General features: G+C 70.9%; 368 protein-coding genes, 4 tRNA genes and 7 pseudogenes (2 of these 379 cut by a window edge). 233 read left to right on the top strand and 146 right to left on the bottom strand.

Annotation, left to right across the window (positions count from 1 at the left end):
• Positions 1–147 carry the 5' portion of an enoyl-CoA hydratase family protein gene (locus OG302_RS08555; protein ID WP_371526205.1) on the bottom strand. The gene continues 624 nt to the left of window position 1, outside the view, so the window shows 147 of its 771 coding nt (coding positions 1–147); its start codon is at positions 145–147; its stop codon lies off the left edge, out of view.
• A gap of 67 nt (positions 148–214) precedes the next feature.
• On the opposite strand from OG302_RS08555, the gene OG302_RS08550 reads away from it, so the two are divergent.
• The 4 genes from OG302_RS08550 to OG302_RS08535 all read left to right on the top strand — a co-directional run bounded on the left by OG302_RS08550 (position 215) and on the right by OG302_RS08535 (position 3432).
• Complete coding sequence (locus OG302_RS08550) at positions 215–982, top strand: SDR family oxidoreductase (protein WP_371526204.1); 768 nt, start codon at positions 215–217, stop codon at positions 980–982.
• Positions 983–1002: 20 nt separating this feature from the next.
• Positions 1003–1935, top strand: a complete 933-nt coding sequence (locus tag OG302_RS08545) for an SDR family oxidoreductase (RefSeq protein ID WP_371526203.1) — start codon at positions 1003–1005, stop codon at positions 1933–1935.
• A 188-nt stretch (positions 1936–2123) separates the two neighbouring features.
• The gene (locus OG302_RS08540; RefSeq protein ID WP_371526202.1) at positions 2124–2447 is read left to right on the top strand and encodes a hypothetical protein; all 324 of its coding nucleotides are present in this window, start codon (positions 2124–2126) and stop codon (positions 2445–2447) included.
• Positions 2401–3432, top strand: coding sequence for an alpha/beta fold hydrolase (locus OG302_RS08535; protein ID WP_371526201.1), 1032 nt, complete (start codon positions 2401–2403; stop codon positions 3430–3432). The genes OG302_RS08540 and OG302_RS08535 overlap by 47 nt, the downstream gene beginning before the upstream one ends.
• Positions 3433–3446: 14 nt before the next feature.
• Here the strand turns inward: OG302_RS08535 and OG302_RS08530 are convergent, their stop codons facing one another.
• From OG302_RS08530 to OG302_RS08500, 7 genes are all read right to left on the bottom strand, one after another.
• Entirely contained in the window at positions 3447–5204 is a 1758-nt protein-coding gene (locus OG302_RS08530; RefSeq protein ID WP_371526200.1) for a protein kinase, read from the bottom strand.
• 109 nt (positions 5205–5313) lie between these two features.
• Positions 5314–6426: a 3-oxoadipate enol-lactonase gene (gene pcaD, locus OG302_RS08525; protein WP_371526199.1), complete on the bottom strand. Its 1113-nt coding sequence runs from the start codon at positions 6424–6426 to the stop codon at positions 5314–5316.
• Entirely contained in the window at positions 6423–7856 is a 1434-nt protein-coding gene (gene pcaB, locus OG302_RS08520) for a 3-carboxy-cis,cis-muconate cycloisomerase (protein ID WP_371526198.1), read from the bottom strand. Before pcaB ends, pcaD begins: the two co-directional genes overlap by 4 nt.
• A gap of 14 nt (positions 7857–7870) precedes the next feature.
• Positions 7871–8425: a protocatechuate 3,4-dioxygenase subunit alpha gene (gene pcaG, locus OG302_RS08515; RefSeq protein WP_371526197.1), complete on the bottom strand. Its 555-nt coding sequence runs from the start codon at positions 8423–8425 to the stop codon at positions 7871–7873.
• Positions 8425–9195: a protocatechuate 3,4-dioxygenase subunit beta gene (pcaH, locus tag OG302_RS08510; RefSeq protein ID WP_371750056.1), complete on the bottom strand. Its 771-nt coding sequence runs from the start codon at positions 9193–9195 to the stop codon at positions 8425–8427. Before pcaH ends, pcaG begins: the two co-directional genes overlap by 1 nt.
• Before the next feature lie 103 nt (positions 9196–9298).
• Positions 9299–9991: a CoA transferase subunit B gene (locus OG302_RS08505; protein WP_371526196.1), complete on the bottom strand. Its 693-nt coding sequence runs from the start codon at positions 9989–9991 to the stop codon at positions 9299–9301.
• Complete coding sequence (locus OG302_RS08500; protein WP_371526195.1) at positions 9991–10773, bottom strand: CoA transferase subunit A; 783 nt, start codon at positions 10771–10773, stop codon at positions 9991–9993. Before OG302_RS08500 ends, OG302_RS08505 begins: the two co-directional genes overlap by 1 nt.
• Positions 10774–10956: 183 nt before the next feature.
• Between OG302_RS08500 and OG302_RS08495 the strand changes: the two genes are divergently transcribed.
• Complete coding sequence (locus OG302_RS08495; protein ID WP_371526194.1) at positions 10957–11424, top strand: MarR family winged helix-turn-helix transcriptional regulator; 468 nt, start codon at positions 10957–10959, stop codon at positions 11422–11424.
• 1 nt (position 11425) lies between these two features.
• On the opposite strand, the gene OG302_RS08490 is transcribed toward OG302_RS08495, so the two are convergent.
• Both OG302_RS08490 and OG302_RS08485 read right to left on the bottom strand, forming a co-directional pair.
• Positions 11426–12373, bottom strand: coding sequence for a DUF3048 domain-containing protein (locus OG302_RS08490; protein WP_371526193.1), 948 nt, complete (start codon positions 12371–12373; stop codon positions 11426–11428).
• Positions 12374–12465: 92 nt separating this feature from the next.
• On the bottom strand, positions 12466–14259 hold the full coding sequence (locus tag OG302_RS08485; RefSeq protein ID WP_371526192.1) for an FAD-dependent oxidoreductase: 1794 nt from the start codon (positions 14257–14259) through the stop codon (positions 12466–12468).
• A 458-nt stretch (positions 14260–14717) separates the two neighbouring features.
• Between OG302_RS08485 and OG302_RS08480 the strand changes: the two genes are divergently transcribed.
• The 5 genes from OG302_RS08480 to OG302_RS08460 are packed head-to-tail and all read left to right on the top strand — an operon-like array spanning position 14718 to position 20062.
• Complete coding sequence (locus tag OG302_RS08480; protein ID WP_371526191.1) at positions 14718–15803, top strand: ABC transporter substrate-binding protein; 1086 nt, start codon at positions 14718–14720, stop codon at positions 15801–15803.
• Complete coding sequence (locus OG302_RS08475) at positions 15800–16663, top strand: ABC transporter permease (protein ID WP_371526190.1); 864 nt, start codon at positions 15800–15802, stop codon at positions 16661–16663. Before OG302_RS08480 ends, OG302_RS08475 begins: the two co-directional genes overlap by 4 nt.
• Positions 16639–17466 carry an ABC transporter ATP-binding protein gene (locus OG302_RS08470; protein ID WP_371526189.1) on the top strand — a complete coding sequence of 276 codons (828 nt, stop codon included), beginning with the start codon at positions 16639–16641 and terminating at the stop codon, positions 17464–17466. Before OG302_RS08475 ends, OG302_RS08470 begins: the two co-directional genes overlap by 25 nt.
• Entirely contained in the window at positions 17463–18809 is a 1347-nt protein-coding gene (locus tag OG302_RS08465) for an LLM class flavin-dependent oxidoreductase (protein WP_371526188.1), read from the top strand. The genes OG302_RS08470 and OG302_RS08465 overlap by 4 nt, the downstream gene beginning before the upstream one ends.
• A complete protein-coding gene (locus OG302_RS08460) occupies positions 18806–20062 on the top strand; it encodes a vanadium-dependent haloperoxidase (protein WP_371526187.1) in 1257 nt (418 codons plus the stop codon). Before OG302_RS08465 ends, OG302_RS08460 begins: the two co-directional genes overlap by 4 nt.
• A 19-nt stretch (positions 20063–20081) precedes the next feature.
• Here the strand turns inward: OG302_RS08460 and OG302_RS08455 are convergent, their stop codons facing one another.
• On the bottom strand, positions 20082–21143 hold the full coding sequence (locus OG302_RS08455) for an ATP-dependent DNA ligase (protein ID WP_371526186.1): 1062 nt from the start codon (positions 21141–21143) through the stop codon (positions 20082–20084).
• Between the two features lie 73 nt (positions 21144–21216).
• Between OG302_RS08455 and ligD the strand changes: the two genes are divergently transcribed.
• Entirely contained in the window at positions 21217–22230 is a 1014-nt protein-coding gene (gene ligD, locus OG302_RS08450) for a non-homologous end-joining DNA ligase (protein ID WP_371526185.1), read from the top strand.
• A gap of 56 nt (positions 22231–22286) precedes the next feature.
• Here ligD and OG302_RS08445 read toward each other — a convergent pair whose 3' ends face one another.
• The 3 genes from OG302_RS08445 to OG302_RS08435 all read right to left on the bottom strand — a co-directional run bounded on the left by OG302_RS08445 (position 22287) and on the right by OG302_RS08435 (position 29271).
• Positions 22287–24389, bottom strand: coding sequence for a HEAT repeat domain-containing protein (locus tag OG302_RS08445; protein ID WP_371526184.1), 2103 nt, complete (start codon positions 24387–24389; stop codon positions 22287–22289).
• Between the two features lie 134 nt (positions 24390–24523).
• Positions 24524–26728 carry an OmpL47-type beta-barrel domain-containing protein gene (locus tag OG302_RS08440; RefSeq protein ID WP_371526183.1) on the bottom strand — a complete coding sequence of 735 codons (2205 nt, stop codon included), beginning with the start codon at positions 26726–26728 and terminating at the stop codon, positions 24524–24526.
• The gene (locus OG302_RS08435; protein WP_371526182.1) at positions 26725–29271 is read right to left on the bottom strand and encodes a ThuA domain-containing protein; all 2547 of its coding nucleotides are present in this window, start codon (positions 29269–29271) and stop codon (positions 26725–26727) included. Before OG302_RS08435 ends, OG302_RS08440 begins: the two co-directional genes overlap by 4 nt.
• Positions 29272–29471: 200 nt before the next feature.
• Here OG302_RS08435 and OG302_RS08430 point away from each other — a divergent pair, with 200 nt between their 5' ends.
• Positions 29472–30542, top strand: a complete 1071-nt coding sequence (locus tag OG302_RS08430) for a multicopper oxidase domain-containing protein (protein WP_371526181.1) — start codon at positions 29472–29474, stop codon at positions 30540–30542.
• A gap of 32 nt (positions 30543–30574) precedes the next feature.
• Here OG302_RS08430 and OG302_RS08425 read toward each other — a convergent pair whose 3' ends face one another.
• Positions 30575–32209, bottom strand: coding sequence for a HEAT repeat domain-containing protein (locus OG302_RS08425; RefSeq protein WP_371526180.1), 1635 nt, complete (start codon positions 32207–32209; stop codon positions 30575–30577).
• Between the two features lie 895 nt (positions 32210–33104).
• On the opposite strand from OG302_RS08425, the gene OG302_RS08420 reads away from it, so the two are divergent.
• From OG302_RS08420 to OG302_RS08410, 3 genes are all read left to right on the top strand, one after another.
• Positions 33105–34700 (top strand): GMC family oxidoreductase, encoded by a 1596-nt coding sequence (locus tag OG302_RS08420; protein ID WP_371526179.1) that lies wholly within the window; start codon positions 33105–33107, stop codon positions 34698–34700.
• An 84-nt stretch (positions 34701–34784) separates the two neighbouring features.
• A complete protein-coding gene (locus OG302_RS08415; RefSeq protein ID WP_371526178.1) occupies positions 34785–35804 on the top strand; it encodes a LacI family DNA-binding transcriptional regulator in 1020 nt (339 codons plus the stop codon).
• Positions 35805–36004: 200 nt separating this feature from the next.
• Positions 36005–36247, top strand: a complete 243-nt coding sequence (locus OG302_RS08410; RefSeq protein WP_371526177.1) for a chaplin — start codon at positions 36005–36007, stop codon at positions 36245–36247.
• A 106-nt stretch (positions 36248–36353) separates the two neighbouring features.
• Here the strand turns inward: OG302_RS08410 and OG302_RS08405 are convergent, their stop codons facing one another.
• Positions 36354–37580, bottom strand: a complete 1227-nt coding sequence (locus tag OG302_RS08405; protein ID WP_371526176.1) for a glycoside hydrolase family 64 protein — start codon at positions 37578–37580, stop codon at positions 36354–36356.
• Between the two features lie 232 nt (positions 37581–37812).
• Between OG302_RS08405 and OG302_RS08400 the strand changes: the two genes are divergently transcribed.
• Complete coding sequence (locus tag OG302_RS08400; protein WP_371526175.1) at positions 37813–38607, top strand: VOC family protein; 795 nt, start codon at positions 37813–37815, stop codon at positions 38605–38607.
• Positions 38608–38787: 180 nt separating this feature from the next.
• Positions 38788–39027 (top strand): WhiB family transcriptional regulator, encoded by a 240-nt coding sequence (locus OG302_RS08395; protein WP_160508634.1) that lies wholly within the window; start codon positions 38788–38790, stop codon positions 39025–39027.
• Between the two features lie 68 nt (positions 39028–39095).
• On the opposite strand, the gene OG302_RS08390 is transcribed toward OG302_RS08395, so the two are convergent.
• Positions 39096–41567, bottom strand: coding sequence for a hypothetical protein (locus tag OG302_RS08390; RefSeq protein WP_371526174.1), 2472 nt, complete (start codon positions 41565–41567; stop codon positions 39096–39098).
• A 129-nt stretch (positions 41568–41696) separates the two neighbouring features.
• On the opposite strand from OG302_RS08390, the gene OG302_RS08385 reads away from it, so the two are divergent.
• From OG302_RS08385 to OG302_RS08365, 5 genes are all read left to right on the top strand, one after another.
• Positions 41697–41768, top strand: a tRNA-Gly gene (locus tag OG302_RS08385).
• A 30-nt stretch (positions 41769–41798) separates the two neighbouring features.
• Positions 41799–43211, top strand: coding sequence for an SDR family NAD(P)-dependent oxidoreductase (locus tag OG302_RS08380; RefSeq protein WP_371526173.1), 1413 nt, complete (start codon positions 41799–41801; stop codon positions 43209–43211).
• Complete coding sequence (locus OG302_RS08375) at positions 43208–44398, top strand: ribonuclease inhibitor (RefSeq protein WP_371526172.1); 1191 nt, start codon at positions 43208–43210, stop codon at positions 44396–44398. The genes OG302_RS08380 and OG302_RS08375 overlap by 4 nt, the downstream gene beginning before the upstream one ends.
• 171 nt (positions 44399–44569) lie before the next feature.
• Positions 44570–44642, top strand: a tRNA-Trp gene (locus tag OG302_RS08370).
• Between the two features lie 69 nt (positions 44643–44711).
• Complete coding sequence (locus OG302_RS08365; RefSeq protein ID WP_371526171.1) at positions 44712–48074, top strand: hypothetical protein; 3363 nt, start codon at positions 44712–44714, stop codon at positions 48072–48074.
• Between the two features lie 79 nt (positions 48075–48153).
• Here the strand turns inward: OG302_RS08365 and OG302_RS08360 are convergent, their stop codons facing one another.
• The 4 genes from OG302_RS08360 to OG302_RS08345 all read right to left on the bottom strand — a co-directional run bounded on the left by OG302_RS08360 (position 48154) and on the right by OG302_RS08345 (position 54094).
• Positions 48154–49125 (bottom strand): acyl-ACP desaturase, encoded by a 972-nt coding sequence (locus tag OG302_RS08360; protein WP_371526170.1) that lies wholly within the window; start codon positions 49123–49125, stop codon positions 48154–48156.
• A gap of 182 nt (positions 49126–49307) precedes the next feature.
• Positions 49308–50084, bottom strand: a complete 777-nt coding sequence (ddaH, locus tag OG302_RS08355) for a dimethylargininase (protein WP_371526169.1) — start codon at positions 50082–50084, stop codon at positions 49308–49310.
• A 76-nt stretch (positions 50085–50160) separates the two neighbouring features.
• On the bottom strand, positions 50161–52452 hold the full coding sequence (locus OG302_RS08350; RefSeq protein ID WP_371526168.1) for an ATP-binding cassette domain-containing protein: 2292 nt from the start codon (positions 52450–52452) through the stop codon (positions 50161–50163).
• Between the two features lie 10 nt (positions 52453–52462).
• Positions 52463–54094, bottom strand: coding sequence for an ABC-F family ATP-binding cassette domain-containing protein (locus tag OG302_RS08345; RefSeq protein ID WP_371526167.1), 1632 nt, complete (start codon positions 54092–54094; stop codon positions 52463–52465).
• Positions 54095–54403: 309 nt separating this feature from the next.
• On the opposite strand from OG302_RS08345, the gene OG302_RS08340 reads away from it, so the two are divergent.
• Positions 54404–55093, top strand: coding sequence for a GPP34 family phosphoprotein (locus tag OG302_RS08340; protein WP_371526166.1), 690 nt, complete (start codon positions 54404–54406; stop codon positions 55091–55093).
• An 18-nt stretch (positions 55094–55111) separates the two neighbouring features.
• On the opposite strand, the gene OG302_RS08335 is transcribed toward OG302_RS08340, so the two are convergent.
• Positions 55112–55528: an SsgA family sporulation/cell division regulator gene (locus OG302_RS08335; RefSeq protein WP_371526165.1), complete on the bottom strand. Its 417-nt coding sequence runs from the start codon at positions 55526–55528 to the stop codon at positions 55112–55114.
• 171 nt (positions 55529–55699) lie between these two features.
• Between OG302_RS08335 and OG302_RS08330 the strand changes: the two genes are divergently transcribed.
• Positions 55700–56824: a WD40/YVTN/BNR-like repeat-containing protein gene (locus OG302_RS08330; RefSeq protein ID WP_371526164.1), complete on the top strand. Its 1125-nt coding sequence runs from the start codon at positions 55700–55702 to the stop codon at positions 56822–56824.
• Here OG302_RS08330 and OG302_RS08325 read toward each other — a convergent pair.
• Positions 56821–57117: a YciI family protein gene (locus OG302_RS08325; protein WP_160508652.1), complete on the bottom strand. Its 297-nt coding sequence runs from the start codon at positions 57115–57117 to the stop codon at positions 56821–56823. The two genes, OG302_RS08330 and OG302_RS08325, sit on opposite strands and share 4 nt — an antisense overlap.
• Before the next feature lie 227 nt (positions 57118–57344).
• Between OG302_RS08325 and OG302_RS08320 the strand changes: the two genes are divergently transcribed.
• Both OG302_RS08320 and OG302_RS08315 read left to right on the top strand, forming a co-directional pair.
• Positions 57345–57950: a hypothetical protein gene (locus OG302_RS08320; protein WP_371526163.1), complete on the top strand. Its 606-nt coding sequence runs from the start codon at positions 57345–57347 to the stop codon at positions 57948–57950.
• An 81-nt stretch (positions 57951–58031) separates the two neighbouring features.
• Positions 58032–58757 carry an endonuclease V gene (locus OG302_RS08315; RefSeq protein WP_371526162.1) on the top strand — a complete coding sequence of 242 codons (726 nt, stop codon included), beginning with the start codon at positions 58032–58034 and terminating at the stop codon, positions 58755–58757.
• On the opposite strand, the gene OG302_RS08310 is transcribed toward OG302_RS08315, so the two are convergent.
• The gene (locus OG302_RS08310; RefSeq protein WP_371526161.1) at positions 58729–59940 is read right to left on the bottom strand and encodes a trans-acting enoyl reductase family protein; all 1212 of its coding nucleotides are present in this window, start codon (positions 59938–59940) and stop codon (positions 58729–58731) included. The genes OG302_RS08315 and OG302_RS08310 overlap by 29 nt on opposite strands.
• Positions 59941–60171: 231 nt before the next feature.
• Here OG302_RS08310 and OG302_RS08305 point away from each other — a divergent pair, with 231 nt between their 5' ends.
• From OG302_RS08305 to OG302_RS08280, 6 genes are all read left to right on the top strand, one after another.
• Positions 60172–61320: a CaiB/BaiF CoA transferase family protein gene (locus OG302_RS08305; protein WP_371526160.1), complete on the top strand. Its 1149-nt coding sequence runs from the start codon at positions 60172–60174 to the stop codon at positions 61318–61320.
• A complete protein-coding gene (locus OG302_RS08300) occupies positions 61320–62345 on the top strand; it encodes an LLM class F420-dependent oxidoreductase (RefSeq protein WP_371526159.1) in 1026 nt (341 codons plus the stop codon). Before OG302_RS08305 ends, OG302_RS08300 begins: the two co-directional genes overlap by 1 nt.
• Positions 62346–62355: 10 nt before the next feature.
• A complete protein-coding gene (locus OG302_RS08295) occupies positions 62356–63498 on the top strand; it encodes an acyl-CoA dehydrogenase family protein (RefSeq protein WP_361829901.1) in 1143 nt (380 codons plus the stop codon).
• Positions 63499–63545: 47 nt separating this feature from the next.
• The gene (locus tag OG302_RS08290) at positions 63546–64766 is read left to right on the top strand and encodes an acetyl-CoA C-acetyltransferase (protein WP_371526158.1); all 1221 of its coding nucleotides are present in this window, start codon (positions 63546–63548) and stop codon (positions 64764–64766) included.
• A gap of 217 nt (positions 64767–64983) precedes the next feature.
• Positions 64984–67155: a 3-hydroxyacyl-CoA dehydrogenase NAD-binding domain-containing protein gene (locus OG302_RS08285; RefSeq protein ID WP_371526157.1), complete on the top strand. Its 2172-nt coding sequence runs from the start codon at positions 64984–64986 to the stop codon at positions 67153–67155.
• A 140-nt stretch (positions 67156–67295) separates the two neighbouring features.
• Positions 67296–67991, top strand: a complete 696-nt coding sequence (locus OG302_RS08280; RefSeq protein WP_371526155.1) for a hypothetical protein — start codon at positions 67296–67298, stop codon at positions 67989–67991.
• Positions 67992–68022: 31 nt separating this feature from the next.
• Here OG302_RS08280 and OG302_RS08275 read toward each other — a convergent pair whose 3' ends face one another.
• Entirely contained in the window at positions 68023–68757 is a 735-nt protein-coding gene (locus tag OG302_RS08275) for a MerR family transcriptional regulator (protein ID WP_371750055.1), read from the bottom strand.
• A gap of 125 nt (positions 68758–68882) precedes the next feature.
• On the opposite strand from OG302_RS08275, the gene OG302_RS08270 reads away from it, so the two are divergent.
• The 3 genes from OG302_RS08270 to OG302_RS08260 all read left to right on the top strand — a co-directional run bounded on the left by OG302_RS08270 (position 68883) and on the right by OG302_RS08260 (position 73534).
• Positions 68883–70694 (top strand): long-chain fatty acid--CoA ligase, encoded by a 1812-nt coding sequence (locus OG302_RS08270; protein WP_371526154.1) that lies wholly within the window; start codon positions 68883–68885, stop codon positions 70692–70694.
• Between the two features lie 203 nt (positions 70695–70897).
• Positions 70898–72355 (top strand): amino acid permease, encoded by a 1458-nt coding sequence (locus OG302_RS08265; protein ID WP_371526153.1) that lies wholly within the window; start codon positions 70898–70900, stop codon positions 72353–72355.
• A gap of 300 nt (positions 72356–72655) precedes the next feature.
• On the top strand, positions 72656–73534 hold the full coding sequence (locus OG302_RS08260) for an oxygenase MpaB family protein (RefSeq protein ID WP_371526152.1): 879 nt from the start codon (positions 72656–72658) through the stop codon (positions 73532–73534).
• A gap of 114 nt (positions 73535–73648) precedes the next feature.
• Here the strand turns inward: OG302_RS08260 and OG302_RS08255 are convergent, their stop codons facing one another.
• A complete protein-coding gene (locus tag OG302_RS08255; RefSeq protein WP_371526151.1) occupies positions 73649–75139 on the bottom strand; it encodes a M1 family metallopeptidase in 1491 nt (496 codons plus the stop codon).
• Positions 75140–75333: 194 nt separating this feature from the next.
• On the opposite strand from OG302_RS08255, the gene OG302_RS08250 reads away from it, so the two are divergent.
• From OG302_RS08250 to OG302_RS08230, 5 genes are all read left to right on the top strand, one after another.
• Positions 75334–77298 (top strand): Xaa-Pro dipeptidyl-peptidase, encoded by a 1965-nt coding sequence (locus OG302_RS08250; RefSeq protein ID WP_371526150.1) that lies wholly within the window; start codon positions 75334–75336, stop codon positions 77296–77298.
• Positions 77295–78593 carry a M14 family metallocarboxypeptidase gene (locus OG302_RS08245; RefSeq protein ID WP_371526149.1) on the top strand — a complete coding sequence of 433 codons (1299 nt, stop codon included), beginning with the start codon at positions 77295–77297 and terminating at the stop codon, positions 78591–78593. Before OG302_RS08250 ends, OG302_RS08245 begins: the two co-directional genes overlap by 4 nt.
• An 81-nt stretch (positions 78594–78674) precedes the next feature.
• Positions 78675–80393 carry a BCCT family transporter gene (locus OG302_RS08240; protein ID WP_371526148.1) on the top strand — a complete coding sequence of 573 codons (1719 nt, stop codon included), beginning with the start codon at positions 78675–78677 and terminating at the stop codon, positions 80391–80393.
• 262 nt (positions 80394–80655) lie between these two features.
• On the top strand, positions 80656–81690 hold the full coding sequence (locus tag OG302_RS08235) for an oxidoreductase (protein WP_371526147.1): 1035 nt from the start codon (positions 80656–80658) through the stop codon (positions 81688–81690).
• A 467-nt stretch (positions 81691–82157) separates the two neighbouring features.
• Complete coding sequence (locus OG302_RS08230) at positions 82158–83804, top strand: ABC-F family ATP-binding cassette domain-containing protein (RefSeq protein ID WP_371526146.1); 1647 nt, start codon at positions 82158–82160, stop codon at positions 83802–83804.
• A gap of 96 nt (positions 83805–83900) precedes the next feature.
• Here the strand turns inward: OG302_RS08230 and OG302_RS08225 are convergent, their stop codons facing one another.
• The 3 genes from OG302_RS08225 to OG302_RS08215 form a co-directional block, all read right to left on the bottom strand.
• Positions 83901–86285, bottom strand: coding sequence for a Tex family protein (locus OG302_RS08225; RefSeq protein ID WP_371526145.1), 2385 nt, complete (start codon positions 86283–86285; stop codon positions 83901–83903).
• Positions 86286–86348: 63 nt separating this feature from the next.
• Complete coding sequence (locus OG302_RS08220; RefSeq protein ID WP_361829873.1) at positions 86349–86516, bottom strand: LPFR motif small protein; 168 nt, start codon at positions 86514–86516, stop codon at positions 86349–86351.
• Positions 86517–86618: 102 nt separating this feature from the next.
• A complete protein-coding gene (locus tag OG302_RS08215; RefSeq protein ID WP_371526144.1) occupies positions 86619–87509 on the bottom strand; it encodes a hypothetical protein in 891 nt (296 codons plus the stop codon).
• Positions 87510–87664: 155 nt separating this feature from the next.
• On the opposite strand from OG302_RS08215, the gene OG302_RS08210 reads away from it, so the two are divergent.
• Both OG302_RS08210 and OG302_RS08205 read left to right on the top strand, forming a co-directional pair.
• Complete coding sequence (locus OG302_RS08210) at positions 87665–88669, top strand: GlxA family transcriptional regulator (RefSeq protein WP_371526143.1); 1005 nt, start codon at positions 87665–87667, stop codon at positions 88667–88669.
• 9 nt (positions 88670–88678) lie between these two features.
• Positions 88679–89311, top strand: coding sequence for a DJ-1/PfpI family protein (locus OG302_RS08205; protein WP_371526142.1), 633 nt, complete (start codon positions 88679–88681; stop codon positions 89309–89311).
• Here OG302_RS08205 and OG302_RS08200 read toward each other — a convergent pair.
• The gene (locus OG302_RS08200; protein ID WP_371526141.1) at positions 89301–90092 is read right to left on the bottom strand and encodes an enoyl-CoA hydratase/isomerase family protein; all 792 of its coding nucleotides are present in this window, start codon (positions 90090–90092) and stop codon (positions 89301–89303) included. The two genes, OG302_RS08205 and OG302_RS08200, sit on opposite strands and share 11 nt — an antisense overlap.
• 93 nt (positions 90093–90185) lie before the next feature.
• On the opposite strand from OG302_RS08200, the gene OG302_RS08195 reads away from it, so the two are divergent.
• Together OG302_RS08195 and OG302_RS08190 are read left to right on the top strand one after the other, a co-directional pair.
• A complete protein-coding gene (locus OG302_RS08195) occupies positions 90186–90848 on the top strand; it encodes an HdeD family acid-resistance protein (protein ID WP_371526140.1) in 663 nt (220 codons plus the stop codon).
• Positions 90849–91015: 167 nt separating this feature from the next.
• On the top strand, positions 91016–91495 hold the full coding sequence (locus tag OG302_RS08190; RefSeq protein ID WP_371750054.1) for an ATP-binding protein: 480 nt from the start codon (positions 91016–91018) through the stop codon (positions 91493–91495).
• A gap of 24 nt (positions 91496–91519) precedes the next feature.
• Here OG302_RS08190 and idi read toward each other — a convergent pair whose 3' ends face one another.
• The 3 genes from idi to galE form a co-directional block, all read right to left on the bottom strand.
• Positions 91520–92113, bottom strand: coding sequence for an isopentenyl-diphosphate Delta-isomerase (gene idi, locus OG302_RS08185; RefSeq protein ID WP_361829863.1), 594 nt, complete (start codon positions 92111–92113; stop codon positions 91520–91522).
• Between the two features lie 116 nt (positions 92114–92229).
• Positions 92230–93156, bottom strand: a complete 927-nt coding sequence (locus OG302_RS08180; RefSeq protein WP_371526139.1) for a cation diffusion facilitator family transporter — start codon at positions 93154–93156, stop codon at positions 92230–92232.
• Between the two features lie 165 nt (positions 93157–93321).
• A complete protein-coding gene (galE, locus tag OG302_RS08175; protein WP_371526138.1) occupies positions 93322–94305 on the bottom strand; it encodes a UDP-glucose 4-epimerase GalE in 984 nt (327 codons plus the stop codon).
• Between the two features lie 257 nt (positions 94306–94562).
• Here galE and OG302_RS08170 point away from each other — a divergent pair, with 257 nt between their 5' ends.
• The 19 genes from OG302_RS08170 to OG302_RS08080 all read left to right on the top strand — a co-directional run bounded on the left by OG302_RS08170 (position 94563) and on the right by OG302_RS08080 (position 115693).
• Positions 94563–96377 carry a DUF5941 domain-containing protein gene (locus tag OG302_RS08170; protein WP_371750053.1) on the top strand — a complete coding sequence of 605 codons (1815 nt, stop codon included), beginning with the start codon at positions 94563–94565 and terminating at the stop codon, positions 96375–96377.
• Positions 96374–97111, top strand: a complete 738-nt coding sequence (locus OG302_RS08165; protein WP_361829857.1) for a phosphocholine cytidylyltransferase family protein — start codon at positions 96374–96376, stop codon at positions 97109–97111. The genes OG302_RS08170 and OG302_RS08165 overlap by 4 nt, the downstream gene beginning before the upstream one ends.
• On the top strand, positions 97099–98163 hold the full coding sequence (locus OG302_RS08160; protein WP_361829855.1) for an iron-containing alcohol dehydrogenase family protein: 1065 nt from the start codon (positions 97099–97101) through the stop codon (positions 98161–98163). Before OG302_RS08165 ends, OG302_RS08160 begins: the two co-directional genes overlap by 13 nt.
• The gene (locus OG302_RS08155) at positions 98141–98920 is read left to right on the top strand and encodes a CDP-alcohol phosphatidyltransferase family protein (protein WP_371526137.1); all 780 of its coding nucleotides are present in this window, start codon (positions 98141–98143) and stop codon (positions 98918–98920) included. The genes OG302_RS08160 and OG302_RS08155 overlap by 23 nt, the downstream gene beginning before the upstream one ends.
• A gap of 47 nt (positions 98921–98967) precedes the next feature.
• The gene (locus OG302_RS08150; protein ID WP_361830425.1) at positions 98968–99813 is read left to right on the top strand and encodes a glycosyltransferase; all 846 of its coding nucleotides are present in this window, start codon (positions 98968–98970) and stop codon (positions 99811–99813) included.
• Positions 99814–99908: 95 nt separating this feature from the next.
• Positions 99909–100847 (top strand): ABC transporter permease, encoded by a 939-nt coding sequence (locus OG302_RS08145; protein ID WP_371526136.1) that lies wholly within the window; start codon positions 99909–99911, stop codon positions 100845–100847.
• Positions 100840–101646, top strand: a complete 807-nt coding sequence (locus OG302_RS08140; protein ID WP_371526135.1) for an ABC transporter ATP-binding protein — start codon at positions 100840–100842, stop codon at positions 101644–101646. Before OG302_RS08145 ends, OG302_RS08140 begins: the two co-directional genes overlap by 8 nt.
• A 335-nt stretch (positions 101647–101981) precedes the next feature.
• Positions 101982–102878, top strand: coding sequence for a squalene synthase HpnC (hpnC, locus tag OG302_RS08135; protein WP_371526134.1), 897 nt, complete (start codon positions 101982–101984; stop codon positions 102876–102878).
• Complete coding sequence (gene hpnD / locus OG302_RS08130) at positions 102875–103825, top strand: presqualene diphosphate synthase HpnD (RefSeq protein ID WP_371526133.1); 951 nt, start codon at positions 102875–102877, stop codon at positions 103823–103825. The genes hpnC and hpnD overlap by 4 nt, the downstream gene beginning before the upstream one ends.
• 109 nt (positions 103826–103934) lie before the next feature.
• Positions 103935–105347, top strand: coding sequence for a hydroxysqualene dehydroxylase HpnE (gene hpnE / locus OG302_RS08125; RefSeq protein ID WP_371526132.1), 1413 nt, complete (start codon positions 103935–103937; stop codon positions 105345–105347).
• On the top strand, positions 105344–106474 hold the full coding sequence (locus OG302_RS08120; protein ID WP_371526131.1) for a polyprenyl synthetase family protein: 1131 nt from the start codon (positions 105344–105346) through the stop codon (positions 106472–106474). Before hpnE ends, OG302_RS08120 begins: the two co-directional genes overlap by 4 nt.
• 131 nt (positions 106475–106605) lie before the next feature.
• On the top strand, positions 106606–108600 hold the full coding sequence (gene shc / locus OG302_RS08115; RefSeq protein WP_371526130.1) for a squalene--hopene cyclase: 1995 nt from the start codon (positions 106606–106608) through the stop codon (positions 108598–108600).
• Positions 108600–109250 (top strand): 1-hydroxy-2-methyl-2-butenyl 4-diphosphate reductase, encoded by a 651-nt coding sequence (locus OG302_RS08110; RefSeq protein WP_371526129.1) that lies wholly within the window; start codon positions 108600–108602, stop codon positions 109248–109250. Before shc ends, OG302_RS08110 begins: the two co-directional genes overlap by 1 nt.
• Positions 109251–109255: 5 nt before the next feature.
• Entirely contained in the window at positions 109256–110278 is a 1023-nt protein-coding gene (gene hpnH, locus OG302_RS08105) for an adenosyl-hopene transferase HpnH (RefSeq protein ID WP_361829837.1), read from the top strand.
• 4 nt (positions 110279–110282) lie between these two features.
• The gene (gene ispG, locus OG302_RS08100) at positions 110283–111449 is read left to right on the top strand and encodes a flavodoxin-dependent (E)-4-hydroxy-3-methylbut-2-enyl-diphosphate synthase (RefSeq protein WP_361829835.1); all 1167 of its coding nucleotides are present in this window, start codon (positions 110283–110285) and stop codon (positions 111447–111449) included.
• A 25-nt stretch (positions 111450–111474) separates the two neighbouring features.
• Positions 111475–113364 (top strand): 1-deoxy-D-xylulose-5-phosphate synthase, encoded by a 1890-nt coding sequence (gene dxs, locus OG302_RS08095; RefSeq protein WP_371526128.1) that lies wholly within the window; start codon positions 111475–111477, stop codon positions 113362–113364.
• Entirely contained in the window at positions 113361–114746 is a 1386-nt protein-coding gene (locus tag OG302_RS08090; protein ID WP_371526127.1) for an aspartate aminotransferase family protein, read from the top strand. Before dxs ends, OG302_RS08090 begins: the two co-directional genes overlap by 4 nt.
• A gap of 114 nt (positions 114747–114860) precedes the next feature.
• Positions 114861–115502, top strand: coding sequence for a helix-turn-helix domain-containing protein (locus OG302_RS08085; RefSeq protein WP_371526126.1), 642 nt, complete (start codon positions 114861–114863; stop codon positions 115500–115502).
• A gap of 74 nt (positions 115503–115576) precedes the next feature.
• Complete coding sequence (locus OG302_RS08080) at positions 115577–115693, top strand: DUF6126 family protein (RefSeq protein WP_361830421.1); 117 nt, start codon at positions 115577–115579, stop codon at positions 115691–115693.
• Positions 115694–115696: 3 nt separating this feature from the next.
• On the opposite strand, the gene OG302_RS08075 is transcribed toward OG302_RS08080, so the two are convergent.
• A complete protein-coding gene (locus OG302_RS08075; protein WP_371526125.1) occupies positions 115697–116518 on the bottom strand; it encodes a tyrosine-protein phosphatase in 822 nt (273 codons plus the stop codon).
• A 172-nt stretch (positions 116519–116690) separates the two neighbouring features.
• On the opposite strand from OG302_RS08075, the gene OG302_RS08070 reads away from it, so the two are divergent.
• On the top strand, positions 116691–118781 hold the full coding sequence (locus tag OG302_RS08070; RefSeq protein WP_371526124.1) for an alpha-galactosidase: 2091 nt from the start codon (positions 116691–116693) through the stop codon (positions 118779–118781).
• A gap of 140 nt (positions 118782–118921) precedes the next feature.
• The gene (locus OG302_RS08065; protein WP_371526123.1) at positions 118922–119740 is read left to right on the top strand and encodes an SGNH/GDSL hydrolase family protein; all 819 of its coding nucleotides are present in this window, start codon (positions 118922–118924) and stop codon (positions 119738–119740) included.
• A 298-nt stretch (positions 119741–120038) separates the two neighbouring features.
• Here the strand turns inward: OG302_RS08065 and OG302_RS08060 are convergent, their stop codons facing one another.
• Together OG302_RS08060 and OG302_RS08055 are read right to left on the bottom strand one after the other, a co-directional pair.
• Positions 120039–120653, bottom strand: coding sequence for a TetR/AcrR family transcriptional regulator (locus OG302_RS08060; RefSeq protein ID WP_371526122.1), 615 nt, complete (start codon positions 120651–120653; stop codon positions 120039–120041).
• A 25-nt stretch (positions 120654–120678) separates the two neighbouring features.
• On the bottom strand, positions 120679–121905 hold the full coding sequence (locus tag OG302_RS08055) for a Glu/Leu/Phe/Val dehydrogenase dimerization domain-containing protein (protein ID WP_371526121.1): 1227 nt from the start codon (positions 121903–121905) through the stop codon (positions 120679–120681).
• Positions 121906–122046: 141 nt separating this feature from the next.
• Between OG302_RS08055 and OG302_RS08050 the strand changes: the two genes are divergently transcribed.
• The gene (locus OG302_RS08050; RefSeq protein WP_371526120.1) at positions 122047–123303 is read left to right on the top strand and encodes an MBL fold metallo-hydrolase; all 1257 of its coding nucleotides are present in this window, start codon (positions 122047–122049) and stop codon (positions 123301–123303) included.
• Between the two features lie 91 nt (positions 123304–123394).
• Here the strand turns inward: OG302_RS08050 and OG302_RS08045 are convergent, their stop codons facing one another.
• Both OG302_RS08045 and OG302_RS08040 read right to left on the bottom strand, forming a co-directional pair.
• Positions 123395–124948, bottom strand: a complete 1554-nt coding sequence (locus OG302_RS08045; protein WP_371526119.1) for a SpoIIE family protein phosphatase — start codon at positions 124946–124948, stop codon at positions 123395–123397.
• Between the two features lie 238 nt (positions 124949–125186).
• Positions 125187–125735, bottom strand: coding sequence for a YciI family protein (locus OG302_RS08040; RefSeq protein WP_371526118.1), 549 nt, complete (start codon positions 125733–125735; stop codon positions 125187–125189).
• A gap of 344 nt (positions 125736–126079) precedes the next feature.
• On the opposite strand from OG302_RS08040, the gene OG302_RS08035 reads away from it, so the two are divergent.
• The 5 genes from OG302_RS08035 to OG302_RS08015 all read left to right on the top strand — a co-directional run bounded on the left by OG302_RS08035 (position 126080) and on the right by OG302_RS08015 (position 129889).
• Positions 126080–127870 carry an ATP-binding protein gene (locus tag OG302_RS08035; protein ID WP_371526117.1) on the top strand — a complete coding sequence of 597 codons (1791 nt, stop codon included), beginning with the start codon at positions 126080–126082 and terminating at the stop codon, positions 127868–127870.
• 67 nt (positions 127871–127937) lie between these two features.
• On the top strand, positions 127938–128372 hold the full coding sequence (locus tag OG302_RS08030; RefSeq protein WP_361829811.1) for a roadblock/LC7 domain-containing protein: 435 nt from the start codon (positions 127938–127940) through the stop codon (positions 128370–128372).
• Between the two features lie 2 nt (positions 128373–128374).
• The gene (locus OG302_RS08025) at positions 128375–128746 is read left to right on the top strand and encodes a DUF742 domain-containing protein (RefSeq protein WP_371526116.1); all 372 of its coding nucleotides are present in this window, start codon (positions 128375–128377) and stop codon (positions 128744–128746) included.
• The gene (locus OG302_RS08020; protein WP_371526115.1) at positions 128724–129320 is read left to right on the top strand and encodes an ATP/GTP-binding protein; all 597 of its coding nucleotides are present in this window, start codon (positions 128724–128726) and stop codon (positions 129318–129320) included. Before OG302_RS08025 ends, OG302_RS08020 begins: the two co-directional genes overlap by 23 nt.
• On the top strand, positions 129317–129889 hold the full coding sequence (locus OG302_RS08015) for a GAF domain-containing protein (RefSeq protein WP_371750052.1): 573 nt from the start codon (positions 129317–129319) through the stop codon (positions 129887–129889). Before OG302_RS08020 ends, OG302_RS08015 begins: the two co-directional genes overlap by 4 nt.
• Before the next feature lie 3 nt (positions 129890–129892).
• On the opposite strand, the gene OG302_RS08010 is transcribed toward OG302_RS08015, so the two are convergent.
• On the bottom strand, positions 129893–131779 hold the full coding sequence (locus OG302_RS08010; RefSeq protein WP_371526114.1) for a DUF2264 domain-containing protein: 1887 nt from the start codon (positions 131777–131779) through the stop codon (positions 129893–129895).
• 47 nt (positions 131780–131826) lie between these two features.
• Positions 131827–134286: a polysaccharide lyase 8 family protein gene (locus OG302_RS08005; RefSeq protein WP_371526113.1), complete on the bottom strand. Its 2460-nt coding sequence runs from the start codon at positions 134284–134286 to the stop codon at positions 131827–131829.
• Positions 134287–134563: 277 nt separating this feature from the next.
• On the opposite strand from OG302_RS08005, the gene OG302_RS08000 reads away from it, so the two are divergent.
• From OG302_RS08000 to OG302_RS07975, 6 genes are all read left to right on the top strand, one after another.
• Positions 134564–136039, top strand: a complete 1476-nt coding sequence (locus OG302_RS08000; protein WP_371526112.1) for a M1 family metallopeptidase — start codon at positions 134564–134566, stop codon at positions 136037–136039.
• Positions 136040–136092: 53 nt separating this feature from the next.
• Positions 136093–138312, top strand: coding sequence for a right-handed parallel beta-helix repeat-containing protein (locus OG302_RS07995; RefSeq protein WP_371526111.1), 2220 nt, complete (start codon positions 136093–136095; stop codon positions 138310–138312).
• A gap of 44 nt (positions 138313–138356) precedes the next feature.
• On the top strand, positions 138357–139544 hold the full coding sequence (locus OG302_RS07990; RefSeq protein WP_371526110.1) for a Gfo/Idh/MocA family protein: 1188 nt from the start codon (positions 138357–138359) through the stop codon (positions 139542–139544).
• Positions 139545–139653: 109 nt separating this feature from the next.
• Positions 139654–140682, top strand: coding sequence for an L-threonine 3-dehydrogenase (tdh, locus tag OG302_RS07985; RefSeq protein WP_371526109.1), 1029 nt, complete (start codon positions 139654–139656; stop codon positions 140680–140682).
• Between the two features lie 43 nt (positions 140683–140725).
• The gene (locus tag OG302_RS07980) at positions 140726–141934 is read left to right on the top strand and encodes a glycine C-acetyltransferase (protein WP_371526108.1); all 1209 of its coding nucleotides are present in this window, start codon (positions 140726–140728) and stop codon (positions 141932–141934) included.
• A 75-nt stretch (positions 141935–142009) separates the two neighbouring features.
• Entirely contained in the window at positions 142010–142909 is a 900-nt protein-coding gene (locus OG302_RS07975) for a LysR family transcriptional regulator (protein ID WP_371526107.1), read from the top strand.
• A gap of 93 nt (positions 142910–143002) precedes the next feature.
• Here OG302_RS07975 and OG302_RS07970 read toward each other — a convergent pair whose 3' ends face one another.
• The 3 genes from OG302_RS07970 to OG302_RS07960 form a co-directional block, all read right to left on the bottom strand.
• On the bottom strand, positions 143003–144271 hold the full coding sequence (locus tag OG302_RS07970) for an RICIN domain-containing protein (RefSeq protein WP_371526106.1): 1269 nt from the start codon (positions 144269–144271) through the stop codon (positions 143003–143005).
• 254 nt (positions 144272–144525) lie between these two features.
• Positions 144526–145107, bottom strand: coding sequence for a hypothetical protein (locus OG302_RS07965; protein WP_371526105.1), 582 nt, complete (start codon positions 145105–145107; stop codon positions 144526–144528).
• An 11-nt stretch (positions 145108–145118) separates the two neighbouring features.
• Entirely contained in the window at positions 145119–145880 is a 762-nt protein-coding gene (locus OG302_RS07960) for a sulfite exporter TauE/SafE family protein (protein WP_371526104.1), read from the bottom strand.
• 84 nt (positions 145881–145964) lie between these two features.
• Here OG302_RS07960 and OG302_RS07955 point away from each other — a divergent pair, with 84 nt between their 5' ends.
• From OG302_RS07955 to OG302_RS07940, 4 genes are all read left to right on the top strand, one after another.
• Positions 145965–146888 (top strand): LysR family transcriptional regulator, encoded by a 924-nt coding sequence (locus tag OG302_RS07955; RefSeq protein WP_371526103.1) that lies wholly within the window; start codon positions 145965–145967, stop codon positions 146886–146888.
• 558 nt (positions 146889–147446) lie between these two features.
• Positions 147447–148328: an ABC transporter permease gene (locus OG302_RS07950; RefSeq protein ID WP_371526102.1), complete on the top strand. Its 882-nt coding sequence runs from the start codon at positions 147447–147449 to the stop codon at positions 148326–148328.
• Between the two features lie 91 nt (positions 148329–148419).
• Positions 148420–149448 carry an ABC transporter substrate-binding protein gene (locus OG302_RS07945; protein WP_371526101.1) on the top strand — a complete coding sequence of 343 codons (1029 nt, stop codon included), beginning with the start codon at positions 148420–148422 and terminating at the stop codon, positions 149446–149448.
• A 14-nt stretch (positions 149449–149462) separates the two neighbouring features.
• Positions 149463–150344 (top strand): ABC transporter ATP-binding protein, encoded by an 882-nt coding sequence (locus OG302_RS07940; RefSeq protein ID WP_371526100.1) that lies wholly within the window; start codon positions 149463–149465, stop codon positions 150342–150344.
• A gap of 120 nt (positions 150345–150464) precedes the next feature.
• On the opposite strand, the gene OG302_RS07935 is transcribed toward OG302_RS07940, so the two are convergent.
• Positions 150465–151334: a sugar phosphate isomerase/epimerase family protein gene (locus OG302_RS07935; protein ID WP_371526099.1), complete on the bottom strand. Its 870-nt coding sequence runs from the start codon at positions 151332–151334 to the stop codon at positions 150465–150467.
• Between the two features lie 10 nt (positions 151335–151344).
• A complete protein-coding gene (locus OG302_RS07930) occupies positions 151345–154884 on the bottom strand; it encodes a ThuA domain-containing protein (protein WP_371526098.1) in 3540 nt (1179 codons plus the stop codon).
• Between the two features lie 269 nt (positions 154885–155153).
• Between OG302_RS07930 and OG302_RS07925 the strand changes: the two genes are divergently transcribed.
• The 3 genes from OG302_RS07925 to OG302_RS07915 all read left to right on the top strand — a co-directional run bounded on the left by OG302_RS07925 (position 155154) and on the right by OG302_RS07915 (position 158376).
• Complete coding sequence (locus OG302_RS07925; RefSeq protein WP_371526097.1) at positions 155154–156170, top strand: alpha/beta fold hydrolase; 1017 nt, start codon at positions 155154–155156, stop codon at positions 156168–156170.
• A gap of 142 nt (positions 156171–156312) precedes the next feature.
• Positions 156313–156693 carry an MmcQ/YjbR family DNA-binding protein gene (locus OG302_RS07920; protein WP_371526096.1) on the top strand — a complete coding sequence of 127 codons (381 nt, stop codon included), beginning with the start codon at positions 156313–156315 and terminating at the stop codon, positions 156691–156693.
• Positions 156694–157068: 375 nt separating this feature from the next.
• Positions 157069–158376 carry an MFS transporter gene (locus OG302_RS07915; protein ID WP_371526095.1) on the top strand — a complete coding sequence of 436 codons (1308 nt, stop codon included), beginning with the start codon at positions 157069–157071 and terminating at the stop codon, positions 158374–158376.
• Positions 158377–158442: 66 nt separating this feature from the next.
• On the opposite strand, the gene OG302_RS07910 is transcribed toward OG302_RS07915, so the two are convergent.
• On the bottom strand, positions 158443–159363 hold the full coding sequence (locus OG302_RS07910; RefSeq protein ID WP_371526094.1) for a transketolase family protein: 921 nt from the start codon (positions 159361–159363) through the stop codon (positions 158443–158445).
• Positions 159364–159460: 97 nt separating this feature from the next.
• Positions 159461–160168, bottom strand: a complete 708-nt coding sequence (locus tag OG302_RS07905; protein ID WP_371526093.1) for a transketolase — start codon at positions 160166–160168, stop codon at positions 159461–159463.
• A 130-nt stretch (positions 160169–160298) separates the two neighbouring features.
• Here OG302_RS07905 and OG302_RS07900 point away from each other — a divergent pair.
• A tRNA-Pro gene (locus tag OG302_RS07900) sits at positions 160299–160372 on the top strand.
• Between the two features lie 217 nt (positions 160373–160589).
• Here the strand turns inward: OG302_RS07900 and OG302_RS07895 are convergent.
• From OG302_RS07895 to OG302_RS07885, 3 genes are read right to left on the bottom strand one after another with little or no spacing between them, the layout of a single operon-like run.
• Positions 160590–161516, bottom strand: a complete 927-nt coding sequence (locus OG302_RS07895) for an MBL fold metallo-hydrolase (RefSeq protein ID WP_371526092.1) — start codon at positions 161514–161516, stop codon at positions 160590–160592.
• Between the two features lie 50 nt (positions 161517–161566).
• A complete protein-coding gene (locus tag OG302_RS07890) occupies positions 161567–162532 on the bottom strand; it encodes a D-2-hydroxyacid dehydrogenase family protein (protein ID WP_371526091.1) in 966 nt (321 codons plus the stop codon).
• On the bottom strand, positions 162525–163904 hold the full coding sequence (locus OG302_RS07885) for an MFS transporter (protein ID WP_371526090.1): 1380 nt from the start codon (positions 163902–163904) through the stop codon (positions 162525–162527). The genes OG302_RS07890 and OG302_RS07885 overlap by 8 nt, the downstream gene beginning before the upstream one ends.
• A gap of 204 nt (positions 163905–164108) precedes the next feature.
• Between OG302_RS07885 and OG302_RS07880 the strand changes: the two genes are divergently transcribed.
• Positions 164109–164723 (top strand): TetR/AcrR family transcriptional regulator, encoded by a 615-nt coding sequence (locus OG302_RS07880; RefSeq protein WP_371526089.1) that lies wholly within the window; start codon positions 164109–164111, stop codon positions 164721–164723.
• 341 nt (positions 164724–165064) lie between these two features.
• On the opposite strand, the gene OG302_RS07875 is transcribed toward OG302_RS07880, so the two are convergent.
• Both OG302_RS07875 and OG302_RS07870 read right to left on the bottom strand, forming a co-directional pair.
• Positions 165065–166069, bottom strand: a complete 1005-nt coding sequence (locus tag OG302_RS07875) for an NADP-dependent oxidoreductase (protein ID WP_371526088.1) — start codon at positions 166067–166069, stop codon at positions 165065–165067.
• Between the two features lie 72 nt (positions 166070–166141).
• On the bottom strand, positions 166142–166834 hold the full coding sequence (locus tag OG302_RS07870; protein ID WP_371526087.1) for an SDR family oxidoreductase: 693 nt from the start codon (positions 166832–166834) through the stop codon (positions 166142–166144).
• A gap of 138 nt (positions 166835–166972) precedes the next feature.
• On the opposite strand from OG302_RS07870, the gene OG302_RS07865 reads away from it, so the two are divergent.
• The gene (locus OG302_RS07865) at positions 166973–167533 is read left to right on the top strand and encodes a TetR/AcrR family transcriptional regulator (RefSeq protein ID WP_371526086.1); all 561 of its coding nucleotides are present in this window, start codon (positions 166973–166975) and stop codon (positions 167531–167533) included.
• A 109-nt stretch (positions 167534–167642) separates the two neighbouring features.
• Here the strand turns inward: OG302_RS07865 and OG302_RS07860 are convergent, their stop codons facing one another.
• Positions 167643–170546: a glycoside hydrolase family 48 protein gene (locus OG302_RS07860; protein WP_371526085.1), complete on the bottom strand. Its 2904-nt coding sequence runs from the start codon at positions 170544–170546 to the stop codon at positions 167643–167645.
• 277 nt (positions 170547–170823) lie between these two features.
• On the opposite strand from OG302_RS07860, the gene OG302_RS07855 reads away from it, so the two are divergent.
• Positions 170824–172305, top strand: a complete 1482-nt coding sequence (locus OG302_RS07855) for a cellulose binding domain-containing protein (protein WP_371526084.1) — start codon at positions 170824–170826, stop codon at positions 172303–172305.
• 88 nt (positions 172306–172393) lie between these two features.
• Positions 172394–174121, top strand: coding sequence for a glycoside hydrolase family 6 protein (locus OG302_RS07850; RefSeq protein WP_371526083.1), 1728 nt, complete (start codon positions 172394–172396; stop codon positions 174119–174121).
• Between the two features lie 96 nt (positions 174122–174217).
• Here the strand turns inward: OG302_RS07850 and OG302_RS07845 are convergent, their stop codons facing one another.
• Together OG302_RS07845 and OG302_RS07840 are read right to left on the bottom strand one after the other, a co-directional pair.
• Positions 174218–175471, bottom strand: coding sequence for an SLC13 family permease (locus OG302_RS07845; protein ID WP_371526082.1), 1254 nt, complete (start codon positions 175469–175471; stop codon positions 174218–174220).
• A 104-nt stretch (positions 175472–175575) separates the two neighbouring features.
• Positions 175576–176697, bottom strand: coding sequence for a PrpF domain-containing protein (locus OG302_RS07840; protein ID WP_371526081.1), 1122 nt, complete (start codon positions 176695–176697; stop codon positions 175576–175578).
• A gap of 171 nt (positions 176698–176868) precedes the next feature.
• Here OG302_RS07840 and OG302_RS07835 point away from each other — a divergent pair, with 171 nt between their 5' ends.
• A complete protein-coding gene (locus OG302_RS07835; protein ID WP_361829727.1) occupies positions 176869–177822 on the top strand; it encodes a LysR family transcriptional regulator in 954 nt (317 codons plus the stop codon).
• Positions 177823–177939: 117 nt separating this feature from the next.
• On the opposite strand, the pseudogene OG302_RS07830 reads toward OG302_RS07835, so the two are convergent.
• Positions 177940–179004: pseudogene (locus OG302_RS07830) on the bottom strand (polysaccharide lyase family 1 protein); the annotation flags it as partial.
• Between the two features lie 278 nt (positions 179005–179282).
• On the opposite strand from OG302_RS07830, the gene OG302_RS07825 reads away from it, so the two are divergent.
• Genes OG302_RS07825 through OG302_RS07815 form a run of 3 tightly spaced genes read left to right on the top strand, consistent with a single transcriptional unit; the run spans position 179283 to position 181803 of the window.
• Positions 179283–180086, top strand: coding sequence for an alpha/beta fold hydrolase (locus OG302_RS07825; RefSeq protein ID WP_371526080.1), 804 nt, complete (start codon positions 179283–179285; stop codon positions 180084–180086).
• The gene (locus tag OG302_RS07820) at positions 180086–181450 is read left to right on the top strand and encodes a PP2C family protein-serine/threonine phosphatase (protein ID WP_371526079.1); all 1365 of its coding nucleotides are present in this window, start codon (positions 180086–180088) and stop codon (positions 181448–181450) included. The genes OG302_RS07825 and OG302_RS07820 overlap by 1 nt, the downstream gene beginning before the upstream one ends.
• Positions 181447–181803, top strand: a complete 357-nt coding sequence (locus OG302_RS07815; RefSeq protein ID WP_371526078.1) for an STAS domain-containing protein — start codon at positions 181447–181449, stop codon at positions 181801–181803. The genes OG302_RS07820 and OG302_RS07815 overlap by 4 nt, the downstream gene beginning before the upstream one ends.
• On the opposite strand, the gene OG302_RS07810 is transcribed toward OG302_RS07815, so the two are convergent.
• Positions 181760–183823, bottom strand: a complete 2064-nt coding sequence (locus OG302_RS07810) for a glycoside hydrolase (RefSeq protein WP_371526077.1) — start codon at positions 183821–183823, stop codon at positions 181760–181762. The two genes, OG302_RS07815 and OG302_RS07810, sit on opposite strands and share 44 nt — an antisense overlap.
• 158 nt (positions 183824–183981) lie before the next feature.
• Between OG302_RS07810 and OG302_RS07805 the strand changes: the two genes are divergently transcribed.
• A complete protein-coding gene (locus OG302_RS07805; protein ID WP_371750051.1) occupies positions 183982–185151 on the top strand; it encodes an MFS transporter in 1170 nt (389 codons plus the stop codon).
• Positions 185152–185239: 88 nt separating this feature from the next.
• Here the strand turns inward: OG302_RS07805 and OG302_RS07800 are convergent, their stop codons facing one another.
• Positions 185240–186598 carry a hypothetical protein gene (locus OG302_RS07800; RefSeq protein WP_371526076.1) on the bottom strand — a complete coding sequence of 453 codons (1359 nt, stop codon included), beginning with the start codon at positions 186596–186598 and terminating at the stop codon, positions 185240–185242.
• A 113-nt stretch (positions 186599–186711) separates the two neighbouring features.
• Between OG302_RS07800 and OG302_RS07795 the strand changes: the two genes are divergently transcribed.
• Together OG302_RS07795 and OG302_RS07790 are read left to right on the top strand one after the other, a co-directional pair.
• On the top strand, positions 186712–187983 hold the full coding sequence (locus OG302_RS07795; RefSeq protein WP_371526075.1) for a molybdopterin-dependent oxidoreductase: 1272 nt from the start codon (positions 186712–186714) through the stop codon (positions 187981–187983).
• The gene (locus OG302_RS07790; protein ID WP_371526074.1) at positions 187983–188504 is read left to right on the top strand and encodes a hypothetical protein; all 522 of its coding nucleotides are present in this window, start codon (positions 187983–187985) and stop codon (positions 188502–188504) included. Before OG302_RS07795 ends, OG302_RS07790 begins: the two co-directional genes overlap by 1 nt.
• Here OG302_RS07790 and OG302_RS07785 read toward each other — a convergent pair.
• Genes OG302_RS07785 through OG302_RS07775 form a run of 3 tightly spaced genes read right to left on the bottom strand, consistent with a single transcriptional unit; the run spans position 188447 to position 190559 of the window.
• Positions 188447–189139 carry a methyltransferase domain-containing protein gene (locus OG302_RS07785; RefSeq protein ID WP_371526073.1) on the bottom strand — a complete coding sequence of 231 codons (693 nt, stop codon included), beginning with the start codon at positions 189137–189139 and terminating at the stop codon, positions 188447–188449. The genes OG302_RS07790 and OG302_RS07785 overlap by 58 nt on opposite strands.
• A complete protein-coding gene (locus OG302_RS07780; RefSeq protein ID WP_371526072.1) occupies positions 189136–189801 on the bottom strand; it encodes a DUF2064 domain-containing protein in 666 nt (221 codons plus the stop codon). The genes OG302_RS07785 and OG302_RS07780 overlap by 4 nt, the downstream gene beginning before the upstream one ends.
• A complete protein-coding gene (locus OG302_RS07775; RefSeq protein WP_371526071.1) occupies positions 189798–190559 on the bottom strand; it encodes a glycosyltransferase family 2 protein in 762 nt (253 codons plus the stop codon). Before OG302_RS07775 ends, OG302_RS07780 begins: the two co-directional genes overlap by 4 nt.
• Before the next feature lie 124 nt (positions 190560–190683).
• Between OG302_RS07775 and OG302_RS07770 the strand changes: the two genes are divergently transcribed.
• Positions 190684–191541, top strand: coding sequence for a response regulator transcription factor (locus OG302_RS07770; protein WP_371526070.1), 858 nt, complete (start codon positions 190684–190686; stop codon positions 191539–191541).
• Between the two features lie 4 nt (positions 191542–191545).
• Positions 191546–192658: a sensor histidine kinase gene (locus OG302_RS07765; protein WP_371526069.1), complete on the top strand. Its 1113-nt coding sequence runs from the start codon at positions 191546–191548 to the stop codon at positions 192656–192658.
• Between the two features lie 235 nt (positions 192659–192893).
• Here OG302_RS07765 and OG302_RS07760 read toward each other — a convergent pair whose 3' ends face one another.
• Entirely contained in the window at positions 192894–193943 is a 1050-nt protein-coding gene (locus tag OG302_RS07760) for an NAD-dependent epimerase/dehydratase family protein (RefSeq protein ID WP_371526068.1), read from the bottom strand.
• A 188-nt stretch (positions 193944–194131) separates the two neighbouring features.
• On the opposite strand from OG302_RS07760, the gene OG302_RS07755 reads away from it, so the two are divergent.
• Positions 194132–194536: an STAS domain-containing protein gene (locus OG302_RS07755; RefSeq protein WP_371526067.1), complete on the top strand. Its 405-nt coding sequence runs from the start codon at positions 194132–194134 to the stop codon at positions 194534–194536.
• Between the two features lie 27 nt (positions 194537–194563).
• A complete protein-coding gene (locus OG302_RS07750) occupies positions 194564–195025 on the top strand; it encodes a hypothetical protein (RefSeq protein ID WP_371526066.1) in 462 nt (153 codons plus the stop codon).
• 23 nt (positions 195026–195048) lie between these two features.
• On the opposite strand, the gene OG302_RS07745 is transcribed toward OG302_RS07750, so the two are convergent.
• From OG302_RS07745 to OG302_RS07735, 3 genes are all read right to left on the bottom strand, one after another.
• The gene (locus OG302_RS07745) at positions 195049–196455 is read right to left on the bottom strand and encodes a carboxyl transferase domain-containing protein (protein ID WP_371526065.1); all 1407 of its coding nucleotides are present in this window, start codon (positions 196453–196455) and stop codon (positions 195049–195051) included.
• On the bottom strand, positions 196448–197902 hold the full coding sequence (locus tag OG302_RS07740) for an acyl-CoA synthetase (protein WP_371526064.1): 1455 nt from the start codon (positions 197900–197902) through the stop codon (positions 196448–196450). Before OG302_RS07740 ends, OG302_RS07745 begins: the two co-directional genes overlap by 8 nt.
• Before the next feature lie 99 nt (positions 197903–198001).
• Positions 198002–199306 carry an SLC13 family permease gene (locus OG302_RS07735; protein ID WP_371526063.1) on the bottom strand — a complete coding sequence of 435 codons (1305 nt, stop codon included), beginning with the start codon at positions 199304–199306 and terminating at the stop codon, positions 198002–198004.
• A gap of 277 nt (positions 199307–199583) precedes the next feature.
• On the opposite strand from OG302_RS07735, the gene OG302_RS07730 reads away from it, so the two are divergent.
• The 3 genes from OG302_RS07730 to OG302_RS07720 all read left to right on the top strand — a co-directional run bounded on the left by OG302_RS07730 (position 199584) and on the right by OG302_RS07720 (position 202609).
• Positions 199584–200375 carry a FadR/GntR family transcriptional regulator gene (locus OG302_RS07730; RefSeq protein WP_371526062.1) on the top strand — a complete coding sequence of 264 codons (792 nt, stop codon included), beginning with the start codon at positions 199584–199586 and terminating at the stop codon, positions 200373–200375.
• Positions 200376–200519: 144 nt separating this feature from the next.
• Positions 200520–201206: an esterase/lipase family protein gene (locus OG302_RS07725; RefSeq protein WP_371526061.1), complete on the top strand. Its 687-nt coding sequence runs from the start codon at positions 200520–200522 to the stop codon at positions 201204–201206.
• A gap of 113 nt (positions 201207–201319) precedes the next feature.
• On the top strand, positions 201320–202609 hold the full coding sequence (locus OG302_RS07720) for a YhgE/Pip domain-containing protein (RefSeq protein WP_371526060.1): 1290 nt from the start codon (positions 201320–201322) through the stop codon (positions 202607–202609).
• 1 nt (position 202610) lies between these two features.
• On the opposite strand, the gene OG302_RS07715 is transcribed toward OG302_RS07720, so the two are convergent.
• The 4 genes from OG302_RS07715 to OG302_RS07700 all read right to left on the bottom strand — a co-directional run bounded on the left by OG302_RS07715 (position 202611) and on the right by OG302_RS07700 (position 208017).
• Complete coding sequence (locus tag OG302_RS07715) at positions 202611–203657, bottom strand: YncE family protein (protein WP_371526059.1); 1047 nt, start codon at positions 203655–203657, stop codon at positions 202611–202613.
• Between the two features lie 108 nt (positions 203658–203765).
• Positions 203766–204302, bottom strand: a complete 537-nt coding sequence (locus OG302_RS07710) for an NUDIX hydrolase family protein (protein ID WP_371526058.1) — start codon at positions 204300–204302, stop codon at positions 203766–203768.
• Positions 204303–204487: 185 nt separating this feature from the next.
• Positions 204488–206326 (bottom strand): ABC transporter ATP-binding protein, encoded by a 1839-nt coding sequence (locus tag OG302_RS07705; protein ID WP_371526057.1) that lies wholly within the window; start codon positions 206324–206326, stop codon positions 204488–204490.
• Positions 206323–208017 carry an ABC transporter ATP-binding protein gene (locus tag OG302_RS07700; protein ID WP_371526056.1) on the bottom strand — a complete coding sequence of 565 codons (1695 nt, stop codon included), beginning with the start codon at positions 208015–208017 and terminating at the stop codon, positions 206323–206325. The genes OG302_RS07705 and OG302_RS07700 overlap by 4 nt, the downstream gene beginning before the upstream one ends.
• A 146-nt stretch (positions 208018–208163) precedes the next feature.
• On the opposite strand from OG302_RS07700, the gene OG302_RS07695 reads away from it, so the two are divergent.
• From OG302_RS07695 to OG302_RS07680, 4 genes are all read left to right on the top strand, one after another.
• On the top strand, positions 208164–208706 hold the full coding sequence (locus tag OG302_RS07695; RefSeq protein ID WP_371526055.1) for an FABP family protein: 543 nt from the start codon (positions 208164–208166) through the stop codon (positions 208704–208706).
• A gap of 149 nt (positions 208707–208855) precedes the next feature.
• A complete protein-coding gene (locus tag OG302_RS07690) occupies positions 208856–209371 on the top strand; it encodes a lytic polysaccharide monooxygenase auxiliary activity family 9 protein (protein WP_371526054.1) in 516 nt (171 codons plus the stop codon).
• Positions 209372–209446: 75 nt separating this feature from the next.
• Entirely contained in the window at positions 209447–210526 is a 1080-nt protein-coding gene (locus OG302_RS07685) for a dihydrodipicolinate reductase (RefSeq protein WP_371526053.1), read from the top strand.
• A gap of 5 nt (positions 210527–210531) precedes the next feature.
• Positions 210532–211011: a carboxymuconolactone decarboxylase family protein gene (locus OG302_RS07680; RefSeq protein WP_371750050.1), complete on the top strand. Its 480-nt coding sequence runs from the start codon at positions 210532–210534 to the stop codon at positions 211009–211011.
• A gap of 13 nt (positions 211012–211024) precedes the next feature.
• Here the strand turns inward: OG302_RS07680 and OG302_RS07675 are convergent, their stop codons facing one another.
• From OG302_RS07675 to OG302_RS07665, 3 genes are all read right to left on the bottom strand, one after another.
• Positions 211025–212668: a GMC oxidoreductase gene (locus OG302_RS07675; protein ID WP_371526052.1), complete on the bottom strand. Its 1644-nt coding sequence runs from the start codon at positions 212666–212668 to the stop codon at positions 211025–211027.
• A 109-nt stretch (positions 212669–212777) separates the two neighbouring features.
• Complete coding sequence (locus OG302_RS07670; protein WP_371526051.1) at positions 212778–213728, bottom strand: polyphosphate kinase 2 family protein; 951 nt, start codon at positions 213726–213728, stop codon at positions 212778–212780.
• A 662-nt stretch (positions 213729–214390) separates the two neighbouring features.
• Positions 214391–215575 carry an FAD-dependent oxidoreductase gene (locus OG302_RS07665; protein ID WP_371526050.1) on the bottom strand — a complete coding sequence of 395 codons (1185 nt, stop codon included), beginning with the start codon at positions 215573–215575 and terminating at the stop codon, positions 214391–214393.
• 109 nt (positions 215576–215684) lie between these two features.
• Between OG302_RS07665 and OG302_RS07660 the strand changes: the two genes are divergently transcribed.
• The 3 genes from OG302_RS07660 to OG302_RS07650 all read left to right on the top strand — a co-directional run bounded on the left by OG302_RS07660 (position 215685) and on the right by OG302_RS07650 (position 217555).
• On the top strand, positions 215685–216404 hold the full coding sequence (locus tag OG302_RS07660; protein ID WP_371526049.1) for a TetR/AcrR family transcriptional regulator: 720 nt from the start codon (positions 215685–215687) through the stop codon (positions 216402–216404).
• Positions 216405–216425: 21 nt separating this feature from the next.
• Positions 216426–217016, top strand: coding sequence for a dihydrofolate reductase family protein (locus tag OG302_RS07655; protein ID WP_371526048.1), 591 nt, complete (start codon positions 216426–216428; stop codon positions 217014–217016).
• A gap of 116 nt (positions 217017–217132) precedes the next feature.
• A complete protein-coding gene (locus OG302_RS07650; RefSeq protein WP_371526047.1) occupies positions 217133–217555 on the top strand; it encodes a substrate-binding domain-containing protein in 423 nt (140 codons plus the stop codon).
• Positions 217556–217605: 50 nt separating this feature from the next.
• Here the strand turns inward: OG302_RS07650 and OG302_RS07645 are convergent, their stop codons facing one another.
• Positions 217606–218223 carry a CGNR zinc finger domain-containing protein gene (locus tag OG302_RS07645; protein WP_371526046.1) on the bottom strand — a complete coding sequence of 206 codons (618 nt, stop codon included), beginning with the start codon at positions 218221–218223 and terminating at the stop codon, positions 217606–217608.
• A 136-nt stretch (positions 218224–218359) separates the two neighbouring features.
• Entirely contained in the window at positions 218360–219484 is a 1125-nt protein-coding gene (locus OG302_RS07640) for an NADH:flavin oxidoreductase (RefSeq protein WP_371526045.1), read from the bottom strand.
• Positions 219485–219865: 381 nt separating this feature from the next.
• Here OG302_RS07640 and OG302_RS07635 point away from each other — a divergent pair, with 381 nt between their 5' ends.
• The 3 genes from OG302_RS07635 (at position 219866) to OG302_RS07625 (ending at position 224705) form a co-directional block, all read left to right on the top strand.
• Positions 219866–222469 (top strand): AAA family ATPase, encoded by a 2604-nt coding sequence (locus OG302_RS07635; protein ID WP_371526044.1) that lies wholly within the window; start codon positions 219866–219868, stop codon positions 222467–222469.
• A gap of 102 nt (positions 222470–222571) precedes the next feature.
• Positions 222572–223975 carry an FAD-binding oxidoreductase gene (locus tag OG302_RS07630; protein WP_371526043.1) on the top strand — a complete coding sequence of 468 codons (1404 nt, stop codon included), beginning with the start codon at positions 222572–222574 and terminating at the stop codon, positions 223973–223975.
• 55 nt (positions 223976–224030) lie between these two features.
• Complete coding sequence (locus OG302_RS07625) at positions 224031–224705, top strand: DUF6629 family protein (RefSeq protein WP_371526042.1); 675 nt, start codon at positions 224031–224033, stop codon at positions 224703–224705.
• Here OG302_RS07625 and OG302_RS07620 read toward each other — a convergent pair.
• From OG302_RS07620 to OG302_RS07580, 9 genes are all read right to left on the bottom strand, one after another.
• Entirely contained in the window at positions 224647–226443 is a 1797-nt protein-coding gene (locus tag OG302_RS07620; RefSeq protein ID WP_371526041.1) for an acyl-CoA dehydrogenase, read from the bottom strand. The genes OG302_RS07625 and OG302_RS07620 overlap by 59 nt on opposite strands.
• A 117-nt stretch (positions 226444–226560) precedes the next feature.
• Positions 226561–226965 (bottom strand): GntR family transcriptional regulator, encoded by a 405-nt coding sequence (locus OG302_RS07615; protein ID WP_371526040.1) that lies wholly within the window; start codon positions 226963–226965, stop codon positions 226561–226563.
• Between the two features lie 70 nt (positions 226966–227035).
• Positions 227036–228010, bottom strand: a complete 975-nt coding sequence (locus tag OG302_RS07610) for an ABC transporter permease (protein ID WP_371526039.1) — start codon at positions 228008–228010, stop codon at positions 227036–227038.
• Positions 228007–228951, bottom strand: coding sequence for an ABC transporter ATP-binding protein (locus tag OG302_RS07605; protein ID WP_371750049.1), 945 nt, complete (start codon positions 228949–228951; stop codon positions 228007–228009). The genes OG302_RS07610 and OG302_RS07605 overlap by 4 nt, the downstream gene beginning before the upstream one ends.
• A gap of 185 nt (positions 228952–229136) precedes the next feature.
• Positions 229137–230231 carry a mechanosensitive ion channel family protein gene (locus OG302_RS07600; RefSeq protein ID WP_371526038.1) on the bottom strand — a complete coding sequence of 365 codons (1095 nt, stop codon included), beginning with the start codon at positions 230229–230231 and terminating at the stop codon, positions 229137–229139.
• A gap of 115 nt (positions 230232–230346) precedes the next feature.
• A complete protein-coding gene (locus OG302_RS07595) occupies positions 230347–231246 on the bottom strand; it encodes a hypothetical protein (RefSeq protein WP_371526037.1) in 900 nt (299 codons plus the stop codon).
• Positions 231243–232253, bottom strand: a complete 1011-nt coding sequence (locus tag OG302_RS07590) for an SPFH domain-containing protein (protein WP_371526036.1) — start codon at positions 232251–232253, stop codon at positions 231243–231245. The genes OG302_RS07595 and OG302_RS07590 overlap by 4 nt, the downstream gene beginning before the upstream one ends.
• 114 nt (positions 232254–232367) lie before the next feature.
• Entirely contained in the window at positions 232368–233180 is an 813-nt protein-coding gene (locus tag OG302_RS07585) for an SAM-dependent methyltransferase (protein WP_371526035.1), read from the bottom strand.
• 85 nt (positions 233181–233265) lie between these two features.
• A complete protein-coding gene (locus OG302_RS07580; protein WP_371526034.1) occupies positions 233266–233856 on the bottom strand; it encodes an Asp/Glu racemase in 591 nt (196 codons plus the stop codon).
• A gap of 354 nt (positions 233857–234210) precedes the next feature.
• Between OG302_RS07580 and OG302_RS07575 the strand changes: the two genes are divergently transcribed.
• From OG302_RS07575 to OG302_RS07550, 6 genes are all read left to right on the top strand, one after another.
• Complete coding sequence (locus OG302_RS07575) at positions 234211–235299, top strand: ROK family protein (RefSeq protein WP_371526033.1); 1089 nt, start codon at positions 234211–234213, stop codon at positions 235297–235299.
• Between the two features lie 46 nt (positions 235300–235345).
• Positions 235346–236602, top strand: a complete 1257-nt coding sequence (locus OG302_RS07570; protein ID WP_371526032.1) for a sugar ABC transporter substrate-binding protein — start codon at positions 235346–235348, stop codon at positions 236600–236602.
• Complete coding sequence (locus OG302_RS07565; protein WP_371526031.1) at positions 236599–237564, top strand: carbohydrate ABC transporter permease; 966 nt, start codon at positions 236599–236601, stop codon at positions 237562–237564. The genes OG302_RS07570 and OG302_RS07565 overlap by 4 nt, the downstream gene beginning before the upstream one ends.
• On the top strand, positions 237557–238411 hold the full coding sequence (locus OG302_RS07560; RefSeq protein ID WP_371526030.1) for a carbohydrate ABC transporter permease: 855 nt from the start codon (positions 237557–237559) through the stop codon (positions 238409–238411). The genes OG302_RS07565 and OG302_RS07560 overlap by 8 nt, the downstream gene beginning before the upstream one ends.
• Positions 238412–238472: 61 nt before the next feature.
• On the top strand, positions 238473–239522 hold the full coding sequence (locus OG302_RS07555; protein ID WP_371526029.1) for a Gfo/Idh/MocA family protein: 1050 nt from the start codon (positions 238473–238475) through the stop codon (positions 239520–239522).
• Positions 239519–240529 (top strand): Gfo/Idh/MocA family protein, encoded by a 1011-nt coding sequence (locus OG302_RS07550; RefSeq protein ID WP_371526028.1) that lies wholly within the window; start codon positions 239519–239521, stop codon positions 240527–240529. Before OG302_RS07555 ends, OG302_RS07550 begins: the two co-directional genes overlap by 4 nt.
• Before the next feature lie 189 nt (positions 240530–240718).
• On the opposite strand, the gene OG302_RS07545 is transcribed toward OG302_RS07550, so the two are convergent.
• Positions 240719–242269, bottom strand: coding sequence for a CAP domain-containing protein (locus tag OG302_RS07545; protein ID WP_371526027.1), 1551 nt, complete (start codon positions 242267–242269; stop codon positions 240719–240721).
• Between the two features lie 193 nt (positions 242270–242462).
• On the opposite strand from OG302_RS07545, the gene OG302_RS07540 reads away from it, so the two are divergent.
• Entirely contained in the window at positions 242463–243830 is a 1368-nt protein-coding gene (locus tag OG302_RS07540) for a radical SAM protein (protein WP_371526026.1), read from the top strand.
• Here the strand turns inward: OG302_RS07540 and OG302_RS07535 are convergent.
• Positions 243827–244492 carry a TetR/AcrR family transcriptional regulator gene (locus OG302_RS07535; RefSeq protein WP_371526025.1) on the bottom strand — a complete coding sequence of 222 codons (666 nt, stop codon included), beginning with the start codon at positions 244490–244492 and terminating at the stop codon, positions 243827–243829. The two genes, OG302_RS07540 and OG302_RS07535, sit on opposite strands and share 4 nt — an antisense overlap.
• Positions 244493–244575: 83 nt before the next feature.
• Between OG302_RS07535 and OG302_RS07530 the strand changes: the two genes are divergently transcribed.
• From OG302_RS07530 to OG302_RS07515, 4 genes are all read left to right on the top strand, one after another.
• Complete coding sequence (locus OG302_RS07530) at positions 244576–245610, top strand: saccharopine dehydrogenase NADP-binding domain-containing protein (protein ID WP_371526024.1); 1035 nt, start codon at positions 244576–244578, stop codon at positions 245608–245610.
• A gap of 5 nt (positions 245611–245615) precedes the next feature.
• Complete coding sequence (locus OG302_RS07525) at positions 245616–246491, top strand: NmrA family NAD(P)-binding protein (protein WP_371526023.1); 876 nt, start codon at positions 245616–245618, stop codon at positions 246489–246491.
• Positions 246492–246579: 88 nt separating this feature from the next.
• On the top strand, positions 246580–247317 hold the full coding sequence (locus tag OG302_RS07520) for an SDR family oxidoreductase (RefSeq protein WP_371526022.1): 738 nt from the start codon (positions 246580–246582) through the stop codon (positions 247315–247317).
• Positions 247318–247360: 43 nt separating this feature from the next.
• Positions 247361–247915 (top strand): GNAT family N-acetyltransferase, encoded by a 555-nt coding sequence (locus OG302_RS07515; protein ID WP_371526021.1) that lies wholly within the window; start codon positions 247361–247363, stop codon positions 247913–247915.
• A 37-nt stretch (positions 247916–247952) separates the two neighbouring features.
• On the opposite strand, the gene OG302_RS07510 is transcribed toward OG302_RS07515, so the two are convergent.
• A complete protein-coding gene (locus OG302_RS07510) occupies positions 247953–249488 on the bottom strand; it encodes an amino acid permease (protein ID WP_371750048.1) in 1536 nt (511 codons plus the stop codon).
• Positions 249489–249568: 80 nt separating this feature from the next.
• Entirely contained in the window at positions 249569–250561 is a 993-nt protein-coding gene (locus OG302_RS07505) for a hypothetical protein (protein ID WP_371526020.1), read from the bottom strand.
• 239 nt (positions 250562–250800) lie between these two features.
• Between OG302_RS07505 and OG302_RS07500 the strand changes: the two genes are divergently transcribed.
• From OG302_RS07500 to OG302_RS07470, 7 genes are all read left to right on the top strand, one after another.
• The gene (locus tag OG302_RS07500; RefSeq protein WP_371526019.1) at positions 250801–252273 is read left to right on the top strand and encodes an FGGY family carbohydrate kinase; all 1473 of its coding nucleotides are present in this window, start codon (positions 250801–250803) and stop codon (positions 252271–252273) included.
• On the top strand, positions 252270–253712 hold the full coding sequence (locus OG302_RS07495; RefSeq protein ID WP_371526018.1) for an FAD-dependent oxidoreductase: 1443 nt from the start codon (positions 252270–252272) through the stop codon (positions 253710–253712). Before OG302_RS07500 ends, OG302_RS07495 begins: the two co-directional genes overlap by 4 nt.
• Complete coding sequence (locus OG302_RS07490; RefSeq protein WP_371526017.1) at positions 253709–254968, top strand: FAD-dependent oxidoreductase; 1260 nt, start codon at positions 253709–253711, stop codon at positions 254966–254968. The genes OG302_RS07495 and OG302_RS07490 overlap by 4 nt, the downstream gene beginning before the upstream one ends.
• A gap of 272 nt (positions 254969–255240) precedes the next feature.
• Positions 255241–256428 carry an acetyl-CoA C-acyltransferase gene (locus OG302_RS07485; RefSeq protein WP_371526016.1) on the top strand — a complete coding sequence of 396 codons (1188 nt, stop codon included), beginning with the start codon at positions 255241–255243 and terminating at the stop codon, positions 256426–256428.
• Positions 256429–256478: 50 nt separating this feature from the next.
• Entirely contained in the window at positions 256479–257996 is a 1518-nt protein-coding gene (locus tag OG302_RS07480) for a long-chain fatty acid--CoA ligase (protein WP_371526015.1), read from the top strand.
• Positions 257997–258115: 119 nt separating this feature from the next.
• Positions 258116–258859 (top strand): sulfite exporter TauE/SafE family protein, encoded by a 744-nt coding sequence (locus OG302_RS07475; protein ID WP_371526014.1) that lies wholly within the window; start codon positions 258116–258118, stop codon positions 258857–258859.
• 120 nt (positions 258860–258979) lie between these two features.
• Positions 258980–259798, top strand: a complete 819-nt coding sequence (locus OG302_RS07470) for a cobalt-precorrin-6A reductase (protein WP_371526013.1) — start codon at positions 258980–258982, stop codon at positions 259796–259798.
• On the opposite strand, the gene OG302_RS07465 is transcribed toward OG302_RS07470, so the two are convergent.
• The 3 genes from OG302_RS07465 to OG302_RS07455 all read right to left on the bottom strand — a co-directional run bounded on the left by OG302_RS07465 (position 259795) and on the right by OG302_RS07455 (position 263771).
• Complete coding sequence (locus OG302_RS07465; protein WP_371750047.1) at positions 259795–261792, bottom strand: MDR family MFS transporter; 1998 nt, start codon at positions 261790–261792, stop codon at positions 259795–259797. The genes OG302_RS07470 and OG302_RS07465 overlap by 4 nt on opposite strands.
• Before the next feature lie 254 nt (positions 261793–262046).
• On the bottom strand, positions 262047–262835 hold the full coding sequence (gene cobF, locus OG302_RS07460; RefSeq protein ID WP_371526012.1) for a precorrin-6A synthase (deacetylating): 789 nt from the start codon (positions 262833–262835) through the stop codon (positions 262047–262049).
• A 366-nt stretch (positions 262836–263201) separates the two neighbouring features.
• A complete protein-coding gene (locus tag OG302_RS07455; RefSeq protein WP_371526011.1) occupies positions 263202–263771 on the bottom strand; it encodes a DUF309 domain-containing protein in 570 nt (189 codons plus the stop codon).
• 108 nt (positions 263772–263879) lie between these two features.
• On the opposite strand from OG302_RS07455, the gene OG302_RS07450 reads away from it, so the two are divergent.
• Positions 263880–263953 (top strand) — tRNA-Pro (locus OG302_RS07450).
• Positions 263954–264377: 424 nt separating this feature from the next.
• Here the strand turns inward: OG302_RS07450 and OG302_RS07445 are convergent.
• The 3 genes and pseudogenes from OG302_RS07445 to OG302_RS07435 form a co-directional block, all read right to left on the bottom strand.
• Positions 264378–265452, bottom strand: a pseudogene (locus OG302_RS07445) (integrase core domain-containing protein).
• A gap of 153 nt (positions 265453–265605) precedes the next feature.
• The gene (locus OG302_RS07440; RefSeq protein ID WP_371750046.1) at positions 265606–265836 is read right to left on the bottom strand and encodes a ferritin-like domain-containing protein; all 231 of its coding nucleotides are present in this window, start codon (positions 265834–265836) and stop codon (positions 265606–265608) included.
• A gap of 107 nt (positions 265837–265943) precedes the next feature.
• Positions 265944–266063: pseudogene (locus OG302_RS07435) on the bottom strand (ferritin-like domain-containing protein); the annotation flags it as partial.
• Between the two features lie 359 nt (positions 266064–266422).
• Between OG302_RS07435 and OG302_RS07430 the strand changes: the two are divergent.
• Both OG302_RS07430 and OG302_RS07425 read left to right on the top strand, forming a co-directional pair.
• A complete protein-coding gene (locus tag OG302_RS07430) occupies positions 266423–267790 on the top strand; it encodes an NAD(P)/FAD-dependent oxidoreductase (protein ID WP_371526010.1) in 1368 nt (455 codons plus the stop codon).
• Positions 267791–267843: 53 nt separating this feature from the next.
• Positions 267844–268986, top strand: coding sequence for a low temperature requirement protein A (locus OG302_RS07425; RefSeq protein ID WP_371526009.1), 1143 nt, complete (start codon positions 267844–267846; stop codon positions 268984–268986).
• Between the two features lie 93 nt (positions 268987–269079).
• On the opposite strand, the gene OG302_RS07420 is transcribed toward OG302_RS07425, so the two are convergent.
• Positions 269080–269514, bottom strand: a complete 435-nt coding sequence (locus OG302_RS07420; RefSeq protein WP_371526008.1) for an alpha/beta hydrolase — start codon at positions 269512–269514, stop codon at positions 269080–269082.
• On the opposite strand from OG302_RS07420, the gene OG302_RS07415 reads away from it, so the two are divergent.
• The 24 genes from OG302_RS07415 to OG302_RS07300 all read left to right on the top strand — a co-directional run bounded on the left by OG302_RS07415 (position 269415) and on the right by OG302_RS07300 (position 294986).
• Complete coding sequence (locus OG302_RS07415) at positions 269415–269624, top strand: hypothetical protein (protein WP_371750395.1); 210 nt, start codon at positions 269415–269417, stop codon at positions 269622–269624. The two genes, OG302_RS07420 and OG302_RS07415, sit on opposite strands and share 100 nt — an antisense overlap.
• A gap of 186 nt (positions 269625–269810) precedes the next feature.
• The gene (locus OG302_RS07410) at positions 269811–270146 is read left to right on the top strand and encodes an alpha/beta hydrolase fold domain-containing protein (RefSeq protein ID WP_371750045.1); all 336 of its coding nucleotides are present in this window, start codon (positions 269811–269813) and stop codon (positions 270144–270146) included.
• A gap of 645 nt (positions 270147–270791) precedes the next feature.
• The gene (locus OG302_RS07405; RefSeq protein WP_371526007.1) at positions 270792–271454 is read left to right on the top strand and encodes a hydrolase; all 663 of its coding nucleotides are present in this window, start codon (positions 270792–270794) and stop codon (positions 271452–271454) included.
• 5 nt (positions 271455–271459) lie between these two features.
• Complete coding sequence (locus OG302_RS07400; RefSeq protein ID WP_371526006.1) at positions 271460–271966, top strand: DoxX family membrane protein; 507 nt, start codon at positions 271460–271462, stop codon at positions 271964–271966.
• Positions 271967–272052: 86 nt separating this feature from the next.
• The gene (locus OG302_RS07395) at positions 272053–272628 is read left to right on the top strand and encodes a Dps family protein (RefSeq protein WP_371526005.1); all 576 of its coding nucleotides are present in this window, start codon (positions 272053–272055) and stop codon (positions 272626–272628) included.
• A 27-nt stretch (positions 272629–272655) separates the two neighbouring features.
• On the top strand, positions 272656–273111 hold the full coding sequence (locus OG302_RS07390) for an FAD-dependent oxidoreductase (RefSeq protein WP_371526004.1): 456 nt from the start codon (positions 272656–272658) through the stop codon (positions 273109–273111).
• A gap of 272 nt (positions 273112–273383) precedes the next feature.
• Complete coding sequence (locus tag OG302_RS07385) at positions 273384–274214, top strand: alpha/beta fold hydrolase (protein ID WP_371526003.1); 831 nt, start codon at positions 273384–273386, stop codon at positions 274212–274214.
• A 52-nt stretch (positions 274215–274266) separates the two neighbouring features.
• Positions 274267–275220, top strand: a complete 954-nt coding sequence (locus tag OG302_RS07380; RefSeq protein ID WP_371526002.1) for an alpha/beta hydrolase — start codon at positions 274267–274269, stop codon at positions 275218–275220.
• Positions 275217–277133 carry an amidohydrolase gene (locus OG302_RS07375; RefSeq protein ID WP_371526001.1) on the top strand — a complete coding sequence of 639 codons (1917 nt, stop codon included), beginning with the start codon at positions 275217–275219 and terminating at the stop codon, positions 277131–277133. The genes OG302_RS07380 and OG302_RS07375 overlap by 4 nt, the downstream gene beginning before the upstream one ends.
• Before the next feature lie 16 nt (positions 277134–277149).
• A complete protein-coding gene (locus tag OG302_RS07370) occupies positions 277150–277878 on the top strand; it encodes a GPR1/FUN34/YaaH family transporter (protein WP_371526000.1) in 729 nt (242 codons plus the stop codon).
• Positions 277879–277924: 46 nt separating this feature from the next.
• Entirely contained in the window at positions 277925–278239 is a 315-nt protein-coding gene (locus OG302_RS07365; RefSeq protein WP_371525999.1) for a GNAT family N-acetyltransferase, read from the top strand.
• 64 nt (positions 278240–278303) lie between these two features.
• Entirely contained in the window at positions 278304–279029 is a 726-nt protein-coding gene (locus OG302_RS07360; RefSeq protein ID WP_371525998.1) for an alpha/beta fold hydrolase, read from the top strand.
• A gap of 103 nt (positions 279030–279132) precedes the next feature.
• Positions 279133–280464, top strand: a complete 1332-nt coding sequence (locus OG302_RS07355) for an ABC transporter substrate-binding protein (protein WP_371525997.1) — start codon at positions 279133–279135, stop codon at positions 280462–280464.
• Entirely contained in the window at positions 280464–281429 is a 966-nt protein-coding gene (locus OG302_RS07350) for a carbohydrate ABC transporter permease (protein ID WP_371525996.1), read from the top strand. The genes OG302_RS07355 and OG302_RS07350 overlap by 1 nt, the downstream gene beginning before the upstream one ends.
• On the top strand, positions 281426–282313 hold the full coding sequence (locus tag OG302_RS07345; RefSeq protein WP_371525995.1) for a carbohydrate ABC transporter permease: 888 nt from the start codon (positions 281426–281428) through the stop codon (positions 282311–282313). Before OG302_RS07350 ends, OG302_RS07345 begins: the two co-directional genes overlap by 4 nt.
• A complete protein-coding gene (locus tag OG302_RS07340) occupies positions 282310–285078 on the top strand; it encodes an AAA family ATPase (RefSeq protein WP_371525994.1) in 2769 nt (922 codons plus the stop codon). The genes OG302_RS07345 and OG302_RS07340 overlap by 4 nt, the downstream gene beginning before the upstream one ends.
• A gap of 135 nt (positions 285079–285213) precedes the next feature.
• Positions 285214–286050 (top strand): alpha/beta fold hydrolase, encoded by an 837-nt coding sequence (locus OG302_RS07335; protein ID WP_371525993.1) that lies wholly within the window; start codon positions 285214–285216, stop codon positions 286048–286050.
• Between the two features lie 103 nt (positions 286051–286153).
• The gene (locus tag OG302_RS07330; RefSeq protein WP_371525992.1) at positions 286154–287239 is read left to right on the top strand and encodes an LLM class flavin-dependent oxidoreductase; all 1086 of its coding nucleotides are present in this window, start codon (positions 286154–286156) and stop codon (positions 287237–287239) included.
• On the top strand, positions 287236–287850 hold the full coding sequence (locus tag OG302_RS07325; RefSeq protein ID WP_371525991.1) for an FMN reductase: 615 nt from the start codon (positions 287236–287238) through the stop codon (positions 287848–287850). The genes OG302_RS07330 and OG302_RS07325 overlap by 4 nt, the downstream gene beginning before the upstream one ends.
• Positions 287851–287913: 63 nt before the next feature.
• The gene (locus OG302_RS07320) at positions 287914–290757 is read left to right on the top strand and encodes an AAA family ATPase (RefSeq protein ID WP_371525990.1); all 2844 of its coding nucleotides are present in this window, start codon (positions 287914–287916) and stop codon (positions 290755–290757) included.
• A gap of 137 nt (positions 290758–290894) precedes the next feature.
• Positions 290895–292142 (top strand): PucR family transcriptional regulator, encoded by a 1248-nt coding sequence (locus OG302_RS07315; protein ID WP_371525989.1) that lies wholly within the window; start codon positions 290895–290897, stop codon positions 292140–292142.
• A 152-nt stretch (positions 292143–292294) separates the two neighbouring features.
• A complete protein-coding gene (locus tag OG302_RS07310; RefSeq protein WP_371525988.1) occupies positions 292295–293146 on the top strand; it encodes an alpha/beta fold hydrolase in 852 nt (283 codons plus the stop codon).
• A 61-nt stretch (positions 293147–293207) separates the two neighbouring features.
• Positions 293208–294101, top strand: coding sequence for a helix-turn-helix domain-containing protein (locus tag OG302_RS07305; RefSeq protein WP_371525987.1), 894 nt, complete (start codon positions 293208–293210; stop codon positions 294099–294101).
• Between the two features lie 171 nt (positions 294102–294272).
• Positions 294273–294986 carry an alpha/beta fold hydrolase gene (locus tag OG302_RS07300; protein WP_371525986.1) on the top strand — a complete coding sequence of 238 codons (714 nt, stop codon included), beginning with the start codon at positions 294273–294275 and terminating at the stop codon, positions 294984–294986.
• A gap of 52 nt (positions 294987–295038) precedes the next feature.
• On the opposite strand, the pseudogene OG302_RS07295 reads toward OG302_RS07300, so the two are convergent.
• Both OG302_RS07295 and OG302_RS07290 read right to left on the bottom strand, forming a co-directional pair.
• A pseudogene (locus OG302_RS07295) lies at positions 295039–295206 on the bottom strand (DNA-binding protein); the annotation flags it as partial.
• 178 nt (positions 295207–295384) lie between these two features.
• Positions 295385–296482: pseudogene (locus OG302_RS07290) on the bottom strand (integrase core domain-containing protein).
• Between the two features lie 544 nt (positions 296483–297026).
• Between OG302_RS07290 and OG302_RS07285 the strand changes: the two are divergent.
• From OG302_RS07285 to OG302_RS07255, 7 genes are all read left to right on the top strand, one after another.
• On the top strand, positions 297027–297674 hold the full coding sequence (locus OG302_RS07285) for a hypothetical protein (RefSeq protein WP_371525985.1): 648 nt from the start codon (positions 297027–297029) through the stop codon (positions 297672–297674).
• The gene (locus OG302_RS07280; protein ID WP_371525984.1) at positions 297665–298705 is read left to right on the top strand and encodes a hypothetical protein; all 1041 of its coding nucleotides are present in this window, start codon (positions 297665–297667) and stop codon (positions 298703–298705) included. Before OG302_RS07285 ends, OG302_RS07280 begins: the two co-directional genes overlap by 10 nt.
• 64 nt (positions 298706–298769) lie before the next feature.
• Positions 298770–299081 (top strand): hypothetical protein, encoded by a 312-nt coding sequence (locus OG302_RS07275; protein ID WP_371525983.1) that lies wholly within the window; start codon positions 298770–298772, stop codon positions 299079–299081.
• A 7-nt stretch (positions 299082–299088) separates the two neighbouring features.
• Entirely contained in the window at positions 299089–300090 is a 1002-nt protein-coding gene (locus OG302_RS07270) for a WXG100 family type VII secretion target (protein WP_371525982.1), read from the top strand.
• On the top strand, positions 300023–303520 hold the full coding sequence (locus tag OG302_RS07265) for a DUF6531 domain-containing protein (RefSeq protein ID WP_371525981.1): 3498 nt from the start codon (positions 300023–300025) through the stop codon (positions 303518–303520). Before OG302_RS07270 ends, OG302_RS07265 begins: the two co-directional genes overlap by 68 nt.
• On the top strand, positions 303517–303831 hold the full coding sequence (locus OG302_RS07260) for a hypothetical protein (protein ID WP_371525980.1): 315 nt from the start codon (positions 303517–303519) through the stop codon (positions 303829–303831). The genes OG302_RS07265 and OG302_RS07260 overlap by 4 nt, the downstream gene beginning before the upstream one ends.
• Positions 303832–304651: 820 nt before the next feature.
• Positions 304652–305419, top strand: a complete 768-nt coding sequence (locus OG302_RS07255) for a transposase (protein ID WP_371525979.1) — start codon at positions 304652–304654, stop codon at positions 305417–305419.
• Positions 305420–305568: 149 nt separating this feature from the next.
• Here OG302_RS07255 and recA read toward each other — a convergent pair whose 3' ends face one another.
• The 4 genes from recA to OG302_RS07235 form a co-directional block, all read right to left on the bottom strand.
• The gene (recA, locus tag OG302_RS07250) at positions 305569–306645 is read right to left on the bottom strand and encodes a recombinase RecA (RefSeq protein WP_371525978.1); all 1077 of its coding nucleotides are present in this window, start codon (positions 306643–306645) and stop codon (positions 305569–305571) included.
• A gap of 451 nt (positions 306646–307096) precedes the next feature.
• Positions 307097–307825 carry a helix-turn-helix domain-containing protein gene (locus OG302_RS07245; protein ID WP_371525977.1) on the bottom strand — a complete coding sequence of 243 codons (729 nt, stop codon included), beginning with the start codon at positions 307823–307825 and terminating at the stop codon, positions 307097–307099.
• Between the two features lie 93 nt (positions 307826–307918).
• Positions 307919–308785, bottom strand: coding sequence for a universal stress protein (locus tag OG302_RS07240; RefSeq protein WP_371525976.1), 867 nt, complete (start codon positions 308783–308785; stop codon positions 307919–307921).
• A 719-nt stretch (positions 308786–309504) separates the two neighbouring features.
• Complete coding sequence (locus OG302_RS07235; RefSeq protein WP_371525975.1) at positions 309505–310389, bottom strand: universal stress protein; 885 nt, start codon at positions 310387–310389, stop codon at positions 309505–309507.
• A 345-nt stretch (positions 310390–310734) separates the two neighbouring features.
• Here OG302_RS07235 and OG302_RS07230 point away from each other — a divergent pair, with 345 nt between their 5' ends.
• Together OG302_RS07230 and OG302_RS07225 are read left to right on the top strand one after the other, a co-directional pair.
• The gene (locus OG302_RS07230) at positions 310735–313119 is read left to right on the top strand and encodes a phosphoketolase (protein WP_371525974.1); all 2385 of its coding nucleotides are present in this window, start codon (positions 310735–310737) and stop codon (positions 313117–313119) included.
• A 168-nt stretch (positions 313120–313287) separates the two neighbouring features.
• Positions 313288–314157, top strand: coding sequence for a universal stress protein (locus tag OG302_RS07225; protein WP_371525973.1), 870 nt, complete (start codon positions 313288–313290; stop codon positions 314155–314157).
• Positions 314158–314343: 186 nt separating this feature from the next.
• Here the strand turns inward: OG302_RS07225 and OG302_RS07220 are convergent, their stop codons facing one another.
• A complete protein-coding gene (locus OG302_RS07220) occupies positions 314344–314829 on the bottom strand; it encodes a DUF5994 family protein (protein WP_371525972.1) in 486 nt (161 codons plus the stop codon).
• Positions 314830–315120: 291 nt separating this feature from the next.
• On the opposite strand from OG302_RS07220, the gene OG302_RS07215 reads away from it, so the two are divergent.
• The 4 genes and pseudogenes from OG302_RS07215 to OG302_RS07200 all read left to right on the top strand — a co-directional run bounded on the left by OG302_RS07215 (position 315121) and on the right by OG302_RS07200 (position 318529).
• Positions 315121–315696 (top strand): DUF5994 family protein, encoded by a 576-nt coding sequence (locus OG302_RS07215; RefSeq protein WP_371525971.1) that lies wholly within the window; start codon positions 315121–315123, stop codon positions 315694–315696.
• A gap of 5 nt (positions 315697–315701) precedes the next feature.
• A complete protein-coding gene (locus tag OG302_RS07210) occupies positions 315702–315890 on the top strand; it encodes a hypothetical protein (protein WP_371525970.1) in 189 nt (62 codons plus the stop codon).
• A gap of 311 nt (positions 315891–316201) precedes the next feature.
• Positions 316202–316589 (top strand): annotated as a pseudogene (locus OG302_RS07205) (N-acetyltransferase family protein); the annotation flags it as partial.
• Positions 316590–316783: 194 nt separating this feature from the next.
• Positions 316784–318529, top strand: a complete 1746-nt coding sequence (locus OG302_RS07200; RefSeq protein ID WP_371525969.1) for a GAF domain-containing protein — start codon at positions 316784–316786, stop codon at positions 318527–318529.
• 57 nt (positions 318530–318586) lie between these two features.
• Here OG302_RS07200 and OG302_RS07195 read toward each other — a convergent pair.
• From OG302_RS07195 to OG302_RS07180, 4 genes and pseudogenes are all read right to left on the bottom strand, one after another.
• Positions 318587–318787: pseudogene (locus OG302_RS07195) on the bottom strand (LuxR C-terminal-related transcriptional regulator); the annotation flags it as partial.
• 349 nt (positions 318788–319136) lie between these two features.
• Complete coding sequence (locus tag OG302_RS07190; RefSeq protein WP_371525968.1) at positions 319137–319475, bottom strand: thioredoxin family protein; 339 nt, start codon at positions 319473–319475, stop codon at positions 319137–319139.
• A 24-nt stretch (positions 319476–319499) separates the two neighbouring features.
• A complete protein-coding gene (locus OG302_RS07185; protein ID WP_371525967.1) occupies positions 319500–319637 on the bottom strand; it encodes a hypothetical protein in 138 nt (45 codons plus the stop codon).
• 88 nt (positions 319638–319725) lie between these two features.
• Positions 319726–320865: a PucR family transcriptional regulator gene (locus tag OG302_RS07180; RefSeq protein WP_371525966.1), complete on the bottom strand. Its 1140-nt coding sequence runs from the start codon at positions 320863–320865 to the stop codon at positions 319726–319728.
• A gap of 87 nt (positions 320866–320952) precedes the next feature.
• Here OG302_RS07180 and OG302_RS07175 point away from each other — a divergent pair, with 87 nt between their 5' ends.
• From OG302_RS07175 to OG302_RS07165, 3 genes are read left to right on the top strand one after another with little or no spacing between them, the layout of a single operon-like run.
• On the top strand, positions 320953–322008 hold the full coding sequence (locus OG302_RS07175) for a ferredoxin reductase (RefSeq protein ID WP_371525965.1): 1056 nt from the start codon (positions 320953–320955) through the stop codon (positions 322006–322008).
• A gap of 7 nt (positions 322009–322015) precedes the next feature.
• A complete protein-coding gene (locus tag OG302_RS07170; protein WP_371525964.1) occupies positions 322016–323134 on the top strand; it encodes a fatty acid desaturase in 1119 nt (372 codons plus the stop codon).
• A 59-nt stretch (positions 323135–323193) separates the two neighbouring features.
• Positions 323194–327348, top strand: coding sequence for a hypothetical protein (locus tag OG302_RS07165; RefSeq protein WP_371525963.1), 4155 nt, complete (start codon positions 323194–323196; stop codon positions 327346–327348).
• A 78-nt stretch (positions 327349–327426) separates the two neighbouring features.
• Here the strand turns inward: OG302_RS07165 and OG302_RS07160 are convergent, their stop codons facing one another.
• Positions 327427–328962 (bottom strand): APC family permease, encoded by a 1536-nt coding sequence (locus OG302_RS07160; protein WP_371750044.1) that lies wholly within the window; start codon positions 328960–328962, stop codon positions 327427–327429.
• 152 nt (positions 328963–329114) lie between these two features.
• Positions 329115–330170 (bottom strand): mannose-binding protein, encoded by a 1056-nt coding sequence (locus tag OG302_RS07155; protein WP_371750043.1) that lies wholly within the window; start codon positions 330168–330170, stop codon positions 329115–329117.
• A gap of 586 nt (positions 330171–330756) precedes the next feature.
• Here OG302_RS07155 and OG302_RS07150 point away from each other — a divergent pair.
• The 4 genes from OG302_RS07150 (at position 330757) to OG302_RS07135 (ending at position 337280) form a co-directional block, all read left to right on the top strand.
• Positions 330757–331416: a type VII secretion system-associated protein gene (locus OG302_RS07150; protein ID WP_371525962.1), complete on the top strand. Its 660-nt coding sequence runs from the start codon at positions 330757–330759 to the stop codon at positions 331414–331416.
• Positions 331413–332552 (top strand): ricin-type beta-trefoil lectin domain protein, encoded by a 1140-nt coding sequence (locus OG302_RS07145; RefSeq protein ID WP_371525961.1) that lies wholly within the window; start codon positions 331413–331415, stop codon positions 332550–332552. Before OG302_RS07150 ends, OG302_RS07145 begins: the two co-directional genes overlap by 4 nt.
• Positions 332553–332697: 145 nt before the next feature.
• A complete protein-coding gene (locus OG302_RS07140; RefSeq protein ID WP_371525960.1) occupies positions 332698–336045 on the top strand; it encodes a right-handed parallel beta-helix repeat-containing protein in 3348 nt (1115 codons plus the stop codon).
• Positions 336042–337280 carry a S8 family serine peptidase gene (locus OG302_RS07135; RefSeq protein ID WP_371525959.1) on the top strand — a complete coding sequence of 413 codons (1239 nt, stop codon included), beginning with the start codon at positions 336042–336044 and terminating at the stop codon, positions 337278–337280. The genes OG302_RS07140 and OG302_RS07135 overlap by 4 nt, the downstream gene beginning before the upstream one ends.
• An 8-nt stretch (positions 337281–337288) precedes the next feature.
• Here the strand turns inward: OG302_RS07135 and eccCa are convergent, their stop codons facing one another.
• Positions 337289–341251, bottom strand: a complete 3963-nt coding sequence (gene eccCa / locus OG302_RS07130) for a type VII secretion protein EccCa (protein ID WP_371525958.1) — start codon at positions 341249–341251, stop codon at positions 337289–337291.
• A gap of 461 nt (positions 341252–341712) precedes the next feature.
• Between eccCa and eccD the strand changes: the two genes are divergently transcribed.
• The 9 genes from eccD to OG302_RS07085 all read left to right on the top strand — a co-directional run bounded on the left by eccD (position 341713) and on the right by OG302_RS07085 (position 364916).
• A complete protein-coding gene (gene eccD, locus OG302_RS07125; RefSeq protein WP_371525957.1) occupies positions 341713–343119 on the top strand; it encodes a type VII secretion integral membrane protein EccD in 1407 nt (468 codons plus the stop codon).
• Between the two features lie 67 nt (positions 343120–343186).
• Positions 343187–344767, top strand: coding sequence for a type VII secretion protein EccB (gene eccB, locus OG302_RS07120; protein WP_371525956.1), 1581 nt, complete (start codon positions 343187–343189; stop codon positions 344765–344767).
• 487 nt (positions 344768–345254) lie between these two features.
• A complete protein-coding gene (locus OG302_RS07115; protein WP_371525955.1) occupies positions 345255–345590 on the top strand; it encodes a hypothetical protein in 336 nt (111 codons plus the stop codon).
• 85 nt (positions 345591–345675) lie between these two features.
• Positions 345676–345984 (top strand): WXG100 family type VII secretion target, encoded by a 309-nt coding sequence (locus tag OG302_RS07110; RefSeq protein ID WP_361844286.1) that lies wholly within the window; start codon positions 345676–345678, stop codon positions 345982–345984.
• A gap of 145 nt (positions 345985–346129) precedes the next feature.
• Positions 346130–346597: a type VII secretion system-associated protein gene (locus OG302_RS07105; RefSeq protein WP_361844288.1), complete on the top strand. Its 468-nt coding sequence runs from the start codon at positions 346130–346132 to the stop codon at positions 346595–346597.
• 64 nt (positions 346598–346661) lie between these two features.
• Positions 346662–350357 (top strand): AAWKG family protein, encoded by a 3696-nt coding sequence (locus OG302_RS07100; protein WP_371525954.1) that lies wholly within the window; start codon positions 346662–346664, stop codon positions 350355–350357.
• Positions 350358–350544: 187 nt separating this feature from the next.
• Positions 350545–351000, top strand: a complete 456-nt coding sequence (locus tag OG302_RS07095; RefSeq protein ID WP_371750042.1) for a YbaB/EbfC family nucleoid-associated protein — start codon at positions 350545–350547, stop codon at positions 350998–351000.
• A gap of 2 nt (positions 351001–351002) precedes the next feature.
• Positions 351003–351380, top strand: coding sequence for a hypothetical protein (locus OG302_RS07090; RefSeq protein ID WP_371525953.1), 378 nt, complete (start codon positions 351003–351005; stop codon positions 351378–351380).
• Between the two features lie 141 nt (positions 351381–351521).
• A complete protein-coding gene (locus OG302_RS07085) occupies positions 351522–364916 on the top strand; it encodes a hypothetical protein (protein WP_371525952.1) in 13395 nt (4464 codons plus the stop codon).
• A gap of 50 nt (positions 364917–364966) precedes the next feature.
• On the opposite strand, the gene OG302_RS07080 is transcribed toward OG302_RS07085, so the two are convergent.
• The 15 genes from OG302_RS07080 to OG302_RS07010 all read right to left on the bottom strand — a co-directional run bounded on the left by OG302_RS07080 (position 364967) and on the right by OG302_RS07010 (position 383274).
• Positions 364967–367669, bottom strand: a complete 2703-nt coding sequence (locus tag OG302_RS07080; protein WP_371525951.1) for a fumarate reductase/succinate dehydrogenase flavoprotein subunit — start codon at positions 367667–367669, stop codon at positions 364967–364969.
• An 11-nt stretch (positions 367670–367680) separates the two neighbouring features.
• Positions 367681–368466, bottom strand: a complete 786-nt coding sequence (locus OG302_RS07075; RefSeq protein ID WP_371750041.1) for an ABC transporter ATP-binding protein — start codon at positions 368464–368466, stop codon at positions 367681–367683.
• A gap of 21 nt (positions 368467–368487) precedes the next feature.
• Positions 368488–369351, bottom strand: coding sequence for an ABC transporter permease (locus OG302_RS07070; RefSeq protein ID WP_371525950.1), 864 nt, complete (start codon positions 369349–369351; stop codon positions 368488–368490).
• On the bottom strand, positions 369348–370697 hold the full coding sequence (locus tag OG302_RS07065; protein ID WP_371750040.1) for an ABC transporter substrate-binding protein: 1350 nt from the start codon (positions 370695–370697) through the stop codon (positions 369348–369350). The genes OG302_RS07070 and OG302_RS07065 overlap by 4 nt, the downstream gene beginning before the upstream one ends.
• Before the next feature lie 53 nt (positions 370698–370750).
• Positions 370751–370978: a ferredoxin family protein gene (locus OG302_RS07060; RefSeq protein WP_361844304.1), complete on the bottom strand. Its 228-nt coding sequence runs from the start codon at positions 370976–370978 to the stop codon at positions 370751–370753.
• A 50-nt stretch (positions 370979–371028) separates the two neighbouring features.
• Positions 371029–371808, bottom strand: a complete 780-nt coding sequence (locus OG302_RS07055; protein ID WP_371525949.1) for a GntR family transcriptional regulator — start codon at positions 371806–371808, stop codon at positions 371029–371031.
• 140 nt (positions 371809–371948) lie between these two features.
• A complete protein-coding gene (locus OG302_RS07050; RefSeq protein ID WP_371525948.1) occupies positions 371949–372698 on the bottom strand; it encodes an ANTAR domain-containing protein in 750 nt (249 codons plus the stop codon).
• Positions 372699–373051: 353 nt separating this feature from the next.
• A complete protein-coding gene (locus OG302_RS07045) occupies positions 373052–373855 on the bottom strand; it encodes a DUF1295 domain-containing protein (protein WP_371525947.1) in 804 nt (267 codons plus the stop codon).
• Positions 373852–375141, bottom strand: coding sequence for a class I SAM-dependent methyltransferase (locus OG302_RS07040; protein ID WP_371525946.1), 1290 nt, complete (start codon positions 375139–375141; stop codon positions 373852–373854). Before OG302_RS07040 ends, OG302_RS07045 begins: the two co-directional genes overlap by 4 nt.
• Positions 375138–376460: a class I SAM-dependent methyltransferase gene (locus OG302_RS07035; RefSeq protein WP_371525945.1), complete on the bottom strand. Its 1323-nt coding sequence runs from the start codon at positions 376458–376460 to the stop codon at positions 375138–375140. The genes OG302_RS07040 and OG302_RS07035 overlap by 4 nt, the downstream gene beginning before the upstream one ends.
• Entirely contained in the window at positions 376457–377200 is a 744-nt protein-coding gene (locus OG302_RS07030) for a DUF1365 domain-containing protein (protein WP_371525944.1), read from the bottom strand. The genes OG302_RS07035 and OG302_RS07030 overlap by 4 nt, the downstream gene beginning before the upstream one ends.
• Entirely contained in the window at positions 377197–378474 is a 1278-nt protein-coding gene (locus tag OG302_RS07025; protein WP_371525943.1) for an NAD(P)/FAD-dependent oxidoreductase, read from the bottom strand. The genes OG302_RS07030 and OG302_RS07025 overlap by 4 nt, the downstream gene beginning before the upstream one ends.
• A 140-nt stretch (positions 378475–378614) precedes the next feature.
• Positions 378615–379304, bottom strand: a complete 690-nt coding sequence (locus tag OG302_RS07020; protein WP_371525942.1) for an alpha/beta fold hydrolase — start codon at positions 379302–379304, stop codon at positions 378615–378617.
• A gap of 181 nt (positions 379305–379485) precedes the next feature.
• Positions 379486–381465 carry a hypothetical protein gene (locus tag OG302_RS07015; protein ID WP_371525941.1) on the bottom strand — a complete coding sequence of 660 codons (1980 nt, stop codon included), beginning with the start codon at positions 381463–381465 and terminating at the stop codon, positions 379486–379488.
• Positions 381466–381591: 126 nt separating this feature from the next.
• Positions 381592–383274, bottom strand: coding sequence for a molybdopterin-dependent oxidoreductase (locus tag OG302_RS07010; protein WP_371525940.1), 1683 nt, complete (start codon positions 383272–383274; stop codon positions 381592–381594).
• Positions 383275–383719: 445 nt separating this feature from the next.
• Here OG302_RS07010 and OG302_RS07005 point away from each other — a divergent pair, with 445 nt between their 5' ends.
• Positions 383720–384106 (top strand): hypothetical protein, encoded by a 387-nt coding sequence (locus OG302_RS07005; protein ID WP_371525939.1) that lies wholly within the window; start codon positions 383720–383722, stop codon positions 384104–384106.
• Positions 384107–384118: 12 nt separating this feature from the next.
• Here the strand turns inward: OG302_RS07005 and OG302_RS07000 are convergent, their stop codons facing one another.
• Positions 384119–384745, bottom strand: a complete 627-nt coding sequence (locus OG302_RS07000) for a TetR/AcrR family transcriptional regulator (protein ID WP_371525938.1) — start codon at positions 384743–384745, stop codon at positions 384119–384121.
• Between the two features lie 130 nt (positions 384746–384875).
• Here OG302_RS07000 and OG302_RS06995 point away from each other — a divergent pair, with 130 nt between their 5' ends.
• From OG302_RS06995 to OG302_RS06975, 5 genes are all read left to right on the top strand, one after another.
• Positions 384876–386387, top strand: coding sequence for a serine hydrolase domain-containing protein (locus OG302_RS06995; RefSeq protein ID WP_371525937.1), 1512 nt, complete (start codon positions 384876–384878; stop codon positions 386385–386387).
• Between the two features lie 181 nt (positions 386388–386568).
• Complete coding sequence (locus OG302_RS06990) at positions 386569–387912, top strand: hemolysin family protein (RefSeq protein ID WP_371750039.1); 1344 nt, start codon at positions 386569–386571, stop codon at positions 387910–387912.
• Positions 387909–388931, top strand: coding sequence for a hemolysin family protein (locus OG302_RS06985; RefSeq protein ID WP_371525936.1), 1023 nt, complete (start codon positions 387909–387911; stop codon positions 388929–388931). Before OG302_RS06990 ends, OG302_RS06985 begins: the two co-directional genes overlap by 4 nt.
• A 199-nt stretch (positions 388932–389130) precedes the next feature.
• Complete coding sequence (locus tag OG302_RS06980; protein WP_371525935.1) at positions 389131–389538, top strand: N-acetyltransferase; 408 nt, start codon at positions 389131–389133, stop codon at positions 389536–389538.
• A gap of 43 nt (positions 389539–389581) precedes the next feature.
• Positions 389582–390262 carry a hypothetical protein gene (locus OG302_RS06975; RefSeq protein WP_371525934.1) on the top strand — a complete coding sequence of 227 codons (681 nt, stop codon included), beginning with the start codon at positions 389582–389584 and terminating at the stop codon, positions 390260–390262.
• Between the two features lie 56 nt (positions 390263–390318).
• Here the strand turns inward: OG302_RS06975 and OG302_RS06970 are convergent, their stop codons facing one another.
• Positions 390319–390924, bottom strand: a complete 606-nt coding sequence (locus tag OG302_RS06970; RefSeq protein ID WP_361844336.1) for an MBL fold metallo-hydrolase — start codon at positions 390922–390924, stop codon at positions 390319–390321.
• 81 nt (positions 390925–391005) lie between these two features.
• Between OG302_RS06970 and OG302_RS06965 the strand changes: the two genes are divergently transcribed.
• The gene (locus OG302_RS06965) at positions 391006–391962 is read left to right on the top strand and encodes a GlxA family transcriptional regulator (protein ID WP_371525933.1); all 957 of its coding nucleotides are present in this window, start codon (positions 391006–391008) and stop codon (positions 391960–391962) included.
• Between the two features lie 47 nt (positions 391963–392009).
• Here OG302_RS06965 and OG302_RS06960 read toward each other — a convergent pair whose 3' ends face one another.
• From OG302_RS06960 to OG302_RS06945, 4 genes are all read right to left on the bottom strand, one after another.
• Positions 392010–392798, bottom strand: coding sequence for a VOC family protein (locus OG302_RS06960; RefSeq protein ID WP_371525932.1), 789 nt, complete (start codon positions 392796–392798; stop codon positions 392010–392012).
• Between the two features lie 81 nt (positions 392799–392879).
• Positions 392880–394514, bottom strand: coding sequence for a sigma-70 family RNA polymerase sigma factor (locus OG302_RS06955; protein ID WP_371525931.1), 1635 nt, complete (start codon positions 394512–394514; stop codon positions 392880–392882).
• 267 nt (positions 394515–394781) lie between these two features.
• Positions 394782–395930: a serine hydrolase domain-containing protein gene (locus OG302_RS06950; protein ID WP_371525930.1), complete on the bottom strand. Its 1149-nt coding sequence runs from the start codon at positions 395928–395930 to the stop codon at positions 394782–394784.
• A 122-nt stretch (positions 395931–396052) separates the two neighbouring features.
• Positions 396053–396955 (bottom strand): alpha/beta fold hydrolase, encoded by a 903-nt coding sequence (locus OG302_RS06945; protein ID WP_371525929.1) that lies wholly within the window; start codon positions 396953–396955, stop codon positions 396053–396055.
• 140 nt (positions 396956–397095) lie between these two features.
• Here OG302_RS06945 and OG302_RS06940 point away from each other — a divergent pair, with 140 nt between their 5' ends.
• Entirely contained in the window at positions 397096–399111 is a 2016-nt protein-coding gene (locus OG302_RS06940) for a BTAD domain-containing putative transcriptional regulator (RefSeq protein WP_371525928.1), read from the top strand.
• Between the two features lie 23 nt (positions 399112–399134).
• On the opposite strand, the gene OG302_RS06935 is transcribed toward OG302_RS06940, so the two are convergent.
• Together OG302_RS06935 and OG302_RS06930 are read right to left on the bottom strand one after the other, a co-directional pair.
• Positions 399135–400097, bottom strand: coding sequence for an electron transfer flavoprotein subunit alpha/FixB family protein (locus OG302_RS06935; protein WP_371525927.1), 963 nt, complete (start codon positions 400095–400097; stop codon positions 399135–399137).
• Between the two features lie 46 nt (positions 400098–400143).
• Entirely contained in the window at positions 400144–400929 is a 786-nt protein-coding gene (locus tag OG302_RS06930; protein ID WP_371525926.1) for an electron transfer flavoprotein subunit beta, read from the bottom strand.
• A gap of 108 nt (positions 400930–401037) precedes the next feature.
• Between OG302_RS06930 and OG302_RS06925 the strand changes: the two genes are divergently transcribed.
• Both OG302_RS06925 and OG302_RS06920 read left to right on the top strand, forming a co-directional pair.
• On the top strand, positions 401038–401748 hold the full coding sequence (locus OG302_RS06925) for a TetR family transcriptional regulator (protein WP_371525925.1): 711 nt from the start codon (positions 401038–401040) through the stop codon (positions 401746–401748).
• A gap of 215 nt (positions 401749–401963) precedes the next feature.
• Complete coding sequence (locus OG302_RS06920) at positions 401964–402293, top strand: zinc ribbon domain-containing protein (RefSeq protein ID WP_361831797.1); 330 nt, start codon at positions 401964–401966, stop codon at positions 402291–402293.
• Positions 402294–402302: 9 nt separating this feature from the next.
• On the opposite strand, the gene OG302_RS06915 is transcribed toward OG302_RS06920, so the two are convergent.
• From OG302_RS06915 to OG302_RS06905, 3 genes are all read right to left on the bottom strand, one after another.
• Positions 402303–403838 (bottom strand): AMP-binding protein, encoded by a 1536-nt coding sequence (locus tag OG302_RS06915; RefSeq protein WP_371525923.1) that lies wholly within the window; start codon positions 403836–403838, stop codon positions 402303–402305.
• 74 nt (positions 403839–403912) lie between these two features.
• Positions 403913–405367: a SufS family cysteine desulfurase gene (locus OG302_RS06910; protein ID WP_371525922.1), complete on the bottom strand. Its 1455-nt coding sequence runs from the start codon at positions 405365–405367 to the stop codon at positions 403913–403915.
• The gene (locus OG302_RS06905) at positions 405354–406742 is read right to left on the bottom strand and encodes a family 2B encapsulin nanocompartment shell protein (protein WP_371525921.1); all 1389 of its coding nucleotides are present in this window, start codon (positions 406740–406742) and stop codon (positions 405354–405356) included. Before OG302_RS06905 ends, OG302_RS06910 begins: the two co-directional genes overlap by 14 nt.
• 399 nt (positions 406743–407141) lie before the next feature.
• On the opposite strand from OG302_RS06905, the gene OG302_RS06900 reads away from it, so the two are divergent.
• Positions 407142–407999: a GNAT family N-acetyltransferase gene (locus OG302_RS06900; RefSeq protein ID WP_371525920.1), complete on the top strand. Its 858-nt coding sequence runs from the start codon at positions 407142–407144 to the stop codon at positions 407997–407999.
• Between the two features lie 63 nt (positions 408000–408062).
• On the opposite strand, the gene OG302_RS06895 is transcribed toward OG302_RS06900, so the two are convergent.
• Positions 408063–410192, bottom strand: a complete 2130-nt coding sequence (locus OG302_RS06895; RefSeq protein WP_371750038.1) for a glycoside hydrolase family 3 N-terminal domain-containing protein — start codon at positions 410190–410192, stop codon at positions 408063–408065.
• A 361-nt stretch (positions 410193–410553) separates the two neighbouring features.
• Here OG302_RS06895 and OG302_RS06890 point away from each other — a divergent pair, with 361 nt between their 5' ends.
• The 9 genes from OG302_RS06890 (at position 410554) to OG302_RS06850 (ending at position 417726) form a co-directional block, all read left to right on the top strand.
• Positions 410554–412428: an ABC transporter ATP-binding protein gene (locus OG302_RS06890; protein WP_371750037.1), complete on the top strand. Its 1875-nt coding sequence runs from the start codon at positions 410554–410556 to the stop codon at positions 412426–412428.
• A gap of 472 nt (positions 412429–412900) precedes the next feature.
• Complete coding sequence (locus OG302_RS06885; protein ID WP_371525919.1) at positions 412901–413686, top strand: basic amino acid ABC transporter substrate-binding protein; 786 nt, start codon at positions 412901–412903, stop codon at positions 413684–413686.
• 41 nt (positions 413687–413727) lie between these two features.
• On the top strand, positions 413728–414513 hold the full coding sequence (locus tag OG302_RS06880; RefSeq protein WP_371525918.1) for an amino acid ABC transporter permease: 786 nt from the start codon (positions 413728–413730) through the stop codon (positions 414511–414513).
• 11 nt (positions 414514–414524) lie between these two features.
• Complete coding sequence (locus OG302_RS06875) at positions 414525–415352, top strand: amino acid ABC transporter ATP-binding protein (RefSeq protein ID WP_371750036.1); 828 nt, start codon at positions 414525–414527, stop codon at positions 415350–415352.
• 104 nt (positions 415353–415456) lie between these two features.
• Positions 415457–415906, top strand: coding sequence for an aspartate 1-decarboxylase (gene panD / locus OG302_RS06870; protein WP_371525917.1), 450 nt, complete (start codon positions 415457–415459; stop codon positions 415904–415906).
• Entirely contained in the window at positions 415903–416250 is a 348-nt protein-coding gene (locus OG302_RS06865; protein WP_371525916.1) for a GNAT family N-acetyltransferase, read from the top strand. The genes panD and OG302_RS06865 overlap by 4 nt, the downstream gene beginning before the upstream one ends.
• Entirely contained in the window at positions 416244–416903 is a 660-nt protein-coding gene (locus OG302_RS06860; RefSeq protein WP_371525915.1) for an aspartate/glutamate racemase family protein, read from the top strand. Before OG302_RS06865 ends, OG302_RS06860 begins: the two co-directional genes overlap by 7 nt.
• A 65-nt stretch (positions 416904–416968) precedes the next feature.
• Entirely contained in the window at positions 416969–417415 is a 447-nt protein-coding gene (locus tag OG302_RS06855) for a nitroreductase family deazaflavin-dependent oxidoreductase (RefSeq protein ID WP_371525914.1), read from the top strand.
• A gap of 116 nt (positions 417416–417531) precedes the next feature.
• Positions 417532–417726: a hypothetical protein gene (locus tag OG302_RS06850; protein ID WP_361831681.1), complete on the top strand. Its 195-nt coding sequence runs from the start codon at positions 417532–417534 to the stop codon at positions 417724–417726.
• A gap of 64 nt (positions 417727–417790) precedes the next feature.
• Here OG302_RS06850 and gndA read toward each other — a convergent pair whose 3' ends face one another.
• Positions 417791–419233 (bottom strand): NADP-dependent phosphogluconate dehydrogenase, encoded by a 1443-nt coding sequence (gene gndA, locus OG302_RS06845; RefSeq protein WP_371525913.1) that lies wholly within the window; start codon positions 419231–419233, stop codon positions 417791–417793.
• Between the two features lie 99 nt (positions 419234–419332).
• Between gndA and OG302_RS06840 the strand changes: the two genes are divergently transcribed.
• Positions 419333–420304, top strand: coding sequence for an acetylxylan esterase (locus OG302_RS06840; RefSeq protein WP_371525912.1), 972 nt, complete (start codon positions 419333–419335; stop codon positions 420302–420304).
• A 115-nt stretch (positions 420305–420419) separates the two neighbouring features.
• Positions 420420–421625: a transglycosylase family protein gene (locus OG302_RS06835; protein ID WP_371525911.1), complete on the top strand. Its 1206-nt coding sequence runs from the start codon at positions 420420–420422 to the stop codon at positions 421623–421625.
• Between the two features lie 69 nt (positions 421626–421694).
• Here OG302_RS06835 and OG302_RS06830 read toward each other — a convergent pair whose 3' ends face one another.
• On the bottom strand, positions 421695–422723 hold the full coding sequence (locus tag OG302_RS06830; RefSeq protein WP_371525910.1) for a DMT family transporter: 1029 nt from the start codon (positions 422721–422723) through the stop codon (positions 421695–421697).
• Positions 422724–423146: 423 nt separating this feature from the next.
• Here OG302_RS06830 and OG302_RS06825 point away from each other — a divergent pair, with 423 nt between their 5' ends.
• Genes OG302_RS06825 through glgC form a run of 4 tightly spaced genes read left to right on the top strand, consistent with a single transcriptional unit; the run spans position 423147 to position 427097 of the window.
• Positions 423147–423884 carry a class I SAM-dependent methyltransferase gene (locus OG302_RS06825; protein WP_371525909.1) on the top strand — a complete coding sequence of 246 codons (738 nt, stop codon included), beginning with the start codon at positions 423147–423149 and terminating at the stop codon, positions 423882–423884.
• Between the two features lie 11 nt (positions 423885–423895).
• Positions 423896–424636, top strand: a complete 741-nt coding sequence (locus OG302_RS06820; protein WP_371525908.1) for a (2Fe-2S)-binding protein — start codon at positions 423896–423898, stop codon at positions 424634–424636.
• A 51-nt stretch (positions 424637–424687) separates the two neighbouring features.
• Entirely contained in the window at positions 424688–425854 is a 1167-nt protein-coding gene (glgA, locus tag OG302_RS06815; protein WP_371525907.1) for a glycogen synthase, read from the top strand.
• A gap of 22 nt (positions 425855–425876) precedes the next feature.
• Positions 425877–427097 (top strand): glucose-1-phosphate adenylyltransferase, encoded by a 1221-nt coding sequence (glgC, locus tag OG302_RS06810; protein ID WP_371525906.1) that lies wholly within the window; start codon positions 425877–425879, stop codon positions 427095–427097.
• Here glgC and OG302_RS06805 read toward each other — a convergent pair whose 3' ends face one another.
• The 5 genes from OG302_RS06805 to OG302_RS06785 form a co-directional block, all read right to left on the bottom strand.
• Positions 427098–428087 carry an ABC transporter permease gene (locus tag OG302_RS06805; protein ID WP_371750035.1) on the bottom strand — a complete coding sequence of 330 codons (990 nt, stop codon included), beginning with the start codon at positions 428085–428087 and terminating at the stop codon, positions 427098–427100.
• Between the two features lie 29 nt (positions 428088–428116).
• Positions 428117–429079 carry an ABC transporter permease gene (locus OG302_RS06800; RefSeq protein WP_371525905.1) on the bottom strand — a complete coding sequence of 321 codons (963 nt, stop codon included), beginning with the start codon at positions 429077–429079 and terminating at the stop codon, positions 428117–428119.
• A 69-nt stretch (positions 429080–429148) separates the two neighbouring features.
• Positions 429149–430669, bottom strand: a complete 1521-nt coding sequence (locus OG302_RS06795) for a sugar ABC transporter ATP-binding protein (RefSeq protein WP_371525904.1) — start codon at positions 430667–430669, stop codon at positions 429149–429151.
• Position 430670: 1 nt separating this feature from the next.
• Positions 430671–431765: an ABC transporter substrate-binding protein gene (locus tag OG302_RS06790; protein WP_371525903.1), complete on the bottom strand. Its 1095-nt coding sequence runs from the start codon at positions 431763–431765 to the stop codon at positions 430671–430673.
• 154 nt (positions 431766–431919) lie between these two features.
• Positions 431920–432933, bottom strand: a complete 1014-nt coding sequence (locus OG302_RS06785; protein WP_371525902.1) for a LacI family DNA-binding transcriptional regulator — start codon at positions 432931–432933, stop codon at positions 431920–431922.
• A gap of 203 nt (positions 432934–433136) precedes the next feature.
• Between OG302_RS06785 and OG302_RS06780 the strand changes: the two genes are divergently transcribed.
• The 5 genes from OG302_RS06780 to OG302_RS06760 all read left to right on the top strand — a co-directional run bounded on the left by OG302_RS06780 (position 433137) and on the right by OG302_RS06760 (position 442198).
• Positions 433137–435746: a PA14 domain-containing protein gene (locus OG302_RS06780; RefSeq protein WP_371525901.1), complete on the top strand. Its 2610-nt coding sequence runs from the start codon at positions 433137–433139 to the stop codon at positions 435744–435746.
• Positions 435747–435839: 93 nt separating this feature from the next.
• Positions 435840–436568, top strand: coding sequence for a hypothetical protein (locus tag OG302_RS06775; protein ID WP_371750034.1), 729 nt, complete (start codon positions 435840–435842; stop codon positions 436566–436568).
• Between the two features lie 141 nt (positions 436569–436709).
• Positions 436710–439061, top strand: coding sequence for a GH92 family glycosyl hydrolase (locus OG302_RS06770; RefSeq protein WP_371525900.1), 2352 nt, complete (start codon positions 436710–436712; stop codon positions 439059–439061).
• Positions 439062–439266: 205 nt separating this feature from the next.
• Positions 439267–440631 (top strand): wax ester/triacylglycerol synthase family O-acyltransferase, encoded by a 1365-nt coding sequence (locus tag OG302_RS06765; RefSeq protein ID WP_371750033.1) that lies wholly within the window; start codon positions 439267–439269, stop codon positions 440629–440631.
• A gap of 70 nt (positions 440632–440701) precedes the next feature.
• Entirely contained in the window at positions 440702–442198 is a 1497-nt protein-coding gene (locus OG302_RS06760; protein ID WP_371525899.1) for an SDR family NAD(P)-dependent oxidoreductase, read from the top strand.
• A 522-nt stretch (positions 442199–442720) separates the two neighbouring features.
• Here OG302_RS06760 and OG302_RS06755 read toward each other — a convergent pair.
• Positions 442721–443542, bottom strand: coding sequence for an SDR family oxidoreductase (locus tag OG302_RS06755; RefSeq protein ID WP_371525898.1), 822 nt, complete (start codon positions 443540–443542; stop codon positions 442721–442723).
• 306 nt (positions 443543–443848) lie between these two features.
• Here OG302_RS06755 and OG302_RS06750 point away from each other — a divergent pair, with 306 nt between their 5' ends.
• The 9 genes from OG302_RS06750 (at position 443849) to OG302_RS06710 (ending at position 450893) form a co-directional block, all read left to right on the top strand.
• Positions 443849–444022 (top strand): hypothetical protein, encoded by a 174-nt coding sequence (locus tag OG302_RS06750; protein WP_361831645.1) that lies wholly within the window; start codon positions 443849–443851, stop codon positions 444020–444022.
• Between the two features lie 119 nt (positions 444023–444141).
• A complete protein-coding gene (locus OG302_RS06745; protein ID WP_371525897.1) occupies positions 444142–444342 on the top strand; it encodes a hypothetical protein in 201 nt (66 codons plus the stop codon).
• Between the two features lie 64 nt (positions 444343–444406).
• A complete protein-coding gene (locus tag OG302_RS06740) occupies positions 444407–445390 on the top strand; it encodes a YihY/virulence factor BrkB family protein (RefSeq protein ID WP_371525896.1) in 984 nt (327 codons plus the stop codon).
• A 72-nt stretch (positions 445391–445462) separates the two neighbouring features.
• Positions 445463–445903: a phage holin family protein gene (locus tag OG302_RS06735; protein ID WP_371525895.1), complete on the top strand. Its 441-nt coding sequence runs from the start codon at positions 445463–445465 to the stop codon at positions 445901–445903.
• Positions 445900–446334: a DUF3618 domain-containing protein gene (locus OG302_RS06730; RefSeq protein ID WP_371525894.1), complete on the top strand. Its 435-nt coding sequence runs from the start codon at positions 445900–445902 to the stop codon at positions 446332–446334. Before OG302_RS06735 ends, OG302_RS06730 begins: the two co-directional genes overlap by 4 nt.
• Positions 446331–446597 (top strand): DUF4235 domain-containing protein, encoded by a 267-nt coding sequence (locus tag OG302_RS06725; RefSeq protein ID WP_371525893.1) that lies wholly within the window; start codon positions 446331–446333, stop codon positions 446595–446597. The genes OG302_RS06730 and OG302_RS06725 overlap by 4 nt, the downstream gene beginning before the upstream one ends.
• A gap of 186 nt (positions 446598–446783) precedes the next feature.
• Entirely contained in the window at positions 446784–448670 is a 1887-nt protein-coding gene (locus OG302_RS06720; RefSeq protein WP_371750032.1) for a family 20 glycosylhydrolase, read from the top strand.
• A gap of 42 nt (positions 448671–448712) precedes the next feature.
• Positions 448713–450377 carry an alpha-L-fucosidase gene (locus OG302_RS06715; RefSeq protein WP_371525892.1) on the top strand — a complete coding sequence of 555 codons (1665 nt, stop codon included), beginning with the start codon at positions 448713–448715 and terminating at the stop codon, positions 450375–450377.
• A 117-nt stretch (positions 450378–450494) separates the two neighbouring features.
• A complete protein-coding gene (locus tag OG302_RS06710; RefSeq protein ID WP_371525891.1) occupies positions 450495–450893 on the top strand; it encodes a nuclear transport factor 2 family protein in 399 nt (132 codons plus the stop codon).
• 57 nt (positions 450894–450950) lie between these two features.
• Here the strand turns inward: OG302_RS06710 and OG302_RS06705 are convergent, their stop codons facing one another.
• Positions 450951–451415: a hypothetical protein gene (locus OG302_RS06705; protein WP_371525890.1), complete on the bottom strand. Its 465-nt coding sequence runs from the start codon at positions 451413–451415 to the stop codon at positions 450951–450953.
• Between the two features lie 61 nt (positions 451416–451476).
• A complete protein-coding gene (locus OG302_RS06700) occupies positions 451477–452493 on the bottom strand; it encodes a LacI family DNA-binding transcriptional regulator (protein WP_371525889.1) in 1017 nt (338 codons plus the stop codon).
• 250 nt (positions 452494–452743) lie between these two features.
• Here OG302_RS06700 and OG302_RS06695 point away from each other — a divergent pair, with 250 nt between their 5' ends.
• The 6 genes from OG302_RS06695 (at position 452744) to OG302_RS06670 (ending at position 461052) form a co-directional block, all read left to right on the top strand.
• Positions 452744–454051 (top strand): extracellular solute-binding protein, encoded by a 1308-nt coding sequence (locus OG302_RS06695; RefSeq protein WP_371525888.1) that lies wholly within the window; start codon positions 452744–452746, stop codon positions 454049–454051.
• Between the two features lie 23 nt (positions 454052–454074).
• On the top strand, positions 454075–455010 hold the full coding sequence (locus tag OG302_RS06690) for a carbohydrate ABC transporter permease (protein WP_371525887.1): 936 nt from the start codon (positions 454075–454077) through the stop codon (positions 455008–455010).
• A 44-nt stretch (positions 455011–455054) separates the two neighbouring features.
• Positions 455055–455951 carry a carbohydrate ABC transporter permease gene (locus OG302_RS06685; protein WP_371750031.1) on the top strand — a complete coding sequence of 299 codons (897 nt, stop codon included), beginning with the start codon at positions 455055–455057 and terminating at the stop codon, positions 455949–455951.
• A gap of 68 nt (positions 455952–456019) precedes the next feature.
• A complete protein-coding gene (locus OG302_RS06680) occupies positions 456020–457306 on the top strand; it encodes a glycosyl hydrolase (RefSeq protein WP_371525886.1) in 1287 nt (428 codons plus the stop codon).
• A 206-nt stretch (positions 457307–457512) separates the two neighbouring features.
• Positions 457513–460536 (top strand): alpha-mannosidase, encoded by a 3024-nt coding sequence (locus tag OG302_RS06675; RefSeq protein WP_371750030.1) that lies wholly within the window; start codon positions 457513–457515, stop codon positions 460534–460536.
• 144 nt (positions 460537–460680) lie between these two features.
• On the top strand, positions 460681–461052 hold the full coding sequence (locus tag OG302_RS06670; protein ID WP_371525885.1) for a VOC family protein: 372 nt from the start codon (positions 460681–460683) through the stop codon (positions 461050–461052).
• 85 nt (positions 461053–461137) lie between these two features.
• Here OG302_RS06670 and OG302_RS06665 read toward each other — a convergent pair whose 3' ends face one another.
• Positions 461138–461373, bottom strand: the 3' portion of a protein-coding gene (locus OG302_RS06665) for a FadR/GntR family transcriptional regulator (RefSeq protein WP_371525884.1). The gene runs 466 nt beyond the window's last position; 236 of the gene's 702 nt are visible here — the last part of the coding sequence; the start codon falls outside the window, past its right edge; its stop codon occupies positions 461138–461140.

Genomic DNA, 461373 nt, shown 5'->3' with positions numbered 1-461373 from the left:
GACGCAGCGCGCCCCGGGGTCCCGGCCCGCCGCGCGCACCGCGGCCGCCAGGTCGAACCACCCCTGCACGGGCAGGGCGTTGACGGGCGGGAAGTCGAGGGTGACGACGGCCACGCCCTTGTCCGGGGCGGAGGTGGAGACAGACATCAGAGGATCCGCTACCTTTCAACCAGGCCCTTCAACCAAACATTTGTTAGTTGGAAAGGTAGCAGCGATGACTGACACCCGACAGGTGGTCGTCGTCACCGGCGGCACCCGAGGCGTCGGCGCCGGTATCGCCCGCAGCTTCCTCGCCGCCGGCGCGCGGGTCGTCGTCTGTGCCCGCCGACCGCCGGACCGGCCGGTTGAAGCGGCAGGCGAGGCCGCCGAGTTCCGCCCCCTCGACCTGCGCGACGCGGAGGCGGCGCACGCGTTCTTCGCCGATGTGGCCGCCGATCACGGCCGGTTGGACGCCCTGGTGAACAACGCGGGCGGCACGCCCTTCGGTCTGCTCGCCGAGTCCGCACCGGCCCGCCAGGCCAAGATCGTCGAACTGAACCTGCTGGCACCGCTGTACGCGTCCCTGGCGGCGTACGAGGTGATGCGCGGCCAGGAGGGTGCCGGGGGCAGCATCACGATGATCGGCAGCGTGAGCGGATCCCGGCCCTCACCCGGCACCGGCGCCTATGGGGCGGCCAAGGCGGGCCTGGAGAACCTCGCGCGCACGATGGCCGTGGAATGGGCCCCGCAGGTGCGCGTGAACACCGTCGTGCTCGGCCTGGCCCGCACCGAGAGCGCCCATCTGCACTACGGCGACGAGGACGGCATCGCGGCGGTCGCCCGCACCGTCCCGCTCGGCCGCCTCGCCGATCCGTCGGAGGTCGGGGACGCGTGCGTGTTCCTCGCATCCGACGGCGCGCGCTACATCAGCGGCGCCGCACTGCACCTGCACGGGGGCGGCGAACGCCCCGCGTTCCTGGACGCCGCGTCCGTCAACCACTGAACGTAACCGAGGAGTTCCGCATGACCTCAGCCAACAAGCCGGGCACGGGAATCTGCGCGGGCCGCGTCGTGATCGTCACGGGCGCGGGCCGTGGCCTCGGCCGTGCGCACGCGCGCGCGTACGCCGCCGAAGGCGCCAAGGTCGTCGTCAACGACCTCGGGGTGGGGCCCGACGGCTCCGGGGCGTCCGGCGGACCCGCGCACGACGTCGTCGAGGAGATCCGCGCGGCGGGAGGCGAGGCCGTCGCACACGGCGGCGACATCGCCACGTCCGAGGGCGCCGCATCCCTCGTGCGGGCCGCCCTCGACACGTTCGGAGCCCTCGACACCCTCGTGAACAACGCGGGCTTCCTTCGGGACCGGATGCTGGTCAACCTTGAGGAGGACGACTGGGACGCGGTGATGCGCGTCCATCTGAAGGGGCACTTCCTGCCTCTGAAGCACGCGGCCGCATACTGGCGCGGCGAGGCGAAAGCGGGGCGTGCGCGGCGCGCGTGCGTGATCAACACCAGCTCCGGAGCGGGCCTGTTGGGCAGTGTGGGGCAGGGGAACTACAGCGCCGCCAAGGCCGGGATCCTCGGGCTCACCATGGTCGCCTCCGCCGAATTCGCCTCCTACGGAGTGCGGGTCAACGCCATGGCGCCCGCCGCGCGGACGCGGATGACGGAGCAGACCTTCTCGGAGGCCATGGCCGCGCCCGAGGGCGGTGGCTTCGACGCGATGGCTCCGGAGAACGTGTCACCGGTGGTGGTGTGGCTCGGCTCCGAGGCGTCCGCCGGTGTCACGGGCCGTGTCTTCGAGGCCGAAGCGGGGCGCATCACCGTCATGGAGGGCTGGCGGCCGGGTCCGACGGCCGACAAGGGGGCCCGCTGGACCCCGGCCGAGGCGGGCGAGACGGCGCTCAAGCTCCTCGCCGACGCGCAGGTGCCGCAGCCGGTGTACGGGGCGCGGTAGCCGGAGGGAGCCGCCGGGAGCCGCCGGACGGGTTCGGCCCGAGCTCGTCCGGCGCGTGAGCGGCCGTCAGGCATCCGACGCCACCCGTACCGGTTCCGTGCCCTCCGTGCTCTGCCGCGCCACCCAGTTCTCCAGCGACGTACGGCACGCGTGGTCCGGAGAGCCACCGCCCCGCGATCGCGGGCGCGTTGCGCGAACTCGCCGGCCGGGGGCGGCTCACCGTCCCCGACATGGAGGCGGCGGTCATCCAGCTCTACTCCCTGCTGGTCTTCCCGCACCTGGGATTCGGCTCGTACGGGACCGACATCAGCGAAGACCTGACGGGCCGTCTGATCGTCGCTGGTGTCGACATGTTCCTGGGGTTCTACGCCTCCGCACAGCAACACGGCGGCGATGCGCCCGTATTGCGCCACCCGAAACCCCGCCGAAACCACCGCACCGCGCAGCCCCCCTACACTCCGGCCCATGGCGCGGATCCTGCCCTTCCAGCCCAGGCGGCTTCCCACCGGTGACGAGAGCGGGGGCGACGAGAGCGGTTGTGCCCTGCGGTTCCACACCGTGCACGGCTACCGGCGCGCGTACCGCATGGCGGGTGAGGGCCCGGCGATCCTGCTGATCCACGGCATCGGCGACTCGTCGGCGACATGGTCCCCGCTGATCCCCCGACTGGCCCGTACCCACACGGTGATCGCCCCTGACCTGCTCGGTCACGGCGCGTCCCAGAAGCCCCGGGCCGACTACTCGGTGGCCGCGTACGCCAACGGAGTCCGGGACCTGCTCGGCGTACTCGGCATCGAGCGGGTCACCCTCGTCGGGCACTCGTTCGGCGGCGGGGTCGCGATGCAGTTCGCCTACCAGTTCCCCGAGCGCGTCGACCGGCTCGTCCTGGTGAGCACGGGAGGCGTCGGCCCACAGGTCACCCCCGTGCTGCGGGGTGTCTCGCTGCCCGGCGCGGCGCTGCTGCTCTCCCTGCTCGGGCTGCCCGGCGCCGGTCTGCCGGTGCGGGCCGTCGTCGCGCTGCTGCGGCTGCTCGACACCGGCCTCGGGCAGGACGCGCCCGAACTGATGGGCCTGGTCGACGCGTTGCCGGACGTGTGGGCGCGGGCCGCGTTCATCCGCACGCTGCGGTCCGTCGTCGACTGGCGCGGCCAAGTGGTCACGATGCTGGACCGCTGCTACCTCGCCCAGGGCATGCCCACGCTCCTCGTCTGGGGCGACAGGGACGGCGTCCTTCCGGTCGACCACGCGTACACCGCGCACGAGGCGATGCCCGACAGCCGCCTCGAGATCTTCGAGGGCGCCGGGCACTTCCCCTTTCACGCCGATCCCGTGCGCTTCCTCTCGCTCGTCGAGGAGTTCATCGCGGCGACGGAACCGGCCAATTGGAGCATCGAGCATTGGTGGCGCCTGCTGCGGGCGGGGCGGCCGGGAGACGACGCGTTCGTCGACGCGATGGAGCGGCGGTACCGCGAGGCGAGCGAGCGCAGCGCCACATAGGCGCTGCGCGGGTGCTACGAGGCGTTACGGCCCGCCCGCCAGACCGTCATGTCCGCGGTCAGGAAGCTGAACCCGCCCTGCGGCAGCGCGGTCGACTTCACCTGGACCACCAGCAGGGCGATGTCCCCGGAGGGATTCTTCACGCAGATCTCGCTCCCGGCCGCCACCGCGGCCAGCGGGAGGTCGTGGCTGTCGGCGCCCTTGAGGACGCTCCGGCACGAATCGAGGGTGGCACCCGGCTTGCTGTACAGCAGCGTGATCAGGCTCTTGTCGCTCTCCAGCGAGCAGTTCTCCTCCCCGCAGACGAAACGGAGGTCGCCCTTGCGGTCCTTGCGGTCCACCGGCTCCTTGAGGCTCACGGAGTTCTTCTCGTCGAACCACTCCTGGGGGTACGCGATGGGTCGCGGCGGGGTGGACGCGTCCGAGGAGGACTTCGAGGAGGGGTTCGGCGCGTCGCCCGACCGGCCGCTCCCGTCACCGGCCGCCGAGTTCTCATCGGTCCCGGAGGCGTCACCGGCCGCCGAATCCGCCCCTCCGGACGTGGACCCCGGCGACCGTCCCGTGGCCTCCGACCCGGACTTCGAGGACGTGTCCCCGTTGCGGAGCAGGTCCGTCGCGTCCATGACCGCCCACGTCAGGCCCATCACCAGCAGCGCACTCCCCGTCACGATGCCCGTGATGAGCGCGTTGCGTCTTCGGCGTGACCGCCGCTCGTCCGGCCCCGTCGGCCGGGTCGTCGCCTGCGGCGGCGCGAACAACGACTGCGGAGGCATCGACTGAAAGGACGGTGACTGGGAGGACAGCGGGTGCGAGGGAAGCGGGTACGCGGACGGCACCGGCAGCGTGTGCACCGGGGTCGGGTGCGGCACCGGCGCCGGAACCCTGACCTCCGGTCCCATGACGTCCCGCCAGACGGCAAGGCCCGTGCCCGGGTCGGTGTCCCGCCCAAGCCGCTGGCGGCACCACTCCACGATCTCCGCAAGGGTGGCCCGCTCCGCCGGATCGGCGGCCAGGCACTTGGCGAACAGCGGCCGGAGCTGCGCGGGCAGCAGAGAGAGATCCGGCTCCGAGTGCACGATCCGGTACAGCACACCGACCGAGGGGCCGTCCCCGTACAGCGGCTCGCCCAGTGCCGCGAACGCCGCTGTCTGGCCGAGCGCGAAGACGTCGGTGGCCGCCGTGACCTCGCCCGCGGACGCCTGCTCGGGAGCCATGAACTGGGGAGTACCGGCGGCGGAGCCCGTGGCCGTGTACGCGGAAGTGGCGCTGGAGGTCAGCGAGATGCCGAAGTCGATCACTCGCGGCCCGTCGGCGGCGAGGAGCACGTTCGACGGCTTCAGGTCCCGGTGCACGATGCGGGCGCCGTGGATGGCCTGGAGCGCCTCGGCGATCCCCGCCACCAGCCACAGCACCGCCGGGACCGGCAGCGGTCCGCGCCGGGCCACGGCCTCCGTCAGCGAGGGACCCGGCACGTACAGCGTGGCCAGCCAGGGCGGCACGCCGTCCGCGTCGGCGTCGATCAGCTCGGCCGTGTAGGCGCCCCGGACCCGCTGGGCCGCCTTTATCTCCCGCCCGAACCGCCGCCGGAAGGCAGGGTCGTCGGCCAGCTCCGGCCGCACCACCTTGATCGCGACCGGCCGGCCGCCCTGCGTGTGCGACAGATAGACCCGGCCCATGCCCCCGGCGCCGATCCGGGCCGCGAGACGATAGCCGGCCACCACGGGCGGATCATCAGCCTGTAGCGGCTGGAACACCTCAGCAGCGTCGTTCATCGCCTCTTGCCCCCAGTTCCCCTGAACCCCTGAGTCCCCTGAACCCCTGAATCCCCTGATCCCCCTGATCAGCAGCAGCTTAAAGGGTCGGCCCCGGACCGCTGCCCCGCTATTCCTCGGCGAGGACCCGCTGTGCCACCGCGAATGCCGAATTGGCGGCGGGCACCCCGCAGTAGACCGCGCTCTGGAGCAGCACCGCGCCGATCTCCTCCGGAGTGAGCCCGATGCGGCGGGCCGCCCTGACGTGCATGGCCAGCTCGTCGTAGTGTCCGTGCGCGACCAGCGCGGTCATGGTGATCATGCTGCGTTCGCGGTGCGCGAGGGTGGGGTCGGTCCAGATCTCGCCCCAGGCGTAGCGGGAGATGAAGTCCTGGAAGCGGGCCGTGAAGGGCGTGGTGTTCCCCTGCGCGCGGTCCACATGAGGGTCGCCGAGTACCGCGCGGCGCACTGCCATTCCGCTCGCGGCGGCGCCCGTCAAGTGCGTGCGCAGCGCGGCGGTCACGGCATCCGGCCGTTCCGCGGGCGCCAGATGCGAGGCGCCCGCCAGCTCCGTGAGGGAGGCGCCGGGCACCGCGTCGGCGATCTCGCGTGCGTGGGCGGGCGGCGTCGCCGGGTCCTCGCGGCCCGCGACGACGAGGGTGGGGGCGGTGATCGTGGCCAGCGACTCCCTGATGTCGTACGCCGCCAGCGCGTCGCAGCAGGCCGCGTACGCGCCGGGGTCGGTGTTCCGGTGGTCGTCCACCAGGCCCGGCACGGTGAACCCGGGGGTGAACCAGCGCTCCGGCGCGCTCTCCGCGAGCGTGGCCAGGCCTTCGCGGCGCACGAGTGCCGCGCGCTCCTCCCAGCGGGCGCGGCCGCCGAAGTGCGCCGACGAGCAGATCACGGCGAGGCTCTCGACCCGCTCGGGGTGGTGCGCGGCCAGGTGCAGGCCGATCGCGCCGCCGAGGGAGACGCCCGCGTACGCGAAGCGGTCGATGCCCAGCGAATCGGCGAGCGCGAGAGCCAGGCCGGCCAGGTCGGCGACGGTCGCGCCCGGGCCGATCAGGTCGGCGGGGGACTTGCCGTGGCCGGGGAGGTCCCAGCGTACGACCCGGTGGGTGGTGGAGAGTTCGGGCGCCACGGCGTCCCACAGAGCGGTGGAGGTGCCGACGGAGGAGCCGAGGAGGAGGGGCGGCGCGGTCGGGGCGCCCTCGGTGGTGTGGTGCGGCAGCTTGACGGTCATCGTCGCTCCAGGGCTCGGTCCGTGAGGGCTCCGGCGGAGCCGGTGTAACGGGCGGGGTCGGTGAGTTCGGTGAGGTCGACGGCCGACAGCTCGGGCTCTTCGGCGAGGACCTCCAGGAGGGTCCTGCCCTGGTCGCGGGTGCGGCGGGCCGCCGAGGTGAGGAGCTCCTTCGCGCGGGCCCGTCCCAGGAGAGGCGTCAGCTCCGCGGTGAGACGTTCGGAGACGATCAACCCGTGCGTGAGGCCGAGGTGTTCGCGCATCGCCTCCGGGTGGACCTGGAGGTTCTCGGTGAGCTCCGCCGCGTGGGCGCTCGCGCCGCCGACCGTGCGGAGGAGGTCGCGCAGGGATTCCCACTCCGCGTGCCAGGCACCTGCGGGGCGTTCGTCCTCGGCGGCCATCGACGCGTGGAGCGTCGCGGCCAGGCCGGGGGCGCGGCGCGCGGCGGCCACGACAAGGGTGGAGCGCACGGGGTTCGCCTTGTGGGGCATGGCGGAGGAACCGCCGCCCGCTCCCTCGGAGAGTTCGGCGATCTCCGTACGGGCGAGGGTGAGGATGTCCACGGCCGCCTTGCCCAGGGCTCCGGCGGTGAAGGCGAGAACCGCGGCGAGGTCGGCGACCGGGGTACGGAGGGTGTGCCAGGGGAGGGCGGGCGCGGCCAGTTGGAGATGCCGGGAGTAGACCGGGACGAGGGCTTCCCCGATGCCGATGCCGGTGCCGGTGCCGGTGCCGGTGCCGGTGCCGGTGCCGACGTCCGCCGGGAGCGCCCCCGCGTCCGCGCCGTCGGCGTACGCCCCGAAAGCAGCCAACGTGCCTGCCGCGCCGCCCAGTTGGGCAGGGAGCGCGTCACGCACCGCCCGCACCCTGTCCCGCGCGTCGAGGGTCAGCGCGCGCCAGCCCGCAGCCTTGAGGCCGAAAGTCGTCGGGACCGCGTGCTGGGTCAGGGTGCGACCCGGCAGCACCGTGTCCCGGTGCTCCGCCGCGAGGCGGGCGAGCGCTGCCTCCGTGCGGGCCAGGTCCGCCAGGATCAGGTCCAGCGTGCGCCGCGCGACCAGCATCATCGCCGTGTCCAGGATGTCCTGGCTGGTCGCCCCGCGATGGACGTACGGCGCGGCCTCCGCGGGCACCGCCGCCGTCAGGTCCGCGACCAGCGGGATCACCGGATTGCCGCCGGACCGCGCGCGGAGCGCGACATCGCGTACGTCGAAACGGTCGGCGCGGGCCGCGGCGGTGACGGCCGTCGCCGCCTCCGCGGGGGCCAGGCCCGCCTCGGCCTGCGCCCGCGTCAGCGCCGCCTCCGCGTCAAGGATCGCCTGCAGGAAGGCCGTGTCGCCCGTCGCGGACTCGGCCGGTGAGCCCGCTCGCCCGGGGGCGAGAAGCCCGACGTCGACACCTTCAAGACTCACTGGGCTGACTGGACTCGCTGAACTCATGGGACTCGCCGGACTCACGGGAACTCCAGGAACACCGATTCGCCCTCACCCTGAAGGCGGATGTCGAAACGGTACGTGTGGCTGGCCTCGGGGCGGGCGATCAGCGTCGTACGCCGCGCCGGGTCGAGGGAGCCGAGGAGCGGGTCGCCGGGCTCGTCGACCAGATAGGCGCGCGTGTAGAGGTGGTGGAGCAGGCCGCGCGCGAAGACCGCGACCGCGATGTACGAGACGCCGCCCGGCGGGAGCGTACGGACCGTCCAGTGGCCGTCCGCGTCGGTCGGCACGCGGCCGAACCCGGTGAACGCGACGCCGTCACGGCCGATGACCTCGCCCGAGACCGGGTCGTGCCGCAGTGATCCCGGCGCGCCCGTGCGGGAGCCGTCGGGCGCGGGCTGCCAGGTCTCGATGAGCGCGTCGGGGACGGGATTGCCCGCGCCGTCGTACACGTACCCGTGCAGGGTGACCGTGTCCGGGTGGCCGGCCGGCGCGACCTCGCCGCCCCGCGGGAAGGGCAGCGCGTAGCCGTAGAAGGGGCCGACGGTCTGGGAAGGGGTGGGGGCGTACGGCATCAGTGGTGGTCGCCTTCCTCGAAAAGCGTCGCGGAGGGGCCGTCGAGGACGATGTCCCAGCGGTAGCCGAGTGACCACTCGGGGGCGGAGAGATCGTGCTCGTAGGCGGAGACCAGGCGCTGTCGCGCCGACTCGTCGGTGACCGAGCGCAGCACCGGGTCGTAGGGGAAGAGCGGGTCGCCCGGGAAGTACATCTGCGTCACCAGGCGCTGCGCGAACGCCGTGCCGAAGAGCGAGAAGTGGATGTGGGCGGGACGCCACGCGTTGACGTGGTTGCGCCACGGGTACGCACCCGGCTTGATCGTCGTGAAGGAGTACGCCCCCTCGTCGTCGGTCAGACAGCGGCCGAAGCCGGTGAAGTTCGGGTCGAGCGGCGCCGGGTGCTGGTCGAGCTGGTGGGCGTACCGGCCGGACGCGTTGGCCTGCCACAGCTCGACCAACTGGCCCCGAACCGGGCGCCCTTCGCGGTCGAGGACGCGGCCGGACACGGTGATCCGCTCGCCGAGCGGCTCGCCCAGGTGCTGCCGCGTCAGATCGCGGTCGAGCGCCGTGATGTCGGTGACGCCGAACGCGGGACCGCTCAGCTCCACGGCCTCCGGGTCACGCAGCGGGATCAGCGGCTGCTTGGGGTGGCGGAGATGGCTGCTGCGGTACGGGGGGTAGTCGCGCGGCGGATGGTCGGAGGGCGCCGCCGTGGCCTGCGCCTTGGCGACCTCCGTGTCTATCTCCCGCTGGCTCAGCCCGTCGGGCAGGGGTTCGGTGAGGGGCATGTCTCTCGGCTCCGTGAGTCTCCGTGAGTACGGCTGCTGGTGAGGGGCGAGGTGAGGGGCGACGGTCCCGCCGAGCCGCGCCCCGGCGTCGACGACGTGGACGTCACGCGGGCTCATGACCGGTTCCCTCGGCGAGGGCGTCCGGAGCGCCGGAGCTGACGGCTTCGGGGATGCGGACCTTGGCCGCCGTCCGGGCGGTGATCTCGCCGGGGGTGACTCCGGTCGCCAACTCCACCAGTTCCAGGCCGGTTTCGGTGATGTCCAGGACGCCGAGGTCGGTGATGATCCGGTTCACGCAGGCCCGGCCGGTCAGCGGCAGCGCGCACTCCTCCAGGATCTTGGGGGAGCCGTCCTTGGCGGTGTGTGTCATCGCCACGATCACCGTGCGCGCACCGTGCACCAGGTCCATCGCGCCGCCGATCCCCGTGATCATCTTGCCGGGGATCGCCCAGTTGGCCAGGTCCCCGCGCGCGGAGACCTGCATGGCGCCGAGCACCGCGACGTCGATGTGGCCGCCGCGGATCATCCCGAACGACAGCGCGGAGTCGAAGTAGGAGGCCCCGGGGCGGACGGTGACCGTCTCCTTGCCCGCGTTGATCAGGTCCGGGTCCACCTCGTCGTCCGTGGGGTACGGGCCGACGCCGAGGATGCCGTTCTCGGACTCCAGGACCACCTCGACGCCCTCGGGGAGGTAGTTGGGGATCAGCGTGGGCAGTCCGATGCCCAGGTTCACGTACTGCCCGTCGCGCAGCTCGCGCGCGGCGCGGGCAGCCATCTGCTCTCGGGTCCAGGGCATCAGCCGTTCACCGTCCCTCGTGCCTCGGGCGCGGAGACCGTGCGCCGTTCGATGCCCTTGTCAGCCGCCTGCTCCGGGGTCAGTTCGACGACCCGCTGGACGTAGATCCCCGGCAGATGCACCGCGTCGGGGTCGATCTCGCCCGGCTCGACCAGCTCCTCCACCTCGGCGATCGTGACCCGTCCGGCCATCGCGGCCAGCGGGTTGAAGTTGCGGGTGGACTTGTTGAACACGAGGTTCCCGTGCCGGTCGCCCTTCGCGGCCCGCACCAGCGCGTAGTCGGTGCGGATGCCGCGCTCCAGGACGTACTCCTGCCCGTCGAACTCCCGGACCTCCTTGGCGGGCGAGGCGAGCGCCACCCCGCCCGAGCCGTCGTAGCGCCACGGCAGTCCGCCGTCGGCGACCTGCGTGCCCACCCCGGCCGGCGTGTAGAACGCGGGAATCCCGCAGCCTCCCGCACGCAGTCGCTCGGCGAGCGTGCCCTGCGGGATCATCTCCACCTCCAGCTCGCCGCCCAGGTACTGGCGGGCGAACTCCTTGTTGGCGCCGATGTACGACCCGGTCACCCGGGCGATCCGGCCCGCCGAGAGCAGGACGGCAAGACCCGACTCCATCGCCCCGCAGTTGTTGGACACCACCCGCAGGCCCGACACACCGGCCTCGTACAGCGCCCCGATCAGCACGCCGGGCACACCGCTCAGCCCGAACCCGCCCACCGCGAGGGACGAGCCGTCCGCCACGTCGGCCACCGCGTCGGCGGCCGAGGCCACCACCTTGTCCATCCGTCGAGCCCCATCTCTTCCAGGCCTTCGATGCCCCGCCCATTAATCAGGGCACTGACTATTTTCATGAGGTTGCACGTACGCTGCCACTCGTTCCCTGGGCCGTCAAGGGCGAGTACTGTTCAGTGCACCTACAGAAAACGCCAGACCCAAGGCGCCGGATCCAAGGCAGTGGAGGAACTCATGGCCGCGGTGGACCTGACCACCCACCCCGGGCACCTGGCCCGGCGTCTGCAGCAGGCGCACTATCTGCTGTGGAACACGATGGTCTCCGAGGAGATCACCTCGCCGCAGTTCGCCGTCCTGAACGCGCTCGTCGCCGAGCCCGGCCTCGACCAGCGCACCGTCGGCGAGCGGGTCGGCCTCGACCGCTCCACCATCGCCGAGGTCATCAGCCGCCTCATCCGCCGCGAGCTGCTCGACAAGGTGCGCGACCCGCAGGACGGCCGCCGGTATCTACTGCACCTCACTGACGAGGGCAGGCGCACGCACCGCAAGCTGACCGTGCGGACGGCCCGGATGAACCAGGTGTTCCTCGGACCGCTCTCCGCGGACGAACAGAGCGTGTTCTTCGACCTGATCCAGCGGGTCTCGAACGCGGCGGAGGGCCTGCGCAACCCCGCCGAGCCCGTCACCGCCCACCGCGGCTGAGTCACGCCTTCGCGAACACCACCCACACCTGCCCCTTGGCGAACGGCAGTTGTTCGCCGCCGTCCGCCGTCGTGAACTCCGTGCCGTCCTGCGGGGAGGTCCGCTCCCAGCGCGCCTCGTAGGCACGGCCGTCCCGCAGGACCCGCGCCTTCCCCGAGCCGACGGTCTCGGTGAACGGCGTGTTGTTGCCCGAGCGGTCGTGGAACCGGGACTCGCGCACCTTCACGTACTGCACGACGACCGTCGACGCGGCCAGCGTCCCGCCGTCGGACGTACGGGCCCGCGCGCCGTCCATGGAAACCAGCCAGCGCTTCTGCGCGGCGGCCCAGGTGAAGGTGAACCGCGCCGCCGGGAAGCGCACGGTGCGCTCCCGTTCCGGAGTGCCGCCCTTGGGGCGCGGGCCGAAGCGGAAGCCCGTGCTCTGCAGGCCTCCGGCGCCCGGATCGGCGCCAAGGGCCTTCGGGCGTACGAAGAGGTTGTGCGGGGCCGGTTTGCCGCTGCCACGGAAGTACGCGTTACCCGGCGCCTTCCCTGGAGACAGCGGTCGCAGGGGAGCGGTCGAGATCAGCGGCAGGAGCTTGGACTGAGCCCCGGAGAACGCGAGAGCCGGGTCGTCGAACTGCCGCAGCAGCTCCAGATCCGTCTCCCGCGCGCTGCGCACCGGGCCGATGACCGGCGGCAACCGCCCCGCGTACACCGCCATCAGGCGGCTCAGGCCCGCCTCGACCTGCTCCGCGTACACGACATCGGCCGCGTCGAGCCCGGTCTGCGGACGCGCCGGACCCACGTTGTCGATCTTCACGGCGAGTACGCGTCCCCCGCTGCCCGGAGGCACGTTTCCGTCGCCTCCCTCGGTGTTGCTCAGCGTGCAGCCGGGCGCCAGGGCCAGGGCGGCGACGGCCGCCACCGCCGCCACCGTCATGCGTCGTGTCCGTGTCCGCGTTCCCATACGGACTTCTTACCCCGTACGCCCCTGCTCTCCCGGGATCTAGCGCCCCTCTCCTGCCCTCTCCCGTCCTTTCTCCTCGCCCTCTCCCGTCCTCAGCCCAGATCGAGGGCGTTGCGCAGACCGAACCGGTAGCGCGTGCGGTCGTGGCGCTTGAGGGCCTCGATGGCGGGGGCGCGGAACAAGGAGGTCACCGTGCACGGCGCCGCATCCGAGCCGGTCCTCTCCAGGAGGGCGTTCACCGCCTGGCGCGCCGACGTGTTGGCGCCCTCCATCGTCGCGAGGTCGATCGGTACGGCCACGTAGTCGCCCGCCAGGTACAGGTTGGGGATCTTCGTGGCGGCCGAGGGGCGGTTGTGGAGGGTGCCGACCGGGTGGATGAGCAGCTCGTCCTCGTTGGTCGGGTTCGGCGTCCCCAGGCCGCCGACGCCCGGGTCCAGGAACCACGAGTGCAGCTTGCCGTCGCTCAGGACCACCTTGCCGGTGTCGTTGAGCGCGGCCTTGAGCTGCGCCCACACCTCCTTGGCGACCTCGTCGCGCGTGCACTGCTTTGCGGTCTTGCCGTACAGCATCCCCGGCTTGTCCCACTCGGAGATGTCCACGGACAGGCACTCGACCGCGACGCCGTCCCCGTAGTCGGAGGGGAAGTCACGGTCCGGCCAGTGGCCCGCCTGCGCGATGCCGGTGAGCGACCAGGGCGAGTCGATGCAGTTGAAGTGGCCCTTCACCACCGGCGGACGCTCCGTCAGATAGAACTGAATGCCTGTCATCCAGTCCGTCTGCAGCTTGTCGCAACGAGCCAACTGAGGGTCAGCTGCCTTGAGTTCGGCGCTCCATGTCCTGCGCGCGTGCTCCACCGGCATGGCCTGGACGTAGTGGTCGGCGGTGACGTCACGTCGTACGCCGTCGGGGTCCTCGATGACGGCCTTCGTGATGCGCCCGCCCGCGAAGCCCAGCTGCCGCACGCTCCAGCCGATCCGGAACTCCACGCCCAGCGACTTCAGATGCGTCACCCACGGGTCGATCCATGCCTCGTTCGTCGGCGCGTCGAGCAGCCGGTCCGGCGGGCCGTCCGCGCCCTGGCCGAGCGCGTTGAAGACGAAGGCCTCGCCGAGCGTGCCGACGGTGCGGGTGCTCGCCACCTCGGCCTTGGTCGCCACGATGTTGCGGGTGACGCCGATCGCGAGGATGCGCTGGTAGTCCTTGGACATCTTCGCGGCGCGCACGAACTCCCACCAGGGCGTCGACTCCCAGGTGTCGTCGCGGCGCTCGTCGCAGCTCGTGAGAAAGACCAGGGCGCGGTTCACGAAGTACGCGACCTCGTGCACGGGCAGGTTGAAGGCGGTGTCGAGGAGCGCGGTGAGCGCCCGCGCGATGTCGTCCAGGGTGAGCTTCTCGGGCTCGCTGCCGGGCCACGGGATCGGCATCCGGATGTCCTCGCGTCCGGTGCGCGCGAAGGACATCTCGCGCGGTGCCGCGAGGTTGTCCCAGACGCCATTCGCGTTCCCGGGGAAGGGGATGCGGCGCATCGTGTCCGGGAGGTTGTGGTAGATCCCCGGGATGAAGCGGAACCCGTGCTCCCCGGGCAGCGGCCTGCGGTTGCCCTTCGCGCTGTCCGGTACGTCCATGCTGCGGGCCTTGCCGCCCAGCGCCCTGCGTTCGTAGACCGTGACGGCGAAGCCGCGCTCGGCCAGCTCATGGGCCGCGGTCAGGCCCGCGACGCCGCCGCCGAGGACGGCCACGGAGATCTTCGCCGGATCCGTCCGCGGGGCGCGGTCACCGGCCGCCGCGGGCAGCGCCCCCGCCCCCAGCGCGGCCACGCCACCCGCCGCTGCCGCCCCCGCGACAAACGTCCGTCTCGTACTGCCCGCAGCTCCCGAGTACCCCATGACCCGGCCCCCTTACCGTAAGTAACTCCCGTATCCGGCGGGCGATATTACGGTCGGCTCCCGTGACGTGGAAGCGGCGCGAGGTCGCGGGCGTGAATATTGGCGTGAATGAGATCCCGGCAGCCGCCGGCCTGGATGCCGCGAGGTACGGCCGCGTGTGACGGGGTGCCGTGACAGGGTGTCGTTGCGGGGTGTTGTGACGTACGTATGGCCGGAGTGCGAAGGCTGCGTTTCCGGAAAGCCGGGGCAGGTGAGATGGCTTGACCCTCTCTCGACGCCGTGGCTAGTTTCTACGCCATGCGAATATCCCGGCGGTTCAAGCAGCGGCGCGCTGTTGATCTGATGCGCGTCGCCACCGCTCTGTGTAGCTGACCTTCGGAACGCACGTTTCAGCGCACGTTTCAGCGCTCGTTTCAGTCTCACACTTCCGTGAAGGTCCGCACTCCGGGAAAGAAGTCATGCCCACACATAAACGGGTGGCGCTCGGCGCTGCCCTCCTCGCCCCGCTGCTCCTGGCCGGATGCGCCGACAACGGCGCGTCCACCACGACCGTCGACGCCAAGCAGGTCTCCGCCAAGATCCCGGAGAAAGTGGATCCGGGCACCACGCTCACCATCGGCGCACCGGAAACGCAAGTCGCCCTGAAACTCTCCGGGCAGCTCGACAAGCTTCCCTTCAAGGTGAAATGGGCCAACATCAGCGGCGGCCCGCAGTGCTCCGAGGCATTCCGGGCACATTCCCTCGATGTGTGCTCCGCCGCGGAAATACCGTCCATCCACGCCCATTGGACGGGACTCGACACGAAATTGGTCGCCGCCAAATTCCGCAAAGACCCGCTGAAGCACCCCACGTACGAAATCGGCATCGCGCCCGGCGCGGACATCGACACCTTGAAGGACCTGCGCGGAAAGAAGATCGCCTACAGTCCGGGCCAGGCCCAGGGCGCCCTCGTCCTGCGCATCCTCGCCAAGGCCGGGCTCACCAAGGACGACGTACAGCTCGTCGAACTGCCCAGCACCGGCGACGTCTACCCGTCCGCGCTCGGCAACGGCCAGGTCGACGCGGCCCCGATCGGCGGGGTCAACATCAAGCGTTATCCGGCGAAGTACGGCAAGGACGGCGCGAAGACGATCCGCCACGGGCTGCGGGACGACCCGGGGCATCTGTGGGTGCCGACCGAGTCGGTGGAGGACCCCAAGAAGGCCGCGGCCATCCGAGAGTTCGTGAAGGCCTGGGCGCGCGCCTCCGATTGGGCCGACAAGCACCCCGACCAGTGGATCGCCGGCTACTACGTCAAGGACCAGGGCCTGACCCGCGAGGACGGCGAGTACCTGGTCAAGGGTGTCGGCCACCCCGACATTCCGGCCGACTGGGACTCCGCCGTCGCGCGGCAGCAGAAGACCGTCGACCTGCTCGCGAAGGAGACCGGCAAGAAGAGCTTCGACGCGGAGGTCCTCTTCGACCGGCGCTACGAGTCGGTCGCCGCGGACGCCGTCAAGGCGGGCATCGGTGCCGTCAACTCCACTGCTGGGGAGGGAACATGAGCGCCGAAGCGTCCACCCTGACCAAGGCCTCCACCTCCACCGGCCGTACCCGCCCCGTGACCCCGGCGCGCCGCCGGCCGCGCCGTCGCAGGCTAGGTCCCGGCAGGCCCGTCCCGTACGGCTGGGCGATCGGCCCCCTGCTCCTGCTCGCGCTCTGGTCAGTGGGGTCCGCCGCGGGGTTCATCGACGCCCGCAACCTCTCCGCGCCCTGGACCGTGGTGAGTACCGCCGGTGATCTGATCGCCGAGGGGAGGCTCCAGTCGAACCTCGCCACCTCCGCCGAACGCGCCCTGCTCGGGCTGCTCTTCGGCACCGCGGCCGGGCTCGCCCTCGCGATCGCCGCCGGGCTCAGCAGGATCGGCGAGGGCATCATCGACGGACCCGTGCAGATCAAGCGGGCCATCCCGTCGCTCGCGCTGATCCCGCTGCTCATCCTCTGGTTTGGCATCGGCGAGTCGATGAAGGTAATCACCATCGCGCTCGGCGTGTTCGTGCCGGTCTACATCCATACCCACAACGGGCTGCGGACGATCGACGGCCGCTACGCCGAACTCGCCGAGACGGTAGGGCTCTCACGGGCCGGGTTCGTGCGGCATGTGGTCCTGCCGGGGGCGTTGCCCGGCTTCCTGCTCGGCATGCGGTTCGCGGTCACCGCGGCGTGGCTCTCGCTCGTCGTGGTCGAGCAGGTCAACGCCACCAGCGGCATCGGCTACATGATGGAGCTCGCCCGCACCTACGGACAGACCGACATCATCATCGTCGGCCTCGTCGTGTACGGCCTCCTCGGCCTCGTCTCGGACGCACTCGTACGGCTCGTGGAGAGGAAGGCGCTGTCATGGCGACGCACACTGGCGGGCTGACGGCCGAGGGGACGGCTGTCCGCATCGAAGGTCTGGTCCGCTCCTTCGCGGACCGGAAGGTCCTCGACGGGCTCGAACTGTCCATCGCCGCAGGCGAGTTCGTGGCGCTCCTCGGCCGCAGTGGCTCAGGCAAATCCACACTTCTGCGCGCCCTGGCGGGGCTCGACCACGAGGTCGCGGGCAGCGGGGAGCTTTCGGCGCCCGGCGATGTCTCGGTGGTCTTCCAGGACGCACGGCTGCTGCCCTGGAAGCGGGTCCTGGACAACGTCGTACTGGGTCTGACGGGCGCCGGAGCACGGGACCGCGGTCGCGCGGCGCTCGCCGAAGTGGGTCTCGCCGGCCGGGAGGATGCCTGGCCCGCGGACCTGTCGGGCGGCGAACAACAGCGGGTCTCGCTCGCCCGATCGCTGGTCCGTGAGCCCCAACTCCTGCTCGCGGACGAGCCGTTCGGTGCGCTGGACGCGCTCACGCGCATCCGGATGCACGCCCTGCTGCGACGCCTCTGCGAGGCGCACCGCCCCGCCGTGCTCCTGGTCACCCATGACGTCGACGAGGCGATCGCCCTGGCCGACCGGGTGGTCGTCCTGGACGCGGGGCGCATCGCGGCCGACGTACGGGTGGACCTTCCCGCGCCCCGGGGCCAGGGGAGCCCGGAGTACGCGGCGCTGCGGGGAAGGCTGCTGCGGCAGCTGGGGGTCGACCTGTCCGGCGACGATCCCGTACGAGACGACGCGTCCGGCGGCGAGCCCGTGCGCGCCGATGGCGCCGACCGTGCGGCGCAGGAGGAGGTGGCCGTCGCATGAGCCGCCGCGAGCTGCACCTCAACCTCTTCGTCTACCCGGGCGGGCATCACGAGGCCGCCTGGCGGCACCACGACTCCGACCCCGAGCGGATCCTGGACATCGACTTCTACCAGGACCTCGCACGGCGGGCGGAGGCCGCCACGTTCGACGGGATCTTCTTCGCGGACGGCCCCGCACTGGCCGACAACGTCCGCTACGCCAGCCGCTTCCGCCTGGAGCCCTTCACCTGGCTCTCGGCGATCGCCGCCGTCACGCGGCGCATCGGACTCATCGCGACCGCGTCCACCACCTACAGCGAGCCGTACAACCTGGCCCGCCTCTTCGCCTCGCTCGACCACCTCAGTCGGGGGCGTGCGGGCTGGAACATCGTCACTACCGGAGCCCCGCAGGCGGCCCTCAACTTCGGCCTCGGCGCGCATCCCGTGCACGCCGAACGGTACGACCGGGCAAGGGAGTTCCTCGACGTCGTCACCAAGCTCTGGGACAGCTGGGAGGACGACGCGCTCGTCGCCGACCAGAAGACGGGTCTCTTCGCCGACACCGACCGCATCCACGCCATCGACCACGAAGGGCCGCACCTCAAGGTGCGCGGCCCGCTCAACACCCCGCGCACACCGCAGGGCCGCCCCGTCTACGTACAGGCTGGATCGTCGGAGGACGGCCGGGCCTTCGCCGCGCGGTACGCGGAGGCCGTGTTCACCGCGCACCAGACCCTCGGCAACGGCCAGGACTTCTACGCCGACCTCAAGAAGCGGGCCGCGGGGCTCGGGCGCGACCCCGACAAGGTGCTCGTCCTGCCCGGCATCAGCCCCTTCATCGGCTCGACGGAGGCCGAGGCCCGTGCCCTGCACGACGAGTACAACGAACTCACCCAGCCCGAGTACTCGTTGCAGCTCCTGCACCGCATGCTCGGTCTGCGGCTGACCGCCGAGCAGCTGGACGGTCCCGTGCCCCGCGAGCTCATCGAGACCGGTGGAGAACGCGGCAACGGCAGCCGCTTCCAGGTGATCCTCGACATCATCGACCGCGAACAGCCCACCGTGCGCGGCCTGTTGCACCGTCTTGCCGGAGCTCGCGGTCACCGCGTCATCGCGGGCACGCCCGAGCAGGTCGCCGACCAGATCCAGGAGTGGTTCGAGCAGGGGGCCGCCGACGGATTCAACGTCATGCCGCCAGGCCTGCCCGGCGGCTTCGACGTCTTCGCCGACCAGGTCGTACCGATCCTGCGCGCCCGCGGCCTCTTCCGCACCGAGTACACGGGCACGACCCTGCGCGACCACTACGGGCTCTCCCGCCCCGACAGCCAGTACGCCGACTCCGCTCACGCCAAGGAGAGTTCGTGAACGTGCTCAGATCCCGCCCCGCTCTCACCGCACTCGGCGCCACCGCTCTCCTCGCCGCCTCCGCGGCGGCACCGTCCGACGCCGCCACACCCACGGCCGCACCGCGCACGTCCGTCGCACTCGACTGGTACGACACGACCGCGGAGACCATCACCACGGCGGGCGCCACTACGCAGGTCACCAACAACCGCACGTGGGCGATCAGTTGGCTGTCCGCCGCGCGCGCCACCGGAGCAACCCCGCGAGGCGTGGACCGTGGCGACTACCAGGACGCGGCCCTCGCCTCAGCTGTCCATGACGCACTCGTCGCCCTCGCGCCGGCCCGCACCCAGCAGCTCGACGCGGCGCTCAAGAAGAGCCTCGACGCCATCCCGGACGGCCCCGCCGAGGACAGGGGAGTGGCCGCCGGAGCCCGCCAGGCCGCCCTGACCCTGAAATCCCGCGAAGGCGACGGACTCGACCCCGCCTCGGTCAACGCGCCCTTCACCGTGCCGCCCGCCGCCCCCGGCGTCTGGCAGCCGACCCCGCCCGCCTACGCACCCGCCACCCAGTACGGCAACCGCCTCGCCAAGCCCTTCGTGCTGCGCGGCGCCGACCAGTACCGGCTGCCCGCGCCGCCCGCGCTCGACTCCCGGCGGTACAAGGCCGACCTCGCCGAGGTCCGCGCGTACGGCGTCAAGGAGGGCAGCAGCCGCACCGCGCGCCAGAACGAGACCGCCAACTTCTGGTACGGCTCCTCGCTGGCGCTCTACACCGAACCCCTGCGCGTCGCCGTGGACCGTTCCCCGCGCTCGCCCGCCGCCCGCGCCCGCCTGGTCGCGCTCTTCCACGTCGCGTCCGTCGACACCCAGATCGCCACGTCCGACAGCAAGTACGCCCACCGCCGCTGGCGCCCGGTCACCGCGATCCGCACCGGCGACATCGGCCGGGACCCGGCGTGGACGCCGCTGCACGACACACCCGCCCACCCCGACTACCCGAGTGGCCACACCACGTACTCGGGCGCGGCCGAAGGCGTCCTTGAGGCGCTCGCGGGCCCGCGCACCGCGCCGTACGACCTCACCAGCCCCACCGCGCCCGGCGTGACCCGCACCTATACCGACTGGCACCAGTTGACCGCCGAGAACGTGGAGGCCCGCATCTTCTCCGGCATCCACACCCGCTCGGCCGACGAGGCCGGGGCGGAGCTCGGCGGACGGGTCGCGGGCGAGACGCTCCGCAACGCGGACGCACTCCTGCGCCCGGCCCGCTGACCGCACGCGACGGGACCGGTTAGCGCAGCACGTCCGCCAGGTCGTACCGGACCGGCACCTCCAGTTGGGCGAACGTACAGCTGTCAGGGGTGCGGTCCGGTCGCCAGGTGCGGAACCGCGCGGTGTGCCTGAAGCGCTGCCCGTTCTCCATGTGGTCGTACGCGACCTCGCAGACCCGCTCGGGGCGCAGCGGCACCCAGGAGAGGTCCTTCTTGCCCGACCAGCGGCTCGGCGCGCCCGGCATCCGGGACGTCTCGTGCGCGGACTCGTCCGCCCACGCGGCCCAGGGGTGGCCCGCGGCCGACTTCATCAGCAGCGGCTCCAGCTCGTCGACCAGCTCCGCGCGCCGCTGCATGGAGAAGGCGGCGCAGACGCCGACGTGCTGCAGGGTGCCCTGGTCGTCGTGCAGGCCGAGGAGGAGCGAGCCGATGACGGGGCCGCTCTTGTGGAAGCGGTAGCCGGCGACCACGCAGTCCGCCGTGCGCTCGTGCTTGATCTTGAACATGAGGCGTTCGTTCTGCCGGTAGCGCAGGTCGAGCGGTTTGGCGATGACGCCGTCGAGACCCGCGCCCTCGTACTGCTCGAACCACGTGTGCGCCAGTTCTGGGTCCGTGGTCGCGGGCGCGAGGTGGACAGGGGCCGTCACGCCCTCCAGGGCCTCGGTCAGCCGGGTGCGGCGGTCGGAGAGGGGCGAGTCGACGAGGGCCTCGTCGTCCAGGGCGAGCACGTCGAAGGCCACGAAGGAGGCCGGGGTCCGCTCGGCGAGCGTGCGCACCCGGGACGCGGCGGGGTGGATGCGCTCCGTGAGCGCGTCGAAGTCGAGCCGGCCGGCCCGGGCGATCACGATCTCGCCGTCCAGGACACAGCGGGCGGGCAGGCGGTCGAGCAGGGCCGCGGCCAGTTCCGGGAAGTAGCGGGTCAGCGGCTTGCCCGTACGGCTGCCGATCTCCAGGTCGTCGCCGTCCCGGAAGATGATCGCGCGGAAGCCGTCCCACTTGGCCTCGTACTGCATGCCCTGCGGGATCCTCGCCACGGGTTTGGCGAGCATGGGCTTGACGGGGGGCATCACCGGCAGATCCATGCCTCGATTCTGTGCCCATACGTCAGTATTCGCCCGGTATGCGGCTCTCGTCCGTTGCGCCTAGCGTGGCCGCATGGGTGGTAAAGCGGTCGAGCTCGACGCGGGCGGGCGCTCTGTGCGGCTCTCCAGCCCGGACAAGGTCGTCTTCCCGGAGCGGGGCTTCACCAAGTTGGACGTGGCCCAGTACTTCCTCGCGGTCGGCGACGGGATCCTGCGCGCCCTGCGGGACCGCCCCACGACGCTCCAGCGCTTCCCGGACGGGGTCGCGGGCGAGTTCTTCTACCAGAAGCGCATCCCCAAGAACCACCCCGACTGGATCCCCACGGCCACCATCGCCTTCCCCAGCGGGCGCACGGCCGACGAGATGTGCCCCACGGAGATCGCCGCGGTCATCTGGGCCGCCCAGTTCAACACGCTGACCTTCCACCCCTGGCCGGTACGGCGCGACGACACCGACCACCCCGACGAACTCCGCATCGACCTGGACCCGCAGCCCGGCACGGACTACGCCGACGCGGTACGCGCCGCGCACGAGCTGCGCGCCGTCCTGGACGAGTACGGCCTCCAGGGCTGGCCCAAGACGTCCGGCGGACGCGGCATGCACGTCTTCGTGCCGATCGAACCGCGGTGGGACTTCACCGGCGTACGACGGGCCGCGATCGCCTGCGGTCGCGAGCTGGCGCGGCGCATGCCGGACGCGGTCACGACCGCGTGGTGGAAGGAGGAGCGGGGCGAGCGGATCTTCGTCGACTACAACCAGACCGCCCGCGACCGCACGATCGCCTCCGCCTACTCCGTACGGCCCCGGCCGCACGCCCCCGTGTCGGCGCCGTTGCGCTGGGACGAGGTCGACGACGCGGTGCCGGAGGACTTCGACATCGGCACCATGCCGGAGCGGTTCGCCCAGGTCGGCGACGTGCACGCGGACATGGAGAAGCACGCCTTCTCCCTGGACGCGCTCCTAGAACTCGCCGAGCGCGACGAACGGGACCACGGCCTCGGCAACCTGCCCTACCCGCCCGAGTACCCCAAGATGCCGGGCGAGCCGAAGCGCGTGCAGCCGAGCAGGGCGAAGCACGAGGACTAGCCCGCGCCACCCCCCGGGTGCGGAGAGGCGCGGCGAGGCGAGGAGGAGCGGCGGGGTTACGGCTCCAGCGCGGCCACCAGGCGCCGGCAGTCGCGCAGCAGGGTCTCGTCACTCGCGACGTCATAGCGCATGTTGCCCTGGGCCCCGTAGTTGTTGTGCCGCCGCGGGGACGCCAGCTCACGATGGAGCAGCGGGAGGGCGGGGGCCGCCGCCGGGCCCATCTCCAGGAGGCACGCGACCGTTTGCGGGCGGCAGTCAGGGGCCGCCGTCCACTGGTCGATGAGGACCGGCAGGACGTCCGACGCGTCCGCCCGTATGTGCCACAGGGCGATCGCCGCCTCCGACCTCAGATGCACGCTCGCCGCCATCAGCTCGCGCAGGCGCGGAACGAGCGGCACCCCCTCGGGGCCCAGCCCGCCCGCGATGCGCACCGCCCGGACCTGGGCGAACGACCTGTCCGACCGGAGGACGTCGCGCAGCACGGGCAGCACGTCCTCCGACGCGCCGGTCACCGACCACAGGGCGTCCGCGGCGTCCAGGCGGGGCAGGTCGCCCTTGGACACGTCGGACGCCACCTCCCGCAGCCGTGGCGCCGCGTCCGCCGCCGCGCTGCCGTACCGCCCGACAGCCGTGAACGCAGCCCCGCAGTGGTCGCCGTGCAGGGCGGTCGTGAGCAGGGGCAGCGACGCGGCGGGCGCGCACGCCCCCAGAGCGCTGATCAGGCGCGACCGCTCGTACCCGCGAGCGCTGTGACCCGGACCGGCGAGACGGCCGTGCAGGACCGGTGCGAGCCGGGCCCCGGCCGCCGGACCCATCGCCTCGACCCAGCGGTCCACGTACTCCGGCACGCCCCCGCCGCTCTCAAGCACCGCCGCCAGATACGGCACCGCCCGTGCGTCCCCCTGGAGGGCCAGTGCCTTCAGGGCGCGGCCGAACAGCGAATCCTCCCAGTCGGAGGGGTCCCAGTCGTCCTCCCACTCGGTGAGGCACACCTCCAGGACGTCCGCCACGACATGAGCGATCGGGTGCACACACGCCAGTTCGTTCAGCGCGGCCCGGGACAACCGCTCGTCGTGCTCGATCAGTTGCCGGGCGAGCAGGACCACCGCCAGGTCGTTCGGCGCGCGCCAGCCCGTCAGGAGAAGGCCGCTCTCCTGGACCGCGGCCATGCGCTGCCCCCAGTCCGGGGCGCGCAACTGCGCGTGGAGCAGGTCGAACCGCTCCTCCGTGCGGTCGTCCAGGGCGATGTGCAGGTCCCTGAGCAGGTCGTCGGCCAGGTCCGCGTCGATGCTCGCCCGGTGAGCGGCCTCCAGGTCGCGCAGGTAGGACACCATCGTGTCCGTACGGGGCCGCTCGGCAGGGGCCTCCTGAGCGCCGGACCCGCCCTCCTCGGCAGCGGACTCGTCCTCGTGCGCGATCCGCATCACCTCGACGGCGATGTCCACCGTCTCCTCGGGCAGCAAGTCCGGCGCGCACCGCGCGAGTTGAGTAAGCACGGTCAGCCGCAGCTCCGGATCCCCGCCGCCGAACGCGAGGACCTCAGCGAGAAGCCGCCCCGCATCGGGCCGCAGCTCCACGTGACGGACACCGAGCACACCGACCGCCCGCGCCAGGGACCGTACGGCCTCGCCGTCCCGCTCCACCGGGAAGCGCTCGCGCAGGGCGGCGAACACGCGCGCGGGGTCGGCGTGCAGGTGGGCCAGGGCGCCCGGGGCCGCCGCGCGCAACTCCGGGTCGGTGTCGCTGAGATGCTCCAGGAAGACATCGGACCGGCCCCGGATCAGCGCCGCGGCGTCCACGAAGTTCGCCACCCATGCCGCGTCCTCCTCCTCGTCCTCGAAGAGCCCGCCGATCTCCTCGGGATCGGGCACCTCCTCACCCGCGATGCTCCGCAACAGGCCGACGATCGTGCCCCGGTCCCGGACCGAGGCGTCGGAGACGAGGACGAAGAGGAAAGGGACGCAGGCGAGCGTCGAGTCGTACACATCGCCCTGGTGGTGCACCGCCCCATACATCCCGTCCAGCGCCTCGTCACGCTCGGCCGGGTCCGGAGAGGCGAGGCCGCGCAGCAGGTCCGGCACGTCCGACGCGTCGCCGTACGCGTGGTTCATCGACGCCCAGTCGATGTCCTCGATCCCGGTGAGCGTCGTTGTCGTCATGCCAGTTCCCCCGTGCCTCGATCCCGTAGATCTCATGGATCCCGTTGATCAGAAGCATGCCGCACGCCACTGACAACGGCCCCCGCGCCCCAGGTCGGGGTGCGGGGGCCGAGGCCGGTCAGGACAGCCGTCGACTACAGCTCCTTGATCCTGATGTCCCGGTACGAGATGACGTCCGTGACCCCGTGCACCTGAAGGCCCACATAACCGGACGAGTACCGCCGCCCGTCCGTGCCCGGGTCGTCGCCACGCGGCGGCGTGAACTCCTGGCCGCCCGTGTTGTCGAACTCGTTGATCAGGACACCATTGCGGTAGATCGAGTAGTGCTGGTCCACCACCTTGATCTCGTAGTCGTTCCACGTGCCCTTCGGGGTGACCCCGGCGCCGCCGAGACCCACCCGGTCGAAGCCGTAGATCGAGCCCGTCTTGTACATGTCGCCGTCAGGCTTGTCGAGCACCTGCACCTCGTGCCCGTACTTGATGGCGACCCACTCCGGACGTGACTCCTCCGGGTGGTCGTGGACCTGCGGGAAGCGGACGAAGACACCGCCGTTGGCGTTGCCGTTGCCCGGCGCGTCGTCCCGCCACTGGAGCTTCAGCGAGAAGTCGCCGTACTTGCGCTGCGGGAACCACAGCATGCCCATGCCCTCGACGGTGGTGCTGCTGGTGATCGAACCGTCGGCGTTCAGGCCGAACTTGCCGCCACCCACCTGCTCCCACTTGTTCAGGGAATCCTGGGTGCCGTCGAAGATCTTGCGGTAGCCCTCGGTCTGGCCCGGCTTGCCGATGCCGGACTGCTTGGCGGCCCTATTGATCTTGTTGTACTCGCGCTGGTCGATCTCGCCGTTCTTCAGGAACTTGTCCGTGATGCTCTTGACGTGCTTCAGGAACAGCGCCTGCGACGTCCACTCCTTCTCGTCCTCGATCAACTCGTTGATGCGGCACCGGTTGTTGGTGACGCGGTTCGGGATTCCCGTGTCGACCGTGCCGACGATGACCGTCAACCGCTCGTCGAACTCCGGGCAGTTGGGTGACGGCACCCCGCCGCCCTCCGCGACGGTGAAGGAGACGTCCTTGGCCGCCGAGGTGTTGCCCGCCTTGTCGCTCGCGCGATAGGCCACCGTGTGGCGCCCCACGCGGTCGACGACGACCGGCGCGGCGTACGCGAGGTACGGGCCGCCGTCCAGGGAGTACTCGACCTTGTCGACACCGGAGTCGGCGTCGGTCGCGGTGACCGTCACCTTCGCCCTGGCGACGTACGCGCCGTCCGAGTTCTTGTCGCCCTCGACCTTCGCGGTGGTCTCCGGCGGCGTCTTGTCCTCGACCGGCGGCGTGACCACGGTGAACTCCACGGCCTTCTCGGCCGCCTGGTTGCCTGCCTTGTCCGACGCGCGGTAGCGGATCTTGTGCGCGCCCGCCGCGTGGACCATGACCGGTGCGGTGTACGCCGTCCAGGCGCCGCCGTCACCGACCGCGTACTCGATCTTGTTGACGCCGGAGCCGGTGTCGGACGCCGTCACGGTGACGGTCGCCATTCCGAGGTACTCGCCCTTGTCGTTCTTCTCGCCGGTCACCGTGGCCGAGGTCTCCGGGGGCGTCTTGTCGTCGGTCGACGGCGGGACCACCGTGAAGTCGACGGCCTTCTCCGCCGCCACGTTGCCCGCCTTGTCGCTCGCGCGGTAGCGGATCTTGTGGGTGCCGACCTGGTCGACGACCACGGGCGCCGTGTACGGCTGCCAGGCGCCGTCCGCCCCGACCGCGAACTCGGTCTTGTCGACGCCCGAACCCGCGTCCGTCGCCGTCACCGAGACGGTGGCGGAACCGACGTACGCGCCATCGGCGTTGGTCTGCCCCTCGACCTTGGCCGCGGTCTCGGGAGCCGTGGTGTCCTCGCCGCCGCCCTCGGTCACCACGAGGATGCCCTGCATGGAGCCGTGGCCGGGGATCGTGCAGTGGTAGCGGTACCGGCCGGGCGTCAGGGTCACCTCGGCGGTGTGCTTGCCGCCCTGGTCGTCGTTCGGGTTGGCCAGGATGTTCAGCGGTACGTCGTTGTTGTACTCGGGGTCCGACACGTCGAACGTCAGCGTGTGCGGCATGCCGGTGTCGTTGCCGGTCGCCGTGCTGTTCTCGAAGACGATCGTCGTCGCGCCCGCGACCGCCGTGGCGGGCGCCGAGGCGTACTTGTCGATGCCGTTGTTCGCGGTCCAGGTCAGGGTCTGGGCGGCCGCGGCACCGGGGTTGTCGGGCTGGCTCGCGGCCGTCGACGTCAGGCCGAGCACCATCAGGAGCGACGCGAGAAGCGCCGTCCAGAGTCTTCGCTTGCGTACGACTGGCATCATCCGGCCTTCCTTGCCAGGTCCTTGGCGGCCGGTGTGGCCTCGCCGCCCGAGTAAGTGACGCGCCACAGCGCCGACTTGGAGTCCGAGGTGAAGAAGCCGCGCCCGTAGTCGAGGACGTAGAGCGAGCCGTCGGGGGCGAACTTCCAGTCCATGAGGTTCTTGATGCCGTCGTTGCCGATCGGGATGATCTTCTTCAGGGACTCGGCGTGCACGGGCAGGCCACCGCTGCCGACCGTCTTCGGGTCGGTGAGGACCGCGTGCCGGGGCTGGTCGGCGTCGTAGAAGTCACCGACGAACCACTTGCCGTCCCAGTACGAAGGCCACTTGTCCGCACTGGTGCCGGCGGCGTCGTAGCGGTACACCGGGCCGTTCATCGTGGCCTGGCCGCCGCCCTTGAGCCACGGCAGGAGGATCTTCTGCTCCGACGTCTTGTAGCTCGGGATGCCGTTCGCGTCGCGCGGGTAGTCGACGCCGCCGCCCTGCGGCGAGTACCAGATGTTGTTGGGCTCGGCCGGCGGGATGTTCACCAGGCCGTCGTTGTTGGGCGACTCGTTCTTGAGCTTCTTGCAGTCGTACCAGCCCAGCGGCTTCGTCGGGTCCGGCAGGTTGCGGTCGCGGTAGGGCTGGTTGTTGCCCATGCAGTAGGGCCAGCCGCGGTTGGACGCGTGGGTGATCGCGGCGAACGTGTCGTACTTCGCCGGGCCCCATGTCGTCGACGGTTCACCGGCGTCGGGACCGACCCAGCCCGCGTAGAGGGTGTCGGTCTTCTTGTCGACGGAGATGCGCGCCGGGTTCCTGACGCCCATCACGTAGATCTCGCCGCGCGTCTTGCCGCCGCCCTCGTCCGGCTCCTTGCCGGTGAAGAGGTTGCCCTCGGGGAGTGTGTACGTCCCGTCGGCCTCCGGGTGGATGCGCAGGATCTTGCCGTTCAGGTTGTTCGTGTTGCCCGCAGTGCGGCGCGCGTCGGCGAAGGAGACGCCCTTGAAGTTGGGCTGCGGGTTGTTGCCCGAGTAACCGCTGCTGAAGCCCGAGGAGTTGTTGTCGCCGGTCGCGATGTAGAGGTTGTTCTTGGAGTCCCAGGCCATCCCGCCGCCCGCGTGGCAGCAACTGTGGATCTGCACCGGCCACTTGAGCAGGACCTTCTCGCTCGCGAGGTCCAGCTTGTTCGTGGCCTGGTCGAGCGTGAAGCGCGAGACATAGCGCTCGGCCATGTGCGTCTCACGGTTGATCTTCGAATGGGGTGTGTAGTGCAGGTACACCCAGCCGTTCTGCTCGAACTTCGGGTCCAGCTCGATGCCGAGCAGGCCCTCCTCGACCTTGATCAGCTCGTCGCCGCCGCCCTTGTTGCCGAAGATCGTGAGCGCCCCGGCGAGGGTCGACTTCTTGGTCTTGGGGTCGTAGACGTGGATCTCGCCCTTGCCCTTGCCGATGTCGGGGTTGTTCCAGTCGGTGATGACCGGCTGCGAGGAGTCGGCGCCGCCCCGGCCGATGTAGAAGACCCGGCCGTCGGGCGCGGTGACCAGGCCGTGCGGCTCGCCGATCTGGTCGTTCTGGCCCGGCTGGTTGGGCTGGGTCAGCCGCGACGCCTTGTAGTTGGCGGTGATCGTCGACTTGCAGTCGGCGCGCGCGATGCGGCTCGTCCAGAGCAGGGCGCCGCGCAGGTGCTGGCGGAAGTCGGTCTCGTCGTACGAGGCCGCCGTACCGCCCATACCGGTGTAGAAGGAGCGTCCGCCGTCGTAGTCACGGCACCAGGAGACCGGGTGATCGGCGCCGTTCTTGCTCTCGCCCGGCGCGTACGACGACTCGCGCACGCGGGCCACGGTGTGGACCTCGCCGGTCGGGTTCTTGGTCCAGTTCAGCCACTGGTCGGGGCGCTTCCACTGAAGGGGCAGGTCCTTGGTGGCCGGATTCTCCCGGTCGCCGACCTCGACGGTGGCGCGCTGCACGTTTGTCGGGCTGGAGTCGGCCGGGCGGGCGCCGATCAGGCCGGTGAACCAGGTCGAGTACGGCTCGGCGCGGGCCGCGTCATGGATGCCGACGAAGCCGCCGCCCGCCTCCATGTAGGCCTCGAGGCCCGCCTCCTGCTCGGGGTCGAGGATGTCGCCGCCGCCGGTCAGGAAGGCGACCGCGTTGAACTTGCCGAGCTTGGCCTCGTTCGTGAAGACCGCCGGGTCGTCGGTCGCCTCGATCTTGAACCGCTGGGCTGCCGGTCCGGATTGGCCGATCTTCTCGATGGCCTCGATACCGGCGTTCACGACCGGCGACTCGTCACCGCCCGCCGCCGATCCATGGAAGACGAGGACACGCACGTTCGCCTGGCCGGGCGGCGAGGGAAGGGACATCGTTGTCAACGGTGGTTCGGGATACGGCCGCGCGGTGGCGGCCTGTGTGGAGAGCGCACCGGTGACCAGGGCCCCGGAGATCAGCGCTGCGGCCCAGGCGCGGCGTGAGCGGGCCCGGTTCCGGTCGTGGCGGTTCGGTCTGCTTCTGGCTCTGCTCAACCCTCGTACAGCCAAGGGCTCTTGATGCGGTGTGAGCCGCATGAGTACACCCACCCCTCGTCGGTCACAGCAACAGGCGCGGATGAAGCTAGACCTCTTTTTGTCACTCGCCAATAGGTAACACCGGAATTCCGCGAACTTTGTCCTGCGTGTGGATAAACGAAGATCCCCCCGATACCGTGTGGCCGTCTCGGGGGCCACCTGCGCCCCGTCAGTCTCCGTACCGCAGTGGGGAGTTCGGCATGGACCGACGCAGCTTCAACCGGCGGATGTTCGTGGGCGGGGTGGCCGCGACGGCCGGGGTGACATCGTTGTCGCTGGCCGCCGCGCCCGAGGCGAGCACGGCCGAAGGGCCGAAGACCGCCCCCGCGGGCGGCGAGGTGCGCCGCATCAAGATGTACGCCGAGAAGCTGGCGGACGGGCAGATGGGCTACGGCCTGGAGAAGGGCAAGGCGTCCATCCCCGGCCCGCTCATCGAGCTGAACGAGGGCGACACCCTGCACATCGAGTTCGAGAACACGATGGACGTCGACGCCAGCCTGCACGTCCACGGCATGGACTACGAGATATCCAGCGACGGCACCAGACACACCAAGAGCCACGTCGAGCCGGGCGGCAAGCGGACCTACACCTGGCGCACCCACGCGCCGGGCCGCCGCAAGGACGGCACCTGGCGCCCCGGGACCGCGGGCTACTGGCACTACCACGACCATGTCGTCGGCACCGACCATGGGACGGGCGGCGTGCGCAAGGGCCTCTACGGTGCGCTGATCGTGCGCCGGAAGGGCGACCTGCTGCCGGACAAGACCTTCACGGTCGTCTTCAACGACATGACGATCAACAACAAGGCGGGCCACGACGCCCCCGACTTCGAGGCCACGGTGGGCGATCGGGTCGAGTTCGTCTCGATCACGCACGGCGAGTACTACCACACGTTCCACGTCCACGGTCACCGCTGGGCGGACAACCGCACGGGCCTGCTGACCGGCCCCGACGACCCGAGCCAGATCCTCGACGACAAGATCACCGGGCCGGGGGACTCCTTCGGCTTCCAGGTCATCGCGGGGGAGGGGGTGGGGGCGGGCGCCTGGATGTACCACTGCCATGTGCAGAGCCACTCCGACATGGGGATGGCCGGGCTCTTCCTGGTGAAGAAGGCCGACGGGACGATCCCGGACTACGAGCCGCATCACGCGGCCGGGGCGATGAAGGAACCCTCCGGAGACGCGAAGAAGTCCTCGGGAGACGCGGAGAAGTCGGTGGACTCCGGGGCGTCCGGGGCGTCCGGGGCGGGCCACCACGACCACGGCTAGGGCCCGTCCAACGGATCTCCGCCAGAAGGGCCCTAGAGGTCGCGCAGGGCCTCGATGAGGCCGGAGAGCAGCTCGGCCCGGTCGGCGGCGGTCAGTACCTCCACGTTCGGGCGGGCCGAGTCGGGGCTCGGGCTCGCCGGGCCCGCGGCGCCGGGCGCGTCCCGGTCGGCCCATCCGGCCTCGCGCAGGGCTTCGAGACGTTCGATGAGCGTCTTGCGCACGGAGCGCGAGGGCAGGGCGAAACCGGAGCCCGTGGGCGCGTTCATCAGCCCGGCCAGCAACTGGCCATGGACGTCCGGCGATTCGAGCTCGGCAAGGAAGCGGTCGTACGCGTCCGGGGCGCCGCGCCGCAGGGCGTCGGCGATGCTGTGTGCGCGGATCTCCGGGTCGGCGGCGTCCGCCTGGCGCTCCAGGGCAGCGGCGCCGACGCGCGCGTGACGGTCCTCGCCGTACTCCAGCCACCGCAGAGCGGTCGCGGCGTGACGGCGGACCGAGACCTCCGGGTCGTGCTCCAGGAGGCCGACGAGGCCCTCCACCGCCCGGCCCTCCGTGGGGGAGCCCACCGCGATCGGGTCGAGGCCTTCGGCGGCGGAGGCGCGGACGCGGGGGTCGGGGTGGCGAAGACCGTCCAGGAAGAGGTCCAGGGGCGGGGCGTCCAGAGGCAGCATCGCGTGCAGGTTGCTGTAGCAGTCCAGGATCCGGCTCAGGAGGAAGGGGTCCGGGCCGGGCGATGCGGTCGGTCCGGCGTCGTCCCGGCCGGAGTTCGGTGGGGCGTCCTGTGCGGCGTTCGGCGCGGCATCCGGCGCGGCATCCGGTGAGGATCCCTGCGCGGCCTTCGGGGAAGCGAGGAGGTGGTCGAGTGTCTCAAGGACCTGGTCACGCCGGACCACCTCGCCGAAGAGCAGCTTGGCCAGGGCTTCCGCGCCGAGCGTCACCGACTCCGGCTCCCCGCTCGCGCAGAGCGCCAGTGCCTCGTCGGCGCGCAGGCCCGCACGCGCGCGGTCGGTCCACGACCCCACCTCCGGGTTCCGCGGGAACGGGCCCAGGAGTGCCGCCCGTTCGGCGCTCCCCGGAGCGTGGGGCAGCGCCTTCTCCAGGGTGGCCCGCGCCTCGCCGCGGACCCGGTCCGCCTCCTCCGCGGGCAGCGGCGTGTTCCGGCGCAGCACGAGGGACGCCAGCAGGATCGCGAGGTCGAACGCCAGCTCGCGTGCGAAGGCGTCCGGCCGGCCGAGGCCGCCGAGGCCCTCTGCCGTCCAGCCCCTGTCCCGCAGGGTGGTGAGGCGGGCCCGCATGTCGTCGCGCAGGTCGCCGGGGACCTCTCGCAGGGCAGGGGCACCGCCGAGCTCCGCCGTCAGCCCCGTCCAGGCCCGTATGAAGCCTTCGGGGTCGTCGAGATGCGCAGCGAAGATCCGTTCCGTACGTTCGCGGACCGGAGCCTCGCGGCGCAGCGCGGCGGCGAAGCCGTCCACCACCGTCTCCTGGAACTCCTCGGCCCACGGCTCGCGCTCGACCGCCTGAGCCAGCTCACGCAGGGCCCACCGCGGATCGGCGCTCACCGCCGCGGTGTCCGCCGCCTTCCGCCGGACCTCCACGTCCGGATCCCGCAGCCCGGCGGCCAGCCTCTCGTGCAGTTCCGCCTGCTTGCGCGCTTTCCGCTCCTTGAACATGCGGGACAGCCTAAGTTCTCCCCGTCACACACCGAGCGCGCTGCTCCCGAGCGCGCTGCGCTGCCGACTGCGACGTTCCCCCGCCGAGCCAGGGCCCGTCATCGGTGCAGTCACTTCGTCGAGGGTGCCCACGTCGCATTCGTCGCAGGCGGCTCCGTGGCAGGGGTTGCCTCGTCCATCTCGGCTACATCCATGTCGACGGCGCAGTCTTCCGGGATCTTCTCGCCGGAAGTCGCGCAGGCCGAGGGATCGGCATCGGAGGCGACTCTGTTCGCCTGGCGCTGACTCTTCCCCTGTTCGTCCGGGGCCGAGGTGCCCGAGGACGGGTTGCCGTCCGAGGATGACGAGCAGGCCGCCGAGCCCATCACGGTGCACAGGATCAGAACGGCCGAAGCTGCAGCTGTACGAGTACGCATGAAAGTCCCCCCAATGCGGACGCGGCGTGTCCGGCCCATCAGTCGATCAACGATGCCACCTTGAGCCGTGCGGCTGGCGTGGGAAATGTGAAGAGATCGCCTGCCCGCCTGCCCGCCTGCCCGCCTGCCCGCCTGACGCGTACGCGGCCGAATCTGGCATTCGGCACGAGATCGCGTCCCGGACCCGACGTGCCCTCATGCCTTGAAGCGGCGCTGAGGGACGACCCGTGATCGGCTTGGTGCCAACGGCGAGCTGATCTCGCTCGCGCCCTCCGCCGCCTCGTACGCCTACAGGGGCTCACCGTTGGTGTCGCCCTTTCTGGTCGTCATGTGGAGATCGTGTAGGACAGGCCGATCCTCGCGCCATCCCTTTACCCAGAGGTCCACGTTGGGTGTACTCCTTGTACGCCTCATCCATGCGCCGCACCGGTACGTCCCCGTGCGCATCCCTCCGTGAACTGCCATTCAAGGGAGCCGAGTTGAGCAAGGACAGCGTGTACGACTACGTCATCGTCGGTGCCGGTTCAGCGGGATGTGTCCTCGCCGCGCGGCTCTCCGAGGACCCCGCGGTGCGGGTGGCGCTCGTCGAGTCGGGGCCACGCGACCGGAAGCCTGAGATCCGCATCCCGGCGGCCTTCCCGAAGCTGTTCAAGACGCCCTACGACTGGGACTACTCCACCGCGAAGCAGTCCGCGCTCGACGGCCGTGAACTGTACTGGCCGCGCGGCCACACGCTGGGCGGCAGTTCCTCGATGAACGCCATGATGTGGGTGCGGGGCCACCGGGACGACTACGACGCCTGGGGCGAGGCCGCGGGACCCGAGTGGTCCTACGACGCGTTCGAACCGTACTTCCGGCGTGCGGAGCGGTGGACGGGCGAGTCCGGCAGCGGGTCCGGCGGATCGTTCGGAAGTGAAGGGCCGCTCTGGATCTCGCCTCCCCGCGCCGTCAACCCGACCACCGGCGCGTTCCTGGACGCCTGCCGCGAGGCGGGCCTGCGCGAGCTGACGGAACTGAACGGGCCCGACCACAGCGGCTTCGCGCTCACCCCGGTCAACCAGCGCCGCGGGCGCCGGTGGAGCGCGGCCGACGGCTATCTGAAACCGGCACGGCGGCGCCGCAACCTGCACGTCCTGACCGAAGCGCGCGTCCGCAGGCTGGAGTTGGACGGCACACGCGTGGCGGGGGTCATCGCCGACGGTGTCCCCGGGAAGCTGATCGCCCGCCGCGAGGTGATCCTCAGCGCGGGCACCATCGGTTCCCCGCAGCTCCTCCAGGCCTCCGGCGTCGGCGACCCGGACGACCTCGCGAAGGTGGGCATCGAACCGCGCATCGAGTCCCGGGGCGTGGGCCGCAACCTCCAGGACCACCTCGCCTACGCGATCACCATGCGCTGCCCGGAGCCCGTCACGCTGACCGGCGCGGACTCCCTCGCCAACGTCGGCCGCTTCCTGCTGCGTGGCCGCGGCCCGCTCACGTCGAACGTCGGCGAGGCCGTCGCCTTCATCAAGACGAGGCCCGAACTCCAGGCCCCCGACATCGAGTTGGTCTACGCTCCCGCCCCCTTCGTCAACCACGGCCTGACCCCGCCCGTCGAACACGGCATCACGATCGGCGTGGTGCTGCTCCAGCCGGAGAGTGAGGGCCGGATCACGGCGAGGGGCCCGGGAGTCGGCACCCCACCCTTCATCGACCCCGGCTATCTGACGGCAGAAGCCGACATCCGCACGCTCGTCGCCGGGGTGCGCCGCGCGGAGGAAATACTCGCGGGGCGCGCCCTCGCCCCGTACACGTCGGGGCCGCTCGCGCCGCATCCGGGCACGGTCGACGACGCGACCCTCGCCCGGACGATCCGGGCGGCATCCGAGACGCTGTACCACCCGGTCGGCACTTGCCGCATGGGCAGCGACGACGCCTCCGTCACGGACCCGGCGCTGCGGGTGCGGGGAGTGACGGCGCTGCGGGTCGTGGACGCCTCGGTCATGCCGCGGATCACGCGCGGTCACACACACGCCCCCACGGTGGCGCTCGCGGAGAAGGCGGCCGAGCTGATCAGGGCGGACGCGCGGAGGTGACGCGGGCAGGGGGCAGCTCACCGCCCTGACCTCCGGTCGTATCCTGACCGGCGCACCAGCCAGCCGCCCCCCGAGGAGCCCCACGTGACCGAGCCGCCGAGCGCCGCCCCGCGCCCCACACTGGAGGCCGTGGCCGCCCGAGCCGGAGTCTCCCGGGCCACGGTGTCCCGTGTCGTCAACGGCGACACGGGGGTACGCGAGGTGCTCGCCGAGAAGGTCAGGCGTGCGGTCGACGAACTCGGTTACGTGCCGAACCGCGCCGCCCGCAGTCTGGTGACCCGCCGCCACGACGCGGTCGCCGTGGTGATCGCCGAACCGGAGACACGGGTGTTCGCCGACCCGTTCTTCGCCCTGCAACTGCGCGGCATCAGCCAGGAGCTGACGTCGCGCGACGTCCAGCTCGTGCTGCTGCTCACGGAGGGGCGGGACGATCACGAGCGGGTCGGCCGCTATCTGGCGGGTGGCCATGTGGACGGCGCCCTCGTCTTCTCCCTGCACCTGGACGATCCGCTGCCCGGCATCATCCAGGGCGCGGGGGTGCCGACGGTGTTCGGCGGCCGTCCGGGGTGGCCGGACGGCACGGTGACGTCTCCGTACGTCGACTGCGACAACCGCGGTGGGGCGAGGGACGCCGTCCGCCACCTGCTCTCGCTGGGCCGCACCCGCGTCGCGCACATCACCGGCGCGCTGGACCAGACGTCGGCGGTGGACCGCCTCGACGGGTTCCGCGACGTCCTGCCGGAGGCGGGAGAGAGGTTCGTCGCGCACGGGGACTTCACCCCGGCGGGCGGCGAGCGTGCGATGCGCGAGCTCCTGGACCGCGTCCCCGACCTGGACGGGGTCTTTGCCGCCAACGACCTGACGGCGTCGGGCGCGCTCCGGGTGCTCCGGGAGCGGGGCAGGCGGGTGCCGGAGGACGTGGCGGTGGTGGGCTTCGACGACATGCTGGCGGTGGCCGAACAGGTGGACCCACCGCTGACCACGGTGCGCCAGGACATCGAGGAGATGGGCCGCCTGATGGCCCGGATGCTGCTGGCGCGGGGCGAGCTGCCGACGGAGAGCGTGGTCCTGCCGACGGAGCTGGTGCGGAGAGGGTCGGCGTAAGGGGTCGGTCGACGTAGGGGGGCGGTCGGCGTAGGTGGGCGAAGCCCTACCGCCGCCTCCGGGGCCCAGAGCCTCCCCCGTTCAGGCGCCCCGTCCCACGAACGGGTGCCCTCGTTCCCCCGCACGGTCCACCGGTGTTTTTGTCGCACCGCCGCTGGGTGAGGCTCGCTGCAGCAGTTCCCTTCAACGGAGGTAACACCATGCGCAAGCGCGCGATCCTGGCAGCAGCGGCCTTCGCCGCGGTCACCGTCATCGGCGGAGCCGGCTCCGCCGTCGCCGACCCCGACCCCGGCGCCTACGCCGAGGGCACGGCTCAGAACTCGCCGGGCGTCCTCAGCGGCAACCTCCTGCAGGTCCCCGTCGACATCCCCGTCAACGCTTGCGGCGACTCCATCAACGTCGTCGGGCTCCTCAACCCGGCCTCGAACAACAACTGCCAGTAAGTCTCCGGACGGCACGCCGCCCCGCCGCGACCAGCGCGCGACGGGGCGGCGTCCGTGGGAGGCACGGGAGGGGCAAGGCCGGAAGGGGGAGGGCCGGGCCCGGACGTCAGGAGCCGACGGACACCGTGAAGCGGCGCGGGTTCCCGTCGTGCGCCGCCCCGGACACGTCGGGTTCGCCGTCCGGCCGGACATCGTCGTACGGGAACGCGTACCCGATGGGCGAGTTCGCGTGCACCACGCGGGCCCAGTGGTTGGTCACGTCACCCTTGTAGTAGTCCCCGGCGCCGGCTCCGTTCGGCTGCTCGGGGTGCGTCAGCATGATGCTCCGGTTGAACCCCGCCGCGAGCCGCGCGAGCAGGCCCTTCTTGTCGTCCGGGTCCCCGGGATTGTTGGTGAAGGGCCCGTGGTTGCAGGTGAAGATGTCCTTCGACGTCGGCTTCGGGAAGGTGTGCCCGCCGTTGAACGTCAGCGTGTCGCCGCTCACCCGGCCCGTGAACACGCCCCGGCCGCCCTGCAGGTCGATCTTCAGGTCGGTGTTCCGGTACTTGTCCCACACCTGGTCGATGTAGCTGTTCCACACGTCGCGGAACGGCATCTCGTTGGGGCGGTCGAAGTACGGGGCCATGAGGTTCTGCGGCGAGATGACGCGGAGTACGTCCCCGCCGTCGCCGCGGATGACCAGATCGCCCCAGGGCTGCCCGTCCTTCTGGCCCTGTGCGACGAGGTCGGCGGCTATCTTGCCGACGGCGCCGTCCGGCAGCGGGGCCACGGTGTGCGTGGCGTCGCCCTCCAGGGTCAGACCGATGGGGAGGGCCGTGACGAGGTCCACGTAGCTGATGTTGGCGTACAACTGCGAGCTGTTGAAAGTGAACTCGCAGAACGACCAGGTGCGCCCGTAGTTGGCGTCCTCCTTGGTCGCGAAGGCGGGCTCGACCAGCGAAGGGCCGGGGTTCAGGAAGAAGTCCAGCTTGTCGTCCCGCACGAAGTAGACGCGCGCGCCATACATGTGAGGCAGCGTCAGGACCTTCGGCGCCGAACCCGCCGCGCCGAGCGGAATCGCGCAGTCGACGGGCAGCGGAGTCTGCGGGGCCGACGGCGAGTCTGGCCGGTAGACGCCCCCGTCGGGCTTCAGCAGGACCCAGCGATCGGTGCCCTGCTCGTGTCCGGTGACGTAGGCCCGCACCTGTCCGGGCAACGACTTGTTCTGGAGGGCGAGTTCACAGGTCGCGGGGGCTGCCTTGGCGCCGGGGCTGAGCGCGCTTCCCCAGACGGGATAGGTGAGGGCTCCGGTGGCAGCGGCGGCAGTGGACAGGAACACTCGGCGCGAAATCACGGAAGGTCTCCCGGGATGTGTGTGGGGGTGTGTGGGGGGATGTCATGCGGCCGTGGGGGGTGTTGGCCGTGCGGTGCGACCACTGTCGCGTCGGCGAATTCGACCGTCAAGAGTTGTGACTGAGAGCGCTCTCAGAATCTCGCTTCTTTCACAAGATGGCAGCGTGCGCGCACTGTCAGTGCCGGGTGGCAGACTCAGCAGGACGGAAGAGGATGCGACAAAGGAGTCGATCATGCTCAATACCCGATATGTCGCGGGTGCCCCGACGTGGGTGGACCTCGGCACTCCGGATCTGGAAGGCGCCCATGCCTTCTACCGCGCGCTCTTCGGCTGGGAGTTCCAGTCGGGCGGCGCGGAATTCGGTGGATACGGCATGTATCAGGCGGCCGGCAAGACCGTGGCGGGCGCCATGACCGTCACCGCCGACCAGGCGCCTCCGGCCTGGACGATCTACTTCAAGACGACGGACGCCGACGCGACGGCCAAGGCGGTCGAGCAGGCCGGCGGCAGCACGGTGTACGAGGCCATGGACGTCGGCGACCTCGGCCGCATGGCGGTCCTCAAGGACGCCCAGGGCGTCGGCTTCGCCGTGTGGCAGCCGGGCACGAACAAGGGCCTTGACCTGGTCGACGCCCCGAACAGTTTGTGCTGGACCGAGCTCTGCACCCCGGACATCACGGCGGCCCAGGAGTTCTATGGGTCGGTGTTCGGCTGGGGCACCACGACCCAGCCCTTCGAGGGCGGTGCGTACACGATGGTGCACCCCGCCGACGGCACCGCGAACGACATGTTCGGTGGCCTGTGGCCGCTGTCCGACGCCCCGGAGGAAGCCGAGGCCGGGCCGTACTGGACTCCGTACTTCCAGGTGACCGACATCGACGCGGTGCTCGCCAAGGCCGGGCCGGCCGGGGGCACGGTGCGGGTGCCGCGCATGGATCTCGCGGGTGTCGGCAGCTTCGCCAAGCTCGCCGATCCGTCCGGGGCGCGGTTCGCGCTGATGCAGCCGCAGGCGCCGAGCGGCGGCTGAGGACGGATCGGGGAGGCCGGGGCGGAGACGGCCCCGGCCTCCTCCGTCCAGCATCTGAACGCACCCGCGGCGTTTCGCCGCGTCCCCCGCGGGCAAGCAGAAGGTGCCCGAAACAGCGCATGTCGCGGCGTTGATCGTTCGTTGATCCCCTGTTTCGCGCGCCCTGCCAGCATCGGTGGCATGCAGATCGACATGACAGCCGAGCCGGAACTCGCCTGGCAGGAGCAGGCCCTGTGCGCCCAGACAGGATCCGAGTTCTTCTTCCCCGAACCGGGCAGCTCGGTGCGCGAGGCCAAGTACATCTGCCAGCTCTGCGAGATGCGCCCCGCGTGTCTCGAGTACGCCCTGGCCCACGACGAGCGGTTCGGCGTATGGGGCGGCCTCTCGGAGAAGGAGCGGCTCAGCCTCAGACGCACCTGAGCCCGTACGGGTACGCGACCGCGCACTTCAGGCGTGCGCGGTCGCGCCCACCTCAGGCCAGGCCCACCTCAGGCGTAGGTGACCGTGAACCTCCGCGTCCCCGCCGGGATGTGCACGTCGTCCCCCGTCACCGTCAGGTCGCGGCCGTCCGCCGTGACGGCCCGCACCGGGCCGAACCGGCACGGGTAGACGTACCGCACCCGCGCGGGCGTACGCGAGATGTCCACGGTCACCTTCCGCCCGCCCGCGTCATGGGTGAGCCGGTAGCCGAAGGGTTCGCCGAACAGGTTCGGGGCGTCGTCGACGGCCACGGTCGCCCCGTCCGGCACCCAGTGGGGGCGTATGCCCGGAGCGATGTAGAGATGCGGGTCGCGGTCCTCGTCGGCCTCGAAGAAGAGGATGTCGCGGATCAGGAGCAGATACTCGGCCGCCGCCCAGCCGTGCGGGATGTCACCCATGTACCAGTGGCGTGCGGGGACTTCACGGTAGTCGGAGGCGATGGGGAAGGCGTGCTGCTCGTTCCACGCGCCGAGCGCCACCGCCCGCTCCTCGATGTGCGGCAGTGACGCGCCCACGATCCAGCCGAGCAGCGTGTCCATCCGCGCGGCGTCGCCGGCCAGCAGGTAGGCGTGCGCCAACTGGGTGGTGAGATAGGGGCCGTAGGCGTTCCAGGCCGCCTCGTGCCGGTAGCCGCCGGTCACGAAGTGCGCGTACATCGTGTCGAGCGTCCAGCGGGCCGCCCGGTCGATGTCCTCGCCCAGTTTGCTGCCCATGTGCAGCCGCAGCGGGTGGAAGAACGCAGCCGTGCCGATCATCGTCGAGTCGAGCCGCCCGACGTCGGCGGGCCCGGTCGGGATGTACGTCTCCCAGGCGCCCAGCTTGCGCTGCTCCTCAAGGACCCAGCGCACCGAATCCGCCGTGGCCCGCTTCAAGTCGTCGAACGCACCCCAGAGTTCGGGTACGTCGGGAGTCCCGAGCCGCTCCGCGAGCCGCGCGGCTTCATAGAGTCCTGCGAGGCCCCACAGGTCGTCCCAGTAGTGAGGTTTGTTGCGTTCGCCGAGGTGCTCGGCGCTCCAGCCGCTGTGCAGCAGGCCGTTCAGGTCGCGGTTGTCCCGCAGCCACCGCGCGCCGTCGATGACGTAGGGGGTGTAGAGCTTCGCGCCGAAGCCGGTGGACCGGCCGTGGGTCCGGTCGTAGCGGCCGATCGCCCACAGCGCCTGGCCGTTGCTGTCCCACTCGCGGTCGTCCTTCTCGTGCGGCCCGCCGTAGAAGCCGTACTCGGCACACGGACCGATGCGGCCCGAACCGCGGTTGAACTTGAGGGGATAGTGCGTGCCCAACTGCCGCTCGGCCAAGGCCGCGTCGCCGACCAGTGAGCACGCCGTGGCCTCGACGGAGGAGTCACGGATCCAGAAGGAGTCGTACACCGTCGGGCCGGGATGGATCTCGCCGTGGTCGGAGAGGATCAGGAGCTGTGAGCGGCACTGACGGAACTGGTCCGCCAAGTGGGCGACGGGCTGTGGCAGTTGGGGCTGCACTCCCTGCGTGATCAGTTTGCCCGTCCAGAACACCCGGTTGGCCTCCTCCAGGTCCGCGGCAGGAGTGGCCTTGATCTCCGCCAGATCGGCCGACCCGCTGTAGAGGTCGACGGGCAGCCGTACGTCGAGCTCGAACAGCTCGTCGTCGGCGACCCGGTAGGGCCAGGCGAACGCCGCGCTGCACAGCCCCGCGATCTGGTCCTGCGCCTGCGGCGCGCCGTTCAGCTTGCCGCCCGTGACGAGGTCGTGGAACGGGTTGCGGGTCAGATAGGAGCCCGGGTCGTACGAGAAGTCCGGGTTGCCGTACACGCCGTACTGCTCGGGAGGCGTGTCGAACACCGGGCCCCAGCCGGTATTGGTCTCCACCCGCCCTTCGTCGGGCAGATGACGCAGGAATGTCAGGCGCCGGTCGGTGATCTGGCGGCCGTTGCGGTCGTGCCGCTGGAAGCCGCTCGGCCCCGCGGGCATGACGGCCGCGCACAGCCAGCCGTCGCGCGGGCGTCCGGTCGCGCTGCCCACGGTCAGCCGCGTCACGACGAGGTCGCGCTGCCGGGGGCCGATGGCCGTCCCGAAGGTCCGCTGCACGAACTCGGTGCCGTCGGCGGTGCGGAACGTCGTCAGGACCACCGGCAGATGGGGCGCCTCCATGCGCTGGCCGACCGCTCCGGCATCGGTCAGCTGCGGAAGGCGGACGGCGCCGGTCGACGGCGAGTAGAAGAAGAAGGACAGGCAGTACTTGTCGTAGACCGGCTCGATCTCGCCCGCCTGCCCGATCAGGGACTCCTGGCGGTGGTCCTTGACGCCCACCATGTGCCAGTAGCGGTACAGGGCGTTGGAGGCGAAGGCGGCCTCCTTGGATTCGTACGTTCCCGAGTCGAAGTCGTCGCTCCAGCGCCGGAAGGCGGCCTGCGCCCACCACGGCACGGGATAGGGCACCTGGGCCCGTGCCGCCCAGCCGCGCCACATGACCTCGTAGAACATCCATTCATGGGTCTGAGCCATGGGTTCCACCCCCGTGCCCACCGTTGCACCGGTCCGGACGGTCGTAAATCGGTTCGGCACGCAGGGCCTCGCGCGGTTACGATCCGGGATCACGGGCGGACCGAAGACTCCTGGTCGGCACGTGTGCGGGGTCCTGTAGAGCAGAGGCAGACTCGCCGCTATGCCATGGCGGATACGCCGGTTCGAATCCGGCCGGGACCACGAGCGGACGGTACGGGCGGGGCGGGACGGATGACTGAGAGCGGCGGGATCAGCGAGGCGGACCTCGCCGTGTTCCACGACGTGGTCGGCAGGCTCCGCGAGCTGCCGGTCGACGACCCGGTGCGGCTGCGGGCCGAGCAGGTCGCCGCGTCCTTCGCCCGGGACGGACGGCTGCGCAGGCGCAAGGCGCGCGGGGCCGAACTCTCCGCCGCCGACGCGGCGGTGATGGCCGCCACCGCCACCGGGGCGGACGACCGCCGTGAGGACACGCCGCTGGTCGCCGAGGGTGCGGGAGGGGTCTTCGAGCGGCCCCGGCCCTGCTACGTCTGCAAGGCGTCGTATCGACAGGTCGACTCCTTTTACCACCGGCTCTGTCCCGACTGTGCCGCTGACAACCGTGCCCGGCGCGCGCTCGCCACCGACCTGAGCGGGCGCCGTGCGCTGCTCACCGGGGGCCGCGTGAAGATCGGCTTCCAGCTGGCCCTGATGATGCTGCGCGACGGCGTCGAACTCCTGGTCACCAGCCGTTTCCCGCACGACACGGAGCGCCGTTTCCGGGCGGTGCCGGGCAGCGAGAAGTGGCTCGACCGGCTCACCGTGCTCGCCGTCGACCTCCGTGACCCACGCCAAGTGATCGGCCTGTGTGCGCAGTTGCGGCAGGAGGGCAAGCCGCTGGACATCTTGGTCAACAACGCGGCCCAGACGGTACGACGACCACCCGAGTCGTACGCCGCGCTCGCGGCGGGGGAGTCGCCGGAGCTGCCCGCGGGGGCGCGCGGCGCGCCCGGGTTCCGGCCGATGGGGGCGCGGAGAGGCGCCGCCGCGCGGGGCGCGCTCGCCCTGGTCCTGCCCGAATCCGACGTCCCGTGCGAGTCGGAGCTCCTGGCCGGGTCCGCGCTCCTGTCCGATTCCGGCCTCCTGCCCGTCACCGACGAGGCGGGCCTGCTGCGCGACCCCTCGCCGGAGAACTCCTGGTCCGCCCGGCTCGGCGACCTCGACCCCGCCGAGGTCCTGGAGACGCAGCTGGTCAACGCGCTGGCCCCGGCGCTGCTCTGCGACCGGCTGCTTCCGCTTCTGCTCGCCTCGCCCCACCCCCGCACCTACATCGTCAACGTCACGGCGGTCGAGGGCCGCTTCGCGGTGCGGAACAAGACCGCCGGGCATCCGCACACGAACATGGCCAAGGCCGCCCTGAACATGCTCACGCGCACGAGCGCGGCCGAACTCGCCGAGCGCGGCGTGCACATGTGCGCCGTCGACACGGGCTGGATCACCGACGAGAACCCGGCCCCGCGGAAGGACCGCATCGCCGGCACGGGCTTCCGCACACCCCTGGACGTGGTGGACGGCGCGGCCCGGATCTACGACCCGGTCGTGCGGGGCGAGGCGGGCGCGCCGGTCTCCGGGGTCTTCCTCAAGGACTACCGGGAGGCCGAGTGGTGAACACCGCTGACGACGTAAGGGAGTTCGCGGGCGTACCCAGGATCGCCCCACGCCCTGTCGGCGAACTTGCTCCCCTCCTCCACTGGTTGCGGGGCGGACGTCCGGCGGGGGAGCGTCTCGACTTCGCGGCCGGGACGGTACTGCCGGCGGGACGGCTCGACCTGTGCAAGCAGTCGCTGGGAGCGGAGGGCGCGGCGCTGGTCGCGGACGCGCTGCGGGGATCCGCCGAACAGCGTTCCGCCATACGCCACTTGCTGCTCGGCACGGACGGCCTGGGCGACGAGGGAGCGGCGCTCGCGGCGGCGGCCACGACCGGCGAGGCGGGTCCCACGGGCGTCGAGACGCTCTACCTGGGCTGCAATGGCATCACCGCCGGTGGCGCCTGCCGCATCGCGGACCAGCTGCGGGCCTCACCGCAGGTCGTGACCGGTGTCTGGCTCAAACGCAATCCGCTGGGCCCGCAGGGAGGTGCCGCAGCCTCCCAACTGATCGAATCCGTACGTACGTTGCGCACCCTCGACCTCGTCCAGACCGGACTCGACGCGGCCGGGACCGCGGTCCTCGTCGACGCGCTGCTCGTGGCGGCCGACACGGGGCGGTGCGTCGAGCGGGCCTTCCTGGGCGGCAATCCGCTCGGCCCGGACGGCGCTGCCCCGCTGGGCGAACTGATCGCCCTGGGCGGGGTACGTGAACTGTACGTATCGGCAGCGCAGTTGGGTGACGGTGGAGCGTCGCTGCTCGCGCAGGGGCTGGAGCGAGCGCCACGCGGTGCGCTGGAACGCCTCGCCGTCGCCAGCAACGGCATCGGACCACGGGCCGCCGCCCGGCTGGTCGCGGCGGCCGTGTCCGCCGGGGTGGAGCTGCTCGACCTCGGCCGGGTGCGCGCCGCGGGGACGCTCGGCGCGGCGGACAACCACGTCGACGACGCGGCGGCCACGGCCATCGCGGAGAGCCTGGCCGCCGTCGAGCACCGCCTGGCGCACCTGGTGCTCAGCCACACCGGTCTGCGCAGTCGTGAGGCCCACCGGCTGCTGGACACGGCCGCACGCGCACTCACGCCCACCCGCTTCGTCCTGGGCCAGGGCATCGCGGCGAGCATCAAGCGGCGCCTCGCGGCGTTCGCCGCGGAGATCGACGGACCGGCCGTCCCGGCGGATGTGGCGGCCGTGCGCAGCGTGCATCGCTGAGGATGCCCTGCCGGGGACACCCATAGGGGAGGGCGCATCGAAAACTGACGCAGTTGTGCCTGCTCGGAGCAATTGCCGCAGTATGCGGTGCCGTTCTGGCGGTCCTCGCCTTCCTCGCCCGCTGGAAGACTCGCTCCTGAAAACCCCAGGAGGGTACGATCCGGCCAAGGGTGGGGCGTAGCGCAGGGGCTGTCGCGCCGGTCTCCAAAACCGGAACACGCTGGTTCGATTCCAGCCGCCCCACCCCCTTTTCCGCCCTGCCCCCTCTTCAATTCGCTGTCCCCGGGCCGGTCTTGACAGGCAGAATCCGCGCATGGCCCAGCCCGAGAAGACCGCCGCCCGCTATCTGCTCGCCGACCTCGACCCCCTGCCGTACCCGCGGCGGATGCGGGAGATCGCCGAGAGCGCCCGGGACTTCGCGGGCCGTGGCGCGCTGCGGTCCGTTCTCGAGGAGCTGGAGAGCGGCGGCCCGTACGAGCGCCAGGTGGCCATCCTGCTGGCCTGTGCCGGACGTGACGCCGAGTGGACCGGGGCGCGGCTCGCCGCCCCCGACCCCTTCGTGCGGGGGCACGCGCTGCGGGCCGCGGAGAGCCATGGGGTGCCGGACACCGCCTTCGAGGCCGCGCTCGACGACGCTCCCGAGGCGGTGCGGCGCCAACTCCTTCGGGCGATCGTCGCCGGGCGCCGCACCGCGCTCGCCGATCGCCTCGTCGACCCGTTGCGGCGGCAGTGGGGTGACGCCGAGGCGGCCAGGCTGCTGGCCGGCTGCTCGGGCCCCGTGGTGGAGCGGCTGCTGCCGGAGCTCTTCCACTCCGTGCGGGGATGGCGGCCCTTGGCCGGGCGGCACGCGGGTGTCCTGCTGGATGTCGCGGCGCGCGAGCTCGAAGCGCTGCCGGAAGCGCTGCGGGACGCGTGGTGGCAGCGGTACGCGACGGGGATCGCGGCCGTCACGGAGGCGGAGCCGCTGCGGGTGCTCGACCTGCTGGACCGGTTCGCACCCAGTGCGTTCCCCGTGCGGCTCCGCCCCTGCCTGGGCGTACTGGCCGATGCGGCGCCGGGGCGCGTGCTCACGATCCTCTCCGGGGCCTGGGGGTGGCCGCTGCGCCGCAGTCGTGCGCTCACGGCGTCCGTGCTGCGCAAGCTCGCGCGCTCGGGCGCTCCCGAACTCCTCACGTACGCCCGCACCGTCGCCGAGGACCCCGACGCATCGGAAGGCCTCGCCCGGCTGATGCTCGCCCACGCGCCCGCGGACCGGGCCGCCGTCCATGCGAGGGCCGTCGAAGGGCGCGGCCCGGTATTCACCGGCGTCGACGACGTCATTCTCGGCGCACTGCCCCGCAGCGCCGTGGCCGAAGAGGCGCGGCGGATGGCCGAGCGGGCCAAGGAACAGGGCGCGGAGTGGAGTGCGGTGCTGCTCGCCGAGTCCTTCCTGCCCTGTGCCGAGGTGCGTGACCGGCTGGTGGCGGCGACCCGGCGGCCGTCCGCCGACGACCGTGCCGAGGCGTGGCCCCTGCTCGTCCGCAATGCCGCCCGGTCCGGTGAGAAGGCCCAGGTCACCGCCGTACTCAAGGAGATGACCCGGCTCGCGAACGAGCAGGACCCCGTGCGGGCCGCGGCCCTGACCGCGCTCGCCGAGACCCGGCCCGCCCTTTTCGGGGCCGACGCCGAACCGTTCCTCGACCGGATCTCCGCGGACGCCGTCGCGGCCCGCGACTCCTCCTACGCCACCCGCGGCGGGCTCAGTCGCTTGGCCGTCGCCGTGCTGCGCGAACACGCGGCCGACGGACGGCCGGAGCTGGTGAACTGGGCGCTGCGCACCCTCGTCCGGATCTCCGGCAACACCGGCGGCGCCGACCTCGGACGCCTCGACCACACCCTGCGCCGCGGCCAGGAGCACGACGTCTTCGAGGCGTTGCGGCCCTGGATCGAGGCGGGTGCGGAGAAGGCCGACCACAGCCTCACCTTCGCGCTGGCCCGCGCGGTCGGACGACGTGCCGCGGGCATGCCCGAACTCCAGGAACTCCTCTGGCAGGCCATCCGGTTCGGCAGCAACGCCACCATGTCGAGGGCGATCGGCCTGTGGCTCGAACCGGCCGAGACCCGCGACGAGCGTGTCGCGAGGGTCCTCGCGCAGGAGCCGTCGACGGGTGTGCTGGCTCCGGTCCTCGACGTCGTGTGCGGCCGCCGCACGGACCTGCTCGACCCGCTCCTGTCCGATAGGCCCCCGTACGGCAGGTTCCTGGTCAAGGGCGCGGCGTGGACCGTGCGGGCGGACGCCCGGCACATCCACCGCTGGCTCCCGCGTCAGCAGGCGGCGTACGCACGGCAGTTGGCGCGGACGGCCGGTGACGCGGGACTGCCGCAACGGGACCGGGCGGCGGCGATCGGGCGCGGCGCCCACGTCCCGGGCCCGGGGGAGGATCTCGTGCGCCGCTGGACCGAATCGCCCGACACGGTGCTCGCCGAGGCGGCTCTCGGCGCCCTCGCCCACATCTCCCGGCCCGGTGACGCGCTGCCCGAACTGCTCGCGCACGCGGGCGGCGAGCGGGCGCGGGTCGCGGTCTACGCGGCGACGCAGGCGTCACGCCATGTCGCGCCCTCCCGGCTCGCGGAGCTGCTCCGGGAGGTCCTGGGCGGGCCCGGCAAGAAGGTGACGAGCCGCAAGGAGGCGGCCCGGCTGGCCGCCGTGCGCCTTCCGGCGGCCGAGGCGGCGGCGCTGCTCGCCGACGCCTACGAGGCGCCGGACGCCCACCGCGACGTACGGGCGGCCTGTGTGGCCTTCGCGGGCGGACTGCTCGGCGAGGAACGGGTGTGGGGGCTACTGAGCGACGCCGCCGGGGGCGAGGCGGTGCTGCGGACGGCCGTGCTCCGGGTACGGCCGCTCGACCTGGCGGAGGGGCATCGGGAGCGGTACGCACGCCTCGTACGCGAGACGGTCGGCACGCAGGACGACGAGGTGGCGGCCGGCGCGCTCGACGCGCTCGCGCGATGGGCCCCGTGGTCACCGGACGCGGCTGCGGTCCTGGCGGACGCGGTCGCGGACCTCGGCCGGCGGGCCACGTGGCAGGTGGCCGCGCGGGGTCTGGTGACGGCGGCGGCGACCGCGCCCGGCGGCACCGAGGCCCTGTGCGGGGCGCTCGCGGCCCTCGCGGGCACCGATGTGCCCGAGTCGCCGGACCGGGATCTGCCCGCGCGGCGGCGGATCGAGTACGTGGCGCAGACGCTGGCGGAAGAGGTCGAGGCATACCGGGCGCCCGGTCTCGCGGCGGGCGGCCTCCTCGTCGGGTACGCGGACCACGTGCCGCAGGCCGCGGAGATCCTGGTGGCGGCGGTGGACGTGGACGGGGAGCCCGAAGAGGTGGGCGAGGCACTGCTGCGGCTGGCCCGGTTGCACGAGGGGCGGCCGGCGCTGGCGGCGCGGTCCGCGCTGGCGCTCACGGAGCGGCTCGCGGACACGGAGTACCCGGGCAGGGCGGCCGGCCTGCTGCCGGTGGCGCACCGCCTCGTGGATGGGGGCGGCCACGCGAACGGGCTCTTCGCCCTGGCGCTGACCGACGCGCTGGGAGAGCGGACGAATTGGTCCGCGCCGTGGCGTGGCCTGCTGGTGTCCTTGCGGGCCCACGCCGTGCCGGACGTCCGGGACGCGGCGCTGGCGGTGTGCACGTCGTACGAGTGACCACGGGGTGATCGGCCGGGTGGGCGGGAGACGATCCGCCGCTGACGCGACGGGCCGAGGCCCGCCCACCCTGCGGGGGCTACTTCCCCCGAGCCGCCATCCGCGCCTTGCGGGCGGCAAGCTTCTCGTCGAACTTGCTGGCCTCGCTGTCGAGCCCGTTCATGTACAGGCCGAGCTCCTCCTGCGCCTTGAGACCGTCGGGGCCGAGCCCGTCGATGTCCAGGACCTTCAGGTAGCGAAGGACGGGCTGGATCACGTCGTCGTGGTGGATGCGCATGTTGTAGATCTCGCCGATCGCCATCTGCGCGGCGGCCCGCTCGAAGCCGGGCATGCCGTGACCGGGCATCCGGAAGTCGACCACGACGTCACGCACGGACTGCATCGTCAGATCCGGGGCGAGCTCGAAGGCCGCGCCCAGGAGGTTGCGGTAGAAGACCATGTGCAGGTTCTCGTCGGTGGCGATGCGCGCCAGCATCCGGTCGCAGACCGGGTCGCCCGACTGGTGGCCGGTGTTGCGGTGCGAGACGCGGGTCGCGAGCTCCTGGAAGGCCACGTACGCGACCGAGTGCAGCATCGAGTGCCGGTTGTCGGACTCGAAGCCCTCGGCCATGTGCGCCATGCGGAACTGCTCGAGCTTGTCCGGGTCCACGGCACGCGAGGCCAAGAGGTAGTCGCGCATCACGATGCCGTGGCGGCCCTCCTCGGCGGTCCAGCGGTGCACCCAGGTGCCCCAGGCGCCGTCGCGGCCGAAGAGGGAGGCGATCTCGTGGTGGTAGCTGGGGAGGTTGTCCTCGGTCAGCAGGTTGACGACAAGGGCGATCTTGCCGATGTCGGTCACCTTGGACTGCTCGGGCTCCCAGGCCTGGCCGTCCTCGAAGTAGCCGGGGAAGTTCCGGGCGTCGGAGAACGGCACGTACTCGTGCGGCATCCAGTCCTTCGCCACCTTCAGGTGGCGGTTGAGCTCCTTCTCGACCACTTCTTCCAGGGCGAACAGCAACCGGGCATCGGTCCAGTCGTCCGTGCTGCCGAGATGAGGAGAGGTGATCGTCACGGGGGCTCCAGGGGGACGGGAGTTTTTTTGCGGATTACGTGCGTAGGGGTTACGCGGAAGCACGAGCGGGTGCTACCTACCTACGGTGTCGTAGGTTACGTTGCCGTAGGTTAAGCCCTCCGTAAAGTGGCTGAGTCGGCGGGCCCCAGAGGCCTCTCGCGTCCCACCCGCCCCAGGACTGGTCAGGCGTACAGCTCCCTGAGTCGCACTGAGAGGCATGTCACACAGCCCTCAAGCTTCTCGAACTCGCTGATATCCACCACGACCGGATCGAAACCGAGGTCCGCGAGCAGCTCGGCACTCTTCGGGGCGCTCGCCGCGAGCAGCAGTTTCGAGCCACCGAGCAGCACCACGTGGGCCCCGGACTCCTCGGGCACGGGCAGGAAGCGCGGGAAGAGCGAGGGGGAGTCCACGAGCGGCGGGTGGCCGATGACCGTGCCGTCCGGCAGCGCCGTCACCGCCGACTTCAGATGCAGCACCTTGCTGACGGGGACGGCCACGACCCGCGCCCCCAGCGGTTCGAAGACGGCCCGCAGCTGCCGGACGCCGTGGGCGTTCGTACGCCCGCCGCGGCCCACGTAGATCGTGTCGCCGACCTTGAGGATGTCTCCGCCGTCCAGCGTGCCCGGCTCCCACACCCAGTTCACGGAGGCGCCGAGCCGGGCCACGGCCTCCTCCACGGCGGCCGTCTCCGGCCGCCGCGACTCGGCGCCCGGCCGGGCGATCAGCGCGACGTTGCGGAAGACGACGACCGTGTCCTCGACGAAGACCGAGTCCGGGCAGTCGTCGGCGGGCTCCACCTCGACCGTCTCCCAGCCGTGCGCCCGCAGCGCTCCGGCGTATGCCACCCACTGATCGAAAGCGAGGGCCGTGTCGACCGGGGTCCGCTCGACGTGTGTGACCAGGCCTTCTGCGAGACGCGGTCCTGGCCGGCGGATCAGCGCTTTCGTGCTGGGCACGGGATGTTCTCCGTAGGGGTGGAACGGCGGGGGCGCTCCCCGCCCGGCGCGCGCCGGGCCGGGGTGCTGTCGCACATCATGCAGCGTGGGAGGGGTCCAGGCCCAGGTCTCGTCGCAGATGATCGGCGGTGAACGAGCCGTCCGCGTCGATCAGCTGTGCCGGCGTGCCCTCGAAGACGACCTGCCCGCCGTGCTTGCCGCCGTCGGGCCCGAGGTCGATCACCCAGTCCGCGTGCTTGACGACCTGCAGGTTGTGCTCGACGACCAGCACGGTGTTCCCGGCGTCGACGAGCCGGTCCAGGAGGCCGAGCAGCCCGTCCACGTCGGCCATGTGCAGGCCGGTCGTCGGCTCGTCCAGGACGTATGTGGTGCCGGTGCGGTGCAGCTGGGTGGCGAGCTTGATGCGCTGCCGCTCGCCACCCGAGAGGGTGCTCAGGGGCTGCCCGAGCGTCAGGTAGGTGAGCCCCACGTCGTGCAGGGCCCGCAGCCGGCGGCGCATCGCCGTGTCGTCGACCGCGGCGAAGAAGCCGAGGGCGCGCTCGGCCGTCATGTCGAGCACATCGGCGATGGAGCTGCCGCCGACGGTCAGCCGGAGCACCTCGTCCTTGAAGCGGCGCCCCTCGCACGCCTCGCAGGTGGTCGTCACCGGATCCATGAAGGCGAGGTCGCTGTAGATGATCCCGCGGCCCTGGCAGCTCTCGCACGCGCCACCGGAGTTGAAGCTGAAGAGCCCCGCCTCCCGGCCGGTCTCCCGCGCGAAGAGCTTGCGCAGCGAGTCCATGATCCCGAGGTACGTCGCCGGGGTGGAGCGGCCCGAGATGCCGATGCCCGACTGGTCCACGACCACGGCGTCCGGGTGCTCGGCGACGAACGCCCGCGACACCAGCGTGCTCTTGCCCGAGCCCGCGACGCCCGTCACCGCCGTGAGCACCCCAGTCGGCACGCGCACGCTGACGTCCTTGAGGTTGTGCAGGGCGGCGCCCTTGACCCACCGCCCGCCGATGGCCTCGCGCGGGTTCTCCTTGATGCCCGTCGAGCGCCGCAGGTGCCGGCCCGTGAGCGTGTCGGCGTGCCGCAGCTCGTCCGGCGTCCCCTCGAAGACGACCAGGCCGCCGCCCGTGCCCGCCGCCGGGCCCATGTCGACGACGTGGTCGGCGACGGCGATCACGTCCGGGTCGTGCTCGACGACCAGGACGGTGTTCCCCTTGTCGCGCAGGCGCAGCAGCAGGTCGTTGAGCCGCCCCACGTCACGCGGGTGCAGGCCGACGCTCGGCTCGTCGAAGATGTACGTCATGCCGGTCAGGCTGGAGCCGAGGTGCCGCACCGTCTTCAGGCGCTGCCCCTCGCCGCCGGACAGCGTGGACGTCTCGCGGCCCAGGCTGAGGTAGCCGAGGCCGATCGCCTCGATCCGTTCGAGCGCCGCCACGGCCGCCGCCGCGATCGGGCCCGCCACCGGGTCGTCGATCCGCTCCAGGGCGGCGATGAGGTCGGTGACCTCCATCCGCGAGGCCTCGGCGATGTTCATGCCGCCGATGCGGGTGGCGAGCGCCGCCGCGTTGAGCCGCGCCCCGTCGCAGAGGTCGCACGCGCCCTCGACGAGGAAGCGCTGCACGAGGTCGCGGGTCTTCTGGGAGAGCGACGACAGATCGCGGTTGAGGTAGAGCCGTTCGAAGCGGTCGGCGAGCCCTTCGTAGTCGATGTCCCGCGCGCCGCCGGTGTTGTCGACGCTGACCTTGCCGCCGTGCTTGCCGCCGCGCAGGAGGAACTCCCGCTCCCGCGCGTCGAATTGGCCCACCGGCTTGTGCGTGTCCAGGTCGGTGGTGTGGGTGTAGGTCTGGCCCTGCCAGGTCCCCGCGGCGAACGGCGGGAAGAGGATCGCGCCGTCCGCCAGGGACTTGGCGGGGTCCAGGATGCGGTCGTAGTCGGGCCGGACGGTCCTGCCCAGGCCGTGGCACCGGGGACACATGCCCGCCGGGTCGTTGAACGAGTACGCGGTGGCCGGGCCGGCACTCGGTGTGCCGTGCCGCGAGAACAGCACGCGCATCACCGCGTAGATGTCCGTCATCGTGCCCACCGTGGACCGGGAGTGACCGCCGACCGGCCGCTGGTCGACGACGATCGCGGGCGAGAGATCCTCGATGGTCTCCGCGTGCGGCCGCTCGTACTTCGGCAGCCGGTTGCGGACGAACCACGTGAAGGTCTCGTTCAGCTGACGCTGCGACTCGACCGCGATCGTGTCGAACACGACCGATGACTTCCCCGACCCCGATACGCCGGTGAAGACCGTGAGCCGGTCCTTCGGGATGCGCAGGCTCACCTCCTTGAGGTTGTTCTCACGGGCTCCTGTGATGGTGATGTACTGGTGCATACAGGCGAAGCTAGTCAAAATACCCGACAGCTTCTGTCGTGATTTCTTTCATTTCTCCGTCGAGAAGCAGCCAGCGCGTGATGCCGATCGACTCCAGGAACGCCACGTCGTGACTGGCCACGATCAGCGCTCCCTCGTACGACTCCAGGGCCGTGGCCAGCTGCTTCGCGCTCGCCATGTCGAGGTTGTTCGTCGGCTCGTCGAGCATCAGGAGCTGCGGCGCCGGTTCCGCGAGCAGCAGGGCGGCCAGTGCCGCCCGGAACCGCTCGCCGCCCGACAGGGTCGCCGCCCGCTGGTCGGCCCGTGCCCCCTTGAACAGGAAGCGGGCCAGGCGGGCCCGGATCCGGTTGTTGGTGGCGCCGGGGGCGTAGCGTGCCACGTTCTCGGCCACGGTGAGCTCCTCGTCGAGCACGTCGAGCCGCTGCGGCAGGAAGCGCAGCGGGACGTGCGCCAGTGCCTCTCCTTCCACGGCCGCCAGCTCTCCGGCGATGGTCCGCAGCAGCGTGGTCTTGCCCGCGCCGTTGCGGCCTACCAGCGCGACCCGCTCGGGTCCGCGCAGCTCGAACTCGCCCTGTACGCGCGCTCCGTAACGCAGGGACAGATTGCTCAGCGTGAGGACCGTGCGGCCCGGCGGGACCGCGGTGTGCGGCAGGTCGACGCGGATCTCGTCGTCGTCCCGCACCGCCTCGACGGCATCGTCCAGGCGCTCCTTGGCCTCGCTGAGTTTCTCCTCGTGCATGATGCGGTGCTTGCCCGCGGACACCTGGGCCTGGCGCTTGCGCTCGCCCATGACGACCTTCGGCTCGCGCTTGGTGTCCCACATCTTCTGGCCGTACCGCTTTCGGCGGGCCAACTTCACCTGGGCATCGGCCAGTTCACGCTTCTGCTTCTTCAGGTCGGACTCGGCGACGCGCACCATGCGCTCCGCCGCGTCCTGCTCGGCGGCGAGGGCCTCCTCGTACGCGGAGAAGTTTCCTCCGTACCACTTGAGCTCCCCGTCCCGCAGGTCGGCGATCTGGTCGACCAGATCGAGGAGTTCACGGTCGTGGCTGACCACGACCAGGACCCCGGACCATCCGTCGACGGCCGCGTACAGGCGCCGACGGGCGTACAGGTCGAGGTTGTTGGTGGGTTCGTCGAGCAGGAGCACGTCGGGCCGGCGCAGCAGCAGCGCGGCGAGGCGCAGCAGCACGGACTCGCCGCCCGACACCTCGCCGGTGGTGCGGTCCAGGCCGATGTGGCCGAGGCCGAGCTGGTCGAGGGTCGCGACGGCGCGCTCCTCCACGTCCCAGTCGTCACCGACCGCGGTGAAGTGCTCCTCGGCCACGTCACCCGCCTCAATGGCGTGCAGGGCGGCGCGAGTTGCCGCGATGCCGAGCACCTCGTCGACGCGCAGACCGGTGTCGAGGGTGATGTTCTGCGGCAGGTACCCGATCTCGCCCGCGACGCGGACGGCGCCCTCGTTCGGTGTGAGCTCACCGGCCAGAAGCTTCAACAGGGTTGATTTTCCTGACCCGTTGACACCGATGAGGCCGGTCCTGCCGGTCCCGAAGGCCGCCTGGAAACCGTCGAAGACGCCGGTCCCGTCCGGCCAGGTGAAGTCGAGCGACGTGCAGGTGATGGAAGTGGGGGAAGTAGACATGTGGTCCTCGCGGTTGCGTGAGATGAAGCGCGGTCAGGGGCAACGCGTTTCGGGACACCGCGGGGCGCGACGGCAGGACGGGAGCGACGTCGTCAGGGGGTTAGGGCAGAAAAAAGGGCCCTGCGCCGGGGGACGGCTCGAACGCCGAGGTCGCACGCTACGCACACGGCCGAGCCGTGTGACGCGGTGACACCAGACCTCAGACGAGCAACGTCCTACTCCTATCGGCGACAACAGAACCGTTCTACACCGTAGGGTGCGCCCTGACCGGTGTCAACGTTTTATCGTGACCGCGAACAAGGAGGCCCCATGCCCTACGGCTCGCTCTCCCTGCCGACCCGGATCTTCCTGCTCGCCTGGGACACCGGCAAGAACCGGATCACCGGCGCCCCCGACCTGCACTACGCGGTCCGGGCCTGCGCGCTCGCGGAGCTGGCCCAGCGCGGACTCGTCTCGGACGTGGACGGCATCGTCACTCCGGTCTTCGGGGCGCGCACCGGAGACCCGGGGCTCGACGGCGTCATCGAACTCATCGAGGAGTCGAGGCCCCGCAAGTGGCGCGGCTGGATCACCCACAAGTCCCGCCACACGATGGACGCGGTACGCGATCAGCTCGCGTCCGAGGGATATCTGCGCACGGAACGCACCCGGGTCCTGGGGATCTTCCCCTCCCGGCGCTACGAGCTGGAGCGCGCCGGATACGTCGAGGTCCTGCACGCCGAGACGCTCGCGGTCCTGCGCGGTCCGGTGCCGGTCTCCGAGGTTCCCGCGGGCGACGCCGCCCTGGTGGTGTGCGCGGCGACGGGCAAGCTGCGCGGCGTCATCTCGGGCAAGGACCGCAGGCAGTACAAGGAGCGGCTCGAAGCGCTCACCGACCGCAGCGGGGCACCGGGCCCCGAGCTCCCCGGGCTGATGCGGACGCTGCGCAAGGCGCTGGCGTCGGCGGTGTCGTCCGCGGAGGACGCCAGGTCGGGCGGCGGGGGCGGCGGGGGTGGCTGAGCCGCTCGCCGAAGCGGATCAGCAGGCGTCCCGCATCAGGTCGGCGAGGTCCTGGTCCAGGTCGAGGTGGAGATGCTCGTCGCCCGTGGGCACCAGCACCTGGGAGCGGTGCAGGAAGCGGCGCAGCTCGCCGGTGCGGATGTGCACGATCGCCGTGCCCTCGGGGGCGTGGAACTCCACGACGGTGCGCTCGAAGCCGTAGGGCCGGACGCGGACGTCGCCGTCGCCCACCGCCTGCTCCATGCCCTGGACGAGCAGCTCGCGGGCGAAGGTCCAGTAGACCTCGATGCCCTCTAGGGTCGCCGGGGCGGGGAAGCTCATCCGGACGGCGAACGGATCGCCCCGGTCGTAGTGCAGCGTCGCGGGAATGGTCGACATCCGCGGTGCGGCGGCGACGAGGCGGGCCTCTACGGCTTGCTCGATGCTGGTGGACAACGCCTGCTCCCTCACTGACAGCTGGACGACTCGGGTCGGCACTTGGATAGACGTCGGAATGACGGAATCCGTGCACGCGGACACGGAGTGACCTCGGTCACCGCATGCTCTTCACCGTCTTCACAGAAACCCCGGAAGGAATCCCGCGTTCCGGTGGTAACTTCGCCCGCCATGAAGTCCTTGGGGAAGACGAGGTGGGCGCGGTCCGTGGGACGCGCGGTGTCGGTGGGACTGTGCGGGGCGGCTCTCGCCGCGACGGCGCTGGCCGCGCCGGGGTCCGCCCGGGCGGCGTCCGGGGAGCCGCCGCCCCAGCGGGGCGGGGGCGGGGGCTGGGACCTCAAGGAGAGCGGCACCGACGCGCGCTTCCGCGGTCTCGCCGCCGTCAGCCGGAACACCGCCTGGGTGGCCGGCGCGAAAGGCACCGTGCTGCGCACGTCGGACGGCGGCGGAAACTGGCGGAACGTATCGCCGCCCGGAGCCGGGGAGCTGGAGTTCCGGGACATCGAGGCCTTCGACGGCCGCCGCGCCGTGGTCCTCGCCATCGGTGAGGGCGAGGCGTCGCGGGTCTTTCGCACGTCGGACGGCGGAGCGACCTGGACGGAGTCCTTCCGCAACACCGACCCGAAGGCCTTCTACGACTGCATGACGTTCTTCGACCGGCACCACGGCCTGGCCATGAGCGACCCGGTGGACGGCAAGTACCGCATTCTGTCCACCGCCGACGGCGGCCGCTCCTGGAAGGTCCTGCCCAGCAAGGGCATGCCCGCCGCCCAGGAGGGGGAGTCGGGCTTCGCGGCGAGCGGCCAGTGCCTGGTGAGCTCCGGTTCCCGCGACGTGTGGCTGGCCACCGGGGGAGCGGCGCGCGCGCGTGTGCTGCACTCCGCCGACCGCGGGCACACCTGGAAGGCCACGGACGCGCCGATCCCGGCGGGCGACCCGGCGCGCGGTGTCTTCGGCCTCGCCTTCCGCGACCGTACGCACGGCATCGCGGTCGGCGGCGACTACCGCGCCGGCCAGCCGTCCCCGAAGGCCGCGGCCACCACCCGCGACGGCGGCCGCAGCTGGACCACGGCCGCCGAGCCGCCGCCCGCCTACCGCTCCGGGGTGGCCTGGCTGCCCGGCAGCCGCCGCGGCGCGCTCGCGGTCGGGCCCACCGGCACGGACGTCACGTCCGACGGCGGGCGCAGCTGGCGGACGGTCGACCAGGGGTCGTACGACACCGTCGACTGCACTTGGGACCGGGCCTGCTGGGCGTCCGGCGAGAAGGGCCGGATCGCACGCTGGGAGCGGGACTAGGGAAGCTGCTGCCGGTAGGGGGCGAGTGCCGGGGCCGTCTTCGTGGCGATGAACTCGGTGATGCGGTACTCGCACACCTCCGCGAGCACGAAGGGGTCGCTCGCCGCGATCTTCTCGATCGCCGCACGGTCGTCGGCCACGGCCAGGATCACACCGCCGTCGCGCGGGTTCTTGCGCCCGGAGGCGATGAAGACGCCCTGCGCGTACAGCTGGTCGAGCCAGGCGACATGGGCCTCCAGCTCCTTGTCGACGGCGGACACGGGCGCGGTGTAGGTCAACTCGAGAACGAACATGATCGCGAGGCTACCGGGCGGGCCGCCATGTGCGGTCCCGGCCCGGGGTGTTCGCTTCGTCCCGTATCCGTAGCAAGTGTGAATACTCCTCGTGCCCACGGTGTGCTGCACGGTGTGAAACCGCTTCGCATCCTTGCGTAGTCGCCCCCTATGCTGACCGCTCAACCAGCCGCGCCACGGGGTGACTTAGTGCTGCGCGGTCGGCCCTTTTCTGCCAGGAGTTCACTTTGCTGTACAGGAAGACCGCTTTGCGCATTGCCGCGCCCGTGGCCGTGCTCGCCCTCGCGCTGACCGCCTGCGGTGGTGGCGACGACAAGAAGGACTCCGCGGACAAGCCGAAGGCCGGGGCGAACGAGCCCAAGGCCAAGCCGTCCCCCGAGTCCGGCGGCGAGCTCGGCACCGGTGAGAGCGCCACCGGCAAGGTGAAGGAGGGCAACGCCCCCGTCACCTACGAGATCACCGCGCAGAAGGTCGACCTGGGCACGGAGGCCGACACCAAGAAGATGGTGGCGGACCCCAAGGACGCCAAGGGCCTGATCCCGGCCATCGCCCACGTGAAGTACACGCACAAGTCCGGCGCGGCCCTCACGGAGACCCCCGACGCCAACGACTCCACCACGGTCTGGGCGGGCGGCCGGCGCGGAACGCTGGTCATCGGCGCCGCCGAGGACGCGCCCGGCTGTGATGACTCGTCGTCCATCGAGGGCTGGAAGCAGGGCGAGAGCCACGTCCTGTGCGAGACCTACCTGGTCCCCAAGGACGCGAAGGACCTGGAGATCCACTGGTCCGAGGAGGACGGCGAGCCGTTCATCTGGAAGTTCGCGGCCGGCTGAGGCGCCTCGACCGCCGGACAGGCTGCACATCCAGCCCGTCCGGCGGTCGAAGGGTGGGGGCCGCCTAGGCTTGCCCGCACGATGACAACGCACACGGTCACCTCCGAAACCCCCGCCGACTGGCCCACCGACGAACCGGCCGCCCGCGCGGTCCAGGACGGACTCCGCGCCCGGGTCGTGCTCGACGAGACGGGCCCCGAGCCCGGCACGGGACATGTCACGGGCGTCGACGTCGCCTACGACGACGAGCGCGACATGGTCGCCGCCGCGGTCGTCGTCCTGGACGCCGCGACGCTCGACGTCGTCGAGGAGGCCACCGCGGTGGGCCGCGTGGCCTTCCCGTACGTGCCGGGGCTGCTCGCCTTCCGCGAGATCCCGACCGTCCTCGCCGCTCTCGGGGAGCTCGACGCCGCACCGGGCCTCGTCGTCTGCGACGGCTACGGCATCGCGCACCCCCGCAGGTTCGGCCTCGCGAGCCATCTCGGCGTGCTCACAGGGCTGCCCACGATCGGGGTCGCCAAGAACCCCTTCACGTTCACGTACGACGCTCCGGACGCGCCGCGGGGCAGCGCGGCCCCGCTCCTGGACGGAGACGAGGAACTCGGCCGCGCCCTGCGCACCCGCGAGGGCGTCAAGCCGGTCTTCGTCTCCGTCGGCCATCGCATGAGCCTGGACAACGCCTGCGCCCACACGCTGCACCTGGCGCCCGACTACCGCCTCCCGGAATCGACGAGGCGGGCGGACGCCCTGTGCCGCGCGGCCCTGCGCGAGGCGACCGCTACCGCGACGCCGCCACCCGGAACCTGATCCCCGCCGCCGTCAGCCGTGCCGTCAGCGCGTCGCCCATCGCCACGGCGGTGGTCAGCTGCCCCGCCACGTCCGGCAGATCGTCGTCGACGGCCAGGCACAGCGCCGCCTCGCCCAGCATCTTCGCCGTCTCGTCGTACCCCGGATCGCCGCCCGAGACCTCCGTGAACACCCGCTTGCCGCCGCCCTCGCCGACGAACCGCACGGAGAACCAGCTGTCCGCGCGCCGCTGCTCGCTCGGCCCCTCGCCCGGCTTCAGGCGCGACGACAACCAGCGCCGCGCGGGCGGAAGTTGGGCCGCGGCCACCAGGCCGCTGACGGCCGCCGCGCCGCCCACCGCGAACGGCAGGGTCTTCACGGCCGCGTAGTGCCGGTAGCGGAAGTCGGGCCCGTAGCGCTCCAGGGCCCGCGCCGAGCGCTGCACCACCTGGGGGTCGATCGTCGGCAGGGGGAGGGCCCAGGCGCCGACCTCGCCCGCGTACCGGGGAGCGCTCGGCGGGGCGTACGCCTTGCGGCCGACCACGCGCGGCTCGTACCGGCGCCGGTCGCGCGCGGCGGCCAGCATCTGCGGACCGCGCGCGAACTGCTCCAGGGCCGAGGCGAAGGTACCCCCGGAGAACGTCGCGTTGCTGCGCACGAACCCGTCGACCCGCAGCGGCACACCCTCCGGAAGCTGGCGCACGGTGAAGTACGCGCCCAGGTCGTGCGGGACCGAGTCGAAGCCGCAGGAGTGCACGAGGCGCGCGCCGGTCTCCCGGGCGCGGGCGTCGTGCCGCACGTACATGAGGTCGACGAACTCCGGCTCACCGGTGAGGTCCACGTAGTCCGTGCCCGACTCGGCGCACGCGGCGACGAGTTCCTGGCCGTACTGGAGATAGGGCCCGACGGTCGTGGCCACCACGCGCGCGTGGCCCGCCATCTCCCGCAGGGTCGCCGGGTCCGCCACGTCCGCGCGGACGAGGGGGAGCTCCGCGCAGGCCGGGTGGGCTTCGGAGAGCTTGTCCCGCAGCCGCTCCAGCTTCCCGGTGTCACGCCCCGCGATCGCCCAGCGCAGCCCCTCGGGGGCATTCGCCGCGAGGTACTCCGCGGTGAGGACACCCACGAAACCGGTGGCCCCGAAGAGCACGATGTCGTACGTGCGGTCCGCCGCACGCTCCTTGCCGTTGCCGTGCTGACTGGTCATGGCACCTCTCTGCCGTGCGCCCCGTGCCGATGTCGGTGGCCGAGGCTAGCGTGCGGAACCGGCGGGGTTACCAGGCGGTACCCCTGGACATTCCGCCGTCGAGGGACTCGGCGCCCCGGGTTCTCTCCCCACTTTTGTCTAAGCGCTTGCTTGCTAGGGTCTTGTGCGGAGTGGAACACGTTCTTAGCATCACTGGTGTTACATCAGTTGTGTCATAGCGCTGGGGGCTCAATGGCAGTGCCGGACAAGGGCGTTCACGGACCGCTCGCGGGAGTGCGCGTGGTCGAGCTGGCGGGCATCGGCCCCGGCCCGTTCGCGGCCATGCTGCTGGCCGACATGGGCGCCGACGTCGTACGCGTCGACCGACCGGGCGGCGGCGCCCTCGCGATCAACCCCGAGTATGACGTCACCAACCGCAACAAACGCTCCGTGATCGTCGACCTCAAGGCGCCGGACGGAGCGGACCGGGTCCTCGACCTGGTCGACCGCGCCGACGTCCTCATCGAGGGCTACCGCCCCGGCGTCGCCGAGCGCCTCGGCGTCGGCCCCGACGCCTGTCACGCCCGCAACCCCAGGCTCGTCTACGGACGGATGACCGGCTGGGGCCAGGAGGGACCGCTCGCCCAGCGCGCCGGGCACGACATCGCCTACATCGCGATCACCGGCACCCTCGGCATGATCGGCAACCCCGACGAGCCGCCCACCGTCCCCGCGAACCTCGTCGGCGACTACGCGGGCGGCTCGCTCTACCTCGTCGTCGGCATCCTGGCGGCGCTGCACCGCGCGCGCGAGCACGGCACGGGCCAGGTCGTGGACGCCGCGATCGTCGACGGCACCGCCCACCTCACGTCGATGATCCACGGCATGCTCGCGGCCGGCGGCTGGCAGGACCGGCGCGGTGCCAACCTCCTGGACGGCGGCTGCCCCTTCTACGGCAACTACGAGACCGCCGACGGCGGATACATGGCGGTCGGCGCCCTTGAGCAGCAGTTCTACGACGAGTTCAGCGCGCTGCTCGGCCTGACGGACCAGGCGCCCGCGCGCAAGGACCTCGCCCGCTGGGGCGAGCTGCGCGAGGCGGTCGCCGCCCGCTTCAAGGCCCGCACGCGTGCGGAGTGGACGGCCGTCTTCGAGGGCTCCGACGCGTGCGTCGCGCCCGTCCTCTCGCTGCGCGAGGCTCCGGACCACCCCCACCTCGCCGCCCGCGGCACCTTCGTCGACCACGGCGGCATCACGCAGCCCGCACCCGCACCCCGCTTCTCCTCGACCCCGACCCACGTCCGCAGCGGCCCCGCCCAGCCGGGCGCCGACACCGAGGCCGTGGCCCGCGACTGGGACGTACCGGCCCTTACGGGCACATCCACGAAGGAAGACAGCTGATGCAACTCTCCGCACCTCTCGCCTACGCGGGCGACCCGCGCCGGGCCGCCGACGACGTCGCGGCCCTGGAGTCCTCCGGTCTGGACGCCGTCTGGGTGGCGGAGGCGTACGGCTTCGACTCGCCCACCATCATGGGCTACCTGGCCGCGCGCACGGAGCGTATGAAGATCGGCGCCGCGATCCTCAACGTCTACTCGCGCACCCCGGCCCTCATCGCCCAGACGGCGGCCGGACTCGACGCGATCTCCGGCGGCCGGGCGATCATGGGGCTCGGCGCCTCGGGGCCGCAGGTCGTCGAGGGCTGGCACGGAAAGCCCTACGACAAGCCGCTGGCCCGCACCCGCGAGACCATCGAGCTGACCCGCCGCATCCTGCGCCGCGAGGTCATCGACCACCACGGCATCACGGACATGCCGCTGCCCAAGGAAAAGGGCGGCAAGCTGGGCAAGCCGCTGAAGATCCTCACCAAGCCGGTCCGCTCCGAAGTGCCCCTCTACGTGGCGTCCCTGGGTCCGGCCAACGTGCGCATGACCGCCGAGATCGCCGACGGCTGGCTGCCCACCCTGTTCATCCCGGAGAAGGCCCACCAGGTGTGGGGCGCTCCGCTCGCCGAGGGCAAGGAGAAGCGCGATCCGGCGCTCGGCCCGTTGCAGACGGTCGCGGGCGGACTGCTCGCCATCGGTGACGACGCGGCGGCCGTACGGGATTTGGCCCGCCCCCAAATCGCCCTCTACGTAGGCGGCATGGGAGCGGTGGGGAAGAACTTCTACAACGACCTCGCGGTCGCGTACGGCTACGAGAAGGAAGCCAAGCTCATCCAGGAGCTGTATCTCTCCGGCAAGAAGAAGGAGGCCGAGGCAGCCGTCCCGGCCGAGTTCTGCGAGCTCATGTCGCTGTGCGGCCCGGAGAGCTACGTCCGCGAGCGCGTCGAGGCCTTCCGCGAGGCGGGCGTCGACATGCTCAACGTCATTCCCGTCGGCCCCGAGCCGGCCACATTGATCGAGACCGTCAAGGGCTGGCTCTAGGAGGCCGAACGTGAAGCGACAGATCTTCTCCGCCGAACACGAGGCGTTCCGCGAGACCGTCCGCACCTTCCTGGCCAAGGAGGTGCTGCCCCACTACGAGGAGTGGGAGAAGGACGGCATCGTCAGCCGTGACGCCTGGCTCGCCGCGGGCAAGCAGGGGCTGCTCGGGCTCGCCGTGCCCGAGGAGTTCGGCGGCGGGGGGAACACCGACTTCCGCTACAGCGCCGTCCTCGCCGAGGAGTTCACCCGCGCGGGCACGGCCGGGCTCGCGCTCGGCCTGCACAACGACATCATCGGCCCCTACCTCACCTCCCTGGCCACCGACGACCAGAAGCGGCGCTGGCTGCCCGGCTTCTGCTCCGGTGAGATCATCACGGCCATCGCGATGACCGAGCCCGGCGCGGGCTCCGACCTCCAGGGCATCCGCACCACCGCCACCGACCAGGGCGACCACTGGCTGCTCAACGGCTCCAAGACGTTCATCTCGAACGGCATCCTCGCCGACCTCGTGGTCGTCGTCGCCAAGACCTCCCCGGAGGGCGGCGCCAAGGGGCTGTCCCTGCTCGTCGTCGAGCGCGGCATGGACGGCTTCGAGCGGGGCCGCAACCTCGACAAGATCGGCCAGAAGTCCCAGGACACCGCCGAACTGTTCTTCAACGACGTACGCGTCCCCAAGGAGAACCTCCTCGGCGACCTCGACGGCGCCTTCATCCACCTGATGACGAACCTCGCGCAGGAGCGCATGGGCATCGCCGTCGCGGGGATCGCCGCCGCCGAGCACCTCCTGGACATCACCACGACGTACGTCAAGGAGCGCGAGGCCTTCGGGCGCCCGCTCTCCAAGCTCCAGCACATCCGCTTCGAGATCGCCGAGATGGCCACCGAGTGCGCCGTCACCCGTTCGTTCCTCGACCGCTGCATCGTCGATCACTCGAACGGGGAACTCGACGCCGTGCACGCGTCGATGGCCAAGTGGTGGGCCACCGAGCTGCAGAAACGCGTCGCCGACCGCTGTCTGCAACTGCACGGCGGGTACGGCTACATGACCGAGTACCGCGTCGCCAAGGCCTTTACCGACGGCCGCATCCAGACGATCTACGGAGGCACGACCGAGATCATGAAGGAGATCATCGGCCGCTCCCTGCTCGCCTGAGCCTTCCCCACCCTCACCTGCAAAGTTCTTTGCGAAAGGCTGCTGTCTTGACCACCGAAGCGTACGTATACGACGCGATCCGCACCCCGCGCGGACGCGGCAAGGCCAATGGCGCCCTGCACGGCACCAAGCCGATCGACCTCGTCGTCGGCCTGATCCACGAGATCCGGGCGCGGTTCCCCGACCTGGACCCGGCGGCCGTCGACGACATCGTCCTCGGCGTCGTCGGCCCCGTCGGCGACCAGGGCTCCGACATCGCGCGGATCGCGGCCATCGCCGCCGGGCTCCCCGACACCGTCGCGGGCGTCCAGGAGAACCGCTTCTGTGCCTCGGGTCTCGAAGCGGTCAACATGGCCGCGATGAAGGTGCGCTCGGGCTGGGAGGACCTCGTCCTGGCGGGCGGCGTCGAGTCGATGTCGCGCGTCCCGATGGCCTCGGACGGCGGTGCCTGGTTCGCCGACCCGATGACCAACTACGAGACGGGCTTCGTGCCGCAGGGCATCGGCGCCGACCTGATCGCCACCGTCGAGGGCTACTCGCGGCGTGACGTCGACGAGTACGCCGCCCTGTCCCAGGAGCGCGCCGCGGCGGCCTGGAAGGACAACCGCTTCGAGAAGTCCGTCGTGCCGGTGAAGGACCGCAGCGGCCTGGTCGTCCTCGACCACGACGAGTACATGCGCCCCGGCACCACCGCCGACTCGCTCGCCAAGCTGAAGCCGTCCTTCAAGGACATCGGCGACCTCGGCGGCTTCGACGCCGTGGCGCTGCAGAAGTACCACTGGGTCGAGAAGATCGACCACGTCCACCACGCGGGCAACTCCTCCGGCATCGTGGACGGCGCCGCTCTTGTCGCCATCGGCACCAAGGAGGTCGGCGAGCGCTACGGCCTCACGCCGCGCGCCCGCATCGTCTCCGCGGCCGTCTCCGGCTCCGAGCCGACCATCATGCTGACCGGCCCCGCACCGGCCGCGCGCAAGGCGCTCGCCAAGGCGGGTCTGACCATCGACGACATCGACCTCGTCGAGATCAACGAAGCGTTCGCGGCGGTCGTCCTTCGCTTCGTCAAGGACATGGGCCTGTCCCTGGACAAGGTCAACGTCAACGGCGGCGCGATTGCGTTGGGGCATCCCCTGGGCGCGACCGGGGCGATGATCCTGGGCACGCTGGTGGACGAGCTGGAGCGGCGTGACCTGCGGTACGGGCTCGCCACGTTGTGCGTCGGCGGCGGCATGGGCATCGCCACGATCGTGGAGCGGGTCTCCGGCTGAGCGCCGTAGGGGCTGTTGCCGTCGCCGACTGCGGGTGCCTCGTGGCCGGTCGCGCAGTTCCCCGCGCCCCTGAAGGCCTGCGGCTTCGCCGCTGCCTTCCCGGGGAACTGCGCGACCAGCCCCCACCGGCGTCAAGTCGGCAACGAGACAGCACCACCCTCCCCGGACCCCGCCACCGCCAAGCGCCCACCGCATGAGACTTCACGGAGACAAGACCATGACCGAAAGCACGACCATCCGCTGGGAACAGGACGACACCGGCGTCGTCACCCTCGTACTCGACGACCCCAACCAGTCCGCGAACACCATGAACCAGGCGTTTAAGGACTCCATCGCGGCGATCGCCGAACGCGCGGAGGCCGAGAAGGACTCCATCCGCGGCATCATCTACACCTCCGCCAAGAAGACCTTCTTCGCGGGCGGTGACCTGAAGGACATGATGCAGGCAGGCCCCGAGAACGCGCAGGACGCGTTCGAGGCGGGCGTCGCCATCAAGAGCTCCCTGCGCCGCATCGAGACCCTGGGCAAGCCGGTCGTCGCCGCCATCAACGGCGCGGCCCTGGGCGGCGGTTACGAGATCGCCCTGGCCAGCCACCACCGCGTCGCGCTCGACGCGCCCGGATCCAAGATCGGCCTGCCCGAGGTCACCCTCGGCCTGCTCCCGGCGGGCGGCGGCGTGACCCGCACCGTACGCCTCATGGGCATCGCGGACGCGCTGCTCAAGGTGCTGCTCCAGGGGACCCAGTACTCCCCGAAGCGCGCCCTGGAGAACGGCCTCGTCCACGAAGTGGTGGCCGACCGCGACGAGATGCTCGCCAAGGCCCGCGCCTTCATCGACGCCAACCCCGAGTCGGCGCAGCCCTGGGACAAGCCCGGCTACCGCATCCCCGGCGGCACCCCGGCCAACCCGAAGTTCGCGGCGAACCTGCCCGCGTTCCCGGCCAACCTGAAGAAGCAGATCAATGGCGCTCCCTACCCGGCCCCGCGCAACATCCTCGCGGCGGCCGTGGAGGGCTCGCAGGTCGACTTCGAGACCGCGCTGACCATCGAGGCCCGCTACTTCACCGAGCTGGTCACCGGGCAGACCGCGAAGAACATGATCCAGGCGTTCTTCTTCGACCTCCAGGCCGTCAACTCCGGCGCCAACCGCCCCAAGGGCATCGAGGCCCGCCCGGTCCGCAAGGCCGCCGTCCTGGGCGCCGGGATGATGGGCGCGGGCATCGCCTACTCGTGCGCCCGCGCGGGCATCGAGGTCGTCCTGAAGGACGTCTCCGCCGAGGCCGCCGCCAAGGGCAAGGCCTACTCCGAGAAACTGTGTGCCAAGGCGGTGCAGCGGGGGCGTACGACCCAGGAGAAGGCCGACGCGCTCCTCGCCCGCATCACGCCGACCGCCGATCCGCAGGATCTCGCGGGCTGCGACGCCGTGATCGAGGCGGTCTTCGAGGACACCTCGCTCAAGCACAAGGTGTTCCAGGAGATCCAGGACGTCATCGAGCCGGACGCGCTGCTCTGCTCCAACACCTCGACGCTGCCGATCACCCAGCTCGCCGAGGGCGTCACGCGGCCCGTCGACTTCATCGGTCTGCACTTCTTCTCGCCCGTCGACAAGATGCCGCTCGTCGAGATCATCAAGGGCGAGCGCACCGGGGACGAGGCGCTCGCCCGCGCCTTCGACCTCGTACGCCAGATCAACAAGACGCCGATCGTCGTCAACGACTCGCGCGGCTTCTTCACCTCCCGCGTCATCGGGCACTTCATCAACGAAGGCGTCGCGATGGTCGGCGAGGGCATCGAGCCCGCGTCCATCGAGCAGGCCGCGGCCCAGGCGGGCTACCCGGCGAAGGTCCTCTCCCTGATGGACGAGCTGACCCTCACCCTGCCGCGCAAGATCCGCAACGAGACCAAGCGCGCCGTCGAGGAGGCCGGCGGCACGTGGGCCGGGCACCCCTCGGACTCCGTCATCGACCGCATGGTCGACGAGTTCGAGCGCCCCGGCAGGAGCGGGGGAGCGGGCTTCTACGACTACGTGGACGGCAAGCGCGCGGGCCTGTGGCCGGGTCTGCGCGAGCACTTCACCAAGCCGGGCACGGAGATCCCGTTCAAGGACATGCAGGAGCGCATGCTCTTCTCCGAGTCGCTCGACACCGTGCGCCTGGTGGAGGAGGGCGTCCTGACGTCCGTCGCGGACGCCAACATCGGCTCCATCTTCGGCATCGGCTTCCCCGGCTGGACGGGCGGTGTGCTCCAGTACATCAACGGCTACGAAGGCGGCCTGCCCGGCTTCGTGGCCCGCGCGCGTGAGCTGGCCGACCGCTACGGGGAGCGGTTCACGCCGCCCGCGCTGCTTGTCGAAAAGGCCGACAAGGGCGAGAAGTTCAGCGACGTCTGACCCTCTTCACCTGCGGTTCCGCCTCCTCGCGGGCGGAACCGCAGGTCTTCGCCCCCGCGTCGTATCCTCCCGTAGAGCATGATCACGACAAACGGAGGATGACCGCGGTGCGGTTCACAACTGGGGGAACGACGCGAGCAGTGGGCGTCGGAGTGCTGGTCCTCTCGCTGGCCCTGACGGGCTGCGGGGGAAAGAAGAAGAACAAGAAGCACAAGTCGCGTTCGGGGTCGTCGCACAGCCGCACCATCGGCGGCACGACCGGTGGCTCCGGCGCCAAGGGCACGGGCACCGGCTCGCTCGGCGGCGCACAGGACGCCAAGGCGATCCTGCCGCCCGCCGACACGATGCCCGCCGCTCTGCGCACCGTCAGCACGGAGTTGCACAGCCGCGCCAAGGCGCCCTCCGTGTGCAAGGACCCGGGCGGCAAGTGCAAGAACGCCGTCGCCAACGGCCGGGTCGGCTACCGCAGCAACGACAAGGCGGAGGGCGCGAGTTACGACCTCGTCGTGTACCGCAACGACAGGGCCGCCCGGCGTGCCTTCGCCGCCTGGGACAGCTACGTCCGCAACAACAAGCACGAGCTGAAGGTCGTCGACGGGCCGGAACGGGGCGCCGACAGCGTCACCTTCGGGTTCACCGGCCCGGCGCGGAAGAACACCCGGGAGATCGTCATCCTCCAGGGCAAGTTCGTCGCCACGCTGGGGCTCCGGGACAACGCCGGATCCGCGGACGCCACGCAGGACCTGGGCGTTCTCGCCGAGGTCTACGCACAGCGGCTGCGACAGGCCTCGCAGGGCGAGACGCCGACCGCCACCGCGGCCAACGCCACGGTGTAGCAGACGGTGCACCAACCGGACCGGGAGTGGCTCAGGTCTCCTTGAGCCACTCTCGCAGCTCCTCCTTGAGGGAGCGCTGGAACGCGGTCACCAGGGCCTGCACCACCATCGGCTGCATGTGGGCCGACAGGGAGCGCATCGCCGCCACGTGCTCCGGGTCCGACTCCCGGTCCCGGTAGGGCCCCCACACCTCGTCGCGGAAGAGCCGGGAGAGCTCGACCGCGGCCGAGCGGGTGTGCTCCATCAGGACCGTGCGCGCCGCCAGGATGGTCTCGTGCGCGATGGGCACGTCGAGCAGTTCCACGCCCAGGCGCAGCAGCCCCGGATCGACGCGGTACGACCCTTGGTGCTCCGTCGGCGCGACGACCCCCATCGCCGAGAGCCGGTCCAGGTCCGCCTCGTTCAGCGAACGGCCCGCCCTGCGTTCCAGCTCCGCGTGGTCGGTGTCCTCGGCCGAGTCGGGGGCCCAGGAGGCCACCACCGCACGGTGGATGGCCAGATCGTGGGCGCTCAGATCCGGCGGCAGCTGTTCCAGGTACCGCTCGATCGCGGCCAGCGTCATGCCCTGGTGCTGCAGCTCCTCGATGAGCCCGAGCCGCGACAGGTGCTCCTGGCCGTAGTGACCGACCCGGCGCGGGCCGATCACGGGTGGCGGCAGAAGACCCTTGGTGCTGTAGAAGCGGATCGTGCGGACGGTGACACCCGCGCGCGCGGCCAGCTCGTCGACCGTGAGCGTCGGCTCTTCCGTGTCCGACGTCGTCGTCATCGTCATGGCAGCGCATCGCCTCCCCAGTTGTGCACCGATCCGGTGCAACAGTATTGCTGTCTCACCACTGTTGTGAAAGCGTCCCGCCCAGTCACTTGCTTCGTCGATGACGCCAGGAGGCGGTCATGACCACGATCCTGCGACTTCCCGGGGAGCCCGCCGACATCACCCTCCCCGCCCTGCTGCTCCGCAACGCCGAGGACCATGGTGACCGCCCCGCGCTCTCCTGGCGCGCCACCCCCGAGGGGGAGTGGACGACCCTGACCTGGCGCGAAGCGCGCCGCAAGGTCGCCGTCCTCGCCGCCGGGTACACGGCGCTCGGCGTACGGCGCGGCGAACACGTCCTCATGATGATGGGCAACCGCCCCGAACACTGGCTGAGCGATCTCGCCCTCGTGCATCTCGGCGCGGTCCCCGTCACCGTGTACGGCACGTCGGCCCCCGAGCAGATCGCGCACATCGCCCGGCACAGCCGGGCCCGCTTCGCGATCATCGAGGGCGCCCGCGAGCTGGAACGCTGGGAGCCGCTCCTGTCGGACCCCGACGCCCCGATCGAGCGCCTGGTGGTCGTCGAGGCGGCCGACGCGGGCCCGCACCGCACGTACGGCTCCCTGCACGCCACCGGAAGCCGGCTGTTCGACCCGGACACCTTCGAGAAGGCCTGGCGCGAGTCCCGGGCCGAGGATCCGCTGACCGTCGTCTACACCTCGGGCACCACCGGCGACCCCAAGGGCGTCCGCATCACGCACCGCAACGTCGTCCTCAACGGCGTCGCCCTGGACGCCGTCGTAGAGCTGCCCGACTTCGTGGAGCACATCAGCTATCTCCCGTTCGCACACGTCGCGGAGCGCATGCTGGGCATCTACCTGCCCGTGTTCCGCGTCTCGCACGTGTACCTGTGCGCGGATCCGGCCGCCGTCGCGGCGACCGCGCGCGAGCTGCGGCCCGCGCAGTTCTTCGGGGTCCCGCGCGTGTGGGAGAAGCTGGCCGCCTCCGTGAAGGCCGTGCTCGCCGGGCTGCCGCAGGAGCAGCGGGAGGCGATCGAGGCGGCGAACGAGACGGCACGCGCGCGTGTGGACTGCGTCGAGCGCGGCGAGGAACCGACGGCGGCGCTGGAGGCGGCGTACCGGGAGGCCAAGGAGAAGACCATCGATCCGCTGCTCTCGCTGGCCGGCTTCGACCGCCTGGTGTGGACCGCGAGCGCGGCGGCCTCGATGCCCCTGGACGTCGTGCGCTTCTGGGCGGGCTTCGACATCGTGATCATGGACGCGTGGGGACTCACGGAGACGACCGGCGTCGTCACCATCAACACCCCGGCCGCCTTCCGGCTCGGCTCGGTCGGCAAGCCCCTGGACGGCCTGGAGATCCGCACCACCGACGACGGCGAGATCCTGGTGCGCGGCGCGACGGTCTTCGACGGCTATCTGCTGCCCGACGGCGGTGTCGATTCGGCCTGCGACGCGGACGGCTGGTTCGCCACCGGAGACGTCGGGCGGATCGACGAGGACGGCTTCCTCTGGCTCACCGACCGCAAGAAGGAACTGATCGTGACGTCGACGGGCAAGAACGTCTCGCCCGCACTCGTCGAGAACACCCTCAAGGAGCACCCGCTCATAGGCCAGGCCCTCGTCCACGGCGACGGCCGTTCCTACCTGGTCGCGCTGCTCGTCCTGGACGCCGAGATGGCCCCGGTATGGGCGGCCTCCCGGGGGATCACGGGCGACCTGATGGCGAGCGAGGCCGTACAGGAAGAGGTCGCGCGCGCCGTCGAGGCGGCCAACGCGCGCCTCAACCGCACGGAGCAGATCAAGCGCTACCGGCTCCTGGGGGAGGAGTGGGGCCCCGAGACCGGGGAGCTGACGCCCTCCCTGAAGCTGCGCCGCAGGGTCATCCGGGAGAAGTACGCGGAGGCCATCAGCGCGCTGTACCCCCAGTGATTCACGAGCCCTACATCTGGTGATCATCGGGTGTACAGCCCCTGCCCACCATGTGAGAAGTTCCGCTATGTGACGTGCGCCACCGCATGTCCGGCGATCTCTGGGGGAAGGTGTCGCGTCGGTCCACGCACATCAGGGGTGTCGTGGACCGGAGCACATCCGGACACCGGAGTTTTCCGGGCACCAGAGAGTAGACCCCCCACGTGAGCAAGGAAGCCGTAGACACGGCCGCTGCGGACGCATCCCGCACAGATGCGTCCCAGGCCCCCGCGGACGCGGGCGACGCCGGTTACAGCAAGGACCTCAAGGCCCGTCACGTCAACATGATCGCGATCGGTGGCGCGATCGGAACTGGACTCTTTCTCGGTGCGGGCGGCCGCCTGCACTCCGCGGGCCCCGCGCTCGCCGTCGCGTACCTCGTGTGCGGCATCTTCGCCTTCTTCGTCGTGCGCGCCCTCGGCGAGATGGTCATCTACCGGCCGTCGTCGGGTTCGTTCGTCTCGTACGCGCGTGAGTTCCTCGGCGAGAAGGGCGCCTACGTCGCCGGCTGGATGTACTTCCTCAACTGGTCGACCACCGGCATCGCCGACATCACCGCGATCGCGCTCTACACGCACTACTGGAGCTTCTTCACCGACATCCCCCAGTGGGTGCTCGCGCTGATCGCCCTCGCCGTCGTCCTAGTGATCAACCTGATCTCGGTGAAGTACTTCGGCGAGATGGAGTTCTGGTTCGCGATCGTCAAGGTCGCGGCCCTGATCGCCTTCATGCTCATCGGCATATTCCTGCTGGTCACGCAGCACGACGTCGACGGCCAGACGCCCGGCCTGAGCGTGATCACCGACAACGGCGGCTTCCTGCCGCACGGCCTGATGCCGGTCGTGATCGTCATGCAGGGTGTCGTCTTCGCGTACGCGTCCCTCGAACTGGTCGGCGTCGCGGCGGGCGAGACCGCCGAGCCGCAGAAGGTCGTCCCGCGCGCGGTGAACTCCATCATGTGGCGCGTGGGCCTCTTCTACGTCGGCTCGGTCATCCTCCTCGCCCTGCTGCTCCCGGGGTCGGTGTACTCGGCGGACCAGAGCCCGTTCGTGACGGTCCTCTCCAAGATCGGCGTCCCCGCGGCCGGTGACGTGATGAACCTGGTCGTCCTCACGGCGGCGATGTCGTCCCTGAACTCGGGCCTGTACTCCACGGGCCGCATCCTGCGCTCGATGGCCATGGCCGGTTCGGCGCCGAAGTTCACCGCCAGGATGAACAAGAGCCAGGTCCCCTACGGCGGCATCCTGCTCACCTCCGCGGTGTGCGTGCTCGGCGTGGGCCTGAACTTCCTCATGCCGAGCCAGGCCTTCGAGATCGTCCTGAACGTGGCGTCCCTCGGCATCATCAGCACCTGGGTGATCATCATGATCTGTCACCTGGCGTTCGTACGCCGCGCCAAGGAAGGCGTGATCACCCGCCCGAGCTTCCGGCTCCCGGGCAGCCCGGTCACGGAGATCGTCACGATCGCCTTCCTGCTGGCAGTGCTCGGCCTGATGTGGAAGGACCCCGAGATCGGCCGCAAGACGCTCTACCTCATCCCGATCATCGGGGCGGCGCTGGCCGTGGGCTGGTACGCCATCCGCAAGAGGGTGGACCGCGAGGCAGCGGGCCTTACGAAGTAGCAGGTCAACCCGCCACGGTCAGTGGCAGCGCCTACGGTGGCGTCACGTCGGACATCACGCATGTCCGAGGTGGCGCCACCGCGCTGTTCGAGGGCAGCGAAGCGGCAGTCAGTGCGGCAGTCAGGGCGGCAGTCAGGGCGGAGAAGCGCCGGCCGGTGCCGTTCCCGTCTTGGTGGCCCGGGTCGGGATGGCTGTGGTGCCGCCACCCCTGCGGATCGCCGTGACCTCGGGCGTCGCATACTGGAACACACACAAACCGGGCACCGGCCGGCGGGCCCGACGACGTCTGGGAGCCGCGTGATGCCAAGCCGCCGCCGGACTCCCGAGGAGCCACCGCCCCCGCCTCCGCCCGACGGGATCCTGTGGGACATCGCGGGCGACGTCCGCGCCCTGCTCGCCCTGCCCGCGGCGCTCACGATGCAGGTCGCGCACCCCGCGGTGGGCGCCGGCGTCGACACGTACTCCGTCTTCCGCACCGACCCCTGGGGGCGCGGCGAGCGCTCGCTGCGGTCGCTGCAGACCTGGGTGTACGGGGGTGAGAGCGCGGCCGAGGAGGGGCGCAGGCTGCGCGAACTGCACAAGCACATCCGGGGCACGGACGCGCACGGCCGCGACTACCACGCGCTGACGCCCGCGTACTACGCGTGGGTGCACGCCACGGGGTTCCCCGTCTACCACCACGCCCAGAAGTACCTGGGCCGTCCCTTCACCGAGGAGCAGGAGCGGCAGCTGTACGCGGAGTGGCTCCAGGTCGGCCGGATCCTCGGTATCCATGACCGGGACATGCCGCAGACTCTCGAGGAGTTCTGGCCGTACTACGCGAAGGTCCTCGCCGACGAGTTGGAGTTGACGGAGGTGGTGCGCGACCTGGTCGCCACGGACCGCCCGGTCCCGCCCCCGGACCGCGGTCCTTACCTGCTGCGGGTGACGCTGCGCGCCCTGTGGCCGCTGCTCCTGCCGCCCCTGGCCCGCTTCCGCCGCTTCATCACGATCGGCCTGATGCCGCCGGACGCGAGGGCGGCGATCGGCCTGCCGTGGACGGAAGCCCAGGAGCGGCGCCTGTGCCGCCTCGGCCGGGTGATCGGCACGGTGACCCCCCGCCTACCGGAACGGCTCCGCTACTTGCCACTGGCGCGCAGGGCCCGGGCGCACCGCGTCCTCAAACGCCGGACGGCCTGATCTCCCCGCCCACCCGCCCTATCCAGCAGCTCGCTGCCGGGTGATCGGGTGGGTGGGCGGGAAAGCATCCGTCGCGAAGCGGCGGCTCAGTATCCGCGAAGCGGCGGTTCAGTGTCAGTGGCCGTGCACACCGTTCGTCGCAGCGATCGACTTCCACGACTTCGGCGCAGCCGGGATTCCCGCGGCACGCGCGACCCCGGCACGGGCCGCGGCCGGAGCGGACGGCTTCGACGGCTGGTACAGCCACGCATCGAACAGCGCGGCGAGCGGCTTACCGGAAACCTTCTCCGCGTACTTCACGAAGTCTCCCACCTTCGCGTTCCCGTACGCGTGCTCCTTCGGCCACCCCTTCAGAATCGCCGAGAAGGACTTCTCACCGACCTCGTTGCGCAGTGCCTGCAGGGCCAGCGCCCCGCGGTCGTACACGGCGATGTCGAACTGGTTGTCCGGCCCCGGGTCACCCGGCTTGACCTTCCAGAACGGGTCGTCGGCGGGGTGCTGCGCGTACACATAGTCCGCCAGCTCCTGCGCCGTACCCTCGCCCTCCTTCTCCGACCACAGCCACTGGCTGTACCGCGCGAAGCCCTCGTTGATCCAGATGTCCTTCCAGCCGTCGACGGACACGCTGTCGCCGTACCACTGGTGGGCCAGCTCATGGACCACGACGGACACGTTGGAGCCGTTCGCGAACTGCCTCGGGCTGTAGAACGGCCGCGTCTGCGTCTCCAGGGCGAAGCCGCTCGTCACGTTCGGGACGTACCCGCCCAGGGCGTTGAAGGGGTACTTGCCGAAGACGGTCTCCAGCCACTCCGTGACCTCGACCGACCGCTCGATGCTCGCCCGCGCGGCCCCCGCGTTGTCGCCGAGGTCCTTGCTGTAGGCGTTCAGGACGGGCAGGCCGTCCGCGGTCTTGTCCGTCGTGATGTCGAACTTGCCGACGGCGAGCGTCGTCAGATAGCTGGCCTGCGGCTTGTTCGAGCGCCAGTTGAAGCGCGTCCAGCCGAGCTTCGAACTCTGCGACTGCAGCACGCCGTTGGAGATGGCCTGCGAGCCGTCGGGCACGGAGACCGAGACGTCGTACGTCGCCTTGTCCAGCGGGTGGTCGTTGGACGGGAACCACCAGGCGGCCGAATCCGGCTCCTGCGCTGCCACGCCGCCGTCCGGCGTGCGCGCCCACGCCGTGAAGCCGTTGATCTTCACCTCGGACGGCTTGCCCGCGTAACGGACGACGACGGTGATCGGCGTTCCCTTGGGAAGTCCGGCCGCCGGAGTGATCTCCAGCTCCTGCTCGCCGGACTTCTTGAAGGTGGCCTTCTTGCCGTTGACGCGCACCTCGCTGACCTTCAGGCCGAAGTCGAGGTTGAAGCGGGAGAGGTCCTGCGTCGTGGTGGCGTTGAGGGTCGCCGTGCCTTCGAGCAGATCGGTCTTCGGCTGGTACTTCAGCCGCAGGTCGTAGTGCGAGACGTCGTAGCCGCCGTTGCCGCTGGCCGGGTAATAGGGATCGCCGATACCCGGGGCCCCGGGCGTGAAGTCGGCGGCCGATGCCGGGATCGCCAGCAGCAGAGAGGCCGCGAGCGCGCCAGGGGCGATGAGTCTGCGGTGCACAAGAGCTCCAAGTCGTAGGGGCACTTCGGTAGGTGGCTCGACCTTATTGAGCCCTCTGGCCACGCGTCATGTCCACGGTCGCTGCTGTCACACGATCGCCATTCGGCCGACATGTGCCAAATCGCCCCATGAACCTGTCGTCGTCGCGTACTGCCCTCTGTCGCGCAGGAGTTGACCCGTGTACCTTCCGCGCCATGCCGATACGTGCGCGAAGCACGCGCTTGATCTGGAGATCACTGCTGACGGCGGCCCTGGCCGCCCTGCTTGCCACGCTCGTGTCCCCGGGTGCCGCCCAAGGTGCGCCGAGCGCCCCGCGCGAGAGCAAGCCCGTCTACTCGTACGAGAGCGCGATCCGCGAATCCGTCTGGGTCGACACGAGGATCGACGGTGACGGCGACGGGAAGACCGATCGGGTCGCCGTCGACGTCGTCCGGCCCCGCGAACCCGCCCAGCAGGGGCGGAAGATACCCGTGATCATGGACGCCAGCCCGTACTACTCCTGCTGCGGACGGGGCAACGAGAGCCAGAAGAAGACCTACGACGCGGACGGCAACCCCGTCCAGTTCCCGCTCTACTACGACAACTACTTCGTGCCCCGCGGCTACGGATTCGTCGCCGTCGACCTCGCGGGGACGAACCGCTCCGACGGCTGCGTGGACGTCGGGGGCCGCTCCGACATCCAGTCCGCCAAGGCCGTCGTCGACTGGCTGAACGGCCGGGCCCGCGGCTACACCACCCGCACCGGTGGCAAGAACGCCGAGGCGTCCTGGACGAACGGCGCCACCGGCATGATCGGCAAGAGCTACGACGGGACCATCGCGCAGGGCGTGGCCGCCACCGGGGTGCGAGGTCTCAAGACCATCGTGCCGATCGGCGCGATCTCGTCCTGGTACGACTACTACTTCGCCAAGGGCGCCCCGCTCTACGACAGCGGCCCCGAGTGGCTGTCGGACTACGTGGAGAGCCCGGAGGCCAGGGCCCGCTGCGCCGCCGTACAGAAGCGACTTGTCGACGAGGCACCCCGCACCGGCGACTGGACCCGGCTGTGGAGCGAGCGCGACTACACCCCGGACGCGGACAAGGTGAGGGCCAGCGTCTTCGCCGTACACGGCATGCAGGACCTCAACGTCCGCACGAAGCACTTCGGCCAGTGGTGGGACGCCCTCGCCGACGAGGGCGTCGACCGCAAGGTGTGGCTCAGCCAGACCGGTCACGTCGACCCGTTCGACTTCCGGCGCGGTGACTGGGTGCGCACCCTGCACCGCTGGTTCGACCACGAACTCCTCGGCTACGACAACGGCATCGACCGCGAGCCGATGGCCGACATCGAGCGCGCCCCCGGGCAGTGGACCACCGACCGCGTCTGGCCGCCGCGCGGCACCGACACGGTGAAACTCCGCCCAGGCAAGGGGACCGCACCCGGCGTCGGCACCCTCACCACGCGCCCCGGCACCGGCAGCGAGACGTTCACCGACGACCCGAAGCTGAGCGAGACCGACTGGGCCGCCCAGATCGACACCTCGACCCCGTCGAAGGCCGGGTTCATCAGCAGGCCACTGGGCAGCGACCTGCGCCTGTCGGGCTCCTCCGAGGTGACGGTCACCGCGACCCCGACGACCCGCACCGCCCATCTCTCCGCGGTCCTCGTCGACCTCGGCCCCGCCACCATCCGCGACTACGCCGGCGCGGGCGAGGGCATCACCACGCTCCCCGAACGCACCTGCTGGGGCGGGAGCACCGCCGGTGACAGCTCCTGCTTCAAGGAGACGGCGCCGAAGACCGCCGACGTCGACTACACGGTGTTCAGCCGCGGCTGGGCCGACCTGGGCAACTGGGCCGACGACCACAAGGGCCGTCCCCTCACGCCGGGCAAGAAGCACACGATCACCCTCGACCTGGCCGCGAGCGACCACGTCGTACCGAAGGGCCACCGCCTCGCGCTGATCGTCGCGGGCACCGACAAGGACCTCATCGATCCTCCCCCAAGCTCTCCGACGCTCGCCATCGACCTGGCCCGTACATCGGCGAAGGTACCGCTGGTGGGCGGCGCCGACGCGTTCAGGACCTCGTCCGGATCCGTCGCCCCGCGCGAATCCCGTCTCGACGGCGTGGCCCCGCCGCGTCCGTTCCGCCCCATCCCGGGAGGCAGCACTTCATGAGACCCCGCACCGGCCTCACGCCCCGCGCCCGCACTCTGGCGCTCGCCTGCGCCGCCGCCGCGCTCGCCGCACCCCTCGTGACCGTGCCCGCGCAGGCGACGCCGACGCCGCCCCGCACCGGATTCGAGAAGACCAACGGCGCACGCTGGACCAGCCAGCCCGAGGAACAGGAACTCCTCGCCGCCGTCGACAAGGCGACCGACCGGGTCTCGGTGTCCCGCATCGGCACCACCAAGCAGGACCGGCCCGTCCAACTGGTCCGCATCGGCGAACGCCCCACGAAGAACACGGTGTTGCTGATCTGCAGCCAGCACGGCGACGAACCGTCCGGCCGCGACGCCTGCCTGTCGACCATCCGCGACCTGGCGTACGCCAAGGACAAGAAGACCCGGAAGTTCCTCTCGCGCACCACGCTCCTCGTCGTCCCCACCGCCAACCCGGACGGCCGCGCCGCCGACACCCGGGGCAACTCCGACGGCGTCGACATCAACCGCGACCACCTCTCCCTGCGGACCGCGGAGGCCCGCGCCATGGCCGCCGTCATCCGCGACCGGCAGCCCGACTCCATATACGACCTGCACGAGTACGGAGCGACCCCGAAGTACTACGACAAAGACCTGTTCGACCTGTGGCCGCGCAACCTGAACACCGACGAGGCGGTGCACAAGGAGGCGCAGACCCTCTCGCAGACCTACGTCAGGCCCGCCGCCAACAAGGCGGGCCACACGACGGGGACGTACGGGATCTGGACCGACCCCGTGACCGGCGACCCGATCAAGCAGACGGCGGGCGACGGCCAGGAGCGCATCCTGCGCAACATGTCCGGCATCAAGCACGCGGCGGGGCTGCTCATCGAGAGCCGCGTCGACCCGCTCACCGACGCCGAGAAGAAGGACGAGGCGCTGAACAACCGGCGCCGCGTGAAGTCCCAACTCTCGGCGCTCGGCGGCCTGTTCGCGTACGCGGACGAGCGGCGCGGCCAGTTGGAGGCGGCCACCGGTGCGGCCCGCCTCGAAGGCTTCCGTGACCGCGGGCCCGTCTATGTCGGCGGTGCGGACAACGACCCCGCCGAGCCGTCCGAGGTGATCCAGGACCCGCCCTGCGGCTACCGGCTCGACGCCGCACAGTACGGCGACGTCAAGGACGAACTGGCCTTGCACGGAGTCAAGGTCAGGCCAGCGGGCAGGGGTGCCTACGTCCCCCTGCGGCAGTCGGCGCGAAACCTCGTACCGTTGCTGCTCGACGAGCGTGCTCCCTATCACCTGGTGACGGGTCGGCCCGACACCGGCTGTTGAGCAGGTGAGAGGCGCGTCACATGTGGTAGGGGGTACGGAGAACATTGATCTGACGTATCCACTCTGTGAAAGGTGCCATTTGTGACGCAGGAACAGCAGAAAGCGGACAGTGGGGGAGGCCCGCCCGATTCGGGGGCGGGCCTGGCCGCCGAACGGGCCCCGCAGACCGACCGGATCGTGTTCGGTGTCACCGCCGTACTCACCCTGGCCTTCGTGGTCTGGGGCGCCGTGGCGACGGATTCGCTCGAGAAGACCTCGACGAAGATGCTCAACGGCCTGATCCACAACGGCGGCTGGGCCTTCATGCTGGCCGCGAGCGGCTTCGTAGTCTTCGCGCTCTGGCTCGCCGTCAGCCGGTACGGGAAGATCACCCTCGGCAAGGAGGGCGAGGAGCCGGAATTCCGCACCGTCTCCTGGGTCGCCATGATGTTCAGCGCCGGTATGGGCATCGGTCTGATGTTCTATGGCGTGAGCGAGCCGCTCGCCCACTTCACGACGCCCCCGCCGGGCACGGACCCGGCCGACTCCGCCGCGAAGATGGAAACGGCGATGGCCACGACCCTCTTCCACTGGACGCTCCACCCGTGGGCGATCTACGCGGTCGTGGGTCTCGCCATCGCGTACAGCACGTTCCGGCGTGAGCGCAGGCAGACCATCAGCGCCGTCTTCGAGCCGCTCATCGGCGCCAAGCACGCCCACGGCGCCTGGGGCAGGGTCATCGACATCATCGCCATCTTCGCCACGCTCTTCGGGTCGGCGGCCTCGCTGGGGCTCGGCGCGCTGCAGATCGGCAGTGGCTTCGAGGTGCTCGACTGGAGCAGCGATGTGCCCACCAGCCTGTTGGTGGCCATCATCGCCGTCCTGACCGTGGCGTTCGTGGCGTCCGCCATCTCCGGAGTGGAGAAGGGGGTGCAGTGGCTGTCGAACATCAACATGGTGCTCGCGTTCCTGCTCATCGTCTTCGTCTTCATCGTGGGTCCGACGGTCATCGTCCTCGACCTGCTGCCGACCTCGATCGGTGCCTACCTCGGGGATCTGCCCCAGCTGGTCGGGCGTACGGAGGCGTCGAGCGGCAAGGGCGTCTCGGACTGGCTCGGCAGCTGGACGGTCTTCTACTGGGCCTGGTGGATCTCGTGGACGCCCTTCGTGGGCATGTTCATCGCGAGGATCAGCCGCGGCCGTACGATCCGCCAGTTCGTGGGCGGCGTCATCCTGGTGCCCAGCACCGTCAGCCTTCTCTGGTTCGCCGTGTTCGGCGGCACCGCGATGAAGGTGAAGGAGCGCGGCGGCCTCGCCGACGAGTCCACGCCCGAGGGGCAGCTCTTCGGTCTGCTGCACGAGTACCCGATCGCCACGGTGACGAGCCTGCTCGTCATGATCCTCGTGGGCATCTTCTTCGTCTCGGGCGCCGACGCGGCGTCGATCGTCATGGGCACGCTCTCGCAGAAGGGCGCGCTCGAACCCGGCAAGTTCGTGGTCGTGTTCTGGGGTGTCGTGACCGGAGCCGTGGCGGCGATCATGCTGTTGATCGGCGACGGATCGGGCAACGCCCTCCAGGGCCTGCAGAATCTGACGATCCTGGTGGCCGCGCCGTTCACCCTGGTGATGATCGGGATGTGCGTGGCGCTCATGCGGGACCTGCGCCAGGACCCGCTGATCGTGCGCGGCGAGCACGGCACGGAAGCCGTCGAGAAGGCCGTGATCGCGGGCCACGAGCAGTACGACGGTGACTTCGAGATCCGTATCGGCCCGAGCGACAACGGGGACGACGAGGGGGCGACCAAGGCCGAGTCGGTCTGAGTCCGCACCACCCTCTTCCTTTCGCACCACTCTCAGGAGGCGGCCGCTTCGTCCGCGAAGCGCGCCGCCTCCTGTGTGCTTCCGCGTGTCCGTCCAGCCGGGCCGCGCCGTGTACGCCATCGACCATGCGTACGCCGGTCCGCGCCACGTGGACGGTCAACTCCTCGTCCACGACACGAATTTGGATCTATCGCCCCCGGTAGGCGCAGCGGAATGGGCCATGCCGTGCTCACATCACCCCCTAGATGGGGATACTCACACTATGTCTGCCGAGTACGCGACCTTCGGTCTGGCACCGGCCATGCGCGCCGGTGGGGTCCTCGCCAACGGTGACTACCAAGTCCACCGGGATTTCGTCGACTTCATCGTGAACGGGCGCCCGCTGCTGTTCCAGCTCTCCGACCTCGACGCCGTCTCCCCGCTCGCCTCCGACGTCCCACCCGCGATCTTCACCCACCACGTGCGCGGACTCCTCCTGGAGGCCGAGGCGCCCCTGCTCGACGACCGGCACGTCATCTACGGCTGCCCCGAGTGCGAGGGACTGGAGTGCGGGGCGGTCACGGCGGTCATCGAGCAGGCGCCGGACGGCACCGACACCTACGTATGGCGGGACTTCGCCTGGCAGACGGCCGAGCGGGCCGATCTGAAACTCAACGGCTACCACGGCATAGGGCCCTTCCGCTTCCGGGGCGCCGAATACCGCGAGGCGCTGCGGCAGTTGCTGGCGGACGGCGAACCCGCGGCGCGTCGCCGCAGGGTGCTCCTGATCGGCGCCCGCGTCGCTGTCCTCGCCAAGCTCGCGGCGGCTCTGCGCACGATCGGCGTCGGCGCCGAGATCGCGGCGGACGCGGCGGGCGTGCCACCGGACGAGCTGCGGACGTACGGGGCGGTGGCCTTCGGACGGTCCGTCCCGGCGGAGACGCGCGAGGGGGTGCGCGCGGCGTTCGAGGGCGCGGGGCTCCAGGTCGCGTACGTCGACGGCCTCGCCCCGATCATCCCGCTGCTGGTCGCCCAGATAGAACACGCCCTGGACCGCAGCCCGTTGGAGCTGCGCCGCCTGACGCGGCTCGCGGCGGCGGACGGCGCGGCGGGCGTCGACATCACCTCGACCTGCCGGGTCCAGCTCACCGCCTACCGCCTCGACCGACTCTCCCGCACGCAGACCCACCAGGTCTTCGACGGCGTCCTGGAGCCGGGGGAACACCGGATCACACTGGACAGGAAGGCGACAAAGGGCGAGTCGTACGTGGTGGCACGAACGACGGACAGCGTGCTTACGGCGCCGATAGTGAGGTAGCGGGGCTGGGTTTGCGGCGATCAACTGCCGCAGGGCGGCGATCAGCGGGGGCAGCTCGGGCGGCGAGCCGATGGCTGCAGGCACGGGGACGGTAGGGGCGAGGCGGCCCGGACAAGGGGTCGAGGTGGTGGAGCCGGGCTTGCGGTGAGTGGCTGCCGCAGGTGGCGATCAGCGGGGCGGCTCGGGTGGCGAGGTGGGGGGCCGGTAGTCGTCGGGCGGGCGGGAGGGGCCCGCCTTCGAGGCGGTGCAGGTGGGCTTGCCTTGAGCAGGTGCCGCAGGGCGGAGATCCGTGGATGGCAGCGGGGCGGCTCGGGTGGCGTGGCGCCCGCCGGTGGCGAGGGGCGTCAGGCACGCCTGGACGGGCGGGGCTGCTCGACGTGGGCGTTGGGCTGCCCCCCGGGCCCGGCCGGCTGCCGTCGGTGCTGCCGGGCGAGCCGGACCGGGTCTCGCCTAAACTCGACCCCCTGATGACCGCAACCCTCGTCGCCAAGAACCTCGCCGCCGGCCACGGCGACCGCTCCCTCTTCTCCGCCCTCGAACTCGTCGTCGCCCCCGGCGACGTCATCGGCCTCGTGGGCGCCAACGGAGCGGGCAAGTCCACCCTCCTGCGCCTCCTCGCGGGCCTGGACACCCCGGAGACCGGCGAACTGCGCCTCTCCCCGCCCACCGCGGCCGTGGGTCACCTCCCGCAGGAGCCCGACCGCCGCCCCGGTGAGTCCATCCGCGCCTTCCTGGCCCGCCGCACCGGCGTGGAAGAGGCCCAGCGGACCATGGACGAGGCCACCCAGGGTCTGGTCGACGGCACCCCGGGCGCGGACGACGCGTACGCGACCAGCCTGGAGCGCTGGCTCGCGCTCGGCGGCGCCGACCTGGACGAGCGTGCGGAGGAGGTCGCCGCATCGCTGGGCCTCGACGTCAGCCTCGACCAGCCCATGACCTCGCTCTCCGGCGGCCAGGCCGCCCGCGCGGGCCTCGCCTCGCTCCTCCTGTCCCGCTACGACGTGTTCCTCCTGGACGAGCCGACCAACGACCTCGACCTGGCGGGGCTCGAACGCCTGGAGAGCTTCGTGCGCGGCCTGCGCGCCGGCACGGTGGTCGTCAGCCACGACCGCGAGTTCCTCACCCGCACCGTCACCAAGGTCCTGGAGCTCGACCTCGCCCAGCAGCAGATCAACCTCTACGGCGGTGGCTACGACGCCTATCTGGAGGAGCGCGACGTCGCGCGCCGGCACGCCCGCGACGAGTTCGAGGAGTACGCCGACAAGAAGTCCGCCCTGGAGGGCCGCGCCCAGATGCAGCGGGGCTGGATGGACAAGGGCGTCAAGAACGCCCGGCGCAAGGCGGGCGACAACGACAAGATCGGCAAGAACTTCCGCAGCGATTCCAGCGAGAAGCAGGCGGCGAAGGCCCGTCAGACGCAGCGCATGATCGAGCGGCTCGACGTCGTCGAGGAGCCCCGCAAGGAGTGGGAGCTGCAGATGGAGATCGCGTCGGCGCCGCGCTCCGGCAGCGTCGTGGCGACCCTGCGCGACGCCGAGGTGCATCGCGGCGGCTTCACGCTCGGCCCTGTGTCGCTGCAGATCGACTGGGCGGACCGGGTGGCCATCACCGGCGCGAACGGCTCGGGAAAGTCGACGCTGCTCGGCACCCTGCTGGGTCGCATTCCCACGGACGCGGGCCACGCGGCCCTCGGCTCCGGGGTACTGGTCGGCGAGGTGGACCAGGCCCGCGCGCTGTTCCACGGCCCGGAGTCGCTCCTGGACGCGTTCTGCGCGGCCGTGCCCGACACCGAACCGGCCGAAGTCCGCACGCTGCTCGCCAAGTTCGGCCTGAAGGCCGCGCACGTCCTGCGCCCCGCGGCCACCCTCTCGCCTGGCGAACGCACCCGCGCGGGCCTCGCCCTGCTCCAGGGCCGGGGCGTCAACCTCCTGGTCCTCGACGAGCCGACGAACCACCTCGACCTGCCGGCGATCGAGCAACTGGAGTCCGCCCTCGACGCCTACGAGGGCACGCTGCTCCTGGTCACGCATGACCGCAGGATGCTGGACGCGGTACGGGTGACGCGGCGCCTGGAAGTGACGGACGGCAAGGTAGTGGAACTTCCCGCTCCTTGAGGCTGCCGGGCAATCGGGTGGGTGGGCGGGAAACCCCCGGCCGTTAGGCCGGGAAAACCACCCACCCACCCACCCACCCACCCACAGACAAGTGCGTCAGCGCTTCTTCGGATCCAACAACCCGGCCCGCCGCAACGCATCAGCCATGGCGTCATTGGCAGGCGGCGGCCCTTGCCGCTGCTGCCGCTGACCCTGGCCACCGCCCTGGCGCTGGGGGCGCTGGCCCCCTTGCCCCCGCTGCTGCGGCGGACGCCCGCCGCGCTTCGGGCGCTCCCCGGTGGAGTCGGCCGCGGCCTCATCGTCCAGACGCAGCGTCAGCGAGATCCGCTTGCGCGGAATGTCGACGTCCATCACCTTCACCTTGACGATGTCGCCCGGCTTCACCACGTCCCGCGGGTCCTTGACGAACGTCTTGGACATCGCCGAGACATGGACGAGCCCGTCCTGGTGGACACCGATGTCCACGAAGGCACCGAACGCCGCCACGTTCGTGACGACCCCCTCCAGGACCATGCCGGAGGCGAGGTCGGAGATCTTCTCGACGCCGTCCTTGAAGGTCGCCGTCTTGAACGCGGGACGCGGGTCGCGCCCCGGCTTCTCCAGTTCCTTGAGAATGTCGCTCACCGTGGGCAGACCGAAGGACTCGTCCACGAACTCGTCCGCCCTGAGCGAGCGCAGCGTGGCCGTGTCGCCGATGAGCGAGGCGACCTCGCCGCCCGTCTTCTTCGCCATCTTGCGCACCACGGGGTACGCCTCGGGATGCACGCTGGACGCGTCGAGCGGGTCGTCGCCGCCCCGGATGCGCAGGAAGCCCGCACACTGCTCGTACGCCTTGGGGCCGAGCCTTGCCACGTCCTTGAGGCCCTTGCGGGAGGAGAAGGGGCCGTTCGTGTCGCGGTGCGACACGATGTTCTCGGCGAGGCCCGCGCCGATGCCGGAGACCCGGGCGAGCAGCGGGGCGGATGCCGTGTTCACGTCCACGCCGACGCCGTTCACACAGTCCTCGACCACCGCGTCGAGCGAGCGGGACAGCTTCAGCTCGGAGAGGTCGTGCTGGTACTGGCCGACGCCGATGGACTTCGGGTCGATCTTCACCAGCTCGGCGAGGGGGTCCTGCAGCCGCCGGGCGATGGACACGGCGCCGCGCAGCGACACGTCCATGTCGGGCAGCTCCTGCGAGGCGAACGCCGACGCCGAGTACACCGAGGCTCCCGCCTCGGAGACCATCACCTTGGTGAGGTTCAACTCCGGGTGTTTCGCGATGAGTTCACCGGCGAGCTTGTCCGTCTCGCGGGACGCCGTGCCGTTCCCGATCGCGATCAGGTCGACCGAGTGCTCCTTGGCGAGCTTCGCGAGGGTGGCCAGGGACTGGTCCCACTTGTTCGCCGGGACGTGCGGGTTGATGACGTCGGTGGCGACGACCTTGCCGGTCGCGTCGACCACGGCGACCTTCACACCCGTACGGAAACCGGGGTCGAGGCCCAGCGTCGCGCGCGTGCCCGCCGGTGCGGCGAGCAGCAGGTCGCGCAGGTTCGACGCGAAGACCCGCACGGCCTCGTCCTCGGCGGCCGTTCGCAGCCGAAGGCGCAGGTCGATGCCCAGGTGCACCAGGATGCGGGTCCGCCAGGACCAGCGCACGGTGTCCTGCAGCCACTTGTCGGCCGGGCGTCCGCGGTCCACGACGCCGAAGCGGTGCGCGATCATCCCCTCGTACGAAGAAGGCCCCTCCGTCGCCTCCTCCGGCTCCAGGACGAGGTCGAGCACGTCCTCCTTCTCGCCGCGCAGCATCGCCAGGACGCGGTGCGAGGGGAGCTCCTTGAAGGGCTCGGAGAAGTCGAAGTAGTCGGCGAACTTGGCGCCCGCCTCCTCCTTGCCGTCCCGGACCTTCGCGGCGAGGCGCCCGCGCACCCACATGCGCTCGCGCAGCTCGCCGATCAGGTCGGCGTCCTCGGAGAACCGCTCGGCGAGGATCGAGCGCGCGCCGTCCAGGGCGGCCTGCGGATCGGCGACGCCCTTGTCGGCGTCCACGAAGGCCGATGCCGCGGCGAGCGGATCCACCGACGGGTCGCCGAGCAGGCCGTCGGCCAGCGGCTCCAGGCCTGCCTCGCGGGCGATCTGAGCCTTCGTGCGCCGCTTCGGCTTGAACGGGAGGTAGATGTCCTCCAGACGCGCCTTGGTGTCGGCGGCCCGGATCCGCGCCTCGAGATCGTCGGTGAGCTTGCCCTGCTCGCGGACCGATTCGAGGATCGCCGCGCGCCGCTCCTCGAGCTCCCGCAGATAACGCAGCCGCTCCTCGAGCGTACGCAGCTGCGCGTCGTCGAGCATCTCGGTCGCTTCCTTGCGGTAGCGAGCGATGAAGGGCACCGTCGAGCCGCTGTCGAGCAGGTCGACGGCAGCCTTCACCTGCCGCTCCCGTACGCCGAGTTCTTCGGCGATCCTGCCTTCGATCGATGCTGGAGTGGACGTCTGCAGAGGTGCCACGTTTCCCGCCTTCTCACTGGGGTTGCGGGGCAATTGTGGCAGGTGGCACCGACAGCGGGGGGATCAGACCCGGCGTGCCCGCCCCGGGCGGCCTCCCGAACGGCGCCCCGTTCGCCGAGTGGAGTCGGAGGCACCGCCGAACAGCCGGGCAACGGCGCGGAACGGCAGCGTCACCACGGTGGCGATGGCCGCGCCGATCTGACGCAGGACGTCTGCGATCGCTCGGAACACGGGATTTCCCCTTTCGTCGCCGGTCCGGCGCACGACGCGCGGGACCGGAGACGAACGGGTACCTCGCACGGCGCCGTCCATGCCCGCGCCGTGGTCGTGGGGCTACTCCTTGCCGAGCAGGTCCGCCGGGAACGCCCCCGCCTGGAGCGCCGCGCCCGCGAACACGTTGCCCAGCTCCGTCAGACGCTCGACGCCCGCCGCGCCCAGGTGCTCGTACGGTGCCCGGTCGAGGCGGTCCGTGGCCTCCTCGACGTCCTTGCGCAGCTCGACGCCCGCTTCCGTCAACTCGGCCGCACCGTCGTGCAGTCCGCGGGCGCGGAGGCGCTCCACGGCGGCGTCCCAGTCCTCCTGGTTCCAGCCGCGCGTGGTGAAGTTCCACTTGGGCCGCATGCCCTTGCCGGTCGCCGTGTGGCTCACCAGCGCTTCCAGGCCGTCGAGTTCGGCGTGCTGGAGGGCCGTGAGGTGTCCGTCGCCCCGGTGCTCGCGCAGCAGAGTCGCGGCGTGCCAGAGCGCGAGGTGCGGCTGCTCGGGGACGGGCAGGTCCGCGTGGGCGGAGTACAGGGGGCGGGCGGAGCGGGAGCAGGCCTCGGTGGCGCGCAGGGCGAGCTCGGCCGCCTCCGCCATCTCCGGGGACGTGAGGGCGTCCTCGCCGAGGAGGCGCCGCAGCGTCGTGTCGACGGCACGCAGGCGGGCGGCGAGGACGTCCTCGGGGGACGCGGTGTCCCAGATGCCGGGCACGTGCTGGGCGACGGTCTCGTGCTTGTAGTTGTAGAAGGCCGCCGTGACCACTCCGGCGCCGACCCGCCCCATCGCCGCCGTGCGCGCGGCGAAGTTGACGGCCTTGGGGTGGGTGATCCCGATCTCGCCCAGCTCGCGACCCGTGTCGGGCGAGAAATAGTGCGTCGAGTGCAGCGCATTGAGCGCGTTGTGACATCGGCGACCCGCGCGCGGGTGCAGTGCCGCGGCCTGGGCGGGGGGCTTGAGAGAAGTCATGACCGCACGCTACCGACTGGTTGGTATGAGGTGAAGCCCGGGGCGCCCGCACCGCCGGACCGGCCACGGACCGCCCCCGCGCCACCGCCGTCGACGGCAGGAAAAGTGGGTCATTCGTCATTGCGGCCATCCCGTACGAGGCCAAGAATCGGGGCATGGAGCAGCGAACTGTCCTGGTCGTCCTCTTCGACGGGGTCCAGAGCCTCGATGTCACGGGGCCGGTGGAGGTCTTCGCGGGCGCCGCCGCCTGCCGGGGCGGCGACGCTCCGGCGTACCGCATCGTCACCGCGTCCCTGGACGGCTCTCCCGTACGCACCTCAAGCGGCCTCACGCTCGTGCCGGACTGCTCCCTGGCCGATGCCCCCGTGCCGCACACCCTGCTCACCCCGGGCGGCCTCGGCACCCGCGAGGCCGACCCCCGCCTGATCGACTGGCTGCGGACGAACGCCCCGCGGGCCCGGCGCCTGGTCTCGGTCTGCACCGGCGCCATCCTGTACGCGGAGGCGGGCCTCCTGGACGGCCGCCGGGCGACCACCCACTGGGCGTACTGCTCCAAGCTCGCCCGCGACCACCCCGCCATCGAGGTGGACCCCGATCCGATCTTCGTCCGTGACGGTCACGTCGCGACGTCCGCGGGGGTGACCGCGGGGATCGACCTGGCGCTGGCCCTCGTCGAGGAGGACCTGAGCCGGGACGAGGCCCTGACGGTCGCCCGCTATCTCGTCGTCTTCCTGCGGCGGCCGGGGAACCAGGCGCAGTTCAGCGCCCAGCTCGCCGTGCAGACGGCACAGCGCGAACCCCTGCGCGAGGTCCAGCAGTGGATCACCGAGCACCCTGACGAGGACCTCTGCGTCGAGTCGCTCGCCGCCCGCGCCCGGCTCTCGCCACGGCACTTCGCCCGCGCGTTCCAGACGGAGACGGGGATGACGCCGGGCAAGTACGTCGAGCGCGTACGCGTCGAGCATGCGCGCCGCCTCCTGGAGGACACCTCCCACGGCGTCGAGGAGGTCTCGCGCGCCTGTGGCTACGGCACCCCGGAGGCGATGCGCCGGGCCTTCGTCAAGACCCTCGGCGCGGCGCCCGCCGAGTACCGGCGGCGCTTCCACGCCCCTCTCGCCCCTCCTCCCGCCGTTCAGCCGGCACCCGCCCTCAACGGATAGGCCCCCCTCATGCAGATCGCCATCGCCCTGTTCGAACGCTTCACCGCCCTGGACGCGGTCGGCCCGTACGAGACCCTCAGCCGTATGCCCGGCGCCGAGACCGTCCTCGTGGCGGAGCGCCCAGGACCGGTGCGCAACGACAACGGCTCCCTCGCGCTCGTCGCCGACCGCGCTTTCGCCGACGTGACCGAGCCCGATGTCGTGGTCGTCCCCGGCGGCCCCGGGCAGAGCGACCACATGGAGAACGCGGCGCTCCTGGGCTGGCTGCGGTCCGCCGACGCCACCAGCACCTGGACGACGTCCGTGTGCACCGGATCCCTCCTGCTCGCCGCCGCCGGACTGCTCAAGGGGCGCCGCGCCACCTCGCACTGGCTGGCACTCGCGGAGCTGGCGAGGTTCGGCGTGGAGTCGACGGACGAGCGGGTGGTGTTCGACGGCAAGTACGTCACGGCGGCCGGGGTCTCCTCCGGCATCGACATGGGGCTCGCCCTGATCGGCCGCATCGCGGGCGAGGAGCAGGCCCAGACCGTGCAGCTCCTCACCGAATACGACCCCAGGCCGCCCTACGACGCCGGATCCCCGCGGAAGGCGCCCGCGCACCTCGTCGAGAAGTTCCGCGCGGGGAGCCGCTTCAGCCAGTAGCGCTGCCCCCGGCAGCGTTGCCCCCGAGTGTGCCCTCGCCCGGAGTCCACGTGAAGCGCGGCTCGCGGCGCTCCAGGAAGGCGGCGACCCCCTCGGCGGCGTCGCCGCCCGCACGCGCCTGTTCGCCCCAGTGGGCATCCCGGTCCAGGCGGCCGTCGGCGTACTCCTTGGCCGCGGCCTGCGTCAGCTGCGAACGCGAGGCGAGGACGGCGGTGAACTCCGCGACCCGCTTGTCCAGTTCGTCCCCGGGCAGCACCTCGTCCACCAGACCGGTGCGCAGCGCACGCCCCGCGTCGATCAACTCGCCCGAGAACAAGAGGTACTTGGCGGTCGCGGGCCCCACAAGCGACACCAGGCGCCGGGTGGACGACGAAGGATAGACGATCCCCAGCTTCGCCGGAGTGATCCCGAACAGGGCGCCCTCGTCCGCGAACCGCAGATCGCAGGCCGCCGCGAGCTGGCTTCCGCCGCCCACGCAGTAGCCGCGCACCGCGGCGAGCGTCGGCTTGGGGAAGGCCGCGAGAGCCTCCTCGGCCCGCACCGCCAGATCCTGCGCCTGGCCGGGCGACTCCCGCAGCGAGGAGATGTCGGCCCCCGCGCAGAAGGTATTGCCCTCGCCGGTCAGCACGACCGTCCGCACGGCCGGATCGGCGGCGAGCCCGGCGAGCAGCGGCGGCACCTGCCGCCACATGTCCGCCGTCATGGCGTTGCGCTTCGCCGGATGGTCGATGACGACGGTGGCGACGCCGTGGGTGACGGTCTGCCTCAGCTGCGGCTCCATGCGCAGGATGCTATCCGCCCTACTCGAACGTACGATCAAGAAGGGGCTGCCCTGAGAACTCTGCGCGACGGGGGAAGCAGGACGGAGACGCTGATGGCCCGACCCAAGAGCGCCAAGACCACCAAGACCGCCCCGGCGGATGCCCAGGGCGCCAAGCAGCTCAGCCGCAGTCTCGGCTGGCTGGCCCTGCTGGGCGCGATCCTCGCGCTGGCGGGGATCGTCGGCCTCGTCTACACGGGCCTCGCCACCCTCACCTCCATGCTCCTGTTCGGCTGGCTGCTCCTGATCGGCGGCTGTGTCGGCCTGCTGCACGCGGTGCAGTCCCGCGGCACGAACTTCTTCTGGCTCGGCGTGGTCGTGGCCGCCCTGAACCTAGCCGCCGGTGTCGTGATCATCCGCAGGCCGGATGTGGCGGCGGAGGCGCTGACGATGTTCGCCGCGCTGCTCTTCCTGACCGGTGGTGTCTTCCGACTGGTCGGCAGCCTGGTGGTGCGCGGCCCGCAGTTCGGCTGGACGCTCGTGCAGGGCGCCTTCGGTCTGCTTCTCGGCATCCTGGTGCTCGCCAACTGGCCCAGCAGCAGCCAGTACGTGATCGGCTGCTTCTTCTCGCTCGCGCTGCTCTTCGACGGCCTCGGCCTGCTCGCCGCGGGCCTCGGCGGACGGCGGATCGTGAGCATGGTCGCGGAGGACCGGCAGACGGGCGGGTCGGGCGGGCCAGACGGTGCTGACAACCCGTACAACCCGAAGAACGCTTGAAAGCGAAACGGCGAGGACAGGAAGCGCCATACAACTGACGCGGTTTGGCGTCAGTGATCAAATTGCGTCGATAGTCGCTGACTTCTGGTCAGTCATACGGTCCGGACCAGGACATTCCCAACACTCGATGCGTGGTGACAATCGAGCGCAAGGGCGGCGACCCGACGATGGGCGACGACGGGAGGTGCCCCGGCCCACTCCCTCGGGAGACCGGAAAGGTGCCGTACGAAGGCGTGTGGCGGTTCACCGCCGCCGCCGTGGACGCCTCGGTGCCCCAGGCACGGCACGCCGTACGCGACCTGCTGGCCCGGCAGGGCGTGCCCGTATCGGACGACCTCGTGCAGGGCCTGCTCCTGATCGTCTCCGAACTGGTCACCAACGCGGTGCGGCACGCGGCCCTGCTCTCGCCGATGCTCGCGGTGGAGGTGGCGGTCGGCGCCGAGTGGGTGCGGGTCTCCGTGGAGGACGACCACCCCTACCGCCCGACCGCCCTGGTGGCCGACCACGGCCAGACCGGCGGCCGCGGCCTTCTCCTCGTCCGCGAGATCACGCAGGAGGCGGGCGGCGCCTGCGACGTCGAACACACCGCGAGCGGGGGCAAGGTCATCTGGGCGGCCCTGCCCCTGAAGCCCAACGGCACCGGTTAGACCGGGATCAGACAGGGAGTCGGGTCACCAGCCGGCCGACGGCCCCGTCAGCTCCCGGATCGCGGGCCGCGCCGAGTCCAGGACGGTCATGAACCACGCGGAGAACGGCCCCTCGGCGTGCCGCTCCGCCAGCTCACCGGCCGTCACGAACGCGGTCTCGCCGACCTCGGACGGGTCGGGCCGCAGCGGCGACTGGACCATCCCCACGAAGAGATGGTTGAACTCCTGCTCCACCAGGCCCGAGTCGGGGTCCGGGTGGTTGTAGCGCACGGTGCCGGCCTCCGCGAGCAGCGAGGGCGAGACGCCCAGCTCCTCGTACGTCCGGCGGGCGGCGGCCGCGAACGGCGCCTCGCCGGGGTACGGGTGGCCGCAGCAGGTGTTCGACCAGACGCCGGGGGAGTGGTACTTGCCCAGGGCGCGCTGCTGGAGCAACAGCCGCCCCTGCTCGTCGAAGAGGAAGACGGAGAACGCCCGGTGCAGCTGCCCGGGCGCCTGATGCGCGGAGAGTTTCTCCGCCGTGCCGATCGTCCTGCCGTCCTCGTCGACGAGTTCCAGCAAGATCGCTTCTCCGGTGCCGTTCGACGAGCTGTTCGCCGCGGTGGCAGGTGTGGTCGGCATACCCATCCTTCGCTTCGGTCTTCGAGCCTCAAGTCTGCCGCACGTGACCGCCCCTCCTGGCAAGGAACCACCGGAAGCCACCCTCACCGGTGTCCGTGCCGGTGTCGGCGCCGGTGTCAGTGGCAGAGCTTTGCCTCGTGCTCCGCGTGGCCCACCGGCTCCAGCTGGAACGTGCAGTGCTCCACGTCGAAGTGGTCGCCCAGGCAGCCCTGCAGCTCGTGCAGCATCTTCTCGTGGCCGATCCCGTTGAGCGTCTCGGTGCTGACGACCACGTGTGCGGAGAGGACCGGCATCCCCGAAGTGATGGTCCAGGCGTGCAGGTCGTGGACGTCCTCGACGCCCGGCAGATCCAGTATGTGCTGGCGGACCTCGGCCATGTCGACGCCCTTCGGCGCGGACTCAAGGAGCACGTTCAGGGTCTCGCGCAGGAGCTTCACCGTACGCGGGACGATCATGAGGCCGATGACCAGCGAGGCGATCGGGTCCGCCGCCTGCCAGCCGGTCGTCAGGATGAGCACCGCGGCGACGATCACGGCCAGGGAGCCCAGCGCGTCGGCCACGACCTCCAGGAAGGCGCCGCGCACGTTCAGGCTGTCCTTCTGGCCGCGCATCAGGAGCGAGAGGGAGATGATGTTCGCCACCAGGCCGACGACCCCGAAGACGATGGTCAGTCCGCCCTCGGTCTCGGCGGGCGTGATGAACCGCTGGATCGCCTCGTACAGGACGTAGCCGCCGACGCCGAGCAGCAGCAGACAGTTGGCGAGCGCGGCGAGGATCTCGGCCCGGGCGTAGCCGAAGGTGCGGTTCTCCGTCGCCGGGCGGTTGGCGAACTGGATCGCGAGCAGTGCCATGCCGAGACCCAGCGCGTCCGTCGCCATGTGCGTCGCGTCCGCGATGAGCGCGAGCGAATCCGCCATGAGGCCGCCGACGATCTCGACCACCATGACGGTGACCGTGATCGAGAGCGCGATGCGCAGCCGCCCTCGGTACGCCGCCGTCGCCGTCCCCCCGTGTGTGTGTCCGTGGTCGTGCCCAGCCCCCATGGAAGCCGCCTCCGTATGGTCGGTATCGGTCTTCTGTCCCCTGGTCGCGCGTCTGCCGCGATCACAGTGAACTACGGGGTGGGGGTATCCGGCAACACGGCACTGAACACCGTTGTCATATGCTCTGACCTGCGGAAATGACCGCAGGTCAGAGCACTGAGGTGATCAGGGGCGGTGCGCCTCGGGGTGGTGGAGGCACCAGCCGGCCCACGCGGATTCGACCATCTCGCGTACCGTGCGCCGCGCCTTCCAGCCCAGCTTCTCGGCGGCCAGACCGGCATCCGCGACGGCGCGCGGGGCGTCGCCCTCGCGGCGCGGCTCGACGATCGCCGGCCGGTGGTCACCCGAGATCTCGCCGATGAGGGTGACGAGTTCGCGTACGGAAACTCCCTCGCCGCGGCCGATGTTCACCGTCAGGTCGCCCTCGGGGTGCGCCTCGACACGGCGGGCCGCCGCGAGGTGGGCGTCGGCGAGGTCGGCCACGTGGATGTAGTCACGGACGCAGGTGCCGTCCGGCGTCGGGTGGTCGTCACCGAAGATCCGCGGTGACTCGTCGCGGGTGAGCCGGTCGAAGACCATCGGGACCACGTTGTAGACCCCGGTGTCCGCGAGCTCGGGGGCCGAGGCGCCCGCCACATTGAAGTAGCGCAAGCACACGGTCGCGATGCCGTGCGCCCGGCCCGCGGCCCGCACCAGCCACTCCCCGGCGAGCTTCGTCTCGCCGTACGGGTTGATCGGCACGCAGGGGGTGTCCTCCGCCACCAGGGCCACGTCGGGCGGGTTGCCGTACACCGCGGCCGACGAGGAGAAGACGAACCGCTTGATGCCCGCATCGGCCACCGCTTCGAGCAGCGTCACCAGGCCGCCGACGTTCTCCCGGTAGTAGCGCAGCGGCTGCTCCACGGATTCGCCGACCTGCTTGCGCGCCGCGAGGTGCACCACACCCGTCACCTCATGCTCGGCGAAGGCCCGCCGCAGCAGATCACCGTCGAGCGATGAGCCCCTGATGAGCGGAATGTCCGCGGGGAGCCGCTCCGGCACCCCGGCCGAGACGTCGTCCAGGACGACCACCCGCTCCCCGGCACCGGCCATGGCCCGCGCCACATGTGCCCCGATATAACCCGCTCCACCTGTGATCATCCATGTCATGGGCGTCGACTTTATGTCGTTTGTGCCGGTCACATGAAGCGCGGTTTGTGGGTGCCGCCCCCGATCGACCATGATGATCGAGTTGGCGGAGGGCTCTGCAGGTTCTGCTTATGGGGCCGTAAACGGGCGGTGAACGCCCGCTTCCCATCATCCGATAGCCTCTGCCGACGTGCCGCCCGGCCGCTGCCGGCCAGGGGCGCCCCTCATCACGCACGTGCCCGGCGCGAGCCGCGCCGGCAATCAAGGAGTGAGTTCGTCTGTCGACCGCCATCCTGACCGGTCAGCCGGTCCCCGGGTCGCCGCTCGAAGGCGATCTGCGGTCCCTGGGATTTGACGTACGGGTCGCCTCCGACGCGGCGGACACCGAGACGCTGCTCGCCGCCGTCCCGGCCGGACAGCGGGTCGCGGTCGTCGACGCGCGCTTCGTGGGCCACGTCCACGCCCTCCGCCTCGGCCTGACGGACCCCCGCTTCGCCGCGTCCGCCGTTCCCGGCGCCGTGACCGCGCAGCCCGAGGCCAGGGCGGACCTGACGCGTGCGCTGCGGTCCACCACGGGCTCGGGCAACGGCGGCGGCTCCGCCCTGACGGTGGAGGCGCTCGCGGACCACGTCTCCGAGACTCTGGCCGCCGAAGGCCGCGACGTCCACCGCCCCGACCTCGGCACCCTCGTCGCCACCGTGCCCAGCGATCCTCAGGCACGGAACGAGGCGCGGCAGGCCGTGGCCGCCGTGGACGACGAGGCCGTACGCCTGCGGACCGCGGTCAAGTCGCGGGACGGCTTCTTCACGACGTACTGCATCTCCCCTTACTCGCGTTACATCGCCCGCTGGTGCGCGCGCCGCGGCCTCACCCCGAACCAGGTCACGACGGCCTCGCTGCTCGTCGCCCTGATCGCGGCGGGCTGCGCGGCCACCGGCACCCGCCCCGGCTTCGTCGCGGCCGGCCTTCTGCTGCTCTTCTCCTTCGTCCTGGACTGCACGGACGGGCAGCTCGCCCGCTACTCCCTGCAGTACTCGACGCTGGGCGCCTGGCTGGACGCGACCTTCGACCGCGCCAAGGAGTACGCCTACTACGCGGGCCTCGCGCTCGGCGCGGCGAACGCCACCGGCGACGACGTATGGGCGCTCGCGCTCGGCGCGATGGTCCTGCAGACCTGCCGGCACGTCGTGGACTTCTCGTTCAATGAGGCGAATCACGACGCCACCGCCAACACCAGCCCCACCGCTGCCCTCTCCGACAAGCTCGACAGCGTCGGCTGGACGGTCTGGCTGCGCCGCATGATCGTGCTGCCGATCGGCGAGCGCTGGGCCCTGATCGCCGTGCTCACCGCGGTGACCACGCCGCGCATCACCCTGGTCGTCCTGCTCATCGGCTGTGGACTCGCCGCCTGCTACACCACGGCCGGCCGTCTCCTGCGCTCGCTGACCCGCAAGGCGACCCGCACCGACCGCGCAGCCCAGGCACTCGCGGACCTCGCCGACACCGGCCCGCTCGCGACCGCCTTCGCCGCACTCAGGCTCCGCGGCCCGGCGCTGCCCGCGCCGCTGCTCGCCTTCGCCGGCGGCGCCGTGCTGGTCTGCGTGGCGGGACTCACGTCGTACGGCAGCCCGTGGGTGATCGTCGCCGCGGTGATCTACGTCATCACTTCGGGACTCGCCGTCGCCCGCCCCCTCAAGGGCGCCCTCGACTGGCTGGTCCCGCCGTTCTTCCGCGCGGCCGAGTACGGCACGATCCTGCTGCTGGCCGCCAACGCGGACGTGAACGGCGCCCTGCCCGCGGCTTTCGGACTGGTGTCCGCCGTCGCCTACCATCACTACGACACGGTGTACCGCATCCGCGGCGACGCAGGCGCGCCGCCGCACTGGCTGGTGCGGGCGATCGGCGGGCATGAGGGCAGGACGCTCGCGGTCGCTCTCGCCGCCGCTCTGCTCACCGACACAGATTTCACCGTCGCGCTCACGGCACTCGCCGTGGCCGTGGCACTCGTGGTGCTCGTCGAGAGCATCCGCTTCTGGGTGACCGCTCACAAACGTGGAGCACCCGCCGTACACGATGAAGGAGAACCCGCATGATCGGCCTCGTGCTGGCGGCCGGCGCCGGACGGCGTCTTCGCCCCTACACCGACACGCTCCCCAAGGCCCTGGTGCCGGTCGACGGTGACACCACCATCCTCGACCTGACCCTCGGCAACTTCGCGGAGATCGGTCTCACCGAGGTAGCGATCATCGTCGGCTACCGCAAGGAAGCCGTCTACGACCGCAAGGCGGCGCTCGAGGCGAAGTACGGCCTCAAGCTCACGCTGATCGACAACGACAAGGCCGAGGAGTGGAACAACGCCTACTCCCTCTGGTGCGGCCGTGACTCGATCAAGCACACCGTGATCCTCGCCAACGGGGACACCGTGCACCCGGTCTCCGTCGAGAAGACGCTGCTCGCCGCCCGCGGTGACGGCAAGAAGATCATCCTCGCCCTCGACACGGTGAAGAACCTCGCCGACGAGGAGATGAAGGTCATCGTGGACCCCGCCAAGGGCGTCCAGAAGATCACCAAGCTGATGGACCCGGCGACGGCCACCGGTGAGTACATCGGCGTCACCCTCATCGAGGGCGAGGCGGCCGACGAGCTCGCCGACGCGCTGAAGACCACCTTCGAGCGCGACCCCGACCTCTACTACGAGGACGGCTACCAGGAGCTCGTCAACCGCGGCTTCAAGATCGACGTGGAGCCGATCGGCGACGTCAAGTGGGTCGAGATCGACAACCACGACGACCTCGCCAAGGGCCGGGAGATCGCGTGCCAGTACTGACGAGGCTCATCCCCTCGCCGGTCGTCGTGGACATCCGGCCGGGGGCGCTCAACGACCTGGCCGGTGTCCTCGCGGACCAGCGGATCTGCTCGTCAACCGGCAAGCTCGCCATCGCCATCAGCGGTGGCTCCGGCGCGGTGCTCCGCCAGCGGCTCGAACCGTCGCTGCCCAGCGCCGAGTGGTTCGAGGTCGGCGGCGGCACGCTCGATGACGCCATCAAGCTCGCCGACGCCATCAAGAAGGGCCGCTACGACGCGGTCGTGGGCCTCGGCGGCGGCAAGATCATCGACTGCGCCAAGTTCGCTGCCGCGCGCGTCGGCCTGCCGCTGGTCGCCGTCGCGACGAACCTGTCGCACGACGGTCTGTGCTCGCCGGTCGCCACGCTCGACAACGACGCGGGCCGCGGCTCGTACGGAGTCCCGAACCCCATCGCGGTCGTCATCGACCTCGACGTGATCCGCGAGGCTCCCGTACGGTTCGTGCGCTCCGGCATCGGCGACGCCCTGTCCAACATCTCCGCGATCGCGGACTGGGAGCTCGCCGCGCGTGAGCGCGGCGAGGACATCGACGGCCTCGCGGCCGCGATGGCCCGCCAGGCCGGCGAGGCCGTCCTGCGCCACCCCGGGGGCGTGGGCGACGACGCCTTCCTGCAGGTCCTCGCCGAGGGTCTGGTCCTCACCGGCATCGCGATGTCCGTGTCGGGCGACTCCCGCCCGGCGTCCGGCGCCTGCCACGAGATCAACCACGCCTTCGACCTCCTCTTCCCCAAGCGCGCTGCCAGCCACGGCGAGCAGTGCGGCCTGGGCGCGGCCTTCGCGATGTTCCTGCGCGGGGCACGCGAGGAGTCGCTGTACATGGTGGAGGTGCTGCGCAGGCACGGTCTCCCCGTGACGCCGCAGGAGATCGGCTTCACCGTGGACGAGTTCGTCCAGGTCGTGGAGTACGCCCCGCAGACGCGCCCCGGGCGCTACACGATCCTCGAGCACCTCAATCTGAATTCCGACCAGATCAAGGACGCATACGCCGACTATGCCAAGGCCATCGGTAGCTGAACTCCGCCCCGTCGTTCACCCCGCAGGGGTGAAGGATCGGCGCAGCGGTGAGCACTGGGCGGGACGCCTGTACATGCGAGAGATCTCGCTGCGCTGCGACCGCTACCTGGTGAACACCAGGATCACGCCCAACCAGCTCACGTATCTGATGACCGTGGCCGGCGCCCTCGCCGCCCCGGCGCTTCTGGTGCCGGGGATCACGGGCGCCGTACTCGGCGTGATCATGGTCCAGCTGTATCTCCTGCTGGACTGCGTCGACGGCGAGATCGCCCGCTGGCGCAAGCAGTACTCGATGGCCGGGGTCTACCTCGACCGTGTCGCCGCCTACCTGTGCGACGCCGCGGTCCTGGTCGGCTTCGGTCTGCGCGCCGCCGATCTGTGGGGCTCTGGCCGCATCGACTGGCTGTGGGCCTTCCTCGGCACGCTCGCCGCGCTCGGCGCCATCCTGATCAAGGCGGAGACCGACCTCGTCGGTGTCGCCCGTCACCAGCAGGGCCTCGCCCCGGTCAAGGAGTCGGCCTCCGAGCCGCGCTCCTCCGGCATGGCCCTGGCCCGCAGGGCCGCGGGCGCGCTGAAGTTCCACCGGCTCGTGCTCGGCATCGAGGCGTCCCTGCTCATCCTGGTCCTCGCGATCGTGGACCAGGTGCGCGGCGACCTGTTCTTCTCGCGGATCGGTGTCGCCGTCCTGGCCGGCATCGCGCTGCTCCAGACCCTGCTGCACCTCGTGTCCATCCTCGCTTCCAGCAGGCTGAAGTGAGTGCGGCGGGGAGCCGTCCCCTGAAGGTCGGCGCGGTCATCATCACCATGGGCAACCGGCCGCAGGAGCTGCGCGCCCTCCTCGACTCGGTCGCCAAGCAGGACGGCGACCCGGTCGAGGTGGTCGTCGTCGGCAACGGCGCCCCCGTGCCGGACGTCCCCGAGGGCGTACGGACCGTCGAGCTGCCCGAGAACCTCGGCATCCCCGGCGGCCGCAACGTCGGCATCGAGGCCTTCGGCCCCGGCGGCACCGACGTCGACATCCTGCTGTTCCTGGACGACGACGGACTCCTGGCCAACATGGACACGGCCCAGCTGTGCCGCGAGGCCTTCGCCGCCGACCCGAAGCTCGGCATCATCAGCTTCCGCATCGCCGACCCGGACACGGGGGAGACCCAGCGCCGCCACGTCCCGCGCCTGCGCGCGGCCGACCCGATGCGCTCATCCCGGGTGACGACCTTCCTCGGCGGCGCCAATGCCGTCCGTACGCAGGTCATGGCGGAGGTCGGCGGTCTGCCCGACGAGTTCTTCTACGCCCACGAGGAGACCGACCTCGCCTGGCGTGCCCTGAACGCGGGCTGGATGATCGACTACCGCGCCGACATGGTGCTCTTCCACCCCACCACCGCCCCCTCGCGGCACGCGGTGTACCACCGGATGGTCGCCCGCAACCGCGTCTGGCTCGCCCGCCGCAACCTGCCCGCACTCCTGGTCCCGGTCTACCTCGGCGTGTGGATGCTCCTGACCCTGGCCAGGAAGCCTTCCGGCCCCGCGCTCAAGGCCTGGTTCGGCGGCTTCAAGGAGGGCTGGACGACGCCCTGCGGACCGCGCAAACCGATGAAGTGGCGTACGGTGTGGCGCCTGACCCGACTGGGCCGACCTCCTGTCATCTGACAAGCTCGGGTCTGAGAACATCTGGGCCATACCCCGGTCCCTGGCCCATGCCTACGCCCGACCGGCTGCGCATCTGAAGACGAAAGTTTCCACTCGTGAGTGAGACAACGCATGACGGCGGAGTCGCGGTGACAGCATCCCCGTCGACTCCGTCGCCCGATGACGGGCTCTCCCGCGCCGAGCTCGCCGCCAAGTACGGTCTGACCGTCAGCGGCGCACGGCCCGGACTTTTCGAGTACGTCCACCAGCTCTGGGGACGGCGCCACTTCATCCTCGCCTTCTCGCAGGCGAAGCTGACCGCCCAGTACAGCCAGGCCAAGCTCGGCCAGCTGTGGCAGGTGGCGACGCCGCTCCTCAACGCGCTCGTCTACTTCCTGATCTTCGGCCTGATCCTGAAGGCGGACCGGGGCTTCGACCGCGAGGTCTACATTCCGTTCCTGGTCACGGGTGTCTTCGTCTTCACCTTCACGCAGTCCTCGGTGATGGCGGGCGTCCGGTCGATCTCGGGGAACCTCGGCCTGGTGCGCGCCCTACACTTCCCGAGGGCCTCGCTGCCGATCTCCTTCTCGCTCCAGCAGCTCCAGCAGCTGCTGTTCTCGATGATCGTGCTGTTCCTCATCACGATCGGCTTCGGCAGCTACCCCAAGCTGTCGTGGCTGCTGATCTTCCCGGTCCTCGCCCTGCAGTTCCTGTTCAACACGGGCCTCGCGATGATCATGGCGCGGCTCGGCAGCAAGACCCCTGACCTCGCCCAGCTGATGCCGTTCGTGATGCGTACCTGGATGTACGCGTCCGGCGTGATGTTCTCCATCCCGGTCATGCTCAAGGGCAGGCCGGAGTGGATCGCGGACATCCTGCAGTGGAACCCCGCGGCCATCTACATGGACCTGATGCGCTTCGCGCTCATCGACGGGTACGGCAACGAGTACCTCCCGAACCACGTCTGGGCGGTCGCGGCCGGCTGGGCCGTACTCGTCGCCGTCGGCGGCTTCGTGTACTTCTGGAAGGCTGAGGAGCGTTACGGCCGTGGCTGAAGAAGACAAGATCACCGACGAGATCTCCGACGTGACGAAGGGGCACGTCCCCACCGTCATCGCCGACGAGCTGCACATCGTCTACCGCGTGAACGGTGCGAAGACGGGCAAGGGCAGCGCCACCTCCGCCCTGAGCCGCATGTTCAAGCGCGGCGAGGAGCGGGGCGTGCGCAAGGTGCACGCCGTGCGCGGCGTCAGCTTCACCTCCTACCGCGGCGAGGCCATCGGCCTGATCGGCTCGAACGGCTCCGGCAAGTCGACCCTGCTGCGTGCCATCGCGGGCCTGCTCCCCGCCGAGAAGGGCAAGGTCTACACCGACGGCCAGCCCTCGCTGCTCGGCGTGAACGCGGCCCTGATGAACGACCTGACGGGCGAGCGCAACGTCATACTCGGCGGGCTCGCGATGGGCATGACACGCGAGCAGATCAAGGAGCGCTACCAGGACATCGTCGACTTCTCGGGCATCAACGAGAAGGGCGACTTCATCACCCTGCCGATGCGCACCTACTCGTCGGGCATGGCGGCCCGCCTGCGCTTCTCCATCGCTGCCGCCAAGGATCACGACGTACTGATGATCGACGAGGCGCTCGCCACGGGTGACCGGAAGTTCCAGAAGCGCTCCGAGGCCCGCATCCGCGAGCTCCGCAAGGAGGCCGGCACGGTCTTCCTGGTCAGCCACAACAACAAGTCCATCCGTGACACCTGTGACCGCGTGCTGTGGCTCGAACGCGGTGAGCTGCGCATGGACGGGCCGACCGACGAGGTCATCAAGGAGTACGAGAAGTTCACGGGCAAGTAGCTCGACCCGTACACCCGAACGAGTCAGGGCCCCGCCGGAGTCAACCCGGCGGGGCCCTGCCGCGTCCTGAATCCCGACTGCCCCGTTGGTTGCCTCAAGTCCCTCTGGCCCAGGGAAGATTGACGCCAATCGGTGTGTTGTTGTGATGCGCGGAACACCCCGACGATGCAGGCGGCGTTGTACAACGTAAGCTGTACCGGTGCTGATTCGCGGCAAGTGGGGCGATATCGCGCGGCGCCCCGGCTCATGACACGGTCCGTCTCGCGGAGGGCCGGGCGGCGTGTCCGAAATGGGATGTATTGGGTCGGCAGTGTAGAACGGGAGATGTGACGGCAATGGCTTCGGATGATCTCCAGCTGCGCGACGCATCCGCCGTCCTCGCGAAGGCCGCGGACGAGAACTTCCCCGTGGCGCCCTTCTTCCTGCCCCGCGCCTGGCGCGACGACCTCATGGCCGTGTACGGCTACGCCCGCCTGGTGGACGACATCGGTGACGGCGACCTGGCCCCAGGTGGCGCCGACGCCCGCTACCTCGGCGTGGACCCCGAGGCCGCCGACGACCGGCTCGCCCTCCTGGACGCCTTCGAGGCCGACCTGCACCGGGTCTTCGACTCCACCCCGATGCACCCCTTGATGCGCGCGCTCCAGCCCACCGTGCACCGCTGCGGCCTCACGCCCGAGCCCTTTCTCGGCCTGATCGAGGCCAACCGCCAGGATCAGCTCGTCGCACGCTATGAGACGTACGGCGACCTCCTCGCCTACTGCGAGCTGTCAGCGAACCCCGTGGGCCGGCTCGTCCTCGGCATCACCGGCACCGCGACGCCGGAGCGGATCCGCCGCTCGGACGCGGTGTGCACCGCCCTCCAGATCGTCGAGCACCTGCAGGACGTCGCCGAGGACCTGGGCCGCGACCGCATCTACCTGCCCGCCGAGGACATGAAGCGGTTCCATGTCCAGGAGCGGGATCTGGCCGCACCGACAGCAGGCGCGTCGGTGCGCGCACTGGTTGCATATGAAGCAGAACGCGCCCGCTGCCTCCTGAATGAAGGCACCCCCCTGGTGGGTAGCGTCCACGGCAGGCTGAAGGTGCTGCTTGCAGGTTTCGTGGCTGGGGGGAGGGCGGCGGTCTCCGCGATCGTCGCCGCCGGATACGACGTACTTCCTGGACCGCCCAAACCCACCAAGCCGCGCTTGCTGCGCGAGGTGGGGGCGGTTCTGCGAGGAGAGGGGTGAGCCGGACCGTGGAGTCAGGCCCGAACGTGTCCGCGCCGGTACTCGCCGCATACAGCTATTGCGAGGCCGTCACCGGGCAGCAGGCACGCAATTTCGCCTATGGCATCAGGCTGCTTCCGATGCCCAAGCGCCGCGCGATGTCGGCGCTCTACGCCCTCTCGCGGCGCGTGGACGACATCGGTGACGGCGCGCTCCCGCCGGACGTCAAGGCCGAGCGCCTCGACGACACCCGGGCCCTGCTCGCCCGGATCCGCGCGGGCAACGTGGACGAGGACGACACCGACCCCGTGGCGGTCGCGCTCGCGCACGCCGCGGACCACTTCCCCATCCCGCTCGGCGGGCTCGACGAACTCATCGACGGGGTCCTGATGGACGTCCGCGGCGAGACATACGAGATCTGGGAGGACCTCAAGGTCTACTGCCGGTGCGTGGCGGGGGCCATCGGACGGCTCTCGCTGGGCGTGTTCGGCACCGAGCGGGGGGCGCTCAATGCCGAGCGCGCGCCGGAGTATGCCGACACGCTCGGCCTAGCGCTCCAACTCACCAACATCCTCCGCGACGTTCGCGAGGACGCGGAGGACGGCCGTACGTATCTGCCCGCCGACGACCTCGCCAAGTTCGGCTGCTCGGCCGGGTTCTCGGGCTCGCAGCCGCCCGCCGGGTCCGATTTCGCCGGGCTCGTGCACTTCGAGGTGCGCAGGGCGCGGGCGCTGTTCGCCGAGGGATACCGGCTGCTGCCCATGCTGGACCGGCGCAGCGGCGCCTGCGTCGCCGCCATGGCTGGCATCTACCGGCGTCTCCTCGACCGCATCGAGCGGGAGCCGGAGGCGGTCCTGCGGGGCCGTGTCTCGCTGCCGGGCCGCGAAAAGGCGTATGTCGCCGTGCGCGGTCTCTCCGGTCTCGATGCGCGCACCATCTCCCGGCAGACCGTCAGGAGGCGTACGTGAGGGGCATCCGAGGCGAATGCGCTGAACGTAGGGCGACCTCCGGCAACCGGCGGGCAACCCTCCGCTCCGCCCCGGCGTCCCAGACTGCAACCGCCCAGGGGGAAAGTGCATGACGAACGACGACACGCGATCGGCCGCGGAGGCCGAGGACGCCGCGGGCCGCGGGGCCGCCGTGGTGGTCGGCGGCGGGCTCGCCGGCATCACCGCGGCGCTGTCCCTCGCCGACGCGGGGCTGCGCGTGACGCTGCTCGAAGGGCGACCGCGCCTCGGCGGGCTCGCCTTCTCCTTCAAACGCGGCGAGCTGACCGTCGACAACGGCCAGCACGTCTATCTGCGCTGCTGCACCGCCTACCGCTGGTTCCTCGACCGCGTCGACGGAGCGGCCCTCGCGCCCCTGCAGGAACGTCTCGACGTGCCCGTACTCGACGCCGACCGGAACCGGCTCGGACGCCTTCGCCGCACCGCGCTGCCCGTGCCGCTGCACCTGGCCGCGAGCCTCGCCACGTATCCCCATCTGTCGCTCGCGGAGCGCGCCAACGTGGGGCGTGCCGCGCTCGCCCTCAAGGGGCTCGACCCGGCAGACCCCAAGCTGGACGGCCAGGACTTCGGCAGCTGGCTGACCGCGCACGGTCAGTCGGCGCGCGCCGTCGAGGCCCTGTGGGACCTGGTCGGGGTGGCCACGCTGAACGCCGTCGCGGGGGACTCCTCGCTGGGGCTCGCCGCGATGGTCTTCAAGACCGGGCTGCTCTCGGAACCGGGCGCCGCCGACATCGGCTGGGCCCATGTGCCCCTCGGTGATCTCCATGACACGCTCGCCCGCAAGGCGCTCGACTCCGCGGGCGTGCGAACCGAACTGAGGACACGAGTCACCTCCATCTCCCGTACCGACAACGGGGGTTGGAAGGTCGAAGTTCCCGGCGAGGAGTTCGAGGCCCAGACCGTCGTGCTCGCCGTGCCGCAGCACGAGACCCACGACCTGCTCCCGGACGGCGCCCTCGACGAGCCCGACCGGCTGCTCGACATCGACACCGCGCCGATCCTCAACATCCACGTCGTCTACGACCGCAAGGTGCTCAAGCGGCCCTTCTTCGCGGCCATCGGCTCACCCGTGCAGTGGGTCTTCGACCGGACCGAGGCCTCCGGACTCACCGAGGGGCAGTACGTCGCGCTGTCCCAGTCCGCGGCCCAGGACGAGATCGACGCGCCCGTCGCCGCGCTGCGCGAGCGCTATCTGCCGGAGCTGGAGCGGCTGCTGCCCGCCGCGCACGGCGCCGGAGTACGGGACTTCTTCGTGACTCGGGAGCGCACCGCGACGTTCGCGCCGACTCCCGGTGTGGGCCGGCTGCGGCCCGGTGCTCGCACCAAGGCTCCCGGCCTGTACCTGGCCGGGGCGTGGACCGCCACCGGGTGGCCCGCGACCATGGAGAGCGCCGTCCGCAGTGGCATCAGTGCCGCCGGGGCCGCTCTCTCCGCACTCGACCGCCCACGTGATCACCTCTTCGACGTCGAGGAGGCCGCGTGAAGCCAGCCCTTCTGGGGTCAGGTCCCCAGGAAGCCAGCATTGGAACAAGAGGAGAGACTGTGCCGACTGTGCCCTCGGCCGAACCGGCTGCCGACACGGTGGACGTGACCTCACTGCTCGAGCGCGGAAGGACGCTGGCCACCCCGGTGCTGAGGTCCGCCGTGGACCGCCTCGCACCGCCCATGGACACCGTCGCCGCCTACCACTTCGGCTGGATCGACGCCGAGGGCAACCCGTCGGACGGCGACGGCGGCAAGGCCGTGCGCCCCGCCCTCGCCCTGCTCTCCGCGGAGGCCGCGGGCGCCGCTCCCGAGGTCGGCGTACCGGGAGCGGTCGCCGTGGAACTGGTGCACAACTTCTCGTTGCTGCACGACGACCTGATGGACGGCGACGAGCAGCGCCGCCACCGCGACACGGTGTGGAAGGTGCACGGCCCGGCCCAGGCCATCCTCGTCGGCGACGCCCTCTTCGCGCTCGCCAACGAGATCCTCCTGGAGATCGGCACCGTCGAGGCGGGCCGCGCCACGCGCCGCCTGACCACCGCCACCCGTGCCCTGATCGACGGCCAGGCGCAGGACATCTCCTACGAGCACCGCGAGCGGGTCACCGTCGAGGAGTGCCTGGAGATGGAGGGCAACAAGACCGGCGCCCTGCTCGCCTGCGCGGTCTCCATCGGCGCGGTCCTCGGCGGCGCCGACGACCACACCGCCGACGTCCTGGAGAAGTACGGCTACCACCTCGGCCTCGCTTTCCAGGCCGTGGACGATCTGCTCGGCATCTGGGGCGACCCGGAGGCCACCGGCAAGCAGACCTGGAGCGACCTGCGCCAGCGCAAGAAGTCACTGCCCGTCGTGGCCGCGCTCGCCGCGGGCGGGCCCGCATCCGAGCAGCTCGGCGAGCTGCTCGCGGCCGACGCCAAGAGCAATGACTTCGACAGCTTCTCCGAGGAGGAGTTCGCCGCGCGCGCCGCCCTGATCGAGCAGGCGGGCGGCCGTGAGTGGACCGCCGAGGAGGCCCGGCGCCAGCACACCATCGCGATCGAGGCGCTCGACACCATCCAGATGCCGGACCGGGTGCGGGCTCAGCTCGTCGCGCTCGCCGATTTCGTCGTCGTACGAAAGAGATGATCACTATCGAGCGCATATGCGGGCCCTCTGGGGGATAGCCCCCAGACTCCCAGGCAGTCGCCGGCCGGCGCCCAGCGCGTCGGCCGACGGCGGACCCACAGCAGAGAAGACGACTGCACGAAGGGGAAGCCATGACAGCGACGACCGACGGAAGCACCGGAGCGGTGACGCCCCGCGCAACCTCGGCCAGCCAGCCACTCGACCAGGCCGTCACGACGGCAGGGCCACGTGACGCCGCCGCGCGCGCCATACAACGCTCCACCGAATTCCTGCTCGCGCAGCAGGACGCCCAGGGCTGGTGGAAGGGCGACCTCGAGACGAACGTGACGATGGACGCCGAGGACCTGCTGCTCCGTCAGTTCCTGGGCATCCGCGACGAGAAGACCACGCGGGCCGCCGCGCTCTTCATCCGCGGCGAGCAGCGTGACGACGGCACGTGGGCCACCTTCTTCGGCGGCCCCGGCGAACTCTCCACCACCGTCGAGGCGTACGTCGCGCTGCGTCTGGCGGGCGACGCCCCCGACGCCCCGCACATGGCGAAGGCCTCCGCCTGGATCCGCGACCAGGGCGGCATCGCCGCGAGCCGCGTCTTCACCCGCATCTGGCTCGCCCTGTTCGGCTGGTGGAAATGGGACGACCTCCCCGAACTCCCGCCGGAGCTCATCTACTTCCCCAAGTGGCTGCCCCTCAACATCTACGACTTCGGGTGCTGGGCCCGGCAGACGATCGTGCCGCTCACGGTCGTCTCCGCCAAGCGTCCCGTCCGGCCCGCGCCCTTCCCCCTTGACGAGCTGCACAGCGATGCGCGCGTGCCGAACCCCGGCAAACCCCTTGCTTCCGTAGGGAGTTGGGACGGCGTCTTCCAGCGGCTCGACAAGGCGCTGCACCTCTACCGCAAGGTCGCCCCGCGCAAGGTGCGCAAGGCCGCGATGAACAGCGCCGCCCGCTGGATCATCGAACGCCAGGAGAACGACGGCTGCTGGGGCGGCATCCAGCCACCCGCCGTCTACTCCGTGATCGCGCTGCACCTGCTCGGCTACGACCTGGAGCACCCGGTCCTCAAGGCGGGCCTCGCGTCCCTCGACCGGTTCGCCGTCTGGCGCGAGGACGGTGCCCGGATGATCGAGGCGTGCCAGTCGCCGGTCTGGGACACCTGCCTGGCGACCATCGCACTCGCGGACGCGGGCGTGCCCGCGGACCATCCGCAGCTCATCAAGGCGGCGGACTGGATGCTCGCCGAAGAGATCGCACGGCCAGGCGACTGGTCCGTCCGCCGACCCCAACTCCCCCCGGGCGGCTGGGCGTTCGAGTTCCACAATGACAACTACCCCGACATCGACGACACCGCCGAGGTCATCCTCGCGCTGCGCCGGGTGGACCACCCGGACCGTGCGCGCATGGAGAACGCCATCAGCCGCGGGGTGCGCTGGACCCTGGGCATGCAGTCCAAGAACAACGCCTGGGCCGCCTTCGACGCCGACAACACCAGCCCGTTCCCCAACCGGCTGCCCTTCTGCGACTTCGGCGAGGTCATCGACCCACCGTCGGCCGACGTCACCGGGCATGTCGTCGAGATGCTCGCCGTCGAGGGCAAGGCTCACGACCCGCGCACCCGGCGCGGCATCGAGTGGCTGCTCGCCGAACAGGAGCCGGACGGTTCCTGGCTGGGCCGCTGGGGCGTCAACTACGTATACGGGACAGGGTCCGTGGTGCCCGCGCTCACCGCGGCGGGCCTGCCGGGCTCGCACCCGGCACTGCGCCGCGCCGTCGGCTGGCTGGAATCGGTGCAGAACGACGACGGAGGCTGGGGCGAGGACCTGCGCTCCTACCGCTACGAGGAATGGCGCGGCCAGGGCGTCTCCACCGCGTCGCAGACGGCCTGGGCGCTGCTCGCGCTGCTCGCCGCCGGGGAGCGGGACTCCAAGGCCGCGGAGCGGGGCGTCGCCTGGCTCGCCGAGACCCAGCGGGACGACGGCTCCTGGGACGAGCCGTACTTCACCGGCACCGGCTTCCCCTGGGACTTCTCCATCAATTACCACCTCTACCGGCAGGTGTTCCCGCTCACCGCACTCGGCCGGTACGTCAACGGGGAGCCGTTCGCGGGCCTCGCCGCCAAGGGGGGCTGATGGGCCGGACCCCGGCCGTGCCGGACCCCGCACCGCTGCTGATCGCCTGCGCGCTCGGCATCGAGCACCTCGCCCTGCGCACGGGCGACCGCGGAGGCGCACACGGGCGGGCCACCCTGCTCCGTACGGGCATGGGCCCCAAGAACGCCGAGCGGGCCGTCACCGGCGCGCTCGGCAAGGAACCGCTGCGCCACGCCGCCGTCGTGGCCACCGGCTTCTGTGCCGGGCTCGCCCCCGGCATGCACCCCGGCGACCTGATCGTCGCCGACGAGACACGCGACGCACACGGCCGCACGACCTGCGTCGGAACCGATCTGCTGGTCAAGGAGCTGATGCGGGCCGTGCCCGGCCGCACCGTGCACACCGGCCCGCTCACCGGTTCCGACCATGTCGTCCGCGGCCACGAGCGCACCGCCCTGCTCGCCACGGGCGCGATCGCGGTGGACATGGAGTCCGCCACGACGCTGCACAGCGCGCTGCGGGCGGGAGACCGGCCGGTTGCCGCCGTCCGGGTGGTCGTGGACGCCCCACAGCACGAACTCGTCCGCATCGGCACGGTGCGCGGTGGAATATCGGCTTTCCGTGTTCTTCGTGCCGTGCTTCCTGCATTTTTCGAATGGCACCGTTCTTCTTTGCTCCCTCGGAGGTGAGCCAGATGGCCATGCCGCTGCGCCAGACCGTCAAGGTCGCGACGTATCTCTTTGAACAGAAGCTGCGCAAGCGGGAGAAGTTCCCGCTGATCGTGGAGTTGGAGCCGCTCTTCGCATGCAACCTCGCGTGCGAGGGATGCGGCAAGATCCAGCACCCCGCCGGGGTGCTCAAGCAGCGCATGCCGGTGGCCCAGGCCGTGGGTGCCGTGCTCGAATCCGGTGCGCCGATGGTGTCCATCGCCGGCGGTGAGCCGCTGATGCACCCTCACATGGACGAGATCGTCCGCCAGTTGGTCGCCAAGAAGAAGTACGTCTTCCTGTGCACCAATGCGATGCTGCTGCGCAAGAAGCTGGAGAAGTTCACGCCTTCGCCGTACTTCGCGTTCGCCGTGCACATCGACGGAATGCGGGAGCGGCACGACGAATCCGTCGCGAAGGAGGGCGTGTTCGACGAGGCGGTGGCGGCCATCAAGGAGGCCAAGAAGCGCGGTTTCCGCGTCACCACCAACTCGACCTTCTTCAGCAACGACACCCCGCAGAACATCATCGAGGTCCTCAACTACCTCAATGATGAGCTGCAGGTCGACGAGATGATGCTGTCGCCCGCCTACGCCTACGAGAAGGCGCCGGACCAGGAGCACTTCCTGGGCGTCGAGCAGACCCGCGAACTCTTCAAGAAGGCCTTCGCGGGCGGCAACAGGAGGCGCTGGCGCCTGAACCACTCGCCGCTCTTCCTGGACTTCCTGGAGGGCAAGGCGGACTTCCCTTGCACCGCGTGGGCGATCCCGAACTACTCGCTCTTCGGCTGGCAGCGCCCCTGCTACCTGATGAGCGACGGGTACGTCCCCACGTACAAGGAGCTCATCGAGGAGACCGACTGGAGCAAGTACGGCCGCGGCAAGGACCCGCGGTGCGCCAACTGCATGGCGCACTGCGGCTACGAGCCGACCGCCGTCCTCGCCACCATGGGCTCCCTCAAGGAGTCCATCCGCGCCGCCCGTGAAACGGTCTCCGGAAACCGCGGGTGACGTCATGACCCCTGGAACGCCTGTGGCACTGGGCCTTCCTGAGCTGCCGGTCCGGCCGATCTCGGAGCGCCGCCTCTCGCGGCGCATCGAGGTCGGGCCGGTGGCCGTGGGGGGTGGTGCACCGGTCTCGGTGCAGTCGATGACGACGACGCGTACGTCCGACATCGGGGGGACGCTGCAGCAGATCGCCGAACTCACTGCGTCCGGCTGCCAGATCGTTCGGGTGGCGTGTCCGACGCAGGACGACGCGGACGCCCTCGCGACGATCGCGCGGAAGTCGCAGATCCCGGTGATCGCCGACATCCACTTCCAGCCGAAGTACGTGTTCGCGGCGATCGACGCCGGGTGCGCGGCCGTGCGCGTGAATCCCGGCAACATCAAGCAGTTCGACGACAAGGTGCGCGAGATCGCGCGGGCCGCGAACGACGCCGGTACGCCGATCCGCATCGGCGTGAACGCGGGTTCGTTGGACGCACGCCTTCTGAAGAAGTACGGGAAGGCCACCCCGGAGGCTCTGGTCGAGTCGGCGCTGTGGGAGGCGTCGCTCTTCGAGGAGCACGGCTTCCGGGACATCAAGATCTCGGTGAAGCACAACGACCCGGTGGTCATGGTCAACGCCTACCGCCAGCTGGCCGCGGCCTGTGACTATCCACTGCACCTCGGCGTGACGGAGGCGGGGCCCGCGTTCCAGGGCACGATCAAGTCGGCGGTGGCCTTCGGGGCGCTGCTGAGCGAGGGCATCGGCGACACCATCCGGGTCTCGCTGTCCGCGCCGCCCGCCGAGGAGGTCAAGGTCGGCATCCAGATCCTGGAGTCGCTCGGCCTGCGCGAACGCCGCCTGGAGATCGTCTCCTGCCCGTCCTGCGGGCGGGCCCAGGTGGACGTGTACAAGCTGGCCGACGAGGTGACGGCGGGTCTGGACGGCATGGAGGTGCCGCTGCGGGTCGCGGTCATGGGGTGCGTCGTGAACGGGCCGGGGGAGGCCCGTGAGGCGGATCTGGGCGTCGCGTCCGGCAACGGCAAGGGTCAGATCTTCGTGAAGGGCGAGGTCATCAAGACCGTCCCCGAGTCGAAGATCGTGGAGACCCTCATCGAAGAGGCGATGAAGATCGCCGCACAGATGCAGGACGACGGCGTCACCTCAGGGGTGCCCGACGTCACCGTGAGCTGAGTTCAACCAGAGAGGGGGCCCGAGCATGACCATTCTGGAATCCATTCGGGGACCGCGTGACCTGAAGGCGCTGACCGAGGCCGAGCTCGACGAACTGGCCGAGGAGGTCCGGGAGTTCCTGGTGCACGCGGTCGCCAGGACCGGAGGTCACCTCGGGCCCAACCTGGGGGTGGTGGAACTCTCCATCGCCCTCCACCGGGTCTTCGAGTCACCGCTCGACCGCATCGTGTGGGACACCGGCCACCAGAGCTACGTGCACAAACTCCTGACCGGCCGGCAGGACTTCTCCAAGCTGCGCGGCAAGGGCGGCCTCTCCGGCTACCCCTCGCGCGCGGAGTCCGAGCACGACATCGTCGAGAACAGCCACGCTTCGACCGCGCTCGGCTGGGCCGACGGCCTGGCCAAGGCGCGTCAGGTCCAGGGGGAGCGCGGCCATGTCGTCGCCGTCATCGGGGACGGCGCGCTCACCGGCGGCATGGCGTGGGAGGCGCTCAACAACATCGCGGCCGCGAAGGACCGGCCGCTGATCATCGTCGTCAACGACAACGAACGGTCGTACGCCCCCACCATCGGCGGCCTCGCCAACCACCTGGCCACGCTCCGCACGACCGACAGCTACGAACAGGTCCTGGCCTGGGGCAAGGACATACTCCAGCGCACACCCGTCGTCGGACACACGCTGTACGAGTCGCTGCACGGCGCCAAGAAGGGGTTCAAGGACGCCTTCGCGCCGCAGGGCATGTTCGAGGACCTGGGCCTCAAGTACGTCGGGCCGATCGACGGCCACGACACGGGGGCCGTCGAGTCGGCACTGCGACGTGCGAAACGCTTCCACGGACCCGTCATCGTCCACTGCCTCACCGAGAAGGGGCGCGGCTTCGAACCCGCGCTCGCCGACGAGGCCGACCGTTTTCATACGGTCGGCGTGATGGACCCGCTGACATGCGAGCCGCTCGCACCCTCCAACGGGCCTTCCTGGACCTCGGTGTTCGGTGACGAGATCGTGCGCGTCGGCCGGGAGCGCCCCGACGTGGTGGCGATCACGGCGGCGATGCTGCACCCGGTGGGTCTGACGAAGTTCGCGGCGGAGTTCCCCGGCCGGGTGTGGGACGTCGGCATCGCCGAGCAGCACGCCACGGTGTCGGCGGCCGGGCTCGCGACCGGCGGCCTGCACCCCGTCGTCGCCGTCTACGCCACCTTCCTCAACCGGGCCTTCGACCAGCTCCTGATGGATGTCGCGCTGCACGAGTGCGGCGTCACCTTCGTCCTGGACCGGGCCGGGGTCACGGGCGTCGACGGAGCCTCGCACAACGGCATGTGGGACATGTCGATCCTCCAGGTCGTGCCGGGCCTGCGGATCGCGGCGCCGCGCGACGCCGACCAACTCCGCGTCCAGCTGCGGGAGGCGGTCGCCGTGGACGACGCGCCGACGCTCCTGCGCTTCCCCAAGGAGTCGGTGGGACCGGCGATCCCCGCGGTGGACCGGATCGGCGGCATGGACGTGCTGAGCCAGGACGGCCAGGACGCCGACGCGGACGTCCTGTTGGTGGCGGTCGGCGTGATGGCGCCGGTCTGCCTGCAGGCGGCGGAGCTGCTGCGGGAGCGGGGCCTCAGCTGCACCGTGGTCGACCCGCGCTGGGTCAAGCCGGTCGACGCCGAGCTGCCCGCCCTCGCCGCACGGCACCGCGTGGTGGGGGTCGTCGAGGACAACAGCAGGGCGTCCGGGGTCGGCGCGGCCGTCGCCCTCGCCCTCGGTGACGCCGAAGTCGACGTCCCCATCAGGCGGTTCGGCATCCCCGAGCAGTTCCTCGCGCACGCCAAGCGGGCCGAGGTGCTCGCGGACCTCGGGCTCACCCCGGTCGAGATCGCGGGGCGGATCAGCGCCACACTGGCAGCCAAGGAGCACGGAGCATGACCAAGGAGTTCGACCTCGGCAGACTCCTCGCCGAGCGGGGCGCCGAGCGCTACGAACTGCACGCCCGGCATCTGAATCACCAGCTGCCGCGCATGCTGCACACCATCGGCTTCGACAAGGTCTACGAGCGGGCCGAGGGCGCGTACTTCTGGGACGCGGAGGGCAACGACTATCTCGACATGCTCGCGGGCTTCGGGGTGATGGGGCTGGGCCGCCACCACCCCGTCGTACGCAAGGCGCTGCACGACGTCCTGGACGCCTCGCTCGCCGATCTGACGCGCTTCGACTGCCAGCCGCTGCCCGGGCTCCTCGCCGAGAGACTGCTGACCCACAGTCCGCACCTGGACCGGGTCTTCTTCGGCAACAGCGGCACCGAGGCCGTCGAGACCGCCCTGAAGTTCGCGCGGTACGCGACGGGCAGGCCCAGGGTGCTCTACTGCGCCCACGCCTTCCACGGGCTGACCACCGGCTCCCTGTCGGTGAACGGCGAGTCCGGGTTCCGGGACGGGTTCGCGCCGCTGCTTCCCGACACCGCCGTCCCGCTCGGCGATCTGGACGCCCTGCGCAAGGAGCTGAAGAAGGGCGACGTGGCGGGGCTGATCGTCGAGCCCATCCAGGGCAAGGGCGTGCACGAGCCGCCGCCCGGCTATCTGCGCGCCGCCCAGGAGCTGCTCCACCAGCACAAGGCGCTGCTCATCGCCGACGAGGTGCAGACGGGCCTGGGCAGGACCGGCGACTTCTACGCCTACCAGCACGAGGAAGGCGTGGAGCCGGACCTGCTGTGCGTCGCGAAGGCGCTGTCCGGTGGCTATGTGCCGGTGGGCGCGACGCTCGGCAAGGACTGGATCTTCAAGAAGGTCTTCTCGTCCATGGACCGGGTACTCGTGCACTCGGCGAGCTTCGGGTCCAACGCGCAGGCCATGGCGGCCGGGCTAGCGGTGCTCTCCGTCATGGACGACGAGAAGACCGTCGAGAACGCGCGCGTCACCGGCGGACTCCTGAAGGCGCGGCTCGGCGCGCTCGTCGACCGCTACGAGCTGCTGAGCGAGGTGCGCGGCCGTGGCCTGATGATCGGCATCGAGTTCGGGCGCCCCAAGTCCCTGAAGCTGCGCAGCCGTTGGACGATGCTGCAGGCGGCGCGCAAGGGGCTCTTCGCGCAGATGGTGGTCGTGCCGCTGCTGCAGAAGCACCGCATCCTCACCCAGGTCTCCGGCGATCATCTGGAGGTCATCAAGCTGATCCCGCCGCTGACCGTCGGGGAGAAGGAGGTCGACCGGTTCGTGGAGGCCTTCACCGCGGTGATGGACGAGGCGCACAGCGGCGGCGGGCTGATGTGGGACTTCGGCAGGACGCTGGTGAAGCAGGCGGTCGCGAACCGCTGAGGCGCCATGTGGCCGGCGAGAGGTGCCATCCGGTCGGTGTGGCGCCGCGCGATCAGCTTTTGCCTCTGAGGCAAGAAAGTTGCCTCGGGGGCAAGAGCCTGGCTCAATCGAGGTATGAGCAACGCCGAGTCCGCACCGCTCGACCCGGAGGCAGCCGACGCCCTGCCTGCCGTCGCCCCGCAACTACGTGAGCTGCGCCGACGCGCCTCGCTGACCCTGGAGGCAGCGGCCCGCAACGCCGGGCTCTCGCCCGCCCATCTCTCCCGGCTCGAGACCGGGCAGCGCCAGCCGTCCCTGCCCCTGCTGCTCGCACTGGCCCGCACCTACGGTACGACCGTCTCGGAGCTGCTCGGCGAGACGCCCGCCGACCGGGACGCGATCGTCCGCGCCTCGGACATGGAACCGACCCGGGCGGGCGGCTGGACCTACTGGCCGGCGGGCGCGCAGGCCCGTGGCATGCAGGCACTGCGGGTGCACGTCCCGCAGGGGGCACAGGGTGACATCGTGCGCGTTCATCCCGGTGAGGAATGGCTGTACGTCCTCCAGGGGCACCTTCGGCTGCGGCTCGGCGACACCACGTACACGCTCGAACCGGGGGACAGCGCGCACTTCGACTCGCTCACCCCGCACCGGATCGCCGCCGCGGACCGCCTCGGCACCGACCTTCTCTTCGTCCACACCCTGCTGCAGAGTCCCGCCACCGCGCTGTGCCTCGGCGGGACCCCGCACAGCCCCACCCTGGGAGACCCGCGATGACGGAACCCGAAGCGCAGCAGCCCGAGCAGGCCGGTCAGCGGGGGCAGGCGGTGCCCGCCAAGAAGGCCATGTCCATGGAGGAGAAGTTCCCCCGCGGGCTCTGGGTCCGGCTGATCGTCTACGTCGCCGTGGGCCACCTCTTCGCGGCCTTCATCTACCTGCTGTTCACGCTGGGCGCCCAGAACCAGTAGCGGTCAGTCCAGGAGGTGCTCGCGAAGCCGCTCACGGGTCTCCGGGGCCAGCCCCAGGCCCTCGGTGAGGTAGGTCTCCGTGTCGCCCCAGATCTGCCCGATCGTCTCGAAGGCCGCGGCCAGATACTCCGCGCGGGCCTCGAAGAGCGGGCTGAGCAGCTGCATGACCTCGGGGGACATCGCGTTGGGGGAGCTGTTGCTGCGGTGCACCTTGTAGCGGCGGTGGGTGGCGTTCGACTCCAGGTAGTCCGCCTCGATGGCCTCGCGCTCGACGCCGACGGCGAGGAGCGTGACGGCTATCGAAAGGCCTGCGCGGTCCTTGCCCGCGGCGCAGTGCATCAGGGCGGGCACGCTGTCGGCGGCCATCTCGTGAAGTATCCGGCTGTGCTCGGCGGTGCGGTCCCTGATGATCTCGCGATAGGTGTTGGTCATCCGCCCCCCGGCCTGCCCCTCGGAGAGGGCCGCGCGCAGCTGGTCCAGGTCGCCGTCGCGGACCATCACCCAGAACTCGGCGCCGTGGGCCGGGTCGGTCAGCGGCAGGTTCACGTTGCGGACGCCGGGCAGCTCGACGTCCGGACCTTCGAGGCGCTGGTCGGCCGCGTTGCGGAAGTCGTAGATCGTGTGCAGACCCAGGGTGGAGAGGAACGCGGCGTCGGCCGCCGTGGCGTGCGCGAGGTGACCGCTGCGGAAGAGGCGGCCCCGCCGGACACGGCGGCCGTCCACGGTCGGAAGCCCGCCCACGTCACGGAAGTTGCGGACTCCGGACAGCTCCGGCTCCGCCGGCTCGGTCGTCGTCAGCTCTGTCGGCGGGACTTGCTGCGTCACGGGGGCTCCTCCCGTCCGGCCGCCGGCGCGACTCGCCGGTGGGGGTGCGGCTTCGACCATACGACATGGGTTCCTGAGGCAATCACTGCTGACGCATGAGCGTTGCCTCACAGGTCATCCCCCTTGATGATGTGCGTACACACGCATCCGTCTCTGCGACTGCGGGGGATCGATGATCGAGGTCGGCGAAGACGGCCGTACGTGGCTGCTCTCGGGTCCCACCAGCAGTTACGCGCTGCGGCTCACGGACGGCGACGAGCTGCTGCACCTGCACTGGGGGCCGCGCATCGCGCTCGCCGACGCCGAGGCGCTCGCGGCGGAGCCGCTGCCCGCGGAGTGGTCCTTCGAGTCGCGGCTCGACGGCCACGAGGAGTATCCCGTCGAGGGCGGCCGGCGCTTCGTGCGCCCCGCGCTGTCCGTACGGGGCGCCGGGGTGCGCGGCAGCGAGTGGCGGTTCTCGGCGGCCGAGACCGGGCCCGACGAACTGCGGCTCCAATTCCAGGACCCCGTGCACCAGTTGGGGGTCACGCTCGTCTATCGGACGCGTGGGGACGTCATCGAGCGGTTCGCCGTCCTGCGCCACGAAGGGCCGGCGGACGCACCCGAACTCGAGCTGCTCCGCGCCGACTCCGCGACCTGGACCCTGCCCTCCCGCGAGCACTGGCGGCTCTCCCAGCTGCACGGGCGCTGGGCGGCCGAGTCACGGCTCGTGCGGTCGGAGATCACGTACGGCGAGAAGGTCATCGGCAGCCGTCGAGGACACACCGGGCATCAGCACCTGCCCTGGGTCGCGCTCGACGCGGAAGGGGCGACCGAGGAGCACGGCGAGGTCTACAGCTGCGCGCTGGCCTGGTCGGGCTCCTGGCGGATCGCGGTGGGCCAACTGCCGGACGGGGCCGTGCAGATCACCGGCGGCCAAGGGCACGACGACGCCGGACAGGAACTGCTCGCACCCGGCACGCGGACGGTGACGCCGGTCTTCGCCGGGCTGTGGAGCGGCGGCGGCTTCGGCGGGGCGAGCCGGGCCTGGCACGCCTATCAGCGCGCGCACGTGATCCCGGACGCGGCCGAGCCGCGGCCCGTGCTCTACAACTCCTGGGAGGCCACCAAGTTCGACATCTCCGCGGACCAGCAGCGGGCGCTCGCCGGACGGGCCGCGGCCATGGGGGTCGAGCTGTTCGTGGTGGACGACGCGTGGTTCGGGCAGCGCGTCAGCGACCGGGCCGGGCTCGGCGACTGGACACCCAACCCGGACCGCTTCCCCGGCGGCCTCAAGCCCCTCGCCGACGACGTGCACGCGCTGGGCATGAGCTTCGGGATCTGGGTCGAACCGGAGATGGTCAACCCCGACAGCGACCTCTACCGGGCGCACCCCGACTGGGTGCAGCACCAACCCGGGCGCACCCGCACCGAGTTCCGCAACCAGCTCGTGCTCAACCTCGCCCGCGAGGACGTCCAGGAGTACCTCTGGGAGCAGCTCGACACGCTCCTCTCCAGTGCTCCGATCGACTACGTGAAGTGGGACTTCAACCGCAGTTTCACCGACGCGGGCTGGCCGGGCGAGAGCTACCCGCAGGGCATCTGGAACGCCCATGTGCACGCCCTCTACGGCCTGTTGGACCGACTGCGGGCCGCGCATCCCTCCGTCGCCTTCGAGTCCTGCTCGGGCGGCGGCGGCCGGATCGACCTCGGGATCCTCTCCCGTACCGACCAGGTGTGGACCTCCGACAACACCGACCCCCTGGACCGGCTCGCCATCCAGCACGGCTTCGGCCAGCTGCACCCGGCGCGGGTGATGGCCGCCTGGGTGACGGACAGTCCGAACAATCAGCTCAACGGCAGGGTCAGTACGCTGCGCTTCCGCTTCGTGAGCGCGATGGCGGGGGTCCTCGGCATCGGCGGCGACCTCATGGAGTGGAGTGCGGGCGAGCTGGCCGAAGCGGGCGACTGGGTGAAGCTCCACAAGGAGATCAGGCCCGCGGTGCAGCTCGGGGACCTCTACCGGCTGCGCCCGCCGTCGGAGCCGCTCAGCGCGGTGCAGTACGTCCACGGCGACGAGACCGTGGTCCTCGCCTGGCTGCGGGCGCAGTCCTACGGGGAGGAGCCGCCCAGGGTGCGGCTGCGGGGGCTCGACCCCACGGCGGCCTACGTCTGCCAGGAGACGGGCGCGATCCACCGGGGCGCGGTGCTGCTGCACCACGGGCTGCGGACGGGGCTTCGCGGGGATCTGGACGCGGCGGTGTTCCGTTTCCGTCGGGCATGAACGCCCGTCGCGTATGAGTGCCGTCGGACCCCTCAGGTATTCCTGGCTTGGACGAATCTTGACCGGTGGCTTATCTCACCCCCCGTCAACCCCTCCCTACGGTGGCGTAGGTCACTTAGCGAGGTGAAAGATATGACGATGTGAGAGCAGAGTCGACATCCTTCATCCCTGACACATTCACCTCCTACGCAGCGGTCGGCGACAGCTTCACCGAAGGCGTGGGGGACCCCGGCCCTGACGGAACGTTCGTCGGCTGGGCCGACCGCCTTGCCGTGCTGCTCGACGACCGGCAGCCGGAGCACACGTTCCGGTACGCCAACCTCGCCGTGCGCGGCAAGCTGCTCGACCAGATCGTCGCCGACCAGGTGCCCCTGGCCAAGGAGCTGGGCCCCGACTTCCTGACGTTCTGCGCGGGCGGCAACGACATCATCCGCCCCGGCACCGACCCGGACGAGGTCGCCGAGCGGTTCGAGCGAGCCGTCGCCGACCTCACCTCGTCGGTCGGCACCGTCATGGTGACCACGGGATTCGACACCCGCGGGGTGCCGGTCCTCAAGCATCTGCGCGGCAAGATCGCCACGTACAACGGCCATGTCCGAGCGATCGCCGACCGTTACGGCTGCCCGGTCCTCGACCTGTGGTCCCTCAAGACCATCCAGGACCGCCGCGCCTGGGACGGCGACCGCCTGCACCTCTCCGCCGAGGGCCACACGCGCGTGGCGCTCCGCGCGGCCCAGGTCCTGGGCCTGGAGGTCCCCGCGGACCCGGACCAGCCGTGGCCCCCGGAGCCGCCGCGCGGCACCCTTGAGGTGCGGCGGGACGACATCAACTGGGCGCGCGAGTACCTGGTGCCGTGGTTCGGGCGGCGGCTGCGGGGAGAGTCGTCGGGCGACCACGTGGCGGCCAAGGGAAGCGTGGACCCGTACACCGTCAGGATGCACATCGAGTCCGCTTCCTGAAGGCGGCGGCGCCCACGGAGAAAACCAGGTGCCTCCGTGGGAGGGGATCGCTACGGTAAGAGCGTCCAGGTGCGAAGGCGCGGGCTACTTCCACTCCTAATGGGGAGGTCGCGGGTTCGAGTCCCGTCGTCGACTTCGGGTCGGCGTAGCTCAGTCGGCAGAGCACCACGTCGCCTGCTCCGGCTTTGATCTCTGGACACCTGACGCGAGCCGTCTGCCCTCGGGGGAACCGGGCAGGCGGCTTCGTCGCGTGCGGGGCGGGTCCGTCAGCCGGTCAGCCCTTCAGTCGATCAGCCCCTCAGCCCGTCGGCGCTTCGACCGGAGCCAGGCCCAGTTCGCGGTTCAGGGCCTCGTCCACCCAGGCCAGCATGCGGGAGCGGGGCAGCGTGCCTTCGTAGGCCGTCATCTGCACCGCGAGGCCGTCCAGGAGGGCCGTGAGCCGCAGGGCCGTGGTCCCGGGGTCGGAGCAGGTGAACTCGCCCTCGGTGACGCCCTCCGCGATGACCTCCGCCAGGGCCGCCTTCCACTGCTGGTCCAGGTCGCGCGTCACCGTGCGCAGGGTGGGCTCGCGCAGTGCGGCGGACCAGCCCTCGATCCACAGGCGCCAGCCCTTGGCCTGGCCGGTGGGCGCGTACCAGCGGACGGCTGCGCGCAGCCGGCGCAGGGCGGTGGTGCGGCGGCCCAGGAGGGCGCGGAGATGGGCCAGGTCGGCCTCCGCGGCGTGTGTGAAGGCCGCTGCCACCAGCCTCTCCTTCGTGGAGAAGTGGTACAGGACCAGCGCGTTGCTCACCCCCAGCGCCGCGGCCACGTCCGCGATGCGCACGGCGGCCACACCACGCACCTCGATCTGTTCGACGGTGGCGGCCAGCAGCTCCGCCCGCCGTTCCGCCACGCTCAACCGCACTCTCGCCACGCCGGGCAGCCTATCCACCTCCCGGCTACGCGTTCGCGTACCAGCCGAATCGCTCCCCGATCACCGGCAGACGGTCCGCCACCAGCGCATGGGCGGCCGTACGCGGAGTGGTGCCGTCCGCCTCCGCGCGCCGCAGCATCACGTCGACCAGGGCCCGCATCGAGCGGCGGGTGTGCGCGAAGGCCTCGTCCGCGTCGGGCCCGATGTCGCCGAAGAGCGTCCACCACCACCAGGCGTTGGTACCGGAGTTGACGACGACATCCGGCAGCACGGTGATGCCGCGCTCGGCCAGGAGACGCTCCGCCTCGGGCAGCACGGGCATGTTGGCTGCCTCCGCTATCCAACGGGCCGTGATCCGCGCCTGGTTGGTCTGGTTGATCGTGTACGACACCGCCGCGGGGACCAGGATCTCCGCCTCCGTGGACAGCCAGGCCTCGCCCGGGAGCTCGCGGTCGCCGGGGCGCAGGACCGCGCGGTCCACCGTGCCGTGCGCGTCGCGGGCGGCGAGCAGTGCCTCCACGTCGAGCCCCGCCGGGTTGGCGATCGTGCCCTTGATGTCGGCGACGGCCACCGTCGTCAGCCCCGCCCGGGTGAGGTAGCGGGCGGTGGCGCCGCCCATGGTGCCCAGGCCCTGCACGGCCACGCGTGTGCCCGCGTGCGCGTGGCCCGCGCGGTCGAGGGCGGCGAGGACCGCTTCGGCGACCCCGTGGCCGCCGACCAGCTCGTCCAGGCCGATCCCGTCGACCTCCACAGCGAACGCGTCCGCCAGGCGTGCGCGGGCCGTCGCCTCGTCGTCCAGGAGCGGGTAGACGGCCTGGACGGTGGAGATCAGGCCTGCTTCCGCCGCCGCCTCGTCGACCAGATCCTGGGTCAGCCCCAGGTCCTCGCCCGTGGTCCACGAGCTCTCGATGTAGGGGCGCATCGCCCTCAGGTAGCGGACCAGGACGTCGTACGCCTCCGGGGCGCGCGGATCGCAGTCGATGCCGCCCTTGGCGCCGCCGAGCGGGATGTAGTGGGCGCTGGGGTCGTAGTGCAGGGCCTCCTTCATCGTCATCCCGCGGGCCAGTCCCGTGACCTCGTCGAGCGTGCAGCCTGGGCGCATCCGGAGACCGCCGCTGCAGACGCCGCGTACGAGACGGTCGATGACGAGGAAACCCCGGTGGCCGGTGATGTGGTCGGTCCAGGTGAGGGAGAGGAGGGGTGTGGGGGAGGGGGCGGCGGGCGCTGGGGGTACCGGGGGCGCTGAAGGCATGGAGCGGACTCCTGCTGAATGGGGGATCAGTAGGAGTACATCACGCGCGGACGCTCGGGTGGCCCGATGCGGGCCCCTCCGGACGACCGCTGTCGCGGGCGGTGCACATAATGGAGACCTACATCCCTTCCAGGAGGTGCTGTGTCCCGTTCGCTGAGCTCTGGGCTCCGCTCGCTCAGGACCGCCGCCTTCGGCGCGGATCCGGCCGGCGAGCGGCTCGCGAGGATCCACGGATCGCCGAACTTCGCCGACGGGTCCTTCCAGAACCCCGAGGGGGCGCGGACCCGGCCCACCGGTTCGACGCTCGAGTTCGCGAAGATCTACTTCCGCAAGGAAGAGCGGATCCGGCGCGGCCCCACGGGCACCATCCCCGTGCACGCGACGACCCTCGCCGACATCGCCGAGCCACCCGCCAGCGGATTGCGGATCACCTGGATGGGGCACTCCAGCGTGCTCGCCGAGATCGACGGGCAGCGGGTGCTCTTCGACCCGGTCTGGGGCGAGCGGTGCTCCCCCTTCTCCTGGGTCGGGCCCAAGCGGCTGCACCCCGTGCCGGTGCCGCTCGCGGCGCTCGGACCGGTGGACGTCGTGGTGATCTCGCACGATCACTACGACCACCTGGACATGCCCACCATCAAGGCCCTGGCGGGCACGGACACGGTCTTCGCGGTGCCGCTGGGCGTCGGCGCCCACCTGGAGCGCTGGGGCGTCCCCGCCGACCGGCTGCGCGAACTCGACTGGAACGAGGCCGCGAAGGTGGGGGGCCTGACCCTCACGGCGACACCCGCGCGCCACTTCTGCGGCCGTGGCGTGCGCAACCAGCAGCACACGCTCTGGGCGTCCTGGGTCGTCACGGGATCCGAGCACCGCGTCTACCACAGCGGGGACACCGGCTATTTCGCCGGCTTCCAGGAGATCGGCGCCGAGCACGGCCCGTTCGACGTCACGATGATCCAGATCGGGGCGTACAGCGAGTTCTGGCCCGACATCCACATGACGCCCGAGGAGGGGCTGCGCGCGCACCTGGACCTCCAGGGTGGGCGGCCCGAAGGCGTGATGCTGCCGATCCACTGGGGCACGTTCAACCTCGCGCCGCACCCGTGGGCCGCGCCGGGCGAGGGCACGGTCGCCGCGGCGGGCCCCGTGGGGGCGAGGATCGCGCTGCCCGTCCCGGGGCAGCCGTTCGAGCCCGCGTCGGACTCCGCTCCGGCGGAGCCGTGGTGGCGCGGCGTGGCGATCGAACCGGAGGACGGCTGGAGCCGTCCGGACGGCTCCACCGCGGGCACCGGGCCCGCCGGCTCCGGCTCTGGCTCCGTCTCCGTGGAGCGCCCGGAGGACACCGCCCGTGCCGAGCCCACGGAGGGCACCGGGGAGCCCGAGGCGGCGCGGGTCGGCTGACGGAAGCAGCAGCGGGCTGGGACGGCCGCGTACGAGGCGTCGTCCCGTGCCTGCCCTGGCCGTGCCGCAGGCATGCCGCCCTCCCAAGGCGTCAGCCGGGCGCAGGCGCCAGAGCTGCCTGTTCCGAGCCCTGCTCGACCGGAGCGACGAGCAAGGTGAACCAGACGGTCTTGCCGCTGGTGGTGGGCCGGGTGCCCCAGGCGTCGGCGAGGGCCTCGACGAGGAGCAGGCCGCGGCCGTCCTCCTCCGTGCTCTCCGCGAGCCGGGCCCGCGGCCGCGGCGTGCTGTGGTCGGTGATCTCCACGCCCAGTTCGCGGACGCTGTGCCACACCCGCAGACCGATGGGCCCCCGCGCGTGGCGGAACGCGTTGGTCAGGAGTTCGGAGGCCAGCAGGAGCGCCGTGTCGGCCTGTGCCGTGAGCCCCCATTCCCGCAGCTTGGCCCGCAGGAACCGGCGCCCCGCCGGGACCGAGACCGCCTCGTCGGCAAGACGCGTCTCCGCGGTGTCCAGGGGTGCCGTGGGGAAGCTGACGAGCAGCAGGGTCACGTCGTCAGCGTACGCGTCGGTGTCCGGCAGCAGTGCGTGCAGGACGTGGTCGGCGGCGCTCTCCAGGCCACCGGCAGTGGCGAAGACGTCCTCCAGCTTGCTGGTCACCAGCTTCAGGCGGAGGTCGATGTCGCTGCTCGCCGTCTCCACCAGACCGTCGGTGTAGAGGGCCAGGGTCGTCCCGGCCCGCAGCGGAAGACGGACCTGCTGGTGAGGCACCCCGCCCACCCCGAGGGGGATGCCGGTCGGCACCGGCAGCTCGCGGACCGTCGCGTCCGGCTCGATGAGGAGCACCGGCAGATGACCGGCCGAGCACACCGTCACCTCACCCTGGGCCGGGTCGGCCTGCAAGTAGACGCAGGTGACGAACGGTTCGGGCAGATCACGCGTGAACGCGTCCAGCGTCTGCATCAGTTCGCACGGCGGAAGCCCCGCCAGGGCCAGGGCGCGGGCCGCGGAACGCAGCTGGCCCATGACCACGGCCGCGTCCAGGCCCCGCCCCATCACGTCCCCGACGAAGACCCCGACCCGCCCGGCACCCAGGTCGATCAGGTCGAACCAGTCCCCGCCGACCCCCTGCCCCTGGGTCGACGGCAGATACCGGCTGGCCGCGAGCGCGCCGGGGATCTGCTTGGCGTTCCCCATGAGGTTGAGGGCCAGCGCGATCTGCCGCTGCTGCGCGTGCAACTCGGTGAGCTCCGCCTCGGATCTCTTGCGGGCGGTGATGTCACGCATGATCGAGCAGGCGGCCGTGATGGCTCCGTCGCGGGTGCGGATCGGCCACAGGGTCACGTCGACGTCCAGGACGCGACCGCCGCTGGCCGTCCGACGGGTCTCGTAGTGCTCGATCCGTACGCCGCGGGCGAGCTGCTCCAGCAGGCCGGTTTCCTCGTCCTTGAGGTCGGGGGGCACGAGCATGCCGACATGGCTGCCGACGGCCTCTTCGGGTGTGTATCCGTACAGTCGCTGCGCTGCCGCATTCCAGAAAGTGATCTGCCCGTCCAGGGTCTTCATGAGGATGGCGTCCTGTGAGGATTCGACCAACTCCCGGAAGAAGCCCGACTGGTTTCCGGCGTCCCGCAGCCTTTGTACTGACATCACTGATGCCTCGCTTCACCTGACGCATCCGCACCCGGACGGAGAGAGTCACTGCCCCGCCTCCGCACACGTCCACGTCGCCCATCACCACTCGTGATGACGGATATTGCAGCACGGCAGACGCGGCCCTCGGGGTTCCACCGGTATTTCACCGATTCGGATTCACAGTTGTCCTTTCCGTGCATTGTCCGGGCGGGCCGAGTGACACATTGGGACGTTCGGCCCGCAATTGCCGTCGCTACCGCCGCCCGCCGAACTCCCAGTCGTGCACCTCGATGCCGGCGTACCGCTCCGGTGTCAGGACGGCGCGTGCCGTGGCCGGGTCCGGGGCCATGACCAGTGCCGCCGTGCCCAGCCAGAGGGTGCCGTCGTCGGAGAGCAGCGGCCCGTAAGCGATCAGCCCGTCCCGGGTCGGCGGCACGTCGAGATCGGCGGCCTGTCCCGAGCCGAGGCCGATGACCAGGTACCGGTTTCCGCCCGTGGCGCCACCGGGGAAGTCCCACATGGTGCGGCCCAGTGTGTTGCGCCACCGCCGCAGCAGCACGTCCCGGTACGCACCCGCCTGGTAGTTGGGCTCGTCGAAGGCGAACGCCCGGGCGGCGGCGGGATCCGGCAGGTCCACGATGTGCACGCTGCCGGTCGGCGTCTCGCCGTCGGCGGCGAAGGTCGGACCCCGCGCTATCAACTCCTCGGCGTACTGATCCATGTAGGACCAGTGATCCTCCGTCAGCTTCTCGCGCAACGTGAGGGAGCCGGGCCGGTCGCGGTGGTAGCAGAAGAATTCCATGCCGCCGACTCTCGCCAATGGACGGCGGAGTCTCAACGGGATTAGGCAGTGAACAGCCGAAATTTCCGGAGCGGCGGCCGGGACCCCGACTTCCCCGGACGGAACAGACGTGCGAAGGCGTATTCGGACGGTCGTGCGACGTGTCATACCAGAGCGGGACGCTGGGTGCCGGACTTTGTCAACTGCCTCCCGCACATGAAGCGTTGATGACTACCGTGAGTGTCCGCCGGTCGACGCGGGGATCATGGCAGCGGTCCTGCCCGAGCCCTCCCGACCGGCACGGCGATGCCGCGAAGCCACGCGTCGCGCGCCCGTCGGAGCCCGCTCCCCTACCGAGGACGCTGATGTCTCACCTCCGTGCACCGGCCGCCCGCGCAGACCGCCGTGAGGGCGGGCGCCACGGCAGGCCCGGGAGCCGACCCGCCACGGCGCTGCCCGAGGCCCGGATACGGCCGCAGCTCCTGCGCATCGCCGTACTGCCCGTCGTCGCGGTGATGCTCTGCGCCGGTGCCGCCGTGCTGTTCATCGTCCGCTCGTCCCCCGGCCCGCTCGAACCCGCGCTGCTCCTCATCCTCATCGCCGCCGGAGCCATCGGCCTGGCCAGCATCGTGATCGCGGCCGTCGCCGCCGACCGCACCGCCACCTCCGTACGCGAACGCGTCGGCACCCTGCGCCGCACCACCGCGCGCGGCCAGGCCGAACTGCGCGAAGTCGTCGAGAAGCTGCGCCGCGGCGAAGGGCCGCCCGCTCGCAGGGCTCCCGCCCGATCCGCCCCGGACGGCGACGACTTCGGACTGCTCGCCGCCGAGCTGTCCCGGGCCCAGGACGTCGCCGTCACCTCTGTCGTGCAGGCCTCGCAGCTCTCCAGCCACGCGGGCAGCGAACAGAAGGTCGAGGTCTTCGTCAATCTGGCCCGGCGGCTGCAGTCCCTCGTGCACCGCGAGATCTCCATCCTCGACGAGCTGGAGAACGAGGTCGAGGACCCGGATCTGCTCAAGGGCCTCTTCCACGTCGACCACCTGGCCACCCGCATCCGCAGGCACGCCGAGAACCTCGCCGTCCTCGGCGGCGCCATCTCGCGCCGCCAGTGGAGCAACCCGGTCTCGATGACGGAGGTGCTCCGCTCGGCCATCGCGGAGGTCGAGCAGTACTCGCGGGTCAAGCTGGTGCCGCCGATCGCCGGCACCCTGCGCGGCCACGCCGTCGCCGACGTCATCCACCTCCTCGCCGAACTCGTCGAGAACGCCACGGTGTTCTCCGCCCCGCACACCCAGGTCCTGCTGCGCGCCAATCTGGTGACGGCCGGGCTCGCCGTCGAGGTCGAGGACCGTGGCCTCGGCATGCCGCTGACCGAGCAGAACAAGATGAACCACCTGCTCGCCGACCCGGACCAGGTCAACGTCGCGAGCCTCCTCCAGGACGGCCGGATCGGCCTTTACGTGGTCTCCGCGCTGGCCCGCAGGCACGGCATCGCGGTCCGCCTCCAGACCAACATCTACGGAGGCGTACAGGCCGTACTGATCCTTCCGCAGGGTCTGCTGGGCACCGAGCCGCAGCACGAGCCCGTCGCCGCCGACCGCCCGCAGCACGCCCCGGACGCGGCGCCGCCGGCCGCCCCCGGCGACGTACGGGAACCGGCGCACATGCCCGCCGTGGCCCCCCACCCGGAGCCCGTTGCCGTGTCGCGGCAGCCGCAGCATGACGTGCGGCCGAGCCCGCCGCCGACCGCGCCGGTCGCTCCCGTGGCGCAGGGCTCCGCGCCCGCCCCGCTGCCCGTACGGGGCAGGGAGGGCAGGCCGACACCGGCCGAGGCCGTGCCCGGGATTCGGCCCGAGGACCGGCAGGCCGCGGCCGAGAACGCAGGGGCACCGCCCACCCCGCTCAACGGCGGCGCCGTACGCGGCCGGGTGGAAAAGCCCCAACTGCCCAAGCGGCGCGCCCAGGAACACATCGCGCCCCAGCTGCGGGAGGCGCCGGCGCCACGCCCGGAGAGCGAACACCACATCGGCCACGACCCGGGTCTGATGGCCGCCTTCCAGCGCGGCATCGGACTCGCCGCCGCACAGGAGATGCGGGACCCGGCCCCCGGACCCGATCTCGGCGTCCCTCGCGACGGAGGCGACCAGGGTGGCTGAACCGCACCACCCAGCAAGCACCACGTCTGCCCCGGCAGACCCTCGTACCTCAAGGAGTCGATCCACCATGGCGAGCGATGCGCCGACCGCGCAGGTATCCGACCTCGACTGGCTGATGAGCGGACTCGTACAGCGTGTGCCGCACACCCACAGCGCGGTCCTGCTCTCCTCCGACGGACTCGTGAAGTCGGTCCATGGCCTCGACCCGGACAGCGCCGACCACATGGCGGCCCTCGCCTCCGGGCTCTACTCACTGGGGCGCAGCGCCGGCATCCGGTTCGGGGACGGCGGCGACGTGCGCCAGGTCGTCGTGGAGCTCGACTCCACCCTCCTGTTCGTCTCCACGGCGGGCTCCGGCACCTGTCTGGCGGTGCTCGCCGGGCGCGACGCGGACGCGGCGGTGCTCGGCTACGAAATGACGATGCTGGTCAAGAGCGTGCGCCCCTACCTCCTCACCGCACCCCGGCAACCCGCCGGTGAACCCGCCCCGATGAGGCATTGAGCGTGGCGGCCCCGCACGACGGGCCATGGCTCGACGAATCCGCCGGACGTCTCGTCCGGCCCTACACGGTCAGCGGCGGGCGGACCCGGCCGACCGCTCAACTGGACCTCCTGACCCAGGTGAGGGCCACCGGAGGCCCGGTGGTCGGCTACCTGGGGCCAGAACACACGGAGGCGCTCGGGCTCTGCGCGGCACCCACGTCGGTCGCGGAGATCGCGGCGCAGCTCAAACTGCCCGCGGTGGTGACCAAGGTGCTGCTCTCCGATCTCGTCGACTGCGGGGCGCTCACCCTGAGAGCCCCGGACTTCTACCACAACCCCACTGACCGGTCCCTGTTGGAGGCAGTGCTCGATGGACTACGACGACAGCTCTGACCCCTTCCCCACCGCACTGAAGATTCTGATCGCGGGAGGTTTCGGGGTCGGCAAGACGACCTTCACGGGCGCGGTGAGCGAGATCGCGCCGCTGAGCACGGAGGAGCTCCTCACCACCGTCAGCGAAGGCACCGACGATCTGTCGGGCGTCGAGAACAAGACCACGACGACCGTGGCCATGGACTTCGGCCGCATCACCCTCGACCCGGAACACGTGCTCTACCTCTTCGGAACGCCCGGCCAGGAACGCTTCTGGTTCATGTGGGACGAGCTCTCCGAAGGCGCACTCGGCGCGGTGGTCCTCGCCGACACCCGCCGCCTGGAGGACTGCTTCGCCGCGGTGGACTTCTTCGAGCAGCGCGGCATGGGATTCATCGTCGCGATCAACGAATTCGACGGCGCCCACCGCTACGAGCCCGAGGAGGTACGTTCCGCCATCGACCTGGATCCGCAGGTGCCCGTCGTGCGGTGCGACGCGAGGATCTCCAGCTCGGGCATCGCCACCCTCCTCACCCTCGTCAAGCACCTCCTCGCCCACTCCCCGGCCGCCCCGAGCTACGGAGCCCACACCTGATGTACGACTCGACCGCGCCCCTGCTGCTCACTCCCGTCGACGCGGAGGCGCCCAGCCGGGTACGGAGGCTGCGCAGGCTCGGCATAGGACTGCGTCCGGAGCTCGCCTTCGACGCCTTCGCCGACCGGCTCGCCGAGGTCACGGGCGCGCCGTACTCCATGGTCAACTTCATCGACGAGAACCGGCAGTTCTTCGCCGGTCTGCACACCCCGGACCACACGGGGGACGGCTCCGAACTGACCTCCACGGCGGCCGGTGAGTACGCGCCGTTCCGCTACATGGCGCGCGATCACGGGTACTGCCCGCATGTGATCGTGCGGCGCAAGGCCCTCGTGCTGGAGGACGTGTGCGACTATCCGCGGTTCGCGGGGAACCCGGTCGTCGACGAGATCGGCATCCGCTCCTACCTGGGCGCCCCGCTCATCGACCGCACGGGCATCGCGCTCGGCACCGTCTGCGTCGTCGACGTCGAGCCCCGGCCCTGGGGGAGGGCGGGTCTGGAGACGATCAAGGCGATGGCGGCGGAGCTGATCCAGCAGATCCACCGCCGGGAGGACGGCGGGATCTGACGCTCACACCTCCAGCAGGGTGCCGTCGGGGAAGCGGACACGGACCACGTCGTCCGCCACCGTGCACGCGATGGACTCCCTCAACGCCGCGGGCCGGACGGCATCTTGGGACAGGGCGACCAGCGTGACGTGGATGCCGGCTCCGCCCGGATGCCCCGAGAAGGTCAGGTAGGGCGTCGCCGAGTGCGGCCCGTAGGCGTTGGCGGCGACCTCACGGGCGATGCCCGCCTCCTCGTCCCAGCCGTGCAGCGCGACGACGGCACTGGTCAGCCCGGCTTCCGTACGGGTGAGGGCCCAGCCGGGCCCCTGCTCGGCGTGCGGCTGTGCCTCGTCGGCGACCGCGTATCCGCCCTCGCGGACCGTCACGCCCGCCGGGGCCTGGACGCGGTGGACGCGGATCTCCCAGGGGCCGTGCAGCGCGCTCGTCGTCTGGACCGGGAAGTCGCCCTCGAAACCCGGAAGTTGAGCGTCGTGACGGGAAGCGGCCACGCGTCCCTCGCAGCGCACCGGGTGGATCCGGCGTCGGCGGGACGCGGTGCCGTCCGGTGCGAGGAGCGCGAGGTGGTTGTCCACATTGCGCTCCCACGCGCTCGGGGCGGCCTCGGGTGCGGTCGCCGTGGAGTAGCCGAACTTGGCGTAGTGCGGGTCGTCGGCCGCCGGGCCTTCGAGCGGGTTGTGGTCGCTGCCGTGGTTGACCAGACGGACGATGCCGTCGTGGCGTGTGCCGTGCAGGAGCCAGCCGGGCTGGGGGAGGGCCGTGTACTGGTCGGACTCCTCGACGGGGAGCGGGAGTTCGCGCTCCGTCCACACCGGGTGCTCGGCGGGCAGCAGCAGGCCGAGGAAACCCTTGCTCGCCCAGTACGGGGACGCCGGACCCGAGTAGGCCTGGGTGGTCGGCAGGAACGTCCCGTACCAGCCGAGCGGCAGCAGTCCCCGCTCGTCGGGGACGCCGCGCTCCACGAAGTGCCGCGCGGTGCCGGACGCGAGGCGCCGGGTGAGGCCGGGGGCCAGGGGAGTGCAGTCCGCGAGGGCGCCCATCCATACCGGGGCGGTCGCCGCGAAGCGGTACGTCAGGGAGCGGCCCTGGTGGACGGGGGAGCCGTCGGCGCCGAAGAGGTGCGGGTAGGCGGTGAGGAACTGGGACAGGCGTTCGCGGTAGACCTTGGCGCGCCCGTCGTCGTCCGGGCCCGCCATGCGCGCCCAGAGCAGCGGGTACAGATGCATCGCCCAGCCGATGTAGTAGTCGAAGTTGCGTCCGTCGCCGTCGCTGTACCAGCCGTCGCCGCGGTACCAGTCCTCGATGCGGTCGAGCCCGCCGTCGATGTCCGCCTTGCTGTACGGGGCGCCGACGGACGCCAGGAACTGCTCGGACACCACTTGGAAGAGCCGCCAGTTGTTGTCCCACGTCCGGCCGCCGACGAACCCGGAGAACCAGTCGACGACCCGCTCCTGGACCCGGGTGTCGAGCTTGTCCCAGATCCAGGGGCGGGTCTCGTGCAGCCCGATCGCGATGGACGCCGCCTCCACCATCTGCTGCGAGCAGTCGCTGAGTTCGGGCCAGGCCTCGCCGCCCGCGGCGTCGCGGTCCGTGCCCGTTGTCAGACCCTGCGCGTAGCGTTCGACGAGGTGGGGGTCGACCTCGCCGCCCGCTCCCGCGATCCGGAAGGAGGCGAGGAGGAATGACCGTGCGTAGCCTTCGAGCCCGTCCGACACGACCCCTGACCAACTGCCGCGCCCGGGCAGCCGGTACTGCGCGAAGTTCGGCGTCGCGTAGGGGACGAGCGCGTCCAGCTGCCGGTCGGCGAGCGCCTCCCAGTGCGCGCGGGTCCAGCCCGTGAGCGGGGACAGGACCCGGTCGGTGGGCGGCAGGGCCAGGTGCGGTGCGGACATGGCGGGTCGTTGCTCCTTATGGCTGGGGGCCCGGTGGCGGGCGGCGGTCACCTCAGGTGCGCGGTGTGCGTATGGCCGCGCGAGCCCGCGACGCGGACGGTCACGACGGGGCGGCGGCCCGGGGTGACGGTGACCGTGTCATCGGCGCGGACCACCTTCCGTACGGGGGAGGGGAGTTCCAGGGTGACCGTCGTGCCGGTGCGGCCCGGGTCGGCCACGGCCAGCGTCATGCCGTCGCCGCCGCGTCGCATGATCACCGTGCAGGGGCCCGACGCCGTGATGCCTGCCGCGCTGCCGGGTCCCCAGAAGTGCACGGCGACGAGGCCGTGGCGCCGGGCCTCGACCGCCTGGGCGGTGGCGTTGTTGGCGATGACGCGGACGGGCCGGGAGTGCGCCCAGAGGGCGGTGGAGGTGGCGCTCGCGCCGGGCAGGAGGACATAGGCGTACGAGGACGTGGTGGGGGAGGTGCCGTGGTCGAGCCACAGGGTCAGATAGCGGCGGGTGACCGGGGCCGTGCTGCCTCCGGTGTCCGCGCCGGTGTTGATCTCCCGCCAGGTGCCGGACCGCTCCTCGCGCAGGGCATTGAGCCGGGTGCGGCCACGGCCGTGGGCCGGCTGCGCGGGGTCGTCGGGGAAGACATAGCCACCGGTGCCTTCCAGGTGGGCCCAGCGGGCGCCGGCCAGGGGCTCGGACCAGCCGGTGTGCGAGGGCTGCCGCCGTCCGTCGACCGTGAAGCGGGGCGCCCCGTCCTCGGACAGGTTCCGGTTCTCGACGATGGTCTCGACGGTCCTGCCGTCGCTCGCGGTGATGTCCGCGCCCAGGGCGACGACCGCGTTGTCCAGGAAGAACCATGCCTTCCTGGCCCGCAGCGTGCTGCCGTCGGCGAGGAGTTCCATCGCGGCGGCGCCGAACCTGCCGTCGAGCACCGCGCCGCCCGCGACGGTGTTCTTCGGCCGGTAGGTTCCCGTCCCGCCGCCCGTGCCGATGTCGGCCCGCTTGCGCGTGTCGACGGTGGTGCCCGGCAGGCGGTACGGATCGACCGTCGCCCAGAAGCCGTCCCCGAACTGCCCCAGGTCGTCGCCGTCGTACAGATAGGCCATGCCGTCGCCGGTGTACCAGCCGTGCAGGTTCTCGCCGTTGCCCGCCTCGTACGCGGCGATGCGCTGCGAGGAGAGCGAGAGCGTGAGCGCCCAGCCGGGGCGCCGGTGCACCACCCGGTCCATGTCCGCGAACGCGAAGTGCCCGGTGAGCCGGTCGGCGGCCGGCACGGAGTGGTCGTCGAGGACTGCCTTGGCGCGGGCCAGTGCGGGGACGCCCACCAGGCTCAGATAGGGGTGGGTCCTGTTGCGGCTCATCCACCCCTTGGCCAGCGCGCGCCAGCGGTGGGCGTACGCGGCGGGGGCGCCGTCCGCCAGTTGCAGGATGTTGGTGAGGGTGACCGCGCCGTCCTTGTGGTCGGGCGCCTTCTCGCGGGACGTCGCACGGCCGCGCACCGCGTCCATCATCAGTCCGTCGAAGACCACCGGCGAGAAGGTCCGGTCCACCGCCTCGTACAGGATGGACGTCTTCGGGTCGGTGACGGCCCACTCGGAGTCCGCGAGCAGGGCGATCAACTGGCCCGCGCTGCCGAGCAGGACACTTCCGTACGTCCCCGTGTACGCGACGGAGCCGTGCTGCACGAAGGAGCCGTCCTCGTAGAAACCGTCGCCCGAAGTGACGTACGTGAAGAGGCTGTTCTTGCCCTTGTCCCGGACGTCCGAGAGACCGTCGCGGGCCAGGGTGAGCGTGGCCGCGTCCCGCGCGAGCAGCCCGCGCAGCGCGACGATGACGGCCTTGTCGGCGCGGTTGGCGCCCGTCTCCGCCAGGGTCGGGGCGTTGGTGCGGCGGTCCGGGTCGGGGCAGAACTTCGCCACCGTGGAGACGTACGCCGTCAGGTCGGCGGCGGGGACCTTCGCCCGCAGGAGCACGCACGTGTCCATCAGGGCGCGGGGCGCGCCGATCTCCCAGAACCACCAGTTGCCGGATTCGGGGCGGGTGGTGTTGTAGCCCTCCGCGTGCAGGAAACGCAGGGCTTCGAGCAGGGTGTCCGCCGCGTCGGCGCTGTCGCTGAGAGAGGTGCCGGGAGTGGCCCAGGCCGTCGCGATCGTACGGAGACGGGTGTAGCTCTGGCCGAAGTTGCCCGGGTCCTTCGCGGGGGAGAGGTCGGCCCACAGGGCGCTGCGGCCCGCGGACCGGTCCAGGTCCCGCCACCAGCCCGAGGCCTGGGTGTCCAGGACCTTCAGGGCCGCCGCGAAGTCCGGGTCGGCGGGGTCGAAATCACCACCGGTGAGCTGCGCCGCCGCGCGGGCGAGCAGCGGGTCGTACGGGTCCGCCGCGTCCGTGTCGTCCGCGTCGGCCGCTGCCCATGCCGTGCCGCCTGCGGCCACCGGCAGGAGCGCGGAGGCGGCACCCGCGGCGAGGAGGGTGCGGCGGCGGGGGCCGGTGGGGTCGGGGAGGGGCGTGGGCATGCGGAACTCCCAGGGGGTGTCGGGGTGTCGGGGTATCGGGGGCATCGGGGTGCGGAACGCGGCGGGGCGTGGGAGGGAGGTGTGTGGGCGATTCCGCGACAGCATGTAAGCGTTTGCTATGCGGGGGCAAGAGGGCTCGGCATCTTTCTATGTTCTTTCTGTTCATTCAGTCCCGGAGCTGGTCTTCCAGCTTGTTCTCGCGCGGCGCTACCCAGGGTTAACCGGTTACCTACGGGGTGTTGACGGCGACAGTAAGCGATTACTACGTTGCGGCCCCATGGCTGAGAACAGGACACGAACCGCACGTGCCCGCAGTACTCGCACCGTCCGTGCCGCGACGGCGACCGCAGCCGCGGCCGCCACCCTCGCGCTCGCCCTCCCCGCCCACGCGGCGCCCTTCGACCCGGCCCCGGGCTCGGACGGCGTCGGCGACCCGCTCTTCCCCACGCTCGGCAACGGCGGCTACGACGTCCGCCATTACGATCTCTCCTTCGACTCCACGCCGGTGACGTACGACTTCACCGGCACCATGAGGATCAAGGCGAGGGCGACCCAGGACCTGTCGTCCTTCAACCTCGACGTCGACTCCCTCGCCATCGACGCCGTCAAGGTCAACGGCAAGAAGGCCGCGTGGGCGATCGGCCCCGGCCAGACCGGCCAGGAGCTCACCGTCACCCCGGTGGGCGGCCTGCGCGACAAGCGCGCCTTCGACGTCGAACTGACCTACCACGGCAACGGAAAGACCAAGCCGATCGGTCAGCCGGGCTGGCGTCACATGTCCGACGGCGGCTTCGCCTCCGCCGCCCAGGCCTCCCGCGCGGACACCTTCGCGCCGGTCAATGACCACCCGTCGGACAAGGCCACCTGGTCCTTCCACCTCACCGCCCCCGACGGCTGGACGCCCGCCGCCAACGGCAACCTCACCGGCACCCGAGACGGCGACGCGGGCAAGAAGACCTGGGACTTCGTCCTCAAGTCACCGATGGCGCCCGAGCTGTTGGGGATCTCCGTCAACAAGCAGACCTACCTCTACGGGCGCGGCCCGCACGGAGTGAAGCTGCGCCACCTCGTCCCCGAGGACCAGCAGGCGAAGTACAAGCCCATCGCCGAGGAGACCGGCGGGCAGCTCGCATGGCTGGAGAAGACCCTCGGCGTGCGCTACCCGTTCGACACGTACGGGGTGCAGATCGTGCGGGACGGCTACAGCGACGCCCTGGAGAACCAGACCCTCTCGCTCTTCGGTCCTTCGTGGTTCGACCGGCCCACCTACTCGACCACCATGGTCCACGAGCTCACCCACCAGTGGTTCGGCGACTCCGTCACCCCCGCGACCTGGCAGGACGCCTGGATGAACGAAGGGCCCGCCGTCTACTACGCGGCCATGTGGGCGGACCAGAAGGGCTTCCAGCCCATCGAGGAGAAGATGAAGACCGCGTACGCCGAGCTCGACGCGGTCCGCAAGACCGACGGACCGCCCGGGAAGCCCACCGGGCTCGGCGGCTTCAACATCTACGACGGCGCGGCGGTCTCCCTCTACGCCCTCAACCAGCAGATAGGGCATGCGAAGTTCGACGCCGTCATGAAGTCGTGGCTCACCGAACACCGGCACGGCAACGCCTCCACCCAGGACTTCGTCGACAACGCCGTCGAGGTCACCGGCGACGACTCGGTCGGCACCTTCCTGAACCACTGGCTGTTCGACCTCGACAACCCGCCCATGCCGGGGCACCCGGACTGGGGCGTCGCGAAGTGAGGCGCCCACGGAGCGCACGGAGCTCGCGGAGCCCGCGCCTCACCGGGATCGTCGTGGCCTTCGCCGCGGTCGGAGCCGTCATCGCCCCGCGGAGCACGGCCCAGGCAGCCCCCGCAGCCCCCGCCACCAAGGTCGTCCACGCCGCCCCGCACGGCTCGGGAAAGGCCTGCACTCCCGCCCGCCCCTGCTCCCCGCAGGCCGCGCGTGACGCCGCCCGCACCATCGGCGGACGCGACGTACGGATCGAACTCGCGGACGGCACCTACGAGATGAGCGAGCCGCTCGTACTGGGCGCGGCCGACTCCGGGCGCGACGGGCACACCGTCACCTGGAACGCCGCGCCAGGCGCCCACCCCGTCCTGTCCGGCGGCCGGGCGCTGACCGGCTGGGACAAGAGCGCCGACGGCACCTGGACGGCCGACGTCCCCGAAGGGATCACCCCGCGCCAGCTCTTCGTTGACGGCGAGCGGGCGCAGCGTGCGCGGGGCGCGGCCTGCGCAGCGAGCACCTGTGACGCGACGAAGACCGGCATGACGGGCGCCACGGCCACCGGCATCGCCAAGTGGACTCGGCCCACCGGCGCGGAGGCCGTCATCAGGGTCCGCTGGCGCGACTACCACTGCCGGATCACGGGCGTCGAAGGGGACAACCTCACCTTCGCGCAGCCTTGTTGGACCAACTCCACGAGTGGAACGGACCGCACGGGCCCCGCCTGGGACTCCACGGCCGTCGACTCGGCGCGCTACTCCGGAGTCGCCTTCTTCGAGAACGCCCGCGAACTCCTGGACCGGCCGGGCGAGTTCGTCTGGGACGCCGAGAACCGCACCGTCACCTACCTCCCGCGCAAGGGCGAGGACATGCGCCGCGCGCGCGTGCTCACCCCGGCAACCGAGCACCTCATGGTCATCGACGGCGCCCACGACCTGCGCGTGCAGGGCATCGGCTTCGCCCACGCGGCGTACGGTCAGCCCTCCACCGACGAGGGCTACGCGGGCACCCAGGCCGGACTCACCCTCACCGGAGCGACCGGCCCGGTCGATCACGCGGGACGCCACTACACCAAGCCGAGCGCGGCACTCACGGTCCGCGGCGGTCGCCATGTGACGGTCACCGGGGCCGAGTTCACGCATCTGGGCGGCGCCGGAGTCATCCTGGAGGCGGGCACCAAGGAATCGTCCGTCACCCGCTCCCGCTTCACGGACCTGTCGTCCGGCGCCGTCTACGTCGGCGACACCGAGCCGAAGCCCGACGCGGAACTGGCGGGTGAGCGGAACACCGTCGCGTACAACACGATCCGCCGCACCGGCGTGGAGTACACCGACGCGGTGGGCGTCTGGGCCGGCTACGAAGCCGGGCTGAGCATTGATCACAACACCCTCGACGACCTGCCCTACTCGGGGATCTCCGTCGGCTGGGGCTGGAACCAGCCCGAGGCCCAGAAGTCCGTCCTCCGCGACAACCGGATCACGGACAACCGCATCACGAACGTGATGCGCGTCGAGCACACCCAGCACGACGGCGGCGCGATCTACACCCAGGGCGCCCAGCCCGGCACGGTCGTCTCCGGCAACTACATCAACCGCTCCGCGTACGGGAACACCGAGCGCGACGGCAACGGCATCTACCTCGACGAGCAGTCCTCGTACATCCGCGTCGAAGGAAACGTCATCACCCGCGTCGGCTACAAGTGGGTCTCCAACTGGGCCGATTACGGCATCCAGAACCACGCCACCGGCAACTGGACCGACACCGACACGCCGGTCCTCACCGGCACCGGGTCGACGATGGAGGACAACCACACCAAGCTCGACCGGCTGCCCGCCGACGCACTCGCCGTGGCGGCCCGCGCGGGTGCGCGCCCGACGCCGGCCGAGCAGCTGCGCCCCGACCTCGCCCGCACCGGCACCGCGTCCCAGTCCTCCACCGACGGCGCGGCCCCGGCGGCGAACGCCACCGACGGGGACACCTCCACCGACACCCGCACCCTGTCCGAACCGGGCGCCTGGTGGCAGGTCGACCTGGGCGAGGCGCGGCACGTGGGACAGATCGAGGTCTGGAACAACGCCTCCATGGCCACGGCCGATTTCGACGTGCGGCTGGCGAGGACCGCGGACTTCTCCGACGCCACGACCACGACCGTGCACGTCACCGGACGGGCGCTTCGGCCCACACTCCTCGACACGGACGCGGAAGCCAGATACATAAGGATCAAGCTCACCGGCACAGGACGCGTGGCGCTCGCGCACGTGCTCGTGCATCCTGCACGTACATAGGCAACACCCGCACTCGCACAGGTATTTGTACGGAAAGGCACACCATGACCGACCTCCGTCTCGGCGTACTCGGCTACGGCCTGCGCGGTTCGCTCGCCCGCACCGCACACCGGCCCGGCGCGGGCTCCCGCGTCACCGCGCTCGCCGACCATGACGCCACCGCCCGGACGGAGGCGGCCGAGGCCTTCCCCGGCGCCCTGATATCCACCGACCACCGCAAGGTCGTCGAGGACCCGGACGTCGACGCCGTCGTGATCCTCACCCCCGACCACACCCACGCACAGCTCGCCTGCGAGGCGCTGCGCGAGAAGAAGCCCGTCTTCGTGGAGAAGCCCCTCGACATCGGCATCGAGGCCTGCGACGAGATCCTGCGGACCGCGTACGAGACGGGAACGCGCCTCTACGTAGGCCACAACATGCGCCACATGCCCGTGATCAGGCTGATGCGCGACATCATCCGGCGCGGTGAGATCGGCGAGGTCAAGACGGTCTGGGTGCGCCACTTCGTCGCCTACGGAGGCGACTGGTACTTCAAGGACTGGCACGCCGAACGGCGGAACACCACCGGTCTGCTGCTCCAGAAGGCCGCCCACGACATCGACGTCCTGCACTGGCTCGCCGACGGCTACACCCGCCAGGTGCAGGCCCTCGGCGACCTCATGGTCTACGGCGACAATCCGCACCGCCGCGAGCCGGGCGAGCCCAAGACGGACGACTGGTACACCGCTGACGGCCACTGGCCGCCGAGCGCCCAGCGCGACCTCAACCCCGTCATCGACGTGGAGGACGTCTCCCTGGTCAACATGCGCCTCGACAACGGCGTCCTCGCCTCCTACCAGCAGTGCCACTTCACTCCTGACTACTGGCGCAACTACACCGTCATCGGGGACGCGGGCCGCCTGGAGAACTTCGGCGACGGCCCCGGGGGAGTGGTGAAGGTCTGGAACGCGCGGCGCTCGGCCTACCGCGCCGACGCCGACGCCGAATACCTGGTGCCCGACGAGCAGGACGAGGGCGGGCACGGCGGCTCCGACCCGCTGCTCATCGACGAGTTCGTACGTTTCGTGCGCGAGGGCGGGCGCACCGACACGTCGCCCGTCGCGGCCCGCATGGCGGTGGCGGCGGGCGTGCGCGCCACGCAGTCGCTCCGTGACGGGGGCACGCCGCGCGAGGTTCCCGTCCTGGATCCGGAGCTGATCGCGTACTTCGAGCGGGGCCAGACCCGGGCCTGAAGGAAAGCTGCGGCGGCGCTTAAGAAATCCTCGATGGACCGGGGCGCCGCCGTAGGGAAGATTCCTGTGTCGTCGGTGGAAGAAGCGACGTACGACAGGAGCCGCTGCGTTGAAGGCGCTGGTCAAGGAGAAGGCAGAGCCGGGACTCCGGCTGATGGACGTACCGGAGCCGGTCATCGGCCACGGGGACGTCCTGATCAAGGTGCTCCGCACCGGGATCTGCGGCACCGATCTGCACATCCGGGCCTGGGACGGCTGGGCGCAGCAGGCGATCCAGGCGCCGCTGGTCGTCGGGCACGAGTTCGTCGGCGAGGTCGTGCAGACCGGGCGTGACGTCGCCGACATCAAGATCGGCGACCGGGTCAGCGGCGAGGGCCACCTGGTCTGCGGCAAGTGCCGCAACTGCCAGGCCGGCCGCCGCCACCTGTGCCGCGCCACGGTCGGCCTCGGCGTCGGCAGGGACGGGGCGTTCGCCGAATACGTCGCGCTGCCCGCGGCCAACGTGTGGGTGCACCGCGTCCCCGTGGACCTCGACGTGGCCGCGATCTTCGACCCGTTCGGCAACGCGGTGCACACCGCGCTGTCCTTCCCGCTGGTCGGCGAGGACGTCCTGATCACCGGCGCGGGACCGATCGGCCTGATGGCCGCGGCCGTGGCCCGGCACGCGGGCGCCCGCAACGTCGTCATCACGGACGTCAGCGAGGAGCGCCTGGAGCTCGCCCGCAAGGTCGGCGCGAGCCTTGCGCTGAACGTCGCCGAGACCTCGATCGCGGACGGACAGCGCGAACTCGGCCTGCGCGAGGGCTTCGACGTCGGCCTGGAGATGTCCGGCAACCCCGTCGCGATGCGCGACATGCTCGCCAACATGACCCACGGCGGCAAGATCGCCATGCTGGGTCTGCCGGCCGAGGAGTTCGCCGTCGACTGGTCCCGGATCGTCACCTCCATGATCACGATCAAGGGCATCTACGGCCGCGAGATGTTCGAGACCTGGTACTCCATGTCCGTGCTGCTCGAAGGCGGCCTCGACCTCGCCCCCGTGATCACCGGGCGCTACGGCCACCGTGACTTCGAGGCGGCCTTCGACGACGCGGCGAGCGGCCGCGGCGGCAAGGTCATCCTCGACTGGACCTCCTGAACCCCGACCGTCCCGACCGCCTCAGCTGCTGAAGGAATCAAGCATGTTCGACTCCGTACGCGACGACCTGCGCACCACCCTCGACGAGATCCGCGCCGCCGGACTGCACAAGCCCGAGCGCGTCATCGGCACCCCGCAGTCCGCCACGGTCGCCGTCACCGCGGGAGGCCGGGCCGGCGAGGTCCTGAACTTCTGCGCGAACAACTACCTCGGCCTCGCCGACCACCCCGAGGTCGTCGCCGCCGCCCACGAGGCGCTGGACCGCTGGGGCTACGGCATGGCGTCCGTGCGCTTCATCTGCGGTACGCAGGAGGTGCACAAGGAGCTTGAGGGACGACTCTCCGCGTTCCTGGGCCAGGAGGACACGATCCTCTACTCGTCCTGCTTCGACGCCAACGGCGGAGTCTTCGAGACGCTGCTCGGCGCGGAGGACGCCGTCATCTCGGACGCCCTCAACCACGCCTCGATCATCGACGGCATCCGGCTGAGCAAGGCCCGCCGCTTCCGCTACGCCAACCGCGACATGGCGGACCTGGAGCAGCAGCTGAAGGAGGCCTCCGAGGGCGGCGCCCGCCGGAAGCTGATCGTCACCGACGGCGTCTTCTCCATGGACGGCTACCTCGCCCCGCTGCGGGAGATCTGCGACCTCGCCGACCGCTACGACGCGATGGTGATGGTCGACGACTCGCACGCCGTCGGCTTCGTGGGCCCCGGCGGCCGTGGCACGCCCGAGCTGCACGGCGTCATGGACCGCGTCGACATCATCACGGGCACCCTGGGCAAGGCCCTCGGCGGCGCATCCGGCGGCTACGTCGCCGCCCGCGCGGAGATCGTCGCGCTGCTCCGCCAGCGCTCGCGCCCCTACCTCTTCTCGAACACGCTTGCCCCGGTGATCGCGGCGGCCTCGCTGAAGGTCCTCGACCTCCTGGAGTCGGCGGGCGACCTGCGCGAGCGGCTCGCCGCGAACACGGCGCTCTTCCGCTCCCGGATGACCGAGGAGGGCTTCGACATCCTGCCGGGCGACCACGCGATCGCCCCGGTGATGATCGGCGACGCCTCGATCGCGGGACGGATGGCCGAGCTGCTCCTGGAGCGCGGCGTATACGTGATCGGCTTCTCGTACCCGGTGGTGCCGCAGGGCGCGGCCCGTATCCGCGTCCAGCTGTCGGCCGCCCACTCCACGGAGGACGTGGACCGTGCGGTGGACGCGTTCGTGGCGGCACGGGCGGAGCTGGACGCCGCAGGTGCCTGAGGGCCCACCTGTGTCCGGGGGCCTTGGCCGGACCACTGGTGTCGGTGAGGCCCGCGGTTTGGGACAATCGACCCCATGATCGAAGCGCGGCGGCTGCACATCCTCCGTGCGGTGGCCGACCACCGCACGGTCACGGCCGCTGCCGCCGCGCTGTACCTCACGCCCTCCGCGGTCTCCCAGCAGCTGACCGCGCTTGAGCAGGAGACCGGCCACCGCCTGGTCGAGCGGGGTGCCCGCGGGGTCCGGCTCACCCCGGCGGGCGAGATCCTGCTCTCCCACACGAACGCGGTCCTCGCCCAGCTCGAACGGGCCGAGGCGGAGCTCGCCGCGTACAGCTCGGGCGCGGCCGGGACGGTCACGGTGGCGTCCTTCGCCACGGGGATCGCCCTGGTGGTCGGGCCCGCCCTCGCGCGGCTCTCGACCGCCGCGCCCGGCATCCGCGTACGGGTCCAGGACGCGGAGGGCGACGCGAGCCTGCCGATGGTCCTCGACCGGCAGGTGGACGTCGCCGTGGCGGTGGAGTACCGGGGAGCCCCGGGCGCCGACGACCCGCGGCTGACGCGCGTCCCGCTGTACGCGGAGCCGTTCGACGCGGTACTCCCCGAGACGCATCGCCTCGCGGACGCGGAGCGCGTACCGCTCGCGGAGCTGGCCAAGGACGCGTGGATCGGCCCCTTCGCCGGTAACCCCTGCCATGACGTGGTGATACTCGCCTGCGAGGCGGCGGGCTTCCAGCCACTGCTCGAACACTGGTCGGACGACTTCCGGGCAGTGGTCGCCCTGGCCTCGGCGGGGGCGGGCGTGGCCCTGGTGCCCCGGTCCGCGCTGCGGGGCATGGACGTCTCGGGGGTGGTGATCCGCCCGGTGGAGGGCGTCGCTCCCACCCGCCGGGTCTTCGCGGCGGTGCGGTGCGGGGCGGAGGAGCATCCGCTGATCCGCCCGGTGCTCGACGCGCTGGGGGAAGCGGCCGAATAGCGGCGAGCGTGCCGCACTTCGTGCGGCCCGGTCCCCTCGGCGGGTGGCCGACGAGCCGGGCCGGATGCGGATGCGGACGTCGCCGGGCGGTGGCTACATCCAGAGGCCGTCCAGGAACGGGTAGGCGTGGGTCAGCTCGGCCGGGCCCTGGATGAGTTTGTCCTCGGAGACGACGACGAACTCGTCGCCCTTGGTGAGGAAGTAGTGCGCCGTGGAGCCGGAGACGGCCGTGGCCGCCGCGTCAGGTCCGAACCCGAAGGCATCGGGCGCCGCCGTCAGCAGGAACTGCTGGTGGGACGCGCCACGCGCCCGGTCGGCCCTCCCGGGATCCGTGGTGAAGCTGTCCTTGCGGCCGAAGACCACGAGCCTGCCGCCCTCGGCGCCGAAGCCGGTGATGTCGCACAGCTCGCCGACCGCCTGCAGGAGATCGGGGTCCAGGATGTGCTCCGTGTCGTGGACGGGTCCGTGGCCCTTCTCGGAGAACTCGATGGCCTGGTACCCCTTGACGCCCAGGTAGGTGTGACCGCTGCGTGCGGCGGCCGGGCCGACGGCGTCGAAGCCGTCGCTGAACGGCTTGGGCAGGTGCGGGAACTGGTCGGCGATCTTCCGTGGCCCTGCCTCGATGCCTCGCCGCTTGGAGAAGCGGATGAACTCGTCCCCGCGGAAGCCCTCGAAGCGTACGTAGGGCGTGTCGCTGTCCGGGATCGCCTTGGCCGCCGCTTCGAAGATCCCGCCACCCGCGTCGAGGGCCTGCTTGGCCGCGCCGCTCAGGGAGCCGAGCACCGAGCCGAGGACGCCGCCGCTGGAGGAGACCACGGTGGCGGTCAGCGCGTCGAACGCCGTGGTCTCGCCGCGGCTCGGCACCCGCTCGAAGCGCCACTGCTGCGCGGTGCGGGCCCCCAGGTCCGGCTTGCCCGCCTGCTCCAGGGCCGCGTCCGCCTCGCTGCTGTCGCCGTGGACGGACAACAGGTGGCCGCTGTTCACGTTGACCAGCGTGTACCGGTCGTCGCCGACCGGCACCGGGCGCCACAGCTGGGACACCAGCAGATCCTGCCGGGTCTCCGCCGGGCACTGCTGCACCGGCGAACCCGCGCGGCCGCGGCCGGTCATGATGTCCATGCGCAGGGTGCTGTGCACGTTCTGCAGCGTCCAGGCACCCTCCTCGGAGGCATGGGGCCGCAGATGCCACAACTGGCTGTGCCGTGCGGTTCCTTGCGGGTTCAGCTCCTGCTGCACGACCGGGACGCTCTGTGCGGTCTTGGCGCCTTGCACTCCTGCGTACAGCCCGCTCTCCTCGTTCTTGAGCAGGTAGATCCCCTCGGACAGGGCAGACAGCGCAGACTGCGCAGACGACGCGGACATGGCCAACCTCCGTGGACGACGGACAGTGATCCCCCGCTTGTGCGCCTCACAGAGTAGGAGCTGATTCCGATTACCGATACGGGTGGATTTCGGCTGCTATTCACCCCTCAATTACCGGGACTCGGGGCGGCTGTGCGCGCAGGCGTAGGCCCAGGTGGCGCCAACTCCGTTCGTTTGCGCGCCCATTGGCCGGGCGTGATGCGGGGCGGGATGCGCCTGGGCTGCGGGGGCCGGTTCTCACCTGTGACGGAGCGTCAATTTTCGTCTGGGAAAGGTTGTTTGCCGCGTGGCGTCAGGCCACCGGAGACAGGCGCGGGCCCGAGGGCGCTGTCGCCGTCCCCGCCCCTGCCTTCGCCTCCGTCCTCGTCCTCGTGGCGGAGGACCCAGTCGTCTAGGTCGCGGGCCGCTTCCAGCGGATTTCCAGCGGTGTAGGCCCGCCACCAGCCCGAGCCATCGGGAGCGCCGGTGGCGGGGACCGCCTCGGGGGAGCGGAGTTCCTCCCGGAAACAGGCCTCGGCCGCGGCGAAGCGTGTGCGCGCCGTCCATGTATCGACACCCAGAGCATCACCGATGACCTGCCAGCCGGCGCCGCCCAGACGCTCGTACACGGCAGCGGCATCGAAGAACCGCTGCGCGGCCTTGAGCACGTGGGCGGCGTCGGCAAGCACCGATCCGGGGGAGCGTGTGGTGCCGTCGGAGCGCAGCTCGTGCTCGCCGACCGGTACGGCATCACGCGCGAGACCGGCCAGCTCGCACGCCTCGTAGGCCATCGCCAGCCGTGCCCGTGCCGCGTCCGTGTACGGGGATGCGGCGGCACCGAAGTCCTGATCGCTCATGGCGGCCGGCCTCAGCCGCGCACGAAATAGAGGACGGTCATCGTCACGGCGGTGGTCAGAATGATGCCCCGAAGCAGCCGGTCGGAGAGGCGGCGTGCGAAGTGCGTGCCGGTGAAGCCGCCGAGCAGCGCGCCGACGAGCATCGGGACCAGGACGAGCGGAGCGCTCAGCGCGTCCGACGCGACGAGGAGCAGTGCGGTCGCGCTGAGATTGATGGCCGCGATCTGGGTGACCCGCATCGGATTGCTCACCGCGGTATCGAGTCCGAGGCCGATGCCCCACAGGGCGAACATCAAGATGCCTACGGCACCGCCGAAGTATCCCCCGTACAGAGCGAGGAAGAACTGGCCGATCAGGACGGTCCGGGAGCTGATGCCGATCTCGCGGCCCAGCGCGCCGCTCACCGCACGGGAGAGGCGGCGGCCGAAGGCGAGGACGACGGTGGCGAAGGCGAGCAGCCAGGGTACGGCGGCATCGAACGACGCCGCGGGGAGCGTGAGGAGCAGGGCGGCGCCGAGTCCGCCGCCGACCACACTGATGGCCGTCAGCGCCAAGGTGGACGTCGCCCCGACCGGGGCGAGTTCGCGTCGGTAGACCCATCCGCTGGCCACGGCTCCCGGCACGAGCGCGATGGTCGACGACGCGTTCGCCGTCACGGGGGACAGGCCGACGGCGACCAGAGCGGGCAGCGCCACGAACGTGCCTCCGCCGCCGACGGAGTTCAGCGCTCCGGCGGCGGTGCCTGCCAGCAGGACGAGCAGTATCTCGGACACCCGCCGAGCATCACCCCGTGGCCGGTGGGCCCACAATGCGTTATCGGTGTACCCAGCCTAAGGCTGTGCCATAGGCTCAACAGGGTGCGCTACGACCTGGACGATCTGCGGCTCTTCCTCGGCATCGTGACGGAGGGGTCGATCACGGCAGGTGCCCGCCGGATGCATCTGAGCCTGCCGTCGGCCAGCGCCAGGGTCCGTTCCCTGGAGCAGCAGGCCGGTGTGGAACTGCTGATCCGCGGGCGCAGGGGCGTGCGGCCCACCCCGGCGGGGAGCACGCTGGCCCGGCACGCCCGCGAGGTCATCGCCCAGACCGTGCGGCTCGAAAGCGCGGTCGCCAGCTATACGAGATCCCCGACCGCGCCCCTGACCCTGCTGGGCGGCGGCTCCGCCGTGCACCGGCTGGTGCCGCAGGCCCTGGTCACGTTCCTCCGGGCGCACCCGGACATCGACGTCCGCGTCTCCGAGAACCGCACCCCGCGGATCGTGCGGATGCTGGCCGACGGCGAGGCGGACCTGGGCATCGTCCTGGACGACGAGGCCCGCGACTGCGGTCTTGCGATGGAACCCCTCGGCGACGACTCCCTGGTGGTGGTCGGCCAGGCGGGCGGAATCCTCACGGGCCGTACGTCGGTGACCTACAGCGAAGCGGCCGAACACCCCCTCGTGGGGCTCGCCCCCGACGCCTCGCTGCGCCGCTGGATCGAGAGACACGTCGGCCCCCACGCACCGGTGGTGCGCTACCGCACCACGGTCGCCAACCTCAACGTCCTGGTGGCACTGGCCGCCGCGGGAGTCGGCCTCGCGATCGTCCCGCGCCGGGTGATCGACCCCACGCGGCCTCTGGACGTGTGCGAGTTGCAGGACCCCTGGGCCCAACGCCACCACCTCCTGGCCTGGGGCGCCAAGACCGGCCCGCCTTCCCCGGCCACCGACGCCTTGGCGGATCACCTGCGCAGGGCGTCGCTCGCTGAGCCTGAGTTGCCGGGGCGGCGGGGGAGTGGGTGAGGGTGAGTCGGGGACGTGGTCGGTGGCGTGGTCGGGAGTGAGGTGAAAGCCGCCGGATGCCGGACCCTGGGGCGTAGTTGCCCGATCTCAGGCCCCTTCCCCCTATGGTCCCCTCCCTCAGGAACCCTCAGGCCGTAGGCCGACCCGTGCTGGGGGCCGCTCTTCGCGTCCGCCCCCAACCGCGGGCGGTGGTTCGCCTTCCCGCCCGGACGCTCGCCCCGGCCCGAGCCGCTCCCTGCGTTCGCCCCGAGCGTCGGGTTCCGCTCGCCGGGCGCTTCCCCCAGGTTTCTGCCTCGCGTCCGCCCCGGGCTCCGGTTTCCGCCCCGCGCCCACCCCGGCCCCCAGGCCCAGCCCCGCGCCCGTGCCCCGCACCCGGTCCCTGCTCGCGCCCAAGCGCCCGCACCGCGCCCCCCTCGTCCCGCTCCGCGAAACTTCGAGCCGACCTATTGACCCTGCGGTCAGCCAGTCATTAGCGTGACGGAAACCTTATCAGAAAGCGCTTTCTGGAAGCGGTTTCCGCACCATCGACGCTCCGCAACTGCCTCCTAAGTTCACTGAATGCCAGGGGAGTTCACCGTGAGCCAGAGCGCACTGCAGGCAACTCCCGTGAAAACGGCAGGTGTTGTCGATCGCAGCCGCCCCACCTTGCGACAACGCGCCGCCGAGGCCGCCGAGAAGAGCTGGCGTCCGCTCGTCCTGCTGCTCGTCCTCTTCGGCGCCTGGTGGCTGGTCGCCGCCACCGAGATGGTCGAGGCGTACCTCGTGCCCTCGCCCGGTGCCACCCTCGACGTCATCCTCGACAAGCCGGACTACCTCTGGCAGCACAGCTGGGTCACCACGTACGAGACCCTGCTCGGATTCGTCATCGCCGTGGGCGTCGGGATTCTCTCCGCGGTCCTCATGGTCTACTCGACCACCGTCGAGAAGACGCTCTACCCCATCCTCCTCTTCGCCCAGGTCGTTCCGAAGATCGCGATCGCCCCGCTGTTCGTCGTCTGGCTCGGCTTCGGGATGGCGCCGAAGATCCTCATCGCCGTGCTGATCGCCTTCTTCCCCGTCGTCATCTCGATGGTGACCGGGCTCAAGGCGGTCGACCCGGAGATGCTCCAGCTCTCCGCCACCATGGGCGCACGGCCCTGGCAGACCTTCCTCAAGATCCGCTTCCCGGCATCGTTGCCGCACCTCTTCTCCGGCCTGAAGGTGGCCGTCACGCTCGCCGTGACCGGCGCCGTCGTGGGCGAGTTCGTCGGCGCGAACGAAGGCCTCGGATACGTGATCCTCCAGGCCAACGGAAACCTCGACACCCCCATGCTCTTCGCGGGGCTCCTCGTCATGTCGCTGATCGGCGTCGTCCTCTTCGTGCTCGTCGAGATCGCCGAGAAGCTCCTGCTCCCGTGGCACGCGAGCCGCAGGGACGCGGCCGCCACCACGACGTACTGACCTCCACGCACACACCTGACCCCCACGCGCCCCAGCCGCACGACCCGCCCCCCCCCCAGCCATGTCAGCCGTACGCGAGAAGGGCCGTCCCATGCACGCGCGCAGACTGCTCACCGGCCTCGTCCCCCTGGCCCTCGTCGCGGTGACCGCGACAGCCTGCGGCGGCGATGACGACAGGACGAGCACCAGCGACTCCGGCAAGAAGCTCGACAAGGTGACGCTGACCCTCAACTGGTATCCGTACGGCGAACACGCGCCCTTCTACTACGGCAAGCAGCAGAAGATCTTCGAGAAGCACGGCATCGACCTCGACATCAGGGCGGGCCAGGGCTCGCAGAAGACCGTGCAGGCCACCGGCGCGGGGCAGACCGACTTCGGCTGGGCGGACACACCGGCGGTGCTCGCGGGAGTCGATCAGGGCGTGAAGGTGAAGAGCCTGGGTGTCTTCCTGCAGACGACGCCCGCCTCGGTGCAGTTCTTCGACGCCCAGGGCATCAAGTCGCCCACCGACCTCAAGGGCAAGATGATCGCGGGCACGGCCGGCGACGCACTCACCAAGACCTTCCCGATCTTCCTGGAGAAGAACGGCATGGAGCTCTCGGACGTCAAGGTCCAGAACACCGACCCGGCGGGCAAGATCGCCGCGGTGATCTCCGGCAAGACGGACGCGCTGCTCGGGTACGCGAGCGACCAGGGCCCCACCATGCAGAACAAGGCCAAGAAGGACGTCTCGTATCTGCGCTTCTCCGAGAACGGCCTCAACTTCTACTCCAACGGCCTCATCGCCGGGCCCAAGACCCTGCAGGGCAGGGGCGATCTGGCCCAGCGCATGACCGCCGCCGTGAGCGAGTCATGGGCCGCCGCCGAGAAGAGCCCGCGGCCCGCGGTCGCCTCGATGGAGGGCGCGTCCGAGCAACTGCCGCCCAAGGACGTGCTGTCCGAGCAGTTCAAGACGACGCTGACCCTGCTGCACACCGACGCGACGAAGGGGAAGGCGCCGGGAGCCAACACCGAGGCGGACTGGCAGCAGACCATCGACGTCTTCTCGAAGGCGGGCCTGGTCCAGAAGGCCAAGCCCGTCGCGGAGTACTGGGACGCGGCCAAGGGGATCAAGGGCTGAGGGGCGGCAGGGCCATGGCGAAGGACACGACTCTCAAGACCAGCGACGAGCCACGCCCACCGACGCGAGACGCGACACCAGACGCGACACGAGACGCGACGCGAGGCACGGCAGATGATGCGCGCCCGTCGGCCGTGCGTCTCGATGACGTAGCCGTCCGCTTCCGTACGAAGAAGAAGGACGTCACCGCCCTGCGGGACGTCTCGCTGAACGTCGGCGCGGGCGAGTTCGTGGCGATCGTCGGGCCCTCGGGCTGCGGCAAGTCCACCCTCCTGAAACTGGTCGCCGGGCTGCTCGCGCCCTCGTCGGGCGATGTGCTGCTCGGCGGCGAGCGGGTGCGCGGCCCGCGCCGCGACATCGGATACGTCTTCCAGCGGGCCGCGCTCCTCGACTGGCGCACGGCACGCCGCAACATCCTCCTTCAGGCTGAGATGCGAGGGATCCCCGGCGCCGAGGCACGCGCGCGTGCCGACGAGTTGATCCGCATGACGGGACTCGGGGGCTTCGAGGACGCCTATCCGCACGAGCTGTCCGGCGGCATGCAGCAGCGCGTCGCGCTCTGCCGGGCGCTGCTGCACGAGCCGCCGGTGCTGCTCATGGACGAGCCCTTCGGGGCCCTCGACGCGCTCACTCGCGAGCAGATGAACGTCGAGCTGAACCGGATCTGGCGCGAGACCGGAACGACGGTGCTCCTGGTGACCCACTCGATCCCGGAGGCCGTCTATCTGGCGGACCGCGTCGTCGTGATGAGCCCGCGCCCCGGCACGGTGGAAGAGATCATCGACGTAGGTCTCCCCGCCGAACGTTCGTACGCGACGACCTTGGCGACGGCCGAGTTCCGCGAGTCGACCGGGCGTATCCGCGAGCTTCTGGGAGCGGTGTCCGCGCACGAGTGAGACACACTCGCCGAGCCGGCTGCAACGGCTTGCCCCGCATGAACCACCCCGCATGAACTGCCCCGCATGAACCGCCCGTGCGGCTGAGCCCCCTCAGGGGCCCAGCCGCACCGGCGTCTCTCAGTACCGCAACGCGGCCAGATACGCGTAGCTGTTGCGGGCCGTGGCGAACGGGTCGGTGGGGGTGTCGTGCTCCACCAGCCACTGCTTGACGCCGCCCACGCGCGCGTGGGCGAACATCGCGGCGAAGTCCAGCGTCCCCGAGCCGACGTCGGCGAAGCCGCCGTCCGGTGCCATGTCCTTCACATGGAGCGCGGGGAACCGCCGCCGATGCCGCACGAAGTACGCCGCCGGATCCGCGCCGCCCTTCGTCGCCCAGTACACATCCAGTTCGAAGCCGACCAGATGCGGGTCGGTCTCGGTGACGAGGATGTCGTACAGGCTCGTGCCGTCCACCGCCACATGGTCCGTGCCGTGGTTGTGGAAGAGCACCGGACCGAGGCCCGCGTCGCGCGATGCCTGCCCGATACGGTTGAACTGCCGTGCCGCCTCCCGGAATCCGTCCGGCGTGTGCAGCGCGCCGGGCAGACTCGGCACCACCGGCCACTTCGCGCCGAGGGTGTGCAGATCCTCCAGGGCCTGCGGAAGACCGCTGCCCTTGAGGATGTCGTACGAGACGTGCTCGAGGACCGCCTTCAGGTCCACCGCGTCGAGCATCCGCCGGATGCCGACCGCGCTGTTCCCGTGCCGGCCGCTCACGCCCACTGTCGCGTAACCGATGTCGGCGAGCTGCTCCAGCGTGCCCGCGAAGTCCCGGGCGAGGACGTCGCGCATCGTGTAGAGGTGCATGCCGATGCCGCCGCGCGGGATGCGCCGGCACCGTGACGCGTCACCCGCGCGCGCGGGCAGCGCGGTTCCGACCGCTGCCGCCAGCCCCATCGACGTACCGAGGAAGGCGCGTCTGGTTCCGTTCGGACCGGTTCTCTTCATGGCTGTCCCCTCACTTCGCCGTGATCCGGACCGCGCCGGTCGTCGTGTCGCCCTTGTCGTCGGTGACGGTCAGATGCGCCGTGTACGTCCCCGCGCGCGCGTACGTGTGCTCGGCGCTGCCGGTCTCCGTTCCCGAAGGCTTGGTGTTGTCGCCGTAGTTCCAGTGGTAGGCGGCGGCGGTGCGGCCTTCGGGGAGCTTCACCGTGCTGGTGAGCTTGATGGCGAGGGGCGCGGTGCCGCTGCCCGGGGCCGCCTTGACCGTCACCTTCGCGCCGGCCTTCTTCTCGACTCCGGGGCCGTTGAAGTGCAGCCAGTCGACCGTCAGGAGATCTTCCTTCTCGGGCGTCCATTCGGGGTTGGTGAAGACGGCGTACAGCTTCGTCGTGCCGTCGTGGTCGGCCAGTTCGGTGGTCGGCGAGATGAAGTTGCCCCAGCCGCCGGTGTTCGGCACGGTGACCTTGCCGAGCAGCTTGCCCGTGGGAGACCCGGCGCGGAACTCGATGTCGCCGCCGAGCCCGCCCGATGCCGCGCCCACCGTCACGGAGTCGACGCCCTTGAGGTGCACCGGCTCGAAGGCAACCCAGTCGCCGTCCTCGATCTCGATGAGCCGCTTGCCGCCGGAAGCGTCCGCGCGGTCACCGATGTCCGCACCGCCATGCGCACCACCGGTGCCGGTGCGGTGCTCGGCCTCGCGGAAGGAGGTCCGCAGCGTCAGCGAGGAGGAACCCGTCAGGGCGGGCACACCGGACGCGCCCTTGTCCTCGTACTGGGCCGTGATCCCGTAGTAGAGGTTCTGTCCTGGCCCGTGACTGTCACCGGCGTCCGTCGCGATCTCGCCCGCACAGCCGGTGTAGTTGTCCAGCGGGTGCAGATGGGTGTCGTGTCCGAGCTGGGACTGGACGACGACCCGCTTGCAGTCGATCGGCCCGTCCTCCTTGTCCGCCACCTTGATCTTGAAGGGAATCGTGTCGCCGAAGCTGAAGGTCCCGCCGTTGGGCGGCTGTTGGATGGTGACCACCGGACGGGTGTTCCCGACGGTGACCTCCTGCACGGCCAGACCGCTCAGCTCGTCCGGGCCCGTGACCTTCAGCCGCGCGCTGAACTGCCCCTTCGTGGTGTAGGTGTGCGTCGGGTTCGCCTCGGTCGAGTCGGTGGTGCCGTTCCCGTCGAAGTCCCACGCGTACGTGACGGGCTTGCCGCCGGGCAGCCCCGAACCCGCGCTGGAGAACTTCACCTTGAGGGGAGCCGTGCCGTTGTCCGGCGTGGCCGTGACGCGGGCGTCCGGCAGCCGTCCGTCCTTCACGTAGTCGATGCGGTAGATGCCCGCGCCTTCGTTGCCGCCGCCGCGGCCCGTGCCGCTGCCGAGCCCGAAGTCGATGACGTACATCGCCCCGTCAGGACCGAAGTCGGCGTCGAAAGGCTGGTTCCATTTCATGTCGGGGAAAATGGAGTTGATCGAGTTCAGGTCGCCCGCCTTCGCGGGCTTGAAACGCGGGTCGGTGAACGTCTGGTCCTTCTCCTGCATCGAGAAGACCTTGAACCACTGCCGCGTCAGCTCGTAGTTGAACCACTTCCCCTCGAAGTACTCGGGGAACTTCGTCTTGTACGTGTTGGCGGCGTCGTAGTCGTAGACCGGACCGCTCATCGGGCCGCCGCCGCCCGTGCCGAGTTCGGGGAACTGCTCGGATGCGGAGTAGGCGTACCAGACGTTCGCGGGCTGTGCGGGCGGCAGATCGCGCAGGCCCGTGTTGTTCGGCGAATCGTTCACGATCTTCGCGCAGTCGAATTTCGCGCCCGACTTCTTCGTCGCGAAGTCGTAGTCGTTGAACGGGGTGTTGTCGCCGATGCAGTAGGGCCAGCCGTAATTGCCCGCCTTGGTGATGCGGTTGTACTCGACGGTCCCCTCGGGGCCCCGGTCGGCGACGGCGTTCTTCGCGTCGGGCCCGTAGTCCGCCATCAGGAGGGCGCCGCTCAGCGGGTCCGTGGTGATGCGGAAGGGGTTGCGCATGCCCATCGCGTAGATCTCGGAGCGGGTCTTGTCCGTTCCCGGCGCGAAGAGATTGCCCTCCGGCACGGAATAGGTCCCGTCGTCCTTCGGGGTGACGCGCAGGACCTTGCCGCGCAGGTCGTTCGTATTGCCGGAGGTGCCCTGCGCGTCCCAGGCGCGGCGGCCCTCGCGCTCGTCGATCGGGGCGAATCCGTCCGACGCGAACGGATCGGTGTTGTCACCCGTCGCGATGTACAGGTCGCCCTTCTTGTCGAAGGTGATGGAGCCCGCCATGTGCGAGTTCGCCCGGCCTTCGCCACGCCACGTGGGAATGGTCAGGAGCCGCTTCTCCGTCGCCGGATCGATCTTTCCGCCCGCTTCGGTGAAGCGCGAGAGGTTGATGCGCTTCTCGGTCTTGTCGGAGTTCAGGAGATAGACCCAGTGGTTGTCCTTGAACTTCGGATCGAGCGCGAGTCCGAGCAGCCCGTCCGACTGGCTCGTCATCTCGGGGGTGTAGTCGAAGTCGAGTGCCGTGGAGACCTTCAGCGTCTCCTGGTCGATGATCTTCAGCTTCCCGGTGCGCTGGATGAAGAACACCCGGCGGTCGGGGGCGACGGCCAGCTCGAAGGGGTCGGCCAGATCGTTCGTGGCGAGCGGCGTGCGCTGGAAGGCACCGGTCTTGGTGGCGGTGCAGTCGCCGGCCTTGTTGCCCGCGGCCCACTCGATGCCGCCGAGCAGGTGCTTCAGGAAGCCCTCCTCCTGGAAGGCCGACTTGGCGTGCCCGCCCGCCGTGTACCAGGAGCGGCCGCCGTCGTAGTTCTGGCACCAGGACCACGGCTGGTCGACGCCCTCGTCGAGCCCGCTGACACCGTCGCGCACCTTCACCTGGGCGAGCGTGTGCACCTTCCCCGTCGGATTGGTGCGCCAGTTGTACCACTCCTCCGTGCGCTCCCAGAGCTCCGGAAGGCCCTTGGTGGAGGGGTGCGCGTGGTCGAGCACCTTGACTCGCCCGGTCTGCACCTCGGGGTGCTTGTCGAAGATCGCGCCGACCAGACCCTCGTACCAGTTCCAGTCGCGCTCGCTGGCCGACGCGGCGTGCAGGCCGACCCAGCCGCCGCCCCCGCGGACGTACTCCTGGAAGGCCGCACGCTGGTCGGCGTCGAGCAGATCGCCCTTCTCCGGGGTGGAGTTGGTGTTGTTGAAGACGATGGCCTGGAAGCGGGCGAGGTTGGCGTCGGTGAAGGCCGCCGCGTCGTCGGTGGCCTCCACCTCGAAGTCGTTCTCGCTGCCTAGCTTCTCGATGGCCTCGACGCCCGCGGGGATCGAGTCATGGGGGAAGTTCGTGACTTTGGAGAAGACCAGGACACGGAAGGGGGCCGCCGCCTTCTCCGCCTCCGCCGCCGCGCGGGGCGGGGCGGTGAGGCCGAGGCCGATGACGAGGGCCAGCAGGGCGATGAGCGCGAGCCAGGGGCTCGGCGTGGTGCGGCCCGGTCTCGGTGCGGGGCGGCCCGGTCTCGACGCGGTGGGGCCGCGTCCGGGCAGGGCGGGACTCGTGGAACTCATGGCGCTCCCTGGGCTGGGCGGGTGGACGGCTGCCGGTAGCCGGGTGTGCGGTGAGTGCGAGTTGCGCGGGCGCGGGGCCTTTGGAGAGCGTTGCGTTTAGAAAGCGCTTTCCATTGCGCGTTGTTCAGCGTAGGTTCCGCTCTGACGGGGGGTCAATGGGTTGGAAGGGCCTGGCGTGAGAAGGGGGTCACGGAGAGGCACGGGTATGAGGGCGCGTGTACGGGGGAGGGTCTCAGGGCCACAGATGTCGTACAGGGGAGCCTTTCGCCATGTCTGACCACGCCTCGACGCCCGCCCCCGCCGCGTACACCGCCGGACTCGTGAACGCGGCGGACGGCGTCCCCGTCGCCACGTACACCTGGCTGCCCGACGGCGGCAGGCCGCGCGCCTTCGTGCAGATCGCGCACGGTGCGGGTGAACACGCCCTGCGCTACGACCGGTTCGCGCAGCATCTGATGGCACACGGCTATGGAGTGATCGCGTCCGACCACCGGGGCCATGGCGCGACGGCGCAGGCGACTGGTGGGTACGGGGTTACGGGCTCGTCGGCGGATGAGGCGGCCGACGCGCCTGGCGCATCTGGTGGGTCTGGTGCGTCCCTCTCCTTCGACAGCTGGCGCGCCATCGTCGACGACCTCAAGGCGATCGGCGACCAGGTACGCACCCTGCACCCCGGAACGCCGCTCTTCCTGCTGGGCCACAGCATGGGCTCGCACCTGGCCAGGGACTACGCGCAGGAGTACCCGGACGGCCTCGCGGGCCTGATCCTCTCCGGCACCTTCCGCTCCCTGCCCGGGGTCGGGATCGACGAGTCGATCGCCCGCCTGGAGCGCGAGATCGCCGAGGACGGCCGGGAGGCCCTCTCGTCGTACCTCCCCGAACTCTTCGCGGCCTTCAATGACGCGTATCCGCACCGCACCGGTTTCGAATGGCTCTCACGCGACGAGGCCGAGGTCGACGCGTACGTCGCCGACGAGCGCTGCGGCTTCCCCTTCTCGGCCGGGCTCTGTCTGGACTGGGTGCGAGCCGTGCGCAAGATGAACGACCCGCGCAACCTGTCCCGGGTCCCCGCGGACCTGCCCGTCCACATCGCCGTCGGCACGGAGGACCCCTGCAACCAGGGCATGACGCTGGTCCATGAACTCGTGGAGGACTACCGGTACGTGGGCCTGGACGACCTCACCTGGAAGGGCTACGAGGGGGCGCGCCACGAGATCCTCAACGAGACCAACAGGGATGAGGTGGAGGAGGACCTGCGGACCTGGCTGGACAAGCGGGTGCTGTGAGCGCCGGTGCTGTGACGGGCGGCCTTGCGAGGCGCGTCCGTGCGTGACGGGCGGCCTTGCGAGGCGCGTCCGTGCGTGATGGGCGTCCGCGTGTGACGGGCGTTCGGGGGCCGCTGTCAGTGGGGTTGGCTACCGTTCAGGCATGTCTCGAGCTCATGCCAATGCCCAGGTGACGGGTGACGATGTCCGACGGGCCGCACTGGCCCTGCCGGATACGACGGAGAAGATCGCCTGGAGCATGCCCACCTTCCGGGTGGCCGGAAAGATGTTCGCCACGCTCCCCGAGGACGAGACGTCCATCGCCGTGCGGTGCCCGAAGGAAGAGCGCGACGAGTTGGCCCTCGCGGAGCCGGACAAGTTCTGGATCGCCGACCACGAGGCGATGTTCGCCTGGGTGCGCGCACGGCTCTCGGCGCTCGACAAGGACGAACTGGCCGACATCCTCGCCGACTCCTGGCGCCAGGCCGCCCCTACCCGACTCCTTGACGCCTACCCGGAGTTGGGGCTTCCGTCGACGAGCTGAGGCGGGCGAAAAGCGATCGGCTGATGTCAGTGCCCCGTGGCATGATCCAGCCGAGGGTGGAGGGCGACGGCTCGTGGGACGACGGGCCGGACGCTGCCGCCAGGGGAGGGGACTGGGGTGCCGTCACGGGACGGGAACGACGAGGGCGCGACTGACGGGAGAGCCGGCGAGGTCGGCGAGGGCGGGGCCGGAGAAGGCGGGGTCGGCGGGGGCAGGCGTACGGGGATCCCGAAAGGGAGGCAGGGCAAGCGCACCCCGCCCGACCGCACAGACCGCCCAAGCGGCACAGCCTGTACCGGCTCCACCGGCCGTACCAGCCCGACCGGCCCGACCGGCCCGACTGGCTCGACCGGCTCGACCGTCCTCCGCAAGGGATTGCCGGCGCCCCTGGAAACCGCGGACGCCCGCAAGAACATCTGGTCGCGGGACTTCGGGTTCTTCTTCGGTGCCCGGACCGTCGCCAAGCTCGGCGACACGATGCTGCCCGTCGCGCTGGCGGCGGGCCTGCTCCAGCACGGGCACGGCGCGGGCGCCGTCGGCCTCGCCATGGCCGCCACGACGGTCTGCTTCGCGGGACTGGTGATCTTCGGCGGGGTCTTCGCCGACCGGTTCAGCACCCGCCTGCTGATGATCGGCGCGGACGTGGTCCGGCTCGGCACGCAGTCGGTCGCGGCGGTCCTCTTCTTCACCGGCCACGTCGTGCTCTGGCAGATATGCGTGATCGGTGCGCTCAACGGCGCGGCGGGCGCCCTCTTCCAGCCCGGCGTCGCCAGCACGGTCCCGCGACTGGCCTCCGACGTCCAGAAGGCCAACGGCGCGATACGCGTGGCCGAGTCGGCAGCGGCCCTGGCGGGACCGGCCGTCGCGGGCGTCCTCGTGGCGTTCGCCTCGCCCGGCGCCGTCTTCGCCGCGCACGCGGGGACGTACGGAGTGAGCGCCCTCTGCCTGGTCCTGCTCAGGCTGCCGCCCGCGCTGCCCGGTTCGATGCCGCACAGCAACGGCTTCCGGGCCGATCTGGTGCAGGGCTGGCGGGAGTTCAGGTCCCGCACCTGGCTCTGGGGCGTCATCGCCATCTTCTGCGTCCTGATGATCGCGACCACCGGCCCGCTGACACCTCTGGTCGCCACGCTCGTCGTGCAGGAGCACGGCTCGGGGGCGTACGGCCTGATCAACTCGGCCCTGGGCGCAGGCACCGTGCTCGGTGGCCTGGCCGCCCTGCGGCTGCGCCCCCGCCGCATGCTCCGCGCCGGTTCGGTGGCCCTGATCGGGTACTGCGCCTTCCCGGCTGCCGTCGGCGCCCAGCTCGGCGTCCCGTTGATGGCCGTGGGCGCCGCGGTCGCGGGCGCGGGGCTCTCCTTCTGGGGAGTCATGTGGGCGACGAGCGTCCAGACCCAGGTACCGCCCGACGTCCTCAACCGCATCCACGCGTACGACGTCGCGGGATCGATCGCCCTGCTGCCGGTGGGCCAGGCCCTTGCGGGTCCCGCCGCGAGCGCCTTCGGTGCGGAGCAGGTGCTGATCACGGGTGCCGTGACGACGGTCCTCGTCTGCCTGGCGATGCTCTCCGTGCCCGCGATACGTGGGTTGGTGCGGGTGGACGGGAGAGCGCCGGTCCAGAGCGGGGGAGCGGCGGCCGACCGCCCCGGACGGACAGTGCCGGCGGGCCGCGGCGCGCAGCGATGACCAAGGGACAGCCACGCGCCGGCCGGGGGCGCCGAGGGGAGCGAGGACCGACGGAGCGAGGGCCGACTAGACGAGAGCGCGCCTCGACGCCCCCAGGAAACCGGTGATCCGCTCCCGCAGCGAGCGGACGTCGAGCCCGTGCGCGGCCATGTGGTCGTCGATCTGCCCATAGCGGCGCAGCTCGGCTCGGCCGACGCCGAGCCCGAGCACCCGGTGCGGGACGTCGGCGAGCGCGTCGTTCGCGCCGGCCGTGGAGGTCCCGGCGAGATAGGGCTCGACCACGACGACGTCGGCCACATCCGCTGCCCCCGTCGCGCGGCGCAGCGCCTCGGCGTCGAAGGGCCGCACGGTGGTCGCGTACAGCACGGTGAGATCGAGCCCCTCACTAGCGGCGAGCACGTTGTCCAGCATGGGCCCGACGGCGATCACGGCCCCTCCACGGCCCTCGCGCACCGTATGGAAACGGGCCCCGTCCACCGGCAGCGCTTGAGCGTTCGACTGCGCCGAGAGCCGGACGTAGACCTTGTCGTCACCGGCGGCGACCGCGTGCCGCAGCAGCGTCTCGGCCTCGTCCGGGTGCCCCGGCACATGAACGGTCCAGCCGTCCAGCGTGTCGAGCAGCGCCACATCGCCCGGCGACATGTGTGTGTAGCCACCGGCGGGCCAGTCGAAGGAGGCCGCGGCGCTCACCAGAACGCCCCCCACCCCCTGATGCCCGAAGTCCAGCTTCACCTGCTCGAACGGCCGCTCCACGAGAAAGCTCGCGAAGGTGTGCAGGACGGGCCGCAGCCCGGCCAGGGCGAGACCGGCACCGGTCCCGACGAGCAACTGCTCCCGGATCCCGACGTCGATCACCCGGTCCGGATGCTTGCGCCGCGCCTCCGCGAAGGCGTCCACGCCTATCGCGGCGAGGACGACGGCGACGCGCGGATCCTCGTCGAGCAGCCGCGAGACGACGGGGGCGAAGCGATCGCGCATGGTGTCCATGACGGTAAGACCTCCGACGGAAGAGAAGGAAGAAAAAGCAAATAAAGGACGGAGCGGACGCAGATGGACAGGTGGCCCCCAGGGGCCCTGCCCCTGCTCACGAACCCTTCGGCTCGACCTGGGCCACGACCGCCCGTGGCTGCCCCGGATGCGGCGCGGTGAAGGCGGCGTACAGCGCGTCGTGATCGCGACCCTCGACGGTCTCGGTGGACCACCCGGCGGCCTCGAAGCGGGCGGCGATGCCGCCGGGCCTGGCGTGCCGGGCTGAGGCGTTGTCGATCACGACCGTGTGCAGCCGCTCGAGCCCGGAGGGCCCGGCGAAGGCGATGGCCTCGTGATTGCTGCCCTCGTCCAGCTCCGCGTCCCCGACGAGCACCCACACCCGGGCGTCCGCGATGCCCCGCGCCCTGAGCCCCAGCGCGGTCCCGACCGCGAGCGGCAGCCCGTGCCCGAGCGACCCGCTGCCGATCTCGACGCCCGGCACGAGCACCCGGTCCGGGTGGTGCCCCAGCGGCGAGTCGTACGCCCCGAACCCCTCCAGCCAGTCGACCGGAAGGAAGCCCTTGGCAGCGAGGACGGCGTAGTACGCCATGGGCCCGTGCCCCTTGGAGAGCAGGAACCGGTCGCGCCCCGGATCGCTCATCTGCTCGGGTGTGACCCTGAGCACTCGGTCGTACAGGACCCAGAGCGCGTCGAGGGTGGACGTCGCGGCGGGCCCGTGCTTCTCGTCCCCCGTCATCCGCGCCATGAGGCGGGGCAGGTCCGCGTATCCGTACCGGTGCTCGCGTTCCGTTGTCGTCGTCATGACACAGAGCGTGCAACCTCAAGTCCGCTTGAGGTCAACAGGTCGCTAAAGGCGTGAGCGATCACGGCCCCGAGTGCGGTATTGTTTCGATGCGCGTTCGGCCGGGGGAAACCCCAGGTCACACGGGCACCGGGACGTGGCGCAGCTTGGTAGCGCACTTGACTGGGGGTCAAGGGGTCGCAGGTTCAAATCCTGTCGTCCCGACGGAAACGTCGCAGGTAGGGGCCATCTTCGGATGGCCCCTACTTCGTTTTTCGGCGCCATTTCGGGAGCCGCGGTGCTGCTTGGTGGAGGGCACGGTGTGAGCGATTGACGCTGGAGCTGAAGGGCTGGCCCAGGCGCACGGTGGTCATTGACTGCCCGGCACGCGCAGCGGCGCCCGGTTCGTGGTTCGTTGCCGAGGCCGCTGCGGGTGGGAGGTTCAGCGATTGACTGGCTCGTCCCTCCAGGGGCGCCAGTGGCCGGTGTCGTCGACGGTGCCGAGTTGTTGGTCGGCGAAGTGCACGCCGAAGCCGAGGACGTCGTCCTGGGACAGGAATTCCACGAGCCGGCGGCGTGAGTGCTCGGCCTGGGCGCGGTCGTGGTCGAGGACGACTTCCCAGTCGGGATGCTGGATCTGGACGGGCGAGTGCATGGCGTCGCCGAAGGCCACGATCCGGCGGCCGTCACCGGTGTCGAGGATCCAGGCCGTGTGGCCGGTGGTGTGTCCGGGCAGCGCCCAGGCGCGTACTCCCTCGGCGATCTCCGTTCCGTCGGCGACGGCTGTGGTCCGTTCGTTCTGTCCGGCGAGCCGTGGGCCGGAAGCGGGGTTCAGGCCCTGCAGTTCACCTTCCCCGACGACCCAGCGCGCGTTGGGGAACAGGCTGCGCGGGTCGTCGACGGCGTCCGGCCGGGCCCATCCCGTGTGGTCGTCGTGCAGGTGGGTGAAGGCGACCGTCTCCAGTGTGGCCGGGTCGACGCCCAGGCCCTCCAGATGATCGGGAAGGGTCTGTACGTGGTCGAAGCCGTGCTGGAAGTGTTCGGGGTCCTCGCCCGAGATCCGGCCGTGGCCGGCGTCCAGGAGCAGGCGCTTCCCGCCACGCTCGACGAGCAGCGCGCCGCATCCCATGGCCAGGTGACCCGCGTCCGTCATGTGGGGACCGTGGTCCGTCCAGTCGTCGTCGGCGGAGGCGGGGTAGACCCGGGTGGCGATCATGTGGACGCCGGCGTCGGGGACGTAGGTGAGGGTGAGGTCACCCAGGGTCCGCGTCCACAGCTGCGGCAGGCGGCCTCCCGAGTCGTCGGCGGGATCGTGCTGCGGGTGGGCCGTGGTGGTCTGGCCGCTGGTGGTCTGTCCGCGGGTGGTCATGGTGGGTCCCTTTCCTTGTTCGTGTGTGGGGGTGTTGAGGCGCGATCCGCTCATGGCGTGAGGAGGCGCACCGGTTCGCCGGCGGCGTAGGCGAGGATGTCGCCGAGCGCGTCGCGGTAGAAGATTTCGTAGGCGTCCGCGGTGACGTAGCCCAGGTGCGGGGTGAGGACGGTTCGCGGAGCGTCGCGCCACGGCGAATCGGCGGGCAGCGGCTCGGCGTAGTGGACGTCCAGGGCGGCTCCGCCCAGCGTTCCGGTGTGCAGCGCGGCCAGCAGGGCCTCCTCGTCGACGACGGGCGCGCGGGAGGTGTTGATCAGCAGCGCGTCCGGCCGCATGAGGGCGAGTTCGTCGGTACCGATGAGGCCGACGGTGCGTGGGGAGAGCCGGACATGGAGCGTCACCACGTCCGAGGTGGCGAGCAGTTCCCGTTTGCTGACGGGCGTGACGCCCCATGTCTTCGCGTGCCCGGGATCGAGGTGAGTGCTCCAGGCGACGACGTCCATGCCGAAGGCGACCCCGACCTGGGCCACCCGACTGCCCACGCCACCGAGGCCGATGACGCCCAGGCGGGCGCCGTGCAGGTCACGACCCACGGTCTGCTGCCAAGCGCCCCCGCGCAGGTTGCGGTCCTCGGCGGGGAGCGAGCGGGTCAGGGCGTGCACGAGTCCCCACGTCAGCTCGGCCGTCGAGGTCAGTCCTGCGGGGCGGGTGCCGGACACCACGATCCCGTGCCGCGAGGCCGCGGCCGTGTCGATGGCCGCGTTGGCGGGGCCCGTGGTGACCAGCAGGCGCAGGTTCGGCAGTCTGTCGAGCACCTCGGCGGGGAAGGGGGTGCGCTCGCGCATGGCTACGACCACATCGAACGGCTCCAGCGCGGCGATCACTTCCTCGGGACTGCCCAAGTGCTGGGAGAAGTAGGTGAGATGGGCGCCTTCGGGCAGGGAACCCCAGGCGGCGTGCCGGTGTGCCGTGTGCTGGTAGTCGTCCAGGATCGCCACTCGGCGGATCTCAGGCATGAGCGGTCTCCGTGGTGTCAGCGGTCTCCTTGGCGTGCGCGCAGGTGTGATCCGCGCGTGCGCCGGCGATACGTGCGCAGGTGCCGTCCGCGCGTGCGCCATATGTGCGGGCCGCGTGGACGCTTTCGTCCGCGGACGGGTCGGCGAGCGGTTCCGCGGGGCTCGGGCGGAGCAGTTCCAGGGACCAGATCGCGAGACCGATCAGCGCGATCACCGCTCCGAGCGCGGAGACCCCTGCCCAGCCCACGAGCGGATACAGCACGGCCGTCAGCGCGGAAGCGACAGTGCTGCCGGCGAAGGCGGAGACCATGAGCGCTGTGGTGACCCGGCTGCGTGCGTGCGGGATGCGGCGGTACAGGACGCTCTGGTGACTGATCAACAGAGCCTGCTGTGCCAGGTTGAGCGCCACGATGCCGGCCATCAGCGCGCTCAGGCCGAGCGTGCCTCCCTGCCCTGCGAGGACGAGTACGCCCCAGCTGCCCGTCAGTACGATCAGCCCGCCGGTGGTCACCTGGCGGGCGTGACCGCGGTCCGCGAGGCGGCCGGCCACCGACGCGGCGGCGGCCCCGACGACCCCGACCAGACCGAACAGGCCGATGACCGCCGGACCGTACCCGTAGGTGGGGCCGGCCAGCAGGAACGACGAGGCGGTCCACAGGACCGTGAAGCCGCCCATGCCGACCGCGGCCAGAGCCATGCGCCTGCGCAGCAGCGACTCGGTGCGCACGAGCGTCACCACCGAGTGCAGCAGCTGGGGGTAGGGCGTCTTCGTGGTCGGCGGTACGAGGGGCAACACCAGGCGCAAGGTGATCGCAAGGACCACCATGATGCCCGCCGCGAAGACGAACACCAGCCGCCAGTTCCCGAATTCGGCCAGCAACCCGGCCGCCGTCCGCGCGAGCATGATGCCGATGAGCAGGCCGCTCATGACCGTTCCCACCACTGCGCCGCGTTCATGGTCGGCGGCCAACGAGGCAGCCATCGGCACCACGATCTGCGCCACGGCGGAGGTCACCCCGACCAGCGCGACCGAGGCGTACAGCGCGCCCAGCGAGGGGGAGGCCGCCGCGCCGAGGAGAGCGACAGCGCTCAGGGCGAGCAGCCCGCTCACCAGCCGGCGCCGCTCCAGTACGTCACCCAGGGGCACCAGCAGTGCCAGCGAGAGCGCGTAGCCGATCTGTGAGGAGGTGACGATCAGACCTCCGGCTCCCTCGGAGACACCGAGCGCCTTGGAGACGACGGGGAGCAACGGCTGCGCGTAATAGATGTTCGCGACCGCCGCTCCGCACGTCACCGCCAGCAACAGCACCATCGCGCGGCTCAGCGGGGAGCGGGCGCCGGTCCCGTCCTGCCTGAATTCTGGATCGTTCATGCCGAAATACTCGATCCAGCTCGACGTGCTGGTCAAGTGATTATGGATCAAACGATCCACAAGTGATGAGGGTCACTGAGGCCGACGAGGTCCGGGTGCTCCGCCGCTTGGCGCTTTGTGGAGTGGTTGGTCCAATATGGGAAGGAGGAAGCGGGGAAGCTCTCCCCGCGCCGGAACGCTCGCTTTGTGATGCAGGAGGTCCCCATGCCGCCAGCCGGCCGCCCCCGTGCCTTCGACATGGAGGCCGTACTGGAGGCTGCGATGCTCCTGTTCTGGGAGCAGGGTTACGAAGCGACCTCGCTGGCACAGCTGCGAGCCGCCACCGGGTTGTCCTCCGCGAGCCTGTACGGCGCCTTCGGGTCAAAAGAGGGGCTGTTCAAGCAGGTCGTCGAGCACTACATGAAGGGGCCGGGCGGCGCGACCGACGTCGTCGAGGGCGAAACGCTCAGCCCGCGAGGAGCCGTGGCCGCCCTGCTGCACCGCTCGATCGACATGCAGTCGGACTCGTCCCACCCCACCGGCTGTCTCGTCGCCTTGTCCGGCACGATGCGGGCACCAGGCGAGGAGAACGCCGAGGTGCGCGCGGCAGTCGGCGCGCGGCGTGCAGCCGACCGGGTGCGCATCAGGGCCTGCGTGGAGCGAGGCGTCGCGGCGGGCGAACTCGACGCCGACGCGGACGTCGACGGGGTGACCGCCATGATTCACAGCTTTCTCCTCGGCCTCTCCACGCAACTGCGCGACGGGGTGGCCGCAGCGACTCTGCACACGGCGGTCGACGTCCTGCTGCTCAACTGGCGCCGCGCAGAGAGAAGTAGCTAGCGTGCGACTTCGGCCGACCGCGGCCGGCCGAATGCAACGGACCGCATCCAGCGCCATCGCGAACTCATCGACGGCTGCTCGGCACCGGCTTCAGCCCGCCCCGTACACCGCACGACACCACGCTGAGGAAGTCAGCAATGACATGCGTGGCGGCCTGCGGTTCTCCGGCGTCGAGGAGCCCGTCAACTTCCCTGCATCCCTCTTGCGGGTCCCGGGTCCTCGGGCTTTGACGCTAGCGACTTCCCGCGCTCGCCCCGCCGGTTCCCGCACCGGCCGTGCGCCGGCGTGAGCGAGCGTCGGGCGACCGGCGACGGCGTGCGTGCATAGCAAGATGGCTCGCCCTACGTCATGGAGACGACGACCTTGCCGGCCTTCGCGCGGCCCTTTTCGACGTACTCCATGGCCTGAAGGGTTTCGTCGAACGGGAAGACCCGGTCGACGACGGGGCGGATCATCCCGGAGTCGACGAGTGGGGTGAGTTCGCGCAGCTGGTCGCCGCTGGCCTTCATGAACAGGAACGAGTACGCCACGCCGTGGCGCTTGGCGCTGCGCCGGGTCCGGAAGCTCAGCGCGGTCATGGCCAGGCGGAGGACCGGGTTCGCGCCGAGTTCGCGGGCGAAGGCCGGGTCGGGCGGGCCCGCGACGCTGATGGCCTGGCCGCCGGGCTTGAGCACCCGCAGGGACCTGGCCAGGTTGTCGCCGCCGAGGGAGTCCAGGACGACGTCGTAGCCGTCGAGGACTTCTGTGAAGCCCTGTGTGCGGTAGTCCACGGCGACGTCCGCGCCGAGCTCCTTGACCAGGTCGATGTTGGCGGTGCTCGCGGTGGTGGCCACGTGCGCGCCACGTGCTTTGGCCAGCTGGACGGCGATGGAGCCGAGGCCGCCGGCTCCCGCATGGATGAGGACCCGCTGACCCCGCTGCACTTGGGCCCGCTCGACCAGTGCCTGCCATGCGGTCAGGGCGACCAGGGGCAGGGAGGCGGCCTCGGTCATGGTGAGGGCGGCCGGTTTGGGTGCCAGGTCGTCCTGGTGGACGGCGATGAGGTCGGCGAAGGTGCCGATGCGGTCCTTGTCGGGGCGTGCGTATACGTCGTCGCCGACCGCGAACTCGGTGACGTCGGCGCCTACTTGGATGACCGTCCCGGCGAGGTCGTTGCCCAGGACGAGGGGGAGACGGTAGCGCAGGAACGCCTTGAAGTCGCCGTTGCGGATCCTCATGTCCAGTGGGTTGACGCCCGCGGCATGGATCTTGACCAGGACGTCCTCGGCGCCGACGACGGGATCGGGGATCTCGGCGGCGCGCATGGTGGCCGCGCCGCCGTACTTCTCGACCATGAAGGCCTTCATCGTCTTCTCCGTTTCTGTTCCCGTCCGCGAGAGGCCGGGGTTTCCGCTCGCGTCGGGAGCGCCCTGGAGGGCTCAGGCGGCGTTCGGCTGCGGCGTGGCGGCCAGGCCCTGCTTGACCTGTCGGGTCAGATCGTCGGCGACGATCTCGGGCAGGCCCGCCTCGATGCCGTCGAGGGCCTGGGCCGCGACGTCGGAGGCGGAGACCTTCTGGTCGGCGGGGACCTCGGCAGCCATGTCGGTGTCCATGTAACCGACGTGCAGCGCGGAGACGGTGATGCCGCGCGGTGCCAGTTCCTCGCGGCTCGCGCCGGTCAGCGCCCAGGCGGCGGCCTTGGAGGCGGCGTAGGAGCCGAGGCCTGCCGGGTGGTACCAGGACAGGACGGACAGGACGTTGAGTACGGCGCCGCCGTTGTTGCCCTCGATCACGGGGGCGAAGGCGCGGGTCGCGGCGAGCGGGCCGAAGAAATTGGTGTCCATCTCCCGGCGCACCTCGTCCAGGTCACCGTCGACCAGCGTGGCGCCGGTGGAGATGCCCGCGTTGTTGATCAGAAGTGTCGCGTCGGAGGCGGTACGTGCGGCCGCCCTGATCGACTCCTCGTCCGTGACGTCCAGGTGCAGCGGGGTGACACCCGGCAGGTCGACCGTCTCGGGGCGGCGGGCCGCCGCGTAGACCTTCGCGCCGCGCTCCACGAGCTGGGCGGCGAGATGCCGTCCGAGCCCCCGGTTGGCGCCGGTGACGACCGCGACCGTGTTCTTGAGCTCCATGTCTGATCCTGCTCCCGGTTGTGGCGGGCGCCGTCCGGCCACCCGCCTCCAGCTGATTTAGATTACGATGACAATCTAAACACCGGATTACGATAGATGCCAGTCGACATCCAAATCGGTTTCGCGTAGGAGGTGGCCATGGGCCGGGTATCGCAGGCGCAGGCGGAGGAGAACCGCAGGCGGGTCGTGGACACTGCCTCCCGGCTCTTCCGGGAGCAGGGCACGCACGTCAGCGTCGCCGAGCTGATGAAGGCGGCCGGTCTGACCCACGGCGCCTTCTACAAGCAGTTCGCTTCCAAGGAGGCGCTCGTCGACGAGGCCACCGCCCACGCGATCGACGAGCTCACCCAGCGGTACGCGGACGGGCTCGAGCAGTACGACGGGCAGCGCGACGCCGCCCAGCGCAAGCTGATCGACACCTATCTCTCCGTCGAACACCGCGACAACGCGGCAGGGGGCTGCCCGATCGCCGCGCTCGCCACCGACGTCGCCCGCACCCCCGACGACCAGGAGGCCCGCCGCGTCTATGTCGAGGGGGTGGCCGACTTCGCCGATTTCCTCGGCGATGACGACCAGGACGGCCTCGCCCGCCTGAGCACCCTGTTCGGCGCGCTCGTCCTGGCCCGCGCCACCAAGGGCTCCCCGCTCTCCGAGCGGATCCTGGCCGCCGCGCATGAGGCCCTGACGGAAACCGACTGATCGGGGGTACCGCCTCCGGGGCAGGAGTGAGCAGGGGGGGGAGGGCCGGGCGGGCCCCGGGGAGGGGGCCGCCCGGCCCGGTGTGCACGGAGCTGCCGTCAGCGGGGCGTCACTCGAGCAGCTCCGCGTACGAGCCCATGGCGAGCGCGATGTCCGCCTGGGCCCAGAACCGGTGGTACGTGAACGTCGGTGCCGCGCCGCCCGCCAAGTACGCCTCGACCTTGGACCAGTTGGGGTCGTTCTTGTAGAAGGAGCGCAGCGAGGAGAAGGTGGACGAGGAGTCGACCTTGTCGCCCTTCGGCATCGTGCCCGTCCAGCCGCTCGGCACGTAGACCGGGTCGTCGAACCGGCTGTAGTCGGCCCGGGTCTCGGGCACGGCGATGCCGAGCGCGTCCTGGTCGTGCTCCCACATGCCGTCGAGCAGTGCCTTCGCCGTCGTCTTCGCCTGCGTGTCACCGGACTTGGCGGCGTAGTACGTCAGGGTCTTCGCGTACGCCGCCGCTACACCGACGTCGTTCGTGTAGTCCGCGACCGTGACGTGAAGACCGCTGTTTCCACCGGGACTTGAGGCGTTCCAGGTGTCGGGCTTGCCCGACCACTGGAGCGTCGACGGGATCCGGAACGTGCCGTCGGGGTTGATGGTCGTCTTGGACAGGGCCCAGTCGACCCACTTGTCCAGGACCGCCTTCGCGTCGGCGTCGCCCGTCTGCTGGTAGTACTCGGCGACGCGCTCCATCGACCACGCCTGGAAGCCGAACCACTGGTTCGACGGCGGGTCGTGGTAGACCGGCGCCTCGTCGTAGTACATGCCGTAGAACGTCGGGGTGCCGGACGGCGGGGTGCCGTAGCTGCCGCCCCAGTTGTTCGTCGCGCCGCCCGCTATGGCGCCCTCGTCGGACTGCAGCCAGCGGTAGAACTCCAGCTGTCGGTCCAGTGACTTGGCCCAGTCCGCCTGTCCTGTCGCCGACTTGGGCTTCAGGTCGGCGGCCGAGGAGAGCGCGTACGCGGCGAGCGGGTTCTGGTAGCCGCCGTGCGTGTGGCTGGAGCCGATGCGCCAGGACCAGCCCGCCGAGGTGTCCGTCGCGCCGCCCCAGGCGTAGTACCAGGACATCAGGTAGTGCGAGGCGTCCTTGCCGGTGCCGGCCGGGCAGGTGGTCGGCCCGTTGCAGTTCCCGACCTTCTTGAAGTACTTGTCGTACATCGAGTACCGCAGGTAGTCACCCATCTTGGCGGCCTTGCCGACGGTCGCCGAGACGTCGGAGCCCTTGCCCTGCTGCTTGGCCCACACGTTCGCCCAGTACGCGGCCTGCACCGCACGGGCGTCGGCATCCGGGGCGTTGGTGAACTTCCACTGCTTGGCATAGGACGAGTCACCGGTGAACAGGTCCAGGTACCCGTTCTTTCCGCCGTACTTGAAGGCGTCGCACGTGGGCTGCGGCACCGTCTCCCACACCGACTCCTGCGCACCGCGCTGGAACGTGTTGATGTAGGACGGGCCGGTGGCGGTCGGGCCTGCCTCGCACTTGCCGGGTTCGTTCCCGTAGCCGTAGACGTTGTCGACGTCCTGCAGCCAGTGCATGCCGTAGATGTCGTCCGTGCCGTACGCGCTCTTCAGCTCCGCCGCGATCGGGTCGCTGCCGACGGAGACCGACGGGTCGAGCTTCGCCGGGTACTGGGACGGCAGGTCGTGCTCGGGCGCGTACGTCGCGGGCTTCGATGCGTTGTAGGAGGAGTTCGTCGGCTGGTCCGTGTGGGTGGGGATCATGTACTTCTCCATGAGCCCCCACGCCCCGTTGAACTTCGACCAGTCGCCGCTGACCTTGCCGTACATCGCCTGGAGCCACAGGAGGTAGCTGTACGCCTCCGACGTCGTCTCGTGGCCGTGGTCCGGCGCCTCGACGATCAGCGTCTCGACGGAGTGGTACGGGACGCCCTCCGGCGAGAAGTAGCCGTTCGCCGGGTTGGTGATCTTGCCGTAGAGATCGAGGAAGCGGGCATCGTACGTCTTGGACGCGGCGAGCTGCGTGGCCGTGACCGTGGCCTTGGTGTGGCCCGGGGCCGTCACGCTGAAGGTGGCCGCGCCCGTGCCGGAGGCGTCGGCGGCGATCGTCACCTTCTGCGCCGTGTTCCAGTTCGACGGCGTGAAGGTCAGGCTCGCGCCGGAGGAGACGGACAGGCCCGTGTTGCCGCTCGTGCGGGCCACCGAGACCGTGACGTTCGACGCCGGCTGTGTCGACAGCTTCACGTCGAAGGTGCCCGACTTCCCTTGCTGGACGCCCAGTTGGGACGGTGTGGCGACCAGTGCGGGGCCCGCCGCGACCGTGATGCCGACCGGCGTCGACTCGCCGGAGGCGCCCTGACTGTCGTACGCCTTCGCGTACAGGGAGTGCGTTCCGGCCGCCAGGGCGTCCGCGCTGAGCCCGTAGGGCGCGGTGGTGTCCGTGCCGAGCAGGGTCGTGTCGTCGTAGAACTCGACCTTGTCGACGCTCGCCCCGTCGGCCGCCGCGGCAGTGGCGGCGAGCGGGACGGCGTCGCCCGTCGAGTAGACCGCGCCGGCCTTCGGGCTGGTGAGCACCGTGATCGGCGGCTGATGGGCGCCCGCGCACGTCGTGCCGTTGACCGCGAAATGGGTGGGCGCTGAATTCGCGCCAGTGTAGGAGAATTGCGCGCCTGCCGTTGCGGCGGCGCCGGGCGCGATCTTCGCGTTGTACGAGAGGCTTTTCGCGGTGATCGCTTTACCGGACTGCGACCAGGTCGCGTTCCAGCCATTGGTCAGTTTCTGGTTGCCGCTGTAGCCGTAGGTGAGGGTCCAGCCGTCGATCGCCGATGTGCCGCGATTGGTGATCGTCAGATCGGCGGTGAAGCCGGAGCCCCAGTCGTTGGTCTTGTAGTCGACGCTGCACTCAACTGCCGCTGCCTCAGCGGGGTTTGGGGGTGCAGCGAGCACGGCAAGCGGTAGTGCCAGGGTGGCCGCGACAGCGGTCCACAGCCGCCGGGCCGGTCTTTTGGGCATGCCCTGGTTCCTCCTTGCGGTTCATGGAGCGGGGGGTGGAGTTGTGATGTGAGCGTCACAACCTGTGAACCAGTGGGAGCGCTCCCAAGGATGGGGACGGGGAAATTCAGGGTCAAGAGGCTTGAAGAGTCGAATTAATTCGACAGTGGAAATTCGGAACTCCTCTGTTGCTTGGCGGCAGTTCCTTCTCTACAGTCCACCAGCAACCAGTGGGAGCGGTTCCATCAGTCGACGCGCCGGCCTGTGCCGGTCGCGCCCGAGCTGCAAGGAGTCGCTCATGCGGCACCTCCCGCGTCACCCGTTACAAGCAACCCTGCTCGCGTGCGTCGTCTCGGCGGCCACGCTCGTTCCCCTGACCGACGCCGCGTCCGCGGCCGCCCCCGCCTGCTCGGTGGAGTACTCCGTCACCGGGCAGTGGGACGGCGGCTTCCAGGCCGCCGTGAAGGTCACCAACAACGGCGCGGCCAAGGACGGTTGGAGCCTGTCCTTCGCCTTCGCCGACGGACAGAAGGTCACTCAGGGCTGGGCCGCGAAGTGGTCCCAGTCCGGGGCGTCCGTGACCGCGGCCAACGAGTCCTGGAACGGTGCGCTTCCCTCCGGCGGAAGCGTGTCCGCCGGGTTCATCGGATCGCGGTCGGGCGCCAACACCGTACCGACGGCCTTCAAGCTGAACGGCACGACCTGCAACACCGACGTCACCGACCCGACGGACCCGACCGACCCGACGGATCCGGGTGGCGAGGGTGAGGCTCCGGCCCTGAAGGTCTCCGGGAACAAGCTCGTCGACGCCTCCGGTGCCACCCGCCGGATCCTCGGCGTGAACCGCTCCGGTGCCGAGTTCATGTGTGTACAGGGCTACGGAATCTTCGACGGTCCGGTCGATGACGCGTCCATCGCGGCCATCGCCGACTGGAAGGCCAACGCCGTCCGGATCCCGCTCAACGAGGAGTGCTGGCTCGGTCTCGACAACATCAAGCCCGAGTACGCGGGCGCGAACTACCAGTCCGCCATCAAGGAGTTGGTAACCAAGGTCAAGGCCCACGGCATGACGCCGATCCTGGAGATGCACTGGTCGTACGGCCAGTACACCGGGAACTCGGCGGGCTGCTCCGACATCCACGCCACCTGCCAGAAACCGATGCCGGACGCCCGGTACGCACCAGGCTTCTGGTCGTCGGTCGCGAGTGCCTTCAAGGGCGATCCGACAGTCGCCTTCGACCTCTTCAATGAGCCATACCCGGATCGCGCGACCTCCAGCATCTCGGAAGCCTGGGCCTGTTGGAAGGACGGCGGCACCTGCCCCGGCATCGGCTACGAAGTCGCAGGCATGCAGGACCTCGTCGACTCGGTCCGTGCCACGGGCGCCAAGAACGTGATTCTCGCGGGCGGCCTCGCCTACTCCAACGACCTCGGCCAGTGGCTCGCCCACCGGCCCTCCGATCCGGCCGGCAATCTCGCCGCGGCCTGGCACGTCTACAACTTCAACACCTGCTCCACCGAGAGCTGCTGGGACTCCACGCTCGCGCCCGTCGCGGCCCAAGTGCCGCTGGTGGCAGGGGAGATCGGTGAGAACACCTGCTCGCACGGGTTCGTCGACCGCGTCATGAAGTGGTTCGACGACCGGAAGCTGTCCTACCTCGGCTGGACCTGGAACACCTGGGACTGCTCCTCCGGTCCTTCCCTGATCAGCTCGTACGACGGCACACCGACCGCGTTCGGGATCGGCCTGCGCGATCACCTGCGCACCGTGAACGGATGACCACCCCCCTCCGCACGACCACCCCGCTCCATACGACCACCCCGCAACGTACGACCCGCCCCATCTCAGGAAAGGGACACCCCAGACCATGAGCCGTATCAGATCGAGAGCCGGCACCGCCGTGCTCGCCGCCCTCGCCCTCACCGGCGCGGCCTGCGCCGGCACAGCCGCCGCCATGCCCGACGACGCCGGGGCCGCAGCCGCCGCCTGCACCGTCGACTACAAGGTGCAGAACGAGTGGGGGAGCGGCTTCACCACCGCCGTCACCGTCACCAACAACGGAGCTGCGGTGAACAGTTGGGACCTCACCTGGTCCTACGCAGGCAACCAGAAGGTCACCAACGGCTGGAACGCCGACATCACCCAGTCCGGCGCCGCCGTCACCGCCAAGAACGCCTCGTACAACGGCGCCCTCGGCACCGGTGCCTCCGCCTCCTTCGGCTTCAACGCCTCCTACAGTGGCAGCAACGCCCTGCCCACCACCTTCAAACTGAACGGCGTCACCTGCAACGGGGACACCGACCCCACGGATCCGACCGATCCCACGGACCCGCCCGGACCCGGTGACCGCGTCGACAACCCCTACGCCGGTGCCAAGGTGTACGTGAACCCGGAGTGGTCCGCGAAGGCCAAGGCCGAGACCGGTGGATCCCGCGTCGCCAACCAACCCACCGGCGTCTGGCTCGACCGCATCGCCGCCATCAACGGCGTGGGCGACGGCATGGGCCTGCGCGACCACCTCGACGCGGCCCTCGCCCAGAAGGGCAGCGGCGAAGAAGTCGTCCAACTCGTCGTCTACGACCTGCCGGGCCGCGACTGCTCCGCTCTCGCCTCCAACGGCGAACTCGGCCCGACGGAGATCGACAAGTACAAGACGGACTTCATCGACCCGATCGCCGCCATCCTCGCCGACCCCAAGTACGCGGGCCTGCGCATCGTCACCACGATCGAGATCGACTCGCTGCCCAACCTCGTCACCAACGTCTCCGGCCGGCCCACGGCCACGCCCAACTGCGACGTGATGAAGGCCAACGGCAACTACCAGAAGGGCGTCGGCTACGCCCTCGACAAGCTCGGTGACATCAAGAACGTCTACAACTACATCGACGCGGGCCACCACGGCTGGCTCGGCTGGGACGACAACTTCGGTCCCTCCGCCGAGCTGTTCAAGACGACCGCATCCGGCAACGGCGCGAAGCTGTCCGACGTCCACGGCTTCATCGTGAACACGGCCAACTACAGCGCACTCAAGGAGAACAACTTCGCCATCGGAGACACTGTCGCGGGCAAGTCGGTACGTGAGTCCAAGTGGGTCGACTGGAACCGCTACACCGACGAACTGTCGTACGCCCAGGCCATGCGCACCAAGCTGGTCTCGCTCGGCTTCGATCAGAACCTGGGCATGCTGATCGACACGTCCCGCAACGGCTGGGGCGGCACGGCACGTCCCGCCGGACCCGGGGCCACCACGGACGTCGACACGTACGTGAACGGCGGCCGCTACGACCGCCGTATCCACCTCGGCAACTGGTGCAACCAGTCCGGCGCCGGCCTCGGCGAGCGGCCCCAGGCCAACCCGGCCACCGGGATCGACGCCTACGTGTGGATGAAGCCGCCGGGCGAGTCCGACGGTTCGAGCACCGCCATCGACAACGACGAGGGCAAGGGCTTCGACCGCATGTGCGACCCGACGTACACCGGTAACCCGCGCAACAACAACAACCTGTCCGGGGCGCTGCCCAACGCGCCGTTGTCCGGCCGCTGGTTCTCCGCCCAGTTCCAGGAGCTCATGAAGAACGCCTACCCCGCGCTGTAGGCACACCGCACACCGCCGGGGCCCGGGAGCGTACGACGCCCCGGACCCCGGCGGACATGTGCCGCTCGGTCGCCCCGCCCGTCGGCAGCGTGTGCGCTACGACCAGGGCAGGACCAGAGCGCCCCAGGCGACGACCGGGCCGAGGGCGACGATGCTGCCGGTGTACCCGATGACCTGCCGGTAGAAGCGGCGGGTGTCCACGCCGCGGGCGTTGCTGAGGACGAGTGCGCCGTTGGTGGAGAAGGGGGACGTGTCGACGATCGTCGTGGAGACGGCGAGTGCGGCGATCAGGCCGACGGCGCTGAGGTGGCTGGAGAGCAGCAACGGCGCGGCGATGGGGATGATCGCGGTGAGGATCGCGGTGGAGGAGGCGAAGGCCGAGGTGATGGCGACGGTGAAACACAGCAGCAGGGCGACGACGACCGGCGCGCCGATACCCGCAGCGTGCTCGGAGATCCCCTCGATGATGCCGGCCCTCTCCAGCATCGCGATGTACGTCATCATGCCCGCGACCAGCAGCAGGGTGGACCAGCTCACGCCGTCCACGGCCTTCTCCTGCCGCTTCGTGTCCACCACGGCAAGGAGCGCACCGGCCGCCAGGGCCAGGAAGCCGATCTCCAGATGGAAGCCGAGCGCGCCGACCACGAGGGCCACCAGGCATGCGAGGGTGAGCCACTGCCGCCAGTCGGGCTTGCCGGAGACGGAGGGATCCATGTCGTCGGCCGCTTCAGCGGCGCCCTCCAGCAGCGGCGCGGGACGCTTGGCGAGCAGCGCGTAGGTGAGGATCGAGAGAATCAGGTTGATCAGGAAACTGGCACTGAACAGTGCTACCGCGGAGACCTGCATGTCGGTCTTGTCGACCAGGCCGAGCACCAGCGCACCGGAGACGGCGAGTGGTGAGAACGCGCCCGCGTGCCCGCCGCTGATCACCATCATGCCGACGACCAGCGGGTTGAGCTTGTAGCGGTAGGCGAAGTTCATGCCGATCGGCGCGAGGATCGCGACCGCGGCCGGGGTGAACGTACCGAACGCCGTGAGCAGGGCGGCCACCAGGAACAGCACCCAAGGGATGAGTACGACCTTTCCGCGCACCAGCCGTACACCGGCCGCGACGAGCCAGTCGATGGTCCCGTTGCGGCGGGCGATGGAGAACAGGTAGGTGACTCCGACGATGGTGACGAAGAGCTTCGCGGGGAACCCCTCGAAGATCTCGTCCTCGGTGAGGCCGAGCGAGGCGGTGCCGACCACGAACGTGGCGACGAAGGCGAGGATGCCCAGGTTGATCGGCAGCACGGTGCCGACCACGAACATCACAAGCAGCGCTCCTACGGATATCACTTCAGCAGACATCTTTGTCCTTGGTGCGGTGGGGACGGGTGGTGCGCCCTGGAGGCGCAAGGCATCCCGGGCCGGACGGCTGGGGGACCGCTGCCCGATGCGGGGTTCGGCGTGATTCAGGCGGCCCGCGGCGCGCCTGTCTCCGGTACATAGATGCGGGCGTCGGCGAGCAGCCTCGCCGCTCGCTGCACGGTGACCCGGTGCGGCAGGCCGTCCCGTACTTCGGAGCACCGGACCGCGACCACACCGGCGGGAGTGCCCAGGCGCAGCCATCCGTCGGCCGGGCCGCTCGCGGCCCGGGACACGACGGAGTCCTCCGCGAGCCCCGCTGCCGCGACCGCGACGGCGGAGGTCAGGCCGATCGCGGGGTGGGGGGCGTTCATGGTGAGCATGCGCACGGAGACGTCGTGGGCCTCGGCCGCCACGCGTTCGCCGAGCGTGGTGGTGTACGGAACCGACGGGCCGACCAGGCCCACCTTGGGCACGGCGTCGCCCGGCGCTTCGCCCGGCTGGAGAAGCCCCATCAGTGATGCGGCGCCATGACGGACGGCGCGCAGCCAAGGGACGTCCGCGCTGATCCGCTCCAGTGGTTCGGCACCGGTGCGCGCGGCGCTGACGGCGTCGATGAGCACGACCGGAGCTCCCGCGTCCACCATGCTCACGCGCACCGGTTCCGCGGTGCCGACCCGGAGGTTCTGGGCGGGCTCCCCAGTGGGGAACAGCGAGCCGGTGGTGCCGCCGGCCGGATCGCGGAAGGTGAGGCCGACACCGACCCCGCCGGCGCGAGTGCCCGGCACCGTCTGACGGCCGAAGTGGTGCACCACGCCTCCGGCGGTGTCCACGAGCCCTTCGAGGACCGCGCCGGTGTTGGTGTTGCGCATCACCACGCGTGTCCGGTCGCCGGTGACCGGCACCATGCCCTTGGTCACCACGTACAGGGCAACGCCGGTGGCGCAGTTGCCGCAGTTGCTCGTCCACTCCACCGAGCCCGTGCCGAGGCCGACCTGAGCGAACAGGTAATCGACGTCGATGCCGGGCTCGGGTGAGGCGCCGACCACGGCCGCTTTCGAGGTGGTCGGGGTCGCCCCGCCCACCCCGTCCAGCTCGACGGGATCGGTGGCGCCGTACGCGGCGACCAGCAGCCTTTCGAGGTCGCCACGGTCGCCGGGTACGTCGACCTGGTTGAACAGCCAGCACTTGCTGGTGCCGCCACGCACCAGGGTCGCGGGAATGTGCACGTTTGAGGCTCTTCCTGGATGAACGGACATGGGGATGGGGCCGAGGCAGCGGTTACGAGCGCAGTGCGAGTCGGTGAACCGCTCGGCGACAGCGGTGACCTTCGCAGAGGCATGACTTCGGAACAATCGCGATTCGCTTCACCTGGGTTTAGCTGAGCTAAAGTCGGCGGCATGCTCAATGTGCGCCGCCTGCTGCTGCTCACCGAGGCCACCGAACGCGGTTCACTCACCGCAGCGGCGGAAGCCCTCGGCATGACCACGTCCGCCGCCTCCCAGCAGATGTCCCTGCTGGAGCAGGAGGCGGGGCAGCCGCTGATCGAGCGATTGCCGCGCGGCATCCGTCCTACCCCGGCGGGCGACGCGCTGGCCGACCGTGGCCGGGCCATCCGCCGCGAACTGCGCGCCGCTCAGGCCGACCTGGACTCCTTCACCGCCCTCGACCAGGGCACCTTGCGGCTCGGTTCCTTCCCCACGGCGAGCGCGTCCCTGCTGCCGCTGGCGCTCACGCGGTTCCGGCGCCGCCACGCGGGCATCCGTATCGAGGTAAGGGCCGGAGTCCTCGCGGAACTCACGGAGATGCTCCACACCGGCGAAGTGGAGCAGGGACTGCTCTGGGACTACGAGTGGAACCGCTTCGACGATCCGGCGCTCTCCCTCACCCACCTCCTGGACGACCCCACAGTGCTGGTCGTCCCCGCCGACTCGCCCCTGCGCAACCACCCCTCCGTGCACCTCGCCGACCTCGCCGACCAGGAGTGGATCATCCGCGCCGACAACCACCCTGTCGCCGATGTCCTGCGCCGCAGCTGTCGCCAGGCGGGGTTCGAGCCGCGCATCGCCTACTCCTCGCACGACTACCAGGAGGCGCAGGCCATGGTGGCCGCCGGACTCGGCATCGCGCTCGCTCCCCGTCTGGCCCTCACCAGCCGACGCAGCGACGTACGCCTCCTGCCGTTCGCCTCCGACGTCCCGGCCCCCACCCGCCGCATCCTCCTCGCCCGCGCCACGGCCCGCCCCGCGACCCCACCCGCCCAGGCGATGGCCCGAGTCCTGCGCACGGTGGCCCAGCGCTTCACCGCCCCGGGCCTGCACCGGGCCCAACTCGGGGCGGTCCGGCGGGGCTGAGGGCAACTGCCGCGGTCGCGGTGACGTGCTCTGTCCGCCAGGGCTTGCCGTGCAGGTGGCGTCCTGACGATGCGCCAGGTGCCTGCTGTCGCACCGTCAGGAACACCTCTCCATCTAGCAGTTGCCGTCCGACACCTTGAGGCCCGTGCCTGCTCCCGCCGTTCTGCCCATGATGGCCGGCACGCAGTTGGCGCTGTCGAGGGTGTACGCGTAGGGGATGCTCACCGTCGTGTTGGACTTCGGGTTCGGGCCCGCCGGGTTGTACTCGTCGTCGGCGGGGGACCAGGTCACGTTGTCGAACGTGTTGCCGCTGACCTGCCAGTAGCCGGTCGCGTCGGTGTAGAAGGTGCCCAGGACGTCCTTGGAGTTCTTGAAGTAGTTGTTGTCCACCTTGGCCTTGGCCCCGGCACGGGAGTTGATGCCGGACTCGTTCAGGCCCACGTAGTGGTTGTTGTAGATGTGGGCCGTGCCGCCGCGGAGCAGGGGCGTGCGGGAGTCGATGTTGTCGTACTTGTTGTGGCTGTACGTGATGTAGCTGTTCGAGACGTCGCTCTCGCTCGATCCGACGAGTCCGCCGCGTCCCGAGTTGCGCAGGATGCTGTACGACAGGGTCACGTACTGCGTGTTGTTCTTCATGTCGAAGAGGCCGTCGTAGCCCTCCGACTCCCCGCCCGACGCCTCCAGGGTCGTGTGGTCGACCCAGACGTTGCGGACGTCGCTCTCCATGCCGATGGCGTCGCCGCCGTTGGACGTGGGGGAGCCGGACTTCTTGACGTTCTTGACGGTCACGTTCTGGATGACGATGTTGCTCGAATCCCTTATGTGGATGCCGAGTTGGTCGAACACGGCACCGCTGCCGACGCCGACCAGCGTGACGTTGCTGATCTGCTTGAGCTCGATCACGCCGGCGGCGGTGTTGCAGCTTTCGCCCGACACCTTCGCGGTGTTGGCATGGTTGATCGTCCCCTCCACCTCGATGGTGATCGGGGTGTCGTCGGCGGCCCGGCTGCACAGGGCCGTGTGGATCGCGGTGCCCGTCGTGGCCCGCACCGTCTTTCCGCCCGCGCCGCCGGTGGTCCCGCCGTTCTGCGTCGCGTAACCGGTGGCGCCGGTGGCCGCGGCCGAGGCTTTCGGCTGCGCTGGTGCCTCCGGTTGTGCTGATGCCTCCGGCAGCGTCAGCATCGCCCCGGTCGCGGCCGTGACGGCCAGCGCGGCCAGCGTGGCGTGCACTCTTCGCGAACGGGCTCGGCTCGTGGTCGGCTCACTGCTCATGGTCGGCTCCCTACTCGTGGTTCCTCGTTGTCCCGGGTGTCGCTGTTCCGTATGCCGTTGTGGTCGCAGTGGTCCCGGAGGTTGCCGCCCAGCCCGGACCGGCTGCCGGGGTCCGGCCCGCCGACCTTCTACCGGCTCCTCTCGACGCCGCTCCTGAGGCTCTCGGGGCAGGTGGGAGTATGGGGCGCATGGATATTCAAGCCAGGAACAATGTGACGGTCACGGGACCGGACGACGAGCCGACGGTGGTCCTGGCCCACGGATTCGGCTGTGATCAGAACATGTGGCGGCTGGCCGTGCCCGCCCTGGCGGAGCGATACCGGGTGGTGCTCTTCGACTACGTCGGCTCCGGCGGTTCGGATCTGTCCGCGTGGAGTCAGGAGCGGTACTCGTCGCTCGACGGCTACGCCCAGGACGTAGTGGACATATGCGATGAACTTGGCCTGGAGCGGGCGGCGTTCGTCGGGCACTCGGTCAGCGCCATGGTCGGCGTGCTCGCCGCGCGGAGGGCGCCGGAGCGGATCGGGTCGCTGGTGATGGTGGCGCCCTCGCCCTGTTACGTCGACGTCGACGGGTACCGGGGCGGCTTCACCGCGCAGGACATCGACGAGCTGCTGGCCTCGCTCGAGTCGAACTATCTGGGCTGGTCGTCCCAGATGGCCCCGGTGATCATGGGTAATCCGGAGCGGCCGGAACTGGGTCAGGAGCTGACCAACAGTTTCTGTGCCACGGACCCGGACATCGCCAGGGTCTTCGCCCGTACCACGTTCCTGTCCGACAGCCGCGAGGACCTGAAGAGCGTGACGGTGCCGACCCTGGTGCTCGAGTGCTCCCAGGACGTGATCGCACCGCGCGAGGTCGGCGCGTATGTGCACGCCGCGATTCCCTCGTCACGCCTGGTCACCCTGGATGCCACCGGGCACTGCCCGCAGTTGAGCGCGCCGGAGGCCACCAACGAGGCCATTCTCGACTTCCTCGGTGCCCGACGTTGATGTGCCGCGCGGGCGACGAGCCCGAGCCGGCCGGGGCCGGAGACGCCGCGGGAACGGACGCCGCGGGAACGGATGCCGCGTTCACCGCCCTGCTGGAGGACAGTGCCGAGGACCTGTACGAGTCGGCTCCCTGCGGCTACCTGTCGACGCTGATGGACGGAACCATCGCCAAGGTCAACACCACGCTGCTGAACTGGCTCGGCATGGAGCGCGAAGCAGTGGTGGGGCGGGCCCGTTTCACCGATCTCCTCACCGTCGGCGGAAAGCTGTATCACGAGACGCATTTCGCGCCGCTGCTGCGCATGCAGGGCGAGCTGCGCGGCATCGCACTCGAGATGAAGGGCGCCGACGGGAGCCGGCTGCCGGTGATGGTGTCCTCCGTGATCAAGCACGGCGGTGAGGGTGACCCGCTGCTGATCCGCACGACTCTCTCCGATGCCTCCGACCGGCGGGCCTACGAGCAGGAACTCCTGCATCGCCGCCAAGAGGCCGAACGCGCCCGCCAGGAAGCAGAGCAGGCCCGTGCCGAGGCCGAGCGGGCGCACGCGGAGGCGGAGCAGGCGCGTCGGCAGGCCGAGGCCGACCGGCAACGGCTGGCCGACTCGCTCTCCGTGCTGCAGCAGTCCCTCGTGCCCACCTCGCTGCCCGCCGTGCCGGGACTCGAAGCCGCCGTCTACTACCACACCGCCTCTCCGGACCGGCTCGGCGGCGACTTCTACGACCTGTTCGCCCTGGGCGACGGCCGGTGGGCCTTCTTCCTCGGGGACGTGTGCGGCAAGGGCCCCCAGGCGGCTTCACTCACCTCGCTGACGCGGTACACGCTGCGGGCCGCCGCACTGCACGACCCCGAGCCCGCCGCGGCCCTGACCACGCTGAACGCCGTCCTTCAGGAGCGGTACGGCGCCGGCGGCGACCCTCGCTACTGCACCGTCATCTTCGGGGTCATCCAGCCCGGCGCCGAAGACGGCGCCATCACCGTGCGCCTCGCCTCCGGTGGCCACCCGCCCGCGCTGGTCATGCGGGCCGACGGAGCCGCCGACTACCTCCCTACTCCCGGGGGGTTGCTCGTCGGCGTCCTGCCCACGGCTCGGTTCAGCACCGCGGAGACCACGCTCGCCGCCGGTGACACGCTGCTGCTGTACACCGACGGACTCACCGAGGCCCGTACCGGCTCCACCCGCCAGAGTCTCTTCGGCGACGAGGCCCTGCGGGCCTTCGCCGCCGAGCTCGCCCCCAGTTCGTCCCATGAGACCATCGCCGCGCTGACCGGGCTTCTGGAGAGCTTCGGTGACGGCCTGGACGATGACACCGCCCTGCTCGCACTGGGCGTCCCCGCCCACCCGGCAACGGATCAAGCACAATGAGCCCACTGAACATCATCCACCACAGCACTGCCGCCGGACCCGTCCTGCACGTCGTCGGCGAACTCGACCACGAGCAGGCCACCGTCCTACGGGATCAGGTCGAGAGCCTCGTCCTGTCCCCGGGCCAGAGCCTGCTCATCGACCTGTCCCGCCTGGAGTTCTGCGACTCCACCGGCATCAGCGTCCTGCTCGCCGCCCGCCACCGCGCCCTGGCCGCTGATGCCGAACTGATCCTGACCGGCATTCCCGCCAACACGCTGCGCATCCTGCGCATCGTCGGCCTGGACCAGGTGTTCACCATCCGCCAGGCTACTGAGCGGGGCAGAGGCGGTGAGGCTTCGGCTCGGTCTTGAGCCGGGCGTCCACGCAGCCGCCGGGCAGCGAACCGTACGCCTTCTTGCCGAAGTTGGCCGTCACGGTCAGCTTCCCGCCGCCGAACTCCGAGCGCTGCACGCTCCCGTCACCGGTGAGCCGCCGGTAGCCGGTCATCCGCTCCGTGCCCGCGGCCTTGTGCAGGGGTGCGAAATAGCGCTGGAGCGCTGCCATCTCCTTGCCCGTGGACCTCAGGTTCTCGTCTCCGAGCGTGAAGTTGAGCGGGGTGTTGTAGAGGGCGGACATCAACGCCCGGTCCGACTTCTGCGCCGGGAGTTTGTTGTACGGCAGTTCCCAGCGGTCGGTGTTGATGACGGAGTCGTGCAGCGCGGTCTCGTACAGGGGGACGCGGTAGCGCGGGTCGTACATCGACTTCGACAGTGCGGACGGCAGTTCCACCTGCTTGAAGAAGACCGCCGGTGCGCCCTGCGGTGCGTAACCGCCCCACTTCTCCTTGTCCTTCTCCAGCTTCCACAGGCCGTCCGCGACCGGCGTCTGCCCGCCGTGGTCGAAGGCGAGCACGGGGGCGGCCCAGGCGCCGGCCGACTCGGAGCCGAGGACGAACCTGTCGTCCGAGGCGAGCTTGCGCATGCGCTCCAGACGGTTGGCGCGGTCCTGCTTCTTGTTCATGCGGTGGCCCTCGCCGCTGTCGGTGAACAGCTCGCCCGCCGCGTCGACATCCAGGAAGTAGCTGTCGGCGCCATTCGCCGTCATCTTCTTCGCCCGGTCGGCCAGGTAGTGCTTGGTGGGCTCGGCCTGGTGGAACGCCTGGGTGCTCAGGTAGCAGCCCCGGCCGCCGAAGCCTTCCTTGATCTCACCCTTCCAGTTCCGTACGCAGAAGTCCGGGTAGACCGAACCGGGCCACTTCGAGGAGGGGTTGTCGGCGCTCGCGGAGGGCTGGCCGTTGGCGTAGGAGTCGTACGGGCCGACCAGGTAGCCGTTTCGTTTCGCGGACCGAACGGCGCTCTTGTCCATCGGCTGGTCGTCGGCGTCGTAACCGAGCCAGAGCCGGGAGACGCCGAGCTTGCGCAGCTCGTTCACGCCCTCAGCCGTACGGGCCTTGCCCCAGGCGTACGCGTGCACCGCCCCGAGCAGCCGCCCGACCTCGGGGTTCTCGTGGATCTTCTGCTTCAGCGAGCGCAGCTTGCCTCGTCCGTCGAGGTAGTCGCGGTAATTGGTTGCGGACGAGACCGGGGAGGAGTCGGTGAGGGAGAAGTGCACCGTGTAGTCGCGGGTCTGCTCGCGCCGCGAGAACTCGTGCCGTGCCGTGGAGTTGACGCGGCCGTCCTTCGACGCGAAGCCCAGGGAGGTGCCGACCTCCTCCGGCACGATGTAGCCCACGCCGTGCCCGCCCTGGGTGTAGCCCCAGGCCGGAAGGCTGAGGCCGCCCGCGAGTTCGGCCTCCGAGTCCTTCAGTCCGGCCTCGCCGGAGTTCCAGAAGGTGTCGCCCACCGGGATGCGCAGGCCCTCGCCGCGGGGGATCTGAAGAGCCGCGTCGGCGCCGGGCGTCGTAGTGGGCCAGGACAGTTTCTGGTCGGCCTCGGAGTGCACCGTCACGCGCAGCTGGCCGCGCTCGCTCTTCGCCGTGACGGTGAGCTTCTTGCCGGGGTACGACCAGCGGGCCGCACCGCCGTCCACGGTCACCGCGCCGGGCTTGCCGAGCCGCTGTCCCGCCGCGCCGGACACCGGGAGCGATGCCCCGCCCTCGGCGTGACCGGTGACGCGCAGCGACGTGATGTCCACGCGCGCGGTGCCGCCGCGCACGGCGAAGTCGACCGTGCTGCCGTGCGCTTGGGGCGCAGTGCCAGGGGAACCGCCGCCCGACGGCGGCTCTGCCATGGCCAGATAGCCCGCCGACGCCGTGGTGGCGGTCAGCACCACGGCCACGCCGATGCCGTACGTACGAAAGCGGCGCCGCCGCTGCGCGCCCGCGACGTCACGGTGCCCGTGTCCGTGCTGGGCTTCCGATGTCTGACTGCTGTTGCTGTTCGCGTAGTTCACGGGGGAGAGGGTCGAGGGCGGGCGTAAGAAGTTTCTAAGAGTCGCCCGGACACGGGCTCCCCTGCCCCATGGCGGGTTATCAACATCTTCTGGCAGATTATCGGAAGTGCGACACGGGTTCCGGCGTCGACGATGGCGGGGTGCGAAGGAATACGTCCATCACAAGGAACACGTCCATCACTCTGTTGTCCGCCGGGCACGCCTGCGTCGACCTGTACCAGGGCGCCGTCGCGTCCCTGGTGCCGTTCTTCGTCGCCGAGCGCGCCTACAGCTATGCCGCCGTCTCGGGCATCGTGCTCGCCGCCTCCCTGCTCTCGTCGGTCGCCCAACCGGTGTTCGGCATCCTCACCGACCGTCGGGCTATGCCGTGGCTGCTCCCGGTCGGCACGCTGCTGGGCGGGGTGGGCATCGCGCTGAGCGGGGTGAGCGGCTCGTATGCGCTGACCCTCTTCTTCGTGGCGGTGTCCGGGGTGGGCGTGGCCGCCTATCACCCCGAGTCCGCACGGGTCGCCCGGCTCGTCGCAGGGGGGAGCCACCGGGGGATGGGCTGGTTCTCGCTCGGCGGCAACCTCGGCTTCGCGGTGGCCCCGGTCATGGTCACCGCCGTGGTTGCCGCGGGAGGCCTGCACCTGACGCCACTGCTGATGCTGCCCGCGCTCGTCGGCGCCGTGTTGTGCCTGCCCGCGCTGCGTGCGCTGGAACGGCAACGGCAGGATGCCGGGGACGACAGAACGACGGCTCCGCCGGTCGGCGTGGACGACAGGGCGTCCTTCGTGAAGCTGTCGCTGGCAGTGGTGTGCCGGTCGGTCGTCTTCATCGGCCTCAGCACCTTCATCTCGCTGTTCGCCAAGGAGCGGATGGGCGGCAGTACGGTGGCGGGCACCGCCGCGCTGTTCGTGCTCTACCTCGGTGGCGCGGTGGGCTCCGTGCTCGGTGGCGCGCTGGCCGACCGCTGGGACCGGGTCACCGTCGCGCGCTGGTCCTACCTGCTCACCGGCGGCTTCGTCGCGGGAGTGGTGTTCGTGCCCGGCCCGGCGATGTACCTGTGCCTGGCGCTGACCTCGGCGGGGCTGTACGTCCCGTTCTCGCTCCAGGTCACGCTCGGGCAGGACTACCTGCCCTCCCGCATCGGCACCGCGAGCGGGATCACGCTCGGTCTGACCGTCAGCATCGGTGGTCTGGTGAGCCCCCTCATCGGCAGCCTCGCCGACGCGACGTCGCTGCGCACCGCGCTGGCACCCCTGATCCTGATGCCCGCACTGAGCTGGCTGCTGTTCCGCACCCTGCCCGAACCCGCCGTGCCGCAGCCCGCGGTCGCCACCCGCTGAGGGGCGCGGCCGCGTACGGCAGCAGTTCGCGCCCGGCAGGGGTCATGCCGCGCTTCCCTTGCTGGTCCTGGCGGGCAGGGGCGCGTCCTCACCACCCCGTGAACAGCAGGTGGTTCACCAGGAGTGCGAGCAGGGCCTGGGCGGTGAGCCAGTGGCGTTGTCCCGCCTTCGGCAGAAGTGCGGTTGCCGCGAGCAGGAACGTGGCGAACGGCAGCCAGATGCGTTCCGTCTCCGCCTTGCTCATGCCGGATACGTCGGCGGCCAGCAGGGCCAGGAGGGCGGTCAGGGTGAGGGTGATCAGGGCGTCCGTGGGTGTCGTCCGGCCGGTGCGCAGGCGGCGGGCCGTGCCGGGCGTCGATGCGATCGCCCTGCGCAGGCCCGCGACCGTCGCGAGGCCGACGACAAGCACCGTGCAGGCGAGGTTGGCCCACACGAAGTAGCCGTACGGCCTGATGCCGCCCGCCCCCTGGTAGTAGCGCTCGACGAGCAGGCGGTACGCCTCCCACCAGTCGAAGCCCGCCAGGGTGAAGGCCACGGGGGCCACGGCTGCGCCTGTGAGGAAGAGCGGGAGCGGGCGCGCGGTGCGGGTGAGCAGCAGGACCGCCCCGGCGACGACGGCGAACAGGGGCAGGCCGTACGAGAGGTAGCAGGTGAGGCCGAACAGCAGGCCGGAGCCGAGTGCCGCGGCGGCGGGAAAACGGACCGTGCGGGTCGCGGCCAGCGCGAGCAGGGCGGTCATCCAGGCCGTGACGGCGGCGAAGTAGCCGTCGGCGGACGTGCCGACCCAGACCGCGGCCGGGGCCAGCACGAGGAAGGGCGCCGCCCGGCGGGCGGTCGCCTCGTCGGCCAGTGCCCGCAGGGTGATCAGGACGGCCAGTACGGCCGTGCTGCCCCCCGTGATGCAGAACGCCCCGGCCCAGGCGCCGCCCCCGAGGCCGACGCGGTCCAGCAGGACGAACGTGAGGGTGGCGGCGGGCGGATGGCCCGCGGTGTGGGCGGGCCAGTGGTCGGGGGAGTCGATGAGGATGTGCCGGGTGAAGTCCCGCAGCGTCGCCGGGATGTCCTCGAAGCGGTCGATGACCTGGAGGTATTCGTACTTGGTGGTGAGCCGCTCGGCCACGCCCCGGTGCCGGCCGTCGATCAGCGCGAGCGACCAGATCCAGGCCATGGAAGCGGCCCAGGCGGTGGGCAGGAGCGCCCGCCAGGAGAGCCGGGCGGCGAGGGCGGGGGCGTATGCGATCACGGCGACGGCGATCGCGAGCGCGGCGGGTGTGCCCGGCCCGAGGTGCGGGTCCCACCGGGCGTACAGCGGCGGCCAGTTGAGGTGCAGTGTGCCGTCCGCGTCCTCGATGGACGTGCCGACGACGACGGCCGCGGTGACGAGTAGCGCCGCGATTCCGGCAGCGGCCAGGTCCCGGCGGCGTCCGGTGCGCTCTGTGGTGCTCACCTCTGCACCGTAGGCGCAGGTGGCGCAGGTGAACGGGCTCCTGGGGGCGACGTCAGCGTTTCGTCATGAGTCGTGGACCCACCGGAGGACAGGGTCCGGCATACGGTCGGTTCATGCCCCCCGCACCACGCGTCACCACTCCCGCCGACCCCGGTTTCTGGCGCAGCCCGCTGCGCGGGCCGTGGCTCACCTCGGTTCTCGGCGTCGTCCTGCTGGTCGGTGTCACCGTGCTGTTCGTGACCGGCCTGCTGTCGTACGCGGCGTACAACCCGAACCTGTCGTCCCTCAACGACAAGACACCCGACAAGGGCCTCCTCGGCTTCTACCTCTTCGACTGGCCGACCGACCCGCACTGGCTCTACCGGCTCAACCAGGGCCTGCACGTCACGCTCGGCATCACGCTGATCCCGGTGCTGCTCGCGAAGCTGTGGACGGTGATCCCGAAGCTCTTCGCGCTGCCCCCGGCGCGGTCGGTGGGGCACGCCCTTGAGCGGCTGTCACTGCTCCTGCTGGTCGGCGGCGCGCTGTTCGAGTTCGTCACCGGCGTCCTCAACGTCCAGCTGGAGTACCTCTTCCCCGGGTCGTTCTACCCGCTGCACTTCTACGGCGCCTGGGTGTTCTTCGGCGCGTTCGTGGCCCACGTCGTGCTGCGGATGCCCCACGTCGTACGTGTTCTGCGCGAGCGGGGGTGGCGCGAGCGGCTGCGGGATCCGCGCCCCGAGCCGGCCGACGAGACGGGTCTGGTGGCGCCCCGCCCCGCCGGGCCGACGGTGTCGCGGCGGGGAGCGCTCGGCATGGTCGGTGCGGGCTCCGCCCTGCTGTTCGTGACGACGGCGGGGCAGACCGTGGACGGGCCCCTGCGCCGCACGGCCCTGTTCGCCCCGCACGGCGGCGGCGATCCGGAAAGCGGGCCGAACGGCTTCCAGATCAACAAGACGGCCGCGAAGGTCGGCATCGAGCGGCGCGACACGGGCGAGCAGTGGCGTCTCGTCGTCGGCGGACCACGGGGAGAGGTCAAGCTCTCCCGGAGCGATCTGCTCCAACTCCCGCTGCACAGCGCAGCATTGCCCATCGCCTGCGTGGAGGGATGGTCGACGGCGGACCAGTGGTGGCGCGGCGTGCGGCTGCGTGACCTCGCGGCGCTCGCCGGGTTCGACGAGGACCCGCCGGGAGTGCTCGTGGAGTCCCTGCAACGGCATGGCGCCTTCCGCAAGGCCGCGCTGCGCGACAACCAGGTCCGCGACCCGCGCTCCCTCCTCGCGCTGCACGTCAACGGCGAGGATCTGTCGCCGGACCACGGCTATCCGGCGCGGATCATCGTCCCGGCGGCGCCCGGCGTGCTCAACACCAAATGGGTGTCCCGTCTGACCTTTGGGGAGCTGTGATGACCGGTCCCAACCGACGGTTCCCGCTCACGGACCGACTCCGGTTCACGGAACGGCTCCGGCGGTGGTACGGCGAGGGTCCGCTGCAACTCCTTGTGCTGCTCGCCTCGTTCGCCCTCGCGGGATACGCGGGGGTGCGTCTCCTGGACGGCGACTGGCTGCTGATCGCCGTCTGGTTCGTCGGGGCGGCGCTGGTGCACGATCTGCTGTTCGTGCCCGCGTACGCACTCGCCGACCGGGCCCTGCGGGCCACCGCGGGGCGCGGGGAGCGCGGGGAGTGGGTCAACTTCGTACGCGTCCCGGCTTTCCTGTCCGGGCTGCTGTTGCTGGTGTGGTTCCCGCTCATCACGGGACAGGTGGAGCGGTACGAGTCCTCCACCGGGCTGCCCGCGGGCGTCTATCTCGTGCGCTGGCTGATCGTCACGGCCGTGCTGTTCGCGGGAGCCGCGCTGTGCCGGGTGATTCAGGTGCGGCGCACGCGGCGCAGCGCCAGGAAGGAACGGCCCGAGGTGGTCCACTGACCGTCCGGGCTCCAGCCGAGCGGACGGGCGTGGCGCAGCAGGGCGGGGGTGCCGAGACGGGCCCAGGGGAACACCTCGCCCGGTGTGCCGCGCCCGTCGTCGACGTGCACGTCCACCCGCTCGTCGACGTCCATCGGCGCGGTCTCGGCGATCAACAGCCCTGATGGTGCGAGGAGTTGAGCGACACGCTTGAGGAGCGCGCTGGGGTCGCCGCCGATCCCCACGTTGCCGTCGATGAGCAGGGCGGTCCCCCAGCGCCCCTCGCCGGGGAGCGCATCGAAGACGGAGCGGAGGAGTGCGGTGCCGCCGAGCCGGATCGTGTGGTCGACGGCGGCCTGGCTGACGTCGACGCCCAGGGCGCGGTGGCCCCTGGCCGCGGCCCCGGCCACCAGGCGGCCGGGGCCGCAGCCGATGTCGAGGACGCTGCCCTCGCAGCGGCGCAGCGCGGAGAGGTCCGCCGCGTCGGCACTCGCGCACCACCGCTCGACGTCGAGGGGCAGCAGCCAGCCGTCGCTGCGGCGCAGGAACAAGGGGCCGTGGCCGTTGCGCAGGGCGTTCGTGAACGGATCCGCGTGCCAGGGCGCGGCCACGGGGGCCGTCGTGCGAAGGCCGGTGTCCGGTGCTGCCGTGCTCATCGGCCACCGCCCGCGCCCGGGTGTCCGGCTGCCGTCGCGAGGCGGGTGAGCGCGCCCGCGAACCGGCTGTCCGGCGCGGCTGCGGCCACCTCCCCGGCGTCGTCGGCCGTGTCGACGTCGCGCAGCGGGGGCAGCTCGCGCACCCGCAGCCCGGCGCCGGTGAGCCGGGCCCGTTGCAGGGCGCCGGTGTCGGGCCGCGACATGGGGACACCGCGCAGCAGCCGCGGATCGGGCTCGGCGAGGCCGAGCGCCCAGAATCCACCGTCGAGGGCGGGGCCGAACCAGGCGTCGCAGTCCTGCCAGGCGTCGGGGCCGAGCGCGGGGGCGAGCAGGACGGGGGTGATCTGCGGGGTGTCCATGCCGACCAGGAGGGCCGGCCCGGTACAGCCGGCGAAAGCCGCGGCGAGCCGTTCGTCCAGGCCGCCCGCGCACTGGGGGACCACCTCGATGCCGGCGGGCAGCCAGGGCCCCGGCCGCCCGTCGAGCACCAGGACGCGGCGGCGGGCGGGTGCGGCGAGCACGGCGGCGAGGGTGTCGGCGAGCGAGGCCGCGGCCAGCTCGGCGGCCTCCTCGGGGGAGTAGGGCGGCGTGAGGCGGGTCTTCACCCGGCCCGGCAGCGGCTCCTTGGCGATGACGAGCAGGGTCGTGTCAGAGGTGGTCACAGCGCACCGCCCGACACGCGCCGCGCACCGCCGGCGGAGTCCGCCCGCGGTGGTTCCGCGAGCACCGCCCGCATGTCGCGCACCGCGTGCCACGTCCCCCGCCACGTTCCCGTGACCTTCGACTTGCCCTCGCGCGGCAGGTACGGCACGTCGCGCTCCTCGATCCGCCAGCCGGAGTCGGCCGCCCGTACGACCATCTGCAGCGGGTAGCCGCTGCGCCGGTCGGTCAGTCCGAGCCCGAGCAGTCCCTCGCGCCGCATCGCCCGCATCGGGCCCAGGTCGTGCAGTCGTACGCCGGTACGCCGCCGCAGCATCCGGGCGAGTGCCAGATTGCCCGCACGCGCGTGCGGCGGCCAGGCGCCGCGTCCCTGCGGGCGCCGCCGTCCGACGACCAGATCGGCCTCTCCGTCCGTCACCCTGCGTACGAAGGTCCGCAGCAGCCCCGGGTCGAGGGAGGCGTCGCAGTCGCAGAAGCACACCACGTCCGCGTCGGACGCCATGAGGCCCGCGTGGCAGGCGGCCCCGAAGCCGCGCTGCGGCTCGTGCACGACGGTGGCGCCCAGGGCGCGGGCGATGTCCGCCGAACCGTCGGTGGAGCCGTTGTCGACGACCAGGGCCCGCCAGCCCGGGGGGATGCGCTCCAGGACCCAGGGCAGCGCCGCGGCCTCGTCGAGGCAGGGCAGGACGATGTCGACCCGGACGGCACGAGCATCAAGAGCCTCGGGTACATCGGGTTCTACGGAGGGGGAGGGCGTCATGTGACTCACCCTATGAATCCGAACCGGACATATTGGACTTGAGGTTCTTACGAAACAGGGACGTCGGCAACCGGAAGCAGGTCTGACCGGCGGGTATCCGCGCGGCAGGTGCGAGGCTTGCCGTATGCAGCCACCACCGCAGGACCGCCCGCCCGCCGGGCCCACGACGACCGGCCCGCTCCGGGTGCTCGTCGTGGACGACGACCCGACCGTCGCCGAGGTCGTCGCGGGCTACCTGGAGCGCGGCGGCTACACGGTCGACCGCGCCGAGGACGGCCCCGGCGCGCTGGAACGCGCCGCGGCGTTCCGGCCCGACCTCGTCGTCCTCGACCTGATGCTGCCCGGCATGGACGGCCTTGAGGTGTGCCGCCGGCTGCGCGCCACGGGTCCGGTGCCCGTCATCATGCTCACCGCCCGCGGTGACGAGGACGACCGGATCCTGGGCCTGGAAGTGGGAGCCGACGACTACGTCACCAAGCCGTTCAGCCCGCGCGAGCTGGTCCTGCGAGTGGAATCGGTGCTGCGCCGCAGCCATGCCGCACGCGCTGCCGAGGGTGTCGCCACGCTGGCCGCCGCGGGCCTGTGGGTGGACCCGGCGGCGCGCCGTGCGACGAGGGACGGGACGGAACTCGCCCTGACTCTCAGGGAGTTCGACCTCCTCACCTTCCTGCTGCGCCATCCGGGCCAGGCCTTCGGGCGGGAAGAGCTGATGCGGGAAGTGTGGGGCTGGGAGTTCGGCGACCTGTCCACGGTCACGGTCCACGTCCGCAGGCTGCGCGGCAAGGTCGAGGATGATCCGGCCAGGCCGCGGCTCATCCAGACGGTGTGGGGCCTGGGGTACCGCCTCGACGTACCGGCAGGCGACGCCGCGGGCCCCGCGGACCCCACCAACTCCACCGACTCCACTGCGCGGCGCCCGCCCGCTCCCCACGATCTCCGCGACCCGCAGGGCGACCCCGTACCGCCCCGAGCCGAAGGCTGACCCCATGCAGGACATCCTCGTCATCGCCCTCTTCGCCTTCCTGGGGGCCGCGAGCGCCGGGCTGCTCGGCGCCCTGACGCTGCGCCTGCTGCGGCACCGCTCGGTCGTCGTGGCGATGACCGTCGTGGCGGCCGTCGCGGTGCTCGCGATGCTCGCCGGGACGCTCGCGGTGGCCTGGGAGATGTTCCTCTCGCCGCACGACCTGACCGTGGTCACCATCGTCGTGGCGATGGCAGCCGTGGTCTCGCTCGCCACCGCGCTGCTGCTCGGCCGCTGGGTGGTCGCCCGCAGCAACGCCCTGACCCTGGCGGCCCGTTCCTTCGGCGACGGCGGAAGCTTCGCGGCCCCGCCCGAGCCCGGGAGCGCCGAACTCGCCGCCCTCACGAGGGAGTTGGAGTCGACCAGCGCCAAGCTCGCCGAATCCAGGGAGCGCGAGCGGGCCCTGGAACGCTCCCGGCGCGAACTGGTCGCCTGGATCTCGCACGACCTGCGCACCCCGCTGGCCGGACTGCGGGCCATGTCCGAGGCGCTGGAGGACGGCGTGGCCGCCGAACCGGACCGCTACCTGCGCCAGATCCGCACCGAGGTCGAACGCCTCAACTCCATGGTCGGTGACCTCTTCGAGCTGTCCCGCATCCATGCCGGCGCACTGGCACTCTCACCGGCGCGCATCTCTGTCTACGACCTGGTCGGTGACGCGCTCGCGGGTGTCGATCCGCTGGCCCGCGAGCACCGCGTGCATCTCGTCGGCGACAGCGTCGAGGCCGTCCCCGTGGAGGTCGACAGCAAGGAGATGAGCCGCGTCCTGGGCAACCTCCTGATCAACGCGATCCGCCGTACACCGGCCGACGGAACCGTCGCGGTGGCCGCGGAGCGCTCCCCGGACGGCGTCGTCCTGTCCGTGACCGACGGCTGCGGCGGCATCCCCGAGGAGGACCTGTCCCGCGTCTTCGACACCGGCTGGCGCGGCAGCCAGTCCCGCACACCCCCGGCGGGCGCGGGACTCGGCCTCGCGATCGTCCGCGGCATCGTCGAGGCCCACCAGGGCCGTGCGGCCGTACGCAACGTGGCGGGCGGCTGCCGCTTCGAGGTCACGCTGCCGACGGCACCGGCCTGACGGCCGGAGTGGGCCGGGATATCACCGTAGCGGCATCTTCGCGCGGGAAGCCGTCCTCCGTGGCGTCGTCGCGGCTCACCGAGCCGGGCTATCGCCGTAGCGGCGCCTTCGTGAAGGGAGCCGTCCTTCTTGGCATCGTCGAGGCCCACCGGGGCCGGGCGGTCGTGCGCAATGCGGATGCCGGCCCGAGGCCACGCTGCCGACGGCACCGGCGTAGCAGCCGGTTCCTCGGGGGCTACCCCCGTAGTGGCGCCTTCGCGAACGACGTCATTCCCTCGGCGAAGTCCACCTCGGCCCGCCACCCCAGCTCCGTCCGCAGCCGGCCGGAGTCCGCCGTGACGTGGCGGACGTCCCCGAGGCGGTACTCGCCCGTCACCGCCGGGGCCGGGCCGCCGAACGCCCGCGCCAGTTCGTGGGCCATCTCGCCGACGGTGTGCGGCTCCCCGCTGCCGGTGTTGTACGCCGTGAACGCCCCCGCGGCCCGCTCGCGCACCGCTTCCAGCGCCAGCGCATTGGCCGCCGCCACGTCCCGTACGTGCACGAAGTCCCGCCGCTGGCGGCCGTCCTCGAAGACCTGGGGCGCCTCGCCACGCTCCAGCGAGGAACGGAAGAACGAGGCCACACCGGCGTACGGGGTGTCCCGGGGCATGCCGGGGCCGTACACGTTGTGGTAGCGCAGCGACACCGCGCGGCCACCGGTGGCACGCGCCCACGCGGCGGCCAGATGCTCCTGGGCCAGCTTCGTCGAGGCGTACACGTTGCGCGGGTCGGCGGGCGCGTCCTCACCCACCAGGCCGGGCCTCAACTCGGCCCCGCAGTCCCGGCAGAGGGGCTCGAAGCGCCCGGCGTCCAGATCCGCCGCCGAGCGCGGCCCCGGCCGGACCACCCCGTGCCGGGAACACTCGTACCGCCCTTCCCCGTACACCACCATCGACCCGGCGAGCACCAGTTCACGCACCCCCGCCCCGGCCATCTCGGCGAGCAGGACGGCCGTGCCCAGGTCGTTGCACCCGACGTACTCGGGGGCGTCCGCGAAGTCCTTGCCGAGACCCACCATCGCCGCCTGATGACAGACCGCGTCCACCCCGTGCAGCGCGTCCCGCACCGCGTCGCGGTTCCGGACATCGGCGACGGTCCACCGCTGTCCTTCGGGTGGCCGCGGCGGATCGGCATGGGCGGACGGCAGCAGGGCGTCGTACACCACCACTTCGTGACCGCGATCGGTGAGGGCTTCGACCACGTGCGATCCGATGAACCCGGCGCCGCCGGTGACAAGTACGCGCATGCGGCCCACGCTAGGCGCCCTGAACATGGGTGACGGCCATCGACGTGGCTTCGTCACGGGTCCGTAAGAACCGTGCGGCGACGGATCCGGTTGAGGCCGGTGAAATCCGGAATGCCGATGGGCATACTGCTGCCATGCCGTGAAGTGGTCTCTCCTGTAGCCGAGAGGGCCGTACGGAGGTGGTCTGGATGACGCTTCAGACATTCGTCAGGCAGGGCTGCCTGGTGGTGCAGATGCCCCCGGAAGTGAGTATCGGCAACGCCGAACCGCAGCGGCGGGAACTGCGTGAGTTGTGCCGGACCCAGCTGGACCGAGCCTCGCGGAACGAGGTGTCGGCGGTGGTCGTGGACTGGGCGGACGTGCCGTTCCTGACCCTGGCCGGGGTGGCCGTGCTGGAGGAATTCCGGGAGAGGGTGGTCGAGCGCGGGGTCGAGATCCGCCTGGTGGCCTCGCAGAGAGTGCCGCGCGCGGTGCTGCGCATCGTGGGCCTGGACGACGTGCTGGCGATCCACGACACCGTGGATCAGGCGCTGGCTGGCGGCAGGGCTTCCGGTGAGGGACGGGGTCGGCCCGGGATCGGGAAGACCTCCTGATGCCGGGGGTGGACGGATGGTGCCGACATGACCAATGGCGAACACCGGCGAGGCCACGGGACCCCGACGAGTCACCTGGGTGACCACCTGGGTCTGATACCGCAGTTCACCGAGCAGGCGCGGGTCGGCCTTGAGGAGGAGAACGACACCGCGCGGGTCTTCATGGCGATCTATTCGGGCTTCCTCGTCGAGGCCGGTGCGGGTATCCGCTGGCTGCTGGAGCCGCCCCTCATCGAGCGGGCGACCGGCGCCGTCCGCCGGGCTGCTCCCGCGGCCAGGGGAGCGGAGCGCGACCGGGCCACCCGACTGCTGGCCACCTTGTGGACGGCGGGCGTCGTCGCCGGTGTCGACACCGAGGACTGGATACCGAGGACTGGCTCCAGAGCGCCCCCGAACTCCCCGGGACCTGTCTGCGCATGGCCGCTCAGGTCGTCGATGAGCCGGACGCCGGTTCCTCGCGGTGACGAGGGGCGGCCCGGAAGGGGGTGAGGAGCGAGAGCGAGCCTGGACGATCAAGCGTGATGCGCCGTCACCACACCTCGCGCCACACCCAGTTCGACCAGGTCCTGTGGCCGCAGACGGAGCTGCTCCGCCGTCGACCGGGTCTCCGCGTGCCCTCGCTTGAGGATCGCGGCGGCCTGCTCCGGGGCGATCACCGAGAAGTAACTGTCCGGCGTCGCCCAGAGGTTGTCCGGTGAAGCGAGCGCGAGCGCGCCCCCGGAGCCGCCCTCGCCGATGACCAGTGACGTGACCGGCACCGGCGCGGTGGCGACGGCGGCGAACAGGTCGGCGATCGCCGCGCCCGCGCCCGCCCGTTCGGCCTCCGCCCCGTTCGCGGCCCCCGGGGTGTCGACGAGCGTCAGGACGGGAATGCCGAGCCGCCCCGCGAGCCGGACAAGACGGGCCGCGGTGCGGTAGCCGGCGGGCGTCGTCGCCGTCCCGCACTGTGCCGCGTAGGCGACCGTCCGCCCCTCGCGACGACCGAACCCGCAGAGCATCCCCGGGTCCGCGCCCCCGCACCGATCGCCGCGCAGCGAGGCACGCTCCGTGAAGTAGGCGTCCAAATAGGCGCTGGCGCGCGGGCGTTCGGGGGAGCGGGCTCGGCTGACGGCCTCCCAGCCGGTGGCGGGCAGCTCCACGTGGCCGAGCGCGCCGGGAGGTGCGGGCGCGGCGGGCGTGGGCGCGTCGGCAGGAGGGTGGACGGCGCCGGTGGTGGTCAGCAGCCCGAGGCGCAACGCCAGCGCCTCGCGCAGCTCTTCGGGGCGTACGACGTCATCGATCGCACCCGCCGCCAGCTGGGCCTCAGCGGTGTACGCGGCGGGATCCGCGTCCGCCGGGCGCACCCGGGACCCGGCGAAGCCGACCTGGCTGCCGGGCAGGGCGAGGATCAGGTCGGCGCCGGCGCCCAGGGTGGCCCAGCCGCCGCCCGTGGTCGGATCGCGCAGGACGGCGATCCGGGGCAGGCCCGCCGCGCCGGTGAGCTCGGACTGCCGTGCCACGCGCTGTAGTTGGACCAGGGCGCGCATGCCTTCCTGCATCCGGCTGCCCCCCGTCGCGATCAGCGAGACGACGGGCAGCCGGTGGTCCCTGGCGTGGCGGTGTGCGGCCTCCAGGCGGTCCCCCGTCCGCTCGCCGAGGGAGCCGCCCAGGAAGCCGAACTCGAAGGAGGCGAGCACCGCCCGGGTGCCGCCGACGGTGGCGGTGCCGCAGACCACCGACTCCCGCTCGCCGGTGCGCTCCTCGGCGCGGGCGCGGGATTCCGCGTAACCCTGCCAGGCGAGCGGGTCGTCGCGCCCTGTCCGGTGCAACTCGGTTGATGCGAGCGGCAGTTCGCGGAAACTGTCCTGGTCGGCCACCGCGGTGATGGCCGCGCGGGCTGTCAGGCGGTCGGCCGGGCCGTCAGGCGTCGGCTCAGGCATGGAGGGACCGCTTCATGATCTTCCCCATGTCGTTGCGAGGGAGCTCCGCGAGATGGTGCACGACCCGAGGGCGCTTGTGCGGGGCGAGCTGGGCGGCCACGTGGTCCGCCAATTCGGTGTCTGCCGGGGGCTGTTCAGGGTCCACCGGAACGATCCACGCGACGATGCGCTCCCCCAGGTCGTCGTCGGGCTCCCCGGTCACGGCGGCCTCCCGTACCCCCGGGTGTTCAAGGAGGGCGTTCTCGATCTCGCCCGCGCCGATCTTGTAGCCGCCGCTCTTGATGAGGTCGGTGGCCTTGCGGCCGACGATGCGCACATAGCCGTCGTCGTCGAGCACGGCCATGTCGCCGGTGCGGAACCAGCCGTCGGCGGTGAAGGCGGCGGCGGTGGCGTCGGGCCGGTTCAGATACTCGGTGAACACATTCGGCCCGCGCACCTCGATCTCACCGACCTCCCGGGGGTCCGTCGTCGGGGTGCCCGCCTCGTCCACGAGCCGCAGCTCCACACCGCCCAGCGGTACGCCGACGGTTCCGGCGCGTGGTTCGCCGTCGGCCCGCACGCTCGTGTTCATCAGGGTCTCGGTCATGCCGTACCGCTCGATCACCCGGCGTCCGGTGGCCGCCGCGATCCGCTCGTGGTCGTGCACGGGCAGAGCGGCGGACCCGGAGACCAGGATCCGCGCGCCGGACAGGGCCTTGGCGAGACCCGGGTCGGCGGGCAGCGCCTCCGCGATGCGGTGGTACATGGTGGGCACGCCGAACAACATCGTCGCCCCGTCGGCCAGTTCGTGCTTGACCCCCTCGATGGAGAACCGACCCAGGTGCCGTACCGAACCGCCCCGGCGCAGCGGCCCGAGGATGCCGAGGATCAGCCCGTGCACATGGAACAGCGGAAGCCCGTGCACCAGCACGTCGTCGGACGTCCACTGCCAGGCGTCCTCCAGGGCGTCCAGGGTGGCGGCGAGAGCCCGGCGCGGCAGCACCGCACCCTTGGGCGGGCCTGTGGTGCCCGAGGTGTAGACGATCAGAGCGGGGGACTCCGGGCCTGGCTCGGCGGGTGGTGCCGCCGGGGAGGTAGTACCGCCGGTGAGGATGACGTCCGTACGCTCCAACACCCGCAGAGGTGCGGGGAGTTCGTCGCCCGGTGCGGCAAGGACCGCCGTCGGCGCACTGTCCGCCACGATGTGCCCCAGCTCGCGCTCGCCGATCTTCGGGTTCAGCGGCACCACCGGCACCCCGGCGAGCAGCGCGGCCACCACGCCGACGGCGGTCTCCAGGGTCGGCGTGGCCCACAGCGCGACGCGGCGCGCCGAGCCGATCGAGGCGGCGAGGGAACCTGCCGCCGAGGCGAGTTCCGCGTACGTCAGCGCGCGTGCGCCGAAGCGCAGGGCGGGGAGGTCGGGGGCCGCGACGAGGGCCGGGAAGAGGGGCGGGTGGGGAGAGCTCACGCTGCGTATCTCCTTTGCGGTGGGCCTTGCGGTGGACCTGTGGCGAGGGCCGCGGTGTGTGCCGTGGACCTGTGGTGGCACGTGTGGTGGTGGTTCGTCCTACCCGAATCCTGGCACCACGAGGACGAGCCACACCGCGGCGGGCACCACGGCCACCACGATCCCGCCGTAGACCATCAACTGCCGGAAGAAATGTTCCCGGTCGACGTCGGGGGCGGCGGCGAGCACCAGCGCGCCGTTGGTCGAGAAGGGGCTGACGTCCACGACGGTGGCGGAGACGGACAGCGCCGCGATCATGCCGACCGCGCCGATCTCGCCCTGGGCCAGGAACGGCACGGCGAGCGGGATGAGCGCGCCCATGATCCCGACGGAGGAGGCGAACGCGGAGACGATCGCCCCGATGTAGCAGAGCAGAAGGGCGGCGAGGAGCGGGACACCGATGCCGGAGACACCCTCACCGGCCCATTTGATGGTGCCCATCTCCTCGAGCACGCCGACGTACGTCAGCACACCGCAGATCAGGAGCACGGTCGGCCAGGCGATCTCGCCGACGGCCTTGCGGCTGGAGTCGGGCCAGAACGCGCTCAGGAGCACGGCCAGCGTGATGGCGCTCAGACCGGCGTCGAGATCGAAGGCGAGGACGGCGACGACGAGGGCGACCAGGGCGGCGAGCGTCGCGATCTTGGCCGGATCGAGCCGTGAATGGTCTTCGTCTTCGGCCGAACCGGCCTCCGTGGACCCGTCCCGCTCCCGCTTGGACCGCTCCGTCTCCCGCTCTCCCTTGCCGGTGGTGTCGCGGCCACCCAGCTTCAGCCCGCCGAAGAGGACGAAGACGATCCCGGCGATGATGAGGTTGACGACGAGCGAGGCGAGGAAGAGCGCGACCTCGTTCCCCGGCAGCTTCTCGCGCTCCACGATTCCGTTGACGATCGAGCCGTAGATGCTGATGGGCGAGAAGCCGCCGCCTTGGGCCCCGTGCACCACCATGGCGCCCATCAGGAGCGGGCTGATCCCGTACCGGGCGGCGAAGCTCAGGGCGATCGGCGCGACGATCGCCACGGCGGCCGGACTGACCGCCCCGATCGCGGTGAGCGCCCCGGTGATCACGAACATCACCCAGGGGATCAGGGCTATCCGCCCGCGCACAAGCCGGATGGACGCGTGCACCAGCCAGTCGGTGGTGCCGTTGGCGCGGGCGATGGCGAACAGATAGGTCACGCCGACCAGGACGACGAACAGGTCGCCGGGGAAGCCGGCGAAGATGCCGTCGGCGTCGAGGTCGGCGGCCAGCTCGCCCACCGCGAAGGCGGCGGCGAAGGCGAGCGCGCCCATGTTGATGGAGCGGGTGGTGGCGATCACGAAGACCACCACGAGTACGAGGATGGAGATGAGTTCGGCGGACATGGTGGGTTTCCGTCCCTGGGGCTGTCCTTGCGGGGCCGTGGTTCGGCCATGAGCGGTCGAGCGGGCTCGTCCGTTGGCCCCGCGGCGGCCAAGTGGCTGAGCCAATTCGGCTGTTGGCGGAACTCAGCGTCGGGGCATCGGTTTCGGCCGTCAAGAGATCGGACGGAAATTGGCTGAGCCAATTGGCCACTCGTCCACTGGGTCACCCGCTGTTAGGCTGCGGAACCATCGGCACGGGGACCAGAGTTCGGCACGGGGGCCGAATCGGGGGGTTGGGATGTCTGACGCGCTGCGCCCCATGGGCCGGACGAGACTGTACGAGCAGGTGCTTGACCGGCTGCGCGCCTACGTCGGCGAGGGCGGCCTGCGCTCCGGCGACCGGCTGCCGCCCGAGCGTGAACTGGCCCAGCGCCTCGGCGTCTCCCGCGCCTCCGTCAAGCAGGCGATCGTCGTGCTCGAAGTGCAGGGCCTGGTCGAGGTGCGGCACGGCGGCGGCACCTATCTGGTCAAGGACAGCCTGGACGCCGAGCCCGTGGAGCGGCTGGTGGAGCGCAAGCGGCGGCTGCCCGACGTCCTGGAGGCGCGCGAGGCACTGGAGACCAAACTCGCCGAACTGGCCGCCGAGCGGCGCACGGACGACGACGTACGGGCCATGCGGGACGCGCTCGACACGATGGCGCGGGAGATCGAGGCGGGCGAGCACGGGGTCGAGGGCGACCGGCTCTTCCACGCCGCTGTGACGGCGGCCGCCCACAGCGCGTTGCTCGCCGAGTTCATGCGCTCCATCGCCGAGCAGATCACCGAGAGCCGCAACGAGTCGCTGCGCCAGGTGCGGCGCCCCGCCCGCTCCCTCGCCCAGCACCACGCGATCCTCGACGCGATCGAGGCCGGCCGGGGCCGGGCGGCGGCGGCCGCGATGCGCCGCCATGTGCGGACGGTCGCGAAGGTACGGCTCCTCGACTGGAATCCGGAGGATGAGGCGGGCGACCCGGATCGCGCGACGGATCACGAACCGAATCGCGCCCCGAATCGCGCACCGGATCACGTGCCGGATCACCCCGAGGCGTGATACCCGCGGTAACTTCCCTGCCGCACAGGGCTTTTCATTCGTCGGCGCAGACCTCACCATTCTCGGCACCGCTCACGTGTCACGCGTCCCGCGTCGGCCCGACGCGGTGAACGTGATGAAGTCCGCCGGACCGAGGGGGAACCCGTGCTGCGCCGAATCTCCGTTCCGCTCACCGTCGCGGCCGCCGCCCTGCTGATGCCGCTGACCCCGGCCCAGGCGGACACGGCCCCGAGGGTCGCCCGTACTCCGGTGATCTTCGTCCATGGCTACAACGCCGACCCGGGGGTGTGGGGCTCCCTGCGGGACGACTTCAAGGCATCCGGCTACACGGACGCGGAGCTGTTCTCCTGGGGGTACGACACCAGCAAATCGGTGAACGAGGTGCTCTCCGGCCGGTTCGCCGCGTACGTCGAGCAGGTGCGCGCGCAGTCGGGCGCCGCCAAGGTGGACATCGTCGCCCACTCCTTCGGGAGCCTCGTCACCCGCTGGTACGTGAAACACGGAGGCGGCACCGGGAAGGTCGCCCACTGGGCCTCCCTCGCCGGCCCCAACCACGGCACCGCCACGGCCTGGGCCTGCGCCGCCTGGTCGCAGGCCTGCCGTGACATGACGCCGGGTTCGTACGTCCAGGACGGGCTCGCGGAGGGCGACGAGACACCGGGAGACGTCGCCTACGCGACCTGGTGGTCCAACTGCGACGAAGTCATCAACCCGGACAAGAGCGTGCTCCTCGACGGAGCGACGAACAACGCGGCCGGATGCCTGAAGCACAACGACCTGCTGGGGGATGACGGGGTGTCACAGGGAGTGCGGAACTTCATCGGCGGCTAGCCCCCGGTTCCGCGCGAGGTCAGGGCGGACCGGGCGAACCCATTCGCCTGGTTCTTCGCTCCTGGACGTGTTGTTCGCCTCCGGTGCCGTACGCGGCACCGAAGGTGGGCAGCATGGACGACGACAGCGCTCCCCGTCACCGCGGCACCGAGGCACGCGCCTCCGCACTCCTGCGCCGCCCCAAGCTGTGGCTGGTGCCCACCGTCTTGACCGGGCTGCTCGCCCTGCTGCTGTCCCTGCTCTACATGGGCGGCATCATCAGCCCCAACCGCGACCTGCGCGACCTGCCCCTCGCCATCGTCAACGCGGACCGGGGCGAGCCCCCGGCCGGACAGAAGCAGAACCTGGGGACGCAGGTCACCCGGACCGTCCTGGACGACACGTCGACGGGCAAGGCCGACTGGCGGCCGCTCACCCGGGCCCAGGCGCAGGACGAGCTGGACTCCGGCAAGATCTACGGCGCCCTGCTCATCCCCGAGGACTTCACCGACTCCGTCGCCGCGCTCACCACCCCGCGCGCGACCGACCGGCCGACGATGACGGTGCTGACCAACCCCGGCATGGGCAGCCTCGGTTCCTCCTTGGCCAGCAAGATCGCCACGGCGGCCGCACAGCAGTCCTCGCAGGCCATCGGCGAGCAGCTCAAGTCGGCGGGCGCCGACAAGAAGGCCGGGTCCACCGCGGGCCTGCTGCTCGCCGACCCGATCGGCATCACCACCGAGGTCGGCCACCCCATCGGCGACAACAGCGGCCTCGGCCTGAGCGCGTTCTACTACACCCTGCTGCTCGTCCTGGCCGGATTCCTCGGCGCCAACCTCATCAGCATGGGCGTCGACACCGCCCTCGGCTACGCCGACAGTGAGATCGGCCCCTGGCACACCCGCCGCCCGACCGTGCCCATCAGCCGTACCCAGACGCTGCTCCTGAAGATGGCCATGACCGCGGGCATCACGGTCCTGACCACCAGCCTGGTCATGCTGGCGACGATCGCGATCCTGGGGATGGACGCCACCCACCTGCCGTTGCTGTGGGTCTTCTCCTACTGCGCGAGCCTCGCGGTCGGCCTGGGGGTGCAGGCCATCAACGCCGCCTTCGGCGGGATCGGTCAGCTCGTGTCCATGTTCGTGTTCATCGTCCTGGGCCTGCCGTCCTCCGGAGCCACCATCCCGCTGGAGGCGGTCCCCGGCTTCTACCGCTTCCTCGGCATCTTCGAACCCATGCGCCAGCTCAGCGGGGGCGTCCGCTCCATCCTCTTCTTCGACGCCCGCGCCGACGCCGGACTCGCCCGCGCCTGGATCATGATCGCGGTCGGGGTGGCCCTCGCCGCCGCATTCGGGTTCGCGATGACCCGGTACTACGACCGCAAGGGGCTGCACCGGATGACGCCCCAGCCCTCGCCCTGACTCAGCGGCGGACGCGGAAGCGGGTCATCAGGTCGTTGCCCGCGGGGCCCGATGCCGACTTGTCGACGACGTACGCGGTGCCTTCGGCGACGTGGACGTGGTTGGGCAGGGAGGGGGTGGCCACGGTCTTCACGACGGCTCCCTTGCGCGGGTCGACGACCGTCACGGTGGCGGAGAGGCGGTTGACGGCCAGGACGTGGCCCGAACGGTGGTCGACGGCCACGGACTTGGTGCCCCCGCCGGATGCCACGGACCGGGTGACGGCGCCCTTGCGGAGGTCGACGACCGAGACGGTGCCCGAGGTCTGGTCGCCGGTATAGGCGGTGCGGCCGTTCTTGGAGAGCGCCACCGAGAGCGGGCCGTCGCCGGTCGGTATGAGCCGCGGGCTTCCGGTGCCCCGGAAGACCTCGATGATCCGGTCGCCGGTGTGGTCGGCCGCGTATACGGACCCGGTCCGCTCGTTGACGGCGAGGCCGGTCGGACCGGCGCCGGGGACGGTGACGCGCCGCTTCTCCTCGAAGGTGCCGGAGTCGAAGGCGACGAGGGTGCCGTCGCCGAAGGCGCTGGCCCACACCAGGTCACGCCGCTCGTCGACGACGATCTCCCGGGAGTGGTTCACGCCGGGCAGGGTGGCCAGGTGCCTGCCGGTGCGCTGGCTGTAGACGGAGACGGAGTTGTCACGGGTGTTCGTCGTCCAGACGGTGTTGTGCTCGTCGTCCACGGCGATGCCGTAGACCGACTGGACGGCGCCGGTGGCCGCGTCGGCGGCCGGCGCGTACGACTTCTCCACCCGGAGCGTGTCCGGGTCGACCTTCAGCAGCTTGGATTCCGTCACGGGCGCGGGCGGCTGGCCGACCGAGGAGGCGACCCAGAGCGCGGCGTTCCGGTCCGAGTACGCGGACTGGTAGAGGCCCGGCGCGATCGGCGCGGAGGCGGCGGGCGAGGCGGTGGCGGCGCCCGCGGTGCCGGTCGAGGCCAGGGCGCTGCCCGCGGCGAGCGACACGGCTATCGCGGTGGTACGGCGGGCCCGGCGGATGGTTGAGCTCATGCTGCGTCGATCTCCTTGGCAGATGTGCCCCCGGAGGAGGAAGGCACTCGCCGGTCAACTTAGCCGAGCCTTACCTAATCCGTCACCGGGCCCCTCGCCGTACACCGCTCAGGACAGGCAACCCGCGTGCGCGAGGGCCTGCTTGAGGAGGACGCCGTGACCGCCGGGCATCTCGTTCTGGACCACAGCCGACAAGGCTTCCTGCGGACTGAACCAGGCCAGGTCGAGCGCGTCCTGCCGGGGACGGCAGTCACCGGCGACCGGGACGATGTAGGCGAGGGACACCGCGTGCTGGCGGGGGTCGTGGAACGGCGTGACGCCGAGCGTCGGGAAGTACTCGGCGACGGTGAAGGGCTGCAGGGAGGCCGGGACGCGGGGGAGTGCCGCCGGGCCGAGGTCCTTCTCCAGGTGGCGCAGGAGGGCGTCCCGCACCCGCTCGTGGTGCAGGACCCGGCCGGAGACGAGGGAGCGGCTGACCGCTCCGTCCCGTCCCATGCCCAACAGGAGGCCGATGCTGGTGACTTCGCCGTTGTCGTCGACGCGCACCGGCACGGCCTCGACGTACAGGATCGGCATGCGTGCACGGGCCTGTCCGAGTTCGTCGGAGGTCAGCCAGCCGGGCGTGGTTTCGGTCGTGTCAGACATCGGCTGATCATACGTTCACTGGCTCCCGGCGTGCTGCTCCACCTTGGTCGCGGTGTCGCCGTCGACGGCCTGCGCGAGCTGTGGCACCGGGCGGTCCAGCACGTACGGAAGGCTCAGGGCCGACGGGGGTCCTGGCTGCCGAGGCGAAGATTCCCTCGTACGGAGTGGCCATCACGGCACTGGACTTACCGAACGCGGGGTTCTCCTGGGTGCGTGGGGACTTCGGTCGTCGCCGTACGGGTGCCGGACCACGCCTCCCACAGAGAGGCGTAGGGGCCGGAGCCCGCGCGCAGTTCGTCGTGGGTGCCGCTCTCCACGATGCGGCCGCCCTCCATGACGACGATCCGGTCCGCGGTCGCGGCCTGAGTGAGGCGGTGCGCGACGATCAGCGCGGTGCGTCCCTCGACCGCATGGCCCGCTGCCTTCTCCAGGAGGCGCGCGCCGGTGCTGCCCGCCTCAGCCGTCGCCTCGTCGAGCACGGCCACCGGCGGATCGGCCAGGACCAGCCGGGCCAGAGCGAGTTGCTGCACCTGGGCGGAGGTAAGGCGGTGGCCGCCGTCGCCCACGACGGTGTCCAGTCCTTCGGGCAGCGCTTCGGCCCAGTCCAGGGCGTCCACCGCGGCCAGCGCGGCGCGCAGCTCCTCGTCCGTGGCCTCGGCGTGCGCGAGGCGAAGGTCGTCCGCCAGCGGTCCGGCGAAGATATGTGTCTCCTGGGTGACCAGGGCCACCGGAAGGCCGTTGCCCCGGGCCGGGGTTCCGGTCAGGTGCACCGAGCCCGAAGTCGCCCTGTGCACCCCCGCGATGAGCTTGGCGAGGGTGGTCTTGCCCGCGCCGCTGGGGCCGACCAGGGCCACTCGTTCCCCGGCCCGGAGCGTCAGGTCCACGTTCTGCAGGACGGGTTGCCCGGGTACGTACTCGTGGTCGATGCCGAGCACGGTGACGGTGCCGTCCGGTTCGGCGGTCTTGCCGGCGGGCGCGTCGTGCCGTGCCGCGGGGGCGATCGGCTCGGGGGTCTTCTCGTCGGCGACCCCGACGAGACGGGCGAGCGAGGCGGTGGCCGACTGCGCGTCGTCGAGGAGTACGAGCGCGGAGTTGACCGGCGCGAACAGGCTGTGGAAGTAGAGCGCGGCGGCGGTCGCGGTGCCGATGGACACGGAGTCCGAGCGGACCAGGAGGAACCCGGCGACGAGGACCGCGGCGAGGCCGGTGTACTCGGCGACGTGCAGCCGGTTGTAGAAGTCCAGGACGAGCCGGATGCCGCGCATCTTCAGCGCGACCGCGTCCGACGAGCGCCGGGTCACCCGCGCGGTGTGCTCCTCCTCGATGCGGAAGGCCCGCACCGTGCCCGCACCGGCGATGGTGTCGAGCAGTTGCTGCTGCTGGGCCCCGGTGGCGATGCGCTGCTGGGCGTAGAGCGGGACGGCGTGCCGGACGTACCAGCGGGCCGTGGACGCCTGGACGGGCACCGCGAGGAGGGCCGCGACCAGGAAGCGCCAGTCGAGCGCCGCCATCGCGACGAGCGTCAGCAGGATGGCCAGCAGGGAACGGGCCAGTTCGGGCAGGGCACTGCGCACCGCCTCGCCCACCACCGAGACGTCCCGGGTCACGCGGGCGGTGAGGTCGCCGGCGCCGGCCTTCTCCACCTGTTCCAGCGGCAGCCGCAGAGCCTTCTCCACGAACCGCTCACGCAGGTGCGCGAGCACGGTCTCGCCGAGCCGGGAGACGAGCGTCAGGCCGAGCGAGGTGGTCCCGCCGTGCACGACGGCGACCACGACAAGCAGGACGACCGGCAGCGTGAGGTCGCCCGGCGGGCGCTGATCGGCCACCAGGTCCACGATGCGGCCGAGCAGCGGCTGCACGAGCAGTCCCACGGCGGTCGCCGCGATCAGTACGGCGAAGCCGCCCGCCGCGAGGCCGCGGTGCGGGCGCACCAGTTCACGGACCGCGGCGCGGGTGCGGGGCGCGGTGGCGGTGGGGAGCAGCTCACGGGTGTCCGTGTGCTGCTCGGTCAGGGTCTCGTTCATGCCAGCACCGCCGTGCGATAGGCCTCATGACGTCGGATCATCTCTGCGTGCGGGGCCGTGTCGGTGACCCGTCCTTCGTCCAGGAGCACCACCCGGTCGGTGACCGAGAGCAGCGCGGGGCTGGTGGTCACCAGGACCGTGGTGCGGCCCTTGCGGATCTCGCGGACACCGGCCGCGATGCCGGCCTCGGTCACGGCGTCGACCGCGGTGGTCGGATCGTGCACCACGAGGACAGGGGGTTCGGCGGCCAGCGCCCGTGCGAGGGCGACGCGTTGGCGCTGCCCGCCCGAGAGCGAACGGCCGCGCTCCCCGACCGGCGTGTGCTCGCCGTCCGGCAGTGCCCGGGCGACCTGGGTGACTCCGGCGGCCGCCATCGCCTGCTCCGGGTCGGTGGCCTCGGATGCGGCGGCCATGACGTTGTCACGGACGGTGCCTTCGAAGAGGTCCGCGTCGTGCTCGGCGACGAGCATCGCCGTACGCAGCTCGGCCGGGTCGAGGTCCCGCAGGGGGATGCCGTCCAGTTCCACGGTGCCGGTCCCCGGGTCGGTCCGCCGGGCCAGGCAGCGCAGCAGGTCGTTGGCGTGCGCCGGGTCCGTGGCGACCACGCCGAGCAGCTCGCCGGGCGCGATGTCCAGGTCCACTCCGCGCAGCCCGCCGTGCCGTACGCCGTCGAGCCGTACCGCCCCGCGCACCGGGAACGGCAGGCTCCGGTCACCGGCGGTGACGACCGGCGAGGTGGCGACGACCTCCGCGATCCGGGTGGCCGACGCCCGGCCCTGGGCGAACTCGGCGTTGACCCAGGCGAGCACCTCCAGGGGGCCGAGCAGGAAGAGCGCGAGCCCGACCGCCGACACCAGCTCGCCCAGGCTGATGCTGCCCTGGGTGGCGAGCCTGCCTCCGACGAGTGCGACGGCGGCGATCAGACACCCGGTCAGGGTCAGCACCATGCCGCTCTGGAAGGCCTGCGCACGCGCCGCCTTCAGGGTGGCGCCGAGGGAGTCGCGGCTGGTGGTGCGGTAGCGGGCGATGGCCGCCGACTCGCCGCCGATGCCCTTGAGTATCCGCAGGCCGGTGACCAGGTCGGCGGCGACGGCCGACGCGTGCGCCGCCCGCTCCTGCTCGGCCTCGCTGCGGCTTTCGAGGGGCTTGCTCAGAAGGTGCCCGAGCCAGAGCAGTACGGGCGTGCCGACCAGCACGACCAGGCCCAGTGTCAGCGACATGCGCAGCAGGACGACCGCGCAGGTGAGGATGCCGGTCAGCGCCGAGATCCCCGACACCAGGGCCATGTTGACGGAGCCCACCCGCTTGGCGTCCTCGGTCGCGATGTTGACGAGGGCGCCGGGCAGCCTGCCGTCCTCGGCGCCGCCGCCGGGATCGAGGACGCGTCGTACGAGGGAGATGCGCAGGGTGTGCTCGGCGCGGGCGGCGGACCGCTCACCGGCCATGGCGCCGAAGCGGAAGCTCAGCGCGAGCGCCACATAGCCGACGGCGAGCACGCCGAGGCATATGAGCAGGGCGCCGGTGTCGGAGTCGGTGACGGCCTGGTCGATCGCGACGCCGATCAGGACGGGGACCAGCGCCTCGCCTATCTGGTGCCCGGAACCCAGCACCGAACCGACGGCGACATCGCGCCGCTGGCCCCGTATCGACTCTCTCAGGACGTCCCGCCCCGACGGACTTGAAGTACTCACCCGCCACCTCTCCAGGGCCGGACAGCGAAAACCTAGGTGAGGCTACCCTAAGTTGGTTCTCCGTGGTGTCGGCCCATCGGCCGTCACTTGCCCCCTGGGCCCTAGGCTTCCTTCTGGCATCGGTCCCTACCCCTGGAGCGCACACCGTGTTCGACCCCGCACCGGAGTACCCGTACCCCGACGGTCACCGGCCGGACGAGGCGCCGACGCCGCACGCGCTGCTCGCGCCCGTGCTCGGCCTCCTCGGTACCTGGCACGGCCGGGGGCAGGGTGAGTACCCCACCCTCGACGCGGACTTCACGTATGCCCAGGAGGTCACCTTCAGCCACGACGGCCGCCCCTTCCTCCGCTACGAGGCACGGGCCTGGCTCCTCGACGCCGAGGGCGCACCGCTGCGGCCGTCCGCGCGGGAGAGCGGCTGGTGGCGGCTGCAGCCCGACGGCCGGGTGGAGGCGCTGATCACCCAGCCCACCGGCATCGCGGAGATCGCGGTGGGCCGGGCGGCCGGTGACTCGGTCGACCTGTCCACCAGTGAGGTGGCCCGCACGCCCACCGCCAAGGAAGTCAAGGCCACCCGCCGCCGCTACACGCTCACCGAGGACGGCCACCTCACGTTCGTCCACGACCTCGAAGCGGTGGGCCAGCCCCTGCAGCACCACCTGTCGGCAGAGCTGCGGCGCACGGCGTAGGGGAGTGGGCCCCGCTGCCCGTACCTGGCGCGAAAGCGGCCTTGACCGAGGCCCGCCGAAGTCTATGGTCTGGACTAATCAACCCTCACGAACACCTGGCACCAGCACTTCACGCACACCCCCACGACCCCGCCGTGAAGGAGTAACCCATGCACAGGAAGAGGAAGTTGGCCGCCATGGTCGGTGCGGGCCTCGCACCGGTCCTCGCCCTCACCCTGCCGACCGGTTCGGCCAGCGCGCACGGATACGTCAACGCCCCGGCCAGCCGGCAGGCACAGTGCGCGTCGGGCACCGTCTCGTGCGGTGAGATCAAGTGGGAACCGCAGAGCGTCGAGGGCCCCAAGGGCCTGCGCAGCTGCAGCGGCGGCAACGCCCGGTTCGCCGACCTGAACGACGACAGCAAGGGGTGGAAGGTCAGCAACGTGAGCAGGACACAGACCTTCACCTGGACCTTCACCGCACGGCACCGCACCGCGAACTACGAGTACTTCGTCGACGGCGCGAAGGTCGCCACGATCGACGGCGGCAACCAGCAGCCGCCCGCCACCGTCTCGCACCAGGTCAACCTAGGCAGCGCCACCGGCAGGCACAAGGTGCTCGCGGTCTGGAACATAGGCGACACCTCGAACGCCTTCTACGCGTGCATCGACGTCAACATCCGCTAGAGAGCGCGCTCTTGATGGAAACCTCTCCGGTCATGGCCCTATGAACTGATACGTCCTCTGGTTACCCTCCGCCGCATGATTTCCACGGTTGTCTGGGGTACCGGAAATGTCGGCCGCGCGGCCATACGTGCCGTCGAGGCGCACCCGGCGCTGAAGCTGACGGCCGTGCTCGTCCACAGTCCCGACAAGGTCGGCCGCGACGCGGCCGACCTCGCCGGTCTCCAGGGGCAGTTGGGCGTCACGGCGACCGATGATATCGACGCGGTCCTCGCGGCCTCGCCCCAGGCCGTGGTGTACGCGGCGTCCGGCGACATCCGCCCCGACGAGGCCCTTGACGACGTCGGCCGGGCGATCCGGGCCGGAGCCGTCGTCGTCACGCCCGCGCTGTACGCGCTCTACGACCACCGCAGCGCCCCGCCCGAACTGCGCGACCCGATCCTGGCCGCCGTCGCGGACGGCGGCGGCTCGCTCTTCGTGTCCGGCGTCGACCCCGGCTGGGGCAACGACGTACTGCCGCTCCTGATCAGCGGACTCGGCAGCACCGTCGACGGGATCCGCTGCCAGGAGATCTTCGACTACTCCACGTACGACCAGGAGGATTCCGTACGCCACCTGATCGGCATGGGCCATCCGATGGACTACGAGCCCCTGATGCTCGCCGAGACCGTGCCGACCATGGTGTGGGGCGGTCAGATCCGGCTGATGGCCAGGGCGCTTGGCGTCGAACTCGACGACATCCGCGAGACGTTGGAGCGGCGGGCGCTCGACACCTCGGTGACCACCCGGACCATGGGCGACTTCGAGGAAGGCACCCAGGGCGCCGTGCGGTTCGAGGTGCGGGGCATCGTCGGGGGCGAACCCCGCATCGTCATCGAGCACGTCACCCGCATCCACCCTTCCTGCGCACCGGACTGGCCGACGCCGCCCGATGGCGCGGGCGCACACCGGGTGATCATCGAGGGCCGTCCGCGCATCGAGGTCACGGTCGAGGCCACCGACGAGGGCGAGAACCGCTCGGCGGGAGGCAACGCCACGGCGGTGGGCCGTCTGGTCGGCGCCATCGACTGGCTCGTGGCGGCGGACCCCGGACTGTACGACGCGCTCGACGTCCCGTTGCGCCCCGCGACCGGCAAGCTCGGAAGGAGCAAGCAATGAGCTCGATGCACATAGACATTCCCGAGGGGCAGGAGCCCATCGGGTACGTGTGGGGCGACATGGTCCCCGGGATCGGCGCGGCGGCGGCGAACTTCTCGCTGTCGGTGTACGAGCACACGACCTTGGGGCTGCGGGAGTTCGAGGCCGCGCGGCTGCGGATCGCGCAGATCAACGGGTGCCTGTTCTGCCTCGACTGGCGGACCGAACGCGAGGGCCGGAAGGTCGAGGAGGAGTTCGCCGAGGCGGTCACCCAGTGGCGCACCACCGACGCCTTCGACGACCGGACACGCCTGGCCGCCGAGTACGCCGAGCGGTACGCCCTGGACCACCATGGCCTCGACGAGGAGTTCTGGGCGCGGATGACCGCGTCGTACAGTCAGCGCGAGATCGTGGAGCTGAGCATGAGCATCGGCTCCTGGCTGGCGTTCGGCCGGCTCAACCACGTGCTCGGCCTCGACGCGGTGTGCGTGCTCCCCGGGCACTGAGCGAGGGGCACGGCTACAGATCAGTGGCGATGATCTTCTCGATGTTGCGTTCGGCGAGCGCCGTGATGGTGACGAACGGGTTGACGCTCGTGTTGCCGGGGATCAGTGAGCCGTCGATGACGTACAGGCCCGGATGGCCGTGCAGACGGCCGTAGTTGTCGGTCGCCTTGTTCAGGACGGCGCCGCCGAGCGGGTGGTAGGTGAGGTGGTCGCCCCAGATCTTGTACGTGCCGAACAGATCGGTGCGGTAGATCGTCCCCTCCTTCGAGTTGATCTTGTCGAAGATGGTCTTGGCGGCGTCGATGGACGGCTGCTTCCAGGCCGTCTGCCAGTTCAGCTCCGCCTTGCCCGCCGCTGCGTTCCAGGAGAACGAGGCGCGGTTCGGGTTCTTGGTGATCGACAGGTAGAACGACGCGTAGGTCTCGATACCGGTGGGCAGGGGTGCCACTTCGGCGAACGCGCCACCGGCCGCCCAGTTGTCGATGCCGCCGGTGGGGATGGACGACTGGACCTTCCCGGTCGCGTCCCACATGTGATTGGCGCGCCCGCACATGACGTTTCCGTTGTCGCCCCACCCCTTGCCGATCTCTCCGTTCAGGTGGGGCAGAGCGCCGGTGGCCTTCAGTTTGACGAGCAGCTTGCTGGTGCCGACGCTGCCCGCGGCGAAGAACACCCGGTCGGCGGTCACGGACTTGGTGGCGGTGGTGTCGCCGGTGGTGTTGAGCTGCTCGATGACGACGGTGTAGCCGCCGCCGGACGCGGGGGACACCGTGGTGACCCTGTGCAGCGGCGAGATGGTGACCTTTCCGGTCGCGGTGGCCTTGGCGATGTACGTCTTCTGGAGCGACTTCTTGCCGTAGTTGTTGCCATAGAGGATCTCGCCGGCCACAGCCGACTTGGGGACCGTTCCGGCCGCCTCCTGTTTCATGTAGTCCCAGTCGTAGACGCCGGGCACGAAGACGAACGGGAACCCGGAGCGCTGGGCGTGCTTACGGCCGACCCGGGAGTACTGGTAGCAGTCGACGCTGTCGAACCACGCGGGGTCGATGGTGCTGACGCCGAGACCGGCGTTGGCGCGCGGGTAGTAGGTGGAGTACATCTCGTCGGCGTCGACCGACGGGAGGATGGCGCCGAAGTTCTCTCGCTTGGGCGTGACGGCCATGCCGCCGTTGACGAGTGAGCCGCCGCCGACGCCGCGGCCCTGGTAGACGATGATCCCGCCCATCTCCTCGGCGTCGAGGATCCCGGTGTAGCGGGGGATGGATTTGTCGATCGGGAAGCCGAGGAAGTTGCTGAGGGGCTGTTTGGTCTTGGTCCGCAGCCAGTAGGAACGGCCGTCGGGCGAGGTCGTGTGGGCGAAGATCTTGCCGTCGGCGCCGGGGGTGTCCCAGGCCATGCCCATCTCGATCATGTGGACGTCGACGCCCGCCTGGGCGAGACGCAGGGCAGCGACGGAACCGCCGTAACCGGTGCCGATCACCAGCACGGGGACGTGGGCTCCGTCGCCGATGGGTTCGGCCGCGGCTGCGGCGTTCGCCTGGGGGGCGGGGGCGAGACTCGCGAGGGTCGCGACGCCAATAATAGAACTGGTTCCAGCTATGAATCTTCGGCGTGAGACGCCTCCGGAACCGTTGGAACGCGTGGTGGTGCCACTCATGTGACGTTCCTCACTCTCGTAGGAATGGGAACGAGTTCTACTGCTAGTGGCGCACTAAGTCACTGCATACCTAGAAGTAACTTCTGCCCGATCTTGTCGTGACTGATCTTTAATGTCCGATCTTGCGATGGCTTGGCGTGAGCTGCTTCCGCGCCAGGTCGACGTCGAAGTCCGCCTTCGGGTACTGCGGATCCAGCGCGCTCAGGTGCTCCAGGAGCAGCTTGCTGATGGCCCAGTTGCGGTACCACTTGCGGTCCGCCGGGATGAGGTACCAAGGGGCGTGCGCCGTCGAGCAGCGCTCAAGTGCGATCTCGTACGCCTCCTGATAGGCGGGCCACAGGGCGCGTTCCGCGATGTCGCCCGGGTTGAACTTCCAGTGCTTGTCCGGGTTGTCGAGGCGTTCGAGCAGGCGGCGGCGCTGCTGTTCGTACGAGATGTGCAGGAAGCACTTGATGACGGTGACGCCGTCGTCGGCGAGGCTCTGCTCGAAGTGGTTGATCCGGCCGTAGCGGCGGCCGAGGTCGCTGGGCGGCACCAGTTCACGGACGCGGGCGATCAGGACGTCCTCGTAGTGCGAGCGGTCGAAAATGCCGATCTCGCCGGGCACGGGGAGTGCCTGCGTGATGCGCCAGAGGAAGGGGTGGCTCAACTCCTCGGGGGTGGGCGCCTTGAAGGCCTTGATGCGGCAGCCGGAGGGGTTGAACAGACCGATCACGTGCTTGACCGTGCCGCCCTTGCCGCTGGTGTCCATCCCCTGCAGCACGAGCAGGACGCGGCGGCGGTCGCCCGCGGTGCTCGCCGCGTACAGCCGCTCCTGGAGGTCGGCGAGCCGTTCGCCCATCCGGGCGGTGGCGAGGATGCCGGCGGCCTTGCCCTCGGGGCCCGCGGGGGTCGCGTCGGCCGCGTACGAGGCGAGGTTGACGCGCTCGCCGTCGGGGATGCGGAGCGCCTCGCGGAGAGGGGCGGCGGGCTCGCGGTTCTTCTTGCCGCCGCCATTGGCGCCCTTGGTGCCCTTCGCGACCTTGCCCTGCTTCTTCCGGTCCTTCTTGTCCTTGGCCACTGGGCAGCCCCTTCCTCCGGTGTCCCTCGATCGTGGGCCCGTGGACGGGGGCCCGCCAGCCGTGCCGCCGAGCTGACCGGCGAGTCCGTGGCCGGCTGCTCGTACCACCTGCGGCTACTGGCGAAGTGCGGGCTCGTCGAGGAGGCGTCCGGCGGCCGGGGCGCGAGAAGCCGTGGCGGGGGACCGCCCGGTTCACGGACCGGCCCGGTCACAGCGACGACCCGGAGATCGCCGAAGCGTCGGACGCGCTGTCCGCCCCGGTCGCCCGGCGGTACTTCGAACGGGCCGTCCGAGCGATGGAGCAACGCCACACGCTGCCTCGGGCCTGGCGCGGGTGCCGTCGGCGGTCTGATCGGCGCCGCGAGCAGTGGCAGGATCGTGCGCCGCTTCGGCATCGGCTCCTCGATCCTCTGCGGCTCCGTGGGGTTCACGCTGCCCCTGGTGCTCGTACCGCTCGCCGACGGCCCGCTGCCGCTGGTCGCAGCCACGCTCTTCGCCGGCGAATTCCTCGGCTGCGTGGGCACCCTGAACCACCCTCTGGATAGGCACCGCCGGAGCGGTCCTCGCGGTGCTGTGGCTCCTGCCGTCGCCCGTACCCGGCACCCGGGAACTGCCCGAGGCCGCCGAACAGGACTCCATGCCTGCCTAGTTGGGCCGCCTTCTCAGTGCGAGGGGGCGGCGTGGGCGCTCATCCTGTCGAAGAACTCGACCAGCCCCCGGGGGGAGTCGTCGGCGAAGCACAGGTCGAGTCCGCGGGCGGACTTCCGGGCGGCGTCCGTGGCGCGCGGGAACATCGCCGTCTCGTACTGGTGGAGCGCGCTCTCGACGTCGGCGCCGTGCTCGATCAGCGCGAGGGCCAGCTCACGGGCGTCGTACATCGCGGCGTTCGCGCCCTCACCGGCGAACGGCGACATCAGGTGGGCGGCGTCGCCGACCAGGGTCACGCCCGGGACGCGCGGCCACGCGTGGCCGATGGGCAGGGCGTGGACCCGGCGCGCCGTGATCTCGTCGTCGCAGTGGCGGATCAGGTCGGTCAGCGCCGGGGTCCAGTCGGCGAACTCCGCCAGCAGGCAGGCGCGGACGGCGGCCACGTCCGACCAGTCGACGCCACGCGTCTCGATCCAGTCCTCGGGCGTCCGCAGCATGGCCCCCAAGTGCAGGTCGCGGCCTCCGTGTCCGCCGATGTTCTTGTTGTCCGACAGGGCGAACAGGCTCCCGGTGCCGACCAGGGCGGCCGATGCGGGCACCTTGGCCGGGGCGTCGGTGACGCGGAAGTCGACGTAGCTGATCCCGGCGTACTCCGGTGAGGCGTCCGAGACGAGGGGGCGGACCCGCGACCAGGCGCCGTCGGCCCCGATCAGCAGATCGGCGGTCCGGCGCGAGCCGTCGGCGAAAACGAGCTCGAACCGGCCGTCGTCCAGACGGCGGGCCCGGCTGAGCTTGTGGTCCCAGACGACCCGTCCCGGGTGGAGCGAGTCCAGCAGCAGGGCGCGCAGTTCCGTCCGGTCGATCTCGGGCCGTCCGCCCTCACCCGAACCGTCGTCGGCGGCCTGGTCGATGAAGACGGTGCCCGCCTTGTCCATCACCCGCATCGCCTCCGCCTGCGGCCGAGTGAGCCGGCGGAACCGCTCGTACAGTCCCGCCGTGCGCAGGGCCGCTTGACCGGACTCGACGTGCAGGTCGAGCAGGCCGCCCTGCCTCCGCGCGTCGGCGGTGGCGTCGAGTTCGTAGACGGTGCTTGCCACGCCGTGCTCCTGAAGGGTGCGGGCCAGCACGAGACCACTGAGGCCGCCGCCCACGACGGCGATGTCCACGGTGGATGAAGCCAAGGTGGATGAAGAGGGCATGTCGGTACCTCGGAAGACGTCGACGGCTGGTCGTGTACAGCGTACGTGACTGGATGTGTACACCGTAAGCGTCCCGTAGGATGCACGCAACCACGCAAGGAGCGCCGCTGTGACCGACGAACCGCCGCCCGTCATCTGGGCCCGTCTCTCCGGTCAGGGGCGGGGGCCCGCACGCACCCTCGACCACACGGCCATCACCGCGGCGGCGATCGCCCTGGCCGACGAGGACGGGGTCGACGCGGTCTCGATGCGCAAGGTCGCGGCGCGGATGGACCACAGCCCGATGTCGCTCTACCGGCACGTCGGCAACAAGGACGACCTGACCGAGCTGATGTACGACGCGGTCCTCGGCGAGCTCGACCTGACCGGGATGCCGTCCGGGGATTGGCGGGCCGACATCGCCCGGCTGGCCCGGGAGATGCGCCGGCTGCACCACGCCCACCCGTGGATCACCCGCTTCGGGCACCGGCCGACCCTGGGGCCCAACGCCCGCCAGTTCCTCGAGACCGGTCTGGCCTGCGTGGACGGCATCGGTCTCGACATGGACGGAATGATGGACGTGATGTCCACGGCCCTGCAGTTCGCCCGGGGTTTTGTCGGGCAGGAACTGGGAGAGGTCGAAGCGCAGCGGCGCACCGGCCTGGACCTGGCGGGCTACCAGCGCCGGGTCGGACCGTTCCTCACGCAGTTGCTGGAGGGGGGACAGCTCCCGTACCTGCGGCGGCTGGTCGTCGAGGCCGAGGACCACCCCGATCCGGACGTGGTGTTCGAGCGCCGCCTGTCGATGGTGCTCGACGGTCTCGCGGCCGGAATCGACCGCCAGGGCTGACGGCGGGGATATTCTCGCGCGATGCGACCCCTGCGGTACTCCATCAACATCACCCTGGACGGGTGTTGCGATCACCGTGCGATTCCTGCGAGCGAGGAACTGCACCGTCACGCGGCGGCGATCCTCGCCCGCGCCGACGCCCTCCTCTTCGGCCGGGTGACGTACGAAATGATGGAAGCGGCGTGGCGCCCGGCTCGCACGGGAGGAGGCCCCGACATGCCGGCGGACCGGATGGACCCTTTCGCCCGGACCATCGACGCCGCGAAGAAGTACGTGGTGTCGAGCTCCCTGGACGCGGTCGACTGGAACGCGGAGCTCGTGCGCGGGGACCTGCGGGAGGCCGTTCAACGCCTCAAGCAGGAACCGGGTGAGGGGCTGTACGTGGGAGGCGTGCGGCTTCCGCTCGCGCTGGCGGAGCTGGGGCTGATCGACGAGTACGAGTTCGTGGTGCATCCCAGGCTGGCGGGCCACGGACCCACCCTGTTCGCGGGTCTCTCGCAGTACGTCGACCTGACGCTCGTGGACCGGCTGGAGCTCGGCTCGGGGGCCGTGGCGATGCGGTACGAGCCGCGGAGCCGGCGCGGGGACCGCGCCGTGCCGCGGCGGGGCTGATCGAACCGTCCGGTTGAACTGCCCTTCCGTAGCACCCAGTTGAGTCGGCCGCGCCTTGCCGCTGCGCGAACCATGGACATCCCACCCCGGCGTAGGGAAGCTCCACCACGCCCGTGTTGACGCTGACACCGGGCAGAGCCATCACCGAGCGCCTGCGGGGGTACGCGGCGGCCCTCGCCGCCCATGGCATCCCCTTCGACGAACACTACGTACGGCAAGGGCAGACCGAGCCGCGCGAGGCCCGGCGCGCGGCGGCCGAACTCCTGGCGCTGCCCGAGCCGCCCACCGCACTGTTCTGCCCCAACAACCGCAACACGATAGGGGCGTTCCGTGCCCTGCGCGCCTCGGGCACCGACACCGCGCTCGCGGGCTTCGACGACTTCGAACTGGCCGACGCGCTCGGCCTGCCGCTCACCCTCGTCGCGTACGACAGCGATGAACTCGGCCGGGCGGCCGGCAGGCTGCTCGCCGACCGGATGCAGGCAGGGAGTCCGAGCCGGGCAGGAAACGGGCACCGGGCCCCGCGCGGCGCATCGTGACGCCCACCAGCCTGGTGGAGTACGGCAGTTGACTGTGGCTTCAGGTCTCTTCAGGCCTGGGTGTCGGGTGCCGGTTCCGACTCGGCGCCCGCGCGGCGGCGTTGGCGCGAGGCCCGCAGGTTCGCGGCGTTTCCGCAGCCTCGGGTGGAGTGCCAGACGCCGCTGTTGTTGCGGGAGCGGTCGTAGAACGCCCTGCCGCACTGTTCGTTGCGGCAGATCTTCAGGCGCCGCCACTCACCCGTGGTCTGGGCGAGCAGCGCCTCGCAGAGGATGGCGGACGTCAGCCAGCGCCAGCCCTCGCCCTCCGGCTCGGTCGTCAGTGCGGCGTCACCGTGCAGGTTGACCTGGAGGGCACAGGAGGTGAAGCGCGCGGTCTCGCCGCTCGTCGTGCCGCACCGCGCGAGGAGGGCCCGGCGCATCTGCTCGCGCAGCTGCCGCAGTCTGGGCAGGTCCTCTTCGGTGAGGGTGAGCCGCACCGACGCGCGCCCCGTCCGCTCGGCCCAGGTGGGCAGTGCCACGGAGACCCAGGCCTGCGCGGCGGTCACGTCCCCGAGGAGATCGTCCTCCTCCGGACGGCAGGAGGGCACGGTGTTCAGGAGGTCCTGCACGAGCCCCAGGCCGCCGGGGACGGCGGTGGGGAAACAGCGCTCGGTGGCAGGCCAGGTCATGGGCATATCGTACGCGACCGCGGGCGACAGCAGCGTATTACCTTGACTACCGTCACGGCGACACTCCGGACCCCACCGTGCGTCACCGTGCGTACGGTCCCCTCGGTACCGGGACCGTACGCACGGCGGCTGTCGCTCAGACCAGGCTCGTCAGCAGCGACTTGTCGAACGGCGTCGCGTCGGTGAGCCGGTTCTCCAGTGCCTTGGCCGCCCACTCCGGGTCGGCGATGAGGGCGCGCCCCACCGCCACCAGGTCGAACTCGTCCCGCTCCAGGCGGTCGACGAGCGGGTCGATGCCGGTGGAGGCGGACGGCGGCGCCCAGCCCTCCGGGCCGATGAACTCCTGGTCGAGGCCGACCGAGCCCACGGTGACCACGGGCAGGCCGGACACCTTCTTGACCCAGCCCGCGAGGTTGAGGTCACTGCCCTCGAACTCCGGCAGCCAGTAGCGGCGGGTGGAGGCGTGCAGGACGTCGACGCCCGCCTTCACCAGCGGGGCGAGCAGGCGCTCCAGCTCCTCGGGGGACTGGGCGAGCTTCGCGTCGTAGCTGCCGGCCTTCCACTGCGAGAGGCGGAAGAAGATCGGGAAGTCGGGCGAGACGGCGGCCCGTACGGCCGCGACGAGCTCCGCGGCGAAGCGGGTGCGGCCCTCGAGGTCGCCGCCGTAGCCGTCGGTGCGCCGGTTGGTGCGCTCCCAGAGGAACTGGTCGATCAAGTAGCCGTGCGCGCCGTGCAGTTCGATGCCGTCGAAGCCGATGCGCTCGGCGGCGGCAGCGGCTTCCGCGAACGCCCGGATCACGTCGTCGAGGTCATCGGCCGTCAGCGCGCTGCCCTTCGGCTCGCCGTCGAGGCCGATCGCGGAGGGGCCGGCCGGGGGAGCGGACGGCACCGGGCCCTTGCCCTCGTCGCGGGTGATGCCGACGTGCCACAGCTGCGGAATGATCTTCCCGCCCGCCGCGTGCACGGCGTCGGCCACCTTGCGCCAGCCTTCGAGGGCGTCGTCCCCGTGGAAGCGCGGAACCCGGTCGCTCGTACCGGCCGACGCGTGACCGACGTACGTCCCCTCGGTGATGATCAGGCCGACACCGGCGGCGGCCCGGCGGGCGTAGTACTCCGCCACGTCCGCGCCGGGCACGCCGCCCGGTGAGAACTCGCGGGTCATAGGGGCCATCACGATGCGGTTGGGCAGGTTGAGGCTGCCGACGCTGAAGGGGCGGTCGAGGGTCTGGGGGGTGCGCGCGGTCTGCGACGGCGAGGTCATGCGTCCTCCTGGCAGGGGCTGAGGGATCGATCTTCGACGATCGATGACGTAAGCGTACGCGCTTTACTCATGTCTCTGAGGGGAGGGTCCCGCGGCGGGTGGGAGGGTCCCGGGCCGGAAGCGGGTGCTGGACCGGGCGGCGGGAGTGACGGCAGGCCGGCCGGATGCCCGATAACGCGGAGAACCGTGAGAATCGTGGGGCCCCTGAGAACCGCGGGGTCTCTGAGCGTCGTGGAAACCCTGAGGCCCCCGACACCGCAGAAAAGCCGGTGGCCTGGTTGGCCCGGCCCGCCGCCCGCACCTGGACCCGCCTGCGCCCGCCGCTTTTCGAACCTCCGTACGGGCGACGGAAAAGCATGATCGCGTGGCAGAATTTCCCGCGTGGACGGGGGGATCCTCGAGCGGGATCGTGAGCTGGCTCGACTGACCGCCGCCGCACGGGAAGCGGCCGACGGGGCGGGTTCGGTGGCGCTCGTCTTCGGTGAGGCGGGGATCGGCAAGTCGAGCCTCGTGAACGCCCTGCCGGGCGCGCTGTCCGCGCAGGCCAGGGTGTTGGTCGGGCAGTGCGACGACCTCGCGACACGGCGGCCGCTCGGCCCCTTCCGTGACCTTGTCGGCAGCGTGCGGGCCGAGCTGGCGCAGGCGGTGACCGAGGGCGGCGACCGGCATCGGGTGTACGACGCGCTGCGGGCCGAGCTCGGTGACCCGCTGCATCCGACGGTCCTCGTCGTAGAGGACGTGCACTGGGCGGATGAGGCCTCTCTCGACGCACTGCGGTTCCTGGTACGCCGTGTGGACCGGCTGCCCGCGGTCCTTGTGCTGACCTTCCGCGACGACGAGCTGGGGCGCGAGCATCCGCTGCGGCACCTCCTGGGCCAGGTGTCGCGGGCGGCACGCGTGCACCGCGTCCCGCTGGCCCGGCTGTCGCGCGACGCGGTGCGCACCTTGAGCGCGGTGAGCCGCCTCGATCCCGCGCAGGTGTACGCCGTGACGTCGGGCAACCCCTTCTACGTGGCCGAGGTCGTCGCGGCGGGCGGCACCGGTGACGTGCCGCCGACCGTGGTCGACGCCGTGCTTGCCCGGCTGCGCGGCCTCGACGACGCTGCGCGCGACGCCCTCGAACAGCTCGCCGTGGTGCCTTCGGCGGCCGAGTACCCGCTGGCCGACGCGCTGCTGCCGGACGGGGTGGGCCAGTTGGCCGCGGCGGAGCGGCGCGGCCTGCTCGTCGTGACCCCGGAGCGTGTGATGTTCCGGCACGAGATCATCCGGCGGGCCATCGCCGACTCGCTGCCCTCGGCACGGCGGATCGAGCTCAACCGCCGGGTGCTCACGGTCCTGGTGGCGCAGCCCGGAGCCGACGCCTCCCGCATCGTCCACCATGCCGCCCAGGCGGGCGACCAGGACGCCATCGCGAGGTACGGACCCGATGCGGCGAGGGACGCCGCACGCACCGGCGCGCACCGAGAGGCCGCCGCCCAGCTGCGGCTCGTCCTGCGGCAGCGCGAGCGCTACGGGCCGGCCGAACTCGCCGACCTCCTGGAACGGTTCGCCGTGGAGAGCTACACCATCGCCGACTCACCGGCCGCCGTCGGCGCCCAGCGGGAGGCCGTCGCCCTGCGCCGCTCCCAGGGCGACCTGCGGGCCCTCGGCGCCGATCTGCGCTGGCTGTCGCGGATCCACTGGTGGGCGGGCGACGCGGACGCGGCGCAGGAGGCCGCCAGGGAAGCCATCGACGTACTCGAACAGGCCGGTGATGAGCGGCTGTTGGCGCTCGCGCTCAGCAACACCTCCCAGCTGCGCATGCTCTCCGACCGGTACGTCGAGGCCATCGGCTACGGCGAGCGCGCCATCACCCTCGCCCGGCGCACGAACGACGCGGCGATCCTCTCCCACGCCCTGAACAACGTCGGCACCGCCCGCTGGCGCGGCGGCGACCCGCTGGGGCGACCGCAGTTGGAGGAAAGTCTGGCGGTCGCACTGAAGGCGGGCGAGGCGGAACACGCCTGCCGTGCCTACGCCAATGTCATCTGGACGCTCCTGGAGAACCTCCGGTTCACGGAGGCGGACCACTTCCTCGGCCCCGCCATGGAGTTCGCGGACCGCACGGAACATCTGGGATTCCTCCGCTACCTCCAAGTGGAGCTGGCGCTAAGGCAGTTCGCCGCGGGCAAGTGGGACGAGGCGGAGAAGCACGCCGAGTCCGGTGATGCCTACGAGTTCCCGCCCGCGCGCTGCCCCGCCCTGACCGTCCTCGCACGGGTACGGATCCGGCGCGGCGCGGAAGGCGGCGACGAACTCCTCGGACGGGCCTGGGAGGTCGCCGCGCGGACCCGGGAGCTCCAGCGCACCGCCCCGGTCGCGGCGGCACGAGCGGAGGCCGCCTGGCTGCGCGGCGACCACACGGCCGTGGCCGACGCCGTCGGCCCCCTGTACGCGCAGGCGCGCGGCCTGGCGGCCACGCCCTACCGCGCGGAGCTCGGCCACTGGCTCGCCAAGGCGGGGCACCCCGTCCCCGCGGACGGCTCCGACCATCCGTACGCCCTGCAGGCCGCCGGGGAGTGGCGCCGGGCAGCCGAGGCCTGGCGGGCGGCGGGCTGCCCCTACGAGCACGCCGCCGCCCTCGCGGAGAGCCCGGACCCGGCGGACAAGCTCACCGCGCTCGCCGCTCTCGACGCCCTGGGCGCCGAACCCCTGGCCCGGCTCGTCCGCGCCGACCTGCGTGCCCTGGGTGTCACCCGCATCCCGCGCGGCCCGCACGCGGCGACCCGCCGCAACCCGGCGGGGCTCACCGGCCGCCAGCTCCAGGTCGGCCGGCTCCTGGCGGAGGGCCTCACCAACATCGAGATCGCCGACCGGCTCTTCCTGTCCGTGCGCACGGTCGATAACCACGTCCGCGCCGTCCTGGAGAAGCTCGGCGCCCGCACCCGGCGCGATGTCGCCGCCCGCGCCGCACAGCTGGGGATGGAAATCGGCCGCGGAAAGTAGGTAATCGGCGACCGTGAGCTGGGTGGCGGGCACGGATATCGGTGTGTCCCGGGCGGTACTAGAACGGACGGATCGGGATACACCGATCCAACGGGGGAGCACATGTCCATCACGCCCGCACAGGCAGCGCGCCATGAACTGGCAAGCTTCAAAGGGGAGTTGAAAGGTCCGGACGACGTCGGGTACGACGAGGCGCGCGCCGTCTACAACGCGATGGCCGACAAGCGGCCCGCGCTCGTCGCCCGCTGCACCGACGCCGACGACGTGTCCGGTGTCATCGGCTTCGCCCGCGCGCACGGCCTGCCGCTCGCGGTCCGCGGCGGCGGCCACCACGGAGCGGGCCTCGGCACCGTCGACGGAGGCGTGGTCGCCGACCTCTCGCCGCTCAAGTCGATCGAGGTCGACGCGGCGGCGCGCACGGCACGGGTCGGCGGAGGCTGCGTCTGGAGCGAGGTGGACCGCGCCACGCACGCGTACGGCCTGGCCACGCCGAGCGGCATCATCTCCTCGACCGGGGTCGGCGGGCTCACCCTCGGCGGCGGCCTCGGCCACCTCACCCGCAGGTTCGGGCTGAGCATCGACAACCTCCTGGAGGCCGACGTCGTCCTGGCCGACGGCCGCCAGGTGCGGGCGGGCGCCGACGAGAACCCGGACCTGTACTGGGCGATCCGCGGCGGTGGCGGCAACTTCGGCGTCGTCACCTCCTTCCTCTTCCGGCTGCACGAGCTGGGCACGGTCGTCGCGGGCCCCACCTTCTGGCCCGCGGAACGCGGCGCGGAGGTCCTCGCCGCGTACCGGGACTTCCTGCCCCGGGCGCCGCGCGAGGTGAACGGCTTCTTCATGTACGGCACGGTGCCCCCGGCTCCGCCCTTCCCGGAGAATTTCCACCTGCGCAAGGTCTGCGGCATCGTGTGGTGCCACACCCACGACGACCCCGACGCGGCGGCCCACGCCATGGCGCCCCTGCTCGACGCGCTGCCCGACCCGCTCCTGCACGCCGTGTCGGAGATGCCGCACCCCGTGCTCCAGTCCATGTTCGACGGGCTCTACCCGCCCGGCGACCAGTGGTACTGGCGGGCGGACTTCGTCGACGAGATCCCTGACGACGCCATCGCCCTGCACGCCAAGTTCGGCCCCGACGTGCCGACCATGAAGTCGACGATGCACCTCTACCCCATCGACGGTGCCGCCCACGACCACGGCTCCGCGGACACCGCGTGGAGCTACCGGGGCGCACGCTGGGCCTGTGTCTACGCGGGAGTGGACACAGATCCGGCCAACACCGACCTCATCAGGCGCTGGGCCGTCGACTACTTCGACGCGCTGCACCCGTACTCGGCGGGCGGCGCCTACGTGAACATGATGATGGAGGAGGGGCAGGAGCGGGTGCGGGCGAGCTACCGCGGGAACTACGCACGCCTGGCGCGGGTCAAGGCCGCGTACGACCCGGACAACGTCTTCCGCCTCAACCAGAACATCGAGCCCGACCCGGGCGGGGCCGCGTAACCCCGCCGGACCGCCCGCCGCGCCGCCGGGCGGCGGGGGCCCTAGCGTGGGGATCATGTGCTGGAGCGCGACGGCCGATCTCGTGGCAGGCGTGGGTGTCGCAGCCGTGGGGGTCGCCTGTGTGACCCGCGCGGCCCGTGGGGGCCGCCCGCGCGACCTGCCGATGGCCGCGCTCCCGCTGCTGCTCGGCGCGCACCAGATCATCGAGTCCCAGGTCTGGCGCGCCGACGGCGGCACCGGCCCCGCCACCGTCGCCTGGGCCGTGATCGCCCTGCCGCTGCTCCCTCTCTGGCTGCCGCTTGCGGTGCTGTGCGCGGGGCCCCCGAGCGCCCGCCGCCGTCTGCTGATCCCGCTCCTGGCGGGCGTCGCGACGTCGGCGGCGCTCTCCTACTACCTGGCGACCCGCACCGTGACGGCCGAGATCCGCGGCCACACGGTCGGGTACGCGTTCGGTCTGCCCCGGCCCGAGCTGATCATCGCCGGATATCTGCTCGCCACCGTCGGCTCGCTGCTCCTCTCCGGCGACCGGGGCCTGGTCCTCTTCGGCGTCCTGGTCGCCGTCGGGGCGACGGTGTGTGTGCTGCTGTGGCGGCACGAGTACATCTCCACGTGGTGCGCGTTCGCGGCGGTGTGCTCGGTGTTCCTGTACTTCTGGGTCGGGAGACCCTCGGTCAGAAGGCGTTCTCGTCCAGTTCGAGAGCGGTCCGGTCCAGGCTCTCCAGGAGCGTGAACTGGGCTTCGGTCTTGGGCAGTTCATGGCGGAAGAAGTAGCGGCAGGCGCCGCGCTTGCCCGCGTGGAAGTCCTCGGTGCCGGGCTCGGCCGCGAGCAGCTGCTCCAGCCACATCCAGGCCACGACCACGTGCCCGACCGCTTCGAGGTAGACGCTCGCGTTGGCGAGCGCCGTCTGCGGGTCACCGGTCGACCAGAGCCGCTGGGTCACCTCCACCGCACGCGCCGCGGCCGCGTCGAGCGCACGCCCGTACCCGGCCGCGGAACCGCCCACCGCGTTGGCGCGGGCGGACGTCCGCGAGATCCGCCGGACGAGCAGCCGGAGGCCCGCGCCGCCGTCCATGATCACCTTGCGGCCGAGCAGGTCGAGGCCGTGGATGCCGTGCGTGCCCTCGTGGATGGGGTTGAGGCGGTTGTCGCGGTAGAACTGCTCGACGTTGTACTCGCGCGTGTAGCCGTAGCCGCCGTGCACCTGGATCGCCAGGTCGTTGGCCTCCAGGCACCACTGCGACGGCCAGCTCTTGGCGATGGGCGTGAGCACGTCGAGCAGCAGCTTTGCCTCGTCGCGCGCCTCCTGCGAGGTGCCCGTGTTCTGCTCGTCGAGCAGCAGCCCGCAGTACAGGTTGAGCGCCATCGCGCCCTCCACGTACGTCTTCTGGGCGAGCAGCATCCGGCGTACGTCGGCGTGCTCGATGATCGGGACCTGCGCCGACGCCGGGTCCTTCGCGGCGAGCGGCCGGCCCTGCGGGCGGGTGCGCGCGTAGTCGAGGGCGTGCAGATAGCCGGTGTAGCCGAGCGCGGTGGCGCCGAGGCCGACTCCGATCCGCGCCTCGTTCATCATGTGGAACATGTACGCGAGCCCGCGGTTCGGCTCCCCGATGAGGTGGCCGACCGCGCCGGGCTCACCGCCGGGCCGGTGGGCGCCCTCGCCGAAGTTCAGCAGGGTGTTCGTGGTGCCCCGGTAACCCATCTTGTGGTTGAGGCCCGCGAGCACGACGTCGTTGCGCTCGCCGAGCGCACCGTCGTCGCCGACGAGCACCTTCGGCACGATGAACAGCGAGAGCCCCTTCACGCCGGGCGGACCGCCGGGAATCCGGGCGAGCACCAGATGCACGATGTTCTCCGAGAGCTCGTGCTCGCCGCCGGAGATCCACATCTTGTTCCCGAAGAGGCGGTACGTCCCGTCCGGCCGCTCCTCGGCGCGCGTGCGCACATCGGCGAGCGACGAACCGGCCTGCGGCTCGGAGAGGCACATCGTCCCCAGGAAGCGGCCCTCCACCATGGGGCGCACGAAGGTGTCGATCTGCTCCTTCGAGGCGTGCGCGAGGAGCAGATTGGCGTTGCCCATGGTCAGGAAGGGGTACGCGGCCGTGCCGACGTTCGCCGCCTGGAACCACGCGAAGCAGGCCTGCGCCACCACGGCCGGCAGCTGCCCGCCGCCGATCTCGTGGTCCATGGCGCTCGCCAGGAGCCCCGAGTCGCCGAAGACCCGCAGCGCTTCCTTCACCTCGGGGATGACGTGCACCCGCTCCCCGTCGAAGGTGGGCTCCTGGGAGTCGTTCTTCTTGTTGTGCGGGGCGAAGTGCCGGGTGGCGATCTGCTCGCTCAGCTCCAGGGCGGCGTCGAACGTCTCCCGGGAGTGGTCCGCGAACCGCTCCCGGCCGGTGAGCGCGGGCACGTCGAGCCACTCGTACAGCAGGAAATCGAGGTCACGACGGGACAGGAGCAGGGATGCCATGCGGATTCTCCATGCGGTGACGGCGGCGGCAGCGATCCCGGGGCAGGGAGCCCCGCATACCCGATACTAAGCGGTCGCTTACGGGGTTTGTCGAGGGCGGCCCCTGTGAGGCCTGGCTCAGCCGACCGCGTCCCCCTGGAAGGTGGCCGCGTGCACCGCTTCGAACAGCGCTGTGACGTCCTGTCCGGTGAGCCCCGCCGACCGCGCCTCCCGCATCCACTCCGTGAGGGCGGTCTGCAGGGGCGAGTCCGGCCCCGCCTGGGGGCGGGCGAGGGAGCGGGTGATGAAGGTGCCCGCGCCCTGGCGGACCTCGGCGAGACCCGCGCGCTCCAGCTCGCGGTACGCCTTGAGCGTCGTGTTCGGGTTCACCTTGGTGGCAGCGGCCACCTGGGCCGCGGTGGGCAGCCGGTCACCCTCCACCAACGCGCCCATGCGCAGGGCCTGTTCGACCTGCCGCACGATCTGCAGATATGTGGCCACGCCGCTGCGCCGGTCGATACGGAATTCGACCACTGTCCCCACCTTCTGCACCCTCTGCTCGTCGGTCGATACTTTACGTACTCGCCGTCACCGGCGGCCTCACAGGGAGTCCCTACAGGGGCCGTCGCGTCGTCCACCACAGGATGAACACCGCCACGACGGCGGTGCCGCCGAGCAGCAGGGCGGCGCCGGTCCACTGCATGCCGGGCATCTGGTCGTAGCCGAAGTACTCGACGACGTCGTTGACGATGCCGTGCTCCTTGATGCAGGCGGTGGTGGCCTTCTCGGTGGGTTCGGAGCATGTGCCCCATCCGTAGAGCTGACCGTCCGCGCTGCCGATCCACCGGTCGTGCTCGACCGCCTGGTCGAGGAACGCCGGGGCGTCGCCGTTCATCGGGTAGGTGACCACACGCGGCGTGGCCAGGCGGTCGCGGAACTCGCCGAAAGCGAACTCCACGACGCCGGCGAAGAGGAACGTCGCCATCATGGCCCGCAGCGTCCGGCGCAGCAGCATGCCGATCGCGATGCCGCAGGTGGTGAAGAAGAGGGAGAGCGCCGTGAGCATCGGACCCGTGTTGTCGAACACGACCCCCTGCATCCAGTCCGAGGGGAAGAACTCGCGGTAGGGCTCCCACCACCAGGTGAACAGCGTGGCGAGCACCACGGTGGACACCAGGACCAGCGAAAGGCACCAGGCGAGCTTCACCGCGAGCCAGCGGCGGCGCGGCACCGACTGCGTGGTGACCAGCTGCGCGGTGCCGTGCTCCTGGTCGCCCGCGATGAGCGGCGCGCCGAGGAAGACACCGAGGGCGACGGGCAGGGAGTTCAGGGCCTGGGTGATGTAGCCGAGTCCCTCCGGGGTGGAGGACAGCGTGACGTCCTTGCCGGGCCAGCCGAGCTGGTCGAGCATGGCGGACATCTCGCCGCGCTGCTGGACGATCAGGGCCGCGCCGAGCAGCGTCGCGGCTGCGATGGCCCACAGAGCGGTGCGGTGCTGGCGTACGACGAGCCAGGTGACCCCGTGCAGCAGCCCCGGCTTCCTGGGTGACCGCGCGGTGCGCTGCTTCTCGGTGAGGGTGGTGCTCATGCGGCGACGTTTCCTTCCGCCTCGATACGGGCGTCCTGCGTGAACAGCGGTTCCGCGTCCGGCGAGCGGAGGTGGGCGAGCAGGACCTCCTCCAGGCTCGGCTCGGTCACCTCCCAGTCCGGGGCCAGTGGGCCGTGGGGGCGCAGGAGGGCTCGGAACTGGCGCCCCTGGACCCGGAATTCGACCACCGTGTGCGGGGCGAGGTCCGCGGGCGGCTTCCCGTCGGGGGCGAGGCCGGTCACCAGGGCGTGGGCCGGGAGCAGTTCCTCGGTGTCGCCCGCCATCCGGATCCGGCCGCCGGCGACGACCAGGAGGTAGTCGCACATGTCCTCAAGCTCGGACAGCATGTGGGAGGACATCACCACCGTCGTGCCGCGCTCGACGGCCTCGGACATCAGCAGCGAACTCATCTCGTCCCGGGCCAGTGGGTCCAGATCGGCCATCGGCTCGTCGAGCAGCAGCAGATCGGGCCGCTTGCCGAAGGCGAGGGCGAACGCGACGCGCGTGCGCTGCCCGCCCGAGAGCGTGCCGACCTTGGCGTCCAGGGGCAGCCGCCCCGCCCGCACGATGCGCTCTGCGGCCTCCGTGTCCCAGCCGGGGTTGAGCTCCCGGCCCAGGCGCAGCGTCTCGGCCACGGTGAACCGCTTGAACAGCGGCTTGTCCTGGGAGAGGAACGCGTAACGGGGCATCGCGGCGGGCTCGCCCGCCGGCACGCCGAAGATGCGCAGTTCGCCCTCGGTGGGGGCCACGAGACGGGTGGCGAGCCCCAACAGGGTGCTCTTTCCTGCTCCGTTGGGGCCGACAAGACCGCAGATCCGCCCGGCGGGCAGCCGGAAGGAACAGTCACGCAGCGCCCACCCGCGGCGGTATCGCTTGCCGAGACCGCGGGCCTCTAGCGCGGGCGCGCCCGAGGGTCCACCGGCCCCGGCGGTGTCGTCCATGGTCGTGTCCACCGCAGCACCTCTCTCGATTCCATTAAACAATTAATGGAATCATGATCTGCGTGATCGGGGTCTGTCAAACAGGGCGTCTGTCCACGGCTGTGGTGGTCGGCGGTCCCGCACGTGGACGAGGGCAGCACCGTGTGACGCGGTGCTGCCCTCGTTGAGGTTTGAGGCGTCTTGGGTTACGACACCGGCTTCGTCGTCGGTGCCACGGCCTCGCGCTGGTGCGGGATCAGGCCCGGCGGCAGCTCGCCCTGCTGGACGTTCACCGTCCTGACCGGGGCGGGCACCCGGATGCCCTCGGCGCGGTAGCGCTGGTGGAGCTGCTTGATGAACTCGTGCTTGATGCGGTACTGGTCGCTGAACTCGCCGACGCCCAGGATCACCGTGAAGCTGATCCTGGAGTCGCCGAACGTGTGGAAGCGCACGGCCGGTTCGTGCTCGGGTAGGGCGCCGTCGACGTCCTTCATGACGCTCTCCACGACCTCGGTCGTGACGCGCTCGACCTGCTCCAGGTCGCTGTCGTAGCTGACACCGACCTGGACCATGATCGACAGATCCTGCTCGGGGCGGCTGAAATTGGTCATGTTGGTGCCCGCGAGCTGGGCGTTGGGGATGATGACGAGGTTGTTCGACAGCTGACGCACCACCGTGTTGCGCCAGTTGATGTCGACGACGTAGCCCTCTTCGCCGCTGCTGAGCTTGATGTAGTCGCCCGGCTGGACCGTCTTCGCGGCGAGGATGTGTACGCCCGCGAAGAGGTTGGCCAGCGTGTCCTGGAGGGCCAGGGCCACCGCGAGGCCGCCCACACCCAGAGCCGTGAGCAGTGGCGCTATGGAGACGCCGAGCGTCTGCAGGACGACGAGGAAGCCCATCGCGAGCACGACGACCCGGGTGATGTTGACGAAGATCGTCGCCGAGCCCGCGACGCCCGATCGGGACTGCGCCAGGGACTTCACCAGACGCGTGACCACACGCGCCGCCGTCAGGGTCCCGGCCAGGACGAGCAGGGCCGTCAGTGTCATCGAGACGTTGCGGCCGGTCCGGGGAGTGAGCGGGAGAGCGGCCGCCGCGACGGCCAGGCCCGCGGTGATCGCCGCACAGGGGACCAGGGTGCGCACGGCGTCGACGATGACGTCGTCGCCGCTCCACCGGGTCCTGCTGGCCCGTTCACCCAGCCACCGCAGGATCATGCGCAGCAGCAGACCCGCCGCGATGCCAACGGCCACCGCTATGCCGGCGGTGATCAGGTCGTGCCATGTGAGGGCTCGCTCCATCAGTTCATTCTCCAGGTTGTGCGGGCGCACCGGACGTATGTTCGTGGTCCGGCGCGAGCGTCATCCTGCCCCATGGGTGCGGCGCCGTTGCCGGGGGCCCGCGTCCAGCCTGCCGTCAACTCAGCAGGCGCAGGGCGATATCAGACATCCCGATCACCACCGTCTGACCCCAGGTCAGTTCCACCGCGTCGCTCTCCACCCCGTCGCCGAAGACGATGAGGCGGTCCGACTCGACGGTGACACGGAGCCGGTCGGCCGCCGTGAGCACCCCCTCCACCTGTGAGGTCCCGGTCGCGGGTGAGGGCCACGCCTCCCGTACGAACCAGATGAGGCCCGGCTCGGCGGGACCCGGCAGCGGCAGGGCGCTGCCGCTCTGCTGCCACAGCGAGCGCAGCCAACCGGTGGCTCCGGTTCCGGTCCCGATCAGGACGCCGGACGAGGCCTGTGCCTCGGGGGCGGCCGTGTCGGTGTCCGGTCCGATGCGGTAGCGGGCGGTCTGGTGGCCCGGCGGGCCGAGGTAGATCTCGTTGAGCGCGAGCAGCCGCTGGGTGTCGTCGGACACCGCCTCCACCATGGTCAGTTCGTCCACCGGGGTCCCGGACGCGACCGCCGCCGGGAGCAGCTTGGCCGCGTCCGCGCCCCGGTGACGTACCAGGACGCCGGGGTTGCGCCCCGGCTCGGTGTCGATGCCGATCACCGGCTGCCCGGCGAGGTACTTCGCGGCGTTGGCGACCAGGCCGTCCTGGCCGACGACCACCACCACGTCCTCGGGGCCGAAGAGGAAGCGGTCGAGATCGGCACGCTCCACGCGGGCCTGCCGCCACTGCCGGGGCACCCCGGCGGCCACGTCGGCGAGCGTGCGGTGCGCCCGGTGGTGGCGCTCGGCCACCTCCCGGATGCTCCGGCCGCGCGAGGCGAGGAAGAACTCGGCCTGGCCGTGGGTGCCGTGCCGGGCGAGCAGCTCGTCGTACTCGGTGGTGCGGTGGACCAGCACCGCGCGCGGCGCCAGGCTCATGACCGGGCGTCCCCGTGGTGACCCAGCTTCGCGAGCAGGCCGGTGAGGACGTCGGGGGAGAGGGTGAGGCTCTCGATGCGCGGGACGTTCTCGGCGAGCCGGGTGGCCGCCAGGGCGTGCAGGGTGGCGGCGTCCACCGTCGAGTGCGCTGTGAGCCAGGAGGCCTGGGCCGCCGCCCTCGCCTCGCCGACCGTGCGCGCGGACTCGGCCTCGGCGCGGGCGAGGCGCTCCGTGCGGGCGGCCTCGGCCTCGGCGCGCACGGCGTCGGCGGCGGCGTTCTCCTCGGCCTCACGTCGCGCGTTGGCGCCCCGCCGCTCCACCAACTCCTGCTCCTGGCGGGCGAGTTCGATGCGACTGGTGAGTTCGTTCTCGGCGATGGCGCGCTCCCGCTGTACGGCCACGGCCCGCCGTTCGTACGTCGCCCGGTCCGCCTCCTGCTGGATCCGCTCCCGCGCGGGGGTGCGCAGGGCGCGCTCGACCTCGGGCTCCGGACGGATCGCGATCACACGGACGGTGACCACCTCGATGCCGGTGGCGGGAAGCCTCGGCTCCCCGGCGAGGCCTTCGGAGATCCGCTCACGGACCGAGCTGACACCGTCCGCGAGCGCTTCGGCCAGCGGGGTGCGGGCCAGTACGTCGAGGGCGTTCTGCTGGGCGGACTCCGTGAGCAGGGAGCCTAGTTGCTCCAGCGGGGCGCCGCGCCAGGAGCCGGTGTCCGGGTCGACGGCGAAGTCGAGGCGGGACGCGGCGAGCGCCGGATCGCTGATCCGGTAGGTCACCGTGGCCTGCACGGCGACGTCCTGGAAGTCGGCGGTGCGCGCGTGAAAGGTGACCGCCAACTCGCGGTCGTCGACCGGCACTTCGGAGAGTGCGGCGCTGAGCGGGCGGAACCAGAAGCTCAGCCCCGGCCCGTCGTGGACGAGCCGGCCGCGCTTGTGGTGGCGGATGTGTGCGGTGGGCGCGGAGCGCAGGTGGTGCACCCCGAGGCGTCGGGTGATGTCGGCCATGGTGAATCCCTCCCCGTTTTCGTCATGCCGACGTTATGGGGTCGCACTTTTATAGTCAAGGTGACTAAAAAGAGGGAGGGGTTACCGTCGCACCGCCAAAGGGGCCCTGCCTGGCTACGGCTTGCGCGCCACCCCCGCGTACAGCGGCACCGGCGATCCGTTCCTGACCTCGTCGACGCCGAGCTCCGCATGCCAGTCCGGCAGCCACACCACGCCGGGGTCGAGCAGCTCCAGCCCCTCGAAGAACCGCTCGACATCGGCGCGTTCACGCGGCACGAGCGTCACGCCGCCCGCCTTGTACATCTCCACCGCCTGCCGCGTCCGCTCCGGATCGAAGTCGCCCGCCATCTGCGACAGGACCAGATGACTGCCGGGCGCGAGGGCCGACACGAGCCGCTCCACGACGTCATAGGCGCCGTCGTCGTCGCTGATGAAGTGCAGCAGCGCGATCAGGGAAAGGGCGATCGGCTGCGTGAAGTCCAGTACACCCTCGGCCTGTTCGAGGATCTTGTCCGGCTCGCGCGCGTCCACCTGGAGGAACTCAGTCGCCCCCTCGGGCGTGCCCCGCAACAGCGCCTCCGCGTGCGCCAGGACGATCGGGTCGTTGTCCACGTACACGACACGCGCCTCGGGCGCCGCCGACTGGGCGATGCGGTGGAGGTTCGGCTCGGTGGGGATGCCGGTGCCGATGTCCAGGAACTGGCGTATCCCCTCCTCGCCCGCGAGCCGGCGCGTGGCACGCTGCATGAACCAGCGGTTGTGCTGGGCGCAGTACTTGGTCTGCGGTTCGAGCGACACGATCTGGAGCCCGAGCTCCTCGTCCACCGGATAGTTGTCCTTGCCGCCGAGGAACCAGTCGTAGACCCGGGCGGGGTGCGGCTTGCTGGTGTCGATCGGGTGGGTCGCGGGCGGCGGGATCGCGGCCATGCTTCAACTCCCATGCGGGTGGCGGGCGTTCAGGCGCACCGGGTGAGCGTGCGTCCGGTCATCGTGCCCGCTCGGCCCACCGGGCTCAAGCGGCACTCGGACCCCGCAGCAGGCTGCCCGCGCCCGGCACGTGCGGCGGCAGGCCGAGCTCGCCCAGCACGCGGTACGCCGTCGCGGTTGCCGCCGACAGGACGGGAAGACCCGCGGCGTCCTCCACCGCCTGGATCGACGCGAGCGAGGGCATCTGCACACACGCGGAGAGGACGAGCGCGTCGGCGCGGCCCAGGTGCACGCGGCGCCAGTGGTCGCGCAGGTCGGCGGGGTCGAGCCGGGCCACCGCCAGATTGTCCGGCACCTCCAGGCTGAGCGCGTCCACGACCTCGACCCCGGCGTCCTCGATGTAGTCGGCGACCAGCCGCGTGAGGGGCTTCATGTACGGGGTGATGATCGCGACCCGCGCGGCACCGAGCGCCTTGATGCCGTCCAGCAGGGCGCCCGCGCTGGAGATCACCGGCGCCTGCGCGCCCTCGGCGCGCAGGACGGCGATGATCTCGTCCTCCGCCGCGCAGTGGTGGCCGGGGCCCTGCGCCATGATCGCCACGAGGCAGGCGGTGGCGACCACATCGGGCCTGGCGTCCGCGAGTTCGAGCGCGGCACGCCCGGTCTGCGCGTTCATCGCCCTGAGCTGCGTTCGTAGGTACGTTCCGTCTCCTGCCCGTAGTTCACGAGGCCCTCCCCGGCGAGCGCAGGGCCCGCAGCTCCCGCGCCTGCGCGCCGAGCCGCCCGATCAGCCAGCCCTCGAACACACGGAGTTGACACGGCGCTTTCCTGACGGGCCATCAGTCGAGCGAGGCCTGATTCCGGCCCCGCGAAGGGGGTTCCCCGTCGTCCATGAATATGCAAGTCTCCTCCCTAATCTCCGGGAGCAGCCGTTGACCCGCTGGTCAACACGATTGCCCTGGTCTCGACATGGGGTGAAGAAGTGTTGCGGAACGGGACACGGGGACACGATCTCGCCTCGCTGCGCCGGTTGAACACCACCGTCGTGCTGCGGGCCCTGCACCGCCGCAGCCCGCAGACCCTCGCGGAGCTCGCCGCCGGCACCGGACTCTCCCGGCCCACCGTGGAGTCCGCCGTCGAGGAGCTGACCGCGCACGGCTGGGCGGGGGAGGCCGAGCGCGATGAATCCGAGCGCGCGCCGGGGCGCCCCGCCCGGCGGTTCCGGTTCCGCGTGGAGGCGGGCCGCGTCGTCGGCGCGGACATCGGCCTGCACAAGATGGTGCTGCTCCTCGCCGATCTCGGCGGGACGGTGCTCGCCGTGCGGCGCGAGGACATCGACCCGGAGCTGGGCGGGGCCCAGCGGCTCGACCTCCTGCGCGAGGGCCTCGAAGCCTTCCTGGACGCACATTCCGTGCGGCGCGACGAGCTCCTCGCCCGCTGCGTGGGCGTACCGGGTGTCGTCGACGCGGGCGGCACCATCACCTCCCACGTCATCCCCGAGTGGTCCGGCGTCGACCTCGCCCGGCTCCTCTCCGAGGGGGAGGCGGGCCACACCCTCGTCGAGAACGACGTGAACCTCGCCGTGCTCGCCGAGCGCTGGCAGGGCGCGGCCACCCTCGCCGGTGACGTCGTCTGCGTCCTGACCGGACATCGCGTGGCGTGCAGCCTCACCATCGGCGGGCGGCTGCACCGGGGTCGGCGCGGCGGCGCGGGCGAGCTCGGCCTGCTTCCGCTGCTCGGCATGAACACCGCGCAGGAGGCACTCAGCTGGAAGGGCGACCGCCGCTCGGGGGAGTCCGAGGTGGCGGCCCTGGCCCGCGCGGCGGACACCGCGGACCCGCGCGCTCTCGCCGCCGTCGCGGACTTCGCCGACCGCATCGCGCCGGGCATCGCCGCCCTCGCCCTCGCCGTCGACCCGGAGCTCGTGGTGCTCACCGGCGGCGCGACCCCGCTGGGCGGCCACCTCGTGCTGCTGATCGAGGACAGACTGCGCCCGCTGACCCTGCACGTCCCGCGCATCGCGCTGAGCACGCTGGGCGAACAGGGCGTCGCGATCGGCGCCGTACGCAAGGCACTTGACCAGGTTGAAGCCGATCTGCTGGCGGATTCGACGCCGTAGGAAACCCGGACGAAGTCCGTGGAGAAGACCGGAAGCGGAGGCGCTCATGCGCAGGAGGACTCTGCTGTACGGAGCGATGGCGGCGCCCCTGCTCGCCGCCTGCTCCGGCCAGAGTGACGACGGCAAGGCGAGCGGCGGCCGGACCACCCTCACCTACGGGGTGTGGGACGTGGCCCAAGTACCGGGGATGCAGAAGGTGATCGACGCCTTCGAGAAGGAGAACCCCGGCATATCCGTGCGCATGGAGCTCACGCCCTGGTCCAGCTACTGGACCACCCTGAAGACCGCGATGCGCGGCGGCACGGCCCCCGACGTGTTCTGGATGAACGCGGTCAACCTCCAGCTCTACGCCTCCAGCGGCGTCCTGGAACCCCTGAGCGGCCACATCAAGAGCGACGCGACCCCCGTCGACCGCCACCGCCATGCACTCGTGAAGATCTACGCCTATCAGGGCACGCAGTACGGCATACCAAAGGACTTCGACACCATCGGCCTCTGGTACAACAAGGCGCTCTTCGACAAAGCGGGCATCGAGTACCCGGACGCGACCTGGACATGGGACGACGTGCGCGATGCCGCAGCCGAACTCACCGACCCCCGCGCACGGGTGCACGGCATGGCCGCCGAGATGGACCGCCAGGGCCAGCTCTACCCGGCCATCCACGGAGCGGGCGGCTACGTCCTCAAGGACGGGAGGTCCGGCTTCGGCGACGAGCGCTCCATCGAGGGTCTGCGCTACTGGACCGACATGATCGACCGCGGCTGGTCACCGCCGCAGAGCGCCATGGTCGAGTCCAGGGCCCGCAACCGCTACTGGTCGGAGAAGACCGCCATGGTCTACGACCTCTCCGCGATGGCCGGCCAGATGTATGCCATCCCCGCACTCAAGGACCACGGCGGCGTCGCCGTCCTGCCCAAGGGCCGGGAGCGCGCCACGATCATCCACGGCCTCGCCAACGTCATCTCCGCCAAGAGCCGCAAGAAGGCGGCGGCCTGGAAGTTCGTCCACTTCATGGCGGGCCGCAGGGCCGCCGAGATCCAGGCGTCGGCGGGCGTCACCATCTCCTCGTACGAGGGGACGCAAGGCGCCTGGCTCAAGTCGATGCCCGAATTCGACCTGAAGCACTTCATCGAGATGCAGGAGTACGCCGTGCCGTACCCGAGCTCGAAGAACACGGCGGTCTGGGAGAACCTCCAATACCCGCTCCTGGGTGCCGCGTTCAGCGGTAAGGGCGGCATCGAGAGCGCCGCACGCACCCTGGGCGAACAGATGGACCGAGCCCTGAAGGAGGAGCGCGCATGATGAGTGTCTTTCCCTCCACCGCCGCCGCGAAGGCGGCCGGGCGCGGCAAACGGGCGGCCGGTGCCGCGTCCGACGCACCCGGGCCGCCCAAGTCCCGTAGCCAGCGCGCCGCTTACCTCTTCATCGCGCCGCTCGGCATCGGCTTCGCCGCCTTCTACTTCTGGCCGCTGCTCCAGACCTTCTTCTACAGCTTCACCGAATTCGGGGCGTTCGGCGGCAACACCTGGGTCGGCACGGACAATTACGTGCGCGTCCTCAAGGACGTCACCGTCTGGCAGGCACTCGGCAACACCCTGATCTACTGCGCCATCGGACTGCTCGCACTGCCGCTCGCGATCGGCATCGCGGCACTGCTCAACCGGCGCGGACTGCGCGGCGTCGCCCTCTACCGCGCCCTGTACTTCATCCCGTTCGTAACGCTCCCCGTCGCCGTCGGCCTCGTCTGGAACTGGCTCTACAACGGCGACTACGGACTGATCAACGAAGTCCTCGAGTGGATCGGCGCCGACCGCCGCTACTGGGTCTCCGACCCCTCGACCGCCGTGTACGCGATCGGCACCGTGATGGTCTGGTCGACCACCGGCTACTACTTGATCATCTTCATGGCGGGCATCAAGGGCATCCCGCAGGACTACTACGAGGCCGCCGAGCTGGACGGCGCGGGGCCACTGCGCCGCTTCTTCACGATCACGCTGCCGCTGCTCAGCCCGACGATCTTCTTCGCGTCCATCATCTGCATGATCAACTCGCTGCAGACCTTCGACCTGATCTACATCATGATGGCCGAGAAGAACCCGGCGATCGGCGACACCCAGTCGGTGGTGAGCCTCTTCTACAAATGGGCCTTCATCGAGAACGCCCAAGGTGCCGCAGCCGCGCTCGCCTTCCTGCTCATGCTGATCATCGCGGCACTGACGCTGGTGCAGTTCAGGCTGCAGAAGAGGTGGGTGCACTATGCGTGAGTCCTCGGTCCGGCCCACGAGCCGCCGGCGCTTCAACGCCGGTTCGGCCGCCACCCACGCGGCGCTCTCCCTGGGCGCCCTGGTGATGGTCTTCCCGTTCCTGTGGCAGCTGCTCACCGCGGCCAAGTCCCTCGCGGAGACAGCCAAGGTGCCGCCGACCTTCCTGCCCGACACCTGGAACTGGTCGAGCTTCGAGGAGGTCTTCACCGCACTGCCCTTCCGGGACATGCTGTTCAACAGCGTCCTCAACACCGTCGGGCGCACGGTCGGACAGCTGGTGTTCTGCTCGCTCGCCGCCTACGCCTTCGCACGCATGCAATTCCGTGGCCGCAACGTCCTGTTCGCGCTCTTCCTGTCCGTCCTCATGGTGCCGAGCTCCCTGCTGGTCCTGCCCCAGTACGACATCATCCAGCGGCTCGGCCTGCTCAACTCGGCGCCCGCGCTGTTCCTGCCGGGCATGTTCAGCGCCTTCGGGACCTTCATGCTGCGCCAGTTCTTCCTCACCCTCCCCAAGGAGCTCGAAGAGGCCGCACGGATCGACGGCGCGAGTTCGTTCCGCATCTTCTGGTCGATCATGCTGCCGCTGGTGCGGCCCGCGCTCGCCGCCCTCGCCGTCATCACGGCGATGTGGTCGTGGAACGACCTCCTGTGGCCGCTGATCGTCAACACCGACCCGCAGAAGATGCCCATCAGCGCCGGACTGACCTCGCTGGAGGGCCAGTTCGAGACCAACTACCCCGTCATGATGGCCGGTTCGCTCATCGCGAGCCTGCCCATGCTCGTCGTGTACGTCTTCCTGCAGCGGCACTTCGTGCAGAGTGTCGCGCTCTCCGGCTCCAAGAGCTGAGCCCCATTCCCGACCTCGGAAAGCCGCCCCCTTTCAGGAACCAGGAAAGGTAACCCCCTCCATGCGACCGCTTCACATCGGCTTGATCGGCGCCGGCGGCATAGCCCGCGCCCATCTTCCCGGCTGGCTCGAACTGGGTGCGCGCGTCAGCGTGTACACCGTCGACGGCTCCGCGGAGAAGCTCGCCGCCGAGTACGCGGGGCGCGAGGTCGCCGCGGTGGCGAGCCTCGGCGAACTCCTCGCCGACTGCACCGCCGTCGACATCTGCACCCCCACTCCCACGCACAAGGAGATCGCCCTGGCGGCCGTCGCCGCCGGGCGCCATGTCATCTGCGAGAAGCCCCTCGCGCTCGACGCCGCCGACGCCGAGGAGATCGCGGCAGCCGCCGAAGCGGCGGGTGTCCGGCTGCACCCCGCCCATGTCGTGCGGTACTTCCCGGCGTACGCGGCCATGCAACAGGCCGTGGCGCGAGGCGAGTTGGGAGGCCTGGCGGTCCTGCGCTTCACGCGCGGCGGGGCGCGGCCCCAGTGGGCGCCCTGGTTCGGTGACCCCGCCATGTCCGGCGGCGTCATCATGGACCTGATGGTGCACGACATCGACATCGCCCGCTGGATCGCGGGCGACGTGGTCCGCGTGCACGCGCAGACGCGAGGCGTCGAGCACGCCACGGGCGGCAGCCAGGCCGAGGTCGTCTCGGCGACCGCCGTCCTCACCCACGCCTCCGGCGCGATCAGTCACATCACCGGCCTCTGGGGCCTCCCGGACCAGCGGTTTCGTACGACGTTCCGCATCGCGGGCAGCGACGGACTCCTTCGGCACGACTCCACGTCCGTGCCCGGCTACCGGATCACCGCGCAAGGAGTGCGCGCGGCCAACGAGGGCATTCCGTCCAGTCCGATGACGGAGAGCCCCTACCTGTCCGAGCTGCGGGAGTTCGCGGCTTCCTGGGCGGACGGCGGTGAGGAACCCCGGGTGAGCGCGCGGGACGGGATCGAGGCGGTGCGGATCGCCGAGGCGGCCGTCGAGTCGAGTCGTACGGGCCGGGCGGCAGAGATCCGTACGGGTACTGCGGCAGAGATCCGCACCGGTACTGAGGAGGTCACGCGATGAAGGTCGCCGTGCTGTCGTTCGCCCATGTCCACGCGTCCGGATACCTCCGGCTCCTCGCCCGGATGCCGGGCATCGAGGTCATCGGCAGCGACCCGGACAGCTCGTCGGCCGCGCCCGGTGAGGTGCGGGGGCGCGCGTTCGCCGAGGAGAGGGGGGTCGCGTACGCGGAGTCGTACGAGGACGCGTTCGCCTGGGGGCCGGACGCGGTGATCGTCTGCTCCGAGAACGCGCGGCACCGTCCGCTCGTGGAGCTCGCCGCGTCCCGCGGTGTGAACGTCCTGTGCGAGAAGCCCCTGGCCACGACGGTGGCGGACGGCGAGGCGATGCTCACCGCGTGCCGCGCCGCCGGTGTCCGGCTCGCGGTCGCCTTTCCGGTCCGGTTCAGCCCCGCGTACGCGGCCGTCAAGGCGGCTGTCGCGTCCGGGGAGGCGGGCCGGGTGCTGACCGTGTCCGGCGCGAACAACGGCTCCATGCCGAGCTCACGGCGCTGGTTCGCCGATCCCGAACTCGCGGGTGGTGGCGCCCTGATGGACCACACGGTCCACATAGCCGACCTCCTGGACGACCTCTTCGGCGAGGCCCGGCCCGTTGACGTATACGCGCAGACGAACAACCGCATGTACGAGGGTGAGGTCGACGCCGAGACCAGCGGTCTGGTCACCGTGACCTACGACAACGGCTCGGTGGCCACGATCGACTGCAGCTGGTCGCATCCCCGCTCGCACCACTCCTGGGGCGGCCTCGAACTCACCGTGGTCGCCGAGCGGGCCACCCTGGAGATGGACGCCTTCGACCAGTCGGTCCACGGTTACAGCGAACGCCACCAGCAGGGGCTTGAGCTGCCCTTCGGCGCCGACCTGGACGAGCGTATGCTCCGGGCGTTCCTCTACGGGCCGGAGCCGGGCGGCATGGAGGTGGCCGACGGCGAGGGCGGGCTGCGGACGCTGAAGATCGTGGCGGCGGGTTATGCGTCGGCGCGGAGCGGGGTTCCGGTGGCGGTGGGCTGAGGGGGGCGGCCGTGGGGCGAGGGGGGTGCCGGGCGCCGTCTCCGGCCGAGCGGTGACACGGGTCGGTGTGTGGGGGCCCACCTCGCGCACCGGCCTGCGCCCGCCCGCCCGCCGTAGCCCCAGCCCCAGCCCCAGCCTTGCCTGTCTGTCGCAGGCCCGGCTTGTTCCTGTCGCAGCCCCGAGCGCTTGTCAGCCGCCGAAGAGCTGTGTCCAGTACGTCCCCGCCGAGCCGCCGCCCGCGAAGCCCACGCCGAGGTGGGTGAAGGAGGGCTTGAGGATGTTGGCCCGGTGGCCGGGGCTGTTCATCCAGCCGTCCACCACCTCGGCGGGTGTGCGCTGCCCGCAGGCGATGTTCTCGCCGATCGCGCGGTGCGTGCTGCCCGCGGTGGACGCGCGGTCCCAGGGCTCACCGCCTTCGGGTGACGTGTGGGCGTAGAAGGCACGGGCGACCATGTCCGCGCTGTGGCCCTGCGCCGCGACGGTCAGGAGCGGGTCGGGGGAGAGGGGGCGAAGTCCGGCCGCGGTCCGCTCGGCATTGGTGAGCCGCAGCACGGCCGCTCCCCACTCCGCGAGGCCTTGCGGGCTGAAGGGGCTGGCCCACAGCGCCGTCCAGTAGACGTCGCCGGAGCGCGCGTCGGCGGTGTGGGCCACCCCGACGTGCGTGTACGCGCGGCTCCGCACCGTTCGTCCCGACTGCTCGCCGCGGAGGCAGTACTCCACGAAGTCGGCGGCCGAGCGCGGCCCGGAGACCAGATGCTCGCCGATGGCCAGATACGCGTACCCCCCGGCGACGACGCGCTGGTAGAGGGACGCGCCGTCCGCCTCCGAACTGAGGCTGCCCCGCGCCGCAATCCCGGCGGCGTGCGCGCCCGCGGCGGCGGTCAGCCGGGCATCGAGGGAGACGGGAGGCGCGCCCGCCGACGCCCGCGCGGCGTTGACCAGCGGGAGAAGGCCGTCGGGGGCGGGCTGCCCGGGGGATACGGGCGATCGCCCGATCCCGGCCGACGCGTGCCCACCGGAATCGGACGATCGCCCGGAAGGCGCGGTGCCGAGAAGCGGCGGCGCCCCGGCAGGCGCATTCGGCGGTGGCCCGGAGGAGGTCGGCCGCCGTGCACCGGAGGGGGAACTCGGCGGTGCACCAGAAGAGGAACTCGGCCGTGCCCCGGCAGGGGAACCCGACGGTGCACCCCAAGGGGAACTCGGCGGCGTCCCAGAAGGGGAGCTCGGCGTTGCCCCGGAAGTCACGGGCGCCTGCGTATCCTCCTCCGCCACGTCAACCCCGAAGTCCCGAGCCACCCCCGCGAGCCCGTCCGCGTACCCCTGACCGAGGGCCCGGAGCTTCCACCCCTGGCCGCGGCGGTAGATCTCCGCGAGCAGCAGCACCGTCTCGCGGTCGGGGCGCGGCGGTGTGAAACGCGCCACCAGCCGACCGCCGGGCCCGTGCACCTGGAGCGCGATGCCCGGCAGCCGGCCCAGGGGAGTGCCCGGCTCGGCGGGGCTCACGGCCACGGTGACGCGGCTCGCACCGGTGCGCAGGCGCCGCCCGTCGACCGTGACCGTGTCCCCCTGGAGCCGGGCGCCGGACGTGGCGGGCTGGTTGTAGAAGACGAAGTCGCCGTCGCCCGCGACCTTCCCGCTGTCGCCGGTGACGATCACGGACAGGTCGAAGGGACCGGGCACCCGGAGGGTGACGGTACCGTCCGGCAGCTCCACGTTCCCCCCGGCAACCAGCTCGTTCATGCCAGGACAACGCGAGGCCGGCACCGCCGGGTTCCCGGCCCCGGCGGCACGGTGTGAAAGGCCCGGCGGAAGGCCCCGCCCAAGGGCGGAGAGCGGCTGAGACCGGAGGCGGATCCGCGCCGGAAAAGCGGCGTATTAGCGTGGGGGGTACGGGAACGCACAATTCACCGACAGGATCCGAGGTGCCCGGCAGATGGCAAGCCGCAGCGAGAGCCGTACCCAGCTCGTAGAGGGACTCATGGAGCGGTTCCCGCAGGTGCCGCGGGAAGCGGTGATCAAAGAGGACCTGCTCCGGGGTGGCATGGCCTTCGACGAGTCCGCGCTGAGCGACAACGAGGGCGGTGAGGTCAAGCCGAAGTCGTACTTCATCTTCTCCTTCGACCACAGCACCCTGCCCGAGCTCGGCGCCGCAGCCCTGCGCCGCCCGCCCGAGGAGATCGTCCTCACCGGTGGCCCCTACGACCTGCGCCGCACGGTGGTCTCGGTCCGCGTGAACCCTTCGTCGCCGTACCGCGTGGCCGCCGACGACAACGGCGTCCTCGGCCTCTACCTCGACGGCGTACGCATCTCCGACGTGGGCCTGCCGCCGATGCCGGACTACTACCGGCACACCCTGGAGAACGGCAAGTCCGTCATGGAGGTGGCGCCCACCATCCAGTGGGGCTACCTCATCTATCTGACGGTCTTCCGTGTCTGCCAGTACTTCGGCGCCAAGGAGGAGTGCCAGTACTGCGACATCAACCACAACTGGCGCCAGCAGAAGGCGGCGGGCCGCCCCTACACGGGCGTGAAGCCGATGGATGAGGTCCTTGAGGCCCTCGCCATCATCGACAAGTACGACACCGCGAAGTCCTCCACCGCCTACACGCTCACCGGCGGCGCCATCACCTCGCAGATCGGCGGCAAGGACGAGGCCGACTTCTACGGGCAGTACGCGAAGGCCATCGAGGAGCGCTTCCCCGGCCGCTGGATCGGCAAGGTCGTCGCGCAGGCGCTGCCCAAGGCGGACGTACAGCGCTTCCACGACTACGGCGTGCGGATCTACCACCCCAACTACGAGGTGTGGGACCCGTATCTGTTCGAGCGCTACTGCCCCGGCAAGGAGCGCTACGTCGGCCGTGACGAGTGGCACCGCCGCATCCTGGACTCCGCCGATGTCTTCGGGCCGCGCAACGTCATCCCGAACTTCGTGGCGGGCGTGGAGATGGCGGAGCCGTTCGGCTTCAAGACGGTCGGCGAGGCCATCGACTCCACCGTCGAGGGCCTCCAGTACTTCATGTCGCGCGGCATCACGCCCCGCTTTACCACGTGGTGCCCCGAGCCCACGACACCGCTGGGCAAGGCGAACCCGCAGGGCGCGCCGCTGGAGTACCACGTGCGCCTGCTGGAGGCGTACCGCGCGACGATGGAGTCCAACGGCCTCTCGTCGCCTCCCGGTTACGGTCCGGCGGGGCCGGGGCGTGCGGTGTTCTCCGTCTCGTCCTTCATGGACAGCCTCTCCCCGGACGCGGCTGCCCCGGAGGACCAGGTGACCGGGAACGGTGTCCCCGAGAAGGCCTAGTCCCCGTAACTCCTCGTTCCCGGTCCCTGGGGCGTGGAGAGCGCCGCCAGCAGACGTTCGGCCTCCGCCGTCACCGAGGTGAGGGCGGAGGCCGGGTCGGGTGAGCGGGCCAGGAGCATGCCCGCCTCGCACAGCGCGCCGAACATCAGCTGGCAGCGCACGTCCAGATCCCCGCCTTCGCCGAAGTGACCTTCGGCCGCCGCCATTCGCATGCCCTGGGTCAGCACCCGCAGCGTATGGGCGTACTGGATCTCGCGGACGGTCTCCCAGCCGAGGACCGCGGGCGCGTCGAGCAGTGTGATCCGCCGGAACCCGGGGTCGAGGCAGTGTTCCAGGAAGCGGCGGCAGCCGCGCCGCAGCGCCGACCGGGCGTCGGCCTCCTCGGCCGCCGCGCGCTCCAACTCCGCCGCGATCTCCTGCTGTTCACGGACGAACACCGCGTGGAAGAGGTCCGCCTTGCCCGCGAAGTGGTGGTAGGCCGCGCCTTTGGTGACACCGGCGGACGCCGCCACGGCGACGATCGACGTCGTCGCGTACCCGTCCCGGCCGAAGAGGCGCTGCGCCGCGGCGACCAACCGCGCGGTGGTCGCGTCGGAGCGTTCCGCCTGTGTGCGGCGGGCAGTTGGCCGCCCTGACGGTGCTGGCGACGCTGACGGGATCACGGCTCGGCTCCTCTTGACGAACATATTCAGGGTACGTAGGTTCCGCACCAGTTGCATACCTTCGGTATGAAAGCGAGTTGAGCATGACAAAGCCGCTCTTCGCGATCTACGGAGCCTATGGCCACACCGGACGCCTCGTGGCGTCCGAACTCCTCGCCCGAGACGCGGAGTTGCTCCTGGTCGGGCGTGATGCCGAGGCGTTACGGGCGCTGGCCGGTGAACTCGACGCGGGAGTAAGGGTGTCGACCCGTACCGCCGCCGTGGACGACGCCCCGGCGCTGCGCGAGGTGATGACGGACGCCGACGTCCTCATCCAGTGTGCGGGCCCCTTCGCCGTCACCGGCGCGCCCGTCGCCGCCGCCGCGGCGGAAGCGGGCTGTCACTACATCGACCACGCACTCGAACCCCACCACGTGAAAGGGGTCTTCGACACCGCGCAGGCCACGGCGCAGCGCACCGGCGCCGTCATGATCCCCGGTCTCAGCTTCTACGGCGGCCTCGGCGACCTGCTTGCGGGAGCGGTGTCGGACGGCATCGCGGGCATCGACCGGATCGTCGTCGCGTACGCCGTGAACGGCTGGCGGCTGACCACCGGTGCCAAGAACACCGCCACCCGCCTCTTGGCCGAGACCGAGCGCCTCACCTTCGGTGACGGCGTCCTGCACGCGGGCTATGTCGAACCCCGCAACGCCGTCTTCCCCTTCCCGCCGCCGCTCGGCCCGCGCTCGATGATCGCCCCGTTCCCGTCGAGCGAGGTCGTGACGGTCCCGCGCCATGTCCCGGCCCGCGCCATCGACCTGATGCTCAGCACCAGCGCCTTCGAGGCGGCCGAGGCGTTCGACAGCGAGCACATCGGTGCCGCGGAACGGGCGGAGACCGACTTCACCGTCGCCGTCCAGGCGATGTGGGAAGGGGGCGGCGTGGCAGGGCAGTTGACGGGCCGTGACCTGTGGAGGGCCGGCGCGCTCGCCTCGGTGGAGGGCGCGGTGCGGATCGCGGAGGGCAGGGGGCCGACGAAGACGGGGGTCCTCGCACCCGGGGAGGCCTTCCCGGCGGAGCCGTTCCTGCGGGAGCTGGAGCGGCAGGGCGCCTTCACGCTCACGCTGAGCGGAAGGTGAGCGCGATGCCGTCGAACGAACCCGTCCTCGTGACCGGCGCCGCGGGAGGGCAGCAGGGTTCCACCGGCCGCCATGTCGTACGGCTGCTCCTGGAACAGGGGCAGGCGGTACGCGCCCTGGTGCGGACCGACGACGAACGTGCCGCCTCGCTGCGGAAGCTGGGCGCAGAGGTGGTCGTCGGCGATCTCCGCGAGATCACGGACGTGCTCGCGGCGGTGCGGGGCGTGCGGCGCGCCTTCTTCACCTACCCGGTGACCGGCGGCCTGCTCGACGCGGCAGGCGCGTTCGCGGCCGCGGCCCGGCGCGCGGGGCTCGAACGCGTCGTCGAGGTGTCACAGCTCGCCGCCGCGCCGGACGCGGGGACACCCCGGATGCGGCAGCACTGGGTCGCCGAGGAGGTCTTCGACCGGGCAGGGATCGGGGCGGTGCACCTGAGGGCCGGGGTCTTCTTCGAGAACCTCGACTTCCTGGTGCGGGCGGGCGGCGGACGTGAGCTGGCGATGCCGCTCGGCTCCCTGGGCACGGTGCTCCCGCTGATCGCGGGCGAGGACGTGGCACGGGTGGGCGCGGGACTCCTCACGGACCCGCTGCAGAAGTGCCCGGATCCGGTGGTGCTCCTGACCGGGCAGATCCTGACCGTGGGGGAGGTCGTGGAGACGTACGGCGGGGGTCTGAAGTACGTGGACGTGTCGCCGGAGGAGTGGCGGGAGCGGGCCACGGAGCTGTACGGCGACACGCATGTGGTGGCCCACCTGGACAAACTGTGGGAACTGTTCCGCCTGATCGGCTCGCACCACGAGCTGTACGAGGTGACGCCGTCCATCGCGCGGTTCGGGGGGAGGGCGCCGGGGACGTTGCGGGAGTTCGTCAGGGGGCGCTGAAGATCCGGGCCCTCCGGATATCCAGCCCGGGGTGCAGAATGATCGATCAAACGGCAACCTTGAGCCACCCCGCCCTCCGGAGGACAACGTGCACCCCGTAACCGTCATCACCGGCGGCAGCCGCGGCATCGGCGCGGCCATCTCCACCCGCCTCGCCAAGGACGGCCACCACATCGCCCTCGGTTACCACTCCGACGCCGACGCCGCCGAGAAGGTGGCCGCGGAAGTGCGCGCGACGGGCGCCGGCGCCCGCTGCGTCACCGTCCGGATGGACACCGCCGACGAGGCGGACGTCGACCGCCTCTTCGAGGCCGCCGCCGCGGAACTCGGCCCGGTCACGGGACTGGTGAACAACGCGGGGATCGGCGCCCCGGTGGGCCCCCTCGCGGATGCGGACGCCGCCGCCATGCGCCGCGCACTCGACGTGAACGTACTCGGCTACCTCCTCTGCGCCCGTCGCGCGATCCGCGACATGAAGCGCACCGGCGCGGGCGGCGGCATCGTGAACATCTCCTCCGCGGCGGCGACCCTCGGCGCCCCGGGCGAGTACGTCCACTACGCCGCCGCCAAGGGAGCCGTCGACACGATGACCGTCGGGCTGTCGAAGGAGGTCGCGGCGGACGGCATCCGCGTCAACGCGGTCGCGCCCGGCGTGATCTGGACCGAGTTCCACGCGGACCCCGAACGCCCGGCGAAGCTCGCCGCGGGCATCCCCCTGGGGCGTTCGGGCCACCCCGACGAGATCGCGGCGGCCGTCGCCTGGCTGCTCTCGGACGAGGCGTCCTACGCGAGCGGCACCGTCCTGCGGGTGGCGGGCGGAAGGTGAGCGGACCGGCCCGCGCGCCTGCCGCAGTCCCTACGCTTGGCGCATGATCACCGAATCCGCGCGCATCACACCGGACGTCGTCATGCGCCTCGCCACGCTGGAGGACGCGGACGGCCTCGCCCGTGCCTGTCTGCGCAGCCGGGCCCACCTGGAGCCGTGGGAGCCGACCAGGCCCGATGACTTCTTCACCTCGCGGGCGCAGACCGCCCGGCTCCGCGCCCAGCTGGAGGAGTGCCGGGCCGGGCGGGCGGTGCCCTGGGTCCTCGACCGCGAGGGGGAGATCGTCGGCACCGTCACGCTGTCCGGCATCGCCCTCGGCCCGTTCCGCAGCGGAGTGCTCGGCTACTGGACCGACGTGGACCACGTCGGGCGCGGTCTCGCCACCGCCGCCGTCGCGCGGGCCTGCGCGGCGGCCGACACCGAGCTCGGCCTGCACCGCGTCGAGGCGGGCACCCTCCTGGACAACGTGCCCTCGCAGCGGGTCCTGGCCAAGTGCGGCTTCGAGGAGTTCGGTGTCGCGCCGCAGTACCTGCACATCGACGGTGCCTGGCGCGACCACCGGCTCTTCCAGCGGATCCTCAACGGCCGTACCCCGTAAGGCGATCCCGGGGCACGGCCGTTCGAGACAGGTCCGCCTAAATGATGTCCTCCGCGATCTCCGCCTGCTCCCGCTCCGACCCGTACGCCGACGGCGTGCTGTAGGAGCGACGCGCCACGAACCACCACACCGTGGCGAGGGTCAGCACCACGACGAGCGCGATCGACGCGTAGTTCATCGTGTCGACCGTCACCGGCGAGGCCTGCGGCAGGCAGAACAGGACCGTCACGAACACCACCCAGATCACCGCGATCCAGCCGATGGGCTTGCTCCAGCGGCCCAGGTTCCACGGGCCCGGCTGGAAGCGGTCGCCCGCCCGCAGCCGCAGGTAGATCGGGATGGCGTACGCGGGAGTGATCCCGATGACGTTGATGGCGGTCACGGCCGTGTACGCGGTCGTCGAGTACAGCGAGGGCAGGGCGATGACGGCGGCAAGACCGACCGAGAGCCACACGGCGGGCACCGGGACCTGGGTGCGGGAGCTGACCTTGCGCCACACCTTCGAGCCGGGCAGCGCGTTGTCGCGGCTGAAGGCGAACACCATGCGGCTGGCGGCGGCCGTCTCCGCGTTGCCGCAGAACAGCTGCGCCACGATCACGATGAGCAGCAGGGCGGTCGCACCGGACTCGCCGATCGCGTCGATCATGATCTGCGCCGGCGGCACGCCGGTCTCGGTGTTCTGGGTGCCCGCGTAGTCCTGGATCGCGAACGTCAGCCCTGCCAGCAGCACGAAACCGGCGATCCAGGATGCCCAGATGGCACGCACGATGCCGCGCGCCGCGGTCACCGACGCGTTGGAGGTCTCCTCCGAGAGGTGCGCGGAGGCGTCGTACCCGCAGAAGGTGTACTGGGCGAGGAGCAGGCCGATCGCCGTGACGTAGAGCGGGTTGTCCCACCCGGTGTGGTTGACGAACTCGCCGAAGACGAAACCGGGCGACTGGTGGTGGTCCGGCACGATCGCCAGGACGCCCACGATCACCGCGACACCTGCCACGTGCCACCACACGCTGATCGAGTTGAGCAGACTGACCAGACGCACGTTGAAGAGGTTCAGGACGGCGTGCAGCAGCAGGATGCAGAGGAAGATCAGGAAGGTCTTCTCGGGGGTCGGCGTGAAGCCGAACTTCAGGTTGAGGAACGCCCCGGTGAACAGCGCGGCGCCGTAGTCGATGCCCGCTATCGCGCCGAGCAGGCCGAGGAGGTTCAGCCAGCCCGTGTACCAGCCCCAGCGCCGCCCGCCGAGCCGGTCGGCCATGTAGTAGAGCGCTCCCGACGTCGGGTACGCGCTGGTGACCTCGGCGAGCGCCATGCCCACGAAGAGCACGAAGAGGCCGACGCCCGCCCAGCCCCAGAGCATCACGGCCGGGCCGCCGGTGCCGAGCCCGAAGCCGTACAGGGTCATGCAGCCGGAGAGGATGGAGATGACGGAGAAGCTGATGGCGAAGTTGCCGAAGCCACCCATCCGGCGTGCCAGGACCGGCTGGTAGCCGAGCTCCCTGAGCCTCTGTTCCTCGTCGGGCAGCGGGGCCGCGGTCGATGCGGGACTCGACCAGGTGGTGCGGGACACGGATATACCTCCGTCGGGGGGCGGTGGACCGGGGAGCTGGTGGTGCTGATTCGGGAGGCTGCGGCCGGGGCCCGTGGCCGGGGGCGTCAGCCCGGGTCTCGTACGGCGCTCATACAGCGCGTACGTGCCTGCATGAAGGCCTCGGCCGCCGCGTCCGCGTCACCGGGCGACCGCGTGCGGTACGTCCACGGCGCCACGGTGTAGAAGGGGTCGAGGGCCTCGAACACCCTGGCCGCGTGCTGGAATTCATGCGCGCCCCATAACGCGTGGGCCAGGTGGCTGAGGTCCAGGAGCGAGGTCGCAGCGGGCAGCGCGTGCTCAAACCACAGGTGCAGCGCGCGCAGGGCCGAGCGGGTCGCGTCCTCCCCTATCCAGTGCAGGTCCAGGGCGTGTTCGGCGCCGCCGTCCTTGCGGTACCGCTCGACGCGCACATACAGGGGCAGTGCGTGGAGCGCCGATCCCGCGGGCGCCGAACCCGAGGCCCAGTGGGCGAAGTTGACCGCCTCGGTGAGCGGGCCGCCGGGGCGGCGGGTGTACGCGAACTGCAGCATCCGGTGGTAGGCCTCACGGTTGCCCGGGTCGCGCTTGTCGGCCTCCGCGAGGAGGTGCCAGGGGCCGGGGAACAGCATCGGCTCGGGGGCCGGGACCCGGTGCTCGTCCCAGCGCTGCCCCTTGTCGAGCTGTGCGAGGGCGAGCAGGCAGACCCAGGGCACGGGGTCCTCGGGCGAGGCGTCGATCGCGGCTCCGCACGCCGCTGCCGCCTCGCGCCACAGTTCGTTGGTGTGGCGGTGTCCGGCGCGATGGGCGCGCAGTGTCCGCTCGACGAGGACCCTGGTGTGCAGAACGGTCGCCGCGGCGCTGTGCGGTTCCTCGGCCTGCCAGGTCCTGACCAGATCGGAGCCGGCCACGGCGGCGGCCAGGATCTGCGTACGTTGCGTCCACAGTCCCCAGTCGGGTGTCGAGTCGAGCAGGTTGCGCGTCGACACCCAGCGACCCGTCTTGAGGTCCTGGAGAACGGCGCGCAACTGTTCGTCGTGGCCCGCCGGGTGGTACACGGGGCGGCCTGACGGAGTGGGCATGAATCCTCTGTGGGGGAGGTGCGGTGGGCTGGTGGCGTGAACTGGCCTAGGACGGAATGATGTTGTTCGGCGGTCAGTGTAGATCTGTAGCTTCTATTTTCAGGGCAGTTCGTGGATCTTTTCGGCACGACTTGTGTTCAACTCGGCGCGCCAATTGGTAATTTGAGGAAAAGTCAGTCGGGAACCGGCCAGTAGAGGGGCTCTTGACGCCCTCCTGGGCGCTGTAGCAGGCTTCCGCGGTGATCACCAATGGCAGCGGACCGCGCGGCGAGGCTGTCCTCGCCATCGACCAGGGCACGTCCGGCACGAAGGCGCTCGTGCTCTGTCCGGACCGCGGGGTGATCGGCTCAGGTGCCGCGCCCGTACGCCCGCGCCACCTCCCCGGAGGTCGGGTGGAGGTCGATCCTGCGGCGCTCCTCGCCTCGGTCGTCGACGCGGGACGCCGCGCCCTGGCCGACGCGGGGGAGCCCGTCGCCGCGGTCGGTCTCGCCAACCAGGGCGAGACGGTGCTCGCCTGGGATCCCGCATCGGGCCGCCCGCTCACGGAGGCGATCGTCTGGCAGGACCGGCGCGCGGAGCCGCTGTGCAATGAACTCTCCCCGTACGCGGATGAGTTGCGGCACCTCACCGGACTGCCCCTCGACCCCTACTTCGCCGCGCCCAAGATGGCATGGATACGCCGCCACCTCACCCGGGAAGGCGTCGTCACCACCAGCGACACCTGGCTGGTCCACCGGCTCACCGGCGAGTTCGTCACCGACGCGGCGACCGCCGGACGCACCCAGCTCCTCGACCTGGACGACGTCACGTGGTCACAGCGCGCCCTCGACCTCTTCGGCCTCGCCGACGAGCGGCTGCCACGCGTCGTCGACGCGGCGGGCCCGGTCGGCACCACGAAGGCCTTCGGCCCCGAACTCCCGCTGACCGGACTCCTCGTCGACCAGCAGGCCGCGCTGCTCGCCCAGGACGTGACCGAGCCGGGCACCGCCAAGTGCACCTACGGCACCGGCGCGTTCCTGCTCGCCCAGACCGGCGCCCGCCCGCGACGCGGTGAATCCGGCCTGGTCAGCTGTGTCGCCTGGCGCCTCGCGGGGGAGAGCAGCTACTGCCTCGACGGGCAGGTCTACACGGCCGCGTCCGCCGTGCGCTGGCTCACGGACCTCGGCGTGATCGAAGGAGCGGCGGACCTCGACCTGGTGGGCTCGTCGGTGGTGGACACGGGCGGCGTCACGTTCGTGCCCGCGCTCGCCGGACTCGCCGCGCCCTGGTGGCGCGGCGACCTGCGCGGCTCGATCACCGGCCTCGGCCTCGACACGGCCCCCGGCCATCTCGTCCGCGCCCTGTGCGAGGGCGTCGCCGCCCAGGTGGCATCCCTCACCGACGCCGTGGCCGCCGACCTGGGTGAACCCCTGACCAGCCTGCGCGTCGACGGCGGTCTGACCCGCTCGGCCGTCCTGATGCAGACCCAGGCCGACCTCCTTCAACTGCCCGTCGAAGTCTCGGCGTTGCCCGATGTCACCGCCCTCGGCGTGGGTGCTGTCGCCCGCATGGGCCTGGACCCGAAGCTCACGGTGCGGGACGCCGTCCCGCGGTGGCGGCCATCCACCGTGTACGAGCCGAAGATCGACGCCACGCAGGCCGCCGAGCGCCTCGGGGGCTTCCGCTCCGCCGTCGACGCCCTCCTCGACCGCGCGCCCGTACCGACGCCGTGAGCGTCACGGCCAAGGGTCCGCTGCCCTCCGAGCCCTACGACGTGACGGTCGTCGGCGCCGGAGTGGTCGGCTCGGCCATCGCCAGGGAGCTGGCCGGACACCACCGCCTCCGTATCGCCCTGGTGGAGGCGTCCGGCGATGTGGGAGACGGCACGTCGAAGGCCAACACCGCCATCCTGCACACCGGTTTCGATGCCGTGCCGGGATCCCTGGAGGCCCGTCTCGTACGGGAGGGCAGCCGTCTGCTCGGCGCGTACGCCGCCGAGTCGGGCATCCCCGTCGAACCGGTCGGCGCGCTGCTGGTCGCCTGGGACGAGGAGCAACTCGCGGCACTTCCGGGCCTGTTGAAGAAGGCGGAACGCAACGGATACGACGAGGCGCACATCATCGGCGCCGACGAGGTCCGCGCCCGCGAACCACACTTGGGAGAAGGCGCGTTGGGGGCGCTCTCCGTCCCCGGCGAGTCCATCATCTGCCCCTGGACGACGACACTCGCGTACGCGACTCAGGCCGTGCGCGGGGGAGTGGACCTGCACCTCAACTGCGCGGTGGAGAAGGTCGGCGCGTCGTCGCCCGACGGCTCTGCATGCCATGCACTGACCACGCCCCGCGGTGTCGTGCGCACCCGCTACCTCATCAACGCCGCGGGTCTGCACGCCGACGCGCTCGACCGGCGGCTGCTCGGGCGCGGCGAGTTCACGGTGACCCCGCGCCGCGGCCAGCTCATCGTCTTCGACAAGCTCGCCCGCGACCTGGTCAGTCACATCCTCCTGCCGGTGCCGACGGCGCTCGGCAAGGGGGTCCTGGTGGCGCCCACCGTGTACGGAAACGTCCTTCTCGGCCCCACCGCCGAGGAGTTGGACGACAAGAGGGCGACAGGCACGACCGAGGACGGCCTCGCCGGACTGCGCGCCAAGGGCCGGCGCATCCTGCCCGCCCTGCTGGACGAGGAGGTCACCGCGGTCTACGCCGGGCTGCGGGCGGCCACCGAGCACGACGACTACCAGATCCACGCCTGCCCCGAGGAGCGGTGCATCACCGTCGGCGGCATCCGCTCCACCGGCCTCACCGCCTCGATGGCCATCGCGGAATACGTCGTCGGCCTGCTCGCCGAGGCCGCGGGACCCGACCTCGACCTGACCGTGCCCGGCAGCCTCGACCCGGTGAGCATGCCGAACCTCGGCGAGGCGTACCCCCGCCCCTACCAGCGCGCCGACCTCATCGCGACCGACCCCGCGTACGGCAGCATCGTCTGCCACTGCGAGCGCGTGACCCGCGGAGAGATCAGGGACGCCCTCATCAGCACGGTCCCGCCCGGGTCACTGGACGGACTGCGGCGCAGGACACGCGCGCGGGGCGGACGCTGCCAGGGGTTCTACTGCGGGGCCGCGGTACGTGAACTCTTCGACGGCTGGGGCGAGTCGGGGGCGGGGCGATGAGGAGGCAGCGGCATGTGGACGTACTCGTCGTGGGCGCGGGCCCCGCGGGACTCGCCGCGGCCACCCGCCTCGCTGCTTCGGGCGCGGGCGCGGTGGAGGTCCTGGAACGGGATGCGCGGGCCGGTGGCGTGCCGCGCCACTGCCACCACGGCGGGTTCGGGCGGTGGGGAGTGACGGGCCCGCAGTACGCGGAGAGCCTCGTCGAGGCCGCGCTCGGCGCCGGAGCGGCCGTGCGGACCGGGGTGAGCGCCACCGGCTGGGCCGGGGCCTTGTCCCTGGACACGACGGGACCGCACGGCCTGGAGCGGATCACCGCGCGTGCCGTGGTCCTGGCCACGGGTGCGCGGGAACGGCCACGGACGGCGCGGCTCGTGCCGGGGACGCGCCCGGCCGGGGTGTTCACCACGGGGGAGTTGCAGCAGGCGGTCCACGTCTACCGGCAGGAGATCGGGACCCGGGCGGTCGTCGTGGGGGCGGAGCCGGTGAGCTACGCGGCGCTGTCCGCCCTGCGGCACGCCGGCGTGGAGGTCGCGGCGCTCGTCACGGAGGAGGCGCGGGCCCAGGTGAGCCCGGTACGGGCCGCGGCGGCTCGCTTCGGGGTGGCCCGGGTTCCGCTGGTGACCGGGGCGGTGGTGGCCGAACTCCTGGGACGCGGGCGGCTGTCGGGGGTACGGCTGAGGCGGCGCGACGGCCGGGAGCGGGTGCTCGCCTGCGACACGGTGGTGTTCACCGGCGACTTCGTTCCCGACCACGAGCTGGCCCGGCGCGGGGGAGTGCTCCTCGATCCCGGAACGCGGGGCCCGGCGGTGGACGGTTCGTTCCGCACCGCGTCGCCCGGGATCTTCGCGGTGGGCAACGGGGTGCACGCGGTGGAACCGGCGCGAGTGGCCGCGGAGGAGGGGGTACGGGTCGCGGGTCCGGTACGAGACCGTCTGGCGGGTGCGGGGTGGCCTTCCGGCGCGGTACCGCTGGTGGTCGAATCCCCACTGCGGTGGGTGGCGCCGAACCGGGTCGCGCCCGGTGCTCCGGTGGGGGCCGAGGTGGCCGAGGGGCCCGGAGGGCCTGGGGGCCGCTTCGTCCTGCGGACGGCGGAAGCCGTGTTCTGCCCCCTCCTGGTGGTCACGCAGGACGGGCGGTGCCTGCACCGGCAGCGGGTGATGCGCAGGGTGCTGCCCAACCAGGGGCTGTATCTCTCGGGGAGCTGGGCGGGGGACGCCGACGCGGGGGGCGGGCCGGTGCGGGTGGCCGTCGGCTGAATGGCTCGTGTGGTGGCTAGGGTCATCGCGGCGCGTGCGGCGGCTGCAGCCCATACGGCAGCTGCGGCCCGTCCGGCGAATGCGGTCCGCCCGGCGATCGTGGACGACCCGGCGGAGCCAGTGATCCGCGGCGCGTGAGGCTGGTGGAACAAGTCACCCTTCCCACTGGCGCCCGCTGCCCGTAGACTCCAAAACTAGCAGTGCTAATTTACGTCAAGGCCGTCATGCAGTGACCCCGCAGACGATGACCGCAAACGATCCGGAGCCGTATCGTGCGCCCAGTCCACTTCGCCGCAGCCCGCCGCACCCCCATCGGTAAACTCCGCGGCAGCCTCTCCTCCGTCCGCCCGGACGACCTCGCCGCCACCGTCGTACGAGGCCTCCTCGCGGGCACCCCCGAGCTGGACCCCGCCCGGATCGACGACATCTACTGGGGCGCCGCCAACCAGGCGGGCGAGGACAACCGCAACGTGGCCCGCATGGCCGCCCTCCTCGCCGGTCTCCCGGAATCCGTGCCCGGCGCCACCGTGAACCGGCTCTGCGCCTCCGGCATGGAAGCCGTCACCGCCGCCGCCCGTACGATCGCGTCCGGCGAGGCCGACATCGTCCTCGCGGGCGGCTCCGAGTCGATGAGCCGCGCCCCCTTCGTCCTGCCGCGCCCGGACGAGGCCCTGCCGCACAAGATGGAGACCGCCGACACCCGGCTCGGCTGGCGCCTGGTCAACCCGGCGATGAAGGACCTGCACGGCGTCCTCGCGATGGGCGAGACCGCAGAAGAGGTCGCCGAGCGCTACGGCGTCTCCCGTGAGCGCCAGGACACCTTCGCCCTGCGCAGCCACCAACGCGCCACCGAGGCCCGCAAGAACGGCCACTTCGACGACGAGATCCTGCCCGTCACCCGGCCCGACGGCACCCTCGTCGAGCTCGACGAATGCATCCGCGAGGACACCTCGTACGAGAAGCTCAGCGGCCTGCGTCCCGTCTTCCGCAAGGGCGGCAGCGTCACCGCGGGCAACGCGTCGCCGATGAACGACGGCGCGGCCGGACTCCTCCTCGTCAGCGAGGAAGCCCTGAACGAGCTCGGGCTCGAATCCCTCGGGCGGTACGTCGCGGGTGCTTCCGCCGGTGTGCACCCGGACGTCATGGGCATCGGGCCCGTACCCGCCACGCAGAAGGCACTCGCCCGCGTCGGCTGGTCCATCGGCGACCTCCAGGAGGCGGAGTTCAACGAGGCGTTCGCGGCCCAGGCGCTCGCCTGCGTCGACGCCCTGGGCATCGACCCGGAGCTGGTGAACCCGACCGGCGGCGCCATCGCCATCGGTCACCCCCTCGGCTGCTCCGGCGCCCGCATCCTGACCACGCTGCTGCACCGCATGCGCCGCACCGGCGCCGCCCGCGGCCTCGCCACGATGTGCGTGGGCGTCGGCCAGGGCAGCGCGCTGCTCGTCGAGCGCGGCTGAGTCACTCCCCGAAAAGGCTGCACGGAACGTACGGAAACGGAGCACCACCCATGGCCACGCTGTCCCTCGCCGCGATCCTCGCCGAACCCGCCCGTCGCCGGCCGGACCGCACCGCCCTCGTCGAGGGTGAACTGCGGCTGACGTTCGGAGAGTTGTGGAGGCAGGCCCGCGCGCAGGCGGCGGCGCTGGTGGGGCTCGGGGTGCGGCCGGGGGACCGGGTGGCCCTGATGGCACCCAACACCGCGGAGTTCCCGCGCGCCTATTACGCGATCCTCGCCGCGGGCGGCGTCGTCGTCCCCGTACACCTCCTGCTCTCCGCGGAGGAGGTCGAGCACGTCCTGCGCGACAGCGGCGCCACCCTGCTGCTGTGCCACCCCGCGCAGGCGGAGACGGGCAAGGCCGCAGCCGCCGCCACCGGCGTACGGATGCTGACCCTCGGCGGGGACGGCGAGCTGGAGACCCTGGCGGGCGCGGCCGAGCCGCTCCCCAGCTACGTCACACGTGACGCCGACGACCCCGCCGTCGTCTTCTACACCAGCGGCACCACGGGAGTCCCCAAGGGCGCCGTGCTCAGCCACCTCAACCTGGTGATGAACGCGACCGTCTGCGCCTTCGACTCCCACGACGTGCGCGGTGACGACGTCGCGCTCGGCGCCCTCCCGCTCTTCCACGCGTTCGGTCAGACCGTCTCCATGAACGCGACCTGGCGCGCGGGCGCGACGCTCGTCCTGCTGCCGCGCTTCGACGCGGCGCGGGCCATCGAGCTGATGGCGGCGGAGGGCGTCAACACCTTCCACGGGGTGCCCACGATGTACGTGAACCTCGTGGCCGCCGCGGCCACGGCCCCCGAACTCCCCACGCTGCGGCTGGCGATCTCCGGCGGCGCCTCGCTGCCCATGGCCGTACTGGAACGCTTCGAGGAGGCCTTCGGCGTACCGGTCTACGAGGGCTACGGGCTCTCCGAGACCTCGCCCACCGCCTCTGTGAACCAGCCCGTCTACGGCACCAGGGCGGGCAGCATCGGCCACCCGCTGTGGGGCGTCGACGTGGAGATCGCCCGAGCCGACGTCGAGGGGCGGATCGAGCTCCTGCCGGCCGGCGAGCTGGGTGAGGTGGTGGTCCGCGGACACAACGTCTTCTCCGGCTACCTGGGGCGCCCGGAGGCGACCGCCGAGGCCGTCGTCGACGGCTGGTTCCGTACCGGTGACCTCGGCACCAAGGACGCCGACGGGTTCCTGGCCATCGTCGACCGCAAGAAGGACGTCATCATCCGCGGCGGCTTCAACGTCTACCCGCGCGAGGTCGAGGAGGTGCTCATGCGCCACCCGGACGTCGCGCAGGTCGCGGTGATCGGCCTGCCCGACGACGTGCACGGCGAGGAGATCTGCGCCGTTGTCGTCGCGGCTCCGGGCTCGGCCCCCGACGCGGCGGGCATCACCGCGTGGTCCAAGGAACACCTGGGACGCCACAAGTACCCGCGCCGCGTCGAGTTCACCGGCGAACTGCCGCTCGGCCCCAGCATGAAGATCCTCAAGCGGGAGCTGCGCGTCACCTACGGCGGGGCGTAGTCCGGGCTGTCTGGTCCGGGCGGCCTGGTTCGGGCTGCCTGGTTCGGGGTGTCCCGGCGTCCAGGATGTGGCCGCTCCCGACGGCGTTGAGATAGTTGGGTCTAGCATTTGTTTTCGGCATGGACATATCTATCTGGGGTTTCGCCGCGCTCGCCGCCGCGGCAGTGCTCGTCGGCTTCTCGAAGACCGCCGTCAGCGGGGCCAACACGGTCAGCCTGGCGGTCTTCGCCGCGATCCTTCCGGCCCGCGAATCGACGGGCGTCCTGCTGCCCATCCTGATCGCGGGCGACGTCCTGGCCGTCCTCACCTACCGCAGACATGCCCACTGGCCCACCCTGTGGCGGCTGTTCCCCGCCGTCGCGGGCGGTGTGGTGGTGGGCACGGTCTTCCTGATGTGGGCCGACGACGCCGTCGTCCGTACGTCGATCGGGGCGATCCTGCTGATGATGGCGGCGGTCACGCTATGGCGCCGCAGGACCGCCGCGGACGAGGCCGAACCCGCGCGCCGCTCCCGGCTCAAGGCCCCTTCCTACGGCGTGCTCGGCGGCTTCACCACCATGGTCGCCAACGCGGGCGGCCCGGTCATGTCGATGTATCTGCTTTCCGCGGGCTTCCGAAAGCTCAGCTTCCTGGGCACATCGGCGTGGTTCTTCCTCATCGTGAACACCTCCAAAGTGCCGTTCAGCGTGGGCCTCGGCCTGATCGACGCGCACTCGCTGCTGCTCGACGCGGCCCTCGTGCTCTTCGTCCTGCCGGGCGCCCTCATCGGCAAGGCTGCCGTGCACCGGATCAACCAGCGTCTCTTCGAGCAGCTCGTGATCGGGGCGACGGTGCTCGGCGGCCTCCAGCTGTTGCTGCGGTGAGCCGCGACTTGCCGTGACGATCCGCGGCAGGTTGCCGCGGTGACTTGCCGCGGTGACCGCAACCAGCCGCGGTGAACCGCCCGGAACCCCCGCTCGACCGTGCCGCGTAGCCTCGGGGCCATGCATGTGCTCGTCCTCGGCGGAACCACCGAAGCCCGTCGGCTCGCCGCCTCTCTCGCCGCTCGCCCCGGCGTCCGTGTGACCACCTCGCTCGCGGGGCGCGTCACGCGCCCGGCCGCGCTCGAAGGAGACGTACGCGTCGGGGGGTTCGGCGGCGTGGACGGCCTGGCCGGCTGGCTGCGCGAACAGGAGGTGGACGCCGTCGTGGACGCCACCCACCCCTTCGCCGCCACCATGAGCGAGCACGCGGTCCGCGCGGCGGCGGCCACCGGCGTTCCGTCCGTCATGCTGCGCAGGCCGGGCTGGCGCCCGGAGCCGGGCGACCGCTGGCACGACGCCGCATCACTCGCCGACGCGGCGGCGCTGCTGCCCGCGCTGGGCCGCCGCATCTTCCTGACCACGGGCCGTCTCGGCCTCGCCGCCTTCGCCGACGAGCGGCGGCTGCCGGACCTGGCGGAACTCCACTTCCTCGTACGCTCCGTGGAGGCCCCCGACCCGCCGCTGCCCCGCCACACCGAGGTACTTCTCGACCGCGGGCCCTACACGGTCGAGGGCGAGACGGCGCTGCTGCGCGACCACCGCATCGACGTCCTGGTGACCAAGGACAGCGGGGGCGCGGCCACGGCGGCCAAACTCACCGCCGCCCGCGCGCTCGCCGTACCCGTGGTGATCGTCCGCCGTCCCCCGCCGCCGGAGGGCGCGACGGTGCTGCCGGACGAGGCGGGCGTGCTGTCACACCTGGAACATGGCCTCGGCCTCGGTCGCGGCTTCGGTTCCGGCCTCGGCTTCGGTCTCGATTCCGGTCGCGACCTGACCTAGGCCGTCCTCGACGGGAGCGGGAGTGGCCGCCGCGCCTCGGGGGCGAGGCCATGCTCCAGGTCCTCCACGAGCAGCCGCTTCGCGATCGCGTCGACCGCCTTGACGAGATCCTTGTCGGCGGGACGGCCGCTGTCCCTCTCCACCTGCTCGCCCAGCCACCCGGACCACGCCTTGCCGATCACGTCGGCCTCGCGTGCACCGGCGGGGGTGTGCGAGAAGAGCATGCCCGCGCGGGTGAGGAAGCCTTCCTCGACCATGCGGTTGAAGACCGGCACGAGCACTTCGGGCGGCAGCTGCCGCCGGGCGGCGATCAGGTTCAGATTGGCGTGACCGACCATCCGGTCGAAGAGCGCGACCTGCATCACGGCCCACGCGCCGGCCATGTCGAGCCGCGTGTCGGACTCGCTGATGACACGACGGGCGGTGTCCATGCCGGTACTGCGGATGATGTTCCCGACCGCCAGCTCAAGGACGCGGTCCGGGCTGCCGCCCGACGTCGGCGACGCGAAGCCCTCGCCCATGTCAGCGGAACTCATCCGCGCGCTGTCCCGCAGCTGCACCTGCTTGAGGAAGAGGGCCACCAGGAACCCGAGGAGCGCCACCGGCACCGTCCACAGGAACACCGTGTGCAGCGTGTCCGCGTACGCCTTGATGATGGGCGCGGCCGACTCCGCGGGAAGGCTGTGCAGCCCCTGCGGACTCTGCGCGGCCTTGGCCACCACGGCCGGATCCGCGGACCCGGCCGCGGCCGCGGCGGCGACCCCGTCCTCCAGGTTCGGCTTCAGCGTATTGGCGTAGATGGTGCCGAACACGGCGGTGCCGAAGGAGCTGCCGAGCGTACGGAAGAAGGTGACCCCGGAGGTCGCCGTGCCCAGATCCGCGTAGACGACGGTGTTCTGCACGGCGATCGTCAGGACCTGCATGCAGAGCCCGATGCCGGTGCCGAGGACGAACATGTAGAGCGATTCGAGCCAGGTACTGGTCTCACTGCCCATCAGCGACAGCAGGTAGAGCCCGAGCGCCATGACCAGAGCACCCACGATGGGAAAGATCCGATACGTCCCGGTCTTGCTCACCACGTTGCCGCTGAAGATGGAAGCGATGAGCAGCCCGATCACCATGGGCAGCGTCCGCACGCCCGAGATGGTGGCCGAGTCCCCGTCGACGTACTGCAGATAGGTCGGCAGGAACGTCATCGCGCCCAGCATCGCGAAGCCGACGATGAAGCTGAGGATCGAGCAGACCGTGAAGACGGGGTTGGCGAAGAGCCGCATCGGCAGCATCGGTTCGGCGGCCCGCGTCTCGACGACACAGAACAGCGCGAGCGCGACCGCGCCGCCCGCGAACAGCCCGATGATGGTGGCCGAACCCCACGCGTACTGGTTGCCGCCCCAACTCGTGGCCAGAATGAGCGCGCTGGCGCCGATGGCGACGAACGCGATGCCGAGATAGTCGATGACGGGACGCACCGCCGATTTCACGACGGGGATGTTCCGCGCCGCGGCGATCACCACGACGATCGCGATGGGCACGTTGACGTAAAAGGCCCAGCGCCAGGTCAGATGATCCGTGAAGAGCCCGCCCAGGAGCGGCCCGATGACGGTGGCCACCCCGAAGACGGCACCGATCGCACCCTGGTACTTCCCGCGCTCACGCAGCGGGATGACGTCCGCGATCAACGCCATCGACGTCACCATGAGACCGCCCGCGCCGATGCCCTGGAGGGCGCGCCAGGCGATGAGCAGCGTCATGTTCGTCGAGAGACCGCACAGGAACGAGCCGGTGATGAAGACGATCGCCGAGACCTGAAAGACGACCTTGCGCCCGAACAGGTCACCGAACTTGCCAACAAGCACCGTGGCAACGGTCTCCGCGAGCAGATACGACGTCACGACCCACGACATGTGCTCGGCGCCGCCCAGATCCGCCACGATCGTAGGCAGCGCGGTGCCCACGATGGTCTGGTCGAGTGCGGCGAGCAGCATGCCCAGCATGATCGTCACGAAGACGATGTTGCGGCGGCGCTTGTCCAGGACGGGCGGCCCCTGGGCGGGGGCCTCGGCGGCGGGCTCGACGGTGGTGGTCACACGGTCACCCTCACACCGCGCCTGCGCCTGTGCATGCGGGGCCGGTCCGCTCCGGTGACGGTGGGGGTGGGGCGCTGCGGTGACGGAGGGGCAGGGGCGGCTCACCCGACAGCCCCGTCGCTGGCTCAGCCGTTCACTCAGCCGTTCACTCGGCCGTTCGCTCAGTCCAGGTTGCGGCGCAGCAGATAGGTATCCATGATCCACCCCTTGCGCTCGCGCGCCTCGGCCCGGAGGGCCTCGATGCGGGGAGCGGCCTCGTCGAGGGGCCCGGAGACGAGGATCTCGTCGGCGGTCCCGATATAGGCCCCCCAGTAGATGTACATGTCACCACCTTCCTCGCCGTCCGCACCCTGGTACCGGCGGAAAGCCTGATGGGCGTCGAGCATCACCACGACGTCGTCGACGCCCTCGGGGAAGCCGCCGTCGGCGAGGCGCCGCCCCGTGGTGATCTGGACGGGCCGCGCGACACGGTTCAGGCCGGTGCGGTGCCTGGCGGCGAGCGAGGAGACGCTGCTGATGCCGGGCACGACGTCGTACGAGAAGGTCACGGCCCCCCGCCGGAGGACCTCTTCCAGAATCCCCAGGGTGCTGTCATAGAGAGCGGGGTCGCCCCACACCAGGAAGGCACCGCTCTCGTCCTCGCCGAGCTCATCGGCGATGAGCCGCTCATAGATGTCCGCACGGCGGCTGCGCCAGTCCCCGACGGCAGGGGAGTATTCCGCCCCGCCCGCCTTCCGGTCACGCGCGGGATCCCGCGCCTCGACCACGCGGTAGGCACCGTCGGCGCGATGCGCGTCGAGGAGATCACGCCGCAGCTGAACGAGGTCGTCCTTCTCCTCACCCTTGTCGAGGATGAAGAACACGTCACTGCTCTTCAGCGCCTTGACCCCTTGCAGGGTCAACTGATCGGGGTCGCCCGCACCAATACCGATGACACAAATCTTTCGCACCCCGAGAGTCTGCCGTACGGGGGTGGCGCGGTTCGCCGTGGGGCGGTTTGTCCGGGGCGCCGTCCGGCTGGGGCATCCGGTCGCTTCGGCACAGGCCGTGCCTGCTGACGCCGGGGTTGTGAGGGGCGTGGAGATGCGGCCCTGTCCGGGGCGGGGTCGAGCGGGTGCTTCGGCACGGGCGGTGCCTGCTGACGCCGGGGTTGTGAGGGGCGTGAAGATGCGGCCCTGTCCGGGGCGGGGTCGAGCGGGCGCTTCGGCACGGGCGGTGTCTACTGCTGCCGGGCTTGCGTGGTGCGGCTCGTCTGCTGCTGGATTCGCGTGGCGTCGCCGGTCAGCTGCTGCCGGCCCCGGCCCGCAGCTGCCGTGTCACTCGGAGGCGGCCCCGCGGTCTGTCCCGCCATCAGCCCGCTCGCCGGCCCCAAGCAGCCGCGGTGCGTGCTCGGCGGCGTCCACCGTCGCCCCGCCCCCCTCCAGTGTCGTGGCCAACTCCTGCGCCCACAGCACGAGTCCGTCCACGTCGATCCCGTACGGCCGCTCACCTCTCCTCCCCGCGTCGATCGCGCCAGCCCCCCTGAGCAGCAGCCGCGCCCCGCCCGTGAGGTTGCCGCGGGCCGAGTGGGTCAGCCCAACGGCCAGCTGGGCGAGCCCCTTCCACAGGTCGCGCTCGTCCTCGGGCCCCGACTTCCAGGCGTCCTCGAAGACCTCGTGCGCGTGAAAGGGCCGCCCCGCGTCGAGCAGTTCCTGAGCCTGAGTGACCGTCTCCTCGGGCGTACGCGTGACGCCTTCGGGCTGCCGCTCCACGCCTTCGGTGCCGTACGGCAACGGCCGCCCGAGACCATCACGCGGCCGCGCGTTGCGGGCCCGCCCTTCGGCGTCGCGGTCACGGCCACGGGCATCGCGGTCTTCACGGTCATCAGGTCCAGGTGCGGTGCTCATACCGAGATTGTCCCTCGCCAGACCCCTGGCGGGGGGCGCGGACCACCCCTGAACGTGGGGTAAAGTTCTGTCTGCGCGATCACGCAGAACACAGCGGGACACGCGCATCGGGACGTGGCGCAGCTTGGTAGCGCACTTGACTGGGGGTCAAGGGGTCGCAGGTTCAAATCCTGTCGTCCCGACGGAAACGTCGCAAGTAGGGGCCATCTTCGGATGGCCCCTACTTCGTGTTTGGGAGCAATTCTGGGAGCGGGGATCCGCTCCCTGTGCTCCCAGGGAGCGGGAGTCTGGGGGGCAACTGGGGGTGGACGGGTGGTCACCCGATCCGGTCGCTCCCAGGGAGCATTTCCGCTGGCTGGTCTGGTGGAGGGGGCAAGGGGTCGCGCTGTTCGCCCCCTTGTCCGAAAGCTTGTCATGGGGCCGTGCTCCCACTCGACCCCTTGACGGCTTTCACCGACCCCATGTCTGCGGGGGCTCCCTGTCTCGGTGCACACGTCATCCAGAGGTTGAACGCAGTGATGCCGTGCGGTGCAGGTCGGCGGGGGTGTCCGGCTGGGGGCGAGTGCTCCTGTGGGCCTGTGGGGCTCGAAAAGTCGTCGCTGCAGTTCAAGCGGCATGTCGGTACTCGTTGATTGCTCCGCTGAGGATCCGGGTGTGCAAGAGCTTGCGGGGCTCGAAACCATTCAGGACTGCTGGCTGTTCCTGGGCCTTGGGCGGTTGTTGATCGCGGGATCGGTGCGGCCGATGTCTGTTGTAGTGGTCCTGGTACTCGGCTGGGACCTGCCGGGCGTGGGTCTCGTTCAGGAGCAGAACGTGGTCGAGTGCCTCGCGGCGGATCGTGTCGATCACTCGCTTGCAGTGAGCGTTCATGCGCGGTGCCTGGGGTGCGCTGAGTAGCACGGCCATGCCTTCGGCTTCGAAGACGGTGTCGAAGGAGCCGGTGTACTTGCTGTCGCGGTCGCGGAGCACGAAGCGCAGCGACTCGACGCGGCTGCCGAGGTCATCGGCGAGATTGCGTGCCTGCTGGGTCGCCCGTTGTGCGGTGGGGTGGGCGGTGACGCCGGTGATGTGGAGTCTGCGGGTGCCGTGTTCGAGGAACGCCAGTGCGTACAGCCGGCTGTCGGTGATCGTGTCGACGTGGAAGAAGTCCGCCGCGATGATCCCCTGGGCCTGCGCGGTGAGGAACTCGCGCCGGCTCGGGCCGGTGCGGCGCGGGGCGGGGTCGATGCCGGCCTTGTGCAGGATCTCCCAGACCGTGGACGGCGCGATCGGGTGTCCCAGTCGGGCCAGTTCGCCCTGGGTCCGCCGGTGGCCCCACCGCGGATTCTCCTGCGCCAGGCGCAACACCAGCTTCTTGAGCGGGGGCTGCCGTGGGTGGACGCCCGGTGCGTCGGCGTCGGTCGGAGTAGTCCCACTCCTTGGCGATCAGCCTGCGGTGCCAGGCCAGTAGCGTCCCCGGTGTGACCGCGAAGACGCTGCTCCAGCAGCGGCGCGGTATCAGCGACGACAGCGCGGCCAGCCAGAACCGGTCCGCGGGCTCGTAGCGGACCGGACCGCTGAGTTGTCGTCGCAACACCGAGTTTTCGTGCTGCAGCACCAGTAGTTCGGCGTCCTTGGCCGTGTCCCGGCGTAGCAGGACCGCGGGGATGGACAGCAGCGCCCGGGTGGCCCGGTACAGCATCGAGATGATCACACGCGCAGCATCCCAGCTATCGCGGAGGGCCTGGCACGTAGGCTCCCACCTGCAGCGATGACTTTACGAGCCCCACAGGGCGGCGGCCCAGTCGTAGAACCGCCGATCCTCGCTGCATCGTATGCGGATCGGCGCGATCCTTCAGGCGCGGACGAGCGGGGTGTCGACCAGATGCTCGGCCAGGAACCGGGCCTGCAGTTCCCCGATCCTGATCACCTGTGAGACCAGGAGGTCGTTGGTGCCGTCGTCACCTAGCTCACCGGTCCGGGCGGCGGCATCGTGGGCCTCGACGAGGATGGTCTCGTGGACTTCAAGGAGCCGTGACAGCATCGCCGCACTTCCTCCACTCCGTTCGGAGGCCGCGGGATCGATGTGATCTCGGCGACGCGCCGGCGGCCGCCCACCGCGACGCCGCCCAGGGACTGGACGCGTTCGGCGATGGTGTCGACGATCTCCAGCTGTTCCCCCGCGTGCTTGTCGAGGACCAGATGCAGTTGATAGAACGTCGTCCCGCGCATCAGCCAGTGATGCTTCTTGTATAGGACGTAGAGGATCTGAGTGTCCGCCAGGACCTTGTTCAGGCGCTGACAGGAGTACATCCGCGCCTCGTAGGACAGGCCGATCGGGAACTGCTTGACGGTGCCGAACTCCTGGGTCACCTTGCTCCTCTGGTACAGCCACGGCTGGCTGCCGCTCACAGGCTGGTGGTGGTCATGGTGAGCCTCCTGTGGTGCCGTGCTGTGCATACCCGAGCGGCGTTAGGTGCCCCGACGCAGGGCGCATTGACCGGCAGCGCATGCGGTGGTGCCGGCCAGCGCACAGTGCGCGGTGTCCCGTGCCAGGAGTTCACTTTCGGGCAAGCGTCTGTGCGCTGGCGGGCACAGGCCTTCGGCCGGCCGATCTAGCGTCGGCACGGCGGCCCACGTCCGTGGAGCCCGAGGCGCGAGGAGAGGCAAAAATGAGCGCGAACGAGCAGGCGGATGTGGTGGTCGTCGGGTTGGGGCCGGGTGGTGAGTACGTCGCGGGCACGCTGGCCGAAGCCGGCCTTGACGTGGTGGGGGTCGAGGCGGAACTCGTCGGTGGCGAGTGTCCGTACTGGGGGTGCGTGCCCAGCAAGACAATGATCCGGGCCGGGAACCTGCTCGCCGAGGCGGGCCGGGTGCCCGCTCTCGCCGGCGAAGCGGTCGTCACACCGGACTGGGGCAGGGTCGCCGGACGTATCCGCGACGAGGCCACCGACGACTGGAACGACAAAGTCGCCGCCGACCGTCTCGCGGCCAAGGGCGGTCGCCTCGTCCGGGGGAGGGGCTGTCTCTCCGGGCCGCGCCGGGTGGCGGTCGGCGACCGCGCGATCGAAGCCCGGCGCGGTGTCGTGCTGGCCACCGGCACGCGGCCCCGGATCCCCCCGGTGCCGGGCCTTGAGGGGACGCCGTACTGGACCAACAGGGACGCCATGGCGGCCAAGGAGTTGCCGGAGTCGATGATTGTGCTCGGCGGGGGCGCCATCGGCGTCGAAGTCGCCCAGGCCTTCGCCCGCTTCAAGTGCGCGGTCACGGTGATCGAGGGGCAGGGCCGGCTGCTTTCGCAGGAGGAATCGGAAGCCGGTGAGCTGGCCACGGAGGTGCTGCGGGCGGACGGAGTCACCGTACTCACCGGTGCTCGGGCGCGGCGGATCAGCCATGACGGCACCGAGTTCACCGTCCGTGTCGAGGGTGACGGAGAGCCGCTTCGTGCCGAACGGCTTCTGGTGGCCACCGGGCGCCACGCCGATCTGTCCGCGCTGGCGGTCGACACGGTGGGGCTCGATCCCATGGCAGGAGCCGTGCACACGGACGGGCAGATGCGGGCGGGGGAGGGGTTGTGGGCGGTCGGCGACATCACGGGCCGGGGCGCCTTCACCCATGTGTCGATGTATCAGGCGCAGATCGCCGTCCGGGACATCCTCGGACAGCCCGGTCCCGACGCCGACTACCGCGCGCTGCCCCGTGTGACCTTCACCGATCCGGAGATCGGGGCCGTCGGATTGACGGAGCGGCAGGCGCGGGAGCGGGGGCTGCGGATACGCACCAGTGTGGTGCCCGTCGCCTTGTCCACGCGCGGCTGGATCCACGGGCCGGGCAACGAGGGGTTCATCAAGCTTGTCGAGGACGCGGACCGGGGCGTGTTGATCGGCGCGACATCGGCGGGTCCTGCAGGCGGCGAGGTGCTCTACGGACTGAACGTGGCCGTCCACGCCGAGATACCCGTCGACCGGCTCCAGCATATGATCTACACGTATCCCACGTTCCACCGGACGGTCGAGGCCGCGCTCGGAGCCCTCCGCTGAGCCGCCGCCCCCCGGTCGCCCACGCGGCCCCGGCGCCCGTGCGACGGCGGACCATGCCGGGCCGCGACCCCGGAGAGCCGCACAGGACCACCACATCGCTGGAGCTCCTCTTCGACCTGTGCTTCGTTGTCGCAGTGACGCAGGCGTCCGGGAGCCTGCACGAGGCGCTGGCCGACGGGGAGTACGCCACCGGAGTTCTGCGCTTCGCGCTGGTCTTCTTCACCATCTGGTGGGCGTGGATGAACTTCACCTGGTTCGCCTCCGCCTACGACCCGGACGACGTCCCGTACCGGTTGACGGTGTTGGTCCAGATCACGGGGGCGCTCGTGATCGCCGCCGGCGTTCCGCGCGCGTTCGAGGAGGGTGACCTGCGGGTCATCACCGTCGGATACGTCCTGCTGCGCACGGCATTGACCGTCCTGTGGCTGCGCGCCGCGTGGTCCAACCCATTCCGGCGGGCGACCCCCCTGCGCTTCGCCGCCGGAGTGACAGCCTGTCAGGTCGGCTGGGTCGGGCTGCTCGGCCTCCCGGCATCGGCACGCCTTTCAGGGATTGTGGTGCTGATCGTTGCCGAGGTGTCCGTCCCGGTGTGGGCCCAGTCCGCCGGGATGACCCCATGGCATCCGCGCCACATTGCCGAGCGCTACGAACTGTTCACCCTCATCGTCCTCGGGGAGTCCATCGCGGCGGCCACCGTCGCGGTCCGGGGCGCCTTCGACCGACACCACGGCACTGGTTCGCTGTACGCGGTCGCGGCCGGTGGCCTGTTCATGGCCTACGCCATGTGGTGGCTGTACTTCACCAGATCCGCGCATACCCTGCTTGCCACCACGCACCAGGCCCACCGTAGGAGATTCACCTGGGCCTACGGCCACTACCTGATCTTCGCTTCGGCGACCGCCGAGGGAGCCGGCCTGGCCGCGTACGCCGATCACGTCACGCGTCGCACGGACGACTCTCCGTGGGCCGCGGGCGCTGCGGTCACCGTCCCCGCGGCCGTCTTTCTGATCACCGTCTGGGCTGTGCACCTCAGGCCCCATCAGAGAACCGTGGCCGAGCGGATTCCGTATCCCGCCGCCGCGGTTGGTGTCCTGCTGGCCGCTTTCTCCCCGGCACCTGCCCTCACCGCCGGTGCACTACTGGCGGCCCTGGTCGTGGTCGTGACGATGGAACAGCGGCGAGCAAGCCCGTGGTGAGATCTCACCCTGTGCCGGGACCGAAGGGCCGCGCGGCGGCACTCACCGTGTGATGAGTGCCGCCGCGCGGCCGCCCTGTCGCCCGCCGCCTCGTCAGCTCGTCGCGCGTACCGCGTCGCGGAACAGTTCAGCGACCTCCTGGGGCCGGGACACGGCTAAGGCATGCGAGGCGCCCTCGATCTCGACGATCGTTGCCCTGGCCCGCTTGGCTCCGAAGCGCTCGACCTCGGGATTGATCGCCTGGTCCGCGCCAACCACGAGCGCCCAGGAAGACTTGGTCTTCCACGCGGCGGCCGAGGCCGTCTCCGTGCGTGGCCTCGGGAGAGAGGTCGTATTCGGGGAAGACCACAGCGGGCGTTCGCGCCGACGGCGAGCTCGCGCACGAGGCGGTCGTGGGTGTGGGCGTTGCCGAACACCCAGCCTGCGCCGTGGAGGCAGAGGATCACCGGCAGGGTGCCTGTCACGCCGGCGGGGCGCACGACGCGTACGCGGACGCTGCCCGTCGGGCCGCCCAGGATGGTGATCCATTCCTCGTCGATCTGCGGCTTGTCGATCTCGCCGGACTGCACCTCGTCGACCGGGAAGAGTGCTACGCCCTGTTGACCTGGACGTCGGGCAGGCCGATGCGCTCGGGCTGACACCGAACGGCTCGCGGTCGCCGGAGACTGCGCCGGGGCCACCCTCGCCGCCGCCCTCACGCTGCTGGCGCGGGTGCGCGGGTGCGCGGGTGCGCGGAGGCCCGGAGCTCCGTGCCCAGCTGCTGTACTACCCGCTGACCGACGCCCGTTGCGACAGCCCGTCCCAACGGCTGTTCGCCACGGGATATCAGCTCACCCCGTGATGCCGTGCGGTCCTACTGGCGGGAGTACGCGGTCGATCCTCGGCAGCGGGACGAGCCGACTGCGTCGCCGCTGCGTGCCAGTACGGCCGAACTGGCGGGGCTGCCGCCGGCGCTGATCGTGACAGCGGAGGCCGATGTTGCCCGGGACGAAGCGGAGGAGTATGCGGGCCGGTTGCGCCAGGCTGGTGTCGCCGCGACGGCGGCGCGATTCCAGGGCACGCTTCACGACTTCGTGTCATTGACCGCTCTGCGCAACAGTCCGCCGACACTTGCGGCGGTGCGGCTCGGTGGCAGATTCCTGCGCGCTCGCCTGAGGTGAGGGCGGCGGGGGGTGCCGGCTGCAGGACCTTGTAGTCGTCCGCTCCCGGAAGGTCCGGCATTCGGATCGCCTCCGCGCTCGTCGCCAAGGCTGTACGCCACGAGCAGCGCGCACGCCTGCTTCATCGCCATGTGGACTGCCGAGGGCAATCGCTGAATGGACAAGCCACACCTTGCGTGGTGGTGGGAGGGGGATCGAGGCGGCGCACTCATGTCGCGCTCCTCGTGATGTGCCACGGGGCGGTCGGCTTGGCAGCCCCTGGCGAACAGGTAGGCCAGGCAGGCTCGTTACGTTGGGCGGAAGGCAGGGAGTGGCATTCGATTCTCCCCAGCGCGGACAAGCACTCAAAAGCGGCTGCCCAGAGCCTGTTACGGCGTCAGCTTTGGGTGGCGCGGGAGTAAATAGGGCGGGCGCCTTGAAGAGCGCTTACTTGGCCCTAGGGCCAGTCCCGCCGCTTGAAAATCACGTACTTGCGCGTTGGCGCCCGTGACACCGTGCGGCTCTGGCCCTTGACCGGTTGTGCGCTGTCATGCCAACTCCTGGGCGCGGGAGGTCAACGCGGTCGGTCGGATCGCTCCTAGCTTGAAGAAGTGCCGAACCGCGGAGGCGGCGGGCACGTTACCGATTGCTTCGAGAGGACCCCTCATGTTCGACATCAACAAGGTGCAGGCCGCCCCGAGCAAGGATCTGCTCACGCCGGACAACTCGGTCATGCTCTTCGTGGACCACCAGCCGCAGATGTTCTTCGGTACCGGGAGCGGCGATCGCGCCGCGATCATCAACAGCACCGTGGGTCTTGCCAAGGCGGCGCAGGCCTTCGACGTGCCGGCCGTTCTGACCACGGTCGCCGCCGAGTCGTTTTCCGGCCCCCTGCTGCCGCAGCTCGCCGAGGTGTTTCCCAAGCAGGAGGTCATCGACCGTACGAGCATGAACGCCTGGGAGGACGAGGCGCTCGTGGCGGCGGTCAAGGCGACCGGGCGCAAGAAGATCATCCTTTCCGGCCTGTGGACCGAGGTCTGCCTCGTGCTGCCCGCCCTCTCCGCCTTGGAGCAGGGTTACGAGGTGTACGTGGTCTCCGACGCGTCCGGCGGCGTCAGCCCTGCCGCCCACGAGCACGCGCTGCAGCGGATGCTGGCCGCCGGTGCGGTGCCGGTGACCTGGGTGCAGGTACTTCTTGAGCTGCAGCGCGACTGGGCGCGCCAGGAGACGTACCCCGCAGTCATGGAGATCGTCAAGGCGCATGCGGGCGCGTACGGCCTGGGCGTCGTGTACGCGCAGAGCGTCATCGGCGCGCACGCGGCGGGCTGACCTCCTTGGACACCGGCATCCTGATCCTGCGTCTGCTGGTGGGCCTGCTCGTCGCCGGCCACGGGGTGCAGAAGATCAGTTCACACCTGGGCGGCAGGGGGCTCGAGGGCGGCGCGGAGGAGTTCCGCGCGGACGGGTTCCGCGGCGGAGTGCTGACCGCCCTGGCGGCGGGCGGGGGGCAGATCGGATCGGGTCTGCTGCTCGCCGCCGGCCTCCTGACCCCGCTGGCGGCGACCGGCGTCATCGGGGTCATGACGGTCGCTCTCACCGTGAAATGGCGCCATGGGCTATGGGTGCAGAACGACGGGTACGAGTATCCGCTCGTCCTCGTCGCTACCGCCGCCGCTCTCGCCGCCACCGGCCCCGGCGCCTGGTCCCTCGACGCGGTCCTCGGCCTCACGCCATACCCGCCATGGTGGGCCGCCCTCGCGCTCGTGGCCGGCCTCGGCAGCGGGCTGCTCACCCGGCTCGTCCTGCACCGGTCCGCCGTCCCGGCGCTCACCGAGCGCTGAGCGCGCCGCAGACCGGGTCCGGCCGCCCACTCCCCCCGACCGGGCGGCCGGACCCTCCCACCCTCTTTCCCGAACAGGAGCACTCGATGGACACCCTCACGACCCAGCGCGGCGGCCAGCCGCTGCTGCACCAGAAGGGCGCCGAGACCCAGGCGTTCGGCACGCTCAAGCAGCTGCCGATCGGGCTCGGCCACGACACCCGCATGTACGCCTGCCAGCGGCTGAACCGCGTACTCGCCGACACGCAGATCCTGTACGCCCTCTACAAGAAGCACCACTGGCTCATGCGCGGGGCGACCTTCTACTCGCTCCACCTGATGCTGGACAAGCACGCGGAAGCCCAACTGGGCATCGTGGACGCGCTGGCCGAGCGGGTCCAGAGCCTCGGCGGCGTCGCCGTCGGAGACCCGCGCCACGTCGCGGAGCTGACCGCTGTACCCCGGCCGCCGGATGGCGTCGAGCCGGTGCCCGTCATGCTGTCGCGGCTCCTCGACGCGCACGAGCGGATCCTGATCGAGGCGCGGGACGCCGCCGCCCGGATCTCGGCGGAAGGCGACGAGGGCAGCACCGACCTCCTCGTCTCCGACGTCATCCGCACCGGCGAGGCACAGGTGTGGTTCCTGGCCGAGCACCTCGTGGAGACCCCTTTGGTACGCGGCTGATGGACACGTACGACGTCGTCGTGGTCGATGGCCGGGTGGCGAGGTGGTGCCCGGACCTACCGGCAGGCCACCACGGCCGACGTCGTGCCCGGGCGGCTCGTCGTCATCGGCGGGGGAGCGGTGGCCTGCGAGATGGCCACGGCGCGGCGCTCGCTCGGCTCCTCCGTCACCCTCCTCGTCCGTGATCAGGCCCAGCTGACCGGCTGGGAGCCGTGCGCGGGCGAAGAGGTCGTGCGTGGCCTGACCGCAATCGGGGTCGCGATCCGCTTCGAGGTCTCGGCGACCCGGGTTGCCCGCGACGACACCACCCACGCCGTGACCGTGGAGACCGACGACGGCGCCGCCCTCGTCTGCGGCGAGGTACTGGTCGCCCTCGCCCGGCGCCCGCGCACGGCGGACCTCGGCCTGGAGGCCGTCGGACTGGCGGCCGGTGACTGGCTCCACGCCGACGACTCCTGTCGGGTCACCGCTCGTCGAGGGTGACTGGATCTATGCCGTCGGCGACGTGAATCACCGTGCGCCGCTGACCCACAGGGCCAAGTACCAGGCCCGCGCCTGCGCGGCGGCGATCGCCGAGCGCGCCGCCCCGTCGCCATCGGCGCGGGCAGCCCTGGAGTGCGCAACGCGACCGCTTCGCCGTCCCCCAGGCCGTTCCCACCCACCCACAGATCGCGAGTGTCGGTCTGGCCGAATGCGCGGCGCTCCCGCCCGACCGAGCACGCCCGAACGCTGCATCACCTGACAAGGAAACCCCCATGCACCTCACCAGGCGTACCCTCGCCCTCGCCCTGCCGGCCGCGCTGGCCGGCCTGATCGGCGCTGCACCCGCCGTACCCGCGAGCGGCCCGGTTGCCGCCGGCGCCGACCGGTACCGTCCCAAGCCCACTGTCGTCCTGGTCCACGGGGCGTTCACCGACGCCTCCAGCTGGAGCGGCACCATCAGGCGGCTCCAGCGCGTCGGCTACCCCGTCTTGGCCCCTGCCAACCCGCTGCGCGGCCTCTCGGCGGACACCGCCTACCTGCGCAGTGTGCTGGCTGCCGTCGACGGCCCCGTCGTCCTGGTCGGCCACTCCTACGGCGGCGCCGTCATCAGTGGCGCCGCAGTGGGCAACAGTCGCGTGCAGGCCCTGGTCTATATCGCCGCGTTCACCCCGGACAAGGGTGAGAGCGCAGCCGAGCTTGCCGCCAAGTTCCCCGGCTCCACCCTCGGCGACACGGTGAACCGGCAGTCGTACCCGCTGCCCGACGGCGGCACCGGAACCGAACTCGTCATCGAACGAGCCAAGTTCCACCGGCAGTTCGCCGCCGACGTCCCCGCCGCCGACGCGGCCGTCATGGCCGCGACCCAGCGTCCGGTCGCCACCGCCGCGCTGGAGGAGAAGGCCGGGGAAGCAGCCTGGAAAACGATCCCTTCCTGGGCGCTGATCACCACGGCCGACAAGAACATCCCGTCGGCCGCTCAACGGTGGATGGCCCGCCGCGCCGGCTCGCACATCACCGAGGTGGACGCGTCGCACGCCGTGGCCGTCTCCCGTCCCGCCGTGGTCGCCGACGTGATCCTCGACGCCGTACGGGCGACTCGCTGAGCCCTCGGCCTTCCCTGTCCCGTCCCGTACACCCCCGCAAGGAGTGCCCTTCATGAAGAACCGACCGACACTCGAACCCGCCGCGCAGGCCTTCGCCGACGCCACCGCCCAGCCGCCGTTCCTCTACCAGATCCCCGTGGCGGACGGCCGCAAGGCCGTCGACGGTGTCCAGAGCGGCGAGGGTGTCCCGCTGCCCGCCGTCGACGAGGAGTGGATCACCGTCCACGGTGGCCCGACCGGCGACGTCCGTGCCCGGATCATCCGCCCGCGCGGCGCGACCGGCCCGCTTCCCGTGGTCCTCTACATCCATGGAGCGGGCTGGGTGTTCGGCAACGCCCACACCCACGACCGGCTGGTCCGTGAACTCGCCGTCGGCACGGGGGCGGCCGTCGTGTTCCCCGAGTACGACCTGTCGCCCGAGGCCCGCTACCCCGTCGCGATCGAGCAGAACTACAGCGTCGCCCAGTGGGTCACCCGCGAGGGTCACCACAAGGACCTGGACGGCACCCGGATCGCCGTCGCGGGCGACTCCGTGGGCGGCAACATGAGCGCGGCCCTGACCCTGATGGCCAAGCAGCGCGGTGACGTCCGCATCGCCCACCAGGTCCTCTTCTACCCGGTGACCGACGCGGGCTTCGACACGGACTCGTACCACGCCTTCGGCGAGGGTTACTTCCTGCGCCGTGACGCGATGAAGTGGTTCTGGGACCAGTACACGACGCAGGAGGCCGAGCGGGCCCAGATCACCGCTTCGCCGCTGCGTGCCTCCACCGAGCAGCTGACCGGACTGCCGCCGGCCCTGGTCATCACCGCCGAGGCCGACGTCCTGCGCGACGAGGGCGAGGCATACGCGGCGAAGCTCCGCGCCGCCGGCGTCCCCGTCACCGCACTGCGCGTCCAGGGAACCATCCACGACTTCGTCATGCTGAACGACCTGCGCCCGACGCAGGCCGCGGAACTCGCCATCGGCCTCGCCACCGACGCCCTCCGCAAGGCCCTCGCATGACCGGGCCGTCGACGCACGGAACCTCCGTGCACGGGCCGTCGGCAAGCATGCCGGTGGCGGGCCTCGTCCCCGGCCCGCGCCGGGAACACGAGCACGCCGACCTCCTCGTCCGCAACGCCCTGGTCTTCACCGGTGACGCCGCCCGCCCCGAGGCCCGCGCCGTCGCGATCCGCGACGGCCGGGTCGCGGCCCTCGGTGACGACCACGGCCTCGCCCACCTCGTCGGCCCGGGAACGAAGGTGGTCGACGCTCTCGGCCGCCGGGTGATCCCCGGTCTCAACGACTCGCACCTGCACGTGATCAGGGGCGGCCTGAACTACGTCCTGGAACTGCGCTGGGACGGCGTGCGAAGCCTCCGCCATGCCCTCGCGATGCTGCGTGAGCAGGCCGGCCGCACCCCGAAGGGGCAGTGGATCCGGGTGGTGGGCGGCTGGACCGCCGAGCAGTTCGCCGAGCGCAGGATGCCGACCGTCGCCGAACTCAACGCCGCCGCCCCCGACACCCCCGTCTTCGTCCTGCACCTCTACCAGTCGGCCCTGATGAACCGGGCCGCGGTGCGGGCGGCCGGGTTCACCCGCGACACCCCGGATCCCCGCGGCGGCCAGATCGTCCGCGGCCGGGACGGCGAACCCAACGGCGTGCTGCTCGCGGCGCCGAGCGCCCTGATCCTGTACTCGACCCTGGCCAAGGCGCCGGCCCTCGACGAGGCCGACAAGCGGACGTCGACACGCCACTTCCTGCGGGAGCTGAACCGCTTCGGACTGACCTCCGCGGTCGACGCCGCCGGCGGATTCCAGAACTTCCCCGACAACTACGCCACCGTCATGGACCTGGCGGCGTCGGGCGAGCTGTCCCTGCGGATCGCCTACCACCTGTTCCCGCAGACGGCGGGCCAGGAGCTGGCCGACCTGAAGCGCTGGACGGAGATGGTCAAGCCCGGCGACGGTGACGAGTGGCTCCGGCTCAACGGCGCGGGAGAGAACCTGACGTGGGCCGCCGCCGACTTCGAGAACTTCTCCGAACCCCGGCCCGAACTCGCCGCGGGATACGAGGCCGAGTTCGAGAGCGCCGTACGGCTCCTGATGGAGAACGGCTGGGGCTTCAGGCTCCACGCGACCTACGACGAGACGATCCGCCGCGATCTGGCCGTCTTCGAGAAACTCGCCGCGGAGGGACTCTTCCCCGGCGGCAACCGCTGGCTCTTCGACCACGCGGAGACCGTCTCGGCCGGCAGCCTGGACCGGATCGCCGCCCTCGGCGGTGCCCTCTCCGTCCAGAACCGCATGTCCTTCCAGGGCACCGCCTTCCGTGACCGCTACGGCGCCGAGGCCGCCGCCCACACCCCGCCGGTCCGGGCCATGCTCGACCGGGGCCTGACCGTCGCCGCCGGCACGGACGCCACCCGCGTCTCCTCGTACAACCCGTGGGTGGCGCTCCACTGGCTGGTGACCGGGCGCACCGTCGGCGGCACGGCCCTTGGCCCAGCCGGGAACCCGATCGACCGGGAGACCGCCCTCGGCCTCTACACCCGCGGCGGGGCGGAGCTCACCGGCGAGCAGAACGTCAAGGGAATCCTCCGCGAGGGCTTCTACGGCGACCTCGCGATCCTGTCCGACGACTACCTCACCGTGCCCGAGGCCGTCATCCCCGACATCGAAGCCGTACTCACGGTCGTCGGCGGCCGGATCGTACACGCCTGTGCCGAGTACGCGGGTCTCGACGAGGCCATCCCGCCGGTGAGCCCGGTCTGGAGCCCCGTGGCCCACTTCGGCGGCTACCAGAGCGGCGCGCGTCAGGCGTCGCTGGTGGCCGAGGCCGTCGCCGAGTCCGAGCAGCACCGCCGTTGGCGTGTCGCCCGCGGCTCCGTTCCCGACACGACGCCGTCCTTCGTCGACCCCTGCTTCGAACACTGAAAGAGAGATCCACCCGATGTCCGCAGCTTCCCCCGCCGCCGACGACGGCGACACCCCGGCGGCCATGCCCCCGGGACGCCGTTTCGAGCCGGACCTCCGGTCGATGACCCGGATCAACCTGCGCCCCATCGCTTCCCCCATGCCGTTGGGCTTCTTCACGATCGCCATCGCTTCCGTGATGACGGGCTGCCTCCAGCTGGGGCTGCTCGGCGAGGCGGCCCGCCCCGCCGTCGCCTTCACGGTGCTCCCGGCCTTCGCCCTCCAGCTCCTGGTGAGCATCCTGGCCTTCGGCGCCCGTGACGTGATCGCGGCGACGCTGATGGCGGTGTTCGCCGGCAGCTGGCTGGCGTACGCACTCATCATGTTCAGCGGCGCGGCCGACGGCCTCCAGGTCCTCGGCGTGTTCAACCTGGCGCTCCTCGCTTTCGGGGCCTTGATGACCGCCGTGACGCGGCCCAAGCGCGCGCTGTGGTTCGTCATCGTGGCCTCCTTGCCCCGCTGGGCGGCCACCGGCCTCGCGGGCATCACCGGTGCCGAATGGCTGACGCTCACGGCCGGTGCGCTCGGCTTCGTCGTGGCGCTCGTCGCGATGTACACGGCGTTCGCCCTGATGCTCGAGGACATGCGCAGCGAGCAGGTCCTGCCCATCGGCCGCAGCGGCCCCGCCCACTTCGCCGTGGAAGGCGACCTGGCCGTCCAACTGCGCAACCTGGAACGCCAGGCCGGCGTGCGCCGCACGCTCTGACCCGGCCCCACCCACCCCGCCACCACACGACCGCACAGGAGCACCCATGGAACCGCAGGTGACGGACCGGCCCGAGAGGTCCCGGTACGAGATCCTCGCCGGCGACGACGGCGCCGAGACCGCGGGATTCGCCGAGTACCACCTCTCGGAGGGCGAGATCGCCTTCATCCACACCGAGATCGACAGCCGGTTCGCCGGCCGCGGCCTGGGCGGCGTCCTCGCCCGGGGAGCGCTCGACGACGCCCGGACCCGTGGGCTGCGCGTCCTGCCGTACTGCCCGTTCATCCGGGGCTGGATCGGCAAGCACCCCGAGTACACCGACCTGGTTCCCGAGGCGAGGCGCGCCCGCTTCGGTCTGTGAAGCACCGCGCGCCCGTCTCCCCATCCCCAGACCCGTCCCCCGTCACACACCGAGGAGTTCTCACATGTCCCGACACGCCCGCCCCACCGTCGTCCTGGTCCACGGCGCCTTCGCCGACGCCTCCAGCTTCGCCCGCGTCATCCCCGAACTGACCGCCGCCGGCATGGAAGTGCTGGCCCCGGCCGTGCCCAATCGCGGCCTCGTCGACGACGCCGCGTACATCGCCTCGGTGATCCGCGCCGTCGAAGGCCCCGTGATCCTGGTCGGGCACTCCTACGGCGGCGCCGTCATCACGCTCGCCGGCACGGAGGACAACGTCCACGCACTGGTGTACCTCGCGGGATATGCACTGGAGGAGGGAGAGAGCCTGGGCGAGCTGCAGGGCCGCTTCCCCGACTCCGGTCTCGCCGACGCGCTCGTCTACACCCCGTTCCCGGTGGCCGGCTCCACCGAGACCGGTACGGACGTCTCGGTGAAGACCGAGGAGTTCCCCGCCCTCTTCGCGGCGGACATCGACCCCGGCCTCGCCGCGGTGCTCGCCGTCTCCCAACGCCCCCTGGCCGCACGGGCCTTCTCGGAGGCGGCGCCGGTCGCGGCGTGGAAGACCAAGCCCGCGTGGGGCTTGGTCGCCACCTCCGACCGGACCATCAACCCCGATGTGGAGCGCTACGGCTACGAGCGCGCCGGCATGACCACCGTCGAGGTCGACTCCTCCCACCTGGTCATGCTCGCCCAGCCCAAGGCCGTGGCGGAGCTGATCCGGGAAGCCGCCCGGTCCGCCGCCCGCTGACCCGATCAGTCGAGATCGAACGATTAGTCGATTTTGTTCGAGCGCTGGTAGCTTCTGATCGCCCCCGAGAGCTCTTCGGCGGGCGATCGGAGGAGATACGCCCATGAGGTTCGGCGCGAGGCTCGCGCTCGCCGTCACAGCCCTCGCCGTCCTTGCCACCGCCTGCGGTGTTCCGCAGGACAGCGGTCAGCGGTCGCATGCCGCCGCGGACTGCGGACCGTATGCCAAGTATGGCAAGCACCCCGGCACCGAGGTCACCGTCTACGCGGAGAACCGGGACCGGGAGGCGGACCTGTTCGAAGAGACCTGGGCGGACTTCGCGGACTGCACGGGGATCGACGTCAAGTACGAGGGGGACGGCGAGTTCGAGGCCCAGATCCAACTCCGAGTGGACGGCGGGAGCGCGCCGGACGTGGCGTTCTTCCCTCAGCCCGGCCTCCTCGAACGCTTTGCGCGAGCGGGGAAGCTCAAGCCCGCGAGCGCCAGGGTCGCGGCCCTCGCGAAGCAGGGCTGGTCGGCGGACTGGAACAGCTACGCGACCGTGAAAGGCACCCTCTACGGCACGCCGCTGGTCGCCAACGTGAAGTCCTTCGTCTGGTACTCGCCGAAGTCCTTCCGCGACAGGGGACTGAGCGTTCCCCGCACATGGTCCGAGCTGATGGCCGTGACGGAGAAGGTCGCGGCGTCGGGCGTCAAGCCGTGGTGCGCGGGCATCGAGTCCGCCGAGGCGACCGGCTTTCCCGTGACGGACTGGATCGAGGACGTCCTGCTGCGTCAGCAGGGGACGCACGTCTACGACCAGTGGGTCGCCCACAAGATCCCGTTCAACGACCCGCGGGTGATCAAGGCCATGGACACCGTGGGGTCCATCCTCAAGAACGACCGGTACGCCAACGGGGGTTTCGGTCCGGCCCGTTCGATGGCGTCGATCCCCTTCCAGGAGGCCGGCACACCGATTCTCTCCGGTGACTGTGCGATGCACCGCCAAGCCTCGTTCTACGCCGACATGTGGCCGAAGGGCACCGGGATCGGACCGGACAAGGACGTCTACGCCTTCCTCCTGCCAGGGGCCGAGCCGGCCGACCGCCCCGTACTGGGTGGTGGAGTGTTCGCCGCGGCGTTCGCCGACCGTCCCGAAGTACGGGCCTACCAGGAGTACCTGGCCTCCGCGGACTTCGCGAACGCACGTATGAAGAAGGGCCCGTTCGTCTCGGCGAACAAGGGCGTGGATCCGGCGAATGCCGCCACCCCGGTCGACAGGCTCTCGATCCAGCTGCTCCAGGATCCCGGGGCACGGTTCAGGTTCGACGGTTCGGACCTGATGCCCGCTTCGGTCGGCGCCGGGACGTTCTGGAAGGGATCCGTCGACTGGATCGGCGGCGCGAGCACCCGGCGGGTCGCCGAGTCCATCGAACGGTCCTGGCCGAGCCACTGATGCCGTTCGACGTCGTCGCCCAGCAACCCAAGCTGCTGTACCTGCTCCAGGGCCTCGCCGCCTTCGCGGCGGTGGTCTCCCTGATCGTGCTGGCGCTGCACCGGGGGCCGGTCAGGAGAAGGGCCGCGGTCCTCCTCCTGCTGGCCCCCGCGCTGCTGCTGCTCACGGTGGGTCTCCTCCTGCCCGCTCTGCGCACCCTGGCGCTGTCGTTCACGGGGAACGGGGGAGACACGTGGGCCGGCTTCGACAACTACGTGTGGATGTTCACCGACCCCCGGGCGCTGGTCGCGCTGTGCAACACCCTGGCCTGGGTGGTGCTCGTGCCGTCGCTGGCGACCTCCGTCGGTCTGCTCTACGCGGCGGCCGTCGTACGGTCGCGGTTCGAGGCGCTCGCGCTGTCCCTCGTCCTGACGCCCATGGCGATCTCGCTCGTCGGCGCGGGTGTCGTGTGGAAGTTCGTCTACGCCTACCGCCCCGCGGAGGGCGGGCAGATCGGGCTGCTGAACCAGGTCGTCGTCGCGTTCGGCGGCGAACCGAGGCAATGGCTCGTGGACTCTCCCTGGAACGTCCTGTTCCTCATCGTGGTGATGGTGTGGGCCCAGGCGGGCTTCGCGGCCGTCCTGCTGGCCGGCGCGATCAGGGCCGTTCCCGGAGAGCTGACCGAGGCGGCCCGACTCGACGGCGCGTCCCCCCGGCAGATCTTCTGGCGGATCACCATGCCGTCGATCCGACCCACGCTGCTCGTCGTGGTCCTCGCCCAGGCGATCGGAACCTTCAAGGCCTTCGACATCGTCAAGACCATGACCGGCGGACAGTTCGACACGGGCGTCATCGCCCACGAGATGTACGACCAGGCCTTCCGCTACGGCGAGACGGGCCGCGGCGCGGCGCTCGCCGTGCTCCTCTTCGTCCTCGTCACTCCCTTCGTCGCCCACCAGGTCCGGGCGCAGCGGAGGGCGGGGTGAACGGCGTCCGGGAGCGTCTGGCCTCCCGCGCCTTCACGTCGGTCGCCGTGGTGATCGCGATCCTCTGGACGACACCGACCCTCGGTCTCCTGCTCTCCTCGTTCCGCCCCGAGGAGGAGATCAAGACGACGGGCTGGTGGACCGTGTTCGGCACGCCGCACCTCACGCTCGACAACTACGGAGAGGTGCTGTCCGGCGGCGGAAACGGGTCGGGGCGGCTCGCGGAGTACTTCGTCAACTCCGTCGTCATCACCCTCCCCTCGGTGCTGTTCCCGCTCGTCCTGGCGTTCCTGGCGGCGTACGCCCTGGCGTGGATCGACTTCAGGGGGCGGGACGCGCTCGTCGTCGGCATCTTCGCGCTCCAGGTCGTGCCGCTCCAGATGGCGCTCGTCCCCCTGCTGAAGCTGTTCTCCCAGGGCTGGCTGTTCCTGCCCGCCTGGGACCCCACCGGCCCCGCGCGTTTTGGCCAGGCCTGGTTCGCCCACACGGTGTTCGCGCTGCCGTTCGCGGTGTTCCTCCTGCACAACTTCCTCGCGGGGCTGCCCCGGGACCTGATCGAGGCCGCCCGCGTCGACGGCGCGTCGCACGGGACACTGCTGCTCCGGATCGTGCTGCCCCTGGCCCGCCCGGCCCTGGCCTCCTTCGCGATCATTCAGTTCATCTGGGTGTGGAACGACCTCCTCGTGGCCCTGACGCTGTCGGGCGGGACGGCCGAGACCGCGCCGATGACGGTCAGACTGGCGAGCCTGGCCGGGACGTACGGCAACGAGTGGCAGCGGCTCACCGCGGGAGCCTTCGTGGCGGCGTTCGTCCCGCTGGTCGTCTTCTTCGCCCTCCGGCGGCACTTCGCACGGGGACTGCTCGCCGGATCGGTCAAGGGATGAGCCCCGGCCGGTACGTGGGGGAGGGCATGGCGGTGCCCGGGAGCGCGGCGCTGAGCCGGCCCGGGCTGCGGGGCCGCGAAGCCGAGTTGGAGCGGCTGCGCGCCCTGGTCGATGCGGTGCGCGACGGCGAGGGAGGAGCGATCGCGCTGCTCCTGGGCGAGCCCGGGATCGGGAAGACCGTACTGCTGCAGGAGACCGTCTCGATCGCGCGGGCGCACGGGTTCCTCGTCAGCCACGGACGCGCCGAGGAACTGCACGAGCTGGCACCGCTCGCCTCGCTGGCCTCCGGCCTCCTGCACGGTGACCCGCCGCTGCTGTCGAGCACGGATTTCGCGGACCTCGCGGGCCGCCACGACCAGCGCATCTGGCTCGTCGAACGACTGGCCCAGCTGATCGAGGAGCGCTCGGCGGGCGCGCCCGTACTGATCGCGGTCGACGACGTCCAATGGGCCGACCCGCTGAGCCGGTTCGCCCTGAGTGTCATGCCGGCACGGCTGCTCAGCTCCCCGGTCCTCTGGCTGCTCACGGGCAGGAACGACCCGGAACTGTACGGGCAGGGGCCACGGACGACGACCCTCCCCCTCCGGCCGCTGTCCGGCACGGCCCTGGCCGAGCTGGCACGGGACGTCCTCGGCGGGAACGTGCCGACGCGGATCGCGGAACTCCTCGACGGGGCGGGAGGCAACCCCTTCCTCGCGGCCGAGATGCTCACGGGCATCGCGGCGTCGGGCGGGGACACGCAGGAGCCGCCGGAGCGGCTGGTCCTCGGTGTACGCGACCGGCTGGCGGATCTCCGGCCGGACACTCTCCACTTCCTGCGGATCGGCTCGGTCCTCGGCCGCGCGTTCTCGCTCGCGGACGCCGCCGCCCTGTGCGGCCGGCCCGCATCCGGCCTCAGCGCCGAAGTGGACGAGGCGATCACGGCCGCCCTCCTCCACGACGACGGTGAACGTCTTCTGTTCCGCCACGACCTGCTCCGTCAGGCGGTGTACGCCGATCTCGTCCCCTCCGTACGCCGGGCGCTGCACCGCGAGGCCGCGAGCCGGCTCGTCGCGGCGGGCCGGAGCTCCACCGACGCGGTCCCGCATCTGCTGAAAAGCGCCGAACCCGGCGACCAGGAGGCGATCGGGCTACTCGGCACGGCTGCCGCGGACGTCATCGCCGTGATGCCCGACCTCGCCGCCGACCTGGCCGTACGCGCCCTGGAACTCGTACCGCCCCATGCGCCCATGGCCTTCGACGTGGGGGAACGGGCCGTTGTCGCGCTGACCCGCGCGGGCCGGTACATCCAGGCACGGGAGACCGGGGACATGCTGCTCGCCCGGCAGCCGCCCCTGGACGTCTTCGCCCGCCTGCAGTCCGTGCTCGGCGACACGCTGTGGCACCTCGACGATGTCCACGAGCTGACCCGCCGCTCGACGGCAGCACTGGCAGCCGTCACCGACCCGGTGATCCGCGCCCGGCTCACCGCCCGGCAGGCCCTCGCCCGGTCCCGCGGGCGCGACCTCGGGGCCGCTCGCGAGACCGGCGAACGGGCGCTCGCCGAGGCGAAGCGGTCCGGTGACAGGGAGGCCCGTGTCCTCGCGCTGTGGGGTCTCGGCGAGATCGCCCTCAACGCGGGCGACTGCGCCGTCGCCGTCGAACACCACACGGCGCTGAGCGTGTTCGACACGGCCTTCCTGCCCGAGGAGGCCGTCGCCCGCATCCACCTGGACGACTTCGACACCGTACGGCGACTGCTCCGGACGGCGGGCGACGCGCCCCTGCGCCCCGCCATGCTGATCTGGGCGCAGGGAACACTGAACATGGGGCTCGGCCGACTCGACGACGCGGACGCCGACTTCGTCACCGCCGAGCGGCTCGAAGCGGACCTCCACGTGCCCGGCAACCTGGTCAACATCCGCGTCAACCGCGGCATCCTCGCGATGCTGCGCGGCGACCGCGAAGCCGCGCTGGAACACCTGGACGTCGTGCGGGCGGCCGTGGCCGAGCGGCCGAACACGGGCAACCACGCCACGCACCAGTACTTCGAGGCCGTCGTCGCCGAAGCCGGAGGCGACCACGCGGCAGCGGCCGAACTGGTCCGGTCCGTGCAGCGCGACCATCCCTTCTTCCGCTGGCGGCTCCTGCGCCCCCATGTCGTCCAGGCAGTGCGGATCGCCCTGCGCGGCGGGGACCGGAACCTGGCCGAGGGCCTCGCGGCCCAGGCGGCGGAGCACGCCATCCGCAACCCTTCCGTGCCGACCGCACAGGGGACGGCCGCCCACGTGGCCGGCCTGGTGAACGCCGACCACGGGCTCCTGGAGCGGTCGGTCCGCGTGCTGCTCACCGGCCATAGGCCGCTGCCCCTCGCCGCCGCTTCGGCCGACCTCGGACGCGCGCTTCTCGCGGCCGGCGACCCTGCTGCGGCACCCGCCCTGACCAGGGCGCACGACATCTACGCCCAGGCGGGGGCAGACGCCGAGGCAGAGCGGGTGCGGGCCGACCTGGAACGGGCCACAAGCCGCTCCGGCCGACGCACCGGAGGCCTCCGGCCGCGCCTCGGCCAGGGCTGGGAAGCGCTCACGGCCTCGGAACGCAAGGTGGCCCGGCTGATCGCCGCGGGCCACACCAACCGGTCGGCCGCGGAGATCCTCGTCGTCTCGCCGCACACGGTCAACACCCACCTGGCGTCGATCTTCCGCAAGCTCTCGGTGCGTTCGCGGGTCCACCTGGCCCGGCTCGTGCTCGCGGAGGACGACGCCGCAACAGCCACCGGTGGCTGAGTGACCTCGGCGCCCCCGTGCAAGGTGTGGTGCGCGGTACGGCAACAGGAGATGCGGGACCGGTCCTAGCGTGACGGGCATGCCGCGCCGCTTCGACGCGCGGACCAGCCGACCCGAAATCGAGGAAGCATCCCCATGCCGTACATCACCGTGGGCCAGGAGAACACCAACCCCGTCGAGCTGTACTTCGAGGACCAGGGCGCCGGTCAGCCCGTCGTCCTCATCCACGGCTTCCCTCTCGACGGCCACTCCTGGGAGCGCCAGAGCGCCGCGCTCCTCGACGCCGGCTACCGCGTGATCACGTACGACCGCCGCGGATTCGGGCAGTCCTCCCAGCCGACCACCGGCTACGACTACGACACCTTCGCCGGCGACCTGAACACCGTCCTGGAGACCCTCGATCTGAAGGACGCCGTCCTGGTCGGGTTCTCCATGGGCACCGGCGAGGTCGCCCGCTATGTGTCCACGTACGGCTCCGGCCGCGTCGCCAAGGTCGCCTTCCTCGCCTCGCTCGAGCCCTGCCTGCTGAAGAGCGACGACAACCCCGACGGCGTCGCCCCGAAGGAGTTCTTCGACGGCATCGTCGCCGCCGTGAAGGCCGACCGCTACGCCTACTACACGGCCTTCTTCAACGACTTCTACAACCTCGACGAGAACCTCGGCACCCGCATCAGCGAGGAAGCGGTCCGCAACAGCTGGAACACCGCGGCCCGCGGCGGCTCCTTCGCCGCGTCCGCCGCGCCGGCGACCTGGTACACCGACTTCCGCGCCGACATCCCCGCCGTGGACGTGCCCGCCCTGATACTGCACGGCACGGCCGACCGCATCCTGCCGGCCGAGGGGACCGCGCGCCCGTTCCACAAGGCGCTCCCGTCGGCCGACTACGTCGAGATCGAGGGCGCCCCGCACGGTCTGCTGTGGACCCACGCGGAGGAGGTCAACACCGCCCTCCTCGCCTTCCTGGCGAACTGACACCCCCCGTTGACCCGCTGGGGTGACGCCGGAGCCCCCGGCGTCACCCCGGCCCCCGGTTCCCGGCGCGGGAACCGGACGAGCCCAGGAGAGCAGACTCCCCATGCAGTTCGGCATCTTCACCGTCGGGGACGTGACCCCCGACCCCACCGACGGTCGCACCCCGTCGGAACACGAGCGCATCAAGGCGATGGTCGCCATCGCCCTCAAGGCAGAGGAAGTCGGCCTCGACGTCTTCGCGACGGGCGAGCACCACAACCCGCCGTTCGTCCCGTCGTCGCCGACGACCATGCTCGGCCACATCGCCGCCCGCACCGAGAAGCTGATCCTGTCCACGTCCACGACGCTGATCACCACCAACGACCCGGTGAAGATCGCCGAGGACTACGCGATGCTCCAGCACCTGGCCGACGGCCGGGTCGACCTCATGCTGGGGCGCGGCAACACCGGTCCGGTCTACCCGTGGTTCGGACAGGACATCCGTCGGGGCATCGACCTCGCCAAGGAGAATTACACGCTGCTGCGCCGGCTGTGGCGCGAGGACATCGTGGACTGGGAGGGCACGTTCCGTACGCCGCTCCAGTCCTTCACGTCGACACCCCGGCCCCTGGACGGCGTCCCGCCCTTCGTCTGGCACGGATCCATCAGATCCCCCGAAATCGCGGAGCAGGCCGCCTTCTACGGTGACGGCTTCTTCCACAACAACATCTTCTGGCCGGCCGACCACACCAGGCGCATGGTGCAGCTCTACCGGCGCCGGTTCGCGCACCACGGCCACGGCCGGCCTCAGGACGCCGTCGTCGGCCTGGGCGGACAGGTCTTCATGCGCAAGAACTCCCAGGACGCCGTGAACGAGTTCCGTCCCTACTTCGACAACGCTCCCGTGTACGGGCACGGCCCGTCGCTGGAGGACTTCACCGAGCAGACCCCGCTGACGGTGGGCTCTCCTCAGCAGGTCATCGAGCGGACCCTGTCGTTCCGGGAGAGCGTCGGCGACTATCAGCGCCAGCTGTTCCTGATGGACCACGCGGGCCTGCCCCTGAAGACCGTCCTTGAACAGCTGGACATCCTCGGCGAAGAGGTCGTGCCCGTGCTGCGGAGGGAATTCGCCGAGGGGCGACCGGCCGATGTGCCGGAGGCTCCCACGCACGCGTCCCTGCGAGCCGTCCGGGAGGTGTCCGCCGCATGAAGCTGACCGTCGTCTCCGCGGGGCTGAGTACCCCCTCCTCCACCCGCCTGCTCGCGGACCGGCTGGCCGAGGCGGCCCGCGACGAACTCGCCGCCCGGGGGCAGGCGCCGTCGACCGAGGTCGTGGAGTTGCGGGAACTGGCCGGCGACATCGCCGACCACCTCGTGACCGGCTTTCCGCCGCCGCGGCTGAGCGCCGCGATCGACACGGTGACGACGGCCGACGGCCTGATCGTGGTGACCCCCGTGTTCGCGGCTTCCTACAGCGGTCTCTTCAAGTCCTTCTTCGACGTGATCGATCCAGACGCCCTCTCCGGGAAGCCGGTCCTGGCCGCGGCGACGGGCGGCACCGCCCGCCACTCCCTGGTCCTTGAGCACGCCGTGCGCCCGCTCTTCGCCTATCTCCGTGCCGTCGTCGTCCCCACCGCCGTGTTCGCGGCCTCCGAGGACTGGGGCTCGGGCGGCGACGAGTACACCCACGGCCTGCCCGGCCGCGTCCACCGGGCGGGCGCCGAGCTCGCCACGCTCATGGCGGCGCGCCCGGCCGGTGCAGAGCCCGAGGACGACGTCACCGTCCTCGAACGGCAACTCGCCGACCTGCGCTTCGACTGAGACGGGCCCTTGGCCGGGCGACGGCGGAGTGGTGGGCTCGCATGGTTCATACTGTTCCGCCGTATGAGCGTGAACCGAGTGACGACGAGGACCGTGCCCGGCGACCTCGATCGTGTACGGGCTTCCCCCCACGGCAGGGACGCCGAACTGGCGTTCATCGAGGCGCGGCTCGACGCGCTCGACCGGGGCGAAGGCGGGATCATCCGCGTCCAAGGCCCCGTCGGCATCGGCAGGTCCAGGGTCCTCGCGGAGGCCGCGGCAGCCGCGGGGCGGCGCGGAACGAGGGTGTTCGAAGGAGCGGCGGCCCCGGGCGAACGGTTCGCGCCGCTCGGCCCGCTCCTCGACGGTCTGCTCTCCGGCGAGGAACCGCTGTCGGGCGCCGTCCGCCTCAGGGACCTCGCCACGACACCCGGCCGGCGCTTCTGGCTGCTCCAGGAACTGGGGGACCGCTTGAGGGAGACGGCCCGGAACGGCCCCCTGCTCGTCGTCCTCGACGACCTCCAGTGGTGCGACGACCTGACCCTTCTCACCTTCAACACCCTCGCGGCCGGACTCTCGTCGCACGCCATCCTGTGGCTGGTCGCCGTGCGCGGCGGCAGCGTGCCGTCGGGAGTGCGCACGACCCTGGACAGGATCCGGCGGGCAGGCGCACACGAGCTGGCGCTGGGAACGCTCGACGAGCGGGCGACCGCGGGGATCACCGAGGACGTCCTCGGTGCCGCTCCCGACCCGGACGTCCTCCGCGTCGTCCGCCGCGCCGAAGGGGTCCCGCAGCTGCTGGTCGAGCTGCTCGGCCCGCTGCGGGAGGCGGTGACGATCGAGAACGGCACGGCCAGGCTGTCGGCCGGACCCCCCGCCCCACGGGAACTCCCCTCTGTCGTGCGCCGCCTCGACCAGCTGTCCGACGAGGCACGGGAGCTGGTCCAGACAGTGGCAGCCGTGGGCGGCCCGGTCACCATCGCGCTGCTGGCCGAACTGCTCGGCAGGTCCTCGGCGGCGCTCATCACCGCGGTGCGGGAATCCCTCGACGCCGATCTGCTCGCCGAAGACGGCGATCACCTCGCCTTCCGCCACGACCTGATCCGCGAGGCGGTGGAAGTCGGACTCCCCCTGGCCCTGCGACGGGCCGGGCACGACCGGGCCGCCGAGCCGCCGCCGGGGAGCGTGGCCTTCCCCGCCGAGTGTCCCGGGTCGTCGGCCGGGAGGGCGGGGCCGGAAGACGCGACGGAGGCCGACCGGCTGCGCACCGCCGCGGCGGAACTCGCGGTCACCGCTCCGGGACTTGCCGCGGAACGGAGCCTCAAGGCCCTCGAACTCACCACCGCGGATGCCCCGGAGCGGCCGCGGGTCGTCGCCGAGACGATCCCGCTGCTCTGGCAGACGGGCCGGGCCGCCCAAGCGCGTGAGCTGGGGGCCGCCGCCCTGGCGACCGGCGGTCTCGGACCGGAGGACGAGGCGCGCATACGCCTTGCCCTGGCACGCCTCGCCGTACTGTTCGACTTCTCCGAGGCGATCCGGCAGGCCCGCGCAGGGGCAGCACTGCCCGGGACACCCGTGGATGTCAGGGGACGGCTGCTCGCCATGCTCGCCGTGGGCCTGTCGATGTCGGGCGAGCACTCGGCGGCCGAGCAGGTCGCCACGCAGGCGTGGGAGACCGCGGCGGCAGCGGGGGACCGGTCCGCCGAGGCCACGCTGACGACGGTCCGCTCCGCCGTGAGTTTCCACCGCATGGACTTGACCGAGGCGTTCCGGCAGGCCGAGCGGGCCGCCGCGCTGGCCGACGCCCTGGGCGTCAGCACCTCGCTGTGGGTTCCCGAGGCCTTGTGGCACGCTCTCCTGTCGAACACCACCGGACGCTCGGCGGAGGCGCTCGCCGCCGCGGAGGACGGCATCCGGATCACCGGGGAGCAGGGCCGGACGGCGGCCACCCGTATGTGGCTCATGACCCGCTCCCGCATCCTCCTGGAGGCCGGACGGCTGGCGGACGCCCGAGCGGACGCCGAAGCCGCGTCCGCGACGGCCGACGATCCAGGGCCCGGCAACCTCGCCGATGTCACGCTCCGGTACGTGATGATGCGCGTCGCCCTCCACACCGGCGACCGGCAGACCGCACGGGCGTACGCGGCGCAGGCGCGGCGCATGCGGAGCGACGACGCCCCCGTAGTCCGGCACTTCGGCTCCTGGATGCTGGCACTGATGGCCGACTTCGAAGGCCGGCCCGACCGTGCCATGGCCGAACTCGACGAGATGATGACGTCACCCGCCGCGGACCGGCCGGCCTACGCCGGCTTGGTCGACCCCGCCGACGCCCCGGTCCTCGTCCGCCTGGCGCTGCGTGCCGGCGCGCACGAACGGGCCGCGCAGGCAGTCACCCTGGCCGAGCGACTGGCCGCGCTCAACCCGCGCCTCAGGCTGCTCGCCGCCACCGCCGCGCACGCCCGCGGGCTCCTGGACAACGACCTCGCCCCTCTCGTACGCGCCGTCCGGTTGTACGAGGACTGCCCTCGGCCGTTGGCCCGGGCGTCGGCACTGGAGGACGCCGGACGCAAGCTGGCGGCCACCCGCAGGTCCGAAGCGGTGCCGTACTTCGACACGGCCCTCGCGCTCTACGCGCGAGCGGGCGCCGAGCGGGACGTCGCACGCGTCCGCCGGCGCCTCCGGGCAGCCGGTGTCCGCCGTCGGCCCTCGACGACCGGACTCTCCGGTGCGTGGCCCGAGCTGACGGCCGCGGAGATACGGGTGATACGGCTCGTGGCCCGCGGGCTGACCAACCAACAGGTGGCCGAGCACCTCTCCCTCTCGCCGCACACGGTGGGTTCGCACCTGCGCCGGGCCTTCACCAAGCTGGACATCACCTCGCGCGTGGCGCTGACCCGGCTGGTGAAGAAGCGCGACAGCGGAGAGTAGTTGCTTCGTATCCCCTGCGGGCGTCATGACAATGCACGATTCGTGTGATGTGCCGCCGTCGTCGCTTCCTCAGACTGATCAAGAGCCGCGGGCATGGAGTAGCCCGCGGGGAACGTTGGTCGAGAGAGGAACAGCGCATGACCGTAAGGCTCCAGCGAGCCCGCCCTGGAAGCCCCGAGCTCCAGGCGCTCGTCGACGAGCTCGCGGAGCGGATCGGCCGGTCCGTCGCCGTCGACGACCCGCTGGTCCGGATGGTCTGCACGAGCCGCCACTTCGGCGACGAGGACCGGGTCCGCATCGGCACCCTGTTGCAGGGCCGCGCCGACAACGCGACCATCCGGTACGTCCTCGCCCAGGGCGTGACCCAGTGGTCCCGGGCCGGATTCATCGACGGCCGTGACGCCCTCGGACTGCTGCCCCGTTACGTGGTGCCCCTGCGCGAGCGCGGGCATCTCCTCGGACTGCTCATGGTGGTCGTGCCCGGGAAGACGCTCACGGAGGACGAGACACGTGCCATCGCCCGGTCCGCGGACGCCATGGCCGCCCAGATGCACGGAGAGCACATCGCCGGCGACACCCGGAAGGCCGACGAGCGGGACCTCGTCCTCGAACTCGTCGGCACCGACGTCGCCGCCCGTACCACCGCACGGCGGCGGGGCAAGGAGCTCGGACTGCTCGGAGCGGCCGAGCACGTCCTGGTCACCATCGTCCGGCTGAGCTGCGCGACGGAGCTCGTGCGGCAGTGCGAGGCGGCCCTGTGGGGAGCTCTGGAGGGGTTCCGGCAGACGCGTTCGACCCAGGGCCTCATCGCGGTCGACAAGGAGCGGGCGATACTGCTCCAGCTGCGCGATCGCCCACCCGGGCAGGACGAGGTCACCGCTCAGTCCGCTCGCATTCTGGACGAACTCCGCACCTTCCTGGGCCCGACGGCGGACGCCGTGATCGGCGTCGGCGGCCGGCACCCCAGCCTGGACGACGCCTGGACGTCGTACGAGCAGGCGCTCGTGGCGGCACGCGCGGCGCACCGACTGCCCACCCTGAAGAGTGCCGGTGACTGGGAGCTGCTCGGGGAGCTCGCGGTGCTGCTCCAGCTCCCCGAGCACGCCCTGAACGCGTCCTTGATCCCGAAACCGCTCCGCGTCCTGAGTGGCACTCATGGCGGCGACCGCCTGCGGGACACCCTGCGCTGCTTCCTCGAACACGCGGGATCGATACCCCGGACCGCGGACACGCTGGGAATCCACCGCACCTCGCTCTACTACCGCCTGCGCCAGATCCAGGAGATCACCGGACTCGACCTCGACGACGGCGCCCACCGGTTCACGCTGCACCTCGGCCTCAGGATCGAGGAACTCCTCGCCCCGGGCGCTGACGGGACCGCCTGACCACGGACGCGCTTCGGCGACGCGACTTCGACAAAGCGAGAAGGATTCACGCCCCGATTCCTACAGCTCGCGGTGGTGCGGGCGGCGGGCCCCATTCGATGATGTCCGAGACGGGCGGGACCGATGTGCCGCCTCTGACCAGGGGAGAGGTCATGAAGGAACTGATCACGACGGACGGCGCACGGCTCGCGTACCAGGACACCGGCGGCGCGGGCGTCCCGCTGGTGATGCTGCACGGCTGGGGGCAGACGCAGGCGATGTTCCGCCACCAGGTCGAGGGGCTGGCGCCCGGCCGCCGCGTCGTCACCGTCGACCTCCGCGGCCATGGGAAGTCCGGCAAGCCGCGTCACGGCTACCGCATCGCCCGGCTCTCCCGGGACGTGCTCGAACTCGTCGACCATCTCGGGCTGGCCCGTTTCGATGCATTGGGCTGGTCCATGGGCGTCTCGGTGTGGTGGAGCTTCATCGACCAGTACGGGACCGGACGGATACGGCGCTTCGTCGCCGTCGACCAGCCCGCGGCGGTCGCCGCCGTGCCCTGGATGACCGAGCGGGAACAGCGGGACTCCGGCGCCATCTTCGATGTATCGGGGCTGTTGTACCTGGGCGCGGCCCTCGCGGGTGAAGAGGGCGACACGGTCCGCGCCGACTTCGTGCGCGGCATGTTCTCCGGCGAGCCCGACCCCGAGGTGCTCGCCTTCGTCCACGAGGAGATCCGGTCGACACCCGCCTACGCGGGCGTACCGCTGCTGTTCGACCACTGCGCGCAGGACTGGCGCGACGTGCTTCCCCGGATCGATGTGCCGACCCTGGTGATCGGCTGCGAGGGAAGCCATGTGCACCCCGATTCCCAGCGCTTCGTCGCCGAGCGGATTCCCGGCGCACGCCTGCACGTCTTCACCTCCGACGTGGCGAGCTCGCACTTCCCCTTCCTGGAGAACCCGCCGGCCTTCAATGCCGTGCTGGAGAAGTTCCTGGCCGAGGAGACGGCGAACGGGGTGTGAATCCCCCTCCGCCCGCACGCACCACGCACCTACGGCTAGGACCTCCATGACCCTCACACTGATGTCTCGTGTGCCCGAACGGACGCCCCGACAAGCGCCCGATCCGGCCTCGCCCTCCCCCCGCTCGGGGTGGCTGGTCCAGATGCTCTCCGAGATGCCGGAGACGAACGACCGGAACCATGTCTACCTCGGCGTCCATGTCCGCGGGCCCGTCACTGTCGTCCACGGGCGTGCCGAGACCCTGCTGGAGCCGAACGACCTGGTCTTCTGCGACCCGGCCCGACAGCACCTGCTGCGGTTCGGCGAGGACTGCCGGATGATCTTCTTCCGGGTGCCCCGCTGCTATCTGGGCGTCACGGAGCCGGAACTGAACCAGGTGCTCGGCGTACCCGTACGCGGCGGGGAGGGGATCGGGGCGCTGGCGTCCGACTTCCTGACCGCGCTCGCCGCCAAGGCCGAGTTCCGCCGGTCCACGATCGGGGACCGGCGTGCCCGGACGGCCGTACACCTCCTCTCCGTCCTGGTGATGGAGCTCCTCGAAGCGGATACGACGGACGAGGCCGAGGACGCGTCCGGGGCCGTCAACGAGATGCTGTCCCGTATCCACGGCTACATCGAAGAACATCTGATGGACCCGGACCTCTCACCGGAGTCGATCGCACGCGCCCACCACATCTCCGTCCGGTACCTGCAGAAACTCTTCCAGAACGACGGCAGCACGGTGAGCCACTGGGTGCGGCGGCGCAGGCTCGAGTTCTGCCGGCTCGAACTGGGCCGCTCCAACCGGAGGATCACCATGTCGGCGGTGGCACACCGCTGGGGCTTCAGCAGCCCCTCGCACTTCAGCCGCACGTTCCGCGGGGCTTACGGCATGAGTCCCAGCGAATGGCAGGCGCTGGCGACCTCGGCCTTCACGACGACGACTGCCGGCGCCCAGGACGAGCGAAGCCGCTGAGACGCGTGTGCGCCGTCGTGCCAGCACGGATGCGCCCACGTACAAGTAGTGCCGCTTCCACGGTCCTACCGTGAGTAACCGTCTCACGGACCTCTTGCCGCATTCCGGGCCGCGCCCTGGACCGTCGTGACGACGCCCCGCACGTGGCCCGACACCGAGAAGAGAACTCGCATGACCAACCCCACCGTCGTCCTCGTGCACGGTGCCTTCACCGACGCGACAGGCTGGATAGGCGTCATCTCGGAACTGCGGAACAGCGGTATCCCGGTGATCGCTCCGTCGAACCCGCTGCGGGGCCTGACCTCGGACGCCGCCTACCTCGCCTCCGTCCTGGCCCAGGTCGAAGGCCCCGCCGTACTCGTCGGCCACTCGTACGGCGGTGCGCTGATCACCGTGGCCGGCGCCGCGGAGAACGTCGTGGGGCTCGTATACGTGGCCGCCTACGTGCCCCACGAGGGCGAGAGCCTCGGCCAGCTCCAAGGAGGCTTTCCCGAGTCCCCGCTGACGGGCAGTCTGAAGACGTGGACCTACCCACTCCTCGACGGCGAGTCCGGGGTCGAGGTCACCATTGAGGAGACGGCCTTTCCCTCCGTGTTCGCGGCGGACGTGCCCGAGAGCGTCGCCGCCGTCCTGGCAGCGGCCCAACGCCCGCTCGCCACGGCCGCCTTCACCGAGACCGCGTCCGCGGCGGCGTGGCGGACCAAACCGTCCTGGGCCCTGGTGGCCGGGGCGGACCGCACGATCAGCCCCGAGGTCCAGCGCTTCGGCGCTGCACGGGCCGGCGCCGTAGTTGTCGAACTTCCGGACGCCTCCCACGCCGTCCTCCTCTCCGAGCCCACACAGGTCGCCGACCTGATCAGGGACGCGGTACGGGCGGCGAGCTGACCGACCTCCTCGACGACAGGAGCGGGACCGGGCGAGTCGGGGTGCCACCGCTCAAGGCGGTGTCGTTGATCAGGGGGGGGATCACCTCGACGAACACCGCGGCCGAGGTGATCACCGGTGGATCGGCGTCGCGGGCGGCGGTGAGCCACTCGTGGACCTCGCGCTTGCGCTGCACGGCCTTGGCCAGGCCCTCGCTGTCCAGGACGAGCGCGCCGCTCACGCGGCTGCCCAGGCATCGGCGGACGTACCGCTGGTGAGCTTGGCCCTCTGGCGTGTGGGGTGCTCCCGCAGAGGGTCGGCTGGGCGCAGGTTGATGACGACAACTCACCTCCGCCTGTACGGAGGAGTGGCACCCGAGTCTCTGAGCTTGTCCTTGCCGAAAAGCTCATCCGTGCAGGTCAGGCTGCATGTTGGTATTCGTGGAGGATGCCGCCCAGGCGGTCGCGTCTTCGTATGTCGAGGCGGTTGATCTGCTCGGGATCGGTGATGGGTGCGGGGAGGGTGTGCAGTGGGCGGGAGTTGGCGATGCCCTGATGCGGCCGATGCTTGTTGTAGAACTGCTCGAACTCGCGGAGAGCGTGGAGAAGGTGCCGGTGGTTCCAGACGAGGGTGCGGTCCAGCAGTTCTCGTCGGCAGGTCTCCACGCAGCGTTCCATGATCGCGTTCATACGCGGTATGCGTACGCCGCTGAGGACGACCTCTATGCCGGCGTCGGCGAGAATGGCGTCGAACAGGGCAGGGAACTTGCCGTCCCTGTCCCGGATCAGGAACCGCGCTCGGCTGCAGCGGTCTTCAAGGTCCATGACGAGGTTCTTGGCTGTCTGCGTTACCCAGGGCGCGTTGGGATGCGCGGTGGCGCCCAGAATGCGGATGCGGCGGCTTGCGTGTTCGATCACCGCGAATACGTAGAGCCGGGCTCCTGACAGGGTGACGGTTTCGAAGAAATCGCAGGCCAGGAAGGCGTCGCTTTGGGAGCGTAGGAAGTCCGCCCACGTGCTCGACGCCCGTTCGGGGGCGGGTGGGATGCCGGCGTCCTTCAGTATTTCCCAGACGGTTGACGCGGCTACTTTCACTCCGAGTACAAGCAGTTCGCCGTGCAGGCGCCGATATCCCCAAGTGGGGTTCTCTCGGGCCAGGCGCAGGACGAGGGCTCGGATGGAGCGGACGGTCCGCGGTCGGCCTTCTCGAAGGGGTCAGGACCGGATGGCGTGCCGGCGCGCGACCAGGTCACGGTGCCAGCGCAGGACCGTGTCAGGTCGCACCAGCAGCCGCATACGCCGAAGAACATTCTTCGGGAGGCCGTTCAAGAGCGCTGCCAGGAACGCTCGATCGCCTGCGGTGAAGGCGACTCGGTTTCCGTTCAGCTGCCGCTCCAGTACCGCGATCTGGTGGCGCAGGGCCAGGATCTCTGTGTCCTTGTCCCGGTCGGTCATGGGGAGCAGGCGCAGCATCGCGAAGGCGTTCGTCACGCCCAGGTAAGCGAGTTCCCACAGCACGAGCGATCATCATGCCGAGGTCATGGCCGCGCCGCCAGAGCCCCGGGCCACACCTGCGGAGGCAGCAACTCGGTGATCAGGTGTATCCGTTCTGACCAGGGTGGATGAGGTAATCGGCAAGGACAGCGGTGGGGCCGAGGATCAAGGGGCTGCTTGCGGTCCACGTTCACCACGTCCGTGAGGTCGAGTGAGCCGCACCGGGCACAGCGGCACCACCACGGACGCCGAGCAGAGCACGGAGCCGGGCGGCCCCCGAGAAAACCCCATTCGGGACAGCACGTCTCCTGCGTAGCATCGGCCGCAAACCCCCGAGGCAGCGCCAGACTCAGTGGCCAAGCTGCCGTCGAACTCCTAGTTGAGCCGTTTCGTTCGGCTCAGGGCGTTTCCCGGCCCGGCGGCGAAGCCATACACAGGAGAAAACGGCTGGCATCGGCAGGTATGCCCGGTACGTCTCAGCCGAAGCCCGACCCACTCTCATCGTCACCAGGCGGTCACGGATAGCGTTGCTTCGCTCGAGTTAACCCTCACCTCACTGGAGACAGCTGTGAACCGCACGACCCGGCTCGTGGCGGCCGCGCTCGCGGCCTCCGCCGCCCTGTTGCTGAGCGCCTGCGGCGGCTCGGACGACAACAAGGGCAACGACAAGATCGCCGGGGCGGACACCGGCTCGAAGAGGACGGCGTCACCGTCGTCATCCGCGACAGCGGACGGGATTGACCGGCCGGAGATCAAGCTCCCGAAGGACGACAAGCTCGTCTTCGAGGAGTCTGATGACGCGAAAGAGGCGTCTGTGCTCAATGACAACCGGGAATTTATTCGAGCCACGGATGATGCCATCATCCGCGGGAACCCGAAGTCCTCGGCCTTGAGGTTCTATGCCAAGAGTGACGCCTTGAAGGTCAGCGTGGATTGGGTGCAGCAGTTTGTAGACGCTGGACAGTCCGTCAGCGGAACGGTGCGCTATTACAACCGCGAGGTGACGTTCCTCAAGGACGGATCTGCGGGGCTCACTTATTGCGGCGACGAAACCAAGGCATACAACAAGGACCGCAAGACCGGTAAGCGCTCTGATGGCGTTTCGTCGAGCAGCGACGCGTACGTCTTCTACACCCTGCACCTTGAGAAGGACTCGAAGGGTGTCTGGCAGGCCGAGCAGATGATGTCGAAGAGGGGGGCTCAGCAGTGTCGTTGACGAGGACCGCGAAGTGCGGGCTGGTCATCGGCGCGCTGACCACCGTGATTGTCTCGGGCTCGCCGGTCGCCTTCGCTGAAGGGCGTGCCCCAGGAGGTGGAGCGAAGCCAGGCTCTCAGGGAGGCCAGCCAGCTGGAGAGAAGGCGGGGCAGGAGATCGGGGCCAAGATCACCTACAACCTTTCCAGGAACGGATCGGGCGGGAATGTCGGCGCCATCCAGCCTGTGGGTGACTGGACGCCGCCGCCCTGCTGGTTTGCGCCAAAGTACACACCCGGCCAGTACAAGGCGTACATGAAGGACAGCTGGTCCGTCGGAGGCGACCAGGTGGAGTGGGTGAAGGAAGAGAAAAAGCAGTTCGGAAAAGGGAAGCCCGACGCGGACTTCCACATGAAGGACAAGGACGATGGCTACTGGTGGGGCCACTTCGTCAACCGTGACCGGATGGATGAAACCGCCGCCTGGGAGTGCATGTTCCGCGACCCGTGGTGGGTCAAGAAGGGCGATGACCCCAAGGTTGAGCACGCCATTTCGCCCGAGATTCTCGCCGGGCTCGCCTATGAAAAAATCCGGGTGCCTGACACCTCTGTGACCATGAAGCCGCAGGGCGCGCAGAAGGTGAATCTCAACACCTGGTTGTGGCTCGACAAGGCCACGTTCAAGCCCGTGTCCGTCACCGCCAGCCTGCCGACCCTGGACATGACGGCGACGACCACCGCCGAACCTGTCGGCCTCCACATCGAGCCAGGTACCGAGCAAGCCAAGGTCTTCCCGGCATCCGGTGACTGTCCGATCAACGCGGACGGCAGCATCGGCGAGCCGTATGCGAAGGGGAAGGCGGACCAAGAGCCGCCGTGTGGGATGGCCTACCTCAGGTCCACGTCCGGGACTGGCCCGTACCAGTTCAAGGCGTCCGTCACTTGGAAGGTCTCCTGGAACGGCACGGGTGGCGTGAAGGGCGACCTGCCGGACGGCACCTTCGAGACCACCCAGGACGTGAACGTCCAGGAGATCCAGTCCATCAACCGCTGACCGAGGCCGTCGGCCGGTCAGCACACCACGGACAGAACCATCTCAACCCACGGGGGCGGGCAGCATGTCGGACTTGAAGAAGGATGCGGAAGCCCTGCATAAAGCGGCCTCCGCGCTGGGCAAGGTGGATCACCACACGCGCAAGCCGCTCCATGACTTCAAGGCCGCGTCACATGACCTGTCCGCCTTCGGCGTGCTGGGCTCGCTGATGAGCGCCAAGGACGACATCCAGGACGGCATGGACACCATCGCCAAACTCACCAAGAACCTGCACAAGGAGTGGGAGGCCGAGGCGAAGTTCCTGGGCCACGTCTCCGACGCCTTCGACCTGCTGGACGTCCTGCTGACCGCCGCGGCCCGCGCCAAGAAGGGCTGAGCCGTACATGGGCTTCGATATCATCCCCGGCGACATCGACATTGACATAGACGCCGAAGACCTCAACCCGCTGCACTGGATCAACAAAGCCAACCACGCCTTCGGCGACACCCTCGCCAGCGGCCTGGAGTTCCTCGGCATCACCGACCCCGCCGTCGACCCCGACGGTATCCGCGAGATCGCCAAGCAGTGGCGGGCCCTGGCCAAGGGCCTCGACGCCGCCGCTCACGACGCCAAGTCGGCGCTCCAGGGTCTGGAGTGGGACGGCCAAGCCGCCAAGGCACTCCACAAGCGGGCCGAGGCCAGCCGAACGCAGGCCACCGACATGGCTGACTCGCTGCGCGACGGCGCCAAGGCACTGGACGACTTCGCCGACGAAGCCCACGAACTCCTTTCCGAGATCGGCGTGATCCTCGCGGAGATCGCCGAGTTCGAAATCGCGGGCCTGGCCCTGTCCGTGCTGACCGGCGGCCTCTCCGCGATCGCCGGCAGCCTCGCGGCTGGTGCACGGGCCGCGAAGGTAGTGGCGCTGATCGCCCGGATCGAGAAGTCCGGGACCCGCATGGCCTCGGTCATCCGCACCGTCATGGAGGCGATACGCGGCCTGGGGCGGGCGCTGAAGGCTCTCGGAGAGATCAAGACGATTGCGAAGGCCGGCAAGCTCGCCGGCGAGGGCATGAAGTTCTCGGCCTTCGACGCCCTGTTGCAGGATCCGGGGACGTTCAAGGATCCGGAGAAACTGGCGGAGACCCTGGGCCTGGGGGCCGCTTTCGGAGTCGGTGCGGGCGGCCTGGGCAAGGTCCTCGGCAAGGGCCTGGGCAAAACTCAAGCCCAGCGAGCTCGCCAAACTCGGCAAGACGTTGGGGCTCGACGGCTCCGGCCTGTCTCGGCTCAAGCTGCGCCCCTCGGAAATGGAGAAGCTGCCAGCCTCCATCCGAGCTGTGCTCAAGAAGTGCAAGTTCGACCCGATCGACGTGGCAACCGGCGACATGCTGCTGCCCCAGACTGACGTCGAAATACTCGGATCGCTGCCCCTGATGCTGACGCGGACGCATGTGTCGTCGTACCGGTGGGGCGGGTGGTTCGGCCCTTCCTGGGCTTCCACCCTCGATCAGCGCCTCCAGATCGACGATGACGCGATCACCTACGCCGCACCCGACGGCGCGCGGCTGGTCTATCCGCTCCCGACCGTCGGCAGAAACGATCCTGTCTACGCCGAACTCGGCCCCCGAATACCTCTGACCTGGGACACGGAAGTCGACGGCGCTCTACGCCTGACTGACCCGGACACCGGGCACTCCTACGTCTTCCACTCCCCGTGTCCCATCGACGACGGGCAGGCGGTCGACCTGCCCCTGCAGGCCGTCGTGGACCGCAATGGCCAGCGCATCACCCTGCGCTACACATCCGACGGCACTCCGGTGGAGGTTGCCCACTCCGGCGGCTACCGCATCGCCATCGACCACCACCGCGACCTGCCCCGCATCAGCGGCCTGCGCCTGCTCGACCCCAAACACCCCGACGCCGACGGCACGGTCCTCATCTCCTACGGCTACAACGACGACGGACACCTCACCGAGGTCACCAACTCCTCCGCTCTGCCCATGCGGTACACATACGATGCCGCGGGCCGCATCACCTCGTGGACCGACCGCAACGACACCTCCTACGCCTACTCCTACGACGAGCACGGGCGGGTCATTCGCACCGCGGGCAGCGACGGTTTCCTCTCCGGCACCCTCGACTACGACGCCGCGGCGCGCGTCACCACGGCCACCAACTCGCTCGGGCACATCAGCCGTTACGAACACAACGAGGCACTGCGCCTGACCCGAGAGACCGACCCGCTCGGGAATACCACGCTCCAGGAATGGGACAGCGAGCACCGGCTCACGGCGGTGACCGATCCCCTCGGCCACACCACCCGATACACCTACGACGAGCAGAGCCGCGTCACCTCCGTCCAGCTCCCGGACCACCACGAAGCGCGCGCGGAATACAACGAACTCGGCCTGCCAACAGCTATCACCGAGGCCGACGGCGGCCAGTGGCTCCACGCCTACGACGAACGCGGTAACCGCATCGCCCTGACCGATCCGGCCGGGGGGACCACTCACTACACCTTCACCTCGGCGGGCCATCTCTCCAGCGTCACCGACGCCTTGGGCAACACCCTGCGGGTACGCACCGACACGGCAGGGCTCCCGATCAAGGTCACTGACCCGCTCGGCGCCCGCATCAGCTACGAACGCGACTCGTTCGGCCGGCCGGTCACCATCACCGACCCGCTGGGAGCCAGAACCCATCTGGCCTGGACAGTGGAAGGGAAGATCACCTCCCACACCCTCCCGGATGGAACCAGCGAGTCATGGGAGTACGACGCCGAAGGCAACTGCATCACGCACACCGATGGGCTCGGCCGTATATCCCGCTTCGAGTACACCCACTTCGACCTGCTCTCGGCCCGCACCGGTCCCGACGGTTTGCGCTACACCTTCACCCATGACACAGAACGCCGTCTCACCCAGGTCGCCAATCCACTGGGCGCGACCTGGACGTATCACTTCGACCCCGCGGGCTCCCTGGTCGGCGAGACGGACTTCGACGGTCGCAGCCTCGCCTACGTCCATGACGCCGCAGGTCGGCTCACAGCCCGCACCACCGCTGCCGAGCAGACCATCCGCTACGAACGCGACCCCATGGGCCGCACCCTCGTCAAGGACGCGGCCGGCGCCGTCACCACCTACACCTATGACGCCGCAGGCCGCCTGACCTCGGCCAATAGCCCCGACGCAGTACTGCACCTCCACCGTGATGCGGCGGGACAACTCCTTTCCGAGACAGTCAACAACCGCACCACCCGCTACACCTACGATCACCTGGGGCGCCCCACATCCCGCACCACCCCCACCGGCGCGACGAGCACATACGCCTACGACGCCGCAGGCAACCGCACCCATCTGGCGACCGGCGGCCGCACCCTGACCTCCGAGCACGATGCAGCCGGGCATGAGCTCTCCCGCCGCATCGGCGACGAACTCACTCTGGCCAGCACCTACGATCCCCTCGGGCGGCTGACCAGCCATACGGTCGCCAACGCCACCGGCACCACCGTCCAGCAACGCGCCTACACCTACCGGGCCGACGGCTCCCTGGCCGCCCTCGACGACCAGATCAACGGGTCCCGCCGCTTCGACCTCGACTCCACGGGCCGTGTCACCGGAGTCCACGCCGGCGACTGGACCGAGGCCTATGCCTACGACGAGACCGGCAACCAGACCCACGCCTCCTGGCCCTCCACTCACCCCGATCACGAGGCCACCGGCACTCGAACCTACGCCGGCACCCGCATCACCCAAGCCGGCCGCATCCGCTACGAACACGACGCCGCCGGACGCGTCACCCTGCGCCGGCAACGCCGCTTGTCGCGTAAACCAGACACGTGGCAATACGTCTGGGACGCCGAAGACCGCCTGGTGTCGGTCATCACCCCGGACGGGACCCGATGGCGCTACCACTACGACGCCCTCGGCCGCCGTATCGCCAAGCTCCGCCTGGCCGACGACGGACAATCCATCCTCGAGCGCGTCGACTTCACCTGGGACGGCACCACCCTCTGCGAACAGACCAGCGCCTCGGCGGAACTGCCGAAACCGGTCACGCTCACCTGGGACCACGACGGCCTGCGACCTGTCGCCCAGATCGAACGCATTGCCGCCGCCGACGCACCGCAAGACGAGATCGACTCCCGCTTTTTCGCGATCGTCACCGATCTCGTCGGCACACCGACCGAACTCATTGACGAGCACGGCGACATAGCCTGGCGTACCCGCAGCACGCTGTGGGGCTCCACCGCATGGGCCACCGATGGTGCCGCGTTTACACCCTTGCGTTTCCCGGGACAGTACTTCGATCCTGAAACCGGTCTTCACTACAACTATCTTCGCTACTACGACCCTCAGACTGCACGCTATTTCACACTCGACCCTCTCGGCCTCGCCCCAGCGCCCAATCCGGTCAGCTACGTCCCCAACCCGCATATCTGGGTTGACCCCCTGGGGCTGAAATGCACGTACCCGACGGACGCTGACGCCTTCCCCGGGATCGTCTTCCGCTCGCTGGCCAGGGGCGAAGATCCGGCACTGGGGCTTGTGGCGCGAGACCCCAGCGCCGTCATTGTCTCACCCCTGTCCCACGTGGCAGGGAAGAGGATGAGCCCATGGATCTCGACCACGAAGCTCCCCAGCGCAGCGTTCGAAAAGTACAACCAGGGGAACGGCGTTGTGGCCATCGACCTATCCAAGATCGGCTCTCGAATAGAAGACGTATCCGCTGGATTTCCCGGCAAGGGGCGCATCGACTTCTACGCCAGGAAGGATCAAGAAGTCCTCATCTTCGGTAAAATCCCCAAGGAAGCAATCATTGGAGTTTGGTCATGAAGCACTCGGACCCACAGACCCTGGAAGCCCTCGACCTCGCCTGGGACCCGGAACAAGGCCCCCTGGGCAAGCTCAGAGACGGAGAGTACGACCCCTCCCTCGGAGAGCGGTACATCGAGCTGCTCAATTCCATCGAGATCTCGGAAGGGGAGCCCCTTCACCCAGACTTCGTCAAGCTGACCTGGTTCGCCCCGCTCTTTTCCGAGTGGCAAGTCGAAAGGGCTGTGGAGTTCGGCGCAGACAAGCGTGAAGTCACGAATTTCACCGACCGCGTGAGGGAACGCATCATGGAACTCCTGGGCGTTCCGTAGGGCTCTGTCGCTCCAGAGCGTCCATGCAGACTTCGCCTGGACCGCCCCGCTTTGGCGCGGACCACGGCAGGTTCCTGCTGACCGTGACCTACGGGCGAGCCACTTCCTGCCCATGCACATGATCGCGGTCGGGGGTGTGGGCCGGGTTGAGGAACCACTTGCGAGCCGAGGCGAACCACAAAGATCGGTGATCACCGGGGCAGCAGCGGCCCCATCGGAACGTACCGGGCATCACACCGCAGGGCCGCGACCTGGTTCCACCTCGCCGTCTGCGTCCCTGTCGGTGGTTTGCCTTTCAGGTGCGGGTGCGCTGGAAGGAGCCGTGGTGACGGTGCAGCAACACTTGCAGTCGCTCCCGGTGGATGGCTACCGGGCGGTTCTGGTGGCGCAGGTAGTCGGCCAGCTTGCGCAAGCTCCAGTGGGTATAGGGCTGGCACAAGCTTGCTAGGCCGCGTTGTGGCTACTTCGACGATGTATGCCTCGTGGGGCTCGGTGATCCGCCGTGGGCCGGCCGCCGGACCATCGGGGCTCCAGGCATTCCAGGCCGCGGCCGTTGAACGCGTGGAGCACATCGCGGACGGTGTGCGGATCGGCAACGACCAACGCGGCGATCGCCTCGTTGGTGTTGCCCGAAGGCGAGGCCAGGACCATCATCGCCCCCCCTCGCCTTGATCGCGCCATGTCGTCCGCGGCGCACGAACCGCAGCAGGGTGCGGCCATCCTCGTCCGTCAGGGGACGGCCATGTACCGGCCTGGCCATCGCAGGACTCCTCCTAAGGCTTGTCCCGTAACGCCTGGTCACAGGTGCGATGATCTTGGGGTGGCTGGTGTGATCACGGCGTCGGAGCCGTCCTGGATAGCCCCGTTCACCGGGCTGAGCCCGCGCTGCTTCGGCAAGTTGATGACCGCGGTGCGGCGTGAGGTCTCGGACGAGCCGCGACGCGGGCGGCCGTGGAGCCTGTCGTTGGAGGACCGGGTACTGCTGGTCGCGGCGTACTGGCGCACCAACCTGACACTGCGTCAACTCGCCCCGCTGTTCGGCGTCTCGAAATCCGCCGCCGACCGGATCATCGACCATCTCGGACCGAAGCTCGCACTTCAGCCGAGGCAACGGTTCGCGAAGGACACCGTGCTGATCGTGGACGGCACCCTGGTGCCCACTCGCGACCACGCGGTGGCCCAGCAGTCGAAGAACTACCGCTACTCCCCGAACCACCAGGTCGTCATCGATGCCGACACCCGGCTCGTCGTGGTCGTCGGCCAGCCGCTGCCAGGCAACCGCAACGACTGCAGGGCGTGGGAGGAATCCGGAGCGAAGGACGCCGTCGGCAAGACAATGACCATCGCGGACGGAGGCTATCCGGGCACCAGCCTGGTGACGCCGCACCGCCGCCGTAAAGGCGAAGAGCTGGCCGACTGGCAAAAGACGCACAACACCTCCCACAAACAGGTCCGTGCCCGCGTCGAGCACGTCTTCGCCCGCACGAAGTGCTGGAAGATCCTGCGGGATTGCCGACTCAGGGGCGACGGTGTCCATCACGCGATGCTCGGCATCGCCCGCCTGCACAACCTCAACCTCGCCGGATAGGCAGCAGGCCCCTCCAACGGCCGACCGCACTCCGACCACGTCGAAGATCATTTACGGGACAAGCCTTAGGCGACCTGCGTGTATTCGTGAATGACACCGCCGAGTGGATCACGGTGGATGACAATGGCGTCTGGTGCTGTGGGGCCGTGTCAGGCGGCGTTTCCCGACGAGGTCCGTGCGGCGTCGGGGACCGGGACGGCGTCCGTGTCCTCGGCGACTTCGGTCTTCGCCGGTGGCCCGATTCCGAGCTTCTCCTTGATCTTCTTCTCGATCTCGTTGGCGAGGTCGGGGTTGTCCTTGAGGAAGTTGCGGGCGTTCTCCTTGCCCTGGCCGAGCTGGTCGCCCTCGTACGTGTACCAGGCGCCCGCCTTGCGGACGAAGCCGTTGTCCACGCCCATGTCGATCAGGCCGCCCTCGCGGCTGATGCCCTGGCCGTAGAGGATGTCGAACTCGGCCTGCTTGAAGGGCGGCGCGACCTTGTTCTTGACGACCTTGACGCGGGTGCGGTTGCCGACCGCGTCCGTGCCGTCCTTGAGGGTCTCGATCCGGCGGATGTCGAGCCGCACCGAGGCGTAGAACTTCAGCGCGCGGCCACCGGTCGTGGTCTCCGGCGAGCCGAACATCACGCCGATCTTCTCGCGCAGCTGGTTGATGAAGATGACCGTCGTCCTGGTCTGGCTGAGCGCGCTGGTGATCTTTCGGAGGGCCTGGCTCATCAGGCGGGCCTGCAGGCCCATGTGGGAGTCGCCCATCTCGCCCTCGATCTCGGCGCGCGGCACCAGGGCCGCGACGGAGTCGATGACGATCAGGTCGATCGCGCCGGAGCGGATCAGGATGTCGGCGATCTCCAGCGCCTGTTCACCGTTGTCCGGCTGGGACAGGATGAGGTTGTCGGTGTCGACGCCGAGCTTCTTGGCGTACTCGGGGTCCAGAGCGTGCTCGGCGTCGATGAACGCCACCGAGCCGCCGGCCTTCTGCGCGTTCGCCACCGCGTGCAGCGTCAGCGTGGTCTTGCCGGAGGACTCCGGTCCGTACACCTCCACCACACGGCCGCGGGGCAGACCGCCCACGCCGAGCGCCACGTCCAGCGCGGTCGATCCGGTAGGGATCACCTCGATGGGCTCATGGGGCCGCTCGCCGAGGCGCATGACCGCACCCCTGCCGAATTTCCGCTCGATCTGTGCGAGCGCGGTGTCCAGCGCCTTTTCGTGGTCGGTTGCTGCCATGAGCTTTCACCCGGTCCGATTGTGTGGCACGCCGCACGTCGGAGGACGTGAGCGTCTACTGCCGACAACGGACGTCTCGGAGATCCCAGAAAACGAACATCCGATCGATTTGCGTGTCCAGTGAAAGGTACCAAACCGCGGGGGAGCGGGACGGGACGCGCACCGGATCGCTCCGGACGCGGACCGGATCGCTCCGGACTCGGACCGTGCCGCCGCCCGCTTCCTCTCGTGACCGGCCTGCTTGTCCAGGCCGGGCGAGACGTATTCGGCTGCCGGGGCGACGTGCTTGAGCGGGTGATCTGGTGCGGCAGTTCCCGGCGGGGCAGATCAAGCTCGGGGAGTCCGCCCCGTAGACCCCGACCAGCAGCGCCCCCTCCTCCAGTGGCAGGATCCACGGTCGGCCCTCGCGGACCTTGCCCGCCCTCGCGGACCGCCCGGATCCGCGGGTGGGCTACTGCAGTTCGGGCCGCGCGACCGCGGACGAGAGATAGGTGTGGCGCGCGGCGATCCGGCGGCCGGTGATCCGGGTGGGGGTGATCGCGATCCAGAGGTCGCGGTCGCCGCCCGTCCACGGCAGGGAGCGCGCCCTCTCGTTCAGCAGACACACCTGGACGGGGTCTGCGACCGCACGTGCCGTGCCTATCAGCAGGACGCTCCACCCCTGGCTGAGGGCGTCGTCCACGCGGTCCACCTCGAAGGCCACCCGGTTTCCCGCGGCGGACGCGGGAAGGGCGTTCGGGGCAGTCCGGTAAGCGACGGCATCCTCCAACAGGATGTAGTTGACCGGCAGGATGACGGGCCCGTCGGGCGTGGACAAGCCCACTCGCCCGATGCCGTGCGTGCCCAGCAGTCGGCGGCACTCCCCGACACCCAGTTCGGTGAACTGGGGACGGTAGGGCGCTCTTCCGGTGCCGGGTGGAAGATCGGCCGTGCCGCCTGACAGCTCGGCAACCGTCGTCTCCAGCGCGTCGGCGAGGCTGGTCAGAAAACCGATACCCGGTGACGTGATGGACTGTTCCTCCACGTATCTGATGTATCCGGGCGCCGAGCCGCACCGCTCCGCCACGTCCTGGCGGGACAGACCGAGTTGCTCTCGACGCCACGACACGCGTCGGCCCATGTCACCCTGCCGGGTGCGGGACGCGGGGGCGGCGGGGCCGGGGGTTGAGGTGGGGGACATGGGACAGCCTCCTGTCGTCGGCCGGAGGATCCGGCGGGGGGAGCGGAGTTCGCGTCGGCGTCGGCCGTGCCGGCGCGCGGCGGTCGCGCGTGGTCAGGCTTGGGGTACCACGGCCACAGCGGTCACCGAGTGGTGCAGCACCGCGTGCGCGACGGAGCCGATGTGCGCGCCGACGTCCGCCCGGCGTTCCCTGCGGCCCACGACGAGGAGACCGGCATCGCGCGATGCCTCCACGAGGTCGCGCGCGGGGTTACCGAGCCGGCATCGCTCGGTGACGGCGACGGTGGGGAACTTCTCCCGCCAGGGCGCCAGAACCTCCGCGAGGATCTCGCTGCTCACCGTGGCCAGTTCGGTCTGGGCCGACCGCATTGCGCCCGTCGGATCGCCGCCGTACAAGGGGGGCAGCTGCCAACTGTGCAACGCCCGCAGCGTGACCCCGTGCCGTTCGGCGTACGCGTAGGCGAATTCCAGCACGGCGTCCGACGGCTGGGCAGTGTCCACGCCCACCACGACGTCGCCGGACGAGAGCCACTCCCGCGCGGACGACGTGTCCTCCGCCCGCACGAGGACGACCGGGGTGGTGCTGCGGGCTATGACCGCCAGCGAGACGGAGCCGAGGAGGAAACCCGCCAGTCGGCCAAGACCCCGTGAACCGAGCACCAGAAGCTCTTGGTCCTTCGCCGTGCAGAGGATTTCGGCGGGCCTGCCGAGTACGTCGATGGTTGCGACATCGAGGTCCGGGTGCCGTGTCCGGAGTGCCTCGGTCGCCGACTGCGCTCCGCCGTCAAGCCAGAGTGACCTCTTGGCACCGGCGAACGTCGCGCGCACCCCGGGGGACGGGTCCCGGACGTGGAGCAGCCGAAGTGGTAGTCGTCGCCGTGAAGCCTCACCTGCGGCCCACTCCGCGGCCGCCAGACTCTCGCGTGAACCATCGATGCCTGCGATCACGGTGCGGGGCATTGGAGCCTCCTGAGTTGGCCGTCGTCGGGACGTCCCCACTCTCCCCGCGTCATGGGAGCGCGCAGCAGGGGCCGTTGGTCCCTCACCGTCTCCAACCGGCCCCGGCCCCGGCCCCGGCCGTCGCCGTGCGCCGGGGGTCCGGTCGAAGGGCGTGCATCACCGATCGTGCAGCGGCAGCGAGCAGCTCCTGCCCGGGGCGAGGGACACCGTACGAGTGGGAAGCCTGGTGGCGATCGGCGATCGCCGATCGCTGAAAGGCGGGCGCGCTGATACACAGTTCTCCGGCCCGTACCTGCGCGGTGACTCCTTCATGCCCCTGATAGCACACGGAGAAGCGGTATGCGGAGAGTCGCGGCAGCGAGACGGGTGTGCGCGCAGACACGCGTCGAAGGCGATCTTCCAGGCGGCGACATGAAGCCGCGCGGAGTCGGTGATGACGCCGTCGGTGTCGAACACGACAACTCTCACGTCCGAAGGTCCCCGCCCGGCGGGCCGGTCAGGGCCGGTCCAACGCGACGGGCTCCGTACGAGGGTGATCGATGCGGCCCTCTTCGTCCCGCGCGAGAGGTCGAGGGCGCGGCGGCCCGGTCGGCCCGGTCGGATGCCGTCCGCATGCCGCCCGTACTCCGCCCTGTCCGCCGACCGGTTGGCCGTGTAGGGCAGTTCGACATCGGCGCATGGTCGTCGGACGAGGCGACGGCCGGATGTCGAGTGGCCGGTCAGGCGTGTGGCACGACGACCATCGGGCACCGGGCGTGGTGCAGCGCCGCGTGGATCATCGGCCCCGTGAACGGACCGGAGCGGGGCCGGTCGCTCCGGCCGAGGACGAGGAGTCCGGCATCGGACGCGGCGTGCAGCAGCAGGCTTTGCGCGCGGCCCTGGAGCGCTGCGGTCGTCACCGCCGTACGGGGGTACTTCGCTCGCCACGGCTGCACCAGCGCGTCGAGGGCCGACTCGTGCTCCGCAGCCACCTCACGGCCGCCCCGGGCGCCCGGCGCCGCGATCGAGAGCGGCCGGTAGCCGTGCAGGATGTGCACGGCGGCGCCGCGCGACTGCGCTGCCTCGAAAGCGAAGGCGATGGCCTCCTCGCCGGGGTGCGCCAGGTCGATCCCGAGCAGCACATCGCGGTACGGAGTCTCCGTCGAGCTGTGTCCTTCCGCGTTCAACAGGTGTGCGTCCGCCGCCTGTTCGCCCGCCCGGACGAGGGCGACGGGGGTCATGGACCGCGCCGTGAGGGTCAGGCCCACTGATCCCGCGAGGTAGCCGGTGAAGCCGTTGAGCCCTCGTGAGCCCAGCACGAGAAGCGCGCCCTGCGACGAGGCTTCCAGGAGGACGGCCGGAGCAGCTCCCGGAATCTGCGCTTCCTCGACTTGCAGGTGCGGATACAGGGATACGAGGTGATCGCGGGCCTCGCGCAGGATGCGCTGCGCCCACTGGCGCTGGCTGGTCGTCGAGGGGACGGCGGCGGAGGGATGCGGGGACCATGCCCAGGCGTGGACGAGGCGCAGTGCCGTGTCACGGCGCTGCGCCTCCCGCGCCGCCCAGCCGGCGGCGGCCAGGCTCTCGGGAGATCCGTCGATGCCGGCGATGACGGGACGCAGCATGATGTTCGCCTCCTGTTGGATGTGGCTCTGCACAGGCTCGTTCGGTCCGCACAAACTCGTTCGGTGCGCTCAGGCTCGTTCGGTCCGCACAGGCTCGTTCGGTTCGACCCTCGCACCGGCGGCCGTGACACAAGAGAGGCCACCCGGCGTCGGCACGGGGCCGAACGGCCCCTCTCCCGCCGCCCGTCGCGGCGACCACGATGGGCGGCAGCGCGAGGCCGTCCGTGGTCGTCACCGCGGTCGGTGACCGTTCCCGGCCGGGCGGCGACCGTCGTCGCCACAGGCCCCTGCCACCGGCGGGGCGGACGGCCCGGACCGGCTCGCCATCAGCCAAGGGAGCGAGACATGGACAGCCATGCCCGGGGAGACGCCCGTTACCTCGACGACATCGCACTCGCGTCGCTGGACGCACACTGGAGGGCCGCGAACTACCTGGCCGTCGGCCAGATCTACCTGATGTCCAACCCGCTCCTCAAGGAGCCGCTGCGGCCCGGACACATCAAGCCCCGGCTCCTTGGGCACTGGGGAACCTCGCCCGGCCTCAACCTCGTGTACACCCACCTCAACCGGGTGGCGCGGGAGCGCGGGCAGGACACCGTCTGTGTCTGGGGGCCCGGCCACGGCGGTCCCGCCGTCCTGGCGAACTCCTGGCTGGAGGGCACGTACTCCGAGACCTATCCGGACGTCAGCCGGGACGAGACCGGCATGGGCCGGCTCTTCCGGCAGTTCTCCTTCCCCGGCGGCGTGCCCAGCCACGTGGCGCCGGAGACGCCGGGATCGATCCACGAGGGCGGCGAGCTGGGATACGCCCTGTCCCACGCCTATGGCGCGGCCCTGGACAATCCGGATCTCCTCGTCGGATGCGTGATCGGCGACGGTGAGGCCGAGACCGGACCGCTGGCGGCCTCGTGGCACTCCAACAAGTTCCTCGACCCCGTCCACGACGGAGCCGTCCTGCCGATCCTGCATCTCAACGGCTACAAGATCGCCAACCCGACCGTGCTCGCACGCCTGCCCAGGGAGGAACTCGACGACTTCCTGCGGGGCGTGGGGCACGAGCCCTTGCACGTCGAGGGCGACGAACCGCTGCGGGTGCACAGCGCCATGGCGCACGCGATGGACACCGCGCTCGACCTGATCAGGACCGCGCAGCGGCGAGCCCGCGAAGAAGGCGTGAGCGAACGCGTCCGCTGGCCGATGATCGTCCTGCGCACACCCAAGGGGTGGACCGGACCGGCCGAGGTCGACGGGCTGCCGGTCGAGGGGACATGGCGCGCCCATCAGGTCCCCCTGAGCGGAGTGCGCGAAAACCCCGACCACCTGGCCCAGTTGGAACAGTGGATGCGCTCCTATCGGCCCGAGGAGCTCTTCGACGAGGCCGGGCGCCCCGTCGACGCCGTACTGGAATGCGTACCGGCCGGAACCCGGCGGCTGGGCGCGAGCCCGCACGCCAACGGAGGGCTACTCGTCCGCGATCTGCCGATCCCGTCGCTGGACCGGCACGCCGTACCCGTCGACAAACCCGGCACCACCCTGCACGAGCCCACCAGGGTCCTGGGCGGCCTCCTGGAAGGGGTGATGGAGAACACCGCGCAGCGGCGCGACTTCCGGCTCGTGGGACCGGACGAGACCGCCTCCAACCGCCTCCAGGACGTGTACGGGGCGAGCGGCAAGGCCTGGCAGGCACAGACACTGGACACCGACGAGCACCTGGACCCGCACGGCCGGGTGATGGAGATCCTCTCGGAACACACCTGCCAGGGATGGCTGGAGGGTTACCTCCTCACCGGCAGGCACGGCCTCTTCTCCTGCTACGAAGCGTTCGTCCACATCATCGACTCCATGGTCAACCAGCACATCAAGTGGCTGCGCACCTCCCGGCGCCTGCCGTGGCGGCGTCCCATCGCCTCGCTCAACTACCTGCTCACCTCGCACGTCTGGCGGCAGGACAGCAACGGCTTCTCCCACCAGGACCCCGGCTTCATCGATCACGTCCTCAACAAGTCACCTGAGGTCGTACGGGTGTACCTGCCGCCGGACGCCAACACGCTGCTGTCCGTGGCGGACCACGTCCTGCGCTCCCGCGACTACGTCAATGTCGTCGTGGCGGGCAAGCAGCCCTGCTTCGACTGGCTGACGCTCGAAGAGGCCCGGGGGCACTGTGCCCGCGGCGCGGGAATCTGGGACTGGGCCGGCAGCGAGAACCACGACGGAGAGCCCGATGTCGTCCTCGGGTGCGCGGGGGACGTCCCCACTCTGGAAGTAATGGCCGCCGCCCAGCTCCTGCGACACCACCTGCCCGACCTCGCCGTCCGGGTCGTCAACGTGGTCGACCTGGCCCGTCTGCTCCCGCAGGAGGAGCATCCGCACGGGATGTCGGGCGCGGACTTCGACGCCCTGTTCACCCCCGGCAAGCCCGTCGTTTTCGCCTACCACGGTTACCCGTGGCTCATCCACCGCCTCACCTACCGGCGCACCGGGCACGCCAACCTGCACGTGCGCGGATACAAGGAGGAGGGCACCACGACCACGCCCTTCGACATGGTGGTGCGCAACGACCTCGACCGCTACCGGCTGGTCATGGACGTCATCGACCGCGTCCCCGGTCTCGCCGTCCGCGCCGCCGCCGTCCGCCAGGAGATGGCGGACGTACGGCTGCGCCACCATGCGTGGATCCGCGCACACGGCACCGATCTCCCCGAGGTCAGCGACTGGACCTGGACCAACTGACCTTCAGGGACTCGTGAGGCGGGGTCGCGGGGGCACGGTCAGCCAGTCGGCCCCCGCGACCCGGCGCGCGAACACCCCACCACGGCACAGAAGCCGTGACGCCGGAACCAGAGCATCCGGAGCCACCGTGTTGCGCGGCTTTCACGGTCAGCACGAGAAGGAGAGGAAATGAGCCGGCGAAGCGAAAGCCCGCACGGCCACGTCGTGGTCGGTACGGACGGATCCCGAGCGGCGACGCACGCACTCGGACAGGCGGCCGGGGAGGCGCACCGCCGCCGGGTACCCCTTGAGATAGTCCACGCCTGGCCCTGGGGCGGCGCGTTCGAGCCCCTGGACGACGATGCGCCGGACATCCTGGCGAAAGCCGCCCGGCACGTCGCGGCGCTGGCCCCGCACGTACAGGTCACCACCGCCGCCGTCGCGGACGACGTCGTGGAAGTGCTGGTGAGGAGGAGCCGGACAGCTGCCCTCACCGTGGTCGGCACCCGCGGCAACGGCGGATTCGCGGGCTTGCTCCTGGGTTCCGTGAGCCTGCGCATGGCCGCGCACTGCCGAAGCCCGCTGCTCGTCGTCCGGGACGAACCTCCGGTGCGGACGATGCCCCGCGTTCGCACCGTCGCCGTAGGCGTGCGGGGGGAGGAGGACGCTCCGGCAGCGTCCTTCGCCTTCGCGGAGGCCCTCCGACGAGGCGCCGGGGTGTCGGTCGTGCACGCATGGGCCTTCGGACGGAACGACCGCACGCACGGTGACCGCGAGTCCCGCGCACGGCGGGAGGAGGCGTCGACCGAGCCAGTCGTGGCTCCACTCCGCAAGGAGCACCCCTTCGTGCGACTGGACAACCGCTCGGTACGTGTCGCACCCGCTCGGGCACTGATCGACGCCTGCGCGACGGGTGAGGTCGTCGTCATCGCCACACACCGCCGGAAGTACACGCTGGGACTGCAACTCGGCCCGGTGACCCATGCGCTCCTGCATCATGCGCGCTGTCACGTCGTCCTCGTCCCGGTCACGGACTCTTCGGGCGCAGAGGCGCACTGACCGCACATCCAGGTGGGGGCTGGCCGAAGACGTGCCCGGCACGAACGGACCCTGAAGGGGAACGCGCGTCGTGGAAGGGCGGGCGGCGGATCCCGCGAGGGTTCGCCGACGGGATGAGGCCGGGTAGTCAAGTAAGTACCGTTCAGCGTAAGTGAATTGGGCTGAGGGGGTCGGTCCTGGGTCCGCTCAGGGCGACGTCTCGGGTTCGGGCGTGGTGGCGACGAGGATCTGAGCGGCCTGGGTGATGTTGTCCGCACGGACGGCGCGGGCCATCGCTTCGCGGGCGGCGTCGGCTGCGGTGTCCGGGGGAACCACCAGCAGGGCGAAGTGGTCGTTGACGCCGCGGGTGATGAGGACGGTGTCGTCACCGACCGGGTCGGAGTCGAGGTGCACGACCTGGTCGTCGATGACCAGGCGGGTCGGGAGGCTGTTCCAGGCGGACGCGTCCACGCCCACCCGTGTGATCGGCCCGAGGTGCCCGGTCAACACGCTGATCAGCGCGGGCAGCTCGGTCTCGATGTCGCGCGTGCGCGGCCACCACGCGCCGTCGAGGAGCCCCTCCCGGGATCGCGTGGTCTCCAGGCGCAACAGGGCCGTACCGGGTTTGACCGCCTGGTGGATCGCATTCGGCAGGAGCAGCGGGGGCGTGGGGGAGATGTCGGAGTCAGCCATGTCGGTTCGCCCGTCTACGGGGTGCGGCCGTGCGTTGCCGCCAGTCGGCGCCCATGCTCACGCCGGTGCCCGTCGGCGACGTGCACGCGCCCGCTTCGTTTCACGATACTCCCGCCGCCCGCTCCGCTGCCCGCCGGAAAAATGCCTGGTCAACCCGGTCAGAGTGCGCCGATCAGGCGTACGCTGAAAGCACCGGGAGTATTTCGCACACCGGCTTTCACGCGGGTGTCACTTCCGGCGATCGCCTAAAAACCGGACTGCCGACGGGCAGTCCGGGGGCAGGTCCGCATCATGACCACGACCCTCGACCGGACCGCGCCCCGCGACCTCGCCGCAGAGTTCCCGGCACGCTTGTCCCTCACTCCGAGGACCACCCTGCGCGGCCAGCTGGACGGGGCCTGGTGGCCCTACTCCCGAGACCTCGAAGCCGAGCTGCCGCCACTCGCCGCCGCCCTGGAGGAATCCTGGGGCCGCATCACCCGCGTCACCGTCAACCCCACACGCTGGCCCGTCGTCCCTCACACGGTGCCCGTGGGCGGGCGCAGGCTGCACGTGGGCTGGTTCACCGAACAGGACCCCGACAAGCTCATCCTGCTCTCCTACACGGTGGGGCGCTGGGACCTCCTCGTCATCCCGCCCGAGACCGCACCCACGGCCGGGGCGCGCCTGATGGCCGCCGCCGCGATCCCCGGCAGCGTCTTCACAGCGGGCGCCCTGATGGCCAACGAAGCCGTCATCGGGCGGGGCATCCGCGATGCCGGGCGCCGGGAAGCCGCCTGGGAGGACGAAGGCGGGGCCTGCATGTCGCCCTTCGGAGACTCGATGGGCCGAAGCGCCCTCCCGCCGCCCGAAAACAGCTGGAGGTGAGCCCAATGGAGACCCTCATCGTCATCGCGGTGATCGTCCTCGCGATCGGCATCGGGATGCGCCTGATCCACCTGCTCAACGCGCAGCACGACGCACGGATCGCTGCCCACCACTTCAGCGACCCCTTGCCGAGACCTCCCGGCCTGCCGGACGACACCGGTCGTCGAGCCCGCCGCAGGCATCCCGACCAGTGAGGAACAGACCCTTCTCCGACCGGGGGCAGCGGGTGGAGGCGCCGCCGCGGCGCTGGTGGCCGACTGCTGAGGACGCCGACCCGTACACCGGTGGCACTGCCACCCCGTCCGGCCCGCAGCCGCACCTTTGATGTCCGCCAGGTGCTGGCCTGGGCCCATTGCGCGTGCGGGGCCAGGTTCCAGGGCCGACCAACCCCCAACGCAACCCCGGACAGCCCACGGTCCACGCCCTGCTCTCGGACGGCACCACCGCGTGCATACGTCCCGTGCGGCCGGGCGATCACGAGCAACCGCGCGGTCTCTGCGAGGAGATGTCCGCCGACCGGGCCCTGCACGCTGCCGCGCCCCGGCCACCGGGTGCTGATGGCGGAGTCGAAGGGCCAGGTGAGCGGCCAGGCCGAGTACGAGGTCGGCGACGAAGCGGCCACGGCTGAGATCTCCGTCGCGGTGGCCGACGGACTGCACCACCGGGGCGTCGGCACACGACCGGTCGAGCACCTGGTCTCCGCCGCCCGTGCGGACGGCAGCACCACGTTCACGGCCGACGCGCTCTTTGAGAACCACGAAGTGCTCCAGCTCTTCGCCGACCTGGGCCTGCGCACCGCACGCCGTTTCGACGGTCCGGAGGTGCGTCGCGCCATCGAACTGGACGAGGACGACGTCCAGCTCTCGGCCGTCGAGGCACGCGGCCGGGCCGCCTGCCGCACGTACGGCATGAGGCTCGTCGGACCCGTATGGTTCAGCTCCGGCGTCGACCGTCAGCACGGGGGTCTCGTCCCCGTGCAGCCTGTCTTCGGCCCGCTTGATGACGATGCCGAGGCCCCCGGACAGTACGGTGAACACAGGGGAACCGGTGCGAACTGCCTTGTCTGCTGTGTCGGTCGGAGGAAGTCATGAGCGGGGATGGACGCGGCGGTTCCGAGGAGCACGTGCCCAAGCTGCGCCTCGATGAACTGCTGGGGGAGCTGCAGGTGCGGATCGACGCGGTCCGCGGCACCCGGGACCGCCTGCACAGCCTGCTGGAGGCCGTCCTCTCGGTCGGACGGGAACTCGACCTGCCGCAGGTGCTGCGCAGCATCGTCGAGGCCGCGGTGGTGCTGGTGGACGCTGAGTACGGAGCGCTGGGCGTGATCGGCGGTGACCAGAACCTGTCCGAGTTCCTGACCGTCGGCATCGGCGAAGAGGGGCGGTCGGAGATCGGGGCGCTGCCCAGCGGGCACGGTCTCCTCGGAGAGCTGATCCGCCACCCTGTGCCACTGCGGCTGCCGGAGCTGTCGGAGCACCCGGCGTCGTACGGCTTTCCGGCGAACCACCCGCCGATGCACTCCTTCCTGGGCGTACCGATCAGGGTGCGCGACGAGGTGTTCGGAAACCTCTATCTCACCGAGAAGCGCAGCGCCAGGGAATTCGACGCGGAGGACGAGTCGGTCCTGTCGACGCTGGCAGTGGCCGCCGGAGTGGCCATCGAGAACGCACGGCTGTACGAGGAGACCAGGCTGCGCGAGCGCTGGCAGCGGGCCAGCGGCAAGGTCACCAGCATGCTCCTGACCGGTGCGCCGAGCGCGGAGGTGATGGAACTGATCGTCGACGAGGCCCGGAAGATCGTCTCCGCCGACATGGGGCTGATCGCGGAGCGGGTACCGGGCGAGGAGACACTGCGACCGGCCCTGGCGGTCGGCCTGGGCAGAGAGGAACGCAGCGGTCTGGTGCTGTCCGCGCGGGGCGGTTTCGTCGGAGCGGCACTCGGCGCGATGGAACCGGTGGTCAGCGCCGACGTCGAGCACGACTCCCGCACGGGTGAAGGCGAAGCCCAGTGGGCCGGGCTCGGGCCCGTGGTCGCGGTGTCGCTCGGCGCCGGCGGGAAGGCGCGGGGCGTGTTGCTGCTGGGCCGCGTGCCCGGCGGTACGCCGTTCGGCGTCGTGGACTCCGGGCCGCTGCTCGGCTTCGCCGACCAGGCGGCGCTTGCTCTGGAGCTGGCAGAGCGGCGGCGGGACGCGGAACAGATCACCCTGCTCCAGGACCGGGACCGCATCGCCCGCGACCTCCATGACATCGCCATCCAGCGGCTCTTCGCGGCCGGCATGACCCTGCAGAGCACCCAGCGTTTCATGGAGCACCCCGAGGGCATGGAGCGGCTGACACGGACCGTCGACGACCTCGACGACACCATCAAGATCATTCGGTCCACGATCTTCGGACTGCGCACCCACGGTGGGGGCGGGCGGGAGAGCGACGGCTTGCGCGGCCGGGTGTCCGAGGCAGTGAAGGCCTCGGCCACGTCACTGGGGTTCCCGCCCGCGCTGCGCATCGAGGGGCTCGTCGAGACCGACGTCCCCGACGACATCGCCGACCACGCCGTCGCGGTACTCGGCGAGGCACTCAGTAACGCGGCCCGGCACTCCGGAGCGCAAGCGGTGGACGTCCGGCTTCAGTGCGCCGGGGGCGAGTTGACGCTCACGGTGACGGACGACGGCTGCGGGGTGCCGGGGGGCGTCGGGCGCAGCGGGCTGAAGAACATCGAGGAGCGGGCCGTCACCCTCGGCGGAACGCTGACGCTCGACGAACGGCCGGAGGGCGGTGGCACGCGGCTGGTGTGGCGGGTCCCCGTCAGCGCGGACGGAGCCGCGGTCGGAGGCTGACCGCACACGGGTCCGGCCCGGTAGCAGGCCCGGACGATGAGGCGGGGCTGGACGGGCTCATCGCGTCGGGTGGTCGGTGGAGTCGGTCTGTCCGGGATGGCTGGCCAGGGCCGCCGCCTGGACACGGTGCTGGACGCCGAGTTGGGCCAGCGGCGGGGAGACGTGGTTCTTCGCCGTCTTCTCGGACGGGCGGAGCTTCTTGCCGATCCCGCGGTCGGTGAGCCCGCCCCCGATGAGCGTGAGGATGTCCCGCTCGCGGGAGTTGGCCCGGCACCGGTGCCGGTGGGGTTGGGAGTGAGAAGCCGATCTGACGGATCTCCTTGGCGCCGGACTTACGCGTACGGCGTCGTACGGGTGCCGACGGGGCTTCAGAACTCCAAGTCAGAACCAGGCACTTGACCGGGGGGGGAAGAGGTCGCAGGTTCAAATTCGGGAGCAAATCTGGGAGCGACGTCAACCGGCGGTGGATCTGGGGTCCCCGATCCGGTCTCTCCCATGGAACATCTCCGCTGCCGGGTCTGGTGTACGAGGCAGGGGGCCGCACTGTTCGCCCCCTTGTTCGAATGCCCGTCATGGAGCCGTGCTCCCCCTCGACCGCAGCGGCCGCTCAGAGGTGGCCGTCCAGGAACTTCCGTACCTCGGCGGTGGTCATGGGCCCCGTGCCGTGCGCCACCGCCTCTCCCTCCTTCAGCAGGACGTAGGACGGGGCTCCGGTGATCCCGTATCGCTCGGTCGCGGCCGGACAACGCGTGATGTCGGCGCGGACGGCCGTCAGGCGGCCCGCGTATTCGTCGGCGATGCCACCCACGACGAGGTCCATCACCCGGCAGGGCTCGATTGCCTTGGGCCATGTCCCGGTGAAGTAGGCGAGGACCGGAACTCCGCTCATCCCGAGGATGAAATTGAACTCCGCGTCCTCACGGGGTCGGTGGACCCGCTTCGTCATGGAAGCTCCTGACCTCACGTTTCGTCATTCCCTCTCTATCATCTCCCGCGCGGTGTGCCGGGCCGGCCCGGTCGGTCGTACGGTCGTCCGCTTGACCTGGTGGAAGGGAGGCACGGGGCCGTCGGTCAGCTCGTGCCAGGGCAGCGCCCTCCACGTCGACATGAAGGCCGTTTCCCTAGGGGGCTTCCCGAGGCTCCGCCTGGACCGCTCGCGGAGGCGTTCGTGGACTTCGTGGGCGTCGAAGTACGCGTCAGCCGCCCCGAAGACCGACCGCCAGCGTCAGTTCAAGGACCCGGTTCGGCGATGCGAGATCCGGAAACAGCTCCCGCAGCTGCGACATCCGGTAGCGGACCGTCTGGGGATGGACGAACAGCGCCGCCGCCACCTCCTCCCGCCTGCCCTGGTGCAGCAGCCACGCCCGCAACGTCTCCTCCAGCCGCCGTGCGGTCGCGGCGGGCAAGGTCCGCAGCGGTGCGAGGGCTCGGGCACGCAGGTCCGCGAACGCGTCCGCGTCGGCGCTCAGTACCAGCTCGGGCAGGTGGTCCTCGGTGTCGCGGATATCGGGGGAGAGGGAGCGTGCGCGTGCGGCTCGTGCGTACGAGTCGGACGCACGAGTCCATGGCCTGGCCGGGCCGGCCACGGCGGTGCGGTCGGTCAGCTGCCGCAGGAGGTGTGATCGGTCGGCGTCGGGGACGAGCAGCACACCGGTGGCGTCCGGCAGATCGTCGAGGACGAGGGTGCTCGGGTCGAGCGCGCGGTAGGCGGGCCGGGCCTGGGCAGCGGGGAGCAGGACCGCGGTCAGCGTGACCGGAGGCTGCCACCCGGTACGTTGTGCCGAGGCCAGCAGTACGTCCGGGCTCGCGCCGGCGAGGAGGTCGCGGGCCAGGTGTTCCAGGTGGCGCTCGTGGGCCCTGCCCCGGGCGGCCAGTTCGTCGGCGTGGCCCGCGGCGCTCGCGGCGGAGAGCTCGTCGATGTAGGCGAAGGTCAGCTCGGCGAACTTGGCGACCTCGGCGGCGGGCAGACCTGCGGGTACGGCACCCGCTGCCAGGCACCGCCAGGCCACGCGGGCGCCGACGCGGTAGGCGCTGAGCAGGGCGTCCATCGAACGGCCGTCGCGCACCTCGCCGCGGCCCAGCTCGTAGGCCGCGTCACCGGCGTCGCCGCCGGTGGCGTGCCCGCTCGCGAGGTCCAGGTAGTGCCCCAGGGTGGTGCGGACGGCGCGGCGGATGGTGGCGCCCATGCGGCCCGACAGGGCGTTGGCGTAGGGAGGGACCTCGTCGATGATCGCCTGGACGACCTCGTCGGCGGTGGTCTTCACCGCGGCCCGAAGTGCGGTGACCGTCGTCTCGTCCAGGGCCAGCTCGCTGGCCCTCTGGATTGCATGGCTCACGTTTTTGTTTCCTGCGAACAATTTGGCCGACCAGATTTACGTCCTGCGGTCAGGACTTTACGCCTTGAGGCGCAGCAAGCTGAAGTCATGACGAGTACAGCCCTCCGCGGCAGGGCCTGGAAACTGCTGGAGATGGTCACGACGCCGCTGCTGCCGTCGGACTACCTCGACCTGGTCAGCCCGCTCCGGGCGGGCGCCGACCTGCGTGGGCGCATCGAGGCCGTGCACCCCGAGACGGATGACGCCGCGACCATCGTGATCAGGCCGGGACGGGGCTGGCGCGGCCACACGGCCGGTCAGTACGTGCGGATCGGGGTCGACGTCGAGGGAGTGCGCCTGTGGCGTGCCTACTCCCTCACCTCGCCGACCAACCGCCAGGACGGTCGCGTCACGATCACCGTGAAGGCGATCCCGGACGGCAAGGTCAGCAACCACCTGGTCCGCAGAGCGAAACCCGGCACGCTGATCCAGCTCGACCAGCCGACCGGTGACTTCGTGCTGCCGCAGGCCAGGCCCGCCAAGGTGCTCTACCTGACGGCCGGCAGCGGCATCACGCCCGTGATGGGCATGCTGCGCGACACCGAGTTCGACGACGTCGTCATGGTCCACTGCGCGCCACGGCCGCAGGACGTGATCTTCCGCGACGAACTGCACGACCTGGTCACGGACACGAAGCTGCGGCTCACCGAGGTACACACCGACACGGACGGCATGCTCGACATCGCCCGTCTCGACGAGCTGGTGCCCGACTGGGCCGAGCGCGAGACCTGGGCCTGCGGGCCCGCGGGCCTGCTCGACGCCGCCGAAGAGCACTGGAGTGAGCACGGCGTACAAGAGCGCCTGCACACCGAACGCTTCCGCCCCAGCATCGTCGTCGTCGGCGACGGCGGCGAGGTCACGTTCAGCGCCACCGGCAAGACAGCCGACGCGGACGGCGCCACGCCGTTGCTGGACGTCGGCGAGGAGGCCGGCGTGCTCATGCCCTCCGGGTGCCGCATGGGCATCTGCTTCGGCTGCGTCACGCCGCTCAAGGCCGGCGCCGTCCGCGACCTGCGCACCGGCGAGATCACCGAGGCCGAGCCGGGCGTCCTCATCCAGACCTGCGTGTCCGCCGCGGCGGGCCCCTGCGACATCGAACGGTAGGAGTACCTTGACCGCCATCGACCCCACCGCCCACCTGACCGCGGAGCAGATCGAGGAGCTCGGCCGCGAGCTGGACGCGATCCGCGACGAGGTGATTGCCGGCCGCGGCGAGAAAGACGCCGCCTACATCCGTAAGGTCATCTCGGCGCAGCGCAAGCTCGAGCTGGTCAGCCGGGGTGTGCTGCTGTTCTCGATCTTCCCGCCCGCGTGGCTGCTCGGCACCGCCGGTCTGTCCGTGGCGAAGATCATGGACAACATGGAGATCGGCCACAACATCCTGCACGGCCAGTGGGACTGGATGCGCGACCCGAAGATCCACTCCAGCACCTGGGAGTGGGATCACGTCTCGCCGTCCGAGCAGTGGAAGCACTCGCACAACGAGCTGCACCACACGTACACCAACGTGATCGGCAAGGACAACGACCTCGGCTACGGCATCATGCGCGTCGACGAGGACCAGAAGTGGCACCCGGTCTACCTCGGCCAGCCGCTGTGGAACTTCCTCAACGCCTGCTTCTTCGAGTACGGCATCGCCGCGTACGACCTGGAGCTCGGCAAGAACCTGGACAAGCGCCGCCGCAAGAACCCGGAGTTCCGCGCGCGGGCCAAGGCCGTGGGCCGCAAGATCCGCAAGCAGGTGCTCAAGGACTACGTGATCCACCCGCTGCTTTCGGGTCCGTCGTTCCTCCCCACGCTCGGCGCCACGTTCACCGCGAACCTGGTCCGCAACATCTGGTCCCACTCGGTGATCATGTGCGGGCACTTCCCCGAGGGCGTGCAGGTCTTCGAGCGCCGGTCGATCAAGGGCGAGACGCGCGGCCAGTGGTACCTGCGCCAGATGATGGGCTCGGCGAACATCAGCGGCAGCAAGGCCATGCACTTCATGACCGGCAACCTGTCGCACCAGATCGAACACCACCTGTTCCCGGACCTGCCGAGCAACCGGTACGCCGAGGTCGCGGTGAAGGTGCGCGCGCTGTTCGAGAAGTACGAGCTGGAGTACGTCACCGGTCCGCTGCCCAAGCAGGTGTTCTCCGCGTGGCACAAGGTCTTCCGGCTCTCGCTGCCGAACAAGAAGCCCAAGCTCAAGATGCCGGACCGCGAGCCGGAGCTCGTCGCGGCCTGATTCCGGTACGGGAGCCGTCTCCACGCAGTCCTGTCAGTACCGCCTGGCACGATCGGGGCATGACCAGCCGCACCGACACTGTCGTCCCGCTCCCGGCCAACCACCGCATCTCCGAGACCTACGCCGACTGGGCGCGCACCCGTGATCCGGCCGCCGAGGCCGCCGCGCTCGCCGTCCTCGACGAGGCCGACCGGAAGCGGGGGCGGGCCTGGGAGAAGCCCGGCCGGTTCGTGGACGACATGGAGGGCCTGGCCCGAGGTCTGCCGACGGCCCATCTGCCCTGGTTCTGGGACACCGTCGGCCACTGGCTGTTGGAGACGCACCGCCGCTCGGCCGCCCGCGCCTACGGCCAGGCGCGCGCTGCCGAACGCGATCACCGGCTGCACGTCGACGCCGGCTGGCGGCGGGCGAATGTGCTGCTGTTCGCCCGGTTCGGCGCCCTGCCCGCCACCGAACTCAGCGGGCACCACACCTGGCTGACCTCGATCCTCGAACCCGACGACGCACACCGTGAGTTCGTCCATCTGCTGATCACCTGGGCGGCGTCGCCCGGCGAGCTCCCCGCAGACCTGACCCGCCGGGTCCGCGACTCGGCCCGCGCCGCCGGCCTCGGCACCGATGAGGAGGCCCGGGTGCTGGGCGGGCTGCTGGCCGCAGCCGGCGGCAAGGCCGTACCCGACCGGCTGCTCGACGCCGCCGCCGGACCGCTCGCCGCGCACCCGCCGACGGACGACCAGGCCACACGACTCCTGGACTTGTTCCCCGAGTCGAAGTACAACGCGGCTGCCTGGCTGCGGCTGCTCATCCGCTGCGGCGCCGCCGACGCGGCAGCGGCCGGCCGGATCGCCCCTGAGGGCGGCCTAGGCGCCTGGCTGCGCCGCTACTGCGCCGACTACTCGCACCGCCGTGTCGCCGGCGGCGGGGTGACCAGTCAGCCCATGCCGGCCGAACTCCTCGACCTGGTGGGCCGGTTCGCACCGCTGCTGCGGGCGGCCGGCACCCCGGTCCGGCTGCACGAGGACCGCTACCGGTGGCAGCACCTGGACGCGGACCTGCTCGACCTCTGCCTCGCCGAGGGCATACCCGTCGAGGACCCTGGCGCCGCCATCCGCCTGCAGTTCTGGGACGAGCGCTCGCAGCGGGACCTCAAGGCGCTCGCCGCCGACCCGGTGTTCGGGCCCCGTCTGGAGGACACCGTGCACGCCGGGCTCCGCTCCCGTCCCGGTGCCACCGCCGGGCCCCGCCCCGGCACCGCCATCAGCCGGCTCCCGCACAACCCGGGCGTTGCCGCCGAGGTGCACGCCCGGATCGAGAAGCTCCTCGACGCCCTGCGCGGCGGTGGCCTCGCCGCCGCCGACGAAGCCGTGGACGAACTGCGCGATCTCCTCGACCGGCCCACCGCCATCGCCCTGGACGGCATCGAGGAAGCCCTCGACGCCCTCGACCTCACCGGCCCGCTGGCCCGCACCCTGCGCGCCGGACTGCCCGAGGAGCTGGGCTGGCCCGCCCTGGAGCGGGCCCTTGCCGAGTTCCGTCCTGACGAGACCGTGCACGTCACCTGCACCTGGCCGGTGCTCACCGTGTACGGGGAAGCGCGCGCCATCGCGGTCGACCACGCAGGCCGGCGCGGCGATCACACCCTGGAACTGCCCGACGCCTCCCGTTCCCACACCGTGCACTGGGTGGGTGGCCGGTTCCTCGTCGCGTGGGGTGAAGCCGAGGGCGGCTCGCGGCCCCGGCACGCCTACTGGTCCGACCGGCCCGGCGAGACCTTCGAACCGGAGCAGACGTTCGGACTGGCCCCCTACGGCGGCAGCATCCAGGGCGGCCTCGGCTATCAGTTCGAGACCCCTGATGGCGGTGGGCGTTTCGACGGCGAACGAGTCCTGCGCGCCGGTGGCCACGAGGGTGTCGGCCACCGCGACTACCAGATGTACGACGGCCACGCCCTCTGGAGCTCCGAGGTATTCGGCGAACGCAGGACTGGCTGGGCCCGCTTCGACCCGGGCACAGGAACCCCCACCGACGACCGCGCCCTGCCCGCATTCCACCGCCCCGCCGAAACCCCGCCCGGAACCGAGCCCTTTGCCGACCACCGGATCCTCGCCGCGCTGCCGGCCGGCGCCCCGCCCTCCCCGCTGGGCCAGGACGGGCAGCTCGCCGGCTGCCGGGTCCACTACCGCACGCCGCACGACGGGCCGTCACCCCGCGCCTTCGTGCTGGAAACCATTGACGGCCGCACCGCCTCCTACCGCAGCCGCCGCTGGGGCCGCCGCCCCTGGGGCATCCTCGCCCTGCCGCTCGGCGGCGAGGACGCCGTCATGACCGGCGAGGTCACCATCCGCAGCCACGCCGCCGAGGACAACTCCCTGCTCTGGCAGGTCAGGGGCTTCCCCGGCAGCCGCGACCGCTCCCCGGTGCGCGCCACTCTCGGCGAGCAGGCCGGGCCCGTGCCGCCGCCCGCCTATTGGCACTTCCTCATCCCCCGTGACGAAACATCCTCCAAGGCCCTGCGGGCCGTTGCCGACACAGACGTGCGCCGGCTACTGCACCCCGGCGCCGGGAGCGGCAACGACATGCCCCACCCGCTGCCCGGCGTGACCGACCCGCGGATCCGGGCCGGCGTCGACCGCGCCGCCCAACTCGCCGCCGACGTACTGCGCCGCCGCCGGGAACTGTCCCACCGGGTCGCCGTGATGCGGTCCGGTCCGGTCGTCGACCTGCCCGACCCGGCACCCGACACCCGCCTCACCCCCGCGCTGCGTGGCCTGTTGCCCCAGTTGCGGCCCTTCGAGGAGCATCCACCACAGCCGCAGCCCGCGCTCCTCACCTCGGTCGCCGCCGACGGCCGGTACCTACGCGGCGAGATCGAGGACGAGGTCCGGGTGCTCGCTCTGCCCGCCACGCCGCCGGAGTGGGCGGTGCTGACCGGCCGGATCGACGCAGTTGCCTGGCGCGCCGTCGTCGCCGCCACCCCCGACGAGGAACGGCAGGCTCTCACCGCCCTGCTCGGCGTGTGGAGCCGACAGCCGTTCGCCGAGGCCGACAGCGTCTGGCGGACCGGCCGCGCCCCCGAGCAGCGGATCGCCGAACTCCGCGGCGGCGGCGCCCTGATCGCCTCCGGCCCGGTCCGCAGCGGCCTCGCCCCCTTCCTCCACCGCGCCGACGGCCCGGCGCCCGCCGACGCCGAGGAGTGCGAGACCCACACCATCACCGGCGACGACACCACCCGGCTGCCCCGCCTGCTGGCCCTGCTTGCCGAACACGGACCGCTGCCGGTGCCCGAGGAGGCGGTGGACCTGTTCCGCTGGCGCACCGGAGTGCCGCGCCCGATCGCCGCCCTGGTCCTGGACGGGTTCGCCGGCAGAGACGACTACGACGAGCATCGCAAGCTGCTCCGCGCCAAGCCGTACAAGGCGGACCGGGACACCGTCTGGGCGTACGACGATGTGCGGGCGCGGCTCGGCCCGGCCGGCCGGCGCACCATGCTCGCGGCAGCCCTGCCCGCGGACCCGGCCGAGCTGTGGGCGCCCGGTGGTATGACCGCCGCCGCGGAACGGATGGCCGCCGCCTGGGCCGGACTCCTGGGCACCGGCCCGTACACCGACGACGGCAGCCACGCCGCCGCCCTCGCCGCGGACCGGGGCCTCCCCGAGACCTGGGCCACTGCCCTGCTCACCGGCCGCGTCCCGGAGCCCCTGGCCGCCGACGGGGTGCGGGCCGCCGCCACCGCCGCCGCCTGGGCGCTCACCGAACGCCCGGTCGGTGACCCGGCCGCGGCAGGTGCCCGCGCCCTCGTCGACCGGCTCACGGACGCCCCCGCCGATCTCCTCACCGCCCTGCGCCGGCTGGCGGACCGCTCCGCCGTCACCCCGGTCCCGCCGGGCCAGTACGAGACCAACCCGCTGTTCAGCGTCCCGGCTCTGGTGGAAGAGGCCGCGGCGGCCCTCGGCGTAGGCCGCGACGCGGCGGCCCTGCACCTTCAACTGCACGCCCTCGACCGTCCGGCCGACCGCACCGTCCGCCGCTGGAACACCTGGACCCTCGACCACCACCGCGCCGTCCGCAAGGAACTCACTGCCGCGAAGGCGCCCCGCCCCGCGCCGCCCGCCCCGGCGGACGGCCCCGCAGCCCTCGCCACCCCGATCCCCGTTCACGAACGGTTCGCCAGGGCCTGGGCGGAGCAGCCAGAGCAGAAGCCGCGTCGCGGCTGACTCATCGTTCGGTGTGACGGCTGGGAGGGGAATGCGTGGGGCAGGGCCGGGTGCATGAATGCCCGTCCCTGTCCCCGCTCAGTGAGCGGGGTTCGTGCGGAGGTGGGCTGTGCCTGAGCGGACTGCCCAGGCGAAGACCGCGAAGGCGACGACGCCCACCACGAGCGAGTCGTAGGGCGCCGGCAGATGGCCGGAGCCGCCGAACGTGCCGAGCCACGACAGCAGGGCAAGTGCCGCCAGGTGGAACACGATCCAGGCGCCCTGGCGCAGTTCCTCGGCCGGAGGGCTGCCCGCCGTCCTGCGTCGTTGCAGCAGGAACAGCGGGACACCGGCGAGGACGAGAGGCAGGGCGAGTCGCAGGTCGTCCCAGCCCGACCAGTAGATGAACTCGGTCGCCACGGCGAAACTGACCGGTGCGATCCAGCGGACCCCCGGCATGTGGCCGTCCGCCAGGGGCAGGCCACGCTCCCGGTCGTGCGCCCGGAAGGACGCCACGGCCACCGCCGAGGCCGCGTAGATGATCAGGTACATGTCTCCCATCACACTCACGATGTCCTGCCAGCCGCCGAACGGGAGCATGAACACGATGATGACCGCGAGGTTGAGGACCAGGGCGCGGCGTGCGATGCCGGAGCGGGGATCGATGCGCATGAAGAAGCGGGGGAGCAGGCCGTTCTTCGAGAGGGCGTAGGTGTGGCGGGCGTCGATCGCGACGCCCACGTAGGCGGAGCCGCCCGGGGAGACCACCGCGTCGGCGTAGAGCAGGGTGGCCAACCAGTGCAGGTTCAGGACGAGGGCGAGCTGGCCGAACGGTGACTCGAAGTTGACTCCCTGCCAGCCGTGCGCGAGCAGTGAGTCGGGCACCGTGTAGAGGAAGGCGAGTTGCAGCCCGAGGTAGACGAGCACCGCGAGGCCGATGCCGGTGAGGACGGCGGCGGGGACGTTGCGGCGCGGGTTGCGGGCCTCTCCGGAGAAGTCCAGAGGGGCCTGGAAGCCGTTCACGGAGTACACGATGCCGCCGCCCGCGAGTGCGGTGAGGCAGGCCGCGTAGCCGTACGGGGCGAACCCGCCGTGGTCCGTGAGGCGGCCCGAGTGAGTGCCGGACAGGAACAGGGCGACCACCGTGAGCAGCGGGACGACGACCTTGAACACCGACACGAGGTTGTTCATGCGGGCGAACATCCGCACCGCGAACCAGTTCAGCGCGGTGAGCAGCACGCTCAGTGCGGTGGCGACACCCAGACCCGACGCGGTGAGGCTGCCGTCGCGGTAGAGCCCGGGCACGTAGTGGGCGGCGTACTGCATGATCGCGCTGATCTCGGCCGCGGTGCCGCCCACGGAGAGCATGACGGACCAGCCGACTACCGTGCCGACGAGGCGGCCGTTCGCGTACAGCGGCCAGCGGACCGTGCCGCCGCCTTCGGGCCTGGTGGCGCCGAGTTCGACCATGACCAGGGCCACCAGCGCGCAGAGCAGGCCGGCCGCGACCCAGGAGAGCAGCGCGGCGGGTCCTGCGGTCTGGGCGGCGTACATGGCGGCGAAGAGCCAGCCCGAGCCGAGGATGTTGGAGAAACCGATCGCGGTCAGGCCCCAGAACCCGAGGTCCTTGCGCAGCCGGTTCTCCTCGGCGCGGACATCCGGGGCAACGGCAGTCTCCGCCGGCTGTTGCTGCGCCACGTGGCAAACCTCCTCGACGATCACGGACCCACGGGGGTCAGCGTGCCACGCGGTACGTCGTACGGGTGCCCATGCCGCGTGCTGTCGTGTTACGTCGACCAGACCACCCGGCCGTTGTGCACGATGACCACCTTGGCGTCGGGGCGGAGCACCAGTTGGGCGCCCTCGTGGCCGTGGCTTCGGGAGGCCCAGATGGGGCGGTCGTCGCCGTTGTGGATGACGAGGTTGCCGTCCTGCTGGAAGATCGCCCGGTGGTTCTCGCCGAAGGTCATGGACGCCCAGAGGGGCTTGCCCTTCTCGTTGTAGACGACGAGGTTGCCGTCGGTCTGCATGACCATGCGGATGCGGTTGGTTGTCCAGGCCTGCTTGACCTCCAGGACGCTGGGGGCCGAGACGGTCTCGGAGGTCCAGTTCGGCTTCGGGGCCGCCTTGGGCTTGGGCTTGGACTCGGCCTTCTTCTCGGGCGTCTTGCTCGGGCTCGGCTCCGAGGTGGGCACCACGGCCTTGGGGGCGATGGCCTTCGGGGTCTCGGGCTTCTTCGACTTCTTCTTGGAGGGGGAAGCGCTGGGCTTCTTGGCCTTGTAGTCGTCGAGCGCGGCGGGGCCGGAACTCGGGTTCAGGACGGTGTCGGAGCCTCCCGCCGACAACTCCTTGCCGCTGTCCGGGGGGCCGTCGTCCCTCGCGCTGCCGACCAGGAGCAGCGGTATCGCGATCAGGGCGGCACCGACTATCGCGGCGCCGGCCAGCACCGGCTTGCGGGGGCGTACACCGTCGACGCCCGTGACTGCCTTGGTGCCGGTCGGTGGCGTTCCGGCTGCCGCAGCCGCAGCCACGGAGGCGCTCTCGTTCTCGCCTTCGGCCTCGCTCTCGCCCTGGCCCTCCTTGGGTGTCCCGGCGGGTGACTTCGGAGCGGCCTTGGTTGCCTCTCCTGCCGGGGAGGTGGCGGGCCCTGCCTCGGGAGCCTCAGCCTCGGGAGCCTTGGAGGTCGCGTTCTCGTCCGGGGTGCTCGGGGCAGCTGCTTTGTCCGGTGCTGTGGACCCGGTCTTCTCGTCCGGCGCGGACGGCACAGGGGACGGCCCGGCCTCCCCTGTGGGGGCGGCGGTCGTCTCCGCGCTCGCGCCGGGGGTGCGGTGCTGGGGGGACATGCGGTACTCCTCGGGGGCGGAGCTGTCGGTGTGCACAAGGCCGCTTGGCGGGCGGGCAGGTCGAGTTCCGCCCGCCATACGGGGGTTGGTCTTGTCCGCGTCGAAGTGGGTCGGTACGGCTCGGTACTTGATGCCGGTCTCCGCGTGGCCGGTCACGGTGGTGGGCCGCAGGCCGATCCGACGCCTTCCGGGCTGCGAGGTCTTCCCGTACGGCCCTGGCCTGGACGTCCGGCAGGAACGCACTGTGTGTCGGCGTGTCGGCAGGGCCGACCACGTGCCCAACTTAGCCCGTTGCAGGGCGCGGGGCCGCTCCTCCCACCACAACTCCCCTTTCGCTTTGTCCTCTCACGCCTCACTGCTCCCGGAACGTTCCCCACTCGGACACCAAACGGGCATGTCTGAAACCGAAACGGATCCTCCTCGGTCCCCAACGGAAGGGACGCGTGTGGCATTCTGATGGCTCCCGACGTGATCAGTGTCGGCGTGCGCGCCTGTCGTCCGGCGCCCAACGATTGGTACGGATCGAAGAGTTCAGGTGAAGATGCGGTCCGGAGAACGGCAAGAGGACAGGCATGACACCGTGCCCGTGACGCCCAATGGATCCGGTCCTGCCGCCGCCCCCGCGCCGTCGGTCGACGAGGTCCCCGAGGCAGCCGTCACCCCCGAGATACCCGAGGCCGTGCTGGCCGCCGCCCGCCGTGCACCGGGACACTGGATCGGCGTGGTCGACCCGGAGTGGACCGACGAGCGGACACCGCCGGAGTGGGCGGTCCTTGGGGAGTGGCAGTCCGACGAGAGCGGGGCGGTGGGAGGCTACCGCGCCAACCCGGCGTACCGGCCGTCGGCCCGGGTGCTCGGCTGGCCGGAGCCCACCGACCCGGTGGACGCGGCGGCGCAGCGGGCCGCCACCGGATACGGCTCCGTGGACGAGGCGCTCGCGGCACTCGCCGGGGCCGACATCACCGTCGTACGCGGACCGGACGGTGGTCCGCTCATGGCTGCCGGGCGCGACGGAGCGCCCGTAGTGCTGTCGTTCACCTCACCGGCACATGAGTTCACGTCCGAGGCACTTCTGCATGACACCGTCCCGGCACGGGAGCTGGCCCGTTCACTGAGCGGTTCGGGCACCAAGCTGATGGTCAACGCCGGGGCCGCGGCGCCCTTGCTCGTCCCGGCGGACAGCCTTCTCGACCGGGACGGCGACTCTCCTGAACTCCGGCCCCACACCACAGGGAGGACCTCGTGACGCGTTCGGCCCAGCAGCCCCCCACCTCGCAGGCGGCCGAGACCGGTTCAGAAGGCGAGGAGATGGCGGCTACCGCTGCCGCTACCCGAACGAAGACCGAGCCCGAGGCATCTGAGCCCGACGCCGCCAGCACCGTGGAAGCCACCAGTACCGCGAAGGCCACCGACACCGCCGAGCAGAGCGAGCCGGAGACCGTCGCCCCCGACAGCGAAACCGCCCCCGTCGCGGAGCCCGAGCCCGAGGCCGACCCCGGTGCCGCCACCGCGGCCAAGAGCCGGCTGCCCGCCCTCGTACGGACCGTGACCGCGACCGCCATCGACCGGCCGCAGCAGAAGACCGGGCCGGTCGGACGGCCGGGCAGGGCCGTGCTCGCCGGAGCCGCGGTCGCGGGAGCGCTGCTCGTGGCGGTGCCGTTGCTGACGCTCGGCGGGGACGACGACAAGGACCGCAAGTCGTCGTCGGCGGCGGCCGGGACGGTCCTCGGTCCTGATGGCCAGGAGGCGCCGGGCGACTTCGCGGTGACCCCGCCCGACACCGGTTCCAAGGACGACGAGAAGGCCTCCGACAAGCCGGAGAAGCCAAAGAAGCCGAAGAAGGAGAACGCCGCCCCCGCCCCGGCGCAGGACGGCGGCAACGAGAACGAGCCGAAGGACGACGGCAAGAAGGACAAGACCGCGAAGAAGCAGGACGGCACGAAGCAGGACGACGGGAAGAAGGAGCAGCCCGCGAAGGCCGGTCCCGGACCGACCCTCGGTTTCCCCGTCTCCCTGCACAGCCACCTCTCGGGCCGCTGCATCGACGTACCGGCCAGCAACTTCAGTGACGGCAGGCAGCTCCAGATGTGGGACTGCAACAACGCCGACGCGCAGAAGTTCAGGTTCGCCTCCGACGGCACGGTCCGCGTCGGGGGCAAGTGCCTCGACGTGGCCAACGCGGACTACAACGACGGTTCCGCCATCCAGATCGCCTGGTGCAGCGGCAACAACGCCCAGAAGTTCGCGCTGAACCCCAGCCACGACCTGGTCAACACCGTGGTCGGCAAGTGCGTCGACATCAAGGGCAGCAACCGGAACAACGGGGCCGTGCTCGAACTGTGGAGCTGCACCGGCGCCGACAACCAGAAGTGGAGCGTCTGACCGGATGCCCGGGGCGGACGCACTCCGCTCCGGGCGCCCGCTCGTCCTTGGGGGCGAGGCATGATGACACCGTCGGTTCGCCGACACGCGCCCCCGCTCAGGGGGCGCCCCGCTGTAGAGGCCGCCATGGCAAGGAGGTTGGTGCGTGTCGCGCCAGGTACTGACGGTCGGTCCGGGGAGCCAGGACCGCTACCGGACGATCGGTGAGGCACTCGTGGCCGCTCGGACCGGCGCGCTCATCAGCGTCCGGCCCGGGACGTACACGGAGAACCTCGTGATCCACACCCGGGTCACCCTCACCGCCGCCGATGGGCGGGGCACCGTGGAGATCCGGCCGCGCTCGGGCAGTGTGCTCGCGTTGCGCGCCGACGCGGTCATGCTCTCCGAACTGACCCTGTGGGGCGGCGACGCGGAGCTGCCGACCGTGGACGTGCGGCGCGGCCAGGCCGCGCTCGACGGCTGCGAGATCGTCGGCGCCGCCTGGACCGCGATGCAGGCCGGTGGCACCGGCTCCCTCGCGCTGCGGGACTGCCGGGTGAGCAATCCGCAGGGCGCGGGCATCGTGATCACCTCGACCACGCCCACCACCGTGGAATCCTGCAACTTCGAACACCTGGGCACCAGCGGGCTGGTGCTCGCGGAGGAGGGCGACGCGCACGTGCGCGGCTGCACGGTGCGCGGCGCCCGCGGCAACGGCCTGCTCGCCAACGGCGAGTCCCGCGGCACCGTCGAGGACTGCGACTTCTCCTCCACCGACAAGCCCTCCATCGCCCTGGAGCAGAACTGCTCCCTCACCGTGGTCCGGACCGTCGTGCACGACACCAGCACCGGAGTGCACCTGAGCAGCGCGGGCCGTACGACACTTGAGGACGTCCGCGTCACCGGCGCGTCCGGCAACGGGATCGCGCTGGCCGGGGGCAGCGACCCGGTGCTGCGCCGGTGCCGGGTCTCGCGCACCCGCGGCCACGGCGTCCTGGTCACCGACCGGGCGCGCGGCACCTTCGAGGACTGCTGGGTGGACGGCGCGCAGGGCGCGGCCCTGCGGGTGGCGGGCGGCGCGTCCCCGGCCCTGACCGGCCTCACGGTCCGCGATTGCGAAGCGACCGCGCTGCTCCTGGAGGAGGACTCGGCGCCCGAGCTGGACCGCCTGGAAGTGATCGGCGGCTCGCCCGCCGTCGCGGTGCGCGGCGGAGCCAACCCCCTGCTGCGCCGGGCCCGCCTGGTGGAGCCCGCCGGTGACGGCATCGCGGCCACCAAGGACGCCCGTGGCCGTGCGGAGGACTGCGAGATCGTCCGGCCGAAGGGCGCGGGCGTACGGGTGGCTTCCGGCAGCACGCTCTATCTGGCCGGCGGCGGGGTCTTCGACACGGCGACCGGCGGCCTGGTCGTGGAGGACGGCGGCAACGTCACTGTCCGCGACTTCCGCGTGGAGATATCCGGCGAGGAAGGCGTGGCCGTCGCCGCGGGCGGTGAACTGACCGCCAACCGCACCACGGTCCACGCCCCGAAGGGCCACGGGTTCCTGCTCCGCGAGGGTGCGCTCGCCTCGCTCAGCGGCTGCGAGGTGTCCGGCGGCGAACAGGACGGCTTCCGGGTGGAGTCCACCGCGCCGGTCTCCGTGGTGAACTGCCTCACCCGGGAGAACGCCGGCGGTGGCCTGGTGCAGACCGCGCCCGGCGAACGGCTCGCCGTGGAGGGCCTGACCAGCGTCGGCAACGGCAAGCGGGACGCCTGGGGCACCGGCAGCGCGGAGAACACCGATCCGGCGGGTTCCGGCGCCGGGGACGCGCCCCCGCCGGACCGCGAGGACGGCCCGCTCGGCGCCCTGAACGCGCTGATCGGCCTGGAGAACGTCAAGCAGCAGGTCGGCACCCTGGTCAACCTCACCCAGCTCGCCCAGCGCCGCGAACAACTCGGCATGTCCGCCCCGCCGATGAGCCGGCACCTGATCTTCGCCGGGCCGCCCGGCACCGGCAAGACCACTGTCGCCCGCCTCTACGGTGCGATCCTGGCCGAGCTGGGCTCGCTGCGCAGCGGGCACCTGGTGGAGGTCTCCCGCGCCGACCTGGTCGCGCAGGTCGTCGGCGGCACCGCGATCAAGACCACCGAGACCTTCCAACGAGCCCTCGGCGGCGTGCTGTTCGTCGACGAGGCGTACACGCTCACCGCGGACAGCGGGAACGGCGGCGCCGACTTCGGCCGCGAGGCGGTGGACACCCTGCTCAAGCTGATGGAGGACCACCGCGACGACGTGGTCGTGGTCGCGGCCGGCTACTCCCGTGAGATGGATTCCTTCCTCGGCTCCAACCCCGGTCTGGCGTCGCGTTTCTCACGGACCGTCGAGTTCGAGAACTACTCGGTGCCCGAACTGGTCGCGATCATGGACAACATGTGTGCCCAGCACCAGTACGAGCTGGGCGAGGGCACCGCCGACGCGCTGGCCGCGCACTTCGAGGCGATGCCACGGGACGCGGGCTTCGGCAACGGCCGTGCCGCGCGCGGGGTGTTCGAGGAGATGGTGGACAGGCAGGCGGTCAGGCTCGCCACGCAGGCACAGGTCAGCGAGAGCGATCTGCGGCTGCTGCTGCCCGAGGACGTCTCCGTCGCCGCCGTCGCGAAGGCCGCCGAGGCCGCGGCCCCGCAGGACGACCCGCTGACCCGACTCGGCGACATGGTCGGGCTCGCCGAGGTGAAGCGCGAAGTGGCGGACCTGGTCAACCTCATCACCACCGCCCGTCACCGTGCCGCCGCCGGGCTGCCCGTTCCCTCGCTCAGTAACCACCTGGTCTTCACCGGACCGCCCGGCACCGGCAAGACCACCGTCGCGCGCCTCTACGGGGAGATCCTGACCCAGCTGGGCATCCTCGGCCGGGGCCAGCTGGTCGAGGCGGCCCGCGCCGATCTGGTCGGCCGCTACATCGGCCACACCGCCCAGCTCACCCGGGAAGTCTTCGAACGGGCCCGCGGCGGCGTGCTGTTCATCGACGAGGCGTACACGCTCACCCCGAAGGGCGGCGGCGCCGACTTCGGCCAGGAGGCGGTGGACACCCTGCTGAAGCTGATGGAGGACCACCGCGACGAGGTCGTCGTCATCGTCGCCGGCTACACCGACGAGATGGAACGCTTCCTGGCCTCCAACCCTGGCCTCTCCTCGCGTTTCCCGCGCCGGATCGGCTTCACCGACTACTCCTCCGAGGAACTGGTCACCATCGTGCGGGCCCAGGCCGCGGCCATGGGCTACGAATGCGGCCCGGGCACCGGCCCGCTGCTCAGGGAGTACTTCGACTCGCTGCCCCGGGACCGCGCCTTCGGCAACGCCCGCCTGGCCCGCCAGGTGGTCGAGTCGATGGTCACCCGGCAGGCCGGGCGGCTCAGTTCGCTGGCCGCGCCCACCCTGGACGACCTGCGCATCCTCGTCCCCGACGACGTCGTGGCCGTGAACCCGAAGGCCGTAAACCCGAACGCCGTGACCCCGAAGGCGGCCCCCCGGTGAAGACGCCCGCCCGCCTGCTGTCCGGCGCCGGCCTCGCCGCCGTGCTGCTCCTGCCCGTGGCCGCCCCGGCCCAGCCGGCCCCCTTCGCGGGCCCGACGCCGACGGCCGACGCCAAGAAGGGCGGCCAGGAACTGCCCGGCATGCCCTCCGCGCTCGACGCGGACGCCGGGGACGCGCCCTGCACCCCCGCCTCCCGGGAGAAGGCGAAGAAGCAGGACTGGTCGCGCCAGCGCCTCGACCTGGACCGGCTGCACCGGTACAGCACCGGTGAGGGAGTGACCGTCGCCCTGATCGGGACCGGGGTCGCCCCCGACGCCGCCGGGCTCAAGGGCCGGGTCACCGCCGGGGGCGCGGCCGGTGACGACTGCGTCGGCCACGGCACCTTCCTGGCCGGGCTGATCGCCGGGGACGGCGGGGGCAGCCCCCGGCTGGCCGGAGTCGCCCCGGACGCGAGGATCCTGGCCCTGCGCGGCACCGGCGCCCGCGGGCAGGCCGACACCGACCTGGTCGTACGGGCGCTGCGCGAGGCGACCGAGGCCCGTGCCGGAGTCATCGCGGTCGCGGTGGCCCTGCCGCGCCGTGACGACGCGCTGACCCGCGCGGTCGCCGACGCGCGCCGTGCGGGCGCCGTGGTCGTCGCGGCGGCGACCCCGGACCCGGACCGGCGCGCCACCGCGGAGGTCCCGTCGCGCACCTACTGGCCCGCCGGTGAACCCGGCGTCCTCTCGGTGGCCGACATGCTCCCCGGCGGTGTCCGCCCGGACAGCGCCCTGCCAACCGGCGGCATCGACCTGGCCGCACCCGGCGCCGGAGTGGTCTCGGGCGGCCCGCGCGGTGCGGGTCACTATCTCGGTGCGGGCGCCGCCGTGGCCGCGGCCCAGGCCGCCGGTGCCGCCGCTGTCGTCCGCGCCACCCACCCCGACGAGTCACCCGCGGCCGTCGCGCGCCGCCTGACCGCCACCGCCTACCCCGCGGACATCCCCCAACTGGACGCCTACGCCGCCGTCACCACGGTCCTCGGCGACTCCGGTGCCGCCACCGCTACCGGGCGCGCCACGGGTCCCGTGGCGGTCCGGGACACGTCCGCCACCGACCGCGCCACCGACCGCGCCACGCTCTTCGTGCTGCTCGGCTCCGCCGCCGTCCTCGCCGTGCTCTGGGGCGCGTTCGCCCTGCCCCGGGCCCGGGGCAGGGGATGGCGTCCGGCGGGAGCGGGCGGCCCGGCGAAGGACTGAACCGCCGCTCAGCCGCTCTGCCCCTGCCCCTCCTCCACGAGTGCGGTCTGCATCAGGCGCTCCTTGCGGCGGGCGATGTGGATCGCCCGGCCCGGCGGAAGGTTGCGGGGCTTCGCGTTGCCGAAGAGGCGGCCTTCGGTGGGCGGACACGACAGCAGGACGGCGGGGTTGTTGGCTTCGTCGAGACGGCGCAGGAGAGCGTCGCTGAGACCGCGTCCGGCGCCCATGGCACTGCGGGCGACCACGAGGTGGAGACCCGTCTCGAAGCCCAGGGTCAGATGCTCGAAGAGGGCCTCGAAGGGACTCTGGAAGGAGTTCCCCGACACCATGTCGTAGTCGTCGACCAGGATGAAGAGGCGCGGGCCCGTCCACCAGTCGCACTGGCGCATGCGGGCGGGGGCGATGTCGGCTCCGGGGACGCGGGTCTTCATCGCGCGGGCAGCGCCGTCGAGGGTCTCCTTGAGGTTGTCCAGGGAGATCACGTGCCCGATGCGGTACTCCTCGGGGATGGTGTCCACCAGGGTGCGGCGGTAGTCCACCGCGATGATCTTCGCTTCGCTGGGCGCGTAGTGAGCGGTGATGCCCGCGGTGACGCGGCGCAGCAGGTTGGTCTTGCCGCTCTCCGCGTCGCCGACCACGATCAGGTGCGGGGTGCGACTGAAGTCGTGCCAGACCGGTTCCAGGGCGTCCTGGTCGATGCCGAGCGGGAGGCGCATGCCACCGCCCTCGGTGGCCTCGGGCGCGGGGAGTTCGGCGAGCGGAAGCCGGTGCGGCAGCATCCGTACCTGCGGGGCGGACGCGCCCGTCCAGTGCCGGGAGACCTCGGCGACCAGATGGGCGACGCCGTCGCCGAGATCCTCCAGGGAGCCGCTGCCGTCGATGCGGGGCAGGCCCGCGAGGAAGTGCATCTTGCTGTCGGCGGTGATGCCGCGACCGCCGCTGCGCGGCACCGAGCGGGCCTTGCGGGTGTCGATCTCGGAGTCCATCGGATCGCCCATCCGCAGTTCGAGGCGGGTGGCGGCCTGGTCGCGGACCTGGGCCGACAGCTCCACCCAGCGGGTGGTGGTGATGAGCAGGTGGATGCCGTAGTTGAGGCCGCGGGCGGCGAGTTCGTTGAACTTCGGGATCAGGTCGTCGTAGTCCTGACGGACCGTGGACCAGCCGTCGATCACCATGAACACGTCGCCGAAGGGCTCGTCGGGGAACTCCCCGGCGGCCCGGCGCCGACGGTAGGACTGCATGGAGTCCAGGGTGTGGTCGACGAAGAACTGCTCACGGCGGGCGAGCAGCGTCATCACCTCGGCGACGGCCCGGTACACCCGCTCGGGATTGAGCCGTGCCGCGACACCGCCGACGTGCGGGAGCCCGGCGAGCTGCGAGAGCCCGCCGCCGCCGAAGTCGAGGCAGTAGAACTGGATCTCGGCGGGGGTGTGGGTGAGGGCGAGGGCGCCGATCAGGGTGCGGGCGAGGGTGGACTTGCCGCTCTGTGAACCGCCCGCGATGGCGACATGGCCACCGGCTCCGGAGAGGTCCACGACCAGCGGGTCGCGGCGCTGCTCGAAGGGCTTGTCCACCAGGCCGACCGGGACCCGCAGCTTGCCGGTGCCCGACCAGCCGGTGGCGGTGAGTCCGCGCTCGGGGTCGGGGGCGATGCCGGGCAGCAGGAAGCTCAGCGGCGACGGCTCGTCGAGCGGCGGCAGCCACACCTGGTGGGCGGCGGGACCGGCGTCGCGCAGCCTGTCGAGGGCCACTTCGAGCAGCGTCTCCTCGGCGCCGCTCTCCTCGGCCTCCGGCTCCGGTGCGGGCGCCGGATCCAGGGTGCGCGGCACCACCCAGCCGCTGGTCCAGGGCACCACCTGGCTGGCCACCCGGGCCTGTACGACCGCACCGGTGCGGCGCGCGTACCCGCCGGACGAGTAGGCGGCGCGGAACCGGGTCAGGGACTCCACGCCGGACTTCAGGAAGCCGCTGCCGGGCTGGGCCGGCAGTTGATAGGCGTCCGGCACGCCGAGGACGCCCCGGCTCTCCATGGCGGAGAAGGTGCGCAGCCCGACGCGGTACGAGAGGTGGCTCTCCAGCTGGTGCATGCGGCCCTCGTCCAGGCGCTGCGAGGCGAGCAGCAGGTGCACGCCCAGCGAGCGGCCGAGACGGCCGATCATCACGAAGAGGTCCATGAACTCGCGGTGCGCGGAGAGGAGTTCACTGAACTCGTCGACCACCACGAACAGGCTGGGCAGCGGGGTGAGGTCGGCCCCGGCGGCGCGGGCCCGCTCGTACTCGAGGGCGGAGGTGTAGTTGCCGGCGGAGCGCAGCAGTTCCTGACGGCGCATGAGCTCGCCGTGCAGGGCGTCCTGCATGCGTTCCACCAGAGCGACCTCGTCGGCGAGGTTGGTGATGACGGCGGAGGTGTGGGGGAGTTCCTCCAGGCCGAGGAAGGTGGCGCCGCCCTTGAAGTCGACCAGGACGAAGTTGAGGGTCTCGGAGGAGTTGGTCAGGGCGAGGCCCAGGACGAGCGTCCGCAGGAGTTCGCTCTTGCCGGAGCCGGTGGCGCCGATGAGCATGCCGTGCGGGCCCATGCCTCCCTGGGCGGACTCCTTGATGTCGAGCTCCACCGGGCGGCCGTCCACGCCGACCGCGATCGGCACGCGCAGCCGGGCGGAGCCGGTGTGGCGGTCGAAGAGGGTCTGCGGGTCATGCCGGTGCAGGTCGGGTATGCCGAGCAGGGTGGTCAGCTCGACGTCGCTGTCCAGCGGCTGCGCGATGTCGCTGCCCAGACTGATCCGGCGGCCGGTGAGCAGCCGGGCCAGTGACTCGGCGCCGTGCCTGCCGAGCCGGTCGGGGCGGCCGAGCGGCACGGAACGCTCCTTGCGGCTGCGGTCGGTGCGCACCAGGCTCACCTGGTCGGGGCCCGCGGTCAGCCGCAGCGTGTTGCGGCCGGGGCGCCAGCGCAGAGCCCCGGAGACGTCGAGGACGAGGGCGTTGCGGTAGCCGTGTCCTTCCCAGCGGTGTCCTTCGGGGACGGTGACGCCGTCCAGGACGACGACCGTGAAGGGCTCGTCACGGCCGGGCCGGGCGTCCGGGTCGAAGCCGGGGCGCTCGGCGAACTCGGCGCCGAGCAGATCGTCCAGCTCGGTGAGGTCGGCGGTGATCCGGCGGACCTGTCCGGCGCCGTCCTCCTCGTACGGATGCAGCGCGTGCGGCAGCCACTTGGCCCACTCCCAGTCGGGCCGCCGCTCGTCGCTGACGCAGAAGGCGATCCACAGCTCCTCGGGCGCGTGGAACACCGCGAGCTGGCCGAGCATGGCGCGGACCAGGGCGCGTACGGCCTCGGTGCCTTCCTCGCCGCCGGGGGTCTCGTCGGCGCGGAGCAACAGCCGGGCGGAGGAGCGCAGATAGAGGCCCAGCGGCTGCCCGGGGATCGTGGAGTAGGCGCGGATGAACCGGCGCAGGGCGTGCGCGCAGAGAGGTTCGAGGTCCTCCACCGGGCGGGTGGAGACCGGGTTCAGCGCGAGGGCGAGCTGCTGTTCACCGACCGCGAGACGGATCTCGCCGAAGTCCTCGTCGGCCGGGCGGCGTTCCCACAGCCGCGAGGTGCGCGACAGTGCGCGCAGCGACGCGGGCTCCGGATGGCGCCAGGCCAGTGCCCGCTGCTGCTCCGCGATGGTGGCCCGGACCCGTTTGCGGGTCTGGGCCAGATAGCGGAGGTAGTCGCGGCGTTCGCCCTTCAGGCGCTGCTTGCGCTCGCTGGAGCGGCGCATGAGCTGTCCGAGGAGCATGGCACCGGCGGAGAGCGCCATGACGCCCATCGCCAGGTACATGAAGACGCCGTTCCCGCCGCCGGGGCGCAGGAACATCAGCATCATCGACACCGACATGAGCGCCATCGGCAGATAAGTCCATATGGCCGAGGTGTCCGGAACTGTCTCGGCGAGGACCGGCGGCTCCTGAAGGGTCAATTGCCCCTCGGGCATCTCCGGTCCGCGTCTGCGGGCCGGACGGCGAAACAGCTCCACACTCAAGGAACAGAACCTCCGCTTTACTGGCATTCAGGCCCGCAGCGAATACCGGGGCGCTCGGTGACGGGAAAGACCGCACCACACCGATTCTCCGGGTCCCGCATGATGCGGTGAACACCGGATGAATGGTTCAGGCGCATAGCGGGGAACGGGCAACTCCCCTGACGTACAACTCTCTTCCGGTCTCCTCGGACAATGGATCCGGTCCGCGGCGCTACCCGGCGGGCGTAGGCAGTAGTCTGCATTCACGGAACGTGCCCTGTCCACGCGGGGAGGTGTTCACGGTCGAAGCGGACGCAATTCCCTTGCCCGGCACCCTCGTTCCCGGCCGGCCGGGGCTTCCGTACTATTCGCACGTCCTCACCCCCGGGTAAGTCCTCCCGGCAAAGCCTCCACGGAAGACGAGAGTTCAGCCTATGACCGACAGTGCGGTGGCCGAACTGTGCCGCCTGACCGTACGTGCGCCGAGCGTGTCCGTCGACCTGGCCGTGCCCGCCGATGTGCCGGTCGCCGACCTCCTGCCCACCCTGCTGCGCTACGTCGGCGAAGAGGCGGAGGAAGCCGGCCTCGACCACGCCGGCTGGGTGCTCCAACGGCTCGGTGACGCCCCGCTCGACGAGGAGGCCACCCTGGCCCGGGCCGGGCTCTCCGACGGAGCCGTGCTCTACCTGCGCCCCCACACCGAGGCGCTGCCCGAGGCGCGGCTCGACGACCTGGTGGACGGCATGGCCGACACCGCGAGCCGTCGGCTGCACACCTGGAACTCCGGAGCGGCCCGTGGACTCCTGGTGGGCACCGCGGTGGCGACGGTGCTGGCCGCCCTCCTGCTGGTGGTCTGGCCGGGCGTGAACGGATCCGGCTCCCGCAGGGCCGTCTGCGCGGCCGTGGCCGGGCTGTTGCTGCTGGCCGGCGCGGGCTCGGCGAGCCGCGCGGTCGGCGACCGCGTCTCGGCCACTGCGCTCGGCCTGCTGGTGGCACCCTGCCTGGCCCTGGCCGGCTGGCTGCTGCCCGGCGGTGAGCTGAGCGGCCCCGACACGGTGCGGATCGCTGGGGCACGGCTGCTCGCCGCGGGCGCGGCCGGCGCGGGCGGAGCGGTCCTCGCGCTCGCCGCCACCGCGGTCGGCGCCCCGGCCCTCCTTGCCACCGCGCTGGTCTCGGTGGCCGCCGCGATCGCCGGGGCCCTGATGGGCTACTCCGGCCTGGGCGCCCCGGCCGCGGTGGCCCTGGTCGCGGCGGTGGTCACGCTCGCCGCGGGGACGGTGGCACCCTTCGCGTTCAAGCTGGCCGGCCTGCGGCTGCCCGCGCTGCCGTCCTCCGCGAGCCAGCTGCAGCAAGGCATCGAGCCCTACGCGGGCGACGAGGTCGCCCAGCGCACCGAGCTGGCCGCGCGCTGGGTCACCGCACTCTTCGCCGCCACCGGCACCATGGTCGCGGCCGCCCTGGTCGTCCTCACCGAAGACCCCGGCCCTGCCGAGGTGTTGACCGCCCTCGTGCTGAGCCTGCTCCTGCTGCTGCACTGCCGCGGCCTCGTCCACATCCCGCAGCGGCTGACCCTGGCCGTTCCCGGTGTCTGGGGGCTGCTGCTGCTCGCCCGCGCCTGGGCGGTGGACAGCGACGGCAACGGCCGCCTGGTGGTCTTCGCGGTGCTGTTCGCCGCGGCCGCCGCACTCGTCGTCGCCGCCTGGACGGTGCCCGGCCGCCGGGTGCTGCCGTACTGGGGCCGGGCGGCGGAACTCGCCCACACGCTCTTCGCCGTGGCGCTGCTGCCGCTCAGTTGCTGGGTGGCGGGGCTCTTCGGCTGGCTGCGCGGCCTGTTCGGCTGAGCACGCCCGCACACCGGGGCACGAAGCCCGCCCGCCGGGACACGGAGTAGGAGTCGTAGGAGAGGCCGTGCAGTCCAAACGAGACCAGGTACACGCCCACAGTTTCATGATGGGCAGGCTCAGTTCGGGCCTGCTGACGGCCGACCCGGACGCCCCGGAGAGCCCGCTCGGGCGCACCACCCGAGGTGTCGTCTTCGGCGTGCTCGTGACCGTGCTGATCGGCGCGGTCACCGTCGTCTACGGACTGCTGCGCCCCGGCGGGAACGACGCCTGGCGCGACGGCAAGCACCTCGTGGTCAACAGCGACACCGGTGCCCGCTACTTGTGGACCGACACCGACGGCGTCCTGCATCCGGTGCGCAACTACGCGTCGGCGCGGCTGATCGGCGGCTCCGACCTGCCCGCCGTCGACGTGCGCACCGCCTCCCTGAAGGACGTCCCGGTGGGCGCGTCGGTCGGCATCCCCGGCCTGCCGGACACGGTGCCCGGGCCGGGCGAACTCGACTCCGGCGCCTGGCACATGTGCGTCACCGGGCCCGGCGGCGCGCTGCCCGACACCTCCGGTGCGGTGGGGGACGCGGGGGTGGACAAGCCCGGGGCCACCAGCGTGGTGGCCGGGGCGCCGCTGGACTCCCGTGACGTCGGCGGCGACCGCGGGGTGCTGGTGCGCGGCCCCGACGGCACCGAGTACCTGGTGTGGCGGGGCAGCAGGCTGGCTCTCGACCGCGCGTCCGACGCGCGCAACGCGCTCGGTTACGGCTCCAAGGAGCCGATGCCGGTCTCGGCGGCTTTCCTCGACGCGCTGGCGCCCGGCCCCGCCCTGAGCCCGCCGAAGGTGCCGGGCCGGGGCGAGAAGGGCCCCGAACTGGGCGGCGAGGCAAGCCGTATCGGCCAACTGTTCAAGGTCAGCGTGCCCGGCGGCGACAGCACCTACCACCTGCTGCGCAAGGACGGCACGGTGCCGCTGACCCGGCTCGGCGCGGCCCTGGTCCTCGGCGACCCGGCCACCCAGAAGGACGCCTACCAGGGGGAGTCGCCCGAGGTGCGCACGGTCGGCGCCGGCGCGCTGCGCGAGCACCGGGCGAAGAACCCCGGCCCCGCCGTGTCGGGGGAGTTGCCGGACGAGCCGCCGACCCCGCGGTCCGCGCCGCGCGGCACCGCCCTGTGCGCGCAGGTGGACGGCGGCGACGGCGGCGCCCGGATCAGGTCGGTGCTGGTCCCGCTGGCCCGGCTCGCCCCGGTCGCGGTGTCGGAGGGCACCGCCCAGCCGCTGCGCCCGGCCTGCGTCCCGACGGACGCCACGGTCGTACGACCCGGTCACGGCGCCCTGGTCCGGGCCCTGCACGCGAGCGGCGCCGCACACGGCGGAACCACCTACCTGGTCGCGGAGAACGGCGTGAAGTACCGCGTCTCGGCCAAGATCTCGCTGGAAGCGCTCGGGTACGAGGCCGCGGACATCGGCTCGGTACCGGCACCGCTGCTCGCGGCCTTCCCGACCGGCGCGGACCTCGACCCGGCCGCTGCCTCCGGCGCCGCGAAACCCAAGGTCACGGCTCCGGACTGCGGAAAGGCCGACGGGCCGGGGCGGGGCGGCGACGGCGAGGAGGGCAAGGGCGCGGCCAAGGCGGGGACGGGGTCCCGGGGCTGAGACCGTACGCCGATTCCGGCAAGGCGCCCATAGTGCGCCGAACAAAGGGAAAGGGGCGATAGCGGGAAAAAGGTCGAGTCGAATGCGATGCGGTCCCGTGAATTCGGCCCGGCCGAGGCCTCGTTGCGATTCGGGATACGTGCGCGAAGTCTCAGGGGAAGCTCAAATATTTCGGGCGCCCATGCCCGAGTAATCCCTCGCGTGCTGCCCAGAACGGCCTTCCCCGTGACCGTTCGGCCGCTTCGGGCGCCCGCTTTCCGCCCGTTTCACGAGCCGCCGCTCCGGCGGCGACATCGTGATTCCCCGAACGGCCCTGCGCAGGTGTTCATCCCGCTGCAATCCTTGGACAACTCCGTTGCCACACGGCTGAATTCAACCGGCCGGCCAATGCTCAGATCTTCCCCACTCGCGTTGCGCGGAACACTGGGTTCTCTCTAGCCTCAGCGGGAACGGTGCGAACAACGCGCCCTACCGAAAGGAGTGCGCCATGCCGGACAGCGCCGCAAGGAAAGCGGACTATGCCAAGGGCCTGGGAGGCGTCTCCTCTCTGGAGTCGGCCCGGGACCAGGTCGAGAAGGTGCAGAACAACGTCGCCGAGATCGCCGCGCGTTCGGGCGTCGGCGGCGACGAGGGCCAGGCCCTGCTGAAGCTCTTCCGCAGCTGGAACACGGAGGCGCAGAAGGTCGTCGTCCATATCAGCACGATGATCGACGCGCTCCAGGAGAACGTGACCTCCGCCAACCGTCTGGCGAAGGAGAACCAGGACCTGACCGAGGTGCTCAACAGCAAGACCAGCCAAGGCGTCTTCGAAGCGCTGAGCTGACCCCCACCGCGGCACCGGCCCCCCGCGTACGGCCGGACTTCGTGAGCTTCCCGGGCCCGGCGCCCGGCCTTCCAGAGGAGACGTCATGTCCGAAGGCATCATCGACCTGCAATACCCCAAGGTCCAGCAGGCCATCGAGGAGTTGACCGAGCAGACCCAGCTGATCATCACGACCCTCAACAACCTCGAGGACGAGCTGAAGCCGCTCGTGGCCTCCTGGGAGGGCGCGGACCAGGAGAAGTACCGCGAGGTCCAGGCGGAGTGGGACCAGGCCACCAAGAACATGGCCCGACTCCTCGGTGACAACCACGAGTTGATCCGGTCGATCCACGACAACCACTCCCGGGACGAGCGCAAGAGCGCCGACAACTGGGGGAGCGTGCGCGCCCGTTAAGCATTGACCGCCCCCTCAGTCCCCTCAGCCCCCTCAGTCCACTCAGTACGAGGGCCCGTGCCCGGTCCGGCGGCCGCCCGTCCGCGGAGCGGCCGCCGGGCCACCTCGTGCCCCCGTCCGGCACCGAGCAGCAGGAGAACGTCCCATGGCTGGTGAGAAGGCCGACGTCAAGCATTTCGATCTCAAGCAGATGGAGAACTTCCGGGACAACGAGGTGCAGCCGGTGTACACCGCCGCCAAGAAGCACCGCGAGGAGGGCGACGGATCCACCATCCGTCCGCTCGGGCAGCTCGTCGACGGGCACACCACCGCCGACAACCTCGACCAGGACAAACAGCTCCTGCGCATCGGCAAGATGGTCACCGAGCCGCTGGTCTCGGGACCGAAGCTGGTCGAAGGCGTGCGCGCGGCGGCCGAGTCGATCGACAAGCTGCTCGGTGACCAGATGGAGCTCTTCAAGGAGCTCAAGGAGGCGCTCTCGGACACCATCGAGGAGGCCGGCAAGACCAAGGACAAGAACCTGAGCGCGATCGAGGCGCAGACACTCCTGCAGACCTTCGAAGAGGTAGACACCCTGACCGCCGGTACCTCCGGCGAACCGGAAGACGACTGACTCCAGCCGCCCGCGCCGGCCGGGGCCGCCGGCATGAACGACAACCGACCAGAAAGGGCGCCCGGTGGCCGATCGCTACGATCCCAAGTCCGGTGAGAACCTCGACAAGTTCGATGACGCCAAAGACCCGTCGAGCGACACCTGGGCCACCCTGGTCGCGCACATCACCGGCTATCCGGTGCCGGACCGCAACACCGTCTTCGACACGCTCCGTTCCGACCACGGCGGCAAGCTCTTCCGGATGGACATCAAGGAGCGCAGCCTCAGCATGGTCGTCAAGGACTCCGGGTTCCTGACGAACAAGGGCGAGGACTACGACGTCTACTTCTTCGACAGCGGCAAGAAGCGGTCGATCATGCAGGCCCGGATCGTCTTCGAGGGCCGCGTGAAGGCCGGCGAGGAGATCGTCTTCGACGGCCCCGGGTCCGACAACGTCCATGACGCCCAGGTCCGTGAGGGCAACGAGTTCACGGACTACAACAAGGACAAGATGAGCACGATCCCGCTCGCCCGGTACATGAACGGGCCGCGGGCGGCGCTCATCGCCCTGCTGGGCGGTGGCACGCAGGACGCACGGTTCAGCAACCTCAGCGTGGGCGGGGACCGCGCGGTCGACCTGAACTCCTTCAACACCACCGGCGACTCCTTCGACTTCGCCGCCAAGTTCTTCAGGGACCACGCGACGGTCCTCAAGGACTGGGAGGAGCGGTTCGGCCGGGACGACGCGAGCTGGAAGGGCGAGGCCGCGGAGGTCTTCCGCGGTCTGCTGAAGAAGATCCGCGAGAACTACGACAGCTACGTAGAGACCTTCGACTCCTCGGCCGGTACCGGCGACGAGACGGGCACCGGCAACACGGTGTACTCGCGCGCCCTCTCGCTGGGCCGCACGTACCTGGAGAACTCCGCCACGAAGCTGCTAGACGCGTGGCTGGCCTGGGCCAAGTCCCCGTACTACGACCCGCATCAGGTGCTGCGCTACGTCCTGGACGAACTCGCCCAGTGGGTGGACACGCACAACGTCGCCCAGACGGAGATCACGTCGACCACCACCCGCTACACCACGACCGTTCGCCACAACCCGAAGGGCGACTTCACGCAGGTGCATCCGGAGTACGGCGACCTCACCGACATCGCCAACTGGGCGAAGGTCGGCGACAAGGCCGTAAAGATCTGGAGCCAGGGTGTCGACGAGTACCTGGGCAAGCCCGCCGCCCAGGTGCAGTCCGACCTGAACAACCACTTCATCGACCTCGGCAAGGACTTCTCGGAGAACGTGCCCAAGCCCAAGTCGACGGACACGGCCGCGGACGAGTACAAGGAGAAGAAGCTCAAGGAGGACCAGGACGAGGCCAACCGGCAGAACGAGGAGAACAAGAAGTACCAGGACGAGCTGCGTGAGGAGCAGAACCGGCAGCGGGAGGAGGACAAAAAGTACCAGGAGGAGCTGCGCGAGGAGCAGAACCGGCAGCGGGAAGAGGACAAGAAGTACCAGGACGAGCTCCGCGAGGAGCAGCGCAAGGAGCAGGAGGAGGCCAAGCGCCTCCAGGAAGACCTGCGCAACGAGCAGAACCAGCAGCGTGACGAGGACAAGAAGTACCAGGACGAGCTGCGTGAGGAGCAGCGCAAGGAACAGGACGAGGCCAAACGCGAGGCCGATGAGCAGGCCAAGTCCATGAAGGAGAGCCTCGGCGGCCTCAACGATCCGAACGCGGTCAACGAGCAGAACCTCGACGGCCTCGACGAGCTCCTGAACCAGAACAAGCCGGTCACCGAAAGCCTGGGTGATCTGGGCGGTCCGAACGGCGAAGGCCCGGGGACCGGAGGGACATCGGACGTTCCGCCGTCCGTCAGCGAGAGCCTCGGCAACCTCGGCGACAGCCTGAACGGCCAGGGCGGTGACGGCACATCGGACTCCACGAACGTCCCGCCGCCCGTCAGCCAGAACCTGGGCAGCCTCGGCGGTCTCAACAACGGTCTCGGCGGCTCCCTCAGGACCCCGACCGGCGGTAGCACCCAACTCGGCGGCGGCAAGCTCAAGACCGACTTCCCGGACGGCAGCAGCACCGCGTTCGACCCCGACAGCGGGACGCTTACCACCACGACCCCGGACGGCTCGACCACCACGCAGCACCTGGGCGACGGCACCAAGGTGACGAACCCGGACGGTTCGGTGACCTCGCTCGGTGACGACGGCAAGCTGACCACCACCTTCCCCGACGGAACGGTCCAGAGCGTCGACCCCTCGACCGGCCAGAGCACCACCACCAACCCCGACGGCTCCACCACCACGACCGATCTGGGCAGCCTCGACGGTCTGAACAACGACCTCAACAACGCTCTCGGCGGCGGGGACGGCGTGCTCGACTCGCCGACCGGCGCCGACACGCGGCTGACCGCCGGGGGTGACGTGTCCACCGACTTCCCGGACGGCAGCAGCACCGCGTTCGACCCCGACAGCGGAACGCTCACCACCACCGCTCCGGACGGCTCGACCACCACCGCGGACCTCGGCACCGGCGCCGATGTCACCAACCCCGACGGTTCCGTGACCTCGCTCGACGACGGCAAGCTGACCACCACCTTCCCCGACGGCACCGTCCAGAGCGTGGACCCCTCGACGGGCCAGGCGGTCACCACCGACCCGAACGGCAACACCACCACCCAGAACCTCGGCGACCTGGGCAACCTCAACGGCGGCAACGGCGCGGGGAACCTGGGTGACCTCGGTGACATCAACTCCCGCCTGGACACCGAGTCGATCGGCGACCTGGGCGATCTCGGGAACCTCAACGGCGACCAGGCCGGGCTCCAGACCCCGACCGGCGGCCACACCGCGCTCGACGACGGTGACTTCACCACCACGTTCGCCGACGGCAGCAAGGCCACCTTCGACCCCGACAACGGGATGCTCACCACCACGAACCCGGACGGCACCAGCACGGTGACCGACCTCACCCACGGGGCGCAGGTGACCAACCCGGACGGCTCCGTCACCAAGCTCGACAACGGCATGCCGACCACCACCTTCCCGGACGGCAGCAAGCAGGTCATCGACCCGGACACCGGCATCGCCACGATCACCGACCCGCAGGGCAACACCAGGACGGTCGACCTGCACGATCTCAACTCCCCGGGGGACGTGGGGGACTCGGGGAACGCAAAGAACAAGGACCGCCTCGACCTGCCCGACGGCCGGAGCGGACCCGGCGGCGACGGCATCACCACGCGGAACGTCTCGCTCCCCGATCTCGGCGGCGGCAGCGGGGGCAGCGGGGGCTCCGCAGGCGGCGGCGGTCTCCCCGGGGAAGGCATCTCCTCGCCGGACGGCCTCGGAGGGAACGGCGTCGCCCCACTCTCCGACTCCACCACCACGGGCAGCCCGCTCGGTTCCGCCGCCGGGCCCGGCACGCCGGGCGCCCCCGGCACACCCGGCTCGCCCGGCATGCCGATGGGCGGCGGCATGGGCGGCATGGGCGCGGGCGGCGACAAGGGCAACGGCGAGCGGGTACGCGCCGTGCTGGTCGACGCGGCGGAGGAGAGCGAGCGGCGCAACCGCCGCCGGCGCAGCCCGTGGAACCGCCAGGAGGACAGCGACACGTTCCTGGCACCGTCCTCCCGGGTGGCGACCACCGGCGGCGACAGCTCCGAGGAGGAGGCACAGCCGGGCCGCGGTGCCACCACCTCCGCCGACTATCTGGAGGAGGACGCCGATGTGTGGGGGACCGAGGAGGGCGGCACCCCGGCCGTCATCGGCCGGTGACCGCAGCGCGCATCAGGCGCGGCCACGGCCCGCCGAGAGGTCAGTCCCATGGGCCCCGCTTTCCCCGCGGGCTCTCACCGGGCAAGATCAGCAACGCAGTTGACGTGACGGGGCCGGGGCAGCCGGACGGACACCCGGACCCCGGGTCCGGGAGTTCGGGACGATCGAGGTGAAGGGAGGCGCGGGTCTGATGGAACCGTTGGAGAAGCGTCTGGAAAAGGCGATGGCCGAACTCCGGACGGCCCAGGAATCGGTCGCGCGCACCGAGCGGGAACTGCGGGAGGCGTCCTTCGCCGTGCTCTCGTCCGACCGCGCCGTACGCGCCACCGTGGGCCCGCAGGGCGAGCTGAGCGGGATCGAGTTCCTGGAGAACAAGTACCGCGACATGTCCCCCCAGGAGCTGGCGGCCAGCGTCCTTGAGGCCACGAGCGCCGCGCGCCTGAAGATGAACCGCCATGTGATGAAGGCGATGGCGCCCTTCACCGAGCCCAGCAGCGACGTGCCGGAGCTGAAGGGCTTCGAACTGGACTGGGAGCGGATCTTCGGCCCTGAAGTGCTCCTCGACGACGGTGAGGAAGCGGGACGCGGCGCCCAGCCCGCTCCTGCCTGGCGGGACGCGCTCGGTGAGGACGGGGAGAGCTGACCATGGGGGAGCGGTACTACGTCGACCCGCAGCGCATCGAGGCCCTCGCGGGGCAGCTGGAGGAGATCGGCTCCCTGGCCAGGAGCATGACCGAGGAGTTCCTCGACGAGCTGGCCCCCACGGTCGGCTGGCCCGGCACGAGCGGTGAGTTCGCCGAGAAGGCCAAGCCGCAGGAGCAGAAGGAACGGCAGACCACCAAGGACACCATGATGTCCATCCGCGACGCGCTGACGGGCATCACCGATGCCACGCTCAGCCAGGTCCGCATGATGAAGGACACCCGCGACGGCAACATCGAGAACATCGAGCAGAGCAAGAACCGCCTCGACGCCTACGGGCTGGACGGCGACGGCGGCCCGGGCGGGCATGGGCGCCGCTGACCACCGCGCCGCGGACCGCTCCCGCACCACATGGGGAGCGGTCTCTCCGTCGTGCCCGCGAGGCACCGTGGCCGGTTCGCCGTGCTCGCGGGTCCTCCTGGGCGGCCCGTCGTGCCCGCGAGACCTCTTGGGCGGTCCGCGATGAGCATCCAGGTCTCGCCCGAGGTCAACGCGATGATCTTCATCCTCACCGGGGAGAAGCTCATCGACGCCGACGAGGACCTCGCCTATGAGAGCCGGAGGCCGTACTCCGGCCTGGGCCGGAAGCTCGACCGGGTCTCCTCGCTGATCGAGAAGTCGGTCCACGACATCGCCGAGTCCATGCCGGACGACCTCTCCAAGTCGTACGCCAAGGCGATGGGCACGCTCACCGACGACGGCGGCAAGAATTACCTGCGCGAATTCGCCGAGCAGTTGGACAAGATCGCCGAAGGTCGGCGCAAGACCTCCATGGACATCATGGAGTCCAAGTGGCAGGTCATCGCCGAGGTCATCCGGCTGCTCATCGAGATCGCCATCTATCTGGCGATGTCCTTCTTCACCGGTGGCGCGTCGGCCAGCCAGATCATGATGGCCAAGCTGCGCAGCCGGTTCATGATCCTCACCACGCTCAGCCACCTGCTCCAGCGTCTGCACATCGCGCCCTCGCTGACCGAGGCGTTCGCCGAGGCGTTCACCACCTTCGCGGTGCGCCTCGCGATGATGAACTTCGCCCCGGACGGCCGCCGCCCCGACGGCTTCGACTGGAACGACATCCTCAAGTCGGCGGCGTTCGGCGCCGCCGCCGGTGCCTTCACCAGCATCTTCAACGACTTCGCGAAGAACATCGTCAAGAGCTACGACAACAACTTCCTCAAGAACGGCCCGGACCGCGACTTCAAGTCCAACCCGGGCGGTCCGAACACCCCGAACCTCGACCTCAAGAACAACGGCCCGAACCCGAAGCCGAACCCCAACCCGAACCCCAAGCCGAGTCCCGACCCCACCCCTGGCCCCACGCCAGGACCCCACCGCGACAACCCCCCGCACGACCCGTTCTCCTTCCGCAACAACCCCAACCTGTGGCGGAACAACCAGCTGCTCCGCAACAACGCCGACCGGCCGGGCGCGCTGGCCGGGCACTACGGGATCAAGGGGACGGCCGACTTCATCGCCGCGGGATCCGGCGAGGCGCTGGCGGAAATCCTGATCAAGGGAGCCTTCGACGGCGACTGGTCCACCAGCTGGTCCACCTTCGTCGGCGCGGGCATCAGCAGCCAGGTCGAGTCCACGCTCACCGGTGGCGCGCTGAACAGCGGCGCCGAACTGCGCAACGCCATCGACAAGTTGCGCCATCAGCCGCCCACCGTCTCGGGCGGCGACACCGGATCGGGCCGCGACACCGGCTCGGGCTCGCGCGAATCCGACGGTTCCACGCGCTCGCGTGACGGTGACAGTTCCGACCGGGGCGAGGGGCCGCCACGTACGGACTCCTCGGGCGACGGCAGCGGATCGGCGCGCAACTCCCCGCCACCGTCCACGCAACAGGGCGCCGGTCTCGGCGGCTACACGGGCAGTCAGTCGCCCCCGCCGTACTCCGCCCTGAACCCGCCGCCCTACAGCACCCTGGATCCGCCGCCCTACTCGGCGGGCCCGTCGCCCGTGACCGCCGCGGAGAACGAGCTGTGGCAGCAGGTCCACCAGGGCCCCGCCGAGGTCCGCGAGGACGCCCTGCGCGAGCTCGCCGCCCTGCGTGGCTCCCAGCCGCCCGGCAGCACCGAGATCGGCATACGCGACAGTGTGCACGGCAATCTCTCGCAGCTGCCCGAGGTCCGGGTGCTGCCCGCGGGGAACACCGTCGGTGCCCAGATCGAAGCCGACCAGGTCCGCCGTGCCCTCGACGGCTTCGGCACCCCGGTCACGGTGGACCCGCCGCTCGGCACTGCGGCGGATGCGACCGGTACGGACACCACTGCCACGGGACCCGCCGCTACGGGTACGGGTACGGGTACGGGTACGCGGCCGAGTGGCATGTCCACCGGCGGAAACACAAACACCCAGACTCCCTCGTCCGCACAGCCCATGGGCGCCCAGGAGCCCGATGGCTCGGCCTCGCTGGACGGCTCGCAGACCACGACTGACGGGGCCCCACAGGCCTCTCCGTCACCGGAGACCGGCACTGCTCCGGAGACCGGCATCTCTCCGGAAGCCGCCGGCTCTCCGGACGACACGTCCGCTCCTGAGCCGGGCAACTCGGCCGAGGCCGAGGGCACTTGGGGGTCCCCCGACAGCACCCCCACCCCGGCCGAAGACCTCAGCGCCGCCTCGCCGAAGGTGAACACCACCGGTTCTTACGCCGATACCGGCGATGTACGCCAGACCGGCGACGTACGCGACACCGGCGACGTACGCGAAACCGGCGGGCCGGGCGACGTGAAGACCGCCCCTGCTCCTGCCGCCGGGAGTCAGTCGCCCACGCGGTCACCGGCGTTGACGATCGTGGTCTCGCAGCTGCCGCCACCGGGGGAGGGGGCGCCGGAGGCGGCGGAGCTGCTGGACGGGGCCGGGGTCGACCGGGCCGTTGTCCTTGGGCCCGCGGTCGCCCAGGACGGGTCCGGGCGCCCGGTGCGCGCCGCCGTCGAGCTGACCCGCGAGGGGCCGGGGGCTCCGGTCCACTCCCGCCCGCTCACCGGTCCGCCGACCATGGTGACGCGGGACGGCGATCCCGGAGCCGCGGACACCGGCACCGCGTTCCCCGGCGCGGACGTGCTGCTGCCGCTCGCCGACGCCCTCGGCCCGGCCCCCGTCACGGCAACCGGACCCACCACGCCGAGCACCGGCACGACCGACGGCGACGAAACCGTCACTGACCCGCCCGCACGCCCCAAGACGGTCTCGGACACGGTGTTGGAGACCCCAACAACGCTGGACAGCAACAGAGGTGTGTCTGAAACCGTTGGCTCAAACGACTCAAACGACTCAAACGACTCAACCACCTCCGCCGTACCTGCCGCCGCCAAGCTCGCCACCCTGTCCCGCCCCTGGAGCGAGGCGGCCACTGATCTGCACCTGGAGTCGGGGCAGAGGCAGAGCAACGGCGCCGCGACCACCACGCTGGACGACGCCCCGGCCACACCTCCCGCAGGGCTCGCGCCCAAGGGGCGGATCGTCGTGCGGCCCACGGTCGGCGGCGACACCTCCGTCGGCGGAAACGGCCCTGTGCGGCTGAAGGTTGAGCCGGTGGTCACCACTCTGGACGGCCACACCGTGCCCGTCGCGCAGCTGCGGCGCTGGGCGCCGGATGCGAATGCCGCGCCCCAACCAGGGCGTGCCGTACAGACGTTGACCATCTCGCAGAGCGTGACCGAGGACGGTACGGCGCACGGTGAGGGGCGTCGTGCCCTGCTGGGGCAGGACACCTTCCGCGGCGTGCGCACCACGTCCGCCGACCCGATCCCCGCCCCGGGGACGGAGCCGGGCCCGCCCGTCCGCCGTACCGTGTTCACCGGCCCGCCGGCCGCGCTCCCCGGCTCGGGCACCGAGCGGGGCGCCGACTACTTCGCGGGGCACGGCACCCCCCGTACCGTCACGCTCGGCACCGAGGACGCGCGGCGGCCGACCGTGAAGGTCAGTGGTGTTCAGCTCGGCGAGGTGCTCAAGTCCTGGGCGGGGGACGGCGATCAGGACCGGCCGCTGGTGCTGTTCTCCTGCGAGACCGGCAAGCAGCCCGAGGTCGCCGGTCTGCCGGTGGCCCAGCACGTGGCGAACCGCACCGGGCGGCCGGTGTACGCCCCCACCACCGAGGTGGGCACGGCCCGGGACGGTGACGGTGACGTCCGCGCGGTCCTCACCGAGGGGCCGGACGGGCCGGGGCGCTGGCGGCTCTTCACGCCGGAACCCGCCGGTGACGACCTGGACGGGCTGGCGCGCGACGCCGGCCTGCACGCGGGCCCGGAACCGGCCGACGCCTACACCCGGGCCCGTACCCTCCAGCAGATCCGCACCTTGCGTGACGCACTCGGCCCATCGGCCGAACAGCAGCCGGAAAAGCGGGAGTTGCTCGCGGGCCTTGCCTTCGTGGACGGTCTGCGCTGGCTCAGCCCGGACACCGCCGCCCGCTACGGCGACGGCCGGATGACCCCGGACCTGCTGCGCCGGATGGTCGTCGACCGGGCCGGCGCGAACGGCGGCGCGAGCATCGACATGGCCGCCGGTCCCACTGCCGAGCAGTACACCGAATTCCTGCGCGCCGCGGTCGCACTGCGTTTCGCCGCCGGCCCCCACACCACGCTCGACGCCCTGGTGCCACCGCCACCGCCCGCACTCCCGCCGGCCACCCCGGTCTCGCCGGAAGACGTGCGCGGACTGACCTACGCGCCCTCCGCGCAGGTCACCTGGTCGCTCTCGGACACCCCGCTGCCGCTGTCGGAGCTCGGCCTGAGCGCCGAGGACACCGCCGAACTCGCCCGCCGCAGAACCGATCTGGCCCCCGCGCCGAGCCGGCCCGAGAGCCTCGCCCAGGACCTGACCCTGCTCAGCAAGGCCACGCCCGGCACCGCGGACACCGTGCGCGCGGACGGCCTTGCCTTCCGGCGGCTCGACACCCCGGGCGGCGGGAACTGCCTGTTCCGGTCGCTGCTCGACAGCGCGCGCAGCCAGGACCTACCGCCCGCGTGGGCCGCGCGGAACGTCGCCGGTCTCCGTCGGCTCCTGAGCGACCGGATCGCCGGGTCCGAACTGGGCGACGCCGTGGCCGTGGCGATACCGGACCCGGTGCTGGCCGTCGTGGACGACCTGCGGATGCGTGCCATCGCCGGAGTGCGGGACCCGGCCGAGCAGAGGCGGATCACCGGGGAATGGAACCGCGTCGCGCAGGCTGTCGTAGCCGACGGCGACGCCGGTCAGTGGCAGCGGATCCTGCGCGAGAGCGACTACCCGCACCTCGCCGACGTGGTGCCCACTCCCGACGACGCGTGGCGGCTCGGGGCCAAGGGGCTCGTCGCCTCGGCGGCGGAGCTCTCCGCGCTGTGGGCCTCTCCCTTCGCCGACCTGCTTCCGGAGGCGCTCGCACACACCCTCGACCTCGACCTGCGGCTCGTCCAGCCCGACGGGCTGTCACCGGGCGGCACCTTCGTCAACACGCTCAACCCGGGCGGCCATGGTGGCACCCTGCACCTGGCGTACAACGGCTCCGACCATTTCGACGCGCTGGTCCCGGCATCGGCCCCGCTCACGCCCGTACCGGACCCGGCAACCACCACGGATCCGGCCACCACCCCGGACCCGGCCACCACGCAGGACCCGTCCGCCCCGCCGCCGGACCCGGACGGCTCCGACCCCTTCGGGGAGTGGCTGCGCGGCATGGGCGGGATCACCGATCTCGACACCCCCGACGCCGACAGCCCCGACCGGGGCGATCCGGTACCCCTGGAGACCCAGCTCGAACGGCACCGCCCGGCCCGGCTCCTCACCGGCCAGGACGCCCCGCCGCCGCCGGGCCCGGCGCCGGAGACCGTCACCTTCGAGGACGGCAGCCGACTGCCCGCGATCCTGCTGAGCCCGGACGCCGACCCGGGCGACGGCACACCAGTCACGGGCGCACCTGCGGCAGGGGCCGCGCGGAGTCGTCCGGCCGGTCTCTTCACCGGTCCTGGCAAGGTCACTCTGCGGTCGCCCGAGCAGGTGGCCGAGGAGATCCTCGGAAAGCTGCCGGCGAAGCTGCGCGCCCAGTTCGACGAGGCGGAGCTGCTGCGCCTGCTGACCGAGCAGCCCGCCGCCTTCACCGCACCGCGCGGCGCGCGCTTCGTGGGCCGGGAGAAGTCCGGCGTCGGCCACGAGATGACGGTCGAGGCCATCCCGTACCACCGCTGGGAACGCTTCTCCAACGTGGGCGGCGCCACCGTCCGGCTGGACACCATGCGGCGCGGGCAGGCGGGCACGGGCGGCGGGCGAAGCGTCGGTTTCGGGCGGCGGATCGCCGGCGGTCTCAGCATGGGGCCGCCGCTCAACTGGCTGCTGAAGATCGGCGTTTCGCTCGGCTGGACCCGGCGGACCGATTACGCGCAGGGCACCCAGGCGTACAACCAGTCCGAGTGGCGCAACTGGGAGGGCTCGCACCTGCACCTGGACGACGTCCACTACCGGGTGCGGGTGGACCGCGTCACCGAGACGCCACCGGCGACCACCGGACAGGACAGCCGCACCACCACCCCGTCCCGCCCGAACCCGGCTCAGCAGAAGCCCAGTTGGCAGCGCACCTCCGTGCACACCGCGCAGTTCGCGATGCGCGACGGCCTGAGCTGGCGGTTGCCGGACGACCTCACCCTGCCCTACACGGGCCCCAGGAGGGCGCCGAAGACGCTCACCTTCCCCGACGGGGTCGAACCGCGCATCACCGACACCACCGGGCTGCACCTGACCGACCCGCCGGAGGACGTGGCGCTCGCCATGTTCGGTGCGAGGCCCGGGAGTTCGGCGCACCGCACCCTGGTCGCGTACGTCCGGCCGGGGCGGCTGCTCGCCCTGTTCGGCAGGTTCGCCGGGCCGGTGACGGGGCCCGAGCTGACCCGGGGGAGCGGACAGCACCCGCTGGGGCATCTGATCGTGGAGCGTTCGGTGCCGCACCGGGCGACCCTGGTCACCGAGTCGGTCAAGGCCGAGCTGCGCGACCTCACGCAGACCACCTATCAGAACGAGCGCGGCCACGTCCGCGACACCCGCCTGGGCGTCCAGGTCACCTCCGGGCCGAACTACACCCTTGCCGGACCCGACACCGACGTACGCCTCCAGGGCGGCCCGCTGGCCCGTGCGGACGTCGCCACCGGGCGCGGCCACTACCTCGGCACCGACGCGGCGCGGAAGACCACCGGCCGCGTCCGCAACCACCCGGTGGCGCTCTACCGGGTGGAGCGCACCCTCATGGTGCGCAAGCCCGGCGAGCTGCCGTCGGCGGCCCGTCCGGTCCGGGTGGTCAGCCTGGACTGGATCTCCACCCAGGACGCGCGCCGCCTCGCGGGCTGGGACAGCCGTACGCCCGGCCAGGCGGGGCCCAACCCGGACGCCCGGCCGCCGGTTCCGTGGTACCTCTCCCGAGAGGACCCAGTTCACCTGAACGGCCAGGTCCGCGCCGAGGGCTTCCGCCCCATCCGCCCGCAGACCCAGATACAGGATCAGACCCAGTCGCAGCCCCAGACTCAGCCCCCGCAGCCGCAGTCCGGGCAGCCCGCCGTACCCCAAGACCCCATGCGGACCTTCGCGGACACCGTCCTCGACACCCTGCACCGCTCCCATCCGACGCTGTTCGTCCCGCCGCTGATGCTGCGGCACCCGCGGCTCGCCAAGGTCTGGTACGGGGACGGGCGGATGCGGACCGCGCTGCACAACGACCGCCAGGTGCGCGAGGCGCTGAACCGGCCGAGCCTGGCGCAGAGCCTGGACGACCTGACCACCACCGGAGTGCCCGTCACCCTCACCGAGGACGGCAAGGTCCGCCGCGGCCACCACACGCTCATCCTGCGAGCGCGCCTCACCGATCGGCAGTTCGAGGCCACGATGAGTGAACGCTCGCTGCGCAACGGCGTGATCGGCACCGAGGTCTCGGGCCAGGGGGAGCAGGCGTCCACCACGCTCTCCGGCGGTGTCGAGCTGGGCATCTCGCCGCGCGACCACGACAAGGTGGCCGACGTCGGGCTGCCGCGCCAGGCCGGCAGCGCCTCGGTCGGCGTCCGGCACGCCAGGACCGGCCAGAAGGCGACGAGGAACACCGTCGCGGTCACCCATGACCATCTGATGTTCCAGACCGGTGCCGACCTCTACAGCTACCAGGTGGAGCTGGGCGCCTCCTTCGAGGGCCACCGCCGTCCGCGCGGCTGGGCCCGGCTCGCCACGGTCGGGCTGCTCGGCGCGGGTGTCTTCGTCAGCAAGGTCGAGGAGCGGCCCCTGTTCAGCCGGGGCAACGAGACCATCGGCCGGGTGGAGCTCGCCGTGCCGGTCGCGCACGGCTCCGACCGGCACGCCCCCGTCGATCCGTCGCCCGCCGGTACGGCACCGGCGACCGCGGCGGTTCCGCCGCAGCAGCTCTCCTCCGTCGAGGCGGACCAACTCCTCGACGGCAGCCGCCCGCTGACAAGGACCGACCAGGCCGACCGGGACCTCACCGGGAAGCTGCTGAGCGTCCCGCACGTGGTGCTCAGCACCGAGGGCGGCCCGCGGCGCCAACAGCTCATGCAGGACACCGCCGACCGCGCCACGGGCACCTCCTGGCACGTCAGCGCGCCCGGCGCCCCGGTGCGCACCACGCTGCGCCGGGCGATGGCGAACCTCAGCGTGGCCGGTCAACTCGGCCAGTACCTGGGCCCGTTCGGCTCCCGCATCTCCGGACTCAACGGCGCAGGTCCCTTCCGGACCCACTACCTCAAGGCCGCCGTGCGCGGCGAGCTGCACAACTTCCGGGTCATGAGCGACCCGAAGCCCGCCAGCCTCGAAGCCACCATCGGCAACGAACACCGCGTCCTCGGCAGCGCGAGCACCGTCTCGCACACCACCCTCGGCCTCCAGGGCACCGAGATGCCGCTGCAGCAGGCCCCCGGCCAACAGGCCGTGGTCGGCACCTACTCGACCGCCCTGCAGTACGCCTGGGGCAAGGGCCGCGGCGCCTCGCAGACCCTCACCCGTGGCCGCAACACCACCCTCTCCTTCGCCGGACGGATGTATCTGGTGGTCGCCGACGCCGCCGAGACCGTCGCGGTGCGCGACCGCTGGACGGCCGCGATGGGCACGATGGGCACCCGTGCCGGCACGCGGATCAGCTCCGCGGCCGGGCGCCTCTCCGAACGCCTCGGCGACAGTCTCGCCCCGCGCCGGGCCGCCGCCGCGCTCCAGCGCATCCGCGACGCGGTGATGTTCCACCTGCCGATGCAGGACGTCATCGAGGCCGGGCTCGCCCCGGACGGCCTGGGCACCACCACGCCGCACAACCTCGGCGGCGGCTACCGCGTGCCCCCCTTCCTGCGCGGCCGCCGCTTCCCCACCCACCCCAGCGGTCAGCTCGACGCGGGCCGGGCGGCGCAGCGGCTCGTCGGACAGCTGGAGAGGATCGGGGTGCCCTCGCACGACCGGGAGCAGGTACTCCAGCGGCTCTCCCCGGACTTCCTCCGCGCCCACCTGCACGAGCTGACGACCGACGGGATGACCCTGCCGGTCCGCTACCGCTCCTGGTCACATCCGTTCCACCTGCCGGTCGGCGGCAGCCCCGGCCGGCTCCGGTTCCAGCTGACCCCGGTGACGACCACCGTGGACAGGCTGCGCACCGGTTTCGAGCTGGAGGACTATCGCACCACCGCCCGCGACGGCGCCGACGTCACTTCGCAGGACCGCGGCGCGGACGTGACGCTCAGCGGGGGTCAGCGCGCCGCGGACAGCGGCATCCTCGTCGCCAATCCGTCGCTCCAGGGCACCGCGGCCAAGCAGCGGTCGAGCTCCCGGACCCAGACCGCGGGCACCACCTCGATGCCGAACATCGCCACCACCCAGGCGCACGCCGAGATCGTCACCAGCTACACCCTGACCGTCACCATGACGGACGCGACCGGTGATCCGCTCGCCCCCGGCATCGACGCCACTCCCGTCGGCAGCCTCAACGAATTCCTTCCCGCGAGCCTGCTCACCCCGGAAGGCGACGGCGCCGACGGCGCCCTCACCGAGCAGGACGTCCCGGAGCCCGAGCGCGCGGTCCGGATACTGACCGCCGAGCAGGCCCGTCCGGAGGGCATCGCCACCTGGCGCACGTCCTCCACGCCCGGTACGTCCGCCACCCCTGGCACCTCCTCCACCCCCGGCACCTCCGCCATCACCGGCGCCGACTCCGACGTACTGCCCTTCGACGACGTGATCGGATCCGGCATCCTCGCCGTGGACATCCGCGGCGCCGCCAACGTGCAGGACGCCCTGACCCTCGCCACCGCCCGTGCCGACGGCCTGGGCGACGGCGACCTCGGCAAGCGGCACACGGGCAAGGTCCTCGACGGCCGCGTGCGCACCGCCCGCCTCACCCCGCTGACCGCCATCGGTACCGCCCCCGCCCAGGCCCAGCACGAGGCCACCACCCAAGTCGGCCTGACCGCAGGCTTCCGCGAGGCGCTCGGCGCGGACGGCGCTCCGCTGCCCGCCCAGTCCTCCACGCACCTCTTCGGCCAGTCCCACACCGCCGACTCCCGCCTCTACGCGAAGATGCACCGCGGCGGTGCGCGTCTCCTCGCCGTGGAGAACAAGCCGCGCATGGAGGCCATGCAACGGGCGAAGACCTCCGACGCGCTGGAGTCCGGCATCACCGACAACGTCGAGGGCGCCGTGGGAACCGCGCCGCTCGCGGGCACCAGCAACGCCGGTGTGACCAACCCGGGCGGCACCGTCCCGATCGGCGGCTCGAACGACGGCACCACGCACAAGGGCGCCGCGGACACCACCCTCGGCACCCACAACAAGGTCGTCACCGACCGCAGCATGCTCTTCGCGGTGCCGGTGAGCTGGCTGACGGTGGCCGAGGTGGACCACCGGGTCACCGACAGCCGCCCACTGCACGCGCTCGGCAAGGCCAGGCGCGGCCCGCGCGCCGCCGAGGCCGAGACCACGGCGCTGGTGTGGCTGCGCGAGGACATCGCCCGCGACCACGGTCTCCTGGACGACTCCACATTGACGGACGAGGTCCTCGCGGCGTGGGACGACCAGGCCAAGGCGGCGGGTGACCTCGCCGCGGCCGAGAAGAACTACTACGACGCCCGCGCGCGGGCCCGCGAGACGTGGCTCGACCTGAGCGCTCCGGAGCAGGCCGCACTCGGCGACGACAACTCAGGACCGCCGGCCGATCTGCCGCCGGACGTGCTCTGGTCCCCGGCCGTCGTCGCCTGGCAGGCCGCCCGCCAGGAGGTCCACCGCTGGGAACAGCACACCGACACCGCCGCCGTGGACCACCACCGGCTGCACCTCGCCGCCTCGCGCCTCACCGCCCACCACCAGGGTTCGGCCTCGGTCCCGGTGCCGGACCGGCCGCAGGAGTACGCCGAACCGGCCTGGCGCTCCGAGGCACCCGCCCCGTACACCGTCACCGAGGCCACCGACTCCGCCCCGCGCACCCTCACTTCGCCGGACGGCACCACGGTGCGCGAGGTGCACGACATGCCGCACGACGGAGCCTCGTTCTTCCACGCGCTGCTCGCCGCCGCCGGGACCACGGGACGTCTGGCGGAGCTGCTCGGCACCGACATCGCCGACCGGTTCGCGAACGCCCCCGACGACCCGGCGGTCACCGCGGAAGCCATCGGCGCCGCCCGCGACCGCCTCGCCTGGGCGCTGGGCGACGACGGCAACGACGACCTGCTCGACGCCCTCGCGCTGGATGCCGCGGACACCTTCACGCAAGACGAACTCGACACCGCGGGCGTGGAGTTCACCCCTGCCCAGCAGGCCGAGTTCGACGCCTTCGGGAGGCTCCCGCAGACCTTCTGGCCCACGCCCGCCCAGCGGGTCGCGCTTGCCGTCGCCGCCCTGTCCCGTCCCTTCGCGAGCGAGCCCACCGCGAGCGGCGGCCCCACCACGAGCGAGCCGGCGCGGAACGGCGCACCGGCTCAGGACGGCGAGCCCGACCCGCCCGAGCGGCGGGCGGGCGACCACGGCGGTGCCGACCTGCTGCCCGCCCTCGCCGCCCGCGTCCTGGGGACCCCGCTCACCGTGGTGACCGGCGAGGGCCGCGAGCAGCTCTTCCTGCCGCACGGCACCGATCCGGCCGCCGTCGATCCGGCCACCGCCCCGGCCCTCTTCGCCGCCGACGGCTTCTTCGCAGCCGCGCTCCCGCCCGGCAGCCCGCCGCCGACAGCCACCCCGCTTCCGGCTACCACCGCCGGATCCGGCACGCACACAGCGGCCTTGGGCACCGGCACCACGCCTCCCGCGCCGGAGGGGCAGCCCGCGAAGCCGCCCGCGCACCGCAGCCACGCCACGCCGCCCTGGATGCCGCCCGCCGACAGCGACGGCCCGCGCTACCGCCTCGGTCGCGACGGTGTCCTCACCGCACCCGACGGCGCCACCTACACCCAGGGCGCCCCCACAGGCCGGGGCAACGGCTTCTTCGGTGCGCTCTCCCTCGCCCTGCTCCAGGCCTCCGAGCGCCCCGGCGCCGACCGCCACGAGGCGGCACGGCTGCGGGGCCGTGCCGGGGCGCCGCCCGCCCAGCTGATGCGCCTCAACGGTCTCCCGGGCGACCCGGCGGAACGAGAGACGCTCTTCACGCCGCCGCCTCTGCCCCACCGTCCGGGCGTTCCCGCCCCGAGCCAGGACGCCCGCGACGGCCACCTGCGCCGCCATCTCGCCCAGGCGCCGTGGGGCCCGGAGGCGGACCGTGCGGTGGCGGAGTGGGCCGCCGCCGCGACCGGCACCACCGTCGTGCTGATCGAGGAGAACGGAACCGCCCACACCTACGCCGGCCCGTCCGGCGACAGCGGCCCGCACATCCGTCTCCGCCGCCGCGGCGGAGACTTCGTCCCCCTGACCCTCCACACCCCGGCACCCTCGCCAAAGACTCCCGCGCCAAAGACTCCCGCGCCGGAGGAGGAGGCGTACGAGCTGAGCACACTGTCAGGCAACGACACGGGCTCGGGCGCCCCCGTGCCACCGGAACCGCAGCCGGCGCCGGTGCCGACCATGGCCGAACCGGCCCTGCAGGCCTTCAAGTTGGGGAACTTCGAGTTCACCAACCTGAACCAGACGGAGGCGTACGTCGACAAGGCGATCCGGGTGGTCGAGCTGCTGGACGAGCACAGCACCATCAAGGAGTACATCGCGGGCCGTCCCGTGCGGGTGACCCTGCACGTGCGGACGACCGAGACACCGGCGGACGTGCGGGATCTGGGCGCCGATGGCGTACAGATCAATCTCGCCAGTTACTACTTCGAGAAGTACGACATCGGTTACCTGATGGGCATGCTCGCGCACGAGATCGGGCTGCACCCCCTGGCGTCGGCCAACGCGAAGATCCCCGAGGAGGAGGATCTGTACCGGGGGATGCCGCTGCTTGTGCCCGGCCTGGAGACGCTGAAGACGCCGCGTTTCATGAACACGGAGGGGGCGGGCCAGGAGGACCACATCATGGCGGCCTTCCCGCACACGATCCGGCACGGGATCTACCGTGACATCGTCCTGGAGATGGCCCAGGTGCTCGCGCACCGGGCGCGGGTGGGTGTGGCGGGCGCCAAGTCCCGGGACGCCACCGATCTGTTCGACACCTACCTCATGGACCTGGCCTCCATCGCGGTCACCAACGACCACCGGGCCAGAGCGATCACGGACCCCGGCTACACGGCCAGGGTCTACAACGCCTACAAGGCCCAGCTGGCCGAGCAGCTCGCCCCGGACAGCCCCGTCCGCGCCCTGCTGCCCGCCGACAAGGGACGGTTCGGTGTCCTGGGAGACTTCGCCGCTCTCGCCACCAGCGTCGGGACCAACAACCGAGGTGACAGCATCCAGCGCCCCCTCCCTCCGCAACGGACCGGCGGCAGCACCGGCTAGGCGCGCGAGACATTAGGCCACGGTATGCGCTGCGGCGCGTCGCCTTCCCTTCAGGCAGGTGCAGCCGCCCGAGCCGCGTAGGCGCGGACGTCCGCGTCCGGGTCCAGTACTGCCGTGCCGAGTGCCTCGCGGGCTTCTTCGTGCGCCGAGTGTTCCAGGAGAGACAGGACCGCTGCCTTGCGGACGTCGGCGTTGGGGTCGGTGAGGGTCCTGGTGAGGGCGGGGACGGCCCGTTGAGGAGTGGCCGCGGACAGTGCCGTGGCCGCGCCTGTGCGGACCTGCCAGGACGGGGCGGCCAGGGCGTCCACCGCTGTGCCGTCGTACGGGGCGGGGCAGCCGACGGAGGCCAGGGCCGTGAGTGCCGCCGCGCGGACCAGGATGTCGGCGTCGTGGAGCAAGGGGGCCAGCGCTTCCGGGGTCCGAAGGCCGCGCGCCACCGTGACGCGGACCTCGCGGGCCGGGTCCGTGGTGGCGCGGGCGACGGAGTCAAGGGCGTCGACCGAGACCAGGGCGCGTACCGCCGCGATACGGACCTCGATGTCCGGGTCGGCGAGCGCGGGGGCGTACGAGGTGGCCTCGCCGAGCCGCAGGGCGCGCAGGACGTCCAGTGCGGTGGCCCGGACCAGGGCGTCCTGCTGGGCAAGGGCGTCGTGAAGACCCCGGGCCAAATCACCTTCCGGAGGCAGGACTTCGACCAGTTCGAGGAGTGATGCGGCAGCCGCGGCACGCACGCCGGGATCAGGGTCCGCCAAGGTCTCGGCGAGCGCCGGGCCCGTACCCGTGGGCACGGTCTCGGTGAGCGCGGCCACGGCCGCCCGGCGCACGGCGGGGTCCGGGTCGGTCAAGAAGGGGCGCAGCCGGGGGAGTTCGGACTCGCTCTCCTCGGTGAGGGTCAGCAGTTCCAGAATGCGGGGGGAGTGGGAGGCCGCTGTCGCTTCCCGCGGCGTCGGTGTGGTGGTGCGGGGGCCGGAACCCACGGGGGCGATGTCGCGCCGTCCGGCGGTGGCCACGTGCTCCGGGTGCACCTCGCCCAGATGGCGTGACGCGCCGCCGCTCGGTGTGAACTCGTCGACGGGGACCAGGTACGGGTCCACCGGGCGCGCCGTGAACTCCATCGCCCCGGCAGGGGACTTGCGCAGGTCCAGATGGTGGAGCCAGCCGTCGTCGTCGCGCTTCGGGTGATCCGTCCGCTCGTGGTAGAGCCCCCAACGGGACTCCGTGCGCGCCAGCGAGGAGCGGGCAGCCATCTCGGCGCAGTCCCGGATGAAGTGCACCTCCGCGCAGCGCATCAGCTCGTGCGGGGTCTGCGCACCCATCCCGTCGATCTCGCCGCGCATCCGCTCGAAGTGGTCCACGGCAAGGGAGAGCCGGGCGCCCGACTTGGGCGGGGCGACGTAGTCGTTGACGAAGCGGCGCAGCTTGTACTCGACCTGCGGCTGCGGAGGGCCGTCCGGATGACGCAGCGGACGGTAGATCAGCTCGTGGGCGCCCCGCACCTGACCGGTGGGCAACTCGCCCTCGTACGAGGTGAATCGGGAGGCGTCCGCGCCCGCCAGGTCACCGAAGACGAACGCGCCGATCATGTAGTTGTGCGGGACGCACGCCAGGTCCCCGGCGGCATACAGGCCGGGCACGGTGGTGCGTGCGTGGTCGTCCACACGGACGCCCGACGCCGAGTGGCCGCCGCACAGACCGATCTCGGAGATGTGCATCTCGACGTCGTGGGTGCGGTAGTCGTGGCCGCGGTTCGCGTGGAAGGTGCCCCGCGTCGGGCGCTCGGTGGAGTGCAGGATGGTTTCGAGCGCGCTGATGGACTCTTCCGGGAGATGGCTGAGCTTGAGATACACCGGCCCCCGGTCGGAGGCGAGTTCGGCGGCGAACTCCGACATCATCTGCCCCGACCAGTAGTCCGAGTCGACGAAGCGCTCGCCGTGCCGGTTCACCTGGTAGCCGCCGAAGGGGTTGGCGACATAGGCGCAGGCGGGGCCGTTGTAGTCCTTCATCAGGGGGTTGATCTGGAAGCACTCGATGCCGGTGAGCTCCGCGCCCGCGTGGTACGCCATGGCGTAGCCGTCCCCGGCGTTGGTGGGGTTCTCGTACGTGCCGTAGAGGTAGCCGCTCGCGGGCAGGCCAAGGCGCCCGCACGCGCCGGTCGCGAGGATCACGGCACCGGCGCGCACGGTCACGAACTCGCCTGTACGCGTGTTGAATCCGGCCGCGCCGACGGCCCTGCCGCCCGCCGTGAGCACCCGGACCGGCATCACGCGGTTCTCGATGCGGATGCGCTCGCGCATCTCGCGGCGGCGCAGCTGCCGGTAGAGGACCTTCTTGACGTCCTTGCCCTCGGGCATGGGCAGGACGTACGACCCGGAGCGGTGCACCTGGCGCACCGCGTACTCGCCGTGTTCGTCCTTCTCGAACTTCACGCCGTACGACTCCAGGCGCTGCACCATCGAGAAGCCGCGGGTCGCGGTCTGGCGGACGGTGGACTGGTCGACGATGCCGTCATTGGCGCGGGTGATCTCGGCGACGTAGTCGTCGGGTTCGGCGCGGCCGGGGATCACGGCGTTGTTGACCCCGTCCATGCCCATGGCGAGGGCGCCGGAATGGCGGACGTGCGCCTTCTCCAGGAGGAGCACGTCCCGGCCCCGCTCGGCAGCGGTGAGCGCCGCCATCGTGCCGGCCGTTCCGCCGCCGATGACGAGGACGTCACAGGAGAGCTCCTGTGCGTCGGTGACTGCGGGGATCTGCATGGAAGGGCCTCTCAGGTGCCGAGGGAAGTGAGAACCGCGCGGCGCAGCTCCGCCGTGGCGGGGTCGCCGTGGGCCGTACGGTCGCGGGGGCGCGGCACGTCCAGTACGCGGGGCACGCGTCCCGTGACCGTGCCGAGGAGGGCGACGCGGTCCCCGAGGAAGAGCGCCTCGTCCACGTCGTGGGTGACGAAGACGACGGTCGCGCCCGTGCCGCGCAGCACATCGGCCAGCAACTGCTGCATCCCCGCCCGGGTCTGCGCGTCCAGCGCGCCGAACGGCTCGTCCATGAGGACGGCCCGGGGTTCACCCGCGAGGGCGCGCGCGAGTTGGACACGCTGCCGCTGTCCGCCCGACACGCGGTGCGGCAGTGTGGCGCCGTGCCCGCCAAGGCCGACCCGCTCCAGCCAGCTCTCGGCCTGGGCGCGACGCTCCGTCCTCCTCAACCCCTTGATGGCCAGCGGAAGTTCGACATTGGCCCGGAGCGTGCGCCACGGCAGCAACGCGTCGTCCTGGAAGATCAGTGCCCGTTCCGCGTCGGGCGCGGTGATGGGGCTGCCGTCCTGGGTGACCTCTCCGCCGAGCGGCGGAAGCAGCCCGGCGAGGGTGCGGAGGAGGGTGGATTTCCCGCACCCTGAGGGGCCGACGACGGTGAGGATCTCGCCTGGCGCGATGTCCAGTTCGAGGCCGTCGAGGACCGCCGTGCCCTCCCGGCCGACCGAGGCGTCACGCAAGGTGAGCCGGGTGCCGCGGGCCGGAGCGGGGACGGGTGCGAGGGCGGTCGGCGGGGGTGTGGTCATTTCGGGGGGAGTGGTCATGGGTCACGCCTCCTTGGCGACTTCTGAGGTGGCTGGAGCCGCCGGGTGCGGGACCGGGACATGCCGCACGGACCGGCGCCGCGGTACCGGCGCCCCGGTGCGGGACGCCGTCCGGGGGAGCCACCGCGTCACCCGGCGGCCCAGCACCTCCACCGCGGTCGACGTCATCCACCCGAGCGCGCCGATCGTCACCATGCCGACGAAGACGCCGGGGTAGTCGACCACCGTGTAGTCCTGCCAGGTGCGGTAGCCCACGCCGTACTCACCGGAGATCATCTCCGCCGAGATCACACAGATCCACGAGACACCGATGCCTACGGAGAGCCCGCCGAGGATGCTGGGCAGCGCCCCCGGCAGGACCACCGAGCCGAGGACGCGCCACCGGCCGCCGCCCATCGTCAGGACCGCTTCCTCCCAGACCGGAGACAGGGCACGCACCGCGTGCCGGGTGGAGACCATGACGGGGAAGAACGCCGCGGTGAAGGTGATGAAGACGATGCCCTGCTCGTTGCTGGGGAAGAGCAGGATCGCCACCGGCACCAGCGCGATCGCCGGTATGGGCCGCAGCACTTCGAGGACTGGACCGAGCAGGTCGGCGGCCAGCCGCGAGCGCGCGATCGCCGTGCCGACGGCCACTCCCGCGACCGCCGCGAGCGCGAAGCCGGTGACGATGCGGCTGAGGCTGTCGGTGAGGTCCTGCCAGTACGCTTCGCCGCCGACGCGCCGCCCGAACTCCCGCGTGACATCGACGACCGTCGGGAACTGCTCGAAGCGCAGCCACAGGTCGATGTCCAGCGCGGTCAGCAACTGCCACAGGCCGAGCGCTCCGGCCAGCGACAGGAGGCGCAGGAGGTGACGGGACGTCATGATGCCCGCCTCAGGGCTTTGTTGTACGAGATGACGTGGGCGCCCGGATGCGCCGTGCGGTAGGCGGTGGCGACGGAGGGAGTGACGAACGGCAGCAGCTTCTTTCCGTCCGCGACCCACACGGCCTTGTCGGCGAACCAGAGCGTCCCGGTGGTGGTGTCGGGGACGTAGGCGGCCCGCACCCCGCCCTGTCGCGTGGCCGCTTGGCGCAGCATCTCGGCCGGGGTACCGAAGGACCGGGTCCTGTCCTCGCCCTTCAGCCAGAGCTCGCTGCGGGGCGGCCCGGGGGTGGCGGCGAGCGCCTTGGAGTAGCCCTTGCCGTACGCCTTCTTCACGTACCGCCCGTCGACGAAGCCGTCCACGTCGACGTCGCCGACCAGCTTCGCCGACTTCAGCACGGGCACGTCCTTCTTCAACGCGGCCACCAGCGCGGGCTTCAGCGTGGGGTCGAAGGTGGCGATGCCGTGCGCGCCGTTGTAGAGGTAGACGACCTCGGCCGGAAGGCCGGTGGCCTTCGCCACCGACTCGGCGGCCGCGACCGGTCGCTCGTCGAGAAAGCCCGTCGCCTTGATCTGGGCCCGCAGGAAGTCTTCCAGGACGCCGGGCCGCTCCTCCGCGAAGTCCTCCCGCGCGGTGACCCCGTGGAAGGTGGGCCGGTCCAGCTCCGCGCCGTCGTACAGCGCTCGGGCCCGGTCCTGGAACGCGAGCAGCCCCGGCCACGCCACGAACTGCGACAGCGCGTCCGCGCCGCCCGCCTGGAGCGCCGAAGCACCCACCGCCGGCTGCTGGTTGAGCTTGCGGATGCCCTCCTCGGGATCGACGCCCGCCTGCCGCAGCGCCCGTACCAGAGTGCCGTCGGCGGCCGAACCGACGCTCGTCGAGACCTTCTTGCCGCGCAGGTCCGACAGCGACGACAGCTTCGAACCGGGCGGCGTGACAATCGTGTTGAGGCCGCCGCGGAGGTTGTACCCGGTGACGGAGACGAGCTTCGTCGGCCGGTTCAGCTGGGCGCCGCGGGCCGCGTTGATCAGCAGAGGGAAGTCGCCCATCGAACCGATGTCGATCTTCCCGGCGGTCATCTGCGCGGTGATCGGCGCGCCGGTGGCGTAGTCCTGCCACTTCACCTTGTAGGTGACGCCCTCACGTCTGCCGCGCGCGGCGAGCTCCTGCTCGAAGTAGCCGAGCGACCGCAGCAGCGTCCCGGCGGTGACCGTGTTGATGGTCTTGGACTGGTAGCCGATGGTGACGGTGACGGCATCGGAGTCGTCCGCGCTCGCCCCGCCGCAGCCCGCCACGGAGAGGGCGGTCAGGGCGGCCAGGGAAGCGCTGACGGCCGTGCGTTTCATGTTCATGGGAGTGAGCCTCTCGACCGTACCGCCGCCGTTTTCCTTCGGCGGCTTCACCGGAGCAGGTAGGGCATGTTGACGGTGACCGCGCCGGTGGGGCAGCGGGCCGCGCAGGGGCCGCAGTACCAGCACTCGTCGACGTGCATGTAGGCCTTGCCGCTGTCCGGGTTGATCGCGAGGGAGTCCAGGGGGCACATGTCGACACAGAGCGTGCAGCCGTCGATGCACTTCGACTCGTCGATGGTCACGGGCACGTCGGCGCGCTGGGGGGCCAGAGGCATGGCTGTCTCCCGGAAAGAGGTGGCAAGTGAAAAGAAGCGGGGCCGGTGGATCAGTGGGCGCGGTGGAGCAGCCCGCTCATGGCGATGCGGTCACCGCGGAAGCGGATGAACTCCAGGTCCACGGGGCGTCCGTCGGACAGCGACGTGAGCCGTTCCAGCATGAGTACGGCGGCGCCGCGGGGCGCCTCGAGCACGGCGGCGGAGTGCACGTCGGCGTTGACGGCTTCCAGGGTGATCTCGGCCGTGCCGAGCGGCTGCCCGGTCAGGGTCTCCAGGAGACGGAACACATCCGTGTTCTCCAGGTCGCAGCCGAGGAGGCCCGCGCCGATGTCCATCGGGATGTAGGTGAGGTCGAGCGAGAGGGGCAGACCGCCGAGTCGGCGCAGCCGCTCGATGTAGAGCACGTCGGTGTGCTCCACGAGACCCAGCCGCCGGGCCACGGGTGCGGGCGCGGGGACGGGACCGACCGTACGGACTTCGTTGGTGACGTCGCCGTGTTCGCGCAGGGTCTCGGCGAGGCCCTGCAGCCGGTCTAGGCCGTGCGGATACTTCTCGGACACCACGACGGTGCCGACACCGGGCTGCCGTTCGAGCAGCCCTTCCGTACGGAGCAGATCGAGCGCCTGCCGGACGGTGTTCCGGGAGACGCGGTACTCGCTGCCGATCGCGCCCTCCAGCGGCAGCACACCGCTGGGAAAGCCCCCGGTGCGCACCTGGTGGCGCAACAGGTCGGCGAGCTGCCGTGCCTGGTCGGCACGCAGCCGGCGCCGTCGGGCGGCGGCTGCGTGCCGACCAGGCACGGTGTGCTCGCGGATACGTTCGGCTGGCATGCGAGGGACCATACCGACGCTGCCGCGGCCGTGGTGTTGCCGGAGTATTGCGCCACCCGGCGCACTCCGCGTGCCGCCTCTGACCTGCGGGTTCGCGAGGATCACGGAGAGATCTGCCAGGAACGAGGGGACGGAGTCAATCAGCGGTCAGGGGCGAGCAGCGTGTCCGCCGCGGCGCCGTTCAGGACTTGATGGGCCACATCGGCAAGCTTGAGCTGGCGGTTCCTGGCATACGTGCGCATGCGCAGCAATGCCTGGTCCGCGCTGCACCCGCGGGAGTTGGAGAGGTATCCCTTGGCCTGCTCGATGGTGATCCGGGATTCGAGGGAGCCCTGCAACCGCGCGATCTGCGTCCGCTGCCCCCGCATCACCTGCTGCTGGATCACGCAGATGGTGGCGGTGTCCGCCAGCGCCTGGGCCAGGTGCAGCCGGCCGTCGTCCAGCGGTCCCGGCCGGTCGTGAAGGAGGCTGAGCGCGCCGACCACCGTGTCCTGGAAGCGCAGGGGGACCGTCGCGACCGAGGTGAAGCCCAGGAGCAGGGCGCGTGGCGTGAAGCGGGGCCATCGTGCGCAGGCGGCATCGACGTCCAGCCGGACCTCGGACACCTGGGGCCGGGAGCGGCAGCAGTCCCGGCAGGGGCCCTCGTCCCATTCGAGGCCGAAGAGCTCAAGGCCGCGGGTGTGCTCGTCGGAGGCCACCACCTCCACGGCCCGGCGGTGCGGAATGTCGAGCAGGACGCCGGACGCGGACACGTCCAGCAGTTCCACGCAGTGCGCGGCCAGGGTGCGCAGGACGTCGGCCGTGCTCACGTCCCGCACCAGTGGGGACGCGAGATCCACGAACGCGGACGCAAGCCGATCCTCGCGCTGTCTCTCGGACCTGGCGGTCATGCCGCCTCTCCCTTCCGTGGGCACACCATCCACAGCGACCGGCGGCCGTGCGCCGGCAGTCCGCCGCGCGGAGGGCGGTGTGAGGGGGAACGGCCGCAGGGGGCCGGTACGCGTGTCCCGCCGGCGACGGAACCACGGCTCCCCTCTTCGGCAGTCGCCAAACACTCGCAACAGAACTGTTTTTCATGTTCCGGTCGCGGAATTCACGGAATCATCTCCAAGCTACCGCGCTCGGTTGCCACGTATAGAGGCACGATGCTTCGAACCCGCCCGCGGGGCGCAATTGACACCCTGCATTCGCTCCGTTGAAAGCAGGATTACCTTCCGTCCGACCGTGCTTCTCGCGGCGGCCTTTACCCGGAGCGCGGTGGCCTCGGGAAGAAGCCGCTGGTGCGCCGCCGGTAGGCGGCGTAACCGGGCCGGTCCGCCATGTGCCGTTCCAGCAGCGCTTTCCCGCTGCCCCGCGTCAGCAGATACGTCATCACCGCGGGGCCGATGATCGTCGCGGCGGCCGCCGGCGGCGCCTCGCACGTGATGAGGAAGAGACCCCACCAGACGCAGAAGTCGCCGAAATAGTTCGGATGGCGCGTCCAGGACCAGAGGCCGCGGTCCATGAGACGGCCTTTGTTGGCCGGATTCGCCTTGAACCGGGCGAGCTGGAAGTCCCCGACCGTCTCGAAGGCCAGGCCGACCAGCCACAGCACCGCTCCCGCGGCGGCGGGCACGCCCAGCGGTCCGTCGATGTAGGCGGCGGCCTGCACGGGCAGGGACACCAGCCAGACAAGGCCGCCCTGCAGCAGATAGACCATGCGCAGGGCGTAGGCGTTCTTGTTGCCCGGCGCCTTGGACAGGAGCCGTTCGTAGCGCGCGTCCTCGCCGTGGCCCCGCGCGCGCCAGGCGATGTGCCCCGCGAGCCGCAGGCCCCACACCACCGTCAGAGCCGTCACCAACAGCCGTCGCCCGTCGTCGCCGTGGCCCGCCGAGAGGACGTACGTCATGAGGGCGACGGCGGTGAAGGCGATCCCCCAGGCGCTGTCCACGACGCGGTGCAGCCCGCGGCGCAGCGCGACCGCGAAGGTGGCGAGGAGCACGGCCAGGGCGGTGAGCGCGGCGAAGGCGAGATTGACGCCGAACGCGCCCCAGGCGAAGCCGTTCACGACGCACCGCCCGCGCGGTGCCAGCCGGCCGTCGTGGCGGGCATTCCCGACCAGCCCAGGTCACTGGTGCGTACGGCGAGAATCTGGTCGACGCCCATGCGCCTCTCCTCGAACGCGAGCGAGCCGCCCACGAGATACAGCCGCCAGGTCCTGGCCGCCTCCACCCCGACCAGCGCCACGAACTCCTGCCAGCGCTCCTCCAGCGTGGCCCGCCAGGCGTTGACGGTGCGCACGTAGTGCTCGCGCAGCGACTCGGCCGACCGCACCTCGAAGCCCGCCCCCTCCCACAGGCCGATCGTCTCGCCCAGGGGGCGCATGTGCATGTCCGGCGCGATGTACGACTCGATGAACGCGCCGCCGCCGGGGGCGGTGGCCCCGCGGGACATCTGCTGGACGAGGATCCGGCCCTGCGGCCGCAGCAGACCGTGCAGTTGGGCCGCGAACCCCGGATACTCCGCGTCCCCGACGTGCTCGCCCATCTCGATCACGCCGATGGCCTCGTACTGTCCGGTCTCGATCGCGCGGTAGTGCCGGAGCTGTACGTCCACCTGGTCGCCCAGGCCGCGCTCGCGCACCCGCGCCCGTACGACATCCCGCTGTTCACGCGAGAGCGTCACGGCCGTGACCTGCGCCTTGTGCCGTTCTGCCGCATAGAGGGCGAGCGATCCCCAGCCACAGCCGACGTCGAGCAGCCGGGAGCCGGGGGCGAGCCCCAGCTTCCGGCAGACCAGTTCGAGCTTGGCTTCCTGGGCGTCCGGCAGGCCGTACCGCGGATCCTCGCGCTCCCAGTAGGCGCAGGAGTACGCCAGGGAGGCGTCGAGGAGTAGTTCGTAGAAGTGGTGCGAGACGTCGTAGTGGTGGCTGATGGCGGCACGGTCCCGGGCGGTGCTGTGCCGCTCGCCCCGCAGCCGGGCACGGCCCGCGGGCGCCTTCGGGGGTGGGCCGACGGCACCGAGCCGGGCCGCGGCCGCCACGGCGGAGGCCAGCTGTCCCACCCCGGGCCTGACCGGGGCGAGCCGCTGCTCCCGGGCCCCGGCCCACATGGTCCGCAAGCCCTCCGCGAGGTCGCCCTCGATGTCGAGGTCGCCGGTGATGTACGCCTCGGCCAGGCCGAGTTCGCCCGGCTGCCACAGCAGACGGCGCAGCGCACGGCGGGAGCGGACGATGACGACCGGCGCGTCCGGCGGCCCGCACTCACTGCCGTCCCAGGCACGCAGCCGCAGCGGTACGGGCCCGCCCAGGACGTCGGTGAGAAGTCCGTTGAGGCGTTCGGCTGTGGAGGTCACTGTCCTGCTCCGTCCTCGGTCGGCCCGCCGGTCAACTGGATCTGGTGCACGTCGAGATAGCCGGAGCGGAACCCGGCCTCGGAATAGGCGAGGTAGAAATCCCACATGCGCCGGAAAGTGGCATCGAAGCCCAAGTCGCCCAACTTGCCGTCCTGTTGGGCGAAGCGCTCGCGCCACAGATGAAGTGTCTGCGCGTAGTGCGCGCCGAACCCGTCGCACGCGGTGACCCGCAGGCCGGTGTGGACGCGCGCGGTCTCCTCGATGGCCTGGACTGAGGGCAGCAGCCCGCCGGGGAAGATGTACTTCTGGACCCAGGTGAAGGTGTTCCGGCTGGCCAGCATACGGTCGTGCGGCATGGTGATCGCCTGGAGCGCCACCGAACCGCCCGGCGCCAGCAAGGAGTCCAGGGTGCGGAAAAACGTGGGCCAGTACTCCGCCCCGACCGCCTCGATCATCTCCACGCTCGCGATCGCGTCGTATCTGCCGCGCACCTCGCGGTAGTCGCACAGCTCGACGCGGACGCGGTCCTCGTGCCCCGCGGCCCGTACCCGTTCCCGGGCGAGGTCGCGCTGCTCGGCGGAGAGGGTGACCGAGTGGACGCTCGCGCCCCGCGCGGCCGCACGGACGGCCAGGGCGCCCCAGCCCGTGCCGATCTCCAACAGCCGCGTGCCGGGCCCCACACCGCACAGGTCGAGCATCCTGTCGATCTTGCGGTGCTGGCCCGTCTCCAGGTCGGACCAGGTCGCGGGCAACTGGTCGAACAGCGCGGAGGAGTAGCTCAGGGACTCGTCGAGGAACAGCGCGAACAGGTCGTTCGACAAGTCGTAGTGGTGCTGGATGTTGGCCTGCGCGCCGCTGGGGGTGTTGCGCTGCTCGGCCGGCTTGCGGGGGGCCCAGAGCGCGCGCAGCCGTTGCAGCGAGGGCGGTACGAGGGTGGCCGCGTGTTCGGCCAGTACGGCGAGCACCGCGACCAGGTCCTGCGCGTCCCACTCGTGCGCCATGTACGACTCGCCGAATCCGACGAGGCCGCCCGTCGCGACACGCCGGAGGAAGCTGTCGGGATCGCGTACCTCCAGCAACGGGCCGCCCGAGCCCCACCGTTCACCGTCACCCATCGCCACCCGTAGCGGCAGGCCGTCCAGGGCGTGGCGCACGACGATCCTGGCCGCCGTGCGCCGGGCGGCGGAGCAGGACGGAACGGCCGCGACATCGGGCCACCGCTCGGCGTCGACCGGGCCCCGCGGACGCGAGACGCCGGGTGCGCCGGATGCGTCGGGTGCACCGGACACGCCGGGTGCTCCGGATACGGACGTACTCACTTCAAGCCCTCCTGGGGACGATGTCGGGGTCGGTTCTGCACGGGCAGGCCACGCAGCCACAACGCGATGCCGTGCCGCCGGATGGACGCCGAGACGGCCACCGTCGACCAGGGGTGACGGACGGCCGCCCGCAGCAGCGCGCCGGTGGTGGCAAGGCGGCGCTCACCACGCACGGTCGCCGTGAACTTCCGGTGGCCGCCCAGGTCGAGGTGCAGGGTGACGCCGAGTCGCTCTCCCGGCAGGGGGAGCCGCATCCGGTACTCGCCCTCGACGGGGAAGAACGGCGAGACGTAGAACTCCTTGGGCACGTCCGCTCTCCGCGCGGCCTCGGGGCCCATGAGATAGCAGTGCCGCTCGCCGTAGGTGTTGTGCACCTCGGCCACCACGCAGCGCAGTTCGCCGCCGGGGCCGTGGCACCAGTACAGGGAGAGCGGGTTGAAGACGTATCCGAGGACGCGGGCGTGGGCGAGCATCAGCACGCGACCGCCGTCCAGCGTGATCCCGCGGGTGGCGAGGAAGGCTTCGAGGCCCGCCTTGATGTCCGTGTCCGCGCCGCCGAAGTGGTCGCGGCCGTCGAAGCGGGCCAACGGACGTAGTGCGGACGGCAGTTGTGGTGGCTCGTCCAGGTCGATCAGCCACAGGTAGGTGCGGTGCGTGAGCTTGTACCGACGCGGGCCGGCACGGACATGGGTGATGACGCTCGGATACAGCGACGGCACCGGGCCGGAGGAGGTGCTCACCAGCGCACCCCCATCGCCAGGGCCGCCTCGACCCCCGAGCGGCAGCCGTCCTCGTGGAAACCCCAGCCGTGATAGGCGCCCGCGAACGCGGTGACGGGCCCGCTCAGCGAGGAGAGCCTTCGCTGCGCGGCGACCGACTCCGGTGTGTAGACGGGGTGCTCGTACGCCATCCTGGCCAGCACCCGGCCCGGGTCCACCACGTTCTCGCCGCCCAGGGTCACCACGTACGTCTCGGGAGCGTCGAGTTGCTGCAGGCGGCTCATGTCGTAGCTGACCCGCACGTGGTCGGTCGTGGCGCCGCACGAGGGGAGCAGATAGTTCCACGAGGCGCGCGCCGAACGGCTGCGTGGCAGCACCGTGGTGTCGGTGTGCAGCAGGGCGGGGTTGCGGGAGTAGCGGAAGGCGCCGAGGATCGCGCGCTCCTCCGCGGACGCGTCGCCCAGGAGCCGCAGCGCCTGGTCCGGATGGACGGCGACGACCACCGAGTCGTACGAGTCCGTCGTGCCGTCCTCGGTGGTGAGGGTCACGCGGCCGTCGCCGCGCCGCACGGACCGCACCGGCGTCGACAGGTGAACGGTCCGGAGCTGCTTGCCGATCCGCTCCACGTACTCCCGCGAACCACCGGCCACGGTGCGCCAGGCGGGAGAGCCGCTGACCGTGAGCATCCCGTGGTGATCGAGGAACCGGAACAGGTAGTGCGCCGGATAACGCAGCGCCGTACCCGGCGGGCAGGACCACACCGCCGACACGAGCGGCACCGCGAAGTGCCGGACGAAGTAGGGGGAGAACCGGTGGCGGGCGAGGAACGCGCCGAACGTGCCGTCGGAGTCCGTGTCTGCCACGGACTCCGAGAGGGCCTCCGACGCCCTGCGGTGGAAGCGCGGTATCTCGGCGAGCATGCGCAGGTACGGGGCGCGCAGCGCGTTGCGCGGCTGCGCGAACAGGCCGCGGGGGCCGCGCGCGCCCGCATATTCGAGGCCGCATCCCTCGCACCGCACGGACATGCTCATCTCCGTCGGGCGCGAGGTGACGTCCAGTTCCCGGAAGAGGCGGAGCAGGTTCGGATAGGTGCGGTCGTTGTGCACGATGAACCCCGAGTCCACGCTGCGTGTCCGGCCGTCCGATCCCGGCACGTCGTGGGTGTGGGCATGGCCCCCGAGCCGTTCGTCCGCCTCGTAGAGGGTCACGTCATGTGCGGGTCGCAGGATGTACGCGGCGGTGAGCCCCGCCACCCCGGATCCCACCACCGCCGTACGGCGTCGCTGTTCTCTCATTCCGTCCCATCTCCTCGTCCGGATCCGCCGGACGTGCTGTGAAGATGATTCGGAGCGGAACGTGCCGCGGCTTGGTCAAGAACGGGGCGATCTTCGGCAGAGGGGTCAGCAGGGTCCGTGGGCCGTGCCGGTGGGGAGGGTCAGTAGGCCGTACTGGTGGGGGGAAACTGGTCGGCGATCAAGGGTGGGAGTTCCGCGAGGTCCAGGAGACCGGCCACCGTCCTCCCGGTCAGCGCGTGCCATGCGGGGGCCCGTCTCAGCATGGCGTGGCCGCTGCCGTGCATCAGCACGGTGGCCGCCTCGGCGCCCGCGGCGGTGGCACGCCTCGCGAAGTCCAGGGAGGAGCGGGGATCGGTCGTACGGTCCTGGTCACCGTGCAACAGCACCACGCGACGGCCGCTCAGGTGTGCCACCGGCTCCCCGGTGGGGCACCAGGGGGCCAGGCCGACCACCGCTCGCACCAGCGGATCCCCGGCGGCGCGCAGGGCGGCGCGGGCCCCCATCGAATGCCCCACCAGGACGGTCGGCACGTCACCGGCGAGGAGCTCCAGCTCGCGCAGGGCCTGGCGGGCGTCCCGCACCGCGTCCTCGTGCTCGCCGTTCCAGCCGCGGACGCGATAGCGCACCCGCCCGATCAGCACCGAGCCTCCCGCCGTGGACTCACGGATCTCGCCCTCGAAGAGACGCAGCCGCGCGCGCGGCAGATTCCACGGCGGGGGTGCCTCGGTCCCGTGCTCCCGGCCACCGTGCAGCAGGAGCACGGCCGCACGTGGCTTCTCGACCGGTCTGCCCGGCTCCAGCGCCGGGCGGTGGCCATCGCGGAAGGGCACAGGGACTCCTCGACATGTCGGTGACCGCGGCCGGATGCGGTGGGTGGCGGACGTGGTGACGTGGTGGACTCGGCCGATGTGACTGATTCGGAGCCGCACCGGTGCCCGGATTGGTTTTACGACGCGGTTGCCTCCGCCTCCTCGAACCCAGGCCCGTCTCCACCCGCATCTCCATCGCCGGCTAGCGCGGGGAGCGCGAACCGACTTCGTCCAGCCTCTCACCGTCCGCCAGGCGCGCCCGCACGGTCGCGTCGGGGCTCTGGGGAGCCTTGACGGCCAGTGTGCGCCCTCGCTCGGTCACATCGACATCACCGGTCACATCGATCTCGTCGACCTCGCGGCTGCCCGCGGCGAGGAAGTAGTGCCGCCCGGAGCCCGCGGTCCAGGGAGTACCGGCCACGACGTGCTGGCCGAACCGGCTGCAGGCGGCGGTCGAGCGTGCTCGCCCGACGACCTTCGCCGGTCCGGTGGCGGACGCCGTGGACGCACGGAACTGGACCAGGACACTGCCGGGGCCGCGCCAGGTCGAGGCGCGCGTGCAGGACCACACGGCTCGGCCCCCCTGCTCGGGCAGCTTCTGCTCGGCGAAGTCCCATTGGTTGACGGACCGCACACCGCTCCGGCTCAGCTCGGGGAGCCGGCACGCGATGTGGGCCCAACTCCGCAGCGCCGTACTGCTGGTGGCCTCGCGCGGCTGTCGCGGCGGGGCTCCGGTGCCGGGCAGCGGGGTGTAGCTGAGGTGCACGGGCGTCAGGTCGCCCAGGTCGGTGACGAGGAAGGCGTGCTTCTCCACGATCCGGCTGGAGGAGCGCAGTTGCAGCACCGGACGGCTGTCGCACGATCCCGCCCCCGGCGGTTCGTCGACGGCGTCCGTGATGCCCTCGTCCGACACGTCGAGCGGACGGCCGGGGGAGTTGGGGGTCAGCAGGTCGCGCGTCTGCGCCTCGGCGATCCAAGGGGCGGTCAGATAACGGACCTTGCCCGCCCTGCGGCTGACGACGAGGGCTGCTGCCGTGGTCACGTCCGACTCGTCGGAACGGGAGATGTCCAGGGACGCGTCGCCCGGTGAGGAGACCGGTTCGCCGTAGCGGACGACGCGCCGGCCGTCGTGGAACAGCACGACGGCCTCCCGGCCGACGTCACCCGCGTACAGCAACTGGGTTTCCTTGGGCGGGGGTTCGTCGGTGGTGGCCTTGCCGACGCTGATCCGGGTGCCGCTCGGTGGATCGTTCCACGCGACGAGCGCGCGGGTGATCAGCGCGTCGTCGTCGGCGCGCGGGCCGCGGGCCGGCCATGCGGTGAAGTCCACCCGCGAGGTGTCGGCCCAGGCGTCACGTGGGGTGCGGAGCAACTGGTCGGGTCCGACCGCGAGGGCGGCGACGGCTGCCGGGGACGGTGGCGGCCTGTCCGATGGCGCACCCCCGACGGTGGTCAGCAGCAGCGCACAGCAGAGCGCGACGATGCCCGCGGTGAACCAGGCGAGCTGGTGACGACGCCTGCGGCGCAGCAGATCGGTCGTCCGGGTCTGTACGGAGCAGGCGTCGAACTCCCGTGAACGCAGCAGCGCTTGGGTCGCCGAGCCCGCGGCTGCCTCGATGTCGCAGGCGGTGCGCAGTGCCTCCTTCGGGCGGGGCACACCGGCGGCGGTGAGCAGGTCGACGACCTCGGAGCGGGGGAGCCCCTCCAACTGGAGCAGCACGAACGCCGCACGGGCGGAGGCGGGGATCTCGGAGAGGACCTGTCCCAGCGCGACCTCCTCGCCGCTGCCCGCGCGAGGGAACAGCCGCAGCCCCCAGACCACCGGAAGCATGGGGCGCAGCGCTCGCGGAGACGGCAGGAAGCCGGGCCAGCCGCGCGGACGACGGTCATGGGCCAGCGCGGAGCGCAGGACACGCGCCCGCATGCACGCTACGGCGGGGTCGGGCGTGCGCCTTCGCTGTGCGGGCACCCGGGGCGCGGTCCGCCCGATGCGGAAACCCGGCAGGGCGCGCTGTACCAGGGAGTGGGCGACGAGGACTCGTCGGTGTCTGCTGAGGGTGTGGGGGAGTGTGAGGTAGGCGAGGCGTACGAGCCGGGTGTACTGGTCGACGATGACGGCCTCGGCCTCGTCAAGGGCCACCCGCCCGGACCCGTTCGTCGAGCGCCGTTGCGATGTGCTCATCGATCAAGAAGCCTTCCAAAGGCTGACGACGTTGCGTCCTGACCACGTTCAAACGAGTGAATCTTGTGATGGTCACAGTCGTCGTCCTTTGGTGGATCCGTCTGGTGGCCCCGTCTGGTGGCCCTGTCAGTCGACGGTGACCACCACCGAGTGCCACCCGCTGGCCCCGTCGGGGATCGTCCGGGTCCGCTTCTCGGTCTGGACCTCGCCCGTACGGTCGGTCGCCCGCACGGTGAGCGTGTGGCCCCCCGTGGTCGCCTTCCATGGGAAGGACCACTGGCGCCAGGTGTCCCGGGTGTCCTCGGCGGCCAGATCGGCCTGCTGCCAGGGGCCGTCGTCCACGCGGACCTCGACCTTGTCGATGCCGCGATGCTGCGCCCAGGCAACTCCGGCCACCATGACGGTGCCCGCCTTCGGCCGGCCGAAGGGCTTCGGGGTGTCGATCCGGGACTGGGTCTTGATCGGCGCCTTGCGGGCCCAGTCGCGCTTGACCCAGTAGGGGTCGTAGTCGTCGAACGTGGTCAGCTCGATGTCCTTGATCCACTTGCAGGCGGACACATAGCCGAAGAGGCCGGGGACCAGCATGCGTACGGGGAAGCCGTGCGTGAACGGCAGCGGCTGTCCGTTCATGCCGAGGGCGAGCATCGCGTCGCGGCCGTCCATCACGTCGTCGACAGGGCTGCCGATGGTCATGCCGTCCACGGACCGGGCCACCAACTGGTCCGCGGGACCGCCCTTCGACGGGGGTTCGACCCCGCACTCCGCCAACAGGTCCGCGAGCCGTACGCCGATCCAGCGGGCGGTGCCGACGTAGGGGCCGCCGACCTCGTTCGACACGCAGGTCAGGGTGATGTCGCGCTCGATCAGCTCCCGCCGCAGCAGGTCGTCGAACGTGACGGTCGTCGGCCGGGCGACGCCCTTGCCGTGAATGCGCAGACTCCAGGTGTCGGCATTCACCTTCGGGACCACGAGCGCGGTGTCCACCCGGTAGAAGTCCTTGTTCGACGTCATGAACGAACTGATGCCGGGCATCCGGAGCTGCGCGCCCTTGGGCACCGGGTTCGCTTTCGACGCAGGGGCGGGGAGCGTGATCTGGTTGCGCGAGGCGATGACGTCCTGGCTGCCCGCGGCGTTCAGCGACCGTCCCAGAGCTCCGGCCCCGGCCGATGCGGCGGCAGCGGCGGTGGCCGCGATGATGAACCCTCGGCGGTCCCACTCCGGCCGCCGGTCCGGGGCTGCCGGGGCCGACGCCGTCTCGCGGAGCGGTTCGGGGGCCGTCTCAGGAGCCCCCTCAGGAGACGCTTCCGGAGCCGTCTCAGGAGTAGGGGCCGTGCGTACGGGCTGGAGCGCGAGGCGGCCCGCGAGCCAGTACAGCAGCGCGGCGCCGACGACGGCCCCCGCCACGGAGGGCAGCGCGTCGGTGAGGCCGGTGGAATCGGGGCGGCCGGTGGCCGCCACCCCGCCGATCACCCCGAACAGCAGCACTCCCGCGGTGCCGAGCAGGCGATGGCGCAGGGCCAAGAGCCCCAGCACGATCGCCAGCAGGGCGAGCGCCGCGAGGATGCCCGACTGCAGGACGAGCTTGTCGTCCGTGCCGAACTGCTGGATCGCCCAGTCCTTGACGGGCGCGGGGGTGCGGTCGATGGCCGCGCCGCCGACGGCGACCACCGGGCCGGCCTCGGGCCGCACCGCCGCCGACACCAGTTCCGCCACCGCGAGCGCGGCGAACCCCGCCAGCACCCCGCTCAAGGCGCCAGCCGGTACACGCCACCAGTCGACCGGTCGTCGCAAGGCTCTTCGTTCTGTCATCACAAGAGGTATCCGGCACCGAGGGTCTCGCGGATTGCTCGATTCCCGCATCGAGTGAAACGAAGGGTCCGCCTGGCCCAGCGCGCTCACCACGCGGGGGTGGAGGAGGCGGCGGCAGCGTCCGGGCGGAGGAGGCCCACGCCTCGACGTTCCACCGGGATCACGTGCGCCCCGCCACCTCCTCCGTGCGTCCGGGATCCCTAGCTGGTCCGGAACTTCGAGGCAGTGGCGCAGGCCCTGCTGATCCCCTGCTGACTCCCGGCTGGCCTCCCCGCTGGGGCGCGCGGGGGAAACCGCGTAACCGGCGATCTTGCCTCGCGTTGGTCTGCCGGGGCGAGACTCTTCCGGCACTGCCGAACTGCCCCGCCTCCACGGCAAGTACCTACAGAACGAGCGCCCGTGCCCCTGGCGCGGGGCGATGAAGAAGGCTTGAGGGTCACTCATCATGCACGACATCACCAGGAAGATCGCCGCGGGGATCGGGGCCATGGCCGCGGCGCTCGGCTGTGTCATCGTCGCGGGTCCGCCGGCGGTGGCCGACGGCAAGTGGTGCAACAACGCGGTCTGCATCGAGACGTACGACAGCGGCACCTACCTCGGCAGGGTCGAGGTGTCGGTGATCAACAGCAACCAGCCGCACCGCATCAGCGCGCGCGTCTGGACCACCAACGGCTGGAGCGCCAACACCAAGGTGGAGGACGTCGCCGCGTTCAGGACCTACCGGGACCAGGCCTACCCGCAGCGCCACTTCCCCGCGGGCACCCGGCTCTGCGCGGAAGGCTTCCGCGGCGGCGACAGCGTGGGCCTGCCCTGCGTCACCATCACCGGCTGACCCCCGCGCGCGTCAGCCGTACTGACGGCAGCGGCCGGGGAAGACGGCCCGGACGCGCGCGGTGAGGAGGCCGAGGGCGGCCCGTGCGTCGGCGGCGCCGGCGTCGGACCCGAGCTGCAGGGCCAGGCCCTCGGTCAGACAGTGGAGTTCGAGTGCGGCGAGGTCGGGGTCGGTGTCGGCCGGGACCTCGCCGCACTCTTTCCCGTTGTGCACGGCCGTCGAGAGCATCGAGCGGATGAGCCGGCCCGTCTCGGCGTGGGAGCGGGCCAGGCGGGGGTTGTCCACGGTGCGCCCCAGGAAGGCGAGCACCACCCGGTGCGCCGAGCGGCGCCGCGGGTCTGCCGGGAGCCATTCGCCGAGTCCCTCGACGACGACGTCACGGATCGGCAGCCGCTGGCGCGTGGCGCGTTCCCCCAGCGCGGAGACCCGGTCGAGGATCTTCTGGACGACGCGTTCGTGGGTGAACAGCAGCATCTCGTCCTTGGTCGGGAAGTAGTGCTGCACGTGCCCGACGGAGAAGCCCGCCGTCGCGGCGGTCCGCGCCACGGTGACCCGGTCGAGCCCTTCCTCGGTGACCAACTTCTGTACGGCGTCGGCGACCTGGATGCGCCTTGCTTGGTGATCGACGACCTTCGGCATGCCCTCAGGGTATCCGCCTGCGGACCTTGCGGATCGTTTTTACCATATGGTCATATGGTAAAAACGGCGGGACGCGGACCGAGGGGTGACCGGAGCGATGGCGATGGCAGTGAAGATGGGTGGGCGTCAAATGCGGGCGCGTTTAGGCACGTTGGCGTGCTCGGTGCTGCTCCTCGGTGGTGTGGTGGCTGGCCTCGCGACACCGGTCGCGGCGGCCGCCGCGACGGACTGGTCGGAGATGGACGCGTACGTCCGCGGCCGACTGGACGCGACGGGCACGCCCGGTGCCGCGCTCGCCGTGATCGAGGACGGCCGTGTCGTGCACCAGCGGGGCTTCGGCGACGACGGCAGGGGCCGGGCGGTCACGCCCGACACCCCCTTCCTGTGGGGCTCGCTGTCCAAGCCGGTCACCGGCCTCGCCGTGATGCAGCAGGTGGAGGCGGGCCGCGTGGACCTCGACGCACCGGTGCGCGGATATCTCCCCTGGTTCCGGCTCGCGGACCGGGAGGTGTCCGACCGCATCACCGCCCGGCAGCTGCTCACCCACACCAGCGGCATCCCCACCTCCGCGTCCGGCGAGATCGGGGACCGCTACGACAACGCGCCCGGCGCCCTCGCCGCCGCGGCCCGTGACCTGGCGCGGATCGAGCCCGCCGGCCGGTCCGGCGGCTCCTACGCATACTCCAGCGCGGGTTATGCCGTTCTCGGCGCGCTGGTCGAGGAGGTCTCGGGGCGCCCCTTCGGCGACTACCTCCACGAGAAGATCCTCGATCCGCTCGGCATGGAGCACGCGGTCGCCACCGAGCGGGACTTCGTACGGGAGCGGGTGGCGCCCGGCCACCGCTCCTTCTTCGGCACGCAGGTCCCGTTCGACGCGCCCTACGACACGTCGGGCGTCCCGTACGGCCAGGTGGGCGGCAGTGTGCGGGACTTGGCCCGGTTCGCCCTCGCGGAACTGGGCGGAGGTGAGCTGCACGGCCGACGGGTGCTTTCGCCCGCGGGGATCGCCGACACCCAGCGCGGCCACGTCGAGAGCAGCGCCGACCACTACGGCCTCGGCTGGTCGGTCGGCATGCTCAAGGGCACGGGTGAACGCATGGTCTGGCACGACGGGGCGCTGCCCGGTTTCCAGGCCATGCTGGTCCTGCTGCCCGACAGCGACCGGGCCGTGATCGTCCTGCAGAACGCCTACCACCAGCTGCGGGCCAAGCAGTTCGCCGATGCCGCGATCGGTGCGGCGCAACTCCTGTCCGGCGCGGACCCCCGCACCACCCCGACCGACCCGCTGGCCGTCGCCCTGCCCTGGGCCCTGGCCGCCCTGGCCGGAACACTGCTGATCTGCGTGGCCGCCCCGGCCCTGCGCCGCCTGCCAGCCCGCCGCACGGCGACCCGCTCACGCTCCCGCCGCAGGATCATCGCGACGACGCTCGCATCGGTCACCGCGAGCCTGGGCGTCGCGGCACTCCTGTGGTGGCTGCCCTCGACCCTGGGCGGCACGCTTCCGATGACGCTGCTGTGGCTGCCGGACGCGGGCCGCGGAGCCGTCACCGCCATCGCGCTCGCCCTGCTGCTGGCGCTGGAACGCACGGTGCTCGCGTTTCTGGACCTGTGGCGAGGCCGAAGGCCGGCCCCCTTCGTGTGAGGGCCGCGGACGATCACTTTGCGATTCTTTTACAGTGGGTGTAGAAGTGAGGCGTACTTCTACACCCACTGTCGTTGTACGGCCTCCCGGCGTACGGCGGGCGCACCGTCTGACGTGGCGGGATGCCCGGGCCGCGCCGAGAATGACCGGCAAGCCCCTCGTCGGAACGGAGCCCCTGTTGCTGTCCGCCGTCCTCGGTCTGCTCGCCGTCCTCGTCCTGACCGCGGGCACCGGCTACTTCGTGGCGCAGGAGTTCGCGTACGTGGCCGCGGACCGCCTCGCTCTCGCCCGCGAGGCGGAAGCGGGTGACCGGCGGGCGGCCCGCGCCGTGCAGGTCCTCGGGCGGCTCTCGTTCATGCTGTCGGGCGCCCAGCTAGGCATCACCGTCACCGGTTTGGTCGTCGGCTTCCTCGCCGAGCCGTCCGTGTCCGGGCTCCTGAAGCCCGCTCTGGACGGCACCGGCCTCTCGGACGGCGTTGTCTCCGCCCTCTCCGTGGTCCTCGGCTTCGTCGTCGCCACCGTGCTCCAGATGGTCCTCGGTGAGCTCGCTCCCAAGAACCTCGCGCTCGCCGTCCCCGACCGGCTGGCGAAGTCCCTCGCCGCCTCCACGCTGGCGTATCTGAAGGTCGTCGGCCCGGTCGTCCGTGTCTTCGACGGCGCGGCCAACCGGCTGCTGCGCCGGATCGGCATCGAACCCGTCGAGGAGCTGCATCACGGAGCCACGCTCGAAGAGCTCAGCCACCTCATCGGCGAATCCCACGAGCACGGTCAGCTGCCGCGCGAGAGCGCCGAACTCCTCGACCACGCCCTGGAGTTCTCCGAGCGCACCCTGGACGAGGTCATGGTGCCGCGGGCGGACGTCACGTTCGTGCGCAAGGACGCCACGGCGGAGGAGGCCGTGCGGCTCATCGCCGGGCACGGACACTCGAACTACCCCGTCATGGGCGACCACCCGGACGACATCGCGGGCGTCCTCGGGGTGCGCGAACTGATGCGGCTGCCCGCCGCCCGCTTCGACCGCGCCACGGCGGGCGAACAGGCCCGCCGCCCCCTCCTGCTGCCCGACACCCTGCCGCTGCCGGGCGCGGTGGCGCAGATGCGCGAGCGGGACGACGAGTTCGCCGTCGTCCTCGACGAACACGGGGGTGTGGCGGGCATCGTGACGTACGAGGACATCGCCGAGGAACTCGTCGGGGACATCGCCGACGAGACCGATACCGTCGTCGAACTCGCCGTCGCGGACGGCGCCGGCTGGTTCGTCGACGCGGGCCGCCGCCTGGACGAGGTAGCCGACGCGACCGGCATCGAGCTGCCAGAGGAGGACGACTACGACACCGTGGCCGGGCTGATCGTCGACCGGCTCGGCCGCTTCCCGGCCATCGGCGACCGACTCACCGTGGAACTGCCCGACGGCAGCCACGTCGCCGTCGCCGTACTCGGCCTGGACCGCCACGTCCCTGAACGCGTACGGATCGAGCGCCTGCCCGCGGCGGCGGCGTCGACCGCCGAGGAGGCCTCCGCATGAGCTTCCCCCTGGCCCTCCTCGTCACCGTCCTGCTGCTGGTCGCCAGCGGCTTCTTCGTCGCCGCGGAGTTCGCGCTCGTCGCCGCCAAACGGCACCGCGTGGAGCGCGCGGTCGCCGCCGGACAGCGCGGCGCCAAGTCCGCGCTCGCGGGCATGCGGGAACTGTCCCTGATGCTCGCCGGTGCCCAACTCGGCATCACCGTCTGCACGTTGGGGCTCGGGTCGGTCTCCAAGCCCGCGATCTCCCACGAAATCGACCCGCTCCTGGCCAAGCTGGGCCTGCCCGCCGGCCTCAGTTACGGCATCGCCTTCGCGCTCGCCATGATCGTCGTCGTGTTCCTGCACATGGTCCTCGGCGAGATGGCCCCCAAGTCATGGGCCATCGCCCACCCCGAACGCTCGGCGATGCTGCTCACCCCGCCCTTCCGGGCCGTGGTCAGGGTCGTGCGCCCGCTGCTCACCCTCCTCAACAAGATCAGCAACGCGCTCGTACGGCTGTGCAAGGTCACCCCGCGCGACGAGCTCACGTCCGTGCACAACCGTGAGCAACTCGCCCACCTGGTCGAGGAGTCGGGGCGGCTCGGCCTGATCAGCGACGCCGACTCCGGTCTCATCACCACCTCGCTCACCGCGCCGCTGACCGCCGTCGGTGACCTCCAGACCGCGGTCGCGCAGATCACCTCCGTACCGGCCGACGCGAGCATCGACGAGGTCCTTGAGGTGGCCGCGGCGAGCGACCGCACCCGGCTGCTCGTCAGGGACGGAGCCACCGTCGTCGGCTCGGTGCACGCCCGTGACGCGCTGGTGGCCCGCGCCCGCAGCCATGCCCTGACCGCCCGCGAACTGGCGCGCCCCGTCCCGGAGCTCGCCGCGGACGACACCCTCGCCCATGCCGTCGAGGAACTGCGCCGCCGCCGCGCCTCGCTCGCCGTGCTCTGCGACGAATCGGGGCGGCTGACCGGCCTGGTCAGCCTGGACGACCTGCTGGCCCGCCTGATGGAACCGCGGCAACCGGTGTGACGGCCGCCCGGTGCGCCCCTCCGGGCACGACAACGCGCCCCCTCCCGGGAGCAGAAGCCACCCGGTACAGGGATATACGGGTGTCGTCTCGCGTGGCTAGTGTGCTCGCCATGTCACGCGCCGACGAAGCTGACGCAGGAGACGAAGCCGACGAAGCCGTCTGTCGCCACCCGGAAGCCCGCGCGAGGGCGGCACCGCGGTGAAGTTCCGAAGACCGCCTCCTCCCTGCCCGCAGGCGGTCACCTACCGATGTGCCCCGGCGACGGTGGCGGCGGGCTGTCAGGTCATCACGCTCCTCGACGGCGACGGCCGGGACATCGGGCACCTCGACTACCAGGTGTGTCACGCGTGCCGCGCCGCCCACGTCAGCACCATCGCGATCGCGGGCCCCTGGCAGGGCATGGGCCTGGGCCGTGAGGCCCTCCACCGCGCCATGGACCCCTGGCCCGCCTACGCGTGGTCCACCTCGCGGCAGTCCGCCGACGGCCGGAAGTTCTTCGCCGCGATGGCGGAGGAGACCGGCATGGACTTCGTACCGAGAGCCGTGCGATGCCCCCACATCACCGCTCCGGTACGGGGATCGGGCTCGGGCGGAAAGCAGTCCTGAGGCGCCTGTCACCGGGCGATCCGCACGCGATAGCGTCACCGCCGTGACGATCAACGCCCCGGGCACGCCCCCTGACTCCGCCGCACCCGCGGAGATATTCCGCGGACAGGGACGAACAGGGCGGCGCGTCGCCGACCTCGTCGCCCTCCTGACGCCACCCGTTCTCCTGGTGGTGCCGGTGCTGCTGATCCGGGCCCGGCTGATCGGCGACGGATTCCTGCTCGTCAACCTCGTCTCGTGCGCCGTCAGTGGCCTGGTGGCCGCCTACGCGCACATGGGCTGGCGCGCCCGCCCGCACGACGGCGATCTGCTGTCCGCCCGCACCCTGGCCGGACGGCGCACCGTCGACCTCGCCCGGCTCACCAAGGTCGGCCGTCTGGAGGTGCCGGGGCAGGTCAGGACCGACGACCGGCTCATCCTCACCGACGCGCACGGCGTGCGGCTCATCCTCAACAAGCTCGCGGGCAGCGACGAGACGATCGACGCCCTGGTGCGCCGGGCCCTGCGGCACCGGGAGCCGGGCGCGGGCGTCATCGTGTCGGACCGGGCCGCCGAACGCCTCGGCGTGCGGACCGAGGTGAACCGCCCGCAGGGCCGCCTCAAGGCCGGGCGCACCATCCGCGAGGGACTCATCGGCTGGATTCCCCTGCTGTCCGTCTTCGTGTTCGCGCCGGTGAGCTTCGGCCTGCTGATCGCCGGCTTCCTGCTCTCCGGCGTCGACTGACGACCCGCGACACGGGCCGCCGAGCGTGGCCGGGCACGTGGGGGCGGTCATGTCGCCTAGACCGGCGCCGTCTCGTCGGCCTTGAACGCGCCGCCGTGACCCGGCACGATCACATCGGCGGTGGCGAGCACCCGCAGCCGTGACGTCCGCAGCGTCGTCCGGTCGGGGGAGACCGGGTCGTCGACCGGGCCGTTCGGCCGCCACCACAGGTCGCCCACGAAGGCGATCGTGCCCTCGGCGGTGCCCGCGAGCAGCGTGATGTCCTCGCGGCTGTGGCCCGGCGTGCGGATCAGCCGCAGGGACGGGGCGAGTTCGAAGCCCTCGGCGTCCCGGTCGGTCCACTGGTCGTTCTCGTAGATCGCCTTGTGGTCGTGGACCCGGGCGTTGCCGAACAGGCCCACGTTCATGGTGTTGTCCGGGTGGTGGTGGCTCAGCACCACGTCGGTGATGTCGTCCGGGCCGAGGCCGAGTTCCGCCAGCGGGTCCAGGATCCGGCTCCTGCTCGCCACCATGCCCGGATCGACGATCACGTGCCGGTCCGCGTCGCGGATGTAGGAGACGGTGGCGGCGACTCCGGGGCCGGTGGAGCCCGTGTAGCCGGTGGTGAGGATCGTGTACGTGGCGCTCTGGCCGAGCGGGGCGTCTGTCGGTGCGTTCGTCATGCCCATGAGTCTTCCGGGCGGAAGGCGGGGCAACGAGTGGCCCTTCTGCCACTGATCGCAGGAAACGTGCCACACTGCCGCATGCCGCCTTTCGTGACCATCGCCGCCTACGCCCCGACGGGCGTCGGCATCCTCGGCGCCGGCATCGTCTCCGAGGTGTTCGACGAGCGGGGCTCGTCTCTGCCCCGCTTCGACTTCGCCCTGTGCACCGACCGGCCGGGGCAGGTCCGCTCCGACGCCGGGGTGCCGATCACCGTGGAGCACGGCCTGGAGCGGCTCGCCACCGCCGACCTCGTGATCGCCCTGCCCTGGGCCGACTTCCGTACGCCGCCCGCGCCCGCCGTGCTCGACGCGTTCACCGCGGCCCACGAGCGGGGCGGGCTGGTCGCGGGTCACTGCGTCGGCGCGTTCGCCCTGGCCGCGGCGGGGCTGCTCGACGGGCGGCGTGCCACCACCCACTGGCGCTTCGCCGAGCTCCTCGCGAGCCGGTATCCAGCGGTCACCGTCGAGGCCGAGGCCCTGTACATCGACGAAGGGCAGGTCGTCACGGGCGCGGGAGCGGCGGCGGGTTTCGACCTCACCCTGCATCTGCTCCGACGCGAGTACGGCGCGGCGACGGCCAACACCATCGCCCGGGACCTCGTCCTGCCCTCCCACCGCGACGGCGGCCAGGCCCAGTACCTCGCCGCTCCTGTCCCGGAGGACTGCCGGGACGACCGGCTCGCCGAGGTGCTCGCCTGGGCCCGCGAACATCTCCACGAGCCGCTGCCGGTCACGGAGCTGGCCCGCCGTGCCCTGATGAGCAGGCGTTCCTTCGCCCGCCGCTTCAGCGCGGCGACCGGCACCACCCCGCACGCCTGGCTGGTCGGTCTGCGGCTGAGCAGCGCCGAGGAACTCCTGGAGACCACGGACCTGCCGGTGGAGGAGATCGCCCGCCGGGTCGGGTACGGCAGCGCGGCCGTCCTGCGCGAGCAGTTCGTACGCCGCCGGGGCGTGCCTCCGCGGTCCTATCGCCGTGCGTTCACCCGGGCGCCGTAGGCCCGCTTCAGCCCGTCTCAGAACGCCTCAGTCCGCTTCGGACCGCCTCAGGAGAACGTGGGCATCTCGCCTTCCGTACTGGTCAGGTCGATGATGCTGAAGGTGGCGCCCTGTTGGTCGGCGACCGTGGCGAAGCGGCCGAAGGGGCTGTCCATCGGGCCGAAGAGCAGATGACCGCCGAGCTTGGTGACGGTGACGATCGCGGCGTCACAGTTGTCCACGGCGAAGTGGACGTTGAAGAACGGCGGGGCGTCCGGCGGGAAGTCCCCGGTCATCTTGAGGCGGCCGAGGACCGGCTGCCCGTCGACCTGGAAGACGCGGTAGTCGACGTCGTCGACGTCCATCCGCTGCGTCGTGAAGGGGAACACGGAGGGCAGGAACGCGTCCGTCGCCGCCGGGTCCCGCGTGGTGAGCTCCGCCCAGCAGTACGCGCCGGACTCGCCGGTCTTCTCGAAGCCCTGGTGGGTGCCCGGCTGCCAGACGCTGAAGTACGCGCCGCTGGGCTCCTGAGCGGTCACCATGGTGCCGAAATCGCCGACCTGCGTCGGCTCCATGGCGAGGGTCCCGCCGTGGTCACGGATCTTCGCGGCCGTCGCGGCGGCGTCGGGCGACGCGAAGTAGAGGTTCCAGGCGGCGGGGCCGTCCATGCCCTGCATCTGCGGGACGACCGCGGCCACGGCCCTGCCGTCCGAGCGTGCCTGCGTGTAGCCGCCGAACTCCTCCGAACCGGAGTCGAACGTCCAGTCGAGCAGCTCGCCGTAGAAGCTCTTCGCGGCCGCCACGTCGGGGAACATCGCGTCCGCCCAGCACGGCGTGCCTTCCGGGTGCGCAGCCATCGCGAGGCCTCCAGTTCCGGCGGTTTCCTGATGGCTTCACGCTATTCGAACAAGGACGCCCGCGCGCGTCGGCGGGTCACGTCACCGCGCGCCGAAGTTCTGCGTCCACCAGGGGCCGCCGCTGCCCTGCCGGTAGCCGACGCCGATCTCCTTGAAGGAGCAGTTGAGGATGTTGGCGCGGTGCCCCGAGCTGTTCATCCAGGAGTCCATCACCGCGGACGGACTGCGCTGACCTGCGGCGATGTTCTCCCCGTAGGTGGTCCACTTGTAGCCGGCCGCCGTGACCCGGTCGCCGGGGTCCTCGCCGTCGGGGTTCGTGTGGTCGAAGAAGTCACGCTCGGCCATGTCGTCGGAGTGGCCCTGGGCCGCGTTGCCCAGCTTGCTGTTGAGGGTCAGCGGGCCGCAGCCGCTCTTGGCGCGCTCGGCGTTGACGAGCCGCGTGACCTCCGCGCTGTACGAGTTGCCTGCCGGGGCCTGCGGTGCCTGCGGGGCCTTGGGCGCGGTGCTGGTGCGGGTGGGCTTCGGGGTCGCCTTCGGCTTCGGTGCCCTGGTCTTCGAAGGCGTGGCCTTGGGGGACGGCTTCCGCTTACGGCTGGGGGAGGCGGAGGGGGACTTCGTGGGGGCGGAGGCCGTGGTGGACGGAGCCTGCGGAGAGGGCGGCTGCGAGGCGGTCAGCGTCTGTGCTTCCGTCTGTTCGTCGTCCGAGGGGCGCGTGGCCGAGTAGATGACCCCGGTCGCGACGACGAGCACGGCGACGCCCGCGGCCACCGTCCGGCTCTTGCGCGGCACCCGGTGGCGCTTGGCCGCGTGTCTCGCCGGGGCGCTCCGGGAGCCGGATATCTCGTACGCGTCCGGCGCCGTGGGATGTCCGCCGGCGGACAGGTGCGGTGCGTCGGCCGCCAGGTGGTGCGCGTCGGCCGCGCTCACCGCGCGTATCGCACCGGGGGCGGCCAGTGCGGCGGACAGCGGCACCAGGGCGAGGCCCACCAGGAGGCGCTCGGCGAGCACCAGGCCCGCGCCGTGGTCCGAGCACATCGCGCAGTCACGGACGTGCCGGGCCAGGCGCTTGCGCCAGAGGGCGGAAGGCGTGCCGTCCCATGGCGCCACCACGTCGCTCAGGTACGGGCACCGGGGCGCAGCGGCCAGCGCGCGGACCACGATCCGGGCCGTCTCCAGCTGCGTCTTCATCCGCTGCACCCGGACCGCGGCGTGCTGCGCGGGCAGCTCCATGGCGGTGGCGACCTCCGCCCGGGTCAGCTCGCCGGAGACCTCGAGCCACCACAGCGACAGGAGCGCGCGGTCGTCGGTGTCCAGCCAGCGGGTGGCCTCGGCCACCTCACGCCGCTGCCCCACCAGACCGAGCCGGATGATCGTCAGGTCGACGAAGTCGGCGCCGGGGTCCGCGACGTCGTGCGCCTCGTCCAGCGGGCCCGGGCTCTTCTGACCGGACGCGCGCTGCTGCCAGTGCCTGCGTATCTCGTTCATGGCGATGGCCACGAGCCAGGACCGGAAGCTCGCCGGGTCGCGGAGCGTCGCCAGGCCGGCGAGCGCCCGCAGCATGGTCTCCTGCACGACGTCGTCGACGTCGGCATGGCCGTCGAGCGCACGCCCGACGATGTTGTAGACCAGCGGCAGATATCCGGCCACCAGCTCGTCCTGCGCCTGCTGGTCCCCGGTCTGCGCCGCCGTCACCAGAGGATCGTGATCACCGATCATGGGCTGCCTCACTCGCTTTCTTCGTCGGCACGTTCTGGCCTTACACCTGGGAGATCGCGTGGGCGTATGGAGATAACAGAAATCCGCGAACAGATTTCCGAGCCGAGTCGGTGAGCATACGCATGACCGGGATCGGCAGGCGTGGGCCTCTGTCCGGCATACCGGACATGAGTGCGTTCTGCACGGCCGGCGAGCTGAATGCCACAGTTGGCCGACCGGTGCAGGACCTCTACGTGAGAGCCGATGATTACGTGCGAGACCGGTGGTTCACGCTGCCGACAAGCACTCCCTGACCGCGCCGATGAGCCGCGCGGACCGGGCGTCGCCATGGCCGATCATGCGGTTCGCGGTGTAGGCGAATCCCACCCCGAACTCGTCGTCCCCGAAGGCGAATTGGCCTCCCGAGCCGTCGTTGCCGAAGCTGCGCGCGCCGAGCATCGGCCGGAACCGCGGGGCGTCGAGCAGAAAGCCCGAACCCCAGCGGGCACCCAGGTCAGGGAAGCCCGACCAGGAGGGGCCCGCGGTGAGTTCGCGCAGCGCGTCGGTCACCGTCTCCCGGGTGAGCAGTCGCGCCGAGCCGTCGACTCCCGTCGCCGTGGCCGCGTACAGCGTCGCCAGTGAGCGCGCCGACGACACCGCGCCCGCGCCGGGAATCTCGGCGCACAGCAGCGCCGGGTCGTTCCAGCCGTGCGGCGCGTCGAGACCGGGGAAGGTGAAGGCGCCGTTCATCGTCACGATCCGCATGACCAGGGACTCGGGGTCCGGATTCCCCGGTCGGCCCTCGGCCTCGGCGAGCCGGGCCAGGTGGGCGACCTCCTCGTCGGGCAGGCCGATCCAGGTCCGCAGGCCGAGGCCGTCGCCGATGGCCCGACGGAAGTACGCGCTAGGGGTGAGGCCCGTGACGCGGCGGATCAGCTCGCCGAGGACGAAGCCGAAGGTGTGCCCGTGGTACTCGTGGGCGGCACCCGGCTCCCAGAGCGGCTCCTGCTCCTCGATCGCGCGGACCACCGGCGTCCACGCGGTGATCTCGTCGAAGCTCAGGGTGCGCTCCAGGACGGGCAGTCCGGCGCGGTGCGCGAGGATCATGCGCGGCGTGATCGCCTCCTTGCCGCCATGGGCGAACTCCGGCCAGTGCAGGGCGATCGGGGCGTCGAGGTCCAGGCGGCCCTCCTGGGCGAGGAGATGGACGCAGACACTGACGACGCCCTTCGCGCAGGAGAACACCGGGACGACCGTGTGCTCGTCCCAGGCGCGCCCGGTCCGCTCGTCCGCGATGCCGCCCCACAGGTCGACGACCTGACGCCCGTCGACGAACACCGCGACGGACGCGCCGAGTTCACCGGACTCGGTGAAGTTCCGTGCGAAGGCGTCCGCGACCGCCCCGAACCGTTCGTCGGCCCACCCGTTGTGCTCCACCGTGACTCCACTTCCGCAACTGGCTCTGCATGGCGCTCCGTGCGCACATGTACGTGAGCGGAGCGCCGGTGATCCATCGACCGGGAGACGCTATGCGGCAGCGCGGGCCGACTCCAACGCATTTACGCGGGACGGGAGAGGAGGTCCCGCAGCGCGGCGGCGATCTCGGCGGGCGCTTCCTCCGCCATGAAGTGGCCGCAGGTGACAGCGGTGTGCCGCAGGTCCGGTGCCCAGGCGCCCCACAGCTCCGCCGCGTCGAAGCCGAGCGCGGCGCCCCAGTCCTGCTGGAGCACGGCGACCGGCATCCGCAGCTTGCTGCCGCTGTCCCGGTCGGCCCGGTCGTGCTCGACGTCGGCACCGGCGGAGGCACGGTAGTCGGCCACGATCGAGGGCACGGCGGCGCGACAGGCGTCCAGGTAGGCGGCGCGCGCGTCGGCGGGGATCGCCCGCGGGTCGTTCGTCCAGACGTCGAGGAAGTGACCGAAGAACGCGTCCGGGGCGGCGGCGATCAACTCCTCGGGCAGGCCCGGGGGTTGGGCCATCAGATACAGGTGGAAACCGACGGATGCGGTGACGCCGTGCATCACGTCCCACATGTCCAGCGTGGGCAGCACGTCGAGGCAGGCCAGGTGAGTGACCGCGTCGGGATGGTCGAGCCCGGCGCGGAAGGCGACCAGGGCGCCGCGGTCGTGCCCGGCCAACGCGAAACGGTCGTGGCCGAGCGCGCGGGCCACGGCGACGACGTCGGCGGCCATGGTGCGCTTGGAATACGTGCTGCCATCGGTCTCCGCGGGCTTGTCACTCGCTCCGTAACCACGCAGGTCCGGGCAGATCACCGTGTGGTCCGCGGCGAGGTCGGCGGCGACATGCCGCCACATCAGATGGGTCTGCGGGAAGCCGTGCAGCAGCACGAGCGGCGGGCCGGAGCCGCCGACGGCCACGTTCAGCGAGACGCCATCCGACACCTCCGAGCCCTCCGTGACGGGCACGCGCCGGTAGCTGAAGTTCTCGATGGCTGGGGTCATGGTGGCGGTCCTTCGGTGGGTGTCGGAACAGGTGCTTCCGAGCCTGCCGGGCGCCGATGAGCATCCAATGAGCGCGCTACCGTGACCAGGGACGATGCCCACAGACGGGCGGACGGAACTGACGGAGAGGGCGGTCAAGCGTGCAGGTCGCGTTCGGGGTGCTCGGGCCGGTGGCGGCCTGGGACGGTGTGGGCGACGCCGTCGCGCTGAAGGGGCCACGGCACCGCGCGGTCCTCGCCCGGCTGATCGTTGCCCGCCGCCGTGTCGTCCCGGTCGCCCGCCTCGTCGACGACCTGTGGACGGACCCGCCCCAGGACGCGACCGGGACGGTACGCACCTTCGTGGCCGCGCTGCGCCGCGCCCTGGAGCCGGAGCGCCCGCCCCGCACACCCGCCCGGCTCCTCGTCACCGAGGGCCCGGGGTACGCCCTGCGCGCCGACCCCGGCACGGTGGACGCCTGGCGCTTCGAGCAGACGGTGACCGACACCGCGACCCTGCCCCCGCAGCAGGCCCTCGGCCGCCTTGAAGAGGCGCTCGGGTGGTGGCGCGGCCCCGCCTACGCCGACTTCACCGACGAGGCCTGGGCCCGCGCCGAGCGCTCCCGCCTGGGCGAGCTGCGCCTGCACGCCGTCGAACGCCGGGCGGAGGCACGCCTCGCCCTGGGCCGCGCCGCCGACGCGGTGCCGGACCTCGACGCACACGTGGCCGAGCACCCCTGGCGCGAGGACGCCTGGCGGCTCCTCGCCCTCGCGCTCTACCGCACCGGCCGTCAGGGCGACGCGCTCGCGGTCCTGCGCCGGGCCCGCGCGCTCCTGGTCGAGCAGCTCGGCTTGGATCCCGGCCCGGGCCTTCGCCACCTGGAGACGGACATCCTCGGCCAGGCCCCCCACCTCGACCCCGCGTCGTCCGGGGCCGGTGACGCGGCGGAGCGGGTATGGGCACGGGCCGCCACCGCCTATGACCGGACCGTGGCGGCAGGAGCCCGCGCCAGGCTGGACTCGACGGTGAGCCTGCTGCGCAACCTCGCGGTGACGGGCGGCGGCGGCCTCGAAGCGGCCCGCGAACACCGGATGGCGGCCATCGAGGCGGCGGAGGAACTGGGCGACGCGGAGCTCACCGCGCGCGTGATCGGCGCGTACGACGTCCCGGCGATCTGGACCCGCGTCGACGACCCGCCCCAGGCCGCGCAGGTCGTGGCGGCGGCCGAACGCACCCTGGCCGCGCTCCGGCCCGACGCCCACCCGGCGGCTCGGGCCCGCCTGCTCGCCACCATCGCCCTGGAGTCACGCGGCACCCGGTCGGCACGCGGGCCGCAGGCCGCCCGGCAGGCCGAGGAGATCGCCCGCCGCCTCGACGACCCCGCACTCCTCGCGTTCGCCCTCAACGGGCTGTTCATGCAGACCTTCCACCGCACCGGTCTGGCCGCACACCGGGACGCGATCGGCGCCGAACTCGTGACCCTCTCCACCCGGCACGGGCTCGCCACCTACGAGGTCCTCGGCCACCTCATCCGTCTCCAGGCCCGCGGCGCGCTCGCGGACTTCCCGGGCGCCGACGGCCACGCGGCGGCAGCGGATCTCCTGGCGGACCGTCACGAACTGCCGCTGGTGGGCGTGTTCACCCAGTGGTACGCGGCGCTGCGGCTCGCCGCGACCGGCCGGGCCCCCGCAGCCGAGGCCGCCTACCGGAAGGCAGCGGCGCGACTGGACGGCGCGGGCATGCCCGGCCTGGAGCGCGGCCTGCTGCCGCTCGCCCTGCTGTGCCTGCGCCACGGCCGGCCGACCCCGGCCGAGGCGCAGGCCGACCTGCCGATCGAGGCAGGGATCGATCGGGGACTGGACGAGAACACGGACTGGGGGCCCTACGAACCGTGGGCCCGCCCCTTCGTCCTGCTGTCCCAGGACCGCCGCGACGCGGCGGCGAAGGCACTGCGTCTGCTCCCGGACCCGCCCCGCGACCTGCTGCTCGAAGCCCTGTGGTGCCTGACGGGGCGGGCGGCGATCGCCGTCGGCGACCGGGAGACGATGGAGCGAGCCCGCGCCGAACTGACGTCGGCAGCAGGTGAGTTGGCGGGGGCCGGCAGCGGACTGCTGACCCTGGGCCCGGTCGCCGGGCACCTCGACGACCTGACCTCGGCCCTCCGCCACTCCAGATGATGCTGGTGTGTTGCTGCAAGTGGTCAGCCCTTGCGGGTGTTGACCTCTTCGGTCAGGGCGGGGACGACGTCGAAGAGGTCGCCGACCACGCCGTAGTCGACCAGGTCGAAGATCGGGGCTTCGGCGTCCTTGTTGATCGCCACGATCGTCTTGGAGGTCTGCATGCCCGCCCGGTGCTGGATCGCACCGGAGATGCCCGAGGCGATGTACAGCTGCGGCGAGACGCTCTTGCCGGTCTGGCCGACCTGGTTGGAGTGCGGGTACCAGCCCGCGTCCACCGCGGCACGCGAGGCGCCGACGGCCGCACCGAGCGAGTCGGCCAGCGACTCGATGAGGTGGAAGTTCTCCGCGCCGTTCACACCACGGCCGCCGGAGACCACGATCGCGGCCTCGGTCAGCTCCGGACGCCCGGTCGACTCACGCGGCGTACGCCCGGTCACCTTGGTGCCGGTGGCCTGCGCCGAGAAGGACACGGCCAGCGCCTCGACAACGCCGGCGGCCGGGGCGGCCTCCACGGCCGCGCTGTTGGGCTTGACCGTGATCACCGGAGTGCCCTTGGAGACGCGGGACTTGGTGCTGTAGGAGGCGGCGAACGCCGACTGCGTGGCGACCGGTCCCTCCGCGGAGGCCTCCAGGTCGACCGCGTCGGTGATCAGACCGGCCTCGATACGGACCGCGAGGCGCGCCGCGATCTCCTTGCCCTCGGCGGACGACGGCACCAGCACGGCGGCCGGGGACACGGCCTCGTAGGCGGCCTGCAGCGCGTCCACCTTCGGCACGACGAGGTAGTCGGCGAACTCGGCGGCATCGGCGGTCAGTACCTTCACCGCGCCGTGCTCGGCCAGGACACCGGCGGTCTCCGCGGCGCCGTTGCCCAGCGCCAGCGCGACGGGCTCACCGATCCGGCGGGCCAGCGTCAGCAGCTCAAGAGTGGGCTTGCGGACGGCACCGTCCACGTGGTCGACATAGACGAGAACTTCAGCCATGACTCTTCCAGTTTCCTTGAGGTGTCAGCGAATCGGGGGAGGGGGACTAGATGAACTTCTGGCCCGCGAGGAACTCGGCGAGCTGCTTGCCGCCCTCGCCCTCGTCCTTGACGATCGTGCCCGCGGTGCGCGCGGGACGCTCGGTGGCCGAGTCGACCTTCGTCCAGGCACCCTCCAGGCCCACGTCCTCGGCCTCCAGGTCCAGATCCGACAGATCCCAGGCCTGAACCGGCTTCTTCTTGGCGGCCATGATGCCCTTGAAGGACGGGTAGCGCGCCTCGCCCGACTGGTCGGTGACCGACACGACGGCGGGCAGCGCGGCCTCCAGCTGCTCGGATGCGGCGTCGCCGTCCCGGCGGCCCGTGATCTTGCCGTCCGCCACCGACACCTCGGAGAGCAGCGTGACCTGCGGCACGCCCAGACGCTCGGCCAGCAGCGCCGGCACCACACCCGCCGTGCCGTCCGTGGACGCCATGCCCGAGATCACCAGGTCGTAGCCTGCCTTCTCGATCGCCTTCGCCAGCACCAGCGACGTACCGATGATGTCCGTGCCGTGCAGGTCGTCGTCCTCGACGTGGATGGCCTTGTCCGCGCCCATGGACAGCGCCTTGCGCAGGGCGTCCTTGGCGTCCTCGGGACCGACGGTCAGCACGGTGATCTCCGCGTCGTCCGCCTCGTCGGCGATCTGCAGGGCCTGCTCGACCGCGTACTCGTCCAGCTCCGACAGCAGGCCATCGACGTCATCCCGGTCGACGGTCAGGTCATCGGCGAAGTGCCGGTCGCCGGTGGCGTCCGGCACGTACTTCACGGTGACAACGATCCTCAAGCTCACGCCGGCTCTCCTACCTGATCTGGTTCGTTACGACGACGGTATGGCACTCAGTACCCCCTGTAAAGGTACGTAGTGCCAGACAGGCGTTTCCGATGCTACGTTCCCCGCATGAGTGAGGCACGCGGACCAGCGAAGAAGGCCCCCATGCGGGAGGTGCTCGCCAAGGCGGCGTTCCAGTTGTTCATGGAGCGGGGCTTCGAGCAGACCACGGTGGACGACATCGTGGCGCGGGCCGGGGTCGGGCGGCGCTCCTTCTTCCGGTACTTCCCGTCCAAAGAGGACGCGGTCTTCCCCGACCACGAGAGCTGCCTGGCCGACATGACGGCGTTCCTCGACGCGGCCGACGGCGACGATCCCGTGGGCGCCGTGTGCGACGCGGCCCGGATCGTGCTGCGCATGTACGCCACGAACCCCGAGTTCTCCGTGCAGCGCTACCGCCTCACGCAGGAGGTCCCGGGCCTGCGTACGTACGAACTCTCGGTCGTGCGCCGCTACGAACGCACCATGGCCGGCTACCTCCGCGGCCGTTACGCCGACGCCGAGGACGGCTCCCTGCGCGCCGAGGTGATCGCCGCCTCCGTGGTCGCCGCGCACAACAACGCCCTGCGCTCGTGGCTGCGTTCGGGCGGCGACGGTGACGCCGAGGCGGCGGTGGACCACGCGCTCGGGCTGGTCCGGGACGGGTGGGGGAGTGGCGCCACCGGCAGTGAAGTGGCACCCCCCGAGGCGGCTGACGAGGTCGTCGTCATGGTGGTCTCGAAGCGCGCCCCCATGTGGCGCGTGGTGCAGCGCGTCGAGTCCGCCCTCGGCCAGGACTGACCCCAGACCGGAGCCGGGGCCGGAGCACCCGACCAGCGGCGGGAACGAGCTAGTAGCACTCAGTACCTTTACGTGCTGGCACTCAGTGCCATATGGTGCGGATGCGTCGACGGTGAGCGCGGCGCATCCGAGCCGAGTGCAGGTCGAACGCAGGGGGTCGAGTCGTGTCCCAGCAGGAATTGAGCATCGCGCCGACAGAGCACGAGCGAACCGGCATGATCTACCAGCGCTGCCGGTGGTGCGGCACCGCGTCCTTCCGGCGCATGCTGTGTCCGGTGTGCGCCTCCAGTGATCTGGAGTCCGAGCAGAGCGACGGCGAAGGTGTCGTCGTCCAGTCGAGCGTGGTCAACCGCTACACCGGCACCGCGCGCAACGAGTCCCTTGTCCGCTTTCCCGAGGGGTTCGTGTTCCGCTGCCGTGTCGTCGGTGCCTCGCCGCATCTGGTGTGGGTCGGCGCGCGCGTGCGGCCCGTGGCCGGGTCCGATCCGGAGACCGGGGAGGCCGTGTTCGAGCTCTGCGAGACGCACGCGAGCGCCGAGTGGTAGTGCGGCGGCTCAGTTGACGCCGCGCTCGCGTCCTTCCCAGTAGGGTCCGCGCAGCTTGTATTTCTGGAGTTTTCCGGTGGCCGTGCGGGCCAGTTCCCCGCGGAACTCCACCGAGGTCGGCGCCTTGAAGCCGGCGAGGTGCTCCTTGCAGTGCCGGATGAGCTCCTCTTGTGACGCGTGCGCTCCGGGGGCGAGGACGACCAGGGCCTTGATGGTCTCGCCCCACTTCTCGTCGGGCACCCCGATGACCGCGACCTCGGCGACCGCGGGATGACTGAACAGCACGTCCTCCACCTCGATCGAGGACACGTTCTCGCCGCCGGTGATGATGACATCCTTCTTGCGGTCACTGATCGTCAGATGGCCGTCCGCGCCGATCGACCCGCCGTCGCCCGTGTGGAACCAGCCGCCCTCCAGAGCCTTGGCCGACTCCTCGGGCTGCTCCCAGTACCCCTCGAGGATGACGTTCGAGCGGGCGAGCACCTCGCCGTCCTGCGACGTACGCAGCGTCACGCCCAGGGCGGGAGCGCCGGCCTGGACCAGCTTCTCCGCGCGCTGCTGCGGGCTGAGACCGTCCCATTCGGCGCGGCCGCGGTTGATGGTGAGCAGGGGAGAGGTCTCGGTGAGTCCGTAGATCTGGATGAACTCCCAGCCGAGCTCGGACTCGACCTGTTCCACCGTCTTCGTCGGGGGCGGGGCGCCCGCGACGATGATGCGCACCCGGTCCCGCCCCGGGATCTCCCCCTCCCACGTCCGCGCGGCGGCGAGCACCGCGTTGACCACGGCGGGCGCCGCGCACATGACCGTGACTCCGTGCTCGGCCACCCGGCGCAGGATCTCCGCGCCGTCCACCTTGCGCAGCACGATCTGGCGCGCGCCCATGCCGGACATCGCGAACGGCATGCCCCAGCCGTTCGCGTGGAACATCGGCAGGGTGTGCAGATAGACGTCCCGGTCCGTTACCCCGGCGTGCAGCGCGAACGTCAGGGCGTTCACCCAGATGTTGCGGTGCGTGATCTGAACGCCCTTGGGGCGCGCGGTCGTTCCGCTGGTGAAGTTGATGGTCGCGGTGGCGTTCTCGTCGTGCTGCCAGGGCTCGGGCTCGGTGTCGAACCGGTACAGCTCCGAGTCGGTGTCCGCACCGAGCGTGAAGCGGTGCTTGCAGGTCACCCCCGAGAGGTGGTCCTCCAGTTCGGGGTCGACCAGCAGGACGCTCGCCCCCGACTGCGCGACGATGTAGCTCACCTCGTCGGCCGAGAGGCGGAAGTTGACCGGCACGAGGACCCGGCCGTGGCCGCTGACGCCGAAGAACGACGTCAGCAGCCGTGCGCTGTTGGGCGAGACCACCGCGACCCGTGCGCCGTGCGGCACCCCGAGTGCGTCGAGACCGGCGGCCTGGGCCCGCGCCAGCTCGCCGACGCGCCGGTAGGTGAGCCCTTCCCAGGGCTCGGCCGGCTGATCGGGCTCGTCGACGATGCCGACCCGGTCCCCGTATACGGCCGTGGCGCGGTCCAGAAAATCAAGGGCCCCGAACGGGACGAACATCCTGGCCTCCCGAAGCTCAGTCGATGTACGCCGCCTATCCGACCATGCCCCACGGGAAACCGGACACCGACCGGTCAGGTCCGCCCAGGTTGTTCCGCCTCCGGCGCCTCCTGCAGCCGTCGCAGGGACGCCACCAGCTGATCCACCTCCTCCGACGTGTTGTAGAGCGCGAGCGACGCGCGGGCGGCCGACTCCAGGCCGTAGTGGGCGAGCGCGGGCTGGGCGCAGTGGTGGCCCGCACGGATGGCGATGCCGTCGCGGTCGAGCCACTCCGCGATGCCTGCCGGATCGTGGCCCGCGAGGGTGAACGTGAGGACCGCGATCCGTTCGGGCGCCGAACCGAGGACCTCCAGGCCGGGCACCGTGGCCAGGGCCTGTTGCGCGTACGTCATGAGCGCGGTCTCGTACGCGGCGACGGCGTCCCGGTCGAAGGACGTGAACCAGTTCAGCGCCGCGAGGAGGCCGACCACGCCCGAGATGTGGCCCGTGCCGGCTTCCAGGAGGTGCGGGACCGGCGCGAACGTGGTCCGCGTGAAGTCGACGGACTCGATCATGTTGCCGCCGCCCTGCCACGGCCGCATGCCCGCCAGGATCTCCGGCTTGGCGTAGAGGACGCCGATGCCGGTCGGGGCGAAGAGCTTGTGCCCCGAGAAGGCGTAGAAGTCCGCGTCCAGATCCCGGACGTCGACCGGGAAGTGCGCGACGGCCTGCGCCCCGTCCACCAGGACCTTCGCGCCGTAGCGGTGGGCGAGGGCGGTCATCTCCTTCACCGGCGGGACGGTGCCCAGGACGTTCGACGCGTGGCTGACCGCGACGAGCTGGGTGCGGGACGACAGGAGATCGGCGTAGGCGTCCTGGTCGATCGCGCCCTCGGGGGTGAGGGGGATCGGGACGAGCCGCGCGCGAGTCTCCTTCGCGATCAACTGCCACGGCACGATGTCGGAGTGGTGTTCGAGGGTGGCCACCAGAATGTCGTCCCCGGGGCCGAGGTTGGCCCGCCCCCAGCTCTGGGCGACGAGGTTGATGGCCTCGGTCGTGCCGCGTACGAAGACGATGTCGTCCGGCGACCCGGCCCCCAGGAATTCGGCGACCGCGGCCCGCCCCGCCTCGTACAGCTCCGTCGCCTCGCGCGCCATGGTGTGCGCGCCCCGGTGGATGTTGGAGTTCGCGGCGCCGTAGAAGGCACCGAGCGCCTCGATGACCTGGCGCGGCTTCTGCGTGGTGGCGCCGTTGTCCAGCCAGACGAGCGGATGGCCGTTGACGGTGCGGTGCAGGATCGGGATGTCCTGGCGGGCCGACTCGGGGGTGAAGCCCGGGGGCTGGAGCTGCGGGAGCGCGCCCGCGCCGGGGGTCGCGGCCGTGGGGGCGGGTTCCGCCGGGTTCGACGGCAGCACCGCCGTCGAACCCGGCGCAGCTCCCGCACCCGGCAGAGATCCTGCACTCGGCACGGCCCCCGTACCCGGCACGCCCGTCCCACCGGGCAGCACCGGAACCCCCAGCCCTCGCGCGGTGAGGTCAGGAATAGTCATGGTAGTTCGACACCTCGACGTTCTGCAGGACGGCGATGGCGTCCTCGACCAGGACCGCGGTGTTGAAGTACGCCGTCATCAGGTACGACGTGATGCCCTTCTGGTCGACGCCCATGTTGCGCATGGACAGGCCCGGTTCGACCTCGTCGGGGACGCCCGCGGGACGCAGCCCCACCACACCCTGCTCGGCCTCGCCCGTCCGCATCAGCAGAATCTCGGTGGTGCCCAGCCCCGCGCCCATGCCGCCCGAGAACCGCACCTTGTCCGACGGCAGCAGCGGAACACCGCGCCAGGTCAGCAACGGGCTGCCGAAACGGCTGTCCGTGACCGGGGGCACGCCACGCCGCGTACATTCGCGGCCGAAGGCGGCGATCGCCCTGGGGTGGGCCAGGAAGAAGCCGGGCTGCTTCCAGACCCGGGTCAGGAGCTCGTCCAGGTCGTCGGGGGTGGGAGCGCCGGTGCGCGCCTGGACCCGCTGCCCGGCGGAGACGTTGTGGAACAGGCCGTGCTCGGGGTGGTTCAGGAGCGAGGACTCCTGGCGTTCCCGCAGCGCCGCGATGGTGAGGTTGGACTGCGCGCGGGTCTGGTCGATGGGCCCGTTGTAGAGGTCGGCGACCCGGGTGTGCACGCGGAGCACCGTCTGCGCGAGCGTCATGTGGTACTCGCGGGGCGCGTCCTCGTAGTCGACGAACGTCCCCGGCAGGTCCGGCTCCCCGACGTGTCCCGCGGCCAGGTCCACCGGCACCTCGGCGCCGGGCGTCATGGCGTCGCCATCGCAGTACGCGGTGATCGCACCCCCCAGCGCCTCGTCCCGGTCGGCTATCGCGGCCAGCGCGCTGCGGTCCGCGCAGAGCGCCGTACCGGGAGTGAGCGCCTTGACGCGGTAGGGCATCTCCTCGGACCGGGTCCACGCGCCGAGGTCGAAGAACTGGCCGTCGCCGACGACTTCGAGCAGCGCGTCCTCGCCGTACCGCCCGGTCACCCGCTTCTCGGCCTTGCCCTGCACGATCACCCACAGCCGGTCGGTGGGGTCGCCCTCCTGGGCGAGGACCTGCCCGGCCTCGAAGGTGACCTCGGTGAAGGCGCCGGCCAGCTCCGCGAGCGCCGCGTCGTCGGCGTCACGGAGGTAGGCGATCTCGCGTAAGTCGCCGGGCACGACGCGCTGCGTGCCGCTCTCCTCGTACGTGGTGATGCGGTCGTCGCCGAGCACGAACGTCCTGCGGCGGTTCACCCGGTAGGTGCCCGACTCGACGTCCACCCAGGGCAGGGCGCGCAGCAGATAGCGCGGGGTGATGCCGCGCATCTGCGGAGTGGTCTTGGTCGTCGTCGCCAGTTGCCGTGCGGCATCCGGACCGAGTGCGAGCCGGTCGTTCACTGGAACCTCCTGGAAGAACGGTCTTTCGGGCTGCCGTGATGGCTTTCGGCGCCGATCGTGTTCTCGTTGTTCCAGGACCGCAAGTGGTCATTTATCAGGGCTGGTTGAGAAAAGGCCGGAAATGAACGGACGGTAGGCCTTGCACCTGCTGACCACCCTCGCAGGGCACTTCACGGAAATCCCTCGACAGCAGATATCGGGCTCGAATCATCCCAATACCGGAGCCAAGCACCCCTGAAAGGAGCGCTTATGAATCGGGTATCGAGGCGATGAGTCGGGAAGGATGGTTCCGGTGCGGCCGGTGATCGTGGCCGCGCCGGGGCGGCCCTTCTCCGACGTGTGGGGCGGCCCCTTTCCGGGGCGTGGGACGGTCCCCTCCGGCGTACGAAGGGTGCAGCGATGACAGATTCGGCCCCTGGGCGGCTCACCATCTCGCGGGCGACGCTCGACGACTGGCGGATCGTCAGCGGATGGGCGGCGGACGAGGGCTGGAATCCGGGTCTGCGGGACGGCCCGTCGTTCTTCGCGCAGGACCCCGAGGGGTTCTTCATCGGCCGCATCGGGGGTGAGCCCGTCTCCGCGATCTCGGTCGTGAACTACGACGAGCTGTACGCCTTCCTGGGTTTCTACCTCGTCCGCCCCGACATGCGAGGACGCGGCCACGGGCTCGCCACCTGGCGGAGGGCTCTCGCCCACGCGGGCAAGCGCACCGTCGGCCTGGACGGCGTGGTCGCCCAGCAGGACAACTACCGCCGCTCGGGCTTCGAGCTCGCCCACCGCACCATCCGGTACGTGGGCCCCGTGCCCGGCGGCGGCCCAAGACCCGCACGGGTCCTGCCGGTCGAGGCCGCGGGCCTGCGGGCGATCACCGCGTACGACGCCGCGAGCTACCCCGCCGACCGACCGCGCTTCCTGGAATCCTGGCTGACCGCTCCCGGGCACCGCGCCCTCGCCCGGATCGTCGACGGCCACATCACCGGATACGGCGTGCTCCGCCCGGCCCAGGGCGCACTGCGCATCGGACCCCTGTTCGCGGACACGCGCGCCGACGCGGAGGAGGTCTTCGACGCGCTGACGGCCGAGACGGACGGTGAGCCCGTCGTCATCGACGTCCCCGAGACCCAGCCGCACGCGGTCGCCCTCGCCGAGGCGCGCGGCATGAAGCCCACGTTCCCGACCGCCCGGATGTACACCGGGCCGGTGCGGGAGTACGCAGAGGAGCGGGTCTTCGGCGTGACGACGCTCGAACTGGGCTGATCCGTGAGGGGCCGGGCCCTCCACCGGGGCCCGGCCGTTTCCGCACGGCCCTTTTCGCACGGCCTACGTGATCGTCAGCCGCTTCTTCGCCTCGGCCTCGGAGCTGTTGCCGACGTAGAGGTCCACCGCCCCCTCCTCGACCCGGAACTCACCGTCCTGGGCGTTCGTCCAGAACCCGAGGTCCTCGGCGCCGAGCTGGAAGCGGACGGTCGTCGACCGGCCCGCCTTCAGCGTCACCCTGCGGAAGCCGCGCAGCTTGCGCACCGGCTGCGCGATGCTCGCCGCGATATCGTGGACGTACAGCTGAACGACCTCGTCGCCCGTGCGGTCGCCCGTGTTGCGGACGGACACCGAGACCTCCAGGGTGTCGCCCTTGCGCAGCGCCCGCGCGGACACGCGGTCGCGGCTCAGCCTCGGCTCGCCGATCTCGAAGGACGTGTAGGAGAGCCCGTGGCCGAAGGCGAACTGCGGGTTTGGGGGCAGGTCGAGGTACTTGGACGTGTACTTGTTGTCCGCGCTGTACGGGCGGCCCGTCGACTCGTGGTTGTAGTGGACCGGGATCTGACCGACCGTCCGCGGGAACGAGACGGGCAGCTTGCCGCCCGGATTGACCTCTCCGAACAGCACGTCGGCGATCGCGTTGCCCGCCTCAAGGCCCGGGTGCCAGGCCTCCAGGACGGCGGGCGCCGACTTCAGCCAGTCGCCGATGGTCAGCGGGCGCCCGTTGACCAGGACCACCACGAACGGCTTGCCCGTCCCGGCGATCGCCTCGATCAGCTTCTCCTGCCCGCCCGGCAGGCTGATGTCGCTGCGCGCGGCCGCCTCGCCGCTCATCGCCGGGGGCTCGCCGACCACGACGACGGTGACATCCGCGTCCTTGGCCGCGGCGACGGCCGCCGGGATGCCGCCGGTGTCCTCGCCCTCGGGGTCGACGCCCTTCGCGTACGTCACCTTCGCCCGCGGAGCCGCGGCCTTCACCGCGGCGAGGACCTTCCCCGAGGGGAAGTTCTTCGCCGCGCCCGGGAACGTCCACGTGCCGAGCAGGTCGTCGGAGTCGCCGAACGGACCCACGACCGCGATCGAACCGGTGGACGCCTTGAGCGGAAGCGCCTTGCCGTCGTTCTTCAGGAGCACCATCGAGCGGGCCGCGGTCTCGCGGGCGGCCTTGCGGGCCGCCGCGGACGGCTTGTCGATGGCGTCGCCCTCGTCGACGTACGGGTTCTCGAAGAGCCCGAGCGCGAACTTCAGGCGCAGGATCCGCGTGACCGCCTCGTCGAGGCGCTGCTTGCTGATCCTGCCGCCGCTCAGCAGCTTCTTGCCGTGCTTGGCCAGGTCCGTGCTGGCCATCTCCATGTCGACGCCGGCGTTCAGCGCGAGGCGCGCCGCGTCGGCGCCGTCCTCGGCGAAGCCGTGCGCGATGAGCTCGTCGACGCCGTTCCAGTCGCTGACGACGAAGCCGTCGAAGCCCCACTCCTTGCTCAGCACGTCGGTGAGCGTGTGGGAGTTGCCGTGGGCCGGGACGCCGCTGATGGTGTTGAAGGAGGCCATCACCGTGGCCACGCCCGCGTCCAACGCGGCCTTGAACGGCGGCAGATAGTGGTTGCGCAGGCGTGACTCCGACACGTCGACCGTGTTGTAGTCCCGGCCGCCCTCGGCCCCGCCGTACGCGACGAAGTGCTTGGCGCAGGCGGCGATGCGGTCCTTGGCGTCGAGCCCCGAACCCTTCTCGCCCTGGTAGCCCTCCACCTTGGCCACCGCGAACGCCGTCGTGAGGTACGGGTCCTCGCCGCAGCCCTCGGCGATCCGGCCCCAGCGCGGCTCGTGCGTGACGTCCATCATCGGCGAGAACGTCCAGTGCACGCCGTTCGAACGGGACTCCCTGGCCGACACCTCGGCGTCCCGCCGGGTGACCTCCGGGTCGAAGCTCGACGCCTGGGCGAGAGGGATCGGGAATGTCGTCCAGAGGCCATGGATGACATCGAGGCCGAAGAGCAGCGGAACTCCGAGCCGGGACTCCTCCACCGCGATGCGCTGCAGGGCGTTGCTGCTCTTGGCGCCGAAGATGTTCAGGACCGAACCGAGCCGTCCGGCGCGCGCCGCGTCCTCGACGTCCTTCGTCTCGCTGCCGCCGGGTCCCGTGCTGACGGCCCAGGGGAGCTGCTGAAGCTGGCCCAGCTTCTCTTCGACAGTCATACGGTCGAGCAGCTTCTTGATCTTCGGGTCGAGGGGGCTCAGCTTCGGGTCGAGCGGGCTCGGGCGTTGCGGCGCGGCCTGGGCGATCCCCGTGCCGGCGGCAGTGAGACCGCCTCCCGCGACGGCTGTGCCACCGATCGCGGACAGCAGAGTACGCCTTCGTAGCTCTCGCATGTGTTCGCCTTCTCACATCAGGAAGTCGACAACCTCTGTGTTGGCCACAAGAGTTGAAGCGAAAGTACGTTCCTGTTACACGCGGGTCAAGGGCTGCGACAGGGACGCGCGGGGGGTCTCGTTCGGGTGCCTCACCACCGACCCTTGACCTCAAGGAAGCTTGAGGTTCTACGTTCTCCTCATGAGCATGGAAACGACAGCCTGGACCCAGCTGCAGAGCGTGATGCGCGCCGAGCAGGACAGCCGTCCCTTCGCCCGCGCCACCTTGCGCCGCATCGGGGCCTTCGCCCGCCCGCACAAGCGCCGCATCGTCTACTTCGTTCTCCTGAGCATCGTCACCGCGCTGCTCGCCGTGGCGACCCCCGTCCTCGCGGGCAGCGTCGTGGACGTGATCGTCAAGGACGGCGACTCCTCGCTCGTCGTCCGGTACGCCCTGCTCATCGCCGTGATCGCCGTCGCTGAGGCCGGCTTCGGACTGCTCGGCCGCTGGCTGTCGGCGAACCTGGGGGAGGGGCTCATCCTCGACCTGCGGACGGCTGTCTTCGACCACGTACAGCGCATGCCCGTCGCCTTCTTCACCCGCACCCGCACCGGTGCGCTCGTCAGCCGCCTCAACAACGACGTGATCGGCGCCCAGCGCGCGTTCAGCAACACGCTCTCCGGCGTCGTCGCCAACGTGGTCACGCTGCTCCTGACGCTGGCCGTGATGCTGAAGCTCTCCTGGCAGATCACGCTCCTTGCGCTGGTCCTGCTCCCCGTCTTCGTCGTGCCCGCCCGGCGCATGGGCTCCCGGATGGCGAAACTCCAGCGCGAGGCCGCACACCACAACGCGGCGATGGGCACGCGCATGACCGAGCGCTTCTCCGCTCCGGGCGCCACGCTCATCAAGCTCTTCGGCCGTCCGGGCGCCGAGTCGGAGGAGTTCGCCACGCGGGCCCGGCGGGTGCGGGACATCGGTGTCCGTACGGCCATGGCGCAGTCCACGTTCATCACCGCGCTCACCCTGGTCTCGGCCCTCGCCCTGGCCCTCGTCTACGGCCTCGGCGGCTACTTCGCCCTGGACGGCACCCTGGAAGCGGGCGCGATCGTCTCCCTCGCCCTGCTCCTGACCCGCCTCTACGCACCGCTGACGTCCCTGGCGGGAGCCCGGGTCGAGGTCATGAGCGCACTCGTCAGCTTCGAGCGGGTCTTCGAGATCCTCGACCTGAAGCCGCTGATCGACGAGAAGCCGGACGCGCGGGAGGTCCCCTCGGGCCCGGTGGCGGTGGAGTTCGACGACGTCCGCTTCGGCTACCCGTCCGCCGAGAAGGTCTCCCTGGCCTCCCTCGAAGAGGTCGCGTCCCTCGACACCCGGGGCGGCGAAGAGGTCCTGCACGGCCTCTCCTTCCGCGCGGAGCCCGGCCAGACGATCGCACTCGTCGGCTCCTCCGGGGCAGGCAAGTCGACGATCGCGCAACTGCTGCCGCGTCTGTACGACACGGACTCCGGAACCGTACGCATCGGCGGGGTGGACGTCCGCGACCTCTCCGCGGCATCCATGCGCCGGACCCTCGGCATGGTCACCCAGGACGGCCACCTCTTCCACGAGTCGGTCCGCGCCAACCTGCTGCTCGCCCGCCCCGAGGCCACCGAGGACGACCTGTGGGACGTCCTGCGCAGGGCCCGCCTCGAAGACCTCGTACGCTCCCTGCCCGACGGCCTGGACACCGTGGTCGGCGAGCGCGGCTACCGCCTCTCCGGCGGCGAGCGCCAACGCATGACGATCGCCCGCCTGCTCCTGGCCCAGCAACGGGTGGTCATCCTCGACGAGGCCACGGCGCACCTCGACAACACCTCCGAGGCGGCGGTCCAAGAGGCCCTCGCGGAGGCCCTGGAAGGCCGCACGGCGATCGTCATCGCCCACCGCCTCTCGACGGTGCGGTCCGCCGACCAGATCCTGGTCGTGGAGGCGGGCCGGATCGTGGAACGGGGAACCCACGAGGAACTGCTGGGGACGGGGGGCCGGTACGCGGAGCTCTACCGGACGCAATTCGCCAACAAGGCGGAGAAGGCGGCGGCATGACGCCTGCCGGGAGCAGGCCGAGGCCCTGGTGGCGGTCGGTGCCGCGTGACTGGGCACCGGCTCCGGGTCATCGACGCGGGCGGGAAGAGGTGGGCCTCACCATGATCCTCGAAGACCGGGACGGAGGGACTGACGCGCACCACCACGCCGAGGTCCCCCTGCAAGCCGCAACGGGCATCCGGCTGGATTCTGTGAGGCGAGCCGCGGGCTCTCCGCCCCGGAGGTCACCGGCTGGAGGGTGAAGACCAAGAGCAAGCACCCGCTCACACAGGGAAGTTGACGCAGTGGAGATCGAGTGTGTTACTCATACGCAACCCTGAGGGCAGGACAAGAGCCCTGGCCGGTGGCAGGATGCACCGCAGCTTGCGCAGCACACAGCGCTGTTGATCTCGCTCGCGCCCTGGTTCGAGCCTGCCCTGGAGGTCCTGTGTCCGCTCGTCCCCCGAAGTCCGTTCGTTCCCCGGTGGCTGTCATGGCCCTGACGGTAGCCGCCGGCCTGCTGGCGGCGGGCTGCACCAGCACCAAGTCCGACAGCGACAGCGACAAGGGCGGCTCGGGGATCAAGCTCGTCTCGTCCGGCACGCTCAAGACCTGCACGCATCTGCCCTATCCGCCGTTCCAGTCGAAGAAGGACGGCAAGATCGTCGGCTTCGACGTTGATCTGGTCGACCTGATCGCCAAGGAACTGGGGGTGAAGCAGGAGATCGTCAACACGCCCTTCGAGGGCATCGAGACCGGCCAGGACTTCAACATCCGCAAGTGCGATCTGGCCGCCGCGGGCATGACGATCACCAAGGAACGCGACAAGGTCATGGACTTCTCGGACCCCTACTTCAACGCCACGCAGGCGCTGATCACCAAGAAGGGCGAGCCCTACAAGACCTTCGATGACCTCAAGGGCAAGAAGCTCGGCTACCAGAAGGCAACCACCGGCGGCATCTACGCCAAGAAGGAGAGCGAGGGCCTCGACATCGAACTCGTGGAGTACGAGGACGTCGGGCTGCTGCTCACCGCCGTCAAGGCAGGCAAGGTCGATGCGGGCATCAACGACAACGGCGTGCTCTTCGAGTACGTCAAGGAGAACCCGGACACCGAGGTGACCGCGGAGTTCGACACCGGCGAGGAGTACGGAATCGGCTTCCGTACGGGCAATGACGCGCTGCGCGCCAAGGCCAACAAGGTCCTCAAGGACGCGCGGGCCGACGGCAGTTACGACAAGATCTACAAGAAGTGGTTCGGCACCACTCCGCAGAGCTGACCTCGAGCACTCAAACGGCTGACCAGAGGAGTTCTGCACGTATGACCATGTCCCGACGGCAGCGGGCACGGCTGTTCCGCGGCGTCCAGTACGCCGTGCTGATCATCGCCATAGCCGTGTTCGCCCTGGTGGCCGACTGGGGGACACTGCGCCAGGCGTTCTTCGACGTGGAGATCGCCAAGGCGATGTTCCCCGAGGTGATCACCACCGCGCTGGTCAACACCGCCTACTACACGCTGCTCGGCTTCGGCTTCGGCCTGGGGCTCGGCATCGTGCTTGCGCTGATGCGGCTGTCCACGGTGGCTCCGTACCGCTGGATCGCGATCGCCTATATCGAGTTCTTCCGCGGCATCCCCTCCCTGCTGGTGTTCATCGCGCTCGGCTTCGGTGTGCCGCTGGCCTTCGAGGTCGCGCTCGACATGGACATCACGGTGATGCTGTCGCTGGGCCTGGTGGGCGCCGCCTACATGGCCGAGACGATCCGCGCGGGCATTCTGGCGGTGCCCAAGGGGCAGACGGAGGCGGCCCGTTCGCTGGGCATGTCATCGGGGCGTGCGATGGTGTCGATCGTGATGCCGCAGGCGTTCCGGATCGTGCTGCCGCCGCTGACCAACGAGCTGATCCTGCTCACCAAGGACTCCTCCCTGGTGTATCTGCTCGGCCTCTCGCTCGGCCAGTTCGAGCTGGCCAACTTCGGCCGGGACGCGCTGAACGAGCACAAGAGCCTGACCCCGATCCTGATCGCCGGACTGCTGTATCTCGTCATCACCCTCCCGCTCGGCCATCTGGTGCGGCGGCTCGAGGCCCGTACGGCGAAAGCCAGGTGAGCACCGTGAAGTTGGACAAGGCGCCCGACGCGCCCGCACCCTCGGGCCAGGCGATCGAGGTGCGCGAGCTGCACAAGTCGTTCGGTGATCTGGAGGTGCTCAAGGGCATCGACTTCACGGTCGGGCGCGGTGACGTGGTCTGTGTCATCGGCCCTTCGGGCTCCGGCAAGTCGACCCTGCTGCGCTGTGTCAATCTCCTGGAAGAGCCCACGTCGGGCACGGTGACGGTGGCCGGCACGGAGGTCACCGACCCCGATGTGGACATCGATCGCGTACGCCGCCGGATCGGCATGGTCTTCCAGTCCTTCAACCTCTTCCCGCACCTCACGGCACTGGAGAACCTGACCATCGCGCAGCGCCGCGTGCTGCGGCGCGGCAAGGAGGAGGCGGAGCGCATCGCGCGGGCCAACCTCGCCCGGGTCGGCCTCGTCGACAAGGAGCAGTCCTATCCGGCGCAGCTCTCCGGCGGCCAGCAGCAGCGGGTCGCGATCGCCCGGGCGCTGTCCATGGACCCCGAGCTGATGCTCTTCGACGAGCCGACCTCCGCGCTCGATCCCGAACTGGTCGGAGACGTGCTCGCGGTGATGCGCTCGCTCGCCAAGGAGGGGATGACGATGCTGGTCGTCACCCATGAGATGAGCTTCGCGCGCGAGGTCGCCGACCGGGTGGTCTTCATGGACGACGGAGTGATCGTCGAGGAGGGTACGCCCGAACGAGTGGTGGGCGACCCCCAGCACGAGCGGACCCGGACGTTCCTGTCGCGCGTACTCGATCCTGCGGCGGCGGAGATCGGCGAGGTCCCGGACACGGGACCGCACGAGAAGCGGGCGGACCGCTGAGCGCACCTCGGAGTATCCCGGCGTACGGGCGTACGCCCATGTAGAGTGGATAACGCCCTTGACCTGCAATTACGCGGGCAGGGAGCCGACCCCAGGAGTTCAACATGCTGCGCACCATGTTCAAGTCCAAGATCCACCGCGCCACGGTGACCCAGGCGGACCTGCACTACGTGGGATCCGTCACCATCGACGCCGATCTCCTCGACGCCGCCGACCTGCTGCCCGGCGAGCTCGTGCACATCGTCGACATCACCAACGGCGCCCGCCTGGAGACGTACACCATCGAGGGCGAACGCGGCAGCGGCGTCATCGGCATCAACGGCGCGGCCGCGCACCTCGTGCACCCCGGCGATAAGGTGATCATCATCAGCTACGCCCAGGTCGACGACGCCGAGGCCCGCACCCTGCGGCCCAGGGTCGTGCACGTCGACGGCGTCGACGGCGCGGTCAACCGCATCGTGGCCCTCGGCGACGACGCGTCCGCGCCGGTGCCGGGCGCCGACGACATGGCGCGCAGCCCGCAGGCGGTGCACGACCTCCAGGAGAGCCGATGAGCAGTGGGATCGAGATCCGCGACGACCGGGCGCGCGGCGCCCTCGAAGCGCGCGCGGACGGTGAAGTCGTCGGCCAGATCGCCTACTTCACGCTGGACGCACCCGAGTCCGCCCTGGTGCCGGTGCACACCGAAGTGGTGCCCGCGCACGAGGGCGAGGGCATCGCGGGATCGCTGGCCAGGGAGCTGTACGCGATGGCCGCGCGGGAAGGCGTCGCCGTCGCGCCCCTGTGCCCGTACGTCGTGAAGTGGGCCGAGCGGCACCCCGACGAGGCGCCCGTGCCCTCGGGAGAGCTGGTCGCCGCCGCTCTGGACAAGGTGAAGTCGGACCCGGCCGCGTGGTGAGCCCGACGCTCGCCCTGCTGCACACCTCGCCCGTGCACGTCCCCGTCTTCGAGGGGCTGCGGGACCAGGACCATCCGGGGTTCGCCCTGCGGCACCTCGTCCACGAGGACCTGCTGGCGCGGGCCCGTGCCGAGGGGCCGGACGCGGTGGCCGACGACATCCAGGAGCTGCTGGAGCAGGCCGTCGCCGAGGGGGCGAGCGCCGTGCTCTGCACCTGCTCGACGATCGGCGCCGTCACCGAGGCCCGCGCCGCCGCCGTGGGCGTCCCCGTCGTGCGGGTCGACCGGCCCATGGCGGCCGCCGCCGTGGCGGCGGGGCGGGCCGTCGCCGTCGTCGCCACCCTGGAGAGCACCCTGGGTCCGACCCGCGCCCTCGTCGAGGAGGAGGCCGCCCGCGCCGGACGGCCCGTAGAGGTCACGACGGTCCTGGTGGACGGCGCCTGGGAGCGGTTCGAGGCCGGTGACGGAGAAGGCCACGTACGTCTGATCGCGGAGGCCGTCGACGCCCTGGAAGGCGTCGACTCCGTCGTCCTCGCCCAGGCGTCCATGGCGGACGCGGCGGACCGCGCCACCCTCCCCGTGCCGGTCATCGCCAGCCCGCGCCCCGGTCTGCGTGCGGCCGTTCTCCGATGCGGCGTGGGCGGCAAGTCGTAGGCTGATCGCGGGGGTTGAGTCGCCGCTCGGCTCCCGCGTACCCCTTCGACCTCACAGGAGCGGACATGGCGCAGCAGGACGAAGAGGTCATCGTCAGCCCCACCGGCTGGGTGGCCGAACAAGCCCGTGTCTACGAGGAGTCCGGCGGCACGGAGGGCCACGAGACCCGGGGTGTCACCTGCCTGCTGCTCGACTACCGCGGACGGCGCACCGGGCAGTGGCGCCGAACCGTACTGATCTACGGCCGCGATGGCGACGACTACCTCGTCGTGGCCTCGAACGGCGGCAACGACGAGCACCCCTTGTGGTACCGCAATCTCGTCGACGAGCCCGACGTACGGCTCCGTGTGGGCACCGAGGAGCGGTTCGCCGCCCGCGCCGAGACCCTTTCGGCCGAGGAGAAGGCCAGGGTCTGGCCGGGTCTGGTCGGGCTGTTCGCCCCCTACGCGGACTATCAGGCCAAGACCGATCGCGACATCCCCGTCGTGCGCCTCAGCCGTACCGGGAACTGATCGGACGGCACTCGGAACTGATCGGACGGCACGAGGACGCGTGGACTCGGCAGGCGTGGGCACGCGAGGCGGGAGAGAGTGGTCACGACCCCTCTCCGACCTCGATGGAGGAGACCATGACCGTCCCGTTCCCCGACCCCATGCCGCCGAGCCCGATCCCCGACCCGAACGCACCGAACCCCGTTCCGGACCCCGATCGGCCCACGCCCGGCCCGGGCCCCGGCCCCGTGCCCCGGCCCACGCCGGGCCCGCCGCCGACCCCGCTCCCGCCGCCGGGACCGGAGCCCGAGACCGAGCCGAAGCCGGTCTGACGGCGGACGGGGAGGCCTGGGGCCCGACGGCGGCCCCCAGGGCCCCTCTCGTCCGGATCAGGCCCTAGGCCTGGACCTCTGAGCGGTCCCCGCCCCACAACGTGTGGAACGACCCCTCGCGGTCCGTACGCCGGTAGGTGTGCGCCCCGAAGAAGTCCCGCTGCCCCTGCGTGAGCGCGGCAGGCAGGCGTTCCGCACGCAGCGCGTCGTAGTACGCGAGGGCCGCCGAGAAGCCCGGCGTGGGGACACCCTGCCGGGTGGCCGCGACCAGGACCGCGCGCCAGTCGTCCTGGGCCGCACCGATCTCCTGCGCGAACGTCTTGTCCGAGAGCAGGCTCGGCAGATCCGCGCGCGCGTCGTACGCGGCGCGGATGCGGTCCAGGAAGGCGGCGCGGATGATGCAGCCGCCGCGCCAGATGGCGGCGACCGCGCCCAGGTCGATGTCCCAGCCGTACTCCTCGCTGCCCGCGGCCACCTCGTGGAAGCCCTGCGTGTACGACACGATCTTCGAGGCGTACAGCGCCTGCTCGACCTGGTCGGCGAACGCCGCGGCCTCCGCCTCGTCCAGCGCCCGTGCCGTCGGCCCCGCCAACTCCTTCGACGCCGCCCGCAGTTCGGAGTGGCCAGAGAGGGACCGGGCGAACACCGCCTCCGCGATGCCCGACACCGGGACGCCCAGGTCGAGGGCGATCTGCACGGTCCAGCGGCCGGTGCCCTTCTGCTCGGCCCGGTCCTCGACCACGTCCACGAACGGCTTGCCCGTCGCGGGGTCCACGTGCTTCAGGACCTCCGCCGTGATCTCGATCAGGTAGGAGTCGAGGCGGCCGGTGTTCCAGGTGCGGAAGATGTCCGCGATCTGCGCGGGGGAGTAGCCCGCCACATCACGAAGCAGCTGGTACGCCTCCGCGATCAGCTGCATGTCCGCGTACTCGATGCCGTTGTGCACCATCTTCACGAAGTGCCCCGCGCCGTCCGGGCCGACGTGCGTGACGCAAGGCGATCCGTCCTCGGCCTTCGCCGAGATCTTCTCCAGCATCGGGCCGAGCGAGGCGTACGACTCCTGCGATCCGCCCGGCATGATGCTCGGGCCGAGCAGCGCGCCCTCCTCGCCGCCGGACACGCCCGTGCCGACGAAGTGGATGTCCTGCTCGCGCAGTTCACGCTCGCGGCGCCGGGTGTCCGCGAAGTGCGCGTTGCCGCCGTCGACGATCATGTCGCCCGGTTCCAGGAGCGGGGCGAACTCCCGGATGACGGCGTCCGTGGGCTCGCCCGCCTTCACCATGATGACGAGGCGGCGCGGGCGCTCGAGCGCCGCGACGAACTCCTTGGCGGTCTCGGTGGCGATGAACTCGCCCTCGTGGCCGAACTCCTCGACCAGCGCCTGTGTCTTGGCCGCCGTACGGTTGTGCAGGGCGACGGTGTAGCCGTTGCGTGCGAAGTTGCGGGCCAGATTGCGCCCCATGACCGCGAGGCCCGTGACTCCGATCTGGGCTGACGTGCTGCTCATGCCGTGACTCCTGGAAGTGGAAGTGCCGGTGATGTTCGCCAGTATTGCCCCGCGGCGTAGCGTGACATTCCGACACTGTGTCCGACGAAGGAGCCGCCCGTGCCCCATTTCGACATGCCGCTCGACGAACTGCGCCGCTACCGGCCCGAGGTGACCGAGCCCGAGGACTTCGACGCGTTCTGGGAGAAGACCCTTTCGGCCGCACGCGAGCATGACCTGGACCCCCGCTTCGTCCCCGTCGACGCGCACCTGAGCACGGTCGACGTCTTCGACGTGACGTTCGCGGGATTCGGCGGTCACCCCGTCAAGGGCTGGCTGATACTGCCCGCGGGGACGACCGAGCCGCTGCCCACCGTCGTCGAGTACATCGGGTACGGCGGCGGCCGAGGCCTCCCGCACGAGCGGCTGCTGTGGTCGGCGGCGGGCTTCGCGCACTTCGTGATGGACACCCGGGGGCAGGGCAGCGGCGGTTCGCCGGGCGACACCCCCGACCCGGTCGGCAGCGGTCCCGCCTACCCCGGCTACATGACGCGCGGCATCGAGGACCCCCACGAGTACTACTACCGGCGCGTCTTCACCGACGGTGTACGGGCGGTCGAGGCGGCCCGCTCGCATCCGCTGGTCGACTCCTCGCGGGTCGCCGCGGTCGGCGGCAGCCAGGGCGGCGGGATCACACTCGCCGTCGGCGGACTCGTCCCCGACCTGGCGGCGATCGCGGCCGACGTGCCGTTCCTCTGCGACTTCCCGAGGGCCACGACCCTCACCGACCGGCCGCCGTACCGGGAGATCGCGCTCTACATGAAGGCGAAGCGCGGCGTCGAGGAGCGCGTCTTCCGTACGCTCTCCTACTTCGACGGCGTGCACTTCGCGGCGCGGGGCACGGCGCCCGCGCTCTTCTCGGCGGCGCTCGAGGACATGACGTGCCCGCCGTCCACCGTGTTCGCCGCGCACAACGCCTACACGGGCGCGGAACGTTCGATGGAGGTGTACTCCTTCAACGATCACGAGGGCGGTGGCCCCTACCAGCAGAGCGTCCAACTCCGGTGGCTCCCGGAGCACTTGAAGGGCTGACCCGTGGTGCGCCCCCTCGGTCGCGCGCCCTTGTCACGGTTGGGTCGGACCGGCTAACTTGCCGCCTTGTCGTGTGTCCGACGTGACTGTGATGTGTGTGACCGAGGGAGCTCTCATGGCCGTACGCGGTCGGCACCGCCGGTATCAGCCGAACAGGATCAACCGAGCCTCGCTGACCGTCACGGCGGGTGGCGCCGGGATGGCGCTGCCGCTGATCGGCACGGGTACGGCGGAGGCGGCCGACGTCGACACCTGGAACAAGGTCGCGGCGTGCGAGTCCACCAGCAACTGGAGCATCAACACCGGCAACGGCTTCTACGGAGGCCTGCAGTTCACGCAGTCCACCTGGGAAGCGTACGGCGGCACGGCCTACGCCCCGCGCGCCGACCGCGCGACCAAGGACCAGCAGATAGCCGTCGCCGAGAAGGTCCTCAAGGCGCAGGGCCCGCGGGCCTGGCCGGTCTGCTCGGAGCGCGCGGGCCTGACGCGGGGCGGCGACGCACCCGACGTCACGCCGGTGAGCGCGCCCAAGAAGGCCGCGCCGAAGGCCCCCCAGCGCCAGGTCAAGGACGTCAAGCCGGAAGTGACCCCGCAGTCCGCCGCGGGCCGCGGCCAGATGTACACGGTCGTCCGCGGCGACACGCTCTCCCAGATCGCCGACGAACGCCGGGTCCGCGGCGGCTGGCAGCAGTTGTACGAGGCCAACCGCACGACCATCGGCGGTGACCCCGACCTGATCACGCCGGGCCAGCGGCTCGCGCTGCAGGCCTCGCAGAAGCGGGCGGCCGCCGGGAAGCCGAAGCCGCTCACGGAGCCGAAGCAGCGGGCCGAACCGAAGGCAGCGCCGAAGCCGAAGGCCGAGCCCAAGGCCCAGCCCAAGGCCGAGCCGAAGAAGGCGAAGCCCGCCCAGGCCTCGCGGGGCATGTCCGCACCCGTGGCCGCCTCACCGAGCACGCCGTACCGTGCCGCGGGCGGCTCCTGGTCGAAGGGCTATCACACGGGCGTCGACTTCCCCGTGGCCACCGGCACGTCCGTGAAGGCCGTCACCGCGGGCACGGTCGTCTCGGCGGGCTGGGGCGGCTCGTACGGCTACGAAGTGGTGATCCGGCACGCCGACGGCAAGTACTCCCAGTACGGCCACCTCTCGGCGCTCACCGTGAAGGCGGGGCAGAAGGTCGGCGCGGGGCAGCGCATCGCGCGCTCGGGGTCCACGGGCAACAGCACGGGCCCGCATCTGCACTTCGAGATCCGCACGGGGCCAGGCTTCGGCTCCGACGTCGACCCGCTCGCGTATCTGCGGGCCGGCGGCGTCCGGATCTGACACACGCAAGCCCCTGAGAAACGCATCCTCAGGGGCTTCAGGACGTGCTGCGACCTCGGGCCAAGGCCCTCAGGAGCCGATGCGCTCGCGTCCGTGGCCGTGACGGAACAACACCCGGCGGTGCGGGTGCGGATGCGGGTGTGCGTCCAGGCCGGCCACGGTCTGCGAGGGCACCGCGGGCAGCTCGTGCGTCCGCGCCTCGGAGGCCGTGGCATCGGCCGGCACCGGACCGCCCTTGGCCACCGGCACCGTCGCCGGAACACCCTGCGCGCCGATCCGCTCCGTGGTCAGCAGGATCAGACCGCCCGCCGCGACGACCCCGAAACCGAGGGCGACGATCGTGCCCGCCGTTCCGTAGCGGAACGATTCGCCGAAGAGCGTGAGGCCCACCGCGGCCGCGACGACCGGGTTGATGACGGTCACCGTCGAGAGCGGCGCCGCGAGGCCCGCGCCCCGGTAGGAGGCCTGCGAGATCAGTACACCGGCGCCGGCCAGGACGGCGATCACGGCGAGGCTCGGCACCTGCCGCGTCAGCGACACGTGCGCGTCCAGGTCCACCGCCACCGTCTTGGTGAACACCGAGGCGATGCCGAAGGCGACGCCCGCCGCACTGGCGAGCAGTACGCTGCGCACCACCGGATGGCGGTGCACCGCGTGCGCCACGACCATGAGCGCCACCACGGCGCCCGCCGTCACCAGCGCCACCATGACCCGCTCGGCGTCGTCCAGGGACTGCGCGTCCGCCGACTGCGTCAGCGAGAGCAGCCCGGCGAGGCCCACGGTCGCCATGATCGCGCCGCGCCACGCGGTGGCCCCTGCCTTGCGGCGCACGAAGAGGGCGGCCATCGGCAGGGCGAAGACGATGGTCAGGGCGCCGAGGGGCTGCACCAGGCTCAGCGGCCCGTACGCGAGCGCCACGACGTGCAGGAGCGCACCGAGGCCGTTCAGCGCGATGGCGAGCCACCAGATGCCGCGGCGCATCGGGGCGTACCGCCGCTCCGGCGTGCTCACGGCGACGCGCTCCTGCAGAATGGCCCCGCCCGCGTAGGCCACGGCCGAGACGAGGGAGAGCAGCACGGCGAGCGTGAGGGCACTCATGAGGTGCTCCACGGCTTGCGTTGCGCCCCCTGGCGGGCCCGGGGCGTCCGGCGCGGCGAACGGTCGGCTTCCATAGTCACTACGATCTCGCGAATTTCGCTCCGCGTCGTCGTACCTCAGCAGGCATTGGGTCCTACTGCCGATGGAGTACGACCGGGAAGATGTCCTCCCCCGGGTGGGTTACGCAGCGGTTCGGCAGATCATCCAGAATCTCGAAAATTCTTGCGAGAGCGCACTCCGGAACACCCCCGTACAGGCCCCTGGGCGCGCCCTGGACGCACCGGACCGCCTCGTGCGGGGTGCCGCCCCTCCGTGCCGCTCCCACCCCCTCGAACGAGCGTCCACGGGCTTGCGCTCACACGGCCTGACCTGGGCTTTCATGGCGCCCAACCGTATTCTTGACCCTTGTGGAAAGGGGTCCGGATGCACCGGAACATACGCAGTGTCGATGACGTCCTGAAGCTCATGGACGGCCTGTTCGCGCCGGAGGCCGACCGGTGGACCGCCGACGCGGCGAGCTGGTGGGACGGCTTCTACACCGACCGGTCGAGGCCGGTGCCCTTCTTCGTGGAGAAACCGGACGAGAACCTGGCCTCGTACGTCGAGCGAGGCCTCGTCACGCCGGGCCGCGCCCTCGATCTGGGCTGCGGCCCCGGACGCAACTCCCTGTATCTGGCGTCCCTGGGGTTCCAGGTGGACGCCGTCGACCTCTCCCCGGCAGCCGTCGCCTGGGCCGAGGAGCGGGCCCGCGAGGCCGGGGCGGACATCAGCTTCCGCCGCGGCGACGCCTTCGCGCTCACGGAGGCCGAACTGGGCGGCCCGTACGACCTGATCCACGACTCGGGCTGCTTCCACCACCTGCCGCCCCACCGCCGCGTCAGCTACCTCGCCCTGCTCGACCGCGCCCTCGCCCCCGGCGGCCACCTCGCGCTCACCAGCTTCGCCGCCGGAGACGCGGGCTCCGGTTCCGAGCTGCCCGACGCGGACCTCTACGGCGCGTCCGGGCTCCAGGGCGGCCTCGCCTACACACCGGAGTCCCTGCGCTGGATCTTCTCCGACCTCACGGAGGTCGAACTGCGCCGCATGCGCGACGAACCGGCCGACTCCCCGTACTTCGGCGAGTCCTTCCTGTGGACGGCCCTGTTCCGCAGGGACGCCTAGGCTCTCCTGTCGTGACAGTCCCTCTCGACCTGACAGAAGTCGGCTCCGTCGGCGGATTCTTCGCCCTGCGCACGGGGGCACCGCCCGACGGCGCCCACGTGACGTCCCTGGCACGGCTGTACGCGGGGGACGACGGGCCCCTCGCGTTCCGCGTCGACAAGGTCGCCGCCCGGCTCGGGGCACCCGACGCGCGCGTCGCGGTCTCCGTGGCACAGCTGGGGCTCGCGGCACGGCTGTGGTCCGTGGCGCTCGGCTCGGCCGCGCTGCACGGCGAGCTGCCCGACCTCGACCCGGGGCTGCTGCACTGGGACGCGGACGGCGGCTCGCCCGACGACCTGTGGCTCACGGACGTGCGGACACGGCCCGGCGACGCCGCGAGCATCCGGGACGCCGTACAGCACGGCCATCTGGCGCCCCTGGCCGACGCGTTGCGCACGCGGTACCGGATCTCCGCACCCCTGCTGTGGGGCAACGCGGGCTCCGCGCTCGCCGGAGCGGCCCGCGAACTGGACACCTGGGCGCGCCGCACGGGACGTACCGACGTGGGGGAGCGCGCACGGGTGCTGGCAGCCGAACTCTTCGACCACCCCGACCTGCGCGGCACCGGAACTCTGCGCGGCAGCGCGTTCCGCCGCCGCAGCTGCTGCCTCTACTACCGCTGCCCGGGCGGCGGCCTGTGCGGCGACTGCTGCTTCGACCGGCCGCCCCAGAGGTCGGTGCGGGCCTCTTCCCCACCGGGCGCTTCTGGGTGACCATGAGGGGGCGGGCGACCGACGGCTGGGACGGACGGACGGAGGTTCTGCGTGCGAGTGGGACTGCTCACCCGGGAATATCCACCAGATGTGTACGGCGGAGCCGGAGTCCATGTCGAGTTCCTCGCACGGGAGTTAGAGGCCCTCGTCGACGTGGACGTGCACTGCTGGGGGAACGGCGGGTCCGTCGGCGGACCCATGCGCCACCAGGCCTGGAGCTCCCTGGAGGGCGCCAACGACGCCCTGCGCACCTTCTCCGTGGACCTGTCCATGGCGGCGGCCCTCACGGGGTGCGACCTGGTCCACTCCCACACCTGGTACGCCAACCTCGCGGGCCACTTCGGCAAACTCCTGCACGGCATCCCGCACGTCATGACCTCGCACTCCCTGGAGCCGCTGCGCCCCTGGAAGGCTGAGCAACTGGGCGGCGGATACGCCCTGTCCAGCTGGGCCGAGCGCACCGCCGCCGAGGCCGCGGACGCCGTGATCGCCGTCTCGCACGGCATGCGGGACGACATCCTCGGCTGCTATCCCGCCATCGACCCGGCGAAGGTGCACGTCGTGCACAACGGCATCGACACCGGCCTGTACCGCCCCGACCCCGGCACGGACGTCCTCGAACACCTGGGGATCGACCCCGGGCGGCCCTACGTCCTGTTCGTCGGACGCATCACCCGGCAGAAGGGCGTACCCCACCTGCTGCGCGCCGCGAAGGAGCTGGACCCCGCGACGCAGCTCGTGCTCTGCGCCGGAGCCCCCGACACCCCGCAGATCGACGCCGAGTTCCGCGTCCTCTTCGAGGAGCTGAGCCGCGTCCGCGGGGGAGTCCACTGGATCCCGGAGATGCTGCCACGCCCACAGATCATCCAACTCCTCACGCACGCCCAGGTGTTCGTCTGCCCTTCCGTGTACGAGCCGCTCGGCATCGTGAACCTGGAAGCGATGGCCTGCGGCACCGCGGTCGTGGCATCGGATGTCGGTGGCATCCCCGAGGTCGTCGCCGACGGAAGCACGGGACTCCTCGTCCCGTACGAGGAGAAGGAGCCGGCGGCCTTCGAGGCGCGGCTCGCAGAGACCCTGAACGAACTGGTCGCCGATCCGGGCGCCGCGACCCGCATGGGCGCGGTCGGACGTGACCGCGCCGTCAGGGAGTTCGGCTGGGACGCGGTCGCGCGACGCACGACCGGCGTGTACGAGGAGTTACTCGAGTCCAAGTGATCCCAGTTAAGGGGGCGGCGCGATGCGCGGTGGACCTTCGGTGCTCGGAATAGTCCTGGCGGGCGGTGAGGGGAAGCGCCTGCAGCCCCTCACGGCCGACCGGGCCAAACCAGCGGTCACGTTCGGCGGTACGTACCGCCTCGTCGACTTCGTGCTCTCCAATCTCGTCAACGGCGACATCCTGCGGATCTGCGTGCTGACCCAGTACAAGTCGCACTCCCTGGACCGGCACGTCACCACCACCTGGCGGATGTCGAGCCTCCTCGGCAACTACGTCACGCCGGTCCCGGCACAGCAACGCCTGGGCCCGCGCTGGTACTTGGGGAGCGCGGACGCGATCCTGCAGTCCCTCAACCTCGTCCACGACGAACAGCCCGACTACATCGCGGTGTTCGGCGCCGACCACGTCTACCGCATGGACCCCCGGCAGATGCTCAACCAGCACTTCGAGAGCGGCGCCGGAGTGACGGTGGCGGGCATCCGCGTGCCGCGCTCGGAGGCGTCGTCCTTCGGCATCATCACGCCCGCCCGGGACGGCCGGCGGGTCGACCGCTTCCTGGAGAAGCCCACCGACCCGCCCGGCCTGCCCGAGTCGCCGCACGAGGTGTTCGCCTCCATGGGCAACTACGTCTTCACCACCAAGACCCTCGTCGACGCGATCCAGCAGGACGCCGAGGACGACAACTCCAAGCACGACATGGGCGGTTCGATCCTGCCGATGCTCACCGAGCGCGGCCTTGCCCAGGTGTACGACTTCGACGACAACCACGTGCCGGGGGAGACCGCGCGCGATCACGGCTACTGGCGTGACGTCGGCACGCTCGACGCGTACTACGAAGCGCACATGGACCTGATCTCCGACCAGCCCGTGTTCAACCTGGACAACCGGCGCTGGCCCATCTACACCCACCCGGGCGGCTTGCCGCCCGCCAAGTTCTGCGCCGCCGGCATCGCCAGCGAGTCCATCGTCAGCCCCGGATGCGTCATCCGGGGACAGGTCACACGCTCCGTGCTCTCGCCCGGCGTGACGATAGAGGACGGGGCGGTCGTACAGGGTTCGGTGCTGCACGACAACGTCCGGGTGGGCAGGGGAGCGGTGGTGCGGGGCGCCGTGCTCGACAAGAACGTGGACGTCCCGCCCGGGGCGACGATCGGCGTCAACCCCGAGCGGGACGAAGAGCTCTACACGGTGTCGAAGGGGGGCGTGATCGCCCTGGGCAAGGGCCAGATCGTTCCCCTTTAGCTACAGCACCCGGCGCCTGCGGCCCAGCCAGGTCTGCGCGATCACGACGAGGGCCAGGAAGGCGCCGCTGACCACCTGTTGGTAGGCGGAGTCGAGCGAGCCGATCTGGTTGATGACGTTCTGGATGACCTTCAGGAGCAGCACGCCGACGAGCGAGCCGCTGATGAAGCCGAATCCGCCGGTCAGGAGCGTGCCGCCGATGACGACCGCCGAGATCGCCTCCAGTTCCATGCCCGAGCCGAGGATGGTGACGCCCGAGACCAGCCAGGCCGCGTTGAGCGCGCCCGCCAGGCCCGCGCAGAGCCCGGAGATGGTGTAGACGGTGACCTTGGTGCGGGCCACGGGGGCGCCCATCAGGGCCGCCGCGTCCTCGTTGCCGCCGACCGCGTACACGTACTGGCCGAAGCGGCTGCGGCGCAGGACCACGGCGCCGGCGACGAAGAGGACGAGCGTGATCCAGACCGGGGCGCCGATGCCGAAAACCTTCCCCTGGCCGAGTGTCGCGAAGAACGAGTCCTTGTCGACCAGATAGGTCTTCGACCCCTCGTCGGTGATGGACAGGAGGATGCCGCGGGCGCCCAGCATCGCGGCCAGCGTCACGATGAAGGGGGCCAGCCGGGAGCGGGCGATGAGGAGGCCGTTGACCAGGCCGATGAGTCCGCAGACCGCGAGCGGCAGGAGCAGCGCCACCGCCGTCCCGTACTGCGAGCCCCAGGCCGCGAGGACCCCGCCGAGTGCGAACAGCGAGCCGACGGAGAGGTCGATGCCGCCGGTGATGATCACGAAGGTCATGCCCAGGGCGACGACCGCGAGGAAGGCGGAGGAGACCGCCATGTTCTCCAGGTTGTCACCGGTCAGGAACGTGTCGAAGCTGGCCGACGCCGCGATGACGGCGACCACCAGGGTGACCAGGGCACCGTGCTGCTGGGCGAGTGCGCTGACGCGCTCGGAGCGGCTCGCGCCGGTGGGCTCGTCGTCGCTCGGCTTCATGGACTTGGCCTCGGATAGGACGGTGCCGGTCACCGCTTGCCCCTCTCCCGTGCCGCGTAGACGGCGAGAATGATCACTACGGCCTGGGCGATCTGTGTCCAGGAGGGCGGCAGATCGTGCTTGATGAGCGTGGCGGTGAGCAGCTGGATCAGTACGGCGCCCGCGACGGTGCCGCCGATCCGTACGCGCCCGCCGCTGAGCGGGGTGCCGCCGACCACCACGGCCGTGATCGCGGACAGTTCCATCAGGTTGCCCAGCGAGGTGGGGTCGCTGGCGGTGAGACGGGCCGTCGCCAGGACGCCCGCGATCGCCGCGAGGGCGCCGGAGCAGACGTACACCAGGATCAGGACACGGCGTACGGGGAGTCCCGCGAGGCGCGCGGCCGGGCGGCTGTCGCCGATGGCGAGCAGTTGCCGTCCGAAGGTGGTGCGCCGGACGACGAACGCGACGAGGAGTGCGAGTGCCGCCGCGATCAGGACGAGGTAGGGGATGCCGAGCACGGCGCCGGAGCCGAGCGAGGCCATGGTCGGGTCGTGTACGTCCTTGAGCTGGGGGAGGAGCACGAGGGCGAGGCCGCGGCCCGCGACCATCAACGCCAGCGTGGCGACGATGGGCTGGACGCCGATGAACGCGATGAGCGAGCCGTTCGCGATGCCGATGACCGCACCGCCGATGACCGCGACGATGACCGCGATCCATGTCCCGTAGCCGAGGTAGAGGGAGAGCAGTGACGTGGAGAGCGCCATGACGGAGCCGACGGAGAGGTCCACGCCCTCGCTGCCGATGGCCAGCGCCATGCCGAGCGCGACGATGAGGACGGGGGCGACCTGGACCGCCTGGGTGCGGAAGTTCTCGGCGGAGAGGAAGTGCGGGGTGAGCGCGATGTTGAGCAGCAGCAGGACGGCTACGCCCAGGTAGACGCCGTAGTTCTGGAGGAAGCGGAGGATGCGTTCGCGGTCGGCGGCTTTTGCTCCTAGGGCGAGGTCAGTCATGAGTACTCCGGGTGCGCCTTGGCTTCTCGGTGAGGCGGGTTGGTCCGGCGGCTGCGGGCGGGTCGGGGGCTAGTCACCTGGGCTCCTGGTTGTTGCTATCGCTCGCATGAGGGCGTCCTCCGTGACCTGGGCGCCGGTGAGTTCTTCGATCACCGTGCCGTCCTTGAGGACAATCACTCGGTCTGAGCCCTCTATCAGTTCCTCCATGTCGGAGGAGATGAGGAGTACGGCCAGGCCGTCGTTGGCCAGCTCGTCGATGAGCTTCTGGACCTCGGCCTTCGCGCCGATGTCTATGCCTCGGGTGGGCTCGTCGAGGAGGAGGACCTTGGGGTTCATCGCCAGCCAGCGGGCCAGGAGCACCTTCTGCTGGTTGCCGCCCGACAGTTCGCCCACCTTCTGGTGGGGGCCCGACGCCTTGATGCGCAGGCGCTTCATGAAGGTGTCCACGATGGAGTCGATCGCCGACTCGTTCACCAGGCCGAAGCGGGAGAGGCGGGGGAGCGCGGCGAGTGCGATGTTCTCGCGGACCGAGAGGCCGGGGACGATCCCCTCGGCCTTGCGGTCCTCGGGGAGGAGGCTGATGCCCGCGCGGATGGCGGCGGGCGGTGAGCCAGTACGGACCGCCGCGCCCGCTATCACCACCCGCCCGGAGTCCGGCGGCAGTGCTCCCGCGATGGCCTTGGCCGTCTCGCTGCGGCCCGAGCCGAGCAGTCCGCCCAGGCCCACCACCTCGCCGGGGCGGATCTCGACGGACACGCCGTGCAAGTAGTGACGCATCGTCAGGTTCTCTGCTTGGAGCACCGGTTGGGTTTCCGGGGCGTGTTCTCCGGAGAACTTGGTGACGCCCTCCTCGCGTACTTCCCCGACCTCGCGCCCCAGCATCAGCGAGACGAGGCGGAGCCGGTCGAGGTCCGCGATCCGGCCCGTGTGCACCAGCTTGCCGTCGCGCAGCACCGTGACCGTGTCGCACACCTCGTACAGCTCCTCCAGGCGGTGGCTGACGTAGATCACCGCGATGCCGCGGTCCCGCAGCATGCGGATCACGCCGAAGAGCGTCTGGACCTCGCGGGGTTCGAGGGACGACGTCGGCTCGTCCATGATGACGACCTGCGCGTCGACCGAGACCGCGCGGGCCAGAGCCACCATCTGCTGGGTGCCGACCCCCAGTTCACGCAGGGGGCGGCGCACATCGACCCGGATGCCGAGCCGCTGCAGGGCCTCGTCCGCCTCGCGGTGCATGCGGCGGAAATCGATGAGGCCCAGACGGCCGCGCGGCTCGCGGCCGAGGAAGAGATTGCGGGCCACGCTCATCAGGGGGACGAGGTTGACCTCCTGGTAGATGGTGGAGATGCCCGCGTGCTGGGCTTCGAGGGGGGTGGCGAAGCTGACCGGTTCGCCGTTGAAGGTCAGCTCGCCCGCGTCCGGTGCGTACACGCCCGTCAGGACCTTGATGAGGGTGGACTTGCCCGCGCCGTTCTCACCGATCAGGGCGTGCACCTCACCCGCGCGTGCGGTGAAGTCGACCCCGTCCAGGGCGCGTACGCCCGGGAACGTCTTGCTGAGGCGGGTGACCGAGAGGACGTCCGTCATCTCAGTACGCCTTGCCGAGGTCCGCCTTGGCGTTGCCCTTCGTGTACGCGCTGTCCTTGATGACGATGTCCTGCGAGACCTTCGTGCCCTTGGTGAAGGTGTCCAGGGTCTGGAAGGCGAGCGGGCCGAAGCGCGGGTTCGACTCGATGACGCCGTCGATCCAGCCGTCGACGATGCCCTGCACGGCGTTGCGGGTCCCGTCGACCGTCACGATCTTCACGTCGCCGGCCTTCTTGCCCGCGCCCTTGAGGGCGTTGACGGCACCGAGGCCCATCTCGTCGTTCTCGGCGTAGATGCCGTTGATGCCGGGCTTGGACTGGATGAGCTGCTCGGTGACCTGCTGGCCCTTCTCGCGGGCGAACTCGCCCGTCTGCTTGAAGACGACCTTCAGGTCGGGGGCCTTCTCCTTGATGCGGTCCTGGAAGCCCTTGGTGCGTTCGGTGGTGACGTTGTTGCCCGCGGCGCCCAGCAGGATCGCGACGTCGCCCTTGCCGCCCGTCGACTTGATCATCTGGTCGGCCGCGCGCTTGCCCTGCTCGACGAAGTCGGAGCCGATGAAGCTGACGTAGTCCTTGCATGCCTTGGCGTTGATCTTGCGGTCGATGGTGATGATCGGGATGTGCTTGGCGGAGGCCGCGCGCAGCACCGGCTCCCAGCCGTCGGAGTTCAGCGGTGCGATGACAAGCAGGTCGGCGCCCTTGGCGATGAGGTCCTGGACGTCGCTGATCTGCTTGGAGAACTGCGACTGGGCGTTGGCGGTGAGCAGTTTGACGCCGCGCTTCTTCGCCTCGGCCTTGATGGACGCCGTCTCCGCGATGCGGAAGGGGTTGGCCTCCTTCTCGGACTGGGAGAAGCCGACGGTGGCGGTCTTGAGGTCGAGCTTCTTGCCGCCGTAGGCGTCGATCGCGCAGGCCGGTCCGCTGCCCTCGCTCGGCTCCGAGACGACCTGGCCCGAATCGCCCTTGTCCTGTGACACGGAGCTCTTGTCGCCGTCCTCGGACTTGGCACATCCGGTGGCGAGCGCGAGGCTCGCGACGAGACCGGCGGCGAGGAGGGTCCTGGCTGAGGTACGGCTAAGGCGTGTGGTCGGCTTCATGGAGTCCCCAAAACGGCACGGCCCCGGCGCTGAGAGCGCTCACGGGAGGATGGCACTTGCGGTCAACTCGGCGGTACGGGGAGCTTTTTACATCGTTGAAAGGGGGCTGTAAACCCTCCGCGCAAACGCAGGTCCCGGCTGCCGACGCGACCGCTCAGCGTCGGCCGAGCGTGCTTTCGCGCTCCACCAGGCGGAACTCCGCGGCCAGTTCACGCCCTTCGGGCTCTGCCGAGCCCTCCAGGCTGCGCAGCAGCGAGGCCACCGCGAGCCGGGCGATGGCCTGCTTGTCCGGCGACACCGTGGTCAGCGTGACCGCCCCGAACTGCCCCTCGGCGATGTCGTCGAAGCCGACCACCGCCACGTCCCACGGCACGCGCAGACCCCGCTCGTGCAGCACGCGCATGGCGCCGATCGCCACCAGGTCGTTGTAGGCGAACACCGCGTCGGGCCGCACTCCCGCGTCGAGCATCCGTGCCATCGCCTTCGCCCCGTCCCAGCGGTTCCAGCCGCCGACCGGGCCGACCAGATTGTCCGGCGCGGCGATCCCCGCCTGGGTCAACTCCTCCCGCCAGCCCTGGAGTCGCAGGTTCGCGGGGCGGTTCGCGGAGTCCGTGCGGGCGCCGAGATACGCGATGCGGGTGCGGCCACGGCTGATGAGGTGGCGTACCGCCGTGCGGGCCGCCGCCACGTTGTCGATCGCGATGTGGTCGTAGGGCAGGTCGTACTGGCGCTCGCCGAGCAGCACCAGCGGCACGTCGTCCTCGCGGCCGAGGAGGTCGGCCGCCTCCAGCTCCAGCGGGCTCAGGATGAGTCCGTCGATGACCCGGGCGCGGAAGCCCTGACTGACCAGGACCTCCTGCTCACGGTCGCCCCTGGTGTGGTCGAGCAGGACCGTGAAGTCGTGCTCGGCCGCCGCGTCGATGACCGCGCCCGCGAGCTCGGCGAAGTAGGGGTTTCCCAACTCCGGAACGGCCAGCGCGATGATCCCCGTACGGCCCTTGCGCAGGTGACGGGCCGTCAAGTTCGGCCGGTAGCCCAGCTCGTCGATGGCCTCCTGGACGCGGGCCCGCATCGCCGGGGTGACGTGCTGGTACTTGTTCACCACGTTCGAAACGGTCTTGATCGAGACGCCCGCGCGCTCCGCGACGTCCTTGAGGCTAACCCGCACGTGCAGCTCCCTGCGTCGAGGTGCACCCCTGTCCTGGGGTGATTGTCGTGACCCTGGACAGCGCGCCGGAGAGCGTGCTGTCATGCCAACTGCCGTTCCTTCCAACGTTGTACAGATTCGTTGTACAGACTGCGGCGGCGACCCGCCACCCCCTTCCCCGGCCTTCGGAGCACCGCTTCGAGCAAGGAGGATCTGTGCGCCCCATGAGACCCAGACGAGTCAGGCAGCGGCTGGTACTGCTGCTCACCGTCGCACTCGCCTGCGCCGGCCTGACCGCCGTCCCGGCCGCGACGGCCGCCGACGAAACCCCCGACGTCCACGGCCTGAAGGGCGAGTACTACACCCAGTCCGCCCCCGGTGCCTTCGACTTCCACGAGCTCAAGGCCACCGGCTTCGACCAGAAGATCGACTTCGACAACCTCGACCCCCGCCTGGCCTTCGCCACCGGCAAGGCGGATGACGCCACCGTCCGCTGGACCGGCAAGGTCGTCCCGGAGAAGACCGGATCCCACACCTTCTCCATGATCGGCGACAACGGCTTCCGCCTGTGGGTCGACGGCAAGCTCGCCATCGACCACTGGGTCGACGACTGGGACAAGGAACAGACCGCGCAGCCCGTCGAGTTGACGGCCGGCAAGGCCTACGACATCAAGGTCGAGTACTTCGAGCACTACGGCGGCTCCAACCTCCACCTGCGCTGGACCGAGCCCGGCGGCAGCAAGGAAGCCGTCCCGCAGTCGGCCTTCCGCCTTCCTGACGGCTTCGACTACGACGGAGCCACCGCCGCCACCGTCCTCAAGGACGGCCGCACCCTGAAGCTGGACTTCGCCCAGAAGCTCAGCGCGCCCCCGAACGGTCTCGCGGACCACATCGAAGCCGTCATCGGTGGTGCGAAGTGGCCGATCAGCACCGTCGAGGCCGACCCCAAGGACTCCCGCGCCCTCCTCGTGGGCCTCAAGGAGCCCGTGGTCGGCAACAAGACCGGCACCGCGAAGGGCACCGCCGACCTCCGCTACGACGGCAAGGGCGGCCTGGCCGGCGACGACGGCAAGGCGGTCGCCGCCTTCTGGAGCAGCGGCCCCAACCACTCCGAGCACCAGCTGCGCACCAAGTTCGCCGACGACGTGAAGCCGGGCAACGTGCTCCCCGAGTACCCCCGCCCCCAGCTCACGCGTGACTCCTGGCGCAACCTCAACGGCTCCTGGCAGTTCGCATCGGCCAAGGAGGGCGAGAAGCCGCCGGTCGGCAAGAACCTCGCCGAGAAGATCCTCGTCCCCTACCCGGTGGAGTCCCAGCTCTCCGGCCTGGAACGGCACGAGGACCGCATGTGGTACCGCAGGACCTTCACCGTCCCCCAGGGCTGGAAGGTCGGCGACGGCAAGCGCCTCAAGCTCAACTTCGGCGCGGTCGACTGGCAGTCCGAGGTCTACGTGAACGGCAGGAAGGTCGCCGAACACAAGGGCGGCTACGACAAGTTCAGCGCCGACATCACGGATGCCCTCAAGCCCGGCAAGACCCAGGAACTGATCGTCGGCGTCTATGACCCGACCGACGCCAAGGGCGGCGAGAACCCGCCCGTCGGCAAGCAGCGCCTGGACCCCAGCGGCATCTGGTACACCCCGTCCTCCGGCATCTGGCAGACGGTGTGGATGGAGCCGGTGGCCACCGACCACGCCGACTCGCTCAAGATCACGCCCGACGTGGCCACCAAGCAGGTCACCGTCGAGCCCAAGGGCGTCCGCGACGGAGTGCCGGTCAAGGCGGTCGCGTACGAGGGCAGGAAGAAGGTCGCCGAGGCGAGCGGACGCACGGGCACACCGCTCAAGCTGAAGATCGCCAAGCCGCACCTCTGGTCGCCCGACGACCCCTTCCTCTACGACCTGAAGGTGACCGTAGGCCGCGACAGCGTGAAGAGCTACTTCGGGATGCGCTCCCTCGCGGTGGAGAAGGTCAACGGCACCCCGCGCACCATGCTCAACGGCAAGCCCACCTTCCTGATGGCCACGCTCGACCAGGGCTTCTGGCCCGACGGCCTGCACACGGCGCCGACCGACGAGGCGCTCGCGTACGACCTCAAGATGCACAAGGAGATGGGCTTCAACTCGGTCCGCAAGCACATCAAGGTCGAGCCGGACCGCTGGTTCTACTGGGCGGACAAGCTGGGCCTGATGGTCTGGCAGGACATGCCGGCGATGGACGCGGGCCGTAGCCCGAGCACGGCGGCCCGCACCCAGTACGAGTCCGAGATGAAGCAGATGATCGACGAGCACGCGAACCACCCGTCGATCGTCATGTGGGTCACCTTCAACGAGGGCTGGGGCCAGTACGACGAGGGCCGCATCGCCACCCAGGCCAAGGCCTGGGACCCGACCCGCCTGGTCAACGGCATGTCGGGCCTCAACCTCGGGCGCGACGGCGGCACGGGCGACATCATGGACGAGCACGGCTACCCGAGCCCGGCCCTGCCGCCCAGGCCCGATGGCGTACGGGCGCAGATCAACGGCGAGTACGGCGGTCTCGGACTCGCCGTGCCCGGCCACGCCTGGTCCGTCCAGCAGAGTTACGTCGACGTGGACCCGGCGACGTACACGGACGACTACCTCACCAAGCTCGACGAGGTGCGCGCCCTCGCCTGCAAGGGGGGCAACGGCGCCGTCTACACCCAGATCTCGGATGTGGAGGGCGAGTTGAACGGTCTGATGACCTACGACCGCAGGGTCGTCAAGCCCGACGTGAAGCGGCTCAAGGCAGCACATGAGGCCTTGATCGGCGACGCGTCGCGGCCCGACCCGGCGGGGTGCCCGGGTTCCTGACCCGGGTGCGGTGGCGCTCCGGCCCGGTCGGCGGGCCGGAGCGCTTAACCCGTGGACGCGGGCCGGCTTTCCGTGCACCATCAGCCCGTGATCATGAATGACGAGAACAGCGGATGGGTGCGCGCCGCGGCCCGCAACAACGCCGAATGGTGCGACGCGGTCTGCCGCGCGCACGGGCTGCCGGGGGAGTTCGGCGCCGGGGTGTGGAGCAGCGCGCGGCGGACGCCGCCGCTGTATCCGGACGCCGCGACCCTGACCGCCGGTGCCGATGCACGTGACGTGGTCTCCCGGATCGACACCGCGTCACCGGGCTGCTCGGTCAAGGACAGCTTCGCCGACCTCGATCTGGAGCCGTGGGGCTTCGAGGTGCTCTTCGAGGCCCAGTGGATCCACCGCCCGGCGGGCGAGGCCCCCGGGGGCGGATCCTCCGAGGTCCGTTGGGAGCCGCTCGGCAGCGCGGATTCCCTGCCCGCGTGGGAGACGGCGTGGGGCGGCGGCGACGAGCCCACCGGCCTTTTCCGTCCGGAGCTCCTTGCCGACGGCGAGACCACGACCTTCCTGGCCGGCCATGCGGCAGGGCGGATCGTCGCGGGTGCGATCGCGAGCCCCGGCGATGCGGTGCTCGGCATCTCCAACCTCTTCGCCACGGATGACGCGCCGGGCGGCGAGGCAGCCGCGTGGGCAGGCTGCCTGGCAGAGGCCGCCCGCCGCTGGCCCGACCTGCCCGTCGTCGGATACGAGAGCGGGGAGAGCCTCGATGTGGCGATGAGCCAGGGGTTCACGCCGGTCGGACCGCTGAGGGTGTGGCTGCACACCGGCTGACGGGATGGGACAAGACGTGCCGTGACGGTCGCGTCGCCGGGCAGCCGGAGGCCTCCCGCCTCTTGACGCCTGCGACGCGACCACCGAAGAATGATCGCGTTCCGCGCTGTGACAACGTTGTCCAAGGAGGCGTTCCCACCCATGAGATGGACCCAACGGCTACGCGGTACGGGGGTGGCGGTGGCCGCGGCCACGCTCCTCGGGGGAGCCCTCGCCATTCCGGCGGCCCAGGCCGCCCCGGCGGCGGGCGGTCAACTGACCGATCTGGTCAACCCGTTCATCGGCACCGAGAACGAGGGCAACACCTACCCCGGAGCGGCCGTGCCCTTCGGCATGGTCCAGTTCTCGCCCGACACCGGGCACAACACCGGCTACGACCACTCCGACACCCACATCCGCGGCTTCTCCACCGTCCATCTCTCGGGCGTGGGCTGCGGGTTGGGCGGCGATCTGCCGGTGCTTCCCACCACGGGTGACGTCAAGGAGACGGACTACGCGAAGTACGCGGCGGAGTTCAGTCACGACGACGAGAAGGCGAGCCCCGGTGCGTACCAGGTAGGCCTGAAGTCCGGGATCAACGCCGAGCTGACCGCCACCGAGCGCACCGGCGTGCAGCGCTACACCTTCCCCGCCACCGACAAGGCCAACGTCCTGCTCAACGCGGGCCAGTCGCTGCACAAGACCGGCAGCACCAAGGTCGAGATCCTCGACAGCCGTACGGTCCGCACGGCGATCACCGGCAGCGGCTTCTGCCAGGACACCAAGCCGTACACGGTCTACACGATCACCCGCTTCGACCGGCCCTTCACCACGTCGGGCACCTGGAAGGGCGACACCGTCACCGCGGGCTCCAAGAAGTCGTCGGCGGGTGAGGAGCGCAACGGCGCCTACGTCCGTTTCGACACCTCCAAGGACCGCACCGTCGAGGCGACCACCGCTCTCTCGTACGTCGATGCCAAGGGCGCCGCGCTCAACCTCCGTGCGGAGGGAGGGCGTTCGTACGACCGTGTGGAGAAGGCGGCCCGGCGGGCATGGGAGGACCGGCTCGACGACGTGCAGGCGCAGGGCGGCAGCGAGACCGTGCGCCGCACCTTCTACTCGTCCCTCTACCGTTCGTTCCTCGCGCCGAACATCGGCAGCGACGTCGACGGCCGGTACACGGGCTGGGACCAGAAGACCCACCGCGCTGCTGATGACGGGGGGTTCACGTACTACCAGAACTGGTCCCTCTGGGACACCTACCGCACCCAGGCGCAGCTCCTCGCCCTGCTCGCGCCGCACGAGTCCCGTGACATGGCGCTCTCCGTCCTGAAGATCGACGAGGAGAGCGGCTGGCTGCCCAAGTGGGGCTACGGCACGGTCGAGACGAACATCATGACCGGCGACCCGGTCACCCCCTTCCTCACCAACGCCTACCAGCAGGGTCTGCTGAAGGGGCATGAGGAGGAGGCATACCGCGCGCTGAAGAAGAACGCGGACGGCGTGCCGCCCGCCGACTCGGCGCCCGTGGGCCGTGAGGCCAACAAGGAGTATCTGAGCGAGGGCTTCGCGCCGTACATCAAGGGCCGCCCGCACGCCAAGCCCGGCGACTCGGACTACGACCACGGCGCCTCGGCGACGCTGGAGTACGCGCTCTCGGACGCGATGCTCGGTCAGATGGCCGGTGACCTGGGGCACGAGGCCGATGCCGAGCGGTACGCGGACCGTGCGCAGAACTACCGGAAGATCTTCGACGGTTCGACCGGGTTCTTCCGTGCGCGGGACGCCGCGGGTGCCTTCACCGGACCCGCCGACCCGGCCAAGAGCGAGGGCTTCCACGAGGGCACGTCCTGGCAGTACCAGTGGCTCGTCCCGCAGGACCTGCCCGGCATGGTCGGCCTCATCGGCGGCAAGAAGGCCGCCAACGACCGCCTCGACTCCTTCTTCGCGTACGAGCAGCTCCTGAAGGACCCGGCGAAGACGGCGCGCGAGGTGTGGGTCAACGGCCCGTACGACTACTACAACGCGGACAAGTACAACCCGCAGAACGAGCCCGACCTCATCGCTCCGTACACCTATCTGTCGACGGGCCAGCCGTGGAAGACCACTGATGTCGTGCACGCCGCGCTCACGCTCTTCACGGACGCCCCGACCGGCATGACCGGGAACGACGACCTCGGCACCATGTCCGCCTGGAACGTGCTGTCCTCGATCGGCGTCTTCCCCGTCCAGCCCGGCACGGACACGTGGGGTCTGTCGACACCCGTCTTCGAGCGCGTCGATCTTTCGCTGGACCGCCGCTACTACCCGAAGGGCCGTCTCACGGTGAAGGCGCCGGGCACCTCGGACACCAAGCGGTACATCCAGTCGGCCCGCGCGGACGGCGCCGACTACGGCAAGACGTACCTGACGACCGACGACATCCGTGACACCCGCGAACTGTCCTTCACGGTGGGCGACAAGCCCTCGGAGTGGGGCACGTCGGAGGACGCCGCGCCACCCGCGCTGAAGTGACATCGCCCGTCCGTCGCTGAAGTGACGTAATCGATACGCCACTTGCGCACCACAAGGCCCGCCTCTCCCAGAGGGGCGGGCCTTAATCTGTTGTTAACTGAGCGTAGCTTGATCGTACTTGACCGTAGTCGTGCAACGGCGATTGACTGCACCTTCGTGCCATCCCCCGCATCGCCCTCGACGCGAGAGCAGCCCGTTGATACCTCTGTCCGCTGAGCCCTCAGATCTGCTCGCACCTCTCGACCTCGCCTTCTGGAACATCGAGTCCGCGGAACACCCCATGCACCTGGGGGCCCTCGGCGTCTTCGACGCCGACTCGCCGGACGCGGCCGGGCGCGCCGCCCAACTGCTCGCCTCACGCGCGGCGGCCGTGCCGGGACTGCGGCTGCGGATCCGTTCCGTCTGGCTGCCGGTCGGCGGTGCCGTCCGCGCCGCCGCGCCCGCCTTCGATCCGCTGGACCACGTCAGCCTGGCCGCGCCCGCACGGGACTTCCACGCCGCGGCGGGCGCGCTCATGCAGCGCCCCCTGGACCGCGACAGGCCCCCGTGGGAGGCGCATGTGCTGCCGGGCGACGACGGCACCTCCTTCGCCGTGCTGTTCAAGTTCCACCACGCCCTCGCGGACGGGCTGCGCGCCCTGATGCTCGCCGCGGCGGTCATGGACCCCACCGATCTGCCCGCCGCGCGCCCGGCGCCCGCCGGGCCAGAGCCCTCCCGGTGGTCCTGGCTGCCGGACCCGCGCAAGTTGCCGGGCCTGGTCCGCGACACCGTCGGCGACGTGGGGCAGGCCCTGGACATCGGCTCGTCCGTCGCCCGCGCCACCTGGGGCGTGCGGTCATCGGCCGCCCTCACGTCGCAGGCCACCGGCACGCGGCGTACTGCGGGGGCGCTGCTCGATCTGGACGACGTGCACCGGGTGCGCAAGACCGTGGGCGGCACCGTCAACGACGTACTCATCGCCGTGGTCGCGGGAGCCCTGCGCCGCTGGCTGGACGAGCGGGGCGACGGCAGCGAGGGGGTGGAGCCACGCGCCCTGGTGCCTGTCTCCCGGCGCAGGCCGCGCACGGCACAGCCTCCGGGCAACCGGCTCTCCGGGTATCTGGTCCGGCTGCCCGTCGCGGATCCCGACCCGGTCGCGCGGCTGCGGGCGGTGCGGGCCGCCATGGACCGCAACAAGGACGCGGGGCCAGGACGCGGCGCGGGTGCGGTCGCCCTGCTCGCCGATCACGTGCCGCCGCTCGGCCATCGCATCGGCGGTCCCGTCGTCGCGCAGGCCGCCCGGCTGCTCTTCGACATCCTCGTGACCAGCGTCCCGCTGCCCAGCCTCGGCCTGCGGCTCGGCGGCTGCCCGCTCACCGCCGTGTACCCCTTCGCGCCGCTGGCCCAGGGCCAGGCACTGGCCGTCGCGGTCTCGACGTACCGGGGCCGGGTGCACTTCGGTCTGGTCGCGGACGCGGCCGCAGTGCCGGACCTGGACGTTCTGGCGCGGAGCGTGCGGGAGGAGCTCGCGGGGCTCGTCGAGGCGTGCGTGAACCGTCCGCGTTTGGTAGAGGGGCCCGTCGCTACGTAAAGTTCTCTTCTTTGGAGCTTCCGCGGTCACCCAGACGAGCCGCGGCATGAGTGACGCGAGGACAGCGGCGATGACGGTGACAGAGGGCGGCCCGGAGGCTGCTGAACCTGCGGAGGCGTTCGGCCCCGGCATCGACCCCGACCGGCTGGCCGTCTGCCTCAGCGTGCTCGACGAGCTGGACAAGCTCGACGTCGACCACCCCGACGCGATCGCGGTGCGCCGGGCCACGGCCGGGATCTACCGGACCGTGAAGCAGCGCCGCCGCCAGGAGCGCCGGGCCGCCAAGACCGCACACGACAAGGCCGTCACCGAGTCCACCGCCACCGGCTCCGCCGAGCGGATCGACGACGAGACCGAGGGTCTGCTGCCCTCCTCACGGACCGAGGAGGGCCGGATCGCGGGGATACTCCAGCGCCCGCGCTCCTGCTACACCTGCAAGACCCGGTACGTGGAAGTCGACTACTTCTACCACCAGCTGTGCCAGGACTGCGCCGCCCTGAACCGCTCCAAGCGCGACGCCCGCACCGACCTCACCGGCAAGCGCGCACTGCTCACCGGCGGCCGGGCCAAGATCGGCATGTACATCGCGCTGCGTCTCCTGCGCGACGGCGCCCACACCACCATCACGACGCGCTTCCCCAAGGACGCCATCCGCCGCTTCAAGGCGATGGACGACTCGGCCGACTGGCTGCACCGTCTTGAGGTCGTCGGCATCGACCTGCGCGACCCGGCCCAGTCCGTCGAGCTCGCCGAGCGGCTCGCCGCGGCGGGACCGCTCGACATCCTGATCAACAACGCGACGCAGACCGTGCGCCGCCTGCCCTCCGCGTACGCCGCCCTGGTCGACGGGGAGAGCGCGCCGCTGCCCGCCGGGGAGCTGCCCGCCCACTCCGTCATCGGCGCCTTCAACTCCGGCGCCGTGGACGGTCTCGCCGCGCTGCCCGTCGGCACCAGCGGCCTGGAGGCGCAGCAGGTCGCCGACCTCGCCCTCGTCGCGGGCAACGCCAGCGTCGCCCGGCACCTCGACGGCACCGCCATCGACGCGGGCGGCCTGGTCCCGGACGTCGTCGACAGCAACACGTGGGTGCAGACGATCGAGCAGATCTCCCCCGTGGAGCTCCTTGAGACCCAGCTCTGCAACTACACCTCGCCGTTCATCCTGATCAGCGCGCTGCGTCCGGCGCTGGCCGACGCCGCGAAGAAGGCGGCGAGCGGCCGCTCCTACGTCGTCAACGTGTCGGCGATGGAGGGCGTCTTCGGCCGTGGCTACAAGGGCGCGGGCCACCCGAACACGAACGCGGCGAAGGCCGCGATGAACATGGTGACGCGGACCAGCGCCCAGGAGATGTTCCAGACCGACGGCATCCTGATGACCTCGATCGACACCGGCTGGATCACCGACGAGCGCCCGCACTACGACAAGCTGCGCCTGGCCGACGAGGGCTTCCACGCCCCGCTGGACCTGATCGACGGCGCGGCCCGGGTCTACGACCCCGTCGTGCGGGGCGAGGCGGGCGAGGACCTCTTCGGCGTCTTCCTGAAGGACTACGCACCCGGCAAGTGGTAGGCCGTGGGCGGCCGATGGCCGCCCACCGTCGATAAACGGGCGTCTTATACAGACGACCTATACAAGCGTCATAGACATCCGTATGGTTACCGCCATGACGCAGACAGCGGCACGTCGGCTTCCCGCATCCCCGGGCCCCTCGGCCACCTTCGCGCGGTTCGTGCTGTGCGGGGGCGGGGTGGGCGTCGCCTCCAGCGGCGCGGTCGTCCTGCTGGCGTCCTGGATACCGTGGGCCATGGCCAACGCGCTCATCACCCTGGTGTCGACGGTGCTCGCCACGGAGCTGCACGGCCGGTTCACCTTCGGTGTGCGGAGCGCGAGCCGCGTGCGCACACACCTGCAGAGCGCCGGTACGGCCGCGGCCGCCTACGCCGTGACGACCCTGGCCATCGCCGCCCTGCACCGGCTCCGTCCGGAGCCCGGTGCCCTGTGTGAGCAGGCCGTGTATCTCGGGGCCTCCGGGCTCGCGGGCGTCGGCCGGTTCCTGGTGTTGCGGCTCGTCGTGTTCGCCCGGCCGCCGCGTCAGACCTCGCCCGTCGTGGCCCGCAGCCGCTCGTGCACGGCGTACGGACCGGTCGTGCCGGCGGCGGCCCGCACCCGGGTCCCGCCGTCCACCAGGACATCGGCCCCCGTCACCCATTCGGCCGCGTCCGAGACCAGCCATGTCACGGCCCGCGCCACGTCCTCCGGCTCGCCGATGCGGCCGAGCGGGAGGCTCGCGGCGAGCTCCTTCTCGGCGCCGTCCCACACGAAGCGGGCCATCTCCGTACGGATGAGGCCGGGGGACACGGAGTTGACCCGCACCAAGGGGGCCAGTTCGCCCGCGAGTTGGGCGGTCAGGTGCAGGAGCGCCGATTTGCTGGTGCCGTACGCGCCCACGTTCGGGCCCACATGGGACGCGCCCTCGGTGCAGATGTTCACCACCGCGCCGCCGTGCTCACCCATCCAGGCCCGCCAGGCGAGCTGCGCCAGGCGCAGCGCGGCCTCGACGTTCACGGTGAAGGCCTCGCGCCACCGGGTGAGGTCGACGTCCATGAGCGGGCCGTAAGGGGCGTTCGTCGCGGCGTTGTTCACCAGCACGTCGAGCCGCCCGAACTCCCGCAGCGCGAGAGCCACGCATTCCTCGGCCTGACCGGAATCGGCCACGCCGCCCACGCACCCGACGGCCTCCGCGCCGTCCGCGCGCAGCCCGACCACCGCCGCGTCCAGGGCGTCCGGTGCGCGGCCGGTCACGACCAGGCGGTGTCCGGACTCCGCGAGGGCCCGCGCGACGGCGAGCCCGATGCCGCGCGACGCCCCGGTCACCAGAGCCACCGCGCCGTCCCGTGCCTGGGCAGAAGTCATCCCCGTACGGTCCCATGGAGGCTTGGAAAGGCCCATGGGGTCGAACCGTTGGAGATTTTTCGGCCCGCGGGCCACCCCCACACCGGGATCAACTGTCCGAAATCCACTCCATCGGTGGAACCCATAGAGCGCGGGCGCGCTCATTTGGTTAATGTGAGGCGAACGGACGGTCTCCAGGGATCCACAAGCACCCCTTGGCCGCCCCGGGACAGGCTCGCCACCATGGCCGCGATCCCGCCCGAACAACGGCGCCACCGCGACCGAACAGCCCTTGTCCTTCCGTTACGCGACACAAAGGAGTGCGCGGTGACACCAGATCTGACGAAGCAGGAAAAGCGACCGGCGGAACGCGGCAGTGAGCGGGCCGGCAGACCACGAAAGCTCAGCAACCTGGACTCGTGGGCAAAGGCGGCTCCGATCCGCCTCGCCGGCTATGAGGACGACCTCGCGGAGCCGCACATCCTCCCCGGTATCGACTGATCCCTCCGCTTTCGCCGCGCGCCCCCTGCCGATCCCGGCCGGGGGCGCGCGGCGTTCCCGTGTCGCCGTTCGGTGTCCCTGTTTGCCTCGAAAATCGAACACATGATCTAGTCGAAAGTATGAGCCACCCCATCCCCGACGATCTCGTGCGCATGCAACGGGAGTGGACCGCCACGTACCGGCGGCTGGCCGAACAGCCGGGGCGCACCGCGCTGCGTCGACGCCTGATCCGCCTGTCCGTGCGGCTGCACTTCCATCCGCTGCTGAAAACCGCGGCGGCCCGTACGGAACTGCGCCGCCGCGCGCAGGGCGAACCATGACCCCGCGGAAGGAGGACGGGCCTGGTCGCGCATGGCCCGGCGGTTGCGGGTTACTCCGGGGTGTATGGACGGAACAGCGGATACCGGCAGCGTGGACCGCGCGCCGGAAGAACCGACACAGTTGCCCAAGCGGTCCTGGCGGGCGGTGCTCACCGGCGTCATCCGGGAGTTCCAGGACGACGAGCTGACGGACCGGGCGGCGGCGCTCACCTACTACGGGGTGCTGTCGCTCTTCCCGACGATCCTGGTGCTTGTCTCCCTGCTCGGAGTGGTCGGGAAGTCGGCGATCGACTGGCTCCTGAAGAACCTCAAGGAGCTCGCGCCCGGCTCGGCGCGGGACATCATCAGTGACGCGGTGCGGCAGCTGGAGGGCCAGGGCGGTGTCGGCTCCCTGATGGCGGTGGTCGGCATCGTTCTCGCGGTGTGGGCGTCGTCCGGATACGTGGGGGCCTTCATCCGCACCGCCAACGCCGTCTACGACATGCCCGAGGGGCGGCCCGTGTGGAAGGTGCTGCCGATCCGGGTGGGCGTGACGGTGGTGCTCCTGGCCCTGGCGGTCATCAGTGCGCTCATCGTGGTGTTCACCGGCGGTATAGCCCACACCGTGGGGGCGGCCCTGGGGTTCGGCGACGCGGCGCTGACGGTGTGGGCGATCGCGAAGTGGCCCGTGCTCGTCGTGCTGGTGACCTTCATGATCGCGCTGCTGTTCTGGGCGACGCCGAACGTGAAGGGCCGCGGCTTCAGGTGGATCACCCCGGGCAGTGTGGTCGCCCTGGTGATCTGGCTGATCGCCTCGGCCGGATTCGCCTTCTACGTGGGGAACTTCAGTTCCTACAACAAGACCTACGGCGCACTGGCCGGAGTGATCATTTTCCTGGTGTGGCTGTGGCTCAGCAACATCGCGATCCTGCTCGGCCTGGAGTTTGACGCGGAGCTGTCCCGGCAGCGTGCCATCGCCGGCGGCCTGCCCCCCGAGGAGGAGCCCTACGTACCGCCCCGCGACACCAGTGCGTGGGACGAGCAGGACCGTCGCCGCATGGATGAGTGACGCACGAGCGACCATGTGCCGATCCCGGAGATTCGGGTACTCGGCCGCTGAACAGACAGGAGGTTGATGACGATGGCCCAGACAGGCCCGCACACCACCGGCCGTGACAGCGCCGGACAGACCGCCACCCACAGCGAGCCGGTGGGCGAGCTCGTGCAGCGCGCGTCGCAGCAGCTCACGGAGCTGGTACGCGGCGAGATGCGGCTGGCGCAGGCGGAGATGAAGGAGAAGACCAGGCGCTACGGCAAGGGCAGCGGGTTGTTCGGCGGAGCCGGTCTCGTCGGCTTCCTCACCCTGCAGGCCCTTGTCGCCACCGCGATCGCGGCGCTCGCCGTGCCGCTTCCGGTGTGGGCCGCGGGGCTGATCGTCACCACCGTCCTCGGTCTGATCGCCGCGGTACTGGCCATGACCGGCAAGAAGGAAGTCGGCCGGGCCGCCCCGCCGATCCCGGAGCAGGCAATCGACGGCGTGAAGGCCGATGTCGCAGAGATCAAGGAGAGTGCACAGCGATGAACCACTCCGACAAGAACACCCCCGGCGCCGGGGAACTGCGCGACAAGGTCGAGCAGACCCGTCAGGACCTGGGAGAGACGGTCGAGGCGCTGGCGGCCAAGGCGGACGTCAAGGCCCGCGCGCAGGAGAAGGCGGTCGCGATCAAGGGGCAGACGGCCACGAAGGCCGCCGAGTTGAGCGGGCAGGCCGTGGCGAAGGCCACCGAGGCCGCCCACGTGCTCCAGGACAAGGTGCCCGACCAGGTCAAGGACAAGGCCGCCGCCGCCACCGGGCAGGTGAAGGCGGTGGCAGAACAGGCCTCGGAGGTGTGGCAGGACAAGGCGCCGGAGCAGGTCCGCAACCGTCGCACGGCCTTCATCGCGGGTGGCGTGACGCTGGTGGTGACGTACGTCCTGGTGCGGCGCAAGCGGAAGCACGGGAGCGCGGTGTGAAGGCATCGAAGATCGCGTACAAGCCCGTCGGGATGGCGCTCGGCGCGCTCGCCGGTGTGGCCGCGGGCGGGCTGTTCAAGCAGGTGTGGAAGATGGCAGGTCATGACGAGGACGCACCCGACGCCACCGACGAGGACCGCGGCTGGGGCGAGATCCTGCTGGCGGCCACGTTGCAGGGTGCGATCTTCGCCGTGGTCAAGGCGGCCGTCGACCGCGGTGGCGCGGTCGCCACACACAGACTGACGGGCGCCTGGCCGGGCTGACCTCTGCTGATCCCTGTTGATCCCCGTTGATCCCTGTTGATCTGCGGACTCCGCCGACAGGGCGTCGACAGAGCCTGGATTCATCCGATGGGTGTGCGCAGGACGGCGCAAATGTCCAAGTCCCGGCTGAGGGCAGTGCATTGACACCCTCACGGGGCGCTTGAATCATCGGATGTCATGACTGACATGCGCATGATGGTCGCGCCTCGTGCGCGGCTACGCCGGTGGAGAGGCGCCGCAGTGGCCCTGGTGCTGCTCGCGGCGCCCGTCCCGGCGGCCGGGGCCGCCGGTGCCCCGCAGCCCGCCGCGGACCCGCCCCGAACCGTCCCTGCCCTGCCCGACTGGACGCCGGGCGAGGGGAGTTACGCCTACGGTCCTGGCGCCCGGCTCGTCGCGCACGGGCAGGCCGCGCGCGAAGCCGCCCGCACCCTCGCCGACGATCTGCGCGCCGCGGGGGAGGGCCGGGTGCCGGTCACCGGCGGCGCCCCGCGCGACGGCGACATCGTGATCGACGTCGCTCCCGGGCGAAAGACGCTCGGCGCCGAAGGATACGAACTCCGCGCGGGCAAACGCCTGGAGATCACCGGAGCGACCGGGACCGGAGCCTTCTACGGCACCCGCACCCTGCTCCAGCTCCTCGCCCAGAGCGGCCGCGTACCCGCCGGACGCACGGTGGACGTGCCGCAGTACAAAGAGCGCGGAGTCGGTGTCTGCGCCTGCTACATCCACATCTCGACACCCTGGCTGGAGAACCTCGTACGCGACATGGCGTACAACAAGCAGAACCAGCTGCTCCTCGAACTCAAGGTGAAGAGCGACAAGCACCCCGACGCCAACAGCTGGGGCTACTACACCAAGAGCGAGATACGCCGCCTCGTCGCCCTCGGCGAGAAGTACCACGTCACGATCACCCCGGAGATCAACTCGCCCGGCCACATGGACCCCTGGCTGGAGAAGCGCACCGACCTCCAGCTCACCGACTCCGACGGCGAGCGGCAGCCCTCGCGCCTCGACATCACCAAGGACGAGGCCTTCGCGTACTACACGAGCCTGATCGACGAGTACGCCGAGGTGTTCCCCGCGAAGTCCTGGCACATGGGCGCCGACGAGTACATGCTCGGCTCCGACTTCGCCAAGTACCCCCACATCCTCGAATACGCGAAGAAGAAGTACGGCGAGAACGCGACCCCGCAGGACGCCTTCGTCGACTTCGTGAACCGGGTGCACGCGTACACGGCCGACAGGGGCAAGCGGCTGCGCATCTGGAACGACGGCCTGACCGGCGCGAACACGGTGCCGGTCGCGGCGGGAACGAGCGTGGAGCACTGGCTCGACGTGAGGACCAAGCCGAGTCAACTCATCTCCCAGGGCCGCCCGTTGCAGAATGCGGCCTACTCCCTCTACCTCGTGCGCGGCGGCTTCCACACCGACACCAAGGCGCTGTACGACAAGGCGTGGGACCCGCGCAGCTTCGAGGGCGAGAAGCTCGCGTCGCGCGAGGGCGTCACCGGGGCGAAGATCAGCCTGTGGCCTGACAACGGCCGGGGCGAGACCGAGAACGAGGTCGCGGCCTCCATGGCGATGCCGCTCAGCCATGTCGCCCAGGTCACCTGGGGCTCCGCGCAGCCGGACCCGACGTACGACGGCTTCACCGCACGCGCCAAGTCGGTTGGCCACGCGCCGGGTTGGCAGGACCTGACGAAAACGCCGGTGGCGGACGGAACGTACACCTTGCGGGACACGAAGGGGGACGCGGAGCCCGCCGCCTACGAGATCAAGCGCACCGCCGACGGATACGTCACGCTGAAGTCCACGGCGGACGGCACCTGCCTGGAGACCCGCAGCGGAAAGATCACGCTCAACGTGCCTCTGGAGCCCGGAAGTCCGGTCACGCGGGAGGCGTGCGACGCGGCGAACACCTTGCAGCGCTGGCAGCTGACGAAGACGTCGGACGGCTACCGGCTGACGAACGCGATCACCCAAATGTCCGTGTACGTCGCCGAGGGCGGACGTCTCCAGCAGTATCCGGCGGATCAACGGACCCCGGCCACCTGGACCTTGACCACACACTGACCGCCCGTGCATTCGACACCCGACAGGGAGACCCGCACGCCCATGACTGTCAGCAGACGCCTCTTCGTGACCGCCGCCGTCACCACGGCGGTCGCCGCGTCGAGCAGTTCCCTCGCCCTCGCGGCACCCGGCTCCATCGGGACAGCAGCTGCCGCCGCCCCCGAACCGCCCTACCGCATCCCGATCAGCGCCAAGGACTCCCCGGACGAAGTCGTCGCCAAGGCCTCCCAAGTCCGGCCGACGGAACGGCAGATCGCCTGGCAGCGCCTTGAACAGACCGCGTTCCTGCACTTCGGCGTCAACACGTTCACCGGCCTCGAATGGGGCACGGGCGACGAGGACCCCGACGTCTTCCAGCCGTCGGGACTCGACACCGATCAGTGGGCGCGGGCCCTGCGCGACGGCGGATTCAAGCTCGCCATCCTCACGGTCAAGCACCACGACGGCTTCGTCCTCTACCCCTCCCGCTACACCAAGCACAGTGTGGCGAGCAGTAGTTGGCGGGGCGGGAAGGGTGACGTCCTGCGCTCGTTCGCCGACTCCCTGCGGCGGCACGGGATCAAGGTGGGCGTCTACATCTCGCCCGCCGACGAGAACCAGTATCTGCACGGCGTCTACGCCAACGGCAGCGCGCGCTCCGAGCGGACCATTCCCACGCCGGTCGAGGGCGACGACCGGGCGGGCGAGGCATCCGTACGGTCCTTCACGCTCGACGCGACCGACTACGGCGCCCACATGCTCGACCAGCTCTACGAGGTGCTCACCGAGTACGGGCCCATCGACGAGGTGTGGTTCGACGGGGCCCAGGGGCGCATCCCGCCGGAGAAGGTCGAGACGTACGACTGGGACAGCTGGTACGCGGTCATCCGTGCCCTGGCCCCGAACGCGACGGTCGCCGTGCGCGGCCCCGACGTCCGATGGGTCGGCAACGAGGGCGGGCTCGCGCGCGAGAACGAGTGGAGCGTCGTCCCCGTCAAGGACTCGGGGAACGGCAGCGTCGACTACGCGCTGAAGTACGACGCGCCCGACCAGGGGAGCCGGGAGGCGCTCGCCGAGGCGCGGGCCGTCGCCCAGTACGTGCAGTGGTGGCCGGCGGAGTGCGACGTCTCGATCAGGCCGGGCTGGTTCTACCACGAGGACGAACAGCCCAAGTCCGTCGAGCAGTTGACGGACATCTGGTTCCGTTCCGTGGGCAGGAACTCCGTGCTGCTCCTGAACATCCCGCCGGACGACCGGGGCCTGCTCCCGGAGGCGGACGTGGCGCGCCTGCGGGAGTTCCATGAGCGGATCGGACGCGAACTGCCGGAGGATCTCGCGCGGGGTGCACGGGCCCGCGGTGACGGCGGCCGCCCGTCGTACGCGGTCGACGGTGACCCGGACACGGCGTGGGTGTGCCCCGCGCCCTCCCGGGGGACGCTCACGGTCGACCTGGGCAAGGCGCGTGAGGTCGACCGGATCCGGCTGGGGGAGGAGATCCGGCGGGGGCAGCGGCTGGAGCACGCGGTGATCGAGGCGCGGCTTCCGGGCGGGTCCGGCGGGTCCAGCGGGTCCGGATGGTCCCTCGTGACCGAGGTGGACACGGTGGGGGCCAGCCGGGTCCTGACACTGGCCACGCCGGTGCGGGCGCGGGAGTGGCGGCTTCGGGTGACGGGGTCGCGCGGGGCGGTACGCCTTGCGGAGTTCGGCCTGTACCGGTCGCGGGTGTAGAGAGTCCCGGGCGTCGGGGGAGTCGCGTTGAGGGGAGTGGCGGGGCATCGCCGCCCTCCGGGCGACTCTCCCGGCCGCCGAAGTCCGTCGCTCCGCGCCGGTGTTACCGTCGCCGCCATGTCCAAGAGTGAGATCGACGCCGTGACCGCCGAGTTCTTCGGCGCCTTCGACAACCGGGACGGAAAGGCCGCCGACGTGGCCCGGCTCCGCCGACTGATGATCCCGGGTGGTGTGATCGTCGTGACCGGCCCCGACTTCAGGGTCCACACGGTGGAGGAGTTCATCGAGCCGCGCGAACGCCTCCTGAGGGACGGCCGGTTGGTCGACTTCTCCGAGTGGGAGACGTCCGAACGGACCGAGATCGAGGGTGACATCGCCTCGCGGTTCGGCACGTACCGCAAGTCCGGGACACTGGACGGTGAACCGTTCGAGGGGAGCGGCACCAAGACCATTCAGTTCGTCCGCACCCCGGACGGCTGGCGGATCACGGCATTCTCCTGGTACGACAAGCCCTGACCGGGGCTTACGTACAGGCCCTGACCGACGCTTACGTACAAGCCCTGGCAGGCGTGCCTACGAGGGCCAGCCGACCCGGCCCTCGCGTACGGCCAGGGGGTGGGTCTTGTCCTCCTCGTAGAACCTGGTCCAGCCGACACGGACGGACCCGTCGAACCGCTCGTGATGGCCCTCGGCCTTGGCCGCGAGCCACGTGAGCAGTTCGCCGACGCGATCGAAGTCGTCCGGGTGGACCTCCTGCCGAGCCGTCAGCGCCCAGCCGCCCTCGCGCCGGAGCAGCACCGAGGTGAGCGCTCCGTCCGCCTTCGAGGCCGTGTCATGACACCCCAGGAGCGGCATGGGGGCGTCCTCCGTGACCAGTTCGCCCCGGTCGTCCTCCACCACGACAGGGAACACGCGCACCACGGTCAGTTCCACCGGCCGGGGGCCCAGGCCGAGATGCCACCGGAGCTCGGCGATCTCTTCCCCGGAGAGGTCGTCACGCAGGTCCAGCGCGATCGAGAGTTCGTAGATGTCCGCCATACCGGCACCGTAATGGCGGGATATGACAGACCTGCCGCCGGGCCGGGTGAGCAGGGGCGGCTCAGCCTCCGGCCGCCCTCCCCGTGCTCTCCCGCTCGATGAGTGTGGGCAGCGGTACCTGGACCGTGGCCGCGGGGCCGTCGTCCAGGAGGGACAGGAGTTCGCGGGCCGCCGTCCGGCCGAAGGACACCGTGTCGCGGGACAGCGCCGTGAGCCACGGGTGCACCATCCGGCACAGCGCCGAGTCCTCCCACGCGATGACTGACACGTCCCCCGGGACGGCGAACCCGAGCGAGGCCGCCGCGGCGACCCCGGCGACGGCCATCACGTCGTTGTCGTACACGAGGGCCGTCGGCGGCGACGCGGCGGAGAGCACCCGCCGTGTCACCGCGGCGCCTTCCGCGTCCGAGTAGTCCGTGGTGACCGAGCGGACCTCCGACAGGTCGCGCCGCTCCGCCTCGGCCCGCAGCGTGCGGATCCGCCGTTCCGTGTGGGCGAGGCCGGGCAGTCCCGCGATGTGCACGATGCGGCGGTGGCCCAGGGCGTGCAGATGGTCCACGATCGACGCCATCGCGCCCGCGTCGTCCGCCCAGACGGTGGAGAGGTTGGGGTGGTGCGCCTCCGGGTCCGGCACGCCGCCCGTCACCACCGCGGGCAGTCCCAGCTCGTCCAGCAGCGCCGGGCGGGGGTCGTCCGTGCGCGGGTCCACGACCAGGACGCCGTCCACCCGGTGCTCGGCCCACCACCGCTGGTAGACCGCGCACTCGGCGGTCACGTCCTCCACCACCTGGAAGAGCAGGCCCAGTTGACGCTCCGCAAGGACTTCCTGGATGCCCGAGATGAGCTGCAGGAAGAACGAGTCGACGCCCAGCGTCCCGGCGGGCCTCGCCACCACGAGCCCCACCGTCGCCGAGCCCTCACCGGACAGCGCGCGCGCCGCCGTGCTCGGGTGCCAGCCCAGCTGCTCGGCGACCCTGCGGACCCGGTCCCGGGTGACGTCGGAGACTCCTGGCCGGTCGTTGAGCGCGAAGGACACGGCGCTCTCGGAGACTCCGGCGCGGCGCGCGATGTCCTTCATGGTCGGCCGGCGTGCCGGGGACCGCTTGCCTTGCACCGGTGTTGCCCCTTTCCTCTGACGCGCATACTAATGCGCTTGAGTCAGCTCACTCTAAAGCGCTTTAGTCGATCCCCGCAAGAAGTTCAATGAACCTAGCTGACCTGCAGAGTTGATGAGATGTGCAGCTTTGTTCAACGAATCCATTGACTTTTTACCGGAGTTCCATGCAAGGTCTGCCTCACGCTGGGCCGAGCAAAGGAGCCGTTTCACCGTGCGCATCTCCCATCACCCCCGCATCCCCCGAAGGGCAGCCGCCGCTGCCGCCGTCATCGCCGTGCTCCTGCCGCTGAGCGCCTGCGGTGACGGAGACGACGGCGGCGGTTCGACCGACGCGTCAGGCAAGGTCGAGGGCGAGATCACCTTCCAGACCTGGAACCTGAAGGCGAACTTCAAGTCGTACTTCGAGGGCGTCGTCGACGGCTTCGAGAAGAAGTACCCGGGCACGAAGGTGCACTGGGTCGACCAGCCCGGCGAGGGCTACGCCGACAAGATCAGTGCCGACGCCGCGGCCGGCACCCTCCCCGACGTCGTCAACGTCTCGCCCGACCTGGTGGCCCCGCTCGCCAAGGCCGGTCTCGCGCTCGACCTCGACAAGGCCGCCGGGAAGTACGAGAAGGAGTACCTGCCGGGTGCGTGGAAGAGCCACCAGATACCGGGCACGGAGGGCACGTACGCCTTCCCCTGGTACCTGAACACCGGGCCGCTCTTCTACAACAAGCGGATCTTCAAGGAGGCGGGTCTCGACGCCGACAAGCCCCCGACGACGTACGACCAGCTCTTCGACGACGCACTGAAGCTGTCGAAGGAGACCAAGGGCAAGACCGCCACGCTCGCCAACGTCCCCACCATCGAGGACTTCGGGCGCTACGGCGTGCCGCTGATGGACAAGGCCGGGACCAAGTTCACCTTCAACGGCCCCAAGGGCGTCGAACTCCTCACCAAGTACAAGGAGTTGTACGACGCCAAGGCCCTGGACGGCCAGGCGCTCACCGCGACGCCCGAGTCGACGGGCAAGAAGTTCCTCACCGAGGCCGTCGCCATGAACCCCGGAAGCGCCCTGGACCTCGGCAAGTTCAAGAAGGACGCCCCCAGCCTGTACAAGAACATCGGGATCACCCCGCAGATCACCAACACCGGCAAGGACAACATGTACGTGATGGGCGTGATGGTGAACACGCGCACCAAGCAGACGCCCGCCGCCGTGGCGTTCGCCCACTACGTGACGGACGCGCAGCGCCAGATGTCCTTCGCCAAGAAGGTGGCGATCTTCCCCAGTACGGAGGGTTCACTCGACGACCCGTACTTCACCAAGCAGGACGGCACCGATGACACGCGCGTGCGGATCGCCGCCGCCAAGTCCGTGAAGACCGCGGTGAATTACACGCCCGTGCTGTTCAGCGAGCAGATGAAGATCGAGCTGCGCAACGGCGTCGCCCGGGCGCTGCAGGGCAAGCAGAGTCCCGAGGAAGCACTTGACAACGCTGTCAAGAACTGCGACCGGCTGCTGAAGCAGAGCTGAGAAGACGACACGGGACCACCACCATGAAAAGCTCCGGCACCGCCACCGTTCCCCGTGCACCCGCCGACGACCGCGGGCCCCGCCGCCGCATCAGGCGTCAACTCCCCAGCAGCCCCTGGCTGTTCGCAGCCCCCGGGCTGCTGGTCGTCGGCATCTTCATCCTCTATCCGTTCGTCAGCACGCTCATCAACTCCTTCACCGACAAGCGCACCCTGATCCCGGGGGAGTACGTCGGCCTGGACAACTTCCGGGAGTTGCTGCACGACGACATGTTCTGGATCGGGCTTCGCAACTCGACGCTCTACATCGTCGGGGTCGTCCCGGCGCTCGTCCTGCTGCCGCTGCTGCTCGCGATGCTCGTCCAGAAGCACATCCCCGGCATCACCTTCTTCCGGTCGGCGTTCTACACGCCGGTGGTCGCGTCCATCGTCGTGGTGGGCCTGATCTGGGTGTGGATGCTGGATGAACGGGGCCTGGTCAACGCGGTGCTTGAGGCCGTGGGCGTCGGCTCGGTCGGCTTCCTCAGCGACCAGTGGCTGCTCCTCCTGAGCGCCATGGCCGTCACGGTCTGGAAGGGCCTCGGCTACTACATGATCATTTACCTGGCGGCGCTCGCCAACGTGCCACGTGAACTCCACGAGGCCGCCTCGGTGGACGGCGCGGGCGCGGTGCGCCGCTTCTTCACGGTCACCGTGCCCGCCGTGCGCTCCACGATGGTCCTGGTCGCCGCACTCTCCTCGGTCGCCGCCTTCAAGGTGTTCACCGAGGTCTATCTGATGGCAGGGCCCAACGGCGGCCCCGCAGGCGAGGACACCACGCTCGTGATGCTGGTGCAGCGCGTCGGCACCGGCCTGACCGGCCGCGTCGGGTACGCGTCGGCCATCTCGGTCGTCGTCTTCATCGTCACCGTCGCGCTGATGCTGCTCGTGCTGCGCGCGGACCGGAAGGAGGACGCGTGAGCACCGCGACGGACACGCGCAAGGCCGAGCAGACGGCGAAGTCGGTGAAGGCGGCTCGGAAGGGCCGGAAGGACGGCTCCCGCCGGCGCGGCCGGATCACCGACGAGAACGGCCGCAGGATGCCAGTGTGGGAGATCATCCTGCGCTACGTGCTCCTGCTCGCCGTACTCGCGCTGATGATCGGGCCCTTCCTCTGGCAGCTCTCCACCTCCCTCAAGGGTCCGCACGAGAACATCTTCAGCTCCCCGCCCAAGTTCCTGCCGAGCAGCCCGACCTTCCACAACTACGAGCGGGTCGCCGACACCATCCCCGTCTGGGACTACGCCTTCAACTCCCTGAAGGTGGCCGCCGCCAACGTGGTGACCAACTGCGTGGGCGCCACCCTCGCCGGCTACGCCCTCGCGCGCCTGCGCTACCGGGGCCGCAGGGCGGCCACGCTCGTCTTCATCCTCGCCATGCTGGTGCCCGTGGAGGGCATCATCATCGCCCAGTTCACCACCATGCGGGAGCTTGGCCTCAACAACACCCTCATCGGGGTGCTGCTGCCGGGCTGCGTCTCCGCACTCAACGTCCTGCTGATGCGCAACGCCTTCCTGAACCTGCCGTACGAGATCGAGGAAGCCGCGTACGTCGACGGCGCGAACGTCTGGCAGCGGTTCACGCGGATCGCCCTGCCCGCGGTCAAGGGCACGCTCGCCGTGGTGGCGATCTTCGCCTTCATGGGCGCCTGGGACGACTTCCTGTGGCCGCTGATCGTGCTGAGCGACCCGAGCCGGTTCACCCTGACCATCGGCCTGAACTACCTGCACGGCACCTTCGCCAACGACGAACGGCTCGTCGCCGCGGGCACGGTCATCGCCGTACTCCCGCTGATCGTGCTCTTCGCCTGTCTCCAGCGGTACTTCTTCCGCGGGGTGGGCGAGGGAGCGGTCAAGGGCTGACCTGCCGTCCCCCGCCTGCTGCTGCCCCGCCCCACCGGGCCCCCACATCCCCGAGAACCAGGACTCGCATGTCTCGTACGACTCGTGTGCCCTCCTTGCCCTCCGCGCCTTCTGTGCCGTCCGGCGCGCCGCGCTTCGGCGCGAACTACACCCCCAGCCAGGGGTGGTTCCACCACTGGCTGGACTTCGACCTCGACGCCGTGCGCGCCGATCTCGACGCGATCGCCGCGCTGGGCCTCGACCACATCCGGGTCTTCCCGATCTGGCCGTACTTCCAGCCGAACCGCACCCTGATCCGGCCGCGCGCGGTGGAGCAGCTCGTCGCCCTCGCGGACGCGGCGGGGGAGCGCGGGCTCGACGTCAACGTCGACGGGCTCCAGGGGCATCTGTCGAGCTTCGACTTCCTGCCCGCGTGGACGCAGACCTGGCACCGGCGGAACATCTTCACCGACCCGGATGTGGTGGAGGGCGAGGTCACGTACCTGCGCACGCTGGCCGCCGCGCTGGCCGACCGGCCGAACTTCATCGGCATGACCATCGGCAACGAGGTCAACCAGTTCTCGGCGGGCCCCCACCCCGACCCGGACCGCATCACGCAGGAGCAGGCGGGGGAGTGGCTGCGGAGGGTCCTCGCCGCGTGCGAGGAGGGCGCTCCCGGCAAGCCGCACCTCCATGCCGAGTACGACGCCGCCTGGTACCAGGACGACCAGCCCTTCACCCCGGCCCAGGCCGCCCGCCTCGGCGGGATGACCGCCGTGCACTCCTGGGTGTTCAACGGCACGGCCCAGCGGCACGGGCGGGAGGGAATCGCCACCGCGCAGCACGCGGCGTACATGATCGAGCTGTCCAAGGCGTGGGCGGACGATCCGCACCGCCCGGTCTGGCTCCAGGAGGTGGGCGCGCCCGCTCCCCTGATCCCTGCCGAGCACGCGGCGTCCTTCACCGAGGCGACGGTGGCAGCGGCGCTCGACTGCGCGGACGTGTGGGGGGTGACGTGGTGGTGCTCGCACGACGTGTCGCGTTCGCTGGCGGACTTCCCCGAACTCGAGTACAGCCTGGGCCTGTTGAGCAATGACGGCCGGGTCAAGCCGGGAGGTGAGGCGCTGGCCCGGATCGCGAAGGAGTGGCGGGGGCGGGAGTACGCGCCTGCGGTGCGGGCCACTGCTGTGGTGGTGGATGACTTGACCTCGGAGCGGTCCGCGTGTGCTCCGGGGGGAGCGGTGTTCGAGACGTTCATGCGGCTGGTGGGGGACGGGGTCCGGCCCACCACCGTGCTGGCCGGCCGGGCGGGGGACTCGGCGCATTTGGCTGCGCGGGGCATTACGGAGGTTGTGCGGCCGGGGGAGGTCGGCTAGGCCCAAGCCCTATCCCCCGCCCCACCCTTCCGGACGGGCTGGAATTCCAGCCCGTCCGGCGATTGAGGACGAACTCGGCGGAGCCGGTGATGACGGCAGCCAAGGCCCCCGCGCCGAGCGGGTTTTCGAGAAGGGGCGGGGTTGGGGACAAGATCATGTACACCGCACCCCCACGCACCCGCACCAACAACACCACGGAGAAGCCCATGCACGACGACCGCACCCTCATAGAAGCCCGCCTCAAGCGCGTCCTCGACGAACGCATCCGCCCCGCGGTCTACCCGGAGTCCGTCCCCCTGGACGTCGCCGTATGGACCGCCCCGGGTGAGCCCGTACCAGTAGCGGAAGGCCTCGCCGCCACCCCCGAACCCACCGAGGTCGGCGCCCCCTGGGGAGCCCCCTGGTCCACCAGCTGGTTCCAGGTGACCGGCACCGTCCCGAAGGAATGGGCCGGGAAGACGGTCGAGGCCATCCTCGACCTCGGCTTCGACGAGAACATGCCCGGCTTCCAGTGCGAGGGCCTGGTCTACCGCCCCGACGGCACCCCGGTGAAGGGCCTCAACCCCCGCAACCAGTGGGTGCGGATCGCTGCCCCGGCCACCGGCGGCGAGAACGTGCACCTGCACATCGAGGCCGCCTCCAATCCCGTCATCCTCGACTACCACCCCTTCCTGCCCACCCAGCTCGGCGACAAGGAGACGGCCGGCAGCGAGCCCCAGTACAAACTCGCCCGCATGGACCTCGCCGTCTTCGACGAGACCGTGTGGCAGCTCGTCATCGACCTCGAAGTGCTCGGCGAGCTGATGCAGGAGCTGCCCGAGGACTCCGGACGCCGTTACGCCCTCGTGCGCGCCATCGGCCGCGCCCTGGACGCCGTCGACCTCCAGGACGTGAACGGCTCCGCCGCCGCGGCCCGCGTCGAGCTCGAAGGCGTCCTCACCACCCCCGCCGAGCCCTCGGCCCACCGCATCAGCGCCGTCGGCCACGCGCACATCGACTCGGCCTGGCTGTGGCCGCTGCGCGAGACGGTGCGCAAGGTCGCGCGTACGACGTCCAACATGACCGCCCTCATCGAGGACGAGCCGGACTTCATCTTCGCCATGTCGCAGGCCCAGCAGTGGGCGTGGGTCAAGGAGCACCGGCCCGAGGTGTGGGCGAAGGTCAAGAAGGCGGTCGCCGACGGGCGGTTCGTGCCCGCGGGCGGCATGTGGGTCGAGTCGGACACGAACATGCCGGGCTCGGAGGCGATGGCCCGTCAGTTCGTCCACGGCAAGCGGTTCTTCCTCGACGAGTTCGGCATCGAGAACGACGAGGCGTGGCTGCCCGACACCTTCGGCTTCGCGGCCGGGCTGCCGCAGATCATCAAGGCGGCGGGCTCCAAGTGGCTGCTCACGCAGAAGATCTCGTGGTCGCAGACCAACCGCTTCCCGCACCACACCTTCAACTGGGAAGGCATCGACGGGACCCGCATCTTCACGCACTTCCCGCCCGTCGACACCTACAACTGCTCCATGAAGGGCAGCGAGATCGCCCACGCGGCGAAGAACTTCAAGGACAAGGGAGTCGCCCGGCACTCCCTCGCCCCGACGGGCTGGGGTGACGGTGGCGGCGGCACCACCCGCGAGATGATCGCGAAGGCGGGACGCCTGCGTGACCTGGAGGGCTCCGCGACCGTCGAGTGGGAGACCCCTGCGGCCTTCTTCGAGAAGGCCGAGGCGGAGTACCCCAACGCTCCGGTCTGGGTGGGCGAGTTGTACCTGGAGCTCCACCGCGCCACGCTCACCAGCCAGGCGGGCACCAAGCAGGGCAACCGCCGCAGCGAGCACCTGTTGCGCGAGGCGGAGCTCTGGTCGGCCACGGCGGCCGTCCGCTCGCCTGAATTCTCGTACCCCTACGAGGAGTTGGACCGTATCTGGAAGACGGTTCTGCTCCACCAGTTCCACGACATCCTGCCCGGCTCGTCCATCGCCTGGGTGCACAGGGAGGCCCGCGCGACGTACGCGGCGGTCGCCGACGAGCTGAACGGCATCATCGAAGCGGCCCAGCGGGCGCTTGCGGGGGAGGGCGGCACGGGCACGCTCGTCTTCAACTCGGCCCCGCACACCCGGGGCGGAGTCCCCGCGGGCGGCGCGCGCCCCGCCACCGTCGACGGACAGTCGGCGATCGCCTCACGCGCCGACGGCGGCTACGTCCTCGACAACGGTCTGCTGCGGGTCGAGGTCGACGCGCGCGGGCTCGTCGTCTCGGCGTACGACATCGTGGGCGACCGGGAGGCCGTCGCACCCGGCCAGGCGGCGAACCTGCCGCAGATCCACGCCGACTTCCCGAACATGTGGGACGCCTGGGACGTCGACGAGTTCTACCGCAACACGGTCACCGATCTCACGGAGGCGGACGCGGTCGAGCCCGGGGAGGACGGCACCTCGGTCCGTGTCGTACGCGGCTTCGGCGCCTCGCGCCTGACGCAGGTGCTGTCCCTGACGCCGGGCTCCACGCGCCTGGACATCGAGACCGAGGTCGACTGGCACGAAACGGAGAAGTTCCTGAAGCTCTCCTTCCCGCTGGACGTCCACGCGGAGCGGTACGCCTCGGAGACGCAGTTCGGCCACTTCTACCGGGCCACGCACACCAACACGAGCTGGGAGGCGGCCAAGTTCGAGGCCTGCAACCACCGCTTCGTGCACATGGAGGAGCCGGGCTGGGGCGTGGCCCTTGTCACGGACTCGACGTACGGCCACGACGTGACCCGCACGGTCCGCGCCTCGGACTCCGGTACGACGACGACGATCCGCGCCTCGCTGCTGCGCGCCCCGCGCTTCCCCGACCCCGAGACGGACCAGGGCGTCCACCGATTCCGGCACGCGCTGGTACCGGGGGCCGGGATCGGCGACGCGGTGCGGGAGGGCTACCGGATCAACCTGCCCGAGCGGGAGGTCACGGGCGGCGCCGAGGTGGCTCCGCTGGTGACGGTCGACAACGACGCCGTTGTCGTCACGGCGGTCAAGCTCGCCGACGACGGCAGCGGCGACGTGGTCGTCCGCTTCCACGAGGCACAGGGCGGGCGCGCGAAGGCGACGCTGACGGCGGGTTTCCCGGTCGGCTCCGTCGAGGTGACGGACCTCCTGGAACGCCCCCTCGCGGACGCCGCGTCGCCGGAGCGCTCGGGCGACGGAATCGCCCTGAAGCTGCGCCCGTTCGAGCTGGTGACGCTGCGGCTGACGCGGGCGTGACGTCGGGCAGAACAGAGGGCGGAAGCCGGGCGGACACCGGACAGGGCTGAGGGACAAGCCCGTCCGGCGTCCCCCGGCGGGTCGTACGACGGGATCCGCGTGATGAGCCGCCTCCGCGATCGGTCCCGGCGCACACTGGCCCACATGCCCGTATCCCTGCATCACATCGTCATCGACGCCCATGATCTCCCCGCCCTGGCCCGGTTCTGGGCCGAGGCGCTGGGCTGGCGGATTCTGTCCGAGCGGGAGCGGGAGGTCGTGATCGGGCCTGATGAGACCGCGCCGGTGGGCATCTGCTTCATGCCGGTGACGGAGCGCAAGGTCGTCAAGAACCGGCTGCATGTCGATCTGACGTCCGGTGTGGAGGACCGGGGGGCCGAGATCGAGCGGCTGCTCGCGCTCGGGGCGCGCAGGGTGGACGTCGGGCAGAGCGGTGACGAGTCGTGGACCGTGCTCGCCGATCCGGAAGGGAACGAGTTCTGCGTGGTCCGCCCGAAGCGGACCCTCATCGACTAGCGGCCAGGAGTCGCGCCCAGGCGGGCCGCCCTGGGGTGGAACGCCCGCCGGAGGGACGGGAGCCCGCCCGTCGCACGGCCGGCCCCTACTCGTCCAACTGACCCCGCAGCCAGTCCTCCACCTCTCCCACGTGCGCCGCCGCCGCGGCCCTTGCCGCCTCCGGGTCTCGCGCCACCAGGGCCCGGTGGATGCGGGCGTGCTCCCGGCGGGTGCGTTCGAAGGCGCCCTCTTCCTGGTAGCCGCGCCATACCCGTGCGCGGAACGTGCGGGACGACAGGCCTTCCAGGATGGCGGCCATCGTGTCGTTGCCCGCCGCGAAGG

Source organism: Streptomyces sp. NBC_01283 (assembly GCF_041435335.1).
Lineage (GTDB): Bacteria > Actinomycetota > Actinomycetes > Streptomycetales > Streptomycetaceae > Streptomyces.
Note: the sequence above shows the minus strand (reverse complement) of the source record. Positions and strands in the feature narration are given on the sequence as shown.

Coding starts and splice junctions, on each gene's coding strand:
- OG302_RS08550 (WP_371526204.1), top strand. CDS start 215: ATGACTGACACCCGACAGGTGGTCGTCGTCACCGGCGGCACCCGAGGC.
- OG302_RS08545 (WP_371526203.1), top strand. CDS start 1,003: ATGACCTCAGCCAACAAGCCGGGCACGGGAATCTGCGCGGGCCGCGTC.
- OG302_RS08535 (WP_371526201.1), top strand. CDS start 2,401: ATGGCGCGGATCCTGCCCTTCCAGCCCAGGCGGCTTCCCACCGGTGAC.
- OG302_RS08530 (WP_371526200.1), bottom strand. CDS start 5,204: ATGAACGACGCTGCTGAGGTGTTCCAGCCGCTACAGGCTGATGATCCG.
- pcaD (WP_371526199.1), bottom strand. CDS start 6,426: ATGACCGTCAAGCTGCCGCACCACACCACCGAGGGCGCCCCGACCGCG.
- pcaB (WP_371526198.1), bottom strand. CDS start 7,856: ATGAGTTCAGCGAGTCCAGTCAGCCCAGTGAGTCTTGAAGGTGTCGAC.
- pcaG (WP_371526197.1), bottom strand. CDS start 8,425: ATGCCGTACGCCCCCACCCCTTCCCAGACCGTCGGCCCCTTCTACGGC.
- pcaH (WP_371750056.1), bottom strand. CDS start 9,195: ATGCCCCTCACCGAACCCCTGCCCGACGGGCTGAGCCAGCGGGAGATA.
- OG302_RS08505 (WP_371526196.1), bottom strand. CDS start 9,991: ATGCCCTGGACCCGAGAGCAGATGGCTGCCCGCGCCGCGCGCGAGCTG.
- OG302_RS08500 (WP_371526195.1), bottom strand. CDS start 10,773: ATGGACAAGGTGGTGGCCTCGGCCGCCGACGCGGTGGCCGACGTGGCG.
- OG302_RS08495 (WP_371526194.1), top strand. CDS start 10,957: ATGGCCGCGGTGGACCTGACCACCCACCCCGGGCACCTGGCCCGGCGT.
- OG302_RS08490 (WP_371526193.1), bottom strand. CDS start 12,373: ATGGGAACGCGGACACGGACACGACGCATGACGGTGGCGGCGGTGGCG.
- OG302_RS08485 (WP_371526192.1), bottom strand. CDS start 14,259: ATGGGGTACTCGGGAGCTGCGGGCAGTACGAGACGGACGTTTGTCGCG.
- OG302_RS08480 (WP_371526191.1), top strand. CDS start 14,718: ATGCCCACACATAAACGGGTGGCGCTCGGCGCTGCCCTCCTCGCCCCG.
- OG302_RS08475 (WP_371526190.1), top strand. CDS start 15,800: ATGAGCGCCGAAGCGTCCACCCTGACCAAGGCCTCCACCTCCACCGGC.
- OG302_RS08470 (WP_371526189.1), top strand. CDS start 16,639: ATGGCGACGCACACTGGCGGGCTGACGGCCGAGGGGACGGCTGTCCGC.
- OG302_RS08465 (WP_371526188.1), top strand. CDS start 17,463: ATGAGCCGCCGCGAGCTGCACCTCAACCTCTTCGTCTACCCGGGCGGG.
- OG302_RS08455 (WP_371526186.1), bottom strand. CDS start 21,143: ATGGATCTGCCGGTGATGCCCCCCGTCAAGCCCATGCTCGCCAAACCC.
- ligD (WP_371526185.1), top strand. CDS start 21,217: ATGGGTGGTAAAGCGGTCGAGCTCGACGCGGGCGGGCGCTCTGTGCGG.
- OG302_RS08445 (WP_371526184.1), bottom strand. CDS start 24,389: ATGACGACAACGACGCTCACCGGGATCGAGGACATCGACTGGGCGTCG.
- OG302_RS08440 (WP_371526183.1), bottom strand. CDS start 26,728: ATGATGCCAGTCGTACGCAAGCGAAGACTCTGGACGGCGCTTCTCGCG.
- OG302_RS08435 (WP_371526182.1), bottom strand. CDS start 29,271: ATGCGGCTCACACCGCATCAAGAGCCCTTGGCTGTACGAGGGTTGAGC.
- OG302_RS08430 (WP_371526181.1), top strand. CDS start 29,472: ATGGACCGACGCAGCTTCAACCGGCGGATGTTCGTGGGCGGGGTGGCC.
- OG302_RS08425 (WP_371526180.1), bottom strand. CDS start 32,209: ATGTTCAAGGAGCGGAAAGCGCGCAAGCAGGCGGAACTGCACGAGAGG.
- OG302_RS08410 (WP_371526177.1), top strand. CDS start 36,005: ATGCGCAAGCGCGCGATCCTGGCAGCAGCGGCCTTCGCCGCGGTCACC.
- OG302_RS08400 (WP_371526175.1), top strand. CDS start 37,813: ATGCTCAATACCCGATATGTCGCGGGTGCCCCGACGTGGGTGGACCTC.
- OG302_RS08395 (WP_160508634.1), top strand. CDS start 38,788: ATGCAGATCGACATGACAGCCGAGCCGGAACTCGCCTGGCAGGAGCAG.
- OG302_RS08390 (WP_371526174.1), bottom strand. CDS start 41,567: ATGGCTCAGACCCATGAATGGATGTTCTACGAGGTCATGTGGCGCGGC.
- OG302_RS08380 (WP_371526173.1), top strand. CDS start 41,799: ATGACTGAGAGCGGCGGGATCAGCGAGGCGGACCTCGCCGTGTTCCAC.
- OG302_RS08365 (WP_371526171.1), top strand. CDS start 44,712: ATGGCCCAGCCCGAGAAGACCGCCGCCCGCTATCTGCTCGCCGACCTC.
- OG302_RS08350 (WP_371526168.1), bottom strand. CDS start 52,452: ATGCACCAGTACATCACCATCACAGGAGCCCGTGAGAACAACCTCAAG.
- OG302_RS08345 (WP_371526167.1), bottom strand. CDS start 54,094: ATGTCTACTTCCCCCACTTCCATCACCTGCACGTCGCTCGACTTCACC.
- OG302_RS08340 (WP_371526166.1), top strand. CDS start 54,404: ATGCCCTACGGCTCGCTCTCCCTGCCGACCCGGATCTTCCTGCTCGCC.
- OG302_RS08330 (WP_371526164.1), top strand. CDS start 55,700: ATGAAGTCCTTGGGGAAGACGAGGTGGGCGCGGTCCGTGGGACGCGCG.
- OG302_RS08325 (WP_160508652.1), bottom strand. CDS start 57,117: ATGTTCGTTCTCGAGTTGACCTACACCGCGCCCGTGTCCGCCGTCGAC.
- OG302_RS08315 (WP_371526162.1), top strand. CDS start 58,032: ATGACAACGCACACGGTCACCTCCGAAACCCCCGCCGACTGGCCCACC.
- OG302_RS08310 (WP_371526161.1), bottom strand. CDS start 59,940: ATGACCAGTCAGCACGGCAACGGCAAGGAGCGTGCGGCGGACCGCACG.
- OG302_RS08305 (WP_371526160.1), top strand. CDS start 60,172: ATGGCAGTGCCGGACAAGGGCGTTCACGGACCGCTCGCGGGAGTGCGC.
- OG302_RS08300 (WP_371526159.1), top strand. CDS start 61,320: ATGCAACTCTCCGCACCTCTCGCCTACGCGGGCGACCCGCGCCGGGCC.
- OG302_RS08285 (WP_371526157.1), top strand. CDS start 64,984: ATGACCGAAAGCACGACCATCCGCTGGGAACAGGACGACACCGGCGTC.
- OG302_RS08275 (WP_371750055.1), bottom strand. CDS start 68,757: ATGACGACGACGTCGGACACGGAAGAGCCGACGCTCACGGTCGACGAG.
- OG302_RS08270 (WP_371526154.1), top strand. CDS start 68,883: ATGACCACGATCCTGCGACTTCCCGGGGAGCCCGCCGACATCACCCTC.
- OG302_RS08260 (WP_371526152.1), top strand. CDS start 72,656: ATGCCAAGCCGCCGCCGGACTCCCGAGGAGCCACCGCCCCCGCCTCCG.
- OG302_RS08250 (WP_371526150.1), top strand. CDS start 75,334: ATGCCGATACGTGCGCGAAGCACGCGCTTGATCTGGAGATCACTGCTG.
- OG302_RS08245 (WP_371526149.1), top strand. CDS start 77,295: ATGAGACCCCGCACCGGCCTCACGCCCCGCGCCCGCACTCTGGCGCTC.
- OG302_RS08235 (WP_371526147.1), top strand. CDS start 80,656: ATGTCTGCCGAGTACGCGACCTTCGGTCTGGCACCGGCCATGCGCGCC.
- OG302_RS08230 (WP_371526146.1), top strand. CDS start 82,158: ATGACCGCAACCCTCGTCGCCAAGAACCTCGCCGCCGGCCACGGCGAC.
- OG302_RS08215 (WP_371526144.1), bottom strand. CDS start 87,509: ATGACTTCTCTCAAGCCCCCCGCCCAGGCCGCGGCACTGCACCCGCGC.
- OG302_RS08210 (WP_371526143.1), top strand. CDS start 87,665: ATGGAGCAGCGAACTGTCCTGGTCGTCCTCTTCGACGGGGTCCAGAGC.
- OG302_RS08205 (WP_371526142.1), top strand. CDS start 88,679: ATGCAGATCGCCATCGCCCTGTTCGAACGCTTCACCGCCCTGGACGCG.
- OG302_RS08200 (WP_371526141.1), bottom strand. CDS start 90,092: ATGGAGCCGCAGCTGAGGCAGACCGTCACCCACGGCGTCGCCACCGTC.
- OG302_RS08195 (WP_371526140.1), top strand. CDS start 90,186: ATGGCCCGACCCAAGAGCGCCAAGACCACCAAGACCGCCCCGGCGGAT.
- OG302_RS08190 (WP_371750054.1), top strand. CDS start 91,016: ATGGGCGACGACGGGAGGTGCCCCGGCCCACTCCCTCGGGAGACCGGA.
- idi (WP_361829863.1), bottom strand. CDS start 92,113: ATGCCGACCACACCTGCCACCGCGGCGAACAGCTCGTCGAACGGCACC.
- OG302_RS08180 (WP_371526139.1), bottom strand. CDS start 93,156: ATGGGGGCTGGGCACGACCACGGACACACACACGGGGGGACGGCGACG.
- galE (WP_371526138.1), bottom strand. CDS start 94,305: ATGACATGGATGATCACAGGTGGAGCGGGTTATATCGGGGCACATGTG.
- OG302_RS08165 (WP_361829857.1), top strand. CDS start 96,374: ATGATCGGCCTCGTGCTGGCGGCCGGCGCCGGACGGCGTCTTCGCCCC.
- OG302_RS08155 (WP_371526137.1), top strand. CDS start 98,141: ATGCCAAGGCCATCGGTAGCTGAACTCCGCCCCGTCGTTCACCCCGCA.
- OG302_RS08150 (WP_361830425.1), top strand. CDS start 98,968: ATGGGCAACCGGCCGCAGGAGCTGCGCGCCCTCCTCGACTCGGTCGCC.
- hpnC (WP_371526134.1), top strand. CDS start 101,982: ATGGCTTCGGATGATCTCCAGCTGCGCGACGCATCCGCCGTCCTCGCG.
- hpnE (WP_371526132.1), top strand. CDS start 103,935: ATGACGAACGACGACACGCGATCGGCCGCGGAGGCCGAGGACGCCGCG.
- shc (WP_371526130.1), top strand. CDS start 106,606: ATGACAGCGACGACCGACGGAAGCACCGGAGCGGTGACGCCCCGCGCA.
- OG302_RS08110 (WP_371526129.1), top strand. CDS start 108,600: ATGGGCCGGACCCCGGCCGTGCCGGACCCCGCACCGCTGCTGATCGCC.
- hpnH (WP_361829837.1), top strand. CDS start 109,256: ATGGCCATGCCGCTGCGCCAGACCGTCAAGGTCGCGACGTATCTCTTT.
- ispG (WP_361829835.1), top strand. CDS start 110,283: ATGACCCCTGGAACGCCTGTGGCACTGGGCCTTCCTGAGCTGCCGGTC.
- dxs (WP_371526128.1), top strand. CDS start 111,475: ATGACCATTCTGGAATCCATTCGGGGACCGCGTGACCTGAAGGCGCTG.
- OG302_RS08090 (WP_371526127.1), top strand. CDS start 113,361: ATGACCAAGGAGTTCGACCTCGGCAGACTCCTCGCCGAGCGGGGCGCC.
- OG302_RS08085 (WP_371526126.1), top strand. CDS start 114,861: ATGAGCAACGCCGAGTCCGCACCGCTCGACCCGGAGGCAGCCGACGCC.
- OG302_RS08080 (WP_361830421.1), top strand. CDS start 115,577: ATGGAGGAGAAGTTCCCCCGCGGGCTCTGGGTCCGGCTGATCGTCTAC.
- OG302_RS08070 (WP_371526124.1), top strand. CDS start 116,691: ATGATCGAGGTCGGCGAAGACGGCCGTACGTGGCTGCTCTCGGGTCCC.
- OG302_RS08055 (WP_371526121.1), bottom strand. CDS start 121,905: ATGCCTTCAGCGCCCCCGGTACCCCCAGCGCCCGCCGCCCCCTCCCCC.
- OG302_RS08045 (WP_371526119.1), bottom strand. CDS start 124,948: ATGTCAGTACAAAGGCTGCGGGACGCCGGAAACCAGTCGGGCTTCTTC.
- OG302_RS08040 (WP_371526118.1), bottom strand. CDS start 125,735: ATGGAATTCTTCTGCTACCACCGCGACCGGCCCGGCTCCCTCACGTTG.
- OG302_RS08035 (WP_371526117.1), top strand. CDS start 126,080: ATGTCTCACCTCCGTGCACCGGCCGCCCGCGCAGACCGCCGTGAGGGC.
- OG302_RS08030 (WP_361829811.1), top strand. CDS start 127,938: ATGGCGAGCGATGCGCCGACCGCGCAGGTATCCGACCTCGACTGGCTG.
- OG302_RS08020 (WP_371526115.1), top strand. CDS start 128,724: ATGGACTACGACGACAGCTCTGACCCCTTCCCCACCGCACTGAAGATT.
- OG302_RS08010 (WP_371526114.1), bottom strand. CDS start 131,779: ATGTCCGCACCGCACCTGGCCCTGCCGCCCACCGACCGGGTCCTGTCC.
- OG302_RS08005 (WP_371526113.1), bottom strand. CDS start 134,286: ATGCCCACGCCCCTCCCCGACCCCACCGGCCCCCGCCGCCGCACCCTC.
- OG302_RS08000 (WP_371526112.1), top strand. CDS start 134,564: ATGGCTGAGAACAGGACACGAACCGCACGTGCCCGCAGTACTCGCACC.
- OG302_RS07990 (WP_371526110.1), top strand. CDS start 138,357: ATGACCGACCTCCGTCTCGGCGTACTCGGCTACGGCCTGCGCGGTTCG.
- OG302_RS07980 (WP_371526108.1), top strand. CDS start 140,726: ATGTTCGACTCCGTACGCGACGACCTGCGCACCACCCTCGACGAGATC.
- OG302_RS07975 (WP_371526107.1), top strand. CDS start 142,010: ATGATCGAAGCGCGGCGGCTGCACATCCTCCGTGCGGTGGCCGACCAC.
- OG302_RS07970 (WP_371526106.1), bottom strand. CDS start 144,271: ATGTCCGCGTCGTCTGCGCAGTCTGCGCTGTCTGCCCTGTCCGAGGGG.
- OG302_RS07965 (WP_371526105.1), bottom strand. CDS start 145,107: ATGAGCGATCAGGACTTCGGTGCCGCCGCATCCCCGTACACGGACGCG.
- OG302_RS07950 (WP_371526102.1), top strand. CDS start 147,447: ATGCCAGGGGAGTTCACCGTGAGCCAGAGCGCACTGCAGGCAACTCCC.
- OG302_RS07945 (WP_371526101.1), top strand. CDS start 148,420: ATGCACGCGCGCAGACTGCTCACCGGCCTCGTCCCCCTGGCCCTCGTC.
- OG302_RS07940 (WP_371526100.1), top strand. CDS start 149,463: ATGGCGAAGGACACGACTCTCAAGACCAGCGACGAGCCACGCCCACCG.
- OG302_RS07935 (WP_371526099.1), bottom strand. CDS start 151,334: ATGAAGAGAACCGGTCCGAACGGAACCAGACGCGCCTTCCTCGGTACG.
- OG302_RS07930 (WP_371526098.1), bottom strand. CDS start 154,884: ATGAGTTCCACGAGTCCCGCCCTGCCCGGACGCGGCCCCACCGCGTCG.
- OG302_RS07925 (WP_371526097.1), top strand. CDS start 155,154: ATGTCTGACCACGCCTCGACGCCCGCCCCCGCCGCGTACACCGCCGGA.
- OG302_RS07920 (WP_371526096.1), top strand. CDS start 156,313: ATGTCTCGAGCTCATGCCAATGCCCAGGTGACGGGTGACGATGTCCGA.
- OG302_RS07910 (WP_371526094.1), bottom strand. CDS start 159,363: ATGGACACCATGCGCGATCGCTTCGCCCCCGTCGTCTCGCGGCTGCTC.
- OG302_RS07905 (WP_371526093.1), bottom strand. CDS start 160,168: ATGACGACGACAACGGAACGCGAGCACCGGTACGGATACGCGGACCTG.
- OG302_RS07895 (WP_371526092.1), bottom strand. CDS start 161,516: ATGACCACCCGCGGACAGACCACCAGCGGCCAGACCACCACGGCCCAC.
- OG302_RS07890 (WP_371526091.1), bottom strand. CDS start 162,532: ATGCCTGAGATCCGCCGAGTGGCGATCCTGGACGACTACCAGCACACG.
- OG302_RS07885 (WP_371526090.1), bottom strand. CDS start 163,904: ATGAACGATCCAGAATTCAGGCAGGACGGGACCGGCGCCCGCTCCCCG.
- OG302_RS07880 (WP_371526089.1), top strand. CDS start 164,109: ATGCCGCCAGCCGGCCGCCCCCGTGCCTTCGACATGGAGGCCGTACTG.
- OG302_RS07875 (WP_371526088.1), bottom strand. CDS start 166,069: ATGAAGGCCTTCATGGTCGAGAAGTACGGCGGCGCGGCCACCATGCGC.
- OG302_RS07870 (WP_371526087.1), bottom strand. CDS start 166,834: ATGGAGCTCAAGAACACGGTCGCGGTCGTCACCGGCGCCAACCGGGGG.
- OG302_RS07865 (WP_371526086.1), top strand. CDS start 166,973: ATGGGCCGGGTATCGCAGGCGCAGGCGGAGGAGAACCGCAGGCGGGTC.
- OG302_RS07860 (WP_371526085.1), bottom strand. CDS start 170,546: ATGCCCAAAAGACCGGCCCGGCGGCTGTGGACCGCTGTCGCGGCCACC.
- OG302_RS07855 (WP_371526084.1), top strand. CDS start 170,824: ATGCGGCACCTCCCGCGTCACCCGTTACAAGCAACCCTGCTCGCGTGC.
- OG302_RS07850 (WP_371526083.1), top strand. CDS start 172,394: ATGAGCCGTATCAGATCGAGAGCCGGCACCGCCGTGCTCGCCGCCCTC.
- OG302_RS07845 (WP_371526082.1), bottom strand. CDS start 175,471: ATGTCTGCTGAAGTGATATCCGTAGGAGCGCTGCTTGTGATGTTCGTG.
- OG302_RS07835 (WP_361829727.1), top strand. CDS start 176,869: ATGCTCAATGTGCGCCGCCTGCTGCTGCTCACCGAGGCCACCGAACGC.
- OG302_RS07825 (WP_371526080.1), top strand. CDS start 179,283: ATGGATATTCAAGCCAGGAACAATGTGACGGTCACGGGACCGGACGAC.
- OG302_RS07820 (WP_371526079.1), top strand. CDS start 180,086: ATGTGCCGCGCGGGCGACGAGCCCGAGCCGGCCGGGGCCGGAGACGCC.
- OG302_RS07815 (WP_371526078.1), top strand. CDS start 181,447: ATGAGCCCACTGAACATCATCCACCACAGCACTGCCGCCGGACCCGTC.
- OG302_RS07795 (WP_371526075.1), top strand. CDS start 186,712: ATGCCCCCCGCACCACGCGTCACCACTCCCGCCGACCCCGGTTTCTGG.
- OG302_RS07790 (WP_371526074.1), top strand. CDS start 187,983: ATGACCGGTCCCAACCGACGGTTCCCGCTCACGGACCGACTCCGGTTC.
- OG302_RS07785 (WP_371526073.1), bottom strand. CDS start 189,139: ATGAGCACGGCAGCACCGGACACCGGCCTTCGCACGACGGCCCCCGTG.
- OG302_RS07775 (WP_371526071.1), bottom strand. CDS start 190,559: ATGACGCCCTCCCCCTCCGTAGAACCCGATGTACCCGAGGCTCTTGAT.
- OG302_RS07770 (WP_371526070.1), top strand. CDS start 190,684: ATGCAGCCACCACCGCAGGACCGCCCGCCCGCCGGGCCCACGACGACC.
- OG302_RS07765 (WP_371526069.1), top strand. CDS start 191,546: ATGCAGGACATCCTCGTCATCGCCCTCTTCGCCTTCCTGGGGGCCGCG.
- OG302_RS07760 (WP_371526068.1), bottom strand. CDS start 193,943: ATGCGCGTACTTGTCACCGGCGGCGCCGGGTTCATCGGATCGCACGTG.
- OG302_RS07755 (WP_371526067.1), top strand. CDS start 194,132: ATGACGCTTCAGACATTCGTCAGGCAGGGCTGCCTGGTGGTGCAGATG.
- OG302_RS07750 (WP_371526066.1), top strand. CDS start 194,564: ATGACCAATGGCGAACACCGGCGAGGCCACGGGACCCCGACGAGTCAC.
- OG302_RS07745 (WP_371526065.1), bottom strand. CDS start 196,455: ATGCCTGAGCCGACGCCTGACGGCCCGGCCGACCGCCTGACAGCCCGC.
- OG302_RS07735 (WP_371526063.1), bottom strand. CDS start 199,306: ATGTCCGCCGAACTCATCTCCATCCTCGTACTCGTGGTGGTCTTCGTG.
- OG302_RS07730 (WP_371526062.1), top strand. CDS start 199,584: ATGTCTGACGCGCTGCGCCCCATGGGCCGGACGAGACTGTACGAGCAG.
- OG302_RS07720 (WP_371526060.1), top strand. CDS start 201,320: ATGGACGACGACAGCGCTCCCCGTCACCGCGGCACCGAGGCACGCGCC.
- OG302_RS07715 (WP_371526059.1), bottom strand. CDS start 203,657: ATGAGCTCAACCATCCGCCGGGCCCGCCGTACCACCGCGATAGCCGTG.
- OG302_RS07710 (WP_371526058.1), bottom strand. CDS start 204,302: ATGTCTGACACGACCGAAACCACGCCCGGCTGGCTGACCTCCGACGAA.
- OG302_RS07705 (WP_371526057.1), bottom strand. CDS start 206,326: ATGAACGAGACCCTGACCGAGCAGCACACGGACACCCGTGAGCTGCTC.
- OG302_RS07690 (WP_371526054.1), top strand. CDS start 208,856: ATGCACAGGAAGAGGAAGTTGGCCGCCATGGTCGGTGCGGGCCTCGCA.
- OG302_RS07685 (WP_371526053.1), top strand. CDS start 209,447: ATGATTTCCACGGTTGTCTGGGGTACCGGAAATGTCGGCCGCGCGGCC.
- OG302_RS07680 (WP_371750050.1), top strand. CDS start 210,532: ATGCACATAGACATTCCCGAGGGGCAGGAGCCCATCGGGTACGTGTGG.
- OG302_RS07675 (WP_371526052.1), bottom strand. CDS start 212,668: ATGAGTGGCACCACCACGCGTTCCAACGGTTCCGGAGGCGTCTCACGC.
- OG302_RS07665 (WP_371526050.1), bottom strand. CDS start 215,575: ATGCCCTCTTCATCCACCTTGGCTTCATCCACCGTGGACATCGCCGTC.
- OG302_RS07655 (WP_371526048.1), top strand. CDS start 216,426: ATGCGACCCCTGCGGTACTCCATCAACATCACCCTGGACGGGTGTTGC.
- OG302_RS07645 (WP_371526046.1), bottom strand. CDS start 218,223: ATGACCTGGCCTGCCACCGAGCGCTGTTTCCCCACCGCCGTCCCCGGC.
- OG302_RS07640 (WP_371526045.1), bottom strand. CDS start 219,484: ATGACCTCGCCGTCGCAGACCGCGCGCACCCCCCAGACCCTCGACCGC.
- OG302_RS07630 (WP_371526043.1), top strand. CDS start 222,572: ATGTCCATCACGCCCGCACAGGCAGCGCGCCATGAACTGGCAAGCTTC.
- OG302_RS07625 (WP_371526042.1), top strand. CDS start 224,031: ATGTGCTGGAGCGCGACGGCCGATCTCGTGGCAGGCGTGGGTGTCGCA.
- OG302_RS07620 (WP_371526041.1), bottom strand. CDS start 226,443: ATGGCATCCCTGCTCCTGTCCCGTCGTGACCTCGATTTCCTGCTGTAC.
- OG302_RS07610 (WP_371526039.1), bottom strand. CDS start 228,010: ATGAGCACCACCCTCACCGAGAAGCAGCGCACCGCGCGGTCACCCAGG.
- OG302_RS07605 (WP_371750049.1), bottom strand. CDS start 228,951: ATGGACGACACCGCCGGGGCCGGTGGACCCTCGGGCGCGCCCGCGCTA.
- OG302_RS07600 (WP_371526038.1), bottom strand. CDS start 230,231: ATGGAGCGAGCCCTCACATGGCACGACCTGATCACCGCCGGCATAGCG.
- OG302_RS07595 (WP_371526037.1), bottom strand. CDS start 231,246: ATGAGCCTGGCGCCGCGCGCGGTGCTGGTCCACCGCACCACCGAGTAC.
- OG302_RS07590 (WP_371526036.1), bottom strand. CDS start 232,253: ATGGCCGACATCACCCGACGCCTCGGGGTGCACCACCTGCGCTCCGCG.
- OG302_RS07585 (WP_371526035.1), bottom strand. CDS start 233,180: ATGGCCGCGATCCCGCCGCCCGCGACCCACCCGATCGACACCAGCAAG.
- OG302_RS07580 (WP_371526034.1), bottom strand. CDS start 233,856: ATGAACGCGCAGACCGGGCGTGCCGCGCTCGAACTCGCGGACGCCAGG.
- OG302_RS07570 (WP_371526032.1), top strand. CDS start 235,346: ATGCGCAGGAGGACTCTGCTGTACGGAGCGATGGCGGCGCCCCTGCTC.
- OG302_RS07565 (WP_371526031.1), top strand. CDS start 236,599: ATGATGAGTGTCTTTCCCTCCACCGCCGCCGCGAAGGCGGCCGGGCGC.
- OG302_RS07560 (WP_371526030.1), top strand. CDS start 237,557: ATGCGTGAGTCCTCGGTCCGGCCCACGAGCCGCCGGCGCTTCAACGCC.
- OG302_RS07555 (WP_371526029.1), top strand. CDS start 238,473: ATGCGACCGCTTCACATCGGCTTGATCGGCGCCGGCGGCATAGCCCGC.
- OG302_RS07550 (WP_371526028.1), top strand. CDS start 239,519: ATGAAGGTCGCCGTGCTGTCGTTCGCCCATGTCCACGCGTCCGGATAC.
- OG302_RS07545 (WP_371526027.1), bottom strand. CDS start 242,269: ATGAACGAGCTGGTTGCCGGGGGGAACGTGGAGCTGCCGGACGGTACC.
- OG302_RS07540 (WP_371526026.1), top strand. CDS start 242,463: ATGGCAAGCCGCAGCGAGAGCCGTACCCAGCTCGTAGAGGGACTCATG.
- OG302_RS07530 (WP_371526024.1), top strand. CDS start 244,576: ATGACAAAGCCGCTCTTCGCGATCTACGGAGCCTATGGCCACACCGGA.
- OG302_RS07525 (WP_371526023.1), top strand. CDS start 245,616: ATGCCGTCGAACGAACCCGTCCTCGTGACCGGCGCCGCGGGAGGGCAG.
- OG302_RS07515 (WP_371526021.1), top strand. CDS start 247,361: ATGATCACCGAATCCGCGCGCATCACACCGGACGTCGTCATGCGCCTC.
- OG302_RS07505 (WP_371526020.1), bottom strand. CDS start 250,561: ATGCCCACTCCGTCAGGCCGCCCCGTGTACCACCCGGCGGGCCACGAC.
- OG302_RS07490 (WP_371526017.1), top strand. CDS start 253,709: ATGAGGAGGCAGCGGCATGTGGACGTACTCGTCGTGGGCGCGGGCCCC.
- OG302_RS07480 (WP_371526015.1), top strand. CDS start 256,479: ATGGCCACGCTGTCCCTCGCCGCGATCCTCGCCGAACCCGCCCGTCGC.
- OG302_RS07475 (WP_371526014.1), top strand. CDS start 258,116: ATGGACATATCTATCTGGGGTTTCGCCGCGCTCGCCGCCGCGGCAGTG.
- OG302_RS07470 (WP_371526013.1), top strand. CDS start 258,980: ATGCATGTGCTCGTCCTCGGCGGAACCACCGAAGCCCGTCGGCTCGCC.
- OG302_RS07465 (WP_371750047.1), bottom strand. CDS start 261,792: ATGCTGGGCATGCTGCTCGCCGCACTCGACCAGACCATCGTGGGCACC.
- OG302_RS07455 (WP_371526011.1), bottom strand. CDS start 263,771: ATGAGCACCGCACCTGGACCTGATGACCGTGAAGACCGCGATGCCCGT.
- OG302_RS07430 (WP_371526010.1), top strand. CDS start 266,423: ATGAGCGCGAACGAGCAGGCGGATGTGGTGGTCGTCGGGTTGGGGCCG.
- OG302_RS07425 (WP_371526009.1), top strand. CDS start 267,844: ATGCCGGGCCGCGACCCCGGAGAGCCGCACAGGACCACCACATCGCTG.
- OG302_RS07420 (WP_371526008.1), bottom strand. CDS start 269,514: ATGGATCACCATCCTGGGCGGCCCGACGGGCAGCGTCCGCGTACGCGT.
- OG302_RS07405 (WP_371526007.1), top strand. CDS start 270,792: ATGTTCGACATCAACAAGGTGCAGGCCGCCCCGAGCAAGGATCTGCTC.
- OG302_RS07395 (WP_371526005.1), top strand. CDS start 272,053: ATGGACACCCTCACGACCCAGCGCGGCGGCCAGCCGCTGCTGCACCAG.
- OG302_RS07390 (WP_371526004.1), top strand. CDS start 272,656: ATGGCCGGGTGGCGAGGTGGTGCCCGGACCTACCGGCAGGCCACCACG.
- OG302_RS07385 (WP_371526003.1), top strand. CDS start 273,384: ATGCACCTCACCAGGCGTACCCTCGCCCTCGCCCTGCCGGCCGCGCTG.
- OG302_RS07380 (WP_371526002.1), top strand. CDS start 274,267: ATGAAGAACCGACCGACACTCGAACCCGCCGCGCAGGCCTTCGCCGAC.
- OG302_RS07375 (WP_371526001.1), top strand. CDS start 275,217: ATGACCGGGCCGTCGACGCACGGAACCTCCGTGCACGGGCCGTCGGCA.
- OG302_RS07370 (WP_371526000.1), top strand. CDS start 277,150: ATGTCCGCAGCTTCCCCCGCCGCCGACGACGGCGACACCCCGGCGGCC.
- OG302_RS07365 (WP_371525999.1), top strand. CDS start 277,925: ATGGAACCGCAGGTGACGGACCGGCCCGAGAGGTCCCGGTACGAGATC.
- OG302_RS07360 (WP_371525998.1), top strand. CDS start 278,304: ATGTCCCGACACGCCCGCCCCACCGTCGTCCTGGTCCACGGCGCCTTC.
- OG302_RS07355 (WP_371525997.1), top strand. CDS start 279,133: ATGAGGTTCGGCGCGAGGCTCGCGCTCGCCGTCACAGCCCTCGCCGTC.
- OG302_RS07350 (WP_371525996.1), top strand. CDS start 280,464: ATGCCGTTCGACGTCGTCGCCCAGCAACCCAAGCTGCTGTACCTGCTC.
- OG302_RS07340 (WP_371525994.1), top strand. CDS start 282,310: ATGAGCCCCGGCCGGTACGTGGGGGAGGGCATGGCGGTGCCCGGGAGC.
- OG302_RS07335 (WP_371525993.1), top strand. CDS start 285,214: ATGCCGTACATCACCGTGGGCCAGGAGAACACCAACCCCGTCGAGCTG.
- OG302_RS07330 (WP_371525992.1), top strand. CDS start 286,154: ATGCAGTTCGGCATCTTCACCGTCGGGGACGTGACCCCCGACCCCACC.
- OG302_RS07325 (WP_371525991.1), top strand. CDS start 287,236: ATGAAGCTGACCGTCGTCTCCGCGGGGCTGAGTACCCCCTCCTCCACC.
- OG302_RS07320 (WP_371525990.1), top strand. CDS start 287,914: ATGAGCGTGAACCGAGTGACGACGAGGACCGTGCCCGGCGACCTCGAT.
- OG302_RS07315 (WP_371525989.1), top strand. CDS start 290,895: ATGACCGTAAGGCTCCAGCGAGCCCGCCCTGGAAGCCCCGAGCTCCAG.
- OG302_RS07310 (WP_371525988.1), top strand. CDS start 292,295: ATGAAGGAACTGATCACGACGGACGGCGCACGGCTCGCGTACCAGGAC.
- OG302_RS07305 (WP_371525987.1), top strand. CDS start 293,208: ATGTCTCGTGTGCCCGAACGGACGCCCCGACAAGCGCCCGATCCGGCC.
- OG302_RS07300 (WP_371525986.1), top strand. CDS start 294,273: ATGACCAACCCCACCGTCGTCCTCGTGCACGGTGCCTTCACCGACGCG.
- OG302_RS07275 (WP_371525983.1), top strand. CDS start 298,770: ATGTCGGACTTGAAGAAGGATGCGGAAGCCCTGCATAAAGCGGCCTCC.
- OG302_RS07270 (WP_371525982.1), top strand. CDS start 299,089: ATGGGCTTCGATATCATCCCCGGCGACATCGACATTGACATAGACGCC.
- OG302_RS07260 (WP_371525980.1), top strand. CDS start 303,517: ATGAAGCACTCGGACCCACAGACCCTGGAAGCCCTCGACCTCGCCTGG.
- recA (WP_371525978.1), bottom strand. CDS start 306,645: ATGGCAGCAACCGACCACGAAAAGGCGCTGGACACCGCGCTCGCACAG.
- OG302_RS07245 (WP_371525977.1), bottom strand. CDS start 307,825: ATGTCCCCCACCTCAACCCCCGGCCCCGCCGCCCCCGCGTCCCGCACC.
- OG302_RS07240 (WP_371525976.1), bottom strand. CDS start 308,785: ATGCCCCGCACCGTGATCGCAGGCATCGATGGTTCACGCGAGAGTCTG.
- OG302_RS07235 (WP_371525975.1), bottom strand. CDS start 310,389: ATGCTGCGTCCCGTCATCGCCGGCATCGACGGATCTCCCGAGAGCCTG.
- OG302_RS07230 (WP_371525974.1), top strand. CDS start 310,735: ATGGACAGCCATGCCCGGGGAGACGCCCGTTACCTCGACGACATCGCA.
- OG302_RS07225 (WP_371525973.1), top strand. CDS start 313,288: ATGAGCCGGCGAAGCGAAAGCCCGCACGGCCACGTCGTGGTCGGTACG.
- OG302_RS07220 (WP_371525972.1), bottom strand. CDS start 314,829: ATGGCTGACTCCGACATCTCCCCCACGCCCCCGCTGCTCCTGCCGAAT.
- OG302_RS07215 (WP_371525971.1), top strand. CDS start 315,121: ATGACCACGACCCTCGACCGGACCGCGCCCCGCGACCTCGCCGCAGAG.
- OG302_RS07210 (WP_371525970.1), top strand. CDS start 315,702: ATGGAGACCCTCATCGTCATCGCGGTGATCGTCCTCGCGATCGGCATC.
- OG302_RS07200 (WP_371525969.1), top strand. CDS start 316,784: ATGAGCGGGGATGGACGCGGCGGTTCCGAGGAGCACGTGCCCAAGCTG.
- OG302_RS07190 (WP_371525968.1), bottom strand. CDS start 319,475: ATGACGAAGCGGGTCCACCGACCCCGTGAGGACGCGGAGTTCAATTTC.
- OG302_RS07185 (WP_371525967.1), bottom strand. CDS start 319,637: ATGTCGACGTGGAGGGCGCTGCCCTGGCACGAGCTGACCGACGGCCCC.
- OG302_RS07175 (WP_371525965.1), top strand. CDS start 320,953: ATGACGAGTACAGCCCTCCGCGGCAGGGCCTGGAAACTGCTGGAGATG.
- OG302_RS07165 (WP_371525963.1), top strand. CDS start 323,194: ATGACCAGCCGCACCGACACTGTCGTCCCGCTCCCGGCCAACCACCGC.
- OG302_RS07155 (WP_371750043.1), bottom strand. CDS start 330,170: ATGTCCCCCCAGCACCGCACCCCCGGCGCGAGCGCGGAGACGACCGCC.
- eccCa (WP_371525958.1), bottom strand. CDS start 341,251: ATGCCCGAGGGGCAATTGACCCTTCAGGAGCCGCCGGTCCTCGCCGAG.
- eccD (WP_371525957.1), top strand. CDS start 341,713: ATGACCGACAGTGCGGTGGCCGAACTGTGCCGCCTGACCGTACGTGCG.
- OG302_RS07115 (WP_371525955.1), top strand. CDS start 345,255: ATGCCGGACAGCGCCGCAAGGAAAGCGGACTATGCCAAGGGCCTGGGA.
- OG302_RS07110 (WP_361844286.1), top strand. CDS start 345,676: ATGTCCGAAGGCATCATCGACCTGCAATACCCCAAGGTCCAGCAGGCC.
- OG302_RS07105 (WP_361844288.1), top strand. CDS start 346,130: ATGGCTGGTGAGAAGGCCGACGTCAAGCATTTCGATCTCAAGCAGATG.
- OG302_RS07090 (WP_371525953.1), top strand. CDS start 351,003: ATGGGGGAGCGGTACTACGTCGACCCGCAGCGCATCGAGGCCCTCGCG.
- OG302_RS07085 (WP_371525952.1), top strand. CDS start 351,522: ATGAGCATCCAGGTCTCGCCCGAGGTCAACGCGATGATCTTCATCCTC.
- OG302_RS07080 (WP_371525951.1), bottom strand. CDS start 367,669: ATGCAGATCCCCGCAGTCACCGACGCACAGGAGCTCTCCTGTGACGTC.
- OG302_RS07075 (WP_371750041.1), bottom strand. CDS start 368,466: ATGACCACACCCCCGCCGACCGCCCTCGCACCCGTCCCCGCTCCGGCC.
- OG302_RS07070 (WP_371525950.1), bottom strand. CDS start 369,351: ATGACGTCCCGTCACCTCCTGCGCCTCCTGTCGCTGGCCGGAGCGCTC.
- OG302_RS07065 (WP_371750040.1), bottom strand. CDS start 370,697: ATGAAACGCACGGCCGTCAGCGCTTCCCTGGCCGCCCTGACCGCCCTC.
- OG302_RS07060 (WP_361844304.1), bottom strand. CDS start 370,978: ATGCCTCTGGCCCCCCAGCGCGCCGACGTGCCCGTGACCATCGACGAG.
- OG302_RS07055 (WP_371525949.1), bottom strand. CDS start 371,808: ATGCCAGCCGAACGTATCCGCGAGCACACCGTGCCTGGTCGGCACGCA.
- OG302_RS07050 (WP_371525948.1), bottom strand. CDS start 372,698: ATGACCGCCAGGTCCGAGAGACAGCGCGAGGATCGGCTTGCGTCCGCG.
- OG302_RS07025 (WP_371525943.1), bottom strand. CDS start 378,474: ATGAGAGAACAGCGACGCCGTACGGCGGTGGTGGGATCCGGGGTGGCG.
- OG302_RS07015 (WP_371525941.1), bottom strand. CDS start 381,465: ATGAGCACATCGCAACGGCGCTCGACGAACGGGTCCGGGCGGGTGGCC.
- OG302_RS07010 (WP_371525940.1), bottom strand. CDS start 383,274: ATGACAGAACGAAGAGCCTTGCGACGACCGGTCGACTGGTGGCGTGTA.
- OG302_RS07005 (WP_371525939.1), top strand. CDS start 383,720: ATGCACGACATCACCAGGAAGATCGCCGCGGGGATCGGGGCCATGGCC.
- OG302_RS07000 (WP_371525938.1), bottom strand. CDS start 384,745: ATGCCGAAGGTCGTCGATCACCAAGCAAGGCGCATCCAGGTCGCCGAC.
- OG302_RS06995 (WP_371525937.1), top strand. CDS start 384,876: ATGCGGGCGCGTTTAGGCACGTTGGCGTGCTCGGTGCTGCTCCTCGGT.
- OG302_RS06985 (WP_371525936.1), top strand. CDS start 387,909: ATGAGCTTCCCCCTGGCCCTCCTCGTCACCGTCCTGCTGCTGGTCGCC.
- OG302_RS06970 (WP_361844336.1), bottom strand. CDS start 390,924: ATGACGAACGCACCGACAGACGCCCCGCTCGGCCAGAGCGCCACGTAC.
- OG302_RS06965 (WP_371525933.1), top strand. CDS start 391,006: ATGCCGCCTTTCGTGACCATCGCCGCCTACGCCCCGACGGGCGTCGGC.
- OG302_RS06960 (WP_371525932.1), bottom strand. CDS start 392,798: ATGGCTGCGCACCCGGAAGGCACGCCGTGCTGGGCGGACGCGATGTTC.
- OG302_RS06955 (WP_371525931.1), bottom strand. CDS start 394,514: ATGATCGGTGATCACGATCCTCTGGTGACGGCGGCGCAGACCGGGGAC.
- OG302_RS06945 (WP_371525929.1), bottom strand. CDS start 396,955: ATGACCCCAGCCATCGAGAACTTCAGCTACCGGCGCGTGCCCGTCACG.
- OG302_RS06935 (WP_371525927.1), bottom strand. CDS start 400,097: ATGGCTGAAGTTCTCGTCTATGTCGACCACGTGGACGGTGCCGTCCGC.
- OG302_RS06925 (WP_371525925.1), top strand. CDS start 401,038: ATGAGTGAGGCACGCGGACCAGCGAAGAAGGCCCCCATGCGGGAGGTG.
- OG302_RS06920 (WP_361831797.1), top strand. CDS start 401,964: ATGATCTACCAGCGCTGCCGGTGGTGCGGCACCGCGTCCTTCCGGCGC.
- OG302_RS06915 (WP_371525923.1), bottom strand. CDS start 403,838: ATGTTCGTCCCGTTCGGGGCCCTTGATTTTCTGGACCGCGCCACGGCC.
- OG302_RS06910 (WP_371525922.1), bottom strand. CDS start 405,367: ATGACTATTCCTGACCTCACCGCGCGAGGGCTGGGGGTTCCGGTGCTG.
- OG302_RS06900 (WP_371525920.1), top strand. CDS start 407,142: ATGACAGATTCGGCCCCTGGGCGGCTCACCATCTCGCGGGCGACGCTC.
- OG302_RS06895 (WP_371750038.1), bottom strand. CDS start 410,192: ATGACTGTCGAAGAGAAGCTGGGCCAGCTTCAGCAGCTCCCCTGGGCC.
- OG302_RS06890 (WP_371750037.1), top strand. CDS start 410,554: ATGGAAACGACAGCCTGGACCCAGCTGCAGAGCGTGATGCGCGCCGAG.
- OG302_RS06885 (WP_371525919.1), top strand. CDS start 412,901: ATGGCCCTGACGGTAGCCGCCGGCCTGCTGGCGGCGGGCTGCACCAGC.
- OG302_RS06880 (WP_371525918.1), top strand. CDS start 413,728: ATGACCATGTCCCGACGGCAGCGGGCACGGCTGTTCCGCGGCGTCCAG.
- panD (WP_371525917.1), top strand. CDS start 415,457: ATGCTGCGCACCATGTTCAAGTCCAAGATCCACCGCGCCACGGTGACC.
- OG302_RS06865 (WP_371525916.1), top strand. CDS start 415,903: ATGAGCAGTGGGATCGAGATCCGCGACGACCGGGCGCGCGGCGCCCTC.
- OG302_RS06855 (WP_371525914.1), top strand. CDS start 416,969: ATGGCGCAGCAGGACGAAGAGGTCATCGTCAGCCCCACCGGCTGGGTG.
- OG302_RS06850 (WP_361831681.1), top strand. CDS start 417,532: ATGACCGTCCCGTTCCCCGACCCCATGCCGCCGAGCCCGATCCCCGAC.
- gndA (WP_371525913.1), bottom strand. CDS start 419,233: ATGAGCAGCACGTCAGCCCAGATCGGAGTCACGGGCCTCGCGGTCATG.
- OG302_RS06835 (WP_371525911.1), top strand. CDS start 420,420: ATGGCCGTACGCGGTCGGCACCGCCGGTATCAGCCGAACAGGATCAAC.
- OG302_RS06830 (WP_371525910.1), bottom strand. CDS start 422,723: ATGAGTGCCCTCACGCTCGCCGTGCTGCTCTCCCTCGTCTCGGCCGTG.
- OG302_RS06825 (WP_371525909.1), top strand. CDS start 423,147: ATGCACCGGAACATACGCAGTGTCGATGACGTCCTGAAGCTCATGGAC.
- glgC (WP_371525906.1), top strand. CDS start 425,877: ATGCGCGGTGGACCTTCGGTGCTCGGAATAGTCCTGGCGGGCGGTGAG.
- OG302_RS06805 (WP_371750035.1), bottom strand. CDS start 428,087: ATGAAGCCGAGCGACGACGAGCCCACCGGCGCGAGCCGCTCCGAGCGC.
- OG302_RS06800 (WP_371525905.1), bottom strand. CDS start 429,079: ATGACTGACCTCGCCCTAGGAGCAAAAGCCGCCGACCGCGAACGCATC.
- OG302_RS06795 (WP_371525904.1), bottom strand. CDS start 430,669: ATGACGGACGTCCTCTCGGTCACCCGCCTCAGCAAGACGTTCCCGGGC.
- OG302_RS06790 (WP_371525903.1), bottom strand. CDS start 431,765: ATGAAGCCGACCACACGCCTTAGCCGTACCTCAGCCAGGACCCTCCTC.
- OG302_RS06780 (WP_371525901.1), top strand. CDS start 433,137: ATGAGACCCAGACGAGTCAGGCAGCGGCTGGTACTGCTGCTCACCGTC.
- OG302_RS06775 (WP_371750034.1), top strand. CDS start 435,840: ATGAATGACGAGAACAGCGGATGGGTGCGCGCCGCGGCCCGCAACAAC.
- OG302_RS06770 (WP_371525900.1), top strand. CDS start 436,710: ATGAGATGGACCCAACGGCTACGCGGTACGGGGGTGGCGGTGGCCGCG.
- OG302_RS06760 (WP_371525899.1), top strand. CDS start 440,702: ATGACGGTGACAGAGGGCGGCCCGGAGGCTGCTGAACCTGCGGAGGCG.
- OG302_RS06755 (WP_371525898.1), bottom strand. CDS start 443,542: ATGACTTCTGCCCAGGCACGGGACGGCGCGGTGGCTCTGGTGACCGGG.
- OG302_RS06745 (WP_371525897.1), top strand. CDS start 444,142: ATGAGCCACCCCATCCCCGACGATCTCGTGCGCATGCAACGGGAGTGG.
- OG302_RS06740 (WP_371525896.1), top strand. CDS start 444,407: ATGGACGGAACAGCGGATACCGGCAGCGTGGACCGCGCGCCGGAAGAA.
- OG302_RS06735 (WP_371525895.1), top strand. CDS start 445,463: ATGGCCCAGACAGGCCCGCACACCACCGGCCGTGACAGCGCCGGACAG.
- OG302_RS06730 (WP_371525894.1), top strand. CDS start 445,900: ATGAACCACTCCGACAAGAACACCCCCGGCGCCGGGGAACTGCGCGAC.
- OG302_RS06720 (WP_371750032.1), top strand. CDS start 446,784: ATGCGCATGATGGTCGCGCCTCGTGCGCGGCTACGCCGGTGGAGAGGC.
- OG302_RS06715 (WP_371525892.1), top strand. CDS start 448,713: ATGACTGTCAGCAGACGCCTCTTCGTGACCGCCGCCGTCACCACGGCG.
- OG302_RS06710 (WP_371525891.1), top strand. CDS start 450,495: ATGTCCAAGAGTGAGATCGACGCCGTGACCGCCGAGTTCTTCGGCGCC.
- OG302_RS06705 (WP_371525890.1), bottom strand. CDS start 451,415: ATGGCGGACATCTACGAACTCTCGATCGCGCTGGACCTGCGTGACGAC.
- OG302_RS06700 (WP_371525889.1), bottom strand. CDS start 452,493: ATGAAGGACATCGCGCGCCGCGCCGGAGTCTCCGAGAGCGCCGTGTCC.
- OG302_RS06690 (WP_371525887.1), top strand. CDS start 454,075: ATGAAAAGCTCCGGCACCGCCACCGTTCCCCGTGCACCCGCCGACGAC.
- OG302_RS06680 (WP_371525886.1), top strand. CDS start 456,020: ATGTCTCGTACGACTCGTGTGCCCTCCTTGCCCTCCGCGCCTTCTGTG.
- OG302_RS06675 (WP_371750030.1), top strand. CDS start 457,513: ATGCACGACGACCGCACCCTCATAGAAGCCCGCCTCAAGCGCGTCCTC.
- OG302_RS06670 (WP_371525885.1), top strand. CDS start 460,681: ATGCCCGTATCCCTGCATCACATCGTCATCGACGCCCATGATCTCCCC.